Source organism: Rhizobium leguminosarum (genome assembly GCF_002953715.1).
Classification (GTDB): Bacteria; Pseudomonadota; Alphaproteobacteria; order Rhizobiales; family Rhizobiaceae; genus Rhizobium; species Rhizobium leguminosarum_V.
Window position 1 is genome coordinate 949103 of record NZ_CP025012.1, and the last position, 448167, is coordinate 1397269.

At 61.4% G+C, this 448167-nt stretch carries 441 protein-coding genes, 5 tRNA genes, 4 pseudogenes and 1 riboswitch (2 of these 451 only partly in view); of the genes and pseudogenes, 222 read left to right on the forward strand and 228 right to left on the reverse strand.

The annotated features are described in order from the left end of the window. The 3 genes in view from CUJ84_RS04885 to CUJ84_RS04895 are tightly spaced (at most 55 nt apart) and all read left to right on the forward strand, a layout consistent with a single transcriptional unit that may run on beyond the window. A protein-coding gene (locus tag CUJ84_RS04885; protein ID WP_105005413.1) for an efflux RND transporter permease subunit crosses the window boundary here: on the forward strand, positions 1–2184 show its 3' portion. It extends 867 nt beyond the left edge of the window; only the last 2184 of its 3051 coding nucleotides appear in the window; the start codon falls outside the window, past its left edge; its stop codon occupies positions 2182–2184. Between the two features lies 1 nt (position 2185). Further along, positions 2186–3475, forward strand: coding sequence for an alpha/beta hydrolase (locus tag CUJ84_RS04890; protein ID WP_105005414.1), 1290 nt, complete (start codon positions 2186–2188; stop codon positions 3473–3475). 55 nt (positions 3476–3530) lie between these two features. Then, the gene (locus tag CUJ84_RS04895) at positions 3531–4169 is read left to right on the forward strand and encodes a TetR family transcriptional regulator (RefSeq protein ID WP_105005415.1); all 639 of its coding nucleotides are present in this window, start codon (positions 3531–3533) and stop codon (positions 4167–4169) included. A gap of 18 nt (positions 4170–4187) precedes the next feature. Here CUJ84_RS04895 and CUJ84_RS04900 read toward each other — a convergent pair whose 3' ends face one another. Then, entirely contained in the window at positions 4188–4655 is a 468-nt protein-coding gene (locus CUJ84_RS04900) for a cupin domain-containing protein (protein WP_105005416.1), read from the reverse strand. 141 nt (positions 4656–4796) lie between these two features. Beyond that, entirely contained in the window at positions 4797–5078 is a 282-nt protein-coding gene (locus CUJ84_RS38215; protein WP_245457531.1) for a hypothetical protein, read from the reverse strand. Here CUJ84_RS38215 and CUJ84_RS04905 point away from each other — a divergent pair. Beyond that, positions 5077–5895: a sugar phosphate isomerase/epimerase family protein gene (locus CUJ84_RS04905; RefSeq protein WP_105005417.1), complete on the forward strand. Its 819-nt coding sequence runs from the start codon at positions 5077–5079 to the stop codon at positions 5893–5895. The genes CUJ84_RS38215 and CUJ84_RS04905 overlap by 2 nt on opposite strands. Positions 5896–6176: 281 nt before the next feature. Here CUJ84_RS04905 and CUJ84_RS04910 read toward each other — a convergent pair whose 3' ends face one another. Then, positions 6177–7220, reverse strand: a complete 1044-nt coding sequence (locus tag CUJ84_RS04910) for a zinc-dependent alcohol dehydrogenase family protein (protein ID WP_105008092.1) — start codon at positions 7218–7220, stop codon at positions 6177–6179. Positions 7221–7468: 248 nt separating this feature from the next. Between CUJ84_RS04910 and CUJ84_RS04915 the strand changes: the two genes are divergently transcribed. Beyond that, complete coding sequence (locus tag CUJ84_RS04915) at positions 7469–8356, forward strand: branched-chain amino acid aminotransferase (RefSeq protein ID WP_017993381.1); 888 nt, start codon at positions 7469–7471, stop codon at positions 8354–8356. Positions 8357–8550: 194 nt separating this feature from the next. Here the strand turns inward: CUJ84_RS04915 and CUJ84_RS04920 are convergent, their stop codons facing one another. Continuing rightward, positions 8551–9096 carry a hypothetical protein gene (locus CUJ84_RS04920; protein WP_020486940.1) on the reverse strand — a complete coding sequence of 182 codons (546 nt, stop codon included), beginning with the start codon at positions 9094–9096 and terminating at the stop codon, positions 8551–8553. Between the two features lie 166 nt (positions 9097–9262). Beyond that, the gene (locus tag CUJ84_RS04925) at positions 9263–10165 is read right to left on the reverse strand and encodes a LysR family transcriptional regulator (protein ID WP_017993383.1); all 903 of its coding nucleotides are present in this window, start codon (positions 10163–10165) and stop codon (positions 9263–9265) included. Between the two features lie 138 nt (positions 10166–10303). On the opposite strand from CUJ84_RS04925, the gene CUJ84_RS04930 reads away from it, so the two are divergent. From CUJ84_RS04930 to nadE, 4 genes are all read left to right on the forward strand, one after another. Continuing rightward, on the forward strand, positions 10304–11551 hold the full coding sequence (locus CUJ84_RS04930; protein WP_105005418.1) for an HlyD family secretion protein: 1248 nt from the start codon (positions 10304–10306) through the stop codon (positions 11549–11551). Between the two features lie 137 nt (positions 11552–11688). Continuing rightward, on the forward strand, positions 11689–13308 hold the full coding sequence (locus CUJ84_RS04935) for an MDR family MFS transporter (protein ID WP_017993385.1): 1620 nt from the start codon (positions 11689–11691) through the stop codon (positions 13306–13308). A 30-nt stretch (positions 13309–13338) separates the two neighbouring features. Continuing rightward, the gene (locus tag CUJ84_RS04940) at positions 13339–14544 is read left to right on the forward strand and encodes an adenylate/guanylate cyclase domain-containing protein (RefSeq protein WP_105005419.1); all 1206 of its coding nucleotides are present in this window, start codon (positions 13339–13341) and stop codon (positions 14542–14544) included. A 117-nt stretch (positions 14545–14661) separates the two neighbouring features. Further along, the gene (nadE, locus tag CUJ84_RS04945; RefSeq protein ID WP_105005420.1) at positions 14662–15495 is read left to right on the forward strand and encodes an ammonia-dependent NAD(+) synthetase; all 834 of its coding nucleotides are present in this window, start codon (positions 14662–14664) and stop codon (positions 15493–15495) included. 36 nt (positions 15496–15531) lie between these two features. Here nadE and gstA read toward each other — a convergent pair whose 3' ends face one another. Continuing rightward, complete coding sequence (gstA, locus tag CUJ84_RS04950) at positions 15532–16215, reverse strand: glutathione transferase GstA (protein ID WP_105005421.1); 684 nt, start codon at positions 16213–16215, stop codon at positions 15532–15534. Positions 16216–16331: 116 nt separating this feature from the next. Here gstA and CUJ84_RS04955 point away from each other — a divergent pair, with 116 nt between their 5' ends. Further along, positions 16332–16946 (forward strand): TetR/AcrR family transcriptional regulator, encoded by a 615-nt coding sequence (locus CUJ84_RS04955; RefSeq protein WP_105005422.1) that lies wholly within the window; start codon positions 16332–16334, stop codon positions 16944–16946. 108 nt (positions 16947–17054) lie between these two features. Here the strand turns inward: CUJ84_RS04955 and CUJ84_RS04960 are convergent, their stop codons facing one another. After that, positions 17055–18290: a multidrug efflux MFS transporter gene (locus CUJ84_RS04960; protein ID WP_105005423.1), complete on the reverse strand. Its 1236-nt coding sequence runs from the start codon at positions 18288–18290 to the stop codon at positions 17055–17057. Positions 18291–18621: 331 nt separating this feature from the next. Between CUJ84_RS04960 and CUJ84_RS04965 the strand changes: the two genes are divergently transcribed. Beyond that, entirely contained in the window at positions 18622–18966 is a 345-nt protein-coding gene (locus CUJ84_RS04965; protein ID WP_105005424.1) for a nuclear transport factor 2 family protein, read from the forward strand. 35 nt (positions 18967–19001) lie between these two features. Here the strand turns inward: CUJ84_RS04965 and CUJ84_RS04970 are convergent, their stop codons facing one another. The 3 genes from CUJ84_RS04970 to CUJ84_RS04980 form a co-directional block, all read right to left on the reverse strand. Beyond that, positions 19002–19733, reverse strand: a complete 732-nt coding sequence (locus CUJ84_RS04970) for a sulfite exporter TauE/SafE family protein (RefSeq protein ID WP_105005425.1) — start codon at positions 19731–19733, stop codon at positions 19002–19004. A 61-nt stretch (positions 19734–19794) separates the two neighbouring features. Then, on the reverse strand, positions 19795–20448 hold the full coding sequence (locus CUJ84_RS04975; protein WP_105005426.1) for a class I SAM-dependent methyltransferase: 654 nt from the start codon (positions 20446–20448) through the stop codon (positions 19795–19797). 219 nt (positions 20449–20667) lie between these two features. After that, positions 20668–20994: a hypothetical protein gene (locus CUJ84_RS04980; protein ID WP_105005427.1), complete on the reverse strand. Its 327-nt coding sequence runs from the start codon at positions 20992–20994 to the stop codon at positions 20668–20670. Between the two features lie 225 nt (positions 20995–21219). Here CUJ84_RS04980 and CUJ84_RS04985 point away from each other — a divergent pair, with 225 nt between their 5' ends. Together CUJ84_RS04985 and CUJ84_RS04990 are read left to right on the forward strand one after the other, a co-directional pair. Next, entirely contained in the window at positions 21220–21822 is a 603-nt protein-coding gene (locus CUJ84_RS04985) for a superoxide dismutase (RefSeq protein WP_008528928.1), read from the forward strand. 137 nt (positions 21823–21959) lie between these two features. Further along, positions 21960–22805, forward strand: coding sequence for a metallophosphoesterase (locus CUJ84_RS04990; RefSeq protein ID WP_105005428.1), 846 nt, complete (start codon positions 21960–21962; stop codon positions 22803–22805). An 18-nt stretch (positions 22806–22823) separates the two neighbouring features. Here the strand turns inward: CUJ84_RS04990 and CUJ84_RS04995 are convergent, their stop codons facing one another. Continuing rightward, on the reverse strand, positions 22824–23168 hold the full coding sequence (locus CUJ84_RS04995) for an immunity protein TriTu family protein (RefSeq protein ID WP_158686905.1): 345 nt from the start codon (positions 23166–23168) through the stop codon (positions 22824–22826). A 38-nt stretch (positions 23169–23206) separates the two neighbouring features. Here CUJ84_RS04995 and CUJ84_RS05000 point away from each other — a divergent pair. Then, positions 23207–23377: pseudogene (locus CUJ84_RS05000) on the forward strand (transposase); the annotation flags it as partial. A gap of 70 nt (positions 23378–23447) precedes the next feature. Here CUJ84_RS05000 and CUJ84_RS05005 read toward each other — a convergent pair. Next, positions 23448–24140, reverse strand: a complete 693-nt coding sequence (locus CUJ84_RS05005) for a helix-turn-helix transcriptional regulator (protein WP_105005430.1) — start codon at positions 24138–24140, stop codon at positions 23448–23450. A 128-nt stretch (positions 24141–24268) separates the two neighbouring features. Between CUJ84_RS05005 and CUJ84_RS05010 the strand changes: the two genes are divergently transcribed. The 3 genes from CUJ84_RS05010 (at position 24269) to CUJ84_RS05020 (ending at position 26587) form a co-directional block, all read left to right on the forward strand. Then, positions 24269–24904 (forward strand): LysE family translocator, encoded by a 636-nt coding sequence (locus tag CUJ84_RS05010; RefSeq protein WP_105005431.1) that lies wholly within the window; start codon positions 24269–24271, stop codon positions 24902–24904. A 190-nt stretch (positions 24905–25094) separates the two neighbouring features. Continuing rightward, positions 25095–25535 (forward strand): c-type cytochrome, encoded by a 441-nt coding sequence (locus tag CUJ84_RS05015; RefSeq protein ID WP_018241227.1) that lies wholly within the window; start codon positions 25095–25097, stop codon positions 25533–25535. A gap of 137 nt (positions 25536–25672) precedes the next feature. Beyond that, entirely contained in the window at positions 25673–26587 is a 915-nt protein-coding gene (locus tag CUJ84_RS05020; protein WP_105005432.1) for a cytochrome c, read from the forward strand. 42 nt (positions 26588–26629) lie between these two features. Here the strand turns inward: CUJ84_RS05020 and CUJ84_RS05025 are convergent, their stop codons facing one another. Both CUJ84_RS05025 and CUJ84_RS05030 read right to left on the reverse strand, forming a co-directional pair. Further along, positions 26630–27259 carry a glutathione S-transferase family protein gene (locus tag CUJ84_RS05025; protein ID WP_105005433.1) on the reverse strand — a complete coding sequence of 210 codons (630 nt, stop codon included), beginning with the start codon at positions 27257–27259 and terminating at the stop codon, positions 26630–26632. Between the two features lie 107 nt (positions 27260–27366). Continuing rightward, positions 27367–27861 (reverse strand): GNAT family N-acetyltransferase, encoded by a 495-nt coding sequence (locus CUJ84_RS05030; RefSeq protein WP_105005434.1) that lies wholly within the window; start codon positions 27859–27861, stop codon positions 27367–27369. A 269-nt stretch (positions 27862–28130) separates the two neighbouring features. On the opposite strand from CUJ84_RS05030, the gene dmeR reads away from it, so the two are divergent. The 3 genes from dmeR to bla all read left to right on the forward strand — a co-directional run bounded on the left by dmeR (position 28131) and on the right by bla (position 30553). Beyond that, positions 28131–28403 (forward strand): Ni(II)/Co(II)-sensing transcriptional repressor DmeR, encoded by a 273-nt coding sequence (dmeR, locus tag CUJ84_RS05035; RefSeq protein ID WP_105005435.1) that lies wholly within the window; start codon positions 28131–28133, stop codon positions 28401–28403. Positions 28404–28479: 76 nt separating this feature from the next. Continuing rightward, entirely contained in the window at positions 28480–29511 is a 1032-nt protein-coding gene (gene dmeF / locus CUJ84_RS05040) for a CDF family Co(II)/Ni(II) efflux transporter DmeF (protein WP_105005436.1), read from the forward strand. A 112-nt stretch (positions 29512–29623) separates the two neighbouring features. Continuing rightward, a complete protein-coding gene (bla, locus tag CUJ84_RS05045; protein ID WP_105005437.1) occupies positions 29624–30553 on the forward strand; it encodes a class A beta-lactamase in 930 nt (309 codons plus the stop codon). Positions 30554–30612: 59 nt separating this feature from the next. Here bla and CUJ84_RS05050 read toward each other — a convergent pair whose 3' ends face one another. The 3 genes from CUJ84_RS05050 to CUJ84_RS05060 all read right to left on the reverse strand — a co-directional run bounded on the left by CUJ84_RS05050 (position 30613) and on the right by CUJ84_RS05060 (position 35211). Then, the gene (locus CUJ84_RS05050) at positions 30613–31077 is read right to left on the reverse strand and encodes a hypothetical protein (protein WP_105005438.1); all 465 of its coding nucleotides are present in this window, start codon (positions 31075–31077) and stop codon (positions 30613–30615) included. A 93-nt stretch (positions 31078–31170) separates the two neighbouring features. After that, positions 31171–33510: a glucose/quinate/shikimate family membrane-bound PQQ-dependent dehydrogenase gene (locus CUJ84_RS05055; RefSeq protein ID WP_105005439.1), complete on the reverse strand. Its 2340-nt coding sequence runs from the start codon at positions 33508–33510 to the stop codon at positions 31171–31173. Between the two features lie 198 nt (positions 33511–33708). Further along, complete coding sequence (locus CUJ84_RS05060) at positions 33709–35211, reverse strand: protein adenylyltransferase SelO (protein WP_105005440.1); 1503 nt, start codon at positions 35209–35211, stop codon at positions 33709–33711. A 249-nt stretch (positions 35212–35460) separates the two neighbouring features. On the opposite strand from CUJ84_RS05060, the gene CUJ84_RS05065 reads away from it, so the two are divergent. Continuing rightward, positions 35461–36915 carry an MFS transporter gene (locus tag CUJ84_RS05065; RefSeq protein ID WP_105005441.1) on the forward strand — a complete coding sequence of 485 codons (1455 nt, stop codon included), beginning with the start codon at positions 35461–35463 and terminating at the stop codon, positions 36913–36915. A gap of 17 nt (positions 36916–36932) precedes the next feature. Here CUJ84_RS05065 and CUJ84_RS05070 read toward each other — a convergent pair whose 3' ends face one another. Then, positions 36933–37133 carry a hypothetical protein gene (locus CUJ84_RS05070; protein ID WP_105005442.1) on the reverse strand — a complete coding sequence of 67 codons (201 nt, stop codon included), beginning with the start codon at positions 37131–37133 and terminating at the stop codon, positions 36933–36935. Positions 37134–37154: 21 nt separating this feature from the next. After that, positions 37155–38102, reverse strand: coding sequence for a homocysteine S-methyltransferase family protein (locus CUJ84_RS05075; RefSeq protein ID WP_105005443.1), 948 nt, complete (start codon positions 38100–38102; stop codon positions 37155–37157). Positions 38103–38320: 218 nt separating this feature from the next. Here CUJ84_RS05075 and CUJ84_RS05080 point away from each other — a divergent pair, with 218 nt between their 5' ends. Continuing rightward, positions 38321–38989, forward strand: coding sequence for a TetR/AcrR family transcriptional regulator (locus tag CUJ84_RS05080; RefSeq protein ID WP_105005444.1), 669 nt, complete (start codon positions 38321–38323; stop codon positions 38987–38989). Positions 38990–39000: 11 nt separating this feature from the next. On the opposite strand, the gene CUJ84_RS05085 is transcribed toward CUJ84_RS05080, so the two are convergent. Next, complete coding sequence (locus tag CUJ84_RS05085; RefSeq protein ID WP_105005445.1) at positions 39001–39525, reverse strand: DUF1697 domain-containing protein; 525 nt, start codon at positions 39523–39525, stop codon at positions 39001–39003. A 17-nt stretch (positions 39526–39542) separates the two neighbouring features. Then, complete coding sequence (locus CUJ84_RS05090) at positions 39543–41651, reverse strand: S9 family peptidase (RefSeq protein ID WP_105005446.1); 2109 nt, start codon at positions 41649–41651, stop codon at positions 39543–39545. A 251-nt stretch (positions 41652–41902) separates the two neighbouring features. Here CUJ84_RS05090 and CUJ84_RS05095 point away from each other — a divergent pair, with 251 nt between their 5' ends. From CUJ84_RS05095 to CUJ84_RS05105, 3 genes are all read left to right on the forward strand, one after another. Further along, positions 41903–42292, forward strand: coding sequence for a DUF930 domain-containing protein (locus CUJ84_RS05095; RefSeq protein ID WP_018070902.1), 390 nt, complete (start codon positions 41903–41905; stop codon positions 42290–42292). Positions 42293–42394: 102 nt separating this feature from the next. After that, entirely contained in the window at positions 42395–43192 is a 798-nt protein-coding gene (locus CUJ84_RS05100; protein WP_105005447.1) for a polysaccharide deacetylase family protein, read from the forward strand. Positions 43193–43276: 84 nt separating this feature from the next. Next, complete coding sequence (locus CUJ84_RS05105) at positions 43277–43834, forward strand: PH domain-containing protein (protein WP_105008093.1); 558 nt, start codon at positions 43277–43279, stop codon at positions 43832–43834. Between the two features lie 12 nt (positions 43835–43846). Here the strand turns inward: CUJ84_RS05105 and CUJ84_RS05110 are convergent, their stop codons facing one another. From CUJ84_RS05110 to CUJ84_RS05120, 3 genes are all read right to left on the reverse strand, one after another. Further along, entirely contained in the window at positions 43847–45145 is a 1299-nt protein-coding gene (locus tag CUJ84_RS05110; RefSeq protein WP_105005448.1) for an NAD(P)/FAD-dependent oxidoreductase, read from the reverse strand. Between the two features lie 18 nt (positions 45146–45163). Next, the gene (locus CUJ84_RS05115; protein ID WP_027685435.1) at positions 45164–46330 is read right to left on the reverse strand and encodes an AI-2E family transporter; all 1167 of its coding nucleotides are present in this window, start codon (positions 46328–46330) and stop codon (positions 45164–45166) included. A 176-nt stretch (positions 46331–46506) separates the two neighbouring features. Then, positions 46507–47367, reverse strand: coding sequence for a VOC family protein (locus CUJ84_RS05120; protein ID WP_105005449.1), 861 nt, complete (start codon positions 47365–47367; stop codon positions 46507–46509). A gap of 295 nt (positions 47368–47662) precedes the next feature. Here CUJ84_RS05120 and CUJ84_RS05125 point away from each other — a divergent pair, with 295 nt between their 5' ends. The 4 genes from CUJ84_RS05125 to CUJ84_RS05140 all read left to right on the forward strand — a co-directional run bounded on the left by CUJ84_RS05125 (position 47663) and on the right by CUJ84_RS05140 (position 50442). Continuing rightward, positions 47663–48082, forward strand: a complete 420-nt coding sequence (locus tag CUJ84_RS05125; protein WP_105005450.1) for a universal stress protein — start codon at positions 47663–47665, stop codon at positions 48080–48082. 115 nt (positions 48083–48197) lie between these two features. Continuing rightward, entirely contained in the window at positions 48198–48866 is a 669-nt protein-coding gene (gene trhA / locus CUJ84_RS05130; RefSeq protein ID WP_105005451.1) for a PAQR family membrane homeostasis protein TrhA, read from the forward strand. A gap of 66 nt (positions 48867–48932) precedes the next feature. Beyond that, positions 48933–49484 carry a GNAT family N-acetyltransferase gene (locus tag CUJ84_RS05135; RefSeq protein WP_105005452.1) on the forward strand — a complete coding sequence of 184 codons (552 nt, stop codon included), beginning with the start codon at positions 48933–48935 and terminating at the stop codon, positions 49482–49484. 256 nt (positions 49485–49740) lie between these two features. Continuing rightward, entirely contained in the window at positions 49741–50442 is a 702-nt protein-coding gene (locus CUJ84_RS05140; RefSeq protein ID WP_105005453.1) for a pentapeptide repeat-containing protein, read from the forward strand. Positions 50443–50462: 20 nt separating this feature from the next. Here CUJ84_RS05140 and CUJ84_RS05145 read toward each other — a convergent pair whose 3' ends face one another. Then, the gene (locus CUJ84_RS05145) at positions 50463–50990 is read right to left on the reverse strand and encodes a GNAT family N-acetyltransferase (RefSeq protein ID WP_105005454.1); all 528 of its coding nucleotides are present in this window, start codon (positions 50988–50990) and stop codon (positions 50463–50465) included. A gap of 105 nt (positions 50991–51095) precedes the next feature. Then, positions 51096–51509, reverse strand: a complete 414-nt coding sequence (gene msrB / locus CUJ84_RS05150) for a peptide-methionine (R)-S-oxide reductase MsrB (protein WP_018241252.1) — start codon at positions 51507–51509, stop codon at positions 51096–51098. A 187-nt stretch (positions 51510–51696) separates the two neighbouring features. Between msrB and CUJ84_RS05155 the strand changes: the two genes are divergently transcribed. From CUJ84_RS05155 to CUJ84_RS05195, 9 genes are all read left to right on the forward strand, one after another. After that, on the forward strand, positions 51697–51912 hold the full coding sequence (locus tag CUJ84_RS05155) for a hypothetical protein (RefSeq protein ID WP_027685427.1): 216 nt from the start codon (positions 51697–51699) through the stop codon (positions 51910–51912). 209 nt (positions 51913–52121) lie between these two features. Further along, complete coding sequence (locus tag CUJ84_RS05160; protein WP_105005455.1) at positions 52122–54479, forward strand: putative monovalent cation/H+ antiporter subunit A; 2358 nt, start codon at positions 52122–52124, stop codon at positions 54477–54479. A gap of 4 nt (positions 54480–54483) precedes the next feature. Further along, positions 54484–54903: a Na(+)/H(+) antiporter subunit B gene (locus CUJ84_RS05165; RefSeq protein WP_105005456.1), complete on the forward strand. Its 420-nt coding sequence runs from the start codon at positions 54484–54486 to the stop codon at positions 54901–54903. Continuing rightward, entirely contained in the window at positions 54903–55280 is a 378-nt protein-coding gene (locus CUJ84_RS05170; protein ID WP_042954591.1) for a Na+/H+ antiporter subunit C, read from the forward strand. The genes CUJ84_RS05165 and CUJ84_RS05170 overlap by 1 nt, the downstream gene beginning before the upstream one ends. A gap of 67 nt (positions 55281–55347) precedes the next feature. After that, positions 55348–56916, forward strand: a complete 1569-nt coding sequence (locus CUJ84_RS05175; RefSeq protein ID WP_105005457.1) for a Na+/H+ antiporter subunit D — start codon at positions 55348–55350, stop codon at positions 56914–56916. Further along, positions 56913–57389, forward strand: a complete 477-nt coding sequence (locus tag CUJ84_RS05180) for a Na+/H+ antiporter subunit E (RefSeq protein WP_105005458.1) — start codon at positions 56913–56915, stop codon at positions 57387–57389. Before CUJ84_RS05175 ends, CUJ84_RS05180 begins: the two co-directional genes overlap by 4 nt. Next, the gene (locus CUJ84_RS05185; protein WP_105005459.1) at positions 57386–57736 is read left to right on the forward strand and encodes a cation:proton antiporter; all 351 of its coding nucleotides are present in this window, start codon (positions 57386–57388) and stop codon (positions 57734–57736) included. Before CUJ84_RS05180 ends, CUJ84_RS05185 begins: the two co-directional genes overlap by 4 nt. Then, positions 57733–58065 (forward strand): monovalent cation/H(+) antiporter subunit G, encoded by a 333-nt coding sequence (mnhG, locus tag CUJ84_RS05190; protein ID WP_105005460.1) that lies wholly within the window; start codon positions 57733–57735, stop codon positions 58063–58065. Before CUJ84_RS05185 ends, mnhG begins: the two co-directional genes overlap by 4 nt. Positions 58066–58505: 440 nt before the next feature. Further along, positions 58506–58937, forward strand: coding sequence for a MucR family transcriptional regulator (locus tag CUJ84_RS05195; RefSeq protein ID WP_003557810.1), 432 nt, complete (start codon positions 58506–58508; stop codon positions 58935–58937). A 469-nt stretch (positions 58938–59406) separates the two neighbouring features. On the opposite strand, the gene CUJ84_RS05200 is transcribed toward CUJ84_RS05195, so the two are convergent. Further along, complete coding sequence (locus CUJ84_RS05200; protein ID WP_105005461.1) at positions 59407–59829, reverse strand: SufE family protein; 423 nt, start codon at positions 59827–59829, stop codon at positions 59407–59409. Positions 59830–60192: 363 nt separating this feature from the next. Beyond that, positions 60193–60687: a DUF5330 domain-containing protein gene (locus tag CUJ84_RS05205; protein WP_105005462.1), complete on the reverse strand. Its 495-nt coding sequence runs from the start codon at positions 60685–60687 to the stop codon at positions 60193–60195. Between the two features lie 413 nt (positions 60688–61100). Here CUJ84_RS05205 and CUJ84_RS05210 point away from each other — a divergent pair, with 413 nt between their 5' ends. From CUJ84_RS05210 to CUJ84_RS37855, 5 genes are all read left to right on the forward strand, one after another. Next, positions 61101–62681, forward strand: a complete 1581-nt coding sequence (locus CUJ84_RS05210; protein ID WP_245457532.1) for a sensor histidine kinase — start codon at positions 61101–61103, stop codon at positions 62679–62681. Further along, complete coding sequence (locus tag CUJ84_RS05215; RefSeq protein WP_105005464.1) at positions 62653–63606, forward strand: peptidoglycan-binding domain-containing protein; 954 nt, start codon at positions 62653–62655, stop codon at positions 63604–63606. Before CUJ84_RS05210 ends, CUJ84_RS05215 begins: the two co-directional genes overlap by 29 nt. A gap of 422 nt (positions 63607–64028) precedes the next feature. Beyond that, the gene (locus CUJ84_RS05220) at positions 64029–64451 is read left to right on the forward strand and encodes a hypothetical protein (protein WP_105005465.1); all 423 of its coding nucleotides are present in this window, start codon (positions 64029–64031) and stop codon (positions 64449–64451) included. Between the two features lie 195 nt (positions 64452–64646). After that, positions 64647–65414, forward strand: coding sequence for a Crp/Fnr family transcriptional regulator (locus CUJ84_RS05225; protein ID WP_105005466.1), 768 nt, complete (start codon positions 64647–64649; stop codon positions 65412–65414). Between the two features lie 46 nt (positions 65415–65460). Beyond that, on the forward strand, positions 65461–65667 hold the full coding sequence (locus tag CUJ84_RS37855) for a hypothetical protein (RefSeq protein ID WP_027685413.1): 207 nt from the start codon (positions 65461–65463) through the stop codon (positions 65665–65667). A 37-nt stretch (positions 65668–65704) separates the two neighbouring features. Here CUJ84_RS37855 and CUJ84_RS38220 read toward each other — a convergent pair whose 3' ends face one another. Further along, positions 65705–65881, reverse strand: coding sequence for a hypothetical protein (locus tag CUJ84_RS38220; protein ID WP_166471192.1), 177 nt, complete (start codon positions 65879–65881; stop codon positions 65705–65707). Between the two features lie 319 nt (positions 65882–66200). Continuing rightward, positions 66201–67238 (reverse strand): AraC family transcriptional regulator, encoded by a 1038-nt coding sequence (locus CUJ84_RS05230; protein WP_105005467.1) that lies wholly within the window; start codon positions 67236–67238, stop codon positions 66201–66203. Between the two features lie 58 nt (positions 67239–67296). Between CUJ84_RS05230 and CUJ84_RS05235 the strand changes: the two genes are divergently transcribed. From CUJ84_RS05235 to CUJ84_RS05245, 3 genes are all read left to right on the forward strand, one after another. Continuing rightward, positions 67297–68271 (forward strand): oxidoreductase, encoded by a 975-nt coding sequence (locus CUJ84_RS05235; RefSeq protein ID WP_017993418.1) that lies wholly within the window; start codon positions 67297–67299, stop codon positions 68269–68271. 135 nt (positions 68272–68406) lie between these two features. Beyond that, the gene (locus tag CUJ84_RS05240) at positions 68407–69858 is read left to right on the forward strand and encodes a methyl-accepting chemotaxis protein (RefSeq protein ID WP_105005468.1); all 1452 of its coding nucleotides are present in this window, start codon (positions 68407–68409) and stop codon (positions 69856–69858) included. 164 nt (positions 69859–70022) lie between these two features. After that, positions 70023–70367 (forward strand): DUF1491 family protein, encoded by a 345-nt coding sequence (locus CUJ84_RS05245; protein WP_026157293.1) that lies wholly within the window; start codon positions 70023–70025, stop codon positions 70365–70367. Positions 70368–70434: 67 nt separating this feature from the next. Here the strand turns inward: CUJ84_RS05245 and CUJ84_RS05250 are convergent, their stop codons facing one another. Continuing rightward, the gene (locus CUJ84_RS05250) at positions 70435–71484 is read right to left on the reverse strand and encodes a DUF2336 domain-containing protein (RefSeq protein WP_027685408.1); all 1050 of its coding nucleotides are present in this window, start codon (positions 71482–71484) and stop codon (positions 70435–70437) included. Between the two features lie 248 nt (positions 71485–71732). Next, the gene (locus CUJ84_RS05255; protein ID WP_017963548.1) at positions 71733–71939 is read right to left on the reverse strand and encodes a hypothetical protein; all 207 of its coding nucleotides are present in this window, start codon (positions 71937–71939) and stop codon (positions 71733–71735) included. A 541-nt stretch (positions 71940–72480) separates the two neighbouring features. Here CUJ84_RS05255 and CUJ84_RS38225 point away from each other — a divergent pair. Next, positions 72481–72648 carry a hypothetical protein gene (locus CUJ84_RS38225; protein WP_199788775.1) on the forward strand — a complete coding sequence of 56 codons (168 nt, stop codon included), beginning with the start codon at positions 72481–72483 and terminating at the stop codon, positions 72646–72648. A 14-nt stretch (positions 72649–72662) separates the two neighbouring features. On the opposite strand, the gene CUJ84_RS05260 is transcribed toward CUJ84_RS38225, so the two are convergent. From CUJ84_RS05260 to CUJ84_RS05270, 3 genes are all read right to left on the reverse strand, one after another. Further along, positions 72663–73211 carry a DUF1254 domain-containing protein gene (locus CUJ84_RS05260; RefSeq protein ID WP_105005469.1) on the reverse strand — a complete coding sequence of 183 codons (549 nt, stop codon included), beginning with the start codon at positions 73209–73211 and terminating at the stop codon, positions 72663–72665. Beyond that, on the reverse strand, positions 73204–73791 hold the full coding sequence (locus tag CUJ84_RS05265; RefSeq protein WP_105005470.1) for a DUF1214 domain-containing protein: 588 nt from the start codon (positions 73789–73791) through the stop codon (positions 73204–73206). Before CUJ84_RS05265 ends, CUJ84_RS05260 begins: the two co-directional genes overlap by 8 nt. A gap of 336 nt (positions 73792–74127) precedes the next feature. Next, positions 74128–76326: a transglycosylase domain-containing protein gene (locus CUJ84_RS05270; RefSeq protein ID WP_105005471.1), complete on the reverse strand. Its 2199-nt coding sequence runs from the start codon at positions 76324–76326 to the stop codon at positions 74128–74130. Positions 76327–76528: 202 nt separating this feature from the next. Here CUJ84_RS05270 and CUJ84_RS05275 point away from each other — a divergent pair, with 202 nt between their 5' ends. Continuing rightward, positions 76529–77005 carry a YcgN family cysteine cluster protein gene (locus CUJ84_RS05275; protein ID WP_105005472.1) on the forward strand — a complete coding sequence of 159 codons (477 nt, stop codon included), beginning with the start codon at positions 76529–76531 and terminating at the stop codon, positions 77003–77005. A 52-nt stretch (positions 77006–77057) separates the two neighbouring features. Here the strand turns inward: CUJ84_RS05275 and CUJ84_RS05280 are convergent, their stop codons facing one another. Further along, a complete protein-coding gene (locus CUJ84_RS05280; protein WP_105005473.1) occupies positions 77058–77618 on the reverse strand; it encodes a TetR family transcriptional regulator in 561 nt (186 codons plus the stop codon). A gap of 106 nt (positions 77619–77724) precedes the next feature. Here CUJ84_RS05280 and CUJ84_RS05285 point away from each other — a divergent pair, with 106 nt between their 5' ends. Next, entirely contained in the window at positions 77725–78639 is a 915-nt protein-coding gene (locus CUJ84_RS05285) for an SDR family oxidoreductase (protein ID WP_105005474.1), read from the forward strand. Positions 78640–78712: 73 nt separating this feature from the next. Here the strand turns inward: CUJ84_RS05285 and CUJ84_RS05290 are convergent, their stop codons facing one another. The 5 genes from CUJ84_RS05290 to CUJ84_RS05305 all read right to left on the reverse strand — a co-directional run bounded on the left by CUJ84_RS05290 (position 78713) and on the right by CUJ84_RS05305 (position 83032). Then, the gene (locus tag CUJ84_RS05290; protein ID WP_199788816.1) at positions 78713–79780 is read right to left on the reverse strand and encodes a fatty acid desaturase; all 1068 of its coding nucleotides are present in this window, start codon (positions 79778–79780) and stop codon (positions 78713–78715) included. Positions 79781–80073: 293 nt separating this feature from the next. Further along, a complete protein-coding gene (locus CUJ84_RS38230; RefSeq protein WP_003557866.1) occupies positions 80074–80217 on the reverse strand; it encodes a hypothetical protein in 144 nt (47 codons plus the stop codon). A 472-nt stretch (positions 80218–80689) separates the two neighbouring features. Continuing rightward, complete coding sequence (locus CUJ84_RS05295; protein WP_105005476.1) at positions 80690–81025, reverse strand: hypothetical protein; 336 nt, start codon at positions 81023–81025, stop codon at positions 80690–80692. Positions 81026–81157: 132 nt separating this feature from the next. Next, on the reverse strand, positions 81158–81535 hold the full coding sequence (locus CUJ84_RS05300) for a hypothetical protein (protein WP_199788776.1): 378 nt from the start codon (positions 81533–81535) through the stop codon (positions 81158–81160). 96 nt (positions 81536–81631) lie between these two features. Continuing rightward, positions 81632–83032: an MFS transporter gene (locus CUJ84_RS05305; RefSeq protein ID WP_105005478.1), complete on the reverse strand. Its 1401-nt coding sequence runs from the start codon at positions 83030–83032 to the stop codon at positions 81632–81634. A 123-nt stretch (positions 83033–83155) separates the two neighbouring features. Here CUJ84_RS05305 and CUJ84_RS05310 point away from each other — a divergent pair, with 123 nt between their 5' ends. Then, positions 83156–84118: a LysR family transcriptional regulator gene (locus CUJ84_RS05310; RefSeq protein WP_105005479.1), complete on the forward strand. Its 963-nt coding sequence runs from the start codon at positions 83156–83158 to the stop codon at positions 84116–84118. A gap of 7 nt (positions 84119–84125) precedes the next feature. Here CUJ84_RS05310 and CUJ84_RS05315 read toward each other — a convergent pair whose 3' ends face one another. The 6 genes from CUJ84_RS05315 to CUJ84_RS05340 form a co-directional block, all read right to left on the reverse strand. Next, the gene (locus tag CUJ84_RS05315; RefSeq protein ID WP_018446226.1) at positions 84126–84506 is read right to left on the reverse strand and encodes a VOC family protein; all 381 of its coding nucleotides are present in this window, start codon (positions 84504–84506) and stop codon (positions 84126–84128) included. A gap of 191 nt (positions 84507–84697) precedes the next feature. After that, positions 84698–85540: a transglutaminase-like domain-containing protein gene (locus CUJ84_RS05320; protein WP_105005480.1), complete on the reverse strand. Its 843-nt coding sequence runs from the start codon at positions 85538–85540 to the stop codon at positions 84698–84700. A 27-nt stretch (positions 85541–85567) separates the two neighbouring features. Beyond that, the gene (locus tag CUJ84_RS05325) at positions 85568–85843 is read right to left on the reverse strand and encodes a DUF1488 domain-containing protein (RefSeq protein ID WP_105005481.1); all 276 of its coding nucleotides are present in this window, start codon (positions 85841–85843) and stop codon (positions 85568–85570) included. Then, positions 85834–86151 (reverse strand): hypothetical protein, encoded by a 318-nt coding sequence (locus CUJ84_RS05330; RefSeq protein WP_105005482.1) that lies wholly within the window; start codon positions 86149–86151, stop codon positions 85834–85836. The genes CUJ84_RS05325 and CUJ84_RS05330 overlap by 10 nt, the downstream gene beginning before the upstream one ends. Then, entirely contained in the window at positions 86148–86483 is a 336-nt protein-coding gene (locus CUJ84_RS05335) for a hypothetical protein (protein ID WP_047619713.1), read from the reverse strand. Before CUJ84_RS05335 ends, CUJ84_RS05330 begins: the two co-directional genes overlap by 4 nt. Then, on the reverse strand, positions 86480–86743 hold the full coding sequence (locus CUJ84_RS05340; RefSeq protein ID WP_105005483.1) for a hypothetical protein: 264 nt from the start codon (positions 86741–86743) through the stop codon (positions 86480–86482). The genes CUJ84_RS05335 and CUJ84_RS05340 overlap by 4 nt, the downstream gene beginning before the upstream one ends. Positions 86744–87255: 512 nt before the next feature. On the opposite strand from CUJ84_RS05340, the gene CUJ84_RS05345 reads away from it, so the two are divergent. The 4 genes from CUJ84_RS05345 to CUJ84_RS38235 all read left to right on the forward strand — a co-directional run bounded on the left by CUJ84_RS05345 (position 87256) and on the right by CUJ84_RS38235 (position 89953). Then, entirely contained in the window at positions 87256–87573 is a 318-nt protein-coding gene (locus tag CUJ84_RS05345; RefSeq protein WP_003557889.1) for a co-chaperone GroES, read from the forward strand. A gap of 49 nt (positions 87574–87622) precedes the next feature. Continuing rightward, positions 87623–89257, forward strand: coding sequence for a chaperonin GroEL (groL, locus tag CUJ84_RS05350; protein WP_105005484.1), 1635 nt, complete (start codon positions 87623–87625; stop codon positions 89255–89257). A 66-nt stretch (positions 89258–89323) separates the two neighbouring features. Continuing rightward, positions 89324–89716: a hypothetical protein gene (locus CUJ84_RS05355; protein WP_027685388.1), complete on the forward strand. Its 393-nt coding sequence runs from the start codon at positions 89324–89326 to the stop codon at positions 89714–89716. Positions 89717–89782: 66 nt separating this feature from the next. Continuing rightward, positions 89783–89953, forward strand: coding sequence for a hypothetical protein (locus CUJ84_RS38235; RefSeq protein WP_165403082.1), 171 nt, complete (start codon positions 89783–89785; stop codon positions 89951–89953). 99 nt (positions 89954–90052) lie between these two features. Here the strand turns inward: CUJ84_RS38235 and CUJ84_RS05360 are convergent, their stop codons facing one another. From CUJ84_RS05360 to CUJ84_RS05370, 3 genes are read right to left on the reverse strand one after another with little or no spacing between them, the layout of a single operon-like run. Next, positions 90053–91219 (reverse strand): Gfo/Idh/MocA family protein, encoded by a 1167-nt coding sequence (locus tag CUJ84_RS05360; protein ID WP_199788777.1) that lies wholly within the window; start codon positions 91217–91219, stop codon positions 90053–90055. A gap of 7 nt (positions 91220–91226) precedes the next feature. After that, a complete protein-coding gene (locus tag CUJ84_RS05365; protein ID WP_105005486.1) occupies positions 91227–92150 on the reverse strand; it encodes a TIM barrel protein in 924 nt (307 codons plus the stop codon). Positions 92151–92192: 42 nt separating this feature from the next. Beyond that, positions 92193–93107, reverse strand: a complete 915-nt coding sequence (locus CUJ84_RS05370; protein ID WP_047619719.1) for a sugar phosphate isomerase/epimerase family protein — start codon at positions 93105–93107, stop codon at positions 92193–92195. Between the two features lie 208 nt (positions 93108–93315). Here CUJ84_RS05370 and CUJ84_RS05375 point away from each other — a divergent pair, with 208 nt between their 5' ends. Next, on the forward strand, positions 93316–94317 hold the full coding sequence (locus tag CUJ84_RS05375; protein WP_105005487.1) for a LacI family DNA-binding transcriptional regulator: 1002 nt from the start codon (positions 93316–93318) through the stop codon (positions 94315–94317). Between the two features lie 69 nt (positions 94318–94386). On the opposite strand, the gene CUJ84_RS05380 is transcribed toward CUJ84_RS05375, so the two are convergent. Together CUJ84_RS05380 and CUJ84_RS05385 are read right to left on the reverse strand one after the other, a co-directional pair. After that, the gene (locus CUJ84_RS05380) at positions 94387–95292 is read right to left on the reverse strand and encodes a S1C family serine protease (protein WP_105008094.1); all 906 of its coding nucleotides are present in this window, start codon (positions 95290–95292) and stop codon (positions 94387–94389) included. A gap of 156 nt (positions 95293–95448) precedes the next feature. Beyond that, on the reverse strand, positions 95449–96393 hold the full coding sequence (locus CUJ84_RS05385) for an AraC family transcriptional regulator (RefSeq protein WP_105005488.1): 945 nt from the start codon (positions 96391–96393) through the stop codon (positions 95449–95451). A 124-nt stretch (positions 96394–96517) separates the two neighbouring features. Between CUJ84_RS05385 and CUJ84_RS05390 the strand changes: the two genes are divergently transcribed. The 3 genes from CUJ84_RS05390 (at position 96518) to CUJ84_RS05400 (ending at position 99950) form a co-directional block, all read left to right on the forward strand. After that, a complete protein-coding gene (locus tag CUJ84_RS05390) occupies positions 96518–97477 on the forward strand; it encodes an SDR family NAD(P)-dependent oxidoreductase (RefSeq protein WP_105005489.1) in 960 nt (319 codons plus the stop codon). Between the two features lie 378 nt (positions 97478–97855). Beyond that, entirely contained in the window at positions 97856–99259 is a 1404-nt protein-coding gene (locus CUJ84_RS05395; RefSeq protein ID WP_105008095.1) for a PLP-dependent aminotransferase family protein, read from the forward strand. Between the two features lie 322 nt (positions 99260–99581). Further along, positions 99582–99950 carry a DUF983 domain-containing protein gene (locus CUJ84_RS05400; RefSeq protein ID WP_026238930.1) on the forward strand — a complete coding sequence of 123 codons (369 nt, stop codon included), beginning with the start codon at positions 99582–99584 and terminating at the stop codon, positions 99948–99950. Between the two features lie 37 nt (positions 99951–99987). On the opposite strand, the gene CUJ84_RS05405 is transcribed toward CUJ84_RS05400, so the two are convergent. Continuing rightward, positions 99988–100887: a LysR family transcriptional regulator gene (locus CUJ84_RS05405; protein ID WP_105005490.1), complete on the reverse strand. Its 900-nt coding sequence runs from the start codon at positions 100885–100887 to the stop codon at positions 99988–99990. 143 nt (positions 100888–101030) lie between these two features. Between CUJ84_RS05405 and CUJ84_RS05410 the strand changes: the two are divergent. From CUJ84_RS05410 to CUJ84_RS05425, 4 genes and pseudogenes are all read left to right on the forward strand, one after another. After that, positions 101031–101641, forward strand: a pseudogene (locus CUJ84_RS05410) (glutathione S-transferase family protein). 60 nt (positions 101642–101701) lie between these two features. Beyond that, positions 101702–102655 (forward strand): pyridoxamine 5'-phosphate oxidase family protein, encoded by a 954-nt coding sequence (locus CUJ84_RS05415; protein ID WP_105005491.1) that lies wholly within the window; start codon positions 101702–101704, stop codon positions 102653–102655. A gap of 107 nt (positions 102656–102762) precedes the next feature. After that, on the forward strand, positions 102763–103224 hold the full coding sequence (locus CUJ84_RS05420; RefSeq protein ID WP_105005492.1) for a DUF1348 family protein: 462 nt from the start codon (positions 102763–102765) through the stop codon (positions 103222–103224). A gap of 22 nt (positions 103225–103246) precedes the next feature. Next, a complete protein-coding gene (locus CUJ84_RS05425; protein WP_018497322.1) occupies positions 103247–103807 on the forward strand; it encodes a TetR/AcrR family transcriptional regulator in 561 nt (186 codons plus the stop codon). A gap of 143 nt (positions 103808–103950) precedes the next feature. Here CUJ84_RS05425 and CUJ84_RS39160 read toward each other — a convergent pair whose 3' ends face one another. Continuing rightward, positions 103951–104082 (reverse strand): hypothetical protein, encoded by a 132-nt coding sequence (locus CUJ84_RS39160; protein WP_018497321.1) that lies wholly within the window; start codon positions 104080–104082, stop codon positions 103951–103953. Positions 104083–104238: 156 nt separating this feature from the next. Between CUJ84_RS39160 and CUJ84_RS05430 the strand changes: the two genes are divergently transcribed. Both CUJ84_RS05430 and CUJ84_RS05435 read left to right on the forward strand, forming a co-directional pair. Further along, the gene (locus tag CUJ84_RS05430; RefSeq protein ID WP_018497320.1) at positions 104239–104943 is read left to right on the forward strand and encodes a hypothetical protein; all 705 of its coding nucleotides are present in this window, start codon (positions 104239–104241) and stop codon (positions 104941–104943) included. A gap of 51 nt (positions 104944–104994) precedes the next feature. After that, on the forward strand, positions 104995–105300 hold the full coding sequence (locus CUJ84_RS05435) for a Dabb family protein (protein WP_018497319.1): 306 nt from the start codon (positions 104995–104997) through the stop codon (positions 105298–105300). Between the two features lie 284 nt (positions 105301–105584). Here the strand turns inward: CUJ84_RS05435 and CUJ84_RS05440 are convergent, their stop codons facing one another. Continuing rightward, positions 105585–106808, reverse strand: coding sequence for an MFS transporter (locus CUJ84_RS05440; protein ID WP_105005493.1), 1224 nt, complete (start codon positions 106806–106808; stop codon positions 105585–105587). Between the two features lie 375 nt (positions 106809–107183). Here CUJ84_RS05440 and CUJ84_RS05445 point away from each other — a divergent pair, with 375 nt between their 5' ends. From CUJ84_RS05445 to CUJ84_RS05480, 8 genes are all read left to right on the forward strand, one after another. Further along, the gene (locus CUJ84_RS05445) at positions 107184–107432 is read left to right on the forward strand and encodes a hypothetical protein (RefSeq protein WP_018241305.1); all 249 of its coding nucleotides are present in this window, start codon (positions 107184–107186) and stop codon (positions 107430–107432) included. A 55-nt stretch (positions 107433–107487) separates the two neighbouring features. Then, entirely contained in the window at positions 107488–108159 is a 672-nt protein-coding gene (locus tag CUJ84_RS05450) for a response regulator transcription factor (RefSeq protein ID WP_018241306.1), read from the forward strand. Beyond that, positions 108149–109552 carry a sensor histidine kinase gene (locus CUJ84_RS05455; protein WP_018497318.1) on the forward strand — a complete coding sequence of 468 codons (1404 nt, stop codon included), beginning with the start codon at positions 108149–108151 and terminating at the stop codon, positions 109550–109552. The genes CUJ84_RS05450 and CUJ84_RS05455 overlap by 11 nt, the downstream gene beginning before the upstream one ends. Before the next feature lie 118 nt (positions 109553–109670). After that, positions 109671–110093: a hypothetical protein gene (locus CUJ84_RS05460; RefSeq protein ID WP_105005494.1), complete on the forward strand. Its 423-nt coding sequence runs from the start codon at positions 109671–109673 to the stop codon at positions 110091–110093. A gap of 182 nt (positions 110094–110275) precedes the next feature. Further along, positions 110276–111496, forward strand: a complete 1221-nt coding sequence (gene ccmI / locus CUJ84_RS05465) for a c-type cytochrome biogenesis protein CcmI (protein WP_432444906.1) — start codon at positions 110276–110278, stop codon at positions 111494–111496. Then, positions 111493–111975: a cytochrome c maturation protein CcmE gene (ccmE, locus tag CUJ84_RS05470; protein ID WP_105005496.1), complete on the forward strand. Its 483-nt coding sequence runs from the start codon at positions 111493–111495 to the stop codon at positions 111973–111975. Before ccmI ends, ccmE begins: the two co-directional genes overlap by 4 nt. Then, positions 111972–113969, forward strand: coding sequence for a heme lyase CcmF/NrfE family subunit (locus tag CUJ84_RS05475; protein WP_105005497.1), 1998 nt, complete (start codon positions 111972–111974; stop codon positions 113967–113969). The genes ccmE and CUJ84_RS05475 overlap by 4 nt, the downstream gene beginning before the upstream one ends. After that, positions 113966–114421, forward strand: a complete 456-nt coding sequence (locus CUJ84_RS05480; RefSeq protein WP_027685367.1) for a cytochrome c-type biogenesis protein — start codon at positions 113966–113968, stop codon at positions 114419–114421. Before CUJ84_RS05475 ends, CUJ84_RS05480 begins: the two co-directional genes overlap by 4 nt. Before the next feature lie 192 nt (positions 114422–114613). Here CUJ84_RS05480 and CUJ84_RS05485 read toward each other — a convergent pair whose 3' ends face one another. Continuing rightward, positions 114614–115033: a cupin domain-containing protein gene (locus CUJ84_RS05485; protein ID WP_105005498.1), complete on the reverse strand. Its 420-nt coding sequence runs from the start codon at positions 115031–115033 to the stop codon at positions 114614–114616. Between the two features lie 58 nt (positions 115034–115091). Here CUJ84_RS05485 and CUJ84_RS05490 point away from each other — a divergent pair, with 58 nt between their 5' ends. The 6 genes from CUJ84_RS05490 to CUJ84_RS05515 all read left to right on the forward strand — a co-directional run bounded on the left by CUJ84_RS05490 (position 115092) and on the right by CUJ84_RS05515 (position 123266). Next, positions 115092–115568, forward strand: coding sequence for a MarR family winged helix-turn-helix transcriptional regulator (locus CUJ84_RS05490; protein ID WP_199788778.1), 477 nt, complete (start codon positions 115092–115094; stop codon positions 115566–115568). 338 nt (positions 115569–115906) lie between these two features. Then, the gene (locus CUJ84_RS05495) at positions 115907–117502 is read left to right on the forward strand and encodes a Do family serine endopeptidase (protein ID WP_027685364.1); all 1596 of its coding nucleotides are present in this window, start codon (positions 115907–115909) and stop codon (positions 117500–117502) included. Positions 117503–117568: 66 nt separating this feature from the next. Then, entirely contained in the window at positions 117569–118324 is a 756-nt protein-coding gene (locus CUJ84_RS05500) for a response regulator transcription factor (protein WP_018241315.1), read from the forward strand. Beyond that, the gene (locus CUJ84_RS05505; RefSeq protein ID WP_105005500.1) at positions 118321–119730 is read left to right on the forward strand and encodes a sensor histidine kinase; all 1410 of its coding nucleotides are present in this window, start codon (positions 118321–118323) and stop codon (positions 119728–119730) included. The genes CUJ84_RS05500 and CUJ84_RS05505 overlap by 4 nt, the downstream gene beginning before the upstream one ends. A gap of 133 nt (positions 119731–119863) precedes the next feature. Further along, on the forward strand, positions 119864–122821 hold the full coding sequence (locus CUJ84_RS05510; protein ID WP_105005501.1) for a bifunctional [glutamine synthetase] adenylyltransferase/[glutamine synthetase]-adenylyl-L-tyrosine phosphorylase: 2958 nt from the start codon (positions 119864–119866) through the stop codon (positions 122819–122821). A gap of 97 nt (positions 122822–122918) precedes the next feature. Further along, a complete protein-coding gene (locus CUJ84_RS05515) occupies positions 122919–123266 on the forward strand; it encodes a hypothetical protein (protein WP_027685361.1) in 348 nt (115 codons plus the stop codon). A gap of 20 nt (positions 123267–123286) precedes the next feature. On the opposite strand, the gene CUJ84_RS05520 is transcribed toward CUJ84_RS05515, so the two are convergent. From CUJ84_RS05520 to CUJ84_RS39165, 3 genes are all read right to left on the reverse strand, one after another. Then, positions 123287–125596 (reverse strand): PAS domain-containing sensor histidine kinase, encoded by a 2310-nt coding sequence (locus CUJ84_RS05520; protein ID WP_105005502.1) that lies wholly within the window; start codon positions 125594–125596, stop codon positions 123287–123289. 192 nt (positions 125597–125788) lie between these two features. Continuing rightward, positions 125789–128437, reverse strand: a complete 2649-nt coding sequence (gene pepN, locus CUJ84_RS05525; RefSeq protein WP_105005503.1) for an aminopeptidase N — start codon at positions 128435–128437, stop codon at positions 125789–125791. Positions 128438–128625: 188 nt separating this feature from the next. Beyond that, complete coding sequence (locus CUJ84_RS39165) at positions 128626–129732, reverse strand: methyl-accepting chemotaxis protein (protein ID WP_105005504.1); 1107 nt, start codon at positions 129730–129732, stop codon at positions 128626–128628. 345 nt (positions 129733–130077) lie between these two features. Between CUJ84_RS39165 and CUJ84_RS05540 the strand changes: the two genes are divergently transcribed. Together CUJ84_RS05540 and CUJ84_RS05545 are read left to right on the forward strand one after the other, a co-directional pair. Further along, positions 130078–131016, forward strand: a complete 939-nt coding sequence (locus tag CUJ84_RS05540; protein ID WP_105005505.1) for a DMT family transporter — start codon at positions 130078–130080, stop codon at positions 131014–131016. A gap of 245 nt (positions 131017–131261) precedes the next feature. Beyond that, positions 131262–132134, forward strand: a complete 873-nt coding sequence (locus tag CUJ84_RS05545) for a hypothetical protein (protein ID WP_105005506.1) — start codon at positions 131262–131264, stop codon at positions 132132–132134. Here the strand turns inward: CUJ84_RS05545 and CUJ84_RS38240 are convergent, their stop codons facing one another. The 6 genes from CUJ84_RS38240 to CUJ84_RS05570 form a co-directional block, all read right to left on the reverse strand. Then, on the reverse strand, positions 132135–132293 hold the full coding sequence (locus CUJ84_RS38240; RefSeq protein ID WP_199788779.1) for a hypothetical protein: 159 nt from the start codon (positions 132291–132293) through the stop codon (positions 132135–132137). It lies immediately after the preceding gene. A 44-nt stretch (positions 132294–132337) separates the two neighbouring features. Further along, a complete protein-coding gene (locus CUJ84_RS05550) occupies positions 132338–132529 on the reverse strand; it encodes a hypothetical protein (RefSeq protein ID WP_003546802.1) in 192 nt (63 codons plus the stop codon). A 131-nt stretch (positions 132530–132660) separates the two neighbouring features. Further along, positions 132661–133560, reverse strand: a complete 900-nt coding sequence (locus CUJ84_RS05555; RefSeq protein ID WP_105005507.1) for a uracil-DNA glycosylase — start codon at positions 133558–133560, stop codon at positions 132661–132663. 69 nt (positions 133561–133629) lie between these two features. After that, positions 133630–134922: an Hsp70 family protein gene (locus CUJ84_RS05560; protein ID WP_105005508.1), complete on the reverse strand. Its 1293-nt coding sequence runs from the start codon at positions 134920–134922 to the stop codon at positions 133630–133632. A gap of 220 nt (positions 134923–135142) precedes the next feature. Next, positions 135143–138259, reverse strand: a complete 3117-nt coding sequence (locus tag CUJ84_RS05565; RefSeq protein ID WP_105005509.1) for an efflux RND transporter permease subunit — start codon at positions 138257–138259, stop codon at positions 135143–135145. Next, entirely contained in the window at positions 138256–139566 is a 1311-nt protein-coding gene (locus tag CUJ84_RS05570; protein ID WP_105005510.1) for an efflux RND transporter periplasmic adaptor subunit, read from the reverse strand. The genes CUJ84_RS05565 and CUJ84_RS05570 overlap by 4 nt, the downstream gene beginning before the upstream one ends. A 310-nt stretch (positions 139567–139876) precedes the next feature. On the opposite strand from CUJ84_RS05570, the gene CUJ84_RS05575 reads away from it, so the two are divergent. Then, positions 139877–140755 (forward strand): phosphotransferase family protein, encoded by an 879-nt coding sequence (locus tag CUJ84_RS05575; RefSeq protein ID WP_105005511.1) that lies wholly within the window; start codon positions 139877–139879, stop codon positions 140753–140755. A gap of 10 nt (positions 140756–140765) precedes the next feature. Here the strand turns inward: CUJ84_RS05575 and CUJ84_RS05580 are convergent, their stop codons facing one another. Further along, on the reverse strand, positions 140766–141554 hold the full coding sequence (locus tag CUJ84_RS05580) for an SDR family oxidoreductase (protein ID WP_105005512.1): 789 nt from the start codon (positions 141552–141554) through the stop codon (positions 140766–140768). 252 nt (positions 141555–141806) lie between these two features. On the opposite strand from CUJ84_RS05580, the gene CUJ84_RS05585 reads away from it, so the two are divergent. Further along, on the forward strand, positions 141807–143471 hold the full coding sequence (locus CUJ84_RS05585) for an electron transfer flavoprotein-ubiquinone oxidoreductase (protein WP_105005513.1): 1665 nt from the start codon (positions 141807–141809) through the stop codon (positions 143469–143471). A gap of 136 nt (positions 143472–143607) precedes the next feature. After that, positions 143608–144222, forward strand: coding sequence for a L,D-transpeptidase (locus tag CUJ84_RS05590; protein ID WP_105005514.1), 615 nt, complete (start codon positions 143608–143610; stop codon positions 144220–144222). 99 nt (positions 144223–144321) lie between these two features. Here the strand turns inward: CUJ84_RS05590 and CUJ84_RS05595 are convergent, their stop codons facing one another. Beyond that, a complete protein-coding gene (locus CUJ84_RS05595) occupies positions 144322–145227 on the reverse strand; it encodes a DMT family transporter (RefSeq protein ID WP_105005515.1) in 906 nt (301 codons plus the stop codon). Between the two features lie 145 nt (positions 145228–145372). Between CUJ84_RS05595 and CUJ84_RS05600 the strand changes: the two genes are divergently transcribed. Continuing rightward, a complete protein-coding gene (locus CUJ84_RS05600) occupies positions 145373–145846 on the forward strand; it encodes an Lrp/AsnC family transcriptional regulator (protein ID WP_018447335.1) in 474 nt (157 codons plus the stop codon). A 23-nt stretch (positions 145847–145869) separates the two neighbouring features. On the opposite strand, the gene mgtE is transcribed toward CUJ84_RS05600, so the two are convergent. Together mgtE and CUJ84_RS05610 are read right to left on the reverse strand one after the other, a co-directional pair. Then, positions 145870–147243, reverse strand: a complete 1374-nt coding sequence (gene mgtE, locus CUJ84_RS05605; protein ID WP_105005516.1) for a magnesium transporter — start codon at positions 147241–147243, stop codon at positions 145870–145872. A 310-nt stretch (positions 147244–147553) separates the two neighbouring features. After that, complete coding sequence (locus tag CUJ84_RS05610; RefSeq protein WP_105005517.1) at positions 147554–148567, reverse strand: zinc-binding alcohol dehydrogenase family protein; 1014 nt, start codon at positions 148565–148567, stop codon at positions 147554–147556. 103 nt (positions 148568–148670) lie between these two features. Here CUJ84_RS05610 and CUJ84_RS05615 point away from each other — a divergent pair, with 103 nt between their 5' ends. After that, positions 148671–149075 carry a winged helix-turn-helix transcriptional regulator gene (locus tag CUJ84_RS05615; RefSeq protein WP_012756739.1) on the forward strand — a complete coding sequence of 135 codons (405 nt, stop codon included), beginning with the start codon at positions 148671–148673 and terminating at the stop codon, positions 149073–149075. Here the strand turns inward: CUJ84_RS05615 and CUJ84_RS05620 are convergent. Then, on the reverse strand, positions 149034–150260 hold the full coding sequence (locus CUJ84_RS05620) for an MFS transporter (protein ID WP_105005518.1): 1227 nt from the start codon (positions 150258–150260) through the stop codon (positions 149034–149036). The genes CUJ84_RS05615 and CUJ84_RS05620 overlap by 42 nt on opposite strands. Positions 150261–150559: 299 nt before the next feature. On the opposite strand from CUJ84_RS05620, the gene CUJ84_RS05625 reads away from it, so the two are divergent. Further along, the gene (locus CUJ84_RS05625) at positions 150560–151504 is read left to right on the forward strand and encodes a diacylglycerol/lipid kinase family protein (protein ID WP_012756741.1); all 945 of its coding nucleotides are present in this window, start codon (positions 150560–150562) and stop codon (positions 151502–151504) included. A gap of 18 nt (positions 151505–151522) precedes the next feature. On the opposite strand, the gene CUJ84_RS05630 is transcribed toward CUJ84_RS05625, so the two are convergent. After that, on the reverse strand, positions 151523–152875 hold the full coding sequence (locus tag CUJ84_RS05630) for a glutamine synthetase family protein (protein ID WP_032996272.1): 1353 nt from the start codon (positions 152873–152875) through the stop codon (positions 151523–151525). A gap of 81 nt (positions 152876–152956) precedes the next feature. Between CUJ84_RS05630 and CUJ84_RS05635 the strand changes: the two genes are divergently transcribed. Beyond that, positions 152957–154324 carry an aspartate aminotransferase family protein gene (locus CUJ84_RS05635; protein ID WP_012756743.1) on the forward strand — a complete coding sequence of 456 codons (1368 nt, stop codon included), beginning with the start codon at positions 152957–152959 and terminating at the stop codon, positions 154322–154324. Positions 154325–154349: 25 nt separating this feature from the next. Here CUJ84_RS05635 and CUJ84_RS05640 read toward each other — a convergent pair whose 3' ends face one another. From CUJ84_RS05640 to CUJ84_RS05665, 6 genes are all read right to left on the reverse strand, one after another. Continuing rightward, positions 154350–154652, reverse strand: coding sequence for a type II toxin-antitoxin system RelE/ParE family toxin (locus CUJ84_RS05640; protein WP_080518538.1), 303 nt, complete (start codon positions 154650–154652; stop codon positions 154350–154352). Positions 154653–154656: 4 nt separating this feature from the next. Further along, positions 154657–154908 (reverse strand): ribbon-helix-helix domain-containing protein, encoded by a 252-nt coding sequence (locus tag CUJ84_RS05645; RefSeq protein WP_012756745.1) that lies wholly within the window; start codon positions 154906–154908, stop codon positions 154657–154659. 178 nt (positions 154909–155086) lie between these two features. Next, positions 155087–156574, reverse strand: coding sequence for an ArnT family glycosyltransferase (locus CUJ84_RS05650; protein ID WP_105005519.1), 1488 nt, complete (start codon positions 156572–156574; stop codon positions 155087–155089). A 1-nt stretch (position 156575) separates the two neighbouring features. Further along, positions 156576–158075, reverse strand: a complete 1500-nt coding sequence (locus tag CUJ84_RS05655) for a glycosyltransferase family 39 protein (protein WP_105005520.1) — start codon at positions 158073–158075, stop codon at positions 156576–156578. Positions 158076–158087: 12 nt separating this feature from the next. Continuing rightward, a complete protein-coding gene (locus CUJ84_RS05660; RefSeq protein ID WP_105005521.1) occupies positions 158088–159104 on the reverse strand; it encodes a glycosyltransferase family 2 protein in 1017 nt (338 codons plus the stop codon). Positions 159105–159242: 138 nt separating this feature from the next. Next, positions 159243–160736: an ArnT family glycosyltransferase gene (locus tag CUJ84_RS05665; RefSeq protein WP_105005522.1), complete on the reverse strand. Its 1494-nt coding sequence runs from the start codon at positions 160734–160736 to the stop codon at positions 159243–159245. A gap of 181 nt (positions 160737–160917) precedes the next feature. Here CUJ84_RS05665 and CUJ84_RS05670 point away from each other — a divergent pair, with 181 nt between their 5' ends. Beyond that, positions 160918–161880, forward strand: coding sequence for a lysylphosphatidylglycerol synthase domain-containing protein (locus CUJ84_RS05670; RefSeq protein ID WP_105005523.1), 963 nt, complete (start codon positions 160918–160920; stop codon positions 161878–161880). On the opposite strand, the gene CUJ84_RS05675 is transcribed toward CUJ84_RS05670, so the two are convergent. Genes CUJ84_RS05675 through CUJ84_RS05690 form a run of 4 tightly spaced genes read right to left on the reverse strand, consistent with a single transcriptional unit; the run spans position 161848 to position 164187 of the window. Beyond that, positions 161848–163089: an RNA polymerase sigma factor gene (locus CUJ84_RS05675; protein ID WP_105005524.1), complete on the reverse strand. Its 1242-nt coding sequence runs from the start codon at positions 163087–163089 to the stop codon at positions 161848–161850. The two genes, CUJ84_RS05670 and CUJ84_RS05675, sit on opposite strands and share 33 nt — an antisense overlap. 9 nt (positions 163090–163098) lie before the next feature. Then, complete coding sequence (locus tag CUJ84_RS05680; protein WP_105005525.1) at positions 163099–163458, reverse strand: YciI family protein; 360 nt, start codon at positions 163456–163458, stop codon at positions 163099–163101. Next, positions 163440–163820, reverse strand: a complete 381-nt coding sequence (locus tag CUJ84_RS05685; RefSeq protein WP_105005526.1) for a YciI family protein — start codon at positions 163818–163820, stop codon at positions 163440–163442. The genes CUJ84_RS05680 and CUJ84_RS05685 overlap by 19 nt, the downstream gene beginning before the upstream one ends. Before the next feature lie 10 nt (positions 163821–163830). Continuing rightward, positions 163831–164187: a YciI family protein gene (locus CUJ84_RS05690; protein WP_105005527.1), complete on the reverse strand. Its 357-nt coding sequence runs from the start codon at positions 164185–164187 to the stop codon at positions 163831–163833. A gap of 155 nt (positions 164188–164342) precedes the next feature. On the opposite strand from CUJ84_RS05690, the gene CUJ84_RS05695 reads away from it, so the two are divergent. Beyond that, on the forward strand, positions 164343–164558 hold the full coding sequence (locus CUJ84_RS05695; RefSeq protein ID WP_245457533.1) for a hypothetical protein: 216 nt from the start codon (positions 164343–164345) through the stop codon (positions 164556–164558). Between the two features lie 9 nt (positions 164559–164567). Here CUJ84_RS05695 and CUJ84_RS05700 read toward each other — a convergent pair whose 3' ends face one another. From CUJ84_RS05700 to CUJ84_RS05710, 3 genes are all read right to left on the reverse strand, one after another. Continuing rightward, complete coding sequence (locus CUJ84_RS05700; RefSeq protein WP_105005529.1) at positions 164568–166070, reverse strand: AMP nucleosidase; 1503 nt, start codon at positions 166068–166070, stop codon at positions 164568–164570. Between the two features lie 151 nt (positions 166071–166221). Then, entirely contained in the window at positions 166222–166401 is a 180-nt protein-coding gene (locus CUJ84_RS05705) for a hypothetical protein (RefSeq protein ID WP_027685326.1), read from the reverse strand. A 272-nt stretch (positions 166402–166673) separates the two neighbouring features. Next, a complete protein-coding gene (locus CUJ84_RS05710) occupies positions 166674–167012 on the reverse strand; it encodes a DUF2147 domain-containing protein (protein ID WP_003558027.1) in 339 nt (112 codons plus the stop codon). Between the two features lie 445 nt (positions 167013–167457). Between CUJ84_RS05710 and CUJ84_RS05715 the strand changes: the two genes are divergently transcribed. After that, entirely contained in the window at positions 167458–167724 is a 267-nt protein-coding gene (locus CUJ84_RS05715; RefSeq protein ID WP_018241371.1) for an SEL1-like repeat protein, read from the forward strand. 143 nt (positions 167725–167867) lie between these two features. On the opposite strand, the gene CUJ84_RS05720 is transcribed toward CUJ84_RS05715, so the two are convergent. From CUJ84_RS05720 to CUJ84_RS05730, 3 genes are all read right to left on the reverse strand, one after another. Next, entirely contained in the window at positions 167868–168980 is a 1113-nt protein-coding gene (locus CUJ84_RS05720) for a pyridoxal phosphate-dependent aminotransferase (protein WP_105005530.1), read from the reverse strand. Positions 168981–169077: 97 nt separating this feature from the next. Continuing rightward, positions 169078–169479: a pilus protein PilZ gene (locus CUJ84_RS05725; RefSeq protein ID WP_003558031.1), complete on the reverse strand. Its 402-nt coding sequence runs from the start codon at positions 169477–169479 to the stop codon at positions 169078–169080. A 234-nt stretch (positions 169480–169713) separates the two neighbouring features. Further along, positions 169714–170115, reverse strand: a complete 402-nt coding sequence (locus CUJ84_RS05730) for a DUF2177 family protein (RefSeq protein WP_105005531.1) — start codon at positions 170113–170115, stop codon at positions 169714–169716. 162 nt (positions 170116–170277) lie between these two features. Here CUJ84_RS05730 and CUJ84_RS05735 point away from each other — a divergent pair, with 162 nt between their 5' ends. Continuing rightward, positions 170278–170724 (forward strand): host attachment protein, encoded by a 447-nt coding sequence (locus CUJ84_RS05735; protein WP_105008096.1) that lies wholly within the window; start codon positions 170278–170280, stop codon positions 170722–170724. A gap of 156 nt (positions 170725–170880) precedes the next feature. Here the strand turns inward: CUJ84_RS05735 and CUJ84_RS05740 are convergent, their stop codons facing one another. After that, complete coding sequence (locus CUJ84_RS05740; RefSeq protein WP_105005532.1) at positions 170881–171747, reverse strand: LysR family transcriptional regulator; 867 nt, start codon at positions 171745–171747, stop codon at positions 170881–170883. A gap of 91 nt (positions 171748–171838) precedes the next feature. Here CUJ84_RS05740 and CUJ84_RS38635 point away from each other — a divergent pair, with 91 nt between their 5' ends. Then, positions 171839–172102, forward strand: coding sequence for a hypothetical protein (locus tag CUJ84_RS38635; RefSeq protein ID WP_027685318.1), 264 nt, complete (start codon positions 171839–171841; stop codon positions 172100–172102). Here CUJ84_RS38635 and CUJ84_RS05750 read toward each other — a convergent pair. Next, positions 172053–172385 (reverse strand): hypothetical protein, encoded by a 333-nt coding sequence (locus CUJ84_RS05750; protein ID WP_003558042.1) that lies wholly within the window; start codon positions 172383–172385, stop codon positions 172053–172055. The genes CUJ84_RS38635 and CUJ84_RS05750 overlap by 50 nt on opposite strands. 95 nt (positions 172386–172480) lie before the next feature. After that, positions 172481–172654 carry a hypothetical protein gene (locus tag CUJ84_RS05755; protein ID WP_158686906.1) on the reverse strand — a complete coding sequence of 58 codons (174 nt, stop codon included), beginning with the start codon at positions 172652–172654 and terminating at the stop codon, positions 172481–172483. Positions 172655–172739: 85 nt separating this feature from the next. Between CUJ84_RS05755 and CUJ84_RS05760 the strand changes: the two genes are divergently transcribed. Both CUJ84_RS05760 and CUJ84_RS05765 read left to right on the forward strand, forming a co-directional pair. Next, a complete protein-coding gene (locus CUJ84_RS05760) occupies positions 172740–173180 on the forward strand; it encodes a glyoxalase superfamily protein (RefSeq protein WP_105005534.1) in 441 nt (146 codons plus the stop codon). Positions 173181–173324: 144 nt separating this feature from the next. Then, on the forward strand, positions 173325–174692 hold the full coding sequence (locus CUJ84_RS05765) for an MATE family efflux transporter (RefSeq protein WP_105005535.1): 1368 nt from the start codon (positions 173325–173327) through the stop codon (positions 174690–174692). A gap of 103 nt (positions 174693–174795) precedes the next feature. Here the strand turns inward: CUJ84_RS05765 and CUJ84_RS38245 are convergent, their stop codons facing one another. The 8 genes from CUJ84_RS38245 to CUJ84_RS05800 all read right to left on the reverse strand — a co-directional run bounded on the left by CUJ84_RS38245 (position 174796) and on the right by CUJ84_RS05800 (position 183314). Further along, the gene (locus CUJ84_RS38245) at positions 174796–174957 is read right to left on the reverse strand and encodes a hypothetical protein (RefSeq protein WP_018447363.1); all 162 of its coding nucleotides are present in this window, start codon (positions 174955–174957) and stop codon (positions 174796–174798) included. Between the two features lie 102 nt (positions 174958–175059). Beyond that, on the reverse strand, positions 175060–175896 hold the full coding sequence (locus CUJ84_RS05770; protein ID WP_105005536.1) for a helix-turn-helix transcriptional regulator: 837 nt from the start codon (positions 175894–175896) through the stop codon (positions 175060–175062). A 66-nt stretch (positions 175897–175962) separates the two neighbouring features. Further along, positions 175963–176172: a DUF1127 domain-containing protein gene (locus CUJ84_RS05775; RefSeq protein ID WP_105005537.1), complete on the reverse strand. Its 210-nt coding sequence runs from the start codon at positions 176170–176172 to the stop codon at positions 175963–175965. An 89-nt stretch (positions 176173–176261) separates the two neighbouring features. Then, complete coding sequence (iolB, locus tag CUJ84_RS05780) at positions 176262–177059, reverse strand: 5-deoxy-glucuronate isomerase (protein ID WP_105005538.1); 798 nt, start codon at positions 177057–177059, stop codon at positions 176262–176264. 210 nt (positions 177060–177269) lie between these two features. Further along, the gene (gene iolE / locus CUJ84_RS05785) at positions 177270–178190 is read right to left on the reverse strand and encodes a myo-inosose-2 dehydratase (protein WP_105005539.1); all 921 of its coding nucleotides are present in this window, start codon (positions 178188–178190) and stop codon (positions 177270–177272) included. Positions 178191–178358: 168 nt separating this feature from the next. Then, positions 178359–180209: a 3D-(3,5/4)-trihydroxycyclohexane-1,2-dione acylhydrolase (decyclizing) gene (iolD, locus tag CUJ84_RS05790; protein WP_105005540.1), complete on the reverse strand. Its 1851-nt coding sequence runs from the start codon at positions 180207–180209 to the stop codon at positions 178359–178361. 202 nt (positions 180210–180411) lie between these two features. Beyond that, entirely contained in the window at positions 180412–182346 is a 1935-nt protein-coding gene (locus tag CUJ84_RS05795) for a bifunctional 5-dehydro-2-deoxygluconokinase/5-dehydro-2-deoxyphosphogluconate aldolase (RefSeq protein WP_105005541.1), read from the reverse strand. Positions 182347–182438: 92 nt separating this feature from the next. Next, the gene (locus CUJ84_RS05800) at positions 182439–183314 is read right to left on the reverse strand and encodes a MurR/RpiR family transcriptional regulator (RefSeq protein ID WP_105005542.1); all 876 of its coding nucleotides are present in this window, start codon (positions 183312–183314) and stop codon (positions 182439–182441) included. Between the two features lie 206 nt (positions 183315–183520). On the opposite strand from CUJ84_RS05800, the gene CUJ84_RS05805 reads away from it, so the two are divergent. The 4 genes from CUJ84_RS05805 to CUJ84_RS05820 all read left to right on the forward strand — a co-directional run bounded on the left by CUJ84_RS05805 (position 183521) and on the right by CUJ84_RS05820 (position 187865). Beyond that, positions 183521–184636 (forward strand): Gfo/Idh/MocA family protein, encoded by a 1116-nt coding sequence (locus CUJ84_RS05805; protein ID WP_105005543.1) that lies wholly within the window; start codon positions 183521–183523, stop codon positions 184634–184636. A 185-nt stretch (positions 184637–184821) separates the two neighbouring features. After that, on the forward strand, positions 184822–186039 hold the full coding sequence (locus tag CUJ84_RS05810; RefSeq protein ID WP_027685306.1) for an NAD(P)/FAD-dependent oxidoreductase: 1218 nt from the start codon (positions 184822–184824) through the stop codon (positions 186037–186039). Positions 186040–186208: 169 nt separating this feature from the next. Then, positions 186209–186299: transfer RNA gene (locus tag CUJ84_RS05815), tRNA-Ser, on the forward strand. 558 nt (positions 186300–186857) lie between these two features. Then, entirely contained in the window at positions 186858–187865 is a 1008-nt protein-coding gene (locus CUJ84_RS05820) for a porin (protein ID WP_027685305.1), read from the forward strand. A 99-nt stretch (positions 187866–187964) separates the two neighbouring features. Here CUJ84_RS05820 and CUJ84_RS05825 read toward each other — a convergent pair whose 3' ends face one another. Then, positions 187965–188861 (reverse strand): alpha/beta fold hydrolase, encoded by an 897-nt coding sequence (locus CUJ84_RS05825; protein ID WP_105005544.1) that lies wholly within the window; start codon positions 188859–188861, stop codon positions 187965–187967. Positions 188862–188926: 65 nt separating this feature from the next. Further along, entirely contained in the window at positions 188927–191002 is a 2076-nt protein-coding gene (locus tag CUJ84_RS05830) for a lytic transglycosylase domain-containing protein (RefSeq protein WP_105005545.1), read from the reverse strand. 214 nt (positions 191003–191216) lie between these two features. Between CUJ84_RS05830 and dapA the strand changes: the two genes are divergently transcribed. Then, positions 191217–192101, forward strand: a complete 885-nt coding sequence (gene dapA / locus CUJ84_RS05835) for a 4-hydroxy-tetrahydrodipicolinate synthase (protein ID WP_105005546.1) — start codon at positions 191217–191219, stop codon at positions 192099–192101. A gap of 102 nt (positions 192102–192203) precedes the next feature. Beyond that, complete coding sequence (smpB, locus tag CUJ84_RS05840; RefSeq protein WP_003558077.1) at positions 192204–192683, forward strand: SsrA-binding protein SmpB; 480 nt, start codon at positions 192204–192206, stop codon at positions 192681–192683. 68 nt (positions 192684–192751) lie between these two features. Here the strand turns inward: smpB and CUJ84_RS05845 are convergent, their stop codons facing one another. Further along, positions 192752–193333 carry an NYN domain-containing protein gene (locus CUJ84_RS05845; protein WP_003558079.1) on the reverse strand — a complete coding sequence of 194 codons (582 nt, stop codon included), beginning with the start codon at positions 193331–193333 and terminating at the stop codon, positions 192752–192754. A 297-nt stretch (positions 193334–193630) separates the two neighbouring features. On the opposite strand from CUJ84_RS05845, the gene rpoZ reads away from it, so the two are divergent. The 12 genes from rpoZ (at position 193631) to CUJ84_RS05905 (ending at position 204161) form a co-directional block, all read left to right on the forward strand. Next, positions 193631–194035: a DNA-directed RNA polymerase subunit omega gene (gene rpoZ / locus CUJ84_RS05850; RefSeq protein ID WP_003558080.1), complete on the forward strand. Its 405-nt coding sequence runs from the start codon at positions 193631–193633 to the stop codon at positions 194033–194035. 206 nt (positions 194036–194241) lie between these two features. Continuing rightward, positions 194242–196476: a RelA/SpoT family protein gene (locus CUJ84_RS05855; protein WP_027685301.1), complete on the forward strand. Its 2235-nt coding sequence runs from the start codon at positions 194242–194244 to the stop codon at positions 196474–196476. A gap of 184 nt (positions 196477–196660) precedes the next feature. Continuing rightward, positions 196661–196810, forward strand: a complete 150-nt coding sequence (locus tag CUJ84_RS05860; RefSeq protein WP_003558084.1) for a DUF3563 family protein — start codon at positions 196661–196663, stop codon at positions 196808–196810. Positions 196811–196971: 161 nt separating this feature from the next. Further along, positions 196972–197562 carry a DUF2062 domain-containing protein gene (locus CUJ84_RS05865; protein ID WP_027685300.1) on the forward strand — a complete coding sequence of 197 codons (591 nt, stop codon included), beginning with the start codon at positions 196972–196974 and terminating at the stop codon, positions 197560–197562. A 38-nt stretch (positions 197563–197600) separates the two neighbouring features. Beyond that, positions 197601–198005: a holo-ACP synthase gene (acpS, locus tag CUJ84_RS05870; protein ID WP_105005547.1), complete on the forward strand. Its 405-nt coding sequence runs from the start codon at positions 197601–197603 to the stop codon at positions 198003–198005. A gap of 178 nt (positions 198006–198183) precedes the next feature. Beyond that, positions 198184–198927: a signal peptidase I gene (gene lepB, locus CUJ84_RS05875; protein ID WP_003558090.1), complete on the forward strand. Its 744-nt coding sequence runs from the start codon at positions 198184–198186 to the stop codon at positions 198925–198927. After that, entirely contained in the window at positions 198924–199643 is a 720-nt protein-coding gene (gene rnc / locus CUJ84_RS05880; RefSeq protein WP_105005548.1) for a ribonuclease III, read from the forward strand. The genes lepB and rnc overlap by 4 nt, the downstream gene beginning before the upstream one ends. 7 nt (positions 199644–199650) lie before the next feature. Beyond that, a complete protein-coding gene (gene era, locus CUJ84_RS05885; RefSeq protein ID WP_003558094.1) occupies positions 199651–200592 on the forward strand; it encodes a GTPase Era in 942 nt (313 codons plus the stop codon). A 135-nt stretch (positions 200593–200727) separates the two neighbouring features. After that, positions 200728–201480 (forward strand): Crp/Fnr family transcriptional regulator, encoded by a 753-nt coding sequence (locus CUJ84_RS05890; RefSeq protein ID WP_105005549.1) that lies wholly within the window; start codon positions 200728–200730, stop codon positions 201478–201480. Between the two features lie 208 nt (positions 201481–201688). After that, positions 201689–202174, forward strand: coding sequence for a response regulator (locus CUJ84_RS05895; protein ID WP_105005550.1), 486 nt, complete (start codon positions 201689–201691; stop codon positions 202172–202174). 119 nt (positions 202175–202293) lie between these two features. Next, on the forward strand, positions 202294–203064 hold the full coding sequence (gene recO, locus CUJ84_RS05900; protein ID WP_105005551.1) for a DNA repair protein RecO: 771 nt from the start codon (positions 202294–202296) through the stop codon (positions 203062–203064). A 101-nt stretch (positions 203065–203165) separates the two neighbouring features. Continuing rightward, positions 203166–204161, forward strand: a complete 996-nt coding sequence (locus tag CUJ84_RS05905; protein ID WP_105008097.1) for an aldo/keto reductase — start codon at positions 203166–203168, stop codon at positions 204159–204161. A 65-nt stretch (positions 204162–204226) separates the two neighbouring features. Here CUJ84_RS05905 and CUJ84_RS05910 read toward each other — a convergent pair whose 3' ends face one another. The 3 genes from CUJ84_RS05910 to CUJ84_RS05920 form a co-directional block, all read right to left on the reverse strand. Beyond that, positions 204227–205084 (reverse strand): MOSC domain-containing protein, encoded by an 858-nt coding sequence (locus CUJ84_RS05910; RefSeq protein ID WP_105005552.1) that lies wholly within the window; start codon positions 205082–205084, stop codon positions 204227–204229. A 9-nt stretch (positions 205085–205093) separates the two neighbouring features. Further along, complete coding sequence (locus CUJ84_RS05915) at positions 205094–205753, reverse strand: HD domain-containing protein (protein WP_199788780.1); 660 nt, start codon at positions 205751–205753, stop codon at positions 205094–205096. A 137-nt stretch (positions 205754–205890) separates the two neighbouring features. Continuing rightward, the gene (locus CUJ84_RS05920; RefSeq protein WP_105005554.1) at positions 205891–207795 is read right to left on the reverse strand and encodes a putative bifunctional diguanylate cyclase/phosphodiesterase; all 1905 of its coding nucleotides are present in this window, start codon (positions 207793–207795) and stop codon (positions 205891–205893) included. Between the two features lie 428 nt (positions 207796–208223). On the opposite strand from CUJ84_RS05920, the gene CUJ84_RS05925 reads away from it, so the two are divergent. Together CUJ84_RS05925 and CUJ84_RS05930 are read left to right on the forward strand one after the other, a co-directional pair. Continuing rightward, positions 208224–208577, forward strand: coding sequence for a hypothetical protein (locus CUJ84_RS05925; protein WP_199788781.1), 354 nt, complete (start codon positions 208224–208226; stop codon positions 208575–208577). A 217-nt stretch (positions 208578–208794) separates the two neighbouring features. Beyond that, positions 208795–209310 (forward strand): superoxide dismutase family protein, encoded by a 516-nt coding sequence (locus CUJ84_RS05930; RefSeq protein WP_105005556.1) that lies wholly within the window; start codon positions 208795–208797, stop codon positions 209308–209310. Positions 209311–209410: 100 nt separating this feature from the next. Here CUJ84_RS05930 and CUJ84_RS05935 read toward each other — a convergent pair whose 3' ends face one another. From CUJ84_RS05935 to CUJ84_RS05970, 8 genes are all read right to left on the reverse strand, one after another. After that, on the reverse strand, positions 209411–210295 hold the full coding sequence (locus CUJ84_RS05935) for a mechanosensitive ion channel family protein (protein WP_105005557.1): 885 nt from the start codon (positions 210293–210295) through the stop codon (positions 209411–209413). Positions 210296–210353: 58 nt separating this feature from the next. Then, a complete protein-coding gene (locus CUJ84_RS05940) occupies positions 210354–210884 on the reverse strand; it encodes a tyrosine phosphatase family protein (protein ID WP_017993498.1) in 531 nt (176 codons plus the stop codon). After that, on the reverse strand, positions 210881–211489 hold the full coding sequence (locus tag CUJ84_RS05945) for a YfbR-like 5'-deoxynucleotidase (RefSeq protein WP_017993499.1): 609 nt from the start codon (positions 211487–211489) through the stop codon (positions 210881–210883). The genes CUJ84_RS05940 and CUJ84_RS05945 overlap by 4 nt, the downstream gene beginning before the upstream one ends. Further along, on the reverse strand, positions 211486–212340 hold the full coding sequence (locus tag CUJ84_RS05950; RefSeq protein ID WP_105005558.1) for a YgfZ/GcvT domain-containing protein: 855 nt from the start codon (positions 212338–212340) through the stop codon (positions 211486–211488). The genes CUJ84_RS05945 and CUJ84_RS05950 overlap by 4 nt, the downstream gene beginning before the upstream one ends. A 98-nt stretch (positions 212341–212438) precedes the next feature. Further along, positions 212439–213191, reverse strand: a complete 753-nt coding sequence (locus tag CUJ84_RS05955; RefSeq protein WP_027685287.1) for a hypothetical protein — start codon at positions 213189–213191, stop codon at positions 212439–212441. Positions 213192–213209: 18 nt separating this feature from the next. Then, positions 213210–213467, reverse strand: coding sequence for a hypothetical protein (locus tag CUJ84_RS05960; protein ID WP_003546972.1), 258 nt, complete (start codon positions 213465–213467; stop codon positions 213210–213212). A 103-nt stretch (positions 213468–213570) separates the two neighbouring features. Then, positions 213571–214014, reverse strand: coding sequence for a TIGR02301 family protein (locus tag CUJ84_RS05965; protein WP_105005559.1), 444 nt, complete (start codon positions 214012–214014; stop codon positions 213571–213573). Between the two features lie 34 nt (positions 214015–214048). Beyond that, positions 214049–214465 (reverse strand): NUDIX hydrolase, encoded by a 417-nt coding sequence (locus CUJ84_RS05970; RefSeq protein WP_105005560.1) that lies wholly within the window; start codon positions 214463–214465, stop codon positions 214049–214051. 72 nt (positions 214466–214537) lie between these two features. On the opposite strand from CUJ84_RS05970, the gene CUJ84_RS05975 reads away from it, so the two are divergent. Next, on the forward strand, positions 214538–214858 hold the full coding sequence (locus CUJ84_RS05975; RefSeq protein WP_105005561.1) for a YnfA family protein: 321 nt from the start codon (positions 214538–214540) through the stop codon (positions 214856–214858). 42 nt (positions 214859–214900) lie between these two features. Then, complete coding sequence (locus CUJ84_RS05980) at positions 214901–215665, forward strand: SOS response-associated peptidase (RefSeq protein WP_105005562.1); 765 nt, start codon at positions 214901–214903, stop codon at positions 215663–215665. A 272-nt stretch (positions 215666–215937) separates the two neighbouring features. Here CUJ84_RS05980 and CUJ84_RS38250 read toward each other — a convergent pair whose 3' ends face one another. The 5 genes from CUJ84_RS38250 to CUJ84_RS06000 form a co-directional block, all read right to left on the reverse strand. Continuing rightward, positions 215938–216084 carry a hypothetical protein gene (locus tag CUJ84_RS38250; RefSeq protein WP_003558132.1) on the reverse strand — a complete coding sequence of 49 codons (147 nt, stop codon included), beginning with the start codon at positions 216082–216084 and terminating at the stop codon, positions 215938–215940. Positions 216085–216396: 312 nt separating this feature from the next. Beyond that, positions 216397–217242, reverse strand: coding sequence for a CDP-diacylglycerol--serine O-phosphatidyltransferase (pssA, locus tag CUJ84_RS05985; RefSeq protein ID WP_018447395.1), 846 nt, complete (start codon positions 217240–217242; stop codon positions 216397–216399). Positions 217243–217316: 74 nt separating this feature from the next. Beyond that, entirely contained in the window at positions 217317–218015 is a 699-nt protein-coding gene (locus tag CUJ84_RS05990; protein WP_027685282.1) for a phosphatidylserine decarboxylase, read from the reverse strand. Between the two features lie 134 nt (positions 218016–218149). Further along, positions 218150–220027 (reverse strand): ABCB family ABC transporter ATP-binding protein/permease, encoded by a 1878-nt coding sequence (locus tag CUJ84_RS05995; RefSeq protein WP_105005563.1) that lies wholly within the window; start codon positions 220025–220027, stop codon positions 218150–218152. Positions 220028–220239: 212 nt separating this feature from the next. Further along, positions 220240–222252, reverse strand: a complete 2013-nt coding sequence (locus CUJ84_RS06000) for a LysM peptidoglycan-binding domain-containing protein (protein WP_105005564.1) — start codon at positions 222250–222252, stop codon at positions 220240–220242. A 154-nt stretch (positions 222253–222406) separates the two neighbouring features. Here CUJ84_RS06000 and CUJ84_RS06005 point away from each other — a divergent pair, with 154 nt between their 5' ends. Next, a complete protein-coding gene (locus CUJ84_RS06005; RefSeq protein ID WP_027685279.1) occupies positions 222407–223030 on the forward strand; it encodes a TIGR00730 family Rossman fold protein in 624 nt (207 codons plus the stop codon). 47 nt (positions 223031–223077) lie between these two features. Here CUJ84_RS06005 and rarD read toward each other — a convergent pair whose 3' ends face one another. The 7 genes from rarD to cysS form a co-directional block, all read right to left on the reverse strand. Next, complete coding sequence (gene rarD, locus CUJ84_RS06010; protein ID WP_105005565.1) at positions 223078–223992, reverse strand: EamA family transporter RarD; 915 nt, start codon at positions 223990–223992, stop codon at positions 223078–223080. Between the two features lie 219 nt (positions 223993–224211). Then, entirely contained in the window at positions 224212–225825 is a 1614-nt protein-coding gene (gene cimA / locus CUJ84_RS06015) for a citramalate synthase (RefSeq protein WP_105005566.1), read from the reverse strand. Between the two features lie 125 nt (positions 225826–225950). Then, complete coding sequence (pip, locus tag CUJ84_RS06020; RefSeq protein WP_105005567.1) at positions 225951–226913, reverse strand: prolyl aminopeptidase; 963 nt, start codon at positions 226911–226913, stop codon at positions 225951–225953. Continuing rightward, a complete protein-coding gene (locus CUJ84_RS06025; protein WP_105005568.1) occupies positions 226910–227386 on the reverse strand; it encodes a GFA family protein in 477 nt (158 codons plus the stop codon). The genes pip and CUJ84_RS06025 overlap by 4 nt, the downstream gene beginning before the upstream one ends. After that, the gene (locus tag CUJ84_RS06030; RefSeq protein ID WP_105005569.1) at positions 227383–227871 is read right to left on the reverse strand and encodes a GFA family protein; all 489 of its coding nucleotides are present in this window, start codon (positions 227869–227871) and stop codon (positions 227383–227385) included. Before CUJ84_RS06030 ends, CUJ84_RS06025 begins: the two co-directional genes overlap by 4 nt. Continuing rightward, positions 227868–228344, reverse strand: coding sequence for a GFA family protein (locus CUJ84_RS06035; RefSeq protein ID WP_105005570.1), 477 nt, complete (start codon positions 228342–228344; stop codon positions 227868–227870). The genes CUJ84_RS06030 and CUJ84_RS06035 overlap by 4 nt, the downstream gene beginning before the upstream one ends. Then, positions 228341–229732: a cysteine--tRNA ligase gene (gene cysS, locus CUJ84_RS06040; RefSeq protein ID WP_018070572.1), complete on the reverse strand. Its 1392-nt coding sequence runs from the start codon at positions 229730–229732 to the stop codon at positions 228341–228343. The genes CUJ84_RS06035 and cysS overlap by 4 nt, the downstream gene beginning before the upstream one ends. 354 nt (positions 229733–230086) lie before the next feature. Between cysS and CUJ84_RS06050 the strand changes: the two genes are divergently transcribed. After that, entirely contained in the window at positions 230087–230836 is a 750-nt protein-coding gene (locus tag CUJ84_RS06050) for a glycoside hydrolase family 25 protein (RefSeq protein ID WP_105005572.1), read from the forward strand. 114 nt (positions 230837–230950) lie between these two features. Here the strand turns inward: CUJ84_RS06050 and CUJ84_RS06055 are convergent, their stop codons facing one another. From CUJ84_RS06055 to radA, 4 genes are all read right to left on the reverse strand, one after another. Continuing rightward, positions 230951–231691, reverse strand: a complete 741-nt coding sequence (locus CUJ84_RS06055) for an SDR family NAD(P)-dependent oxidoreductase (protein ID WP_105005573.1) — start codon at positions 231689–231691, stop codon at positions 230951–230953. Between the two features lie 75 nt (positions 231692–231766). Continuing rightward, on the reverse strand, positions 231767–233257 hold the full coding sequence (gene purF, locus CUJ84_RS06060) for an amidophosphoribosyltransferase (RefSeq protein WP_105005574.1): 1491 nt from the start codon (positions 233255–233257) through the stop codon (positions 231767–231769). 148 nt (positions 233258–233405) lie between these two features. Continuing rightward, positions 233406–234032, reverse strand: coding sequence for a CvpA family protein (locus CUJ84_RS06065; protein ID WP_029872969.1), 627 nt, complete (start codon positions 234030–234032; stop codon positions 233406–233408). A gap of 90 nt (positions 234033–234122) precedes the next feature. Further along, complete coding sequence (gene radA, locus CUJ84_RS06070; protein WP_003558169.1) at positions 234123–235523, reverse strand: DNA repair protein RadA; 1401 nt, start codon at positions 235521–235523, stop codon at positions 234123–234125. 259 nt (positions 235524–235782) lie between these two features. Here radA and CUJ84_RS06075 point away from each other — a divergent pair, with 259 nt between their 5' ends. Beyond that, on the forward strand, positions 235783–236418 hold the full coding sequence (locus tag CUJ84_RS06075; RefSeq protein ID WP_105008098.1) for a LysE family translocator: 636 nt from the start codon (positions 235783–235785) through the stop codon (positions 236416–236418). A 120-nt stretch (positions 236419–236538) separates the two neighbouring features. On the opposite strand, the gene alr is transcribed toward CUJ84_RS06075, so the two are convergent. The 7 genes from alr to CUJ84_RS06115 all read right to left on the reverse strand — a co-directional run bounded on the left by alr (position 236539) and on the right by CUJ84_RS06115 (position 243563). Continuing rightward, positions 236539–237708 (reverse strand): alanine racemase, encoded by a 1170-nt coding sequence (alr, locus tag CUJ84_RS06085; RefSeq protein ID WP_197729258.1) that lies wholly within the window; start codon positions 237706–237708, stop codon positions 236539–236541. 89 nt (positions 237709–237797) lie between these two features. Continuing rightward, positions 237798–239294, reverse strand: a complete 1497-nt coding sequence (locus CUJ84_RS06090; RefSeq protein ID WP_027685267.1) for a replicative DNA helicase — start codon at positions 239292–239294, stop codon at positions 237798–237800. 375 nt (positions 239295–239669) lie between these two features. Then, positions 239670–240248: a 50S ribosomal protein L9 gene (gene rplI, locus CUJ84_RS06095; RefSeq protein WP_003547025.1), complete on the reverse strand. Its 579-nt coding sequence runs from the start codon at positions 240246–240248 to the stop codon at positions 239670–239672. Between the two features lie 22 nt (positions 240249–240270). Next, the gene (locus tag CUJ84_RS06100; RefSeq protein ID WP_105005575.1) at positions 240271–241257 is read right to left on the reverse strand and encodes a DUF2232 domain-containing protein; all 987 of its coding nucleotides are present in this window, start codon (positions 241255–241257) and stop codon (positions 240271–240273) included. A 156-nt stretch (positions 241258–241413) separates the two neighbouring features. After that, the gene (gene rpsR, locus CUJ84_RS06105) at positions 241414–241662 is read right to left on the reverse strand and encodes a 30S ribosomal protein S18 (RefSeq protein ID WP_003547038.1); all 249 of its coding nucleotides are present in this window, start codon (positions 241660–241662) and stop codon (positions 241414–241416) included. A gap of 14 nt (positions 241663–241676) precedes the next feature. Further along, positions 241677–242144: a 30S ribosomal protein S6 gene (gene rpsF, locus CUJ84_RS06110; protein ID WP_003547040.1), complete on the reverse strand. Its 468-nt coding sequence runs from the start codon at positions 242142–242144 to the stop codon at positions 241677–241679. Between the two features lie 375 nt (positions 242145–242519). Continuing rightward, positions 242520–243563 (reverse strand): aldo/keto reductase, encoded by a 1044-nt coding sequence (locus CUJ84_RS06115; RefSeq protein ID WP_105005576.1) that lies wholly within the window; start codon positions 243561–243563, stop codon positions 242520–242522. 201 nt (positions 243564–243764) lie between these two features. On the opposite strand from CUJ84_RS06115, the gene fabD reads away from it, so the two are divergent. The 7 genes from fabD (at position 243765) to gmk (ending at position 250327) form a co-directional block, all read left to right on the forward strand. After that, entirely contained in the window at positions 243765–244709 is a 945-nt protein-coding gene (gene fabD / locus CUJ84_RS06125) for an ACP S-malonyltransferase (RefSeq protein WP_105005578.1), read from the forward strand. Positions 244710–244739: 30 nt separating this feature from the next. Further along, complete coding sequence (fabG, locus tag CUJ84_RS06130; protein WP_105005579.1) at positions 244740–245477, forward strand: 3-oxoacyl-[acyl-carrier-protein] reductase; 738 nt, start codon at positions 244740–244742, stop codon at positions 245475–245477. Positions 245478–245763: 286 nt separating this feature from the next. Continuing rightward, positions 245764–246000, forward strand: a complete 237-nt coding sequence (locus tag CUJ84_RS06135; protein ID WP_003547058.1) for an acyl carrier protein — start codon at positions 245764–245766, stop codon at positions 245998–246000. A 93-nt stretch (positions 246001–246093) separates the two neighbouring features. Further along, positions 246094–247353 carry a beta-ketoacyl-ACP synthase II gene (gene fabF / locus CUJ84_RS06140; RefSeq protein WP_105005580.1) on the forward strand — a complete coding sequence of 420 codons (1260 nt, stop codon included), beginning with the start codon at positions 246094–246096 and terminating at the stop codon, positions 247351–247353. Between the two features lie 184 nt (positions 247354–247537). Further along, the gene (gene mltG, locus CUJ84_RS06145; RefSeq protein ID WP_105008100.1) at positions 247538–248755 is read left to right on the forward strand and encodes an endolytic transglycosylase MltG; all 1218 of its coding nucleotides are present in this window, start codon (positions 247538–247540) and stop codon (positions 248753–248755) included. A gap of 18 nt (positions 248756–248773) precedes the next feature. Beyond that, entirely contained in the window at positions 248774–249661 is an 888-nt protein-coding gene (locus CUJ84_RS06150; RefSeq protein WP_105005581.1) for a YicC/YloC family endoribonuclease, read from the forward strand. Positions 249662–249664: 3 nt separating this feature from the next. Next, positions 249665–250327 carry a guanylate kinase gene (gene gmk, locus CUJ84_RS06155; RefSeq protein ID WP_027685260.1) on the forward strand — a complete coding sequence of 221 codons (663 nt, stop codon included), beginning with the start codon at positions 249665–249667 and terminating at the stop codon, positions 250325–250327. A gap of 44 nt (positions 250328–250371) precedes the next feature. On the opposite strand, the gene rsmA is transcribed toward gmk, so the two are convergent. The 7 genes from rsmA to CUJ84_RS06190 all read right to left on the reverse strand — a co-directional run bounded on the left by rsmA (position 250372) and on the right by CUJ84_RS06190 (position 258821). Then, a complete protein-coding gene (rsmA, locus tag CUJ84_RS06160; RefSeq protein WP_105005582.1) occupies positions 250372–251199 on the reverse strand; it encodes a 16S rRNA (adenine(1518)-N(6)/adenine(1519)-N(6))-dimethyltransferase RsmA in 828 nt (275 codons plus the stop codon). Beyond that, entirely contained in the window at positions 251199–252227 is a 1029-nt protein-coding gene (pdxA, locus tag CUJ84_RS06165) for a 4-hydroxythreonine-4-phosphate dehydrogenase PdxA (RefSeq protein WP_105005583.1), read from the reverse strand. The genes rsmA and pdxA overlap by 1 nt, the downstream gene beginning before the upstream one ends. A 6-nt stretch (positions 252228–252233) precedes the next feature. Further along, entirely contained in the window at positions 252234–253178 is a 945-nt protein-coding gene (locus tag CUJ84_RS06170) for a peptidylprolyl isomerase (protein ID WP_105005584.1), read from the reverse strand. A gap of 184 nt (positions 253179–253362) precedes the next feature. Continuing rightward, positions 253363–255690 carry an LPS-assembly protein LptD gene (locus CUJ84_RS06175; protein ID WP_105005585.1) on the reverse strand — a complete coding sequence of 776 codons (2328 nt, stop codon included), beginning with the start codon at positions 255688–255690 and terminating at the stop codon, positions 253363–253365. Continuing rightward, entirely contained in the window at positions 255690–256778 is a 1089-nt protein-coding gene (lptG, locus tag CUJ84_RS06180; protein WP_105005586.1) for an LPS export ABC transporter permease LptG, read from the reverse strand. The genes CUJ84_RS06175 and lptG overlap by 1 nt, the downstream gene beginning before the upstream one ends. Further along, the gene (gene lptF, locus CUJ84_RS06185; RefSeq protein ID WP_105008101.1) at positions 256775–257947 is read right to left on the reverse strand and encodes an LPS export ABC transporter permease LptF; all 1173 of its coding nucleotides are present in this window, start codon (positions 257945–257947) and stop codon (positions 256775–256777) included. Before lptF ends, lptG begins: the two co-directional genes overlap by 4 nt. 100 nt (positions 257948–258047) lie before the next feature. Then, positions 258048–258821: a phosphatase PAP2 family protein gene (locus CUJ84_RS06190; protein ID WP_105005587.1), complete on the reverse strand. Its 774-nt coding sequence runs from the start codon at positions 258819–258821 to the stop codon at positions 258048–258050. Positions 258822–258965: 144 nt separating this feature from the next. Between CUJ84_RS06190 and CUJ84_RS06195 the strand changes: the two genes are divergently transcribed. Both CUJ84_RS06195 and CUJ84_RS06200 read left to right on the forward strand, forming a co-directional pair. Further along, complete coding sequence (locus CUJ84_RS06195; protein WP_105005588.1) at positions 258966–260456, forward strand: leucyl aminopeptidase; 1491 nt, start codon at positions 258966–258968, stop codon at positions 260454–260456. Continuing rightward, entirely contained in the window at positions 260456–260905 is a 450-nt protein-coding gene (locus CUJ84_RS06200) for a DNA polymerase III subunit chi (RefSeq protein ID WP_105005589.1), read from the forward strand. The genes CUJ84_RS06195 and CUJ84_RS06200 overlap by 1 nt, the downstream gene beginning before the upstream one ends. A gap of 116 nt (positions 260906–261021) precedes the next feature. On the opposite strand, the gene CUJ84_RS06205 is transcribed toward CUJ84_RS06200, so the two are convergent. The 7 genes and pseudogenes from CUJ84_RS06205 to CUJ84_RS06235 form a co-directional block, all read right to left on the reverse strand. Beyond that, a complete protein-coding gene (locus CUJ84_RS06205; protein ID WP_105005590.1) occupies positions 261022–261525 on the reverse strand; it encodes a hypothetical protein in 504 nt (167 codons plus the stop codon). 72 nt (positions 261526–261597) lie between these two features. Continuing rightward, positions 261598–262524 carry a Gfo/Idh/MocA family protein gene (locus tag CUJ84_RS06210; RefSeq protein WP_105005591.1) on the reverse strand — a complete coding sequence of 309 codons (927 nt, stop codon included), beginning with the start codon at positions 262522–262524 and terminating at the stop codon, positions 261598–261600. A gap of 98 nt (positions 262525–262622) precedes the next feature. Next, entirely contained in the window at positions 262623–264665 is a 2043-nt protein-coding gene (locus CUJ84_RS06215; RefSeq protein ID WP_105005592.1) for a prolyl oligopeptidase family serine peptidase, read from the reverse strand. 167 nt (positions 264666–264832) lie between these two features. Next, positions 264833–265678, reverse strand: a complete 846-nt coding sequence (locus CUJ84_RS06220) for a polysaccharide deacetylase family protein (RefSeq protein ID WP_105005593.1) — start codon at positions 265676–265678, stop codon at positions 264833–264835. Positions 265679–265806: 128 nt separating this feature from the next. After that, on the reverse strand, positions 265807–267690 hold the full coding sequence (locus tag CUJ84_RS06225) for an ABC-F family ATP-binding cassette domain-containing protein (protein ID WP_105005594.1): 1884 nt from the start codon (positions 267688–267690) through the stop codon (positions 265807–265809). Positions 267691–267792: 102 nt separating this feature from the next. Further along, positions 267793–268842, reverse strand: coding sequence for a GGDEF domain-containing protein (locus tag CUJ84_RS06230; protein WP_105005595.1), 1050 nt, complete (start codon positions 268840–268842; stop codon positions 267793–267795). Between the two features lie 211 nt (positions 268843–269053). Continuing rightward, a pseudogene (locus CUJ84_RS06235) lies at positions 269054–269556 on the reverse strand (DinB family protein). A 139-nt stretch (positions 269557–269695) separates the two neighbouring features. On the opposite strand from CUJ84_RS06235, the gene CUJ84_RS06240 reads away from it, so the two are divergent. Together CUJ84_RS06240 and ndk are read left to right on the forward strand one after the other, a co-directional pair. After that, a complete protein-coding gene (locus tag CUJ84_RS06240; RefSeq protein WP_105005596.1) occupies positions 269696–270385 on the forward strand; it encodes a glutathione S-transferase family protein in 690 nt (229 codons plus the stop codon). Between the two features lie 81 nt (positions 270386–270466). Next, positions 270467–270889, forward strand: coding sequence for a nucleoside-diphosphate kinase (ndk, locus tag CUJ84_RS06245; protein WP_003547097.1), 423 nt, complete (start codon positions 270467–270469; stop codon positions 270887–270889). 84 nt (positions 270890–270973) lie between these two features. On the opposite strand, the gene CUJ84_RS06250 is transcribed toward ndk, so the two are convergent. Both CUJ84_RS06250 and CUJ84_RS06255 read right to left on the reverse strand, forming a co-directional pair. Further along, complete coding sequence (locus CUJ84_RS06250) at positions 270974–271477, reverse strand: hypothetical protein (protein WP_105005597.1); 504 nt, start codon at positions 271475–271477, stop codon at positions 270974–270976. Next, the gene (locus tag CUJ84_RS06255; RefSeq protein ID WP_105005598.1) at positions 271474–272019 is read right to left on the reverse strand and encodes a CGNR zinc finger domain-containing protein; all 546 of its coding nucleotides are present in this window, start codon (positions 272017–272019) and stop codon (positions 271474–271476) included. The genes CUJ84_RS06250 and CUJ84_RS06255 overlap by 4 nt, the downstream gene beginning before the upstream one ends. Before the next feature lie 64 nt (positions 272020–272083). Here CUJ84_RS06255 and CUJ84_RS06260 point away from each other — a divergent pair, with 64 nt between their 5' ends. Next, positions 272084–272980, forward strand: a complete 897-nt coding sequence (locus CUJ84_RS06260; protein ID WP_105005599.1) for a branched-chain amino acid ABC transporter permease — start codon at positions 272084–272086, stop codon at positions 272978–272980. Position 272981: 1 nt separating this feature from the next. On the opposite strand, the gene CUJ84_RS06265 is transcribed toward CUJ84_RS06260, so the two are convergent. The 5 genes from CUJ84_RS06265 to CUJ84_RS06290 all read right to left on the reverse strand — a co-directional run bounded on the left by CUJ84_RS06265 (position 272982) and on the right by CUJ84_RS06290 (position 277511). Continuing rightward, entirely contained in the window at positions 272982–273443 is a 462-nt protein-coding gene (locus CUJ84_RS06265; RefSeq protein WP_105005600.1) for a molybdenum cofactor biosynthesis protein MoaE, read from the reverse strand. 204 nt (positions 273444–273647) lie between these two features. Further along, positions 273648–273902, reverse strand: a complete 255-nt coding sequence (gene moaD / locus CUJ84_RS06275; RefSeq protein WP_012756855.1) for a molybdopterin converting factor subunit 1 — start codon at positions 273900–273902, stop codon at positions 273648–273650. Beyond that, entirely contained in the window at positions 273899–274489 is a 591-nt protein-coding gene (gene pgsA / locus CUJ84_RS06280; protein ID WP_003547103.1) for a CDP-diacylglycerol--glycerol-3-phosphate 3-phosphatidyltransferase, read from the reverse strand. Before pgsA ends, moaD begins: the two co-directional genes overlap by 4 nt. 215 nt (positions 274490–274704) lie before the next feature. Next, positions 274705–276747: an excinuclease ABC subunit UvrC gene (uvrC, locus tag CUJ84_RS06285; RefSeq protein ID WP_105005602.1), complete on the reverse strand. Its 2043-nt coding sequence runs from the start codon at positions 276745–276747 to the stop codon at positions 274705–274707. Beyond that, positions 276744–277511, reverse strand: a complete 768-nt coding sequence (locus tag CUJ84_RS06290; RefSeq protein ID WP_105005603.1) for an SDR family oxidoreductase — start codon at positions 277509–277511, stop codon at positions 276744–276746. Before CUJ84_RS06290 ends, uvrC begins: the two co-directional genes overlap by 4 nt. A gap of 365 nt (positions 277512–277876) precedes the next feature. Between CUJ84_RS06290 and CUJ84_RS06295 the strand changes: the two genes are divergently transcribed. Then, on the forward strand, positions 277877–278512 hold the full coding sequence (locus CUJ84_RS06295; protein ID WP_018447444.1) for an outer membrane protein: 636 nt from the start codon (positions 277877–277879) through the stop codon (positions 278510–278512). A 79-nt stretch (positions 278513–278591) separates the two neighbouring features. On the opposite strand, the gene CUJ84_RS06300 is transcribed toward CUJ84_RS06295, so the two are convergent. Both CUJ84_RS06300 and CUJ84_RS06305 read right to left on the reverse strand, forming a co-directional pair. Further along, positions 278592–279188 (reverse strand): glutathione S-transferase family protein, encoded by a 597-nt coding sequence (locus CUJ84_RS06300; protein WP_105008102.1) that lies wholly within the window; start codon positions 279186–279188, stop codon positions 278592–278594. Between the two features lie 163 nt (positions 279189–279351). Further along, the gene (locus CUJ84_RS06305) at positions 279352–280221 is read right to left on the reverse strand and encodes a 23S rRNA (adenine(2030)-N(6))-methyltransferase RlmJ (protein WP_105005604.1); all 870 of its coding nucleotides are present in this window, start codon (positions 280219–280221) and stop codon (positions 279352–279354) included. A 16-nt stretch (positions 280222–280237) separates the two neighbouring features. On the opposite strand from CUJ84_RS06305, the gene CUJ84_RS06310 reads away from it, so the two are divergent. Then, entirely contained in the window at positions 280238–282442 is a 2205-nt protein-coding gene (locus CUJ84_RS06310; protein ID WP_105005605.1) for a molybdopterin oxidoreductase family protein, read from the forward strand. Further along, positions 282439–283029 carry an NUDIX domain-containing protein gene (locus CUJ84_RS06315; protein WP_105005606.1) on the forward strand — a complete coding sequence of 197 codons (591 nt, stop codon included), beginning with the start codon at positions 282439–282441 and terminating at the stop codon, positions 283027–283029. Before CUJ84_RS06310 ends, CUJ84_RS06315 begins: the two co-directional genes overlap by 4 nt. 66 nt (positions 283030–283095) lie before the next feature. Here the strand turns inward: CUJ84_RS06315 and CUJ84_RS06320 are convergent, their stop codons facing one another. Next, positions 283096–284394: an FAD-dependent oxidoreductase gene (locus CUJ84_RS06320; RefSeq protein WP_105005607.1), complete on the reverse strand. Its 1299-nt coding sequence runs from the start codon at positions 284392–284394 to the stop codon at positions 283096–283098. A 4-nt stretch (positions 284395–284398) separates the two neighbouring features. Next, positions 284399–285019: a PadR family transcriptional regulator gene (locus tag CUJ84_RS06325; RefSeq protein ID WP_245457534.1), complete on the reverse strand. Its 621-nt coding sequence runs from the start codon at positions 285017–285019 to the stop codon at positions 284399–284401. Between the two features lie 236 nt (positions 285020–285255). Here CUJ84_RS06325 and CUJ84_RS06330 point away from each other — a divergent pair, with 236 nt between their 5' ends. Further along, on the forward strand, positions 285256–286425 hold the full coding sequence (locus tag CUJ84_RS06330) for an alpha-D-ribose 1-methylphosphonate 5-triphosphate diphosphatase (RefSeq protein WP_105005608.1): 1170 nt from the start codon (positions 285256–285258) through the stop codon (positions 286423–286425). Between the two features lie 93 nt (positions 286426–286518). On the opposite strand, the gene purN is transcribed toward CUJ84_RS06330, so the two are convergent. Next, positions 286519–287190 carry a phosphoribosylglycinamide formyltransferase gene (purN, locus tag CUJ84_RS06335; protein WP_105005609.1) on the reverse strand — a complete coding sequence of 224 codons (672 nt, stop codon included), beginning with the start codon at positions 287188–287190 and terminating at the stop codon, positions 286519–286521. Then, entirely contained in the window at positions 287187–288260 is a 1074-nt protein-coding gene (purM, locus tag CUJ84_RS06340; RefSeq protein ID WP_105005610.1) for a phosphoribosylformylglycinamidine cyclo-ligase, read from the reverse strand. The genes purN and purM overlap by 4 nt, the downstream gene beginning before the upstream one ends. A gap of 245 nt (positions 288261–288505) precedes the next feature. Between purM and CUJ84_RS06345 the strand changes: the two genes are divergently transcribed. From CUJ84_RS06345 to ppx, 4 genes are all read left to right on the forward strand, one after another. Next, positions 288506–289630, forward strand: a complete 1125-nt coding sequence (locus CUJ84_RS06345) for an AI-2E family transporter (RefSeq protein ID WP_105008104.1) — start codon at positions 288506–288508, stop codon at positions 289628–289630. After that, positions 289623–290336 (forward strand): DnaA regulatory inactivator HdaA, encoded by a 714-nt coding sequence (gene hdaA / locus CUJ84_RS06350; RefSeq protein WP_018241492.1) that lies wholly within the window; start codon positions 289623–289625, stop codon positions 290334–290336. Before CUJ84_RS06345 ends, hdaA begins: the two co-directional genes overlap by 8 nt. A gap of 66 nt (positions 290337–290402) precedes the next feature. Continuing rightward, the gene (locus tag CUJ84_RS06355) at positions 290403–292607 is read left to right on the forward strand and encodes an RNA degradosome polyphosphate kinase (RefSeq protein WP_105005611.1); all 2205 of its coding nucleotides are present in this window, start codon (positions 290403–290405) and stop codon (positions 292605–292607) included. Between the two features lie 12 nt (positions 292608–292619). Beyond that, the gene (ppx, locus tag CUJ84_RS06360) at positions 292620–294140 is read left to right on the forward strand and encodes an exopolyphosphatase (RefSeq protein WP_105005612.1); all 1521 of its coding nucleotides are present in this window, start codon (positions 292620–292622) and stop codon (positions 294138–294140) included. Positions 294141–294230: 90 nt separating this feature from the next. Here ppx and CUJ84_RS06365 read toward each other — a convergent pair whose 3' ends face one another. From CUJ84_RS06365 to CUJ84_RS06380, 4 genes are all read right to left on the reverse strand, one after another. Beyond that, positions 294231–295586, reverse strand: a complete 1356-nt coding sequence (locus CUJ84_RS06365) for an esterase-like activity of phytase family protein (protein WP_105005613.1) — start codon at positions 295584–295586, stop codon at positions 294231–294233. A 208-nt stretch (positions 295587–295794) separates the two neighbouring features. Further along, positions 295795–296856, reverse strand: coding sequence for an adenylate/guanylate cyclase domain-containing protein (locus tag CUJ84_RS06370; RefSeq protein WP_105005614.1), 1062 nt, complete (start codon positions 296854–296856; stop codon positions 295795–295797). Between the two features lie 184 nt (positions 296857–297040). Beyond that, positions 297041–298186, reverse strand: coding sequence for a ribonuclease D (gene rnd / locus CUJ84_RS06375; RefSeq protein WP_105005615.1), 1146 nt, complete (start codon positions 298184–298186; stop codon positions 297041–297043). A 174-nt stretch (positions 298187–298360) separates the two neighbouring features. Next, on the reverse strand, positions 298361–299752 hold the full coding sequence (locus tag CUJ84_RS06380; protein ID WP_105005616.1) for a multicopper oxidase family protein: 1392 nt from the start codon (positions 299750–299752) through the stop codon (positions 298361–298363). A gap of 254 nt (positions 299753–300006) precedes the next feature. Between CUJ84_RS06380 and aspS the strand changes: the two genes are divergently transcribed. After that, positions 300007–301797 (forward strand): aspartate--tRNA ligase, encoded by a 1791-nt coding sequence (gene aspS, locus CUJ84_RS06390; protein ID WP_105008105.1) that lies wholly within the window; start codon positions 300007–300009, stop codon positions 301795–301797. Between the two features lie 63 nt (positions 301798–301860). Here the strand turns inward: aspS and CUJ84_RS06395 are convergent, their stop codons facing one another. Beyond that, complete coding sequence (locus CUJ84_RS06395) at positions 301861–303030, reverse strand: serine hydrolase domain-containing protein (RefSeq protein WP_105005617.1); 1170 nt, start codon at positions 303028–303030, stop codon at positions 301861–301863. A 66-nt stretch (positions 303031–303096) separates the two neighbouring features. On the opposite strand from CUJ84_RS06395, the gene CUJ84_RS06400 reads away from it, so the two are divergent. Beyond that, positions 303097–303738, forward strand: coding sequence for a TetR/AcrR family transcriptional regulator (locus CUJ84_RS06400; RefSeq protein WP_105005618.1), 642 nt, complete (start codon positions 303097–303099; stop codon positions 303736–303738). A gap of 58 nt (positions 303739–303796) precedes the next feature. On the opposite strand, the gene CUJ84_RS06405 is transcribed toward CUJ84_RS06400, so the two are convergent. After that, complete coding sequence (locus CUJ84_RS06405; RefSeq protein ID WP_105005619.1) at positions 303797–304984, reverse strand: hypothetical protein; 1188 nt, start codon at positions 304982–304984, stop codon at positions 303797–303799. 227 nt (positions 304985–305211) lie between these two features. Here CUJ84_RS06405 and parC point away from each other — a divergent pair, with 227 nt between their 5' ends. Further along, positions 305212–307467, forward strand: coding sequence for a DNA topoisomerase IV subunit A (gene parC, locus CUJ84_RS06410; RefSeq protein WP_105005620.1), 2256 nt, complete (start codon positions 305212–305214; stop codon positions 307465–307467). Between the two features lie 211 nt (positions 307468–307678). Next, entirely contained in the window at positions 307679–308137 is a 459-nt protein-coding gene (locus CUJ84_RS06415) for an SRPBCC family protein (RefSeq protein WP_047621585.1), read from the forward strand. On the opposite strand, the gene CUJ84_RS06420 is transcribed toward CUJ84_RS06415, so the two are convergent. The 6 genes from CUJ84_RS06420 to hemB form a co-directional block, all read right to left on the reverse strand. After that, a complete protein-coding gene (locus CUJ84_RS06420; RefSeq protein WP_105005621.1) occupies positions 308127–308519 on the reverse strand; it encodes a type II toxin-antitoxin system death-on-curing family toxin in 393 nt (130 codons plus the stop codon). The two genes, CUJ84_RS06415 and CUJ84_RS06420, sit on opposite strands and share 11 nt — an antisense overlap. After that, positions 308516–308737 carry an AbrB/MazE/SpoVT family DNA-binding domain-containing protein gene (locus CUJ84_RS06425; RefSeq protein WP_105005622.1) on the reverse strand — a complete coding sequence of 74 codons (222 nt, stop codon included), beginning with the start codon at positions 308735–308737 and terminating at the stop codon, positions 308516–308518. Before CUJ84_RS06425 ends, CUJ84_RS06420 begins: the two co-directional genes overlap by 4 nt. A 59-nt stretch (positions 308738–308796) precedes the next feature. Further along, positions 308797–309684, reverse strand: a complete 888-nt coding sequence (locus CUJ84_RS06430; protein ID WP_105005623.1) for a DMT family transporter — start codon at positions 309682–309684, stop codon at positions 308797–308799. Continuing rightward, positions 309685–310461, reverse strand: coding sequence for an arginyltransferase (locus tag CUJ84_RS06435; protein WP_025394017.1), 777 nt, complete (start codon positions 310459–310461; stop codon positions 309685–309687). 207 nt (positions 310462–310668) lie between these two features. Further along, positions 310669–311127, reverse strand: a complete 459-nt coding sequence (locus CUJ84_RS06440; RefSeq protein ID WP_003558297.1) for an RDD family protein — start codon at positions 311125–311127, stop codon at positions 310669–310671. Between the two features lie 281 nt (positions 311128–311408). Further along, positions 311409–312422 (reverse strand): porphobilinogen synthase, encoded by a 1014-nt coding sequence (hemB, locus tag CUJ84_RS06445; RefSeq protein ID WP_105005624.1) that lies wholly within the window; start codon positions 312420–312422, stop codon positions 311409–311411. A gap of 229 nt (positions 312423–312651) precedes the next feature. Between hemB and CUJ84_RS06450 the strand changes: the two genes are divergently transcribed. The 7 genes from CUJ84_RS06450 to CUJ84_RS06480 all read left to right on the forward strand — a co-directional run bounded on the left by CUJ84_RS06450 (position 312652) and on the right by CUJ84_RS06480 (position 319214). After that, the gene (locus CUJ84_RS06450; RefSeq protein WP_105005625.1) at positions 312652–313089 is read left to right on the forward strand and encodes a DUF6163 family protein; all 438 of its coding nucleotides are present in this window, start codon (positions 312652–312654) and stop codon (positions 313087–313089) included. A 128-nt stretch (positions 313090–313217) separates the two neighbouring features. Next, complete coding sequence (ldtR, locus tag CUJ84_RS06455; protein WP_003547156.1) at positions 313218–313733, forward strand: transcriptional regulator LdtR; 516 nt, start codon at positions 313218–313220, stop codon at positions 313731–313733. A gap of 442 nt (positions 313734–314175) precedes the next feature. Beyond that, a complete protein-coding gene (locus tag CUJ84_RS06460) occupies positions 314176–315477 on the forward strand; it encodes a L,D-transpeptidase family protein (RefSeq protein ID WP_027685211.1) in 1302 nt (433 codons plus the stop codon). Positions 315478–315693: 216 nt separating this feature from the next. Continuing rightward, a complete protein-coding gene (glyA, locus tag CUJ84_RS06465; protein WP_105005626.1) occupies positions 315694–316992 on the forward strand; it encodes a serine hydroxymethyltransferase in 1299 nt (432 codons plus the stop codon). 9 nt (positions 316993–317001) lie between these two features. After that, positions 317002–317478, forward strand: a complete 477-nt coding sequence (gene nrdR / locus CUJ84_RS06470; protein WP_003547190.1) for a transcriptional regulator NrdR — start codon at positions 317002–317004, stop codon at positions 317476–317478. Between the two features lie 3 nt (positions 317479–317481). Further along, positions 317482–318603 carry a bifunctional diaminohydroxyphosphoribosylaminopyrimidine deaminase/5-amino-6-(5-phosphoribosylamino)uracil reductase RibD gene (gene ribD, locus CUJ84_RS06475; protein ID WP_105005627.1) on the forward strand — a complete coding sequence of 374 codons (1122 nt, stop codon included), beginning with the start codon at positions 317482–317484 and terminating at the stop codon, positions 318601–318603. Continuing rightward, positions 318603–319214 carry a riboflavin synthase gene (locus CUJ84_RS06480; protein WP_027685208.1) on the forward strand — a complete coding sequence of 204 codons (612 nt, stop codon included), beginning with the start codon at positions 318603–318605 and terminating at the stop codon, positions 319212–319214. The genes ribD and CUJ84_RS06480 overlap by 1 nt, the downstream gene beginning before the upstream one ends. A 121-nt stretch (positions 319215–319335) precedes the next feature. Here CUJ84_RS06480 and rfbA read toward each other — a convergent pair whose 3' ends face one another. The 9 genes from rfbA to CUJ84_RS06525 form a co-directional block, all read right to left on the reverse strand. After that, on the reverse strand, positions 319336–320205 hold the full coding sequence (rfbA, locus tag CUJ84_RS06485) for a glucose-1-phosphate thymidylyltransferase RfbA (protein ID WP_027685207.1): 870 nt from the start codon (positions 320203–320205) through the stop codon (positions 319336–319338). Positions 320206–320215: 10 nt separating this feature from the next. After that, complete coding sequence (gene rfbD / locus CUJ84_RS06490; protein ID WP_105005628.1) at positions 320216–321103, reverse strand: dTDP-4-dehydrorhamnose reductase; 888 nt, start codon at positions 321101–321103, stop codon at positions 320216–320218. A gap of 3 nt (positions 321104–321106) precedes the next feature. Further along, on the reverse strand, positions 321107–322162 hold the full coding sequence (rfbB, locus tag CUJ84_RS06495) for a dTDP-glucose 4,6-dehydratase (protein WP_105005629.1): 1056 nt from the start codon (positions 322160–322162) through the stop codon (positions 321107–321109). Between the two features lie 6 nt (positions 322163–322168). Beyond that, a complete protein-coding gene (gene rfbC / locus CUJ84_RS06500) occupies positions 322169–322747 on the reverse strand; it encodes a dTDP-4-dehydrorhamnose 3,5-epimerase (protein ID WP_105005630.1) in 579 nt (192 codons plus the stop codon). 24 nt (positions 322748–322771) lie between these two features. Further along, a complete protein-coding gene (locus CUJ84_RS06505; RefSeq protein ID WP_105005631.1) occupies positions 322772–324739 on the reverse strand; it encodes a hypothetical protein in 1968 nt (655 codons plus the stop codon). Positions 324740–324989: 250 nt separating this feature from the next. Next, positions 324990–325796: a hypothetical protein gene (locus CUJ84_RS06510; protein WP_105005632.1), complete on the reverse strand. Its 807-nt coding sequence runs from the start codon at positions 325794–325796 to the stop codon at positions 324990–324992. 310 nt (positions 325797–326106) lie between these two features. Further along, positions 326107–326622, reverse strand: a complete 516-nt coding sequence (locus CUJ84_RS06515) for a GNAT family N-acetyltransferase (RefSeq protein ID WP_105005633.1) — start codon at positions 326620–326622, stop codon at positions 326107–326109. Between the two features lie 28 nt (positions 326623–326650). Further along, positions 326651–327169: a cupin domain-containing protein gene (locus CUJ84_RS06520; protein ID WP_105005634.1), complete on the reverse strand. Its 519-nt coding sequence runs from the start codon at positions 327167–327169 to the stop codon at positions 326651–326653. 222 nt (positions 327170–327391) lie between these two features. After that, on the reverse strand, positions 327392–327751 hold the full coding sequence (locus CUJ84_RS06525; RefSeq protein WP_105005635.1) for a hypothetical protein: 360 nt from the start codon (positions 327749–327751) through the stop codon (positions 327392–327394). Between the two features lie 346 nt (positions 327752–328097). Here CUJ84_RS06525 and ribH point away from each other — a divergent pair, with 346 nt between their 5' ends. The 3 genes from ribH to CUJ84_RS06540 all read left to right on the forward strand — a co-directional run bounded on the left by ribH (position 328098) and on the right by CUJ84_RS06540 (position 331376). After that, positions 328098–328553: a 6,7-dimethyl-8-ribityllumazine synthase gene (gene ribH / locus CUJ84_RS06530; protein ID WP_003558337.1), complete on the forward strand. Its 456-nt coding sequence runs from the start codon at positions 328098–328100 to the stop codon at positions 328551–328553. Between the two features lie 3 nt (positions 328554–328556). After that, a complete protein-coding gene (nusB, locus tag CUJ84_RS06535; protein ID WP_018241520.1) occupies positions 328557–329039 on the forward strand; it encodes a transcription antitermination factor NusB in 483 nt (160 codons plus the stop codon). Between the two features lie 198 nt (positions 329040–329237). After that, on the forward strand, positions 329238–331376 hold the full coding sequence (locus CUJ84_RS06540) for a sodium-translocating pyrophosphatase (protein WP_018447477.1): 2139 nt from the start codon (positions 329238–329240) through the stop codon (positions 331374–331376). A gap of 96 nt (positions 331377–331472) precedes the next feature. Here the strand turns inward: CUJ84_RS06540 and CUJ84_RS06545 are convergent, their stop codons facing one another. Further along, entirely contained in the window at positions 331473–332006 is a 534-nt protein-coding gene (locus CUJ84_RS06545; protein ID WP_003547220.1) for an outer membrane protein assembly factor BamE, read from the reverse strand. 136 nt (positions 332007–332142) lie between these two features. On the opposite strand from CUJ84_RS06545, the gene CUJ84_RS06550 reads away from it, so the two are divergent. The 6 genes from CUJ84_RS06550 to CUJ84_RS06575 all read left to right on the forward strand — a co-directional run bounded on the left by CUJ84_RS06550 (position 332143) and on the right by CUJ84_RS06575 (position 336636). Beyond that, positions 332143–332799 carry a ubiquinol-cytochrome C chaperone family protein gene (locus CUJ84_RS06550; RefSeq protein ID WP_105005636.1) on the forward strand — a complete coding sequence of 219 codons (657 nt, stop codon included), beginning with the start codon at positions 332143–332145 and terminating at the stop codon, positions 332797–332799. An 11-nt stretch (positions 332800–332810) separates the two neighbouring features. Then, complete coding sequence (locus tag CUJ84_RS06555) at positions 332811–333365, forward strand: YceD family protein (protein WP_105005637.1); 555 nt, start codon at positions 332811–332813, stop codon at positions 333363–333365. A 98-nt stretch (positions 333366–333463) separates the two neighbouring features. After that, positions 333464–334510 carry a phosphate acyltransferase PlsX gene (gene plsX / locus CUJ84_RS06560; protein ID WP_020397442.1) on the forward strand — a complete coding sequence of 349 codons (1047 nt, stop codon included), beginning with the start codon at positions 333464–333466 and terminating at the stop codon, positions 334508–334510. Between the two features lie 20 nt (positions 334511–334530). Then, positions 334531–335502: a beta-ketoacyl-ACP synthase III gene (locus tag CUJ84_RS06565; protein ID WP_105008106.1), complete on the forward strand. Its 972-nt coding sequence runs from the start codon at positions 334531–334533 to the stop codon at positions 335500–335502. A gap of 105 nt (positions 335503–335607) precedes the next feature. Next, positions 335608–335946: an integration host factor subunit alpha gene (locus tag CUJ84_RS06570; RefSeq protein ID WP_018241528.1), complete on the forward strand. Its 339-nt coding sequence runs from the start codon at positions 335608–335610 to the stop codon at positions 335944–335946. Positions 335947–336096: 150 nt separating this feature from the next. Further along, positions 336097–336636, forward strand: coding sequence for a MerR family transcriptional regulator (locus tag CUJ84_RS06575; protein ID WP_003558354.1), 540 nt, complete (start codon positions 336097–336099; stop codon positions 336634–336636). 110 nt (positions 336637–336746) lie between these two features. On the opposite strand, the gene CUJ84_RS06580 is transcribed toward CUJ84_RS06575, so the two are convergent. Then, positions 336747–337094: a response regulator gene (locus CUJ84_RS06580; RefSeq protein ID WP_027685197.1), complete on the reverse strand. Its 348-nt coding sequence runs from the start codon at positions 337092–337094 to the stop codon at positions 336747–336749. Positions 337095–337367: 273 nt separating this feature from the next. Between CUJ84_RS06580 and CUJ84_RS06585 the strand changes: the two genes are divergently transcribed. Then, a complete protein-coding gene (locus CUJ84_RS06585; RefSeq protein ID WP_105005638.1) occupies positions 337368–339014 on the forward strand; it encodes an ATP-binding protein in 1647 nt (548 codons plus the stop codon). Positions 339015–339053: 39 nt separating this feature from the next. Here the strand turns inward: CUJ84_RS06585 and CUJ84_RS06590 are convergent, their stop codons facing one another. Next, positions 339054–339368 (reverse strand): DUF1236 domain-containing protein, encoded by a 315-nt coding sequence (locus CUJ84_RS06590; protein WP_105005639.1) that lies wholly within the window; start codon positions 339366–339368, stop codon positions 339054–339056. 328 nt (positions 339369–339696) lie between these two features. Here CUJ84_RS06590 and bcsN point away from each other — a divergent pair, with 328 nt between their 5' ends. The 7 genes from bcsN (at position 339697) to CUJ84_RS06625 (ending at position 349853) form a co-directional block, all read left to right on the forward strand. After that, positions 339697–340671: a cellulose biosynthesis protein BcsN gene (gene bcsN / locus CUJ84_RS06595; protein ID WP_105008107.1), complete on the forward strand. Its 975-nt coding sequence runs from the start codon at positions 339697–339699 to the stop codon at positions 340669–340671. A 172-nt stretch (positions 340672–340843) separates the two neighbouring features. Then, complete coding sequence (bcsA, locus tag CUJ84_RS06600; RefSeq protein WP_105005640.1) at positions 340844–343036, forward strand: UDP-forming cellulose synthase catalytic subunit; 2193 nt, start codon at positions 340844–340846, stop codon at positions 343034–343036. Beyond that, positions 343033–345489 (forward strand): cellulose biosynthesis cyclic di-GMP-binding regulatory protein BcsB, encoded by a 2457-nt coding sequence (locus CUJ84_RS06605; protein ID WP_105005641.1) that lies wholly within the window; start codon positions 343033–343035, stop codon positions 345487–345489. Before bcsA ends, CUJ84_RS06605 begins: the two co-directional genes overlap by 4 nt. Continuing rightward, positions 345486–346532, forward strand: coding sequence for a glycosyl hydrolase family 8 (locus CUJ84_RS06610; RefSeq protein ID WP_105005642.1), 1047 nt, complete (start codon positions 345486–345488; stop codon positions 346530–346532). The genes CUJ84_RS06605 and CUJ84_RS06610 overlap by 4 nt, the downstream gene beginning before the upstream one ends. Beyond that, the gene (locus tag CUJ84_RS06615; protein ID WP_105005643.1) at positions 346529–348895 is read left to right on the forward strand and encodes a cellulose synthase; all 2367 of its coding nucleotides are present in this window, start codon (positions 346529–346531) and stop codon (positions 348893–348895) included. The genes CUJ84_RS06610 and CUJ84_RS06615 overlap by 4 nt, the downstream gene beginning before the upstream one ends. A 114-nt stretch (positions 348896–349009) precedes the next feature. Then, on the forward strand, positions 349010–349678 hold the full coding sequence (locus tag CUJ84_RS06620) for an HAD family hydrolase (protein ID WP_105005644.1): 669 nt from the start codon (positions 349010–349012) through the stop codon (positions 349676–349678). 98 nt (positions 349679–349776) lie between these two features. Then, positions 349777–349853, forward strand: a tRNA-Pro gene (locus CUJ84_RS06625). A 196-nt stretch (positions 349854–350049) separates the two neighbouring features. Here CUJ84_RS06625 and CUJ84_RS06630 read toward each other — a convergent pair. Further along, positions 350050–350682, reverse strand: a complete 633-nt coding sequence (locus tag CUJ84_RS06630) for a class I SAM-dependent methyltransferase (RefSeq protein ID WP_027685189.1) — start codon at positions 350680–350682, stop codon at positions 350050–350052. A 563-nt stretch (positions 350683–351245) separates the two neighbouring features. Between CUJ84_RS06630 and CUJ84_RS06635 the strand changes: the two genes are divergently transcribed. Continuing rightward, positions 351246–351464 carry a hypothetical protein gene (locus CUJ84_RS06635; protein WP_105005645.1) on the forward strand — a complete coding sequence of 73 codons (219 nt, stop codon included), beginning with the start codon at positions 351246–351248 and terminating at the stop codon, positions 351462–351464. A 6-nt stretch (positions 351465–351470) separates the two neighbouring features. On the opposite strand, the gene CUJ84_RS06640 is transcribed toward CUJ84_RS06635, so the two are convergent. After that, complete coding sequence (locus CUJ84_RS06640; RefSeq protein WP_199788782.1) at positions 351471–351716, reverse strand: DUF982 domain-containing protein; 246 nt, start codon at positions 351714–351716, stop codon at positions 351471–351473. A 179-nt stretch (positions 351717–351895) separates the two neighbouring features. Here CUJ84_RS06640 and CUJ84_RS06645 point away from each other — a divergent pair, with 179 nt between their 5' ends. Further along, the gene (locus tag CUJ84_RS06645; protein ID WP_018069423.1) at positions 351896–352111 is read left to right on the forward strand and encodes a hypothetical protein; all 216 of its coding nucleotides are present in this window, start codon (positions 351896–351898) and stop codon (positions 352109–352111) included. A gap of 3 nt (positions 352112–352114) precedes the next feature. Here the strand turns inward: CUJ84_RS06645 and CUJ84_RS38255 are convergent, their stop codons facing one another. The 4 genes from CUJ84_RS38255 to CUJ84_RS06660 form a co-directional block, all read right to left on the reverse strand. Further along, positions 352115–352264, reverse strand: coding sequence for a hypothetical protein (locus CUJ84_RS38255; RefSeq protein WP_012756918.1), 150 nt, complete (start codon positions 352262–352264; stop codon positions 352115–352117). Positions 352265–352339: 75 nt separating this feature from the next. Beyond that, positions 352340–352633, reverse strand: coding sequence for a helix-turn-helix domain-containing protein (locus CUJ84_RS06650; protein ID WP_018483592.1), 294 nt, complete (start codon positions 352631–352633; stop codon positions 352340–352342). An 83-nt stretch (positions 352634–352716) separates the two neighbouring features. Then, entirely contained in the window at positions 352717–353898 is a 1182-nt protein-coding gene (locus CUJ84_RS06655; RefSeq protein WP_105005646.1) for an ROK family transcriptional regulator, read from the reverse strand. A 552-nt stretch (positions 353899–354450) separates the two neighbouring features. Further along, on the reverse strand, positions 354451–355065 hold the full coding sequence (locus CUJ84_RS06660; protein WP_105005647.1) for a GNAT family N-acetyltransferase: 615 nt from the start codon (positions 355063–355065) through the stop codon (positions 354451–354453). Positions 355066–355242: 177 nt separating this feature from the next. Here CUJ84_RS06660 and CUJ84_RS06665 point away from each other — a divergent pair, with 177 nt between their 5' ends. The 3 genes from CUJ84_RS06665 to CUJ84_RS06675 all read left to right on the forward strand — a co-directional run bounded on the left by CUJ84_RS06665 (position 355243) and on the right by CUJ84_RS06675 (position 358427). Then, entirely contained in the window at positions 355243–356580 is a 1338-nt protein-coding gene (locus tag CUJ84_RS06665; RefSeq protein ID WP_105005648.1) for an extracellular solute-binding protein, read from the forward strand. A gap of 120 nt (positions 356581–356700) precedes the next feature. After that, complete coding sequence (locus CUJ84_RS06670) at positions 356701–357594, forward strand: carbohydrate ABC transporter permease (RefSeq protein ID WP_026230847.1); 894 nt, start codon at positions 356701–356703, stop codon at positions 357592–357594. Then, the gene (locus CUJ84_RS06675) at positions 357594–358427 is read left to right on the forward strand and encodes a carbohydrate ABC transporter permease (protein WP_105005649.1); all 834 of its coding nucleotides are present in this window, start codon (positions 357594–357596) and stop codon (positions 358425–358427) included. Before CUJ84_RS06670 ends, CUJ84_RS06675 begins: the two co-directional genes overlap by 1 nt. A 27-nt stretch (positions 358428–358454) precedes the next feature. Here CUJ84_RS06675 and CUJ84_RS06680 read toward each other — a convergent pair whose 3' ends face one another. The 4 genes from CUJ84_RS06680 to CUJ84_RS06695 form a co-directional block, all read right to left on the reverse strand. After that, entirely contained in the window at positions 358455–359699 is a 1245-nt protein-coding gene (locus CUJ84_RS06680) for an O-antigen ligase family protein (protein ID WP_105005650.1), read from the reverse strand. Continuing rightward, positions 359696–361258: an undecaprenyl-phosphate glucose phosphotransferase gene (locus CUJ84_RS06685; protein ID WP_105008109.1), complete on the reverse strand. Its 1563-nt coding sequence runs from the start codon at positions 361256–361258 to the stop codon at positions 359696–359698. Before CUJ84_RS06685 ends, CUJ84_RS06680 begins: the two co-directional genes overlap by 4 nt. A gap of 74 nt (positions 361259–361332) precedes the next feature. Next, positions 361333–362502: a glycosyltransferase gene (locus tag CUJ84_RS06690; protein WP_105005651.1), complete on the reverse strand. Its 1170-nt coding sequence runs from the start codon at positions 362500–362502 to the stop codon at positions 361333–361335. 3 nt (positions 362503–362505) lie between these two features. Next, positions 362506–363081: a polysaccharide biosynthesis/export family protein gene (locus tag CUJ84_RS06695; RefSeq protein ID WP_003558401.1), complete on the reverse strand. Its 576-nt coding sequence runs from the start codon at positions 363079–363081 to the stop codon at positions 362506–362508. 190 nt (positions 363082–363271) lie between these two features. Here CUJ84_RS06695 and CUJ84_RS06700 point away from each other — a divergent pair, with 190 nt between their 5' ends. Continuing rightward, entirely contained in the window at positions 363272–365440 is a 2169-nt protein-coding gene (locus CUJ84_RS06700) for a GumC family protein (protein ID WP_105005652.1), read from the forward strand. 4 nt (positions 365441–365444) lie between these two features. Here the strand turns inward: CUJ84_RS06700 and CUJ84_RS06705 are convergent, their stop codons facing one another. Together CUJ84_RS06705 and CUJ84_RS06710 are read right to left on the reverse strand one after the other, a co-directional pair. Further along, complete coding sequence (locus CUJ84_RS06705; protein WP_105005653.1) at positions 365445–366683, reverse strand: GNAT family N-acetyltransferase; 1239 nt, start codon at positions 366681–366683, stop codon at positions 365445–365447. Positions 366684–366906: 223 nt separating this feature from the next. Then, positions 366907–367116, reverse strand: a complete 210-nt coding sequence (locus CUJ84_RS06710) for a DUF2842 domain-containing protein (protein ID WP_105005654.1) — start codon at positions 367114–367116, stop codon at positions 366907–366909. A 114-nt stretch (positions 367117–367230) separates the two neighbouring features. Here CUJ84_RS06710 and CUJ84_RS06715 point away from each other — a divergent pair, with 114 nt between their 5' ends. Beyond that, on the forward strand, positions 367231–368334 hold the full coding sequence (locus CUJ84_RS06715; protein WP_105005655.1) for a COX15/CtaA family protein: 1104 nt from the start codon (positions 367231–367233) through the stop codon (positions 368332–368334). A gap of 26 nt (positions 368335–368360) precedes the next feature. On the opposite strand, the gene CUJ84_RS06720 is transcribed toward CUJ84_RS06715, so the two are convergent. The 7 genes from CUJ84_RS06720 to CUJ84_RS06750 all read right to left on the reverse strand — a co-directional run bounded on the left by CUJ84_RS06720 (position 368361) and on the right by CUJ84_RS06750 (position 375151). Continuing rightward, on the reverse strand, positions 368361–369152 hold the full coding sequence (locus CUJ84_RS06720; protein WP_105008110.1) for a sulfite exporter TauE/SafE family protein: 792 nt from the start codon (positions 369150–369152) through the stop codon (positions 368361–368363). A gap of 180 nt (positions 369153–369332) precedes the next feature. Further along, positions 369333–370265, reverse strand: coding sequence for an N-acetyl-gamma-glutamyl-phosphate reductase (gene argC, locus CUJ84_RS06725; protein WP_105005656.1), 933 nt, complete (start codon positions 370263–370265; stop codon positions 369333–369335). Positions 370266–370325: 60 nt separating this feature from the next. Next, a complete protein-coding gene (gene speB / locus CUJ84_RS06730) occupies positions 370326–371288 on the reverse strand; it encodes an agmatinase (protein WP_064649130.1) in 963 nt (320 codons plus the stop codon). A 220-nt stretch (positions 371289–371508) separates the two neighbouring features. Then, positions 371509–372696, reverse strand: coding sequence for a CmlA/FloR family chloramphenicol efflux MFS transporter (gene cml / locus CUJ84_RS06735; protein ID WP_105005657.1), 1188 nt, complete (start codon positions 372694–372696; stop codon positions 371509–371511). A 308-nt stretch (positions 372697–373004) separates the two neighbouring features. Continuing rightward, entirely contained in the window at positions 373005–373469 is a 465-nt protein-coding gene (gene rpsI, locus CUJ84_RS06740) for a 30S ribosomal protein S9 (RefSeq protein ID WP_027685171.1), read from the reverse strand. A 1-nt stretch (position 373470) separates the two neighbouring features. Further along, complete coding sequence (gene rplM, locus CUJ84_RS06745) at positions 373471–373935, reverse strand: 50S ribosomal protein L13 (RefSeq protein ID WP_003558420.1); 465 nt, start codon at positions 373933–373935, stop codon at positions 373471–373473. A gap of 316 nt (positions 373936–374251) precedes the next feature. Continuing rightward, positions 374252–375151 (reverse strand): LysR family transcriptional regulator, encoded by a 900-nt coding sequence (locus tag CUJ84_RS06750; protein ID WP_027685170.1) that lies wholly within the window; start codon positions 375149–375151, stop codon positions 374252–374254. A 73-nt stretch (positions 375152–375224) separates the two neighbouring features. On the opposite strand from CUJ84_RS06750, the gene CUJ84_RS06755 reads away from it, so the two are divergent. Beyond that, the gene (locus tag CUJ84_RS06755; protein WP_105005658.1) at positions 375225–375455 is read left to right on the forward strand and encodes a DUF1127 domain-containing protein; all 231 of its coding nucleotides are present in this window, start codon (positions 375225–375227) and stop codon (positions 375453–375455) included. A gap of 96 nt (positions 375456–375551) precedes the next feature. Next, positions 375552–376382, forward strand: a complete 831-nt coding sequence (locus CUJ84_RS06760; protein ID WP_105008111.1) for an enoyl-CoA hydratase — start codon at positions 375552–375554, stop codon at positions 376380–376382. On the opposite strand, the gene CUJ84_RS06765 is transcribed toward CUJ84_RS06760, so the two are convergent. Both CUJ84_RS06765 and CUJ84_RS06770 read right to left on the reverse strand, forming a co-directional pair. Further along, the gene (locus tag CUJ84_RS06765) at positions 376383–377219 is read right to left on the reverse strand and encodes an EamA family transporter (protein ID WP_105005659.1); all 837 of its coding nucleotides are present in this window, start codon (positions 377217–377219) and stop codon (positions 376383–376385) included. Positions 377220–377693: 474 nt separating this feature from the next. Continuing rightward, on the reverse strand, positions 377694–378017 hold the full coding sequence (locus tag CUJ84_RS06770) for a hypothetical protein (RefSeq protein WP_024321130.1): 324 nt from the start codon (positions 378015–378017) through the stop codon (positions 377694–377696). 119 nt (positions 378018–378136) lie between these two features. Between CUJ84_RS06770 and CUJ84_RS06775 the strand changes: the two genes are divergently transcribed. The 5 genes and pseudogenes from CUJ84_RS06775 to CUJ84_RS06795 form a co-directional block, all read left to right on the forward strand. Continuing rightward, positions 378137–378565, forward strand: a complete 429-nt coding sequence (locus CUJ84_RS06775; RefSeq protein WP_105005660.1) for a CoA-binding protein — start codon at positions 378137–378139, stop codon at positions 378563–378565. Between the two features lie 117 nt (positions 378566–378682). After that, positions 378683–379966 carry an O-acetylhomoserine aminocarboxypropyltransferase gene (locus CUJ84_RS06780; protein ID WP_105005661.1) on the forward strand — a complete coding sequence of 428 codons (1284 nt, stop codon included), beginning with the start codon at positions 378683–378685 and terminating at the stop codon, positions 379964–379966. Positions 379967–379980: 14 nt separating this feature from the next. Then, entirely contained in the window at positions 379981–380334 is a 354-nt protein-coding gene (locus CUJ84_RS06785; protein WP_105005662.1) for a cupin domain-containing protein, read from the forward strand. Positions 380335–380566: 232 nt separating this feature from the next. Next, positions 380567–382696 carry a bifunctional diguanylate cyclase/phosphodiesterase gene (locus tag CUJ84_RS06790; RefSeq protein WP_105005663.1) on the forward strand — a complete coding sequence of 710 codons (2130 nt, stop codon included), beginning with the start codon at positions 380567–380569 and terminating at the stop codon, positions 382694–382696. Between the two features lie 12 nt (positions 382697–382708). Next, positions 382709–383122: pseudogene (locus tag CUJ84_RS06795) on the forward strand (phosphate ABC transporter ATP-binding protein); the annotation flags it as partial. Positions 383123–383157: 35 nt separating this feature from the next. Here the strand turns inward: CUJ84_RS06795 and CUJ84_RS06800 are convergent. Both CUJ84_RS06800 and CUJ84_RS06805 read right to left on the reverse strand, forming a co-directional pair. Continuing rightward, the gene (locus CUJ84_RS06800) at positions 383158–384402 is read right to left on the reverse strand and encodes a cytochrome P450 (RefSeq protein WP_105005664.1); all 1245 of its coding nucleotides are present in this window, start codon (positions 384400–384402) and stop codon (positions 383158–383160) included. Positions 384403–384461: 59 nt separating this feature from the next. Then, entirely contained in the window at positions 384462–385877 is a 1416-nt protein-coding gene (locus CUJ84_RS06805; protein WP_199788783.1) for a sensor domain-containing diguanylate cyclase, read from the reverse strand. 214 nt (positions 385878–386091) lie between these two features. Here CUJ84_RS06805 and clpP point away from each other — a divergent pair, with 214 nt between their 5' ends. The 6 genes from clpP to CUJ84_RS06835 all read left to right on the forward strand — a co-directional run bounded on the left by clpP (position 386092) and on the right by CUJ84_RS06835 (position 395231). After that, the gene (gene clpP, locus CUJ84_RS06810) at positions 386092–386721 is read left to right on the forward strand and encodes an ATP-dependent Clp endopeptidase proteolytic subunit ClpP (RefSeq protein WP_003547334.1); all 630 of its coding nucleotides are present in this window, start codon (positions 386092–386094) and stop codon (positions 386719–386721) included. Positions 386722–387023: 302 nt separating this feature from the next. Then, positions 387024–388301: an ATP-dependent Clp protease ATP-binding subunit ClpX gene (clpX, locus tag CUJ84_RS06815; protein ID WP_105005665.1), complete on the forward strand. Its 1278-nt coding sequence runs from the start codon at positions 387024–387026 to the stop codon at positions 388299–388301. Between the two features lie 402 nt (positions 388302–388703). Next, positions 388704–391121 carry an endopeptidase La gene (gene lon, locus CUJ84_RS06820; protein ID WP_003547341.1) on the forward strand — a complete coding sequence of 806 codons (2418 nt, stop codon included), beginning with the start codon at positions 388704–388706 and terminating at the stop codon, positions 391119–391121. Positions 391122–391327: 206 nt separating this feature from the next. Next, positions 391328–391603 (forward strand): DNA-binding protein HupB, encoded by a 276-nt coding sequence (gene hupB, locus CUJ84_RS06825; RefSeq protein WP_011651361.1) that lies wholly within the window; start codon positions 391328–391330, stop codon positions 391601–391603. A 187-nt stretch (positions 391604–391790) separates the two neighbouring features. Further along, positions 391791–391945, forward strand: a riboswitch (FMN riboswitch). Between the two features lie 83 nt (positions 391946–392028). Next, the gene (gene ribN / locus CUJ84_RS06830) at positions 392029–392937 is read left to right on the forward strand and encodes a riboflavin transporter RibN (protein WP_432444904.1); all 909 of its coding nucleotides are present in this window, start codon (positions 392029–392031) and stop codon (positions 392935–392937) included. 83 nt (positions 392938–393020) lie between these two features. After that, positions 393021–395231 (forward strand): esterase-like activity of phytase family protein, encoded by a 2211-nt coding sequence (locus tag CUJ84_RS06835; protein WP_199788784.1) that lies wholly within the window; start codon positions 393021–393023, stop codon positions 395229–395231. 84 nt (positions 395232–395315) lie between these two features. Here the strand turns inward: CUJ84_RS06835 and CUJ84_RS06840 are convergent, their stop codons facing one another. Continuing rightward, positions 395316–396302 carry an aldo/keto reductase gene (locus tag CUJ84_RS06840; RefSeq protein ID WP_105005667.1) on the reverse strand — a complete coding sequence of 329 codons (987 nt, stop codon included), beginning with the start codon at positions 396300–396302 and terminating at the stop codon, positions 395316–395318. A 235-nt stretch (positions 396303–396537) separates the two neighbouring features. On the opposite strand from CUJ84_RS06840, the gene CUJ84_RS06845 reads away from it, so the two are divergent. After that, positions 396538–396939, forward strand: a complete 402-nt coding sequence (locus CUJ84_RS06845; protein ID WP_245457535.1) for a (R)-mandelonitrile lyase — start codon at positions 396538–396540, stop codon at positions 396937–396939. 5 nt (positions 396940–396944) lie between these two features. Here the strand turns inward: CUJ84_RS06845 and CUJ84_RS06850 are convergent, their stop codons facing one another. Further along, positions 396945–397550 carry a class I SAM-dependent methyltransferase gene (locus CUJ84_RS06850; protein ID WP_105005669.1) on the reverse strand — a complete coding sequence of 202 codons (606 nt, stop codon included), beginning with the start codon at positions 397548–397550 and terminating at the stop codon, positions 396945–396947. Between the two features lie 165 nt (positions 397551–397715). Between CUJ84_RS06850 and CUJ84_RS06855 the strand changes: the two genes are divergently transcribed. Together CUJ84_RS06855 and CUJ84_RS06860 are read left to right on the forward strand one after the other, a co-directional pair. Beyond that, positions 397716–398069: a hypothetical protein gene (locus CUJ84_RS06855; protein WP_018241586.1), complete on the forward strand. Its 354-nt coding sequence runs from the start codon at positions 397716–397718 to the stop codon at positions 398067–398069. A 133-nt stretch (positions 398070–398202) separates the two neighbouring features. Next, positions 398203–398751, forward strand: coding sequence for a glutathione peroxidase (locus CUJ84_RS06860; protein ID WP_105005670.1), 549 nt, complete (start codon positions 398203–398205; stop codon positions 398749–398751). Between the two features lie 111 nt (positions 398752–398862). Here the strand turns inward: CUJ84_RS06860 and CUJ84_RS39245 are convergent, their stop codons facing one another. The 3 genes from CUJ84_RS39245 to CUJ84_RS06875 all read right to left on the reverse strand — a co-directional run bounded on the left by CUJ84_RS39245 (position 398863) and on the right by CUJ84_RS06875 (position 400025). After that, a complete protein-coding gene (locus tag CUJ84_RS39245; protein WP_105005671.1) occupies positions 398863–399075 on the reverse strand; it encodes a hypothetical protein in 213 nt (70 codons plus the stop codon). A gap of 374 nt (positions 399076–399449) precedes the next feature. Further along, the gene (locus tag CUJ84_RS06870; protein ID WP_105005672.1) at positions 399450–399848 is read right to left on the reverse strand and encodes a hypothetical protein; all 399 of its coding nucleotides are present in this window, start codon (positions 399846–399848) and stop codon (positions 399450–399452) included. Between the two features lie 101 nt (positions 399849–399949). After that, positions 399950–400025 (reverse strand) — tRNA-Val (locus CUJ84_RS06875). Between the two features lie 404 nt (positions 400026–400429). On the opposite strand from CUJ84_RS06875, the gene CUJ84_RS06880 reads away from it, so the two are divergent. The 26 genes from CUJ84_RS06880 to CUJ84_RS07005 all read left to right on the forward strand — a co-directional run bounded on the left by CUJ84_RS06880 (position 400430) and on the right by CUJ84_RS07005 (position 424770). Further along, positions 400430–400506, forward strand: a tRNA-Asp gene (locus CUJ84_RS06880). Between the two features lie 84 nt (positions 400507–400590). Continuing rightward, positions 400591–400667 (forward strand) — tRNA-Asp (locus CUJ84_RS06885). 246 nt (positions 400668–400913) lie between these two features. Next, positions 400914–401279 carry an NADH-quinone oxidoreductase subunit A gene (locus CUJ84_RS06890; RefSeq protein ID WP_010055493.1) on the forward strand — a complete coding sequence of 122 codons (366 nt, stop codon included), beginning with the start codon at positions 400914–400916 and terminating at the stop codon, positions 401277–401279. Next, positions 401270–401854 (forward strand): NuoB/complex I 20 kDa subunit family protein, encoded by a 585-nt coding sequence (locus CUJ84_RS06895; protein ID WP_064245931.1) that lies wholly within the window; start codon positions 401270–401272, stop codon positions 401852–401854. Before CUJ84_RS06890 ends, CUJ84_RS06895 begins: the two co-directional genes overlap by 10 nt. Positions 401855–401872: 18 nt before the next feature. After that, positions 401873–402475 carry an NADH-quinone oxidoreductase subunit C gene (locus CUJ84_RS06900; protein WP_105005673.1) on the forward strand — a complete coding sequence of 201 codons (603 nt, stop codon included), beginning with the start codon at positions 401873–401875 and terminating at the stop codon, positions 402473–402475. A gap of 40 nt (positions 402476–402515) precedes the next feature. After that, positions 402516–402899: a four helix bundle protein gene (locus CUJ84_RS06905; RefSeq protein ID WP_105005674.1), complete on the forward strand. Its 384-nt coding sequence runs from the start codon at positions 402516–402518 to the stop codon at positions 402897–402899. 62 nt (positions 402900–402961) lie between these two features. Further along, a complete protein-coding gene (locus CUJ84_RS06910) occupies positions 402962–404152 on the forward strand; it encodes an NADH-quinone oxidoreductase subunit D (protein WP_105005675.1) in 1191 nt (396 codons plus the stop codon). Further along, a complete protein-coding gene (locus tag CUJ84_RS06915) occupies positions 404152–404424 on the forward strand; it encodes a hypothetical protein (RefSeq protein WP_025394095.1) in 273 nt (90 codons plus the stop codon). Before CUJ84_RS06910 ends, CUJ84_RS06915 begins: the two co-directional genes overlap by 1 nt. Positions 404425–404440: 16 nt before the next feature. Beyond that, positions 404441–405607, forward strand: a complete 1167-nt coding sequence (locus tag CUJ84_RS06920) for an NADH-quinone oxidoreductase subunit E (RefSeq protein WP_105005676.1) — start codon at positions 404441–404443, stop codon at positions 405605–405607. A 10-nt stretch (positions 405608–405617) separates the two neighbouring features. After that, a complete protein-coding gene (gene nuoF, locus CUJ84_RS06925) occupies positions 405618–406922 on the forward strand; it encodes an NADH-quinone oxidoreductase subunit NuoF (protein ID WP_003547378.1) in 1305 nt (434 codons plus the stop codon). A gap of 2 nt (positions 406923–406924) precedes the next feature. Continuing rightward, positions 406925–407626, forward strand: a complete 702-nt coding sequence (locus tag CUJ84_RS06930; RefSeq protein WP_105005677.1) for a 5' DNA nuclease — start codon at positions 406925–406927, stop codon at positions 407624–407626. Positions 407627–407849: 223 nt separating this feature from the next. Beyond that, complete coding sequence (nuoG, locus tag CUJ84_RS06935; RefSeq protein WP_105005678.1) at positions 407850–409931, forward strand: NADH-quinone oxidoreductase subunit NuoG; 2082 nt, start codon at positions 407850–407852, stop codon at positions 409929–409931. A 12-nt stretch (positions 409932–409943) separates the two neighbouring features. Beyond that, the gene (gene nuoH / locus CUJ84_RS06940; RefSeq protein ID WP_003547383.1) at positions 409944–410987 is read left to right on the forward strand and encodes an NADH-quinone oxidoreductase subunit NuoH; all 1044 of its coding nucleotides are present in this window, start codon (positions 409944–409946) and stop codon (positions 410985–410987) included. A 40-nt stretch (positions 410988–411027) separates the two neighbouring features. Next, positions 411028–411519, forward strand: a complete 492-nt coding sequence (gene nuoI, locus CUJ84_RS06945) for an NADH-quinone oxidoreductase subunit NuoI (protein ID WP_003547385.1) — start codon at positions 411028–411030, stop codon at positions 411517–411519. Positions 411520–411663: 144 nt separating this feature from the next. Then, positions 411664–412278, forward strand: a complete 615-nt coding sequence (locus tag CUJ84_RS06950; RefSeq protein WP_033180330.1) for an NADH-quinone oxidoreductase subunit J — start codon at positions 411664–411666, stop codon at positions 412276–412278. 23 nt (positions 412279–412301) lie between these two features. Then, on the forward strand, positions 412302–412610 hold the full coding sequence (nuoK, locus tag CUJ84_RS06955) for an NADH-quinone oxidoreductase subunit NuoK (protein WP_027685143.1): 309 nt from the start codon (positions 412302–412304) through the stop codon (positions 412608–412610). 7 nt (positions 412611–412617) lie between these two features. Beyond that, positions 412618–414618, forward strand: a complete 2001-nt coding sequence (gene nuoL / locus CUJ84_RS06960; RefSeq protein WP_105005679.1) for an NADH-quinone oxidoreductase subunit L — start codon at positions 412618–412620, stop codon at positions 414616–414618. Next, complete coding sequence (locus CUJ84_RS06965; protein WP_105005680.1) at positions 414618–416129, forward strand: NADH-quinone oxidoreductase subunit M; 1512 nt, start codon at positions 414618–414620, stop codon at positions 416127–416129. The genes nuoL and CUJ84_RS06965 overlap by 1 nt, the downstream gene beginning before the upstream one ends. Positions 416130–416147: 18 nt before the next feature. Then, positions 416148–417593 carry an NADH-quinone oxidoreductase subunit NuoN gene (gene nuoN, locus CUJ84_RS06970; protein ID WP_105005681.1) on the forward strand — a complete coding sequence of 482 codons (1446 nt, stop codon included), beginning with the start codon at positions 416148–416150 and terminating at the stop codon, positions 417591–417593. Next, positions 417593–418357, forward strand: a complete 765-nt coding sequence (locus CUJ84_RS06975) for a biotin--[acetyl-CoA-carboxylase] ligase (protein ID WP_105005682.1) — start codon at positions 417593–417595, stop codon at positions 418355–418357. Before nuoN ends, CUJ84_RS06975 begins: the two co-directional genes overlap by 1 nt. Positions 418358–418374: 17 nt before the next feature. Next, positions 418375–420045, forward strand: a complete 1671-nt coding sequence (locus tag CUJ84_RS06980) for a ribonuclease J (protein WP_105005683.1) — start codon at positions 418375–418377, stop codon at positions 420043–420045. Positions 420046–420047: 2 nt separating this feature from the next. Then, a complete protein-coding gene (mce, locus tag CUJ84_RS06985) occupies positions 420048–420452 on the forward strand; it encodes a methylmalonyl-CoA epimerase (RefSeq protein WP_105005684.1) in 405 nt (134 codons plus the stop codon). 113 nt (positions 420453–420565) lie between these two features. After that, positions 420566–420841: a DUF1467 family protein gene (locus CUJ84_RS06990; protein ID WP_018241603.1), complete on the forward strand. Its 276-nt coding sequence runs from the start codon at positions 420566–420568 to the stop codon at positions 420839–420841. A gap of 588 nt (positions 420842–421429) precedes the next feature. Next, positions 421430–422752: a proline--tRNA ligase gene (proS, locus tag CUJ84_RS06995; RefSeq protein WP_105005685.1), complete on the forward strand. Its 1323-nt coding sequence runs from the start codon at positions 421430–421432 to the stop codon at positions 422750–422752. Between the two features lie 15 nt (positions 422753–422767). Next, positions 422768–424072, forward strand: a complete 1305-nt coding sequence (locus CUJ84_RS07000; RefSeq protein WP_105005686.1) for a lipoprotein-releasing ABC transporter permease subunit — start codon at positions 422768–422770, stop codon at positions 424070–424072. A 14-nt stretch (positions 424073–424086) separates the two neighbouring features. Next, positions 424087–424770, forward strand: coding sequence for an ABC transporter ATP-binding protein (locus CUJ84_RS07005; RefSeq protein ID WP_105005687.1), 684 nt, complete (start codon positions 424087–424089; stop codon positions 424768–424770). A gap of 110 nt (positions 424771–424880) precedes the next feature. Here CUJ84_RS07005 and CUJ84_RS07010 read toward each other — a convergent pair whose 3' ends face one another. Then, entirely contained in the window at positions 424881–425318 is a 438-nt protein-coding gene (locus CUJ84_RS07010) for a DUF5680 domain-containing protein (RefSeq protein WP_105005688.1), read from the reverse strand. A gap of 35 nt (positions 425319–425353) precedes the next feature. On the opposite strand from CUJ84_RS07010, the gene CUJ84_RS37860 reads away from it, so the two are divergent. Together CUJ84_RS37860 and dnaE are read left to right on the forward strand one after the other, a co-directional pair. Beyond that, the gene (locus tag CUJ84_RS37860) at positions 425354–425626 is read left to right on the forward strand and encodes a hypothetical protein (RefSeq protein WP_158686907.1); all 273 of its coding nucleotides are present in this window, start codon (positions 425354–425356) and stop codon (positions 425624–425626) included. 196 nt (positions 425627–425822) lie between these two features. Beyond that, positions 425823–429320, forward strand: a complete 3498-nt coding sequence (gene dnaE / locus CUJ84_RS07015) for a DNA polymerase III subunit alpha (RefSeq protein ID WP_105005689.1) — start codon at positions 425823–425825, stop codon at positions 429318–429320. Between the two features lie 11 nt (positions 429321–429331). Here dnaE and CUJ84_RS07020 read toward each other — a convergent pair whose 3' ends face one another. After that, the gene (locus CUJ84_RS07020) at positions 429332–430588 is read right to left on the reverse strand and encodes a L,D-transpeptidase family protein (protein WP_105005690.1); all 1257 of its coding nucleotides are present in this window, start codon (positions 430586–430588) and stop codon (positions 429332–429334) included. 92 nt (positions 430589–430680) lie between these two features. Further along, the gene (locus CUJ84_RS07025; protein WP_105005691.1) at positions 430681–431973 is read right to left on the reverse strand and encodes a DNA polymerase IV; all 1293 of its coding nucleotides are present in this window, start codon (positions 431971–431973) and stop codon (positions 430681–430683) included. A 76-nt stretch (positions 431974–432049) separates the two neighbouring features. On the opposite strand from CUJ84_RS07025, the gene CUJ84_RS07030 reads away from it, so the two are divergent. Then, positions 432050–432637 (forward strand): GNAT family N-acetyltransferase, encoded by a 588-nt coding sequence (locus tag CUJ84_RS07030; RefSeq protein WP_105005692.1) that lies wholly within the window; start codon positions 432050–432052, stop codon positions 432635–432637. Here CUJ84_RS07030 and CUJ84_RS07035 read toward each other — a convergent pair. Continuing rightward, on the reverse strand, positions 432612–433286 hold the full coding sequence (locus CUJ84_RS07035) for a hypothetical protein (RefSeq protein WP_105005693.1): 675 nt from the start codon (positions 433284–433286) through the stop codon (positions 432612–432614). The two genes, CUJ84_RS07030 and CUJ84_RS07035, sit on opposite strands and share 26 nt — an antisense overlap. A 2-nt stretch (positions 433287–433288) precedes the next feature. Further along, positions 433289–433597 carry a DUF3572 domain-containing protein gene (locus CUJ84_RS07040; protein WP_105005694.1) on the reverse strand — a complete coding sequence of 103 codons (309 nt, stop codon included), beginning with the start codon at positions 433595–433597 and terminating at the stop codon, positions 433289–433291. A gap of 132 nt (positions 433598–433729) precedes the next feature. Here CUJ84_RS07040 and CUJ84_RS07045 point away from each other — a divergent pair, with 132 nt between their 5' ends. Further along, a complete protein-coding gene (locus CUJ84_RS07045) occupies positions 433730–434101 on the forward strand; it encodes a response regulator (RefSeq protein ID WP_003547430.1) in 372 nt (123 codons plus the stop codon). Between the two features lie 18 nt (positions 434102–434119). Beyond that, entirely contained in the window at positions 434120–435493 is a 1374-nt protein-coding gene (locus CUJ84_RS07050; RefSeq protein WP_105005695.1) for a PleD family two-component system response regulator, read from the forward strand. A 747-nt stretch (positions 435494–436240) separates the two neighbouring features. Here the strand turns inward: CUJ84_RS07050 and rpmG are convergent. From rpmG to CUJ84_RS07095, 9 genes are all read right to left on the reverse strand, one after another. Next, positions 436241–436408: a 50S ribosomal protein L33 gene (gene rpmG / locus CUJ84_RS07055; protein WP_003547442.1), complete on the reverse strand. Its 168-nt coding sequence runs from the start codon at positions 436406–436408 to the stop codon at positions 436241–436243. A gap of 92 nt (positions 436409–436500) precedes the next feature. Then, positions 436501–437685, reverse strand: a complete 1185-nt coding sequence (locus tag CUJ84_RS07060) for an MFS transporter (RefSeq protein ID WP_027685125.1) — start codon at positions 437683–437685, stop codon at positions 436501–436503. Positions 437686–437940: 255 nt separating this feature from the next. Then, on the reverse strand, positions 437941–438393 hold the full coding sequence (locus tag CUJ84_RS07065) for a DUF983 domain-containing protein (protein WP_105005696.1): 453 nt from the start codon (positions 438391–438393) through the stop codon (positions 437941–437943). A gap of 120 nt (positions 438394–438513) precedes the next feature. Then, complete coding sequence (gene rnr, locus CUJ84_RS07070; RefSeq protein WP_105005697.1) at positions 438514–440886, reverse strand: ribonuclease R; 2373 nt, start codon at positions 440884–440886, stop codon at positions 438514–438516. Between the two features lies 1 nt (position 440887). Beyond that, complete coding sequence (topA, locus tag CUJ84_RS07075; protein ID WP_105005698.1) at positions 440888–443542, reverse strand: type I DNA topoisomerase; 2655 nt, start codon at positions 443540–443542, stop codon at positions 440888–440890. A 249-nt stretch (positions 443543–443791) separates the two neighbouring features. Next, positions 443792–444934 carry a DNA-processing protein DprA gene (gene dprA, locus CUJ84_RS07080; protein WP_105005699.1) on the reverse strand — a complete coding sequence of 381 codons (1143 nt, stop codon included), beginning with the start codon at positions 444932–444934 and terminating at the stop codon, positions 443792–443794. Next, positions 444934–445554, reverse strand: a complete 621-nt coding sequence (gene plsY, locus CUJ84_RS07085) for a glycerol-3-phosphate 1-O-acyltransferase PlsY (RefSeq protein WP_027685120.1) — start codon at positions 445552–445554, stop codon at positions 444934–444936. The genes dprA and plsY overlap by 1 nt, the downstream gene beginning before the upstream one ends. Positions 445555–445632: 78 nt before the next feature. After that, positions 445633–446922, reverse strand: coding sequence for a dihydroorotase (locus tag CUJ84_RS07090; protein ID WP_105005700.1), 1290 nt, complete (start codon positions 446920–446922; stop codon positions 445633–445635). Continuing rightward, positions 446919–447875: an aspartate carbamoyltransferase catalytic subunit gene (locus CUJ84_RS07095; protein WP_018241622.1), complete on the reverse strand. Its 957-nt coding sequence runs from the start codon at positions 447873–447875 to the stop codon at positions 446919–446921. Before CUJ84_RS07095 ends, CUJ84_RS07090 begins: the two co-directional genes overlap by 4 nt. Before the next feature lie 179 nt (positions 447876–448054). On the opposite strand from CUJ84_RS07095, the gene CUJ84_RS07100 reads away from it, so the two are divergent. Further along, positions 448055–448167 carry the 5' end (the start) of an acyl-CoA dehydrogenase family protein gene (locus CUJ84_RS07100; protein WP_027685117.1) on the forward strand. 1546 nt of this gene lie beyond the right edge of the window, so the window shows 113 of its 1659 coding nt (coding positions 1–113); the start codon lies at positions 448055–448057; the stop codon falls past the right edge of the window.

A 448167-nucleotide genomic window follows, 5' to 3' on the forward strand; every position in this document is an offset into this window, starting at 1 on the left:
ATGAAGACGGGCGGCAATGTGCTTGCCTTCGGCGAAGCGCTTGACAAGACGATGAGCAAAATCACCCAGGAGCTTCCGGTCGGCGTCTCCGTCGAACAGGTATCCGACCAACCGAAGGTGGTTGAGGAGGCAGTCGGCGGCTTTACGAAAGCCCTGTTCGAGGCAGTCGCGATCGTGCTCGCGATCAGCTTCATCAGTCTGGGGATGAGGGCCGGCCTGGTGGTGGCAATCGCGATCCCGCTCGTTCTCGCCATCACGTTCATGGTCATGTTCTACACCGGCATATCGCTGCAGCGCATCTCGCTTGGAGCGCTGATCATCGCGCTCGGCCTCCTCGTCGACGACGCCATGATCGCCGTCGAGATGATGGTTGCACGGCTGGAAGTGGGCGACAGTCTCACGAAGGCCGCCACCTACGTCTACACATCGACTGCGTTTCCCATGTTGACCGGCACTCTGGTTACGGTCGCGGGCTTCATCCCCGTCGCTTTCAACAAGAGCAACGCAGGCGAGTTCACCTTCACGCTCTTTGTCGTCATCGCGGTTTCGCTCGTCGTTTCATGGGTGGTCGCGGTCGTGTTCACGCCCCTGATCGGGGTGACCATTTTACCAAAGACAATGAAGAAGCACGCTGAGCATAAGGGTCGGTTTGCGAAGGCGTTTTCGAACCTGCTGCAATTCTGCCTGCGCTGGCGCTGGATGACGATCGTCGCAACGGTCCTTCTCTTCGCTGGATCAATCGTTGGCCTGTCGATGGTGCAACAGCAATTTTTCCCGAGCTCTGACCGTCCGGAACTGATCGTCGACTGGAACCTGCCGCAGAACAGTTCGATCGCCGAAACGAGCCGCCAGATGGCCCAGTTCGAGCATGAGATGCTGGCTGGCAACCCTGGCATCGAGCATTGGTCGACATATGTTGGCAGGGGTGCGCCGCGCTTCGTTCTTTCCTTCGACGTGCAGCCGGCTGACGTTTCTTTCGGCCAGACGGTCATTGTCACCAAGGGACTGGACGTCAGGGACAAGCTGAAGCAGCAGATGGAAACCTACCTTCAGAAGACGTTTCCGGGAACGGACGCTTACGTGAAGCTTCTGGACATCGGGCCTCCGGTTGGCAAGCCGATCCAGTACCGTGTGTCAGGCGAAAATCTGCAGACGGTGCGCGACCTGGCACAGAAGCTGGGCTCGATTGTCGGCACTTATCCTTCCCTCAGGAACATTGCCTTCGACTGGAACGAGCCGGCCCGTGTCGTCAAGATAGACGTACTGCAGGACAAGGCCAGACAGCTCGGCGTCTCGTCCCAGGACATCGCAATGGCACTCAACACTGTCGTACAAGGAAATGCCGTAACGCAGGTCCGGGACGACATCTATCTGGTCGATGTCATCGGCCGTGCCGCGGAAAAGGAGCGCGGCTCGATCGACACCCTGCTTGACCTGCAACTGCAGAGCAGCAGCGGTCAATCCGTGCCGCTGTCATCGGTCGCAACCTTCCACTACGAGCTCGAACAGCCGACAATCTGGCGCCGCGACAGAATTCCGACCATCACGATCAAGGCCGGGATCGGCGATGCGACGCAGCCGGCGACCGTTGTGAAGGCACTCTCCGACAAGGTTTCGGCTTTCGAAAAGACGATGCCGGCCGGGTATTCGGTCAAGATCGGCGGCGCGGTCGAGGAAAGCGCCAAGTCGCAAGGTCCGATCGCGAAGGTGGCGCCGGCTATGTTCGTCATCATGGCGACGCTGCTGATGATCCAGCTTCAGAGCTTCCACAGGCTGTTCCTGGTCTTCTCGGTAGCTCCGCTCGCCCTTATCGGCGTCGTCGTGGCACTGCTCGCCAGCAATTCGCCGCTTGGGTTCGTCGCACTCCTGGGTGTGCTCGCGCTGGTCGGAATCCTCATCCGCAACTCCGTGATCCTGATCGTGCAGATCGAGGAGCTGCGCGCAGAGGGAATGTCGGCATGGAAGGCGGTGGTGGAGGCGACCGAACACCGCATGCGGCCGATCATGCTCACTGCCGCGGCCGCGACTCTGGCCCTGATCCCGATCTCGCATGAGATTTTCTGGGGTCCGATGGCTTACGCGATGATGGGTGGGATCGTCGTCGGAACGGCGCTGACGCTTCTCTTCCTGCCGGCGCTCTACGTCGCCTGGTTCCGGATTCCTCGCGAAGCCGAGCAGCACTGAGATGACCATATCCCTCTCACTCCCTGGGCGCATTGCCCAGGGTCTCACCGGCTTTGGATTTGGGTTCGGCAAGGCGATCGCTGCCCGCGTGGGCCGAGCCGTCTCGGTCTTTGTGGCCCTGTCACTCGTTACATCGGGTTGCGCCAACCGGGTGCAGGATGTCCTGCAGCCTCTCGCCGTGGCCCCGGCCGGCACGAGCCGGGTCACCATGCTCGTCGCCACGACACGCAAGCCTTCGGAGGATCCCGGCAAACTCTTTTCCGGCGACCGCGGGACGGCGATTTCCCTTAACAGCGTCGACGTATCCATCCCGCCCGATCGGAACCGCAAGATCGGAGAGGTGCAGTGGCCGTCCCGCATGCCGCCCAACCCGCAAAGGGAGTTTGCGGTCACGCAGGTTGCCAAGGTGCAATCCGAGGGCCAAGCGTTCGACTGGTACCGGAAGAATCGAAACACCAAGCATCAGGTCATCATTTTCGTGCATGGCTTCAACAACACCTATGCCGATGCCGTCTTCCGCTTCGCGCAGATCGTCCATGACTCGGGAACCGACGCCGCACCGATCCTCTTCACCTGGCCATCAAGGGGCCGTGTCTTCGATTACCTCTACGACAAGGAGAGCGCCAACTATTCGCGTCGCGCTCTGGAGGATCTGATCCTCCAGGCTGTGAACAGTCCCGACGTCTCCGATGTGACGATCCTCGCCCATTCCATGGGCGGCTGGCTTGCGGCCGAGGCGCTGCGAGGCGTCGCCATGCGCGAGAAATCAATCCCGACGAAGGTGAAGAACGTCGTTCTCGCATCGCCGGACATCGACATCGACGTGTTCCGTCGCCAGTTCACCGAGATGGGGCCGAAGCGGCCGCACTTTGTGATCCTGACATCGACACGTGACAAGGCGCTGGAGATGTCGAGCTGGCTATCGGGTGGCGTCAGCCGCGTCGGCGGGTCCGATCTCAGACCCTATGCGCCTCTTCTCGACCAACTCGGCGTTTCCGTTATCGACACCAGCGCCATCGCGACGAATGATCCGCTCGGCCACAATGCCTTCGCCGACAGTCCTGAGATCGTGCGCCTGCTCGGGCGGCGGCTGGCAGGGCAGAGCCTCGAGGGCGGAAAGGCAAGCGTTGCCGATCAGATCGGGATGACGGCTGCCAATTTCGCCGGCTCGGCAGCGCGCGTAGCCGTTGCGGCGCCAGTCGCGGTCATCAGCCCGGAGGCGCGAGAAATCCTGAAGCGGGAGCTCTCCTCGAATGGGGGAAAGATGGTGGATGGTCAAATTGCGTACTGATCGTCAGCCGCCTCGATCAGACCCGTCCAGCATGCGGACTAGATAGGATTGGCAAATGGAAGTTGGCACGACTGTAAGAAACCAGCCACGAGCTGACTACATCTCATCGATCGTCGAAGCCGGCACGGCAGCGTGCCGGCTGTACGGGCCCACGAAAACAAACGTCGTCGATATCGCTCGACTGCTGGGGAAGTCGCCGGCAAGTGTGTACAAAATCTTCCCCTCCAAGGCGGCGATTTGGGATGCCATTGCCGGGAATTTTTTCGAAACTGACCTCCGCTTCACGCCGTCTGCCGACGGCGAGCTCACCAGTGCGGCGAGCCGCCTGAAAGAAACCGCGCTCGGACAACACCGCCTGATGCTGCAGGCACGTCACGGCGACAGCCAGATGTTCGACCTCGTTGTTCTCGCCGCAGACGGCAGTTGGCCATCATTCAGAGACCATCTGAAGCGACTTGAGGCGTATGTGAGGGAGCTCGTTTGCGCCGGCATCGCGACTGAAGAGTTCGTTCCGAGGAATGTTGACGCGGCCGCATCCTGCTTTTGCGCCTCAATCATCTCCCTATGGGACCCAAGAATTATTGGCGCCCTGCCTTCGAGTCACTGTCAGCTATCAGCTCATGAACTCGTTTCCTTTGTAGTTGCAGCTCTCCGGCCAAGCTCCCCAGGCGAGGAGAGCATGGCCGCGAAATGACGCCCCCATATGCGGCCGCTAGGCCGCGAGGATGGTGATCCCGTACGAATTGGCGGCCGCAGTCATGCGAGCGATGGTTTCCGCCGAAGGGCTGGCCTTCGGTGGCTCGGTCGTGCCTTCCGCTTCGATAAACTCGGCCATCTCATGATCGACGACCGCGGAAAAGACCACGGGGACGGTTCCGCGGTTGGAATAGCCGTGCACCATGAAGGGCGGGATCGTGACGATGTCGCCGGCGCTGGCTTCGATCTCTTCGGGGCCGCTATCGCTCAGGCGCCAGATCGTCAAGCGTCCCTCGATGATGCGGAACACTTCCGGGCTCGCATGCGCATGTTTCGGCGTCCGGCTGCCTGATGGCACGGTGACGTCGAAGATATTGAGCCAGGTTCCGCTGATTCTAAGCCGCCGCTCGACGCGGTCACCGAGGACGAAAAACCGCTTTGCCTCGTTGCTCGCAGGCATTTTCACAAATGAGTTGGACATCATGTCTCTTTCTTTTTCTTACAGGGCTTCTTCTTATGGGTTTTTTCTTGCGGGCGCAGCCGTTAGACCTTTGCGCTGCCTTTGACAACCCACCCTGTTGTTGGGGGTAACATCGCCGAACGCGCTTCAAAGAAGCGCCCTACGTCAGCCGAAGCGATGAACAAACGGCTCCGTTGCCAGGGGTTCAACGCCGCTCGCGCGCCACTGCGTCACGAGACTGTCGGGGCCGATATCGGTACTTCGGGGCGTTTCCGCAAGGTCCGCCAATGCCGCATCAGCTATGCGGAAATGACTGAGGCCGGAGAGTTCGAAAGGCTCGGCGCCTGTAATACCGCCGACACAGAAGGGGCGCATAGAACGCGGCGGCCGTTCTTGGAGCCGTCCTTCCACGCCGTCCCGGCATTCACATTGATGGAGCGTATCCATGTCCTCTCTTCCCGTCGTCGGCGCCGCCATGACGCTCGATGAAGTCGAACTTCACCGTGACTGGCTGTTCGAAAAGTCCCGCGATCTCGAATTGCAAAGCTTCGTCGATGCCGAGATTCTGAACGGCGACTGGGCGCCGCTCGCCGCCCGCGCCAGAAGGCTTCTCGACGGTCATGGCGGCCGCCTCGGCATTCACGGCCCGTTCTGGGGCTTTACCATCGCCTCGGAAGATCCCGATATCCGCGCCATCGTCACCCGGCGCCTGCTGCAGGGCCTTGATGTTTGCGCTGCCATCGGCGCGACGCATATGGTGATCCACAGCCCTTATACGTCCTGGTCCTACAACAACCTCGACGACAATGCCGGCGCCCGCGAAGCCTTGGTCGAGCGCACGCACATGACCCTGCGAGACGCCGTCCGGCGCGCCGAGGATATCGGCTGCACCATGGTGATCGAGAACATCGAGGACAAGGATCCGCATATTCGCGTGGCGCTTGCCGAGAGCTTCAACTCACCCGCCGTCACCGTCTCGATCGATACCGGCCACGCCCATTATGCCCATGGCTATACCGGTGCTCCGCCGGTCGATTATTACGTCAAGGCCGCCGGCAACCGCCTGCAGCATGTCCACCTGCAGGATGCCGACGGATATGCCGATCGCCATTGGAGCCTCGGCGAAGGCTCGATCCACTGGCACGCCGTCTTTAGGGCCCTTGCCAAACTCGAAAGCAATCCGCGCCTCATCATCGAGATCAAGGACAAGTCGAAGATCCCGGCCTCTGCTGCCTATCTCGCCTCGATCGGTCTGGCTGAATAACGCTGTTGTTTATCCTCTGGGCACTTGGGCTGGCTCCCTCTTCTCCACAGCGGGGAGAAGGTGGCCCGAAGGGTCGGATGAGGGGGCCACACGGCACGCCATTTATTGCCCTTTGCTTGCGCTCAGCGCACGCGCTCCTATCGTCGCGCACCCCCTCATCTGCCTGCCGGCATCTTCTCCCCGCTGGGGAGAAGCGGACTTGTGGCAACGTCTTGCCGTCTCTCTTTAGCCTGGAGCAAGGATATGTCGGGCGACAATGCCGTATGCTCCCTCCTGTCCCCTCACGAAAACCGGGTGATCACGCTGATCCCCGTGGCCTCAGCCTTGTCGAGCGCAATCAGCGCCGGCACGGCCTCCTCGAGGCTGATCCGCCGTCCGATCAGCTTCTGCGGCGCGATCTTGCCGGCCGAAAGCATCGACAGCATGGCATCGTAACGCCAGGCCTGCATGCCGTGGCTGCCGTAGATTTCCAGCTCGTGGCCGATCACCTGCGCCATTGGAATCTGCGGCGTCGCCTGTTCACCGAGCATCAGCCCCACCTGCACATGCCGCCCGCGCCGGCGCAGGTTCTTGATCGAGTTGAAGCAGGTGACGGGATGGCCGAGCGCGTCGATCGAGACATGCGCGCCGCCCTTGGTGATCTCGCACACCGCTTCCGCCACGTCGGCGACGCCTGATGCATTGACCGTCGCCACCGCCCCGCACTCCCGCGCAAAGGCGAGCTTCTCTTCGGAGATGTCGATGCCGATCGCATTCGCTCCAAGCGCCGTGGCGATCATGATTGCCGACAGGCCGACGCCGCCGCAGCCATGCACGGCGATCCATTCGCCGGGCCCGGTGCGGGCCTGGTCGGCAACGGCGCGAAACGAGGTGGCGAAGCGGCAGCCGAGGCTTGCCGCCGTCGCATCGTCGATCGTGTCGGGCAGGTGCACCAGATTGGTATCGGCATAATCGATCGCCACATATTCGGCGAACGACCCCCAATGGGTGAAGCCCGGCTGGAACTGGTTCGGGCAGACCTGCTGGTTGCCGGAATGGCATTCGCTGCAATGGCCGCAGCCGGAAACGAAGGGCACGGTCACCCGGTCGCCCACCTTGAAACGCATCACGCCGCGGCCGGTGGCGACGATCCGCCCGGCAAGCTCGTGTCCCGGCACATGCGGCAGGCGGATATCGGGGTCGTGGCCCATCCAGCCGTGCCAGTCGCTGCGGCAGAGCCCGCTGGCCCCGACCGATATGACGACACCGTCCTCTGTCGGTGTCGGATCGGCAACGGTGCGGATTTCGGGCGCCTGTTCGAAGGCTTCGTAGAACATGGCTTTCATCGGCGTCTTCCCTTGCTGCTTATCCGCTGTTGCGCCCATCATCGCATGCGGCAGGCAGCCATTCCAACATTCCATTCCATCATTTTTGCTGATGCACCCATCGATGAAGCTGCCGTTGCTGCGCACGAATATTGCGGCCTGGCGCCATTCCCCGGCATTTTCTTGCTTCCGTGTTTCCGCTCGGGATTTGTCCTTGACCCGGCTTGCCGCGGCGGTTTTTCCTTCTCCGGCTTCAGGAGGAAACCATCATGGCCGTCGATACATCACCCCGTTCAACCACCTGGACTCATGTCGATGGAGAATGGCTCCCCGGCAATCCACCGCTGATCGGGCCGACGTCGCATGCCATGTGGCTGGGCTCTACGGTCTTCGACGGCGCCCGCTGGTTCGATGGCATCGCGCCGGATCTCGACCTGCATTGCCAGCGCATCAACCGCTCGGCGCTCGCCATGGGCCTGAAGCCGGTGAAATCAGCCGAGGAGATCGTAGCGCTCGCCTGGGAAGGTGTTGCGAAATTCGATGGCGCGACGGCGATCTATATCAAGCCGATGTATTGGGGCGAACACGGTTCGCCCGGCAGCGTCGTCGCCGTCGACGGGGAATCGACCCGCTTCGCGCTCTGCCTGTTCGAGGCGCCGATGGGCGGCCATGGCGGCACCAGCCTCACCGTCTCGCCCTATCGCCGCCCGTCGCCGGAAACGGCGATGACCGAGGCGAAGACCGGCTCGCTCTATCCAAACAGCGGCCGCATGATCGCCGAAGCGCGCAGCCGCGGTTTCGACAATGCGCTGGTGCGCGACCTGAACGGCAACATCGTCGAGACCGCTTCCTCGAACGTCTTCATGGTCAAGGACGGCGTGGTGATGACGCCGGCCGCCAACCGCACCTTCCTCGCCGGCATCACTCGCGCCCGCGTCATCGGCCTGCTGCGCCAGGCCGGTTTCGACGTCGTGGAAGCGGCACTCGCTGTCGAGGATTTCATGCAAGCCGACGAGATCTTCACCACCGGCAACTATTCCAAGGTCGTCAGCGTCACCCGCCTCGACGACCACAATCTCCAGGAAGGCCCGTTCACCCGCAAGGCGCTGGAACTCTACATGGATTGGGCCTACGGCCGCAGCGAAAGCGAGGAGTGAGGAGAGGTCCCGCGAAGCGGGAGCAATCGATCCAGTGAATCGATTGCAACGACGAACGCCCGAAGCGCAAGCGCAGGGCTGCAGCGGTTCGGCGGATCGGAGCCCAGCCCGCCCCTCATCCGCCTGCCTGCACCTTCTCCCCGCTTGCGGGGCGAAGGGGGATAGCCGCAGCCTCTCAGTTCACGCAAGGGTCGTCAAAAGTACTCATCTCGCCTGTAGAAATTGCCGTAGAGGTGCGTCAGCACCGAATTGGCTGCCAATTTTTCTTCATCGCTGTCGCCATAAACCAGTTTGGGCGGATCGCTTTCGCTAAAGATGAGAGCGACAAAATGATTGTAGCCCGCGCCGGCGATCCCTGTCGAAACGTCGCGCCCCTCGATGATCGTACCGTTCTGTGCAGAGCCACTCGCGGCTGCCGCCGCTTCGAAACGCGATTTATTGAAAATGACGTACCATAGCCAAGGATCGAACAAAGGCACGGTGATCATCGTCCCAAAACAAACCGGAACAATGATGATAGCAATAAGACGACTCACCATTCCACGGATACGACGACGAAATAACGCGACTAATGCGCCGATAAACCAAACGAACAGTATGCCCGCGACCGAGAGAAAGAGCAGCGGCCCTCCCAATAGATCGAAGAGTCCTCGTAGCCCATTGGCCGAATCAAGCGGCCAAAATTCCAAGGCGCGATGGTAAGCTGCACACGCGGTGCCAAGAAAAGCGGCGATGACCATTCGCCGAACATTCCAAATGTCTATGGGCACAGCCGACACACCATCCTGTTGTTTTTCATAGTCGAATGGTGTCCAGCGAAGTCGAGGCATTTTTGGGGCCGAACGGCATTGCTGCCGAATTCCGCTGTGTTGCAGTGAAGGGTGACCTCCAATGTAAAATTGCCCCTCACGTCATCCACTTCCGATGCTCCGCAAATCTCTCCGCCAGGAGATCGATGAACAGCCGCACCTTCGTCGGCAGATGGCTGCGGTTGGGATAGACCGCGTTGATGTTGAACTCGATCGGCCGGTAGTCCGGCATGATCTTCACCAGCCGCCCTTCGGCGATGTCGTCGAACACCACGAAACTCGGCGCCAGGAAGATGCCCCGCCCGGTCAGCGTCAAGAAGCGCAGCATCTCGGCGCTGTTGGAAACGACGTTGCCGCTGATCTTGACGCTCTCCATTTTGCCGTCGCCATCCTCGAAGCGCCATTCGTCGCCATAGGGGTAATAGGCATATTGTAGGCAGTTGTGGTCGGCGACCTCGGCCGGCGTCTTCGGCATCGGATGGCTCTCGAAATAGGCCGGCGAGCAGACGAGCATATGGCGCCAGGGCGTCAGCTTGCGGGCGACGAGCGACGAATCCGGCGGCGGTACGGTGCGCATCACCAGGTCGTAGCCATCCTCGATCATGTCGACCGTCCGCTCGCCGACGCTGAAATCGAGTGAGATCGACGGATAGAGCTCCATATATTCGCTGACGACAGGCAAGAGGAAACGCACGATGGCGCTGCTGGTATAGACCTTCAGCGTGCCGCGCGGCGTCGAACTCAGCGCGCCTGCCGTCCGGTCCGCCTCTTCCAGCTCGGCGAGGATCTGCAAAGAGCGCTCATAGTAATATTTGCCGGTTTCCGTCAGGCTGACCTTGCGCGTCGTGCGGTTAAGCAGCCGCACGCCGAGCCGGTCCTCCAGCGACTGCACGTGATTGCCGACCATAGTGACGGACATGTTGAGCCGACGCGCGGCGGCGGAAAAACCACCGCATTCCACCACCCGGCCAAAGACTGTGAGGCTTGTCAGCCGATCCATATTGCCCTCGGATTATCCGCTGAGAGTTGATGATCCTTCCCGATTTAAGCAGATTATCAAAATGAATGTCAGGGTGCATTTTCCGTCTCATCGAACATGGCCTCTCACAGAGGAGGCCAACGGTGAAGGAGAATTACGATGGTCGAGTTACCCCGCGTTTTCGAAAGTGACAGGCAGGCCGAGCAGATCCTGGCCGAGGAAGCCGCCAGGGCGCCTGCCGCCGAGGCGCCCCCCATGCATGTCTCCGAAGCGCCGGTCGCCGGAGCCCCGGTTGCGGAAGCGCCCAAAAAGTCCGGCCGCCGTATCGTCAAGCGCGCCGTCCTTGCCGCCGCGCTGCTTGCCGGCGTCGCTTTCGCAGGCGATTTCGGCTACCGCTACTGGACGGTCGGCCGCTTCATCGAATCCACCGACGATGCCTATGTGAAGGCCGATTACACCACTGTCGCCCCGAAGGTCGCCGGCTATATCAGCCAGGTGCTGGTCAACGACAATGACGCGGTCAAGGCCGGCCAGGTTCTCGCCCGCATCGACGACCGCGACTTCCAGGCCGCACTGTCGCAGGCCAGAGCCGATGTGAAGGCAGCCGAGGCCGCCATCACCAATATCGATGCCCAGATCTCCCTGCAGCAATCGGTGATCGAGCAGGCGAGGGCGACAATCGAGGCCTCGCAGGCATCGCTGGATTTTGCCGTATCCGATGCCGCCCGCTCGGCCCGCCTGATCACCAACGGCGCCGGCACCCAGTCTCGCGCCGAGCAGACCCAGTCGGCCCGTGACCAGGCCGCTGCCGCCGTCGAGCGTGACCGGGCAGCCCTCGTCACGGCTCAGAATAAGGTGCCGGTGCTGCAGACCGAGCGCGAACAGACGGTTGCCCAGCGTGACCGTGCGGCCGCCGCCGTCCAGCAGGCAGAGCTCAACCTCTCCTATACTGATATCGTCGCCGCCGTCGACGGCACGGTCGGCGCCCGGTCTATCCGGGTCGGCCAGTATGTCACCTCGGGCACGCAGCTGATGGCGGTCGTTCCGCTGCATGCGGTCTATGTCGTCGCCAATTTCAAGGAAACGCAGTTGACCTATATCAGCCCCGGCCAGCCGGTCGAGATCAAGGTCGACAGCTTTCCCGATATCTCGATCAAGGGTCATGTCGACAGCGTTTCGCCGGCAAGCGGGTTGGAATTCTCGCTGCTGCCACCGGACAATGCCACCGGCAATTTCACCAAGATTGTCCAGCGCATCCCGGTCAAGATCGTCATCGACGACGAGGCGCTGAGCGGCCTGTTGCGCTCGGGCATGTCGGTCGAGCCGGAAATCGATACCAAGGCTGCCCAGACCCAAGCTGCCGAGACCAAGCCTGCCCAAGCCCCTGGAACAGCCGGGGAGGGATAATCCAGCCACGCTGGATGATCCTTCCCTTCTTCGCCCAATTATCCCGATCATTCCCGAATGATCCCGATCATTCCCCGAATGATCACCCGAACCCCGTCATGAGAAAGTTTCCCGCGAGAGCTGGAAGGAGATAAGCCATGGCCACTCTTCAGATCGCAGCCAACAGCAATGCGCTGGCGCCCCCCGCCGTTGCAGCGCCCGCGACACCTGCGGCGATGAGCCCACTTCGCATGTGGGCAGCCGTTGTCGGCTCGACGCTCGGTGCCTTCATGGCCGTCCTCAACATCCAGATCGTCAATGCCTCGCTTGCCGATATCCAGGGCGCGATCGGCGCCGGCACCGATGACGGCGGCTGGATTTCGACCTCCTATCTGATCGCCGAGATCGTCGTCATTCCGCTCAGCGCCTGGCTGGCGCGGGTCTTCTCGCTCCGCAATTACCTGCTCACCAACGCCATCCTCTTCCTCATCTTCTCCGTTGCCTGCGCCTTCGCGGCCAATCTGCAGCAGATGATCATCCTGCGCGCCATTCAGGGCTTTTCCGGCGGCGTGCTGATCCCGATGGCCTTCACCATCATCATCACCCTGCTGCCCAAGGCCAAGCAGCCGATCGGCCTCGCGCTCTTTGCCCTGTCTGCCACCTTCGCGCCGGCGATCGGCCCGACGATCGGCGGTTATCTCACCGAGAACTGGGGCTGGGAACATATCTTCTATGTCAACCTGGTACCCGGCGCGCTGATGGTCGGCCTGCTCTGGGCCTCGCTCGACCGCGCGCCGATGAACCTGAAGCTGCTCGCCAAGGGTGACTGGCCAGGCATCATCACCATGGCAATCGGCCTCGCCGCCCTGCAGACCGTGCTGGAAGAGGGCAACAAGGAAGATTGGTTCGGCTCCGATTTCATCCTCCGCCTGTCCGTTATCGCCGCCGTCTCGCTGACGCTGTTCCTGATCATCGAGCTGAAGACCGCCAATCCGCTGCTGAACCTGCGCCTGCTCGTGCGCCGCAACTTCGGCTTCGGCATCGTCGCCAATTTCCTGCTCGGTATCGCGCTTTACGGCTCGGTCTTCGTGCTGCCGATCTATCTGACCCGCATCCAGGGCTATAATTCCGAGCAGATCGGCATGGTTCTCGCATGGACCGGCATCCCGCAGCTGCTGCTGATCCCGCTGGTGCCGCAGCTGATGAAGCGTTTCGACGTTCGCCTGCTGATCGTCGTCGGCTTTGCCCTCTTCGCCGCCTCGAACTTCATGAACGTGCACATGACCGGCGATTATGCGAGCGACCAGCTGTTCTGGCCGAACATCGTCCGCGCGATCGGTCAGGCGCTCGTCTTCACCCCGCTTTCGGCGATCGCTACCGCCGGCATCGAGCAGGAGAATGCCGGTTCGGCTTCGGCACTCTTCAACATGATGCGCAATCTCGGCGGCGCCGTCGGCATCGCCTCGCTGCAGACCTTCCTGTCGAAGCGCGAGCAGTTCCACTCGAACATCCTGACCAACTCAGTCTCGGTCTTCGAGGAAGCCACCCGCGATCGCATCGCCAGGCTCACCGGCTACTTCATGAGCCACGGCGTCAGCGATCAGGCGCTCGCCGGCCACAAAGCCGTCGTCGTCATCGCGCTCAAAATACGCAAGCAGGCCAATATCATGGCCTTCAGCGACACCTTCTTCCTGCTCGGTGTCGCCCTCGTCGTCGCCCTGCTTGCAAGCCTGCTTCTGAAAAAACCCGGTCAACTCTCTGGCGGCGGCGCCCACTAGCGCCCTGCCTCCCTTAAGGAGGAGAAAGCCATGACGTCAGCGATCTATGCTCCCGATGCCGACAGGCTCCAAACGAAGACCGCCGGCCCTGCCGTCAGCGCGGCTGCGCTGCTCTCCATCATCGAATGGCTCTCCGGCGATGAATGCCACGCGCTCGATGAAGCGGGCCTCGTCTCCGGCCTCGGTCGCCGGCTTCAGGCGCTCGGCCTGCCGGTCGACCGGTTGACGCTGCATCTGATGACACTGCATCCCGAGTTCATCGGCCGCACCATCGCCTGGGCGCCGGGTGAACCGGTCGAGATCCACGATCGGGAACACGGCGCCCGCGTCGCCATATCAAATACGCCGCTGCGCAAGGTCATGGAAACCCGCGAGCCGCTGGTCGTCGATACCGGCGAAAGCGTGCATGGCCGCTGGCAACATATCGATGTCTTTGCAGATCGCGGCCTGATGCAGCTCGTCATCGCGCCGCTCTGCAATGTCGATGGCCCGGTCAGCGCCGCCGTCTTCGGCACGAAGCGGCCGGGCGGCTTCACCGTCTCCGAGCGTCAGGTGATCGAGCGCATCCTGCCGGCGCTGCGCAACACCAGCGAGTTGCGCATTCTGCGCCAGGTCGAGCTCAGCCTGCTCGATACCTATATCGGCCCATTGACGGCAAGCCGCATCCTAGCCGGGCGCATCCGCCGCGACGAGATCGAATCGATGGAGGCGGCACTGCTGCTTTGCGATCTGCGCGGCTTTACCGAGCTGTCGAACCGGCTGCCCGGCAGCACCGTGCTCGGGCTGCTGAACGCCTATTTCGACAGGATCGTGCCGGCCATCACCCGCGAGGGCGGCGAGGTGCTGAAGTTCATGGGCGACGCCGTGCTCGCCTTCTTCCCGGGTTATGATGCCGCCCATTCCTGCGGCGCCGCCCTGGCATCGGCCCGCGCCATCCTCGATGAGATCGACCATTTCCAGTACGAGGGCATCGGAGTCAAAGCCGGCATCGCCCTGCATTACGGCGAGGTCAGCTATGGCAATGTCGGCTCCGGCCGCCGCCTCGATTTCACCCTGATCGGCGGCGACGTCAATCTGGTCAGCCGCATCCAGACCGCCTGCAGCGAACTCGGAGAGGCCTTGCTGATGTCGGCGCCGTTTCGCGACGAGGCCGGGGCAGGGGATGTGGTGTCGGTCGGGGCGCACAGGCTGAAGGGTTTTGCCGATCCGGTCGAGCTGTTTACGATCGTGCGGTAGATACCAAGCCGCTCACTTGCATAAAACGCATGGCAGGTTTGCCCGAAACGGCTTCGTCTTCCCCCATCTTTTCGCCATAGTGGCGCCGAAATTCCGTAAGCGGGGAGGAAGAGGCTTATGACTGTGCTGTTCGACGAACAAGGCGAGATCATCCGCGAACTGGGTGTCGCCGCTGACATCGACCCTGAGCGCGAGATCGAACGGCGAACCGCTTTCCTCAAGGATTATCTCGTCGCCTCGGGCATGCGCGGCTACGTCCTCGGCATCAGCGGTGGCGTCGATTCGCTGACGGCGGCGCTGCTGGCCCAGAAGGCGGTGCGCGAGCTGCGTGACAGCGGCCATGCGGCCGAATTCATTGCCGTGCGCCTTCCCTATGGTGTCCAGGCGGACGAGGCGGATGCGGGAAGGGCGCTGGAAACGATCGGCGCCGACCGCGCGATGGTGGTCAACATCAAGGCGCCGGCGGATGCGATGCTCGCGGCCGCGCTAAACGGCGGTCTCGCCTTTGCCGATGCCGGCCGGCAGGATTTCATCCTTGGCAATATCAAGGCCCGCCAGCGGATGATCGCCCAGTTCGCTCTGGCCGGGGCGCTCGGCGGCCTCGTCATCGGCACCGATCATGCGGCCGAGGCGGTCATGGGCTTCTTCACCAAGTTCGGCGATGGCGCCGCCGATATCCTGCCGCTCGCCGGCCTCAACAAGCGCCGGGTCCGCCTGCTGGCAAAGCGGCTCGGCGCCCCGGACGAGCTGGTGTTCAAGGTGCCGACAGCCGATCTCGAGGACCAGCGGCCGCTGCGCCCCGACGAAGAAGCCTATGGCGTCAGCTATGATGAGATCGACGATTTCCTCGAAGGCAAGCCGGTCGGCGAGATCGCCCGCCGCCGCATCCTCGCCGCCTATCGGGCGACCGGCCACAAGCGTGCCCTGCCGGTCGCCGTCAACGCCCTCTGATGCCCATCCGTGTCACGGGTGCGGGCGGCCTGGCGTTTACGGCCTGACCGGCGAGCCGGTCCGTCCTGACGAGGCGAGATAGGCGTGCGGCGCGAAATAGACGCCGTCGGCATCGAAGGCCTCGAGGTCTTCGGCCTGCAGCGCCTCGCGCACCTTCGGTCGTGCCGCCACCCGGGCCATGAAGGCGTGCAGCGCCGGCCATTGGTTGAGATCGATGTCGGTCCAGGGCGACCAGTTCAGGCAGACGAAGAGATAGGCATCCGCCACCGTAAACGCATCGCCGGTGAGATAGGGTCCGGCAAGACGGCCGTTCAGCCAGGCGAGCCGCTTCGAGATCAGCGCGCGGACCTCGCCATGAACGCTGGAATAAATCGGATTGAAGAGCAACACCATCGGCTTGTGCAGCTCGGCGGTGATGAAGTTCAGATAGGACTGCACCTCGTTGCGGCGGATGTTGCCGACCTCAGGCAATAGGGCTGCCCCTTCCGGCACGCTGTCGGCGAGGAACTGCACGATCGCCGGCCCCTCGGTCAGCACCTTGCCATCGTCGAGCATCAGTGCCGGCACATAGCCGTTGCCGTTGATGGCGAGGTAATCCTCGCCGCTGCTCGTCCTGTGGGTTTGCCGGTCGACCTGGACGAGCTCGATATCGAGCCCCAGCTCCCGGCAGATGATGTGCGGCGAAAGCGAACAGGCTGCGGCGTGCATATAGAGTTTCACTGCGGTTTCCTCTCCTTGCAGAGGCGGTCGATGCCGCCCGCCGATAGTGTTGAACATTTGTACTGTTTCGCATAAAATAATTCTCGTCAAGAATTTAATGCGAAACGGTACAAAATATGAAGGGCGAGAAGAAGCGCGGCCGCCCGAGGGCCTTCGACGCCAAGGCGGCGCTCGGCAAGGCGCGGGATGTCTTCTGGGACAGGGGTTTTGCCGCCGCCTCGCTCGACAATCTGAGCGCTGCGACCAACCTCAACCGCCCGAGCCTCTACGGCGCCTTCGGCGACAAGGAGGATCTCTACCTCGATACGCTGGAGAGGTATCGGCAGGACGGCATGGATGTGCTGACTGAGGCGCTCGACCCGTCACTGCCGCTTCGCGACAATATCGCCCGCGTCTATGCCGGTGCGCTGGCGATCTATCTACACGGTGAAACCGCCGCCCGCGGCTGTCTGCTGATCGGCACGGCATCGGCCGAGGCGGTCCAGCATGAGCGGGTCCGCGAGGTGCTCGGCCGCAGCCTCAACGATTTCGACGACGAGATCGAAAAGCGCATGCGCCTTGCCGTGGAAAGGGGGGAGCTTCCCCGAAGCGCCGATCCTGAGATGCTTGCAAGGCTCGCCTCCGCCGTCATGCATTCACTCGCCGTCCGCGCCCGCGCCGGCGACAGCCGCGAGACGCTGGAAGCGATCGCCCGGTCGGGCGTCGAGCTGATCTGCGGGAGCGCCCCCTAGAACAGGATGATTTTAGCCGGGTCGGCCTAAAATCTGAATCCTGTTCTAAATTATATAGTTAGAGCATGATGTCGGCCGAAAACCGCTCACACTTTTCGGCATCATGCTCTAGCTCGATGTCTGCCTATCCCTCGGCCGTACCACCCAGGCATAGGCCGCACCGGCGACAAGCAGCACGGAGGTGCCGAGGAACACCGCCCGCATGCCGATATGCCCGCCGACGAAACCGCCAAGGATGGGGCCGGCCACCTGGCCGACATATTGCGAGGAGATGGAAAGCCCGAGAATGCTGCCGGCCGCACTGTCCGGCACGCTGTGGCGGATGACCGCGGCGATGCAGGGCAGCAGCCCGCCGAGTGCTGCGCCCATCAGGAAACGCAGGATGATCAGCTGCCAGGAGCTGGTGACGAAGGCCTGCGGGATCAGCAGCAGCCCGGCGACGGCGAGCGCGCCTGAAATAACCGGCCAATGGCCGATCCTGTCGGCAAGCTTGCCGAGCCATGAGGCCGAGAGAATACTGCCGAGGGCGGCGGCCGACATGACGATGCCCGATATCATCGTCACCTGGGCTTCGACGGGCACGAGCTGCGCGACATAGACGGTGATGATCGGCTCGATCGACATATTGGCGAACATCAAGAGCATGCCCGTCGCCAGCATGGCGATGACGGGCCGCTTGTCGGCAATGGATTTCCAGCCGCCGCTGGCCTTGGCCGCCTGCTTGCGGGCCGGCGATTTCTCTTCCTTGATCAGCAAGGCTGTGGCGAGAAAGGCGAGGAAGATCATGCCGCCGGCGGCGAGAAACGTGCCGCGGATGCCGATGATCGGCGGCAACGCCCCGCCGATCAGCGGCCCGACGAGATTGCCGGCCATGATGCCGGAGGAGAGCACGCCGAGCGCCCAGGCCGAACGGTCCTTTGGCGTCTGCGTCGCCACCAGCACCATCGAGCCGGAGGCATAACCGCCGGCAAGCCCGACGAAGAGGCGCAGCGCCACCAGCTGCCAGACATTGCCGGCCATGCCCATCAGCGAGATCGCCAGCGTCATACCGAGGCTGGCGCGCACCAGCATCAGCTTGCGGCCGTAGATATCGCCGAGCCGCCCCCAGAGCGGCGCGACGAGAGCCGCAGCGAAGAAGGTGGCGCCATAGGCGATGCCCGACCATTGCACGATGTCAGCATGGTCGCTGACGCCGAGTTCCTCGACATAGAGCGGCAGGAAGGGAAGCAGCAGCGTCATCGCCACGATCGTGGTGAAGGAGCCGATCAACGAGATGGTGAGGTTGCGCTTCCAGTGGATCGAGCCCGGCCTGGCGCTGGCGGCGTCCAATTGCGTATCGGTCATTCTCTCGGCCCCGGCATTGATGGTGCGGCGCGGTTCCGCCGCCCTGATGGAACGATGTGCCCATTGCCGCGGCGAGGAATTCGGCGCGGGTGAAACTGTCCTGAGATCGAGCTTTTCGAGGTCGAACGCATGGGCCGTAGTGGTGCACGCGCTCGTCGTTCCAGGGCGGGCACGCGCTGATATAACCGCGCTATGGCCCATCCTTCAAGACGGCGCTTTCGCATCGGTGGCCTGTCTTTGGAAATGAGAGCCGCAATCTGGACCATTTCGGGCAAAAGTGCTACAACATGACCGATTGTATTATGCAATCGGTTAATCCGAGGAGATTGCCATGAGCGACATGCGCACATCCCGAGAGCAGACCGTCCGTCATCTCTACGCCGCCTATCTCGACGACCGCAAGGATATCGTCGGCGCCATGTTGACGGAGGATTTCACCTTCTCCAGTCCGCGTGACGACCACATCGACCGGGCGACCTATTTCGAGCGCTGCTGGCCGAAGGAGCCGGTCTTCCGCGGCTTTGACATCGAATTCCTGGCGATCGACGGCGACGAGGCGGTCATCCGCTACCGCGCCGAAAAACGGGACGGCGGCAGCTTCCGCAACATAGAGAGCTTTCGCTTCCGCGGCGACAAGATCGCCTCCGTGGATGTTTATTTCGGCCGGAATCTGTAACCTCCGGCCGATGCGTGCATCGGCCACGCCGGCGCCTACAGGAGCCGCATTGCCGAAGTGCCGATGATGATCATCGAGACCGCCACCATCAGCGGCCGCACCGGCAGCCGTTTGACGAGGATCGCGCCGAAGGGGGCAGCGATGACGCCGCCGATGATCAGGCCGATCGCCGAATTGAGTTCCGACCAGCCGAGCGTCAGCATGAAGGTCAGGGAAATCGTCAGCGTCACCGCGAATTCGGTGAAATTGGTCGAGCCGATCACCCGTTTCAGGTCATGGCCGCGGCTGACGAGCGAACTGGTGACGATCGGTCCCCATCCGCCGCCGCCGATCGCATCGAGCACGCCGCCGCAAAACCCGACCGGCGGCACGATCCAGTCACGGACATCCCGCTTCGGCGGTGGCCGAAAGGCCTTGTAGAGGATCACCAGTCCGATCGCGATCAGATAGGCCGACACGAAGGGCGCGATCACCTTGCCGTCGATATTGGCGAGCAGATAGGCGCCGATCGCGCCGCCGATCATGCCGGCCGGTGCAAGCCGCGCCACCAGGCGCCAGTCGACGTTGCGATGATAGGCGTGCGAAAGGCCCGACGCGGCGGTCGTGAACACTTCCGCCACATGCGTCATGGCGCTGGCATTGGCCGCCGGCACCCCGAAGGCGAGAAGGCTCGTCGTCGACAGCACGCCGAAGGCCATGCCGAGCGCACCGTCGACGATCTGCGCGCAGAAACCCACGACGATGAAGAAGAAGAAATCCGATGTCATGCAGTCCCCTCAGACGAACGGTAGCATCAGAATAAGCGACGCGGGGAAAAATTTCCCGGTCTCAGGCGGCAAGTCCGTGCTGCTTCAGACGGACGATCTTGAAGAAGCCGTTCGGAAAGACCGGCAGGATATCGGCAGGCGCGAAATCACCGCGACGCTCGGCCCAGGTGATGATGCGGTGGATGCGGAAGGCGGAGGACCAGCCGATGTGACGCACCAGCGGCGCCACCGCCGTCTCGATTGCGCCCTGCAGACCGGCACCGTCGCCAAGCTTGCTGGCAAGGATGATCTCGCCGCCCGGCCTGAGCACCCTCGCACATTCGTCAAGCGCCCGTTCGGGCTCGGGGATCAGCGTGATGACGAAGGGCAGGCAGACCGCATCGAAAGACTGGTCGGCAAAGGTGAGCGCATGGGCATCCATCACATCAAGCGCCTGCACATGCTGCAGCTTCTCGCGCTTCGCCTTTTCACGCGCCCGCGCGATCATGTGTTCGGAAATGTCGATGCCGGTGACCCGGCAGTGACGCGGGTAATGCCCGAGCGTCAGGCCGGTGCCGACGCCGATCTCCAGGATATCGGTGCCGGCTGCGGCTGCGAGTGCAGCAAGCTTGCGGTGGCCATCGCGCAGGATGCCGCGATAGACGCGGTCATAGACCGGTGCCCAACGCTGATAGATTTTTTGCTGATCTTCCGCCCTGCTGCGAAGCTCTGACATCCCGGCACCTCCCCAGAGCAAATCCAGGAAAAGTGGAAAGCGGTTTTCCCAGGAATTGCATAAAACAAAAAGATTTGAACGTTCTGCGCTTCCATGGAAAAGCTGAACCGCTCTAAGCCCAGCCTCTCAACTCCCAAGGGTAGGTTCCGGTTCCCCGCGAAATGTGACGCAAGGCACAGATCCACACCGGCGGGCACTTGCTGGTAGCCCCGCTGCAGCCTATTTTGCCGGCATCAGCCCAAGCTGTTTGGCGTCCAGCTCGCTGCCGATCTCGACGGTGTTCTTTTGCTTGTCGTAGACGCAGATCTGGGCGATCAACCCCTTGGCGCCCTTCGGCTTGCCTGTCACCAGGGCAAGCCCGTAATGCGAACTGCCGAAGGGATCGACCGTCGCGCTCGGCTTCTCGATCGTCACCGCTGCCTTCTTGCATTTGGCCTCGACCTCGGCGGCGAGCTGCTTCCAGGCGTCATCGGAGGAGGCATGCGCCGCGCCTGCCAGGCAAAGCAGTACGGCGGCAGTGAGAGGCTGGATTATATTCCTGTTCATATCGGGTCTCCGTTGATCTCCATAACAGGCAAAGCGGTTTTCTGCGCGGGCATTCCCATTGATTTGCTCAAGCGATTTCTACGCGCAACTCCAACCCTGCAACTGAGGCAAATTTTCCTCCGGCCGGTCGTTTTTTGATAATTCGCCGGTTGCCTCTCCCCCTTTCCCCTCCTATGTTCCGCCTCACCTGCCGAGACGCAATCTGTTGCCAAGAGGAGATCTGACATGGCTTTCGAATTGCCTGAACTTCCCTATGATTACGAAGCGCTTGCTCCCTTCATGTCGAAGGAGACGCTGGAGTTCCACCACGACAAGCACCATAAGGCCTATGTCGACAACGGCAACAAGCTCGCTGCCGAAGCTGGTCTTTCGGACCTCTCGCTCGAAGACGTCGTCAAGAAGTCCTTCGGCACCAATGCCGGCCTCTTCAACAACGCGGCCCAGCACTACAACCACATCCATTTCTGGAAGTGGATGAAGAAGGGCGGCGGCGGCAACAAGCTGCCGGGCAAGCTCGAAGCGGCCTTTACCTCGGATCTCGGCGGCTATGACAAGTTCAAGGCCGATTTCGCCAATGCCGGCGCCACCCAGTTCGGCTCCGGCTGGGCCTGGGTTTCCGTCAAGAACGGCAAGCTCGAAATCTCCAAGACCCCGAACGGCGAAAACCCGCTGGTTCACGGCGCCACCCCGATCCTCGGCGTCGACGTCTGGGAACACTCCTATTACATCGACTATCGCAACGCCCGCCCGAAATATCTCGAAGCCTTCGTCGATAGCCTGATCAACTGGGACTATGTCCTGGAACGCTACGAAGAAGCCACGAAGTAAGCGGTACCAGACCAGCCGCCATGGCGGCGATGTCGTCCGCCTCTTCGAATTTGACACCCGGCGCCTCAAACGCCGGGTGTTTCGTTTTCACACGAAGCCGTCACATCCCTGTCACCAGCCGCTCCTAATCACGCCCCATGTCTTCCTCTGCTTCTACCTTGTTCCGCTTCGGCGTCATCGCCGACCCGCAATATGCGGCGATCGCGCCGCATGTGGCGATGGATCGCTATTACGCCAACAGCCTCGCCAAGGTCGCCGCGGCGATCGAGGTGTTCAACGGCTGGGAATTGAGCTTCGTCATGACGCTCGGCGATGTCATCGACCGCAGCTTTTCAAGCTTCGACGATATCCTGCCGGTCTATGAGAAGCTCAGGCACGAGGCGCTCTTCCTGCTCGGCAACCACGATTTCTCGGTCTCTGCAGGACACTTGTCCGAAGTCGCCGCGCGCCTCGGCATGCCATCGCCCTATTATAGCTTCTTGCGCCACGGCTGGCGCTTTATCGTGCTTGACGGCAATGAGGTCAGCATCTTCGCGCCGCCCGAAGGCCATCATCATCGTGAGCTTGCCGCTGAGATGCTGGCAGAGCTGCAGGTCAAGGGTGCCAGGAATGCCCATCGCTGGAATGCCGCGCTGAGCGACGAACAATTCGCCTGGCTTGGCGATGAAATCGCAAAAGCGGCTGCGGCCGGCGAGAAGGTGATCGTCATGAATCACTATCCCATTCATCCACCCAGTGAGCACGGCATGTGGGACAGCGAGCGCATCGTCGAGCTGCTTGCCTCCAGCAACAATGTCGTCGCCTATCTCAACGGCCACGACCACGTCGGCAATTACGGCATGGCCGGCGCCTGCCACTTCGTCAATTTCAAGGGCGTGGTCGACACCGAGACGGAAAACGCCTTCGCCCTCGTCGAGGTCCATCCCGACCGCATCGAAATCCGCGGCTTCGGCCGCGAGGTGAGCCGCACGCTGGCTTATTAGGCCGTGAACCCATAAATATTATGGGTCTCTGCTGGGGCTGTTAATGGCTACCAAATTCAGAACATCGCGAAATTCCTCGCTGAATGCTCGATTTGTCAACGCTTGACCGTGGCGAGAAAGGATTGTGGTTGACGTTCCGGGGTCGATCGCCTCGGCATGAAAACTTCCGTCGCCCCAAAATGTAATCCGGGCCAGGATTTCGCTGCTTTCAAAGTCCACCTTCGCAGCTGGGTTCAGCGTAGGAGGACAAATTTCAAAATTGACGCTCAAGCTGGCGGACCGAGCCTTTTCAGCCAGGTCCTTTACCCATGCAACGAACTTATCAAGAAGGGCGATCTCAGACATCCTGCGGACATAAATCATATTTCTAAACTGTCCAAACATGTTTCGGAGGCGCGAGCATGATCCGACATGATCGTACGAACTTTGAATGGCGGACCATCGACCCACTCCTGCCGAACAAGCCATGAGGCGTCCCGCGCGTTGATGATCGACGGGTTTTGAACGGCATTTTCTGGAAGCTGCGATCTGGAGCGCCTTGGCGTGATCTACCTCAGCGATACGGCCCCCACACCTAGAGTAATTCCAGCAAAAGGGTGCGGCGGTTTTCACAGGAATTGCGCAAAACAAATGGATAGAGCATCAGGCAGGTACAGCCTTCTCCGTCCACCCACTAGTCCAAAGCTCCCGCAGCCGGTCGCCGTCGCCCTTGAAGAAATCCTCGCTCGTTGCGCAGCGCTCCACCCGGTCGCTGCGGAAATTGCGGATCGCCTGGCGTAGTTCGCACCAGGCGACGATATTGGCGGTCTGCGAATAATAGATCAGCGCGACGGGCCGGATCGTCCGCTCGCTAGCGCGGCCGAGTTCGTCGCGGTAGCCGAGCATCAGCTTGCGTTCGTCACGGATCGCGCGGCGCACGATCGCCAGGTCGAAGCCCGCTGGCTGCGCGATCGAGCCCCAGGCGTAAAGCGCCTTGTTGTCCATTGCCTGGCGCAGCGGCGCGGGCACGGCGCCTGCAATCTTCTGGTTGACCCGGCGCGCGGCCTGTTTCAGCTCCTCGTCCGCCGTCCGTTCGAGCAACGCCAGCGACAGCACGATCGCCTCCATCTCCTCGATCGAAAACATCAGCGGCGGCAGGTCAAAACCCGGCCGCATGATGTAGCCGATGCCGCGCCCGCCCTCGATTGGCACCCGCATCGCCTGAAGGGCGGCGATGTCGCGATAGATCGAGCGCACGGTCACCTCGAGCGTCTCGGCCATGACAGCTGCTGTCATCGGCTTTCTTGCCAGCCTGAGGATCTGAATGATCTCGAAAAGCCGCGAGGCCTTGCGCATTTACCTCTCCCATCCGCCACACTCCTGACAATACACTGTCAGTTGGGTTCCCGTATAGAGCCGCCTATCGGATTGAAATCAATCAGGGTCTTTCAAAATGGCCCGCAGAACCCAAGGCGGTAACTGACATGAACTACCATGAAAACCTCTGGCTCTTCTTCACCCTTCTGTTCGGCATCATTATCGTGCCTGGTATGGACATGCTCTTCGTGCTCGCCAATTCGCTGACCGGCGGCGTCAAGCGCGGGCTGGCGGCGACCGGCGGCATCATGGCCGGCGGCGCCGTGCATTCGGCCTATGGCGCGGCCGGCGTCGGCGTGCTCGTCACCATGCTGCCGCAGCTTTTCAACGTGCTGCTCTTTGCCGGCGTTGCCTACATGATCTGGATCGGCATTTCGCTGATCCGCAGTTCGATCACCGTCGAGGCGGTTGGGCCGGGAACGGCGCACTCCGGCTGGCGCGCTTTTCGCCAGGGCGCCGTCACCTGTCTCGTCAATCCGAAGGCCTATATCTTCATGTTTGCCGTCTACCCGCAGTTCCTCAGACCGGAATATGGCCCGATCTGGATGCAGGGGCTGATCATGGGCGTCATGACTGTCGTCACCCAGTTTGCGATCTACGGCACGCTGGCGATGACGGCCGGCCGCAGCCGCGACCTGCTCGTCGCAAACCCCGACGTCACGGCCTTTGTCGGCCGCTTCGCCGGAATGCTGCTGGTTGTCGTCTCCGCCTTCAGCCTCTGGCAGGGGTGGAAAAGCGCTTGAGCGCCAGTGCATGTCGCCCGGAAGTTTGCAGCGGTTCCGGGATAACGACATGCATGAAAGCAGAGAACGGCCTATCACATTGTTTTTATGATGCTCCGGCAAAACGTGACTGCCAGGGCGCATGGATTTTGTCATGCTCCCGGTGCAGATTGGCCTCCGGCCACTTGGCCGAGGAGAAATGGAGAGGAATATGAATTGGAAAGCAGTAGCTGCCGCCGCAGCGATGGCCGGCATAGCCTTAGGTTCGGTGACCGCCGCCGACGGTACTCATGATTCGCGCATTGCGCTGATGAAGCAGATCGGCGGTTCGGCCGGCGCCCTGGCAGCCATCGCCAAGGGCACCAAGCCCTATGACGCCGAGGCGGTGAAGGCGGCGCTGACGACCATCGCCGCAACGGCCAAGGTCTTCCCCGACCAGTTCAAGCCGGGCACGGAGACGGGCGACGAAGAGGCGAGCCCGAAGATCTGGGAAAACATGGATGACTTCAAGGCGCGCGCCGCCAAGCTCTCCACCGACGCCGAAACCGCGCTGGCTCAGCTTCCGGCCGATGCCGCCGCCGTCGGCGCCACGGTCAACACGCTCGGCGCCAATTGCGGCGGCTGTCACAAGGCCTATCGCATCAAGGATTGATAGGCCGGTTGATCTGGAACTTGATACGCGACCCGCGCCGGCCTTGCCGCCGGCGCGGATCACCTTATTCTCCGCCCGTGCGGGCTGGTCGCAGAACCGCTCCGCGCAGGAAAATCTCGGTAAAGGGGAGGCGGAGCATGGTCCGCAGGTTCATCCGGTTACTGCTCTGTCTGATCGGCGTCGCCGTGCTTGGCGGCGGCGCCTTCTATCTCGTCACCGCACCCGATCCGCTGCCGGAGAGCCATTGGGCCGGTCTCGGCGCGCCGGACCTGGCGAACGGTCGGATGGTTTTCTGGGCGGGCGGCTGTGTCAGCTGTCATGCAGCACCGGGTTCCGAAGGCGATGCAAAGCTGACGCTTGCAGGCGGCCTGGCGCTGAAGAGCCCTTTCGGCACCTTCCACGTGCCGAACATCTCACCCGATGAAAAGGCCGGCATCGGCACCTGGACGCTTGCCCAGTTCGGCAACGCGATGAAGCGCGGCGTCGGCCCGGGTGGCGAGCACCTCTATCCGTCCTTTCCCTATGGCTCCTATGCCCGCATGAGCGACAAGGACGTCAACGATCTCTATGCCTTCCTGAAAACCCTGCCGAAGAGCGCAAACGTCGCGCCGCCGCATGAGCTGCCGTTCCCCTTCAACATCCGGCTTGCGCTCGGCGGCTGGAAATTTCTCTATTTCAGCGATCAGCCGCGCGTCGCTCTGGCAAAGAGTGACGACAAGATCAAGCGCGGGCAATATCTCGTCGAAGGCCCCGGCCATTGCGGCGAATGCCATACGCCGCGTGATGCGCTCGGCGGCTTCCAGGCCGATATGTGGCTCGCCGGCGCCCCCAATCCGGAAGGCAAGGGCCGCATACCGGATATCACCCCGGCCTCCAAGAGCATCGGCGGCTGGAGCGAGGCCGATATCGCCAGCTACCTCGAAACCGGCTTCACCCCCGATTTCGATTCCGTCGGCGGCTCTATGGTCGATGTGCAGCAGAACATCGCCCATCTGCCGGCCGCCGACCGCGAGGCGATCGCCGCCTATCTGAAGGCGGTGCCGGGCCATTAGAGTGCGGTTCTGCTTGGCACCTTCGCAAGGTCCCACGCCTGTTTATAGGGAGGTGGGACCTGGCATCAGATCATAGGGATGGCGCCAGCCGGGCATATTGCTGATACGATCTTTCCAGGCTGCGATAGCCGGGAAGGCGCTGTGATCTATCCCGGTTTCCTCCGGCATGAAGACGTAGCCCGCCAGAGAGAGGTCTGCGATCGTCAGCCGGTCGCCGACCATGAAGGCCCGGTGCGCCAGATGTTCGTCAACAATGGCATAGGCAGCTTTGGCCCTCAGTCTCAAAAACTCGACGACCGGCGTCTCGCCGCTCTTCTGGAGGCCATACATGAACCTCAGCGTCGCGTAGTAGCTCGTGAATTTATGGTTGTCGAAAAGAATCCAACGCATGATGTCACGCCGTTCTTCGGCTGTCTGCGCCCCAAAGTGGCCTGTCACCTCTGACAAGTAGTCCAGGATGATCCCCGATTGGCTGATCTTCGTTTGCCCATGTTCGAGCACAGGCGCCTCACCCTGTTCGTTTATGGTTTTTCGCCATTGTTCGGTTCGCGTTTCGCCGCCCAGATAATCAACGAAAATGCTTTCCCACTCGATGCCGGCAAGCGCAAAGAACAGCGCGACCTTGTAAGCATTCCCCGAGAGAGCGAAACAATGGAGTTTGAAATCAGGCATAAAAGCTCCTTAGGCAATTCGAAAAAGCATGTCGGGCAAAACTGTGCAGCCGTTTTGATGCGTCGAGCTTCGGCTCTTGCGAAAGCCGAAGCTTCGAGCCAGTCACCCTAAGCGATCGACTGCATATAGCGCATGCCGGTCACCGGACGCGGGGTGAAATCCAGTTGTTCGTAGAAGCGGTGCGCCAGCACGTTTCCGGTGGCGGCGCTGACGGAGAGGTAGCCACAGCCGGCATTGCGGGCGGTCTCGCGCGCCCGGTCGACGAGCAACTGGCCGGTGCCGTGGCCGCGATGGCCGTCGCGCACGAAGAGGTGGTGCAGGTCCATGCCGCGCTTGCCTTCCTGCGCCCTGTAGAGCGGCACGAGAATGGCGTAGCCGATCAGCTCTCCGCCGGTCTCGGCGACAAGCGCATGGATCCAGGGCAGCGGGCCGAAGAGGTCGCGCTCCAGCTGCTCCGCCGTTGTAGCAGCCGCATCGCCGTGATGAGCGGCAAGCAGGGCGATCATCTCGTTGAGTTCGGGCAGGTCGCGCGGCTTGGCGGTGCGGATCGTCACCACCGATGGGCGCATCAGTGAAATTTCGCTGTCTTCGATTTCGGTCATGGTCTTCGCGTCCTTTGATATTCTGCCGTCAGGACGCTGCCGATACAACAAAGCCGCCTGACGGCGGCTTGTTGACAATATGATCTTGTCCAGCCGCCCTTTACAGGTACAGCCAAAAATACGAGCGGCTCTGGTGCGCGTTTTTGATCATGGATCATAGATCGTCGGAAATGCGGGCTTTGTCAATGGCGGATCGGAGCCCATCACGGGCATTGAGCTCTGGCCTTACTCTTGATAGTATACCCCCCTATATTATATGAGAGCTCACCATGTCCCACACCGCTCTGCAGAAAAAGAAGCTCGTCGCCCGCATCAGCCGCTTGAAGGGGCAGATGGAGGCGGTTGAGCGCGCGCTCGAGGCCGAGCGCCCTTGCGGCGAGATCCTGCAACTGCTCGCCTCCGTTCGCGGCGCGCTGACCGGGCTGACCGGCGAGGTGCTCGACGATCACCTGCGTGAGCATGTGCTGAATGCCGCCGACGATGCCGCCAGGGCGGAAGCGGTCGAGGAAATATCGGAAGTCTTGAGAACCTATATGCGCTAGAGCAATTCCAGGAAAAGTGTGAAGCGGTTCGAGAATTGCGTAAAAACAAAAGCTTAGAGCGACGAAGGAGCCTGTCATGAGTGCCGGAATCGAGAAGGCTGGAATTGATGCCTTGGAACACGATCACGTCTTCCTCGGCCCTGATCATGCGCGCAACGAGCGGCGCATCTGGCTGGTGATTGCGCTGACGGCGGTAATGATGGTGGCGGAGATCGCCGCCGGCACCGTCTACGGCTCGATGGCGCTCGTCGCCGATGGCTGGCACATGTCGACCCATGCCAGTGCTCTGCTGATTTCCGCACTCGCCTATCTCTTCGCCCGCCGGCAGGCGCGCAATCCGCGTTTCACCTTCGGCACCGGCAAGCTCGGCGATCTCGCCGGCTTCGCCAGCGCCATCATCCTCGCCCTGATCGCCCTGCTGATGGCCTGGGAAAGCCTGCTGCGCCTTTCCAATCCCGTGCCGATCGGTTTTGCCCAGGCGATCGCCGTGGCGGTCATCGGCCTTGCCGTCAATCTGGCCAGCGCCTGGCTGCTGGCCGGCGGCCATGTCGCGCATGGCGATCATGCGCATCACGGACATGGCCATCACGGGCATGGCCACCACGCGCATCACAGTCATGGCGACCACGCCCACCACAGTCATGCGCATCACGGCCATGGTGACCATGCCCATCAGGCAAAGACCGGTGACAACAATATCCGCGCGGCCTATCTGCATGTCATCGCCGATGCCCTGACCTCCGTGCTCGCCATCGCCGCGCTGACGCTCGGCAGCCTCTATGGCTGGCTCTGGCTCGATCCCCTGATGGGCATCGTCGGCGGGTTGGTGATCGCCAATTGGTCCTGGAGCCTGATGAAATCTTCCGGCGGCGTCCTGCTCGATGTCATTTCCGAAGGCGAGACGCTGCCGGCCGAGATCCGCGGCGCCATCGAGACGGAGGACGACCGGATCACCGATCTGCATGTCTGGCAGGTCGGCCCCGGCCATCATGCCGCAATCGTTGCCGTCCTTACCTCGAAGCCGCGCGATCCGGCTTTCTACAAGGGCAGGCTCTCGGCGCTGGAGGAATTGTCGCATGTAACCGTCGAGGTGACGCGCGCGGCGTGATCGGCGCGGCCGGACGACAAAGTGGCTCGACGGACGATTAACATCGCCGTGGGGACGAGATGCCGCCGCAATCTCGCCTTAGCTCTGTCCTCCTGATTTGCCGGAGGATTTCATGGATCTCAGTCTGACCCGCCGCATGCTGATAGGCTCGGCATTGTGCCTGTCTGCGATGGGCTTGCCCGCGCTGGCGATTCCCGCCAATGCTGAGGAGGGGGCCGAGGAGGGCGCCAAGGAGAGTGCCGAGGAGGGCGACGACAACATCGACCGCCGCCTTGCTGCGCTGGAAAAACGCACCGGCGGCCGCCTCGGCGTCTCGGTGCTCGACACCCAGACGAGCATCTCTTTCGGCTATCGCGGCAGCGAGGCCTTTCCGATGTGCAGTACCTTCAAGGCGCTGGCCGCCGCTTTCGTGCTTGCCCGTGCTGACAAGGGTGAGGAGAACCTCGATCGGCGGGTGACCTACGGCAAGGACAAGCTCGTCGATTATTCGCCGCTCAGCGAGAAACATGCCGGCACCGATGGCATGACCATTGCCGAACTCTGCGAGGCGGCGGTGACCGTCAGCGACAACACGGCCGGCAATCTGCTGCTCGAAAGTTTTGGCGGGCCTGCTGGCCTGACCGACTGGCTGCGCTCGATCGGTGACGGCACGACCCGTCTCGACCGCACCGAACCGACGCTGAACGAGGGCCGGAAGGGCGATCCGCGCGACACGACGACCCCCGATGCGATGCTCGACACGCTCGGCAATCTGACGCTCGGCTCGGTCCTCGCCGAAGCCTCCTGCGACAGGCTGATAGCCTGGCTGGTGGCAAGCACGACCGGCAAGGAACGGCTGCGCGCCGGCCTGCCGGCGGATTGGAAGGTCGGCGACAAGACCGGCACCGGGCCGAATGGCTCTCTCGGCGATATCGCAGTGATCTGGCCACCGGATCGCGGTCCGATCGTCGCAGCCGTTTATATCAGCGAGGCGACCGTGCCGGCGAAGGAGCTCAACCCGGTCTTTGCCGAAGTCGGCCGCATGATCGTCGAGATGGTGTGAAGCACGAAAATGCGGCGGAGAGGGCTCCCGCCGCATGCTGGATTAGATCTGCCTGTGGCTCAAGCAGCCGGAACGTCGTCTGCCGTCTCGGTGCCGTCATCCTCGATACCGGCCATCTCGCGCTTGATCTGCTCGGCGATTTCCTTCTCGATCGCGGCCCGCTGATCTGCCGGCATGGCGGCCAGATCGGCCTCGGTCAGATCGTGCTGCTCGAGATAGCGGGCGCGGATATATTCCGCCGGCGTCATGTTGCCCCATTTGGAGAACTCATCGACCAGGGAGTCATGCGCCGCACTCGCCGCCGCTTCGTCGTCGGAAGGCGGATTGATATAGGGGCCTTCGCTGCTTTGAAGCGCCCACATGGTATTGGCGATCGAAGGCGGCGTGCTGCTGGGCTCGAGACCGGGCGCGGTATTGCGCGCAGTGCTGTCGAAATCCGTCGTTTGCTGATGCTTGGATTTGGTCGACTGATCGAAAAGACCGCCGACCCCGTAATAGTTGCGAATATTACTGCTGATTTCCATAAAAACTCTCCCCGAAAACCGAGGAGAGAATGGCGTTGCAACCATGCCTAGAGCTTGCGCCGGCGCCCTCTCTTGAGGAGAAGGGCTCTCGCATCAAGGCAGTGTATAGGCGATCACGTAGTCGCCGGGCTTCGTGCCGACCGAGCCGTGGCCGCCGGCGACCATGACGACATATTGCTTGTTGTCATCAGTCATGTAGGTCATTGGCGTCGCCTGGCCACCGGCGGGAAGCCGTCCCTGCCAGAGCTCCCGCCCACTCGTCACATCGTAGGCGCGCAAATAGTTGTCGACCGCGGCACCGAGGAAAGCGACGCCACCCTTGGTCAGCATCGGCCCGCCGATGCCGGGTACGCCCACCTTGAAGGGCAGGGGTAGCGGCGTCATGTCGTGCACAGTGCCGTTCTTGTGCATATAGGCGATCTTGCCGGTGCGCAGGTCGACGCCGGCGACATAACCCCATGGCGGCGCCTGGCAGGGGATCTTGAGCAGCCCGAGGAACGGACCCATGAAGACGCCGTAGGGCGCGCCGTCATTGCGGTTGAGCCCCTGTTCGCTGCCCTTCTCATCCTGGCCTCTCGGCGGAATGTCGGCCGCCGGCACCAGGCGTGAGGTGAAGGCGAGATAGGTCGGCATGCCGAACATGATCTGCCGCTCCGGATCCACCGCCACGCTGCCCCAGTTGAAGGTGCCGAAATTGCCGGGATAGACGATTGTTCCCTGCAGCGAGGGCGGCGTGTAACGGCCCTCATAGCGGTAGCGGTGGAAATCGATGCGGCAGGCGAGCTGATCAAACAGCGACACGCCCCACATATCCTTTTCCTGCAGCGGTTCGGGCGAGAAGGTGAGGTCAGAGATCGGCTGCGTCGGCGAGGTATGATCGCCTGAGACCGCTCCATCAGGCGCCGGGATTTCCTTGACAGGGATGATCGGCTCGCCGCTGCGCCGGTCGAGCACGTAGATATCGCCCTGCTTGGTCGAGCCGACGAGGGCGGGAACGACGGTGCCGTCCTGCTTCGTCAGGTCGATGAGCGCCGGTTGGGCTGGGACGTCCATGTCCCAGAGATCGTGATGCACCGCCTGGCGCACCCAGCGCAGCTGGCCGGTGGCGATGTCGAGTGCGACGATCGAGGAAGAAAACTTCTCGACATTGGCGCTGCGGTTGATGCCGAGCTGGTCAGGCACCTGGTTGCCGAGCGGGAGGTAGACCATGCCGAGCGTCTCGTCGACGCTGAAGACCGACCAGCTGTTCGGCGAGTTGGTGGTGTAGGTCTGGTCGGCTGCGATCGGCGTCGTGACATCGGGATTGCCGGAATCCCAATTCCAGATCAGTGCGCCGGTATTGATGTCGAAGGCGCGGATGACGCCGGATTGCTCCTGCGTCGAATAATTGTCGTTCACCGCTCCGCCGATGATGATCTTGCCCGCCACGGCCACCGGCGGCGAGGTGGAATAATAGTAGCCGGCGGGATTGTAGCGCATGCCGGTTTCGAGATGCAGGACGCCCTGGTCGGCAAAGCCGGTGCAGATCTTCCCGTCCGCCGCATCGAGCGCGATCAGCCGGGCATCGGATGTCGGCAGGTAGACGCGCTCGGCGCAGGGTTGGCCGGCGGCAACGGTTGGATCGGCATAATAGGTGACGCCGCGGCAGGTCTGATGCTGCCGGTCGGGGTTCATGCCTGAGTTGGCGTCGTATTTCCATTTCTCCTTGCCGGTCTTGGCGTCGAGCGCGATCGCCCAGTTATGCGGCGTGCAGAGATAGAGCGTGTCCTTCACCTTCAGCGGTGTCACCTGATAGGTCGTCTCGCCGACATCGTCCGGCCGCTTGACGTCGCCGGTCTGGTATCGCCACGCTTCCTTGAGAGTGGAGACGTTCTGAGCAGTGATCTGGTCGAGCGGCGAATAGCGCTGGCCGAAGGGCGTGCGGCCGTATTGATGCCATTCGCCATCCGGCACGCTGCCGCCGAAGGCGGGATTGGCGGCAACCGTATCCTTGGGCAGCTCGCCGGCAAGATCGTGCGGGTCAGTCGTCATCGAATAAAGGGCGACGCAGATGGCGAGGACCACAGGCACGGCAAGCGGCCAGGGGTTGGCGGCGTAGGTGATGCCCGTCGGGCTGCGCAGCCCGAGCGGCCGGCGGATCCATGGCGTCAGCAGCCAGAGCCCGAGCAGGATGATCATGCCGCCGCGCGGGCCGAGCTGCCACCAGTCGAAGCCGACCTCCCAGATCGCCCAGGCGAGTGCCGCCACGACGAGCACCGCATAGACCCAGAGCGCCACCGCCTTGCGCATCAGAAGCAGCCCGGCGGTAATCAGGAACATCAGCCCGGCGAACAGATAGAAGACGCTGCCGCCGAGTGTGACGAGCCAGAGCCCGCCACCGCCGAGTGCCAGCCCGATGATGATGAAGAAGATGGAGGTGACGATGATCGCCATAAGGCTGTCTCCCGCTGAGGTTAGCCGGGGTGAAGGATCGGGCGGAAAAGCCCCGCCGATCAGGCAGATAGCGCGAAGGAGATGCCTTTCAACGGCCACAATTGCCGCAGGGTGCCGATGCACCGAACCGGGCGTCGGGCCGGATGGAAGCGGATCGCAGTGGCACAAATGCTCCACCGAAACGGGCAAGACCGCCCGTCACGTTCCGCAGAAGGTCGCAAGCACTCGTTCGTCAGGCTTCGGCGGTTCCCTATAGGCGGCAAAGCCCGGCTGGTCCTCATAGGGTTTCGAAAGCACGCTCAGCAGCGCCTCGAACAGCGAGAAATCCCCGTCCTCGACGGCAGCCTTGATCGCCTGTTCGACCCGGTGATTGCGCGGAATGAAGGCCGGATTGACGCTGCGCATGGCAATGGCGCGCTCGGTGGCCGTCTGCGGATCGCGGGACAGCCTCTCGCGCCACTGCGTGAGCCAGGGGCCGCAGGCGTCCGCTTCGCGGAAACTTGCCGCAAATGCGGGCTCTACAGCATCATCGCCGGCAAGATCCGACAGCCGCCGGAAGGTCAGGGTGAAATCGGCGCCCTGCGCCTGCATCAGCGACAGCAGCGCCTGCACCACTTCGAGATCGCCGTCCTCTTCGCCGGCAAGGCCGATCTTTTCGCGCATGCCGGCCAGCCAATGCGCCTGGAAGCGTTCGCCGTAACTCTTGATCACCACATTGGCCTTGTCGACCGCGCTGTCGGGGTCGGCGTCGATCAGCGGCAGCAGCGTTTCGCCAAGCCTTGCGAGGTTCCATTGGCCGATGCCGGGCTGGTTGGCATAGGCGTAACGGCCATGCTGGTCGATCGACGAAAAAACGGTCGCCGGATCATAGGCATCCATGAAAGCGCAGGGGCCGAAATCGATCGTCTCGCCGGAGACGGTCATATTGTCCGTGTTCATCACGCCATGGATGAAGCCGACATGCAGCCAGCGGGCAATCAGCGCCGCCTGGCGTTCGGAGACCGCTTCGAAGAGCGAGAGATACGGGTTCTCGGCCTCTTTCAATGCGGGATAGTGCCGGTCGATCACATAGTCGGCCAGAGCCCGCACACCGTCGGTGTCGCCCCTGGCCGCGAAGTACTGGAACGTGCCGACGCGGATATGGCTGGCCGCGACGCGGGTGAAGACCGCGCCTGGCAGCACCTCTTCGCGATAGACCGGCTCGCCTGTCGTCACCGCCGCCAGCGCCCGTGTGGCGGGAATGCCGAGCGCAAACATCGCCTCGCTGATGATATATTCGCGCAATACCGGCCCGATTGCCGCCCGCCCATCGCCGCGGCGCGAAAAAGGCGTCGGTCCGGCGCCCTTCAGCTGGATATCGTAGCGCTTGCCGCTGCGGTCGATGACCTCGCCGAGAAGGATCGCCCGACCATCACCGAGCTGCGGCGAGAAGCCGCCGAACTGATGCCCGGCATAGGCCATTGCCAGCGGCTCGGCCCCTTCGGGAACGAGGTTGCCGGAAAAGATCGCCGCACCGTCGCGGCGCAAGGCCTCGACGTCGAGCCCGAGCTCGGCAGCGAGCGGCTCGTTGAGCTTGATCAGCCAGGGCTCCGCCACCGCAGTCGGCGCTTGCGCCGCAAAGAAGTGCTGGGGCAAACCGACATAGCTGTTGTCGAACGGAAAGGCCGCACCGGGCCGGTTTTTCTGCAGGGCGGAGGTCATGGTTCATAGGTAGGGCTAGGATGCATGCCGCGCAAGCCGGGCGATGAAGTCCTTCACGAAGAACAGATCCATGCAAGGAATCGTGATCTGCCTTTACCTCTCGTCAAAGCAGCTTTGCCATAAACGACATAGCGCCGCCATGATCGCGGGCGTATAGCAAATCGTCTCCCCTTGGCTTTGCGCCATGTCATCCCCCGCGGCCTTGCTGCCTTGTGTGCTCCGCCGCGCCACCGCGAGTGATCCCGGACGATGTCGGATCAGATTTACCAGGCGCCGATGGTTCGGCGCGCCACGCCCAATTTCCGGGTGATCGCGATGATTGTCGCGAGTGCGATGCTGATGGAAAACATCGACGCGACCGTGCTTGCGACCGCGCTGCCCACCATGGCGCGCGATTTCGGCGTCGGCGCCCCGGCCATGTCGATCGCCCTGACCTCCTATCTCCTGAGCCTTGCGATCTTCATTCCTGCAAGCGGCCGGATGGCCGACAGTTTCGGCTCTCGCACCGTTTTTCGCTCGGCGATCGCCGTCTTCGTCGTCGGCTCCATCCTCTGCGCTCTCGCGCCGACGCTGTCATTCCTGGTGCTGGCGCGGCTGCTTCAGGGCATCGGCGGCGCGATGATGATGCCGGTCGGGCGCCTGGTGCTGATGCGCAGCGTCGACCGCAAGGATATGGTCAGCGCCATGTCCTGGCTGCTCGTACCGGCGCTGATCGGCCCGATCGTCGGCCCGCCGCTTGGCGGCTTCATCGTCACCTATCTCGACTGGCGCTGGATCTTTTATATCAATGTGCCGATCGGCATCATCGGCATGATCTTCGTCTCGATCTACATCGACGAGGTCAAGGGCAAGGCAAGCGGTCCGTTCGATACGATCGGTTTCGTCCTTTCCGGCATCTCGCTCGGTTCGTTGCTCTTCGGTTTCGAAATGTCGAGCCATGAGGGGGAGGCTGCGTTTTCGATCTTCCTGATCGCGCTTGGCCTGCTCTTCGGCATCGCCTATCTCAGACATGCCCGCAAGCACCCGTCGCCGATCATGGATTTCTCGCTGATGAAGGTGCCGAGCTTCGGCACGTCTGTGATCGCCGGTTCGCTGACGCGCATCACCCAGGGGGCGCAGCCCTTCCTGTTGCCGCTGCTCTTCCAGATCGGCTTCGGCCTGTCTGCCGCCGCTGCCGGCCAGATTATCATCGCGACCGCGCTTGGCGCTCTCGCCATGAAGCCGATGGCGAAGTTTGTCTTCCGCCGGCTGGGCTTCCGCAGGAGCCTCATCCTCAACGGTATCCTCGGTACGATCGGCTATGGCCTCTGCGCCGCCTTCCGGCCGGACTGGCCGATGCCGCTGATCTTTATCGTCCTGGTGCTCAGCGCCTTCTTCCTGTCGTTCCAGTTCACGGCCTATAATACCATTGCCTATGACGAGATCAGCAAGGAGCGGATGAGCTCGGCCACGAGCTTCTACACCACCTTCCAGCAACTGATGCTGTCGCTCGGCATCTGCATCGGCGCCTTGGCGCTGCACGGCTCCATGGCCTTCAATGGCGCCGAAACGCCGGCCCTTGGCGATTTCTCGGCGGCCTTCGTCGTCGTCACGATCATCTCGATCACCGCAACCTTCTGGAACCTGCGCTTCTCGCCGACTGCCGGCGAGGAGATCACCGGCTACAAGGCCAAACGGACGAAAGGCGCCGTCGCCAAAGGCTGACGCCGCCTTTCCCTTCGTCAGCAGCCGCCTAGGCCCTCGCACCGGTCCGCCTCGAGCCCGTAGGTCATCGGGCCGGGCAAGCCCCCGAAGGCGAGATCACTATCCCGCAGCGCCACCTCCACGGCGGCCTCGGGCTCGGTGCGCCTCTGCCGTCCCGTGATCACAAGCCACAGATCGTGCCAGCGGCGCTCACGCATCATCGTGCCCCCAATCGTCATTCTCTCCTCCCTCTCAGGTCGTTACGCCGCCTGCGGCAGGCATGCCTCGCAGATCGCCGCGACATGGCGGTGGTCGGTGCCGCAGCAGCCGCCAAGCACGCGCACCGCAGGCATGCGGTCGATGAGCTTGCGGTAGCGGCGGCCGAGATCTTCGGGATCGCCCGCATCCAGCGTTTCGCTATTGTCCAACTGCTCATGGCTCATGGTCGAGGCATTGGCGCGGATGCCGGAAATGCGCTTCACCCAGGCGCTTCCGAGATCGAGTGCTGTTTCGAAATGCGTCGGATGGGCACAGTTGATCATGTAATAGGCCGGCGCTCCGCCGGTCGCCGCATCCGTCGTCTCGATGGCGTCCTGAATGCTGCGGCCGGTCACCAGCCGGCCATCCGTCTCCAGCGTGAAGGAGATGGCCGAGGGTATGCCGAGCGACTGTGCCGCCCGCGCCACGCCGATCGCCTCGTCGATGTTGGTCAGCGTGAAGGCGCTCACCATGTCGGCTTCCGTGCCGGCAAAAGTCCCGATCTGAAGGGCGTGGTAGTCTTCCGCTTCGGCCGCATCCATGAAGCCTGCCTTGTAGCCGTCGCCGCGCGGGCCGATCGCGCCACTGATGACGATCGGCTGCTCCGGCCGCTCATAGGCGCTGCGCAAGCCGATCAGCAGGTCGATGGCCTCCTCGTTGACCGCCTTCAGGGCTTCGCTGGTATAGCCGAGCTTCTGCCCCCAGTCCGGATTAGCCCGCCATGTGGCGGTGTCGAGCACGAAGCCCGTTCCGTGCCGTCGTGCAATATCGAGATAACGGCGATAGTAATTCCGCATGCGCTGCCGCCCCTCTTCGGAAGACAGCAATATGAAGGCGGCGAAATGCGGAAGCTCGATCCCTTCCTGGAAGATCATCGTCGTTTCCATGCCGCCATCGGTAATGAAGGTGCCGCCTTTGAGCTGCGGCAAACCATTTCTGTACTTTGCCATTGTTGAAACCTCTCCCTCGCGGCACCCGATTGGCTGCCGTCGATGAATGATGTTCTGGCGCTTAATCGGCTGCCAAACTAGGCGACTTGAGGTATACTCCAGGCGGTTTTGGTTTTTGCCGATTGATATCAATCGCTTGCTTCAGCCGAAGCCGTCGGGGGCGCAAGCAAGCCTGAATGAGCGGCGCTGAAAACTGTACCGGCGGTACAGGAGGGGACATGCGAAAGGGCGAGGAAACGCGAACCCGCATCCTCGATGTGGCCGAAGCGGCAGTCTTGCAGAAGGGTTTCGGCGGCACCTCCATCGAGGAGCTGATCGCCGAGACCGGCATCACCAAGAGCGGCTTCTTCTATCATTTCAGGGACAAGAACGAGCTCGCCAAGGCGCTGCTCAATCGCTACATCGAAAATGACGAGCGCATCTACGACGAGATCTTCAACCGCGCGCGCGAGCTGACCGGCGATCCGCTGCAGTCCTTCCTGATCGGCCTGAAGCTGCTTTCCGAATTGCTCTCGGACCTGCCGAACGGCCATCCGGGCTGCCTTGTGGCGGGCATCTGCTACTACGAGCGGCTGTTCGACCGGGAGATACAGGAGATCAACCGGAATGCGGTGCTTGCCTGGCGGCGGCGCTTTGGCCGCATGATCCGGGATATCGTGGCCGTCTATCCGCTACGCGAACCCGTCGACGTTGACCAGCTTGCCGACATGGTGTCCTCCGTCCTGGAAGGCGGCATCGTTTTGTCGAAGACGCTGAAGGAGCCGAACACGCTGGCCGAACAGGTGCTGATGCTCCGCACCTTCGTGAAGATGCTCTTCCTGCCGGTGGCGGAGATGCCGAAGGCGTCGAGCGGGTCAGCCTTTCATGGAGGCGCAGAGCCGCACTAGCTTTTTGGGCGTCAGTCCTTGCCTTCCATCGCCGCGGCCATTTCCGCGAGCTTTCGCACGGTGTTGAGATTGCGCGACGTTCCAGTCTTCAGTGCCGGCAGCTTCAGCTTCGAGCGGCCGGAGCCGTTGGGGTAATGCACGTAGATTTCCCGGCCGGCGAGTTTCGCCTCCTCGCCGTCGGGCGTAACCATCGTCGCCAGCGCATCGCCGGGCGCCTTTTCGGGCAGGAAGTAGACGAGCAGGAAGTTCGGCTTGGCATCGGGAAAGGGTGCGTTGGCAACGATTCCGTCGAGTTCCTTGCGGCCGCGCACCATCACCCCCGGCCGCTTGCCCATCGTCTTGCCGAGCGCCTCGTCGAGCCGCTCCTCCACCGTCTTTTCCGCCTCATCCGAGCGGAAAAGCACGTTGCCGCTCTGGATGTAGGTCTTCACGTCGGAAAAGCCGAGGCCTTCGCAGACCGCCTTCAGCTCGGCCATCGGCAAAGAGCCGGTGCCGCCGACGTTCACCGCGCGAAGCAATGCTACAAAGACCGTCATCGGCTCCTCCGAATCCTTTACATCTTGCCGGCAACCTTGATCGCAAACGCATACTCAAAGGCGATCTCTTCCAGCCGTTGGAAGCGGCCCGAGGCGCCGCCATGGCCGGCGTCCATGTTGGTCTTGAGCAGGATCGGCGCGTTCCCCGTCGTCTTGTCGCGCAGCTTCGCCACCCATTTGGCCGGCTCCCAATAGGTGACGCGCGGGTCGGTCAGGCCGCCGAGCGCCAGGACCGGCGGGTAGGCTTTTGCGCCGACATTGTCATAGGGCGAGTAGGATGCGATCTGCTCGTATTCTTGCCTGCTGTCGATCGGGTTGCCCCATTCCGGCCATTCCGGCGGGGTGAGCGGCAAAGTGTCGTCGAGCATGGTGTTGAGCACGTCGACGAAGGGAACGGCGGCGATGAGGCCGGCGAACTTCTCCGGCGCCATGTTGGCAACCGCACCCATCAGCATGCCGCCGGCTGATCCGCCCTCGGCGATGATCTTCGCGTAAGAGGTGAAGTTCTGTTGATTCAGATAATCGGCCGCCGCGACGAAGTCCTTGAAGGTGTTCGTCTTCTTGTCCATCTTGCCGTCTTCGTACCAGGAAAATCCCTTGTCCTTTCCGCCGCGGATATGGGCGATGGCATAGACGAAGCCGCGATCGGCGAGCGACAGGCAATTGGTGTTGAAGCCGGCTGGAATGGTGATGCCGTAGGCGCCATAGCCGTAGAGTAGGCAGGGCGCGCTGCCGTCGAGTGGGGTATCCCTGCGATAGAGCAGGGTGACCGGCACCTTTTCGCCATCCCACGCCGGGGCAAAGACGCGGCGGGTGACGTAGTCGTCGGGATTGTGGCCGGACGGCACCTCCTGCGTCTTCAACAGCGTGCGCTCGCGCGTCACCATGTTGTAATCATAGAGCTGAGACGGTGTCGTCATCGAGGAATAGGAGAAGCGGATGATATCCGTGTCATATTCCGCCGCGCCCTGCAGCCCCAGTGAATAGGCTTCCTCGGCAAAGGCGATCGCATGTTCCTCTCCGGTCGCCCGATCGCGGATCATGATCTGCGGCAGCCCGTCCTTGCGCTCCAGCCACAGGAGATGGCGGGCATAGGCCATGTGGCTGATAATAAGCGTGCCGGGCTTGTGGGCGACCACTTCGCGCCAGTTTTCCTTCACCGGATTGTCGACCGGCGCTTCCATGATCTTGAAATCCTTGGCGCCGCCGTCATTGGTGAGGATGTAGAAGACGTCGCCGCCCTCGGTCAGCGAATATTCGATACCCTCTTCGCGCGCCGCCACCAGCTTCGGCTCGGCTTTGAGGTCCTTGGTCGACAGCAGCCGGTATTCGCTGGTCTCGTGGTCGTGAATGTCGACATAGATGAAATCGTCGAGCAGCGAGCCGCCGACACCCATGAAGAAGCCGGCATCCGCTTCCTCATAGACCAGTCGGTCTTCCGACTGCGGCTGGCCGAGAATATGGTGGAACACCTTCGACGGCCGGTGGTTTTCGTCGAGCGCCGAATAGAAGAAGCTCTTGCCGTCGGGCGCCCAGACGCCGCCGCCGCCGGTATTCTCGATCCGGTCCTCGAGGTCTTGCCCGGTCTGGAGGTCGCGTACCTTCAGCGTGAAGAATTCCGAACCCTTGTCGTCATAGCCCCAGATGCCGCGGCTGTGGTCGCTCGAATGGTCGAGACCGGCGAGACGGAAATAGGCCTTGCCGGCCGCCTCCTTGTCGCCGTCGAGCAGCACCGTGCGGATCGCCTCGTCGGCGACGTTGCCGTCGCGGGCGATGCGGAAATAACGCGGCTGTTCGCCGCCGGTGACATAGAAGGTGCCGTAGGCATAGGCACCGTCCTTCATCGGCACCGAGCTGTCGTCTTCCTTGATGCGTCCGCGCATTTCGGCAAACAGCACCTTCTGCAGCGGCTTGGTGTCCTCCATCGCCGCGTTCATATAGGTGTTTTCGGCTTCGAGATGGCGGCGGATCTCAGGATCGAGGATCGACGGATCCTTGAACATCGCCTGCCAGTTGTCGGCGCGCAGCCAGGCATAGTCGTCCGTGCGGGTAATGCCGTGGCGCGTATCGGAGATGGGCTTCTTCGGTGCGGCAGGCGGTGTCGGCAGGCTCTTGAAAACGGACAAGGAATGGCTCCGGGTCGGAATGTCGGGTTGGCAAGAGATAGAGGTGCGCCGCCGCCGGATCAAGCGGCAAGGGTGCGGCAAGGGCGCAGATGACCTTCCACAGACAAGGAGGACGCTCTGCCGGTCTTGCCTTGATGTCACCACAATATTTAAGAAAGTCCGCTATCTCAGTGAATTTGCACGTGCCAAGCTCCCGGCAAGCTGTCGGCGGTAGGGTAAGAATTGCAGAACAGTAAGGGATTCTCTCCGCAATGCCGAAACGTCTGATCCTGTTTGTATCCCTCGCAAGCCTTGCAGCCCCCGCCTTTGCCGTCGATCCCGCCATCAAGAAGCAGCTGGAAAAACTCGATCCCTCGACCCGCCTGGAACAGAGTTGCGACACCGAGGCGATGAGCCGCATCAACAAGGACAGCACCGGCTTCAAGCCCGACAAGGTGATCGCCTACACCTTCAAGGACCCGATCCCCGGCGACAATTCGCTGGACGCGCCGGGTGCTGTCTTCCGCAGCAAGGGCGACTGGTACCATCTCTCCTACAATTGCATCACCGGTCCGCAGCATATCAACGTGCGCGAGCTCAATTACGAGATCGGCGAGAAGGTGCCGCGCGAGAAGTGGGACAAGTATTATCTCTATGATTGATGCTGCCCTGTCCGTCCAAGCGGCTGCGGTGACATCCGGCCGCATGGCGCCGGGGGAGAGCCGCCGCTAAAATCGGCAGCTCGAATCATAGAAATCCATCGTATGAACCGCATCCTGCTCGCTTTGGCGTTCCTTCTCGTCAGTATCTCCGCTGCATTCGCAGACGAAATCCCGTCAGCGCTGCCCGCTCCGGCAGTTGTTAGTCCGGCCCCGAAGGCGCCGGCACCAAAACTCGTCGAGCCGCATCTGCATATCGCCCGCTCCAATATCGCCGGCCATGCCCGCGTTGCGCTGACCTTCGATGCCTGCATGGGGCAGGCGGACGAGCGCATCCTTTCGACCTTGGTGCGTGAACGCATCCCGGCAACGATCTTCGTCACCGCCCGCTGGCTGAAGCGCAATCCCGCTGCGGTCGCCATGTTCCTGCAGAATCCCGATCTCTTCGAACTCGAAAATCATGGCCAGAACCATATTCCGGCCGTCGACACGCCGACGCTGATCTATGGCATCGCGTCTGCCGGCTCGCCGCAGGCGGTGCGGCAGGAGGTCGAAGGCGGCGCTGCTGCCATGCTCGCGGCCGGCATCCCGGCGCCGCACTGGTTCCGCGGCTCGACCGCCAAATATGACCTTTCCGCCATCGGCGAGATCCGCGCCATGGGCTATCGCATTGCCGGTTATTCCGTAAACGGCGACGGCGGCTCGCTGCTCGGGGCTGTTATCACCGAAAAGCGCATCGCCTCGGCCAAGGATGGCGATGTCGTCATTTCCCACGTCAACCAGCCGACCCATGCGGCCGGCGAGGGGGTGGCGAAGGCGCTGGTCGATCTCAAGGCCAAGGGCACGGAGTTCGTTCGCCTCGAGGATGTCGAGGACACCGGCGACGACAAGACGACGGAGTAGGGTTTCGGATCTCTTCGCTTGCTCACCCCTGGAAAACGAATAATGCTGTTCTTGTTTGTTCGGTTGGGGGACGTAGGGGAGCGCATGTCTGGTGCGATTTGGAATGTCGAAGGCGAAATTCAGAATGAGCTTCATCCCTCCGAAATTGTTGTCTGGACAGGGCGGCCAAGTGCCTGGGGAACTTTCGTTTCTAACTGTCCTGAATTAATTATCGGCGCAATTGGTATGATTTGCGGTTGCTCTGGCTTTCTGCCGGCTGATAACGCGCTTGCCATCTTCGAAAAGGCGGATGGAATAATGGGCGTCATATTCCCCGGAGTCTTTTTGCTCGCCGGTGTCGCTGCCATCGGGGGCGCTGTTTTCGAAATGATTGCTACGAGTCGAACCGCTTACGCCGCCACTGATCGCAGGCTTCTCGTCATTCGAAATCTGATCAGGCGCCGAGCAACGACGATAGCACCGACAGCCATCAACGTTGTGGAGGTTCGGGAAAAATGGGACCGCTCGGGAACCCTCACTTTCCGGCGGGAGAAAGACGGGGATAGCGTCAAAAAATTCGCCTTTATCGGCATCCCAAACGTTCGCGAAGTGGCTAAGCATGTTGAAGAATTGCGAATGAGCGCAAGAAAACAAACCAGCTAGACGACTGAAATATCAGCGCCTTTGGCTTTCGGTCTCGCTTCTATACACTCCCGAATGAAAACGCGCCAAACCCGGCCCATCCCTGTCGACCGCAAAACCCTCGAACCAATCTCGTTGCATGCCGGCGAGCATGGCGCCGATCATCTGCGCGGCGAGATAGGAAAAGGTGATGCCATTGCCGCCGTAGCCATAGGCTGCGAACACATGCGGCGTCTCCGGCACCGGGCCGATCAGCGGCAAACCGTCGGTCGTCTCGCCGAAGGTGCCGCACCAGGCATGGGCGACGCGTGTATCCGCCTTCGGCCACAGCCGCTTCATCTTCTCCTGGATTGCGATGATCTTCGCCGGCAGCTTCCGATCTCGTACCTCGGCATCGTTCGTCTCGTCATCCTCGCCGCCGGCGACGATGCGATTGTCCGGCGTCGTACGCATGTAGAGATAGGGGTGGCTGTCCTCCCAGATCAGCGCCCTGTCGCGCCAGAAATTCGCCGGATCCTGCGCCACGGTGGCGAGCGCCCAGCTCGAACTCGACCGGTGCAGTTTCGGCATGTCGAGGCCCGGCATCGAATAGCCGGTCGCAAGCACGACATGCCGCGCCTCGATGACGTGGCCTCCATCCGTCTCCGCCATGACGTGATCGCCTTCGCTGTGAAGTGCAGCCACGGAAGCGCGCATCAGCCGCGCGCCGCGCCGGACGGCCATCTCCAGCAGCGCCCAGGTCAGAAGCAGCGGATCGCACTCCGCCGAACCCGGCGAATAGATCGCACCATCGCGGTCGAGCTCGAATTGTGTGAAGAGATCGGGATGTTCGAGATAGACGCCGGGCAGACCCGCCCGGCGACGAAGCTGGCGCTCCTCCAGCAGGTCGCGCGCGCCTTCGCGATTGGAGGCGAGATAGAGCGTGTTGCGCGGCCGGAAACCGCAGGCGATCCCGTTTGCGGCGATCAGTTTGGAAAGGCCGGCGACTGCGGCACCACTGCGGCGGTAGATGCCGGCCGCGCGCTCGAAGCCGTAATAATCCTCGAGCTCGGTCAGCGTGCTGTCGATTTCCCATTGCAGCATCGCCGTGCTCGCCGCGGTGCTGCCGAAACCGGGCTCCTCCCGGTCGATGACAACAACGGAAAAACCCCGAGCCGTCAAATGTTCGGCAACCAATGCGCCAGTAATGCCGCCGCCGATCACGGCGACGTCGGTGGAAAAGCTCTGCTCGACCGGCCGCCATGCGGGCCGTATGCCACTTTTCCCCCAGAGAGAACGGCCGCTGACCATCTGGTCGTGATCGGATTCGGTAAGGTCGAGATCAGCTGCCACGAAGGTTTCCCCGGTTGACTATTTCGGCAATTGCGGCTGCGGTTTTTCCTCGATCAGCAATTCGTCGATGATTGTCATGACGATCAGCGAAAGCGGCAGCGCCAGCATCGCGCCGACGGCACCCCACATCCATGTCCAGAACAGGATGGCGAGGAAGACGACGAAGGGATTGATTTCCAGCCGCCGTCCCATCACCGCGGGGAAGATCAGGTTCTCCATCAGGAGATGCACGGTGAAGAAGGCTGCGGCTGGCATCAGTCCGATGAGGAGGCCATCATGGGTCAGGATGCCGGCGACCGCGACGGCAAGCGTCATCAGCGTGATGCCGAGATAGGGGATGAAGCTCGACAGGAAGGCGAAGAAGCCCCAGAGCACCGGGGCCGACAGCCCGCCGGCATAGGCGATGACAGTCATGACCACGCCGAGCCCGACATAGATCAGCGAGGCCGTGGCGAAATAGAAGCCGAGCACCTGCTCGACGGCATTGATGACACGGATTGCCGCCAGGCGCTGCGTGCGGGTGCGGAAGGTCATGATGATCGTCTTGCGCAGGTTGACCCGGCCAGCGAGGAAGAACAGCAGCGCCGCAAAGAAGATCATTCCCTGCACCAGCGCCGGCGTCAGGCTACTCGTCACCACGTGCAGCACGTTGCCGGTGTTTTCGAGCAGCGCACCGATCGACATCGACCCGCTTTCGAATGTCGCCGGCGTGATATGCAGCCATTTGATGCGCTCCAGATAAGGCATGACGCGGTTGATGGTTCGCTCGGCGAAGGCCGGGCCCTCATTGGCAAGCGTCATCAGCGGGTCGGCAAGCGAGTTGATCAGCAGGAAGATCACCAGTGCCACGCCGCTCGACAGCATGAAGGCGTTGGCAAGCCGCGGCACCCCCATCTTGCCGAGCTTTTCTGCTGCCATGCCGAGGATCATGCCGACGACGACGGCAAGCGTGATCGGGATGAGGATCAGCGACATCAGGTAGACAGCGGCAAGAAAGAGAATGCCGAAGATGCCGATGATCGCCCACGCCATGCTGACGTCGAGCCCATCCTTTTCCAGACGGTGCAGCGGCGGCGGCGGCAGTTCTTCCGCAGCTTCCTTCAGCGACTGTGCCCAGGCGCTGGTGTGGCGTTCGCCGATCGCGATCTTCTTTGCTTGTTTGCGGATGCCATTGGCGATGCCCATGCGGTGAGGTCCCCGAAGCCCCATTGCTTCCTCACGGAAACGCGCCGATAGGGTTCCGGTTCCCTGAGGGAACGACCGTCTGTTAAGGCGCGCCCGGCATGTCTTTGCGCCGATGGCATTGCCCGCATGGCGTCAGCGTCTTCAACCGCTATGGCTGACCCGCAGCAGCCTGGAAATTACGCCGAAAGCGTCAGGCCGATGCCCCAGGGATCCCTGAGGAATACGCCGCCGTCGCGCTTCTCGCTTTTGATCTCCAGCCCATCGAGCTTGGAGACCGCCGCATCCAGCGCCGCCTTGTCGTTGAAACGGATCTTGTAGTCCGAAAGCCCGGTCATATTGCTGGCGCGCGCCGTCGCGCCGCGGCTGTTCCAGATATTGGCGCCGAGATGGTGATGATAGCCGCCGCTCGCAAAGAAGCTCGCGCCGGGATAACGCGCCATCAGCTTGAGGCCGAGGACGTCCCGGTAAAAGGCGTCGGCCTGCGGGATGTCGCCGACCTGCAGATGCAAGTGACCGATCGCCGTTCCCACAGCCATGCCGTCCCAGCGCTCATCAGGCGCGCTGTTATAGAGCGCCTGCAGGTCAAGGCGAAGCGTCGCCATCTCCACCATGCCATCCTGGTGGAATTTCCATTGTTCGTGCGGCCTGTCGGCATAGATCTCGATGCCGTTGCCTTCCGGATCGGAAAGATAGATCGCCTCGCTGACGAGATGGTCAGAGGCGCCGTCGAGCGCCACGTTGTTCTGTGCCGCATGGCGCAGCCAGCGTGCGAGCTCCGTCCGGTTCGGCATCAGGAAGGCGGTGTGGAAAAGGCCGGCGGCATTGCGCGGCGCGATGGTCGCATCCTTTGCGGTCGTCAGCGTCAGCAAAGGGAGATCGCCGACACCCAGCACCTCGCCGCTCGCCGTCTTTTCGATGACCTTCAGGCCGAGCATCGATTGATAGAAACCGGAAACGAGGCCGAGGTCAGTGACGACGAGATGCGACTGGTCGATATAGGCGGGCCGCGTCAGCGCATAGGAAGTTTCGGTCGTCATGGATTGTTCTCCTGCCTCTGAATTGGCCTGTAAGAGAGAAGGCGTACCGGCGGTGGCGGCAAACATGCCGCCTGTGGCAAGCCCAAGAAAGTTTCGCCGGTTCATTCGCCTCTGATCTCCCTGGGCTGCCGTACTTGATCCCTATATGGCGCATTCCGATTGTTCACAGAAGATCCGTTTTTGAGGATGAAGCGTTGAGCAGGTGTTGACGATGACTTGTGTCCACTTGATCGCGATCAATGCGTCCATATCTTCTTTAGAGGAAACTTATACATCGCAGTCATGGAGGGAAGCCATGTACAGAAAGATCATCGTAGCGATCGCGCTCGGCGGCATCGACAAGGGAGAAAGGATCCTCCGCAAGGCGGCGTCCCTGCTCGATGCAGGCGGCGAGATCATCGCGCTCAACGTCGTCGAGGACGTGCCGAGCTATGTCGCGATCGAACTGCCGGCCAATATGGTCGAGGACGCCATGAAGGATGGCCGCGAGAAGCTGGAAACGCTGATCGCCGCAGCCGGCGTCACGGCAACCGTCGAGATCGCCAACGGCCCGCCGGCCAAAGCCATCATCTCGACCGCCGAAAGCCACGGCGCTGACCTGATTATCGTCGCCTCGCACGTTCCCGACTTTTCCAACTACTTCATCGGCGCCACCGCCGACCGGGTCGTGCGCCATGCCAAATGCTCGGTGCTGGTCGACCGGCAGAAGATTTGATTTTTGCGCAATTGCGGCCTGTCACGAAGATTTACCGCCCGTGCGCTTTGCCGCAGTTGCGCGCCCGCCGGTTCGATGCGACGATTGCAATCGGGGTATGAAACGGATTGCGCGCATGGCCGAGTTCAACGGCATTCGCTGGGCTTACGACAGATATGAATTGATCGCCGATGGTATCGTCCACGGTGTCGGTCTCGTGCTGGCTCTGATCGGGGCCACCGTGCTGATCTTCTACGCCACGGTCTGGAGTTCCTACGGCGCGCTCGCCGCCGCCTGGATCTATAGCGTCGGGCTGGTGCTGACGCTTGCCATTTCCTTTTCCTACAACGCCTGGCCGGTCTCGCGCACGAAATGGTATCTGCGCCGCTTCGATCATTCGGCGATCTTCCTGCTGATCGCCGCCACCTACACGCCCTTCCTCGAACGCGGCGCCGACGACCCGCTGCTCCTGTTCATGCTGGTCGCGATCTGGTTGTTCGCCGCCGTCGGCATTATCCTGAAATGCGTCTTCCCCGGGCGTTACGACCGGCTTGCCATCCTGCTTTATCTCGCCATGGGCTGGAGCGGCGTGCTGGTGGCCGGGCCTGTCGCCGCGCGCATTCCCTCGGCCTCGATGCTGCTGATCGTCATCGGCGGCGTCATCTATTCTCTCGGCGTCATCTTCCATGTCTGGGAGAAGCTGCGCTTTCAGAACGCCATCTGGCATGGTTTCGTCGTCACCGCCGCGGCCGTGCATTATTCGGCCGTCTTCACCTGTTTCAGCCTGTCGGCGCCGGGCCTGTGAACGACTGATGTGCCCGAAGTCGTCCGTCTTCGGCATCCGCCGTTTACATCTTTCGAGGCGGGGCGTATGCCCGCCTTCGCAAACAATATGAACCCGAGCACCATGACAGACGCAGTCCTCCTCCGCGACGCCACCGAAGCCGATCTTTCCGCCATCCGCGATATCTACAATCATGCCGTCGAGCACACGACAGCGATCTGGAATGACACGCTGGTCGATCTCGAAAATCGGTTGGAATGGTTCAGGGCGCGCAAGGCGCGCGGCTTTCCCGTCATCGTCGCCGAAATGTCGGGCAAGGTCGCAGGCTACGCTTCCTATGGCGACTGGCGGGCCTTCGACGGCTACCGGCACACGGTCGAGCATTCCGTCTATGTCGACAAGGATTGCCGCGGTGCCGGCATCGGCGAGCGGCTGATGCGGGAATTGGTCGCGCGTGCTGCCGCCGGCAACATCCATGTGATGATCGCCGGTATCGAGGCGGAGAACACGGCCTCGGTCAGGCTGCACGAAAAGCTCGGTTTCCGCATCGCCGGCAGATTTTCCGAGGTCGGCACCAAATTCGGCCGCTGGCTGGACCTGACCTGCATGGAACTTCGCCTGCCCGGCAAGGCGGGTTGATCCGCCTGCCCGGCAAGGCGGGTTGATCCGCCTGCCCGGCAAGGTGGATTGATCCACCTGCCCGGCAAAGCCCCAGAGTGATCAGGCAAAGCCCCAAACTCATTGGGCAAAGCCCCAAACTCATCAGCAAAGCCATTGTGAACGGCGAGGGCCATCTTTTTATTGTAGTCTGAGCTGTGTAAGAATGTGGAAGCAGGCTGCTTCGCGGAAGGCGGCCTGAAAGCGTCATGTAAGCGTCATGGGGGTGAATAGTTCAATGGCAATGCAAAGATCGTCGCTGGGTCTCCTTGCCCTCGTCCTTCTGGCATTTGCGCCGGTTGTCCCACAGGCGGCCGATTGCGGCAGCCTGGCCTCGCCGAAGCTCGACTGGCAGGAATGCACCAAGAAGAACCTGATGTTGCAAGGCAGTGATCTCGAAGGCGCCAATCTCGTCGGAACCGATTTCTCGCTGACCGATCTCGCTGGCGCCAACTTCAAATCCGCCAATCTGGAGAAGGCGACGCTGGTGCGCGCCTCGCTCGAGGGCGCCCACGCTGAAGGCGCCAACTTCGCCAAGATCGAGGCCTATCGCTCCAGCTTCGCCAATATCGCCGCCGATGGCGCTTCCTTTGCCGGCGCCGAGCTGCAGCGCGCCAATTTCGCCGGCGCCCGGCTTGCCGGCGCAAGCTTCGAAAAGGCCGAGCTCGGCCGCGCCGATTTCGACAAGGCGGTACTGACGGGGGCGAAATTCTCTTTCGCCAATCTCTCCCGTGCCGATCTCTCCGGCGCGACCTTCGAAACCACGCCGATGTTTGATCGCGCCTTCATGTTCCTGACCCGCATCGAAGGCCTTGACCTCTCGGCCGCAGCCGGGCTCGAACAGGCCCAGATCGATCTTGCCTGCGGCGATGCCTCGACCAAGCTGCCGACAGGCCTCTCCGCCCCGACGACCTGGCCCTGCCCAGCCGATCACGAGTAACCAGGCGGGTTTGAACCGCTCTATGTGCGGTCCGTGATGTAGAGGTAGAACTCCATCATGCCGCCATCGGGGCTTCCTGTTTTGGCGAATGTCTCCCGCCGCCGATGCACCCGCTCCGCAACGCGCTGCGAGGGAATATTGTCGGGCCTGACGATGGAGACGATGCGCGCAAGTCCAAGGGTTTGAAGCGCGTGGTCGCGGCAGGCGGCGGCCGCCTCGATCGCATAGCCCTTGCCCCAATGGTCGCGCCACAGATGATAGCCGATCTCGGGTTCCAGCCCCGCGGAGGTTTCCTGCAGCGTGATGCCGCAATCGCCCAGCAATGTGCCGCTCTGCCGGTCCGTCACCGCCCAGAGGCCAAAACCCTGACTGGTATAACTGTCGAAGGCGAGCCTCTGAAACCAGCGCGCGGTTTCGTCGAAACTCTTTATCCCTGGGTAATAACGCATGGACTCGGCATCGCCGAAAATACGGTGAAGAAACGGCAGGTCGGCAGGCGTGATCTCCCGCAGCGTCAGCCGCTCGGTCTTCAGGATATCTCGCGCCATCGGCCTTCTCCTGGGATCGCCGATCCGTCGATAGCGTCAACGACGGAGAAAGTCAGCGGCCCATCACATCGGTATGGGCCGCTTGCCGATTGCGGGGCTGCGCGCCTACTTCCCGGGCTCGAACACCATGGAGTGGCCGTTGATGCAGTAGCGCAGGCCGGTCGGCGGCGGGCCGTCGGGAAAGACGTGGCCGAGATGGGCTTCGCAGCTGCCGCAGCGGATTTCGGTGCGCACCATGCCAAAGGCCGTGTCGCGATGCTCCGTCACGGCTTCGGGCGACACTGCTTCGAAATAGCTCGGCCAGCCGCAGCCTGCATCGAATTTCGTGTCGGAGCGGAAAAGCGGCGCATTACAGCCGACGCAGCGGTAAAGCCCTGTCTCGAAGGAGTCCCAGTAGGGGCCGGTAAAGGCGCGTTCGGTGCCGTGCTGGCGCGTGATGCGGTATTGCTCGGGGGTGAGCTGCTCTTTCCATTCGTCATCGGTCTTGTGGATCTTGGCGGTGGTCGCAGTTTCGGACATGAGGTGCTCCTTTCGCCGAGGGGCGGTTCCGTTTGCGCAAAATGTGGTGCGCCGCGTTCACTTCATCAAGTCTCCAGCGCCGCGCCATGAGATTGGCGGCATACCGCAATTGGAGGAAGACGCTTGCTTTTACATCCGTTAGGGGTTTTCTGTTAGGGTTAATGTTACGTGCATTGGAGAATCACTGGTGTTTGAGGCAGCAATCGTCCTGCTCTACGGCCTGGTGGCCGTGGCCGCCATGGCGGTCACGCTGTTGGAAGGCTGGGCCAACCATGACGGCTTTACGCTCCATCGTCTCGCCGGGCTCTTCGCCTGCCTGCTCTGGCCGCTGACGCTTGTGGTCTTCATCCTGCACGGTTGCATCGCCCGGCTGCTGTCGCGTATTTCCCGATCGATGGCCTGATCGACGTCGAACATCGCCATGCAGTGCGGCCTGCGACCGAAATCACTTGAGACGCTCCCCCGTTTCGCCTAAGCCAGAAGACAGGCCGGTTTTCTCCGGTTTTTTCCGTCTGTTGCTCTTGCAACAGACTGTTGCCTTTACAGCGCCGCGCGCCGTGTCGGACGTGCAAAGGACTGTAACATTTTGAATTATGCAGTAGAGGAGGGGACATGGCCGATGTCACGGCTCTGACATTTCTGGCCCTGTGTCTGCCGCTCGTCGGCGCTCTTGCCGCCCCCTTCGTCATCCGCATCTTCGGCGCAAACGGTGCCTGGCTCCTGGCGATCGCTCCCTTGCTCGCCTTCCTGCATTTTCTGCGTTTCATTCCCAATATCGCGCGCGGCGAGGTCGTCACCGGCGGCTATTCCTGGGTGCCGAGCTTTCATCTCTCCTTTTCCTGGTTCCTCGACGGCCTGTCGCTGGCTTTCGCGCTGCTGATCACCGGCATCGGCACCCTGATCGTGCTGTATGCCGGCGGCTACCTCAAAGGACACAAGGATCAGGGCCGCTTCTTCTCCTTCATCTTCCTCTTCATGGGCGCGATGCTCGGCGTCGTCGTTTCCGACAGTTTCCTGATGCTCTTCATTTTCTGGGAGCTGACGTCGATCACTTCCTTCCTGCTGATCGGCTTCGATCACGAGCGTGCGGCGGCTCGCCGCGCCGCCCTGCAGGCGCTTGTTGTGACCGGCGGGGGAGGGCTTTGCCTGTTGGCCGGTCTGCTGCTGCTCTGGAATATCTCAGGCGTCACTGAGATGTCGCGGCTCATGGGAACGGGCGATGTCGTGCGCGAAAGCCCGTTCTATCTCGCAGCCCTCCTTCTGGTCCTGGGCGGCGCTTTCACCAAGTCGGCGCAATTTCCCTTCCATTTCTGGCTGCCGAACGCCATGGAGGCGCCGACGCCGGTTTCCGCCTACCTGCATTCGGCGACGATGGTGAAGGCGGGTGTCTATCTGCTGATGCGGCTCAATCCCGTCATGGGGGCAACGCCTGCCTGGGAAATCCTACTGCCCTTCTTCGGCGGGCTGACGCTGGTGGTCGGCACCGCGCTGGCCATCCGCCAGACCGACCTGAAGCTCAAGCTTGCCTATACCACCGTCTCCTCGCTCGGCCTGCTTGTCATGCTGATCGGCTTCGGTTCTGACCATGCGGTGGAGGCGGCGGCGCTCTATCTGGTGGCGCATTCCCTCTTCAAGGGCGCTCTCTTCATGGTCGCCGGCATCATCGATCACGAGACCGGCACGCGCGATATTACCAAGCTGCGTGGCCTGATGCAGGCGATGCCGCTCACCTGGATGATCGCACTTGCGGCGGCCTTCTCGATGGCCGGCCTGCCGCCCTTCTTCGGTTTCCTCGCCAAGGAGGAGATCTATACGGCACTCATCGGCGGCGATGTCCGCGCACTCACCTTTACCGCCATAACCGTCTTCGGCAATGCGCTGATGTTCGCCGTCGCCTTCGCCGTGGCGCTGAAACCCTTCCTCGGCCAGCCGGCGGAGACGCCGAAACCTCCGCACGAAGCCCCCCTGCTGCTTTGGCTCGGCCCGGCCGTTCTCGCCGTCCTCGGCCTGCTCGCGGCGATCTTTTCGACCTTCACCCATATCGTCCTGTCCTCGCCGATCGCCTCCGCCATCCGCCAGACACCCGTCGAAATCGATATTTCGCTGACGCCGCATATCGGCCTGCCCTTGGCGCTCTCCGCCCTGACCGTGCTGCTCGGCATCGGCGTCTACTGGCAGCTCGCGCGCGCCCGTTTCCTGATGGCCGTCTTCCTGCGCGCGGCCGGACCTGGGCCGGACCATGGCTTTGATGTCGCACTATCGGGCCTTGTCCGCTTTTCCGGCCGCCTCATGCGTGTGCTCCAGCCGGGGCGACTGGAGATCTATGTCACCTGCACCTTCCTTTGCGTCGCCGCCATCCTCATCGTCCCGCTCGTTGTCTATGGCGAACTGCCGCGCCTTCCGGCCTGGCCGGCCGGTGTCAGGCTCCATGAATGGGCGGTCTTCCTGATCGCCGCCTTCGGCCTTGCCGCCGTGCTCGTCGCCCGCGACCGGCTGACGGCGATCGTCTCGCTCGGCATCCAGGGCTTCGCCGTCGCCATCATCTTCCTGCTGTTCGGCGCGCCGGATCTGTCCTTCACCCAGTTCATGGTCGAAACCCTTTCGGTGGTGATCCTTGCCCTGGTCATGACCAGGCTCCGTCTCTCGCCCGCCGATCGGCGGCCACTCGGCCGCAAGCTCTTCGACGGTGCGCTGGCGCTCGCCTGCGGCCTCGGCTTCACGCTTTTGCTGATGCGGGCGACCGAGGCGCCGTTCAACGACGCGCTGACGGTCTTCTTCAACGCCTATTCCAAATCGATCGCCCACGGCGCCAATGTCGTCAACGTCATCATCGTCGATTTCCGCGGCACCGACACGCTCGGCGAAATCGCCGTCGTCGCGGTCACCGGCCTTGCCATCCTAGCGCTGATCCGCATCCGCGCCGGCAGCGAGCGCAAGCTTGCCGCCAATGATCCCGCGGCGGAGGGCTGATCGCGTGAACACCCTTATCTTCCGCACGGTCGCCCCGTTCCTCACCGCGCTGATGCTGCTTTTTTCCGTCTTCGTGCTGCTGCGCGGCCATAACGAGCCGGGCGGCGGCTTCATCGGCGGGCTGATCGCTGCCTCGGGACTGGCGATCTACGGCATTGCCCGCGGCGTTGGCGCCGTTCGCCGGGCGCTGTTTTTCCATCCGCTGTCGATTGCCGGCTTCGGCTTGCTCCTGTCGACGGCGGCCGGTCTTCTCTCTATCCTGTTTGCCGTTCCCTTCATGACCGGCCTCTGGATCTATCCGAAGCTTTTCGGCGCTGAGGTGCCGCTGTCCAGCGTCATGCTCTTCGATGTCGGCGTCTATCTTGTCGTGCTCGGCGCCATCACCTCGATCGCACTGGCGCTCGAAGAAAAGGAGGTGGAATGATGGAGCCGCTTCTCGCGATCCTCGTCGGCCTGTTCTTTGCTGCCGCCATCTATCTGATGCTGTCGAAATTCTCGATCCGCATCATGCTTGGCATCGCCATCCTCGGCAACGCCGTCAACCTCCTGCTCTTTACATCAGGCCGGCTGACGCGCGAGGTGCCGCCGATCATCCCGGCGGGTCTCGACAGCTTGCCCGCGGGCACGGCCAACCCGCTGCCGCAGGCCCTCATCCTGACGGCGATCGTCATCTCCTTCTCCTTCCTTGCCTTCCTGCTGGTGCTGACCTACCGCGCCTATCAGGACCTCGGCACCGACAACACCAGCGACATGCGCGCCGCCGAGCCCGACGACCGGCCGCTGCCGCCTTTGGGGTATTGAGCCGGATGGTTGCGCGGATGTTGACCCCACGGCGAGTGCTTTCTTCCGTTAGAGGAGGCGCCATCTGATGGCCGCCCCCACCTCCACCGTCGATCTCTCCGCCGCCCTGATCAGCGCCCCGGTGCCGATCGGACATTGGCTCGCCATCCTGCCGGTCGCCCATTGCATCACACTCGGCGCCGTCCTCTTGATGCTGCGCGGCTATCCCCGCCTGCAGGCCTGGCTTGCCATCCCTGGCCTTGCGGCGCTGGCGTTGATCGATGCGGCGCTGCTGGCCAAGGTCGCGGCCGAGGGGCCACTGACCATGGTCATGGGCCGCTGGCTGCCGCCCTTCGGCATCGCCTTCACCGTCGATCTCTTCGGTGCGCTGATGGCCTTCACCGCAGCTCTTGCCGCGCTCGCCGGCGGCATCTATGCGCTGGCTGATATTGGCGAAAGCGGCCGGCGATACGGTTTCTTCCCGCTGCTCATGCTGCTGATGGCCGGTGTCACCGGCGCCTTTCTCACCGGCGATATCTTCAATCTCTATGTCTGGTTCGAGGTGCTGCTGATCTCCTCCTTCGGGTTGATCATCCTTGGTTCCGAACGTGAGCAGATCGACGGCGCGCTGAAATATGCGGTGCTCAATCTGATCGCCACGACCCTGTTCCTGGTCGGCGTCGGCATCCTCTATGCCGCCTTCGGCACGCTCAACATGGCCGATATCGCGGCACGGGCGAGGGATTTGCGCGGTACGGCGCCGCTGATGACGCTGGCAAGCCTCTTCCTGCTCGCCTTCGGCATGAAGGCGGCGGCCTTCCCGGTCAATTTCTGGCTGCCCGCCGCCTACCATACGCCGCGTATCACCGTCTCGGCGCTGTTTGCCGGCCTGCTGACCAAGGTTGGCATCTACGCGCTGATCCGGGTGATGGTCATGCTGCTGCCGGTGGAACGCCAGGAGTTGAGCCTGGTGATCGCGCTTGCCGCCGCCGCGACCATTCTCGTCGGCGCTCTCGGCGCGCTTGCCGAAAACGATATTCGCAGGCTGCTCGGCTATGTCGTCATATCGGGTATCGGCAACATGCTCGCCGGCGTTGCCCTCGGCGGCCTTGGCGGCATCAGCGGCGCGGTCTTCTATGCGCTCCATTCCATGGTGCTGATGACGGCGCTTTATCTTGCCGCCGGCGAGATCGCCCGGCGCGGCGGCGGCTTTTCACTGTCGGCCCTCGGCGGGCTCTACCGGCAAAGCGGCGGCTTCACCGCACTCTCCCTCGTGCTCTTCCTTGCCGCCTGTGGCCTACCGCCCTTTTCCGGCTTCTGGCCTAAGGTCATTCTCGTCAAGGCCTCGCTCGATCTCGGCGCCTGGTGGCTGGCGGCCTCGATCCTCGTCGGCGGTTTTCTGACGACGATCGCCTTCGGCCGTCTCTTCCTGTTTGCCTATTGGCGCCCGGCGCCGATGGCCCTGACGCCGATAGTCCTGATGTCGTCTGGGGCCCGGTGGCGCACGGGCCTGCCGCTCGCTGCGCTGACAGCGCTGGTCGTCGGCTTCGGCATCTTGCCGGAACAGCTGCTGGCGCTGTCGCAATCGGCCGCTGCCGGCCTTGCCGATCCCCAGGCCTATCTTCATTCGGTCTTCCCGGAAGGAGGCGCGCCGTGATCTTCTTCCTCTTCAACCTGCTGCTTGCCATTGCCTGGCTCACTGTTACTGGCAGCGCCTCGCTGCACAATCTCGTCCTTGGCGTCCTGCTCGGGGCCTTGGCGCTGGTCATCATCCGTGAATCTTTCCGCGGCAAGGGGTATCATATCCCTCGCGTCCGCCCGGTGCTCTCGCTCGTCGCTCTGTTCCTCAAGGAATTGTCGCTGTCGGCCTGGAAGGTCACGGTCACCGTCCTCTCGCCCGATATGAAGCTGAAACCCGGCATCTTCGCCTTCCCTTTGACGGTGACGAGCGATTTCGAGATCACTTTGCTGGCAAACCTCATCACGCTGACACCCGGCACGCTTTCGGTCGACGTCTCCACAGATCGCCGCACGCTCTATGTCCACGCGCTCGATTGTTCCGATCCCGAGGCGAGCAAGCGCGATATCGCCAACGGTTTCGAACGCAAGATCATGGAGGCCTTCCGGTGATCACACCTGCCACCATCGTCGCGGTCGCATCCTCGGCCGCACTGATCATCCTCGGCCTCGCGCTGATTCTCACCGTCTGGCGCGTCGTTGCCGGCCCGACATTGCCGGACCGAATCCTCGCCCTCGACATGCTGACCGGCATCGCCATCGGTTTCATCGCCGTTATCGCGGTCAAGACCGGCTTTTCGCTCTATATCGATATCGCCATCTCGCTCGGCCTGGTCGGTTTCCTGGCGACTGTCGCCTTCGCCCGATTCGTGCTGTCGCGCGGCAACATCAAATCGAGGCCGTCCGCACCTGCGGCAAACGGCAACACGCAAAAGCGGGCAGGGGGCAAGAAGCGTTGATCGATTATATCGCGGCTGCCATCACCGCCCTGCTGCTCCTCATCGGTGCGCTTTTTGCGCTTGCAGCGGCGATCGGCCTGGTCAGGCTGCCCGATCTCTACACCCGCATGCACTCGGCCTCGAAGGCGGGGACTGTCGGCTCCGGCCTGTTGCTCCTCGCCGCCGGGCTCTATTCGCAAGATCCGGCGATTCTCGCCCGCGCCATCGCCGGCTTTATCTTTTTCTTGCTGACGGCGCCGGTGTCTGCCCATCTGCTTGCCAGAGCTGCCCATCGTTCGGGATATGATCTCGATGCGCTCTCGGTTCGTGACGATATCAGGGATCGCTGAGCCTATGCTGTTCGGCAACTTTACCAGATTTATGCAAAACTTATGCACAGGAAGCTGTGAGTAAAGCTTGCCGAAGAGCCCCTCAATTCTTCATCTGTCATTTTTTCTCAAGAAAAACGACAAATAATAATTGGCGTTTCGACCAAACGATGGTATTTGAAAATGCAAGTAGAGTTCTGATTGTGAATTACAATCGTACTGCTTCCAAGTCCCTCAGTTTTGATTTTTAATGTCTAAACTGAGGCCATCGCCTGGAGCATGACGTAGTGGTTTCCGGTCAGGCAGTATAAGAACAGGTTACGCTCTTCGGAATCTAGGGGTGGATTTCGCGTTTTTCGAAACAGAAGGTCGATTCCTGCGCTTTTGCTGTTCGCTTCTACGAGGTGGGTCTTTGGCGTGTCAGTCAAAGGCCGTTTGAGCATGCTAACAGGAGAAAAAATATGACGGATATAGCGACCGGCAATGCGCCGGAGCTGCTTGTGGAACTGACAGCCGACATTGTCGCGGCCTATGTCAGCAACCATGTTGTACCGGTCAGCGACCTGGCCAATCTGATTTCCGACGTGCATTCGGCACTGAGCAACACGTCCGTACCGCAGCCTGCTGCGGCGATCGTCGAAAAGCAGAAGCCTGCAGTTTCTGTCCGCAAGTCCGTACAGGACGAGCAGATCACGTGTTTGGAATGCGGCGGCAACTTCAAGTCACTCAAGCGTCACCTGATGACGCATCACAGCCTCTCGCCGGAAGAATACCGCGAGAAGTGGGACCTGCCGACCGATTACCCGATGGTAGCGCCCGCTTATGCCGAAGCGCGTTCGCGCCTGGCAAAGGAGATGGGCCTCGGGCAGCGCCGCAAGCGCGGCCGCGGCTGAGCTTTTTCGAAAGCATCGACGACAAAAAGCCGGGTCTTGTGCCCGGCTTTTTTACGTGCCTTTTCAAGGCGAGGAAAATAATCTTGATGGAGCCATTCCCGGAACGTGCGAAGCGGTTTTCCTAGAGCGGTTCTGCTTTTAACGGAAGCGCAGAACCGCTCTAGCCTTTTGTTTTTACGCAATTCCGGACGGAAAACCGCTTCGCACTTTTGCCGGGAATCGGCTAAAATGAAAGGTTGGAGCGGCCCTGCGCTTCAATCAAAAGCTGAACCGCGCTGGTATTCAGGCCTTCGCAGATGATTCGGACAGGCGCCAAGATAGTGTGAGCGACCCTGTCTTATGCTTTGCCGACAGGCTTAGAATGTATTCCTATACTATCAGCAAGTGTTAATGTATTCGATGTGCCAAAGGCAGGCGCTGCCGGAATCGATCGGCTGGGGCTCTGAAAGCCGATCAGCCATCATTGCGGTCAAGCCGCGGCGCGAACTCTTGCCTCTTCGCGGATCCTGTTCACCATCGAGCGCAGTCCGTTCGAGCGCTGCGACGAGAGGTTCTCCACCAGGCCGATCTTCGAGAATATCTCGAAGGCATCGAGCCCGGCGATCTCGGATGCGGCCTTGCCGGAATAGGTGGCAAGCACGATGGCGACGAGGCCGCGCACGATATGGGCGTCGGAATCACCCTCGAAGCTCATGACCGGGTTGTCGGGATCGCCTGTCGTATGCGTCACCAGCCAGACCTGGCTGGCGCAGCCCATCACCTTGTTCTCGGAGGTACGCTTCTCCTCGGCCAAGTCGGGCAGTGCCTTGCCGAGTTCGATGACATAGCGGTAACGGTCTTCCCAATCGTCCAGGAAAGCGAAGTCGTCGATGATCTGGTCGAGGGATGCCATGGAGAAGCCTTTCACTATTGAAGCAGTTCCAGCAAAAGTGCGCAGCGGTTTTGCGTCCGGAATGCGTCAGGAAATGCTCTAAGACTGCATATAGGTGAAAGACCGGCAGATTTGAACCGCTAAAGCAATTCCAGGAAAAGTGTGAAGCGGTTTTCCCAGGCAAAGCGCGCAGCGGTTTTGCCGGGAATTGCGTAAACTAACATAGAAAAACGCCGTGAGGGATGGGCATCCTCACGGCGCAGCAACATGCTGAATTAAACAGGGCAGGCACGTCAGGCATGGGGCATCTCCGCGTCATGCGGACCACCGATGCAAGCTATAAAACCGAAAGCTATTGCGGACGAATGCCCGCGAAAAATTTCGTTAGATCGCCGGCTTTGGCGTCGGCAGCGGAATAGCACCTGTTACCACCGTCTCGGCTGCGGCATCATCGTCGACCGGCGGACGGTAAGGCATCGGCTGGTTGAGCGCAGCCTTTGCCTCGCGCACCTTTTCCTGGATGGCAGGCGGGGTGAGGGAAGGCATGTTGAGCGCAACCGGCATCTGCGGTTCGGCAAGCCTTGCAGTCGCCGGCGCCTCGTCCTTGAACTGGCTGTCGAGAAGTTCGTAAGCAACACGGGCACCTTCACGGGCCCGGTAGCCGAGCGCGGTGAGGGTCTCGGTGCCCTTGGCGCAGACTTCGGGCTTCTCCGAGCACATGCCGGTCAAATAGTCATAAGCGCCGCTTGCCGCCGTGAACGCATCGGAAAGCTGCAATTGCGGGCCGTTGGCGAGCTTGTCGGAACTCTCCGTGCTGAAGACGGAAAGAAGCACGAGCACGAGGCCAAACCAGAAGGATCCTTTGATCAGAAACCACATTGTCGTCGCCCATCCTGTTTTCCCCGTCCGGTTCTTGTCGCCGAATCAGGCCGGTTGTCCGGTGTGTTTTCACCCTACCGCCAAGTTGCGAATGCCGCTTTTCGAAACTCACGCGCATTTGCGGCAAATTTAGTTCAAATTTTAGCGAACGGCATTTGAGCCGCATTTTAGTCGAATGCGAGCGATCGCCGTTAAGCATCAGGGCAGCACCTGCTTGCAATTGCAGGACTTTTGCCGGCTCGCCTTGCCACAGGAGTTAACGCAATGCTGAAATATGAGGAATATCCGTCGCTTACCCCCTATTAACCACAAAAGGCAAAGAGCCTTCCAGATGCTTCAAAACGGGAATTTCGGCCGTTTCAGCCTGTGAACAGCGCTTTTGCCTTATCCTTTCTTTAAGTCGCCAAGGCCTATTGTCCGGATCAATCGACAGCCTTTCGGGCGGGTATTGCGTGCGTGTATTGAGTAACATTGGCGGCTGGATGACGGCCCTCGTAGACCGGGCAGCGACAAGCTGGCTCTCCCGGACGGGCGGCGGTGAAGCCGTGCGCCAACGCGAGCTCGCAATCCTGCGCCGCCTCGTACTCTTCTCGTCGGCCGCTCTTATTGCCGCGCCTATCGGCCTTTCGGCGGTCACCAGTCCGGCCGTCGCCTTGCCGGCGGGTGTCGCCATGGTTTGCGCCGCCTTTCTCTTTTCCGCCGTCGGCAGCATCGCGCTCGCCCGTCAGGGCTCCTCCGCCGGTATCGCCACGCAGTCGGCCGAGGATTTCTTCCTTGCCGCCACCCCGGGCCTCGTCTTCTTCCTCGACCCGCACGGTAGTGTGGCGACCGTCGGCGGTCGCGACCGGCGCGATTTCCTCGCCTGGATGCGCGATCCCAAGGGCAGGGGCTTCCTCGAGCAGGTGCATGTCTCCGACCGCATCCTTTTCCTGCAGGCGCTTGATGACCTGCGCCGGGGCGAGGATGCTCAGAGCGTCGATCTGCGTATCGACCGGCCCTCGGTCTCGCGCGATCAACGCCAGTTCGCCTATCTCAGAATGGACATGACGGCCCGGCGCGATGCCGACGGCGAACTTGCCGCCATCATTGCCCAGCTGCGCGACGTCTCCGTCGAGCAGCAGCTGCGTGACGAAGCCCAGAACCGCGCGGCGGATGCCGAATCGGCAAACGACGCCAAGTCGCGCTTCCTCGCCGCCGTCAGCCATGAGCTGCGCACGCCGCTGAACGCCATTCTCGGTTTTTCCGATATCCTGATCGGCGAATATTTCGGCAAGTTTGAAAACGACCGTCAGCGCGAATATGTCGGCCTGGTCCGCGAATCCGGCGCGCATTTGCTGTCCGTCGTCAACACCATGCTCGATATGAGCAAGATCGAAGCCGGTCGCTACGAGCTGATCCTCGAAGCCTTCGACATATCAAGCTCCGTCAAATCCTGCGAATCGATGCTGGCCTTGCAGGCCAAGACCAAGGGTCTCACCCTGACGAGCCGTATCCAGCGCGGCCTCGGCGAGGTTGTCGCCGATCAGCGGGCCATCCAGCAGATCCTCATCAACCTCGTCGGCAATGCCATAAAGTTCACCGAGGCCGGCGGCGTAGTCTCGATCGATGCGGCAGCGCGCGACGGCATCCTCAAGCTGACGGTCAGCGATACCGGCATCGGCATCCCGGCCGACAAGCTGGCGCTGCTCGGCCAGCCCTTCGTGCAGATCCAGAACGATTATACCCGCCGCTTCGAAGGCTCCGGCCTCGGTCTCTCCCTGGTCAAGGGGCTGGTGGCGCTGCATGGCGGGTATTTCGCCATCGCCAGCCAGCCGGGCGAAGGCACGATCATCACCATCGAGATCGCGATGGACGGCTCGGGTGCCCAGCACGCCGAAGACGCCGGTCATGGCGCGACTGTCGAGTTTCCGCCGCGGCTGAAGGGCGCGGTCAACACAGGCGCAGAAGTGGAAGAGGGGCGTTTCGATGGCCGCGCGCAAGCGAAAATCGCCTAAGGGAAAAAGGGGACGGCAGCAGCCGGGCCTTCTGATGTCAGGCGCTGCCGCCCTCGGCGGGCTCGGCCTGCAAGGCGCCTCCGTGCTCGGCGGGCTCGGCCTGCAGGGCGCCTCGGTGCTCGGCGGCGTCATCGGCCGCAATCCGTCGGTCGCCGGCGGCACGATCACCTTCGCCGTCATCTTCTCCTTCGTCGCCGCCAATGCGCTCTGGTATCAGCCGGGCCTGCATCCGCATCCGATCTTCCGCACCCGCGATTCGCAGTCTCCGATCGTGCTCGGCGCCCGCCGTCCAGCCGAGGAGCAGCAGGGCGACGTCACCACCTTCCGGATTGAGCGGCCGCAGGATACCGCCACCACCAACGCGACACCGGCGCCTGCCGCACCCGGCCAGCAGCCGAGCCAGCTCGTCATGGACATCCAGCAGCAGCTGGTGCGCCGCGGCCTCTATAACGGCATACCCGACGGCATCATTGGCCCCCGCACCAGTGCGGCCATCCTCTTCTTCGAAGAGACCGTCGGCATGACCCAGACCGGCGATCCGACGCCGGAGGTATTGGCGGCGCTGAAGACCGATGCCGCCGGCCCTTCGACCGTGCCCGCCGAAAAGCCGCCCGAAGATGTAAGCTCGAAGGCAGCGGCGGAAGACCCGGTGGCAGCGGCGATCCGCAGCGCTGAAAAGACGGTCAAAACGGCTCCATCAGCGGCAAAGCAGGTTCCATCAAGCGAAATCACCAATGTCGACCTGGTATTGAAGATCCAGAAGGGTCTTTCCAACATGGCCTATGCCAATGTCGGCGTCGACGGCGTCGCCGGCGAGCAGACCCGCGCGGCCATCCGCCATTTTCAGAAGCACTACAACCTGCCCGAAGACGGCGAGCCGAACCAGGCGGTGCTGAAGAAACTCAAGGAAATCGGCGCGATCTAGGTTCGGCGCCTCGCAAAACGGCGCCAGGTCAGTCATGGCAAGGCTTTCCTGCACCGCATCCCGGATGCATCGAGACTGCCGCACGTGGCAAGCGTCCCTCGGGCCAATCGCAGCGTCTCACCTGAAGCAATGTCAGACCCGAAGGGGCCTTTAGGTATTTTTCTGCCGAGCTAAGCTTGTTGAGCGTCGCGGTCGAACGGTCATTTCTATTCGCCTCGAAGCTCCAACCGGACGACTGAAGATGAGTAGGGCCGCTATCCCGATTGCGGACCCGACAGCTGACGCCGGCCGCCCAAGCGCGCTGAGAGTCGATATACACGGAACTATTGTAACAACGGCCCGTTGTGCCCCTCAGAATGTGCAAGCTGTGCCAATCTGGCACGATGGCGTGAAGAATAGAGGGATTTTCCCGTTTTCTTCCTATGGCCAACGAAAAGGCAGACGAGCTTCCTACCCATCTGGTTTGCTTGCAACTCACCGACTTCCCGACCATATCAAAAACGCGAGAGGAAATGGCGATGAAACGTCGACCGGCTTCGTCAAGCCGAGTGCAACGTAAGCGCAGGGAGGAATTTGACGACGGGCCGCGGCTTGGCCTGGGCAACAGACAAAACAAGGCTATCAGATTTCTCGACCAATATTATCCAGAACCGCAGCCGACTTCCGTGATCCCGGGGGTATCGGATATAACCATGGAGGAGCTGATAGCGCGAGGCGTTGTCGCCGAGGTTCAAGCTCCCGATGGGAAAGAACGTGTTTTCATTCTCGCTGTGCGCGGGGAAGATGAAGTTCGCCGACTCAAACTTCAGGAGACATCGCTTCGAAACGGCATCGGCAAACGATGACCAGTCGCCGCATCACAAGCGTAACCAGTGTGGACAAAATCCTCCTTCCGAAACAACGTCTAGGTGCGACTCTGTACCATTTCGTACAAAAGTTGTTGTGCAATGCAGCTTTTAAGCGCAATCTTATATACGACGTCAGCCACGTAAGGGCGCTGACGTTTGGAAGATCGTCGTGCTTTCGCCCCGGAGAGCACGATGACCAACCAAAATATAAGCACCTTCAAGAACCATTTGTTGTGTGCCCTTGCCCCTGAAGATCGGCGCCTGCTTGCCCCCAGTCTGGAGAGAATGCAGCTCAACCTTCGTCAGTCGCTCGAAAAGGCGCATCAGCCGATCAACTTCGTCTATTTTTTCGAGGAGGGTCTTGGTTCGGTGGTGGCAAGCAAAGAGGGCGGTTCAACCGTCGAGGTCGGCCTTTTCGGCCGGGATGGCATGACTGGCACGTCGCTGGTCCAGGGCGATACAGAAAGCCCGTTCGACTGCTTCGTCCAGATGGGCGGCTCGGCGCTTCGTATTTCTGCCGACAATTTTCAAGAAGCGATGTCTCAGAGCGCCGCGTTAACAGAACTTTTGATGCATTATGCCCGTACGCTCGGTATCCAAAGCACCTACACCGCTCTTGCAAACGGTCAGATCAAACTGGAAGAGCGGCTGGCGCGATGGATCCTCATGGTTCACGACCGCGTCAATGGCGACAGCTTCTATGTGACCCATGAATTTCTTGCAATGATGCTTGGCGTGCGTAGGCCGGGTGTGACAGTGGCCCTGCAAATTCTCGAAACAAAGCACTTAATCAAATCGCAACGCGGGGAAATTCTCGTGCAGGATCGCACTGGGCTGATGCACCTCTGCCAAGGCACCTATGGCCCGGCTGAGATAGAATACGAACGGCTGACCGGCATCCCTCTTGGTAAATCGAAGCCGGTTCCGAATGATGCCGCGCCGTTGATACGGCCTGCCTGATCGACAATTGAACGCATTTGACGTCGGCAACCTTTAAGGATGATGCGTGACCTCACTTTACAATCACCATGTAGACGAGACCGCTTCGACAGTGCTCCTGAACGCCTTCCAGGAGGCCTGCGCCCGGCATGACATCTCGCCCGATAGCGAAGACGGCTCGGATCTCTTAACCGTTCTTTTGTATGCCTTTCAAAAGGGGACGACGACTAAGGATGCGCTGGTCGGCCTCGCGTTAAATCTCATTGGCAAGTGAAAGGGAAAATCCCGCCCGTCTCGTCCCGGTCGGTAGATCACCTTTTGAGACGATGCGCGGCGCGATCGGAGGCATCCCGATCAGATCGGTGCAGATTGAGAATCCGGATCGCGTCCATTCTGGCGATGGCGTGTTTCTGCACAAAATAGTCAAGTTCATAAGCATCGGACACTTTTTTCCGATCCTGTGCCGGTTTGATCACGGTGACAGTCATTCATTTTCTCCTCGTATACCAAATCAGTTGATTCAACTTATCAGGGGCGGGACTCGACCGGTGTAATGGTACGGAATGAGACAATGTCATGGAGGGAGAGCTGCAATTCACCTTCCGCAGACAGGCGTCGACTCTGAGCGCGTCTTCGATGGTCAACATTCCAGCCAATGCGCCACATGTCTTCCAAAATACGTCCGGAAAAACGGTGCGCAGGCGACGGGCCATCTTTAATCCACTTCCTCACGAAATGCGGGCGGCGGCATTGAGAGCATGACGCTGCTGAGCTGATCTGGCCTAAAATCATCCGGATCTGGCGCCGCTACGATGCCGCCTTGAGCAGCCTGTAATGCGTCGTCATCGCCTGGCCCTCGACATCCACCACCTCTTCGATCGGCCCGGCCTCGCGGGCCATCGCCACGCGATAGCGCCTGGGCGCCATACCCGTCATCCGCTTGAAGGCGTTGCTGAAGGCGCTTTCGGATGTGTAGCCGAGCGAAAGCGCCAGCGTCGAAACCGGCATGCTGCCCTCCCGCAGCTCGCGTTCGGCAAGGCGCATGCGCCAGCCGATCAGATAGGTGAGCGGCGCAACCCCCGCCACGGTCTTGAACCGCAGTGCAAAGCTCGTGCGCGACATGCCGGCCGCCTTTGCCAGTTCGCCAAGCTGCCAGGACCGGCCGGGATCGCCATGCATCAGCCGCAGCGCCGGCGCAATGCGATCGTCGCCGAAGGCGCGGAGCCACCCGACCGTCAATGGCGCCGAGCTCATGATGTGCGCCCTCAGCACCTGCACGAACATCAACTGCGCAAGCTGGGTCGAGGCGAGCAGGGCGCCTGGCCGCTTTGCCGCCATCTCCCGCACCAACTGGTCGAGCAGCCAGCGCAGCACGCCGGCTTCGGCAAGGGCGGCGCGCACATGAATGATCGGCGGCAACACGTCGGACAGCAGCTCCATGCCCTGCGGCCCGAGCGCGATGTGGCCGCCGAGATAATGGAAATCCTCGCCAACGCCATGGCGCGCCATGCCGTCGACCTTCTCCTTGAAGGCGCCGACCGCATCGGCGGGCGCAACGGCAAGGTCGCTCGCCAGGATGAAGGAATGCCGGCCGTTCAGAAGCGCAACGTCGCCCGCCTCGAGCAGAATGGGTTCGCTGCCATTGTCGAGGCAAAGCCAGCAGCGCCCTTTGGCGACCGCGCTGATCTTGATCCGGTTCGGCCGGGGGAAGCGCAGCGCCCAGGCGCCGCCGGCGATCAGCCCGCCCGACACAAGGCAGCGCGCATCGAGCAGATTGAGCATTTCGGAGAGCGGGTCACTGATCATTTTTGAACGATGAAGCAGGAAATCGGGATTTGCAAGCATTCAGAATCCCGTTTCCCGGGCGTACATAAGGCCATCTTGCAACAACGGAGGGCATGCCATGTCCACCCCACAAGCTCCCATCGGTTCCGCCTTCGGTGCGGCATCAACCGCCGCCGACGTCATTGCCGGGCACGATCTTTCAGGCAAGGTCGCGATCGTCACCGGCGGTTATTCCGGTCTTGGCCTCGAGACGGCTCGTGTGCTCGCCGGCGCCGGCGCCAGGGTTGTCGTTCCCGCCCGCAATCTCGAAAAAGCCAAGGCGGCCGTGGAAAGCATTCCCGGCCTTACGGTGGAAAAGCTCGACCTGATGGACCCCGGCTCGATCGACGACTTCGCCGACCGCTTCCTCGGCAGCGGCGAGCCCCTGCATCTGCTCATCAACAATGCTGCCGTCATGGCGAACCCGCTGACGCGTGACGCCCGCGGTTACGAATCGCAGTTCTCCACCAATCATCTCGGCCATTTCCAGCTCACTGCCCGCCTCTGGCCGGCGCTGGTGAAGGCCGAGGGGGCGCGCGTCGTCGCCGTCTCCTCGCGCGGTCACGTCTTCGCCGGCGTCGATTTCGACGATCCGAATTTCGAGAACCGCGAATACGCGCCCTATCTCGCCTACGGCCAGTCGAAGACGGCAAATGCTCTCTTTGCGATCTCATTGGACGCTTTGGGTGCGAAGCACGGTGTCAGGGCCTTCTCGCTGCATCCCGGCGGTATCGTCACCACCAATCTGGTCCGCCATCAGTCGAGCGACTTCCTCAAGGCGAGCGGTTATGTCGACGAGCATGGCAAGCCGGTCATCGATCCGGAAAACAACAAGAAGACGATTGAGCAGGGGGCGTCGACCATCGTCTGGTGCGCCGTCAGCGAGAAGCTTGAGGGTCTCGGCGGCGTCTACTGCGAGAACTGCGATATCGCCGCCGCTGTCCCCGGCGATTCGACCGAGATGCTCGGTGTCCGTCCTTGGGCAACCGATCCGGAATTTGCCGAACGCCTCTGGCAGCTGAGCGAGCGGCTGACGGGCTTCATCGCCAGCTGATCGGGCGCCACACGGCCGGCCCACAGTCACGGAGTCCGATTTCCCTACAACCTAAGTCTAAGGTGCAGCGGCTGTTTGCAACTTGTTAACCATGTTGCCTGAAGCTTTTCTGATTGGGGCGGGGGAGCGTCGGTCATGCATGCGCTGAAGGCGATAGACGATCTGGCCGGAGAACCGGCGGTCGAAGTGGGGGCGGCCCCAGACCCCGAGGCGCTGCACCACATTTTGCTGCGCCTTGCCGAAGAAGCCTCCACCCTTGGCATTGATCTCGTCGATATCGCCGGCGCCATCCAGGACATGGCGGGAATGTCGGCCCGGCATGCCTCCGCCTTCGATCATGTCACCCGCACCGCGCTGTCGATTGCCGAGACCAACCGCTCGGTCGCCATGTCGCTGCGCGAGACCGACCGCACGGCGGCCGAGGCCCGCCACATGTTGAAGGAATCGGCCGATCGCCTGACCGGCTCCGTCGCCGAGATCGGCCACATGGTCCAGTCCTCCAACGAGATCGGCACTGAGATCGCCGGCTTCTCCAAGTCGCTTGCCGATGTCGACAATATCGCCGAGGAGATCAGCACCATCGCCCGCCAGACCAACCTGCTGGCGCTGAATGCCGCGATCGAAGCGGCGCGCGCCGGCGATGCGGGCAAGGGTTTTGCGGTCGTCGCCGCCGAGGTCCGCGCGCTTTCGCTGCAGACCTCGAAGGCGACCGGCTCCATCCAGCAGACGCTGGACGAACTGCGTGTGAAGATCGACCGGCTGTCGGCCGTCGGCAGCGATGCGCGCGACAGTGCGGCCGGCGTGCGTGACAAGTCGGAGGCGATGCGCGGCGCCTTCGAAAGCATGGAACATGTCATCACCCGCATCCTCGACAGTTCGACTGTCATGGCCAACACCACCGAGGCGGTCGACCAGCAATGCGCCGGCTTCGTCGAGAAACTCGGCGAGATGTCGGCCGAGGTCGTCGGCTCGAATGTCAGGCTGCAGCAGGCGGCAAAACGCGTCGACAGCGTCGTCGGCCTCTCGGAAACCCTGATCCAGCTGACGGCGAGCGCCGGCGTCAAGACCGCCGACAGTCGTTGGATCGAGGAAGCGCAATCGGTGGCAAGACAGATTTCCGGCGCCTTCGAACGCGCCGTCGCTGAGGGCCAGATCGGGCTCGATGCTCTCTTCGACCGACGCTATCGGCCGATAGCAGGCTCCGATCCGGCACAGGTGATGGCAGCCTTCACCGAGCTCACCGACCGCCTGCTGCCACCGATCCAGGAACCCGTCACCGCCCTGGACGAGCGCATCGCCTTCTGCGCGGCGATCGACGAGAATGGCTATCTGCCGACCCACAACCGAAAATTCTCGCAAGCCCAGCGGCCTGGCGACACCGTGTGGAACACTGCCAATTGCCGCAATCGTCGCATCTTTGCCGATCGCGTCGGTCTTGCCGCCGGCCGCAGCACCGCGCCTTTCCTCGTCCAGACTTACAGGCGCGACATGGGCGGTGGCAATTTCGTGATGATGAAGGATATCTCCGCTCCGATCACGGTGCGCGGACGGCATTGGGGCGGATTGCGGCTGGCAATCAAGGTCTGACTCCGGGGTCAAAATCTGACCCCGCATTGCCGCCGCCCACAGGCCGGGGCTAGCGCATCGCAATCCTTCAGATTCGCTCCTCGCCCTCTAAGTCTTTATTTTTCAGCATGCCGTTATCGCAAAACCGCTACACACTTTTGCGCGACATGCTTTATACCGCACCAATGAGATTACGCGCCGACATCTTCGTTTCAGCCCTCCTGCGCCGCGTCTTTGCCAGCGGCGATTTCGCCGCCGTCGAGAAGAAGGGTGCGGAGGAGGCGGGTGCGATCTTCATCCGCCAGCATTTCCGCAGCGGCCTGGAAACGCTCTATGCGCCGGCGCCGCAGACCGCCTTCGACGAGGGTCAGGCCGGTGACCGCCTGTTCGAGATCCGCCTGTCGCGCAGCGAACCGGAAGCGGTGCGTGCGATGCTGGAGCGCGAACGCAAATTCGACCCCGATCTCTGGATCGTCGAGCTGGAGGCGGAGGAACTGGGGGACATGATCCCGCTTGCCAAGGGCGGCTGACGGCCAGGCGCGTCAGCTCCTCGCCATTTCGAACAGCTCACCAGGCGGTGAGGTTAGTCATTCCAGCTCAGCGAGACCGCCGCCCCATGACGCGCATGTCGCGCTGCGGCGGCGCCTGGCGGATGAAGCGATAGTCGGGCGTTGCCGCCGGCGCAGGCGTATCGGCCGCTTCCGGCTTATAGGTGTAGCGATCCGCACGCCGCCAGGCTTCGACGCGTTCGTGGCATTCTTCCGGGTCGAGCGCATCGAGCACCATCCAGCCGCGCGTGACGTTGTGCTGCTGTTCGGCAAGGTGCGGATAGAGCCTTTCGAGCACGAAGACGGCGTCGAGAAAGCCCATGCCGAGGCTGGTCAGCGTCGTGGCGAGCTGCTGGCCGGAAAGATCGAGCATGATGCGCTCGGCAAGCCAGCGGCTGGCGGAAAGCGCATCGGCAAGCGCGGTTGCGAAATGCGTCGCCTCGCGAGAGCGGGCGAAGCGCACCAGCAGCGCCTCCTGAATGTCTGTGAGCGTGCGCAGACCGAGCCGGTCCTCGTCGGCCCGGCCGAGATGACCGGCAAGCCCGAGGATGCGCTCGCGCAATGCCTCTTCATTGGCAACCCGCTGTTCCTCCAGCGCATCTGCCTCGTTGGTTTCGGCAGGCGCTGGTGAAAGCGGGACCGCCGGCGATTCCATGATCGGTGCCGACGCGCCCGCGGAGCGCGGCTGGCTCTGGCGCAGCGCCACCAGCGCATCAATGACCTTCGGCGAGAGTGAATCGCGGCTGACGATCGCCTTGACATGCGCTGCACCCTGCATGCGCGCGATGGTGATCAGCGTATCGTCGGCGACTGCCTTTGAGGCGGCAAGAAAAGGGGCCGCGATCTCGATCGGCTGGTTGCCGATAAACAGCGCCACGGCCGCCGGCATGTTTTCGCATTGGGACAGTGCCGCGACCGCCTGGCGCTTGGCCTCGTCGGAGGAGGCCTGGAACAGCGGCATGAAAAGTTCGGCAAATTGGCGCAGTTCGGACCGTGTCGGATGAGACAGGTTCTCGAAACTGCTGACAGTCGCCATTAACACCACGTCCTTTTTCCTGACGGCCAAGGGGCCTTCTAGGTCTCGAAACCGGTCACGCACAAAAACACCCCGAAAACGCAAAATAAGGGGACCAAGAGCCGATATGCGCTGGCGGAACGCATGTCAGGCCATACGGTTATGAACAAATCCTACACCGGTACGGTTAATGCATGCTGAAGATTTTATTAAAAAGCAACAGAAATATACACGCATAGCGTGTGACGACATGGTTAGCCGGCAATATAAAAATGCGTGATTTGAAGGGGCGCTGTGACGGTTGCTCGTCGCCGCTGCGATGGTGAAAAAGTTCAGGCGATCCGATGATCGCGCAGCGCGTGCAGCAGCTTTTCGCGGCTGTCGTAACCGGCCTGATAAAGGTCGAGGGCTGCAGATGCCGCGAACTGCGCCTCGACGCTTTTGATGTCGATGCGCCGTTCCGAGCACCAGGCATCGAGCGCACTGCGCAGCACGTCGAGATCGTCAGGCGAGAAGGATGAATTCACCAGCAAAGACACCGCTTACCCTCCGCATTCCGGCAAGAGCGTGGAAAATCCCCGATCGATCGGTGCCCGGAAACGTCTGATCGATATGGGCGAACATACGCGCATCTGAGCGCCTCGCAATTAAATATTTTCATGACGCATTTTTGCAACACCGCCCCTTTCCCGCCAGGGAAATTGCCGCGCCAATGTCAACTATATGAATTGTTTCTAATTTTATGCGCCGATGCCAGGCCGGGCCATTGCGCGGGCGCGGTGAAACCAAATCAACTCTTCGAGCGTTAAAGGAGAAGTCAAGTGAACTGTGTTTGGCATCCGCCGAACATTAGTAAACTGTTAACTGTCATGTGGCTCAATTCGGATAGGAACGACGCGATTTGAGTAGTTGGATCGTTGAAACTCCGCGTCACGGTATTTCAATCAAGTGCCGTGGGAAAGGCGCGAATGCCCTCGGTCCGGTCATTCCGGCACTGCAGGACGCGCCGGCCCGCACATTGGCGGGCAGGGTGAAATCCATCGCAAGTTCATCCGTCTCGGGCAGTGCATGGAGACGAGAATGGCAATAGTAGTTGCATTGGCGGATCGGCGGCCGCGGGCGCCGCGTCGCCTGGACAAAGAGCCCCGCGAAGCCAAGATCCTCTGGTTCACCGGCGTCCGCTACGAGCGGTTGGCCGAGAGCCCGAAACATCGTCCGGCGCCCGCGCCGCGCGTCAATAAGAAGTAACCGCTTGTTCAACCTCAGCGAGCGGTGAATTGCTCGCAGCCGGCTTCCGTCAGGAAGTTGCGCGCGGCCTCATCGAAGCTCGCCTGCGGCGCCAGCGTCCGCAGCACGGCATAACCATCCGGCCGTGCCATTTCCACCAGGATCGCCTGCTGCAGCTCCTGCGGCAGGTTTTTGCGCAGGTCGGTCAGCTGGATCGGACTGCCGGCCAGCACATCGAGCGCACCGCCGACCGACGTCCTGTCGTTCATGCTGAACACCTCGTTGGAGGCGCTGTCGTAGATGGCGATCGACCAGAAGGGCACATTGCCCTTGGCGGTGAAATGCACCGGCGCATCCTCGACATCGAAGGAGCAGACGGCGGTGCGCACGAAGGGGTCGCCATTGGCAAGCCCGGCTTCGTCATACTGGTTGCCGAGCAGGTAGAAATTATTGAGGTCGCCCTCTGCCTCCACGCGGGTTGCCGCATCCTTGCCGGTGAAATGCGGCAGCGACAGGATGATGATGAGATGCAGCAGGGCTGCGCCGAAAAGACCGGTCAGGACGGCGAAGAATATCCTAAGCATTGCCGCATCCGGTCTTGGTGAGTTTCGGCATGGCGAGGTCGATCACGCCGGAACTGCCGGCGGTCGGTGTGTCGAACAGTGTCAGCACCAGCCGGAAAGTGCCCGCCTGTGGCAAGGCCAGCCAGTTGCCCGGCTGCGCCGCGGCGGAGATCTCGATCGAGAAACTGCTGTCTTGCTGGCGCAGCACCGTCCAGGAATTGAGCGCTGCGGGATGCCCGGTCGTCACCGCTGCCGGATTGCCGCCATTGTCGGCGGTAAACAGGGTCCAGAGCCGGGCAGGCGGTGTCTGCCCGCTGATGCGGTAGCGGCAGCCGGCATTCAGCCGCGCACCGTCGTCGTCGACGCTCGCCGTGAAGGTCAGCCCCTCGGCGCTGCCATAGAGCAGCTTGCCGGCGCGCGCCCGGTGCGACTTGGCATAGGGATCGGCCTCGACCGTCTGCAATGCCGGAAAGGCCTCCCAGGCGCCGAGCTTGATCGCCCCGAAACCCTGTGTCGCATCCAGCGCATAAAGCGAAATCATGATCCCGCCGCCGAAGGCGACGATCAGCGTGATCGCGATAAAGAGGGGGAATCGAAACACGTCAAGACCTTGGAAACCATATCGGATGAAAGGGTTACCACTGATTCTGGCAGGGTGGAATGCCGGGCAGTGACATGAGCGCTGATTGATCCACGTTATGCAAAGTGCGGCAACGGGGCTGTCCGGTTTGCGCGAATGGCTGCCCCTCACCCTAACCCTCTCCCCGTAAACGGGGCGAGGGGACGTGCCCTACGAGAGGTGTGCGGGGAACGGAGAGGTGGCAACATGGTCCCTTCGCCCCGTTTACGGGGGTCCGAAGGACGGGTCGAGACCTGTGGCTCGACCCCGGCTGGTGGCGGCAGCCGGATGAGGGGCAGTCCGGCAATCCCCTGGGCGCTACTCCGCGCTCGCCACCTTCGCCGGCGCGAGCGGGGCGGCATCCTTCAGCTTCTCGCCGAGCTTCTTGAGGATGTCAGTCGATTGAACCGAGAGCATGCGCGGCCGGATAAGCTGCGGCAATCCGTCCTGCGGCTTGGCGGCGGCGGTCTTGGCGAGATCCTTTTCCGAGGGCAGGGGGTTTTCGATGCCGGGGATGGCCCGCAGCGTGACACCTTGATGGGCGTAGTCCATGGCGCGCTTGAAGGTCATCGCCGGCAGCGAGCCGCCGGTCATCTCGTTGGTCGAGGTATAGTCGTCATTGCCGAACCAGACGGCGCAGGTGTAATTGCCGGTGAAGCCGACGAACCAGGCGTCGCGATAGGCCTGGGTCGTACCGGTCTTGCCGGCTGTCACGATGCCGTTGTCGAGGGCTGCCTTGCGCGCCGTGCCCACATAGGGAACGCGCGATAACATCTGGTTCATATAGGCATCGGCCTTTTCGGAGAGCACGCGTTTCGGCGCCGGCTCGTCGCGGTCGAAATCGTAGAGCACGTCACCATCGTAATCGAGGATCTGGGTGATGCCGTGGCGACGCGACTGGTAGCCGCCGGCCGGGAAGGTGGCGTAGGCCGTCGCCTGGTCGAGCACCGTCACCTCGGAGGTGCCGATCGGGATGGTGACGTCGTCGCGGATCGGCGTTTCGACGCCGAGGTTCTTCGCCATTGCCCGGATCGGCTGAATGCCGAGCTTTTCCTTGGCGAGCCGCACCGGCACGGTGTTGATCGACTGGGCGATCGCGGTCTCGAGCGTGATGCGGCCGGCATAGCGGTTCGCATAATTATGCGGGCTCCAATTGCCCCAGGAGATCGGCGCGTCGACGATCGTCGTCTGCGGCGTCATCCCGCTCTCCATCGCCACCGAATAAGTGTAGACCTTGAAGGAGGAGCCCGGCTGGCGTAGCGCCCTGGTGGCGCGGTTGAACTGGCTCTCGCCATAATCCCGGCCGCCGACCATGGCGCGCACCGCACCACCGTTCTCGATCATCACCATCGCGCCCTGCTTGGCGTGATAGGCCTCGCCATATTCGCGCAATGACGTCTCGACCGAATCCTCGGCCGCCTGCTGGATGCCCATGTCGATCGTCGTGCGCACGATCAGTGAATGCTGGTGGAAACGCGGTGAAAGCCGCTGCACCTCGTCGAAAGCCCAGTCGAGGAAGAAATCGGGCGATTCCACCTCGTTGCGGTCGACGACGGTGGCCGGATTGCGCCTGGCGGCGATGACCTGGCCCTCGGTCATCAACCCGCTTTGGACCAGATTGGTCAGCACTTCGTTGGCGCGGGCACGCGCCGCCGGCAGGTTGACATGCGGCGCATATTTGGCCGGCGCCTTGAACAGGCCGGCAAGCATGGCGGATTCGGCAAGGTTCACATCGGTGATGTTCTTGCCGAAATAAAACTGTGCCGCTGCCGCTGCGCCGAAGGTGCCGCCGCCCATATAGGCGCGGTCGAGATAGGTGGAGAGGATTTCCTTCTTGGAAAGATTCGCCTCGAGCCACAATGCCAGGAACGCCTCGGTGACCTTGCGGTCGATCGAGCGTTCATTGGACAGGAACAGGTTCTTGGCGAGCTGCTGGGTCAGCGTCGAGCCGCCTTGGACGACTTCGCCGGCGCGTGCATTCTCGCTCATGGCGCGGAAGAGGCCGATGAAATCGATGCCGAAATGGTCGAAGAAGCGCCGGTCCTCGGTGGCGATCACCGATTTGATCAGCGAATCCGGCAGCTCGTCGATCGGCACGGAATTCTGGTGGATGACGCCGCGATGGCCGATGACGTTGCCGTAGCGGTCGGTGAAGGTGACGGCGAAATCGCCGCGGTTGCGCCAGTCCTCCTTGGTCGCCTCGAAGGCGGGCTGGGCCAGCAGCAGCATCAGCACCGAGCCGGCCGCCCCGAGCGTCAGCCCTTCGCCGGCAAGTTCGAAGACCATGCGTTTCCAGCCGCGCACGCGGAAGTGGCGGAAGAAGATGGTGATGTCTTCCCAGATCTCGGCGGCGCGGAAGCCGGCGTTCCAGACGGTCGAATCGATCCAGGAATCGATGCGCAGCAGAATGTGACGGCTCTTCGCCGGCCGCTTTTCCGCCGCCTCATTCGCCGCTTTTCCGGGCCTGTTTTCTGGCCCGTTTTCTGGCCCATTTCCTGGGTTGTCCGGATCCTGCACGTCCTGTATTCCCGCCTGATCGCGCTTCGGTCATCTCCGACGAAAGCGCGAGGCCCGCATATGGCCGCAAATCTCTCCGATACCAGGAGAGAATTCTCCGAGTACCAGGAGTATACTGAAGGATTGATTGATTTTGCGGCCGATAACAAGAGAGATGCATAAGGGTCACGCGAATTTGCGGCCGCTGTTGCATGAAACGACGATGAACGATCTGCCCTTCTGGAAGAGCAAGACGCTGGCCGAAATGACCGTCACCGAGTGGGAAAGCCTCTGCGACGGCTGCGGCCTCTGTTGTCTCAACAAGATCGAGGAATGGGATAGCGGCGATATCTATTTCACCTCGGTCAGCTGCAAGCTGCTCGACGGCGAAAGCTGTCGCTGCTCCAGCTATGAGAACCGCTGGGATTTCGTGCCGGACTGCGTGCAACTGACCAAGGAGAACGTGCCCGATATCGCCTGGCTGCCGCCCACCTGTGGCTACCGGCTGGTCAATGAAGGCCGCGATCTCTACTGGTGGCACCCGCTCGTCTCCGGTGACCCGGAGACTGTCCATGCCGCCGGCATTTCCGCGCGAGGTCGCGCGATCAACGAAAATGAGATCGATCTCGACGATCTCGAGGACTATGTCGTCGACTGGCCGCTGACCGTGGGTGAGGAAAAGGACGAAGAGGAAGCCTAGAACAGGATGATTTTAGGCCGGGTCGGCCTACGGCATCATGCTCTAGGCGGGCTCAGGACTTTATTGCCGCGAGGAAGCGCCGAAGCTCCGTCTCTACATAGGTATCCACCGGCCCTTCGGCGCCAAAACCCCACCAGAGCAGCGAACCCTGCCATTGCGACAGCATCAGCCGGGCGATCGTCTCCGGTGCCTTCGTCGATCCGAAGCATTGCGCGATCGCCGCCGTCAGCACTATTCCCCAGGCAGCACCGCGGGCGCGCAATACCGGATCGCGGAAATCCTCGCGAAGCACCAGCAGTCCTTCGCCATAGGCGGCGGCATCGTCCCCGTAGTCCTGCGACAGGCCGACGAGCAGCGCGATGGCGCCCTCCGGGGTTTTCGGCACGGTCTCGGCAAGCCGTGCCGTTTCCGCATCGAGCCTGTCCCAGGCGTAAAGCAGCGCAGCGCGTAGCATCGCCGCCTTCGTTGCGAAACGCTGCACCAGCGTCGAGCCGGAAAGGCCGCTCGCTTTCGCCACCGCCGCAAAAGTCGCCGCTTCCGGCCCCTCGGCGTGGATCAGCGCCAGCACCATGGCGAGAAGCTGTTCATCGGAAACTGTGCGGCGACGCGGCATGAAATTCCTCTTGCATTCATCTCGAATGTAAACGATCATTCGTTTATATACAAGGGGTGCGCCGGCTGAACTGGGCGCACTCCGTTCTAGCGTGGAGGATGGAGAAGTGACAGCGAACTTGAGGGAGAAAGTGGCCTTGGTGGCAGGTGCCACGCGCGGCGCCGGCCGAGGCATCGCGGTGGAACTCGGCGCCGCCGGCGCCACCGTTTACGTGACGGGGCGCACGACGCGCGCTCAGCAATCCGAATATATGAGACCGGAGACGATCGAGGAGACGGCCGAGTTGGTGACATCAGCCGGCGGCAGGGGCATTGCCGCGCAAGTGGACCATCTCGTCGAGGAACAGGTCGAGGCGCTGGTCGCCCGCATCCGCGGCGAAGCCGGCCGGCTCGATATTCTCGTCAACGACATCTGGGGCGGCGAGAAACTGTTCGAATGGGACAAGGCCGTCTGGGAGCATTCGCTGGACAAGGGCCTGCGCATGCTGCGGCTCGGCATCGAGACGCATCTGATTACCGCCCACTACGCCTTGCCGCTGATGATCGAGCGGCCCGGCGGGCTGCTGGTGGAGATGACCGACGGCACGGCCGAATACAATGCCACCCATTATCGGCTGTCGCCCTTTTACGACCTCGTCAAAACGGGTGTCACCCGGATGGCCTGGGCGCATGCGCAAGATTTGGCGAAACACGGCGCCACCGCCGTTTCGATCACACCCGGTTGGCTGCGCTCCGAAATGATGCTGGATGCTTACGGCGTCAGCGAGGAGAACTGGCGCGAGGCGACGAAGATACAGCCGCATTTCGCTATTTCCGAAACCCCGTATTTCGTCGGCCGCGCCGTTGCCGCTATCGCTGCCGATCCCGACCGCGCCCGCTGGAACGGACAATCGCTATCGAGCGGCGCGATCGCCAAGACCTATGGCTTCGATGATATCGACGGTTCGCGGCCGGATTGCTGGCGCTACATGGTGGAAGTGCAGGAGCCTGGCAAACCGGCTGACGTAACGGGTTATCGCTAGAGGAGCATGATTTTAGGCCGGATCGGCCTAAAATCTGAATTGGAGCATGTCGTCCGAACCGCTCTCGAGCCCGTTACCGGGCGGCGGCGAGGCGCGCTGCATCGCGAAACGAGACCAGTCGCTTCGTCTGCTCGTCCCACAGCACCAGCTTGACGCAACGAAGGCTTTCCATGAGCGTGATGCGGCCCATATCGGCAAGCTCAGGATGGTCTCGCAGCACCTCCGGCAGCCGGTAGTAGGGCACCCGGCTCGACAGATGATGCACGTGGTGGATGCCGATATTGCCGGTGATCCAGCGCAGCACTGGCGGCAGGTCGTAATGCGAGGCACCATGGAGGGCCGCATGCTGGAACTGCCAGTCCGGCTTCTTCGACCAATGGGTCTCCTCGAATTGATGCTGCACATAGAACAACCAGACGCCGGCAGCACCTGCCAGAAGAACGGTCGGCAGATGCACCAGTAAAAACGGGACGATCCCGACCGCCCAGATCAGCAGCGCGGCGACCAGTGCGATGGCAAGATTGGTCGCCATGGTCGAAACCCAGGGCAGGGCGCCGGAGCGCATCATGCCGAAAGGCAGGCGCTGCTTGAAGAGGAACAGCCATGCCGGTCCGATCCCGAACATCACGATCGGGTGCCGGTAGAGCCGGTAGCCAAGCCGGCCCCAGCGCGACAGCGCGTTGTATTCGGCGATAGTCAGCGTTTCGATGTCGCCAACGCCGCGTTCGTCCAGGTTTCCAGCCGAGGCGTGGTGTTCCGCATGCGCCCGGCGCCAATAGTCGTAGGGGGTCAGCGTCAGGATGCCGATCGTGCGTCCAACCCAGTCGTCGACGCGGCGATGGGCGAAAAACGAGCCGTGGCCGCAATCATGCTGGATCATGAACAGCCGGAGCAGGAAGGCGGCGGCGGGAAGGACGAGGATCAAGCCGGGCCAGAAGCTGTAATGAACCGCTGCCCAGGCGGCAGCCCAGAACAGCGCGAAAGGGATGACGGTGACGACAAGCTCGAAAGCGCTGCGTCCGGCTCGTGGCTGGCGATATCCGGCAAGGATCTTCAACCAGCGTTTTTCAGCGAAAAGCTCCGCATTCGCCCGGGATCGCTCAGGGGTTTCGTTCTCCGGGTTTTCGTCAGACTCGCCCAAAGGGGCCACTTGGGTTTCCTCGCACTCGCTGCGGCGCGCAGATTCGATCACAGAGTGACGCCGTGAAAGGCCGCGATGGCCGAAAGGCCGAGTGCAATCACCACGGCCGAGCGAATGAGGAAGAGCGGATAGTCGAAGTGGTACATTGTATGAAGAGTGGGCATGGTTGCAGCAATTCCTTTTTCGAGAACATGTCAATGGGTGATGATGTCACGCCGGCGCGCCGACAGGACACGCTATCACTTGCGCTGTTATGCGCAGCGAGGGCGAGAGCGGCGACTCGATAAGAGGTTCTATTTCTTTGGAGCACTGCCCTGCGGCGCGGTTTTGGTCGCCGTCTTCATCTGGTTGGCGAATGTGCTTTCCACCTTCGCTTCCTGCTTGTCCTTCTTCGGCTTCCGGACCTCGCGATTGCTTCTTACCTGTCCTTTTGCCATGGATAAAATCTCCCTTTAGATCGAAATTGAAAGCCGCAGCCTGCGTGGTATTCGCCCCGTTTGTCGGTCGCGATCGGAGATCGCGGGATCGTCATGAGGGGCAACCCGACAACACCGGGCCGCAGGGATGGAATGAAAATGATGCCTGCTGAAACCGCATCGCTGTCTGGAGGCGGATGACCGGAGAGGTCACCGAAAGCCAAACCCGACGTTGAGACGGGACGTCACCATGCTTTCGCGATCGGGAAAATGGCGGGGGCCGGAAATCCGGTCACCGCAAATGCCGCATCGGCCAAATCAGCGAGCCCTTGTTATAGAGTAAAATTGAGGTGCCATTAAGGCCGTCGCCGCAGGAAAGCCATATTTCCACAGGGCATAACACATGCCGCGCAAAATTATGCAGCGGTTTTGCGACAACGGCAAAAACAAAGACCTGAAGCGCGAGGAGCGAGCCTGAAAGATTGCGACCACCTTAGTCATTCACGGGAAACAGGCGGATCAGCTTCGTTCTTTCCATCTCCGCCAGGCCTGATGTCGACATGATGCCGCGGGCCAAACAGAGTTCTATGTCCCGTCCGATATCGAGCGGTACCAGCATACCGCCGGCCTTGAGCAGGCGGTCTGTCATCGACAAAAGCAGATCCACTTTCGCCTGGCAGCCATCGATTTCCAGGAGCGCCACCCGGCGCTCCTTGTCGATGTCTGCAAGATCCCTAGCCTGTTGCCGTTGTTGGTAAGCCCCGAATTGCACCCATCCGAAATAACCGGCCGTTGCGACGCAGATACAGAGCAAGAGGGTTTTTCGCACGATAATCCTTCGGAGCCGGGAGGCTCGCTTGCCGGAGGATTTCCTGGTTTCTCCGAGTGACGGAAATGCTCTATCTTATTGTTTTTGCGCTATCCGGAGGCAAAACCGCTGCGCACTTTTGCTGGAACTGCTCTAGCCGACAGCGCGTCTTTCGCGGGGCAATCCCTGTATCGCATATCGGTTAAAGACGGGGGTTACCGGTTTCGGCGGCGTCTTCAGCTTGCCGAAATGGTGTTCGAGCGCTTGTGAGAGCATGGCCGGCGAGGTGACGCCCTCTTCGAACAGCCTGATCAACAGTATGGCCGCGACGTTGAAGACACGTTCGTTGCCGATCAGGATTTTGGCGTCGTAGCCGGCGTCGTCGAGCACGCCCTGCAGCATGTCGAGATCGGACGAAGTCAGATGCGGCTTTTCGAAAGTGGAAGACATCGGTCCTCCTTTCATCGGGGCAAGGGTATAAAAACCCTCAGTCGGCAGCGCCCGTACACTGGCTGCCGAAGTTGCGACCATGCGCCTTTCACCCAGGCAACGCAACGGGATTCTTGCAGCAGATATCGCTGCGGTTCATGAGCAGCCCGCACCGGTCAGGGTGCGGGCCGAAGACGGTCATTCCGCCGCCTGATAGATGGGCCTCCGGGCGGCCGATGTCCGCGGACCGGCGGCTGCAAGCAGGGTGATCGCCACCGCAAGCAGCGCCACGAAGGCGATGCCGGCGACATAGGGGTCCCAGCCGAAATGCGGTGCGGCGCCGAAGACTGCCGAGGCGGCCGCCAGCACGATGCCACCACCGATCTGGAAGGAGGCGAAAAGCAGTCCGGAGGCGAGCCCTGACTTGTCGTCCTCCACGTCGGAAAGAGCCGCGACCTGCACCGAGGGGTAGGTCATGGCATAGCCGAGGCCGAGCGGGATCTGCGAAAACAGCACGAGCAGGATCGGGTCGACATGTCCGAGTGCGGTCACCCAGAAGATATAGCTGAACGCCTGCAGGCCGACACCCGCCGTCATCAGCCCGGTGGCGCCGCGATTTTGCGCGAGCGTCGCAAAACGTGGCGCCAGGAACATCACGAAGACGCCGCCGAGCGCAAAGCAGAAGCCGGTCGTGAAGGCCGACCAGCCGATGACGTTCTGATAATAGAGCGTCGCCAGGAACTGGAAGCCGACATAGGCGCCCTGGAAGAGGGCGGCGATCGCATTGGCATGCCGGAGCTTGGCCCGGCGGAACATGCCGAGCGGTACCATCGGGTCGGCATGCCGCGCTTCGACCACGAGGAAGAGCAGTATCAGCACCAGCGATGCCAGCAGCGAACCCCAGGTCGGGAAGGCCTGCCAGCCGGCGGCTGCGGCATTGGTGATGCCGAAGACGAAGAGCAGCAGCCCTGGCGTGATCGTCAGCGCGCCGGCCCAGTCGAAGCTCGGCCGCGGTCCCGTCCTTTTGGGGTCGGCCGGCAGCGCCAGCGGTGCCAGAAAGAGCGTCAGGATGGCGACGGGCGCGCCCATGACAAGCGTCGCCCGCCAGCTGAAGATCGTCGCGGCACCGCCGAGCACCATGCCGAGCACGAAGCCGGTGGCGCCGGTCGAGGCGAAGACCCCAAGCGCCTTTGCCCGTGCGCTTCCCTCGCCGAAGACGGAGAGCAGCAGCGCAAGGGCTGCAGGCGCGGTGAAGGCGGCCGCAATGCCCTTGATCAAACGGGCGGCGATCAGCGTCGGCCCGCTATCGACGAAGCCGCCGGCGATGCTGGCGCCGGCAAAGATCGCCAGCGACCAGAGGAAGACGCGGCGATGGCCGAAGACGTCGGCGACGCGGCCGCCGAGCAGTAGGAAGCCGCCATAACCGAGCACATAGGCGCTGACGGCCCATTGCAGCGATGTCGCCTCCATGCCGAGTTCGGCCTGGATGGCAGGCAAGGCAACGCCGATGGTGGAGACGTCCATGGCGTCGAGGAAATTGGCGGTGCAGAGCAGCAGCAATGCCAGCCCCGCCCCGCTTCGCGATTTGGAAAGAGTCATCGAAATCGTTCCTTCTTTGCTGCCGCCTCATCGGGGGAGGTTGCCGGGCGGCAGGGAACGAGAAAATGTACAGCTTCCTTTCCTATTGCAAATTGATAGTAGCCATGCCAGGTATTACTGACGATGATGAATGATGCCACGCTTCGCAAGATCGACCTCAATCTCCTGCTGGCCTTTTCGGTGCTGATGCAGGAGCGCAATGTCAGTCGCGCCGCCGAGCGCCTGCTGCTCGGCCAGCCGGGCCTGTCGGCTGCTTTGCGGCGCCTGCGCGAAGCGCTGGACGACGAGTTGTTCGTGCGTGTCGGCCGCGGCCTGCAGCCAACGCCGCGCGCCCTTTCCATCGCCCCGGCGATCGAGGATGCCCTGTCGGGCATCGAGCGTGCCATCCGCCCGCAGGCCGAATTCGACCCGGCAAGCTGGCAGGGCGAGTTCCGCATCGGCATGTGTGACAATCTTGAATCGGCCTTCTTCGGCCCGCTTGCCGCCCGTCTTCTCCAGCTTTCACCCGGCGCCCGGCTGATCGGCATCGCTTCCGAAAAGCGCGATGCCGCACGCCGGCTGGATGAAGGCGTCTTCGATTTCAGCGTCGCGATGCACGACGAGCCCGCCTCCTGGCACATTCGCGCGCCGCTGTTCGACCAAGTCTCGATCTGCATCTACGATGAGGCTCAGCTCGGGCTGAAGGCGCCGTTGAGCCTCAAGGATTTCGCCAATGTCGCGCATGTCACCGTCTCGTTCGAAGGCAACACCTCGACCGGTATCGACATGGCGCTGAACCGCACCGGCGATGTGAGACAGGTGGTGGCGACCGTGCCGCGCTTTTCCGCTCTGCCGATGGTGCTGAAGGCGATGCCCGCCATTGCCATCGTGCCGGAATCGATCGGTCGCTGCATGGCGCAGTTACATGGGTTGATGCTTTGCGAGCCGCCGCTTTCGCTGCCGGCCGATCCCGTGACGATGCTTTATCGCCGAGTCGACCAGGCGGACGGCCGGGCGCGCTGGTTCCGTCGCCTGTTCATCGATGTAGCCAATAAAGCGCTTGAAGCTTCCGGTTGCTGCGTATCCATTCCGAGAGCCGCTGCCTGACGGTCCGTTACAACTCGCCTTTGTGGAAATAAGCTTCGAGGCGATAGCCGTCCGGGTCGATGATGAAGGCGGCGTAATAGAAGCGCCCGTAATCCGGCCGGATACCCGGTTCACCATTATCCGTGCCGCCGGATGCAACGGCCGCCGCGTGAAAGGCATCGACCGCGGCCTCGTTCGGCGCGACGAAGCAGAAATGCAGTCCGGATCGCATGTCGGCAACAACAGGCTGTTCGACCTGCATTACCCAAAGGCCGACCCCTTCCGGGCCGTAGCCGATCATGTTGTCGGAATTGGACAGACGCTCATATCCGAGCGGCGCCAGCGCCGCATCGTAGAAACGGCGGGCTCTTTCGAGGTCTTTTACGCCGATGGAAATGTGATCGAACATTGGACTGCCAACTCCCTCTCTTCCGCTAACCCCGAAGGATTGCCCACACCCAAGATGGCTCGACGCCAACATCTTTCAACCGCTGTTCTAAAGCATGTCGTGCAAAAATGTGTGGGACAGGCAGTCCTGCGACTGCAGTCGCCTGTGGCAAAGCTGAGGCCGGGCATTGCCGCATCCGCCCAGATCTCGTTCTAAACAGCGCCCTCAGCGACACTTTGCATCTGCTGCAGGTTCGTCACCTCATAGGTCCAGACTCGAAACGCCTTCAGCACATGCGGTCCGAAGGAATTGATGAGCGGTATGTCGGCGGCGTCGCGCCCGCGTGCGACGATGATACGACCGATCCGCGGCGTGTTGTTGCGCGGATCGAATGCATGCCATGCACCGTCAAGGAAGACCTCGATCCAGGCGCTGAAGTCCATCGGATCGACGACGGGAATACCGATGTCGCCGAGATGGCCATTGATATATCGGGCAGGAATGTTGAGGCAACGGCATAACGCCACCGCGAGATGCGCAAAGTCGCGACAGACGCCGACGCGTTCGTGGAACGCCTCGAAGGCTGTCCGCGTCGATCGCGCCTGCATGTAGTCGAATTGGATATGGCCGTGAACGAAGTCGCAGATCGCCTGAACGCGGCCCCAGCCGGGTGAGACGGTGCCGAACATATCCCAGGCAATCTGGCTGAGACGATCCGTCTCGCAATAGCGGCTGCCCATCAGGTAGACGAGGCAATCATCCGGCAACTCTGAAACCGGGAGTTCCCTGGCGCCTGGCAGCGACCTGTCCGGTTTGCCGTCGTCTTCGATCGTCGCATCGCCCCATATGGTCAGATCGCCCGCTGGTGCAACCAGCCGAAGACAGCGGTTGCCGAAGAGGTCGCGATAAGTCGAAGTGGGAACATCGGGCGTGGTGAATACCGTTTCCGGAATTCTGATATCGGCCGCACGATCCTCATGCACCGACAACAGACATACCAATGCGGTCGGCTGTGGGCAGGTCAGCGTGATTTCATAGCCATAACGGATCAACATGGAGCGTTCTCGCGCGTCCGGATCCGTCTAGCGGAAGTCCGCCGCAGTTAGAGTATAGAAGGCGCGGCGGCGGTAGGAATAGGCTTTGTGCGCCACGTCCTGAATGGAGTTGCGCAGGGCGTCGAAAGACAAAAGCCATTTCGTTTCCGAAGGCTCGGTTCTTTGCAATGCGGCGTCGGATTTCGCCAGCGCGCCAACCTCGATGAAGAACAACACCTGGAACATGCCGTCATGGCCGACGAAGCGCACAGCATTTCTCGCCGCATCGAAGCTACGGCTTTGGTTTAGAAAAGCTAGCGCCATGGTTGGACCGGCGGGCTCTTGCGAGCGCTCCGAGTGGCGCCCGACAGCCTCAGCCATTCCTTCCGGTATCCTAAGTTCAGGAGATTGAAGGACATCATGTCTTTCCCGGCCTCCGAACGGCTCTTACCGATCATGGCATGGTCGGCGTGCACGGGAAGGCTTGCAGAAACACGATAGACGGTCCACGAACGGGCGGCTTCGATCCGGCGGTCGTGTTCGATCTCCATGGAGTAGCGACCGGGCGCTTCCCATGTGTGGACGGCAAAGGCATTCCGTCTTCGTTCGGCTTCGTCTCCGTGGCTGTTCACGATGTCAACCTTTCGTCATTCGGGCCGCGGCCTTGGCCAAACGTCCTCTCGATCAGTGTTGCGCCGCTGCCGGCGGGCGATAGGTTTACCAGTTCCAGGCTATCTTCCGTCGCGACCCGCTCATGGCGTTCATCGTCACTGCGGATGCGGTATTGCAGCACATTTCCTCTCAGAGGCAGTGTGGCGGTAATGCGGTATGTGTCGGGAAGCTTGGAAGGAACGACCAGGAACCCATCCTTCACCCGGACAGTCTGCCCCACTTTGAAGATATGTGTTGCTGCCTCGCGCCGGACTGAGCGTCCATTGCGTTGCGGGATGCGCGTAGCGGTCATGACGGTTTGTGGTCCTTTTCGAGCACGGTTTCGAGATCTGACAGGTGGATAGGCATCATCTGCTGCGTCGAACTCTGCGCGGCGATCGCCGGTAGGTGGATGAAGGCGCCGACCCGTCGCCAGGCCAGTCTGGAAACGCTTTCGATCAATTCCTCGTCATAATCGACACGGTATTCTCCTGCTGGCTGCGCCCCGTCGAAACCGGGCAGGCGGAATGGGGATGAAAAGCGGACGACTGTTTGTGTGGTGCGACTTGTCACGGCTGAGGCCTCCGCAGGAATACACCGATGCGTTTCCTGTATCGTTGAGATCCGAACCGGACGAACTCGAGGCTGCCGGTACATCCGCGGTCAGCGCCAAGCTCATTCCGGATCGGAACAGGCGAACTCAACGCCGGAACGACGTCATGGATCGCTGTCGAGAATTCAGTGGTGATGGCGGGTCGTAGGTCTCTGACACCGCGAAGCCAAGTCGGCTAAATCGACGAGACCTATCATTGCGCCTCGATTGAGCTTAAATCAAGATAAATTCTGATTTATCTATGAAAAACGCCAAATTAACTCTTCGTTTACGAAAATAAAATGGAGCGCAATGGCGTAAAAAATTCTATTTATTTCCTGATTATTACAAAATATCCGGTCGGATTGATTTCCTGAATATCTAAAAAAACTTCCTCCGCGAATAATATTTCTTGGCACTCCTATCAATCGAGTGCCACGAGTGCTATTTATGAGTTGCAGCCGCCATACGCGCCGGCAGCAGAAAGACCTCTATGAAATTCCGTTCACTTCACGACCGCGTCGTCATTCGACGTGCGGAAGGCGATGTCAAATCCAAGGGCGGGATCATCATTCCAGACACCGCCAAGGAGAAGCCGCAGCAAGGCGAAGTGGTCGCAGTCGGCCCGGGCCTGCGCGACAAAAGCGGCAATCTGGTCCCGCTTGATGTCGAGGTCGGTGATCTCATTCTGTTTGGAAAATGGTCGGGGACAGAGGTCACGATCGATGGCGAAACCCTTCTGATCATGAAGGAGACCGACATCATGGGCATCGTCGAAAAGACCGAAGCGGCTGCTGACAAAGCCGCCTGAGCGTCGAATTTGTGACCAGCATCTCAAGACCGAACTGGGAAGAAATATCATGTCTGCCAAGGAAATCAGGTTCTCCACCGACGCGCGCGACCGCCTGCTGCGCGGCGTCGAATTGCTCAACAACGCCGTCAAGGTGACGCTTGGCCCGAAGGGGCGCAACGTTGTCATCGATAAGGCCTATGGCGCGCCGCGCATCACCAAGGACGGCGTTAGCGTCGCCAAGGAGATCGAACTCGCGGACAAGTTCGAGAACATGGGCGCGCAAATGGTGCGCGAGGTGGCTTCGAAGACCAATGATCTTGCCGGCGACGGCACGACGACGGCAACCGTGCTCGCCGCCTCCATTTTTCGCGAAGGCGCAAAGCTCGTCGCTGCCGGCATGAACCCGATGGATCTCCGGCGCGGCATCGATCTCGCCGTTATCGCCGTCGTCAAGGAAATCAAGGCGCGGGCGATGAAGGTCAAGTCATCAGGCGAGATCGCCCAGGTCGGCACCATTGCCGCCAATGGCGACGCCGCCATCGGCGAGATGATCGCCAAGGCGATGGACAAGGTCGGCAATGAGGGCGTCATAACAGTCGAAGAGGCGCGAACCGCCGAGACCGAACTCGACGTTGTCGAGGGTATGCAGTTCGACCGCGGCTATCTCTCCCCCTATTTCGTCACCAATGCCGAGAAGATGCGCGTGGAACTGGAGGATCCCTATATCCTCGTTCACGAGAAGAAACTCGGCAGCCTGCAGGCGATGCTGCCGATCCTGGAAGCCGTCGTACAGACCGGCAAGCCGCTGCTCCTCATCTCCGAGGACGTCGAAGGCGAGGCGCTGGCGACGCTTGTCGTCAACAAGCTGCGCGGCGGCCTGAAGGTCGCAGCCGTCAAGGCGCCAGGTTTCGGTGATCGCCGCAAGGCCATGCTGGAAGACATTGCCGTGCTTACATCAGGCCAGATGATTTCCGAGGATCTCGGCATCAAGCTCGACAACGTCACGCTCGATATGCTCGGCCACGCCAAGCGCGTGCTGATCGACAAGGAATCCACCACGATCATCGACGGCGCCGGCGACAAAGCGGCCATCCAGGCGCGTATCCAGCAGATCAAGGCGCAGATCGAGGAGACCACCTCCGATTACGATAAGGAAAAGCTGCAGGAACGCCTGGCGAAACTCGCCGGCGGCGTCGCAGTCATCCGCGTCGGCGGCGCCACCGAGACGGAAGTCAAGGAAAAGAAGGACCGCATCGACGACGCGCTGAACGCCACCCGTGCGGCGGTCGAAGAAGGCATCGTGCCCGGCGGCGGCGTGGCATTGTTGCGCGCCAAGTCGGCGCTTACGGGACTGACGGGGGAGAACGCCGACGTGACGGCGGGCATCTCGATCGTGCTCAGGGCGCTCGAAGCCCCGATCCGGCAGATCGCCGACAATGCCGGGTTCGAGGGCTCCATCGTCGTCGGAAAACTCGTGGGCAGCAATAATCACAATCAGGGCTTCGACGCACAGACGGAGACCTATGTCGATATGATCGAGGCCGGCATCGTCGATCCCGCCAAGGTCGTGCGCACCGCTCTGCAGGACGCCGGTTCGATTGCGGCGCTTCTGATCACCGCCGAGGTGATGATCGCCGACATTCCCGCAAGAGACTCCGCCCCTGCAGCCGGAAATGGCGGCATGGGCGATATGGGATACTGAGAACAGCTTGAACCGTTCCGGCGTCGCCGGACGGCGCAACCCGAACAATAGACAGGGAGAATTCCAATGTCCGTGCAGAGCAGCAGCAAGACATCGATCACCCAGCGTTTCGACAGTTACCAGCCATCCAAGACGCTTCTCGTCTGGGCTTGCGTCGTCACGGCGATCGCCACGATGATTATCGGCTTCAGCTGGGGAGGTTGGGTAACAGGCGGCACGTCAACCAAAGCGGCAGTCGCCGCCGGCGACGTTGCCCGCGGAGAGCTGGCGTCTGCCATTTGCGTCGAGCGGTTCAATGCGGCGCCGGATGCGAGCGCTAAACTGATCGAGTTCAAGGCGATTACCGAAGGCTACAAGCAGCGTCAGTTCGTCGAGGCCGGCGGTTGGGCGACCATGCCTGGGCAGACCTCACCCGACAGCCGAAGTGTCCAGGCCTGCGCCACCGCGCTTGCCGTCTGACAGCATTTTCTAGAGCGCTCCGATATGTGTGCGGAGCGCTTCCACTCTCAAAGCAGGAAATGACCAATGATCCGTTTTGTGAAAAAGAGCGACCCGCAGCCACCCGCAGACGATGCCGGCGACAACCGCTTCCAGAAAATCCGAGAAGCAGCTGCCGACGAGCATAAGAAAGCCGCCAACGACAGCACGCGTCGCCGCCCGCCGCAGGCAACGGAAGATGACGACCCGCTTATCTGAGTGTGGACTGATGTCCTAGAACATGCCTGCAGCGCAACAAGTGCGAAGCCGGCATAGGGTGCGATTTGAGGAAAGGGCCGCACCGGGGCTCTTGAAGACCTAGCGATAATCCAGCCAGACCCCGCCGGCATCGGCGGACCGCACGCAGTTTTCTACCCAGCGCACTCCTTCCAGTCCGGCATCGACATCGGGAAAGACCAGCTCTTCGATCCCCGCAGGAGCGAGGCCGCGCTCTCTGTTGATGGCAAAGCCGAAGCGGCGATAGAGGTTCGCCCAGGCTTCGAAGAGACCTTCCGGGTGACCGCCGCCGATCCGGTCGTCGATCCTGGCCTCGGGATAGAGATAGTCCATGCCGCGCTCGAGAATGCGGGCAGGTTCGCCCTGGATCTCGTAAGACAGCTGGTTCGGCCGCTCGTCCCACCACTCGATGCTGGCCTTCGAGCCGACGATGCGGATCTTCTGACCGTGCATGGAGCCGGCGTTGACGGCGCTCGACCAAATGGTGGCGACCGCGCCATTGTCATATTCCATCAGGGTCACCGCATTGTCCTCGAGCGGCGCGCGGCTTTTGACGAAGCTCTGGCGGGTGCAGAGCAGACGCCTGATCGTCAGGTGCGGCAGGATGACCTTGGCGATATAAAGCGGGTGGGTCCCGACATCGCCGAGCACATAGCTGGGGCCCGCGAATTTCGGATCGACGCGCCAGCGCGTCGAGGGGTTCTGCTCCTCCACCGCAGCGCTATGGAAGCCATGGGCGAATTGCAGGTTGACGATGCGGATCTCGCCGAGATCGCCATTCCTGACCATGGCGCGCGCCTGCTCGATCATCTGATGGCCGGCATAGCCATAGGTCACGCCGACGATCCGGCCGCGCGCCTGGGACAGCGTCTTCAACTCCTCAGCCTCGGCGGTCGTGAAGCAGAGCGGCTTTTCGCAGATCACATGCAGATCATGTTCGAGTGCTGCCTTGCAGATCGCAAAATGGGTGTTGTTGGGTGTTGCGATCGACACGGCTTCGATGCCGTCGGCCCGCCCGGCCTCAGTCGCAAACATCGTCGCATAGTCCCGGTAGCTCCTGGCTTCGTCGAGCCCGAGATCGAGGCCGAAGGCGCGGCCGCGTTCGGGATCGACATCGAAGGCACCCGCCGCAAGGGCAAAGACGTCGTCGCGATGCGCTGCCGAGCGATGAATATAGCCGATCTGGCTGCCTTTGCCGCCGCCGACCATGCCCCAACGGATCGGCTTTTGCCTGTTATTCGTCATCATCTTTTCCCTAAAAACCAACCGACCGGAGGTAATCGCGGCTTTGCTTCACATCTTCGAGGCTGCCGGCGACATTCCTCGGATCACGCTCCTGTTCGACGGTGATGAAGCCGTGATAGCCGATCTCCTCGAGAGCTCGTTTGACGGCGGGATAATCGATGACGCCGCGGCCGATCGGGCACATGACGCCCTGTCCGCAGGCATCGAAGAAGCGGATCTTCTCGCCAAGCACACGGTCGAAGACGGTCTGGTCGATGTCCTTGAAGTGGACGTAGTCGAGCCTGTCGGCATAGCGGCGAAGCATCTCCACGGGATCCATGCCGGCATAATAGCTATGGCCGGTGTCGAGGCAGAAGCCGGCGACCTCCTGCGGAATGTCACCTGCCACCCGCTCGATCTCATCAGCAAATTCGATATAGCCACCCGCATGCGGGTGGATGACGGCGCGCACGCCGTATTTGCGCTGAGCGAGTTCGGCAATCGCCGTGATATTGGCGATCATCCCGGCCCAAGCCTTGTCGTCGAGACGCGGCGCACGATCGGAATGGCCGGCGGCATAGTCCCGTTCGTCGTGCCCCCAGTCCATGACCGTGAGATAGGGTGTCCTGAACCGCTGGCCTGCCACCTGTTCCGGCTGCGGCAGCCTGGTGATGACGGCGCAGATTTCGTCCGTCTGCCGCAGCAATGTCTCCCGATTTTCAGGAGAGACGAGATCGTCGAAGATCGTGCCGGCGACGATGAAGAGATTGCGCTCGGTGAGCGCCTTTGCGACGAGCGCATCATCGAGCGGCACGTAGCCGTACGGCCCGAGTTCGAGGCCGCCATAGCCGGCTGCTGCCGCCTCGTCGAAGACGCGTTCCCAGGCGGGAAGGTTTGGATTGTTGACGTCGTCCACGCCCCAGCAGCAGGGGGCTGTCGTAATCGTGATGGTCACGGTTTCATTCCTGATAGTGGGTGCCGGGGCGGATATTGACGATCAGCCAAGTTTCCCGGGCCAGTATTTGTCGACATATTTCTGGATTTCAGAGCGCATGAAGCGGCCGGAATCGTCGGCGCGCTCCTCCCAGCCGAAGACGCAGGCGGTGATGATGCCGTCGAACCCGACCGCGGCGAGCGAGGAGAAGAAGACATCCCAATTGATCTCGCCCTGGTACATATCCATGTGCTGATGGATGGTGACCTTCGCGCCCGGCGGATTGATGATGTAGCGCAGCCCCGATGACGCCTTGTGATTATAGGTATCGGCCACATGCACATGGGCAATCAGCGGGCCGGCATCGCGGATCATCCGCGCCATATCGTCGCCGAAATAGAAGGTATGCGGCGCGCAGTAGAGGAATTTGACGTTCTTCGAGCCGATGGTCTTCAGCATGTCGATCGCAGGATGCAGCGTTTCGCACCAGTCTTCCGGATGCGGTTCCATGTTGAGCGTGACGCCCTCGCGCTCGAACACCGGAACGAGCTCTTCTATCGAGCGCCACCAGGCAGCCTCGCTGTGCTCGTGGGTATGCATGCCGCCGCAGCAGCTGGCGCGGTGGCTGCGATCCGGCGACGGCCCGCGGCCGAATTCCGAGTTCATCGTATCGCAGCCCATTTCGGCGGCGATCGCGATTGCTTCCTTCCAGTAGCGCACCGCGGCCTGCCGCTCGTCCTCATGCGGGCTCGCCCAGCGATACATCGGCAGGATCGAGGCGAGCTGGACGCCGTGATCCTTCAGGGCCGCCTTGAATTCCGCGATGCGTTCCTTGTGTGCCCGCGGGCGCACCCACCAGGGCAGAAAATCGTCGCGCGGTGAAAGCTCGATATGCTCATAGCCGAGCTCCGCCGCCTTGCGGCAGAGGTCGCGCAGGTTGAGGTGACGGTGCATATGCGGGTCGAGTGCGATCTTCATCTGGCTCCTCCGTCATCCCCGGCCGCTTCGTGCCGGCGGATGATCCTTGATCTCGTTCGTTTTGGACCGTCCGGTGCTCCTCCCGGATTGCTGGCACGATACTGCTGCGGGGCCTGCACGCTCCAATGCTTCCTTGATCAAATTTGATCATTGACCTCACAGCGTGTCGATGCTCTGCTGTCTCAGCTTTGGGAGTGAGTGAGCCCTGATGAAGGTGACTTTGAAGGATGTCGCGAGGCAAGCCGGCGTTGGCACCGCGACCGTCGAGCGCGTCCTTAACGGCCGCGGCGGCGTGCGGCCGGAGACGGTGGAGAAAGTCTTCCTGGCGGCAAGACGGCTTGAATACCGGCAAAGCCTGCCGGTCGCCCATCGCGGCCTGATCCGGATAGAGGTGATCCTTGTTAGACCGGAGACCAGCTTCTATTCGCGTCTGAACCGGGCGTTCGAGCGCATCGCCGCCTCGCTCGGCGACAGCATCACCGTTCACCGCACCTTCGTCCGCGAGAACGAGCCGGCGCAATTCGCCCGCTACATCGCCAATCCGACGGCGCGCCGGTCGGCGCTGATCGTGGTTGCGCCCGACCATGCCGATGTCGTCACCAGTGTGCGCAAGGCCGCCGGTCTCGGCATTCCCGTCGTTCAGATCATGACCCGTCCGGCCCCGGAGCTCCCCTATGTCGGCATCGACAACTATGCCGCCGGACGCACCGCAGCTCACTACATGTCGGGCATGCTGGCGCAGCGCCCCGGTTCGTTCGTCGCTCTCTGCCACAGCGGCGCCTATGAGAACCATAAGGAGCGGATCCGCGGCTTCTCCAGCTATCTCTCGGAGAAGGGTTCAAACGACCATCGTTTCATCGAGGTCATGTTCGACCTCGATGACGAGCACAATGCCATGGAGTTGCTGCAAGCGGCACTCCGGCGGGAGCCCGGCATCATCGGGGTCTATAGTGCAGGCGGCGACAACAAGGGTGTTGCCAGGGTGCTCGAGGCAAACAAGGCTAGGCGGCCGTTCTGGGTCGGTCACGAATTGACGGAGCAGACGCAGGACTATCTCAGTCGTGGCATCATGTCGATCGTGCTCGACCAGGCGCCGGAGGTGCAGGCAAGACGTTCGATAGACCTTGCCCTGAACAGGCTCGGTCTCATTGAGGTGGAGGTCAGCGCCGAGCCGGTGCGCTTCCTGACAATCACACCCGAAAATCTTTGAGGCGGGATAAGGGTGCCCGGACAATCCGCTCGAATGAGCGCCAGCGGCTTTCACGATGCTGGCGCGGCCTTACTGCAACTGCGGCTTTCTGAGAAAGCTGTTGCGGTCGGCGGATTTGATGCGCAGCCAGGCTTCCCGGCCGTTCCTGAGGATCCGCATGGGGATTTCGGCGCCGGCTGGGCCGCTGCTCCAGAGCTTGCGGTAGAAATCGGCCAGGCCATCGACCTCTTCGTCGCGGATCTCCGAAATGATATCGCCCTGACGCAGGCCAGCCTGGGCGGCCGGACCGCCTTCGGCCACGCTCATGACCACCACGCCGCCATTGCTCTCGGCGGAGAAGGCGCCGAGCCAGGGCCGCGGCGGCTTGTTGACCTGGCCGCGGTTCAAGAGATCGTCAAGGATCGGCGGCAAAAGGTCGATCGGCACCACCATGTTGATATCGGCAACCTCGTCGCCATCGCTCATCTGCAGGCGAAGCGAACCGATGCCGAGAAGCTTGCCGTCCGAACCGATCAGCGCCGCACCGCCCCATGACGGATGGGCTGGTGCTGTGAAAATCGCCTCGTCCAGCAGATATTCCCAATAGCCGGCAAATTCCTGACGGGCGACGATATTTGCCTCGACGAATTCTCCGATGCCATCGGCAAGCACGACTGGATCGCCCGGCTTGGCCGTGGCCGCGTCGCCGAGATCCACCGCCGGGGCATTCAGTGGCCCAAGCGCCTGCACCAGGCCGAAGCCGCTTTCCTGATCATAGGCAAGCGCATGCGCGGGAACCACGCGCCCGTCATGGGTTGTCAACCAGACCTCTTCGGCCTCGGTGATGAGATAACCGATGGTCAGCACCAGCCCATTGTCGCGAATAACCACGCCGCTGCCTTCCCGAACGGTGCCCAGCGTCTCCGCTGTGAAGGCATCTTCCGGGATGGAGGAACGGACGGCCACGACAGACCGCAAAATCGGATCGATATTCATGCTTTCATCCCGATGGGCGCCGACGCGAAAGGCCGAAAGCCGGCGCATTCTTCCTTGAATAGGTAAGAGAATGGACGGCAGGTGCAAGACCGTATCGGAGGGAATTTCGGCAGGCCAACGCGCGGCCTCCCTCCGATGCCTGCACCAATCAAGGTATCACTGAGCGCCGAGACTATCTCGCATGGCACCGGCGGGCGGCTGAGCGCGACCATATTGCCGCGGCGAGCATCCCATCACTCTCTTGAAAGCGGTGCTGAATGCGCTTTCGGATTCATAACCGAGCGACAGGGCGACACCGGCAATTGCTTCGGCTGAGTTTGACAATCGGTCACCTGCGAGAAGCATGCGCCAGCGCGTCAGATAATCCATCGGCGCAAGCCCGACCTTTTCCTTGAAGTGGAGAGCAAAACTGGAACGGGACATCGAGGCACGTTCAGCCAGTGACTGCAACGTCCACTTGCGGGCTGGATCGGCATGCAGGGCACCGATAGCCGCACCGATTCGCCGGTCGGTAAGCGCGAAAAGCCAGCCGACGCCGCGCGCATTCGGAGATGCGATATGGAGGCGCAACACCTGCATGAGCATGACATGAGCAAAATGCTCCGCCATCAGAAAGCCACCCGGCTGCTGGTCGCGCAATTCGCGCGTCATCCGATCGAGGCACCAGCGCAGCACGGCGGCGTGATCGGAATCCCTCTTCACATGGACGATCGGCGGCAGGATTCCGAGAAGGATGTCCGAATTTCCTCCCGAAAAGGAAAAACGGCTGCCGATCAGGAAGAAATCGCCGCCGCCATTGCAAGTCGCAATGCCGTCGCGGGCGATGGAATAGATCGCGTCGGACGGGATCGCTTCGAGAGCCGGATCGCTGGCGAGACGAAAGGCTCGGCGGCTCGTCAGCAGAAAGCAGTCGCTTTCCTCCAGGCGGACAGCTTCTGGGACGCCATCGACGCTCAGCCAGCAGGCGCCTGAAATCACCGCGTTGAACTTGATGCCATCAGGGGGCGGAAAATCGATCGCCCAAGCGCCGCCAGCGTCAAGCCCCGCGGAAACATAGCTGCGCGGTTTGAGCAATGCGAGAACATCGGATAACGGGTCCATGTAAAAATCCGGACGATGGCGAAGGGATGCCGGACTTTAGCGCATGGATCGTCTGGAGGCCACGCCTTATTCTCGCGACCGTCATCCCGAGCGACGGCAACGTCGCAGAACAAAGGTAATTATCATGAGTGACAAACAAGTCCCCATCCGCTCCGGATTTGGAGCCCACACGACGGCCGACGAGGTTCTGGCCGGTCTCGATCTTTCCGGCAAGCGCGCCATCGTCACCGGCGGCCATTCCGGCCTCGGGCTCGAGACCACGCGTGCTCTGGCGGGCGCCGGCGCCAAGGTGACCATCGGCGCAAGGAGCATCGAGGCAGCGCGCAGCGCGGTCGCCGGTATCGATGGCGTAGAGATTGATCGGCTCGACCTTTCCGACCTCGAAAGCGTTCGTGTCTTTGCCGAGCGGTTCGTCGCGTCTGGCCGCAGCATCGACATCCTGATCAACAGCGCCGGCATCATGGCCTGCCCGGAAACGCGTGTCGGCGACGGATGGGAGGCACAGTTCGCGACCAATCATCTCGGCCATTTCGCCTTGGTCAACCGCCTTTGGCCGGCGATCTCGCCCGGCGCTCGCATCGTTTCGGTTTCCTCCGGTGGCCATCACAACTCGGCCATACGATGGGAGGATGTGCAATTCGAGACCGGTTACGACAAATGGCGGGCCTACGGTCAGTCGAAGACCGCCAACGCACTTTTCGCCGTGCATCTGGACAGGCTCGGGCGCGACACCGGCGTCCGCGCCTTCTCGCTGCACCCGGGCAAGATTTTTACCCCCTTGCAGCGCCATCTCGCAAAGGAGGAAATGGTCAGTGCCGGCTGGATCGATGCAGACGGCAATCCGATTGATCCGACATTCAAGACACCAGCCCAGGGGGCAGCGACGCAGGTTTGGGCGGCGACCTCGCCGCAACTCGAAGGCATGGGAGGCCTCTATTGCGAGGACTGCGATATCGCCATCCGCGCAACGGTTGGAGAACCCGGCGGCGTCAGCGACCATGCCGCCGATCCCGAGGCGGCAGCACGCCTGTGGATCTTGTCGGCAAGGCTGACCGGCATTGACGCTTTCGCGGCGTACGCCTGAAGCCATAGCTCGCGGCAAACCGTCGTCAATGCGCGATGAAGACGCTGCTGATTGTCTTGCCGTCTTCGCGCCTCACCCGGGACTTCTCGGGTGAAAGCCCGATCGGCAAGCCGAGCGGATCGTCAACACGTCATTGGCGCACACGCTGCCGAAATCGGCCTGCGACAGCGCGGTCGCCGTGCCAGATTGTATTTGCGCAAACAGCAGTCAAATCCGGCGACAATCCGTCATTAAAACGTATCAAGGCGTGCGCAAAAGCTGCGGCATCCGGTCCTGCGTCGTTCTTCGGACTTGGCGCGCGACATTTTTCGTGACAGCGGCATTGTGCAACAATATACCGTCAATCTCATCAGGAATCAGACCGACTCGGATCACGATATGAAAGACTGGCATCCCGATCTCAGCCGCAGCAGCAGCCCCCGTTATATGGCGATCGCCGATGTGATCGAATTGGATCTGCGCAGCGGGCATCTGGTGGTTGGGGACCGGCTGCCGCCGCAACGCGAACTCGCCAAGCGGCTGAATGTCGATTTCACGACGGTGGCGAGAGGGTATGTCGAGGCGCAGAAGCGCGGGCTTGTGGATTCACATGTCGGCCGAGGCACCTTCGTCACCGGTGGTGCGGACAAGGAGCGCCAGGGTTTCGCGCCCGACGCCGCGCCCGATCCCCGCCGCGCCTCCGTCGTTGACTTCTCGATGAACATGCCGCCGGAACCGGATGATCCGGAACTGATCGCCCGCATGCGCGAGGGCATGTCGGCAGTGGTGGCGAGCCTCATTCCGCTGCTGCGCTACCAGGGTTTCGGCGGTTCCAGCATGGACAAGGAGGCTGCAGCCTCCTGGCTCAGCCGTCGCGGGCTGGTGCCCTCGCAGGAGCGGATCTTCGTCACACCAGGCGCCCATCCGGCCCTGCTGGCGATCTTTGGCCTGCTGGCAAAACCGGGCGAGACCGTGCTTTCGGAAATCATCACCTATCCCGGTATGCGCTCGATCGCCGCCCAGTTGCGGCTCAATCTGACCGGTCTGCCGATGGACGAGGATGGTATCCTGCCGGACACCTTTGCCGAGGCCTGTGAGAGATTGAAACCGAAAGCGCTCTATCTCAATCCGACGCTGCAGAACCCGACGACGCTGACCATTCCGGCCAGGCGCCGCGAGGAAATCTGCGCTGTTGCCCGCAAATATCACGTGCCGATCGTCGAAGACGATGCCTACGGCTTCATTCCGCAGCAAGGCCCGGCGCCGCTCGCCGCCATGGCGCCCGATCTGACCTGGCATATCGGCGGGCTGGCGAAATGCATCGGCGCGGGTCTGCGCCTTGCCTATGTCGTGGCGCCGGACAGCAAGGCCGTGTGGCCCTTCGTCAGCGCCATGCGCGCCAACAATGTCATGGCCTCGCCGCTGACCGTGGCGCTCGCCACCCGCTGGATCGAGGACGGCACGGCCGATACGATCCTGCGTTTCATCCGTGCCGAAGCCGCCGCCCGCCAGCAGATGGTCGCTGCCATCCTGCCGGCCGGCAGCTACCGCGCCGATCCGATCAGCTTCAACATCTGGCTGCCGCTCTCCAATGGCTGGACCCGCTCCACCTTCGGCAGCCATACCCGTTCTTCCGGCATCGGCGTCGTCGCAAGCGATGCCTTCACGGTCGAGGGCGTCGCACCCGAGGCCGTGCGTGTCTGCCTTGGCGGACCGATCACCCGGGAGAAACTGCAGGGCGCACTGGAATTCATGGCCCATGCGTTGGAAGGCCCGCCGGAAATGGCGGCGTCGTTCTTCTGACGCAGAATTCCGCCACGGGCTGATTAGGCACTGACAAAAGCCGGAAGCGGTCAAGAACCAGATCGGCCGCACTCTAAGCTGTCCGGGCATGGCGAAGCATATCCGTCACGTTCACGTTTGATCCGCCGAGGCTGCCAAGCCTGGCTGCGGCCCCAAATGCTGCTTCGGAAATCTGCAGTCAGCTTGCAGTCGGCCTACGTTGGGAGCTCTGCGGCATTCTGGCGAATTGACTGGTAATTTCATTCCAATGTAATTATATTGCATGCATACATTAAAGACATTGATGGCATCAATGTCCGCGGCACAGGAAAGCGAGATCGTCATGGATACGGAATATCCCCCACTTCCTCCGATACAGACCGGCATCAAGGGGCGCTGCCCGCGCTGCGGCCAAGGTCATATGTTCAAGGGCTTCCTGACGCTGCAGCCGGAATGCGAGGTCTGCGGCCTCGATTATTCCTTCGCCGATCCGGCCGACGGTCCGGCCTTCTTCGTCATCTGCTTCGCCTGCATACCAAGCGTGCTGCTCGGTGTCTGGCTGGAGGTGGCTTTTTCGGCGCCGATCTGGGTGCAGCTTCTGGTCACCGGCCCCTTCATGCTCGCCACCTGCATTCCGCCGCTGCGGCCGCTGAAGGGCTGGCTGGTCGCCAGCCAGTATTTCTACAAGGCGGAAGAGGGCAAGCTCGCCTAGATCCGGATGATTTTAGGCCGGATCGGCCTATCCGTATCTAGGGTCTATTCAACGTAGCGCGCAGGCGCGGCGTCGCGAAATCGAGCAGCGCCCGCAGTTTCAGCGGCACCAGTCCCTGCGCGGGATAGACGAGATGCACTGGCGCCGGCGGCGCTTCGAAATCGGCAAGCAGCGGCACCAACAGGCCCGCCATCTCGGCGCGTGCGGCCTGGTAGGAAAGTACGCGGGTGATGCCGAGGCCGGCGACAGCCGCATCGACCGCGGCCTCGGCGGTGTTGACGGCAAGCCGTGAGCGGATCGGCACCGCAAGATCATGTTTCCCCTCGGTGAATGTCCAGCTCACCTTCGAGGCCATGCCCTCGAAGGTGACGCAGTCATGCGCGGCGAGATCGCCTGGATGCCGGGGTAGGGCGTGTCGCGTCAGATAATCGGGGCTGGCATAGACGGTGCGGCGGATCGCGCCGAGCCTTGTGGCGATCAGGTTGCTGTCCGGCAGGTTGCCGATCCTGAGCGCCACGTCGATATGATCCTCGACGAGGTTCGACAGCCGGTCGCCAAGCATCAGCCGCAGATTGATGTCGGGATAGGCTTTCAGGAAATCCACGGCGACAGGCAAGACATGCAGCCGACCGAAGACGATCGGCGCGGTCATCGTCAGTTCGCCCTTTGGCGCACTATATTCGCCGGCCGCCGTCCGTTCCGCCTCTTCCACCCGATCGAGAATTTCCCGTGCCGCCTCGACATAGGAGCGGCCGGCCTCCGTCAGCGTGACCTTCCGGTTGCTCCGTTGCAGTAGCTGGGCGTTGAGATGTGCTTCCAGCTCCGAAACCTTGCGGCTGACGGTTGCGAGCGGGGATCGCAGATGCCGTGAGGCGGCCGAGAGGCTGCCCTGTTCGACAACGGCAAGAAGCACGGTCATGGCGTCGAGGCGATCCATTCTATCCTTCCATGAATTGGTAAGATGCCTTCCAGATTAGCATTCTACTGCAGTCAGGTGGAAGGCAGTAAATTATGCCGCAGATGGTTCGAAGCGGCCATCGCCAACCGCCTCCCGTCGATCGAAAGACCAAAGGAACCATCATGAAACTCTACCATCACCCGCTCTCCGGTCATGCGCACCGGGCCCACCTGTTCCTGTCGCTGCTTGGCGTGCCCTATGAACTGGTCGAGGTCGACATGGCGGCAGGCGCCCACAAGGCGCCGGACTTTCTGAAGCTCAATCCCTTTGGCCAGGTGCCGGTGCTCGACGACAATGGCACGGTCATTACCGATTCCTCTGCCATCCTCGTCTATCTCGCGCGCAAATACGGCCGCACCGACTGGCTGCCGGAAGAGGCGGTGGCCGCAGCGCGGATACAGAAATGGCTCTCGGTTGCATCAGGCGAGATCGCCTACGGACCCTGTGCTGCGCGCCTGGTCACCGTCTTCGGCGCCGATTTCCGCACCGACGAGGTGATCGCCCGGCGCACCGCATTCTCGCGTTGATCGAGGCGGAACTCCACGGTCGCAGCTTCCTGCTCGGCGACAATCCTGTGATCGCCGATATCGCGCTCTACAGCTACATCGCCAATGCGCCGGAGGGCAATGTCGATATCTCGGCCTATCCAAGCGTTCGCGCCTGGCTTGCGCGCATCGAGGCGCTGCCGGGTTTCGTCGGTTTTCGCAAGACCAAGATCGGCCTTGCCGCGTGAGAAGCCGCCGGGGCGGGTTGCTGTCCCGGTTCCCCAAATGCTGCCCTGAAGGAGGCCGTAATGCTGGAGCAGACAGGACAGGACGCCACATCGCCCTGGCATGCGGGTGAACTCGCCATGCAGCGCAGTGTCGGTGTCGCCGAACGCATGGACGGGCCGGGCCGGAATTTCGTTCGGAAGGCCATGCCGGAGCAACATCGCGCATTCTTTCCGATGCTGCCTTTCGTCGTGCTCGGCGCGGTCGATGCCAAGGGCGATGTCTGGGCAACGGTGCGGGCTGAGCGCCCGGGTTTCATGGCCTCGCCGGAGCCGGAGATTCTCGAGGTCGGCCTGCCGCGCGACCCGGCCGATCCTGCTGATGCCGGCATGGAGGATGGCGACGCGATCGCCATGCTTGGCATCCAGCTCGAGACCCGGCGGCGTAACCGCCTGAACGGCGTGATCCGCAGGACGGACGCCAAAGGTTTTGACGTTCGCGTCGGCCAGAGTTTCGGCAATTGCCCGCAATATATCCAGCCTCGCTCTGCCGCCTTTGTCCGCGATCCCGATATGCCGACGGCGACGCAGCCGCTTCATTCCGGTCAACTCGACGATCGAGCGCTAGGGATGGTCGAGGGCGCCGATACGTTTTTCGTCGCCTCCTATGTCGATCGCGACAATGGCGAGCGGCAGGTGGACGTGTCCCATCGCGGGGGCAATGCTGGCTTCGTGCGCGTCGGCGCCGACGGCGTGCTGACCATTCCCGATTTCCCCGGCAATCGGTTCTTCAACACGCTTGGCAATATCCTCGTCAATTCGAAGGCAGGGTTGCTCTTCGTCGATTTCGAAACCGGCGATATGCTGCAGATGACGGGAAATGCCGAAGTACTGCTGGATTCGCCCGATATCGCCACCTTTCAGGGAGCAGAACGCCTATGGCGTTTCACGCCGGAAGAGATCGTGCTTCGCCCGGATGCTCTGCCGCTGCGGTGGCGGAAGGAGAGCGTGGATCTGCTGCGCCGTTCCCGCGGGTGAGGGTGCCCCTTGGTTGCCTCTCGATCCCGGGCGAACGTCGCTTCGAATCGGCTTGCCAATACTTGTACCAATCGGTACAAGGATAACCGTTCAGTACAGGAGTGATAATGTCCAGTCTCGTCCCGCCCTTCACCCTTGAGACCGCTACCCAGAAAGTCCGTCTTGCCGAGGATGGCTGGAACAGCCGCGATCCCGAGCGCGTCTCGCTCGTCTATACGCCGGACAGCCGCTGGCGGAATCGCGCCGAATTCGTCAACGGCCGCGCCGAAATCGTCGCTTTCCTCACCCGCAAATGGGCCAAGGAGCTGGATTACCGGCTGATCAAGGAGATCTGGGCCTTCACCGATCATCGCATCGCCGTGCGCTTCGCCTATGAATGGCATGATGACAGCGGCAGCTGGTTCCGCTCCTATGGCAACGAGAACTGGGAGTTCGACGCCGCCGGCTTGATGCAGCGCCGCTTCGCCTGCATCAACGACCTGCCGATCCGGGAATCGGAGCGCAAGTACCACTGGCCGCTCGGCCGGCGGCCGGATGACCATCCCGGTCTGACCGAACTCGGTCTCTGATCAAGCCAAGGGAAGTTCGCGGGTGAAAACTGTCTACGAACGCGCCGACATCGTACCGCTGCTCGCAGAAATCTTCCGCGAGCTCGGCTATGAAGGCACGTCGCTCAGCCGCATCACTGAACGCACCGGCATCGGCAAGGGCAGCCTTTACCACTTCTTTCCCGGCGGTAAGGAGGAGATGGCAAGATCGGTGCTCGCCGATGTCGATGCATGGTTCGAACATGCGATCTATCAGCCGTTGAGAAATGGGGATGCCCGTGAGGCGATCGCTGCGATGTGGACGCATGTGAACGATTATTTCCGCTCCGGCCGCCGCATCTGCCTGGTCGGCGCCTTCGCGCTTGACGAGACCCGCGAGCGGTTTTCGGCAGCGATCGGCGACTATTTCGCCCGCTGGATCGACGCCTTGCGTTCGGCGCTGATGCGGGCAGGTTGCACTGAGGAGGAGGCGCAAGCGCTCGCCGAGGAGGGCGTCTCCGGTATTCAGGGCGCACTGGTGCTCTCGCGTGCGCTGGACGATAGGATGGTTTTCACCCGATCGTTGGACACGCTGGCGAAACGGCTCGATGCTGTGATGCGATGAGGGGCGGTAATGTGATGAGGGGGCAAACCGCTCGGGCGTTTATTGCCCTGTGAAAAATTCACCCGGCCACGATCGACTGGCCGGGGCATTGATCGGGCGCGGTGCGGCGCTCGAGCTTACATTGGTATCGCTTTGCGTATATTTCAGCGTTGCTGTTGAGGCTGCTGAGCCGGGCGCGTATTTTCCCGTTCAGGGCGAATCTGGCGCCATTCGTTTTCCATCTGGTCGACGACATGCTGGGGAATGGTGGTTTGGGTAGTGGCGGGCGTCTGCATCGGAAGTCTCCTCTGTTCGCGGTAAGGCTTCGGGGCAGGAAGATGCATTGCACAAGACAAAAGGCGTGTAAATCAGTGGCTTAAACACTTTAAACGATTAAATCGATTTTAATCGATTAAGACGGTTTTAACCATGATATTTGTGGGAAGCGCGGAATGGTTGTCCACATGGACCGGGCGTTCTTTTTCGATACTGTGCGGCACGGTCTCTTCAAGGGAGATCTGACGCAGCCTCAGGTAGTGGGCATCACGGCGATTCTCGACGCTTGGGAAGAGCGGTTTGCCCATGCCGACCGGCGGTGGCTCGCCTATATCCTCGCAACCGCTTACCACGAGACCGCCTACACGATGCAGCCGGTGCGTGAGACATTGGCGGAAAGCGATGCGCGCGCAGTCGAGATCCTGGAGACGGCCTTTGCCGCGGGCCGGCTCTCCTGGGTGAAAACACCCTACTGGCGGCCGGACGAGGATGGCTGCAGCTGGCTCGGCCGCGGCCTGGTGCAGCTCACCCATAAGCGGAACTATGAGGCGATGAGCGTGCTGACCGGGATCGACCTCGTTGCCGATCCCGACCGGGCGATGGAGATGGATGCGGCGGTGACGATCCTGATCGAGGGCATGCTGCAGGGCAGTTTTACCGGCCACAAACTCGCCGATCACCTGAACGCGACGACCGCGGACTGGGTGAATGCCCGCCGCATCGTCAACGGCACCGACCGGGCGGAAAAGCTTGCAGCCTATGCCATGGCCTTCGATGCGGCGATACGTCCCGATGCCGCGCATGGCATGCTCGCGCGGTTGAAGGCCTGGGGCTCGCGTGTTATCGCCCGGCTGACAGCTGGAGCGCCGCGCGTCCGATAGGATGCGCCAAGGTCGCTCCATCATTTTGATAAATCTGACAGGAGCTTCCGCGTGATCCGTCATATCGTCTTCTTCACCGTGCAGGAGGAACATCTGCAGGAGGTGAGGGCCGGGCTTTCGATTCTGACCGGCATTCCGCATGCGCGGCTGCTGGAAATCGGCACCAATGTGAAGACCGATCAGCTGGGCACCGAGATCGATCTCGTGGTCTACGGCGAATTCGACGATGAGGCGGCCCTCGCTGCCTATAAGGCGCATCCTGATTATCAGCTCTCGATCGACCGCGTGCGACCGCTCCGCGAAAAGCGCATCGCCGCCGATTACAACAGCCGCACGGCGGTGACGCGGCCGCTCTGAATTGCGCAAACATCCAACTGCCAGGCCACGTTCCATTGAAATTTCAAATGGATGAATCATTGTCCGGATTCGGATCGCCCCGACGCTGACTCAACTTCTGAGCCCTCGGACTCAACTTTCGAAAAAGCGGCGGCAAGCGATTCAAAAGATTCGCAAAAAGTGGCTGCTCGCTCAGTGCCTGGTCGGCCACAACGATCGCGGTGGGCGGACGGCAAGGCGCTCTCGTCCTGATGTCGATGATAATCAAGACAGATTAAGAATCGCTGACTTTGCAGGCCGGGCTCTCACGGAGCGACCGGGCTCGGCTCCGATGCGTGGGCGCCGCGCACCAGCGCCATCAGCATCAGCACGAAGGCCAGCGACAAGGCTGCGAGAACGGCGCAGGCAAAGAGCGCCGGGCCGGTGCCGGCGCGGTCGAGGATGGCGGTGAAGATGACCGGGGCGATGGCGTTGGCGAGATTTTGCGGCAGCGACAGTCTGGCTGATTGCAGTCCGAATTCGCGCGGCGAGAACAGCGCCAGCGGCAGCAGCGCGCGGGCGACGGTCATGACGCCGGCGCCGAAGCCATAGAGCAGGATGAAGGTGACGAGCAGCGGTGTCGACGGGCTGGCGACCAGCATTATCAGGAAACTGATCATCATCAGGCTGATGCCCATGGTCGCGCTGAGCATGGGGTTGCCGCGCCGGCCGAGCAGCATGTCGAGGAAACGTGCCGAGATGCCGAGGACGCCGCGTGCCGAGCCGAGCTGCAGCGCGAATGCCGGCGAGGCGCCGGACTGGCGGAAGATTTCGAGCAGCGATGGCGAGATGCCGAAGGTGATGAAGGTTGAGATCGTCGTCGCCGCGGCAATCAGCAGGAAGGCTTTGCGTTGCTCAGCCTTCGACAGCGGCACCGGGGCGATTTCAGCCGCACTGCCTTCGACATGCGTTGCGACCGGCTTCGGCAGGGCGAAAAGATGCAGCGGCAGGCAGACGAAGAATTGCAGCGCTGCGCAGACCAGGAAGGTTAGGCGCCAGCCGACCGCCTCGTTGAGCAGGCTGAGGATCGGCCAGAAGATGGCGCTCGAAAGTCCGGTGAACAGCATCAGGATGGCGATGACGCGTTTGCCGTTCGACCCTTCGCGCTCGACGACGGCGGTATAGGCCGGTGCCGAGAGGCCAAATGCGCCGCCAATGCCGATGATGACCCAAGCGCTGGCGTAGAGCACGATGCCGTTTGCGGCGGCAAGCAGAAGCAGGCCAAGCGCAAAGGTCAGCGAAGCGGCCGAAAGTACCCGGGCAGCGCCGTAGCGGCCGAGCCATCGGCCGGTTGCCGGGCCGACAATGGCGCTGACCACCATCATGATCGTCAGGCCGGCAAATACCACTTCGTTCGGCAGACCGAGATCGGGCGCCACGACGCGGCCCATGACCCCGAGCATGTCGAAAGTCGTGCCCCAGCCGATCAGCTGGGTAACGGCAAGGACGGTGACCGTCTGCGCCGAGCGGAAGCGGGAGGATTTTGGCATCGGGGCTGAAACGGTCTGAAATGCGGGGGCAGCAAGGAGATAACAGTTTCAACCGGCCGGTGAAAGCTGCGGTTGGCAGGAATCGGAACGGCGCGGCCGATTCGCAAACGACGGCTGTGGAGCCGGTCCCGCCAACTCACCGCCTTTACGGGGGTGATGAAGCATGCGTGGATCCCAAGGCCGGAGGCTATCGTTTTTGGACGCAACGGCGGCCGCCGGAGCCTGCCGCGGCGGCGGTTTCCAGGCGCTGAAACAGGCTGTTCCGAACAGTCGAGAACAGTTCTAAACACCCTGCATTACAGCGCATTCATTTGCCATTCAGGTCACGTGAGTACATATTCGGAGCAAGTTGGCATTACCTTGAAAGCATAACACATGGCCTTTCCTCTGAGCGTCGCAGCATTGGCCGCCGGACTGGTGGTTTCGGCGCCCTCACCGGACGCCACGGGCAGTTTTGTCCTGCGTGTGGGAGGCGATTGCAGCGCCGCCGCAGCCCAGGTCGTCGAGCAGACGGGCGGCCAGTTGCTGTCCGTGCAACCGGTGGGCGATACCTGCATCATCACCGTTCTTGTGCAGGGCAACGGCCAGCGCCCACGCAAAGTGACGGTAAAGGTTCCGATGTAAGTGGAATCGGCTTATTCAGGACATTGATCGATTTGAAGCGGACGAAGGCGGACCGATGCGCATCCTGGTAGTCGAAGACGACGTTAATCTGAACCGGCAGCTGGCCGACACGCTGAAGGAGGCGGGATATGTCGTCGACCAGGCGTTCGACGGCGAGGAAGGCCATTTCCTCGGCGACACCGAACCCTATGACGCCATCATCCTCGATATCGGCCTGCCGGAGATGGACGGGGTCACCGTTCTTGAAAAATGGCGCGGCGCCGGCCGCGGCGTGCCGGTGCTGATTCTCACGGCGCGCGACCGATGGAGCGACAAGGTCGCCGGCATCGATGCCGGTGCCGACGACTACGTCACCAAACCCTTCCATGTCGAGGAAGTGCTGGCGCGCATTCGGGCGCTGATCCGGCGTGCGGCCGGGCATTCCTCATCCGAGATCATCTGCGGGCCGGTGCGGCTCGATACCAAGTCCTCGAAGGCGACGGTCAACGGCACGACGCTGAAACTGACCTCGCACGAATATCGCCTGCTCGCCTATCTCATGCATCACATGGGTGAGGTCGTCTCGCGCACGGAGCTGGTCGAGCATATGTACGACCAGGATTTCGACCGTGATTCCAACACGATCGAAGTCTTCGTCGGCCGCCTGCGCAAGAAAATGGGCGTCGACCTGATCGAAACGGTGCGCGGTCTCGGCTACCGCATCCAAGCGCCGAAACATGCGAATTAAGTCGCTCACCGCACGTGTTTTGTTGCTGACCACGGTTTGGTCGACGGTGGCGCTGGTGGTGATCGGTCTGTTGATCTCCACCCTCTACCGCAAGAGCGCCGAACGCGGTTTCCAGGATCTGTTGCGGGCGCAGCTCTATAACGTCATCAATTCGGTGGTGATCGGCGATCAGGGCGCGCTCAGCGGCAGCCCGCAGCTCGGCGACCTGCGTTTTGCCCAGCCGAAGACCGGCTGGTACTGGGTGGTGGAGCCGCTCGGCACCTATACGACCGCACCGCTGGTCTCGCCCTCGCTCGGCTCGGCGCTCATCCCGGTTCCCTCGGTCGTCGAGGCGCCCTTCGACAAGAATTACGAGCGCTACTATCAGGTGACGGATGCCTCCGGGAACCGTGTGCAGGTGGCCGAGACCGAAGTGGTGCTCGATACCGACGGGCGTGCGGCGCGCGTCCGCGTCACCGGCAATGTCGATGTCGTCGAGGACGACGTGCGTACCTTTTCCCACAGCCTCTATCTGGCGCTTGCCGGTTTCGGCGTCGGCAGTCTGATCGTCAACGCGTTGGCGATTCTCTACGGCCTGAAGCCGCTCGACAAGGCGCGTGCCGCGCTGGAGCGCATCCGCGCCGGCGAGAGCGAGCAGCTGAAGGGCGACTTCCCGCGCGAAATCCTGCCGCTCGCCAACGAGGTGAATGCGCTGATCGACAGCAACCGCCGCATCGTCGAGCGGGCCCGCATGCAGGTCGGCAATCTCGCGCATTCGCTGAAGACGCCGATCGCCGTGCTCCTCAACGAGGCGCGTGTCCTGGAGAAATCCCATGGCGAGCTGGTGCGCAGCCAGGCGGAATCGATGCAGGGGCAGGTGCAGTCGTATCTCAATCGGGCGCGCATTGCCGCGCAGCGCGAATCCGTGCTCGCCCGCACAGATGCCGAGCCGGCGCTGGAGCGGCTGGTGCGCGTCATGCGCCGGCTGAACGTCGATACCGAATTCGACCTCGTTGTCTCGCCGCCGCATCTGGCTGTTGCCATGGAGCAGCAGGATCTCGAGGAAACTGTCGGCAATCTCCTGGAGAATGCGGCGCGTTTTGCCAAGAGCAGGGTGCGGCTTTCGGCCGTCGAAGCCGGCGAGGATGTGAAGGGGGTGGAGGCGAGCGGGCGCCGCCACTGGGTGGAGCTCGCCGTCGAGGATGACGGGCCGGGCCTGGAGCCGGACCAGATCCGCGAGGCGCTGAAGCGCGGCCGCAGGCTGGACGAAAGCAAGCCGGGAACCGGGCTCGGCCTTTCGATCGTCACCGAGATTTCCAACGAATACCAGGGACGGCTCGAGCTTTCCCGCGGTGAATGGGGCGGGCTGAAGGCGAAGCTTATCCTGCCTGGCGTCACAAAGGATGTTGCATGAGCAACTGCTTGATGTCACAAAGATACTGGCAAATGTATAGCATGCTTTGCCTTAATGCTGACACGGGGACGCTGCACTTCGATCGGCTGAAATTGACCCCTGATCGTGGTTCGACGCAATGACTTTACGCTCGCAAGGCATGATCGTTTCCGCTCTTCTCGTTGCCGTCGCGCTGTCCGGCTGCACGACGACGAAGAGTGCCGCTTCGCGCGGTATTTTTTCGAGCAAGCCCTCGGCATCGGCCGCCTTCATCACCGCGCTGCAGGGCGGCATTGTCGGCCGCAGCGGCGTGAGCTTGACCGACAGCGACAAGCAGCGGGCGCTCGAGGCGGAATATCGGGCACTGGAAGGGGCGGCCGTCGGCCAGCCGGTGCTCTGGACCGGCAAGGACGTCACCGGCAAGGTCGTCGCGGCCGCACCCTATCAGGTCGGCTCGCAGAACTGCCGGCAATATACCCATACGCTGACCGTCGACGGCAAGGACACGGTGGCGCGCGGCGCTGCCTGCCGCAACGACGACGGCAGCTGGTCGCCGCTCTGAATTGCGGCCAATAGAGCGCCGCGCGTCCGACAGGACGCGCTAAGGACGCTCTATCACTTTAAATGGCGCATAATCCTTTCCGAAAATCGATTCCGATTCTCGGGGTTATGCGCTAGCCTCAAATCTTCGTCATTCCGGCTTTGGCAGTTGGAATGAAGGCGCGCTTCACGTATTTGGGCGACATGCTGTTCTGGATTCTCGTTGCCGCTTTGACGGCAGCCCTCGCCGTCATCCTGCTCTACCCCCTTCTGCGCGGAGCGAAGGCGGCGGAAAATATCCGTGCGGGCGAGGCGGCGGTCTATCGCGACCAGTTGCGCGAACTCGACCGCGATCTCGATGGCGGGCTGATTACCCCGGAGGAGGCTGATTACGCCAGGGCGGAAATCGGCCGGCGGCTGATCGCCGTCTCGGCCGACGAGCCGGCTGAGACGCCGAAACCCGCACGGCATCACCGTTTCACCGAGGCCTTCGTCCTCCTGCTCCTGCCAGTTCTCGGGCTCTGTCTTTATTTGACGACGGGCAGGCCGGACCTGCCCTCGCAGCCGCTGGAAGCGCGGCTGGAAAATCCTAGCAACGACGTGGCGGTGCTGATCACCAAGGCGGAACGGCACCTGGCGGTGAACCCCGATGACGGCAAGGGCTGGGATGTGCTGGCGCCGATCTATTTCCGCACGATGCGCGTCAACGACGCGCAAGTGGCCTACCGCAATGCCATCCGGCTTCTCGGCCCGAGCCCCGTTCGGCTCGATGGCCTTGCCGAGACGCTGATGGCGGCCTCCGACGGCGTGGTGACCGAGGTGGCGCGGCAAGTGCTGGAACAGTCGCTGACGCTGGAGCCTGACAATCCGCGCGCCCGCTTCTACATCGCCCTCAGCATGGAGCAGGCGGGACGGCCCGATGAGGCGCGCCAGGCCTTCGAGGCGCTGGCGAAACAATCGCCATCAGATGCGCCCTGGCTGCCGCTGGTCAACCAGCATATCGCCATGAACGGCGGCGCGCCGGCAGGTGCCAATCCGACTACCCCGGGCGCCGGTTCGGCTGCTCCGGGCGCCGGTTCGGCTGCTCCGGGCGCCGGTTCGGCTGCTCCGGGCGCCGGTTCGGCGGCCCCCGGAAATCCCACGCAGCAAGATGTGGCGGCGGCCGAGACTATGAGCGCCGACGACCGGCAGCAGATGATCCGCGGCATGGTCGAGAGCCTCGATGCCAAGCTCAGCGAGGATCCGAACAATTTCGAGGGATGGATGCGGCTCGTCCGCTCTTACGCCGTATTGAACGACAAGGATCGCGCCGCCGGCGCCCTGAAACGCGGGCTTGCGGCCTTTCCGCCGCCTGGCGAAGAGGGCAGGCAATTGCTGGCGCTTGCCAGGGAACTCGGCATAGCCACGGAGGAAGCGACGCAATGACGCGCAAGCAGAAGCGCCTGGCGGTGATTGCAGGCGGCATGGGCTTCATCCTCGCCGCCGTGCTGCTGGTGATGTTCGCCTTCAGCCAGTCGGTTGCCTATTTCTACATGCCGGCCGATCTCGCCAAGACGCCAGTGGCGCCGGAAACCCGCATCCGGCTCGGCGGCCTGGTCGGCGAGGGCAGTGTCGTGCGCGGCACCGGCTCGACGGTGGAATTTGCCGTCACCGACGGCAGCACCAATGCCGTGAAGGTCAAATATACCGGCATCCTTCCAGATCTCTTCCGCGAGGGGCAGGGCGTCGTCACCGAAGGCATGTTTGCCGCTGGAACGAACGTCTTCGTCGCCGACACCGTGCTTGCCAAGCATGACGAGACCTATATGCCGAAGGATGTGGCCGACAGGCTCAAATCCCAGGGGCTGTGGAAGGAAGGCCAAGGCCAGGAAGCCCAGGGCCAGGAAGTGAAGGCGACGCCATGATCATCGAGATCGGCCATTACGCGCTGGTGCTGGCGCTCGCCACGGCGCTCATCCTTTCTATCGTGCCGGTGATCGGAGCCCGTCGTCACGACCGGGCGATGATGGATGTGGCGACAATCGGCTCGCTGGCGATGTTTGCGCTGGTGGCCTTCTCCTTCGCCGTGCTGACCTATGCCCATGTCGTCTCGGATTTCTCGGTCGAGAACGTCTGGGAGAATTCGCATTCGCTGGTGCCGCTACTCTACAAATATTCCGGCGTCTGGGGCAATCACGAAGGGTCGATGATGCTCTGGCTGCTGATCCTGACGCTGTTCAGCGCGCTGGTCGCCGTCTTCGGCCGCAATCTGCCGGAGACGCTGAAGGCCAATGTGCTTGCCGTGCAGGCGTGGATTTCGGTGGCCTTCACACTGTTCATTCTGCTGACCTCCAATCCCTTCCTGCGGCTCGATCCGGCACCGGCCGAGGGCCGCGATCTCAACCCGGTGCTTCAGGATGTCGGTCTCGCGATCCATCCGCCGCTGCTTTATCTCGGCTATGTCGGCTTCTCCGTCTGCTTCTCCTTTGCGGTTGCGGCCCTGCTGGAAGGGCGCATCGACGCCGCCTGGGCACGCTGGGTGCGGCCCTGGACGCTTGCCGCCTGGACCTTTCTGACGCTTGGCATCGCCATGGGCTCCTACTGGGCCTATTACGAGCTCGGCTGGGGCGGCTGGTGGTTCTGGGACCCGGTGGAAAACGCCTCCTTCATGCCGTGGCTCGCCGGCACCGCCCTGCTGCATTCGGCGCTTGTCATGGAAAAGCGCGAGGCGCTGAAGATCTGGACGGTGCTGCTGGCCATCCTCACCTTCTCGCTGTCGCTGATGGGCACCTTCCTGGTGCGCTCCGGCGTGCTGACCTCGGTGCATGCCTTTGCCAGCGACCCCTCCCGCGGCGTCTTCATTCTCTGCATCCTGCTGATCTTCATCGGCGGGGCGCTGTCGCTGTTTGCCTTCCGCGCGCCGAAGCTCGCGGCAGGCGGGCTGTTTGCGCCGATCTCGCGCGAGGGCGCGCTCGTCGTCAACAATCTGATCCTGACGGTCGCCTGCGGCACGGTGCTGACCGGCACGCTCTATCCGCTGCTCTTGGAAACGCTGACCGGCGACAAGATTTCCGTCGGGCCGCCCTTCTTCAACCTGACCTTCGGCCTGCTGATGGCGCCGCTGATCGTCATCGTGCCGTTCGGACCGATGCTGGCCTGGAAGCGCGGCGATCTGCTGGGTGCCCTGCAGCGGCTCTATGTCGTGGCAGGCCTCGCCTTCCTTGCCGCGGTGGTCTTCTTCTACATCGAACATGGCGGGCCGGTGCTGTCAGTGCTCGGCCTCGCCGCCGGGTTGTTCCTGGTCCTCGGCGCCGTCGCCGATCTCTGGTACCGCGCCGGCATCGGCAAGGTCGCGGGCCGTCTTGCCTGGCGCCGGCTTTCCGGCTTGCCGCGTTCGGCCTTCGGCACGGCGCTCGCCCATGCCGGGCTCGGCGTCACCGTGCTCGGCATCGTCGCGGTGACGACCTTCCAGAGCGAGCATGTCATCGAGATGAAGCCGGGTGAGGTGACCGAGGCCGGCGGTTACAGCCTGCATTTCGACGGCATGCAGCCGGGGACCGGGCCGAACTACACCGAGGAGCGCGGCCACTTCACCATCCGGCGTGGCGGCGTCGCGGTTGCCGATACCTGGTCGGCCAAGCGCCTCTATACCGCCCGGCAGATGCCGACGACCGAGGCCGGCATCCTGACCTTCGGGCTTAGCCAGCTCTATGTCTCCCTGGGTGACGCCACCAAGGACGGCGGCATCGTCGTGCGCATCTGGTGGAAGCCGTTCATTCTCTGCATCTGGGGCGGAGCGGTGTTCATGGCCTTCGGCGGCCTCGTCTCGCTCAGCGACCGGCGCCTGCGTGTCGGCGCCCCGCGCCGCAAGGCGAAGCCGACAAGGCCGGCAGCTCCCGCAATGGAGCCGGCGGAATGATGCGGCGTCTGCTCCTGGCTTTTGCTTTGCTGCTGATGGCGGCCCCCGCCTTCGCCGTCAATCCGGATGAGGTACTGGCCGATCCGGCGCTCGAGGCGCGGGCCCGCGCGCTTTCGGCGGAACTGCGCTGCATGGTCTGCCAGAACCAGTCGATCGACGATTCCAACGCCGATCTGGCCAAGGACTTGCGCCTGCTGGTGCGCGAGCGCATCACCGATGGCGACAGCGACGAGGCGGTGCTGAACTATATCGTCTCGCGCTACGGCGAGTTCGTGCTTTTGAAGCCGCGTGTCAGCGTGAAGACGGTGCTGCTCTGGGGCGCACCGGTGCTGCTGGTGCTCGCCGGCGGGCTGTCGCTGCTGGTCTTTGCGCGCAAGAGGGCGGGCAAACCGACCGGCAGCAAGCTGACGGCAGACGAGCAGGCGCGGCTGAGCGAGCTTCTGAAAAAATAACCGGCCAGCCGGCAACTCTCCAGCGCGATGTGTGCGCCGCGGCGGGTGATGCGCAATCAACTGGAAAATTACGAGGCTTAGAGCAATTCCAGCGAAAGTGCGCAGCGGTTTTGCGTCCGGAATTGCGTAAAAACAAAGCGATAGAGCGTTTCCTTGATTCTGAGAAAAACGGAAATGCTCTAGGTGAGCTGATCAGACCGGGACCAGTCCATGGCGGAGCATGATCTCATTGGCCTTACCGAGGTCCGGTTTGCCGGGCACGTTCACCACCTCGGCAATTTCCTCGAAATAACGCCGTCCGATTGTACCCGGCGTGATGGTCGCCAGGACCTTGGCTGTGCTATCATGCAGGTTCTCGTGATGGTGCACCGCGCCTCGCGGAATGAATATGGCGTCGCCGGCGCGAATCTCGCGCGTTTGCCCGTCGACGATGACGGTGAGCGCGCCTTCAAGGCCGTAGAGGAATTCGTCAGCATCCCGATGACTGTGCGGAGCGGGAACGCGCGCCCGAGATGGCACTGTGAATTCGAATACCGTCGCGCCGATCTCACTGATGAGAAAACGCAGTTCGAGTTGCCCGATCCGCACAATATCGTTTCGTACCGCTTCCATCTAAGGCCTCCACAATGTAAAGTAACTTTACATCAAAACGTAAAGTGGCTTTACACATATGTCAATCCCATTGCCCCCGGATTCAATTCCAGACGCGTTGCCCGGTCCGCCGTTCTTCGGCGCGCTGCTGCGCATTGTCTGGCAGCATGTGCGCGAACGCATGCTGCAAGCCATTCACGAGGCGGGCTTTGCCGACTTCCAGGAGGCGCATTTTGCCGTGTTTTCGTTTCCGTTGCCGGATGGCATGAGACCGTCAGAGCTCGCGCGTCAGAAGCGGATGTCGCGGCAGGCTGTGAACTATCTGCTCAGCCAGCTTGAAGAGCTGGGCTATGTCGAGCGGCGCGCAGCCGACGGCAGTGATCGCCGACTGGTCTATCTGACGCCACGGGGACATGAAGTCGTCGCGGCCATTTTCGCATGTCTTCGGCAGTTGCATGAGCAATGGTCCGAAGAGGTTGGAAAGGAGCGCTTCGATGACTTCGTAGATGTGTTGAGGCAGCTGTCGACCAAAGCACAGGAACCGACAAACCGCTGAAAAACTCAACTTTGCGACGGTGGTAAGGACTGTCTCAGAACGGTTCGCGAACCGTACCTCTGAAGGTGAGCCGGCCTGAAGGCATAAATATTAGCAGACCGAAGTCTCCGGGAATTGAAAGCCGCTTCCGCAAAGGAGCGCGTGCAGCGCAGTATACCTGAGCCGGAGCCGCTGCGGGTGAAGGCCATATGCGTTCGGCCGTTTGCCAAACATTGCAAACATTACCAACTTTTCATTGGCCGGACAGTTCGCAGTAAGGTGCGGCGTCCTATTTCTTTACTCATCGACTGATCCGGCATCGCCGGCTCTGAGAACTAAGAACAAGAGAAGGTGCTCCAATGCTCAAGAATTTCAACGGACGTCCGTCCCTCGCCACTGTGCTCAAGGCTTCTACCGTCGCCGGTATCGCAGCCGCTGTGCTCGCAACCGGCGTTCCGCTCGAAATCACCCGGTCTTATGCTGAAGCTGTCAAAGTTCAGGCGCCCGCCGTTCCGAGCTTCGCCAATGTCGTCGACGCCGTTTCACCGGCTGTCGTTTCCGTCCGGGTCGAAAATCGCGTCAACCCCGTCTCCGACAACAACAATGACGGCTTCTCCTTCGATTTCAACGGCCGCGGCTTCGACGACCTTCCCGACGATCATCCGCTGAAGCGGTTCTTCAAGCAGTTCGGCCAGGATCCGAATGATCAGCAGGGCCATCAGCGGCGCTTCGGCCAGAACGGACCGAATGGTGGCCCGAATGGTCCGGGCGGCAAGGGTCGCCTCCGCCCCGTCGCCCAGGGCTCCGGCTTCTTCATCTCTGAGGACGGCTACATCGTCACCAACAATCACGTCGTTTCCGATGGTCAGGCCTTCGTCGCCGTCATGAAGGACGGCACCGAACTCGATGCCAAGCTGATCGGCAAGGATCCGCGCACCGATCTCGCCGTGCTGAAGGTCGACGGCAAGGGCAAGAAGTTCACCTACGTCAACTGGGCCGACGACAACAATGTCCGCGTCGGCGACTGGGTCGTTGCCGTCGGCAATCCCTTCGGCCTCGGCGGCACGGTCACAGCCGGCATCGTCTCGGCTCGCGGCCGCGATATCGGTTCCGGTCCTTATGACGATTATCTGCAGGTGGATGCCGCCGTGAACCGCGGCAACTCCGGCGGTCCGACCTTCAACCTCAGCGGTGAGGTCGTCGGCATCAACACTGCGATCTTCTCGCCGTCGGGCGGCAGCGTCGGCATCGCCTTCGCCATTCCCGCCTCGACCGCCAAGGATGTCGTCGCCGATCTGATGAAGGACGGCCAGGTCTCGCGCGGCTGGCTGGGTGTCCAGATCCAGCCGGTAACCAAGGACATCGCCGAATCCATCGGCCTTTCCGAGCCGAGCGGCGCCCTGGTCGTTGCCCCGCAGGCTGGATCGCCGGGTGACAAGGCCGGCATGAAGGCCGGCGACGTCGTCACTGCGCTGAACGGTGAGACGATCAAGGATGCCCGTGACCTCAGCCGCCGCATCGGCGCGATGCAGCCGGGCAGCAAGGTCGAGCTTTCGGTCTGGCGTGCCGGCAAGGCCCAGCCGCTCACCGTCGAACTCGGCACGCTGCCGGTCGACCAGAAGGATGCGTCCGCCGATGACAACAGCCAGCCGCAGCAGCCTGAGGCACCGGCTTCCGAGAAGGCGCTTGCCGATCTCGGCCTGACGGTCGGTCCTTCCGATGACGGCAAGGGCCTGGCGATCACCGCCATCGATCCGGACTCCGACGCTGCCGACAAGGGCATCAAGGAAGGCGAAAAGATCACTTCGGTCAACAACCAGGAGGTCTCCAGCCCCGACGAGGTCGTCAAGGTGCTGAACCAGGCCAAGAAGGACGGCCGCACCCGCGCGCTGTTCCAGATCCAGTCCAATGAAGGAAGCCGTTTCGTCGCGCTTCCGATCAACGGCCAGGGCTGATCCTCAAGACAACGGGAGCCGTGCGGACGAAAGTCCGCGCGGCTCGATTCTTCTGACCTTTGAAGGATGATCGCGATGAGCGCCGCCCCGCAGGAAGATGCTTTGAGCCTTGCCGAAACGCAGCCGGTGGGTAATGTCGGCCGCATGAAGATTCTCATCATCGAAGATGATCTCGAAGCCGCGGTCTACCTCACGAAAGCCTTTCGCGAGGCGGGCATCGTCGCCGATCACGCCAGCGACGGCGAGAGCGGCCTGTTCATGGGGTCGGAAAATACCTATGACGTCATCGTCATCGACCGCATGCTGCCGCGCCGCGACGGGCTCTCCGTCATTAGTGAGTTGCGCCGCAAGGCCATCCATACGCCGGTCCTCATCCTCTCCGCGCTGGGCCAGGTCGATGACCGCGTGACCGGTCTTCGTGCCGGCGGCGACGATTACCTGCCGAAGCCCTATGCCTTCAGCGAGTTGCTGGCGCGCGTCGAGGTGCTCGGCCGCCGCAAGGGCACGCCGGATCAGGACGTTGTCTATCGCGTCGGCGACCTCGAACTCGACCGGCTCTCCCACGAGGTGCGCCGCAGCGGCAAGGAGATTCCGCTGCAGCCGCGCGAATTCCGCCTGCTCGAATATCTGATGAAGAATGCCGGCCAGGTGGTGACCCGCACCATGCTGCTCGAAAACGTCTGGGACTATCACTTCGACCCGCAGACCAACGTCATCGACGTCCATGTCTCGCGCCTGCGCTCGAAGATCGAGAAGGACTACAGCCAGCCGCTCCTGAAGACCATTCGCGGCGCGGGGTACATGATCAAGGATGAGGGATGAGCCGTTTCAAGGTTCTCTTCAAGTCCACCGCAGTCCGCCTTTCGGCCCTCTACATCCTGCTTTTCGCCATCTGCGCCGCGACGCTCGTCTTCTATGTGACGGCGATGTCGGAACGGCTGCTGACCGGCCAGATCCGCGACGCCGTCAGGCAGGAGGTGGAGCAGGTGCAGCGCGCCTTTGACACCGGCGGCATGAACCTTTTGCTGCGCACGATGGAGCGGCGTGCCCGCCAGCCGGGCGCCAATCTCTACATCATCGCTGGTCCCTCGGGCGATATTCTCGCCGGCAATGTCGCCTCGGTGCAGCCGGGTGTCTTTGAGGAGATCGGCTGGACCTCTGCGCCCTTCATCTATCAGCGTTATACCGACAGTGGCGTCGAGCGCCGTCATAGGGCGATCGCCAATATCTTCGTGCTCGACAACGGCCTGAGAATATTGATCGGCCGCGACCTCGGCGACCCCGAGCGTTTCCGTCTGCTGGTGCGCCAGGCGCTGATGATAGCCTTGGCGATCATGGGGCTGGGTGCCATCATCATCTGGTTCGCCATTGGCCGCAACGCGCTGAAACGCATCGACCGCATGTCGGATGCCAGCAAGAAGATCATGGCCGGCGACCTGTCGCAGCGCCTGCCGGTGGGCGGATCCGGCGATGAATTCGACCGCTTGTCGATGTCATTGAACACCATGCTGGAGCGCATCGAGAAGCTGAACGAGGGCCTGCGGCAGGTCTCCGACAACATCGCCCACGATCTCAAGACGCCGTTGACGCGGCTGCGCAACAAGGCGGCAGATGCGCTCGATATCGCCGATGGCGAGGCGCGGCGCAGCGCGCTCGAAGGTATCATTTCCGAATCGGACCAGCTGATCCGCACCTTCAATGCGCTGTTGATGATCTCCCGCGTCGAGGCCGGATCGGTCGCGGCCGAGATGTCGCTGGTGGAGCTTTCGGCCATCGTCTCCGATAGCGCCGAGCTTTACGAGCCGGCGGCGGAGGAGGCCGGGCTCGGCCTCAGCTTCAGCATCGAGCCCGATGTCGAGGTGCAGGGCAATCGCGAGCTGATCGGCCAGGCAATCTTCAATCTGCTCGACAATGCCATCAAATATTCCTCCGATACGGAAGGAGCGGGCACGGTGTCGCTTAAACTCGCCCGCCGCCCGGATGGCATCTGCCTTTCGGTCGCCGATCATGGGCCGGGCGTTCCGGCCGACAGGCGCGACGATGTGGTCAAGCGCTTCGTCCGCCTCGATGAAAGCCGTTCGAAGCCCGGCACGGGGCTCGGGCTTTCGCTGGTGGAGGCGGTGATGGAGCTGCACAATGGCCGGCTAGAGCTCTCCGATACCGATCCTGATAAGCCCGAACAGCGCGGATTGACCGTCAGCATGATCTTCCCGGCCAAGGCTGCCTGATGGCCCGCTGCCGATGATCGGCTGAATCGCGTATTGGCGGTTTTCCGCCAAGACCCTAGTTTAATGCCGGTCAGGGAGGCGTTCCCGCGATTCTGCGTGGTCGTTTCCCTAGGCGCTAAAGCAGGGAGAGTGCATGCTGACGAAATCGACGCATGGCCTGAAGGATGTCGCCGAAGGGCTGCTGCGTCCGCTGAACCAGACGGAATTGAAGCTGGCATTGGCCGACTTGCAGGAGGCCGGCAGACACCAGCCGTCGGTGGCTGCGATGCTGAAGACGGAGAGCCCGCTTCGCGATTTCATCGCGGCCGTGCTGACGCTGTCGCCTTATCTGCGCGAAATCGTCAATCTCGATCCCGCCATCCTCGCCGGCGCCATCACCGAACCGCTGGAGCCGCAGATCGAGGCGCTGGTCGCCGAGGCGCGGCGCTGCTGGCAACGGGACGGCGAGGGGGCGGCACCGGCGGAATCCGTGGTGATGAGCAGGCTGCGCATCATCAAGCGCAAGGTCGCCTTCCTCGTCGCACTCGCCGATCTCGCGCGCATCTTCGACGGCCGGGCGACGACGGCCTGGCTGAGCGAGCTTGCCGAAGCTTCGGTTGCCGCCGCGATCGACCATCTTCTGCTGGCAGCGCATGAGGGTGGAAAGCTGCGGCTGCGGGATCTGGCAGCACCGAGCGACGGCTCCGGGCTGATCGTGCTCGGCATGGGCAAACTCGGCGCATCGGAACTCAACTATTCCTCCGATATCGACCTCGTCGTCGTCTTCGACGAACAGGCGGGCATCGTGCCTGACCCCGATGACGCGATCGAGGTCTTCCCGAGGATGATGCGGCGGCTGGTGCGCATCCTGCAGGAGCGGACAGCGGACGGCTACGTCTTCCGCACCGATCTCAGACTCCGCCCCGATCCCGGCTCGACACCGCTGGCGATCCCGGTCGATGCGGCGATGATCTATTACGAGGGCAGGGGGCAGAACTGGGAGCGGGCGGCCTTCATCAAGGCGCGCGCCGTTGCCGGCGACCTTGCTGCGGGCGGCGATTTCCTGCGCGGGCTCGCCCCTTTCGTCTTCCGCAAATATCTCGACTACGCGGCGATTGCCGATATCCATTCGATCAAGCGGCAGATCCACGCGCATAAGGGCCACGGTGCGATTGCGGTCAAGGGCCATAACGTCAAGCTCGGCCGCGGTGGCATTCGCGAGATCGAATTCTTCGTCCAGACGCAGCAGCTGATCGCCGGCGGCCGCATGCCGGCATTGCGTGGCCGGGCGACCGAGGAGACGCTCGGTGAACTCACCAAGGCGAAATGGATCGACGCGGAAACCCGTGACGAACTGACGGAAGCTTACTGGTTCCTGCGCGATGTCGAGCATCGCATCCAGATGGTGCGCGACGAGCAGACCCACCTGCTGCCGGAGACGGATGCCGACCTAAAGCGCATCGCCTTCATGATGGGCTTTTCCGACACGCCGAGCTTCTCCGAACGGCTGGTCGGCGTGCTGAAGACGGTCGAGCGGCGTTATGCCCACCTCTTCGAGCAGGAGAGCAAGCTTTCGACCGAGACGGGAAACCTCGTCTTCACCGGCCAGGGCGACGACCCGGATACGCTGGAGACGCTGAAGAAACTCGGTTTTACGAGACCGTCCGACATTTCCCGTATCATCCGCACCTGGCACTACGGCCGCTACCGGGCGACGCAATCGGTCGAGGCGCGTGAAAGGCTGACGGAGCTGGCGCCGGAGCTCCTGCGGGTCTTCGGCGAAAGCAAGCGCGCCGACGAGGCGCTGCTGCGCTTCGACAGCTTCATCTCCGGTCTTCCCTCCGGCATCCAGCTCTTCTCGCTGCTCGGCAGCAACCCGGCGCTGCTGTCGCTGATCGTCAATATCATGTCCTCAGCACCCCGGCTTGCCGAGGTGATCGCCGCCAAGCCGCATGTCTTCGATGGCATGCTCGATCCCGGCCTGATGGCCGAGCTGCCGACCCGTGATTATCTCGGCGAGCGGCTGAAGGGCTCGCTTGCCCAGGCCCGCCACTATGAAGAGGTGCTCGACCGGCTGCGCATCTTTGCCGCCGAGCAGCGCTTCCTGATCGGCATCCGCCTGCTCACCGGCGCGATCAACGGCCAGATGGCGGCGCGCGCCTTCACCCATCTCGCCGACCTCGTCATTGCGGCGGCCCTCGATGCCGTGGTGAGCGAGATGCGGGCCGCGCACGGCGACTATCCCGGCGGGCGCATCGCGGTCGCCGGCATGGGCAAGCTCGGCAGTTTCGAGCTGACGGCCGGTTCCGACATCGATCTGATTCTGCTCTATGACTATGACGACACGGCCTCCGAATCCGATGGGGCGAAGCCGCTCGACGCGACCCGTTACTTCACCCGCATCACCCAGAGGCTGATGGCCGCCTTGTCGGCGCCGACCGCCGAAGGTGTGCTCTATGAGGTCGACATGCGGCTGCGCCCATCCGGCAACAAGGGGCCGGTCGCCACCCGTATCAATGCCTTCGGCAAGTATCAGCGCGAAGAGGCATGGACCTGGGAGCATATGGCGCTCAGCCGCGCCCGGCTGATCTGCGGCAATGAGAGCCTGATCGCCGAAGCGGAACTGATCGTCCGGGAGGTGCTGTCGGCCGATCGTGATATCGCCAAGGTGGGGCATGACGTCGCCGAGATGCGCGAACTGATCGACAAGGAAAAGCCGCCGGCCGGTCCCTGGGACCTGAAGCAGATCCCCGGCGGCGTCATCGATCTCGAATTCATTGCCCAGTACCTGGCGCTGATCGCTCCGTCCAAAGGTGTCGGCACGCCCGTGAACGGGCTTAGCACTGGCGAGGCCTTGAGGGCCCTTGGCGACCGGCTGATGGCGCCGGCAGATCTCGATACCTGCCTTGAGGCCTTTGCGCTCTATACCGGTCTTTCGCAGCTGATCCGCCTCTGCATTGACGGCCTGTTCGATCCTAAGGACGCGCCATCAGGCCTCATTGAACTCGTCTACCGCGCCGGCGATTGCCCTGATATCAAGACGCTGGAGGGAGAGGTGAAACGGCTGGCAAAAGCGGTCAGGAAGATATTCCTGAACATCGTGAAGGCCTGACGGATGTCGCCCGGAAATATGCAAAGATTGTCCGCGCAGCAATCGCCTGACTGACCGACTTCTCCTATCTTGCCGTTTCAATCGCGGGGAATGGAAAATGAAAACCTTCAATTTTGCACTGGCGCCTGAAAGACTCTGGCAGGCCATCAATCCGTGGACATTTTATCAGCAGGGATCACAGATCGGCTTCGTCAACATTGATCTTGGATCGACGCCGGCGCCCGAAACGGAACAAACGATTCTGGACGAGGTGGGGAGCTATGGTCGGCAGATCGGCCGCATTGGCGATGCGCTTGAGGTACTGCTGAAACATGTTCCGTTGGAGAACCTTTCTCAAGAGGAACAAGACGCCTTGGTCGTACTCAAAGGCCAGCTCGCCGAGATTCGGCAGATAAAGGAAAGGCAGGGGCGAAAGCAGTCCCAGGATCGCTCGGAAAGTCGATGAACGATCTGAAAGGCCAATTGCTAGACGTCGTCCGGAATCCGCAGCGAGATCACCGTACCCACGGCCTCGCGTGAGCGGATCTTCATGCGACCGCCATGCAGTGAGGTCAGCGAGCGGGAAATGGCGAGGCCGAGGCCGGAGCCGCCTTTGCTCTTGGCATACTGGTTCTGCACCTGTTCGAAGGGCTGGCCGATCTTCGCAAGCGCCGAGCGTGGAATGCCGATGCCGGTATCGGCGATGGTGACGACGACGAAGCCGTCGACGCGGCGGGTGCGCACCGCGATGCGGCCGCCGCTGTTGGTGAACTTCACCGCATTGGAGAGCAGGTTGAGCAGCACCTGTTTCATCGCCCGGCGGTCGGCCGTCAGCGTCAAGCCGGAGCAGATGCGCTGTTCGATGACAATGTTCTTTTCAGCCGCCGGAATGGCGGTGAAACGCAGGCTTTCCTCGATCAGAGGCACAAGATCGATGTGCTCGCAATGCAGTCTGACGTGGCCGGCCTCGATCTTCGACATGTCGAGAATGTCGTTGATGACGTTGAGCAGATGTTTGCCGCTGTCATGGATATCGCGGGCATATTCGTCGTATTTCAGCGAGCCGAGCGGCCCGAACATCTGGTTCTGCAGGATTTCCGAGAAGCCGAGGATGGCGTTGAGCGGCGTGCGCAGTTCATGCGACATGTTGGCGAGGAATTCCGATTTCGCCTTGTTGGCGGCTTCGGCGCGTTCCTTCTCCGCCTGATAGTTGGCGTTGGCCGTCGAGAGTTCGGCTTTCTGGCTCTCCAGCGTCTGGCGCGAGGCGGAAAGATCGCCGATCGTCGCCATCAGCCGGCGTTCGGATTCGCGCAGCCGTTCCTGATGGCGTTTCATCAGCGTGATGTCGGTTCCGACCGAGACCCTGCCGCCGTCGCGGGTGCGCCGTTCGTTGATCTGCAGCCAGCGCTCGTCGGCAAGCTGTACCTCTGTCGTCCGCGAATAGCCGGAGCCGTCGGCATCGGAAATCCGCCGCTCGATGACAGGACGGGCGGCGGCGGCATTGACGGCCGAGCGCTCGGTGCCGGGCACAAGCACGCTGTCCGGCAGGCCATAGGCCTGCTGGAAATGCGTGTTGCACATGACGAGGCGATCGTTCTTGTCCCAGAGCACGAACGCTTCCGAGGTGCATTCGATGGCGTCAGCCAGGCGCTGGTCGGCTTCTGCGTAGCGCTGGGCGAGCCGATGCTGTTCGGTCACGTCCATGGCGATGCCGATCAGGTGTATGCGGCCGGAGTTGCTGCGGATCACCTGGGCGCGGGCCCGCATCCAGACATAGTGACCGCCGGCATGGCGCATGCGGAAGATCTGATCGACCTGGCCGGAAGCGCCCTTGCCGATGGCGCGCGCGATCTCGTAGAGCCCGCCGTCATCGGGATGCATCAGCCGGGCGGCGTCGCCGAAGCCCATCGTCTTGTCGGAACCCGGCAGGCCGAGCATGTCGTACATCGAGCGCGACCAGAAGAATTCGCGGTTCTCGAAATCGAAGTCCCAGAGGCCGCAGCGGCCGCGCGACAGCGCCGTCTCGACGCGCAGGTTCGATTCCAGGAAGATGTCGTCGGCATCGCGGGCGCGCTTCACCTGCGTGTAGTAGGCATAGAGGATGACGAGCAGGATCGAGGAGATGCCGGCAAACAGCGTGACGTTGAGCGCCAGCTCCTCGCGCCAGAGCCGGCCGATCTCGTCGAGCGAGGTAGCGGCGACGATATAACCGCCGGCATTGCCCATCAGCGTGATCTCGGCATAATACGGCACGCCGCCGATCGTCGTTTCGATGACGCCGGCGCGATCGCCGAAGCGCCGGATCGCCGAGACTTCGGGGAAGAAATCACCGACATTGCTGCCCACATGCGAAAGCCCGGCGGTGGTCGCGGCAAAAACCTTGCCGCTTGCCTGCACGAGCAGCACGAAGGCGCCGCTGTCCAGCCGGTCCTGCGGCAGGAATTTGGCGAGGCGGGCCTGCGCCTCGGTCATATCGCCGCTGTCGAAAATGTCGTCCGCATCGGCAAACACGGCAGAGGCGGTCGCCGCCGAAAGTGCGGTGGCATGGCGCGCCGAGGCCTCCAGACGCCCGTATTCGCTCGTCATGCCGAAGAAGTGCGAGGCGGCGACGACGAAGAGGAAGGCGACGATCAGCGCCGGAATGGCGCGCTTCAAGACCAGCTCGGCCTTCGGCAGATAACGGAGAAGTGGTTCCGATGTCGCATGACCGGAAAGGCTGTCGCGCCAGGCTTTCAGCCCGTCAAAATCGACACGCAGCCGTCCTCCGGCCACGGTTGCCCGCCGCACGTCCATCATCTCTTCGCCTTGTCCCTCGTGTGATTCGCGCGCCGCTCGCTCGAACCTGACCTAGAGAATCATGGGTGATTCGCCTTGTCCAGAGGCAAAGGTAAAAATCCGTTAACTATTTATAATTTCGGGTTTTTCCAGGTGATTCGATGTGCTGGGCGACCGGCCGCCGAATTTTTCGGGACGGCCGGTCGAAGCAAATCACCCTTTAAGCGTGCGCTCGACGATATCGCGCACGTCGGTCGAAAGAGCGGCAGCCCGCTCGATCTCGATGAGGGCCGAGCGGGCGTGATCGGCACGCGTCGGTTCCAGCGAGCGCCAGGAGCGCATCGAGGTGAGGATACGGGCGGCAAGCTGCGGGTTGCGCTCGTCGATATCGAGAATCTGCTCGGCGAGGAAACGATAGCCTTCGCCGTCGGCGCGGCCGAATCCGGTCGGATTGGCAAAGGCGAAGGTGCCGACCAGCGCCCGCATCCGGTTGGGATTGGTCCGCTTGAAGAGCGGATCATCCATCAGGCCGCGGACCCGGCCCAGGGTTTTTGCCCCCGGAATGCCGGCCTGGATCGCGAACCATTTGTCGATGACGAGCGCATTTTCCGCGAAGCGGCCACGGAAGGTGGCGAGCGCCTCGAGCGTCTCGGCGCTGTCGGGGAAACGATGGGCGAGGATCGTCAGCGCATGGCTGAGATCGGTCATGTTGTTGGCCGTATCGAAGGCGGCCTTGGCGCGCGCCGGCGTCTGTTCGGCATGCGAGAGATAGGTGAGGGCGGTATTGCGCAACGCGCGCAGGCCGGCGCTCTTCGCATCCGGGCTGAAATCGCCTGACGTCGTCATCGCTGCGTAAAGGCCGGCAAAGACGTCCTTTCCGGCATCGGCGATCTGTTTCAGGACCGCCTGCCGGCCGGCATGGATGGCATCGGGATCGTTGTTGCCGCCGAGTTCGCGGGCGATATCGGATTCGCTCGGCAGAGCCAGCGCCTGGGCGCGGAAGGCAGGCTCGAGGCTCTCGTCGGCGGCCGCCGCGATCAGTGTCTCGACGAAGGTCGCCTCGCTGACAACAGGCTTGCCCTCGCGGGCGTCGCGCGCCGCTTTCAGGAGGTTCGGCAGTGCCAGATCGGTCAGCGCCTGCCAGCGGGCGAAATGATCGGTCTCGTGGCGGGCGAGACGGGCGAGATCGGCCGGGCTCTGATCGAAATGCAGGTTGATCGGCGCCGAAAAGCTGCGGTTGATCGAAACGACCGGCCGCGAGCCAATGCCATGGAACACTGCCGTCTGCGTGCGGCCTGTGAGATGCAGCACCTCGCCGGTATATTCCGCGCCGTCGACCGAAGTCGGTTCGATCTTGCCGCCGTTTTCGCCAAACAGCGCGAGGCTGAGCGGAATATGCATCGGCTCCTTGCTCGGCTGGCCGGGCGTTGCCGGGATCATCTGTTCGAGCGACAGGGTGAAGCTGCCGGCCGCCGCATCATAGCTGCCCGATGCGGTGACGAGCGGTGTGCCGGCCTGGTGGTACCAGAGCGAGAATTGCGTGAGGTCGCGGCCGCTTGCATCCTCGAAGCATTTGACGAAATCCTCGATCGTCACGGCCTGGCCGTCGTGGCGATCGAAATAGAGGTCCATGCCCTTCTTGAAGCCGTCCTTGCCGAGCAGCGTCGCGATCATGCGCGTAACTTCGCTGCCCTTTTCGTAGACGGTCGTCGTGTAGAAATTATTGATCTCGCGATATTTCGTCGGCCGCACCGGATGAGCGAGCGGGCCGCCATCTTCCGGGAACTGCTCCGATTTCAGATGGCGCACTTCGGCGATGCGCTTGACGGCGCGCGAGCGCTGGTCGGACGAGAATTCGTGGTCACGATAGACCGTCAGGCCTTCCTTGAGGCACAGCTGGAACCAGTCGCGGCAGGTGATGCGGTTGCCGGTCCAGTTGTGGAAATATTCATGCGCGATGATCGCCTCGATATTGGCATAGTCGGCATCGGTCGCGATCTCGGGATCGGCAAGGACGTATTTGTCGTTGAAGACGTTGAGGCCCTTGTTCTCCATCGCGCCCATGTTGAAGTCGGAGACGGCGACGATCATGAAGATGTCGAGATCGTATTCGCGACCGAACCTCTCTTCGTCCCACTTCATCGAGCGTTTCAGCGCGTCCATCGCATAGGCTGCGCGCGGCTCCTTGCCGTGCTCGACATAGATCTTCAGCACCACCTCGCGGCCGGACACGGTCGTGAACGTGTCTTCGACGACGCCAAGATCGCCGGCGACGAGCGCGAAGAGGTAGCTCGGCTTCGGATGCGGATCGAACCAGGCGGCGAAATGTTTGCCGGGGCCGTAGCCGGCGCCGCCGAGGAAGTTGCCGTTCGACAAAAGCAGCGGGTTGGCGTCCTTGTCGGCAATGATGTTGACCGTAAACGGCGCAAGCACGTCGGGCCGGTCGGGGAAATAGGTGATGCGGCGGAACCCCTCCGCCTCGCACTGCGTGCAGTAGATGCCGCCGGTGCGGTAAAGGCCCATCAGCTTGGTATTGGCCTCAGGGTTGATGATGGTGGTGATCGTCAGTTCGAAGGGCGCTCTCTCCGGCAGGTCGCGCACCGTCAGGCTTTCCGGTGTTGCGTCGTAACGCGAAGGGTCCAGCTCCACCTGGTCGAACAGCAGCCCCGACAACGTCAGTTCGTCGCCGTCGAGAACGATCGGCGCTGTCGGATCGGCGCCCGGGCGACGATGAAAGATGAGGCGCGCCTCGACCTTTGTCTCCGTCGGGTCGAGTTCGAAAGTGAGGTCCACGCGTTCCAGCACGAAGTCGGTGGGACGGTAATCTGCCAGATGAATGACCTGGCCGGTATCTGTTCGCATGGTGTTTCCTGAAGACCGTTATTGGACAACCGCGGAATACAGAGGCGGGCGCACTCTGCCATAAATTTTGCCGGGCATGATTACATTAAAGTCTGAACTAAACTTAAAGCAAATTGCCCGCGAACGCCAAGTTCGCGGGCAAAATATCTTATTGGCAACGGATAACCACGGCCGCGGGGAGAGGTGTGCTACTTCAGATTGAGCGCAGCCTTGATCGTCGCGTCGCTTTCCGTCTGCTGCACGACGACACCGTACCAGCCGAGCCCATCGTAATCCTCGTAACCGAGGGTGCGCGCGAAGGCGACGATCGAACCGTTATTGTCGTAGTAGCTGCCTTTCGCCTGGCCGGACGGGTTGGCGAGCGCGAAATGGGAAAACAGCAAGGTCGGATTGGTGGTGGCGATGACCCGGCTCTTGCCGTCGAGCAGCATGACCGTTGTTCTTTCCGCCAGCTGCGGCGGCAGGTTGGCCTCTTTCTCGACGATCGCCTGGCCCTGGTTCTGCCAGTCGAAATAGACGCCGAGCGTGCCGACCAGCCGGCCGTCGAGCTTGCCCTCTTCGCGGATGCCTGTGGCATAGACGAGCGCGTGCCTGTTGTCGTGCAGCGGGCTCGCTTTGACGTCATCGACGATATAAGCGTCGCCGGAAGAGCAGGCCGACGCCGCGCGGAACCACGGATCGCCGGCAAGGCTCGTGCCGGCGATCTTACGCTGGAACTTGGGATTGGCGGATGCGATCACCTTTCCCGAGGGATCGGTCATGACGAGATCGAGATAGACGGTGTAGAAGCGGTTGATGGCGCCGAGACGCTCCGCCGCAAAGGCGACGGTTTCCCGGCCCGGTTCCTGCAGCGCCTGCCAGAGTGCCGGGTCCGTCGCCCACCAGCGCACATCGGCCGTGCGTTCGAAAAGGTTGCGGACGATGAGCTGCACCAGTGTCTGCGCCAGATCGGTCAGGCGAACGCCCTCCATCTCCTCGACCAGCGAATCCGCCATGGCGCGGCTAAGGCCAATGCGGCCAAGCACGTTGCTCTCGAACCTGCCGGTAATGTCGGTTGCGATCTGCGCCAGCCGCTGCACCTCGTTGGCAACGACGGCGAAGCCCTTTCCGGTCTCGCCGGCTCTGGCTGCCTCGATTAGCGCATTGATCGCCAGCAGCTTGATCTGCTTGACGATATGGGTGTTGTCGGCGCTGAAGCGCTCGAGGTCGGTGCTGATGCCGTCGGTGACGACGCGCATGGACCGCGGTGTCGCATTCTGCGACTGGGCAATGGTTTCGGCGCTAAGCGGCTTCATCAAATGGATCCTGGAAGGAGCGGGCAATTGTTTATGTGGTGAAGAAAATTTCGAGATCAGCGATAAAAAACGATGCTTGCCTATGGTTTTCAATTGGTTAACGGCTAGCCCCGTGAGATGAACATTTTCGGGGTGAATGGCTCAAAACGAGAAATTTCAGAGCGGTGGCGCATAAGCACCACGGTTGAGCCTGCCGCTGACGGCGTTTTTGTGATTCTCTCATGGTGCTTGCGGTTTTTTCGCCAATCAGTTTTTTCTTTCGCTACGATGCAAGACGTCACCCGCTGCGTTCCCGAGTCGAACGCGTCCCCCCGTTCCGCTTGAGCAGTATTAAGAGCCAGGATCATGCACTCGGTTCTCAGAAACCCGATGAGAGGCATTGCGCTGAAAGTCTCGTCGGTCGTGGTCTTCCTGGCCATGCAGACCTTCATCAAGCTGGCCGGCTCAGACATCCCGCCAGGTCAGGTCACCTTCTGCAGGTCGTTCTTCGCGCTTTTCCCGATCATGGCCTATCTGGCCTATAACAGGCAGTTGCGCGCCGCCTTCTACACGGCCAATCCAATCGGTCACCTGAAGCGCGGCACGATCGGCATCTTGTCGATGGCTTTCGGTTTCTACGGCCTGCTGCATCTGCCGCTGCCGGAGGCGATCGCGCTCGGCTACGCGTTGCCGCTCGTCGCCGTCATCTTCGCTGCCGTTTTTCTCGGTGAGACCGTGCGTATCTATCGCTGGAGCGCCGTCCTGATCGGCATCGTCGGCGTTGCCATCGTGTCCTGGCCGAAACTGACGCTGTTTCGCGCAGGCGGCATGGAGGCGGAGCAGGCCGTCGGCGCGCTCTGCGTGCTGCTCTCGGCCGTTCTCGGCGGCATGGCGATGATCCAGGTGCGCCGCCTCGTCGAGGAGGAGAAGACGGCGACGATCGTGCTGTATTTCTCGATCACCGCCTCGGTCTTCTCGCTGGCTTCGCTTCCCTTCGGCTGGCTCATCCTGCCATGGCCGTCGGCGCTCTCTCTGATCGCCGCCGGTTTTTGCGGCGGCGTCGCGCAGATCCTGCTGACGGAAAGTTACCGCCATGCCGACGTCTCCACCATCGCGCCGTTCGAATATACCTCGATCCTGCTTGGCGGCATCGTCGCCTATTTTGTCTTCGGTGATGTGCCGAGCGTTTCCATGCTGATTGGCACCGCCATCGTCATCGCCGCCGGCATCTTCATCATCTTTCGCGAGCATCAGCTGGGCATCGAGCAGAGAGAGGCGCGCAAGGCCACGACGCCGCAAGCGTGACGCCTGCAAGCGCATATTTATCAAGGTTTTAACGCAGGGATTGCGGCGGCCTGAGACTTGCTCTCAAAGAGTGAAAAGAATGGCGAATTCTTGGGATATCGCGGACCTGAGGAATATGGTTGTTGAACATGAGAGAGTATCATTTATTCCAAGCTGTGCATGTCTGAATGGCCGCTGATGCCGGAGGAGCTCTGGGTGTCGTTGCTCCGAACGCCGGCCGGCGAGCGGAGGTGGAGAAAAGCATAATGGCATTCACAGCGGAGCAATTGGTGGGGAACTCTTCCTTTCTGATGAGCATTCGCTTTTTAGCTGGGCAGATGCGCGGCATGTTCGACGCCGGTCCGCGGCTGGCGCGACTGCTTGCCTCGCATCAACGCTGGCTTCTGACCCAGACTGCCTATGCTCTCCACCTGGAATATGATCCGCGCGACCCGACGTCGGGTTTCACCGCCGTGCGGCTGACCGGGCGCATCACCGCGCACAAGGTGGCGAGCCGCAACACCGTGCTCGCCTTCATCGAGGAACTCTATACCTACCGCTTCATAACCCACACGCCGGGCGACGAGCGGCGGCGGCCACGTCATTTCGAACCGGCTGATGTCAGCCATCAGGGGATGTTTGCCTGGATTCGCTCCAATCTCGGCGCGCTCGACCTGCTTGACGGCGGTGAAAGGGCAGCCTTTTTCCAGGCAAATCCATCGCTGATGCGGCTCATTCAGCCGCGCATTGCCCGCCATTGCCTCGAAGATGCCGCCTGGCGCGAACCGCCGGAGCAGGTGGCGCTGTTCCTCTGGACGGAAGCCGGCGGCCTCGTCGTCGACAACTTCATCGCCCGGATGGATATGGAAAGCAGCGAGCCGGACAGGCTGTCCGTCGGCCGTGTCGAAACCCGCGCGCTCGCCGCCGATTTCATGATGTCGCGTACCCATCTGCAGCGGCTGCTGGCAAAAGCGGCGCAACGCGGCTGCGTCGGCTGGCAGGACGAGCCGCGCAAGACGCACCTTTGGATATCGCGGGATTTCGTCGAGGAATATTGCGCCTGGCAGGCGGTCAAGTTCGCCTATGTGGACGAAGCCTTCGAATGGGCGAAGGCCCAGATCGAGGAGATGGCTATTTGATCAGAGAACGATCGCCGCTGTACCTACGCCATTGCGCGTGCCGGCATCGGCTGGCTTGACCGAAAGCTCGCGCTCATATTCCCGCGCGGCACAGACGGCAACCCGGATATGCTCGAAGGTTTCGATGTTGCGCAGAAGCGATATCAGGATCGTCGACATTTTGGAGTTACTCTACTCAAAGGCGCAGGCGAAGCGCCCGCCGCTCAATATTGCTGGAAGTCCGAAAAAATGGCGTTCGGGCGCGCCGTACGGCTGTTGATGCCGGTGCCGCGGGCAATCATCTGTTCGTTCGTGGCAAAGCCGAAACGGCTGTAGCCTTGAGTGGAACGAACCTGGTCGCCGGCGAGGCGAAGGGTTTCAAACCCGCTATGGATAGGACGAAAACGCTTGTTCATGGCCTTGGTTCCTGTGATTCCTCCCAAGACACAGCTGATATTGCGATGCAGCATAGATTCCGCAATGCATCACGGCGGGATGCAGCCATGCGAAAAACGCATAGATTGATTCATAAATTATTCAACTTTGTCTAATTTCTAAGCAAAGAGAGGGACTTAAGCTTCGCCTGAAAAGCCAGTAGGTCATTCCAGGCCAGCCGCTTGTTTACAGGTGCGGTTAACAGATCCTGCGGATGCAGGCTGGCTATGGCAGGAATGACACAGTCGGCAACGGCAATCTCCTTCCAACGGCCGCGAAGGCCGTGAATCGTATCGTTTTCGCCGAAGAAGAAGCGCGCCGAAAAATTGCCGAGCAGCAGGATCGCCTTGGGTTCGGCAAGCGCGATCTGCCGCTCGATGAAGGGTCGGCAGATGTCCATTTCCGCTGCCGAGGGCGCACGATTGCCAGGTGGCCGCCAGGGGATGACCTGCGTCAAAAGAATGGCTGAGCGCGTCAGCCCGATCGCCGTCAGCATCTTGTCGAACAGCTGGCCGGATTTTCCCGAGAAGGGCAAACCTTCGCGATCGTCTTCGGCGCTCGGCGCCGAGCCGATCACCATGATCCCGCTTTCGGCATCGCCGCTGGCAAAGATAGTCGAGCGGGCACTGTGCTTGAGGTTGCAGCCGTTGAAGGCTTCGATCGCGGTCTTGAGCTCACTGAGCGATTGCGCGGTTTCGGCGACGAAGCGCGCCTGTTGCACGGCCTCGCCGTCCGGGATTGCCGGTTGTGGACCGGACGCTGCGCGTTCGGCAGGCGCTGGGCGCGCCGCTGTATTCGGACGCGGCGGTGCCTGGCTTGGGGCAGGGCGTTCCCCAGCGACGGGACGTTGCTGCTGCGCCTGTGTCGCCGGGCGGCGGGCGGCCTTCATCGCCTCGAACTCGGCGAAGCGGTCGATCGCCTCTTCCTCCAAGAGCCATTCCACGCCGGCATCCGCATGGAAATGCAGAAGCGCTGCAAGCTCGGCGGGGGAGAGGTCGTTGGCGGAGATCATGCGGGCAAGCTTAGCGGAGTGACAGCGGCATTGAAAGGGCGGGCGGCAGATTGCCCGCCCTTGCCTGTGCTATTGCACAGTCCATTGCGCAATGTCGTCGCGTTCGCCGATCAGCGCCAGGCCATGGGCGATCGACAACAGCTCGCCGCCGCTTTCGATCCGGTCGCGCTCGAAGCGTTCGGTGAAGATGCGGCGCACCGCCGGCACGAAGGAGGTGCCGCCGGTCAGGAACACCTTGTCGATCTCCGCAGGCTTCGTCTCGGTCTTGTCGAGCACGTCGTCGAGCGCGCCTTCGATGCGGGCGAGATCATCGGCGATCCAGCCTTCGAAATCGCTCCGTTTGATGCTGCGATGTCCACCGCGACCAAGCGGCGCGAAATCGAAAGGCGCCTCCTCCGAGGCCGAGAGCGCCATCTTCGTCGCCGACACAGCCTGATAGAGCGGGTAGCCCTCGTCATGGTCGATGAGGTCGATGAAGATTTCGAGCTTTTCCGGTTCCAGGCTGGTGCGCACCAGCTTCTTCAGATCCTCGAATTCACGCGTGGTCTTGAAGATCGACAGCTGGTTCCAGCGGCCGAAGCTGGAATAGTAGTTGGACGGCACTTCGAGAATCTTGTCGAAGCTCTTGAAATGGCTGCCTTTGCCGATCAGCGGCGCGACGATGTTGTCGATCATCCTGTAGTCGAAGTGATCGCCGGCGACACCGACACCGGAATGGCCGATCGGCGTTGCCGTCAGCTTGCCGGCAACGGTCTCGAAGCGGATCAGCGAATAGTCGGTCGTGCCGCCGCCGAAATCGGCAACCAGCACGGTGGCATCCTGCTTCAGGTTCTGCGCGAAGTAGAAGGCGGCGGCGACCGGCTCATAGACATAGTGGATTTCGGGAAAGCCGAAGCGCGACAGCGCCTCATTGTAGCGTTCGGTCGCCAGCGCCGGATCGGGGCTGGCACCGGCGAAATGTACCGGCCGGCCGGTGACGATACGGCTGACATCGGAAGGCCAGTGGTCGCCGGCATAGTTGCGCAGGCGGCGCACGAAGACCTCCATCAGATCTTCGAAATTATGCCGCTTGGCGAAGATCAGCGTGCCCTGGAACAGCGCGCTCGCCGCAAAGGTCTTGATCGACTGCAGGAAGCGACATTCGCCGGGATTGTCGATGAATTGGCGGATCGCCGCATGGCCGGCCTCCACCTTCAGTGCTGACGCTCCGAGCTGGGCATCCTTCATGAAGGAAAGCGCCGTGCGCATGCTGTCGGCCGTACCTTCCGTGCTCGTGAACGCCATCGAGCGTGTCGCTCCGCCATCCGCCATGGCGAGAACCGTATTCGTCGTGCCGAAGTCGAAACCCAGCGCCTGAGCCATGCCCGCACCTCTTCATGCCGATTGTTGTTGGAGACGGAGCATCGCTCCGCGAAAGGGCGTAAGCACGCCCCGGAATCAGGAGGGCGGGTGATGCCACAGGGGCGTGATACATTCAAGAGGAGCGGAAGTTGATGTGATCGCGGGCGCACTTCTTCTCCCGGTTAGAAGAAGAAGTGCGCCGCAAGGGTCAACCGGCAATGCCGAATTCAGAGGGCCGTCATCACTCGGCGGCCATCGCCCTTGCCTCTTCCAGCTGCGGCTCCTCGACCTTCTTGTGGCCGATCAGGCGGCCGAGGAAGTTTCCGAAGCGGTCCATCTCGACGAAGATGACCGGGGTGATGAAGAGCGTCAGCATCTGCGAGACGATCAGGCCGCCGACGACGGCGATGCCGAGCGGCTGGCGCAGTTCCGAACTTGCGCCGGTGCCGAGCGCGATCGGCAAGGCGCCGAGCAGGGCGCAGAAGGTCGTCATCATGATCGGCCGGAAGCGTCGCACGCAGGCCTCGTGGATCGCCACCGTCGCCTTTTCGCCGGTCGTGCGCATGGTCTCCACCGCCACGTCGATCATCATGATCGCGTTCTTCTTGACGATGCCGATCAGCATCAGCAGGCCGATAAGGGCGATGATCGACAGGTCGAAACCCATGATATCAAGCGCCAGCAGCGCACCGAAGGCCGCGGCCGGCAGGCCGGACAGAATGGTGAGCGGGTGGATGAAGCTCTCGTAGAGCACGCCGAGCACGACATAGATGGTCAGCACCGCCGCCAGGATGAGGTATGGCGTATTGCCCTGAGACTGCTCGAAAATCTCAGCTGTACCGCCATAGGAGGTGAAGACGTCGGCCGGCATGCTCATTTCCGTCTTGATCTGGTCGATTGCCGCCGTCGCGTCGCTGAGCGAGACGCCTTCCGGCAGGTTGAAGGAAACGGTGGTCGAGACGAGCTGGCCGGTCTGGTTGATTGTCACCGGGCCGACCGTGCGCTCGACATGCGCGAAGTTTGAAAGCGGCACCAGGCTGCCATTGGCCGAGGCGACACGGATCTCCGAGAGCTTCTGGTCGTCCCAGGGCTTGCTGGTGTCATATTCGACGATGACGTCGTAGCTGTCGCCGGTCGACTGGATTTCCGCCGCTGCATATCCGCTGAAGGATTCCTGCAGCGTCGTGCGCAGCGTATCATTGTCGATCCCGTAGGCGGCTGCCCGCTCTGTATCGATGACGATATTGGCCTGCAGAGCGTTGTTCTGGGCGTCCGAGGTCACGTCGGTGAACAGCCGATCCTTGCGCATCGCCGCCTGGATCTTGCCGGCCCACAGGTTCGTCTGATCAGCACTCAGCGCCTGCACCACCAGCTGATATTGGCTGGCCGTCTGGCGGCCGCCGAAGCGCAGGCTCTGGTTCGGCGTCACGAAGGCCTGCAAGCCGGGGATCTTGTTGATCGCCGTGCGCAGTTCGCGCAGAGTCTGGTCAAGCGGCGCACGCTGCTTCTTGTCCTTGAGTTCGACGAACATAGAGCCGTTGTTCTGCGGCTTGTTGGGGTTGCCGCCGATCGTCGACATCACATGGTTGACCGCCGGGTTCGCCTTGACGACGGCTGCCGCCTGCTGCTGCAGCGCCGCCATTGCGGAATAGGAAATGTCCTGCCGGGCCTGCGTGCTGATCGTCAGGCGGCCGATATCCTCCTGCGGGAAGAAGCTTGTCGGCAGCGTCATGAAGAAATAGATCGTCAGTGCCACCGAAGCGAGGAAAACGCCGAGGATCGTGGGGCGGTGGCGAAGGCACCAGCCGACAGCCCTGTCATAGCCGCGCAGCGTCCGTTCGAAGCCGGCATCGAAGATGCGGATCATGAGCGGCGGGCGGCTCTGGTGGTTGGACAGACGCGAGGCGAGCATCGGCGTCACGGTCAGCGAGACGATTGCCGAGGAGATGATCGCAATCGCAACCACCATGCCGAATTCGTTGAACACGCGGCCGACAACGCCGCCCATCAGCAGGATCGGGATGAAGACCGCGATCAACGAAACCGACATGGAAATGATGGTATAGCTGACTTCGCCCGCACCCTTGATCGCCGCTTCCCGCACGGGCATGCCTTCCTCGACATGGCGCAGAATGTTCTCGAGCATGACGATGGCGTCATCCACCACGAGCCCCACCGCGAGCGTTAGGCCGAGCAGCGAGATGTTGTCGATACTGTAGCCGAGCACATACATCATGCCGAAGGTCGAGATCAGCGACAGCGGAACGGCAAGCCCGGGAATGATCGTTGCTGTCGCATGGCCGGTAAAGAGGTAGATGACGAGAACGACGAGGCCGATCGTCAGGAGCAGCGTGAACTTCACGTCGGAGATGGCATCGCGAATCGGCTTTGCGGCGTCATTCATGACGACCGTGTTGACGGAGGGCGGGATTTCGGCGTGAAGCTGCGGCAGCTTGGCGTTGATCGCATCGACGACATCGACCGTGTTGGCGTCCGGCTGGCGCTGGATGGCGAGGATAATGCCACGCTGGCCATCATACCAGCTGCCGGTATACTGGTTCTCGACGCTGTCCTGCACGTCGGCAATATCGCCGAGGTGGATCGGCGCGCCGTTCGGATTGGCAATCACGAGCGAACGGAATTGTTCGGCGCTGGTGCGCTGCGTGTTCGCCGTGATGGTCATGCTCTGCGAATTGTTCTGCAGCGTTCCCACAGGCTGCTGGCTGTTGGCGGCAGCAAGCGCCTTGTTGACGGTGTCGATGCCGATGCCGCGGGTCAAAAGCTTGTTGGGATCGACCTCGACGCGCACGGCATAGGTCTGCGCACCGTAGACGCTGACCTGGGCAACGCCGGGAAGCGTCGACAGCGACGGCGAGATGATGTTCTCGGCGATGTCGTCAAGCTTGCTGCGCGGCATGGTGTTGCTCTGCACCGAGAGCAGCATGACAGGCGCATCGGCCGGGTTCGTCTTGCGATAACTCGGCGGCGTCGTCAGATTGTCGGGCAGTTGCCGGGTGGCATGCGAAATCGCGGCCTGCACGTCGGCTGCGGCCGCATCGATATTACGACTGAGGTCGAACTGCAGCACGATGCTGGTGCTGCCGAGCGAACTGGAGGCGCTGATTTCGGTGATCCCGGGAATGGTCTCGAACTGCTTGATCAGCGGCGTCGAGACCGAGGTCGCCATCGTCTGCGGCGAGGCACCGCTCAACTGTGCCGAAACGTTGATGGTGGGAAAGTCGACCTGCGGCAGGGCTGCGACGGGTACGAGCTGATAACCGGCAAGACCGGCCAGAATGACGCCGATCGCAAGCAGCGTCGTCGCGACGGGGCGCTGGATACAGAAATTCGGGATCATTGCTGAGCTCCCACCGCGATCGTCTCGGAGGGCTGCTGTTGCCGAGGCTCTTCGGCGGAGGCGACATCAAGCGCCTTTTCATCGAACTGCTCGTTGATCGCCTGCTGGTCGCTGAGCTGGCCCTGGCCCTCGACGACGACGTGATCGCCTGCCTGAAGACCCGATTCAATGGCGGTGAAGCCGCCATTTGCGCGGGCAACGGTGACGGCCGTCAGATGCGATTTGCCGTCCTTGGCGACGAAGGCGAAGAACCCCTCCGGGCCGGGACTGACGGCAACCGTCGGCACCACCACCTGCTGTTCGTCATTGTTGAAATGCACGACGATGTTGACCGACTGGCCGGGCCAGAGCGCGCCGGAGGCATTCTCGAATTTCGCCTTGGCGAGGATCGTGCCCGAGGCCGTGTCGACCGTGTTGTCGTAGAAGCTGATCTCGCCCTTTCGGACTTGCCCCTTGGTGGAGTTGGGAGCGGTGCTGACCTCGACCGGACCGGCTGCCAAAGCGCTCTTCAGCTCCCGCAGGTAGCGTTCCTGAAGGTGAAATTTGACATAGATCGGATCGTATTTCGCGATGGTGACGATTGCCGAACCGGCACTGAGGAAAGCGCCCTTGCTGACGGCGATATCGCCGAGCCGACCGTCGAAGGGAGCGCGGATATCGGTGTGCTCGAGGATGATCTGATCGGAGGCCAGCGACGCCTTGTCGGCGTCAACAGTGGCTGCGGCGGTATCACGGGCGGCGACCGCCTGGTCGAGGCTCTGCTGGGTGCCGGCCTTCTGATCGAAGAGGTCCTGCGCGCGGGTCAATGCGGTCGCGGCTTCCGAAAGGGTTGCCGTGTCGCGCACGATCATCGCATTGTCCTTGTCGACGGTCGCCTTGGCCGTCCGGTCGTCCAGCTTGGCGATCAGGTCACCGGCTTTGACGGTCGCCCCATCCTGCGCATCGATGCTGACGATCAGGCCCTGTTCCTGTGCGGCAATGGTCGTATTGTCATCGGCATCGGCCCAGCCGGACGCCGTCACATCCATCGGCAGCGTCGTCTTCACGGCTGCGACGGTTTTGACGACGGTCGGGCCGCCGCCACCGCGTCTGCGCCCGCCGCCCTGATGTTGCCCACCATCCTGACCCTGATTGGCCTGCCCCTGATCGGCCTGTGCCTGCTGCCCGCCGCCATCGCCGCCGGCCGGCTGCTTGATGAACTGCGAGAGGTAGGGAATGCGGGACGCATAAGGGACCAGATTCCCGAATTGCCAGACGCCGACGGCGGCAACTGCGATAACGCTGATGGTGATCCAAAATTTCTTCATGGGCGATACCGGTCTTTGAGCAAGGTTGCGGGGGGGGCAAGGTTGCGAATTTTATGCCCCGATTGAGCCACTTATATTGCGGCGCAAAAAAGACATAATTCCCGGGTCGCGATCACTAAGTGGTTATAACGGCTTAAATTTTTGTAATGAATATTCCGTAATATTCAAACTATACTAATATAGTCCCAGTGTAACCTGGGCCGTTTGACGGCGGAGGGGCAGGCGGTTCGCGACAAGACGATGTCGATCCGGTGCGCCGTCATTTGCCCCCCGCGAAGAACACGGAAAAAACCAGAGAAGGCAGGTCGTTATGACCGAGTTGGACGCCAGCGAATTTCGGGCTCTCATAACAAGCGTGTTTCCTGAACTCACGGCCTCCGTCTTCAAGCTGGCGGCGAAGGGCTGGGATTCGCTTGCCGTTGACGTCGATGACACGCTGATCTTCAAGTTTCCCCGCCATCCAAGTGCGGAAAGAGCGCTTGTGAAGGAAGCCGCCTTGCTCGATATCGTTCGGTCGTCGCTGTCGATGGCAGTGCCCGACATGCGCATTCACGACGGGCCGCCGATCTTCTCCAGCCATGCCAAGCTCGACGGCGAACATCTCATTGCTGAAGATTACGATGCGCTTGGCGAAAGCGATCGTCAGCACCTCGCGGAAGATCTCGCCCGTTTTTACGCCGAGCTGCATGTGCTCGATGCCGATCGCATGCGGTCGGCCGGTGCCGGGACAATCCAGCCATGGCAATCACCCGAGACGGTACGAATAAAGGCTTTGCCGTTGCTGTCGCCTGACATCCGGAGCTTTGCGCAGGTGATCGTTTCCGATTTCGAAGCCTTGCCGCCCGACCCCTATGGCAACTTCTACGGTTTCTTCGACGGTCATGGCTGGAACATGGCCTTCGATCATGCGCAAAGGCGGCTGAACGGCATTTATGATTTCGCCGATTCAGGTTTTGGCCCGTTGCACCAGGAATTCATCTACTCGAATTTCATCTCGCCCGATCTGACCGCCCGCATCGTATCGGCCTATGAAATGCTGACCGGACGCAGGCTCGACCGGCGACGCCTTGCGATCCTGACCGGTTTCCATCGTCTTTCCGAGCTCGCCGAATTTGCGGACGATCCGGCTAACGTCGAACAGATGATCCGAAGTGTGGCGACATGGGCGGCGCTCACCCGCGTCGGCTGAGAGCGAATGGTCACACGGACCGCGCCGCGCCGCCGTCGCAACGGATGAGCGAGCCGGTGATGTAGCTTGCCGGCTGGCTGCACAGGAAGGCGGCAGTTGCGGCAAATTCCTCGACCCTGCCATAGCGGCCGACCGGAATGCGCGCTTCCTTGTCGGTACGGATCTCCTCGAGGCTCTTGCCAGTCCGCTTTGCTGCAGCTCCGTCGAGAACGTCGAGGCGCGCCGTCAGGATGCTGCCCGGCAAGAGCAGGTTGGTCGTGACGCCGAAGCCCGCCACTTCCGAGGCAAGCGTCTTGCTCCAGCCGGCAAGGGCCGGGCGCAGCGTATTCGACAGCGCCAGATTGGCGATAGGTTCGATCACGCCGGATGAGGCAACGGTCAGGATGCGGCCCCAGCCCTGCGCCTTCATGCCGGGCAGCAGCGCATTGGTGAGCGTGATCACCCGAGCGACCATGGAGAGGAAATAGCTTTCGAGCTTTTCGCCCGTCATGTCCTCCGTCGTGCCGGGTGTCGGTCCGCCGGTATTGTTGACGAGGATATCGAGCCCGCCGAACTTCTCCTTCACCGCCGTCGTCGTCATCTCGACGAAGCGTTCGTCCCCGAGATCGGCCCAGATCCAGTCGGCCCGGCCTTTGCCTTCGCCATTGATCGCCTTGCAATTGGCGTCCAGCTGTTCGCCGCTGCGCCCGCAGAGCAGCACGTTTGCGCCCTCACGCGCCAGCGCCACGGCGATGCCGAGGCCGAGGCCGCGCGAAGAGGCGAGGACGAGTGCCCGTTTGCCCTTGATGCCGAGATCCATGATTGTCCTCCGATAGGTCAGAGCGATGTATAAGGCGCAAGCGGCGGAAAAGGAAAGGGAATGTGACCGGTTCGGCAGCGTTTGATAATTGACGTTGACGTAAACGTTATGTAAATCTGCCTCTTGAGGCGTCATCATTGTGCGAATTGGAAGATTGGCTGTCGTATCCCGGCTCGACAATGCTTTCTCGTTTTGACAAGAAAGTGCCATGACGGGGATGACGGCCGCGTGCCGCCAAGCGGAGACGAGTGAATGACCGAGACGACTGAGCTGCCCGAACGCGAAAGCATGGAATTCGACGTGGTGATCGTCGGCGCCGGTCCTGCCGGTCTTGCGGCGGCGATCCGGTTGAAGCAGGTCAATCCGGAACTCTCCGTCGTCGTGCTGGAGAAGGGCGCGGAAGTTGGCGCCCATATCCTCTCGGGCGCCGTGGTCGACCCGATCGGCATCGACCGACTGTTGCCCGGCTGGCGCGAGGAGAGCGATCATCCCTTCAAGACCGAAGTGACAGCAGATCACTTCCTGCTGCTCGGCCCGGCCGGCTCGATCCGCCTGCCGAATGTGCTGATGCCGCCGCTGATGAACAATCACGGCAACTACATCGTCTCGCTCGGGCTCGTCTGTCGCTGGCTGGCGACCAAGGCCGAAGAACTCGGCGTCGAGATCTATCCGGGTTTTGCCGCAACCGAGGTGCTCTACAATGACGAAGGTGCCGTCATCGGTGTCGCCACCGGCGACATGGGCATCGAGAAGAACGGCGAGCCCGGCCCGAACTATACCCGCGGCATGGAACTGCTCGGCAAATATGTGCTGATCGGCGAGGGCGTGCGCGGCTCGCTCGCCAAGCAGCTGATTGCCAAGTTCGATCTGCAGAAAGACCGTGAACCGCAAAAGTTCGGCATCGGCATCAAGGAACTCTGGCAGGTCAAGCCGGAGAACCACAGGCCGGGCCTGGTGCAGCACTCCTTCGGTTGGCCGCTCGGCATGAAGACCGGCGGCGGCTCCTTCCTCTATCACCTGGAAGACAATCTGGTGGCCGTCGGCTTCGTCGTCCACCTCAATTACAAGAACCCCTATCTCTATCCCTTCGAGGAATTCCAGCGCTTCAAGACGCATCCGGCGATCCGTACCACCTTCGAGGGCGGCAAGCGGCTGTCCTATGGGGCGCGTGCCATCACCGAGGGCGGCTACCAGTCGGTGCCGAAGCTTTCCTTCCCCGGCGGGGCGCTGATCGGCTGTTCGGCCGGTCTGGTCAACGTGCCGCGCATCAAGGGCAGCCACAATGCGGTGCTGTCGGGTATGCTGGCGGCCGAGAAGATCGCCGCCGCGATTGTATCAGGCCGCAGCCATGACGAGATCGTCGAGATAGAGAATGAATGGCGCAAGGGCGACATCGGCAAGGATTTGAGGCGCGTCCGCAACGTCAAGCCGCTCTGGTCGAAGTTCGGCACCGCGCTTGGCGTGGCGCTCGGCGGCTTTGACATGTGGACCAACACGCTGTTCGGCTTTTCCGTCTTCGGCACGCTGAAACATGGCAAGACCGATGCCCAGTCGCTCGAACCTGCTTCACAGCACAAGCCGATCGCCTATCCGAAGCCCGATGGCGTCTTGACCTTCGATCGGCTGTCCTCGGTGTTCCTGTCGAACACCAATCACGAGGAAGACCAGCCGGTGCATCTGCAGGTCAAGGACATGACGCTGCAGAAGAGTTCGGAGCACGACATCTATGCCGGCCCGTCGACGCGTTACTGTCCGGCCGGCGTCTATGAATGGGTGGAAAAGGACGGCAAGGACGTCTTCGTCATCAACGCCCAGAACTGCGTGCACTGCAAGACCTGCGACATCAAGGACCCCAACCAGAACATCAACTGGGTGCCACCGCAGGGCGGCGAGGGGCCGGTCTATCCGAATATGTGAGGCGGATTGTCCTCGCGCCCGACAATTTTTAGGTGCTGACGCCTTCGTGATCGCCTCCTGCCGGAGGCTATTAGCGTTTCATTAACCATAATTTCCTTAGCTTGCGACATCGTGTTGACGCACTAAGGACACATTCATGACGATCTCCCGCCGCGGCTTTCTGATCGCTCTGCCGCTTTTTGTGGCCGGCTGTTCTTCGACCGGTTTGAACAGCCAGACCAATTATGCCGCACTTCCGGATGAAAAATTCCCGTTGAAGCAGGTGCCGATCGACAAGATCAAGCCGGAGCTCCGCCGTCAGGAAGTGGCCTACGAAACCACCCATGCTGCCGGCACCGTGATCGTCGATACACCCGCGCGTCGCGCCTATTACGTCCTCGGCGACGGCAGGGCGATGCGTTATGGCGTCGGTGTCGGCCGCGAGGGGCTGGCCTTTGCCGGCAATGCCTACATCGGCCGCAAGGCCGAGTGGCCGAGCTGGACGCCGACCGAAAACATGCAGCGCCGCGAGGAGCGCTATCGCAAGCTTGCCGGCGGCATGCCGGGCGGCCCGAACAACCCGCTGGGTGCGCGGGCGATGTACCTCTATCGCGGTGGTGACGACACACATTTCCGCATTCATGGCACCAACCAGCCGCAATCGATTGGTCTGGCCATGTCGAGCGGCTGTGTCCGCATGATGAACCACGACGTGATCGACCTCTATAGCCGCGTCGAGGTCGGCGCCAGGGTCGTCGTCATCCAGGCCTGACGTGGCCGTTCGAAGCTCGGTAAGGACGCGCCGTCTCCATTGAAAAAGCCGCCGCAGCGATGGCTGCAGGCGGCTTTCATCTGCTGTTGGAGTTGGATTTCAGCGGCGTGGCGCGGCAATACCCGTCGAAAGCGCCACACCGATGCTGGTGATCACGGCAGCGCTGATTTCCGTCATGCCGATGGCTTCGCCAAGCAGCATGCCGCCGCCGAGGGTTGCGAGCACCGGCGTCAGCGCCGTGAAGGCGGCAGCCTGTGTTCCGCCGAGTATTCTGACGGCGGTGCCGTAGGCCACCATGGCGACGAGGCCGGAAAGAACGCCCTGGCTCAGCACCTGCAGGCCGATCTCCTGAAGAGGAACCTGTGGCAGCGAGATGCCGAAGATGAGGGCCAGCGTGCCCATGATCAGGAAGGACCAGACGGCGATCAGGGCGCTCGCCTGCACGGCGGTCAGGCCGGAGCGGCGGAAGGCGTGCGTATAGCTTGCCCAGAGAACGGCGCCGGCCGGCAGCAGGACGAAGCTTGTCCATGGCAGCGAGGCGTCCGCAAGGCTGCGCGTGAGCAGGATCAGCACGCCGGCAACGATTGCGACCAGCCCTGCGATGCGGGTGCCGTCAGGCCTCTCGCGAAACAGCGCAATGCCGATCAGCGCCGCGGCAAGCGGCATCGAGCCGCCGAGCAGAATCCCTGAGGAGGCCGCCGGCGTCGAATGGATTGCCAGCGTGGTCAGCAGGAAGAAGACGGCGCCGGAGCCTGACACCATGATCGCCAGCAGGTGAAGCGGCAGGCCCTTCGGCAGCAGTCCCGTCTTCAGCCAGACAGGCGAAAGCACCAGCGCCGGAATTCCGAAGCGGATCAGCCCGATGTCGATCGAGCCGAGCGGCGTTGCGGCGCTGTGGCGGGTGACGAGAAACCATGTCGCCCAGATCAGCACGGTAATAGTGCCGCCGGCATAACCCAATATCTGCGACGGCGACTTGTCGTTTGTAAATGCAATGGTGGTCATCGTTTTAATCCTTTCCTCCGTCCGGAGCCTGTCCGGTTGAGGAAAAGATTAGCGCCAGAGGCCAAGGCATGTCCTTGCTATCTATGGCTCTAGAATCATACTATGCGCAATCTTCTGCCAATTAATGCCAACAGGGATCGCGGAAATGCCAAATCTCGATAAATTCGATATCGCTATCCTGAAGTGCCTGCAGGAGGATGCGCGGGCCACCAATGTCGAGATCGCCGAGAAGGTGAACCTTTCGCCGTCGCCCTGCCTGCGCCGCATCCGCAATCTCGAACGGTCCGGGATCATCCGCGGTTACACGGCGGATATCGATCGCAAGGAGGTCGGTCTCGGCCTCACCGTCTTCGTCGAATTCAAGGTCGTCCAGCACAGCCGCGAAAATTCCGAGGCGCAGCAGAAGGCGCTGCTCGCCATCCCCGAGATCGTCTCCTGCTTCCTGATTTCAGGCACGGCCGATTTCCTCGCCGAAGTGGTGGTGGAGGATCTCGCCGCCTACGAACGGCTTCTGACGGAAACGCTGCTGACCCTGCCGAATGTCAGCGACATCCGCTCGAACTTCGCCATCCGCAGCATCAAGACGCATGGGCCGTTGAAGTTGCCCGAGGGAAAATAATTTCCCTCGGGCATTATTGCGGGTTAGAGCAGCGTCCCGCTGAGGATGAGCAGCGCCACCGAGAAGTAGATGACGAGCCCGGTGACATCGACCAGCGTGGCGACGAAGGGGGCCGAGGCGCTGGCCGGATCGAGCCGGAGCTTCTGCAGCACGAAGGGCAGCATCGAACCGCAGATCGAACCGAAGGTGACGATCCCGATCAGGGCGGCAAACACCGTAACGGCGACCATCTGCCAGTGCGGGCCGTAATCGTAAAGCCCGGCCGACTGCCAGAAGACGATGCGGATGAAGCCGACGAGGCCGAGGATCGCGCCGAGCACGACGCCGGTCGGCAGTTCGCGCAAAAGCACCTTCCACCAGTCCGAGAGCTTCAGCTCGCCGAGCGCCAGCGCCCGGATGATCAGCGAGGTCGCCTGCGAACCGGAATTGCCGCCCGAGCTCATGATCAGCGGGATGAACAGCGTCAGCACCACGGCCTTTTCCAGCTCGCCTTCGAAATGCTGCATGGCGCTTGCCGTCAGCATCTCGCCGAGGAAGAGCGCAGCGAGCCAGCCGGCGCGCTTGCGGATCATGCCGGCGAAGCTGATCTTCATGTAGGGCTGGCCGAGCGCCTCCATGCCGCCGAACCTCTGGGCCGCTTCCGTCGTGTCTGATATCATCGTGTCGATCACGTCGTCGACAGTGACGATGCCGAGTATTTGCCCCTGTTCGTCGATGACGGGCAGGGCAAGCAGGTCGTGCTTGCGGATCAGCCGGGCGACATCCTCCTGCTTCATCAGCGGATCGGCCGAAACCGGCGCGCCCTTCTGTGCCACGGAAAGGATCGAAGCGTCCGGCTCGCCGGTGATGAGGCGACGCAGCGTCACCACATGCAGCAGCGCATGGCTGACCCCATCCAGCACATAGATGGCGTAGACGGTCTCGCGCGAGCGTTCGACCTGGCGCACATGGTCGAGTGTGCGGGCGACGGTCCAGCTGTCAGGCACACTGACGAACTCCGTCGTCATGATGCCGCCGGCCGTGCGCGGCGGATAGCCCATCAGGTGCTGGATCGCGATGCGCACCGGTTCGTCGAGGCTGGAGAACAGCCGGGCGCGGGTCTCGCCGTCGAGTTCGAGCAGCACGTCGGCGACGCGGTCGTTCGACATGCCGTGCAGCAGCCGGGCGGCATCCTCGGCGCTGATCAGCGCAAGGATCTGTGGGGCGTTGCGAAGCTCCGGCCGGTCGAGGATGTTGACCGCATAGTCCAGCGGCATGCCGCATAGAACACGCCCGGCGTCCTGGACGCTCAGCGCGTTCAACGCTTCGACGCGTTCGGCGATCGTTGCGCCGCGGCTGTTGTTGATGAAGGCACGGGCGGCATGGCCTGCCCGAAGAGGGAAGCGATTGATATTCATTTGAGGCTCGCCTTTCCGTCGATCCGCCGTAGCGTCCGATCAGGCGAGCCGACAGGCGTCGGTCAGCGCACGAGGGTCGCGTACGGCAAAGGCAATCGACTGCTACTGTCGCTTGGCATCGTTATGATGGCTCCGTTGAAATCCGTGGTCGACGAGTGTCATCCACGTGAATGCTAGGTGGTCCCGAACGCGGAAAAAGTCAAGCGGGGTAAATGCTTAACGCCAGAATGTCGCACCCTGCGATGCGGCATTCCAGGTGGGTGTGGTTTATACGACCTTGCGGGAAACACCGGGCCTGCTGGCTGCGATCTCAGAATCCCGCAAGCACAGTCTTGCCCTTCATCCTGCCGCTTTCGACCATGGCATGCGCCGTCTTGAGATTTGCCGCATTGATCGGCCCGACGATCTCTGAAAGCGTGGTGCGGATCTTTCCGCCGTCGATGAGCTCGGAAATCTTGTTCAGCAGCTTGTGCTGCTCGATCATGTCGGGCGTGCCGTAGAGCGGGCGGGTGAACATCAGCTCCCAATGGACAGAGACGGCCTTGCGCTTGAAGGGTACGATATCGAGCGTCTTCGGATCGTCGATCAGCGCGAAGCGGCCCTGCGGCGCAATCGCCTCGACCACGTCGCCGATATGACTGTCGGTATTGGTGGTCGAGAATATGAATCCCGGCGCGCCGATGCCGAGAGCCGCCACCTGCGGCGCAATCGGCCTGGAATGGTCGACGACATGATGCGCGCCGAGTTCCTTCACCCAGTCCTGCGTTTCCGGCCGCGACGCCGTGGCGATCACCGTCAGATCGGTCAATGCCCGGGCGATCTGAATAGCGATCGAGCCGACGCCGCCGGCGCCGCCGATGATCAGGATGGAGCGTCCCGCTCCCGAAACCGCGTCCTGCACCTTCAGCCGGTCGAATAGCGCTTCGTAGGCCGTGATCGAGGTCAGCGGCAGGGCGGCCGCGGCCGCGAAACCGAGGCTCTTCGGTTTGGCGCCGACGATACGCTCGTCGACGAGATGGAATTCGGCATTGCTGCCCGGGCGGCTGATGACGCCGGAGTAAAACACTTCGTCGCCCGGCCTGAACAGGGTGACATCGGCGCCGATGGCCTTGACGATGCCGGCGGCATCCCAGCCGAGCACCTTGAGTTCGTCTGCGGGCGGCGCGGAATGGGCGCGCACCTTCACGTCGACGGGATTGACCGAAACGGCTTTGATCTCGACGAGCAGATCGTGGCCCCTGGCCTCCGGCATCGGCAGCTCGACATCGATCAGCGAGGTTTCGGCGGAGATCGGCTGGGGCGTTTTATAGGCGACGGCGCGCATGGGAAACTCCTGTGTTCGTTGCACGGAAGCTAGATGCGCATTATGTTCTAACAACGCAAGAATGCACAAATTCTGTACGTAGTACCCAAAAGGATACTGTAAAATGTCATTGCCGCGCGCCAAACTCGTCAAGAATTTCCCTGGCTGCCCGGTCGAAGCGACGCTGACCTACCTCGACGGGAAGTGGAAAGGCGTGATCCTCTTTCATCTGATGGAGGGAACCCTGCGCTTCAACGAATTGCGGCGTAAGCTCCCGGCCGTGACCCAGCGCATGCTGACCAAGCAGCTGCGTGAACTGGAAGAGTCCGGCCTGGTATCACGCACCGTCTATCCGGTCGTGCCGCCGAGGGTCGAATATGCAATGACGCCGCTCGGCATGACGCTGAAGCCTGTCATCCAGGCGTTGGCCGCTTGGGGTGACGATTATGTCTTCTGCAGCCCGGAAGGCCGCGAGCTGCGCTTGGCCTCAGACGGCCTGCGCGCTCCGGTCGCGGCGCTCAAGGCGTAGCGAGGCTGCAAAGACGAAGAGGCCGAGGAAGGATAGTGCTGCACCGACATAGCCGGTCGCCGCAAAACCATAACCCCCGGCGATGACGAGGCCGCCGAGCCAGGCGCCGATCGCATTGGCGATGTTGAAGGCGGAATGGTTGGAAGCGGCCGCAAGCGTCTGCGCGTCGGCGGCGACATCCATCAGCCGCGTCTGCAGCGCCGGTCCAGCAGCAAAACCGCAGCCGACGAGGAAGACGCAAAGGCCGAGCATATAGGGATTGGCGGCGGTCAGCGAGAAAGTGGTCAGCACGACGACATTATAGATCAGCGACCCGCCGATCGTGCCGAGCAGCGATTTGTCGGCGAGCCACGAACCGATGAAATTGCCCGCATTCATGCCGACACCGAAGAGGACCAGCATGATCGGAACGGCCGTCTCCGGCAGCATCGCCACCTCAGTCGTTGTCGAGGCGATATAGCTGAACATCGCGAACATGCCGCCGTAACCGACGGCGGCGATGCCGAGCGTCAGCCACACCTGCGGCCGGCGGAAAGCGCCGAGTTCGCGCAGGAAGCCCGCCTCCTCGGAAACCCTGTCCTTTGGAACGTAGAACCAGATCAGCGCCACCGTTAGCAGGCCGAGCACGCCGACCGAGAAAAACGCCACCTGCCAGTCGAGCGACTGACCGAAGAAGGTCGTCAACGGCGTGCCGAGAAGTGTCGCAACGGTCAGGCCGAGCATGACGCGGCCGACGGCACGGGCGCGGCGATGCACCGGCACCATCGAGGCGGCGACAAGGGCCGCGACGCCGAAATAAGCGCCATGCGGCAGGCCGCTGACAAAGCGCAGCAGCGTGAAGCTTTCGAAGGTCGGCGCCATGGCACTTGATATATTGCCGGCGGCAAAGATCAGCATCAGCATTAAAAGCAGCGTGCGGCGCGCCATCTTCGCAGCGAGCACGGCAATAACAGGTGCGCCGACGACGACTCCGAGCGCATAGGCGCTGATGACGTAGCCGGCTTGCGGCGTGGTGACCGAGAAGGTTTCGGCGACATTGGGCAGCAATCCCATGATTGCGAATTCGCCGGTGCCGATGCCGAAGCCGCCGCAGGCGAGCGCCAACTGGACCAGCGCCACGGTCATTGCCGACGGCAGCTCTTCATCCAGGCTATCGATGGAAATATTGGCGGCAATCTCACTCACGAGAGCTCCTCGAGGCGGTTTCTGCTTGGCAATGGCCCCTGGCGCAGGCGCAGCGGCAAGCCGATCGGTGGAAATGGCGGGAGGTGGAGACGATGTCTCCGATAGACCATCTATCCGTGAGCTCTCGGCTGCCGTCGAGTGCATTTTTTGCAGTGCAGCGTCCTGCTATGTGCATACGTCTATTGCAATTTTTGCACTTCTGTCCTTTGTGAGGAAAGAAGGCTGCGCTTGAAATCGGCGATACCGCAACCATCTCAGGGCAAGGCAGGAGCATTTCCGCGCCAGAGACGGGAGCTCTTATGAAGCTTGTAGGCTTTTTCAATCGCGACGGCGGGACCTTCAAGACCACCGACATGCTGGCCTATGAAAAAAGGGCGGAGGCGGCTTTCCGCGAAGCGGGGCACGATTTTGACGCCATCGTCTTCTCAGGAAAGGAAATCGTTCCCGCCATGGAGCGGGCTGCCAAGCGCGACGATATCGACGGTATCGTTGCCGGCGGTGGTGACGGCACGATTTCGGCGGCGGCATCGATTGCCTGGAAAAACGGCATTGCGCTCGGCGTCGTGCCGGCCGGCACGATGAACCTCTTTGCCCGCTCGCTGCGTGTGCCGCTCGATATCTGGCAGGCGCTCGATGTGCTTGCCTCTGGCGAGGTCGACAATGTCGATATCGCCAGCGCCAACGGCCGGCCCTTCATCCACCAGTTTTCCGCCGGCCTGCATGCCCGCATGGTGCGTTACCGCAACGCCTACAGCTATCGTTCCCGGCTGGGCAAGATCCGGGCGAGTACGAAGGCTGCCTTGGGCGTCATCTTCAACCCGCCGGAATTCGAGGTCGAGTTCGAGGCGATCGGCATGCGCGAGCGCCGCAGGGTGTCGGCGATATCAGTCTCTAACAATCCCTTCGGAGAGAACGCGCTGCTTTACGCCGATAATTTGAGAAGCGGCGAACTCGGCTTTTACACGGCAAATCCGCTGAAGCCGCTTGGTGTCGCCCGCCTCGCCATCGACATGCTGCGCGGCAAGGTCCGCGAGAATGCCGATGTCATGGTGATGCACCCGGCCGAAGTGCACCTGCATTTCCCGAAACTGCGCTCCAAGGCCAATTGCGTCATGGACGGCGAGTTGCTGCCGCTCGAACGCGACGTCTCGATCCGGCTGCATCCGGGCGAATTGAAGGTTCTCGTCAAGCAGGGTCTCGCCGCCCAGGTGAATGCGGACGAACGCCGCGAGCCCGCTGCGTAAGTCGGCCGCCGCGTAATTTCAGAGCCGCGGCAGATAGGTGCGGTAGTCGAAATCCGAAACGGTGCGCAGATGCGCAAGCGCTTCCTTGCGCTTGGTGTCGCCATAGAGCGCCTGATAGCGCGCGCCGAAGATATCGGCGATGAACGGCGAGGTGCGGAAGGTCTCGACGGCGCTGAGGAAATCATGCGTCAGTCGCGCCGTATTCGCAGGTGTGTGCGATGGCGTCGTCTCCTCACCGGGGTCGAGGTCGCCGTCGAGACCGGTGAGCATGCCGCCGAGGATCGCTGCCAGCAGCAGATAGGGATTGGCGTCGGCGCCGGCGACGCGGTGCTCGATGCGTGCGGCCGGCCCATCCTTGTCGGGGATGCGGATCGCCGTGCCGCGATGGCCGCTTCCCCAGGTCAGATCGACAGGCGCAAACGAGCCCGGCTGGAAGCGGCGGTAGGAATTGGCGAAGGGGGCGAAGATCAGCTGCGCCGCGCGCATGGAGTCGAGCAGGCCTGCTATCGCCGATTTGAGCATCTTCGGCTCGCCGCCCTTGGCATCGAGGATGTTGCGGCCTTGTCCGTCGATGATACTCGCATGCACATGCAGGCCGGAGCCGGCATGTTCGGAATAGGGTTTGGCCATGCAGGTCGATTTCAGCCCGTGCCGGCGCGCCGCCTGTTCGGCGATGCGCTTGAGATAGAGGCAATCGTCGGCGGCTGCCAGCGCGTCCGCGCGGTGCAGCAGGTTGACCTCGAACTGGCCCGGACCGAATTCCGCTGTCGTCGCATCCGCCGGCAGGTCCTGCGCTCTCGCATAGGCCCTCAGCGTCTGCAAATAGCCGTCGAGCGCGTCGACGACGCTCATGTCGTAGAGCTGAAAACCGTTCGGTTCGCCGCGAAAGGTGAGGCTTTCGGGCGGGCAGGGGCGTCCGGTTTCGCGCCAGTCTCCCGACATCACGTAAAATTCCAGCTCGGTGGCGACGACGGGCGTCAGCCCGCGCGCCGCATAGCGCTCCAGCACCGAAGCGAGGATGGCGCGCGGATCCATGAAGCTCGGGCTGCCGTCGAATTCGTGCATGGTGGCGAGCACCTGCATCGAGCCCTCGGGCGCCCAAGGCATCGGCGCCAAGCTGCGCCGGTCGGGGACGACCTTGCCGTCAGGATCGCCGATCGTCAGTGACAGGCCGGTGATATCGTCATTGTCGTCACCCCAGATGTCGAGCGATTGCGTCGAGGTCGGCAGGCGGATGTCCCCGGCCCAGACCTTGGCTTCGGCGCCGGGTGGAAGCTGTTTGCCGCGCAGGTCGCCGTTCATGCCGACGATCAGGATCTCGAAGCGCGGATCGCCGCCGTCGGCCTTGCCGTCCATCCTGTCGCTTGCCATGACCTTGAAAATCCTCCGGGACAAGGCCAAGCTCCTATCTCATCGACATCAGCCTTTCAATCCGCGAGGGTCTTTACCACCATGCCCGATACTTACCCACCTTCGAACCTCGCCGCGATCGACGCTGCGCACCACCTGCATCCGTTCGCCGACATGAAGAAGCTGAATGCCGAGGGCGCGCGTATCATCCAGCGCGGCGAGGGCGTCTACATCTTCGACAATCACGGCAGGAAATATCTCGATGGTTTCGCCGGCCTCTGGTGCGTCAATATTGGCTATGGCCGCCGCGAGATTGCCGATGCCGCCACCAGGCAGATGAACGAGCTGCCCTACTACAACACCTTCTTCGGCACGACCTCGACGTCTGCGACGCTGCTGGCGCAGAAGGTCACCTCCCATGCCGGGGAACGGTTCAACCATATCTTCTTCACCGGCTCCGGCTCGGAGGCGAACGACACCTGGTTCCGCATGGCCCGCGTCTACTGGAGCGCCATCGGCAAGCCGTCGAAGAAGATCGTCATATCGAGAAGGAACGGCTATCACGGTTCGACCGTCGCCGGCGCCAGCCTCGGCGGCATGAAATACATGCATGAGCAGGGCGATCTGCCGATCCCTGGAATCGTCCATATCGGCCAGCCCTATTGGTACGGCGAGGGCGGCGATCTCTCACCCGCCGAATTCGGTCTCAAGGTTGCCCGCGAGCTCGAAGCGAAGATCGACGAACTCGGCGAGGAGAATGTCGCCGCCTTCGTCGCCGAACCCGTGCAGGGGGCTGCCGGCGTCATCATCCCGCCCGAGACCTACTGGCCGGAGATCGACCGCATCTGCAAGGCGCGCAATATCCTGCTGGTGACCGACGAGGTAATCTGCGGTTTCGGCCGTCTGGGCGCCTGGTTCGGCCACCAGTATTTCGGCGTCGAGCCCGATCTGGCGCCGATCGCCAAGGGGCTTTCCTCCGGCTACCTGCCGATCGGCGGCGTACTCGTCAGCGACCGCATCGCCGATGTGCTGATCAACGATGTCGGCGACTTCAACCACGGTTTCACCTATTCCGGCCACCCGGTCTGCGCTGCCGCAGCCCTCGAAAACCTGCGCATCATCGAAGAGGAAAGACTGGTCGAGCGCGTGCGCGACGATATCGGCCCCTATTTCGGCAGGGCCTGGGCAGAGCTCGCAGACCATGATCTGGTCGGCGAAGCCGCCAGCATCGGCCTGATGGGCGGACTGCAGCTTGCCGCCGAGAAGAGCACGCGCGCTCGTTATGCCAAGCCCGATCAGGTCGGTGCGCTGGTGCGCAACCACGCGCTGGCGAACGGTCTCGTGCTGCGCGCCACCGGCGACCGCATGCTCGCCTCGCCGCCGCTCGTCATCAGCCACGCCGAGGTGGACGAGATGGCGAGGATCACCAGGCTGGCGCTCGATTTGGCCTGGAAGGAACTGAAATCCTGATTGCGCTCAGCCCAGCTAGCTGGGCCTAAAGCTCGAAATCCTGCGACTTGATATCCTCGGCGCCATGCTTGACACGTAGGACAACGATGCGGTCGTGATAGGAGCGGTAGTAGATGCAGCGGTTCCGGTAGGGCAGGCCGCGCAGGCCTTCCGCAATGTGGTCGCGTGGAGATCCGGTGAAGTCCACTTCGGCGATCCAGGCGATCTTCGCGGTCAGGTCGGCCAGAAACTCATGCGCGTAGTGGGGGCTGCTCTCGGCGATATAGCGTCGAATATTCCGCAGATCCTCAATGGCGGATGGAGCGATAATCAGGCGTTTCGGTTTGATGGCCTTAGCTTTCGTTCATGACGTCTTTGAGGAACTCCGCGCCGGTAGCGTATTCCTTGCCGAGGCCGGCTTCGATCTCAGCATCCGCCGCCTGAATATCCTTACGCAGCACCTGCATTTTCAGCTCGTGGTCGGCGAGCATACGGATGCCTGCCCGCACGGCCTCGGTTTCGGTGCCGAACCGGCCATTGCGGACAAGATCCGATAGAATCCCGTCATAGGTATCGCCAAGGGAAAAGGTTTTTGCCCGTGCCATGTAAATTTACTCCCTGCTCTTAGTGTATGACAAATACAATACTTTTACAATATTCGAGCATGCTGGATATGGCCAACGAGCTAATGGCTCAGCGCCTCCGAGCACAGTGAATGAGATAGCGAGGATCACGAAACTGGCGCTGGATTTGGCCTGGAAGGAGCTGAAATCCTGATTTCGCTCAGCCCGGCTGGTTGACCCAGGCGTAGCCGAAACGGTAGCTGTCGCCGCCGCGCCGGTAGAAATAGGGCACGTCGATCACCGACGCCTGCGGTGCGGACGCGCCGAGATTGGCCTGCAGCCATTCAGCCATATCAGGCGGAAGCGCTTCGCTTCCCCCCTTCTGCGGGAGGAGCCACACCAGGAGAAGCGGCCGCCGGCTGGTAAGATCCGGGTGGAAGCCGGGATAATCCACCGAGAGGACCGGCACGCCGGGAATATCCTGCCTGAGATTGCCGGCAAGCAGGCTGTCGCCGGCAAGGATCGCCGCCGGTTCGGCCTGTTTGCGCAGGATTTCCAGCATGCCGGCATAGGGCCTGTTCAGCCGTTCGTAATGGCCGGTGAGGCGTGCGGCCGCGACGCTGCCGTAGAGGGCTGCCGGTACGCCGATCATGATGACGGCGACGATGGGCATGAAACGCCGGAACGCCTTGTCTGTCGCGACGCCTGCCGCCTCGATCTTCAGGCAGAAATAGAGCGGCAGGATGAAGAGCATCGGCACCAGCCAGCGATCCTTGATACCGGCCGCGCCGCCGAAGACGATCAGAAGCAGAATGCCGGCCAGGAAGACGAGCATCATCCGCTCGAACAGCCGCGTCCATTCCGAACCGGCGGTCAGCGCCGGACGAAGGCTCTTGCCGAAGACGATCGCGAACACCGCCACAGTCAATCCGGCAAAGCTGACGATGGCGAGAGCCAGTGAACTGACGCCCATGGCCACCTGCGTGAGATAGCTCGCATGGCCGCTCGCGGTCATCTTCTCCAGGGTGCGTGCGGTGGCGAAATCGAGATTGTCCCTCAGCCAGAAGAGATGCGGCAGGATGATGAAGAGCGCCACCGCCGCCGTCAGCATCAGCCGCCAGTCGAAGATCCGCGGCCGCAGGCGCGCATCCGAAAGCGCGGCAATCAGGGCTGCCGCCGGCAGGATCGCAAAATTATATTTGGCAAGCAGGCCGAAACCGATGCCGATGCCGGTAATCAGATAGGAGGCGAGGCTCGGCTGCTTCAGGCTGCGGATGAAGCCGTAGAAGAAGATGCTGGCCGAGAAGAACACGGCGACCGTGTGCGTCAGGTCGCGCTGCATCTCGAAAGCCATTTGCGGGATCGTCAGCAGCCCGAGCGTGGCGATCGCCACCAGCGCCTTGTCGCGCAGCACGAGCCGCGCGGTCAGGCCGTAGAGCACGTAGGAGCTGAACAACAGTAGGTTCTTCACGATAGAAAGGGCGGTAAGCGAGACGCCGGCGAACTGGAAGACGGTATATTGCAGCCAGTTGTAGAAGGGCGGCTGCGGGCCGTAGCCGGCGGCAAGCCATTGCGAGCGGAAGACCTGTTCGGCCTCGTCGAGATCGAGAGAATGCGAGGTTGCGAGCCGCACGCCGACCTGAAGCACGAAATAGGCTGCCAGCAAGACGAAGATCCAACTGATGTCGCGACGGTTGCTCTCGGTCATTCTACTTGCTCTCCGGCCGAACCCAGGCGTAACCGAGCGCGAAATTGTCGCCTTGGCGGCCGAAATAATAGGGAAGCGACAGCGAGCCGATCTCCTGCAGCGCGATATCAGCCGCCGTCAGCGCCGATGAAAACCGCTCCGGCATGACCGCATCCGCCGCCGTCGCCGTTTTCTTGCCGCGCCAGACGATCAGCACCGGCCCCTTGGCCTCGGCATAGGCCGGAATGCCGGGTGTCGGAAAATCCGGGATCACCACCGGCACATCGGGAAATTGCAGCCGCATGTTCCCGCCGATATAGGGGTCGGAAGCGATCACCAGCGCCGGCTCCGCCTCTCGCGTCATCTCGCGCGAAAAACCTGCCATCGGCACATTCGGCCGGCTGTAGGTGCCGATCAGCCCGGCGCCGACGACACGCAAACCGAGGGCGATCAGCACGCAGGCCATCAGCACCGGCAGCACCGGCCGGAAGCGGCGCAGCCCGGCGGAAAGGTCGAGCCCGGCCGCCTGCATTTTCGCCAGGAAATAGATCGGCAGCACCAGCAGAAACGGATCGAGCCAGCGCTCGCGAACCGTGGTGGAGCCGGTGAACAGCACGATGAGAGCAATGCCGGCGAGACTTGCGAGCATCATCCGCTCCATCATCCCAGTCCAGCGGTTGCCCGCCGAAAGCGCCCGGACAAAATCCCGGCGGAAGGTGGCGGCGAAGATCACGACCGGCAGCGCCGCAAAGGCGATGATGGCGACGAGAAAGGCGAGAAGGCCTTTGCCGATCCGCACGGCGCCGGCCGGTTCGCTGCCGGCGGCCATCTTGACCAGAGTGTCGGAGGAGGCGAATGCGAGATTTCCCTGCAGCCAGATCGCGTGCGGCAGGACGATGACAAGCGCGACAGTGATCGCCGCCAGCATGCGCCGGTCGAGCGCTCTGCGCCGCCATTCGGCATCGGGCAGGATGGCGATCAAGGCGACGACTGGCATCAGCGCGAAATTATATTTCGAGATCAGCCCGATGCCGGTTGCAAGCCCGAGCAGGAGATAGCTGCCGATATCGGGCCGGTCGAGCGTGCGGAAGAAGCCGTAGAGAAACAGTGAGCTGGCAAAGAGCAGTGCCGTCGTGTGGGTCAGGTCCTGCTGGGCCATGTAGGAGACCTGGGGCAGGGTAATCAGCGCCAGCATGGCGACGGCGGCAAGCGCTTGGTCCTTCAGCGCCCGCCGCCCGGCAAGGCCGTAGAAGAGATAGGACAGGAACAGCAGGATGTTCTTCGGGACAACAAGCGCGCCGATCGACATGCCCGTCACCGAAACGACGGCATATTGCATCCAGTTGTAGAAGGGCGGCTGCGGGCCGTAGCCGGCCAGCAGATATTGGGAGAAGAAGGATTGCTCGGCCTCGTCGAGCTCCAGCGAATGCGGAAGCGCGATGCGCAGCGCGATGTTGAGTACGAAATAGGCTGCAAGCAGCAGGCCCGCGGTTCTGATCGTCCTCGTCGCGCGCTCCAGCATCGTGCTGCCGGCTTAGGCTTGGCTTTGATCGTCGAAGATCTGCCGCACGATGTAGTTCGGAGAGGCGTCGTCGCGGTAATAGGTGCGCGCGATCATTTCCGCCAGGATGCCGGTGGTGATCATCTGCACCGACGACAGCAGCAGCACGACGCCGACCATCAGCATCGGGCGCGTGCCGATATCGTTGCCCATGATGAACTTGTCGAAGCTGAGATAGAGCAGGATCAACATGGCGAGCGCGCCGAGGCCTAGGCCGAGCGAACCGAAGAAATGCCCCGGCCGCGCCTTGTAGCGCATGAAGAACATCACCGACAGCAGATCGAGGATGACGCGGAAGGTACGCGAAATACCGTACTTCGAAACGCCGTGCTCGCGGGCATGGTGGGTGACGGCCATCTCGCCGATGCGCGAGCTCGGCACCACACCGGCGACCCAGGCCGGGATGAAGCGGTGCATCTCGCCCATCAGCTTCACCTGCTTGATAATCGAGGCACGGTAGATCTTCAGGCTGCAGCCGTAATCATGCAGCTTGACGCCGGTGATGCGGCCAATCAGGTAGTTGGCGCACCAGGAGGGGATCTTGCGCAAGAACAGACCGTCCTTGCGGTTCTTGCGCCAGCCGACCAGGAGGTCGAGTTCACGCCGTTCCAGCTCGGAGACCATCGAAGGAATGTCCTTCGGGTCGTTCTGCAGGTCGCCGTCCATCGTCGCGATCAGACGGCCCCGGGCGGTGTCGATGCCGGCCTGCATGGCGGCAGTCTGGCCAAAGTTGCGCTGCAGCTCGACGATCCTGAGCGCCAACCCCTCGCGTCCGACGTACTTGCGGGCGTTGACCAGCGTCGCATCCGTGCTGCCGTCATCGACGAGGATCAGCTCCCAGCGATGGGGGTAGCTTACCATCGCAGCCACGACACGCTCGATGAGCGGGCCGACGCTTTCCTCTTCGTTGAAAATGGGCACGACCAGCGACAGCTCGAGCGATTGTACCGGGTCATTCGTACCGCGAATGGGCTCTACCGTTGTCTGCAACTTTCATCTCCAAAAGGCCGGACGGCCGAGCAAGCTTTACTGCTGCCGTCGCACTTGCGGAAGGCTACTACATGAAGTGTCCGCCCGTTGCCAGCGGGCAATGCCGGTTTCCCCGCAATCGGCTGAACAGCCGGGGTGCTATTTCGCGCCGCCCTCCACCCAGGAGTAACCAATGGAGAAGCTGCGTTTGCCGTCACCGAAGAGATAGGGCAGCGTCAGCGTGTTCAACTCTTGCAGATGAATGCCCGATCTCACCAGATCGTTGGCGAAGCTGGGAGAAATTGTTGGGTCATCTGCGGTCTCGCCGCGCCAGATAACGAGCACCGGCCCCTTCGCAGCCGTATATTCGGGAACCCCGGGACCCGGGAAGAACGGGATCACGACGGGAACATCGGGAAGCTCCAGCCTCAGATTACCGGCCACGAACTTGGTTCCCGCCACGATGAGAACCGGCCTGCGGGTCGCTGTCAATTCAGCCACGTAGCCGGAAAAGGGTACGTTCGTTCTCGTATACGTGCCGATGTATTGAATGCCGACGATCCGGAAGAGAAGGATCGACAGGATGACGACCATGAAGACCGGCACCACGGGCCGGAAGCGGGCAAGACCGGCGGAAAGATCGAGGTCTGCGGTTTCCAGTTTCAGGAACAGATAGATCGGCAGGACGAGCAGGCACGGGTCGAGCCAGCGCTCGTGGATATCGCTCGCGCCGGCGAAGAGGACCACACCGACGAAGGCGATCAGGCTGATGATCATCATCCGCTCGATCACCCGGATCATCGGGTTGGAAGAGGAGAGCGCGCGAAAGAAGTCGCGCCGGAAGGCGGCTGCGACGAGAACGATCGGCAATGCGACGAAGCCGAGGACGGCGATGACGAGAGATAGCAGGCCTTGCCCGACGCGGGGAAGGCCGGCCGGCGCCAGGTCTTCGGCGGTCATCCGCTCCAGCGTCGGCGCAGAGGCGCTGGCGAGATTGTCAGGCAGCCAGAGCGCATGCGGCAGCACGATCAGAATGGCGAGTGCGATCGCCGGCAGCAAACGCCAGTCGATGAGACGGCTGCGCCATTCCCGGTCCGGCAGCACGGCGATCAGGGCGGCAGCCGGCAGGATGGCGAAATTGTACTTCGAGATGAGCCCGATGCCGGTGGCGATACCGATGATGAGGTAGCTCCCGATCGTCGGCTGGCGCAGCGTTCGGAAAAAACCGAAGAGGAAGAGCGAGGTCGCAAACAGCAGCGCGACCGTATGGGTCAATTCGCGCTGCGCCATCAGGCCGACCTGCGGCAGGGTAATCAGGCTCAGCATGGCGACGGCTGCGAGCGAACGGCTCTTCAGCACCTCGCGGGCGGCAAGCCCGTAGAACAGATAGCAGCCGAAGAGAATGATGTTCTTGGGCACCGAGAGCACCCACATCGATATGCCGGTCACCGAGACGATGGCATATTGGATCCAGTTGTAGAAGGGCGGCTGCGGTCCATAGCCGGCAAGCAGATATTGCGAGTAGAAGGATTGCTCCGCCTCGTCGAGATCGAGCGTATGCGGCAAGGCGATGCGAAGCGCGATGTTCAGCAGGAAATAACCTGCCAGAAAAATGCTTGCGCTGGTAATGCTTCTGGTAATCCGCTCCAACATCGATCTCCACGTCAAGCCGGCAAGGCGCCATCATGTACCGGTCGGCCGCTCGGATCGTCGGCGTGGAGGCGTTTTCACCGCCATCGCCATCACTCCGCCGTTGTGCGCAACCTTCATTTCTCTTAAAAGGCCTGGCGACGGGACCGGGCCCATGCCGACCCAAGCGAGGAATGCCTACTACATGAAGAGTTCGATCGTTGAAAGCCGGCAATCCTGGTTTATGCGCAATCGCATGACGGTGCTGACGGTCGTCATCGTCGCAGCCTATGGCCTCTTCATTCAATGGTTCTGGGGTTGGCCTGTTATCATCAGGCAGTGGGCCGATGTCGGTGCAGGTCCGGTGATCGGCGCGCTCGTGCTATTGACGAGCACCTATTTCCTGCGAACCTGGCGCATCTATGATTATTTTCCAAACGAGACGGCCGGCCGGTTCGCGGTCCTCTTCCGCGTCACGCAGATCCACAACCTGCTGAACATCATGCTGCCCTTCCGCACCGGCGAGACTAGCTTTCCGCTGCTGATGCGCACCGAATTCGGCATTCCGCTGACGCGTGGAACCTCGGCGCTGTTTGTCATGCGGCTGCTCGACCTGCACGCCCTTCTGGCCGCTGCCGGCATCGGTTTTGCCGTCGCTTCAGCCGATGCGGCAGTTGCCTGGTCGCTCTGGACGGTCTTCCTGCTGTTGCCGGTCGCGGCCTTCGCCGCCCGCAAGCCGCTGCTGCGCCTTGCCGCCAGGCTGCTGCCTGAGAAAGCGCAGAAATTCGTCGCCGAGATCGAAAACGGCCTGCCGCTCGACGCCATCGCCTTTGCGCGCGCGTGGGCGATGACCATCGTCAACTGGCTGGTGAAGGTGATGGTGCTGGCATGGGCCCTCGGCCTGATGGGCGTGCTGCCGATGGCGGCAAGCTTCGGTGGCGCGCTCGGCGGTGAGCTCTCCTCCGTGTTGCCGATGCATGCGCCGGGCGGCGTCGGCACCTATCCGGCCGGCATCACCGCCGGCGCCATCGCCTTGGGAGCCTCGAGCGAACGGCTGGCCCTGGCAGCGCTGGCACAGGCGAGCGTCAATGCCCACCTGCTGATTATCGTCTCGGCGCTCACCGGAACCGCGATCTCACTGCCGCTCGGACGTCGCGGCAAGCTCTGAAATCCGTTTTCTCAGAAACGCCTGCTCCGGCTCCTGCCGGCAGAGCGACAGCGCCGTTTCATAGCACGCGATCGCCTCTTGCCTCCGGCCGAGACGGCGCAGGAAATCGGCACGCGCCGAATGGGCGAGGTGATAGGCTTGCAGCTCCCGGCGTGCCAGAATGGCATCGACCAGTTCCAGCCCCTTTGCCGGCCCTTCCGCCATCGCAATCGCCACGGCACGGTTGAGCTCGACAATCGGGGAGGGCTGCGCCGCCAGAAGCAGATCGTAATAAAAGGCGATCCGTCGCCAGTCGGTCGCTTCGGCGGCCGGCGCTCGGGCATGCTCGGCAGCGATCGCCGCTTGCAGCGTATAGCTGCCGATCTCTTCCGCTTGCATCGCGTCAGCGAGCAGCGCCAGGCCTTCCGTAATCTTCGTTTGATCCCACAGCGAGCGGTCCTGATCCGCAAGCAGCACCAGCGATCCCTGCTCGCCGCGGCGGGCGGTGCGGCGGGAATCCTGCAGCAGCATCAGCGCCAGCAGGCCGGAGACATCAGGATGCGGCAGCAGCGTCAGTAGCAGCCGCGCCAGACGTATCGCCTCCGCCGTCAGGTCGGCGCGGACTACGTCCTCGCCCGAGGAGGCCGAATAACCTTCATTGAAGACGAGATAGATGACGTGCAGCACCCGGTCTAGCCGCGGCGGCAGCGCCTCGCGGCCCGGCACCTCGTAGGGGATCTTTGCCGCCCGGATCCTGCTCTTGGCGCGCACGATCCGCTGGGCGACCGTCGGTGCTGGAATGAGGAAGGCATGGGCGATCTCTTCGGTGGTCAGTCCGCAGATTTCCCTGAGTGCCATGGCCATCTGTGCGTCGGCCGGAATGACCGGATGACAGCAGGTGAAGATCAACCGCAGCATGTCGTCCTCGATCGGTTCCATGTCGCCGATCTCCGTTGCATCGGGCGAGTAGAGGCTGTCCTCGATGTGATGCTGCGAAGCATCGAAACGCGCCCGCCGCCGGATCGTGTCGATCGCCTTGAAGCGCCCCGTGGAGACGAGCCAGGCGAAGGGATTGCCGGGAATGCCGTCCGTCGGCCATGTCCGCGCGGCCGCTGCAAAGGCGTCGTGAAGCGCTTCCTCCGCCCGGTCGAAATCGCCGAGCAGGCGGATCAGCGTCGCCAGCACCCGGCGCGACTGCGTTCGGTAGATCTCCTCGATAACGCGTTCCAAAGGGGCACCTCAGTCCGGCAGGGTCAGCATTCGCACGGGCCTCAGTTCGACAGCGCCGAAACGTGCCGAAGGGATCCGCCCGGCAATCTCCCTGGCTTTCACCAGGTCAGGCGCCTCGATGACGTAGAAGCCGGCCAGATGTTCCTTCGTCTCGACATAGGGGCCGTCGGTAGCTGACAGGCTGTTGTCTCGAACACGCAGCACGGTTGCCTTGTCGGGCATCTCAAGTGCATCGGCATGGATCATGATACCGTCGCGACGCAGCTCCTCGTCGAAGGCGAAATGGGCTTTGATGAGTTCATAGGTCTCTTCCGATGTCAGCGTGCCGTCGGTGTCGGCGCTGTTATAAATCAGGCAGATGTAGCGCATGGCTGTTTCCCATCCTGGATGGAGTAAGTCGGGCGCACTTCGATCGAGCAATATTTGAGGATCGGAAAACTCGACACGATCGTCTTCGCCTCCTCGATATTCTCGGCTTCGATCAGCAAAAAACCGCCGAGGTGCTCTTTGATTTCGGCAAATGGGCCATCGGTCGAAAAGGCTTCACCATTGCGCAGGCGGACCGTGATCGCCGTTGACGGTTCATGCAAGGCGAGAGCCACGAGCAGATGACCGCTCTCGCGCCAGCGATTGTCGCTGGTGATGCACTCCTGTGTGAGCGCATCCCATTCGGTCTGAGGGACCAGCTTGCTTTTTTCCGTGTCGAACCAGATCTGGCATAGAAATTTCATTGGTCTCTCCTCATTTAGCTCCGAATTCGTGGATTGGTCGCACTTCGATCGCGCCGAGTTTGGCGAGCGGGATGCCTGACGCAATCCGGATCGCTTCGTTGAGATCCTTTGCCTCGATCAGGATGAAGCCACCAAGCGCCTCCTTCGTCTCGGCGAAGGGACCGTCCGTCACCGACATCTCGCCGTTGCGCATTCGGACAGTCACCGCCGATTTCGGCGACTGCAGCGCCTGGGCGACGATCATATGCCCGCTTTCGACGAGGTCCTTGTCATAGTTCAAGGAATTGGTGTCGAGTTCGGCCTTCTCTTCTTTCGTCATGGCGTCGAGTACCCTGCCATCGAACCAGACCTGACACAGATATTTCATCGCGGACAGCCTCCTTGTGAGCGTTTCAATAACCCTGGACGACCGAGCTCCACGCATTTCGACAGCGGCGGAAAAAATCTTTGTGCCGGCCGGCTGTCGAAATCGCAAGGCAGCACTCGACAAGGCTTCATCGAAACCTGTCGAGGAGAACGGAAGTGAGCATTCTTGAAATCGCCCTAGCACGCCAGATCTGGGCAAGCCGTCGTGAAAAGCGTCAGCTGGTACCCGACGATACCGATGCGCTGAGGGTTCTTCTGCGCATCGCTTTCGTCTTCGTGGCCTTCACCCTGCTGATATCAGGGCTGAACCTTGCCGCCGGTAGGCCGCAGATGCTGGCCGACGGTTCGGCGCCTGTCGTGACGGGCAGATGAGGAAACGGCCTATTGGAAGGCCGTTTCAAAGAAGCTGCGCAGCTTGCGTGAATGCAGCGCTTCCTTCGGCATGGCGGCAAGCTTCTGGACGGCGCGGATGCCGATCTGCAGATGTTGGTTGACCTGCGTGCGGTAGAAGGCCGTCGCCATGCCCGGCAGTTTCAATTCGCCATGCAATGGTTTGTCGGAGACGCAGAGCAGCGTGCCGTAGGGCACGCGGAAGCGGAAGCCGTTGGCGGCGATCGTCGCCGATTCCATGTCGAGCGCGATCGCGCGCGCCTGGGAGAGCCGCTTCACCGGCCCGCGCTGGTCGCGCAGTTCCCAGTTGCGGTTGTCGATCGTGCCGACGGTGCCGGTGCGCATGATGCGCTTCAGCTCGAAACCCTCATAGCCGGTGATTTCGGCAACGGCGGCTTCCAGCGCCACCTGCACTTCGGCCAGCGCCGGGATCGGCACCCAGACCGGCAGGTCGTCGTCGAGAACATGGTCCTCGCGCATATAGGCATGGGCGAGAACATAGTCGCCGAGCCGCTGGCTGTTGCGAAGACCGGCGCAGTGGCCGAGCATCAGCCAGGCATGTGGGCGCAGCACGGCGACGTGGTCGGTAATCGTCTTGGCGTTGGAGGGGCCGACGCCGATATTGATCATGGTGATCCCGGCATGGCCCTTCTTCTTCAGATGGTAGGCCGGCATTTGCGGCAGGCGGGTGACGGCGGCATCCGTTTCCGGCGCGTGCGAGCCGGGCAGGGTGACGACATTGCCGGGCTCGACGAAGGCAGTATAGCCGTCGCCGCCCTCCGCCATCAGCTTGCGCGCCCAGCTGCAGAATTCGTCGATATAGAACTGGTAGTTCGTAAACAGCACGAAATTCTGGAAATGCTCGGCATGCGTCGCCGTATAGTGCGACAATCGGGCGAGCGAATAGTCGATGCGCTGCGCGGTGAACGGCGCGAGCGGCGAGGGCTCTCCCGGCGGCGGGATATATTCGCCATTGGCGATCTCGTCGTCGGTGGTGTTGAGGTCGGGCGTGTCGAAGATATCGCGCATCGGAATGTCGACGAATGCGTTGGTCGATGCTTCCACATGCGCACCCTCGCCGAAGGCGAAGTGCAAGGGGATCGGCGTCGTCGATTCCGAGACGATGACAGGAACGTTGTGGCTCTTCATCAAGAGCGCCAGCTGCTCCTTCAGGTAATGCTTGAAGAGCTTCGGCCGGGTAACTGTCGTCGTATAGATGCCGGGTGCCGTGACGTGACCATAGGAAAGCCGCGAATCGACATGGCCGAAGCTTGTCGTCTCGATGCTGACCTGCGGATAAAAAGCGCGGTAGCGCGAGGAGATCGGAGCGCCCTGCGCAAGTTCGGCGAAGCTCTCGATCAGGAACGCCGTATTGCGCTCGTAAAGCGCCGTCAGCGTCTCGACGGCCTTGGCGGGATCATCAAAGCTCTGAGGCTGGAAAGGTGGCGGAGAGGATATGTCGAGGGGCGCCAAAGGGGAGATTCGTTTGTTCATGACGCATTATAGAGAGTTGTTTTTGACAAGCAAACGACGCGCGCCGACGGATTCCGATTTTTTATCCTTTTCCGTGTCTGATGCTAATGCCTGTCGGGACAACGACACGCGTAAATCAACGACTTAAAGCGCATCGCACGATGCGCTTCAGTCACCGCACCGTAGGCGCGCAGAAGGTGCCGTTTCTCTCAAGGCAGGTGTAGCTTGCCCCGAAATGCGACTGCGCCCCGCCGCCGCCCTCGTGCACCACGACCGCCGAAAACGTGATCGCGAAGATCGCCGCAAACAGCGTGATGATGCTAAAGCGTCTTGCCAGAATATAGATGTTCATCCCCTTGTCCCCGATACGCAACTCTATCGTGACAAGAGTTTTGGCATGCGATGGCTGAACAAGTGCTGAGATGGCGGTTCATCAGCCGTTCAGCTTACCGGACAGGCTCGGCTAGGTTGCGGAGTGGATTAGAAGGGTTCGCCGGGCAAATTCGACGCCATTCAACTTCGCCGGCTGTCGTAGCGGAGGAGACCGCAAAGGGCTTCGAAGCATGCCGCCGCGTCGGCATGCTTCAGTGTTTGGGGTAATCGTTGCGCAGGCGCCTTATGGCCTCAGAGCCGCGTCCAGGTCTGCGACTTGCAAAGGATCTTCATCACGCAGCCCTGCATCCTCAGCGAGTTGCCGGAAACCTTGCCTGCGCCGCTATAGGTCTTCTCGGCGGCCGGGTCGGTGATCTCGCCGGCATAGCTGCCGCCGGTTCCCGCGAGTGTGCCGATCTTCCGGCCGGCATATTTACCGGTCTTCAGCGTCACGCAATAACTGCCGCCGCAGGATGCGATCACCGCCGTATCGCCGGCGGCCGTCTTCCAGTTGCCGACGATCGGCTCCTCGGCATGCGCGATACCCGCGATCATTGCGATGGCGCCTGCGAGAACGAAGCTGCGGATCATCTTTTCCTCCATGATGTCCTAGATCGGCCGCGAAAATAACTGACGCGAACGTAAAGGTAAATAAGCCCGATCGCTGTTCTGCGGATCGGGGCAAAAACAGGAGAAAAAAGCCATGCGGCGAGCTTGTAAAGATATCGCCTGCTGATTTCATGATGAACGATCCCTTTATTTTCAAATCTGAATCTTTCGTAAAATTCGAGCGAAAATCCTTAATTCGCAAGGGATCTGATGTTTAACAAAAATCCAAATTTACCAAGCATTTGCACTTTGTTTGTCTAGAATTAATCATGCATTTTAGGCGTTTTTTGAAAGCCGTTTGGCATAGTGAACCCATCAAACGAGCGGGGCAAACTCGCCGGACCGCAAGGGCCACAAGCCGCGATAGACGGCAAGGCCCAGAGGTAAAACAGGGTAAGTCATAAACAGGCTAACAGGGATAAAACCGATGGCACGCTTTGAAATGCACAATGCTGAAACGGCCACCATGGGTGGCGACAACAGCGCCGATGTCTTCTGCGAAATGGGTCTGATGTATGCGACCGGCCGCGGCTGCGAAGTCGATCTCGTCTCAGCCCACAAATGGCTGAACATCGCCGCAATCAAGGGCAACGATCGCGCCGCCGAGCTTCGTGCCGACGTGGCCGCCGCCATGGACAAGATGCAGCTCGCAGCAGCACTGCGCGCCGCCCGCGAGTGGATGACGGTCCACTAAAACCGTCTCCGATCAGAATTCGACAAGAGCAGCAATAACAACCTCAAAAAGAGGGGGCTGGCGGGGCGCTTTCGACGGGGCCGACGCCGGGAGAAGAGAACCGCGACCGGATTTCCTCCACCGGCCGCGGTTCTTCTGTTTTCTCAGCCGATCTTTTTCAGGACCTGCGGCAGCGCCTCTTGGAGCAGCGCCATATCAGCTTCCGGCCCGACGCTGATGCGGATGCAGAGGTTGAGCGGCGCCACACCCGGCATGCGGATGAAGACGCCGTGCTCTATCAGGCCGTCGACGATCGCCCTGGCATAAGCGCCGTCACGCCCGGCGTCGATCGCCACGAAATTCGTCGCCGAGAGCAGGGGGACGAGACCGTTCGCCCGGGCGATGCCGGCGATCCGCTCCCGCGCTGCATGGATTTTCCCGACCACCTCGGCAAGATAGGCTTGGTCCTTGAGGGCGGCGAGCGCTGCGGCCGTTGCCAGCCGGTTCATGCCGAAATGATTGCGGATCTTGTCGAACGCCTGCGCCGTGCCTGCTGTCGAGATCACATAGCCGGTGCGTGAGCCGGCAAGTCCGTAGGCCTTGGAGAAGGTGCGGGTGCGAACGACGTTCGGCAGCTCTATCAGCGAGGAGATCGACGGCAGCGAACCTGCCGGCCCCGTCTCGCTATAGGCCTCATCGAGCACCATCAGCGTCGTCTCGGGCAGCGAACGGGCGAAAGCGACGATGCTTTCGGCATCCCACCAGCTGCCCATCGGATTGTCAGGATTGGCGAAATAGACGAGCGGCGCATTCTCGCGCTTGACGGCATCGAGCAGGCCGTCGAGATCCTCGCGGTCGTTTGCGTAGGGAACGGTCACCAGCCGGCCGCCGAAACCGGCGACGTGGAAATTGAAGGTCGGATAGGCGCCGAGCGAGGTAACGACGGGCGCGCCCGGCTCGATCACCAGCCGGACGATCTGGCCGAGCAATTCGTCGATGCCGCTGCCGATGGCGATATTGGCGGCCGAGATACCGAGATGGGCGGCAAGCGCTTCCCGGAGCGCGAAATTCTCCGGATCGTTGTATTTCCAGATATTGTCGGCCTCTTCGCGCATCGCTGCAAACACGGAAGCGGCTGGGCCGAAGCCGTTCTCATTGGCGCCGATGCGCGCCGAAACGGCAAGCCCGCGCTGGCGCTCGATCGCCTCGGGGCCGACGAAAGGAACTGTGGAAGGCAGGGCGCTGGCAAGAGGTGTGAAGCGCGAAAAGGCGGACATGCGACGGCAGTTTCCCGGATATAATGACAATTGGCGAAACAATAGGCCCGGGCACGGCCAACGCAAGCAAGATTATTTCCGCAACGACTCGGCCTGTTCAGGCGCGGAAGATCGGCGCACGCCGAGCGGCAATTGCTTCCATGTTGCCGACAAGGAAATCGGTGCGGACGACGCGGCGCAGAACCTCGGGGTCCATGATGTTGATGAACCGCACCCCGATGCGTTCCTTATGGCGATAGACCTCGGCGCAGCCGATCCGATAGGCGAGGCCAAGAATGTTGAGATAATAATGCTTTGGCAGGCCGGCCGTGGTCGAGACGATGAAGGTGGCGCCGCCCTGGGAGATATCGATGATCTCGGCACTTCGCATGGAGACGCCTGTGAGGCATGGCCGGACGGCGACGATGCGGGCTGGCCGTTTGACGCTGAATTCTTCCCAGCGCAGGTCGTAGACAGCGGACTTGACCGTGGCAAGGTGTGTAGCGCGGAGCATAGTCATTCACATTCTCCGTCAGTCAGGACGCATTGGGGGTTTATCTCAATCAAGCTGACCTTGATCTCATTCAGGCTGGCTTGATCGAGCAACTGGTCTTGATCCCAACCAAGGTCACATGAATGTTTTGCACATTCGTCAAATATAAAATTACAATTTTAACGAGTTCAAACTTTGTTCCCAAGCGGGACGCCTTCATGTTCATTATCGGGACGCGGTTTCCATCCCTGGGCTCAAGTCTCAGCCAAAAAATCTGACGGTAAGATATCCGCCGGCGGCGGTCAGCGCTGTCAGAGCCGTGCCCCAGGCCATGTCGACCAGGCTCATGACGACTGGCCAGTTGCGAAGCGTGGCAAGATTGGTGACGTCGTAGGTGCTATAGGCCGCCAGTCCCAGAATGGCACCGTGGAGAAACGCCGTGGCGATCGAGCCTGTCGATAGCGCCGGCAGCACGGCAAGCACAATCACTGCGGCGGCGAAGAACAGATAGAACAGCGCGGCGACCGCAAGATTGGGCGAGGGCAGCATCAGTGCTCCCAGTTGGTCGCGGTAGAAGTTGCGGGCGATGAGGCCGAGCCATATCCCGTCGCAGATGAGAAGGGTGAGAAAGGTGCCGGCATAGGCGAGCAGTGATGTCTTCATCGTCAATCTCCCGAACCTGGCCTTTTTACGCAGCAAGGGCCGGCCGGATCGCCGCCCCGTTCGATTTCGGCGCAATTTTCCCGAACTCTTTCAAAGGCCGAGCGTTGTGCCTTGATCGATGAAGCACGGCGCGCTTCGAATGACGACAGCGAGGAGTTGAAGATGACTGATGTCAAAATCCCTTGGGAATCATGGGTCGTGGTCTGCGATGGAGCCAAGGCTCTGATCATGCAGAATGCCGGCGATGCCCAACTGGTGAACCTGAAGGTGCTGGAAACCCTGACGCAGCCGAGCGCGCCGGATCGCGAGATTGGCGCCGATAAGCCTGGCCGAACCCATGCTGCAGACGGACTGAGCGGCAGCGCTGTCGAGGAGACCAGTTGGCAGGATCAGGCCGAAGCCGAATTTCTGAAACAGGTGGCGGGAAAGCTCGACGAGTTGGTGCAGGAAAAGAAGGCCCGTCGCATCGTCCTCGTTGCACCGCCGAAGGCGCTTGGCGCGCTGCGGCCGGCACTCCGCGCCGATACGCTGGCGGTGATCACCGCGGAAGTGGCGAAAGACTATACCAATATGCCGGTCGACGAGATCGAGCGGCATCTCGCCGCCTGAGCCGTTAGCGCAATTCCAGGAAAAGTGTGAAGCAGTTTTCCCAGGCAAAGCGCGAAAGCGGTTTTGCCGGGAATTGCGTAGAAACAGAAGGATAGAGCGGTTACCGCTCTAGCGGCAAGCCGAGGAAACGCGGGTCGAGGGGCCCGCGTTTTCGTGTCATATCGAGGGCCTCTGCCCGGCAAACAGCTCTTCATGATCGGCAAAGAGCGCCACCAGGCGGTCGATGACGATCCTGACCTCCGGCCGTTGCCGTTCGTCGTCATGCGCAACGATCCACATCTCGTAAGTCAGCTCGTCGATCACAGGCCCGGCGCGGACGAGCCTGCGCTCCTGATCGCCGATGAAACAGGGGAGCACGCCGCGGCCGGCACCGCCGCGGATGAGGTAAAACAGCATATGTGGCGTATTCGTCCAGCTGGTGATCCAATAATCCGGCTGTTCGAAAGTCCATTTGTCGGCGGGCGTGATCGCGGTATCGGTGCCGAGCGAGATCCAGTTGCAATTCGTCTCGTCATAGCCGGCCGCCTGATAGGCCGCATGCGCCACCTTGACCGACCGGCGGATCGCGACGTTGCCGCTCTCCGGCCGGCTGTGGCGAATGGCGATATGCGCCTCGCGATAGGTGAAATCGACGCTCGTGTCGCAGGTCTTGTAGCACATGCGGAAGCTGTCCTTCGGCGTCCAGACGCTTGCCAGATGGTCGGCGACGAAGCGCGAGGTCCAGCTGTCGGCGGCCGTCGAGACGATCGGCAGCGTCAGCACTTCGCCGCGCCAGTCGGAGATCGCACGCGCCGCATCCTGCATCAGCCGGACGCGATCGAGCAGCTCTTGCCCGTCCTTGGCCAGAAGATAACCGGTGGGGCCGCGGCTGAACAGCGAGCGGCCGGTCACCCGTTCGAGCGCCAGCATGCGCCGGCCGATCGTCGGCGCGCTGAGCCCGGTGCGCTGAGCCGCCGCCGACAGCCCGCCGCCGGTCGCGACATGGAAGAAAAGTTGCAGGTCGTCCCAGCTCGCATCTTTCATGGATGAAAACCCCCTTTCCTCAGCGCCTCTACATCGGAAGGGCGCGAAGGCTTAGCTCAAGTGCTCCAGGAAATAGATGGAGGATGAAGCAATGGATCTCAACTGGGTTGTTCTCTTCAGGGAAATCGAAATCCGCAATCGGCGGATCCGCCGCGGTCCCTTGGCCGATCCGCTTGCCGACCCGCTTGATCGTCCGGAATGGCGCGGATTTCTCTGGGCCGTTCCGATCATCGCGCGTCTCGCCGCAAGACGGAGCGGCGAAACAAAGGCGACGTGCCGCGATGATTCGCGGATCGGAAAAAGCCTCAGGTTTCGAAGTTCAATCGCAACACGTGGTGCAGGAATTCCGGATTGATCAGCATGTTGAAGCTGATCGTCACCAATTCGCCTTCACGTTTGACCACGGTTGCGCCGATCTCGTCATGGATGCCGAGGATTTCGAGGAAGAAATGGCTCGGCATTTCCAGGTTTGGGCTGACTTCGAGCAATGCGCCGGCAAGCGTGATCGTGCGGATCAGGCAGCGCACCTGCGTTCCGGTGCTGAGGTGATGGCCGACGAAGATGATGTTGCCGGGCCTGTCGAGATTGAATTCCCTGTAAGCACGTTCCGGCTTGGGGTGTTCTGTGTCGAGGTGCATCTGAAAGGCCCTTTTAGCCTCCGCTTGTTATACGACAGGATATTAGCGGAAGAATGCTGACACTTGCTGAAGAACGTCGTTAAGATTGAATGCTTCTATGAAATCTGCGGGAAAATCGCACCGATTTCGCGCAGTTTTGCCCCAAAGTTGCGCATTCCTGGCGCATCTGCGCCATTCTTGACATGTCGGCGGCGTTCGCGCATACAAAGGCCGGTTCGAGGCACCGGCCGCTCGCGGATGAAAATCCATGGTGAAGTCTTCGCGATCATGGTCACGGCCCCTTGTGCATGCTGACTGGCGGCAATGCGAGCTCCCATCCGCAGTCGAAGAGCATGCCTTGCGAAGGCTCACTCCATGACGACGACCTATCCTGCCATTGACGAATTGAAGGCTCAGGCCAGGCGCCTGCGCCAGGCGTTGAACGATCGCGGCACCCCGCTCACCCACAGTGCGGCTCTGGAAATGATTGCCCGCCAGCATGGCGCGCGCGATTGGAATACACTCGCAGCCCTTGCGGCAAAGCCCAACGCCGCTCCGAAGACGCCGCTCTTCGTCGGCGCGCATATTCGCGGCCGTTATCTCAATCAGCCGTTCACCGGCGAAGTTCTGGCGCTTTCGGCCCTGCCGGGCGGCGAGCTGCACAGGATCACCATCCATTTCGACGAGCCGGTGGATGTCGTCACCTTCGAGAGCTTTTCCGCCTTTCGCCGGCGTGTGAACGCGCAGATCGACGCCGATGGCGTGTCGCCGAGGAAAACCTCGAACGGCGTGCCGCATCTGGTGCTCGATCTCTAGAGCATGATGCCGAAAAGTGTGAGCGGTTTTCGGACAACATCATGCTCTCGCTCTTTAATCCAGCTTTCATTCTTTTGAGGCCGTCCGGATCCGCATGACTTTTAAGCCGGATCTGAGCCTGCCTCATATCGCACGGATTTCTCCATGACCGATCTTTCCCAAGGCAATGTCTTTCTCACCGGCTGGCTGCCGGGCGTCTTCATCAAAACGGCGGCACCGATCGTCGCGATCACCACCGTCAACGGCCTGTTCACCGTCGTCGACGCCTATTTCCTCGGCGCCTATGTCGGCCCGGACGCGCTCTCTGCCGTCAGTCTGATTTTCCCCGGGCTGATGCTGCTGATCGCTCTGCAATCGCTGGTCTCCAACGGCATGGCGAGCATCCTCGCCCGCCGGCTCGGTGCCGGCGATCGCCAAGGCGCGCGTCGGGTGTTTGCCGGCGCGCATGCGCTGGCGCTCGCCGTTACCCTTATCCTCAATCTGGTCTACTGGAGCGTGGGCCGGCAGATCATCGGTGCCGGTGCTGCCGGCAATGCCACTGTTGCCCATGGCGCCATGCTGTTCATGGGCGCGATGATCGCCTGTGCGCCGGTCAGCTTCCTCCTGTCGCTGCATCTCGACGGATTGCGCTGCGAAGGCAAGATCGGCTTCATGACGCTGGTGACACTGTCGGCCTCGCTGCTCAATATCCTCGCCAACTGGCTGTTCATGGCAGTGATGCATTGGGGCGTGCTCGGTTCGGCGGTCGGCTCCATCGCATCGCAATTCGTCTGTCTCGCAGCCGTGCTCGCCTATCGCTGGCGCCGGCCGGCGGCACTCAGGCCTTCCCCGGGGTTGGATCTCGCAGAGTGGCGTAGCATCGTCGCCTTCGGCGCGCCGATGAGCTTCGGCTTCATCGGCATATCGTTGGCCTCGGCCGCCATTCTGATCAACGTCTCGCTCTGGAGCATGCATAACTACGTCGCGACGGTGGCCGCCTACGGCATCATCACCCGGATCATGACCTTCACCTATCTGCCGCTGCTTGGACTCAGCATCGCGCTGCAGACGATCGCCGGCAACAATCACGGTGCCGGCCTCGGGCTGCGCGTCGGCCGCAGCCTTAAGATCGCCATGCTCGCGGCACTCGTCTATTGCACCCTGGTGGAGATTGCCGTCGAATTGCTGGCCGGCCGCCTCGGCGCCGTCTTCGTCGCCGATCCGGTGATCATCGCCGAGGTCAGACGAATTCTGCCCTGGACGATCGGCGCCTATTTTCTCTTCGGGCAGATGCTGATCCTGTCGTCCTATTTCCAGTCGATCGGCGATGCGCCGCGTGCGGCGATCTTCGGTCTGTCGCGGCCCTATCTGCTCACCCTGCCGCTCACCTTCCTGCTGCCCTTCGTCTTCGGCGAGCAGGGGATCTGGATGGTGCCGGTCTTTGCCGAGGCAGGCATGTTTATCCTCGCCTTCCTGGTGCTGTCGCAGAACGCGAAACGCCGCGGCTGGCGCTACGGGCTTCTGCCCGTCTAGAGCAATTCCAGCAAAACTGCGCAGCGGTTTGCGTCCGGAATTGCGTAGACAAAGAATAGACGGAAAAGCCGCGCTCCGTAGCGCGGCTTTTGCCAATTGCCAGCTATTCCTTGCCATTCGAAGCGGCAGATGTCGCAGCTTCTGCCTCGTTCAGCGCCTCGGCGCATTCCTGGCAGCAGACTTCGACAGTCTTGCCGCCGAGCTTGACGGTGATGGTCTCCGCGCCGAGTTCGCAGTCGCAGGCAGCACATGTGGTCTTCTTCATCTGGTGATCCTCCTGTTGGTCGTCTCCGGATCGGGACAGGCTCATAAGATCATCGAAGACCGCGTTGCCGCTGTCGAAATCTTTAGCGATCGATGACGACCTCTACCTGCGCCGCAGTTGCGCCGCCCGTTGGAATTCGGCTGGAGTCTGCCCGAAGGACTGTTTGAAGGAAGCGCTGAAATGGCTGTGGCTGGAAAAGCCGAGATCGAGACCGAGCGCCGTCAGATCCTCATACTGGCCGAGCAGATCGAGCGCCCGAGCAAGCCGCAGCCGCAGCTGGTAGCGGTAAAGTGGCGTCGCCTCGACCTGCTGGAAGACCTGGGTGAGATACACGGGCGAGACGCCCACTTCTAAGGCGATTTCCGAAAGCGTCCAGCGCCGCGCGAGATCAGAGGAAAGCACCAGCTTTGCCCGGTCGACGAGTTTCTGTCGGCCGGCGCTGGCGCCCGCCGCATGCGATGTGCGCTCGCCGAGCGAGCGGCGCACCAGCGTCAGCGCCAATATTTCCGCCTCCAGCGTCTCGGCGACGTTGCGCCGCAAACCATGACGCAGGAGCGCGACCAGCGCCTGCGCGCGCGGATCGATCCGCCGGCGCTGACGGCGGAAGGAAAAGGGCGGGCCGGGCTGCGCCTGCTCCTTCGGCGTGAGCTCCTTGAGCATCGATTCGTCGATCGCCAGATCGATGCAGGCATCGCCGCCCTCGATAGGGTGGCTGATCCGATATCCCTGGCCGGCATTGAAGAACAAGACCTGATTGGCTTCGGCCACCGTATCATTGCGGCCGACATGCCGCATGAAGACGCCGCGATAGGGATAGACAAGGCTCGTCCTGTGGGCGCATTCCTCGTCGCTCCTATGACGGCATTCGCCATTGCAGACGATGTCACGAATGGTGACCGTCTTCGTTTTCAGGAGCGGTGCTGTTGAAAACTGCGACATTGCATCTTCCGGGTCAGACAGGCCGCCCGATGAGGCGACCTGGCGGCACAATATCACGCTTAAGTTTCAGTAGCGACTGTAGACATGGACGTCGCTTTCGGTCTGCCCCCTGGAAAGGCCGATATCCTTCAACTGCTCGTCGGACAGCTCCATCAGAGCATTGCAGTTGCGCCGTTCGTTCATTTTTCGCGCCAGCCACTGTGCTGCGGTGACTATAGCAAGGAACAGGCCGGGCCGCATATTGCGGGCCGAGATTGTGGAATTCGAGCTATGCATTGTGATCCTCCATCCGTGTTTGGATGGAGGCAGTGAACCATCAGCGGCAGTTTCGCGCTGTCAGATTATTTAGCGATCGAACGCGACGCTTACGCCTTCAGCAGCCACTCATGCTCGGCGGCATTGTGGAATTTCCAGATCCGCTGCGGCCCGGCCATGACGTTGAGATAATAGAGATCATAGCCGTGGCAGGCAGCGCAGGGATGGTAGCCCTTCGGCACCAGCGTCACATCGCCGTCCTCGATCGCCATCGCCTCGTCGAGCGAGCGGTCGTCGGTGTAGACGCGCTGGAAAGCGAAGCCCTGCGGCGGGTTGAGGCGATGGTAATAGGTCTCTTCCAGGAAACTCTCGTTTGGCAGGTCGTCCTGGTCGTGCTTATGCGGCGGATAGGAGGAGGTATGGCCGCCCGGTGTGATCACCTCGACGACGAGCAGCGAATGCGCCGAACTGTCATCTTCGGGCATGATATTGTTGACATAGCGCACATTCGTGCCCTTGCCGCGTGTCACCTGCGGATGCGTGCCGGGTGGGATTGCCTTTGCCTGATAGGTGCCGCCGCCGGGTGCGGAGCAGACCGCGAGCTCCAGATCGGTCTCCGCCGTCACCGACCAGGTCGATTCCATCGGGATGTAGAGCGCATGCGGCGCACCTTCGAACGGGTTCATCCGGCCGCCGAGCGTGCCGAAATCCTTGGTGCCGGCAGATGCCTTGCCCTTGCCGGTTACCCAGACGAGGCAGACTTCGCGATCGCCCGTCTCTCCCGAGACCGTCTCGCCCGGCTTCATCCGATGCAGATCGAAGCCGACATAAGTCCAGCCGGCATTTTCCGGGGTGACATGCGTGACGCGGCCGTGCGTGCCGGACGGTTTCACCTTGAGATTTGGCATTGGTGTTTTTCCTCGTAAGTTGGCGGGTGCGGCTCCCTCATCCGGCTGCCGTCACCTTTCTCCCCGAGGGGAGAAGGGACATGCCGCGCCCTTCTGTTCCTCTTCTCCCCACCGGGGAGAAGCTGCCCGGAGGGCGGATGAGGGGGCTTCTTGCTCCAGCAGTCCGGAAAGGCGAGCCCCTTGAGGGAGGACGCTCCGGACAACCAGGCTTTACGACCCCTTGGGGAAGCCTTCCGTTTCCACGGTATAGCCCGCAGCCGTCATGACGCGCATCAACTCGGCGTGACCGATCTCGGCCATTTTCTGCGGCGGGGCCTTGCGCGGGTCCTGTTCGGCTTCGACAACGAACCAGCCTTCATAGCCGTGATCGGCCAGCCGCTGGACGATGGCACCGAAATCGAGCGAGCCGTCACCCGGCACCGTGAATGCGCCAAGCGCCACCGCATCGAGGAAGGACTGCCGGCTGCGGTCCAGCCCATCCACGACAGGCTTGCGGATATCCTTGACGTGAACATGGTTGATGCGGGCGTGGTGGTTTTCGATGGCGCGCAGCACGTCGCCGCCGGCAAAAGCAAGATGCCCGGCATCAAGCAGCAGCGGAATACCTTCGCCCGAGTAACGCATGAAGGCGTCAAGTTCCGGCTCGGTTTCGACGACGGCCGCCATGTGATGGTGGTAGGAGAGCGGCATGCCCTGCTCGGCGCACCATTCGCCGAACTGGGTGAGGCGGCGCCCATAGGCCTTCATCTCGTCATCGGAAAGGCGCGGCTTGGTCGCGAGCGGCTTGGAGCGGTCGCCCTGGATTGAGCGGCCCACCTCGCCATAAACGATGCAGGGCGCGGCGACGGCCTTGAACAGTTCGATCATCGGCGCGATGCGGTCCTTGTTGGCGGCAAGTTCCTCATCGACCAGCGTACCCGAGAACCAACCGCCGCACAGCGTGACGTCGGCTGCACGGAGAATCGGCAGCATCACCTCGGGATCGTCGGGGAAGCGGCGGCCCTTTTCCATGCCGGTAAAGCCGGCACCGCGCGATTGCCGCAGGCATTCCTCCAGGGACACGTCATCGCTGAGCTCAGGAAGATCGTCGTTCCACCACGCGATGGGCGACATGCCGAGTTTGGCCTTCATCAACATTCTCCTTAAAAGCATTGCCGAAGAGCCGGGACGCTCTTCCGAGAAATGGTAGCACTACAGCGCCGCGCGTCTTTTCAGACGCGCAAAGGACGCTGTAGCACTTCGAATTGCTGCATAATTTTGTCCTTAAATCGATCCCGATTTAAGGAATTATGCAGTAGATTAGCCGATGCGCTGGGCGGCGCGTGCTTCGACGTAGCCCTTGCGCGCTTCGTTGACCTCTTCGCGCGGGCTGACCTCAGGCACCACGACATCCCACCAGTGGCCGCCGGCCTCCGTGGTGACAAGCGGATCGGTGTCGATGACAAAGACCGAGGTGCGGTCGTTCTTCTTCGAATCGGCGATGGCCTGCTCGAGTTCGGCGATCGAGGCGACTTTGACGGCGATGGCGCCCATGCTTTCGGCATGCGCCCGGAAATCGATTTCCGGCATCACCTCGTGATAGGAGTCCTTCAGCAGATTGTTGAAGTTGGCGCCGCCGGTTCCCATCTGCAGCCGGTTGATGCAGCCGTAACCGCGATTGTCGAGCAAGACGATGTTGAGCTTGAGGCCGAGCATGACCGAGGTGGCAATCTCGGAATTCATCATCATGTAGGAACCGTCGCCGACCATGACGACGACATCCCGTTCGGGACGCGCCATCTTGGCGCCGAGCCCACCGGCGATCTCGTAACCCATGCAGGAAAAGCCGTATTCCATGTGATAGCTGCCCGGCGCCGTCGCCGGCCAGAGCTTGTGCAATTCGCCGGGAAGGCCGCCCGCAGCGCAAAGCACCGTCGTATTCTCGCCGCCGAGCGTGCGCGCCACCGCGCCGATCACCTGCGCATCGGAGGGCAGGGCGGCATTGGTCGTCGCCATCGCCTTGGCCGCGGCCTCCATCCAGACCTTCTTCTCCGCAGCCGCCTTCTCGGCGAGGGCTGCCGGCGCCTTCCAGCCCGAAAGCCCTGCCGAAAGCGCCTTTATCCCTTCGCGGGCATCGGCCACCAGCGGATGGCTGTCGTGCTTCACCGCGTCATAGGCGGCGATATTGAGGCCGATCATCCTGAGTCTGTCGTTCTTGAACAGTGCCCAGGAACCGGTAGTGAAATCCTGGCAGCGCGTGCCGACGGCGATGACCAGGTCCGTCTCTTCGGCGATCGCATTCGCCGCCGACGTGCCGGTGACGCCGACCGAGCCGAGCGCCAGCGGATGGGTCTCGTTGATCGCCGACTTGCCGGCCTGGGAGACGACGACCGGAACGCCGTGCGCCTCGGCAAAGGCGGCAAGCTCCTTCGTCGCCTGCGAATAAAGCACGCCGCCGCCGGCAATGATCACCGGCTTCTGCGACGCCTTGATCAGTGCGATGGCATTCGCCAGCTCGTCCGCATCCGGCTGCGGTCGGCGGGTCGTCCAGACTTTTTCATCGAACAGGCTTTCCGGATAATCGAAGGCTTCTGCCTGAACGTCCTGGCAGAGCGACAATGTCACCGGGCCGCAATCCAGGGGATCGGTCAGGACCTGCATGGCCCGCTTCAGCGCCGTGATGATCTGCTCGGGTCGGGTGATGCGGTCGAAATAGCGCGAAACCGAACGGAAGGCATCATTGGCTGAAACCGTGCCGTCGCCGAAATCCTCGATCTGCTGCAGCACCGGATCCGGCGCGCGGTTGGCGAAGACGTCGCCCGGCAGGAAGAGAACGGGAATACGATTGACATGCGCCACGCCGGCGGCCGTCACCATGTTCAGCGCCCCGGGGCCGATCGAACTCGTGCATGCCATGAAGCGTGTGCGGAAATTCGCCTTGGCATAGGCGATCGCGGCATGCGCCATTCCCTGCTCATTGTGGGCGCGATAGGTCGTCAATTCGCCGCGCACCTGATAAAGCGCCTCGCCGATGCCGGCGACGTTGCCGTGACCGAAGATCGCCCAGACGCCGCCGAAGATCGGCACTTTCTTGCCGTCGACGATCGTCATCTGTACTTTGAGGAAATGCGCGACGGCCTGTGCCATCGTCAACCGTATCGTCTTGCCCATCGGGTCCTCCCGGACTTTTTGCTCTATCTGTCTTTCCCTCCCCAACCCCTTCTACAAGGGGAGGGGCTAACCTTGCCGGGCTCTCTACGCTCTCGCCGCAACGTCTCGTCGAAAAGGACGCTCGCTCATGGCGTGAGGCGATGCCCCAAGTTAAGTCCCTCCCCTTGTGGGGAGGAGTTGGGGAGGGGTTTTATTTCGATTCCTACTGATGTCCGCGCGTCTTCAGCCACGCCTCTGTCAGTTGCTGGAAGCGGTCGGCCATATCGGCGATCGCTTCCTCGTCGTTCATTTCGCCTGAAAGCCAGGCGCGCGCCGGATCGGCAAAGATCGTCCGGCCGACGGCGAAGCCCTTCACGGAGGGAGCCGCCAGCGTCGCCTCGAAGCAGGAGATCAGCTCGTCGGCGGGCGCCTCAAGCCCCAGGAGCACGATACCGCGGCACCACGGATCATTTTTGGCGATCACCGCATCGATCTTCTTCCAGGCTTCACGGGATGCCTGCGGCTCCAGCTTCCACCAGTCCGGCTTGATGCCGAGCGCATAGAGCTCCTCCAGCGCGGTCGCGATGGTATCGTCGGTGAGCGGCCCATTCTTGCCGGCGATGATTTCCACCAGCAGCTCGCGGCCGACCTTGCGGGAAGCCTCGAACAGCGTGCGCAGCTTCTCCTGCTGCTCGGTCTTCAAGTCAGCCGGATCATCGGGATGATAGAAGCACAGGCACTTGATGCAATGAGCGAGTGGCCATTCCACGAGCTGTGAGCCGATATCCTGGCTGAATTCGAAGCGCAGCGGCTTCGAGCCCGGCAATTCCACCGGCCGGCCGATCCAGGAGAAATTCTTCGTCGCCGCATCGAAGAAAGCGTCGCGGCCGAAGCGTTCGTCGATCAGCATGCCGTAGCCGTCGCGGCCATTCGAAACCCGCGCCGCTGCGGCGACTGCCAGCCGCTTGAAGGCGACGATCTTCTCGTGGCCGACACCGAGTTCATCGGCGACGCTGACGAGCTGCGAGCGGTGGTCGATCGCCAGCGCCATCAAAAGCGGGATTTCGCCGCGCCGGGTCGATGCCCAGTGGATATGGTTGATTGCCTCGTCCTTGCGCAGCGCCCGGTGTTTGCTGCCGGTCGTCAGGAAGAAGTCGAGTTCGGCCCAGGTCGGATATTCCGGCGAGCAGAGCAGGCGGGAGACGGCGAAGGCGCCGCAGGCATTGGCCCAGGTGGCACAGGTCTTCAACGGCTCGTCGCGCAGGAAGCCGCGCAGGAAGCCGGACATGAAGGCATCGCCGGCGCCGAGCACGTTGAAGACTTCGATCGGGAAACCCTGGCCGACAATGCCGGCTTCCAGGTCGTCGGCGATCGGCCCGTCATAGACGATGCAGCCCATGGCGCCGCGCTTGAGCACGATCGTGGCCGGCGACAGGCGGCGGATCTCTTTCAACGCGCCGAGCACGTCGTCGGCGCCGGAAGCGATCAGGATCTCCTCTTCGGTGCCGACGATGAGATCGCAGTCGGGCAACGTCTCCTTCATCTTAGAGGAGACCCGGTCGGATTTCACATAGCGCTCGAAGCCTTCCGCATGGCCGGCAAGGCCCCAGAGGTTCGGTCGGTAATCGATGTCGAAGATCACTTTGCGGCCGTTCGCCTTGGCGATGCGGATCGCCTTGCGTTGCGCGGCTTCGGTATTCGGCCGTGAGAAATGTGTGCCGGAAACGAGAACGGCGCGCGACGATCGGATGAAATTTTCGTCGATATCGCCTTCATCGAGCGCCATGTCGGCGCAGTCCGAGCGATAGAAGATCATTGGCGACACGCCCTCGGCCTCGACCGCCAGCAGCACCAGCGCCGTCAGCCGTTCCTTGTCGGTGACAATGCCGTCTGTCGCCACGCCCTCGCGCGCCGACTGCTCGCGGATGAAGCGTCCCATCTGCTCGTCGCCGACGCGGGTGATAAGGCCGGATTTGAGGCCGAGCCGTGCTGTGCCGATGGCGATATTGGCCGGGCAGCCACCGACCGACTTGGCGAAGGAGCCGATATCCTCCAGCCGCGACCCGATCTGCTGGCCATAAAGATCGACCGAGGAACGGCCGATGGTGATCACATCAAGCGCCGGCTCCGGCTGTGAACCCGGATTCGATTGTACCATGATGTCCTCCCGCTAGATTTTGCGCGGCTTCCAGTGCCTGCGAATTTTCAATAATGAAACATCGGTTCCGATATTTTGTCAATTCGGAATGTTTATTCCATTTTGCCTTTTACAGGTTTTGACTGTTGATGCTTGCGCCGCCGCTCGGCGATTGCAACCGGCAGTGCCATCGTGAGTGCCATCGAGGCCGAAAGCGAGCGGAAGCCGGCGAAATCGGCCTCCGCCACCTCGAACCAGTGCGTGGCGCAGGCGGCAAGCGGCGAGAAGGCCGAATCGGTGATCGCAATGACGGGGACGCCGCGGTCGGCAAGCTCCTGGCTCTGGTTGAGGCTGTCGGCCGCATAGGGCGAAAAGCTCGCCGCAATCGCCGCATCCTTCGGTGTAGCGAACTGCACCATCTCAGGGTCGACACCGTTCGGCGAGGCGACGATCTGATGGCGGATGTTGAGCTTGGAAAAAGCGTAGGTCATGTGCGCCGTCAAGGGGTAGGAGCGCCGTTTGGCGATCAGATAGATCGTCTCGGCGTTAGCAAGGATATTCACGGCTTTGGTGAAAGTATCGCTCTGCACCGTCGCCGCCAGCCGATTGACCGACTGGTTTGCTGCGGCGATGAAGCCGGAGAGCAGATTGGCGTCCTCATCGTCGCCGCTCGATTGCTCCAGAGTGACGAGGCGCTCTTCGTAGCTCAGCGTCCGGTCCCGCAATCTTTCGCGAAAGATGCTCTGCAGGTCGGAAAACCCTCCGTAACCCAGATGATGCGCCAGGCGCACCAGCGTCGAGGGCTGGACGTCGGAGGCGGCCGCGATGCTTGCCGTTGTGCCGAAGGCGATCTCGTCGGGATTGCCGAGCGCGAAGGCGGCGACCTGCGCCAGCCGCTTCGGCATGCTTGCCTTGCGCTCGATGATGGTGCTGCGCAGGCTTTCGAAATCGCGCGGTACACGCGCGTGCCTTTGGGGATCGTTATCCATGCTTGCGGCTCACGAGATGAAACAAATATTCCATATTATCGAACATAAACGATTTCAAACCACACGGCCAATTGTTTTTAATCCCCTGTAATTGAACACTTTTGGACAATAGGTTCGCGAAGAACGCAGAAATGCCTGTGAGTAGGTCCTTGTCAAAATGATCCAAATATTCCAAAAATCCGCGCGCAGCTCTGGAGGAGACGGAAATGAAGCCACTCGGCATCGGTTTGATCGGCACCGGCTATATGGGCAAGTGCCATGCGCTGGCGTGGAATGCGGTAAAGACGGTGTTCGGCGATGTCGAGCGTCCGCGTCTTGTGCATCTGGCCGAAGCCAATGCCGGGCTTGCTGAGACTCGTGCCGGTGAATTCGGTTTCGAGAAGGCAACGGCCGACTGGCGGGCGCTGATCGCCGACCCCGATGTCGACGTCGTCTCCGTCACCACGCCCAATCAGTTCCACGCCGAGATGGCGATTGCAGCCCTCGAGGCCGGCAAGCATGTCTGGTGCGAAAAGCCGATGGCGCCGGCCTATGCCGATGCCGCGCGCATGCTGGAAACGGCGAAGCGATCCGGCAGGGTTGCCGCCCTTGGCTATAATTACATTCAGAATCCCGTCATGCGGCATATCAGGACGCTGATTGGCGAAGGCGCCATCGGCGCGGTCAATCATATCCGCGTCGAGATGGATGAGGATTTCATGGCCGATCCCGATGTCTTCTTTTATTGGAAGAGCGAGCTTTCCGCCGGCTACGGCGCGCTCGACGATTTCGCCGTGCACCCGCTGTCGCTGCTCTGGTATCTCTTCGGCCATGTCGAGGCCGTCATAACGGATATGGTAAAACCCTATGCCGACCGCCCGCTGAGCGAGGGCGGTCGCCGTGCCGTCGAAAACCACGATGGCGCCAACGTGCTGATGCGGCTTGGCGGTGGCATCTCCGCCGTGTTGATGGCGAATCGCGCCGCCTGGGGTCGCAAGGGCCGCATCGCCCTGCAGATTTTCGGCTCGAAAGGCTCGATCGTCTACGATCAGGAGCGCATGAACGAATTCGAACTCTATCAGGCCGACGGCCGCGGCTCCGAACAGGGTTTCCGCAAGATACTGGCGGCACCCGCCCATCAGCCTTATGATCGGTTTATTCCGGCACCAGGCCACGGCCTCGGCTTCAACGATCTGAAGATCATCGAATGCCGTGAGCTGATCCGGGCAATTTCAGGCGAGCCGTCGTCGATCGTGACATTCGAAGACGGTCTCAGGATAGAGAAGTCGGTGCATGCCATGGCACAGTCCTTCCACGAGCGCCGCTGGATCGAGATCGGCTGAATGTAAGAGGCCGCTTTCCGTTGACGGCGCACGGGCTACTGCATAATCCCTGAAATCGGGCTAGATTTCAGGGATTATGCAGAAACTCAAAATGCGACAGCGTCCTTTGCTCGTCTGAAAGACGCGCGGCGCTGTAGGGGATAGGCCTTGGCGTGGTTGTCGGGCGCAGCTTCAGGAGTGAGATCGTGACGGATAGACTGGTGATCATCGGCGCGGGACAGGCCGGTTTCGCATTGGCGGCCAAGCTGCGTGCGTTGAAGGATACGCGCCCGATCACCCTCATCGGCGCGGAGGACGTCGCTCCCTATCAGCGCCCGCCGCTTTCAAAGAAATACCTGCTCGGCGAAATGGCCTTCGACCGCCTGCTGTTCCGCGCCGAGCACTGGTATGCGGACAATGACGTCGACCTTCGCCTTTCGACCTGGGCCGAGCAGATCAAGCCGGACAGCAAGCAGGTTCTGCTGCAGGACGGCTCTGTTCTTGATTACGGCACGCTGGCGCTGGCCACCGGCTCGACGCCGCGCCGGCTGCCGGCCGCAATCGGCGGCGATCTCGAAGGCGTCTATGTCGCCCGCGACAAGCGCGATGCCGATCTGCTCGCTGACGAGATGCGCCCCGGTCGCCGCGTCCTCATCATCGGCGGCGGTTATATCGGTCTCGAGGCGGCAGCCGTTGCCCGCCATCGTGGCCTGGAAGTCACCGTCATCGAGATGGCTGACCGTATCCTGCAGCGCGTCGCGGCGAAGGAGACCGCCGACATCATGCGCGGGATTCACGAGACCCATGACGTGGTGATCCGCGAGAAGACCGGGCTCAAGCATCTGATCGGCAAGGATGGCCGTGTCATTGGTGCCGCGCTTTCAGACGGATCGGTCATCGACATCGATTTCGCTGTCGTCGGCATCGGCGTCGCGCCGAACGACCAGCTCGCCAAGGAAGCCGGCCTCGAAGTCGCCAACGGCATAGTCGTCGACGAATTCGCCCGCACCTCCGATCCGGCGATCTTTGCGGCCGGGGATTGCGCCGCACTTCCCTGGCAAGGCGGCCGCATCAGGCTCGAATCGGTGCAGAACGCCGTCGACCAGGCAGAAGCAGCGGCAGCCGTCATCGCCGGAGGCAGCGAGCCTTATGCGCCGAAGCCGTGGTTCTGGTCCGACCAGTATGACGTCAAGCTGCAGATCGCCGGCTTCAATCTCGGTTATGACGAGACGCTGCTGCGCCCCGGCACCCGCGAAGGCGCCCATTCGGTCTGGTACTTCAGGGAAGGCCAGCTGATCGCCGTCGATGCGATCAACGACGCGAAAGCCTATGTGACTGGCAAAAAACTGCTGGAATCCGGGACCAATCCCGACAAATCGATTCTCGCCGACCCTTCTGCTGACCTCAAGAGCCTGCTCGGCTGAGGTCGGCTTCTTCATCGACGAGAACGAAGCGCGATCAAATTCCGCAGGTCGCGGCAGGAAATGCGGTCTGTTTGCGTAACCAGCCGAAATGCCAGCCGCTGCATTTCTTCTGGTGAAAACTCAAAAAACCCTTGCATTCACAGACCGGTCGCCATAGTTAGGCCGCACCGGAGAGGTGGCCGAGTGGTCGAAGGCGCTCCCCTGCTAAGGGAGTATACGTCAAAAGCGTATCGTGGGTTCGAATCCCATCTTCTCCGCCATTCCGATTTCCTGAGCGCGTGTCGATTGTTGGTTTCTGGCAGGGAATCATGTTCGCTTATTCGGCTAGGCTGGCGACAAAAAAATCTCTCTGCCTTGAGCAAGAGAATCGCCTGCGGGAATCACCTCCCGCGCTCAAGCCACCGGCAGGCGGCGAAAGTGGATCGGTGCATGTCCGGTTACGCTTCCGGCAATCATGAATCCCCCGCAAGAGCCGTATTTTGTCAAAAAAGTGTCACGAATGTGTCGCAAAGCGCATGTCGAATTCTTCGTTGATCTGACCTAAGCCTCCGCAAAATCAGGGTTTTCTTAACAAAACATAAAGGAAATCGAGGCCGGCTGCCCGACTTGTGTCCTTTCAGCAACAGAATGTCGGGAAGGCTCTCTCAAATCCCCCATCTACACAAGTTGGTGATTGCGTGACGGCTTCCGTCTTGTATTTTCAACCTCGGAAGCAAGGGCGACTGATCGTCCACTTCTTGAAACACGGGGATGGGGCAGGGAACGCTGCTCAGCGAAAGATCCCAAACCCGATCGAAACTTTGAATTGGAGGTCATTTATGAACATCAAGAGCCTTCTTCTCGGCTCCGCTGCTGCTCTCGCAGTAGTTTCCGGTGCTCAGGCTGCTGACGCTATCGTTGCTGCCGAGCCGGAACCGGTTGAATACGTCCGCGTCTGCGACGCTTACGGCACCGGCTACTTCTACATCCCGGGCACCGAAACCTGCCTGAAGATCAACGGCTACATCCGTTTCCAGGTCAACGTTGGCGAAGACATCGGCGGCGATTCTGACTGGGATGCAACGACCCGTGGTCAGGTTCAGTTCACTGCCAAGAGCGACACCGAGTATGGTCCGCTGACCGGCGTCATCGTCATGCAGTTCAATGCTGACAACGCCACCGATCAGGCTGCCAAGCTCGACTCCGCTTACCTCGACATCGCCGGCTTCCGCGCTGGTCTGTTCTACAGCTGGTGGGACGATGGCCTCTCCGGCGAAACCGACGACATTGGCTCGCCGGTCACGCTGCATAACTCCATCCGTTATCAGTACGAAACGTCTGACTTCTACGCTGGCATCAGCGTCGATGAACTGGAAGACGGCTTCTACAAGACGGACGAAGAAGCCAACAACGTTGGCGTTGCAGTCGGTCTCGGCGGCAAGGCTGGCGCGTTCAGCTACCAGCTCACTGCCGGCTACGACGTCGACAATGAAGACGGTGCTGTCCGTGCAATGGGTACGGTTGACATCGGTCCCGGTACGCTCGGCCTCGCTGCCGTATACGCTACCGGCCCGAGCTCCTACTACACGAAGGCCGAATGGGCCATCGCTGCCGAATACGCTATCAAGGCAACCGACAAGCTCAAGATCACCCCTGGTGTTCAGTACTACAGCAACTACTACGTTGCTGGCGACGACTTCAGCGACAACGAAGCCTGGAAGGTCGGTCTGACGGTCGATTACCAGATCGTCGACAACTTCTACGCCAAGGCTTCGGTTCAGTACCTCGATCCGGAAGATGCTGACGACTCCACGACGGGCTACTTCCGTCTGCAGCGTTCGTTCTAATCTGATCTGACCTCGGTCAGTCAGGAAAGCCCGGCTCTCGAGCCGGGCTTTTTGTATTTGGCGAGACTGGCACGTTGTGCCGGCTGTGTGTCGATGAGGTTATCGGCAGGTGGCGAGAAAAGCTCGAATTGCTGTGGGGATGTTGTCGAGATGCAGGAGTGGGGCATGTCCTTGCCCTTCGGCAGCATGTCGGATCAAGCTCGAATGCCGTCGTGCCATTTCGCCGGCGCTTTCCAGTGAAAGCAGCGACGTATTTTCGCCGCGGATCAGCATGAGCGGCAGCCGGCTCAGGCTTTCGAATTGCCCCCAGAGATCAGGCAGCGGCTGGTTGAAATCGATCGATTTCAGGGCCTCCGCGATCGCCGGGTCGAAGTCGGCGACCGGCCTTCCGCCGATATCGCGATAAAGGGCAAGCGCCATCTCGCGCCAGTCTTCCTCTGCAAGCGCAGTAAACGACGCGCCATGATTTTCCTTCAATATATCGGTTGCCTCGTTCCAGTCTGCCGGCTTCCTGCCGCTGTTGAGGTAATCGCGGATTCGGGCCAGCCCCTCAGCCTCGAGCACAGGCCCAATATCGTTGAGGATGACGGCTTCGAGAAGGTCCGGCCGCATCACCGCGATCAGATGCAGGATCAGCCCGCCGCGCGACGTGCCGATGAAGATCGCCCGCTCGATGCCGAGCGCCGCGCAGGCGGCAACGACATCGCCGGCCTCGATGGCGAGGTTGTAGTTCGCCTTGTTGTCATCCCATGCCGAGTTCCCCCGTCCGCGCGAATCGAGCGCAATCACCTTGCGCGGCACGGTCGTGTCCCGGGAAAGAAGCAGTGCAAGTGGATGAAAGTCCCGCGTATTGCGGGTCAGGCCGGGCAGGCAGATGACCGGCAGCCGTCCCGCGGTTGCCGTCTCCTCGGGTCGGTAGTCGCGGGCATAAAGCCTCAGCCCATCGGGAGACGTATAAAATCGTTCCTGGAAACCGCTTGCATCCGTATCCGGCATCGTATCCCTCGAGATCTGTTTGATCGCGAAGATGTAGCCTGCTTTTCAAGCCGCGCCAAACAGCTTCAGGAGGCGCTGCGTCCGCCGATCAGGTCACGCTCGATATCTGTGGGCTGGCCGAGGCGAGCCTTGTAGACTTCGTAATTCTCCATCACCCGCTGGACATAGTTGCGCGTTTCGGGGAAGGGGATGCGCTCGATCCAGTCGACGATCTCGTCGATCGACCTGCCGCGCGGATCGCCGTAGCGGCCGATCCATTCCGGCACCCGCTTCGGCCCGGCATTATAGGCAATGAAGGTGAGGATATAGGAGCCGCCGAAGGCGTCGATCTGCTCGCCGAGATAATGGGCGCCGAGTGTCGCGTTATAACCGGCATCGGCTGTCAGCTTGTCCTTGGAAAAGGCGATGTTGTGGCGCTTGGCCACTGCCTGGGCTGTTCCCGGCAGCAGCTGCAGCAGGCCGCGCGCATTCGCGGCCGAAACGGCGGCCGGGTTGAAGGCGCTTTCCTGCCGGGCGATGGCATAGGCGAGTGCCTTGCCGGAGCCCGATATATTGGCATTCGCCGGGATCACGCCGATCGGAAAGGCCAGCGCTGCAACATCGATGCCGCGTCCATAGGCGATCTTGCCGACTTGCAGCGACAGATGATGATCGCCGGATTGCTCGGCCTGTGCCGCAAGGACAGCCAATTCACCGGGGCTTTGCAGTTGATCGGCGAGCGCCAGATAGAGAATGTCGGCTCGCCATCCATGGCCTGCGGCCTCCAGCCGGGCGATCGCCTGCACGGCTTCGCGTGCCTGGAAGCGTTGTCGGTCGGCCGTGCTCGGTGCGGGATAGGTGACATCAAGCGTCTTTCGCCCCAGCCTTTCGGCCGCAAGCTGGCCATAGAAGGTGCCGGGAAAATTCGCGGCCTTCGTGTAGAATTCGCTGGATTTGCCGGGGCCTCCGGCCTCCGCTGCGCGTCCCAGCCAATACCAGGCGCGTGAGACCGAGATCGGCCCGTTTGAGGTCTGGAGGATCTTGCGGAAGTGTTTTTCCGCCGTTGTCGGGTCCTGCAGGCCGCGAAGCGCGTACCATCCGGCATGGAATTCAGCCTCGACGATATCCGTCGCGCTCGTTGCGGCATAGTTTGCGACGATGCGATAGGCAGGCTTGAATTGTCCCTGGTCGACGAGACCACGGCTGACGATGCGCTGCTCGTTCCACCATTCGCCGGAATTGACGAGTTCGCTGCGCTCGGGCGGCATCTGCTCCAGAAGCGCTGCCGCCTCGGCATATTTGTCCTGCCTGCGCAGATACTCGATCCGCGCAAACAGTAGGCCGGCATCGCCCCGCCATTTTGCATCGACGGCGTTGAGCAGCGCGCCGGCATTGCCGGCTTTGGCGTCGACGGCAGCCCAGGCCGTATAGAGCGACTGGGCCTGGCCCATGTCGCCGAAGCGCTTGGCCTGCGCCACCCGGCCGCGATACATCAGATAGTCCATCCGCGCCTTGTGGTCGGCAGGCGTCAACAGCGCGGAAAACTCGATGAGGATCTTGTCCTCGGTCGCCTTGTCGAGAGCCTCTCCGCGCCAGACTTTGCGGATATATTTTGCCGCCTGCGCCTGCTTGCCCGATGCAACCAGCGCCCGGCCGAGGATGACGGCACCCTGCATCGTCTCAGGCGCGGTATCGCCGAAGGCGGCGAGCACGGCAGGAGGGGCGGGATTTTCGTCATAGATCGCGCGTTCGGAATAGGAACGCAGCCGCGAAAGACCCGGCCAGCCCTTGAGTTCCTGTGCGGCGCTGGCGATTTCATAGGAGGGAACGCCCTTCAATCCGGAAACGGCGATCGCCCAGGTGAGGATATGGCGGTCGAGCGTCCCGTCGCGCATATTGTCGCGGATCGAAAGCGCCAGCTGCGGATCCTTGTCGGAAAGCGCATCGAGGCCGGCTTTCAGGTCGCCGTTGACAGGGGCGACTGCCGGATTGCGCGGAATGGCGCCTGTTGTGATCGATTCCGGTATGGCTGTCTCGGGAATGAAGCCGAGCGGCTTGACGGCAGGCATGGAAACGCTCTCGCCGGGAAGCGGCGACGCAACACTGCTCCACGCGGCGGCAATGAAGCCGAAGGCGGACAGAATCAGGACAGCTTTCTTCATCCGGGATCTCGCAACGAAAACACGCTCTGCCATTTGGCTAGAGGTATCTTAACGAAACCTTACCGTACCAGGTAAAATTCATTCACATCTGCTATCGGAATTTGCCCTAAACCCAACTCTACGCGCTTGTCGCGATGATTTCGGCGCTCTATGGTGCGCAACTCTTATTCATGGAATGCGGCCGAAGCAAGGATTTGGTCGTGAGGAGCTTTGCATGTTCAATGGGTCCATTCCCGCCCTCGTCACCCCCTTCACGGATGCCGGACTGATCGACGAAGACAGCTTCGCCGCTCATGTCGACTGGCAGATCAAGGAAGGCAGCGGTGGTCTCGTTCCGGTCGGCACGACAGGCGAATCCCCGACGCTGTCGCATGCCGAGCACAAACGGGTGGTCGAACTCTGCATCGAAGTTGCCGCAAAACGCGTTCCCGTCATGGCTGGCGCCGGCTCGAACAATACGCGCGAGGCGATCGAGCTTGCCCAGCATGCCGAAAAGGTCGGTGCGAACGCCGTTCTGGTTGTCACTCCCTATTACAACAAGCCGACGCAGAAGGGTTTAATCGCCCATTTTTCGGCGATCGCCGAGGCCGTCGATCTGCCGATCTATATCTATAACATCCCCGGCCGCTCGGTGGTCGACATGGCGCCGGAAACGATGGGTGCGCTTGCCAAGGCGCACAAAAATATCGTCGGCGTCAAGGATGCGACGGGCAAGATCGAGCGCGTCTCCGAACAGCGCATCACCTGCGGCGCGGATTTCAGACAATTATCCGGCGAGGATGCGACGGCGCTCGGCTTCAACGCCCATGGCGGTGTCGGCTGTATTTCGGTAACGGCCAATGTCGCCCCGCGCCTTTGCGCCGACTTCCAGGCGGCAACGCTGGCAGGCGACTATGTCCGTGCCCTGGAATATCAGGATCGGCTGATGCCGCTCCACAAGGCGATCTTCCTTGAGCCGGGTCTTTGCGGCGCCAAATACGGGCTCTCCAAACTTGGCCGGATGAGCCGCAACGTTCGCTCGCCGCTGCTTTCGACGCTGGAGCCGGCAACGGAATCGGCGATTGACGCCGCGATGCGCCATGCAGGCCTGTTGAACTGACGAGACCGGCCGTCTTCACAAGACGGGGTCTCTCCCTTACATAGAGGGCAAGGAATGAGGGCGCGGCTTTTCGCGCTCTAAAAAAGCAATTGGAATATCGTCATGGCCCCCAAAGGCAGCCAGCGCGTGGTGAACAAGATCGTGGCCGAAAACCGCAAGGCCCGCTTCAACTACGAGATCATCGATACTTACGAGGCGGGCATCGTGCTGATGGGCACGGAGGTCAAGTCGCTGCGCGAAGGCAAGGCCAATATCGCCGAATCCTACGCCTCGGATGAGGGCGGCGAGATCTGGTTGATCAATTCCTATCTGCCGGAATATCTGCAGGCCAACCGCTTCAATCACGAGCCGCGCCGGCGCCGAAAGCTGCTGCTGTCGGGCCGTGAAATCCATCGCCTGCGCTCTGCCATCAACCGCGAAGGCATGACGCTGATCCCGCTGAAGATCTATTTCAACGATCGCGGTCGGGCGAAGATGGAACTGGCGCTCGCCAAGGGTAAGAAATTGCACGACAAGCGCGAATCCGAGAAGGAGCGCGATTGGAACCGGCAGAAGAGCCGCCTGCTGAAGGCTCATGGCTGACCGCGCTGCCGTGGTTTATGATCACGTCCGGATCGTCGCAGCCACTCCGGTTCGGGATGATGGAGAGATCAATCCTCGAGATCGCTGACCGGGGCAACTTCCGCCGGGCGTGGCGCCCGCTCGGAGGGATCACGACCGATTTCAGCCTTCAGAGACAAGAGATCGATGAAATGATCGGCCTGTCGGCGCAGGTCGTCGGCGATCATCGGCGGCTGGGTCGCCATGGTCGAGATCACCGAGACCTTGCGGCCTCTGCGCTGCAACGCCTCGACCAGGTTCGTGAAATCACCGTCGCCTGAGAAGATAACGAGGTGATCGACCGTTTCGGACTGTTCCATGGCGTCGATCGCAAGCTCGATGTCCATGTTGCCCTTGATCTTTCGGCGGCCCATGGAATCCGTGAATTCCTTGGCGGGCTTGGTGACGACTTTGTAGCCGTTGTAGTCGAGCCAGTCGATCAGCGGCCGGATCGATGAATATTCCTGATCTTCGATCAGAGCGGTATAATAATAAGCGCGCAGCAGATATCCGCGTTTCTGGAACGCTTTCAAGAGCTTGCGGTAATCGATGTCAAAGCCGAGGCTCTTGGATGCAGCGTAGAGATTGGCGCCGTCAATGAAGAGTGCAATTTTTTCGCGTGGGTCAAACATCGCTTACCAATCCAATGAGAGCAATCGAAATCCGCATGGGACAAACTTAAATAAAAACAATAGCTTGTGTTTCGATTTCAATCTGGTCCTTACTTTATGAATTATTCATATATGAAAGATTTAGGGCACGATTCGACATATTCCAAGCAACCTTCGGTGGAATTATGACATTCTCCATGGGAATCTAGCTCAGCCGCGGATAAAGACGAGGGGAGCCGGAATGAAAAACTTGTATTTGCCCGGTTTTAATTGTATCGGGCGTGTTAATCCCGAAATGACGACCGTAAAGGACAGGCAATGGCCCGTGTCACAGTTGAAGATTGCATCGACAAGGTGGAGAACCGCTTCGAGCTGGTTCTGCTCGCCAGCCACCGCGCCCGGCTGATTTCCCAGGGTGCCTCGATCACTATCGATCGTGACAATGACAAGAATCCCGTTGTGGCCCTGCGCGAAATCGCCGACGAGACGCTTTCGCCCGACGACCTCAAGGAAGATCTGATCCATTCGCTGCAGAAGCATGTCGAAGTCGACGAGCCCGAGCCCGATCCGGCAAGCATGATCGCCGCCGGCGGTGTCGCCGCAGCCGACAGCGAAGAGCAGGACGACGTGCCTGAGACGATCACTTTCGACCAGATGTCGGAAGAAGAGCTGCTTGCCGGCATCGAAGGCCTCGTGCCGCCGGAAAAGAGCGACGACTACTAAGCGCGTCGGCCGGATCCCCGGTCGCATCGGTTGAGTATGATCCTCCCGGTCGCATTGATGCGATCCGGAAAAATGCTTTATGCGATGCAAAAGAGCGACGATTACCAATCGTCAATCTTGCACCTTTATTGCTTAGGCATATTATTGCCCATGTGTGCGCCAATCGTTGATTGGCGCGCTTTTATTTTTATCGGAGTGGCTTTGGAATGATGCGGCAGTACGAGCTCGTGGAGCGGGTTCAGCAATACAAGCCCGATGCCAATGAAGCACTGCTGAACAAAGCCTATGTCTACGCCATGCAGAAGCACGGCCAGCAAAAACGCGCGAGCGGCGATCCGTATATTTCCCATCCGCTCGAGGTCGCTGCCATCCTCACCGACATGCACCTCGATGAATCGACGATCGCGGTCGCTCTGCTGCACGATACGATCGAGGATACGACAGCGACGCGCGCCGAGATCGACGAACTCTTCGGCGAGGATATCGGCCGGCTGGTCGAGGGTCTGACGAAGATCAAGAAGCTCGATCTCGTCACCAAGAAGGCCAAGCAGGCGGAAAACCTGCGCAAGCTGTTGCTTGCCATTTCCGACGATGTGCGCGTGCTGCTCGTCAAGCTGGCTGATCGCCTGCACAATATGCGTACCCTCGATCACATGTCGGCCGACAAGCGTGCCCGCATTTCCGAGGAGACGATGGAAATCTATGCGCCGCTCGCCGGCCGCATGGGTATGCAGGACATGCGCGAGGAACTCGAGGAGCTCTCCTTCCGGCATATGAACCCGGAAGCCTATGAAACCGTCACCAAAAGGCTGGAAGAGCTTTCGAAGCGCAACGAGGGCATCGTTAAGAAGATCGAGGCTGAACTGCGCGACCTTTTGGTCGCAAGCGGCCTGACGAGCGCCTACGTCAAGGGCCGGCAAAAGAAGCCCTATTCAGTCTTCCGCAAGATGCAGTCGAAGTCGCTTTCGTTCGAGCAGCTTTCCGATGTCTACGGCTTCCGCCTGATCGTCGAGGATATCCCTTCCTGTTACCGGGCGCTCGGCATCGTCCACACGCGCTGGCGCGTCGTGCCCGGCCGCTTCAAGGACTATATCTCGACGCCGAAGCAGAACGATTACCGTTCGCTGCACACCACCATCGTCGGTCCTTCCAGCCAGCGCATCGAACTGCAGATCCGCACCAAGCGCATGCACGAAATCGCCGAATTCGGCATCGCCGCCCACACGCTCTATAAGGACGGCGCCACCAATGCCGATGGCGACATCCTTTCTCGCGAATCCAATGCCTACTCCTGGCTGCGCCATACGATCGAGGCCCTGGCCGAGGGCGACAGCCCGGAAGAGTTCCTCGAGCACACCAAGCTCGAGCTGTTCCAGGACCAGGTCTTCTGCTTCACGCCGAAGGGCAAGCTGATTGCCCTGCCGCGCGGCGCCACCCCGATCGATTTCGCTTATGCGGTGCACACCAATATCGGCGACACCACCGTGGGCGCCAAGATCAACGGCAGGATCATGCCGCTGGTGACGCGGCTTGCAAATGGCGACGAGGTCGAGATCATCCGCTCCGGCGTGCAGGTTCCGCCCGCCGCCTGGGAGGAAATCGTCGTGACCGGCAAGGCGCGCGCCGCCATCCGCCGGGCCACCCGCATGGCGATCCGCAAGCAATATGCCGGCCTTGGCCATCGCATTCTCGAGCGCACCTTCAATAGGGCCGGCAAGATCTTCTCGCGCGAGGCGATGAAGCCGGCGCTGCACCGTCTTGGCCAGAAGGATGTCGAGGATGCGATCGCTGCCGTCGGTCGCGGCGAGATGTCCTCGCTCGACGTGCTGCGCGCCGTCTATCCCGATCATCAGGATGAGCGCGTCACCGTGAAGCCCTCCGGCGACGACGGTTGGTTCAACGTCCGCAGCGCCGCCGGCATGATCTTCAAGATTCCCGGCAAGACCAAGGCCGGGCACGAGGGTGGCCATTCGGAAATTGACACTGACGCCGATATCGGGCCGATCCGCGGCCTGTCCGGCAATGTCGACGTCAAGTTCGCGCCAACCGGCGCCGTGCCCGGCGATCGCATCGTCGGCATCATGGACCAAGGCAAGGGCATCACCATCTATCCGATCCAGTCGCCGAGCCTGCAGCGCTTCGACGATCAGCCCGACCGCTGGATCGACGTTCGCTGGGATCTCGACGAAGCCAACAAGTCGCGTTTCATGGCGCGCATCATGGTAAACGGGTTGAATGAACCCGGGACGCTTGCCAAGGTCGCCCAGACGGTCGCAGGCCTCGACGTCAATATCCGCTTGCTGAACACGGTGCGGGTGGCGGCCGATTTCACCGAAATGATGCTCGAGGTCGAGGTTTGGGACCTGCGTCAGCTCAACCAGTTGCTCGCCCAGATGAAGGAACTGGATTGCATCGCCACGGTCCGGCGGCTCTACGAGTAAGCTTTTGTTAAGCGCCCTCGGGGGGCTGGACAAAAAATTGCACATTTTATGATCGAGATGGCGCATCAAAAGGGCAAGCGATGCGCTGAGCGCATGGCTGTCTCCATGTTGCAGCGGTGGTAATTAACCTCTGCCGGGCCTATCTTCTGGCTATCGAAACGCAAACAGAAGATGAGACAAGGTAATGTTTGACCCTATCAAGAAATTCGCACGTGCCTTCCGCGCTCCGACCACGCAGGAACGTGAAATGGCTTATTTGAACGGCTCGCTCGATCGTATCGATCTCGAGTTTCGTCAGCGTCAGGTCGACCGCGGTCTGTTCCGCAATCGCTGATAGCGAACTTTATACTTGAGACGAGTGAGGGACGTTATGCATAACGGACGCCCCTCGGCATGAAGAAGCTCCTCTTCGCAGAGAGAAATGAGGGGCGGTTTTTCGAGCGGTATCATTTGCCGCTCTTGTCATGGCCGTGTGCGCTGCACTAAATACCGGCCATGTTGTTTCGCCGTCGCAAGCCTGCGGGATTCAAGGAAAAGATGCGGGAGCTTTTATGGCCTCGCAAGGGTTTCCTTCGCCCGATCCGTTACCTGACAATGCGCGTCCTGCGCCTGAGCGCTTCGCCGCATGCGGTTGCCGCCGGCGTTGCTGCGGGTGTGTTCGTCTCGTGGACGCCTTTCATCGGCGTGCATTTTGTCATGGCTTTCGTCATCACCTATTTCCTCTCGGGCAGTATGGTGGCCGCCGCCCTCGGATGCGCCGCCTTCGGCAATCCGCTGACCTATCCCTTCATCTGGGGCATCACCTGGGAGATCGGACATCTGCTGTTGAGCCGCGAGGATCATCTGGCCGGTCAGACGGTGGATCTCGCCGCCCTTTTTCACAAGCTGAACTTCGCTGAGCTGTGGAAGCCGGTGCTGGAACCGATGCTGGTCGGCGCCATTCCGCCGGCGACCGTCACCTCCGTTGCGCTCTATGCGCTGACATTCTACACCGTGAAGGGTTTTCAGACGCGCCGCCATATTCGGCTGATGGAACGGGCGCGCCTGCGTCTTGCCGTTCCGGCCGGCGACATGCCGAGCATATGAACCCGACCAAGAATTCTTAAGCGACGGAAGGTTCCGGCATGATCATCGGCATTGGTAGCGATCTGATCGACATTCGCCGTGTCGAGAAATCCATCGAGCGCTTCGGCGAGCGCTTCACCCATCGCTGCTTCACCGAGATCGAGCGCGCGCGTTCCGACCGCCGGGCAAACCGTGCCGCATCCTATGCCAAGCGTTTCGCCGCCAAGGAGGCCTGTTCCAAGGCGCTCGGCACCGGCATAGCGCAGGGCGTCTTCTGGAAGGACATGGGCGTCGTCAACCTGCCGAGCGGCAAGCCGACCATGATTTTATCAGGCGCCGCCGCGCTGATCCTCGAATCGCTGCTGCCCGCGGGCCACAGGCCCGCCATTCATTTGACAATAACGGATGATTATCCCTTGGCGCAGGCCTTCGTCATTATCGAGGCGTTGCCCGAGAGCCTCTGATCGTGACCTCGGGAGCGTTGATCGCGACCTCGGGAGCTGTTGATGGCGACCTCGGGAGCGTTGAACGCGACCTCTCGTCGCTTTTGATGTTGTCGCCATTGCCGCAACCGGCCGAAGCCGCTAGAGAGAACGACAGAAAGAATTGCGCCGCCGCGGCGTCTTGAAGGAATAAGACTGCGTGTCCGAAAAAGTCGAAGCCAAGCCGAACGCCCTCTGGGAAAATATCAAAGTCATCATCCAGGCGCTGATTTTGGCGATGGTGATCCGAACGGTGCTGTTCCAGCCCTTTACCATTCCATCCGGTTCGATGATGCCGACGCTGCTGGTCGGCGACTACATCTTCGTCAACAAGTTCGCTTACGGCTATTCGAAATATTCGCTGCCCTTCTCGCCTGATGTCTTCAGCGGCCGCCTGTTCGGCGCCGATCCGAAGCGTGGCGACATCGTCGTCTTCCGCTTCCCGCCAAACCCCGAGATCGACTACATCAAGCGCTGCATCGGCCTGCCAGGCGACCATATCCAGGTTACCGACGGCGTGCTCTACGTCAACGGCAAGCCGGTTCCGAAGGTAGCGGACGGTAGCTTCACCTCGGATTACAAGCTTGATCCGGGCGCGGATGTGCCGGTGTTCCGCGAAACGCTCGACAGCGGCAAGACCTACGACACGCTTGATCAGTCTCCGGTGTCGCGCGGCGATAACACCCGCGAATTCATCGTGCCGGAAGGCCATTATTTCATGATGGGCGATAACCGCGACAACTCGCTCGACAGCCGCTTCGATGTCGGCTTCGTGCCTGCCGAAAATCTTGTCGGCCGCGCCAGCGTCATCTTCTTCTCGCTCGGCAACGATACCTCCTTCCGCGAAATCTGGAAGTGGCCGACGAACATGCGTTGGGACCGCCTCTTCAAGGTTGTTGAATGAGCAAGGCGCAGACGCTTTCTGCGGCGGACCGCGCAAAGCTTGAAGGCCTGATCGGTCATGATTTCGCTGAAAAGGAACGCCTGGATCGCGCGCTGACCCATGCCAGCGCCCGCACCGAAAAGGGCGGCAATTACGAACGGCTGGAATTCCTCGGCGACAGGGTCCTTGGGCTCTGCATCGCCGAACTTCTGTTTCGCACCTTCGGGACGGCGGGAGAAGGCGAGCTCTCGGTTCGCCTCAACCAACTCGTCAGCGCTGAAACCTGCGCCGCGGTCGCCGACGAACTCAATCTTCACCTCTATATCCGCACCGGCGCCGATGTGAAGAAATTGACCGGCAAGCGCATGATGAACGTGCGCGCCGACGTCGTCGAAAGCCTGATCGCCGCGATCTATCTCGACGGCGGCCTCGAAGTTGCCCGCCGGTTCATTCTGCGTTACTGGCAGGGCAGGGCAGTGCGGGCCGATGGCGCCAAGCGCGACGCCAAGACTGAGCTGCAGGAATGGTCGCACGCGAAATTCGGCGTCACGCCGATCTACCGGGTTGATGAACGCAGCGGACCGGATCATGATCCGCGCTTCAAGGTGACGGTGGAAGTTGCTGGCATTAAGCCTGAAACCGGCGTAGAGCGGTCGAAGCGTGCCGCCGAACAGGTCGCGGCAACGAAGATGCTCGAGCGCGAAGGCATTTGGCAGCAATCGACTGCCGGAAACTGACGGGACAATGACACAAGAAGAAGATATCGCGGCCGAAGCTGCCGCAGAAACCAATGGTCCGACGCATTCGGGCTTCGTCGCGCTGATCGGGCCGACCAATGCCGGCAAGTCGACGCTGGTGAACCGCCTCGTCGGCGCCAAGGTCTCGATCGTCAGCCATAAGGTGCAGACGACGCGGGCCATCGTCCGCGGCATCGCGATCCACGACAATGCCCAGATCGTCTTCATGGATACGCCTGGTATCTTCAAGCCGCGCCGCCGGCTTGACCGCGCCATGGTGACCTCGGCCTGGGGCGGTGCGAGGGATGCTGATCTGATCGTGCTGCTGATCGACAGCGAGCGCGGCCTGCGCGGCGATGCGGAAGCCATCCTCGAAGGCCTCAAGGAAGTCCGGCAGCCGAAGATCCTGCTGCTCAACAAGATCGACCGCGTCAACCGCGAGGATCTGCTGGCACTGGCCGCTGCCGCCAACGAGAAGATCGCTTTCGAGCGCACCTTCATGATATCAGCCGAAAACGGCTCCGGCTGCGACGACCTCATGGACTATCTGGCGAAAACGCTGCCGGAGGGGCCGTGGTACTATCCGGAAGACCAGATCTCCGATCTGCCGATGCGCCAGCTCGCCGCCGAGATCACCCGCGAGAAGCTGTTTCTGCGCCTGCACCAGGAGCTTCCCTATGCCTCGCATGTCGAAACGGAGACGTGGGAAGAGCGCAAGGACGGCTCGGTGCGGATCGAGCAGGTGATCTATCTCGAGCGCGACAGCCAGAAGAAGATCGCCCTCGGCAAGGGTGGTGAAACCATCAAGGCGATCTCGACTGCGTCGCGCAAGGAATTGTCGCAGATCCTCGAACAGCCGGTCCATCTCTTCCTGTTCGTCAAGGTTCGCGAGAATTGGGGTGATGATCCCGAGCGGTTCCGCGAAATGGGTCTCGATTTCCCGAAATAAGCATGGCAAGGATTTCGTCGGGTTGGCGCCAGCCCTTTGTTTCCGCATAAAAAAACCGGCTCGCTCATGGAACAAATCCATGCTTTGCGCATTTGTTAACGAACGGCGCGCCGATTTTGCGACGGTAGGGCAACTATGGCGACGTCGAGACCCATCAATTCTTTCAAGACCCCTTGCGAGCAATGTCCTTTGCGGCCCTTGCCGCATTTCAGGGAATTCAGCCGTGACGAGCTGGAATTCGTTTCGAACTTCAAGAAGGGTGAGCTTGCCGTCGATGCCGGCTCCACCATCCTCGTCGAGGGCGCCCATAGCGCTCATCTCTTCACGGTGCTCGCCGGCTGGGGCTTCCGCTACAAGATGCTGGAGGACGGGCGCCGTCAGATTCTGAACTATATCATGCCGGGCGACCTGGTCGGCCTGCAGGGAACGATTGCCGGTGAGATGCAGCATTCAGTCGAAGCGCTTTCGCCCGTGTCCCTTTGTGTCTTCGAGCGTGACAGGCTGATGACGCTCTACAACAAGCACGCCTCGCTCGCCTTCGACATCACCTGGATCGCCGCGCGCGAGGAGCGCATCCTGGATGAGCATCTCCTGAGCATCGGCCGCCGCACGGCGCTGGAAAGAGCAGCCTACCTGATCGCTTTCCTGTTCGAGCGCGGCCGGAAGCTCAATATCTTCAATGGCCGCAAATTCATCCCCATCACCCAGCAGCACATTGCCGACACGCTCGGTCTTTCCATCGTTCATACCAACAAGACCTTGAAAAAGCTCAGCGAACGTGGGTTGATCCGCTGGCAGGAGCGCGGCTGCGAGGTGCTGAACGGCGAGGAATTGATGGCGATCGCCGGCTGGGAAGGGCTCGGAGAGGGCAAACGCCCGTTCATCTAAAGCGCGTTGCGATCTTTCAGATTCGCCCCTCGCGCTTTAGGTCTTTGTTTTGCGCATGCCGCTGTCACAAAACCGCTGCACAGTTTTGCGCGACATGCCTGGCCAAGCAGCTTGGTTATGTCTTTTTTAAATGCAGATTAGCAGCAGGCAAAATAAGCTCGGCCGTCGTCTTTCCTCCGATTTTGATTCTTATCGACCGGGCAGAAAAATGGTTTATTCAGAAAAGGTGGCGGAATTCACCGATAGCGTGCCATGCGGGGCACCGGAGGGCAATGATGTTGGCGAAACGGCCGGGGCGCTACGACAGGCGCCCGACGAGGGGCATCGAATCATGAGCGCAATCCGTGTTCTGGTTCTTGAAGACAGTTTGATCATCGCGATGGAGGCGGAGGATATTCTGCGCCTGGCCGGCGTCGAGAGCATCGATATCGTCGGCAGTTTGGAACAGGCGAGGGCTGCCATCGCTGCAGAGACATATGATTTCGCCCTTCTCGACGTCAATCTCGGCGAGGGCATGAGTTTCGGATTTGCCCGCCATCTTCTCGATATCGGCATCCCCTTCGGCTTCGTCAGCGGCTATTCCGATACCGGCGATTTCCCACCCGACCTGCAGCACATACCGCTTCTGGTGAAGCCGTTCGACGAAACGGCGATGCGGGAATTCCTGCAGAGACTTTTCCCGGCCGTCGCCTGACGCGGTCCATGACGGAAGCCAGCCTTGCATTGCAGCGCGTCTTTCAGACGCGCAAAGGACGCTGTAACGCGTTGAATTATGCAGTAGGATGGATTCGTCAGCCGTAAGGACTTCTTTCGATGCAGTGGCAGGACCATGCGATCATCCTGGGCGTCAAGCGCCACGGGGAGACGAGCGTCATCGCCGAGGTGATGACGCGTGATCGCGGCCGCCATCTCGGCCTGGTGCGTTCCGGCCGCTCGCGGACCATGCAGCCGGTGCTGCAGGCGGGCAATGCCGTCGAGGTTATCTGGCGTGCCCGGCTTGACGAGCATCTGGGCGAATTTCGCGTTGAGCCGGTGACGCTGCGCGCTGCCCGGCTGATGGAAACGGCGACCGCCGTCTACGGTGTCCAGGCGATGGGCGCGCTGCTGCGGCTGCTGCCGGAGCGTGACCCGCATCCGCATCTCTTCGATGCGCTGGAGGTCATCCTCGATCACCTGCACAACCCGGCCGATGCCGGCGAACTCTTCGTGCGTTTCGAGCTTGCTGTGCTGAATGATCTCGGCTTCGGCCTGGATCTTGCCGAATGCGCCGCGACCGGCGCCCGTTCCGATCTCGTCTATGTCTCGCCGAAATCCGGCCGCGCCGTCAGCCGCAGCGCCGGTGCGCCCTGGGCGGACAAAATGCTGCTCCTGCCGCCGTTCCTCAGCATCGAAGGCAATCATGCGGCCGACTTCGATAGCCTCGCAGCTGCATTCCGGCTGACAGGGTTCTTTCTGCATCGCCACGTCTATGAGCCGCGCGGCATCGAGGCGGCAACTGCCCGTGAGGGTTTCGTTCAGGCCGCGCTCAAGGCGCTTAATCCAGCCTTGCGGACGCTTTCCGGCCCGAATGGTATTTCGGCCTGACCTCGTTTTTTACGGGTGCAAAACATCCTCCGGATTTGGCGGTTTACCTGCTGGTGAGCGCTTCCTATGTCTTCACAGGATTGCCAATCAAGGAGGACCTCATGCTGACCAAGACCGCATCACCGACGACGATCACGCTCTGGAACGGCCGCGAAATTCCGCGCCTCGGCATGGGATGCTGGGCGATCGGCGGCCCCTTCTTCGCCGGCGACACGCCGCTCGGCTGGGGCGATGTCGACGACGAGGAATCCGTGGAAGCGATCAATCGCGCCATCGAACTCGGCATCCGCTTCTTCGACACGGCCTCGAACTACGGCGCTGGCCACTCTGAGGAGGTGCTCGGCCGGGCGATCGGCAATCGCGACGATATCGTCATCGCCACCAAGTTCGGCTTCGCCACCGATCCGGCAACCAAGCAGGCAATCGGCGCCTTCGCCGATGAGGCCTTCATCCGCCGTTCGGTCGAGACCTCGCTGCGCCGCCTCAAGCGCGATCGCCTCGATCTCCTGCAGTTCCACCTCAATGATTTTCCGCTGGAACAGTCTGATGCCGTCTTCGATACGCTGGAGGCGCTGCGCGCCGAAGGCAAGATCGATGCGTTCGGCTGGAGCACCGATTTTCCCGATCGTGCCGCCCGCCATACCAGCCGCCAGGGCTACGTCTCGATCCAGCATACGATGAACGTTTTCGAACCGGTGCCGGAGATGATCACAGTGATCGAGGGGAAGGGCCTGATGTCAATCAATCGCGGTCCGCTGGCGATGGGGCTGCTGACCGGCAAGTTCACCGTCGACAAGGCAGTGGGCGCCAAGGATGTCCGTGGGGCGGCCCTCGACTGGATGGTCTATTTCAAGGACGGGCGTATTGCCCCGGAATTCGCCGCACGGCTCGATGCCGTCCGCGATCTCCTGACATCAGGCGGCCGCACGCTGACGCAGGGCGCGCTTGCCTGGCTCTGGGCACGCTCGCCGCGCACCCTTCCCATTCCCGGCTTCCGCACCGTTGCCCAGGTGGAGGAAAATGCCGGCGCGCTGGAGAAGGGTCCACTGCCCGCCGATGCCATGGCAGGCATCGATGCCGCGCTCGATCGCGTGTGACGCTCTAACTCGTTGTTTTCACGCAATCCGGAGGGCGAACCGCCTCGCCCTTTTTCTGGAATTGCTTATGCTGCGGCGCGGCGCTTAAGCGCCCAGCCTTCCGGCCTCTCTTCAACGATGCGGACGGAGTCACCGATCGTGATCCTGCCGCTACCGCGCGGCGTGACGTTCCAACCGAAGAGCGGGCCCGGCACGCGCCGGTCGGCCGACATGCGGATGCGGCCCATGGCCGGCATCGGGTTTGGTCCCTCGCGGGACCCGGTCAACTGGTCCTGAGTCGTCATGATGCAGCGGGAGCAGGGTTTGACGAGATCGAAGCGGATGCCGGCGATCTCGATCGCCGCCCAGCGGTCCTCAGGCCAAGCCTCGTCGGTATCGACGACGATGTTCGGACGGAAGCGTTCCATGCCGACACTGCCTTCGCCATGGGCGGCGAGATCGGCATTCAATGCCTTCAGCGAGCCGGTCGTCGTCACCAGGATCTGGTAGCCGTCGGTAAAGGTCACGGGCGTGGCTTCGCCGGCCCATTCGGCATTTGCCGTCCGCCGTGCCTGCCCGTCGAAGAAGACCAGGCGCACCTCGCGGCCAAGCCATTCGGAAAGCTGCCGGTTGCTCTCCGGATCGGCGACAGCGGCGCTGACGGCAGATTTCCACACGGTCACGTCCATGCGGTTTTCAGGCGGAGGCGGTCGTACCGATATGTCCGTTTTCCCCTGCATCAGCAGCCGAAAGGCGCTCGCCTCCGGTCGTACCTCGATGCGTGCGAGGTCGGGCAACTCGCGCTGGGTGATGAAGTGCCCTCGCGCATCGGTGATCATCGCCCGCCGATCGCCGGGAAGCCCATAGGCGTCGATGTCGGCGGCCGGCAGCGCAATGCCGCGGGCACTCTTGAGCGGGTAGATGAAGAGGTCGCTGACACGCATGCCGTTCTCCTAGATTTCGTCCATGAAGGCCGAGAGGAAGTCGCGCAAGCTTTTGTCACGCGCGGCCGCCAGCTTGCGGCCGGTCTCGGTCTGGAATCCTTCCGCCAGTTTGAACAGCTTCGTCTGGAAATGGTCAATGGCATAACGCTTGTCATCGAGCGGGCGGTCCGCTGCCGCCGGGTCGAACGGATCATAGAGCCCGGATCCCAGTCGCCCGGCGATATAGAAGCAGCGGGCGACGCCGACCATGCCGATCGCGTCCAGCCGGTCGGCATCCTGCAGGATCTTCGCCTCAAGCGTTTGCGGCGCCACCCCGGCGGAGAAACTGTGCGCGGTGATTGCGTGGGCCGCGGCATCGATATCCTCGACGCTCCAGCCGAGCTCCGCCAGGATCGCCGATGCCTTCTGCGCCGCCAAAGCCGATGCTTTTGCCCGCAGCGGCGAATTCTTCTCGACGGCGACGCAGTCATGCAGCAGCACGGAAGCGGCAAGCACCCGCCCGTCGCCGCCTTCTCCCGCATGGATGCGCATGGCATTCCTGAAGACGCGCAGGATATGGGCAAGGTCGTGCGAGCCGTCGTCACCGTCGGCCGCATGCGCAATCAGCGCCGCCGCGAGCGTTTCGTGTGGGGAGAAGGCTTCAGCCGCGAACATAGCGCCACCTGTCATGAGGAAGATCGTTTTCCGCCGATAGGGCATCGGCGCGGAATTGAATGCTGGCGGTAAAAGGATGCGACAACGAAGATCTCAGGAATCGCAGCCGATTTTGTAGCGGCTTGCCGTGCGAGTCGCAATCAAGGGGGATCTCAGTGCTTGATTTCAGGAAGACGCGTCACGCCGCTGTTCTTCGGCGGCAGGGAGAGAATATGGGGCACGTCACGCGCCGGTCGCGGCGGACTGATGTGATAACCCTGGATCTCGTCGCATTCCTCGCATTCGAGCAGCGCCAGCTGCGCGGCCGTCTCGACGCCCTCGACGGTGACGCGCATGCCGAGCGCATCGCCGAGCAGGATGATCGCGTGCATGATCGCATGCGCTTCCTTGTTGTCGACGATGTCGTTGACGAAGGACTTGTCGATCTTGATCTTGTCGAAGGGGAAGCTCGAGAGATAGCTCAGTGAGGAATAGCCGGTTCCGAAATCGTCCATCGAGATGCGGATGCCGCGCTCCTTCAGCGCATGCAGGATCGGCAGCACTTCGCTTAGATTTTCCATCAGCACGCTCTCAGTGATTTCGAGTTCAAGCCGCGACGGCGACAGCGCCGCAGCGGCAAGCGCCTCGCTGACATCTTGCGTCAGGTCGCTGCTGCTGAATTGGATTGCCGAAACGTTGACGGCGATCTTGATGCCCTCCGGCCATTGCGCTGCATCGTTGCAGGCCCGGCGCAAAACCCAACGGCCGATATCGACGACAAGGCCGACCTCTTCGGCAAGCGGAATGAAATCCATCGGCGGAACGCGGCCTCGAGCCGGGTGGTTCCAACGGATCAACGCTTCGAAACCACAGATGCGCCGCTGCACGAGGTCATAAAGCGGCTGGTAGTGCAGCTCGAATTCTTCATTCTCAACGGCTGCTCTGAGGTCCGCCTCCAGCGCGTGGCGCAGCTGGATCTGCGCTTCCATCTCGCTGGCGAAGAAACGTTCGCGTTTGCGCTCGTCCGCCTTGGCATGTGACAGCGCCACGCCGGCATTTTTCAACAGGATATCGGTTTCCTCGCCATCCTCAGGGGCGATTGCGATGCCCATGGAGACGCTGAGTTCCACCTGTTTTTCGCCGTGGAGGAATGGTTTGGAAAGCTCCCGGCGGATCCGCTCGGCAAGCGCCGTCACGTTCCGGGGCTGCTGCTTGCCCGTCTGCAGGATGGCGAATTCGTCCGAGCCGAGGCGCGCCAGGGTGTTTTCCGAACCGGCCGAGGCTCGGATGCGCTCGGCGACCTGCAGCAGGATCTTGTCGCCGGCCGAAACGCCCATCGTGTTGTTGATCGATTTGAACCGGTCGAGATTGAGGTGAACGAGGGCAATCTGCTGATCTGGCCTGCGCTCTGTGAGCGTCGCATCCACCTGCTCGCGGAAATGGATGCGATTCGGAAGGCCGGTGAGCGGGTCGTGGTGGGCGAGATAGGTGATGCGCTCGGCCGCCCTTCGATCCTCGGTAATATCGGCATGAATGGAAATGTTGCTGCCGTCGGAAAGGATAGTCACCATGCTCTGGATGATGCGGCCATCGTCCATCAACCATTCGCGCCGACGGAGACTACTGCTCCTTACGGTTGCGGAAGAATGTCGCCCGGCCCGCCGGCCGGGCTTGGTGCTGGCGCTCTCCGTGCCGCGCATTTTGGCCGTGAGATCGGCGATTGTCGCGCCGGCAATGACATCTTCGTCCGTCAGGTCGAAGAGCTGGCGGAAGCGGGTGTTGGAAAGGGTCAGCCGCTGGTCGGAGTCGAAGACGCTGAGACCGAGCGGCAGGTTGTTGAGGATGATTTCGAAGAGTTTTTTCTGTCCGTCGAACGCTTGGCTGAGGGCTGATATATTGCCTTTCAGCGCATGGTTTTCCCTCAGCAGCGTTTCCGCGCTTCTCTCGATTTCGTCATAGTCGCTCTCATGGAGGCGATAGGTCGCGATCACAAGATCCATCAGGCGCTGCGCATCGATCGATCCATCGGCGGTGACGGCCTCGGTGCATTGCCGCCAGAAGAGCGCTTCAGCTTTCATGTGCATGCGTCTCGCGGGACGACAGCGGAGGAAGGCGTCCTCGTTTGATGAACGTGCCTCATTTCGCCGGACATGAAAGACCTTTCTAAAATGAATACAGAGGTTGATTTTTTATAAGCTGGACGCCTGCTGGTGATGCGTGATGTCCATTTTGTATGGGCCGGATTAATATTCGGTTGCAGTGCAGCAGCGACGTCGCTGCGTTAGACGTTTGTTTTATATGTGAAAAATAGCTGAAATACGCAGGAAGGCGGCCCCCTGACGCTGGCGGAGGCCTGCGTTCAGGTGTTCCGTTAACTTTTGTCAATCATCGTTAATGAGAAGTTAACAACTTATTGACGCACTGCGCAAATCAGTTTAACCACCGAGTCAACAGTGATTTTCCAACGTTCGTATTGCGTACAAACACCACCGGCAGAAGGCGGTGAATGGAGGTTTGTATGACCAGCACCACATCCGTTTCAGACACTTCATACGCATATCTGGCGACGCTTTCGCGGCTCGATGCCAATGGCGATGGCGTCCTCAGCCGCGGCGAACGTGCCGCCGATGAGAAGCCCGGTATCATCAAGGAACTCCTCGAAGACGATAGGGCCAGCGACACGCAGCCGAAATTTTCCGGCAGCCTGATTGCGCTGATGATGGACACGCGTGACAGCGGCACTGCAAGCAGCATCGCCGTTCCCTATCCGCTGCAGCAGGCCGCGCCGACATCAGGCGATCAGTCCGACGATCTCTACCGCAAGACTTACGGCCAGTTCGATTTCGACGCCGTCGCCTGAGCGGCATCTCAATTCGAGAGATCTGCAAGCCGGCCGGTTGGCCGGCTTTTCTCATTCGATATTCCTGCGCATACCCCCGAAAATCGGAGTGATTTTCGGAAAGGATTATGCGTCACGCAAAGTGCTAGAGCGTCCTATCGGACGCGCCGCGCTTTAGATCAGGAACACCTTCCGGTTTGACACGTTCAGAAGAACAACCGGACGAAAGGAGATCTCCATGAAAGCCATGCGTATTATCGCCGCTTTGAGCCTGCTTGCGGTTGCATTGCCGGCAGGCGCTCAGGACAAGCAAACGGCGGTCGCCAATTTCGTCGGCAAGGACGGCAAGGAGGACGGTCGCGCGCAACTGACGGCTGCCGCCAACGGCGGCGTCCTGATCGAAGTCGAGATATCGGGACTGCCGGCGAATAAATGGGTGGCGTTTCATGTTCATGAGACCGGCCGCTGCGACGCCGCGACCCATCACGAATCGGCGGGCGGCCACTTCAATCCTGAGAAGGCCGAGCACGGCATTCTTGCCGCCAAGGGGCCGCACGCCGGCGATATGCCCAATCAATATGTCGGGCAGGACGGCATGCTACGGGCACAGATCTTTGACAGCATGGTTACGCTCGACGGCAAGACTGACGGCATTCGCGGCCGCGCATTGATGGTGCACGCCAATTCGGATGATTATCGCAGCCAGCCTTCGGGTGATGCCGGGGAAAGACTTTCTTGCGGCGTCATCAAATAGGCTACGGCGCAATTCTTAGATCGGCATCGATTGGACAAAATTAGGAATTCAAAGTGCACAGCGCCGCGGGTCTTAAAAAGATCCGCGGCGCTGCAATGTCTTACTGCCGCGTCGGCGTCGGATTTTCGGCAGCCGTCTTACCATTGGACTTCTTTGCCGGCGCGGCATCTGAAGCATCCGGCACGGCGTCAGGATTGTCGTCGAAGGCGAGTTTCACGCGCTTCACCATGTCACGGCTGACCAGCCACCAGTCACCTGTCTTTGCCCAGTAGCGCAGCGCTACGGAGATCGTGCCATCACCGAGGCTGTCGATGAAGACGCTGGGTGCCGGTGACGTCAGCACCCTGGAATCGGCTTTGGCAAGGTTCATCAGCCTCTCCATCGCCAGATCGATGTCATCCTCATAGGCGACGCTGATTTTCAGCTCGTTCCGCCGCGTGGGCTCGCGGGTGAAATTGGTAATGGGCGTGTTCCACAGTGTCGAATTCGGCGCCAACCGGTAGAGCCCGTCGCCGGTTTTGAGCTCGGTTGCAAACAATCCGATTTCGCGCACCGTGCCGGCCACGCTGCTGGTCTCGATATATTCGCCGACGCGGAAAGGCCTGAGGATCAGCAGCATAATGCCGGCGGCGATATTCTGCAGCGTCCCTTGCAGCGCCAGTCCGATCGCCAGGCCCGCTGCGCCGAGGGTTGCGATGATCGAGGCGGTCTGGACGCCGAATTGACCGAGGACGGTGATGAACACCAGGATGAGCAGCGCATAGCGCAGCACATTGGTGAAGAATCGCGCCAGCGTCTCGTCGATGCCATGAACGCGCGACAAGCCTTCATAGGCCCAGCGGCTGGTAAAACCGGCCAGCGCCCAGCCAAGAACGAGCAGGATCACCGCCCCGAGGACAGAGAAGGAATATTGCACCGCAAGCGCGCTTGCCTGGCTGAGTGCCGTTTGCGTGGCGAGGAGGACATCGGCTGCCTGTTGTTCCATGATCTGGCCCTGTCGATTGTACGTGGTCGGGGCCTAGATGGAGCGGCTGGCGGCAGCGTCAACCGCCAACGGTGTCCCGGATCGCAAGCACAAAGGGCGCATTGCCGTCGGCATCCGCACCGCGTCCGATTGCCCGCACCGCCGCGACCAGCCGGCCGCTGCGGCCGAGCAGCGCGTCACCGATCTCGATCAGACGGGCGTTCGGCGTCGCGAAAGGTGAGGCAGTCCGGAGCCGGCGGGCAAGCGTTTCATCGCTCTGATCGGGTGCCAGCGACAGTGCGGCGATGAGGGCTGCGGCCGGTGATCGCGACACACCCATCCAGCAATGGATGAGCAGAGGCGTCTCCTGCCGCCACGATGCGGCAAAGTCGATAATCCCGCGGACATGCGTCTCGTCCGGCGCCACGAGATCGCCGGTGCCCTTGAAGACGATATCGTTCATACCAAGTGTCAGATGACGCTCGGCCGCAATCACGCCCGGCCGGTGAAAGGCCTGCTCCTTGGCGATCAGGCTGATCATGTCGCGCGCCTTGTGGCGCACGGCCATTTCTGCAATGCGCGACAGCGGCGAGACGACGATGAAGCTCACGATACCATCCCCCGCTCGGCCTCGATCGCCGCGAAGCGCTCGCAGAACAGCCGCTGCGCTTCGATCGCCGGCAGGGGTTCGATCATCAGCATGTCCTTGCTGATGCCGCGCGGCTGGCCGAAGAATTTCTGTGCCTCGGCGGGTGTGAAACCGGCAAGCACGGTCGCTTCGAAATAAGCGGCGATCGTGTCGGCCTTCTTGATTCGGTCCTTGAGGTCGCGCGAGGGATGCGGCGGCAGACCGAAGCGCAGGTGCACGGCGGCTTCCAGCCGCTTTTCCACCGTCTTGTAACCGCCGCCGACCACCGATTTGAACGGCGAGATCATGTCGCCGATCACATATTCGGGTGCGTCGTGCAGCAGCGCCATCAGGCATTCCTGCGGCCGCGCATCGTTGAAGCGACGGAAGATATCCTCGACGACGAGACTGTGCTGGGCCACCGAAAAAGCATGATCGCCGGAGGTCTGGCCGTTCCATCGGGCAACCCGCGCAAGCCCATGGGCGATGTCGATAAGTTCGACATCGAGCGGCGAGGGGTCGAGCAGGTCGAGCCTGCGCCCGGACAGCATGCGTTGCCAGGCACGCGGAGCTTTCGTCGTTGTCACGCGCTGGCCTCGTCGCCGCTTGTGGGAAAGACAAGGCCGGACCATGCTGGCAGGACGAGGGAAACGGGCGTTTCACCGGCGAGCAGCGGCGTGCCTGCCGCCATCGCGGCGCCGGCGCGGTCGATGCGCACGATCGCAAGGCCGTTGCCGCCTTCGACAGAGCCGAGCGTTCCCACAGGCTTGCCGCTAGCGGTGATCTCAGTCCCGGTCTCCGGCAGGGCTGTCGCGGCGGACACCGTCACGACGCGCCGGCGCGCGGTGCCGCGGTGCTGCATGCGCGAGACGACCTCCTGGCCGACATAGCAGCCTTTCCTGAAGGAGAGGCCGCCGTTGAAATCCATCAGCACGTCATGCGGGAAGGCGTCCTGCAGGGCGAAGTCCGATCCTGATGTGACGATGCCGTGGCTGATGCGCAGCGCGTCGTAGAGCGCTTCTTTGCCATCGCCGTGTCTTCCTGCCCGACGGGTCAGCGTGACGCCCGCCTTGGCGAAGCGGCTGTCTCGGACGCCTTGGCTGTCCCGGACGCCCTCGGCATCCTCGCCCCAGGAAACGGTGACGCCGTCTTCGGTGCCTGGCGCAAGTGTGACGGCGGCGCGCAGCTTGTACATTGTCAGCCGCTTCAGCAGGCCGTCGCGCTGGCCGGCCTCGGTTTCGATCATGTAGCCGTCGCCGTCCTGCCAGATCATGAAGTCGAACAGGATCTTGCCCTGCGGCGTCAAGAGTGCCCCGGGCCGCGCCTCGTCGGCGCCGAGTGAGGTGATATCGGTAGTGATCAGGTTCTGCAGGAAGGATTGGGCTTCCGCGCCGCTGACAAGGAGCAATGAGCGGTCTTTCAGGAATACGGCTGGCATGGCGGAACCTGTCGCGTTGGTCATCGCTCAGAGGTATGTCTTCATGAGGTGGATCGCAAGCGCCATGCGAAACGTGAAAAGCGCAGGCGAGACGGGCATCAATCGCCCGCTGTGAAGAATTTCCATTTGCCCTGAGGCGTAATGCCGAGGCGGTAGAAATTATATCCGCCGAACTCCTGCATGTCGGAGAGATCGCCGGCCGTGACGATGCGCAGCAGCTCGACGCGCTCCGGCGGCGTCAGCGACTTCAGGTCCTTCTCGGCAAAATAGGGCCAGACATACATGTCGTCTGCTGTGCCCTGGCCGACATGCACGAAGCCGGTCGAGACGATATCGAGCATAATGGCAAGGATCTCGTCGCCATCAGGATCGCCCGACAGATCCTTCAGCGTGCCGATCGGATCGTCGGTCGGTTCGCCCACAGTCACCTGTGTCTGGTCGGCGCCGGTGCCCATCAGTGGCCGCAGCCGTTCGAGATCGCCGGAGGCGGCCGCTTCGACGATCTGCTCGCGCATCTTGCGAACCGGTTCTGGAACCTTGCTGATGTCGTAGATCACCTCGACGGGCTTGGAATTATCCTGGGCGCCGGGCGTCTTGTCGACACCCTGATTGTTCTGGCTGTTGACCAGCGGATCGGCCATGGGAACGCCGGGAGTGGTCTGCGGCTGGCTCTGTCCCTGAGCGCTTCCCTGTGCGGGCGGCGTCTCGTTGGCCGCCTGGCCGGGGATGTTGTGCAGTTCGGAAAGCGCGTAGGCTGCCGGCGCAAGGAAAACATTGCCGGCCGCGAGGCTGAACGCAAGCAGCACCGGCGCGAGCGAAATTCGCGAAACTTTCTCTTTACCGGTGTGCATCAAACTCTCTGATAATAATTATTGCAGGGTGCGGTTCGCTGAGAATTCGCCGGCAAGCATGCGCTCACGCAGCGAATCCAGCAGGGCTTCGGCGCTCTTTTCCCCATGCAATCTGATCGTCTCGCGCAGCGCATGTGCAATGGCGGCATCAGCGATGATTTCAGGCTCAATCCCGTCGGCCATGCCGTCGGCCCAAGCCTCGTTCTGGTACTCCAGAGCTGCCTGCATCTTTTCGTGGACGATCATGTCGTCGATGTCGTTGAGGCTTGCTTCCATTGTCTTTTCCTCAGAACTTCTCATGTCTTACTGCACCGTTAACAACACTAACAGCCTTTTCCCAAAACGACACGTCCGCATGCGAAAACAGGTTAATTAAACGTCAATTTCCAAAGCGCGAGGTAATTTCTGTGGCAAGTGTTGCACCTTCGTTACGGTAGCGCTCTTCTGCCACGATGGCCGCCGGGGTGCAATCCGTATAGACCGAGGCGAAGGCGCGATAGCCGCGATTGAAGGCCGCTGTGAGCTTTTCCTTGCGCAACTGCTCGTTGCCAGTCTCCGAATCGAGCAGCTGCTGCATGCCGTTTCGCCACTCGTCGCCGCCAGGCGCCTTGCAGAGCGTTCTGAGATAATGCACGGAACCCAGCACCTCGGCGAACCGCGCCAGCTTGTCGTCATAGGGCACGTTCACGATCGGCGGCGCAATCTGCTCCTCCTGTGGAGCCGGCGTATTCTTGCCCTGCGCCATCGTGGGGCCGGCGAGCACGAGCAGGGACAGAAAAACGCGTCGAACGGGAATCATGCTCGTAGTTGATACGCTCAGCATGACGGCAACAAGGCTTACTTGAAAGTTTCCACGTCTATTCGCCGCCCGCCAGCCGCTCAGCGCATTCAAGTACGCTCTGCGGCACGGGCAGCCGCCGGATTTCCTCCACCGTGTACCAACCGAGGGCGGCCGCATCGTCGGCGGCTTCCGCCACCGCGTCCCGATCCGCATCGACGCGGAAGACCGACAGCAGGAAATGGCTGTTGACGCTGCCGTCGGCCGCATGCGTCTTCAGGTCGTAGGTCGAAAACAGCCGCGGATTCCGTGCCGAAATGCCGGTCTCTTCATGGAATTCACGCAATGCCGTTTGCTCCGGCGTTTCTCCAGGCTCGGCGCGCCCGCCGGGAAAGGCGTACATGTCGGCGGAAGGCGGGTTGCGGCGCAACACCAGCAGGAATCGTCCGTCGCGTTCGAGAATGGCGGCGGAGCCGGGTTTGGCAGTGGAGATCATCGGAGGCTGCTCTTGCTGTGATGGCTCATCTTATCGGAGGAATAGTGCGACGAGGATTCGAAAGGTGCTTCCGTGACCTACATCATCTTTGCGTTTGCTGCCCTCTTCGAGATCGCCGGCTGCTTTGCCTTCTGGGCATGGCTGAAGCTCGAAAAGCCTGTCTGGTTGCTGGCACCGGGCATGGTCTTCCTGGCGCTTTTCGCCTGGCTTCTGACGCTGGTGCCGAGCGAGGCTGCCGGCCGTACCTTCGCGGCCTATGGCGGCATTTATATCCTTGCCTCGCTGCTCTGGCTGTGGCTGGTCGAAGCCCGAGTGCCTGATCGTTACGATATCGGCGGCGCGCTGATCTGCCTTGCCGGCGCCAGCCTCATCCTCTTCGCGCCGAGAGGCTGAGGCGTCTTGACCGGATGCCAAGCGGGGTGCAAAGACAGGCCGATGTGTGGACGTTTCGCCCTGACAATCTCCAGCGCCGACCTGCGCGACGTCTTCTCCGGTCTCGATCTCGACGATTTTCCGGCGCGCTACAACATCGCGCCGACGCAACCGATCCTCGTCGTCATATCAGGCGAGGGCAGGGAGCAGGGCAGCAATTTGGCCGACCGGCGCGCCGTGCTCGTGCGCTGGGGCCTCACGCCGGGTTGGGTCAAGGACCCGAAGGACTTCCCGCTGCTGATCAACGCGCGCTCCGAAACCGCGATCGGCAAAGCCTCTTTCCGCGCAGCCATGCGTCATCGCCGCGTGCTCATTCCAGCCTCCGGCTTCTATGAATGGCATCGCCCGTCCAAGGAAAGCGGCGAGCGGCCGCAGGCCTACTGGATCAGGCCGCGCCAGGGTGGGGTCATCGCCTTTGCCGGGTTGATGGAGACATGGTCCTCGGCCGACGGCTCCGAGGTCGATACCGGCGCGATCCTGACGACAGCAGCCAATTCAGCCATATCAGCGATCCACGATCGCATGCCTGTCGTCATCAAGCCTGAGGATTTCTCCCGCTGGCTCGATTGCAAGACCCAGGAACCGCGGGGGGTGGCCGACCTGCTGCTGCCCGTTCAGGACGATTTCTTCGAGGCTGTCCCGGTCTCCGACAAGGTCAACAAGGTCGCCAATATGGGTCCTGACCTGCAGGAGCCGGTCGTCATCGAAAAGCCGCTGAAGGCGCCCGAGAAGCAAAAGCCAGACGGTGGCCAGCTCAGCTTCTTCTGAAACGGTATTCGCCGGCTCGCGCTCGGTGCTGTGTCCGAATCGTTCGTCTGGTTCTTTGGGGTGGTTATGGCGCCGGGTTTCGCCAGACCCGCCGCGGGGCGGGTAGGGACGGCATAATCGGCATCCTCATGGGATTCTGGCGATAAGCCTCTTCATTCGCTTCGTCAGCGATGCCTAACGCATGCCACCCAAATGCATGCCGCAGTTTTGGGGATGACGACATGCATGGCCAGACTTGAAGCGCCCATGATTCCGATTGGAAGCGCGGCGCTTCAAGCGGATTTTTTGACGCTGGTCGGCTTATGCTTCGCCATCAGCGATGCTGCGGCAACAGCCTTCAGGCCGACGGGGCGATAGTTGGCGGCGAGGTCTGGCTTGGCCGCCTGCTGTTCGCCTGTACTGCTCTTCTTCGAGGTCACGATACTCTCCATTACGTGGTTCTTCCCTAGGCATTTTATAATTTGCTGTTTCGTCATAAATAGCGACAAAACAGAGACGCATCCCATCAGGATTTATAAACGCGCACCATAATTCGCGAGGCTTAACTGAAGCCTACGTTGGTTAATACTTACTGAAGAGAGCAGTTCCAATAAAAATCCGAAAGCGGTTTTCTGGGGAAAAGCGCGAAACGGTTTTCACCCGGATAAAGCGCATGCTTTTCCCGGGGATCCGTCAGAACGAAGGGAGAGAAGCATTTCCGTCATTCGAAGAAATCCGGAAATGCTCGGAGGTCAGATGTGTCGACCGATATCGTCGTCGCCGATGCCTGGCTCCTCGATCGTCAGCGTCCCGTATTTCCGCCGCCATTTCCGGGCGCCGAAGGGAAGCGATACGAGGTAGGCGGCAACGGTGAAGACCATCACTTCCCAGGTGTAGCTCATCAGCAGAGCCACATAGAGCACGACGCCGAGCATCATCGGCAGCACGAGATCGCGCCGCAAGCGGTTGCCTTCCGATTTGCCCGACCAGACCGGCAGCCGGCTGATCAGCAGGAAGGCGATGAGCACCGTGTAGATCGATGAGAGATAGGCGAAGGTGCGGTCCGTCGCCAGCCCGAGGAAGCCGAGATAGACCGGCAGCAGCACCAGCATGGCGCCGGCCGGCGCCGGCACGCCGACGAAATATTCCGATTGCCAGCTCGCCTTGTTTTCGCGTTCGGCCATGACATTGAAGCGAGCAAGGCGAAGCCCGGCGGCGATCGCATAGATCAGGGCGGCAATCCAGCCGAGCGAGCGCGCCTGGTCGAGCGCGAAGACATAGACGACGAGGGCGGGCGCGACGCCGAAATTGACGATGTCGGCCAGCGAATCCATCTGCGCGCCGAACTTCGAAGTCGCCTTCATCAGCCGCGCTACGCGCCCGTCTATGCCGTCGAGGAAGGCGGCGAGCAGCACCATGGAGACAGCGAGCTCATAACGATTCTCGAAAGCCAGCCGGATGCCGGTCAGCCCGGCGCAGATCGCCAGAATGGTGATGAGGTTCGGAAAGACGAGCCGGAGCGGGATTTCGCGCAGACGCGGGCCGCGGGCGGAATCATCCGGCCCATTGGGCTCGAAAGGCGGAAAAGGCGTTTCCATATCGCGTTCCAATCGTTCCTAAAGCAATTCCAGCAAAACTGCGCAGCGGTCGCTTCCGAGAAAACTGAACCGCTTTAGCTGCGGCGGCTGATGACGGGACCCTTGGCGGAGGCGAATTCGGCGATGACAGTTTCTCCCGCTACCGCCGTCTGGCCGAGCGAGACGCGTGGTGCGGCACCGGCGGGCAGAAACACATCGAGCCGCGAGCCGAAGCGGATCAGGCCGAAACGTTCGCCGGCATCCAGCGGTTCGTTCGGATTTGCCCAGCAGAGGATGCGCCGCGCGACGAGGCCGGCGATTTGCACGACGCCGATCTGGCCGTGGCGGGTTTCGATCACCAGCCCGTTGCGCTCATTGTCCTCGCTCGCCTTGTCGAGCTCGGCGTTGACGAAGCTGCCGGAGCGGTAGTTGATGCTGACGATGCGCCCGCGCATCGGCGCCCGGTTCACATGGCAATTGAAGACGTTCATGAAGACCGAGATGCGCAGCATCGGCTCGGAGCCGAGGTTGAGCTCTGCCGGAGGGGTCACCATCTGGATCGCCGAGACCTTGCCGTCGGCGGGAGAGATCACCAGATCGTCGTCTTGCGGCGTCACGCGCTCGGGATCGCGGAAGAAATAGGCGCACCAGAGCGTGAAGATCATGCCGATCCAGAAGAGCGGCTCGAAGATCCAGCCCAAGACCAGCGACGCGACGAAGAAGGCGGCAACGAAGGGATAACCCTCCTTGTGCACGGGGACGATCGTGTTGCGAACCGTGTTGAACAGGCTCATGGCTGCCGGTCTCCTTGCGTTTTCATTTTTGCTGGTTAGCGAAAAACCGTCTCCGGGGCAATGCTGTGGCCTCGGCCCTGGTTCCCACGGCGCGGTTCTGAACAACAAAAGCCGGCCGGCGTCTGTCTCCCGGCTCAGCTTGCCGGAGCAAGCCGCGTTATCACGCCGAGGTCGTCGCTTTCGCGCACCTGCTTCAGATGTTCCTCTGCCTGTGTCGCTTCGCGCTGGCGGTTCCACATCGAGGCATAAAGGCCGTTTCTTTCGAGGAGGGCGGCATGTGTTCCGCGCTCGGCGATCTCGCCGCTTTTGAGCACGATGATTTCATCGGCGCCGATCACCGTCGAAAGCCGATGGGCGATAACAAGCGTCGTGCGGTTCTTCGAAACCAGGTCGAGTGCTTCCTGGATTTCCCGTTCCGTCGTCGTGTCGAGCGCCGACGTCGCCTCGTCGAGGATCAGGATCGGCGGCGCCTTGAGGATGGTGCGGGCGATCGCCACCCGCTGCTTCTCGCCGCCTGAAAGCTTCAGCCCGCGCTCGCCGACCTTGGTTTCGAAACCCTCGGGCAGCGTTTCGATGAAATGCGCGATCTGCGCCACCTCGGCGGCTGCAAAGACCTCGCCGTCGCTGGCCGATGTGCGGCCGTAGCGAATGTTGTAGGCGACCGTGTCGTTGAACAGCACCGTATCCTGCGGCACCATGCCGATCGCCGTACGCAGGCTCTTCTGCGTCACCGTGCGGATATCCTGGCCGTCGACGGTGATCGCGCCGCTCTGGATATCGTAGAAACGATAGAGCAGGCGCGACAGCGTCGATTTGCCGGCACCCGACGGGCCGACGACGGCGACCGTCTTGCCTGCCGGCACCTCGAAGGAAATGCCCTTCAGGATCGGGCGGGCCGGATCGTAGGAGAAGTGCACGTCCTTGAAGGAGATCGCGCCCTGGCCGATCCGAAGCTCCGTCGCATCGGGCGCATCATTGACCTCGGCCTTCACCTCAAGCAGGTCGAACATCTGCTCGATGTCGGTCAGCCCCTGGCGGATTTCGCGGTAGACGAAGCCGATGAAGTTGAGCGGCACGGAAAGCTGCAGCAGCATTGAATTGACGAAGACGAAATCGCCGACCGTCTGCTCGCCACGCTGCACGGCCAGGGCCGACAGCACCAGCATGATGGTCGTGCCGATGCCGAAGATGATGCCCTGGCCGAAGTTCAGCCAGCCGAGCGAGGTCCAGACATCGGTCGCCGCCTTCTCGTAGCGTTCCATCGATTTGTCGAAGCGCTTGGCCTCCATCTCCTCATTGCCGAAATATTTGACGGTTTCGAAATTGAGGAGGGAGTCGATCGCCTTGGTATTGGCGTCGGTATCGCTGTCGTTCATCGACCGGCGGATGGCGATGCGCCAGTCGGATGCGCGGATCGTGAACCAGATATAGGCCCAGACGGTAAAGGCGGTAACGGCGAGATAGGAGAAGCCGTAACCCCACCAGAAGATCACTGCCGTCAGCAGGAATTCGATGACGGTCGGGACCGAATTGAGGATCGTGAAGCGCACGATCGTCTCGATGCCCTTGGTGCCGCGCTCGATAATGCGCGAAAGCCCGCCGGTCTTGCGCTCCAGATGGAAGCGCAGGGACAGCTCGTGCATGTGGACGAAGGTCCTGTAGGCGAGCTGGCGCACGGCATGCTGGCCGACGCTGGCAAAGAGCGCGTCGCGCAGCTGGTTGAGGCCAAGCTGGATCAGCCGGGTGATGTTATAGGCGATCACCAGCGCGATGGCGCCGGCCAGCAGCGGCGGCACCGAGCCGGCAAGATCCATCCTGCCGTTCAGCGCATCGGTCGACCACTTGAAGAAATAGGGGACGAGCAGCAATACGAATTTGGAGATCAGCAGAAAGACCGAAGCCCAGACGACGCGCATCTTGAGGTCTGGCCGGCCGGCCGGCCACATATAGGGCCAGAGGTTGAGAAGCGTCTGCGGCAGGTTGGATTCCGAGACTGTCTTGCCGTTTGCCATGATTGTCTCCAGCCCGGATGGGCTTGCCGCGATTACGGCGATTCGATGCCGGCAAGAGCGCGGAACCGGGACGTGCCTGAAAGCGCTTCCCACAACCCGCAGCCGCCACCGCCAGATAGGGTGCCGGGCGGACGAATACAACAATTGCTGGGGTAAGGAAACGACGAGGCCGGGCGCTTATCCCGCCCGGCCTTGCCGTGTTATTTTACAGCTTACAGATGCTGGCCGGACATGCGCTTGCGATGCAGTTCTTCGGCATTCGGCAGTACATCCTTCGGCAGGCCGAAAATCTGGCCAGGGCGGATGCGATCGGGATTGATGATCTTGTCCTCGTTGGCGATGTAGATTGTCGTGTAACGAACGCCGAGGCCATAGGTGCGGCGCGAGATCTGCCACAGCGTGTCGCCGCGGCGAATGATGACCGCCGCGTTGTTCGCCGTCAGCGGCGCCTGTTCGATCGTCTTCGGCTGGCTGCTTCCGACATCGTTTGCAGATGGCGCTGCCGGCGCGGGTGCGGCGGTGAGTTCGGCGATCATCCCGCCCAGTCTTTCGAGCGCGGCGCCGACGGATTTTGCATCCTTAGGCAGGCCCTGCAGCAGCTTCAGCGCATTGCCGGCGATCTGCGAGGACGAGCCGGACGTTTGCTTGAAGGCGTCCGACGCATCGGCCGCCGGGCGGAAGTCGGCGACGGAGCGCAACGCGAATTCCGTTGCCGAGCGCGCCGCCGCAAGCTGTTCGGCGCCTGGCAGTTTGCCATCGGCAAACAGTCCCTTCAGCAGGCCATAGGCCTTGCCGGCCTCGGCCTTGAGTTTGCTGAGCTCGCCTTCGTCGAGCGGCACCATCGCGGAAGCGTCGTTCGCGTCGGCGGGGACCGATTGCGCGGCGACCCTCACCTGATCGCCGGCCGGGCGATTGAAATTCACCGCCGCACGCACAATCACCTTGCCTGCGGGATCAACGACATCGACGCGGATCTTGTGGTCGCCGACCGAAAGCGCCACCACACCGTCGATGACGAAATGCCCGTCGGAGCCGGCGGTATCCTGGCCGACGAGGCTGTCGTCGGCATAACCGATGACCTTGGCATTGGAGCGCGTCGTACCGGCGATGAAGATCTTGTTGCCCTCGATTTCGACGGCATTGACCATCACATCGGGCACATTCGTCTTATCCGGTGCCGTAGCTGCGCCGCCAGAGGAGGTGTCGGTGAGGTTCGGCGTCTGCAGCGCCAGTTCGCCGGTTGGTGCAGGTGTTGCGGCAGCCGAGCTTTCCCCCGTTGCCGGCTTGTCCGCAGGCGGCGCCATCGGATTGGAGGCATCGGCAACTTCGGTTCCGGCCTTCGGCGCGGTGATGATGCGGCTCGCCGCCCCGGGTTTGGAGACCATGGCGAGCAGATTGGCGCCATTACCGTCCTTCGGCACGGAAATCGTCGCGACTTCTTCGGAAAGCATGCTCTTGCCGTCCTTGCCCGTGAACTTGAGCACGAGCTGGTGGTCGCCCGCCGGAAGCGGATCGTCGAGGACGGCGGCGAAATCGCCGCTCGCATCGACATTGGCCGTCGTCACCACCTTTTCGCCGTCGAGCACCTCGAGCTTGCCGTTCGGTTCGGCGGAGCCGGCAATCACCGTCGAGCCGTCGGGCTCAACGCGCAATACGTCGAAGGCCGGAAGTTTCGGGCCGGTGTTCTCCGCTGCCGTGTTCGCCGCAGGCTCCGGCGCACCCGTCAGCGCAACCTCGGCCTTGGCGAGCGCGACAAGCGCATCGGCGATATTCTCGGGCAGCGACTGGACGATGGCGAGCGCTTTCGCGCCGCCGTCCTTGGCTTTGGCGGCAAGGGTCTGGGTCGCGGGATCGAGGCCCTCGGGAATTGCAAAATCGGCAAGTGCGGTCAGCGCGCTGACGGCCTTGGTCTTGGCGGCGGTGAAGACATCGATGGCAGGGCCCTTGCCGTCAGCAAACAGCGCCTTGAGCTCGCTGAGCGATACGCCGGCATCGGCCGAAAGGCGACCCACCTGGTCGGCGACCGCAGCCGAGTCGGCCACAGCGGAGCGCGATGTCTTTGCGGCCTCGTTAACCGTGTTCTTGAGCTCCGTGCTCGCCTGGTTGATGGCGTCGCCGACCTTGGTTGCATCGCCACCGATACGCGGCATGACGAAAAACACCATCAGTAGGATTGCGATTACGAGCACTGCAAGGGCCAGCAAGCCGGCACGGTTCTTCATCATTATGTCTCCCAGAGCGGCAATTTGCCGTAGTAACCGAAATTGCTAGCGATTCCCGTTGCTTTTCACAAGCATTCAAAGCAATTAGGCAAGCTAGGCACGCTGCTTTTCAGTCAATTTTCTTGACTGCATTGAAATGGAATAGTTGTTTGCCTCTATGACCGAACAATCTGTATCGATTCGATCCATCTGCGTTTACTGCGGCTCAAGGCCGGGACGCGATCCTTCCCACATGGCGGCCGGGCGTGCTCTCGGAAGAGAGATCGCCGAATACGGCCTGCGCCTCGTCTATGGCGGGGGTACCAAAGGCATCATGGGCGCGGTTGCAAGCGGGGTGCTTTCAGGCGGCGGTCAGGTCACGGGCATCATTCCCGAATTCCTGATCGATATGGAAGCGACTCGCCATTCGCTCGGTCAGCTCAACGAACTCATTGTAACCCCTGACATGCATGCGCGCAAACACACCATGTTCGAGCGCTCCGATGCCTTCGTCGCGCTGCCCGGCGGCATCGGCACGCTGGAGGAGATCGTCGAGATCATGACCTGGGCGCAGCTCGGCCGCCACGAGAAGCCGATGGTCTTTGCCAACGTCAACGGGTTCTGGGATCCGATGATGGAACTGATGCGCCATATGACCGAAGAAGGCTTCCTGCACACCGCCCACCGGGTGCAGCCACTCGTCGTCGACGAGATCCCGGGCATCATTCCGGCGATCATGGCGCAGGCAGCCCAACTCGCTGCCGATCGTAACGGCGAGGACGAGGTGATTTCGAAGATGTAGGCGGGGGCGCCTTTGGAGCGGTTCGGCTTTCACATTTGCTGGAATTGCTAGCGCCCGCGGCTTCCCTTCAGCATCGACCAGCTATAGAGGAACAGCCCCGCCCAGATCAGCGGGAACGCGATCATGCGCGCCGTTCCGAATGGCTCGTGGAAGACGAAGACCGCGATCAGGAAGATCATCGTCGGCGCGATATACTGCATGATACCGATCGTCGAGAGCTTCAACAGCTTGGCGCCGTTCGCATAAATCATCAGCGGCACGGCGGTGATGACGCCGCAGCCGAGCAGCAGGGTCGTGTCGGCAAGACCGGTGCGATAGAAGTGGCCCTGGCCGCTGCCGAATTCCAGATAGAGGATATAGAGGAGGGCCGGCCCGCTGAGGATCAGCACCTCGAGGAAGAAGCCCTGGTTCGGCCCGAGTGGCAGCGTCTTGCGCAACAGGGCGTAGAAACCCCAGCTGATCGCCAGCGTCAGCGCCACCCACGGGATGCCGCCGCTATCCAGCGCGAGAATGGCGACGGCAAGCGCCGCAAGCACGATCGCCGCGATCTGCAGCGGCTGCAGCTTTTCCTTGAGGAACACCGCGCCGAGGAAGATGCTGAACAGCGGATTGATGAAATAGCCAAGTGCGGCATCGAGCGAATGGCCGGCGCCGATCGCCCAGACATAGGTGCCCCAGTTGACGGTGATCAGCGAGGCCGTCAGCGCCGCCATCGCCAGCATGCGCGGCGAGCTAAGTGCTGCGCGGATGTCCTGTGTGCGCCCGAGCACGATCAGCACGATGCCCGCCAACGGCAGCGACCAGACGATGCGATGCGCGATCACCTCGGCCGGCGAGATATGCGCCACCGCCTTCATGTAGATTGGCAGGAAGCCCCAGAGCAGATAGGCCGTCAGCGCGAAGGCGAACCCGCGCGGACTGTCTTCGTTCTTAGCCAACGGAACGGATGCATCGGTCGACATCGGTGTTTCCATCTTTGTTCTTCTTCTGATCCGGCCTAGCTTAAGCGCCGTGAATAGGCCAATTCATTTCGTTGAATGAAGGGTGAGAGGATTTGAAGCAGAAGACGAAGCGATGGACGCGAAGATATCCGACGCCCTGTGGTGGAGAGCGGAGTCCGAAGGAAGCGAATGGTATTCGGGCGAGGGCTGGGGTCTCGTCGCCGAGCCGGCGGAATAGGTTTATTCCGCCGCGATCTTGCCCGCCAACTGCCGGTTCTTCATCAGCTTGTAGATGACGGAATCCATCAACGCCTGGAACGAAGCGTCGATGATGTTCTCCGAGACGCCGACCGTCCACCAGCGCACACCGTCGCTGTCGGTGGATTCGATCAACACGCGGGTGATCGCCTCCGTGCCGCCATTGAGGATACGCACCTTGAAATCGGCGAGCACGAGATCGTCGATCTCGTGCTGGTACTTGCCGAAATCCTTCCGTAGCGCGAGGTCGAGCGCGTTGACCGGGCCTTCGGCATCGGCAACCGACATCAGCGTCTGGCCGTCGATGGTGATCTTGACCACCGCCTCCGAGACGATCTTCACGCGCCCGAGACTGTCGAAGCGGCGCTCGATCATCACGCGGAAGCCTTCGATGGTGAAGAATTCCGGGATCGTGCCAAGCGTGCGGCGCGCCAGCAGTTCGAAGCTCGCATCCGCGCCCTCATAGGCATAGCCGATGGATTCACGTTCCTTGACGATCGAGATCAGCAGGTCGAGCTTCGGATCGTCCTTGGCGACCGCGATGCCGCGCCGTTTCAGCGCATTGATGAAGTTCGCCTTGCCGCCCTGGTCGGACACCATGACCTTGCGGAAGTTACCGACGGTTTCCGGCGGCACGTGTTCATAGGTCCGCGGGTCCTTGATCAGCGCCGATGCATGGATGCCGGCCTTGGTGGCGAAGGCGGAAGCGCCGACATAGGGCATCTGGTGGTCGGGCGAGCGGTTGAGCAACTCGTCGAAGGCATGCGAGAGCCGGGTGAGGTTGAGCAGCCGCTCCTCGTCGATCGCCGTTTCGAAACGTGTGTTGTAGGCACTCTTCAGCGCCAGCGTGGGGATCAGCGTCACCAGATTGGCATTGCCGCAGCGCTCGCCGATGCCGTTCAGCGTGCCCTGAATCTGCCTGACACCGGCTTCGACGGCGGCAAGCGAATTGGCGACCGCCTGGCCGGTGTCGTTATGCGCATGGATGCCAAGACTGTGCCCGGGAACGCCTGAAGCGATCACCGCCTCGACGATCGCCCGCACCTCCGGCGGCTGCGTGCCGCCATTGGTGTCGCAGAGCACCACCCAGCGCGCGCCGCTCTCATAGGCCGCCTTGGCGCAGGCGAGCGCATAGGCCGGATTGGCTTTGAAGCCGTCGAAGAAATGCTCGCAATCGACGATCGCCTCCTTGCCCGCGCCAACCGCCGCCTTGACGCTTTCGGCAATGCATTCGAGGTTTTCCTCGTTGGTGCAGCCAAGTGCCACAGCGACGTGATAATCCCAGCTCTTGGCGACGAAACAGATGGCATCGCTTTTGGCCTGAAGCAGCCCGGCAATGCCGGGATCGTTGGAGACCGAAACGCCCGCCCGCTTCGTCATGCCGAAGGCGACGAAGCTGGCCTGGCTGGTGCGCTTCTCGCTGAAGAAGGCCGTATCCGTCGGATTGGCGCCGGGATATCCACCCTCGACGTAATCGAGGCCGAACTCGTCCAGCATGGCGGCGATCGCAATCTTGTCCTCGACGGAGAAATCGATGCCGGGCGTCTGCTGCCCGTCCCGGAGCGTCGTGTCGAAGAGGTAGATGCGTTCTTTCATGTCGTTTCCTCCCGCCAAGCGGGTTGTTGTGAAGTGCGGATGCTGCCCCTCATCCGGCTGCCGTCGCCTCTCCCCGTTTTCTGACGGGAAGAGGCTAGGGTGTGGGGCTGCCCCAATACCAACGATCAGTCTTGCTTCCCGGCAAACTTGTCCGTCGCCCGGATCAGCTGATCGAGAATCCCCGGCTCCGAATAGGCATGGCCCGCGCCCTCGATCAGGTGGAATTCCGCCTTCGGCCAGGCCTTGTGCAGCAGCCAGGCATATTTGGCCGGGCAGGGCATGTCGTAGCGGCCATGCACGATGACGCCGGGAATATCCCTGAGCCTGCCCGCATCGCGGATCAGCTGTCCCTCGTCCATCCAGCCGGCATGGACGAAGAAATGGTTCTCGATGCGCGCAAATGCATAGGCGAATTCCGGCTCTTCGAACTTGAAGCTCGTCGAAGGTTCTGGCAGCAGCGTGATCGTTTCGCCTTCCCAGATGCTCCAGGCCTGCGCCGCCGCGAGGCGGACGTTCCTGTCCTCATGCGTCAGACGGCGATGATAGGCATGCATCATCTCATGCCGCTCTTCCGGCGGAATGGGCGCGATGAAGCGCTTCCACTTGTCAGGGAACATCTCCGAGACGCCGAATTGATAATACCAGTCGAGTTCGGCCTTGGTCAGCGTATAGATGCCGCGCAGGATGAGCTCGGAGACATGCTCTGGATGCGTCTCGGCATAGGCGAGCGCCAGCGTCGAGCCCCAGGAGCCGCCGAACACCTGCCAGGTGTCGACGCCTGCCATCTCGCGCAGCCGCTCGATATCGGCAACGAGGTGCCAGGTCGTGTTGGCATGGAGTTCCGCATGCGGCGTCGACCTGCCGCAACCGCGCTGGTCGAACAGCATGACGTCGTAGAGAGCAGGATCGAAGAGCCGGCGATGGGCAGGCGAGATGCCGCCGCCCGGGCCGCCATGCAGGAAGACGGCGGGCTTGGCGCCAGGCGTACCCGAGCGCTCCCAATAGATCACATGGCCGTCGCCGACATCGAGATGGCCGGAAGCATAGGGTTCGATTTCGGGATAGAGCGTGCGCAGTATCTCGGTCATATCTTCACGCCTTTCGCGGGCCAGACTTCTGTGTCGTGATCGGGATGCTGGAAGGAGATGATCGCCTCCTGTCGTGAGTAGAAATCCTGATCCTTCAGCACCGGCGCCTCGAAGATTTCCTCGACCCAGGGCAGGCGGGCCTCATAATTCACCTGGATCAGCGGTGCGAGGTCGCTGCGGTCGTCGAAGGTGCCGATCGCAAGCTCCAGCCCGCCTGGATGACGATAGGTCATCGGCGTGCCGCAATTGCTGCAGAACCCGCGTTCGATATTGACCGAGGACTGGAAGTAGCTCGGCTCGCCGCGCGTCCATTCCATCCCTTCCTCAGGCGTGGTGACGAGCGCGGAGAAGAAACCGCCGAACTGCTTCTGGCACATGCGGCAATGGCAGATCGAGGGACGTCCTAGTTTGCCCGAGATGCGGAAGCGCAAGGCGCCGCACTGGCATCCGCCTGTCTTTATCGTGTCCGTCATGAGCTTTCTCCGAGGGGCCAGCTTTTCGTGTCGTGGTCGGGGTGCTGATGGTTGCTTGCCGCGATCGCGTTCTCGCGGTCGGGCGTTTCAGGCTCTGGTTCCAGCGGCAGGCCATCCAGCGCGTGAAACCAGGACATCTTCTGGCTGGTGTTCGATTGCATCACCGGCTTGACCGCATCGGGATCATCAAGCGAGCCGAGCGTGAGGTTGATGAAATCAGTCTCCGGAATGTCGTAGAACAGCGGCGTGCCGCAATCGCCGCAGAAGCCGCGCCGCACCAGATCCGAGGACTGAAACCATTTCGGCGTGCCGCGTGTGAAGGTAAAATCGCTGCGCATCACCCCGGCAAGCGGCATGAAATAGTTGCCGGCTGCCTTCTGGCACATACGGCAATGGCAAAGATGGGGATAGCCGAGTTCGCCTTTGGCGCGGTAGCGCAACGCTCCGCACTGACACCCGCCGCTTCTGTCTGATTCCGCCGTCATCCGAGCTCCTTCGGTGGCCATGTCTGCGTCTCATGATCGGGATGCTGGCAGGAGACGAGCTCGAGCAGGAAGGGGGCGGCTTGTGCATCCTCCTCCGTCCGGTGGCCCGGCAATTCGTGCAGATGATCGACGAAACCGATCTTGTCCTCGATGCCGAATTGGATCACCGGCGGAAACGCCGAAGGGTCGTCAAACGCGCCGGCGGCAATCGCCATTCCATCCGGCGCCTCGTAGGTCAGTGGCGTGCCGCAATCGCCGCAGAAGCCACGCTCGACGAAATTGGAAGAGCGGAATCTTTTCCGCTCTCCGCGTGTCCATTCGAAATCGGCGCCGCGCACCGAGACCAGCGGCGCATAATAGGCACCGAACGCCTTCTGACACATGCGGCAATGACAGATCGACGAATCCTTGATGTCGCCGCTGACGCGGAAACGGATCGCTCCGCATTGGCATCCGCCGGTATAGGTCGTCATCTCTTGACCTCCCACGTCGTCACGCGCTCGCCGGTCACCGGATCCTTGCCGTCCTTCAACTGGATACCCTTGGCCGTCAGCTCGTCGCGGATCTTGTCGGCCTCAGTGAAGTTTTTCGCCTTCAGCATTTCGAGACGCATTGCGATCAGCGCATCGATTGCCGATGCGACGGCTTCGTCGATCTCCATCTTCTTCGGCAGCAGGCCCAGAAGGTCGGCCGTTGCGGCAAAAGTGGCGCCCACGGCAGGATCCGTGTGGGCAGCTTGCGCCAACGCATGCAATGCCTGCACCGCCGCCACCGTATTGAGGTCGTCCGAAAGCGCGTTCAGCACGCTTTCATCGGGCGCCGCATCGCCGGCATCTGTTGCCGGCCATTTGGCGAGCAGACGTTCGGCCTCTTCCAGTCGCTTGATCGAGAAATCGATCGGCTCGCGGTAATGCGTCATCAGCATGGCAAGGCGCAACACCTCGCCCGGCCATTTGCGGCCGCCGAAGGTTTCCGTGTGCAGCAACTCGTGGATTGTGACGAAATTGCCTTCGGATTTCGACATCTTGCGGCCTTCGACCTGCAGGAAGCCGTTATGCATCCAGACATTCGCCATCACCTCGGTACCGTGGGCGCAGCGCGACTGGGCGATCTCGTTTTCATGATGCGGGAAGATCAGGTCCAGCCCGCCGCCGTGAATGTCGAAGACATCGCCGAGATAACGCTTGCTCATCGCAGAGCATTCGATGTGCCATCCGGGCCGGCCGCGGCCCCAAGGGCTGTCCCAGCCGGGCTCGTTGTGGCTCGACAGCTTCCAGAGCACGAAATCGCCAGGATTCTTCTTGTGTGCGTCGACGGCGATGCGGGCGCCGGCCTGCTGTTCGTCGAGCGGGCGCTTCGAAAGCTGACCGTAATCCGCCATGGATTTGGTGTCGAACAGCACTTCGCCCGATGCGACATAGGCATGACCGTTGCCGATCAGCTTCTCGATGATCTCGGTCATCTCAACGATATTGTCGGTGGCGCGCGGCTCGAAGTCCGGCTCCAGGCAGCCGAGGTCGGCGACATCGGCGTGAAATTGGGTCTCGGTCTTTTCCGTTACCGCGCGGATCGCGTCGTTGAGCGGCAGGCCCGGATGGTCCCGAAGCGCCCGCGCATTGATCTTGTCGTCGACGTCGGTGATGTTGCGGGCATAAGTGACGTGGTCTTCGCCATAGACATGGCGCAGCAGCCGGAACAGCACGTCGAAGACGATGACCGGCCGGGCATTGCCGATATGAGCGAAGTCATAGACGGTCGGGCCGCAGACATACATGCGGACATTGTTGGGATCGATCGGCGAAAAGACCGATTTTTCCCGTGTCAGCGTGTTGTACAGCTTCAGTTCCGGCGTCGCGTCCATTTTACTCTCCCAAATGCACGATCAGAAAAATATCGCGACCGGCGGACCGGGGCGTTTCGCATCTTGACTATTTGGGAGACGAAAACGGCCGGGCCAGCGCTCGCGCTAGCGAATAATTTTCCGGCAGATAATGCAGATAACCGTTTTCATGGCGGGTTTTATGGCCCGGTTCGCGCTTCCGGTCAAGGGGGCGAAGAGCGATCCAGCGGCAACAGGATCCATCCATCCGATGAATCGATCGCAGCCGCGACATCTGGTGAAACCAGTTGGCGCGCCCTTGAAATTCGCCCGCCATTCTCGCGGCGCAAATCTCGCATAGCCGGTTGAGAAGCTGTTGTTAATAGGGAGGAAGGGATGCGGAGACCGGCTCGATCGACGATCGGAGCGACCGCAATGCTGGTGGTCGCATTCGCTGCATATTTCGCATACGATTTCGGAATGCTTCGCTTCAACAATCCTTCCTTAAGCAGCTATCCGATCCAAGGCATCGATGTCAGCCATCACCAAGGTGATATCGATTGGAAGGTGGTTGCCTCGCAGGCGAATGTCCGCTTCGCCTTCATGAAGGCGACCGAAGGTGGAGATCATCGGGATTCCAAATTCGCCGACAACTGGCAGCGCGCCGGAGATGCTGGATTGGTCAGGGGCGCTTATCATTTCTTCACCTTCTGCCGACCGGGCAAGGATCAGGCGCAGAACGTCCTGGCGACCGTGCCGAAGGAACAGGGAACTCTGCCCATCGCCATCGATCTGGAGTTTGTCGGCAATTGTAACAAAATCCCGACGCTCGAGGAAATGGCTGCCGAGGTGAACGCATTCTTCACCGAGCTGAAGGGCACTTTTCCGGAGAAGCCTATTTTCTACGTCACGCAGGAGTTCTTCGATCAATATCTGAAAGGCAATGAATCGCGCTTTCCCGACCACTATCTGTGGCTGCGTAGTGTATTCAGGGAACCGAGGCAGGAAGAGTGCAGTCGTTGGTCAATCTGGCAATTTGCCGATAACGGCACCTTGGACGGCATCCAGGGACCGGTTGACCTCAATGCGCTTTGCCCGTCGGAAGCGGGCCTGGCGCATCTGTTCCCGGCAGTTGCAGCGAACTGAGACGTCGACAGCGCCACGCGTCTTTTCGAGAGCCGCAAAGGACGCTGTGGCACTTTGAATTGCTGCATAATTTTATCCTTAAATCGATTCCGATTTAAGGAATTATGCAGGAGCTTATTCCGGCAACCGGTAATCGACGAGCTTGTTCTCCCGCACGATGAACAGCTTACCCGTCTCGGTCACTCCAGGCCCGAGCAACGGCAGGATCGCCTTTGCGACCTCGGAGGGATGCGGCAGCGTCTGCGGATCTTCGCCGGGCACCGCCTGCGCCCGCATCGCCGTGCGGGTCGCCCCCGGATCGACGCTGGTGACCCGCAGCGGTGTGCTTTGACTTTCTCCGGCCCATGTGCGTGCCAGCGCCTCGACCGCAGCCTTGGACGCGGAATAGGCGCCCCAGAAGGGGCGGCACTTGTGGGCCGCACCCGACGAGATGATCACCGCGCGGCCGGCATCCGAGAGGGCAAGCAGTGGGTCGACCGAACGGATCAGTCGCCATGTCGCGGTGACGTTGATGGTCATCACCTTCTCGAACACCTTCGCCTCGATATGGCCGATCGGCGAAATGACGCCGAGCACGCCGGCATTGGCGACGAGGATGTCGAGCTTGCCCCAGCGCTCGAAGATCGAGCCGCCGAGCGCGTCGATCGCGTTCATGTCGGCAAGGTCGAAGGGCACGAGCGTCGCCGTGCCGCCGATGGCCTTGATCGCATCGTCGAGGTCCTCGAGCCCGCCGACCGTGCGGGCGCAGGCAATCACATGGGCGCCGGCTTTGGCAAGCTCCAGCGCCGTGAAATAGCCGATGCCGCGCGACGCACCGGTGACGAGTGCGATCTTGCCCTCAAGATTGATATTCATGATGTGGTGTTCCCTCACGAGGGGAGAGGGGTGCGATGAACCCCTCGGGATGGATAATGGGAAAGCCGAGCCGCATCAGCCGTTGCTGGCGAGCATGGAAATCTTGTTGCCCATGGACTCGCCGTTCTTGTCGAGCAGACGCGTCGGATAGTCGCCGGTAAAATAGTGGTCGGTGAATTGCGGCCGGACCGGATTGCGATCCTCGCCGCCAACGGCGCGATAGAGGCCGTCGATCGACAGGAAGGCGAGCGAATCCGCACCGATATATTTGGCCATGGCTTCGACATTGGCATACTGATTTGCCAGCAGCTTGTCTGCGTCAGGCGTGTCGATGCCGTAGAAATCCGGGAAGAAGATCATCGGGCTTGCGACGCGGACATGGACTTCGCGCGCGCCGGCTTCACGGATCATCTGGACGATCTTGAGAGACGTCGTACCACGCACGATGGAATCATCGACCAGCACCACGCGCTTGCCTTCGATCATCGCCCGGTTGGCGGAATGCTTCAGCTTCACGCCGAAGGCGCGAATCTGCTGCGTCGGCTCGATGAAGGTGCGCCCGACATAATGGTTGCGGATGATGCCGTATTCGAAGGGAATGCCGCTCTGCTGGGCATAGCCGAGCGCCGCAGGCGTGCCGCCATCCGGCACCGGCACGATCACGTCGGCATCGATGGGCGATTCCTTGGCGAGGTTCATGCCCATGCTCTTGCGCGTCGTATAGACGTTGCGGCCGCCGACGACCGAGTCCGGACGGGCGAAATAGACATATTCGAACAGGCAGAGGCGCTCCGGCTGCGGCTTGCTGGGCTTGCGCGCATCGATGCTGATCGAGCCGTCAGGCTGGATTTCGCAGATCACGACCTCGCCGTTCTCAACGTCGCGGATGAACTTGGCGCCGATGATGTCGAGCGCGCAGGTTTCCGAGCAGAAGATCGGCTTGCCGTCGAGTTCGCCCATGACCAGCGGGCGGATGCCGGTCGGGTCGCGCGCGGCAATCAGCTTCGTGCGCGTCATGGCGAGCATCGAATAGCCGCCTTCCATCTGGCGAATGGCATCAATGAAGCGGTCGGATGTGGAAGCGTGGCGGGAACGGGCGATGAGGTGGAGGACGACTTCGGTATCGGACGTCGACTGACAGATGGCGCCGGTCGCGATGATCTGGCGGCGCAGCGTCAGGCCGTTGGTGAAATTGCCGTTATGGGCAATGGCGATACCGCCTTCTTCCAGTTCGGCAAAGAGCGGCTGCACGTTGCGCATGGCCACTTCGCCCGTTGTCGAGTAGCGGGTATGACCGACAGTAATGCTGCCGGGCAGGCGGGCGAGCGTCATCGGATTGGTATAGTGGTCACCGACGAGGCCCATGTGGCGCTCTTGATAAAAGCGCTTGCCGTCGAAGGAGACGATGCCGGCCGCTTCCTGTCCGCGGTGCTGCAAGGCATGCAGGCCGAGCGCCGTGAGCGCGGCGGCATCGGGATGTCCCAAAATTCCGAAAACCCCGCATTCTTCATGCAGCGTATCTCCGTCGAGCGGATCGTCGGTCGGGAAGGAATGGGACTGGTTCATTTCTGCGGGCCTCTGCTCTCACAAGAATGGATCGGCATTTCCAGAAATAGCTGAGCCCGGCGGAGCTGGAATGCCCGGCCGGACCCTCATTTCACGTCCCGCTCAAATGGCGATTGCCGGAAGGCGGGTCAAGCTCTTGAACACTGTGTCAATTCGCCGGCTGCTGCGCGCCGTCTGCAGGCGCGGTCGGTGCGTCTTCCGCCGGAGCCTGGTCGCCCGTCGGTGGAGTGGTACCTTCGGCGCCCTGTGCCGGCGGCTGCAGCTTATCACGGATGCTTTCCGGTATCATCTGGGCAAATTGCTCAGGCAGAACCGATTTCAGCTTCACGACCATCGAATCCAGGAAGGGCTTCGACTTCGCTTCGTTGACCCAGGCCGGACGGTGGTCGGCATCGACGAGCCAGTTCCAGAAGGCGACGGCGACCACCAAGAGCAGCACGCCGCGCGCCGCCCCGAACAGGAAGCCGAGCGTGCGGTCGAGCGCGCCGACGCGGCTGTCGATGATGAAATCGGCGATCTTCATCGTAATGAAGGAGATGACGATGAGCGCGATCAGGAAGACGACCGCTGCCGAACCGACGATCGCGATACGGTCGTCATCGGTGTATTTTTTCGCATAGGGCAGCAGGTACGGGTAGAGGTAATAGGCAGCGGCGGCCGAACCGCCCCAGCTCGCGATCGAGAGGATCTCGCGCGAAAAGCCGCGGACCATCGCCAGCACGGCGGAGAAGAGCACGACGCCGATGACAATACCGTCGAAAATCGTAATGGGCATGTAAATTCAACTCCAGGACTGCCGCTTGGCGGCCGTGTCGTGCCTTATCGTGTGCCTCCTATATCATCACCATTCCCGGCAATGAAAGGATCAAACGTCGTCTTCCACACGCAGCGCTCCCTTCGATCCGGCGATGCGCGCGACCAGATCCGGCAGGCTTCCGACTTCGCTCCAGCGCCCGCTGGAGCCCTTCGGCAGTTCGGCGGAGGCGGATGGAAGCAGTGCTGCGGAAAAACCCAGCTTCTCGGCTTCCTTGAGGCGCTGGGCGGTGTGCGCAACCGGCCGGATGGCGCCCGACAGGCTGACTTCGCCGAAATAGACGCAATCGGCAGGAAGGGCAATACCGGCAAGCGAGGAAACGAGCGCCGAGGCGACGGCGAGATCCGCCGCCGGTTCGGAGATGCGGTAACCGCCGGCGACGTTGAGATAGACGTCGTGCTGGCCGAGCCGGACGCCGCAATGGGCCTCAAGCACTGCGAGGATCATCGACAGCCGGGCAGAATCCCAGCCGACCACGGCGCGCCGCGGCGTGCCGAGTGAGGTCGGCGCCACCAGTGCCTGCACCTCGACGAGAATGGGACGCGTGCCCTCCATGCCGGCGAAGACGGCAGCACCCGGCGATTTCTCGTTGCGCTCGCCGAGGAAGAGTTCCGAGGGGTTGGCGACTTCGCGTAAGCCTTTGTCCGACATTTCGAAGACGCCGATCTCGTCGGTCGGGCCGAAGCGGTTCTTGACCGTGCGCAGGATGCGGTAGTGATGGCCGCGATCGCCTTCGAAATAGAGCACGGCATCGACCATGTGCTCGACGACGCGCGGCCCAGCGATCTGCCCGTCCTTGGTCACATGCCCGACGAGCACCATGGCGGCACCTGTCTGCTTGGCGAAACGGATCATTGCCTGGACGCCGGTGCGCACCTGCGTCACCGTTCCCGGCGCCGATTCGGCAAGTTCGCTCCACAGCGTCTGGATGGAATCGATGATGACGAGGTCCGGCCGCTTGCCTTCGGCGAGCGTCGCCAGAATATCCTCGACATTGGTTTCGGCCGCCAGCATTACGTCGGTATCGGCCGCCGCAAGGCGTTGCGCCCGCAGCCGGACCTGCGCCACGGCTTCTTCGCCGGAGACGTAGATGATCTTGTGGCCGCGCCGCGCAAGGGCGGCGGCTGCCTGCATCAGCAGCGTCGATTTGCCGATGCCGGGATCGCCGCCAATCAGCACCGCCGAACCGCGCACGAAACCGCCGCCGAGCGCCCGGTCGAGCTCCGACATGGCGGTATGGATACGCGGCGCCTCTTCGATCTCGCCGGAGAGTGCCGTCAGCGCCACTGGTCGGCCCTTCTTCGGCGTCTTGCCGGGACCGGAGCCGATCCCGCCCATCGGGTCTTCCTCGACGATGGTGTTCCACTCGCCGCAATTCTCGCATTTGCCGGCCCAGCGGTTATGAACCGTGCCGCAACTCTGGCAGATGAATTGTGTTCTGGCCTTCGCCATCAAATACTCTTTCAGTCAGGGTTCGCGAGTGAAGCGACGCGCCGCTTCATCGAATCATCGTCGTGCTTGAGATAATGGCTATCGCAACGGATCAAAACTAATGATTTCCCCATCAGCGCACCCATGCCTATCCTTTGCCTCTGGCGCATCGGCCCGAAAATCGGAATCGATTTTCGGGCCGATGCGAGGATTGAAAATGTTACAGCGTCCTTTGCGCGTCTGAAAAGACGCGCGGCGCTGTAATCCTGGAATGGTGAAGATGTTCGATTATTCGTTTGCGCACTGGCTTGCATTTCTGTCGGCTGCGGTTCTGCTCAATCTCTCGCCCGGTCCCGACATCGCTTTCATCCTCGGTCATACGATGAGAAGCGGAAAACGTGCCGGTTTTTTCGCGCTGTTCGGCGTCTGGTCCGGCGCCTGCCTGCATGTCCTGATGGCAGCACTCGGTCTCTCGGCCATACTTGCCGCTTCCGCCGTCGCCTTCTCGACAGTCAAATGGATCGGCGCCGCCTATCTGGTCTGGCTCGGCATTCAGGCTTTGCGCTCCGGTGGCGGCGACGGCCCGATAAAGGCTGCCGGTGAAAGTTTGCCGGTTGCAAGAATCTACCGGCAGGGAATCCTGGTGTCGCTGCTCAATCCGAAAGTGGCGATATTCTTCCTGGCCTTCCTGCCGCAATTCGTCGTCGAAGGGGCAGGGCCGGCATGGGCGCAACTCATGCTGCATGGCGGGCTCATCATCGTCGTGGCGGCCTTCATCGAGCCGCCGCTCGTCCTTCTCGGCGGGCGCCTTGCTCACGCAATCAGGCATAATCAAAAAATCGGACTCTGGCTCGATCGCGGCCTCGGTGCGCTTTTCCTGGCGCTCGGTGTCCGTCTCGCCCTCAGCAGCCGCTAGAGCATGATGCCGAAAAGTGTGAGCGGTTTTCGAACGACATCATGCTCCAACTAATAATTTAGAACAGGATTCAGATTTTAGGCCGACCCGGCCCAAAATCATCCTGTTCTAGAACGGTCGTTATTCCTCGGCGACGTAGCGCCGCTCGTGGCGGAGCCCCATGCTGGTCAGGATCTCGTATCCGATCGTGCCGGATAACCTGGCCACGTCGTCCACCGGCATGTTCTTTCCAAACAGCTCGACATAATCCCCGGCGCGCACGGCATTGTCAGGCAGGTCGGTGATATCGAAGATCGTCAGGTCCATGGTGATCCGGCCGGCAACCGGAACCTTGTGTCCGGCGATGAAGCCTTGCCCGCCTTGCGGCACCACCTGGCGCAGCGGCACGCCGCCGCTCGACTGGCTGCGCATGTAGCCGTCGGCATAACCGGCCGAGGCGATCGCCAGCCGGCTTTCGCGGCCAAGCTGCAGCGCCCGCCCATAGCTGACGGTCTCGCCGGCCTCGACGCTGCGCACCTGGATGATGCGCGCTTCCGCCGTCGCCACCGGCCGCATCGGGTTCGACATGCCGCTGACCGCTTCGCCGCCATAGAGCGCGATGCCGGGGCGGGTCAGGTCGAAGTGATAATCCTCACCGAGAAAAATACCGGCCGAGGCCGCAAGACTTGAATCGATGCCTTCATAAGCGGCGCTAACTCTGTGGAATGATTCGAGCTGCTGCCGGTTCATCGCATGGCTTGGATCGTCGGCGCAGGCGAGGTGGCTCATGACAAGCACGGGCGCGAAGCTCGCAGGCCGTGAGACGTCGTCGGCGAGCGCGATCGCATCGTCGATATGCAGTCCGAGCCGATTGAAGCCGGTATCGACATGCAGCGCGCAGGGGTAGTCGCCGTAATCGGCAAGCACCGCCATCCAGAAGGCGAGCTGTTCGTCGGAGGAAATCACCGGCACCAGATCATTGTCGAAGAAGCGCCGCTCGGTGCCCGGCCAGATGCCGGAAAGCACGAAGATGCGCGCCTCGGGCGCATAGAGGCGAAGCGTCACGCCCTCGTCGACGGTGGCGACGAAGAAGTCGCGCGCGCCCGCCATATAGAGCGCTTCGCCGGCATCCTCGATGCCCATGCCATAGGCATCCGCCTTGACCACCGCCGAGGCGCGCGCCGCACCCGAGCGGCGCGCCATGTCGCGCCAGTTCTCCGTCAGGGCGGTCAGGTCGACGGTCAGCCGCAGGCCGGCCGAGGCAAAATTGTCGTCTTCGGGGGCGTCGAAAAATTCGCTCATGATCCACATCGAAAGAGGCCGGAGAGGGATTCTCCGGCCAGTTTAAAGATCAACTATGTCAAGGGAAAGCCCGGTGCTGCATTGCAGCATCCGCACGATCAGTGCTCTTCATATTGGGTGAAGGAGGGATCGGCGAGATCGGCAAAGCGCGTGAATTCCGCCTGGAAGGCGAGCTTCACCGTGCCCGTCGGCCCGTGGCGCTGCTTGGCGATGATGACATCGGCCGTGCCCTTCACCTTGTCGAATAGCGCTTCCCATTCCGGATATTTCGGATCGTGGATGTCGCGCGGCTCCGAATTCTTGACGTAATATTCCTCGCGGAACACGAAGAGCACGACGTCGGCGTCCTGCTCGATCGAGCCGGATTCGCGAAGGTCGGACAGCTGCGGCCGCTTGTCGTCGCGGCTTTCGACCTGACGCGAGAGCTGCGACAGCGCGATGATCGGAACGTTGAGCTCCTTGCCGAGCGCCTTCAGGCCGGTGGTGATCTGGGTGATTTCCTGCACGCGGTTGTCGCTGGATTTGCCCGAGCCGGTCATCAGCTGAATGTAGTCGACCACAAGCACGTCGAGGCCGCGCTGGCGCTTCAGACGGCGCGCGCGGGCCGAAAGCTGGGCGATCGAGATGCCGCCGGTCTGGTCGATAAAGAGCGGCACCTTCTGCATCATCATCGAGCAGGCGACGAGCTTTTCGAAATCGGCATCGTTGATGTCGCCGCGGCGGATCTTCGAGGAGGAGACTTCCGTCTGCTCGGAGATGATACGGGTGGCGAGCTGTTCGGACGACATTTCGAGTGAATAGAAGCCGACGACGCCGCCGTTCTTTGCCTTCATGCTGCCGTCCGACTGCACTTCGCCTTCATAGGCGGCAGCGATATTGTAGGCGATGTTGGTGGCAAGCGAGGTCTTGCCCATGCCGGGGCGTCCGGCCAGCACGATCAAGTCCGACCGCTGCAGGCCGCCCATCTTGGAATCCAGCGAATGGATGCCGGTGGAAATGCCGGAAAGTCCGCCGTCACGTTCCTTGGCGACGGCCGCCATGTCGATCGCCAGCGCAACAGCATCATTGAAGGCCTGGAATCCGCCGTCGTAGCGGCCGTTTTCCGCCAGTTCGAAGAGGCGGCGTTCGGTATCCTCGATCTGCGACTGCGGCGGCATGTCGAGCGGCGCGTCATAGGCGATGTTGACGACGTCCTCGCCGATGGTGATCAGCGCCCGGCGCAGTGCCAGGTCGTAGATAGCGCGGCCGTAATCCTCGGCATTGATGACGGTGACGGCATTGCTGACGAGGCTCGCCAGATATTGTGAAACCGTCATGTCGCCGACCTTCTCGTCGGCTTTCAGGAAGGTCTTGATCGTCACCGGATTGGCGATCTTGCCCATGCGGATGATGTCGCCGGCAACCTCGAAAATCTTCCGGTGCAGCGGTTCATAGAGATGGATCGGCTTCAGGAAGTCCGACACCCGGTAATAGGCGTCGTTGTTCATCAGGATCGCACCCAGAAGCGCCTGCTCGGCTTCGATATTGTTGGGTGCTTCGCGGTAATGCTGCTCTGACGAGGCAACAGCTGTAATCTTTCGAGCGGCGTCGTTCATCATCATCCGTTCTGTCTTTTTCCAGTTCCGGATTTGCAATTCCGGACGCGAAAATCAAGAGGCTACGAAAGGAGCGGGGGCTCGCTTCGCCTAAATCCTGAACGCTGTGCACGTTGTTCGACTTCTCCACAGTCTTGGGCGACACAAAGGAGAAATACTGGCAGTGTCACCCGCACGACACGGCATGGCGCCGACTCAGCCCATCCGTTTCGGAGAACGCTACTTTAGCGTGATGCGATAAGGCACGCAGCAAAAACATCCGGAAAATCCCCTTAAAAGAAGTGAGGCGATCAGCGGCTCATATCGAAGGCATGGAAACGAAAAAGCCCGGCGCGGTGGCCGGGCTTTCCTTCACGCGGATCGCTCCGACGAGAATTATGCTTCGTCTTCGTCGACGCCGTCGGCTTCCGGATCGAAGAAGTCTTCCGGACGCAACGCGTCTTCGTCGACGCCGTAGATCGCGTCGACCGAGGTGAGTTCTTCGCCCTTGGACTGGCGCTCTGCCTCTTCGGCCGAACGGGCAACGTTCAGCTCGACGTGGATTTCGACTTCGGCATGCAGCTGCAGCTCGACCTTGTGCAGGCCGATCGACTTGATCGGCGTGTTGAGGTGAACCTGGTTGCGGCCGATGTTGAAGCCTTCGGCGCCGAGAATCTCGACGACGTCACGGGCAGCAACCGAACCGTAGAGCTGGCCGGTTTCGCCGGCGGAGCGCACGACGATGAAGGACTTGCCGTCGAGAACGTCGGCGACCGTCTGGGCTTCCGACTTGCGCTCGAGGTTGCGGGCTTCGAGCGTCGCGCGCTCGGCTTCGAAGCGGGTCTTGTTGGCGGCATTGGCGCGCAGCGCCTTGCCGAGCGGCAGCAGGTAGTTGCGGGCAAAGCCGTCGCGAACCTTTACGGTTTCGCCCATCTGGCCGAGCTTGGAGATGCGTTCGAGAAGGATGACTTCCATTTTCTTTTTCCTTTCTTGTGTCTCAGATTTTCGTATCGGATTGTTTGGGGGCATCAGCATCTTTCGTCGGGGTCAGCGCGATCGCCTTGCGCGTATCACTGAGACCGAGAACGAGGATGAGGAGAGCTGGCAGCAGCATGAGCATCGAGGCCAGATAGCAGAGGATGAGGGCTGGTATGCGCCAGTCCTTGCCGCGCGTGCGGAAATGCAGCGAGGCAAAACCGGAAAGCATGAAGCCGGCGCCGAAGGCGCCGATCACGGTCGCACCGACCAGCGCCGGGACGCCGCCGAAAAAGCAGGCGGCAAGTCCGGCCAGGAAGATGAAGATCGAGTTGCGGTTCATGCGCAGCGACGAGGGAATATCCTCGCGCGGACGAAGGCCGCGGCCGGACGCTGCAACGATGCGCACGGCGAAATAATAGGCGGCAAACAGCATGGCGACCCACATGCCGCCCTGCAATGCCGGCAGCATCAGCAGGATCAGCGACTTGGTCTGCGCGGTCGCCGCCGGATCGGGCATGAATTCAGGCTGCTGCTGCTTGAGCGAGGTGATCAGCAGATCGACGATCGGATCGGTGATCTCAGGCCCGTAGCCGATGATCACGCCGATGACGATGACGGCGAGCGTCACCAGACCGCAGAGATGCAGCAGGATATCGGAGAGCGGATACCAGGCAAGCAGATGGTCGGGCCCACCGAGTTCGGCGGCCGGACGCGCCAGATTGGCGAGATGGCTGAGCCAACCGGCCGGCAGCAGCGTCACCATCGTCATGATCAGCGCGAAGGAAGGCGAGATCAAGATCGCGCCGAGTGCCGCGGCGGTGACAACGGCCGAGACTGCGGCTGCATTGCCCCAGCCGAGCCCGACGATCAGGATCGGCAGAGCCGAGGCCGTATAAAGAAGCGCGCTGAAAAACGACGGCTGCATGCTCGCGCCCAGCACCAGCAGGGCGGCGGTCAATCCGGCGAGTGCGCCGATCAGCAGCGTTCTAATGTTCGGTCGTTTCAAGGTCGCTGTCCTGCTTCATCAAGCAGTTAGAGGATGTTGCTGAATCAAATTCAGAAACGTCTCAACATGGGTTTTAAGAGTTCCGATCCGCGCCCATCGCGGAAGGGAGAAGGGAAGGCACGAATGCCTTCCCTCAAAGGTGTTGGCGTCGACCGATTAGGCGACGACGTAGGGCAGCAGGCCGAGGAAACGGGCGCGCTTGATCGCCTGGGCGAGTTCGCGCTGCTTCTTCTGGGAAACGGCCGTGATGCGGGACGGAACGATCTTGCCGCGCTCGGAAATGTAGCGCTGCAGCAGGCGTACGTCCTTGTAGTCGATCCGCGGCGCGTTGGCGCCGGAGAACGGGCAGGTCTTGCGGCGGCGATGGAACGGGCGGCGGACCGGAGCGGAGGAAGTTTCAGACATATCTCAGATCTCCCTTATACACGGTCTTCGCGCGGACGGCGCGGACGGTCGTCACGGTCGCCGAAGCCACCTTCACGCGGCGGACGCGGGCCGCGATCGCGATCACCGAAGCCGCCTTCACGCGGGCCACGGCCGCCTTCACGCGGACGGTCGTCACGGTCGCGCTTCTGCATCATGGCAGACGGACCTTCTTCATGCTTCTCGACGGCGATCGTCATGTAGCGAAGAACGTCTTCGCTGATGCGCATCTGACGTTCCATTTCCTGGACGGCAGCAGCCGGGGCATCAATGTCCATCAGGGCGTAGTGCGCCTTACGGTTCTTCTTGATGCGGTAGGTGAGGGACTTGAGGCCCCAGTTCTCGATACGCCCGACCTTACCGCCGTTAGCTTCGATCACACCCTTGTACTGTTCTACGAGGGCATCGACCTGCTGAGCGGAAATATCCTGCCGGGCAAGGAATACATGTTCATAAAGAGCCATGACAGCTTTGCCTTTCTTGCGTTTGGTTCAACCCGATATTCGGCGGCTAAGCCTCAACGACTGCTCCTGATTGGGCGAACCCAGGCAAGAAAGCGTTTCCGAGACGGTCGAGAGCGGAGACACGGGAGGCTGGAACGCTTCCGTTCCGAACGATTTCCAAGAGGAAACCGGCCCTCCGTTCAGCCACCAGCCAGAAGACCGGGTTAACGAACAGGGCGGCTTATACGGATTTTTCGCGGAAAGGCAAGCGCAATCGGACACTCCAACCCGACGCAAACCGGTGGGCGGAGCATGATGCCGAAAAGTGTGAGCGGTTTTCGGACGACATCATGCTCCAATCCTGTTCTAGCGTTGGGCAGGCGCCAAGGAATATGATCAAAGCGTCAGCGGATACTGCCGGTGCACCTTGGCGATCTCCGCGAGCACCTCGTCCGAAAGCGTCAGGTCGGCGGCGCCGATATCGACTTTCAACTGCTCCATCGACGTCGCGCCGATGATGACCGAAGCCATGAACGGCCTTGATCGGCAGAAGGCAAGCGCCATCGCTGCCGGATCGAGATCATATCTGGCCGCGATCTGCAGATAGGCTTTGGTCGCCGGCTCTTGCAGCGGCTGCAGCCGGCCTCCGATATCGGGGTTGATCGAACCGCGCGAACCCTTCGGCCTGCCACCATCGACATATTTTCCGGAGAGGATGCCGCCGGCGAGCGGCGAATAAGCGAGCAGCCCGACATCTTCGTGATGCGAGAGCTCGGCGAGATCGAGGTCGAAATGGCGGTAGAGCAGATTATATTCGTTCTGGACGCTCGCAACGCGCGGCAGGTTCTTCTGTTCGGAGAGCGTCAGATATTTCTGTATGCCCCAGGTGGTCTCGTTGGAAAGACCGATCGCGCGGATCTTGCCTTCCTTCACCAGCGCACCGAGCGTTTCCAGGATGTCGAGCATATTGGCGACGGCCTTGTCGCGATCCTGGTTGAAGGGATTGTAGCTCCAGTTCTGGCGGAAATGGAAATGGCCGCGGTTCGGCCAGTGGATCTGGTAGAGGTCGATATAATCGGTCTTCAGCCGCGCCAGGCTGGCCTCGAGCGCCAGGCGGATATTCTTTGCATCGGCACCTTCGCCGCCGCGTATATAGTCGCGGCCGCGGCCTGCGACCTTGGTGGCGAGCACGATATCGCCGCGCTTGCCGGTCTTCTTGAACCAACTGCCGATATAGTCTTCGGTCCAGCCCTGTGTCGCCGCCGAAACCGGGGTGGTCGGATAAAGCTCGGCCGTATCGAAGAAATTGACGCCCTTTTCGACGGCGTAGTCCATCTGCGCATGAGCATCGGCTTCGCTGTTCTGCGAACCCCAGGTCATGGTGCCAAGGCAAATCTCTGAAACGGAAATCTCGGTGCGGCCTAGTGAATTGTACTTCATGAAAAAACCTTGGGAGAGAGGTGAAAGCCTTGGGGAGGTCCGCGCAAATCTAGGCTGGATTTGGCGGAGCGCAAGAGCAAAAACCGGGCTTTTGCGCGCGCGCGAAAGGCTTTGCGGAGAATGAGCCGCCACTTGACTCTGCCGGAAAGAATGTCAATTGGAGGCAAAACAGCCTTAAGGGGCGTAATCAGGGACATGAAAATGACCATCGCTTTCACTTTTCCCGGTCAGGGCAGTCAGGCCGTCGGCATGGGCAAGGATCTCGCCGAGAATTTCGCGGAAGCTCGCGCCGTTTTCGAAGAGGTCGATCAGGCACTCGGTGAAAAGCTTTCGGACGTCATGTTCAACGGTCCCGAGGATACGTTGACCTTGACGGCGAACGCCCAGCCGGCGCTGATGGCCGTCTCGATCGCCGTCGTCCGCGTTCTCGAAGCCAAAGGGCTGGATCTGAAGTCGAAGGTCGCTTACGTCGCCGGTCATTCGCTCGGCGAATATTCGGCACTTTGCGCCGCCGGCACCTTTTCGCTCGCCGACACCGCGCGGCTGTTGCGCATCCGCGGCAATGCCATGCAGGCGGCCGTCCCAGTCGGCGTCGGCGCCATGGCCGCGATCATCGGCCTCGAGCATGCCGACGTCGTTGCCGTCTGCGAGGCAGCAGCCGCCGCCGGCGCCTGCCAGATCGCCAACGACAATGGCGGCGGCCAGATCGTCATCTCGGGCGAGAAGGCAGCCGTCGAAAAGGCGGCCGGCCTTGCGACCGACAAGGGCGCCAAGCGCGCCATCCTGCTGCCGGTCTCCGCTCCGTTCCATTCGACACTGATGGCGCCGGCCGCCGACGCCATGCGCGAAGCGCTGGCAACGGTCGCCAAATCCGATCCGGTCGTGCCCATCATCGCCAATGTCCGTGCCGCCCCCGTGACAGGCGCCGACGAGATCGCCAGCCTCCTGGTCGAGCAGGTGACCGGTCAGGTCCGCTGGCGCGAGACCGTGGAATGGTTCGCCGGAAATGGCGTCACGACGCTCTATGAACTCGGTTCCGGCAAGGTGCTGACCGGCCTTGCCCGCCGCATCGACAAGACGATCAACGGCATCTCCGTCAACGGTCCGGCGGATATCGACGCGGCCGTCGCCGCCCTCATGGCCTGATTGGTATCTCCAGATATAAGGAACGTTTCCATGCTCGATCTCTCCGGCCGCAAGGCTCTCGTCACCGGCGCATCCGGCGGTATCGGCGAGGAAATCGCCCGCCTTCTTCATAAGCAGGGCGCCGTCGTCGGCCTGCACGGCACCCGCGTCGAGAAACTGGAAGCGCTGGCGGCCGATCTCGGCGAGCGCGTCAAGATCTTCCCGGCCAATCTGTCCGACCGCGGTGAGGTCAAGGCGCTCGGCCAGAAGGCCGAGGCCGACCTCGAAGGAGTCGATATTCTCGTCAATAATGCCGGCATTACCCGCGACGGCCTCTTCGTGCGCATGAGCGACGAGGACTGGGACAGCGTCCTCGAAGTGAACCTGACATCGACGTTCCGCCTGACGCGCGAATTGACGCATCCGATGATGCGTCGCCGCTATGGCCGCATCATCAATATCACCTCCGTCGTCGGCGTCACCGGCAATCCGGGGCAGGCCAATTACTGCGCCTCCAAGGCCGGCATGATCGGCTTCACCAAGTCCCTGGCACAGGAAATCGCCACCCGCAACGTGACGGTCAATTGCGTGGCACCGGGCTTCATCGAGAGCGCCATGACCGGCAAGCTCAACGACAAGCAGAAGGAAGCGATCATGGGGGCGATCCCGATGAAGCGCATGGGCACGGGCGGCGAGGTCGCTTCGGCGGTTGCTTACCTTGCGTCCTCCGAGGCTGCCTATATGACGGGCCAGACGCTGCACGTAAACGGCGGCATGGCGATGATCTGAAACGACAAACCGCTGGCATTGGAATAATTCCGCCAATAGCATGTTGAGCAATCACGAACCGTTGATTTTCTGGCTTTGCGGCAGACATAAAGCATGTTAAGCGGGCCATGACTGTGAACAGTCGTCCCGAGAAAGCAGACGGACCGGCGGGCTTTTTGCAAGCCTGGGACATCTCTGAAGCCGGGTAAACGAGTTTGCCGAGGATGTCTGAAAACATCGCAGGCTGAAACAGGGTAGGGGTGCCGTGATGGCATTCCGATCAGGACATAAGGTCGAGGAAACCGACATGAGCGATATCGCAGAACGCGTAAAGAAAATTGTTATTGATCATCTTGGCGTTGATGCCGACAAGGTCGTCGAGAGCGCCAGCTTTATCGACGATCTGGGCGCTGACTCGCTCGACACGGTCGAACTTGTCATGGCTTTCGAAGAAGAATTCGGCGTTGAAATTCCTGACGACGCTGCCGACTCGATCCTGACGGTCGGCGATGCAGTGAAGTTTATTGAGAAGGCCCAGGCCTGATCCTGTGAATTTGAGAAAGGGCGGGCCTGGAGTCCGCCCTTTTCTTTTCAGCATACTTCTCCATAGAACATACGAGACGGGGGAAAGCACGCGATGAGACGTGTGGTCATCACCGGTACCGGCATGGTATCACCCTTGGGATGCGGAACCGAGGTGACGTGGTCCCGGCTGCTTGCCGGTCAGAACGGCGCCCGCCTCGTCACCGAATTCGAGGTCGATGACCTTCCCGCCAAGATCGCCTGTCGTATTCCTATCGGTGACGGCACCGACGGCACCTTCAATGTCGATCAGTGGATGGAGCCGAAGGAGCAGCGCAAGGTCGATCCCTTCATCATCTACGGCATGGCCGCCGCCGACATGGCGCTTGCCGATGCCGGCTGGCATCCTGAAACCGATGAGGACCAGATCGCCACCGGCGTGCTGATCGGCTCCGGCATCGGCGGCATCGAAGGCATTGTCGAGGCGGGTTACACCCTGCGCGACAAGGGCCCGCGCCGCATCTCCCCCTTCTTCATTCCCGGCCGCCTGATCAACCTCGTCTCCGGCCAGGTCTCGATCCGCCACAAGCTGCGCGGACCCAATCATTCGGTCGTCACCGCCTGCTCGACAGGTGCGCATGCGATCGGCGATGCCGCGCGGCTGATCGCGCTGGGCGACGCCGACGTCATGGTCGCCGGCGGCACGGAATCCCCCGTCAGCCGCATTTCGCTTGCAGGCTTTGCCGCCTGCAAGGCACTGTCGACCCAGCACAACGACGACCCGCAGAAGGCTTCGCGCCCCTATGATCGCGACCGCGACGGCTTCGTCATGGGCGAAGGCGCCGGCATCGTCGTGCTCGAGGAACTGGAACACGCCAAGGCGCGCGGCGCCAGGATCTACGCCGAAATCGTCGGCTACGGCCTGTCAGGCGATGCCTATCACATCACTGCGCCGTCCGAAGACGGCGAGGGTGCCGGCCGCTGCATGGCGATGGCGCTGAAGCGCGCCGGGCTGACGCCGGCCGATATCGATTACATCAACGCCCACGGTACCTCGACCATGGCCGATACGATCGAACTCGGCGCCGTCGAGCGGCTGGTCGGCAATGCGGCGTCGAAGATCTCCATGTCCTCGACCAAGTCGGCGACTGGACACCTTCTCGGTGCTGCCGGCGCCATCGAGGCGATCTTCACCACGCTCGCCATCCGCGACAATATCGCGCCGCCGACGCTCAATCTCGACAATCCCGAACGCGAGACGGCGATCGATCTTGTTCCGCATAAGGCTCGGGAGCGAGAAATCAATGTGGCGCTGTCCAACTCGTTCGGATTCGGCGGCACGAACGCGTCGCTCGTGCTGCGCCGTTACGCGTAATAAAAGTCCTGTGCGGTGTAGCGGGTCTCCCTTACACCGCAGACCGGCCGTCCTCTACGTTAAGTAGGAGGGTGTGCGAAAGCATAACGACCGGCAACGGCGTCTTTGAACGGCGGCAGAACCTGCTTTTGCCGCATTGCTTCGCGAAATAGCGAAGTGAGGGTCAAGTTTTAGAGGATTGCCGGTGAGCGATACGACGAACCAGAGCAACGATAGCCAGGCGCAGAAGGGACCGATCATCCCGAAGTCGCCGAACGAAGCCCTGCGTCCTGAGCGTGTCCCGGAGCCGCCGCGGCGGTCCAGGAAAGCCCGCGGCCAAGTCGTTCTTTTCCTGAACTTCATCATGACGCTGGCGGTTCTGGTCTGCGTCGTCGCCGTCATCGGCTTCTACTATGCCACATCGACCTATCGGAACCCCGGTCCGCTGCAGACCAACACCAATTTCATCGTCCGCAACGGCGCTGGTCTGGCCGAAATCGCCTCGAACCTCGAGCGCAACGCAATCATCAGCGATGCCCGCATCTTCCGCTATCTCACGGCAACGCATCTTTCTGCCGGTGAGAGCCTGAAGGCGGGTGAATACGAGATCAAGGCGAAGGTCTCCATGAGCGATATCATGGAGCTTCTGAAATCGGGCAAGTCCATTCTCTATTCCGTTTCCTTCCCTGAGGGCTTGACGGTCCGCCAGATGTTCGACCGCATGCTGCAGGATACTGTGCTGGAAGGTGACTTGCCGGCCGCACTGCCGACCGAGGGCAGCCTGCGTCCGGATACCTACAAATTCTCGCGCGGCACCAAGCGTGCGGAGATCATCGACCAGATGGCGGCTGCGCAGCAGAAGCTCGTCGATCAGATCTGGGACAAGCGCGACTCCTCGCTGCCGCTGCGATCCAAAGAGGAATTCGTGACACTCGCCTCGATCGTCGAAAAGGAAACCGGCGTTCCCGACGAGCGTGCCCACGTCGCCTCCGTTTTCCTGAACAGGCTCGGCAAGGGCATGCGCCTGCAGTCCGACCCCACGATCATCTACGGCCTCTTCGGCGGCGAGGGCAAACCGGCCGACCGGCCGATCTACCAGTCTGACCTCAAGCGGGACACGCCTTACAACACCTATGTCATCAAGGGACTGCCGCCGACGCCGATCGCCAATCCCGGCAAGGATGCGCTGGAAGCCGTCGCCAATCCCTGGAAGACGCAGGACCTCTATTTCGTCGCCGACGGCACCGGTGGTCATGTTTTCGCTGCGACGCTCGAGGAGCACAATGCCAACGTCAAGCGCTGGCGCAAGCTCGAAGCCGACAAGGGCTCGGACCCCAACATCGCAGTCGACGGCCAGCCGGAAGAGCAGCCGGCGGATAATGGCGCCACCGTCGTGCCGCCGAAGAAAAAGAAGATCAACTGATACTTTCAGGAGGCACGCATGGCTTTGCAGTCCATGACCGGTTTTGCGCGGCGCGAGGGAACGAGCGGCCGCTGGCGCTGGGCATGGGAACTGCGCTCGGTCAACGGTAAGGGCCTCGACCTGCGCCTGCGCCTGCCGCCCGGTCTCGAACGCATGGAGGCAGACGTCCGCCGCCTCGCCGGTGAAAGCTTTAGCCGCGGCAACCTGCAGGCATCGCTATCCGTCACCGCCGACGAGAACCGGTTCGAGGCGGTGCTGAACAAGGAGGCGCTCGCCGCTGTGCTGGCTATGCGCGAGCAGTTGGACGGTGTCATCGACCCGGCGCCGCTGAAGCTCGATACGCTGCTTCTGGTGCGCGGCATCGTCGAATTCCGCGAAAGCGAGGATGGCGAGGAGGCCCTTGCCGCCCGTGACGCCGATATCGCTGCCGGCCTGCTGGCCGCGCTTTCTGATCTGAGAGCAATGCGCGAACAGGAAGGTTCGGCGCTGGCCCGTATCCTCCTCGACCATGTCACGACGATCGAAGGCCTGACACGGATGATCGAGCTCGATCCGTCGCGCTCGCCACAGGAGATCGCCGCGCGGCTTGTTGCGCAGGTCGCCTTGTTGATGGATGGCATGGCCGCACTCGACCGCGATAGGCTGCATGCCGAAGCCGCACTGCTCGCGACCAAAGCGGATCTGCGCGAGGAAATCGATCGTCTCAAGGCTCATGTCGCCGCAGCGCGCGATCTCCTGGTGAAAGGTGGCCCCGCCGGGCGCCGTCTGGACTTCCTTGCACAGGAATTTAACCGCGAATCGAATACCATCTGCTCGAAGTCGAACGCCTCGGCGGTTACCGCTGCCGGCATCGAGCTGAAAGTCGTGATCGACCAGTTCCGCGAGCAGGTCCAGAATTTGGAGTAAGACATGAACCCGGCGAAATCCTCGCCCGTGCAGATCGCCCGCCGCGGTCTGATGCTTGTCATCTCGTCGCCGTCGGGCGCCGGCAAGTCCACCATCGCGCGCACGCTTCTGGAGACCGACAGGCAAATCGGCCTTTCCGTCAGCGTCACCACGCGTCAGCGCCGCCCGAGTGAAGTCGAGGATGTGCATTACCACTTCAAGAGTGTGCGCGAGTTCGAGCGCCTGCGCGATAGCGACGCGCTGCTCGAATGGGCCGAGGTGCATGGCAATTTCTACGGCACGCCGCGCGAGCCGGTCGAGCAGGCCATGGCCGAAGGCCGCGACATGCTCTTTGACATCGATTGGCAGGGCGCCCAGCAATTGCAGGAGAAGATGTCGGCCGACGTGGTCTCGATCTTCGTGCTGCCGCCGACCATGACGGAACTCCAGTCGCGGCTGCATCGCCGTGCCGAGGATTCCGAGGAGGTCATCCAGACGCGCCTCGCCAATAGCCGCGCCGAAATCGCCCATTGGCGCGAATACGACTACGTCATCATAAACGACGATCTCAACGCCGCCCTCGACGCCGTCCAGTCAATCGTCAAGGCCGAACGCCTGCGCCGCGACCGCCGCCATGGCATGTTCGACTTCGTCCGCGTACTGCTGGAAGAGACGCCGTCGCTTTAGAGTAAACTCCTGGGAAAACCGCTTCGCACGTTCCTGGAATTGCCCTACAGGCTGTTTGCGAGAAGGCAGAACTCCTCGACAGACAGCGTTTCCGCCCGCCGCGCCGGATCGATCCCGGCCTTGACGAGCAGGCTCTCGCCGCCGAGCGATTTCAGGCTTTGGCGCAGCATCTTGCGACGTTGGCCGAAAGCGGCCTGCGTCACTTTTTCCAGATTGGCGACAGCGCAGGGAATGGGTTTTTCGCGGGGGACCAGATGCACGACCGTCGACGTCACTTTCGGCGGCGGCGTGAAGGCTTGCGGCGGCACGTCGAAGGCCATGCGTGCCTCCGTTCGCCAGCCACAGAGCACGCCGAGACGGCCGTAATGGTCGTCGTCTTCGTTAGCGACGATGCGCTCGCCGACTTCCTTCTGAAACATCAGCGTCAGTGACTGCCAGAACGGTGGCCACGCTTTCGGCAGCAGCCAGTTGACCAGCAACTGTGTGCCGACATTGTAAGGCAGGTTGGCAATGATCTTGATCGGACCGTCCGGCGCCAATGTCTCGAAATCCGTTTTCAGCGCATCGCCTTCGATCACGTCGAGCCGGCCGGGATAATGATCAGCGATTTCGGCGAGCGCCGGCAGGCAGCGTGTATCCCGCTCGATGGCGATAACCTTCCTGGCGCCGAGCGCCAGGATCGCGCGCGTCAGCCCGCCGGGGCCGGGGCCGACCTCGAAAACGGTCGCGTCGTCGAGCGCCCCCGCCGTGCGGGCGATCTTCTGGGTGAGGTTGAGATCGAGCAGGAAGTTCTGCCCGAGCGCCTTGCGCGCGTCGAGGCCGTGACGCTGGATGACGTCGCGAAGCGGCGGCAGGCCATCGAGTGCTGCCATCAGCGGCGGCTTTCCGCACTGCGGCCGAGCTGTGCGGCGAGCTTCAGCGCCGCAACGAGGCTCTGCTCGCGCGCCAGTCCCTTGCCGGCGATGCCGAATGCGGTGCCGTGATCCGGCGAGGTGCGCACGAAGGGAAGCCCAAGCGTCACGTTGACGCTGTCGTCGAAACCAAGTGCCTTGGCTGGGATCAGTGCCTGGTCGTGATACATGCAGACGGCGACGTCGTATCGCGCCCGCGCCTCGTCATGGAACATCGTATCGGCGGGCAGGGGCCCGATCGCATCGATGCCCTCGTCGCGCAGGCGCTCGATCGCCGGACGGATGACGTCCTCGTCCTCCTTGCCGATCGCCCCGCCTTCGCCCGCATGCGGGTTGAGTCCGGCAACGGCGAGCCGCGGCGTCTCGATGCCGAAGCGCTGCCTCAGGTCTTCATGGGCGATCCGGCAGGTTTCCACGATCAGTTCGCCTGTCAGCGCCTGCGGCACGTCCCGGACCGGAATGTGAATGGTGACGGGAATCGCCCGGAGCTTCGGTCCTGATAACATCATCACCGGTGTCACCGGCCGGCCGGTCGCCCGGGCGGCGAGATCGGCGAGAAATTCGGTATGGCCGGGAAACCGGAAACCCGCCTCGTAGAGCACGGCTTTGGCGATGGGGTTGGTGACCACCGCGAGCGCCTCGCCGGTGATGACAAGCGACACGGCTTTCTCGATCGCCGCGATCGTGCTTTTCGCCGTTGCCGCATGCGGCTCGCCGGCCACCACCTCGATGCCGGCCGGCACGGTCATGACGGGCAGCGCGTCGGCAAACATGCCGGCGGCCTCGCTGGCTTTATCGGTCTCGCGGATCGAAACCGCCAGATTGAGCTGGCGGGCTCTCAGCGCCAAGACATCAGGATCGCCGATCAGGAAGAAAGGCGGCAGCCCGAGTTCACGCCGCCGGAGCCAGGCCATCAGAGTAATGTCCGGCCCGATGCCGGCGGGGTCGCCCTGGCTCAGCGCAAGCGGTCGCGAAAACGGTATCGCCATTGTCGGTCAGCGATAGGCGATCTGCGCCTTTTTGCGCAGTTCATCCAGGTATTTCTTGCTGTTTTCGTTTTCCGGGCTGGCGTCCTTGCCGCCCTTGGACTTGTCGAGATCTTCCTGGCGGAAGACCATTTCGGCGGCCTGATCGTCGGAGACCTGCCGCTGGCTGCAGATTGCCAGATATTCGACGCCCTTGTCGGTGACGCGGGTCCCTGTCGTGTTGCCCTTGGCCTGCTCGACCAGCGGCTTCCAATCCGGCGGGATCTCGGGGGCGAGCATGCGGCCGAGATCGCGCACGGAAACGTCGCGCATCGTCGCAGCAAACACCTTTGCCTGATCGCAGCCCGGAAATTTGGAGCGCGACGCCTCGGCCTCGCCCTTGCGCTTGCCGGTGATGGCGCCGCGCTTGGCTTGCGGAATGACGAAGATGACCTGCTGCAGCATATATTCCGTCGTCACCGGCTTCTGCTTGTTGTTCTGCATCATGCGCGAGACGAGATCATAGTTCGACAGCCGCGAGGTCGAGCCGTAGCGGGCGTTGACGACACGCGGCCAGCTCATCTGCACGGCGATGAAACCCTTGAAATGATCGACGCCGACGCCGGCACGATCGAGGATCTGCGACATCTGCTCAGGGGAAAGCTTGTTGCCGCTCGAAAAGCGCGCGAAAGACGCATCGACGTCCTGCTGCGAAACCGACATATGGACGCGGGTGACTTCCTGCCGCTTGAGCGCCTCGTCGATCAACTGCTCCTCGGCGGTCTTGGCATCGGCCTTCGTATGCTGCAGGCGCAGGAAGGCCTGGCGCTTGGCGACATCGCCGCTGGTGATGGCCGTGCCGTTCACCACGGCCTTGACCTCACTGGCCGCAAGCGCTGGACCGGCAAGGCCCGTCAGCAATGCAAGCGCTGCCCCGGCGAGGAACTTGGTTATGGCTTTTTTCGCGTCAATCATCTGTTGACCTCCCGATAGCGTCGCGAGACGTTGTTCGCGGCGTTCTTACCACAGTGCGAGACACGCGGAAATCGCTTCCGTCACGGCGCGAAACCCCTATGCCTCAGATATCGACTGGCGGCAATGTCCTGCACAGGCTTACGGCGAAAGAATGGCTTCAGCCCATCTTTGCGCCGTCCGTCCGTCATTCCAGGGTGTCGGTGCCGATCTTGATGTCGCCGAGCGTGCGGAAGGTCAGCCGTGCGCCGATCGTCCAGTCGCTTCCCGACTCGTCGTCAGAATCTCTGCTGTCCGTATAGGCGATCGTGAAGATCGTGCATTCGTCGTCATAAGAGAGGCCGATCGTCCGCCGGCTGATCACATCATTGTTCAGATCCCAGGCAATGCCGCCGAAAATCGACCAGTAATCCTTGAACTTGACGCGGCTGTTGGTCTGGATCTCGTCATTGTCCTCGGCGAAGCCATATGCCGGCTGGGCGCTGAGATGAGTGTAGGTCAGCTGCGTCGAGAAGGTGTCGTTCTGGTAGGCCGTCGTCAGATCGCCGCGGCGGAATTCGAAATCTTTTTCGTCGAGTCGGTAGGAGGCTGCGACGGAAACGCCGTACGGTGTTTCGACGCCGCCAAGGCCGACATAATCGGAGCGGTCGGTTTCAAGGCCCGAATCCGCGCCGACATTGACGAGGTCATCGGTCGCAAACGAGTTCTGGCCGGCGATCTGATAGGATTGGCCAAAGATGCCGTGCAGCTTGTAACCGCTGTCGAATGTACCGGTATACTGAACGCCGATATTGGCGCGGGTACCGCCTTCGATCCTGTCGTAGCCCGAGAACTTGTCGCGGTCGAACAGCGAGGTGGCGTCGAAGACGAAGCTTTGTGCATCCTCGTTCGGCAGGCGGCCTGCCAGTTGCTCGTCGGGGCGGGCATAGATTTGTGCGATCGGCTCGAGGATATGGGTGCTGTTATCCGTCGTCATCAGGATCGGATAACGCATCTCCAGGCCGGCTGTGAACATCGAGCGGGTGGCGGAATTGCCGTCGACGTAGTTGCCGGTGTAGCCCGTGGGGTCATCCATGTTCAGCGCGAAGGCATCGCCGCGCGCGGCCAGCAACGGCGTGATCACCAGGCCGGTCGGCGTGACGTAGGTGCGCTTCCACTGCAGCTCGGCGGTCAGGCGCGAAGTCTGGCCCTTCAGGCCGCGGAAACGGTCGAAGCCGTCGACGGTATAGAAGTCATCATGCGTGCGCGAAATATTCGTGAGGTTGACATCCGCAGAAAGCTCGCCGCCGGCAAGCGGCTGCGGCGCCACATAGTGATAGTCGAGCGACGGATAGACGATCGCCTGCTGCTTTTCAGCGGTATTCGTCCGATCGGCATCCTGGACGTCGAAATAGAACGCCCGCATGTCGAAATAATTGCGTTTCCCGAGCCCTGTCAGGTAGATCTGGTTGGTGCGATCCGTACCGGTCAAGCCCCGCAGCTTGTACGTTTTCGAGAAATTGTTGTCGCTCTGCATCATGACGTCCCAGCCGAACGTCCAGCGCGGATTGATGCGGAATTCGGCCTTCGATGCCACCATGCCACGCTGGCCGGCTTCGGCATCGCTGGTGCCGGAGCTGAAGTTGCCCGGCTTTGCCTGGTCGATGCCGGCGACGCGCAGAATATGCGTGCCATTTTCGAAGCGTTGGCGAAATTCGCCTTCGATGAGGAAACCCTGGGCGGTATAGCCCGTGGCGGTGACCGTCGCGTCCATGCTTGGCGAGATCACATAATAATAAGGAACGGAAAGACCGAAGCCGAGATTCTGCGACAGGCTCATCGTCGGGAAGAGAAAGCCCGACTTGCGCTTCACCGTATTGTCGGGAACCTCAATGAAAGGCAGGAAGGCTATGGGATAACCCAGCAGCTCGAAGCGTGCACTCTCCAGACGGATCGTGTGCGTCACGCCGTTCTGGATCACGCGTTTGGCCTTGACCTGCCAGAAAGGCGCGCGCTTCGGATCTTCGGCGCAGGGAAGGCAGGCGGTGTAAACGCCCTTGTTGAGAATCATCATCGTGCCGCCGACGCGCTGGCCGGATTCGGCAACGATACGCGTGTTGTCGGCGGTCTCGATGCGCAACGAGTTCAGGAACCCGTCGGCAAAATTGTCGGTCACGTCAAGGTTGTCGGCATAGATACGGTTGCCGTCGGGGCTGACGAGCTCGACATTGCCGAGCGCCGTCATCCGGCCGGTCTTCTGATTGTACTCGACCTTCTGCGCGACCATTTTATAGCCGCCATAGTTGATCTGCACGCCGCCGACCGCCGACACCAGGTCGGCGTCACGGTTATAGACGAGTTCATTGGCCGAAAGCAGAAGCTTCGCGCCTTCGGGAATCTTCTTCTCGATATTTTGTTCGGGCGCGCTGGCCTGGCCGTAGGAGGCCGGGACGCTGCCGAAATAGGAACATAAAGCCGCACCGACAAGCAGGGCAACCAACTGTTTACTAAAATACTTGCGGTCGCCTGCCGCCACTAGCCGTCCTCCTGATGAAGCAGAATAGTCGCACCCAAGGCCAGCGCGACGACCACCGGTATCCACGTCGCCACGAAGGGAGGCACGACTCCACTGCTTCCGAATGCCTTTACAAGCACGGTGATGACATAAAGCATGAAGCCCGAAAGGATGCCACCCAGAATCACGGAGCGGGATTGGTTGAACCGGCTAAATTTTAGGGACACTGTTGCGGCTATGAAAGTCATGGCCACCAGCAGCAATGGCTGGGACAACAGGGAGTTGAATTGCGTCTCCAGCGCCTTGGTCGAGATGCCGAAGGATTTGGCCGCCGCAATCCGGTTGGAAAGGTCAAAGAAACCAATTGTTTCCGGCGCTGTCAGCCGCTCCTGGACGAAGTCCTGTTTCAGATTGGTGCGAAGTTGAACCGAAGCTTTACGCACCGGGATTTCGCCAGGCTTACGCTCGACAACGTTGTTAAGTTGCCAGTAACCATCTTCCAATTTTGCGGTGGCCGCGTCCTGTCTCAGAATGACCTGACCCCTTGAATCGAAATGGATCAGCACGGCGTCGATCAGCTTGGTTCCGTTATCCTGGACCGTCTGGGCGCCGATGATGACATCGTCCCGGCCACTGATCTGCCGCAGCCACGGAATCTGCGGGGCCTTGCGCAGAACCGCGTTCTCGCCGCGCCAGTCGGATTCGACCAGCAGTGCCTGGCGCTGTCCCCAGGCCGCAAGCGGGTTGAGCGCCGCCATCGTCAGCAGGCCGAGCAGCAGCGAGCCGGCGATGAAGGGGAACATGAACTGCCAGACCGAAATGCCGGCTGCGCGCGTGACGACGAGCTCATATTTGCGGTTGAGTCCGATCAGCACCGTCATGCCGACGAACAGCGCGATGAAGGGGACTGTCTGCTGCAGGATGAGCGGCAGGCGCACGGCGGTCATCAGGATGCCGCCGCCGATCGTGTAGCCGGGCAGGCCGGACATGCGGCCCGCCGTCTCGCTGAAATCGAGGAGGAAAGAAATCGCCGAGACGCCGATCAGGAACCAGCCCATCGTCACCAGGTAGCGGCGAAAGAAATAACGCGACAATGTCCCGAACATCATTGGGCCGCATCCCTGCCGGTAGCCGCAAGCAGCCTTTCCTGCATCCGTCTCCAGAAAGACGACATCCGGTCCCGAAGGAACGAAGGTATGGCCAGTCGTTTGTGCAGGCCGAGGAAGACGATCGAGACGATGCTGCTGATGATCGGGATGGCGTAGAGGACGGCGATATATTCAGGGTCGGTGTCGATCTGATTGGCCGCGTAGAAGGCCGCCCATCGCATGGCGAAGGCATAGGCAAGCGCGCTCACCATCGGATGCAGCCGCGCTTCGCGGTGCGAGCGCGCATCGCCGGCGATCGCCAGTGAAAACAGTGCAAAGACGACGGGCAGGATCCAATCCGTCAGCCGGCGGTGCAGTTCGGCACGGTAGCTCTGCGGCCGGATCGTATAATCCTTGTCGGCCGGATCTGGATTGAACAGGAACCACAGGTCACGGTCGCTGGCGCGCAACGTCGCCTGACCGCGACTCTCCGTCATGTCCGAGAGGTCGAAGGAATAGGAATCGAAATTGATGACCGAGACGTTGCCATCGGGCGTTTTGCGGTGCACTTCGCCTTCATGCATGATCAGCGTCGTGCCCGTATCGTCGACGGCGCCTTCCTTCGCATAATAGATCAGTTCGTAGGCCGGATCGCGCTCGTCGGCGACAAAAAGGCCCTTCAGCATGCGGCCGGCCATCCGCTGCGAGATCTGCACGTAGAGGCCTTCATCAAGCTTGCGGAAGGTCTTTTCTTCGATCACCGAAGAGAGGAGGTCAGCATAGGTCTCGGCGATCATCTGGCGCACGACGGTTTTTGCGCGCGGCTCGACGACGTTGTCGACGAAGAAGGAAAAAACGCTGATGACGGCGGCAAGCAGCAGAATCGGGCGGATCAGCACGCTGCGCCGGGCCCCGGCTGCGTCGATGACGGTCAACTCGGAATCGTTGTTCATCGTCGTCAGCGTCTGGGTGATCGCGATAACGAGGGCGAAGGGCAGTACCACGGGAATGATCGACGGCAGGATCATCGTCGCGAGCTTGGCGAACGAGCCGATCGACTGGCCACTGTCGGTAACCAGATTGATGCGCTGCAGAACCTGAGTCGTCCAAATGATCGCCAGAACGGGCAGGAGCGCCACGAGAAACATCTGGCCGACGCGCCGCAATATGTATGTCTCGAGTAGTTTCATGCCTGCCCTTGAAAGCACCTGCACGCCCAAACGGCTTTGCAGGAGAATCCCTCTACGCTCTTTGTCGCGCTTTTGCGACAAGCTGGTGTCAAAAATTCATTCAAATTTCAGAATTTTTTTGATGCTGTTGCGACTCAGTTAACGCCAGCAACGCGGCGAAGACGACAAGCGACGAAAGCCATCCAAGAACGACGTCGGAAAGATAGTGCGCGCCGAAGGATAGCCGCATCGCGGGGGTGAGGATCGAGATCGCCGCCAGGGGCGCCGCCAGCGTATAACGCAGGGATTTCGGAACGAAGAGCAGAAGGCAGAAGAGCCAGCCGGCGCCTGCTGCCTCGCCTGATATGAACGAGCAGTTCGAAACGCATTTTCCGGCAAGCGAACCTGCCTCGGCGAAATGCAGTGCACCGCCGAAAATGTCCGTCTGTATCGGCCGCGGCCGGCCCCAATGCTCCTTCAGGACGACATTGACGAGCAGCACCGGTCCGATCAGCAGCGTTCCGAGCGCGACCTTGAGCTTCTGCGCCCGCTCGGCGTTGAAGGTCGCGCCATGCTGCTGGTAGCATTCGGCGAATTTCCACAGCATCACGATCGCCACCACATAGGGCAAGCGGAAGAAGAGGGTGCGCAGCAGGTCGAAGGCAGCGACCTCGCGATAGGGAAAGCTGCCGCAGATGCTCCCAGCGGCGGCAGCCGCGTCGCAATCTGCGCTTACGAAAAAAAGCTGGGAAAAATAGATGTCTATTTCGGGGAAAGCGCGGAAGACGGCAAGCAGCGCCCACCACGTCCAAAACAGCAGCATGAATGCACCGAAAGTCGTTTTCGGCAGGCGGATTGCGAGGTCCCGCCATCGATTTTTCGAAAAAACTGTCAACGCGAATATCTACGAAACTGACGAAAACATGAGGGCCGTGATGGCTGCGGGCGACCATAACAATTGTCGCAAGCCATTGACAGACCCGCCAAACGCGAAATTATCCGCCAGGGACGGATTTCAAAGAATCCCAGCGGAGAAGACATGTCAGTAAAGATGGAAATTTCATTCTCGAAGTCGGCAAAGCTCAGTGGCGGACTGGCGATCCTGTTGAAGACTGCAGAGGCCGACAGCGCTGCCGGTGCCGAAACAGTCGACCCGGCAGGCGTAATCGCCAAGGCTGCCAGGATCGCCCGATTCTCCGCGAAATCCATGGGCGCGCTCGATATTGTCGCCCCCGAAGGCGCGTCCGTCGACCGCATCGTCGTCATTGGGCTGGGCAAGGTTGCCGAACTCACCGCCCATGACTGGCTGAAGGCTGGCGGTGCCGCGGCATCGAGAATCAAGAATACCGATAAGGCCGCTGTCTTCATCGACGTGCCCGGGCTCGAGACGAGCGCCCGGGCTGCCGCCGACTTCGCGCTCGGCATGCTGCTGCGCGCCTATAGCTTCGATACCTACAAGACGAAGAAGGGTGACGAGGAGGAAAAACCGGCGAAATCCGTCAAGGTGACGATCGTCACCGCCGATCCGGCTGGTGCCAAGAAGGCGTTTTCCGATTCCGAAGCGATCGCCGGCGGCGTCAATCTTGCCCGTGACCTCGTCAACGAACCGCCGAACGTGCTCGGTCCCGTCGAGTTCGCCGCCAAGGCGAAGGAGCTGGAAAAGCTCGGCGTCGAAGTGGAAATCCTGACCGAACGGGAGATGCGCCGTCTTGGCATGGGCGCCCTTCTCGGCGTCGCCCAGGGCTCCGTGCGCCCGCCGCGCCTGGCGGTCATGCAGTGGAAGGGCGGCAAGGGCAAGGATCGTCCCGTCGCCTTCATCGGCAAGGGTGTCGTCTTCGATACCGGCGGCATTTCGATCAAGCCGGCCGCCGGCATGGAGGACATGAAGGGCGATATGGGCGGTGCGGCAGCCGTCACCGGCCTCATGCATGTGCTCGCTTCCCGCAAGGCCGCCGTCAACGCGGTCGGCATCATCGGCCTGGTCGAGAACATGCCTGACGGTAACGCCCAGCGTCCGGGCGACATCGTCACGTCGATGTCCGGCCAGACGATCGAGGTGATCAACACCGATGCCGAGGGCCGCCTCGTGCTCTGCGATGCGCTCTGGTACTGCAACGACCGCTTCAAGCCGCAGTTCATGATCAATCTCGCCACGCTGACCGGGGCGATCGTCGTGGCGCTCGGCAATGTGCATGCCGGCCTGTTCTCCAATGACGACCAGCTTTCCGCCCAACTGACGGCAGCCGGCCTTTCGAGCAATGAGAAGCTTTGGCGCATGCCGCTCGGCAGGGACTACGACAAGCTGATCGACAGCAAGTTCGCCGATATGAAAAACACCGGCGGGCGACAGGCCGGCTCGATCACCGCCGCGCATTTCCTCAAGCGCTTCGTGCAGGAGACGCCCTGGGCGCATCTCGATATTGCCGGCACGGCGATGGGCTCGCCGCAGGACGAGATCAACCAGTCCTGGGGTTCCGGCTTCGGCGTGCGCCTGCTCGACGAGCTCGTTCGCGCCCATTATGAATCCTGATGACCGACGTTCTCTTCTATCATCTGACCGAAACCAGGCTGGAGGACGCGCTTCCGCCGCTCATCGACAAAAGCGTCGAGCGCGGCTGGCGCGTTGCCGTTCAGACACGCGAGCCGGCACGGCGTGATGCTCTCGATCAGCATCTTTGGACTTTCCGTGAGGAGAGCTTCCTGCCGCACGGCACCGACGAGGCGGATTTTGCCGAAAGCCAGCCAGTGCTTTTGACGGTGACATCAGGCAATGCCAATGCGGCGACCGTGCGTTTCATCGTCGACGGTGCCGAGCCGCCGCCGGCCGATGCCTATGAGCGCATCGTCTTCATGTTCGACGGTCACGACCAGGAGCAGCTGGAAGCCGCCCGTGCGCAATGGAAGAAGCTGAAAGGCGAGGGGCATAACCTCACCTATTGGCAGCAGACGTCAGAGGGGCGGTGGGAGAAGAAGGCCTGAGCGTTTCGCTACGACACTACGGCCCGGCGCGTCTTTTCAGACGCGCCAAGACTCCGTAATACTTTGAATGTTGCATGAAGCCTTCTAACGTCGTTCTCACCCGCCGGCGGAAGCCGTTATCCCTTCGACCCTTTGTCCTCGTCGAGGTTCGTCAGGATGTTGAGGGGGACGATCCCTCCCGCACCTTCCGACGGATTGAGCGCCTCCACGGCCAAAACCCGCTTTCCATTCGGACTGACGAAAGCGAATGCCCACGCGCTGTCGGCAAAGGTGCTGACCGGCATTTCCGCCCAGCCGGCTTGATGGACAAGGCGTTCGGCATAATAAGCCTTGATGTTCTGCGGGTTGGTGGTGCTGGCTAGATTGCGCGCCAGGATACGCACGGATTTCTCTCCGAACCGCCCTTCCAGTTGGTCCAGCACCCTTTTGGTGGCCTGCCAATCCTGGGCCTGGGTCGCAGATCCGAAGGAATATTCCTCGGATCGGGAAACGCCCGGTGCATCGGGAGGCATGACGACCTGTTCGCCCGAACATGCTGCAAGGCCGAGAAGCGGCACCACAAGGATGCCAATCTTCAACACGCGGAAAAATCGGCCCTTGCGGCGGATTTTGTTGCTCATGAGCGGCTGCCCCCGAACACTGTTGCCATAGGCCGGCAAATCTTGCCGGTTTCTATGACGTTATTACGACCCTCAGTCGTGGAACGCGTCGACGAACTTCCGCTTGCCGAGCATGAAGGCGTCGGCGACGTGGCGTAGCGGCGCGAGGTCGACATCCGATTTGCCGGCCTTGATGATTTCGGCGAAGCGACGGTAGAGCGAAGGATATTCCTGCTCCGGCTCGGCGAACCTCAGCGCGCCGTCGATCAAAAGCTTGGCGCCGCCCTCGGCGAGCACCATCTGGCCGGCTGCCGTCTCCGCGACGATGTCCCAGCTTTGCTTGCCGGTCTGGAGCCAGTCGAATTCGGCGTGAACCGGCAGGCCGTCGGCATTGCGGAAGTGAATGTCGGCCGCGATCGGGGCATCGCGATTCTCGGGAAATTCGAGCACGGCCTCGGTGATGAAGATCGGCCGCGGCAGGATATGGGTGACGATCGACAGCGCGTTGATGCCGGGATCGAAAACGCCGAGACCGCCGGCCTGCCAGATCCATTCCTGATTCGGATGCCAGTGGCGGACATCCTCCTTCCAGATCACGTGCACGCTTTTGATCGTTGTCGAGGCAAGAAACGTCTTGGCCGCCTCGACGGCCGGCGCGTAGCGCGAATGCCAGCTGGCAAAGAGCGACGCACCCTGCTTGCTCGCCAGCGCTTCGAGATCGGCCACTTCGCTCAGCGTGGCGCCGGGCGGCTTTTCCAGGAAGACGTGTTTGCCGGCGACGAGCGCCTTATAGGCTGCCTCGTAGCGGTATTGCGGCGGCATGCAGAGCGAAACGGCATCGATCGAGGGCTCGGCGTCGAGCATCGCTTCGATCGTCGTATAGCTCTTGACGCCTTCGACCGTGCCGTGGCGGCTTGCCGTGGCGACGAGCGCGAAATCCGGGTTCTTGGCGATGGAGGGAAGGTGCTGGTCGCGGACGATCTTGCCGACGCCGACGATGGCGAGATTGATAGGAGACATGGTGTTTCGCTCGAGCCTGTATGAAAAGTATGATTATTGACGTGTTTGTATCAGAAAGAGGCGCGCCGACAAGCTGTCCTCCTCCATTCTATCGCATCCTAGCGGATGATGGTTTGGCGAAGGAAGCTGTAACCCATCGCTGTGCGGGCGGCGCGCTCTTCGGAATTGCCGTCGCCGCCATGCCCGCCGGAGCCGAATTCATGGAAGAGTGGCCGGTGTCCTTCTTCCTCCAGCCGCGCGGCAAAGCGGCGCGCATGCGAGGGATGCACGCGGTCGTCATTGGCGGAGCTTTCGACATAGATCGGCGGATAGGTGACCTCGGTCGCCGGCCTGACATTGTGAAGCGGCGAATAGCCGAGCATGAAATCCCGGTCCACCGGTGTCTCCGGGTCGCCGTATTCGTCCATCCAGGCTTGCCCTGCGCTGAACAGGTGGAAGCGTGTCATGTCGAGGACCGGCACCTGGCACCAGACGGCGCCGAAATCATCGGGATAGCGCGTCAGCATCACGCCGGTCAGCAGACCGCCATTGCTGCCGCCTTGGCAGGCGATCCGCGACGGCACGGTATAGCCGCGGGCGACGAGATCGCGGGCGATGGCGACGAAATCGGCAAACGCCCGGTCTCGCCCCTGCCGCTTGGCGCTGCGATACCAGTCGGGCCCGAATTCGCCGCCGCCGCGGATATAGGCCTGCACATAGGCGCCGCCTTGCTCCAGCCAGCGTCCTGTCACGCCGGAATAGTTCGGCGATAGCGAAACATCGAAACCGCCATAGCCGTAAAGCAGTACAGGCAGCGCGCCCTTGGTCCACTGCTTCGGCAGGACCAGCCGGTAAGCAACCTTCGTTCCGTCCTCGGAAACGGCCTCCAGCAGTTCGGAAGACATATCGGTCGCATCGAAATAGCTCGGCGCTGTGGCGACGAAAATCGGTTCGGCCTGCTTGTCGCGATCCGACAGCTCGAGGCGGTAACAGGCCGGAGGCTGCAGGAAGCCCTGGCCGACGATGTAGAGCGTATCGTCGCCAAGATGCAGATCCGCATGGAGCGGCCTGAAATGAGCCGTCTGCATGTCAGCCGGCAACGCGATCTCGCGCTGCTCGGCATCGGGCCTTGTCAGGTCCAGCACCATGAGACGCGGACGCAGCCGATCGGAGATGAGGAAGACGCACCACTCGCGCATCAGCATCATCTGCGAGACGGACTGGCCCGCGGCAGGCTGAAACAGGATCCGCTCCGACCCGAGCGGGGCCGTCTCCGAGGCGGGATCGAAGCGTTGCAGCACGAGGCTGCCGGTCGCAACGCGCTCATCGGTCTTTGCCCGCCAAAGGCAATGATCACGATTGAACTGGAAATCGGCCTCCTGAGGCAGATCGATGCGCTGCCGCGTCCCGTCGTTGGCGGTCAGGAAAGCGCTGGCCACGCCGATCTCGTGGGCGGCGACGAAAATGTCGATCAATCCATGATCCGCCGAAGCGCCTGATAGGGCAGGGTCGATGACGAGATTGAAGCCGTAGACGTCCTCGTCTGCTGCTTCGAACATGACGACGGCGTCTTCCGGTCGCTGACCGCGCTTCAATCGCCGCCCGACCCGCGGCCACCCGGAACGGGTCGCCGAAAATCGGTCGATGGAGCCGAAATAGCAGATTTCGTCGCGGCTCAGCCAAGTGGCATGCGATCGTGCGGCCGGCGTATCGACGCCGCCCTCGACGATCTGTTTCCGCTCGGCATCGAATTCGAGCAGGCGGAGAAGGTCGGAGCCGCCGTCCGAAAGCGTGAGCAGCACCCGCGTTGGTTCCCATGGGCAGGTGACGGCGCCGCGCCAGTTCCAGCGCTTGCCTTCCCTCACGCAGAAGGCGTCGAGATCGAAGACCGGCTCCCAGGCGGCATCGGGCAGCGGCTCCTGGTCTGCCGGAAGGCGGAGCCAGACGCCGAGAGGGTTGTCCTTGCTCTGCCGGAAATCGAACAGCCACTCGCCTCGGCGCATTGGAACGATCAGCCTGTCCTGCCGCTCGATCAGCGCCTTGATCGCGTCGCGATCTTCAGCAAATTGCGGTGTTCTCAGTGCCGCGTCGGAAAGCGCGTTGTGCTCGTCGATGAACTGGCGGGTGCGCGGATCGTCGTCCGTTTCGAGATGAAGGTTCATATCTGACCTGCCTGCTTCCATTGACGTCGGACAGATCTAGGCAGCCGGTCCCGACTTGGCAACCCGCCTTACAGCGCCGCGCGTCTCTTCAGGCGCGCGAAGGACGCTGTAACACTTTGAATCTAAGCATTGGCCCGAAAATCGATTTCGATTTTCGGGCCAATGCGCTAACGGGTCGTCACGAAATCGGCCGAGGCGACGACGGTGTTCGGCACCTCAGTCTTCTTGAATTTCAGCGTCACCACCTTGTAGCCTTCGGCTTCGAGTTTCGAGAGCAGGGTTGGTAGCATCGTTGCCGTGCGTTTGTGGATGTCATGCATCAGGATGATGCCGCGGCCACGCTTGTGCAAGAGGTTCATCGTCCGCTGCGTTATGGAGACCGGCGTCGTGGTGAAGTAGTCCTTGCTGTCGATATCGACATCCATGACCACCATGTCGCGCATGGCGACCGCGGCGCGCAGCCTGTGGCTCTCGGCAAGATAAGGGAAACGGAAGAAGGAGACATCGGTTCCGGTCGCCTTGGTCACCGCCAATTCGCCCTTGATCACCTCGGCCATCGCTGCGTCGAAACTCAGCGAAGCGAGGTTGGCGTGGTCATAGGTGTGGCTGCCGATCGTGTTGCCGTCCTGGGCGACCTTGCGGGCGAGCGCCGGATGCATCTCGGCCATCTCGCCGACCATCATGAATGCGCCCTTGACGCCGAATTCGTCGAGGATTGCCAGCACCTTGTCGGTCCGGCCGGGGATCGGGCCATCGTCGAAGCTGAGGATCACCTCCTTGTCCTGCAGCTTGAGATCGGCGAGCGAGGAGACCTCCAGCGTCCGTCCGGCCAGATGGTGCCAGCCGGTTAGGCGCGGCGGCGCATCGTCGCCGGCATAGGCAAGTTTTCGCTCTTCGGGTGCGATCACCGAGGAGGTCTTGATCGATGTGTCAGGAGCGGATTGTCTGGTGGTGCTGCAGGCGGCGAGGGCGGCCGTGAGGGCCATGCAGGACAGAACGAAAAGACGATACATGGAAAGGGCTCAACAAATCGGTAACGAATGTTGAGACAACCTTTCGGATTATGGTTAACGATCGGTTGATAATGTCCGAAATTGCGTTGATGCACGGCACTTCGCCACGCTTTCGATGAGACCTGTGGCTATCCCGCCATCGCTTCTTCATATTCGGCCGACAGCATCAGCCAGTCTTCCTCGGCGGCTGCCAGTTTCGCCGCAGCCTCGCCACGCTGCTTTGCCTTCTCAGCGGCCTTGGCAGGCGCCTTCTCGTAAAGGGCCGGATCCGCAAGTTCCGCGTCAAGCGCCTGAATCTGTTTCTCCAGCTTCGCCGTCAAGGATTCGATTTCGTTGATCTTTTTCCTGAGCGGCGTCAGCGAGGCGCGACGTTCGGCATTGAGCTTGCGCTGGTCGGCCTTCGACGTCGCGTCTTCAACTAGCTGCGGCTTTTCTTCTTTTTTTTTACCGGAACTGACGATCAGGTCGCGATACTCGTCCATATCGCCTTCGAAGATCGTCACCGTGCCGGCATTGACCAGCCACAGCCGATCGACCGTCGCCTCGATCAGGTGACGATCGTGCGAGATCAGGATGACGGCGCCCTCGTAATCGTTCAGCGCCTCGATCAGCGCGCGGCGGCTGTCGATGTCGAGGTGGTTGGTCGGCTCGTCGAGGATCAGCAGATTAGGCGCATTGAAGGCGGCAAGCCCCATCAGCAAGCGGGCTTTTTCGCCGCCGGAAAGATCCTTGGCGGCCGTTGCCATCTTCTCGGTCGCAAGCCCCATCTGGGCGACGCGGGCGCGCACCTTGGCTTCCGGCGCGCCGGGCATCAGGCGGCGCACATGCTCCACCGGCGATTGCTCGGGAATGAGGTCGTCGAGCTGGTGCTGTGCGAAGAAGCCGATCTTCAGGCTCGGTGCGATCTTTACCTCACCGCTTTCCGGCGCGAGCCGGCCGGAGATGAATTTGGCGAAGGTCGATTTGCCGTTGCCGTTCGAGCCGAGCAGGGCGATGCGGTCGTCATTGTCGATGCGCAGATTGAGGTTCTTCAGGATCGGATTGCCGGGCTCGTAGCCGACGGCGCCGCTCTGGATCGCGACGATCGGCGAAGCCGGCTGCTTTTCCGGCTCGGGAAAAGTGATCGGCTGTACGTGGGCCTCGATCACCGCGGCGACCGTTCCCATGCGCTCCAGCGCCTTGACGCGCGATTGTGCCTGACGGGCCTTGGAAGCCTTGGCCTTGAAGCGGTCGATGAAGCCCTGCAGATGTTTGCGCGCCGCGTCGTTCTTGGCCTTGGCCTTCGTCTGCAGCTCGTCGGCTTCCGCCTTCTGTCGCTCGAACTGGTCGTAACCGCCGCGATAGAAGGTCAGCTTCTTCTGGTCGAGATGGACGATCGCATTGACCGCGTTGTTCAGAAGGTCGCGATCGTGGCTGATGATGATGACGGTGTGCGGATAGCGGCGGACATAGTCTTCCAGCCACAGCGTGCCTTCGAGGTCGAGATAGTTGGTCGGCTCGTCGAGCAGAAGCAGATCCGGCTCGGAAAACAGCACGGCGGCAAGGGCAACGCGCATGCGCCAGCCGCCGGAGAAGGAGGAGGCGGGGCGGGCCTGCGCCTCCTTGTCGAAGCCGAGGCCGGCAAGAATGCTCGCCGCGCGCGCTTCGGCCGAATGCGCGTCGATATCGACAAGGCGCATCTGGATCTCGGCGATGCGGTGCGGATCGGTCGCCGTTTCCGCCTCGGCAACGAGGGCGGTGCGTTCCTTGTCCGCGGCAAGCACGATCTCGATCAGCGCGTCCTCGGTCGCCGGCGCTTCCTGCGCCACCTGGCCGATGCGTGCGGCCTTCGGGATCGACACCGTTCCGCTCTCCGAGCCGAGATCGCCGGTGATGACTCGAAAAAGCGTGGACTTGCCGGCGCCATTACGCCCGACGAGCCCTGCCTTCGTGCCTGAAGGCAGCGAAACGCTGGCATTGTCGAGAAGCAGGCGCCCGGCGATGCGGGCGGAAATATCGGTGAGCGTGATCATGGCCGGCGTTTTGGCCGAAAGCGCCCGCCAAGGCAAGAGCGCTTGTCAGTCCTGGAGCATGATGCCCAAAAGCGGGAGTGGTTTTCGGACCTCCGGCCGGATCTAGCGGCCGAAAGCCTGCACCGGCAGTCGGGGGTTCGACTGCGCGGCGAGAAGCGCCACGCGGGCATTGGCCTGCAACTGTCCCGGAGTTGCCGCATCGGTGCTGAGCGCCACGCCGATCGAGATGGTGAGCCTGCCGGGATCGGCCTTGTCGGATGTCGCGAAGACCAGATTGTCCTCGACGGAGGCGCGCAGGCGCTCGGCAATAGCAATCGCATCCTGCATGCCGACATTGGAAAACAACAGGGCGAATTCGTCAGCCTCGGTGCGAGCGACGAAATCGTTTTTCTTGACCGACTTGCTGAACAGGCCGGCGAGCTTCTTCAGGAGCTTGTTGCCGGCCTGGGTGCCGTATTTGTCGTTGAGATCGGTGAAGTTGTCGATATCGACCATGATCAGCGCGCTGCCGGCGGCACCTTCTTCGCGCTTGTAGAGATCGGCGATCGTCCGGTTCAGCGCGATGCGGTTCGGAAGTCCGGTGATCCTGTCGGCGATCGCGGCCGATTGCATCGCCGAAATGCCGCGTTCCAGGGTTTCCAGCGTCTTGATATCGTCCTGCAGCTTCGCGCCGATTTCCAACTCCGCGGCAAGAACGGTCGAAAGCGAGGCAGTGAGATAATCGACCTCGCTGAGGAAGGCGGCAAGGCTTTGGTCGTCATGGCCGGAAACGGATTTCAGGATCGTGCCGCAGGCGCGCGCAAAGGCGCTCTTGTGCCTCAGCCCTTCGGCAAGTCTTTCCGCCACGTCGCGCAGCATCCGGCTCGCCTCGTTTCGGGATGTCTCGCCCGCCAGCCCGCAATGGCCGACGAGGCGGTATTTCAGGCCGAGTTCGTCGAGCATCGGCTGCTGCGGCTGGGACCCGAGTGCCGCGATATCTTGCGCAAGGCCGGCATTGAGCCCGACGATCGCCTCGTGAAAGAGCTCGTAGTTGCGCGGGAGTGCCGCGACGTTGAGGCGCGCCATGTGCTGGGCGATCTTCTGAATATCCGCCATCGGCGCAGCGCGCGCAGCCTCGCGCGGCACCAATGCGTTTGCGCTTGCATTCTGCATGACGATCCCTCGCAGCCCGGCCTCATCTCTCACGTCACGCTATGCCCGCAAGCGTTTAAGAGAGGCTGAATTTTCAACGGGGAAGCCTTGGATCGGCGGCAGAACCGGCAAAGGCGGTTAATTCAGTCTTGATGGCCGGAGCATGATGCCGAAAAGTGTGAGCGGTTTTCCGGATGACATCATGTTCTCACTTTCCAATTCGGATCGGGCCTCACATCCATTCACGGCCCTCGCTGCGCAGGAAGTAGATGAGATCAAGCATGAGGCTCGGCTTGCCGAGCGCCGTCAGCGTCATGTGCCGCGATGATGGGTCTGGTGGTTGAAGAAATGCGCGAGCGCCGACGACAGAGGCTGGGTGATCTCGACCGGCTGTACCACTGTTACATAGGTGAAGTTGGCGGCAAGCGCCGCCTCGTCCAGCATACCTGTCCAGGCAATGATGCGCTCGTCCTCTGCTTTGCGGGCGGCGGCAAGCGCATCCCGATCTTCGAAGAGCACGGCATCGAGTGTCGTCGGCGCTTCGCCGGTGCCGCTGAAGCGCTTCATCCATATCCGGTCGGCGACGATCAAATGGTTGAGCGTGCGATGCAGTGAGCCGAAGAAGGCGCCGCGGTCGTTGCGGAATTCTGCATCGCTGAGTTCGGCCGCGGCCGCATAAACTTGCATGTTGGCCCAGCGATTATAGGCGGCGAACATCCTGTAATGTCTGAGCATTCAGTCCCTCCCGGATTGGTGGCAGCGGTCTAGCCACTTTTCCCGGAAATCGCAGTGATGCGCCCATGAAATTTCCTGATTTGATCGCAGCCGCTTTCTGTCGTGGAATGGATGGAGCCGCGATCTCGAAAGGACTGTTATGACCAGAGCCCTCTATTCCCTCTGCGGCGCCGACGAGCGGCGCTTCTTTTCGCCCCATTGCTGGAAGGCGGTGATGGCGCTGGCGCATAAGGGGCTCGATTTCGAGGAGATTCCGACGACCTACGCCGGCATCCGCGCGATCGGCGGCGGCGTCTCGTCGATCGTGCCCGTTCTCGAAGACAATGGCCGACTGGTCCCCGACAGTTTCGACATCGCCCTTTATCTGGAGGAGGCCTATCCCGAGCGGCCGTCGCTGTTCAACGGCGAGGGCGGCAAGGCGCTGTCGCGGATGGTGGAAGGCTATTCGCAGATGATCATCCATCCGGCGATCATGCGCATCGCTCTTCTTGATATCCATGCCAACCTCGATGAGGACGACAAGGCCTATTTCCGTCAAAGCCGGGAGGCTCGGCTCGGCAAGCCGCTGGAAGTGGTTGCCGCCGACAGCGAGGCGGAGAAGGCCACCTTCGGCGCCAAGCTGGAGCCGCTGCGGCACATGCTGAAGTTCCAACCCTTCATCGGCGGGCAGACACCGCTCTTTGCCGACTATATCGTCTTCGGCGCGCTGCAATGGCTGCGTGTCTCCGCGGGCCTCGCCATGCTGGCCGCCGACGATCCCGTCATGACCTGGTTCGAACGCTGCCTCGATCTTCACCAAAGCCGCGGCAGGACTGTGACAGCGGCGTGAAATTGCCGCCTACCTCTTGTTTTCGGGCGTTGGGGCGGGTAAAGACCGCCCACTTTTCCCGAGAAAACAGAGGATTTGACTATGGCGATTGAACGCACCTTCTCGATGATCAAGCCGGACGCAACGAAGCGCAACCTGACGGGCGCCATCACCAAGATGCTCGAAGATGCCGGCCTGCGTGTCGTCGCTTCCAAGCGCGTCTGGATGAGCCGTCGCGAAGCCGAAGGCTTCTACGCTGTTCACAAGGATCGTCCCTTCTTCGGCGAACTGGTCGAAGGCATGACCTCCGGCCCGACCATCGTTCAGGTGCTGGAAGGCGAAGGCGCGATCCTCAAGAACCGCGAGATCATGGGAGCGACCAACCCGGCAAACGCTGACGAAGGCACGATCCGCAAGGTTCACGCTCTGTCGATCGGCGAAAACTCCGTTCACGGTTCGGATGCTCCTGAAACGGCTGCCCAGGAAATCAAGTACTGGTTCTCCGATACCGAAATCGTCGGCTGAGGCCACGCTTCGGCATTCGCTGGCAATGCCTTGAATTGACTCTCGAAAGCCGGGGCCTTGCTCCGGCTTTTTCTATGCATTTCTCTATGCAGGGCATTTGTCGGTATTCGAGAAATCGACGGTGCCGTCAGGCTTGAAGACCTCCGGGTTCTTTTCATAAAGCGCGCCGAGTACGAGCGGCTTGCTCGGCAGGACGGTCTGGTCGAGGTCGGACCGGAACTGCGTCTTCAATTCCTGCAGCACCTTGCCGTCCTTGTCGACCAGCCGGACACTCACGGAATAGGGGCGGTCCTTGCGCACGCAGTGCAGTTTTTCGCTCTGCAGCGCGATCTTGTCGTCGATCGGGTAGATTTTCTGGTTCAGCACCAGCGGATCGCCGCCTTGCGGATTTTCAAATTCGGCGATGATGACCGAACCGTCGGGGATAGGCCCTGTCTTCTTCAGCGTCAGCAGATAGGTGGCGCTCGCCACCCGATAGTTGAAGACGAAGAGATGACCGGTGACCTCGACCAGATTTTCAGCCTGGCGTTGACAGCCGGCAAGCAGAAGGCCGGCTGCTGCCACCGTTACGATCATATATTTCCTCATGGCGTCTCCTCCTTCTTGCGGCGATAGTGCCGGTTCGCCTTGGCGCGGTTGCCGCAGACCGCCATGTCGCACCAGGCCCGGCTCCTGTTCTTGCTGCGGTCGATGAACAGCCAGCCGCAATTGCCGCAGATCTTCATGCGTTGGGGATCAGGCATGGCGATCAGCCGCAGCGCCGAATGGGCGGTCGCCGCGGCCAGGCTGCCGGGGCTTGCTTCGTGCAACGCCTTCGCCAACGCTTCCAGCAGGCTGGCGAGCAATTGGTCGTCGCCGCCATTCAGTATACGCTTGCGGAAATAGAGGTCGATCGCTTCCCGTAGCGCGATGAAACCCGTCTGGTTTTCCGCCGCCACCGGCGCGATGTCGCCGAAGAGGGCACGCTCAGCGCAGAATTCGGCAGCGGCCCGCGGAAAGCTCCGCATCTGATCCCCAACCGCGAAGCGGTCGATCCGCCGCGTTGCATCGTGACGCAAAACGACGCTGTTGGCGACATCGAGCGCCAGCGCGCCGCCGGCAAACCGGTGAGGGGTCCAGGAAAAGCTCATAATGAAATTATAACTAGCGAATTAGGTTTTACCAGTTATAATTTTGGTGAGCGGAGTGTCTGGAATGGCCTATCTTCTGCAGCAGCTGGCGAATGCGGTTCCGCTGGCCGCCCTCTATGCCGCGCTCGCGTTCGGTTATGCCGTAGCCTTCGGCGTGACGAAGCGGGCCGACATCACCTATGGGGCGATCTTCGCCTTCGCGGGCCAGATCCTGCTGCTCTTCACCGAACTCGCCTATGTCAGGTTTTGGCTGGTGCTGCCGGCCGCACTTGCCGTCGGTGCCTGCGCTTCCATCGTCTATTCGCTGGCGGCGGGCCTATGGATCGGCCGCTCGATCATGCTGCCGCTGGTCAACAAATCGCCGAATACGGTCATCGTTGCCGCCCTCGGCATCATGATCGTGCTGATGGAGACCGCCCGGCTTGCCGCCAATACGAGAGCCATCTGGTTGCCGCCATTCCTGAACGACACGGTCGTCTTCTGGAGCGACGGCCTGTTCAAAGTGACGCTCACCCATATCCAGCTGATCAACACGGCGCTGATGTGCGTGATCGTTGCAGTTGGTACGCTGATCCTCAGGCGCACGGCCTGGGGCCGCGTCTGGCGCGCCGTCACCGATGATCCGCTGGCCGCCGAGCTCTGCGGCACCAGCGCCGACCGCGTCTTCCTCGTTGCCTATGCGGCCGGGGCGCTTGTCGCCACCATCTGCGGCATCCTCGCCACTTTCTATTACGGCTCGATGGATTTCGGTTCCGGCCTGATGTTCGGGCTGAAGGTGCTGCTGATCGCAGCCGTCGGCGGCTATTCCGATCCGTTGCGCTCGGCAGGCGGCGCTGCCGGGCTTGCCGTCGTCGAAACCATGTGGGGCGCTTACGGCCCCTTCGTCTGGCGGGATCTCGTCATCTTCTCGCTGCTCGTCCTGCTCCTGGTCATGAGCCGCAGGGAGCGCGTGGTTCTCTAATTTACTTCCACTTGTCGCGCGCTGCATCGTCGGCGTCTTTGGCCGCGACCCAGTCGCCGGAGGCGCCGTCCTTGCTGTGCTCCTTCTTCCAGAAGGGGGCCGCAGTCTTCAGGAAGTCCATGACGAAATTCGCGCCGTCGAACGCCGCCTGCCGGTGCGGTGCGGCTGCGACGACGAGCACGATGTTCTCGCCGGCTGCGATCTTCCCGTAGCGGTGGATGGCGGTCAGCCCGAGAAGTCCGAAACGCGCGATGGCAAGATCGCCGATGCGCCGCATCTCCGCTTCGGCCATGCCGGGATAATACTCGAGTTCGAGGGCCGCCAGCGTGCCGCCTTCATCGCGGCAGAGGCCAGAAAAGGTGACGACGGCGCCGATCCCGGATTTGCCTTTGGAGAGGCGATCGACCTCGGTCTGCAGGTCGAAGTCCTCATGCTGGACGCGGATGGTGGGGGGGACGGTCACCGAAACCTCCCTCTTCTCCCCAGCGGGGAGAAGATGTCCGAAGGACAGATGAGGGGGGTGAGCGGCGAAAGCCGCGAACGCACTGAGCGCAAGCGAAGGCCGGTATCTGCCGCAGCGGCCCCCTCATCCGACCCTTCGGGCCACCTTCTCCCCGCTGGGGAGAAGAGAGAGGAATATGCCGCGCCCAACCTCATCCCGGTCACGTCACCCACCCGTCATCGGCGGAAATATACCGATCTCTTTCGCCCCTGATATCGGCTCGTCATGTTCGACATGCTCCATATCGAGCGCCACGCGGATCACGTCGGGATATTGAAGTGCGGTCTCATATTCTTCGCCCAGCGTCTTCAAATGATTCAAGAGATCGGCAACGGTGACGACGGAGGAGGGGAGGTCGATCTCTTCCTCTCCCTTGCCGATGCGCTCGCGCACCCAGGCGAAATAGACAAGCCGCGTCATTCCTCGTCATCCACGATATGTTTCACCCCGGCGCGGAAATAATCGTAGCCGGTATAGATCGTCAGCAGCGCCGCGATCCACAGCAGCGCGATGCCCGTCTGCGTCGTATAGGGGAAAATCTCGTCGCCGGCCGGGCCGGCGAGCAGGAAGGCGATGGCGACGAGCTGCAGCGTCGTCTTCCACTTGGCGATCCGCGTCACCGGTACGCTGACCTTCAGCGCCGCCAGATATTCGCGCAGTCCCGAAACGAGGATCTCGCGGCAGAGAATGGTGATCGCCGCCCAGATCGACCAGCCGGCGATCGTCTGGTCGGCCGCGACCAGAAGAAGGATCGAAGCGACCAGCAGCTTGTCGGCGATCGGATCGAGCATGCGGCCGATATTCGACGTCTGGTTCCAGATGCGTGCGAGATAGCCGTCGAGGAAATCGGTGAGCGAGGCGATGACGAAGATCCACAGCGCCACCCAACGCGCCGTGTTGCTGATCGACAGCCTGCCCTCGATGAAGAAGCAGAGAACGATCAGCGGTACGGCGAGGATGCGGCCGTAGGTCAGAAGATTGGGAATGCTGTACGCACGCGATGCCATGGGATCGTTTCTCTGAATTGATGCGCCGCTACAGCGCCGCGCGTCTTTTCAGGCGCGCAAAGGACGCTGTAACACTTTAGAATATCCGCATCGAGCTTTCCGAAAGTCGATTCCGATTTTCGGGCCGATGCGGTAGATGACGGCTTTGGCTGCGGACCGTCAACATTCTTTCTGTCTTTTCACCGCCTTTGCGTGGAATTTGCGACGGACGCCGGTTATTTCGCGGCGTCGTCGTGAAAATGGTTATAGACCTGTTTGGCGACGGCTTCCGATATGCCTTCCACCGCCATCAGATCGGACAGGGCTGCGCGCGAAACGGCCTTTGCCGTGCCGAAATGCTGGAGCAGCGCACGTTTGCGTGACGGGCCGATGCCGCCGATCTCGTCGAGCGGGTTCTTGATCATTTCCTTCTTGCGCCGTGCCCGGTGCGAGCCGATCGCGAAACGGTGCGCCTCGTCGCGCATGCGCTGGATGAAATAGAGCACCGGATCGCGCGGCGGCAGGGTGAAGCTCTCGCGTCCCGGCGGGAAAAAGCGTTCGCGCCCGGCATCGCGGTCGACGCCCTTGGCGATGCCGATCGCCGTCACGCTGTCGGTGATACCGAGTTCGGTAAGGATGGCGCGCACCGCTGTCATCTGACCCTGGCCGCCGTCGATGAGGATCACATCGGGCCAGGTGGGGAAGGGCATGTCGGCTGCATCGGGCGTGGCCGTCTGCGCCGTCCGGTCAGGAATGCCTTCCTCCTTGATCAGCCGCGAGAAACGCCGCGTCATCACCTCCTTCATCATGCCGAAGTCGTCGCCGGGCGTGATGTCGGTCGATTTGATGTTGAACTTGCGGTACTGGTTCTTGACGAAACCTTCCGGCCCCGCGACCACCATGCCGCCGACGGCATTGGTGCCCATGATATGCGAGTTGTCGTAGATCTCGATCCGCTGCGGTGCATAGGCAAGCCCGAACGTCTCCTTGAAACCTTCGAGCAGCCGCGACTGCGACGCCGTCTCGGCAAGCTTTCGTCCATGTGCCTCACGCGCATTGCCGACGACATGGTCGACCAGATCGCGCTTCTCGCCGCGCTGCGGCACGAGGATGGAAACCTTGTGGCCGGCCTTTTCGCTGAGTGCTGCGGCGAGCAGCTCCAGCTCCTCGACCGTCTGCGACAGCATGATCTGCTTCGGCACCGGCTTGTCGTCGTAGAACTGCGCCAGGAAGGAGTTCAGCACTTCGGCGCCGGAAAGCTGCGGATCGGCCTTCGGGAAATAGGCGCGGTTACCCCAGTTCTGGCCGGTGCGGAAGAAGAACACCTGGATGCAGGAGATGCCGCCCTCGTGATGGATGGCGAAAACGTCAGCCTCCTCGACGCCGGCCGGATTGATGCCCTGGTGGCTCTGCACGTGCGAAAGTGCGGCCAGGCGATCGCGATAGATTGCCGCCCGCTCGAAGTCGAGGTCCTCGGCCGCCTGGTTCATGGCCTCGGCCATATGCGACTTCACCTTCTGGCTTTTGCCGGACAGGAAGTCCTTCGCCTCCTGCACCAGTTCGCCGTAACCCTCGTCGCTGACCTCATGGGTGCACGGCCCCGAACAGCGCTTGATCTGGTAGAGCAGGCAGGGTCGCGTGCGCGTTTCGAAGACGCTGTCGGTGCAGGTGCGGATCAGGAAGGCACGCTGCAGCGAATTGATCGTCCGCCCGACCGCGCCGGCCGAAGCGAAGGGTCCGAAATAGTCGCCCTTTCGCGCTCTCGCGCCGCGATGCTTGAAGATCGCCGGCGCCCGGTGGTTGCCGGTGATAAGGATATAGGGAAAGGACTTGTCATCGCGCAAAAGCACGTTAAAGCGTGGCCGCAAGCGCTTGATCAGATTCGCTTCCAGAAGCAGCGCTTCGGTTTCCGTGCGCGTCGTCACGAATTCCATGTTGGCTGTCTGGCGCACCATCTGGGCGATGCGATTGGAATGGACGCGGCCGACGGCGTAATTGTTGACGCGCTTCTTCAGGCTGCGCGCCTTGCCGACATAGAGCACATCGCCCTCGGCATTGAACATGCGGTAGACGCCGGGACTGTTGGGGAGCCGCTTGACGAATTCGCCGATCAGTTCCGCGCCGATGAGCCCGGTTTCATTAAGGCTGCCCGCGTTCCAGTCGACCGTCGCCGCAAGCGGGGCGGCGGCGGAAACGTCGCCTTCCACTTCGATATCGTCTTCGCTCTCATCCGTCTCGTCGTAGAGAACGCCGCCATCCGGCAGCTTTCGTCCGTTCATTCCGTAATCTCCGCCACATCGGGCGTCTGCCAGGCGAGGTGCTGGCCGCCGTCGAGGGCAATCATCTGGCCGGTGATCGAGGGCGTGTCGTAAAGGAAGCGAATCGTTTGTCCGAATTCCTGCAGCGCCGGCCCTCGCTGTAAGATAAGGGCTGAGACCTGCGCTTGGAAGTCCTCCATCGCCTGCCGCTCGCTCGGCATCGACGGGCCGGGGCCGATGGCATTGACGCGGATGCGTGGCGCCAATGCCTGGGCAAGCGTCTGCGTCGCCGTCCACAGCGCGGATTTGGAGAGGGTATAGGAATAGAAGCTGGGCCTCAGCGCCCAAACCCGCTGGTCGATGATATTGACGATCAGCCCCGCTGCCTCAGCGGGCATCTGCTGCGCGAAGGCCGCCGCAAGGATAGACGGCGCACGTACATGCAGGTCGAAGTGCAGTGCCCAGGTGGCGGCATTGAAACTACGCGCTGAATCGTGCTGGAAGACCGACGCATTGTTGACGAGCAGATCGAGCGGCCCGAGCGCTTCCGACGCCCTTGTAATGAGCTCGCCCGTTTCGTCGATATCGGTAAGGTCGGCCTGCAGGGCGGTTGCCCGATATCCCTTTCGCCGCAATTCCGCCACCAGCTCTTCGCCCTCACCGATGGAGCCGTTCGCGTGGATCGCAACGGAAAAGCCATTTGCAGCAAGGTCTTCGGCGATTGCCCGGCCTATTCTTTTAGCAGCCCCTGTTATAAGGGCCGAGCGAAGTCTTTTGTGGTTCAAAATCTTGCCTTCTGATCCCGCGAGTCTGTCTGCAGACTATATAGGGGCCGACGGAGATTATATAAATAGGCCGTTGTGGTTGCGTCCGAGAGCGGGATATTCTATGTATTATTTAAGAATTCGATTTCTTAAAATAAGTATTTTCAGTTTAACGCTTCAATAGGGTTAATGAAGTGTATGTTGCGCCAAAGCAACATCGAATTTCAGCCATGCGGCAGCCACAATGATATCACAATTTGGCTCTTTCAAATCCGCATTTGAGTTCCAATTTCAGTCTCGATCCGGAAGGGACATCTGGCAATATCCCGCCAATGCTTCACTGATAGACAGATGACAAGCGGCGCGGGACTGAAAGGAGACTAAGTATGCGTGTACTCATTGCTGGCCTCATGGCCTCCGTTTTTGCAATTGCGGGCGTCTCGGCAGCTCAGGCGGCCGATGCCGTCGACCAGGTTCCGGAAGCACCGGTCGCCCAGGACGCTCCAGTCAAGCCGGCAGGTAACTGGGAAGGCTTTTACCTCGGCGGTGCCGGCACCTACAACATGGGTGACTTCGGTTCCGACCGCCACACCTACGGTTTCGGCGGCCAGGTCTTCACCGGCTACAACTGGCAGCAGGGCCAGATCGTTTACGGCGTTGAATCCGATCTCGGCTACAGCGGCGACGACGTCTCCTCAGGCGGCGTCAAGAACAAGTATGGCTGGAACGGCTCCGTCCGTGGCCGCGTCGGCTACGACATGAACCCCTTCCTGCTCTACGGCACGGCCGGTCTTGCCATCGGCGACGTCAAGGTTTCCGACGGCACCTCGGACGAAAGCAAGACGAACTATGGCTATACGGTCGGCGCCGGCGTCGAAGCCTTCGTGACCAACAACATCACGACGCGCCTGGAATATCGCTACACCGACTACCAGAGCAAGGATTACGACCTCGACTCCGGCAGCTTCTCGCGCGGTTACGACGAGAACAGCGTCAAGCTCGGTATCGGCGTCAAGTTCTAAGCCGGACATTCCGTCCAAGCATGAAAAAGCCGGGCACGACGCCCGGCTTTTTTGTTGCCCGCTCGTTGTTACCAGACGCTCACCCCTGGGACTTGAGCTCGCTATGGGCAGGGAATTTCTTGTCGAACTGCCGCAGCCAGTCGGTGAGCGGCGCATGCTCGGCTTCCCACTGGTCCTTGAAGCGCAGCTCGAGATAATCGAGCGTCGCCGCCAGTGCGAAATGTCCGCCACTGAGCTTCTTGCCGAGCTTCGGCGGATTGGCGCTGAGATGCGCGAGCCCGCTCGTCGCCTTCTTCCATTGCCGGTCGATCCACGGCTGGTGAACCTTTTCCTCGTCGCGGAAGCGCCGCTCATAGACGATCGCCAGCAGGCAATCGCAGATGCCGTCGCAGAGCGCCTCGAGGATTTCCGCATCCGTGCGCTTGCCCTTCTTGGAAGGGTAGAGCCCACCCTTCGTCAGCCGGTCGAAATAATGCATGATCGCCACGCTGTCGTATATCGAGACCTCGTCATCGGTCAGGAGCGTCGGGATCTTGCCGAGCGGATTGTTGTCCACCAGGATCGCCGGTGCGGTATTGGTGTCGACCCGAATGGCGTTCAACTCCAGCTCCAGAAAATGCGCGGCCATCCGCACCTTGTTGGAATAGGGCGAGGCGGGCGAACAAAGGAGCTTCATGAGGGACACCTGATGAGATTGTGGAGCTGCGGCGCGGACTATTCCGCAAGCTAGCGCATAACCCCGAAAATCGGAATCGGTTTTCGGAAAGGATTATGCGCAAATTCAAAGTGCTACAGCGTCCTTTGCGCGTCTGAAAAGACGCGCGGCGCTGTAGAACGGGTCAATCGTCCTTGACCGCCTTGTTCTCGCCGCGCAGCCAGAAGGCGCGGTGCGAGGCGAAACGGTCTTGCGCCAGATGGTCCTTCAATGCGGGCAGCAATTGGTGCAACTCGTCCTTCAGCGTGAAGGGTGGGTTGACGATGACGAGGCCTGAGCCGGTCAGTCCGGTAATGCCGCGGTCGCTGCGAACCACGAGTTCGGCGCAGAGCATTTTCGGGATATCGAGCGCCTGCAGTGTCTCGTGGAATTCCTTGATCGGCGCGCCCTTTTTCAGCGGATACCACAGGCAATAGGTGCCGCCGGGAAAGCGCCGATAGGCCTTTTCCAGCCCCTCGGCCAAGCGCTGATATTCGTCCTCTTCCTCGAAGGGCGGATCGACGAGCACGATGCCGCGCTTCTCCTTCGGCGGCAGATGCGCGCCGAGCGCCAGCCAGCCGTCAAGCTCGGTGATGCGGGCATGGTGATCGCCCTCGAACAGCCGGTGCAGCCTGACGTAGTCCTCGGGATGCAGTTCCATCGCCGACAGCCGGTCCTGCGGCCGGAACAGCATGCGCGCAAGTTTCGGCGATCCGGGATAGAAGCGGATGCCGCCCTGCGGATTGAGTTCGCGGATTGCCGAGAGGTAGGGCTCCAGCAGTTCGGAAACCTGAGGGCCGAGGTCTGCCTCCATCAGCTTGCCGATGCCATCGACCCATTCGCCGGTTTTCTGCGCTTCTTCGGAGGAGAGGTCGTAGAGCCCAATGCCGGCATGCGTGTCGAGCACGCGGAAGCCGCCATCCTTCTTCTGCATGTAGCGGATCAGCCGCGTCAGCACGGCATGTTTCAGCACATCGGCAAAGTTGCCCGCGTGATAGATGTGGCGGTAGTTCATTTTTGCTGATGTCCGTATGAATTCGCGTCATGGGGAATTTTTGTGGCTTTTGGCCGTGCAAGCCTTGGAATATACAAATGCCATGAACATTGCGACCCCCATCCACGCCAAATCATCGAAGCCGGACAACAGGGTGGGCCACACCGCCTGTCCGCATGACTGTCCCTCCACCTGCGCGCTGGAGGTCGATATATCAGAGGATGGCCGCATCGGCCGTGTGCGCGGCGCCAACGACCATTCCTACACGTCAGGCGTCATTTGCGCCAAGGTCGCCCGTTACGCCGAGCGGCTCTACCATCCCGACCGCCTCATGCATCCTCTACGCCGCGCTGGCGCCAAGGGGGCAGGGCAGTGGCAGCAGATTTCCTGGGACGATGCGCTGGACGAGATCGCCGAAGCCTTTGTGAAGGCCGAGGCAAGGGACGGCAGCGAGGCGATCTGGCCCTATTTCTACGCCGGCACCATGGGCTGGGTGCAGCGCGATTCGATCGATCGCCTGCGTCATGCCAAGCGTTACTCCGGCTTCTTCTCCTCGATCTGCACCAACCCCGCCTGGACCGGCTTCACCATGGCGACCGGCACGCTGCGCGGTCCCGATCCGCGCGAGATGGGCCGCACCGATTGCGTCGTCATCTGGGGCACCAACGCGGTCTCGACGCAGGTCAACGTGATGACCCACGCCATCAAGTCGCGCAAGGAGCGCGGCGCGAAGATCGTCGTCATCGACATCTACGACAATCCGACGATGAAGCAGGCCGACATGGCGTTGATCGTCAGGCCCGGAACCGACGCCGCACTCGCCTGCGCCGTCATGCACATCGCCTTCCGCGACGGTTACGCCGATCGTGACTATATGGCTAGATATGCCGATGATCCCCAGGGTCTCGAGGCGCATCTGAAAACCAAGACGCCGCAATGGGCCGCTGCCATCACCGGCCTTTCGGTCGAAGAGATCGAAGGCTTTGCCAGCCTCGTCGGCACGACGAAGAAAACCTTCTTCCGCCTGGGCTACGGCTTCACCCGCCAGCGCAACGGCGCGGTCGCCATGCATGCGGCCGCCTCGATCGCCACCGTTCTCGGTTCCTGGCAATATGAAGGCGGCGGCGCCTTCCATTCGAACAGCGATATCTTCCGCATGAACAGCGCCGAACTGACCGGCCGGTCGATGAAGGATGCCGATATCCGCATGCTCGATCAGTCGCAGATCGGCCGCGTCCTGACCGGCGATGCCGTGGCGCTGCGCCATCGCGGGCCGGTGACGGCAATGCTGATCCAGAACACCAATCCCGCAAACATCGCCCCCGAACAGCGCCTCGTCAGGCGCGGCTTTGCCCGTGACGACCTCTTCGTCGCCGTGCATGAGCAGTTCATGACGGAAACGGCTGATATCGCCGATATCGTCGTTCCCGCGACGATGTTCGTCGAGCATGACGACATCTATCGGGCCGGCGGACAAAACCATATCCTGCTGGGGCCGAAGCTGGTCGAGCCGCCGCCAACGGTACGCACCAATCTCTTCGTCATCGAGGAACTGGCAAAACGCCTCGGTGTCGCCGATCGCCCCGGCTTCGGCTTCACCGCCCGCGAAATGGTCGACCGCATCCTCGAATCGAGTGGCCTGCCGGATTACGACCATTTCCTCGAACACAAATGGTTCGATCGCCAGCCCGTTTTTGAGGAGGCGCATTATCTGAATGGCTTTGCCCATCCCGATGGCAAGTTCCATTTCCGCCCGGACTGGATCAATCAGCCGGCGCCCAACAAGCCGCCGGCTTCCATCGGCGCGCTCGGGCCGCATGCCGTGCTTCCGGCCTTCCCCGATCAGGTCGATGTCATCGAAGTCGCCGATATCGAGCATCCCTTCCGTCTCGCCACGTCGCCGGCGCGTAACTTCCTGAATTCGAGCTTCTCCGAGACCAAGACCTCTCGCCAGAAGGAGGGCCGCCCTGAAGTGATGGTCAATCCGGCCGACGCCGAAGCCAACGGCATCGCCCATGGCGATCTCGTCCGCATCGGCAACAGCCGCGGCGATCTGCGCCTCCACGCCCGCGTCACCACCGAAGTCAAATCCGGCGTGCTGATCGCCGAGGGGCTTTGGCCAAACAAGGCGCATGTCGACGGCGAGGGCATCAACGTCTTGACTGGCGCCGACCCTGTCGCGCCCTATGGTGGGGCGGCCGTGCACGACAACAAGGTCTGGCTTCGCAAGGATGCAGCATGATGCAGCCGAAATCACGGGCGAAGATCGTCAGCGAAGAAACACTGTCGAGTGGCTGGACGCGGCTGAGCAGCTACCTGCTCGACTATATCGACCGCAAGGGCGCTACCCAACGGCTGAAGCGGGAGATCTATCACCGCACGCCCGCCGCCTGCATCCTGCTTTATGATCCCAGGCGCGACCTCGTCGTTCTCGTCCGCCAGTTCCGCCTTGCCGTCCATCTCAACGGCGATCCCGCCTGGATGATCGAGGTGCCGGCCGGCCTTCTCGACGGCGATCATCCCGAAGCGGCGATCCGTCGCGAGGCGATGGAGGAGACCGGCTATCGCCTGCGCGATGCGCGCTTCCTGTTCAAATCCTATCCCTCACCGGGTGCCATCACCGAAGTCGTCCACTTCTTCGCAGCCCTCATCGACACCGCCGACCGCGTGGCCGAAGGCGGCGGCCTGGACGAGGAACACGAGGATATCGAGGTCCTCGAAATCCCGCTCGACGAGGCTGCGGCAATGATCGAAACCGGCGAGATCTTCGACGCCAAGACCATCGTGCTTCTACAGTGGGCGCTGTTGAACAGGGGCAGACTTCGATAGCGGGCAAGGCGATGGGGCCTGGTTGGTCAAGTTGCCTCGGGCGGATCGAGATGATCGGCGGCCGTCTTAGTTTTCCCCGCGAACTCGCATCATCTGCCGAAAGGCGCGCCGCTTGAGTGCAGGCATCGCGTTGATGATGCGCATCACGCCGCGCATGACAGCGAGCTGAAGTCTGCCGACAATCGGCCGATGGGCCAGATCGCCGGCATCCATCTGCTTTTTCGATTCTTGGACTGCTTCGGTACTGTAGCGAAGCATCTCGACTTCGTAGGCATGTATGGCTTCGACGAGCGGCTTTTGTCCCTGGTCCGCTTCGACCAACATGCGTCCAAGCAGAGCGGCATCGCGAAGCGCTGTATTGGCGCCCGCGCCTCGTCCGGGTGTCATCGTATGGACGGCGTCACCGAGCAGAGTGACATTCGAACTCGCCCAAGGCGTCAGCGGGGCCGAGGTCCTCACCTTGATATCGCGGATCGTCGACGGCTCCGTCATGCGGATGAGAGTACGCAAATGCGGATGCCAGTCCCGAGCGAGCTCCAGGCCCAGCTCTCTCAATTGTTCGCCGCTCAGGCCGGCCGGATCCCGCGGGCAATTCTGCCGAGCGCCCCATATGCCCCAGCCGATGCTGTCCTCGTCGAGTGCCTCGACGAAATCCGGCCAACGAGCAGCGACACCAGGGTCACTTCGGCTGTCGACGAACTCGAGCGAGTGAATGATTGCGCCGAAGCCCATTGGTGCCATAATCAGCGACATGCCTTTGAACATTTTGTCCGACAGCAGAGCTTTCGTCTCGACCGTCATAGGAATTTTGCCCCCGAGCGATACGATTCCCGTGTCTTCCAGACGTGCTTCCGGCAAGCGTTGCCTGCGTATCGCGGAGTTCGTGCCGTCAGCGCCGACCAGCACATCTCCCGTCGCGAGGCTTCCATCCTGAAAGCTGGCGGTGACCGACCCGTCGGCGTTATTTGAGTAACCTTGAAGCGCCTTCCCGAAGAAGACGTCATCTTCAAGTCCCCTGAGCAGAACCCGCCTCAGCGTCTTTCGAATAACATTCCTTTCATCGTCGAGAGCGTTCGGGCCTGCATCATCGATATCGAAGCTCAGCACTTCGCCCAACTGTTCAGTGAGCATGTTGAAATAGCGCGGCGACCTGGCGCAGGTGGCGACATAGAGATCGTAGAGTTCGCCGGGGATACAGGCTTTCAGCGCTCGGCTTCCAGCCGGGCTGATGCCGACGCGATAACCACCGCTGTCGGTGTTCGGCGCAAGGTCGCGCTCATATACCTCTATGCAAACCCCAGCCTGCTTAAGCAGATGTGCGAGTGCTAGACCGCCAGTCCCGGCGCCGATAATCAAAACCTTCATGGTGCTAATCCTGGTCGAGTTTGGAGTCGATGGAGAACTTGGCGGCGATCTGCCTCAGCCACTCCTCTGTCCAGGTAATGCGCTGGGCGCGGAGGTCCCCGACAATGCTGTTGACCCAGGACAATTCGGTTGCGTGAAGCACTCGGAGATATTCCATCTCGAGAAGGAAGAGCCTTGGAACGGTCTGCGCTTCCTGCAGGACTTCGTCGATCCGGCGAAGTTCTGACTCGATGGCTTTTGCTCTGAGCTCAAGCTGGCTCGCCACATCGCTCGGCGCAAGCAGAGGAAGAAATGACATGGCTGCGGGGAATTCCGGATATTCCCGCGTTAAGGTCGACAATATCGCCCGCATCCATTCCAGCGCGATCTCGCGGCCCTTCTCGGTTATCTCGTACACTGTCCGCTCGGGACGCTTGTCATCCCGGACTGTTTTCTGCGGGGTGATCAAACCCTCGCGTTCGAGCCGCTGGATTGTTTGATAAAGGCTCGCCCTCTGCGTGACATTGATCACCTCGTCCTTGCCGCGCTCCTTGATGAGTCGCTGCATTCGGTACGGATGCAGCGGTTCTTCCATGAGCATTGCAAGGACGGCGAGCGCGATTGGAGAGCGTTTGATCAGTTTCATAGTCATAATATTACTAGTTATATCATAACTAGTCAATACGGTGACCGGGGCGTTGGCTCCTGGACAGGCGCCGGCTGGATCTGTGGCCGTGAATCCGAGGGGCGAGCGCATCCAACCATTTCCAAGGCGCAAGTTTCCGCTTTAAGGTGACAACGCTCGAAATTTCATACGACTGTCACGAAGCGGTTCTATCCGCTGCGGTTTGTCAATCATCGGATGCGGTCAGGAGAAAGCCTATGTGGCTCAGCAATTTCACCCTCGTTCTCCCAAACGAGGTGGTGAGTGAAGGTTCCGTGCGTGTTGAGGGTGGCGCCATCGCCGAGATCAGGCCGGAGCCGGTCGCCGGTGCTGCCATCGATGGCGGCGGGCGGCTGCTGATGCCCGGATTCGTCGACCTGCACGGCGACATGATCGAGCGCGAGATCGCCCCACGGCCGAACGCGACGATGCCGATCGATTTCGGCATCCATGAACTCGACAAGAAGCTTGCCGCCGCCGGTGTCACGACGGCGTTTGCCGCCGTCTCCTTTGCGACCGAGAGCGTCTATGGCCACGTCCGCTCGCTGGAGACGACATCAGCGGTGATCGAGGGCATCAACCGCCTGCGTGATGATCTGCTGATCGACCACCGCGTCCACGCCCGCTACGAAATTACCAATGTCGGCGCAGCTCCCGCGCTCGAGCGCCTGCTGAATGCCGACCAGATCGACATGGTCTCCCTGACCGACCACACGCCGGGCCAAGGCCAGTACAACAACCTGCAGAGCTACATCCTCAGCATCTCCGAGCGCCGCGCCATCTCCGAGGACATGGCGGCGGAGATCGTCGCCAAGCGCATCGCCATACGCAACAATCCTGACATCGAGGCCAAGCTGAAGGAGATCGTCGCGCTGTCGCTGAAGCACAAGCTGTCGCTTGCCTCGCATGACGATGACAGCGTCGAAAAAGTCGCCGAGATGCACGATCTTGGCGTCACCATCAGCGAGTTTCCGGTCACCGCGCCTGCGGCCGAGGAGGCGCGCCGCCGCGGTCTCTGGACGCTGATGGGCGCGCCGAACGCGCTGCGCGGCCAGTCGATGTCGGGCAATCTCAGCGCGCTGGATGCCGCAAGGGCCGGCCTGCTGAGCGTCATCGCCGCCGATTATCATCCCGCTGCCTTCGTGCCTGGCATTTTCAAGCTTGCCGACATGGTGGAAGGCGGCCTGCCGGCAGCCGTTGCCATGGCGACCGGCAATGCGGCCCGTTCGGCCGGCCTGTCGGATCGTGGCGAGATCGCTATCGGCCAGCGTGCAGATCTTGTCGTGGTCGAGCCGGGCGATATCAACCGCATCCGCGCCACGTTCCGCGCCGGCCGCTTCGTCTACAGCGACGGCACCCTGCATCCGTTAAGGGCTTTGGCAGCTTAATGCACCTCGCCCAAAAGTGCGCAGCGGTTTTGGGATAACGACACGCATAAATCAAAGACCTAAAGCGCGCCGCATGCTTCCATCCGATGCGCTTTAGGCGCGGTCGCCGATCAGCGAAATCAGCTGAGCCTTGGGTGCGGCGGTCGCGGCCTCCGCGCCGACGGCTTTGCCGCCTTCCATCGTCACACGACCTTCGGCGAAGAGCCGCAAGGCTTGCGGATAGATCTGGTGTTCGATGGTGAGCACGCGCGCGGCAAGGCTCTCGGCCGTGTCGCCGGAAAGAACCGGTACGGCTGCCTGGCCGATCACCGGCCCCTCATCCATGCCTTCGGTGACGAAATGCACCGTGCAGCCGGCGATCCGCATGCCGGCGTCGATTGCCCGCTGATGGGTATGCAGGCCCGGAAATAGCGGCAGCAGGGAAGGGTGGATGTTGAGCATCCGGCCTTGGTAACGCTGGATGAAAGTTGCCGTCAGCAGCCGCATGTAGCCTGCCAGGCAGAGAATATCGGGTTTTAGCTCGTCGAGCGCCGAAAAGATCGCCGCCTCATGCGCATCCTTGCTGGCGTAGTCCTTGCGGGGAAAAGCGAAGGTGGAAATACCCTCGGCGGCCGCCTTGGCCAGCCCGCCGGCATCCGCCTTGTCGGAGATCACCCCGACGATCTCGGCCGGGTAGTCGGCTGCCTTCGCCGCCGCAACCAGCGCCATCATGTTGGAGCCGCTGCCTGATATGAAGACGACGGCGCGTTTGCGCGGCGAGCTCATATGGCAAGCGTACCCTTATAGACCGTGCCAGCAGCGCCTTCGTCGCGGGCGATCATGCGGCCGAGCGTGATAACTGTCTCGCCCTCGGCTTCGAGCGCCGCGGAAACCGCCGCGACGTTCTCACCGGCGACGACGGCGATCATGCCGACACCGCAGTTGAAGGTGCGCAGCATTTCCCTGGATTCGACGCCGCCCGTCTTGGCGAGCCATGAAAACACCGGCGGCACCTTGACGGCGGCAAGATCGATCTCGGCCGCCAGATGCTTCGGCAGGACGCGCGGAATATTTTCCGGGAAACCGCCGCCGGTAATGTGCGCCAGCGCCTTGATGGCGCCGGTCTCGCGGATCGCCTTCAAAAGCGGCTTCACATAGATGCGGGTCGGCTCGAGCAGGGCTTCGCCGAGCAGCCGGCCTTCGGCAAACGGTGCGGCTGCGCTCCAGTCGAGGCCGGACAGTTCCACGATCTTGCGCACCAGCGAAAAGCCGTTGGAATGGACGCCGGAGGAGGCAAGGCCGAGGATCACATCACCCTCGGCAATATCGCCTGATGGCAGGAGCTTGCCGCGTTCGGCAGCACCGACGGCAAAGCCGGCGAGGTCGTAATCGCCGGAGGAATACATGCCCGGCATCTCGGCCGTCTCGCCGCCGATCAGCGCGCAGCCGGCCTCGCGGCAGCCGGCGGCAATGCCGCCGACGATGGCCGCACCCTGGTCGGGGTCGAGCTTGCCGGTCGCGAAATAATCGAGGAAGAACAGCGGCTCGGCGCCCTGCACCACGAGATCGTTGACGCACATGGCGACCAGGTCGATGCCGACGGTGTCGTGATAGTCGGCATCGATCGCGATCTTCAGCTTGGTGCCGACGCCATCATTGGCGGCGACGAGAACCGGATCGGTAAAGCCTGCGGCCTTGAGGTCGAAGAGCCCGCCGAAGCCGCCGATCTCGCCATCGGCGCCGGGACGGCGCGTCGAGCGCACCGCCGGCTTGATCTTCTCGACGAGGAGGTTTCCGGCATCGATATCGACGCCCGCATCGCTATATGTCAGGCCGTTTTTCCCAGACTGGCTCATGCTGGTCTCCGATGGCTATTTCAGGCGGCAAACGTGCCGCGTCATCTGCCGGTCGCAATTGCATGACAGGGGCTTTTATGCAAGCGTTGCATGGCAAAAGCCCCCAATTTCCCGCGTCTTCCTCCAGCCTTTCGGGGATTTGGCGCGACAGGGTTGACCATCTTTGCGCCTGCATCCTATGTGCTGAATGGCCGCTCCGGTTCGGATGCGGCGTTTGGCGGCGGCGAGTGATCAGCGGGGAAGCGATGCCACAGCATGTCAGCGGCAACAGTCTCAAGCGTCAGATTTTCTTCTGGCTGGTAGTGCTCGTCTTCTTCATCGTCTTCCTTTATGTCTTCAGCTCGATCCTGCTGCCCTTCATCGCCGGCATGGCGATTGCCTATTTCCTTGATCCGGTGGCTGACCGGCTGGAACGCCTGGGTCTGAGCCGCATGATGGCGACCATCGGCATTCTCGTCGCCTTCGTCATCGTCTTCACGCTGGCGCTGATGATCCTCATTCCGGTGCTCATCAGCCAGTTCAACGATTTCGCTCAGCGTCTGCCGGGTTATATCAGCCAATTACAGCAGTTCATCACGCAGGCGCAGAATTCGCTGCTGCCGGACTGGGTCGAGAACCAGATGGGCACGATCAAGGACAATCTGTCCGGCATCCTGTCGGAGGGCATGGGCTTCCTCACCGGGCTCTTCGCGCAGATCTGGAATTCCGGCAAGGCGATCGTCGACGTCATATCGCTGCTCGTGGTCACCCCCGTCGTCGCCTTCTATATCCTGCTCGATTGGGACCGTATGGTTGCCAAGGTCGACCAGTGGATCCCGCGCGACTATGTCGGCGATGTCCGCCAGATCGCCAAGGAGATCGACCAGGCGATCGCCGGTTTCATCCGCGGCCAGGGCTCGCTCTGCCTCATCCTCGGCATCTACTATGCCGTCGGCCTTTCTCTTGTCGGGCTGAATTTCGGCCTGCTGATCGGCCTGTTCGCCGGCATGATCAGCTTCATTCCCTATGTCGGCTCGATGGTCGGCCTCGTGCTCGCCATCGGCGTAGCGCTTGTGCAATTCTGGCCCGATTATCCCTGGATCGGCCTGGTGCTCGCCGTCTTCTTCAGCGGTCAGTTCATGGAAGGCAACATTCTGCAGCCGAAGCTCGTCGGCTCCAGTGTCGGCCTGCATCCGGTCTGGCTGATGTTTGCGCTGTTTGCCTTCGGCGCGCTCTTCGGTTTCGTCGGGCTTCTGGTCGCGGTGCCGGCCGCCGCCGCCGTCGGCGTCCTTGTTCGTTTCGCGCTTTCACGCTACCTTCAGAGCGATCTTTATTTTGGCGGGTCGCTCAGTGGCCGCGCCCGGAAGACGAAATCAGTTCCCAATGAATGACGTGAAAAACGCTGATCCGAAGCGCAAGGCCGGAGAGCAGCTGCCGCTGGTCTTTTCGCACGATGCCGCAAGCGGGCGCGACGACCTCCTGATCTCGGAGCGTCTTGCCGCCGCCGTTTCGATCGTCGATGCCTGGCCGGCATGGCCATCACCGGTCGTCGTGCTTGCCGGCCCCGTCGGCTCGGGAAAATCGCATCTCGCCCGCATCTGGCGGGAATTGAGCGGCGCCGTCGACATCCATCCCGAGCTTGGCTCGGACGCTGCGGTTGCCGCCGCCGCCGGCCCGGTGCTGTTCGAGGATGCCGACCGCCTCGGCTTCGACGACAACGCGCTCTTCCATGTCATCAACAGCGTGCGCGAAAACGGCACCAGCCTGTTGATCACCAGCCGCCTCTGGCCGATGTCGTGGCCGGTTTTGCTGCCCGATCTGCGCTCGCGCCTGAAAGCGGCAACCGTCGTGGAGATCGGCGAACCCGATGAGGCGCTGTTGTCGCAGGTGATCGTCAAGCTCTTCGCCGACCGGCAGCTTTATATAGATGACAAACTCGTGCTCTATATCGTGAACCGGATGGAGCGGTCGCTGAACGCGGCCCAGACGATCGTAGAAAGGCTTGACCGGCTGGCCCTGTCGCGGGGCACGAAAATCACCCGGTCTCTCGCTGCTGAAGTATTGAATGAATTGGGAAATTCGGAACCGGCCGATTGACTGTCACAGTTCCGTCGTCAAACTGATATAATTGCCTTTGGCGATTGAAAACGGGGTAAGCGGACCATGGATAGTGCAGTCGCAGAACATCAGGAACTCACTCCGGAAATCGCCGACAACAACCCCCCGCTGGAAGAGCTGCTCAAGAGCCCCGAGCGCTTCATCAACCGAGAATTCTCCTGGCTGCAGTTCAACCGCCGTGTGCTGGAAGAAACTTTGAATACCGAGCATCCGCTGCTCGAGCGCGTTCGCTTCCTGTCGATCTCGGCCGCCAACCTCGATGAATTCTTCATGGTGCGTGTCGCCGGCCTCGAGGGCCAGGTACGCCAGAACATCGCCATCCGCAGTCCCGACGGCAAGACGCCGGCTGAGCAGCTCGATTCGATCCTGCAGGAGATCGATCATCTGCAGATGGAGCAGCAGGCCTCGCTCGCCGTCCTGCAACAATATCTCGCCAAGGAAGACATCCTGATCGTGCGCCCCGGCGCCTTGAGCGATGCCGACCGCCAGTGGTTGGCCGCCGAATTCGAACAGGCGATCTTCCCGGTGCTGACGCCGTTGTCGATCGATCCTGCCCATCCGTTCCCCTTCATTCCGAATCTCGGCTTCTCGATCGGTCTGCAGCTCGTCAGCAAGAATGGCCGCGAGCCGATGACGGCGCTGCTGCGCCTGCCGGTGGCACTCGACCGCTTCGTCCGCCTGCCGGATGATGGAAACACGATCCGCTACATCACGCTGGAAGATGTCGCCAACATCTTCATCCACCGGCTCTACCCGGGTTACGAGGTGCAGGGCTCCGGTACCTTCCGCGTCATCCGCGACAGCGATATCGAAGTCGAGGAAGAGGCCGAGGATCTCGTCCGCTTCTTCGAAACGGCGCTGAAGCGCCGCCGCCGCGGTAAGGTCATCCGCATCGAGACCGACTCGGAAATGCCTGCCTCGCTGCGTCAGTTCGTCGTTCAGGCGCTCAATATCCCTGACAATCGCGTCGCCGTTCTGCCGGGCCTTCTGGCGTTGAACACCCTGTCCGAGATTACCAAGGCGCCGCGCGAAGATCTCAGGTTTGCCCCTTACAATGCGCGATTTCCCGAGCGTGTCCGCGAACATGCCGGCGACTGCTTCGCCGCCATCCGCGAAAAGGACATGGTCGTCCATCACCCCTACGAATCTTTCGACGTGGTGGTCCAGTTTCTTCTCCAGGCTGCGCGCGATCCTGACGTCCTGGCGATAAAGCAGACGCTTTACCGCACCTCCAACGACAGCCCGATCGTTCGCGCGCTGATCGACGCTGCCGAAGCCGGCAAGTCGGTGACGGCGCTGGTCGAGCTTAAGGCCCGCTTCGACGAAGAGGCGAACATCCGCTGGGCGCGCGATCTCGAGCGCGCCGGCGTGCAGGTCGTCTTCGGCTTCATCGAGCTCAAGACCCACGCCAAGATGTCGATGGTCGTTCGGCGCGAGGAAGGCAAGCTTCGAACCTATTGCCACCTCGGAACGGGCAACTACCACCCGATCACGGCGAAGATCTATACAGACCTGTCCTATTTCACCTGCAATCCGGTCATCGCCCACGACATGGCGAACATCTTCAATTTCATCACCGGCTATGGCGAGCCGGAACAGGGCATGCAGCTCGCGATCTCGCCCTATACGATGCGCCCGCGCATCCTGCGTCACATCGAGGAAGAGATTCAGCATGCCAGGAACGGCGCCCCGGCCGCGATCTGGATGAAGATGAATTCGCTTGTCGACCCCGACATCATCGACGCGCTCTATCGCGCCAGCCATGCCGGCGTCGAGATCGATCTCGTCGTGCGCGGCATCTGCTGCCTGCGTCCGCAGGTGCCCGGCCTTTCGGAAAAGATCCGCGTCAAGTCGATCGTCGGCCGCTTCCTCGAGCACAGCCGCATCTTCTGCTTCGGCAACGGCCACGGCCTGCCGTCCGACAAGGCGCTGGTTTACATCGGCTCGGCCGACATGATGCCGAGAAACCTCGATCGCCGCGTCGAAACCATGGTTCCGCTGACGAATCCGACCGTTCACGAGCAGGTCTTGTCACAGATTATGCTCGGCAACGTGATTGACAATCAACAAAGCTACGAGATATTGCCCGACGGTACGTCGCGACGCATGGAAGTGCGCAGGGGCGAAGAACCGTTCAATGCGCAGCAGTATTTCATGACCAATCCGAGCCTGTCAGGCCGTGGTGAAGCTCTGAAGTCCAGTGCGCCGAAGCTGATCGCCGGCCTGCTCGAAGGCCGCAACAACAAGTAATACTGGACCTAAATGGTTGAATCTGAAGCCCAGGGGCGCCTTCCGGGGATCGCCCCGGTCTCCGTCGTCGATATTGGATCGAATTCGATTCGTCTTGTCGTCTACGAAGGCATGTCCCGTTCGCCAACCGTCCTGTTCAACGAAAAGGTCCTCTGCGGCCTCGGTAAGGGCGTCGCTCTTACCGGCAAAATGGACGAAGAGAGCGTCAGCCGGGCTCTGGCGGCGCTGCACCGATTCAAGGCTTTGTCCGACCAGGCCCGCGCCGCCACCATGTATGTGCTGGCGACGGCGGCTGCGCGCGAGGCGAGCAACGGTCCTGATTTCATCCATCAGGCGGAAACCATCCTTAACCGCAAGGTCCGCGTGCTCTCGGGTGAGGAGGAGGCGAAATTCGCCTCGCTCGGCATCATCAGCGGTTTCTACAATCCTGACGGCATTGCCGGCGACCTCGGCGGCGGCTCGCTGGAGCTGATCGATATCAAGGGTAAGGAGTTCGGCAAGGGCATCACGTTGCCGCTCGGCGGCCTGCGCCTGTCGGAATATGCCGGCGGGTCGCTCTCCAAGGCCCAGACCTTTGCCCGCAAGCAGTTGAAGACGGCAAAGCTGCTGTCGAAAGGCGAGGGGCGTACCTTCTACGCTGTCGGCGGCACGTGGCGAAACATTGCCAAGCTGCACATGGAAATCACCCACTATCCGCTGCACATGATGCAGGGCTATGAGGTGTCGTTCGAAGGAATGATGCAGTTCCTCGACCAGGTGGTGACCGCGCGCGACTCCAGGGAGCCGGCACTGCAGGCCGTTTCCAAGCACCGCCGTTCGCTGCTGCCATTCGGCGCCGTCGCCATGAAGGAAGTGCTGAGTGCGATGAAGCCGTCGCTGATTTCCTTTTCGGCGCAGGGTGTGCGCGAGGGATATCTCTATTCGCTGCTGTCGGAGGCCGAGCGTCGCGCCGATCCGCTGCTTGCCGCCGCCGGAGAACTGGCGATCCTGCGTGCCCGTTCGCCAGAGCATGCCCGCGAGCTGGCGGAATGGACCGGCCGCATGATGCCCCTCTTCGGCATCCAGGAAACCGAAGAGGAAAGTCGCTACCGCCAGGCCGCCTGTCTGCTTGCCGATATCAGCTGGCGCGCCCATCCTGACTATCGCGGCCTGCAGGCGCTGAACGTCATCGCCCACTCCTCCTTCGTCGGCATCAGTCATCCCGGCCGCGCCTTTATCGCGCTTTCCAACTATTACCGTTTCGAAGGCCTGCATGACGACGGCGCCACCGGTCCGCTGGCGCAGATTGCCACGCCCCAGCTCATCGAGCGTGCCAAGCTGCTCGGCGGCATGCTGCGCGTCGTCTACCTCTTCTCGGCCTCGATGCCCGGCATCGTCAAGAACCTGACCTTCCGCAAATCCTCGAGCCCGGACCTCGACCTCGAATTCGTCGTGCCGCCCGAATATCGCGATTTTGCCGGCGAACGCCTGGACGGCCGCCTGCAGCAGCTGTCGAGGCTGACAAACAAGCGGTTGGCATTTCGGTTCGAATAGGCCTGTGCCACGGCACGCAACCTAAGCAGCCAAAAAGCAAAAGGGCGGCGCCTTTGCGCCACCCTCTGCATTTCACATCAGAATTCCGAATTACTTCGCGTCCAGGAACTCGCCGACTTCGAGAAGGCTGAACTCGTTGTTGTCAGCCTTGTCGACGGCGCGGCCGGCCGAGAAGGGCAGGTTGTTGTCGTTGCCGACGATGATGTGCGTGGCGTCGACGCGGTCGACGTTTTCGATCGTCACGAACGGCATGTCGTAGACGCCGTCCTTGCTGCCGGCCTTCTTCTTGTTGTCGGGGTCCTGGATGTTCAGGAGGTCGATATAACCGATCTTGCGGACGGCCTTGCCGACATTGGCATCGTTGAACTCGATCTTGTAGACGCGCTTCAGCTCGGCCGGGGCCTCGAAGCAATCCGGCTTCGGCTGCTTCGGGTCGGCGCAGGCCTTGTCCTTGGTGCCGGCGCCGCTGTCGCGTTCGATAACCAGAGCAGTCGTGTCGTCGAGCATGTTGAAGTCGCCGATCGACACACCCTTGTCTTCGAACGGATAGAGCCAGCTGCGGCCGGTCCACTTCTTGGAGGCGACGTCGAATTCGATGACCCGGATGGCGGTGTGGCCATCGATGGTTTCCATCGTGCCGTCATCCTTGTAGATGGCGCCTTCGAGCAGGCCGTAGAGCTTGGCGCCGTCCTTCGACATGGCGAGGCCTTCGAAGCCGCCGGAGCGCTTCAGATTGAAGACCGGCATCTTCGCGGTCGGGTTGGCCGGAACCGAGAGAAGCGGATTGTCGGGCGAAAGCACCGGCTTGCCGTCGAGCGTCGTCGGGATGACGTCGGTGAGGCGGCCAGATGTGTCGAACTTCAGAATGTAGGGACCGAATTCGTCGCCGAGCCAGAAGCCGTCGGCAACCGGCTGGATCGATTCGATGTCAAAGTCGGCACCGGTGAGATAACGCGTGTCGGTGCCTTCAAGCACGATCGGGAACGGGGCGATCTTGTTGGGATCGGAGAGGAAGAGGTTCTTGACGACTTCAGCCTTGTTGCCGGCCCAGTCGAACTTCATCTGGTGCAGGAAAAGCATGGAGTCCGACGAGTTCGACTTCGAGCCGAAGCCGTTGTCGGAGAGCGTCCAGAAGGTGCCGTCGGTCATCGTCTTGATGCCCGAGAAACCCTGGATCGGCTGGCCGTCGAAGGGAAGCTTCAGATCGGTGACACGGGCGCCGTCCTTACCGGGAACGGTGCCGAGCGCTTCGGTGCGCTTGCGGTCCGGCGTCGTAAACTTGCCGGAATGCTTGAGGAATTCGGGGGTATCGGCCGGTGCCGGAACCATGGTGTTGGCAGGCAGGATCGCCTGGCCGGCGAGCTTGGCCGGGAACTGCTGGTCGGCCGAAGCGGAGGTCGCGAGCAGGATGAAAAGCGATACGGAAGCAAAAAGGACGTTCTTCATAATATCCCCGTGGAACGGATTGCAAAGGCCTTCCGCTTAGCAGGGCTTCCGTGTCAGCGAATTGACGGTTGGGTGAAGCTTTGGTGACGTACTTGCAGCGCCGCGCGTCTCCTCAGATGCGCAGAGGACGCTGCAACACTTTCAATCCTCGCATCGTGCTTTCCGAAAATCGATTCCGATTTTCGGGCCGATGCGGCAGAGCCCTTGCTCAGCCGTGCAGAATGACCGCCGGCGTCTTCAGTACGGTGACCGCGCGCGAGGAAAGCGCCATGACGCCGAGCGCCTGGCCGCGCCCCTTCACGGCGTGGGTGCCGAGATCCTCGCAGGATATGTCGTCGGGAAAGTTCATGCGCCTGGCAAGCTCGGTGGAGATCAGCACCGGTCGGTTCAGGCTGCGGCAGAGCGTTTCCAATCGGGCCGTGGTGTTCACCGTGTCGCCGAAATAGCTGATCTTGTGATGGTCGACGCCGATTTCGGCGGTGATGATCTCGCCGCCGTGAAGGGCGGCGCGCAGCTTCGGCACCTGCCCGTAACTCTTCCGCCAGCCCGCGGCATTGGCTTCGATATCGGCGAGGATATCGAAGATGCAGCGCACGCAACGCGCATCCTTGACACCGCGGGCGAGCGGCCAGGTGATGATCGCCGCATCGCCGACATAGTCGTTGATCATGCCTTTGTGGCGCCTGACGGGCTCGGCAAAGGTCGCAAACAGCGAGCTCAGCAGCTGCTGCGCCCGGAGGTCGCCGTGCTTTTCGGCAAAGGCCGTCGAATCGACGAGATCGATGAACAGGAAGACACGTTCTTCCCTAACCGGATTGCGGTAGCGGCTGACGAGCATGCTAAGGAAAACGTCGCGGCCGAGCAGCTCTCGCACGCGCAAGACGAAGATCATCAACGCGCAGACCGCCAGCGCATAGAGGAAGACCTCGAACGGCATGATGACGAGATCGAGGAGCGACGGCGGCTTCAGCATGCCGACGGACCAGAGCAGCAGGCCGGCGCAGGCAAAGCCGATGCTCATCAAGATCTCGTAGATCACCAGCTCGGTGATGATGAAGGCGAAAGTCGGCAGCTTCTGGATGCGCCTGTAGAGCGTGCGCAACAGCACCTTGCGCTCGAAGGCGAGGATCGGCATGCCGATGAAAAGCGCGAAGATCGCTCCGATGACGGGCGTCTGGTTGGAATAGAACATGGAATCATAGATGACGCCGCTGGCCGCAAGGACGATCGCGATCAGGATCCAATTCTGCGTCGGAGATATTTCCCGCATGCCGCCTCTGCGCCGTGATGTTACTTCCCACCATTGTTTCAGGCCGGAAAAAACCGTCAAGCGAATTCGAAACCACAGCATCCTTGGCGTGTCTTTTCAGATGCGCTAGCACACTGCAGCACTTTGAATTGCTGCATAATTTTATCCTTAAATCGATGCCGATATAAGGAATTAAGTAGCAGCCTCAGAGGCTGACGGTTTCGACCTTCCGGTCGACGAAGCGCAGGGCGATCTGACCCTGGATCAGCTGCAGTGCCGGCTCGCCGAAAAGATCACGCCGCCAGCCGTGCAGGGCAGCGACTTCGGCCTTTTCGCCTTCGGCGGCGATCCTGTCGAGATCCTCGCTGTTGGCGATCACCTTCGGCGCCACGCCGTGTTTTTCCGAAATCAGCTTCAGCAGCACTTTCAACAATTCGACGGCAGCAGCGGCCCCTTCGGGCGCCTGCGCTTGGCGTGGCGCATGCGGCATATCGGCCTTCGGAAGAGCGAGCGCCGTGTTGACGGCTTCGATGACTGCTGCGCCGGAAGTCGAGCGCTCCCAACCCTTTGGAATGGTGCGCAGACGGCCGAGCGCCTCGGTATCCTTGGGCTGTTGCTGGGCGATCTCGTAGATCGCATCATCCTTCAGCACCCGCGACCGCGGCACGTTGCGGGCCCGCGCCTCGCGTTCGCGCCAGGCGGCGACATATTTCAGGATCGCCAGCTCCTGCGGCTTGCGCAGACGCATCTTCAGCCGCTGCCAGGCATCGTCGGGATGCATGTCGTAGGTTTCGCGCGACTCGAGAATGTCCATTTCCTCGGAGAGCCAGGAGCTGCGGCCTTCGCGATCGAGTTCCGCCTTCAGCGACAGGTAGACGTCGCGCAGGTGGGTGACGTCGGCCAGCGCATAATCCAGCTGTTTGTCCGAGAGCGGCCGGCGGCTCCAGTCGGTGAAGCGCGACGATTTGTCGATATGGACGTTCTTGATGCGGCTGACCAACTGGTCATAGGAGACGCTGTCGCCGAAGCCGCAGACCATGGCGGCGACCTGCGTGTCAAAGATCGGATGCGGAATGAGATTGCCGCGATTGAAGATGATTTCGATGTCCTGGCGCGCCGCATGAAAGACCTTCAGCACCTTCGGATCGGCCATCAGCTCGAAGAAGGGGGCGAGATCGATGCCCTTGGCCAGCGGATCGACGAGAACTTCGGTCGTCGGGCTTGCCATCTGGATCAGGCAGAGCTCCGGCCAGAAGGTCGTTTCGCGCAGGAATTCGGTGTCGATGGTGATGAAGTCGGACTTGGCCAGCTCTTTGCAGGCGGCCGCCAAATCGGCGGTGGTTTCGATCATATCATTTCATTCGCAAGGAAAAGGTCGGTTAAACCTTCCTTCTCCTTTCGGTTCGATATGTCAATACAACAGCATACGCTTCGAGCATTGCTGGCTAAGAATCACGTCCAAACTGAGGCAAGGCGCGACCGCAGGCGCGAAGCGGAGCCGCAGTCGCGACGAAAGCGCACTGCCTCAGCTTACCCTGAGATAGCTCGTCATCCCCGTCTTCTGATGCTCGATGATATGGCAATGCAGCAGCCAGTCGCCGGGATTGTCGGCGACGAAGGCAAGCTGCACCTTCTCGTCCGGCTGGATGAGATAGGTATCGGACACCAGCGGCATCACCTCCCGCGTCGAGGAGGAGATCACCGTGAAGCTCATCCCATGCAGATGGATCGGATGGGCATGCGGCGTGGTATTTTCCAGATTGAAGACATAGCTCTTGCCGAGCTTCAATTCCGCAAGCGGCGCCGTCGGATCGGGCGTATCGCCCGGCCACGGCACCTTGTTGATTGCCCAGAAACTGTAGCCCAGCGTGCCGCAGATGCTTTCGACGGCGGCATTCTCGGCGGTAGCGCTCAGTATCAGCGGGATCTGCTCGGCGGCGGAAAGATCGGCCTTCGGGACGGGATTGTCGACAAGCGGCCTGAGATCGCCGATATCGCGCTTCAGTGATGATCCGACCGCGCGCAGGCTGGCGATCGTCTTCGGCGCGGTGCCGCGGATATCCTCGAGCGTCGCGACCGCACCTTCACCATCCGGCATGCGCACGGCAAGGTCGAGCCGTTGACCCGGCCCGATCTGCAGGAGGTCGAGGGAAAAACGCTTCGGCACCGGATTGCCGTCGATCGCAATCACGGTCGCATCGGCGCCTTCCATCTTTAGCGAGAAGATCCGCGTCACGTCGGTTACGGCGATGCGCAGCCGCACCAGCCCGCCGGCCGGCGCATCATATCGCGGTTCCTGGTGCCAGTTGGCGGTGCGCACCGTGCCGTAGGTGCCGGTCTTGGCCGCGTCGCGTGGCCGGAAGGGAGCGATGAATTGCCCGTCGCCGCCGAGCCGCCAGTCACGCAGGTTCAGCACCACCTCGGCATCGATCTCCGGATCGGCTGGGTCCTCGACGACGATGACGCCGGTCATGCCGTGGCCCATCTGCGTCAGCGTGTTGCAATGCGGATGATACCAGAAGGTGCCGGCATCGGGCGGCGTGAAGGCATAGTCGAAGCTGTCGCCGGTATAGATGTAGGGCTGCGTCATGAACGGCACGCCGTCCATGCGATTATCGATGCGAAGCCCGTGCCAGTGGATCGTCGTCGGCTCGTCGAGCTCGTTTTTCAGCCGCGCCGCATAGGGTCGCCCCTTTGTCATCCTCAAAACCGGCGGCATGCCGTCATGGCCCCAGCTCATGATATCCCTGGTCGGTCCCGCCTCGGTCAGCATGGCTTCGGTCTTCACCGCCGTCAGCAGCTGCGGCTCGGGAGCCGCCTCGGCAAGCCCGAATTTACCGGCAACGCCGATGCCGACACCATAGGCGCCCGCGACAGCGGATGCCTTCAAGAGGTTGCGGCGGGTCAGGAGAGGCATCGGCATGCTCCACGATGAGAATGTCGATCCTTTTAAAGTTGACCGACATCTTCAGCAATACGGGAAGCGCGGCCAAACTGCGGCAGCATACCGGTCGCAGCCTTTCCATAAACGCGTGTCAAACGCTCGGTTGCGCGCGCCAAGCCTTGACAAATCGGAGCGTCCATGCGCTTTTCCGCCCGATTTTCTTGTCGGCGCTTGAGGGTCTTGGAACCCTTGCTGCCGTCTTAAGCCACATGCCAGGATTTGAGATCATGCATCGCTATCGCAGCCACACATGCGCCGCCCTCCGCAAGTCGGATGTCGGCTCGACCGTCCGTATCTCCGGCTGGGTTCACCGCGTTCGCGACCATGGCGGCGTTCTCTTCATCGACCTTCGCGACCATTACGGCATCACCCAGGTCGTCGCCGATCCGGACAGCCCGGCCTTCAAGATGGCGGAAACCGTCCGCGGCGAATGGGTCATCCGCATCGACGGCCTCGTCAAGGCTCGCTCTGAAGACACCGTCAACAAGACCATGGCAACCGGCGAGATCGAACTCTACGCGCAGGAGATCGAAGTCCTCTCCGCCGCCAAGGAATTGCCGCTGCCGGTCTTCGGCGAGCCGGACTATCCCGAGGACGTCCGTCTCAAATATCGCTTCCTCGATCTTCGCCGCGAAACGCTGCACCGGAATATCGTCAAGCGCACTCAGGTCATCTCGGCCATGCGCCGCGAAATGGGCAATGTCGGCTTCACCGAATATACGACGCCGATCCTGACGGCCTCCTCGCCGGAAGGCGCACGCGACTTCCTCGTGCCCTCCCGCATCCATCCCGGCACCTTTTATGCCTTGCCGCAGGCGCCGCAGCAGTACAAGCAGCTTCTGATGGTTGCCGGTTTCGACCGCTACTTCCAGATCGCGCCGTGCTTTCGCGATGAAGATCCGCGCGCCGATCGCCTGCCGGGCGAATTCTACCAGCTCGACCTCGAAATGAGCTTCGTCACCCAGGAAGATGTCTGGGACACGATGGGTCCGCTGATATCAGGCATTTTCGAAGAGTTCGCCGAAGGCAAGCCGGTCACCAAGGAATGGCCGCGCATCCCCTATGACGAGGCGATCCGCAAATATGGTTCGGACAAGCCGGACCTGCGTAACCCCATCGTCATGGAAGCGGTCACCGAACATTTCGCCGGCTCCGGCTTCAAGGTTTTCGCAGGCATGATCGCCTCTAACCCGAAGGTCGAGATCTGGGCTATTCCGGCCAAGACCGGCGGTTCCAGAGCGTTCTGCGATCGCATGAATGCCTGGGCGCAGTCGACCGGTCAGCCTGGCCTCGGCTACATCTTCTGGCGCAAGGAAGGTGACAAGCTCGAGGGCGCCGGCCCGCTTGCAAAGAACATCGGCGAGGAGCGCACCGACGCGATCCGTACCCAGCTCGGCCTCGATGACGGTGACGCCTGCTTCTTCGTTGCCGGCGATCCGGCCAAGTTCTACAAGTTTGCCGGTGAAGCCCGCACCAAGGCCGGCGAAGAGCTGAACCTTGTCGATCGCGACCGTTTCGAACTTTGCTGGATCGTCGACTTCCCGTTCTTCGAATGGAGCGAGGAAGAAAAGAAGGTCGATTTCGCGCACAACCCGTTCTCCATGCCGCAGGGCGGCCTCGACGCGCTTCAGAACCAGGATCCGCTGACCATCAAGGCGTTCCAGTATGACGCCGTCTGCAACGGCTTCGAAATCGCCTCGGGCTCGATCCGTAACCAGTCGCCGGAAACCATGGTCGCCGCCTTCGAGAAGGTCGGCCTCAGCCAGCAGGACGTCGAGGATCGTTTCGGCGGCCTCTACCGTGCCTTCCAGTACGGCGCGCCCCCGCATGGCGGTGCTGCTTTCGGCATCGATCGCATCGTCATGCTGCTCGTCGGCGCGAAGAACCTGCGCGAAATCTCGCTGTTCCCGATGAACCAGCAGGCCCAGGATCTGCTGATGGGCGCGCCGAGCCCGGCAAGCCCGACCCAGTTGCGCGAACTCTCGATCCGGCCGATCCCGCCGGTCAAGAAGGACTGAGATCGTCTGATCCCGAATGCAAAAGCCCGGCAACTCGCCGGGCTTTTTGTTTGGTTCGATCGCTTACAATGCCGCGTAGATCGCCTCGCGAAGATCGACCGTGAACTTGCCCCACATGCCCTCCAGCGCCGTGTTGGTCAGAGCAACGACGGTCAACCCGTTGACCGGGTCGATGAACCAGCTATGTCCGTAGACGCCGCCCCATTTCAGCGTGCCTTGGGGGAAGGGGACGTCTGCCTCGACCGGATTGGTGATAACAGACCAGCCGAAGCCAAAGCCGGAGCCTGGTTCATGCTGCTGGCGGTGTCCGCCGGCCTGGTCCGTCATCATCATCCCTACGGTTTCGGTCGAGAGCAGCGGTGCGCCACCTCTGCGGATGGTATCGAGTATGGCGAGCACGTCACGCGCCGTTCCCGCCATGCCGGCGCCGCCGGAATGATAGGAGGCGGGGTCGAAGATGCGGTTCGGCGCGAAGCGGATGGGACCCATCAGCGACATCACCACCGCATTCTCGCCCATCAGCGCGGGTTCCGGTGAAGCGTTCATATAGGTCGCTGCCAGCCGGCTGCGGTCGCGAACCGAAAACGCGGTATCGGCAAGGCCAAGCGGTTTCGTCACCAGATCGGCGACGGCCTCGCCCAGCGGCACACCCGTTTCCGCCTCGATGACGCCGCCCAGAACATCCATGGCGACGGAATATTGCCAGTCGCTGCCCGGCGCGAAGCGCAGTGGTGCACTGGCGATCCGCCGCAGGTTCTCGGCCAGCGGCAGTCCGGGCTCGGCGAGGCCGTCGGAAACGCCGGCGCGGGCATAGGAACCGCCGTCCTCTTCGGAGAAGCTGTAGCCGAGGCCGGATGTATGGGTCAGCAGGTGGCGGATGCGAATGGTTGCTTCGCCGCCGTCGGGCAGCCTCGGCCGGAAGTCCGGCAGCCATCTCGTCACCGGGTCGTCGAGCCCGATTCTTGCCTGCTCGACGAGCCGCATCGCGGCGATGGTGACGATCGGCTTGGTGATGGAAGCAAGCCTGAAGATGGTGTCCTCACGCATCGCCAGACCGCTTTCGCGGTCGGCAAGGCCGGCGGAGCGGCGATGCGCGATCTCTCCGTCGCGGGCGACGAATACCACCGTTCCCACAAGCCGTTTGTCGTCGAGCGCGCTTGTGATTGCCGCATCGACTGCTGCAGCAAGCGATGAATTCTGGTCGGCATCGGCCATTTCGAGGGGAAGACTCATCAGATTAAACCTTCTATAATCACAATGACCGTTCCTGAATATAGAAAGCCGTTTCGAATTTCTAGAGTGATCATTGTGAAAAATAGCCGAGACGTGGAAAATTCTACCGCCCGACGCCGCGGCCGTCCGCCGGCCTTCGACCGCGAGACAGTGCTGTCGGCTGCCCGCGAGACCTTCTGGGCGCATGGATATGAGGGCGCCTCGATCGCCGATCTCACTGCCGCCATGGGCATCACGCCGCAAAGCCTCTATGCCGCCTTCAACTCGAAGGCCGATCTCTATCGAGCGGCGCTGGAGCAATACCGAGCGCTAGGTTCCGACACGTTTTCCGCGCTTGGCGAGCCGATCGACACCGTCTCCGCCTTCGAGCGCATATTGCGGGGCTCGGCCGCGATTTTCTCGGCTCCGGAGCATCCGAAAGGCTGCATGATCTCGACGGCTGTGCTGAACTGCGCCAGCGAGAACGAGGTGATCGCCGACCATGTCGCAGCGATGCGCCGTCGGTCGCTGGACGCTTTCACGGCGAGGATCGAGCGTGGCATCCGCGAGGGCGACATGAAGCCAGAGACGACCCCCCGCGCGCTGGCACGGTTCCTCGGTGCCATCATCCAGGGCATGTCGGTGCAGGCGAGGGACGGCGCATCGCTGGAGGAATTGCTTGATATCGCAGTCCTCGCCATCGCCGAGGTCGCCCGTCATCGCGCCTGAAAACGAAAAGGCCCGACAACACTGGATTGCCGGGCCTTTCGTCGCAAGATCGAAGCGATCAGTCGTTGGCGGTAACCTTGACGCCAAGCACCTGCGGCAGCGTGTTCGGAGCGCCCATGGCGGCGCCCACGATCGTCGGGAACGGCACCGGCTTTTCAGGAGCGGCCTTGACGGTCAGGCTCTTCGGGTCGTCGAGGAAGGTGTTGACCGCTGCCGAAACGGCGTTCTGCAGTTCCGGGATATTGAGCTGCGCCATCATGATCGGCGTCATCGCCTTCAGCGAATCCGCCATCTGCTTGCCCGACATGTTCTGCTGCGAACCGGCATAATCCAGCGCACGCTTGGTGATCGAGGCATCTTCAAAGCGCACTTGCGCGGCCTCGAAGGACAGCTGCTGCATCAGGCCGAGCATGGCAAGACCGAGCGCCTGCTGCGATTCTTCCTTGTTCGCACTGGCTTCGGATTGCTTCATCGCATCCTGCAGCGACTTCACGAAGGCCATCGTGTAGCCCGAGATCTTGAAGCCAAGGTTCAGCTTGCCGATGTTGGTGAAGTCGAAGGCGAATTCCGAAATGTCGATCGTGCCGGGGGCAAGTTCCCAGGCGCCCTTCATGGTGATATCGCCCTGGATGTGTTGCAGGGCCAGCTTCTCGATCGCGTCCTTGCTCTGCGGATCCTCGGCTTTGCTGAGATCGGCCTTCATGCTTTTGAAGGCGCCGTCGAAATCGAAGCCGGATTCGTCTTCGCGCAGTGTCAGATTGACGTCGCTTTGCAGCAGCGAGAACAGTTCGGCGCCGTCCTTGACGACCTTCAGCGGGCCGGTATGGGCGGTTTCGTAGAGCATCATCGTATCGAGCGTGTCGCCGCCCGCCGTTGCCGGGATCGAGATGCCGCCGAGCGTCAGCTCCTGCGCCGTTACTGTGACGCCGTCTTTCGTCTTGTTAATGTCGGGGAATGCGGCTTCTTCGATGTAATAGCCGCCATCCTCGTCTTCTTCGACGCCGGAAAGTGTGACTTCGCCGATGGGCAGGCTTTCGCCGCCAGCCGACTTGACGGTGACATTCTTCAGCGTCGCGGTCGTGCCGTCGATATCGACGGCGTCAGCCGAAATCGTTCCGCCCTGTACGGCATAGGCGGCATTGAGCTTCTTCAGCAGATCGGCGCCGTCGAGGGCGAAAGCCGAACCGGCGAGCGAGAAAAAAGCGGCGCCCGACAGCATCAGCCGCGTTGTCCGGGAAAAGTTCATGGGGTGATTCCTCTGGTGGCGGTTGGAAATCTGCAGTTACGCTACTACGGATTAGGCCCGCTTTATATTTGCGGATCTCTAAAATTCTGTTGAGAGGAACGGCAAACGAAGTCCAAATTGCGGCGGAACGTTTGTCTCATCCTTTGATGTCAGTCCCAAGACTTCATCCACAGCCGTAATGGCCCGGATTCCTTGCCCGCCGGCCTCTTCTGAGCTAGTCAGGACCTATGGGACAAGAGATTTTGCCGCCTTCCGGCGGAGACGACGATCACATCCAACCGGTCGACCTCAAGGCGGCGCTCGAGCAGCGTTACCTTGCCTATGCGTTGTCGACAATTATGCACCGCGCCCTGCCTGACGTGCGCGACGGGCTGAAGCCCGTCCATCGCCGCATCGTCTATGCGATGAACGAGATGGGGCTGAGGCCGAACTCGGCCTTCAGGAAATGCGCCAAGATCGTCGGCGAGGTGATGGGTAACTACCATCCGCACGGCGACCAGTCGATCTACGACGCGCTTGCCCGTCTCGCCCAGGATTTCTCTCAGCGCTACACGCTGGTCAACGGCCAGGGCAATTTCGGCAATATCGACGGCGACAGCCCCGCCGCCATGCGTTACACCGAATCGAAGATGACAGCGGTCTCCGAACTGCTGCTCGAAGGCATTGATCAGGATGCCGTCGATTTCCGCGACACTTACGACGAATCGAATTCCGAGCCGGTCGTCCTTCCCGGCGCCTTCCCGAACCTGCTCGCCAATGGCTCCTCCGGCATCGCCGTCGGCATGGCGACCTCGATCCCGTCGCACAATGCTCATGAGCTTTGTGATGCTGCCCTGCATCTGATCAAGCATCCGGATGCGACCGTCGAAAAGCTGGTCGAATTCATTCCCGGCCCGGATTTCCCCACCGGCGGCATCATCATCGACAGCCGCGACAGCATCATCGAGAGCTACCGCACCGGCCGCGGCGGTTTCCGCGTGCGGGCGAAATGGCAGACGGAAGATCTCGGCCGCGGCGGCTACCAGATCGTCATCACCGAAATTCCCTTCCAGGTGCAGAAATCGCGGCTGATCGAGAAGATCGCCGAGCTGCTGATCGCCCGCAAACTGCCGCTGCTGGAAGATATCCGCGACGAATCGGCCGAGGACATCCGTGTCGTGCTGGTGCCGAAGACCCGCAGCGTCGATCCGACGATCCTGATGGAATCGATGTTCAAGCTGACGGAGCTCGAAAGCCGCTTCCCACTCAACATGAACGTGCTCTCCATGGGCCGCATCCCGCGGGTCATGGCGCTGAACGAGGTCCTGAGGGAGTGGCTGGACCACCGCCGCGAAGTTCTGCAGCGCCGCTCGCGCTTCCGTCTGGCCGCAATCGACAGGCGCCTCGAAATCCTCAGCGGCCTGCTGGTCGCCTACCTCAACATCGATGAGGTCATCCGCATCATCCGCGAGGAGGACGAGCCGAAGCCGGTCATGATGGCGCGCTGGGATCTCACCGACAATCAGGTCGAGGCGATCCTCAATATGCGGTTGCGCGCCTTGCGCAAGCTGGAAGAGTTCGAGATCCGCAAGGAATTCGACGAACTCACCAAGGAAAAGGGCGAGATCGAGGCGTTGCTTTCCTCCGACGACAAGCAATGGCAGACGGTCGCCTGGGAGATCGGTGAGGTGAAGAAGAAATTCGCCAAGGCGACCGAGGTCGGCCGCCGCCGTACCCAGTTTGCCGACGCACCTGAGACCGACGAGGAAGCAATCCAGCAGGCGATGATCGAGAAGGAACCGATCACCGTCGTCATTTCCGAAAAGGGCTGGATCCGCGCATTGAAGGGCCATATCGCCGATACGGCGACGCTGACCTTCAAGGAAGGCGATGGCTTGAAGATCGCCTTCCCGGCGCAGACGACGGACAAGATCCTGATCGTCACCACAGGCGGCAAGGCCTTCACGCTCGGCGGCGACAAGCTGCCGGGCGGCCGCGGTCACGGCGAGCCGCTGCGCATCATGGTCGATATGGATAACGACCAGGCGGTGCTGACCGCTTTTGTCCATGATCCCGCGCGCAAGCAGCTGATTGTCTCCACAGCCGGCAATGGTTTCGTTGTTCCCGAAGCCGAGTTGGTCGCCAATACCCGCAAGGGCAAGCAGATCATGAACGTCGGGCTGCCCGAGGAAACCCAGCTGCTCGTGCCCGTCGCTGGCGACCATGTCGCCGTCGTCGGCGAAAACCGCAAGCTGCTGGTCTTCCCGCTGGCGCAAGTGCCGGAAATGTCGCGCGGCAAGGGTGTGCGTCTGCAGCGTTACAAGGATGGCGGCATTTCCGACGTCCGCTGCTTTTCGATATCAGACGGCCTCGTCTGGGAAGACAGCGCCGGCCGCACCTTCACGAAGAACAAGGACGAACTTGCCGAATGGTTGGCCGACCGCGCCACCGCCGGCCGCACCGTGCCGAAGGGCTTCCCGCGCAGCGGCAAATTCGCCGGCTGAGGCACGTCAGCACCGCGCGTCTTTTCAGACGCGCAAAGAACGCTGTAAAACTTAGATGCAGTAAATTCCGCGCCCGACTCTTGGCGGGCGCGACAATTCCTCTATCTCAACCCTGTTAGCAAAAATATGAGCAGGCCGGCTCCGGAGGCGGACGGAATGGCCGCAGGCCGCGCACGGGAGGAGTGTGCGCGCCATTACCGGAGGAAAACAGATGCCCGCCAGCACCATCAAACTGCATGTCAGCCAGACCTATAGGGTGCCGCCCGCCGTCGTGTACGACGCCTGGCTCAACCCCGAAATCGCCCGCCGCTTCCTGTTTGCGACCGATGACGGTCACGTCATCCGCGCCGATATCGATCCGCATGTCGGCGGCCGTTTCTTCGTCGTCGACCGCCGCCCGACCGGCGACGCCTTCCACCAGGGCGTCTTTCTGGAACTGAAGCGCCCGCAGCGCATGGTCTTCAGTTTCTCCGTCGAGGAGCACGACCACAATTGCGACCGCGTCGAAATCAACATCGAGCCTCTCGGCGGCGGCAGCCGTCTGACGCTGACCCACGAAATGTGCGCCGAATGGGCCGAACACGAGGAAAAGACCCGGCAAGGCTGGGCGCATGTGGTCGAAGGGCTTGGGAGAGAACTGGAGCAGCAGCAGTTTAAGGCTACGGGTTGAGCGGTATGGTGAAATCTCGAAGGAAGCGGGTCGCGCCTTCTTCGTCGATCTCGCCGGCGGCTACCTCTAGTACAAATGCAATGACCTGCGCGTTGTCGGCATTGATGACATAGCGGTTGATGTAGAGAAACGTAAACGCCGCGAGATAGCCGGTACGCTTGTTTCCATCCACGAATGGGTGGTTTCTAACAATGGCATAGAGATAGGCTGCGGCGAGTACGAAGATGTCGGTCTCGCCGTATGCAGCTTTGTTAAGCGGCCGTGCCAAGCTGGTTTCCAATGCATTGGCATCCCGCAGGCCAGGCAGACCGCCATGCTCAGCGATTTGCTCATCGTGCATATTTTCAATCGCTTGGCGGCTCAGCCACTTAAGCCGTATCATTTCGCGAGTTCGCGGAGTGCCACCCGATATTTTTCCATGCCGATGCGGGCCGCCCGCATTTGCTCGGCAAGATCCGCCGATTCCGGTACAAGCTGAATATTACCCTCGATCTCTCGCAGTTCGAGGCTGTCGCCGCTGCTCAGGCCCAACCGCTGCAGCACCTCTTTAGGGATGATAATACCCTCGGAATTGCCGATCTTGCGGATCGTGACGTTCATCGCTTCATCCTCTGTGTGGTAACGGAGTTATAACATGAGGCCGAGCAGGCGACAACGTCCTAGCCTGCCATTTGCCTGATGCTTTTCCTCCGCACCATCCAGGCGGAATGCGCCGCGATCGCCGCCACCAGGATGCCGCCGCCGACCAGTGTCATCTTCGTCGGCGTTTCGGCAAAGATCAGCCAGACCCAGATCGGTGCGAGCACGGTTTCGAGCAGGTAGAACATGCCGACTTCAGGCGCCGAGAGGTAACGCGGTCCGGTCGCCAGGCACCAGAGGGCAAGCGGCATCATCACCGCACCGTTGAAGAGGATCCAGGCGGGATGCTCGATCGAAAAACCGCCTGCCGGCATGACCGAGATCAGGCCGACCGCCGCCGGCAGCACCGTCGAAAGCAGCGAGACGAAGCCCATCTCCCGGCGCGAGGCGCGGCTGAAGGTGATGGCGGCGGCAATGATGAAGGCGGTCAGCAGCGCCATGATATCGCCGAAGAGATGGCCGCCCGAAAGCCCATCCCGCACGATCAGACCGACGCCGAAGATCATCGCCGCCATGGCGATCAGCGTTGCTAGCGCCGGCCGCTCCTTGAGGAAAATCCACGAAAGAAGGGCGGCGAACATCGGATTGAATGCGACGATGAATACGACATTGGCCGTCGACGTGTTGAAAACGGCAAGAAGGAAGACCACCGTCGTCAACCCGTAGAGCAGGCCGGTGACGAGGCCCGGCCAGCCCGGCACGAGCACTGGCCATCGCCCGTTGGCGATCCTGAGCACTGTGGCGACCAGAAGCGTCACGCCAAGGGTCGCGATGCTTCTCGCCGCAAGGATCGACCACAGCTCGCCGTCGGCGAGTCTCATGAGCGGGATATCCACGGAAAGCGCCAGCCCGCCGATCGCCGTCAGCAGCAGGCCCTTCCGATGGCCGGAAAGAGCGGTGGGGAACATTCAGTCGTGGGTGCTCTCAGGCATGGACGAGGGATCGAAGCGTTCCCAGCCGCGCGGGGTCAGATGCTCCTGCGGCTGGAAACGCGTCTTGTAGTCCATTTTCCGCGACCCTTGAACCCAGTAGCCGAGGTAGACATGCGGCAGTCCCAACGCTTTCGTGCGCCTGACATGGTCGAGAATCATGAAAGTGCCGAGCGAACGCCGTTCAAGCGCCGGATTGAAATAGGAATAGACCATCGACAGCCCGTCGCTCATCGTGTCGGTGAGGGCGGCGGCAAGCAGCTCGCCCTTTGGCCGCTGCTCCAGTCCGGAGCCTTCCTCGCGCCGGCGATATTCGATGATTCTCGTATTCACATGTGTGTCTTCCACCATGATTGCATAGTCGAGCACGGTCATGTCGGACATGCCGCCCTGCTGGTGGCGAAAATCGAGATAGCGTCGGAAGAGGGAATATTGTTCGCTGGAAGGCTGGGCTGCGAATTCGGTGGCGATGACGTCAGAATTGGCGGCAAGCACCCGTTTCATCGATTTCGTCGGCTCGAATTCCTGGGCGAGAATTCGCACGGAAACGCAGGCGCGACAGGATTCGCAGGCCGGGCGATAAGCGATGTTCTGCGAGCGGCGGAAACCGCCTTGCGTCAGGATGTCGTTCATCTCGGCGGCGCGCGGGCCGACCAGATGGGTGAACACCTTGCGTTCCATCTCATGCGGCAGGTACGGACACGCAGCCGGAGCCGTCAGATAAAACTGCGGTGATGGCGTCGTCTGCGTATTCATTTGTCGCGGAAATTTCCTTGTCGAGACCGTGCCGTTTCCTGACAGCATGACCTAAGAATAAAAAACGTCAACAGCGGGGGCGCTTTTCGCCCTTCATATCAGTCTTCTGATTTTAAATATGGAGCGCCGGCGCCCGTCGGCAAAGAGAAGGCGGAGACTTTATTTCGTCTCCGCCCCGGGATCGCAGTTAGGGTTTCAGCCAAGGTCTCAGGCCGTGCGCACCGTCGCCGTGCCCACCAGCAGGTCGTGGACGAGACGGCTGCGTTCGATAAACAGGCCGGCAAGCAGAATGAGCGGCGTCAGCACCGAGTTGAGGATCCAGAACAGTGCCAGATGCACGATCGCCGTCATGAAATCCATCGGCCGTCCATCGACGCGCACGATCGCGATTCCCATGGCGCGCATGCCGAGCGAGGCCTGGCTCGGCCCACCAACAGTCAGGCCGAAGTAAATGCCGGCGACGATGACGAAGAGGGCAGGGTAGAGCAGGAAGCCGAGGCCCAGCGTAACGATCGACAGGAAGAACAGCACGATCGCCGCGGGAATGCACAGCAGCGCCACGATGACATAGTCGAGAATGAAGGCGAAGACCCGGCGGCTCAACACGCCGCTATAGGCGCGCCAGTCCTCCGGTGCGGCATAAAGCGGATTGGGGTTGTAGCTCATCTCAATCTCCTCAGGAAAAGCGATGCCGCTGATATGGTATCGGCAGGGCAAAATGCAATAATCTGCCCCGGATGCGGATGGTTTTAGGCCGGATCGGCCTAAAACCATCCGCATCTAAATCAAAGAAATGGAGCATGATGTCGTCCGAAAACCGCGGACATTTTTCGGCATCATGCACTACAGCGCCGCGCGTCTTTTGAGATGCGCAAAGGACGCTGTAGCACTTTGAATCGCTGCATAATTTTATCCTTAAATCGATTCCGATTTAAGGAATTATGCAGTCACCGCTTTGCGAGGATTTTCGCCACTTCGACCGCGAAATAGGTGAGGACACCGTCGCATCCCGCCCGCTTGAACGACAGCAGCGTTTCGAGCATCGCCCGCTCGCCATCGATCCAGCCGTTCATCGCCGCCGCCTTGATCTGCGTATATTCGCCGGAAACCTGGTAAGCGAAGGTCGGCAGGCCAAAGGCCTCCTTCATCCGCCAGCATATATCGAGGTAGGGCAGGCCGGGCTTGACCATCAGCATGTCGGCGCCTTCCTCGACGTCGAGGGCCGCGTCGCGGATCGCCTCGGTGCCGTTGGCGGGGTCGAGATAATAGGTCTTCTTGTCGCCTTTCAGCAGCCCGCCCGTCGAGATTGCCTCGCGATAGGGACCGTAGAAGGCGGAGGCGAATTTCGTCGCATAGCTCATGACGCCGACGTTCTGGTGGCCGGCCGCATCGAGCGCCATGCGGATCGCACCGATGCGCCCGTCCATCATCTCCGACGGTGCGATGATGTCGGCGCCGGCATCCGCCTGCATGACGGCGGCGCGCGCCACCTGGTCGACGGTCTCGTCGTTGACGATCTCGCTGCCTCTGAGGATGCCGTCATGGCCGTGGCTGGTGAAGGGATCGAGCGCGACGTCGGTAATGACGCCGATATTAGGCACCGCCTTCTTGATCGCCGCTGTCGCCTGATTGATCAGGTTGTTGGCCTCGAGGCTGTTTGAGCCGGTCTCGTCACGCAGTTCCATCTCGATGTTCGGAAAGGTGGCGAGCGCCGGAATGCCGAGGCCGGCCGCTTCGCGCGCGGCTTCGACGGCCTTGTCGATGCTCATGCGGTTGACACCCGGCATGGCCGGGATTGGATCGATGATGCCGGAACCCGGCACGATGAAGATCGGCCAGATCAGATCATCGACCGTCAGCCGGTTCTCCTGCACCAGCCGGCGTGTCCAATCCGCCTTGCGGTTGCGCCGCATGCGGCGATGACCGGTGATGTCGTCGACGAGATGCGTCCTGTCCTGCATGATATCTGTCCTTGGCCCATTCCATTTATCGGAGCGCTCATTATCATGGCGCCTGGAAAATCCAAACCGGACGATTGGCCGCGGCGGAAAAACCTCTGGCGCATAACCCGAAAATCGGAATGGATTTTCGGGTTATGCGCTAACTCAATGTTATAGAGCGTCCTTGGCGCGTCGTGTCAGACGCGTGGGCGCCCTTGTGAAGATGCAACCCCAAACCGATGTCTGCGCTATGGAAACCGAATCCCCGACGATACCGAAACGCACACTGGCGGATATCCTCTTCATTCTCTTCCTGAGGCTGGTTGCCGTATCCTGCTTCTGGTTCGGCCTGCAATATTGGGCGATGCTCGTCGGCTATTCGCTGGTCGGCGCCGGTCGCTTCGATCTTTTGAGCCTGCCGTGGAAGGTGGCGAGCACCAGCCTCGCCGTACTCTTCCCCGTCGCCTCCCTCGGCCTCTGGCTCACCGTCTCCTGGGGGCCGGTCATCTGGGTGCTCGCCGCCGGCGGGCAGATCCTCATGTATGGCCTGCTGCCGGATATTTTCGGCCCCAACAAGCTGATCATCCTGCTGCATCTCATGGTCGCCGTCGTCTACTGGATTTTCCGCCTGTTGCTCTGGCTGGAAAAGCGCCGGCACCGCCGCCAGGTAAGTGTTGATTTACCCTGAGACAACGTGGGGTTACCGGTAAGGCTCCGTTAAGCCTGCGGTTTAAGTCGAATTTTATATGTATTCGATAGGGTCTCACTCAAGGCGGGAAGAAAACACACCGCCAAACAAACAGTGAGGCAGTCAATATGAACACGAAAATTAAGCCGCAGGCGGTATCGACCTTCCGTGACCAGCAGGACCACGACATCCGTGATCTTTACATGGAATCCCTTCATCTCGTTGAACGTCTGCACCGTCGTCTTCTCGACGTCATCAAGGACGAGTTCGACCGTCAGGGTCGCAGCGATGTCAACGCCATCCAGGCGCTGCTCCTTTTCAACATCGGCAATTCCGAGCTGACCGCCGGCGAGCTGCGCTCGCGTGGCTACTATCTCGGCTCCAACGTTTCCTACAACGTCAAGAAGCTGGTCGATCTCGGCTTCATCAACCACCAGCGCTCCCGCATCGACCGCCGCTCGGTCCGAATCAGCCTGACCGAAACCGGCCAGGACATCGCCGAAACGGTGGCCAAGCTCTACGAACGCCACATCGCCTCGATCGACAAGGTCGGCGGCATCGGCACCGATGAGTTCACGCAGATGAACAAGCTGCTCCAGCGTCTGGACCGCTTCTGGAACGACCAGATCCTGTACCGCCTCTAAGACTCCTGACCTCCTTCCAGGGTTGCAGAAAATCGGACGTGTTCCCTGCACGTCCGATTTGCCGTTTGATCCGCGTGGCATCTTTGCAACGCATGGCAGACAAGCGCAAAGCCCGGTATTCAAGCCGTTTTTTAGCCGTTATTAACCGGCACGCTTTACCCGTCATATGGTTCGTTGCGTCGTGTTTCCGGTAGCCGGCAGTCCTTCTACCCACCCGGCAACACGAATTGGCCATATTGGTGTGGCAGCGGAAGACTTAACAACCGGCGCTTTCAATGGACCGATCAGGAATGCTCAGGCTGTCGCATCGCAATCTTGTGATGGGGCAAGCGGAATTTTTTGATGCGCCGGGACAACGAATGGACTGGGATCTGCGTTAAAGCGCAGTGATATCGCAAAGAGCCGCGGCATCTCTTTATCGCCGCAGTCAGTGGTTGGGACTATGTCGAAGAAAAACGGAATTGAAGCTCTCTCGCGCCGCGCTTTCCTTGCGTCCGCGGCAACGGTTGGCGCCAGCGCGATTGCCGCGCCGGCATTCGCGCAATCGGCGCTCGATACGCTGATCAATGCGCCTCGCCGCGGCAACTGGGACGACCAGTTTGACGCCAAGGCGGCTTCGCGCACGGCGACCGCCATGGTTTCCAACACGCCGATCCTCGGCCCGCAGTCGGTTGCGAGCGCGCAACAGGCGATCATGCAGTATCAGCAGATCGCCGCAGCCGGCGGCTGGCCTGAGGTCAATCCCGGTGACCAGCGCCTGCAGCTCGGCGTCAGCTCTCCTTCCGTCCAGGCGCTGCGCCAGCGCCTTGCGATCACCGGCGATCTGCCGCGCGAAGCCGGCATGTCCAACGCCTTCGATTCCTATGTCGATGGCGCCGTCAAGCGCTTCCAGGCCCGCCACGGTCTGCCGTCCGATGGTGTTCTCGGCGAATTCACGCTGAAGGCGATGAACATTCCTGCCGATGTCCGCCTGCAGCAGCTGAACACCAACCTCATCCGCCTGCAGACCTTCCCCGAAGACATGGGCCGCCGTCACCTGATGGTCAACATCCCGGCCGCTTACGTCGAGGCTGTGGAAGACGGCAGTGTCGCGACACGTCACACCGCGGTTGTCGGCCGCTTGAGCCGCCCGACGCATCTCGTCAATTCGAAGATCTACGAGGTCATCCTCAATCCTTATTGGACGGCGCCGCGCTCGATCGTCGAAAAAGACATCATGCCGCTGATGCGCAAGGATCCGACCTATCTCGAAAAGAATGCCATTCGTCTGCTCGACGGCAAGGGCAACGAAGTCGCCCCCGAGACCATCGACTGGAACGGCGAGGCGCCGAACCTGATGTTCCGTCAGGACCCCGGCAAGACCAACGCCATGGCCTCGACGAAGATCAACTTCTACAACAAGAACGGCGAGTACATGCACGACACGCCGCAGCAGGGCCTGTTCAACAAGCTGATGCGCTTTGAATCGTCGGGCTGCGTCCGCGTTCAGAACGTCCGCGACTTGTCGAACTGGCTGTTGCGCGAGACCCCCGGCTGGAACCGCCAGCAGATGGAGCAGGTGATCGCAACCGGCGTCAACACGCCGGTCAAGCTCGCCACGGAAGTTCCGGTCTATTTTGTCTACATCTCCGCCTGGGGCATGCCCGACGGCATTGTCCAGTTCCGCGACGACATCTATCAGATGGACGGCAATGCCGAGCTGGCGCTCGACACCACGGCGGGTATGGAACAGCCGGTCCAGTAAGCGGCGACCTCCGCATCGCAATTTGAAAACCGCGCTTTTCCGGCGCGGTTTTTTTTGTCCGGGGAGACGCTCCTCGATATGGTCGCCAAAGATCGGCGCGGCGCGGCCGCAAAAGAGCGTGAGCGCGCGCTTTGCTCAGCAAATGTCGTTCTTCGTATTGCCCTCGCCACGGCGGAAGGCTAATACCTCAGCGCATTCCAGTTGAGGAGCCCGCCCATGACCAATGCTTCCACCGAATCCTTCTTCAATCGCTCGCTTGCGGACGTCGATCCGGACATTTTCAGCGCGATCGGAAAGGAACTCGGTCGCCAACGGCACGAGATCGAACTGATCGCTTCTGAGAATATCGTCTCCCGCGCCGTGCTGGAAGCCCAGGGCTCCATCATGACCAACAAATATGCCGAGGGTTATCCCGGCAAGCGTTATTACGGCGGCTGCCAGTTCGTCGATATCGCCGAGGAACTGGCGATCGAGCGCGCCAAGAAGCTGTTCGGCGTCAATTTCGCCAACGTCCAGCCGAATTCCGGTTCGCAGATGAACCAGGCCGTGTTCCTGGCGCTGCTGCAGCCGGGTGACACCTTCATGGGTCTCGACCTGAATTCGGGCGGCCACCTCACGCATGGTTCGCCGGTCAACATGTCCGGCAAGTGGTTCAACGTCGTCTCTTACGGCGTGCGCGAAGGCGACAACCTGCTCGACATGGATGAAGTCGAGCGCAAGGCCAAGGAAACCAAGCCGAAGCTCATCATCGCCGGCGGCACTGCCTATTCCCGCATCTGGGACTGGAAGCGCTTCCGCGAGATCGCCGATTCGGTTGGCGCCTACCTCATGGTCGACATGGCCCATATTGCCGGCCTCGTTGCCGGTGGCGTTCATCCGTCGCCATTCCCGCATTGCCATGTCGCGACGACGACGACCCACAAGTCGTTGCGCGGCCCACGCGGCGGCGTCATCCTCACCAATGACGAGGATCTGGCGAAGAAGTTCAACTCGGCCGTCTTCCCGGGTCTGCAGGGTGGCCCGCTGATGCACATCATCGCCGCCAAGGCTGTCGCCTTCGGCGAGGCGCTGCAGCCGGAATTCAAGGACTACGCCGCCCAGGTCGTCAAGAACGCCAAGGCGCTTGCCGAAACGCTGATATCGGGCGGCCTCGACGTCGTCTCCGGCGGCACCGACAACCACCTGATGCTGGTCGACCTGCGCAAGAAGAATGCCACCGGCAAGCGTGCCGAGGCAGCCCTCGGCCGCGCCTATGTCACCTGCAACAAGAACGGCATTCCCTTCGATCCGGAAAAGCCCTTCGTCACCTCGGGCGTGCGCCTCGGCGCACCGGCCGGCACGACCCGCGGCTTCAAGGAAGCCGAATTCCGCGAGATCGGCAATCTCATCGTCGAGGTCCTCGACGGCCTGAAGGTCGCCAATTCGGATGAAGGCAACGCCGCCGTCGAAGCCGCTGTGCGTGGCAAGGTGGTCAGCCTCACCGACCGCTTCCCCATGTATGATTACTTGGGATAAGGAGTAGGGATGCGCTGCCCCTATTGCGGTTCGGAAGATACCCAGGTCAAGGATTCGCGCCCGGCGGAGGACAACACGTCCATCCGCCGGCGGCGTATCTGTCCCGATTGCGGCGGCCGCTTCACCACGTTCGAGCGTGTGCAACTGCGCGAGTTGATGGTCATCAAGAAGACCGGCCGCAAAGTGCCCTTCGACCGCGACAAGCTGGTCCGCTCCTTCGAGGTGGCGTTGCGCAAACGCCCCGTCGAGCGGGACCGCATCGAGCGCGCCGTCTCGGGTATCGTCCGCCGGCTTGAAAGCTCCGGCGAGACCGAGATCTCCTCCGAGCAGATCGGCCTGCAGGTGCTGGAAGCCATGAAGAGCCTCGATGATGTCGGCTTCGTGCGCTACGCCTCGGTCTATCGGGATTTTTCGCTTGCCGAGGATTTCGAGAAGGTTATTTCCGAAATCAACGCCAAGATCGCCCGCGACCCGCTGGACAGGTGAGCCATGAGCATCACGCCGCATGACGAACGTTTCATGGCGGCGGCGATCCGTCTGTCGCGCTGGCATCTTGGCCGCACCGCCACCAACCCTTCCGTCGGCTGTCTGATCGTCAAGGACGGCGTCATCGTCGGCCGTGCGGTGACGGCGCTCGGTGGCCGCCCGCATGCCGAGACTCAGGCGCTCGCCGAAGCCGGCGTGTTCGCCCGCGGCGCCACCGCTTATGTGACGCTCGAACCCTGCTCGCATCACGGCAAGACGCCGCCCTGCGCCGAGGCGCTGATCGCCTATGGCGTTGCTCGCGTCGTCATCAGCGTCACCGATCCCGATTCGCGGGTCTCCGGCCGCGGCATCGCCATGCTGCGCGAAGCCGGCATAGAGGTGGATGCCGGCGCGCTGGAGGCGGAGGGCCGGCAGTCGCTTGCCGCCTATCTCACCCGCCAGACGAAGAACCGGCCCTATGTGACTCTCAAACTTGCCGTTTCCGCCGATGGCATGATCGGCCGCTACGGGGCAGGGCAGGTGGCGATCACAGGCCCGGAGGCCCGCGCCCAGGTGCAGGCGCTGCGCGCCGAAACCGATGCCATCCTGGTCGGCATCGGTACCGCGGTTGCGGATGATCCGCTGCTGACTGTGCGTTCGCCAGGTCTTGAATCGCAATCGCCGACCCGCATCGTCCTCGATCCTTCCCTGGCATTGCCGCTGGCCGGCAAGCTCGTCGGGACGGCGCGGGAGGTGCCGGTCATCGTGGTGGCGAGTGAGGAAGGATCATTGTCGCAGGCAGAGGGGGATATCGCATCCACAGAGATGGAATCTCGCCGCGCAGCCCTCGAAGCCGCCGGCGTCGAGGTCGTCCATTGCAATCCCTATCATCCGGAAGTCCTGCTGCTGGCACTCGCGACGCGCGGTATTTCCTCGCTTCTGGTCGAGGGTGGTGCAAAGACGGCGCGGCTTTTTCTCGAGGCTGGCCTCGTCGACCGCATCCAGCTTTACCAGGCGCCTGTTGTGATCGGTGATGGCGGTATTGAATCCCCGCTCGATGCAACCGACATACCATCGGGTTTTGCCCATAGGGGCACGCTGATGTTCGGCGGCGATCGCCTGGACGAATACGAAAGAGGGCTTTGATGTTCACCGGAATAGTCACCGATATCGGCACGGTCGAATCCGTTTCCCCGCTGAAGGAAGGTATCCGGCTGCGGGTCGCGACCGCCTATGATCCCTCAACCATCGATATGGGCGCCTCGATCTCTCACGCCGGCATCTGCCTGACTGTCACCGCACTTCCGACCGAGGGCAGCAACGGCCGCTGGTTCGAGGTCGAGGCCTGGGAAGAGGCGCTGCGGCTGACGACGATCGGCACCTGGCAGGAGGGCAGCCGCATCAATCTCGAACGGTCGCTCAAGATCGGCGATGAACTCGGCGGCCACATCGTTTCCGGCCATGTCGACGGCAAGGCGGAAATCCTTTCGGTGACAGCAGAGGGCGACGCCACGCGCTACCGCCTGCGCGCGCCCGAACATCTGGCGAAATTCGTCGCCCCCAAGGGTTCGATTGCACTCGACGGCACCTCGCTGACGGTCAATGCCGTCGACGGTACGGATTTCGACGTCCTGCTCATCCGCCACACGCTTGAGGTCACCACCTGGGGCGAGCGCAAGGCCGGCGATTTCGTCAATTTCGAAGTCGACACCATGGCGCGTTATGCCGCCCGGCTGGCGGAATTCCCGAGCACCTGAATCAAAAACCTGTAACGGTTTCCAGGGTCACACCACGACTGGCATGCTGGGCGCGGAACAACATCAGGCGCTCGTCGACGCATCCAACTGCGCGTCTGCGACACGGCGTCGGCCAGATAGCTCACCAATCCGGGGACAGCTTCGTCAGATACTGGCCGTAGGCGCTCTTGCCGAGCTTCTCTGCGAGCTTGGCGAGGTCGTCCTGCGAGATGTAACCCATGCGCCAGGCGACTTCTTCGGGGCAGGCGATCTTGAAGCCCTGGCGTTTCTCCAGCGTGCTGACGAAACCTGCGGCATCGAGCAGGCTGTCCGGCGTGCCGGTATCGAGCCAGGCATAGCCCCGGCCCATCAGCTCCACGAAAAGCTGGCCGCGCTCGAGATAGGTACGGTTGACGTCGGTGATTTCCAGTTCGCCGCGCGGTGATGGCTTCAGGTTGGCGGCGATATCGACCACCTGCTGGTCGTAGAAATAGAGGCCGGTCACCGCCCAATTCGATTTTGGCTTCTTCGGCTTCTCTTCGATCGACAGCGCATTCATCTTTTCGTCAAAGCCGACAACGCCATAGCGTTCCGGATCGGTGACGTGATAGGCGAACACCGTCGCGCCTTCCCGCCGACTCGTGCCGGATTTCATGATTTCCGGCAGTCCGTGCCCGTAGAAGATGTTGTCGCCGAGAACGAGTGCCGAGCTGTCGCCGTGCAAGAAGTCGGCGCCGATGATGAAGGCCTGGGCGAGGCCGTCCGGGCTCGGCTGTACGGCATAGGTCAGCGAAATTCCCCATTGCGAGCCGTCGCCGAGAAGGCGCTTGAAGGCTTCGACGTCGTGAGGCGTGGTGATGATCAGCAACTCCCTGATGCCGGCGAGCATGAGCGTCGTCAGCGGATAGTAGATCATCGGCTTGTCGTAGACCGGCATCAACTGTTTCGAGACGGCCTGCGTGATCGGATGCAGACGCGTGCCCGTGCCGCCGGCGAGAATAATCCCCTTCATGCCCTTCTCCCTAAAGACCTTTATTCAAAAGGTCTTGCATGACAATTTTCATAGACTGCTTCCATTCCGGCAGCTGGATTCCATATGTTCTGGCGAGCTTGTCGCCGTTGAGACGTGAATTGGCGGGACGCTTGGCCGGTGTCGGATAGTCGGTCGTCGGGATGCGCTCGACGCCGACGTTTCTGCCGCCGGATTTATGAAGCTCCGCGAATATCTCTTCGGCGAAATCAGCCCAACTTGCTTTGCCGCTGCCCGTCAGGTGAAAGGTGCCGCGCAGCGATGGCGCAGGGTCTGCTACGATACGGGTTGCGATCGCAAGAATCGCGTCGGCGATGTCGAGTGCCGAGGTCGGGCATCCAGTCTGATCGGCGACAACGCGAAGATGATCGCGCGTCTCGGAAAGTCGCAGCATCGTTTTCAGGAAATTGGTGCCAAAGGGCGAATAGACCCAGGCGGTGCGCAAGATGACGTGGTTCGGGTTCGCCGCTGCGACGGCCTTCTCGCCCGCGAGCTTCGAACGCCCGTAGACGGAGATCGGCGCCGTTGCATCCTCTTCGGAATAGGCGGAGGTCTTGTCGCCGCTGAAGACGTAGTCGGTCGAAATGTGGATGACCGGAGCCCCGATCCGCGCGGCAGCCTCGGCAACCGCCCCGGCGCCTGCCGCGTTGACGGAAAAAGCAAGCTCGGCTTCGCTCTCGGCCTTGTCGACCGCCGTATAGGCAGCCGCCGAGACGATCACATCCGGGCGCAGAGCCGAGAAGGCGGCTGCGATGCTTGCAGGATCCGCAAGGTCCATTTCCGGGCGCCCGACCGCGCTGATTTCGACGCCCGCTTCGGCGCCACGTCTGAGCAGCGACTGAACGACCTGGCCCTGTTTGCCGGTGACGGCAATGCGCATCGCTTATCGTCCCTTGAAAACGCCGAGGCGTTCGCCGGAGTAGACGTTTTCCCGCAGCGGCCTCCACCACCATTCGTTTTCCAGGTACCAGTGCACGGTCTTCTCGATGCCGGTTTCGAAGGTCTCTTGCGCCTTCCAGCCGAGTTCGCTTTCGAGTTTCGAGGCATCGATCGCATAGCGTGCGTCGTGTCCGGGGCGGTCCGTGACGTTGGTGATCAGACGCGCATGCGGTCCCTTGGCATCGTAGACGCCGTCGAGAATAGCGCAGATGCGATGAACGACATCGATGTTCCTGCGCTCGTTGCGGCCGCCCACATTGTATTTCTCGCCGAGCCGGCCCCGGGAAGCGATCGTGAAGAGCGCGCGGGCGTGGTCTTCGACATAGAGCCAGTCGCGCACATTCACGCCATTGCCGTAAACGGGAAGAGGCTTGCCCTCCAGTGCGTTCAGGATCATCAGCGGAATGAGCTTTTCCGGAAAATGGAACGGGCCGTAGTTGTTGGAGCAATTGGAGACGACGACGGGCAGGCCGTAGGTGCGGTGCCAGGCGATCGCCAGATGGTCGCTCGCCGCCTTGGAGGCGGAGTAGGGCGAGGACGGATCGTAAGGCGTCGTCTCCTCGAAGAGGCCCTCGTCGCCGAGCGAGCCGTAGACCTCGTCCGTCGAGACATGCAGAAAGCGGAAGGCGCTCTTGCGGCGAGCGTCAAGCTCATCCCAATAGTGCCGTGCGGCATCCAGCAGGCTGAATGTGCCGACGATGTTGGTCTGAATGAAATCGGCCGCGCCCGAGATCGAGCGGTCGACATGGCTCTCGGCCGCGAGATGCATGACGATATCAGGGCGGAAGGACGCGAATGCTTCCTGCATCATGGCGCGGTCGCAGATGTCGGCGCGCAGGAATTGATAGTTCGGCGCCGATTCGACGGATTTCAGCGATGCCAGATTGCCGGCATAGGTCAGCGCGTCGACATTCAGCACCTCGGCGCCGATCTCGCTGACGAGATGGCGCACCAATGCCGATCCGATGAAGCCCGCTCCGCCCGTGACCAGTATGCGCATCGTGGATCAATCCTTGGGTTGCTGTGCCGAATAGGAAAAATGGCCTGGCAGATCGGCGAGCCGCGGCAGTGTCTTGTCCTTGTCGGACAATACCATGTCTCTCTCATAGAAGGGCCAGCGGATACCGATCGCCGGATCGTTCCACGCGATGCCCCGATCATGCTGCGGGCTGTAGGGTGCGGTTACCTTGTAGCTGATGACGCTGTTCGGCTCGAGCGTTGCGAATCCGTGTGCGAAACCGGCCGGTACCCAGAGCTGCATTCCATTTTCCGGCGAGAGTTCCTGAGAGAGCCATTTGCCGAAGCTCGGCGATCCCTCGCGAATATCGACAACGAAATCCATGATCCGGCCGGCAAGGCAGCGCACCAGCTTGCCCTGTGCGAAGGGTGGTATCTGGAAATGCAGTCCCCGGACGGTGCCGGTCTGCGCCGAAAGCGATTCATTGTCCTGGATGAACGTGACGTCGGCCACATTTTCCCGGAACCAGGCATCCTTAAATACCTCGGAGAAATAGCCGCGGTGATCGCCGAAGCGTGGCGGCGTGATCGCAACGATGCCCTCGATGGCCGTGGTCTCAATACGCATGACTTGCCTTTTCTGCGGCCTTCATCAAGCGCCCGCCCTCATGACGCTCATCAGCATGTCGGCCTGCGAGCGGCTCTGCATGGCCGCAAGGCCCTTCGCGGCGATGGCATCGCGCTCGTCGGCATCTGCGATCAGCTTGTAGCAGCGCTCGATCATGTCGTCATAGGGCTCAATTGCCAAGCCGCCGATGAAGGGCTGAAGGTCTGGATCGCGGATGTCGCCTTCGCTCAGCACGCAAACGCGATTGGCAAGCAGATAGGAAATGCGCACGATCTCGAAGACGCCGCTCGCATAATGATGGATGTTGATCACGATCTTGGCGCGGGCAATTGCTGCGTCGCGTTCCGCGCCATAGATGTTGAAGAGGTGCGCGACCTTGAGCCCGCCGTCCTTCAGCGTCTTCAGGATATGGTGGCGGCGTTCGTTCATCGAGCCGTAGAAGAGCACGTCGATGTCTTTGACGGCGGCATGCTGTATCTGGCTGAGGCAGCGGCTATAGCCGATTTCGAGCACGCCGGCGTGATCGATACCCTTGGCAGCAAGGTTTTCTCGGTTGCGCGGGCTGTAGTCGAGCACCGGCATTGCCCTCAGGATCGACGTATAGCGCGAGTTGATCCAGGTACTTTCTTCGGACACCTGCTCGAGATTGATGATGACGCTGTCCTTCGGCAGATGGCTGACGATTTCGGCGGGGAGAAGATTGCCGCCATAGATGATCGGCGCACGGCCGGCGAACTCGTTCATGTCTCTGACGATCGGTGCAGAGCCGCCCAGTTCATGGAAGGCTCCCTGCAGACCGAGCGCAACCTCGTCGAAGGCGTGGCTGTGGTTGTAATTGGCAGGCGTCACGATCCAGATGCAATGGCGATCCTTATGGGCCTGCCATCCGCCGGCAAAGGGCTGCAAGGTGTCGCGAAGCGGCTGCTCGATCTTTTGGGCGGCGGGTATCTCGGTACGCACAGCTTGCTGCGGCGCCGGGGAGGCGCCGGAAGCCTGCGGAGCATAGGCACGCATCAGGTCGCGGCCACCAGTGAACTGGCCGCGCGGCATCCAGGCCGGCGGGTCATCGGCGCCCCAGATAAGGTGCGGCTGCTTGATCAGTGGTTGACGGCCCTCCTGCCAGGAGGTCAAGAGGGCCTGCTCGGGGCTCCGAAGAAAGGCCTCCTTGGCGGCGAAGAGACCATGCAGCATCCGGCCGAGACGGACGCCGAACTTCCACTCGAAATCGGCAGGCGTCGGCACGAAGGCGGCGATCTTCAATCCTGCGGCAGCAGCCTGCTGGACATAGAGCCCGAGCAGACGCTCGATCACGAAGGGGCGCATCTTCGCGTTGGCATCGCGTGAATAATGAGCCGAACCGGCATAGGCGGCGCCCGCCGCCGTGCCGGCGCGCGCTTGGTTTTCCAGCGATTCGAGAATGCGTTCGCAAAATGCGAAATACCCGGACCAGAATTTCCGGTTGCCGCAGAAATAGTTGCAGAACATGAAGGCAGTCTTGTCCTGCGGCGGCGCGATCGGATAGCCCAGCTCCTGGATATGTAGAAAGATCGGCTCCATGCCGGGGTGACCGCCAAGCAGCGAATGTTCCCAAACGTTGCTGTAGATCGCCGCGTGGCCGATCAGCGGGTTGTAAAGATAGGCGTCCGCACCTTCTGCCCTGGCCTTTTCCGCCTCCGTGACAAAAGACGGAAAGCTCGTCACCGACTTCATCTCGAATTTGCTGGAGAGCAGCCCCCAAAACACGTCGTCACCGAGGCCGATCGCCTCGTGATGCGCATGCAGGATGCGGAAGAGCTCGTACTCGCGAGTCTCAGCCTGCGTGTTGAACGAGATATCGAGCGGCACGGCAGCCGCGTCGAGCTGGCTGCGCTGTGAAGGATCGAGATAAGGCTGATAGATGATGACGGATCCCGTGCCGGCAGCCTTCTCCGTGAGAAGCGCCAGATCAGGAAGACCGGCCGGCAAAGTAGAAACGGGCTGATTGATCGTCAAGGTATTGTCCTTCGCGAAGGGCTGCCGTCTGCATGGGCGATCCGCAGAACGGCAATTCGAACTTGTTTGGTGCCGACTATTGGACGTGAAGCTTGCGCCACACTGTTTGCAGGACTTTCGCTGGTCAGCCTGGAGGGATTGCGGGAGATCCGTGGTCAGTTTTCTTCAGCCAGCTTTGTTCGCGGCGCCGCTTCTGCTGCCAGTATCGCAAAGAGTTGCGATGTTACGTTTGGAATTGGGCCGCCTCGGTTTATACGCCGCTTCTATAGATCCCATCATTCGATACAGTAGCTATTTCTCCGAACAAGGACCCAGGTAGGGTATTGCCATAGAGTTCGGCTATCCGTTTGATTAGAAGATAGCTTCCCAGACGCTCTTGGCAAAATGAGATCGCACGTTTCTGCACGGGGTCTTCGGCTTGAAACGGTTGATATCGTTTCGCAAATTCAAAAGACGGCGCCACAAGGCGCACAAAAGTATCGAGCCACCAGTCCGTCGGATACGTGCCGAGTTCAATGCCTCCAGGAACGAAAGTGCTGGAATTAAAAAAATGCAAAGCTTCGGCTTGCGTTAAAGTGTTTGCTTCGATTGAAAACGCTGTATATCTCAGGAAATCAACAATATTGTGGAAGCGTGCATAGTGTTGAGATATGTTATGTAGATTTAACGGCCGAGGTAGGAAGAAATTTTCTGTAAAAAATGCCGGATTCTCCGGTTTTGTGATTCCTACTTCTTCTGAAGTCGTTGTATTCATCCCAGGATATTCGGGATTAGGTGTTCCGATTTTTAGTCGTGTTAAAAATTTACGATACTGCCAGATAGTAATGTTGCGGGGCTTCGATATTTCTTCGGAAACGACTTTCGCGATTACGATCGTTCCCAGCGATCCTGACAATTTCGCGTGAAGCTCCTCCGGCTCGCTGAAAAAATCATAGCCGGCAATGACATCCATTCCCTGGTTTTCCAAAGGAGGTTTAGAATTGAGCCATATGATTTTCGCGCCCTCGGGAGGAGGGTAGCTCGGCAAATCCTTGTGGCAAACAATGAAAATGGTCATATTTGTGATCAGCCTCTTATGGATGGGGAGTTTCTGCCGGCTGCAATTACCACGCGGCTCGCCCGTCAATGCTTAGTTGTGTCAAGGTGGCGGACGTCAGTATTCCAAGCGTTTCTGCCTCTTGTCAGCGACTCTAAAGCGCGTTCCTTGCGCGTAGCAGGTGCGAAGTCCGGACCCATCCGGGGATGACGTCGGGTGCCGCAAGCTCAGGTTGTCGATATCCTTTTGCTTAAACTTGCTGTTGGCGATATCGGCAAATGTCAGCAAGCCCGCAATGGCGCGCGCTATATTGCCCGCTTGGTGGAATTCCCTAACGCGAAAACTGAATGATCTCGCCGTTGTACTGCGTGCGCGCCGTCTCGCGGAAGCCGAGCTTGGCTGCGACCCGCAGCGAGGCCTGGTTCTCGGGGCTGATGATGCAGCTCATTTGTTTTTCGGGAAAATGCGTTTCCGCCCAGCCGATCAGGACGGTCAGCGCCTCGGTGGCATAACCGCGGCCGTGCGCCGAGGGCATCAGCGCCCAGCCGACCTCCATCGTCCCCTCGATCGAGGGTTCCATCTCGCGCCGGGCTTCCAGGAAGCCCGCTTCGCCGACGAACCGGCCGCTCTCCTTTTCGACGATCGCCAGAAAACCGAAGCCCATATGATGCCACATGCCGGCAAGGCGCAGCATGCGGCTCCAGCTCTGCTCGCGTGTTGACGGCACGCCGGTGATGAAGCGCACGACGTCCTCATCCGCCCATAGCGCCGCATGCGCGTCGAAATCGTCGAGGCGGTGAGGGCGAAGCGTCAGCCGCGCCGTTTCGAGGATTGGAATGTCGGTCACATCGGGTCCTTGTGAAAAAAACACGTCCTCAGGCGCCGGGCTCGCCGTCCCAATAGTCGAGATCGCCTTCCGGCCGTCCGATATGACGGAAGCGCTTGGTTTCTGCATTGTCTCTGTTCGTCTTGGCCCAGTTCGTCTTGGCAAGAAACTTTCCGGAATCGGGATATTCGACGATCTCCGTCTTCGCCATCGTCGAAATGCCGAGATAGACGAGTGTGGCCGTGCCGGTGTTGATGATCTGGTGCGCCGTTTCGGGCCCGCCGGCCGGCGCGCCGAGCACGTCGCCCGCCTTGATCGCATGGCGCGCGTCGCCGAAGCGGTATTCGCCGGCGCCCGCGATCACATAGAAGAGTTCGTCTTCGACATGGTGGTTGTGGAAGGGGCAGCCCGATTTGCCGGGCGGTACCTCATTGTAGCTGACGCCGAGGCCGGCAAGGCCAAGAAGCGCGCCGAACGAGGTGTCGGTGCTTTCGTAGAACTCGCCCTGTTTCCAGTGGTCGAGCTTGAGATCGGCGGTGTTGATCACCGCTTTCGGTTCCGTCGCCATGGTGTCCTCCTGTTGCAGGAGAAGAAACCATCATCGCGCCGGAAAATTCAACGTTTTATATGGGCTTTATCTGGAAAATCTCCAGCATGGGCGGAGAGGAGACCGCCGCCCATGCTTTGAGCGCCGCGCGCCCGACAGGACGCGCCAAGGACGCTCTTTCACTTTCAATCCAAGCATACCCCCGAAAATCGATCCGATTTTCGGGGGTATGCGCTGAAGCCGTTAACGAATGTAGAAGGTCACGCTTCCGTCGGCTGCCTGCTCGGCATTGACGACATTGCGAATATTGACACCCTCATTGTTGAGGCGGTGGGCAAGCGACCTGTTGGCGTCGATCGATGCCTGAATGCCGCGAATAGCCTCGCCGGAGCGTTGCGGTGCCGAGTGTGGACCGCTCGTCTCGTCGTCGAAGTTGCGCCAGTTGTAAACCTCCTGGACATTAAAATCATTGCCCTGGAAGTTCCTGAGCGTCTGCTCGATGCCTTTAGGGGTGTTCATCTCAAGGCTGTCGGCCCGGCTGACGCCGGCGAAGGCCATGGAGGAGAGGGCTGCAGCGATAGTGATGGTGACAACGCGGTTCATGATGGTATCCTTTCATCTGCTTTGACGGTCGACTGTCGTTGCAGGGGATCGTCTTCGTCACGACATGGAATTGGCGCTCTCCGTTCCGCGATTCAATGGGTTAAGCCACTGAAAATATGTTAAGAATTGTTCATGAAAACTGCCTTCGAATTGCCGCTTTCGAGGCATCGCGGAAAGTCGGTTTTGGAGGCCTGCCCAGCTGTGCATCTGTGGTGCTGCTATCCCCTTGCAGATATTTCCTCTTTCGTATTGCGGCATCGGGCGAAATTGCTTGCCATTCGGACGAAGGCATGTTTTGACCGCGGGCTGCCGAGTGGGAAAATGTCCCGCCAACCGAAGGTGAACCATGCCGAGAGAGACCGCTCCCCATATTTTGATCGTTGAGGCCCGCTTCTACGACGACATGGCCGACGCCCTGCTCGAAGGCGCGACCTTTGCATTGACAGAGGCCGGCGCCACCTTCGAGGTCGTCACCGTTCCCGGCGCACTGGAAATTCCAGCGGCGATTGCCATGTCGCTCGATGGAGACGACAATGGCGGAACGCATTATGACGGCTATGTCGCCCTCGGCATGGTCATTCGCGGCGAGACCTATCACTTCGATATCGTGTCGAATGAATCCTCGCGCGCCTTGATGGATCTCGCGGTCAGCGAGTCCCTTGCCATCGGCAACGGCATCCTGACCGTCGAAAACGACGAACAGGCATGGGCGCGCGCGCGCCGCTCGGATAAGGACAAGGGCGGATTTGCCGCTCGTGCAGCTCTGACCATGATCGAGCTGAAGCAGAAACTGGGTGCATAACGAATGAACGACGACAAGACGGAACGGCCGGTCAAGACTGCAAACCAGCGGGGCGCTGCCCGTCTTGCTGCCGTTCAGGCACTTTATCAGATGGATGTCGGCGGCACCGGTGTTCTGGAAATCGTCGCCGAATACGAGGCGCACCGTCTTGGCCAGGAACTCGACGGCGCGACCTATCTGAAGGCCGATGCCGCCTGGTTCCGTTCCATCGTCTCCGGCGTCGTGCGCGATCAGGTCCGCCTCGATCCGCTGATTGCCGCAGCCCTGCAGGATGATTGGGCCTTGTCGCGCCTCGACAGCACCGTGCGCGCCATCCTGCGCGCCGGCGTCTTCGAGATCACCGATCGCAAGGACGTTCCGGTGGCGGTCATCGTCACCGAATATGTTGAGATCGCCCAGGCCTTCTTCGATGACGACGAGCCGAAGCTCGTCAACGCCGTGCTCGACCGCATCGCAAAGCAGGTCCGCGGCGAAGCGAAGAAATAAGTCTTTAGCCGCCAAATAATCCCCCCGCTTCTTTCTTCGCACTGCAATGGTTTTCGCCCGTTGCGGTCTTGACGCCACGTGATCGACCACGCAATCTCCGCAACGCTTAGCTGTGGCATTTCTGTGGAGAGGAAGGCGATTCGGCGGCGTATCTGCCGGAGAAGGAGTGATCTCCGGCCTTTGGGAGGAAAGAGCGAAATGACGATTCTTTTATGCGTAATCGCATGCGGTCTGCTCTCGGTGGTTTATGCCGCCTGGGCAACCCGGTCGGTGCTTGCCGCCGATCAGGGCAATAGCCGCATGCAGGAGATCGCGGGCTATATCCGCGAAGGCGCTCAAGCCTATCTGACGCGCCAGTACAAAACCATTGCCATCGTCGGCGTTGTTGTTTTCATTTTAGCCTGGCTGCTTCTTTCCGCCGAGGCCGCGATCGGCTTCCTGATCGGCGCCGTGCTTTCCGGTGCTGCCGGTTTCATCGGCATGCACGTCTCCGTCCGCGCCAATGTGCGCACCGCCCAGGCCGCTTCCGTCAGCCTTTCCGCCGGCCTCGACATCGCCTTCAAGTCGGGTGCGATCACCGGCATGCTGGTGGCTGGCCTGGCGCTGCTCGGCGTCTCCATCTACTATACGGTCTTGACCGTCGGGCTCGGCCATGAGAGCGGCTCGCGCGAAGTCATCGATGCGCTGGTGGCGCTCGGCTTCGGCGCTTCGCTGATCTCGATCTTCGCCCGTCTGGGCGGCGGCATCTTCACCAAGGGTGCCGATGTCGGCGGCGATCTCGTGGGCAAGGTGGAAGCCGGCATTCCCGAAGACGATCCGCGCAACCCGGCAACAATCGCCGATAACGTCGGCGACAATGTCGGCGACTGCGCCGGCATGGCCGCCGACCTTTTCGAGACCTATGCGGTCTCTGTCGTCGCCACCATGGTTCTTGCCGCGATCTTCTTTGCCGGCGCGCCGATCCTCCAGTCTGCGATGGTCTATCCGCTGGCGATCTGCGGTGCCTGCATCATCACCTCGATCATCGGCACCTTCTTCGTCAAGCTCGGCTCGAATGGCTCGATCATGGGGGCTCTCTACAAAGGCCTCATCGTTACCGGCCTGCTGTCGATCGTCGGCCTTGGTGCTGCCACCTCGCTCACCATTGGCTGGGGATCGATCGGCTCCGTCGGAGGCGCCGATATTTCGGGCGCGCACCTCTTCTTCTGCGGTATCGTCGGCCTCGTCGTCACTGCGCTGATCGTGGTGATCACCGAATATTATACCGGCACGGGCAAGCGTCCGGTTGTCTCGATCGCCCAGGCCTCGGTCACCGGTCACGGCACCAACGTCATCCAGGGCCTGGCCGTCTCACTGGAATCGACGGCACTGCCGGCGATCGTCATCGTTGGCGGCATTCTCGCCACCTACCAGCTCGGCGGCCTGTTCGGCACCGGCATTGCGGTCACGGCGATGCTCGGCATCGCCGGAATGATCGTCGCACTCGACGCGTTCGGACCGGTGACGGACAATGCCGGCGGCATCGCCGAAATGGCGCACCTGCCGCCGGAGGTGCGCAAATCCACCGATGCGCTCGATGCCGTCGGCAATACGACCAAGGCCGTCACCAAGGGTTATGCCATCGGCTCCGCCGGTCTCGGCGCCCTGGTTCTCTTCGCAGCCTACTCCTACGACCTCAAATATTTTGCGGCGAATGGCGATAAGTTCCCTTATTTCGCCGGCATCGGCGAAATCTCCTTTGATCTTTCCAACCCTTACGTGGTGGCGGGATTGATCTTCGGAGGTCTCATTCCCTACCTCTTCGGTGGCATCGCGATGACCGCCGTCGGCCGTGCCGCCGGCGCGATCGTCGAGGAAGTGCGCCGTCAGTTCAAGGAAAAGCCCGGCATCATGCAGGGCACGGAAAAGCCGGATTACGGCAGGGCGGTCGACCTTCTGACCAAGGCCGCTATCCGCGAGATGATCGTGCCGTCGCTGCTGCCGGTGCTGGCGCCTATCGTCGTTTATTTCGGCGTGCTTCTCATCTCCGGTTCCAAGGCCTCCGCCTTTGCCGCCCTCGGCGCATCGCTGCTCGGCGTCATCATCAACGGCCTCTTCGTCGCCATCTCGATGACATCAGGCGGCGGCGCCTGGGACAATGCCAAGAAGAGCTTCGAAGACGGTTTCGTCGATAAGGACGGCGTCCGTCATATGAAGGGTTCGGATGCGCACAAGGCCTCCGTCACCGGCGATACCGTCGGCGATCCTTACAAGGATACCGCCGGCCCTGCCGTCAACCCGGCGATCAAGATCACCAACATCGTCGCGCTGCTGCTGCTCGCCGTTCTCGCCGGATAAACAACGGCGCCGGCTTGGCACACTTCAAGCTGGCGCCGCGACCATTAAAAAACCCGCCGGAGCGATCCGGCGGGTTTTCGTATCAGGCGTGTCCGATCAGCGCAGGCTGCTTGGGTTCTGCGGCGTGCCGCCGGCCCCACCGCCGAACAGGCTGCGGGCAGCACTGGCGGCGCTGCCGCCGGAAAGCATCTGTTGCAGGAAGGTGAGTTCCTTGCCGCCGGTCGGCGTGACGCGTCCGATCGTGTCGAACACCTTGCCGTCCTGCAGCGCATAGTTGGCGCGGCGGCTGACGACGCCGTCCTTGTCGAAATAGATCGCCAGAACGCTCTGATCGACGACCTTCAGCTTCTGGAAGGCGACCGCACGCGTGCGCCGCTGCGAGATGTAATAGAAGACTTCGCCGTCGAAGGTCGCCGTCGTCGACGGGGTGCCGAGCGAAAGCAGCACCTGCTCGCGGCTGGAGCCTTCCGGAACGAGGTTCAGCGACTGCTGGTCGGCGACGTAGCCGCCGTTGAGCACGGTGCTGGTCTGGCAACCGGAAAGAGCGGTGGTGGAGGCGATTATGAAGGCAATGGCCGCGCTGCTGAAGAATTTCACGTCAGACTTGAAATACCGTTTATTCAACGACATCTACTCCCTTGAGTGTCGATAGCAGCCATTTGGGGCCTTGCACGCTTTCCTCCTGCAAAACCATTGTGGCCATTCCGGGTCGAATTTCCCGAATTCGCTTCGCTGACGCATCGAAGGCGTCGTCCCGAAACAGGCCATGATCGGCATTGCAATTCGCGCCTGCTTCGGTAAACCAGCTTTCGAAATCATGCAACAAGGCCAGACGCCAGCCGGCATGAAGAATGAGGCATTTCCGGAAAAAACAATGATCTTCGGGCTCTTCCGCAAGAAAAACAACAATCAGGCGATCGTCGACAGGCAATATGCGGCCCTGACGGCGGCCGCGCGCATGCCGGAGATCTATGAGCGGCTCAATGTGCCGGATACGGTCATGGGCCGTTTCGAGATGCTGTCGGTTGCCATGATTCTGTTTTTTCGCCGCACACGTGCTTCCGCCACCAGTGGCCAGGAGATCGCCCAGGAGATCGTCGACGCTTTCTTCCAGGATATCGACTATTCGATCCGCGAGCTCGGCATCGGCGACAACAGCGTACCGAAGCGCATGAAGAAGCTCGCCGGCATGTTTTACGGCCGGCTTGAAGCCTATTCGAAGGCGATGGACACAGGCGATGCCGAAGCGCTCGCTGCCGCTCTTCAGCGCAATATCTACCCCGAAACCTCGGCGCCTGCCGATATGACCGGCCTCGCCGGATGGATGATGGCCGCAGAATCGCATCTGTCCGCCGTCCCCGAAGAGGTGATCACCACCGGTTCGGTAACGCTCCCGCCGGTCGCCTGCCCACCGGTCGCTTGAAGGAGGAAACGATGAAGAACGCTCGGGACGATGTTCCCTTCTCCTATCAAGTCAAGGTCGGCCACATCTCGGCCAACCCCGTCGAGGTCCATGTCGAGGCCGACACCAGCGAACTGAAGGCGCTTGCCGAGACCTGGAACGTCGTCTCCGTCGACGATCTCAGCGCCGATCTGCAGATTGCCCGCTGGAAGCGCGACGGCGTGCGCATCAAGGGCCGCGTGCAGGCGAAAATCGTGCAGTCCTGCGTCGTGACGCTGGAACCGGTCGAATCCGCCATCGACGAGAGCTTCGAGCAGATCTTCGTGCCGGAGGGTTCCAAGCTTGCCCGCCAGGCCGGCAATGACGCCGGCGAGATGCTGCTCGATCCCGACGGTCCTGATCTGCCTGAGACCTTTGTCGGCGATACGATCGACGCCGGCGAGGTGGTTGCCGAATTCGCCGCTCTCGCGATCGATCCCTATCCGCGCAAGGAGGGCATTGAGTTCGACGGCCATATCGAGGATAGCGGCGAGGACGACAAAAAGCCCTCGGCTTTCGCAGCCCTCAAGGACTGGAAAAAGGACTGAAGCTCCTCTGGCATTTGACACAATTCAGTTGTAAGCGACGCCAAAACCGGTATTTTGGCCGAAATTTCGCCCTCGGCGAAAAGAAGGATCAGGGACGCGTGATCAGAATATCTCTCGACCTCATGGGTGGCGACTTTGGTCCCCAAGTTGTCATCCCCGGCGCCGCCAAGGCGTTGGATCGGCATCCGGATATTTCCTTCGTTCTCTATGGTCTCAAGGAACAGTGCGATCCGGTTCTCGCCAAGTTTCCGAAACTCAAGGAAAAATCGCTCTTTCACGATTGCGAGCTTGCCGTCGCCATGGATGAGAAGCCGAGCCAGGCGCTGCGCCGAGGCCGCTATATCTCCACCATGTGGCGCTCGATCGAGGCGGTGAAGACGGGTGACGCCGATGTCGCGGTCTCGGCCGGCAACACCGGCGCACTGATGGCGATGGCGAAATTCTGTCTGCGCACCATGGCCAATATCGAGCGTCCGGCGATCGCCGCGATCTGGCCGACGCTGAAGGGTGAGAGCATCGTGCTCGATGTTGGCGCGACGATCGGCGCCGACGCGCAGCAGTTGATGGATTTCGCCCTGATGGGCGGCGCCATGGCGCGCGCGCTTTTCGAGGTCGAACGTCCGACGGTCGGACTTCTGAATGTCGGCGTCGAGGAGATGAAGGGCCAGGAAGAGGTCAAGGAAGCCGGCCGGCTGTTGCGCGAGGCGAACATCGATTCGCTCGAATATTCCGGCTTCGTCGAGGGCAACGACCTTGGCAAGGGCACGGTCGACGTCGTCGTCACCGAAGGATTTTCCGGCAATATCGCCCTGAAGACCGCCGAAGGCACCGCCAAGCAGATCGGCGAATATCTGCGTGCCGCCATGTCGCGCACGCTGCTGGCCCGCATCGGCTACCTGTTCGCCAAAAGCGCCTTCGACATGCTTCGCGAGAAGCTCGATCCGAGCAAGGTCAATGGCGGCGTGTTTCTCGGCCTGAACGGCATCGTCATCAAGAGCCATGGCGGGGCGAACGCCGAAGGCATCGCCGCCGCCATCGAAGTCGGCTACGACATGGCCAAGAACGGCCTCAATCAGAAAATAGAAAACGATCTTAAGAAATATCATGCCAAGCGGCTGCCCCCGATGGGCCCGGAAGCGGCATGAGCGATGGGGTTCAATCAAAGATGATCCGTTCAGTGGTTCGCGGGTTCGGAGCCGCGCTTCCGAAGCGCGTGATGACCAATCGTGACATGGAGGCCATCGTCGACACATCGGACGAATGGATCGTCCAGCGCACCGGCATCCGCCAGCGTTATGTCGCCGGTGATGACGAAACGACGGCGTCGCTCGGCGAGGCCGCCGCACGCGCAGCCCTTGCCAATGGCGGCCTGACGCCTGCCGATATCGATCTCGTCATCTGCGCCACCTCGACGCCGGACAACACGTTTCCGGCAACGTCGGTCAACATCCAGAACCGCCTCGGCATGAGCCATGGCTTCGCCTTCGACGTCCAGGCCGTCTGCAGCGGTTTCGTTTATGCGGTTACCACAGCGGATGCCTATATCCGCGGCGGGCTTGCCAAGCGCGTTCTCGTCATCGGCGCCGAAACTTTTTCGCGCATTCTCGACTGGAACGACCGCACCACCTGCGTGCTTTTCGGCGACGGCGCGGGCGCGATCATACTCGAAGCGACTGAAGGCGAGGGCACCGTTGCCGATCGCGGCGTGCTGACCGCACACCTGCGTTCCGACGGCTCGCACAAGGAAAAGCTCTATGTCGATGGCGGACCGTCGACGACGGGCACTGTCGGCAAGCTGCGCATGGAAGGCCGCGAAGTCTTCAAATATGCCGTCGGCATGATCACCGACGTCATCCAGGCGGCATTCGATTCGACCGGCACCACCGCCGATGACCTCGACTGGCTGGTGCCGCATCAGGCCAATCGCCGCATCATCGACGGTTCGGCGAAGAAGCTGAACATCGATGCCGCGAAGGTGGTCATCACCGTCGACCTGCACGGCAATACGTCGGCCGCCTCGATCCCGTTGGCACTTGCGACCGCTGCCGGCGACGGCCGCATCAAGAAGGGCGACCTGGTGATGCTCGAAGCGATGGGCGGCGGCTTTACCTGGGGTGCGGTTCTGCTGCGCTGGTAGGCACGAATCCTAAAAAACTGGCGGCGAACAAGAGCTTGACCGTAAGGCGCAAGACAAATACTCTTCGTGCGATTTCACAAAATATTTTGTATGGGCGGGGAAACCATGACCGGAAAAACAGTGACGCGAGCAGACCTGGCGGAATCCGTTTTCCGAAAGGTTGGGCTGTCCCGGACCGAATCTGCCGAACTTGTGGAAACCGTCATCGACGAGATCTGCAACGCCATCGTGCGTGGTGAAACCGTCAAGCTTTCCTCCTTTGCCACCTTCCAGGTGCGCGACAAGAACGAGCGAATCGGCCGCAATCCGAAGACCGGCGAGGAGGTTCCGATTTCCCCCCGCCGAGTCATGACCTTCAAGGCGTCGAACGTGCTGAAGACGCGCATCCTCAAGGCGCATGTCGCTCGCAAGATCAAGCTGAAGCCGCTGAATCCGGCTCCCTGACATCGGCATCCCGTTTCGGAACGACGTTTTTTTCTCTCTCGCACTGTCCATCCTTGTGCGCAACGTCGAGACATGACTTGAATTGTCGGCGCCAAACCGTTGAAATATGATGAGTCGCCGTTGGATCGAGCCGCGAGGTCGCGTAGCAGTATGACGTTGGACAAGAGCCCCGATGCCTTTCGCACCATCAGCGAAGTCGCAGACGATCTTGATCTGCCGCAGCATGTGCTGCGCTTCTGGGAGACGCGTTTTCCCCAGATAAAGCCGATGAAGCGCGGCGGTGGCCGTCGCTACTACCGGCCGGAGGATGTGGATCTCCTCAAGGGCATCCGGCATTTGCTCTATGATCACGGCTATACGATCAAGGGTGTGCAGAAGCTTCTGAAGACTAACGGCAACAAGTTCGTCATATCAGTCGGTCATGGCGACCTTGCCAGCGTCGAGGCGCTTGCGTCGGGCGTGCAGGACACGGGTGCCGGGGAACCGCGCGTCGGCATGGCCGACGAAGACCAGATTGTCGGCCGGGCCAAGCCGCCGATCACCCGCCGGTTCTTCAATTTCGTCGCTGGAGACGATGAGCAGGAAGTCTCGATCGGCAAGTCGAGCGTTGGCAAGGAAGACAGGGCACTGCTGCAGGAGGCGCTCTACGACCTCCTGGAATGCAAGCGTCTGCTCGATCAGGTGCGCTAGCGCATCGGCCCGAAATCGGAATCGATTTTCGGAAAGCACGATTTGAGGATTGAAAGTGTTACAGCGTCCTTTGCGCGTCTGAAAAGACGCGCGGCGCTGTAACAGGGAACTCAGGCTTCGGTAAGCCGCTTCATCGCCTGTTCGAGTTCGCTAAGTTGGAAGGGTTTTTGCAGCACGGGCAACGTGCTTGGGCTGCTGCCATCGGGTGCAGTCCCGTATCCCGTCGCGTAGAGATAGGGTTTGCCACGTTCGTCGAGCAGCTTTGCGACCGGCAGCGAACTTTGCCCGGCAAGTGAGACGTCGAGTATGGCAGCGTCGAACTCCGTATCCCTGGCGGTTGCCAGCGCCCGTGCCAGATCAGGCGCGCTGGCGCAGACCCGGTAACCCAGATCGGCAAGCATGTCCTCGAGCAGCATGGCAATCAGCACGTCGTCTTCGACGATGAATATGTCTTTCATGATCCCGTCCACCCATTTCCCCTTGCCGGGCATGGAGATTTATGTGGACTGCTTGCACGGCTCGTCAAGACGTCGTGCCCGGTACTGCAAGAAACAGCATATTGCCCGGTGAAAATTGATGTGCAAAAGCTGGGATGCCGTCTCCGCAACGGCGACTGCATAATTCCTTAAATCGGAATCGATCTACGGGTAAAATTATGCAGCAATCCAAAGTGTTACAGCGTCCTTTGTGCGTCTGAAAAAAACGCGCGGCGCTGTAAGAAGGGGTGTCGAATGGATTTGCTGAGTGCCACGGATTGGCTGCGTCACAGGCCGGGTTTTACCTATCCGCTGGCTGTTGCCTTCGTTGGCCTGACCTTTCTTCTGAGACTTGCCGCCAGCGACACTCTCTCCGGATTTCCCTTCCTCAGCTTCCTTCCGGCGATATTGCTCGCGAGTTTCATAGGCGGGGCCGGGCCGGGCCTCGTCGCCGCCATTCTTGCCGCTTTCATCGTTCAGCAGTTTTTCGTCGAGCCGCACAACATCTTCTGGCCGGTCAGCGCCGGCCAATGGGTCGGTCTTTCCACATATCTCATCAATGCCGCAATCATCGTCGGCCTGATGGAGATGATCATAATCGCGCATGAGCGGCAGAGCCGCCTTCGCAGCGAGCTCAACAGCTTCAACACGCGCCTCGAAGAGACGATGGTGCAGCGCACTTCCGAGCTCAGGCACGAGATGGAAGAGAATGCCGCCGCTCAAGCGCAGGTCCGCCAGTTGCAGAAAATGGAGACGATCGGCCAGCTGACCGGCGGCGTCGCTCATGACTTCAACAACATGTTGGCGATCATCATCGGCAACCTCGACCTCGCCCAGCGGCGCCTGAGCGGCAGCGAGGATCCCCGCCTGCTATACTCCATCCAAAATGCCAAAGACGGCGCGCAAAGGGCGGCGGTGCTGACCGCGCGTCTTCTCGCTTTCTCGCGCCAACAGCCGCTCGCCCCGGAGGTGATCGACCTTAACAAGCTGGTCGGCGGCATGTCAGAGCTATTGCGGCGCACGCTCGGCGAGCAGATCCGGATCGAGACCGTGCTTGCCGGCGGTCTGTGGCCGAGCTTTGCCGATTTGAGCCAGTTCGAGAATGCCATCCTGAACCTCGCCGTCAACGCCCGCGACGCTATGCCGGGCGGCGGAAATCTGACGATCGAGACCGCCAATACCGAACTCGACGAGCGATATTCGCGCATGCATTCGGAGGTCGAGGCAGGCCAATATGTGATGGTCAGCATCACTGACACTGGCACTGGCATGTCGCCGGACGTGATCGATCGCGCCTTCGACCCCTTCTATACGACCAAGGGACCGGGCAAAGGCACCGGCCTCGGCCTCAGCCAGGTTTACGGCTACATCAAGCAGAGCGGCGGCCACATCAAGATCTATTCAGAGATCGACAGGGGCACGACGGTGAAGATCTATCTTCCCCGTCATGTCGGCGTAGCTGACGCACGCTCGGGCGCAGCTGGCACCCAGCCGATACCTCAGGGCAGCGTCAATGATACGATCCTGGTGGTGGAAGATGATGAGCATGTCCGCACCATGACGGCCGAAAGCCTGCATGAACTCGGTTACACCGTATTGCAGGCGGCAAGCGGCATAGAGGCGCTTCTGCTCCTCGAAGAGAATCCGGCAGTCGACTTGATCTTCACCGATATCGTCATGCCGCAGATGAGCGGACGCCAGCTTGCCGATATCGTCCAGGAAAAATGGCCGACGATCCGGATCCTCTACACCACGGGTTACACCCGCAATGCCATCGTCCACAATGGTGTGCTCGATCACGGCGTTTCCCTGCTCGCCAAGCCCTTCAGCCTGGAGCAGCTCGCTCATAAGATCCGCGAACTTTTGAATGTACCGGCGAGGGTGGGAGACGAGCGGACGTGAAGCCGGAACACGACCGCACGTCCACAATTCCCGATCGCGTTATTCCAGGACCTGGATGATGCGGTGGGTCTTGGGCTCGATGATCACGCGCCGCTCATTGACGACGGTATAGCCGTAGCCGTCCATGTCAGGCACGGTGTGCACTTCGACGGTATCGGGCAGCGTCGTGCCGACCACGATATCGCCGTCATAGACGACGGACGGTGTGTTTTGCTCCATCACATAGGTGCGCACTTCGCCGGGCAATACGACGGAGCCGGTCGGTGCGGGATCTGTGACGATGACGGTGCTCTGCGCGAAGGCGGCAGAGCTGATGGTCAGTATGGCGGCCGCAGCCAGCATGGTCTTGCGCATGGGATGTTCTCCTTTTCCTACCCGAGACATCAGGGCAACGCTGGCAATACGGCATAGTTCCCCACGGGCTTTTCGCCCCAGCCGAAGACAGGCGCAGTCAGAGCAATTAAGTTGTTACTAAATCAATTTCCGCATCATACGGTTGAGTTGTCCGAATAGCGTTCAGTGCGAATTCGTCCAGCGACATCAGGAAGCTGGTTCTTTACTCTTCGTTAACCATGTTGGCGATTTATGTCAGATGAACGGCCGGGTGGTCGTTGATTCGAAGGTCCGTCGCGTTTCGGTTTGCGAATGGATATCTGAAAAGGCGATTGCGGCGGCTCGAGACATGCGCTTGCGGAAGACGATATCGCTGGTGGCCGTAGCGGGCATGATGGCCGGCTGCACATCGACGGGCGGCGTGCGCCAGCCTTCCGGGCCGGAAGCCGTGGCGCCTGAAAAAGCGCTGGTCCTGCCGCCGCCGGGCGGTCCGTCGATCGTCAGTGTTGTCGAGCGCAAGCGTGGAAACGGCGTCGAGCAGACGATCTCTCTGTTTACGTCATCCTCCGTGCCCGGTCAGAATTTCCTGAAGGTCCAGTTCTTCGGCGCTTCCGGGGCTAATCCCGGCACCGGCAATGCGGGCTTCAGCATGATCAACGAGAGCGGCATTGCCCGAGAGGTGGCTCGTTCGGCCCCTGGCGTGCCGATGGCGACGTCGGCGACCTTCCTGCAGAACGCCTATGGCCCCTTCGGTTACGCCTCCGGCCACAGCCGTGGCGGCGACACCTGCATCTATGCCTGGCAGCAGATCCGCTCGAGTACTGCTGCCAATACCCAGGCGCGCAATTTCGGCATGATCCAGCTGCGCCTGCGTCTTTGCGATGCGAGGGCCAGCGAGCGCCAGCTGCTCGGCATCGTCTATGGCTATACCATATCAGGCACCTTCGACGGCGCGGTCTGGAACCCTTACGGCAACCCGCCTCCTGCCGATGGTGCGCTCGGGCGCACCGGCGAGCCGATCTATCCCGACGAGGGCGGTTATCGCGCCAGCCCGATGCCGATCGGCTACGAACCGGCGCCGGCTATTGTCACCCGGCCGCGCGCCGCCGTTCGCAGCGCTTCGACCGCGCAACCGGCTCAAGGTGTGGCAGCGGTGCCGGCGCCCATCGGCCCGCGCGTGCCGCTGCCGGGGGCGCCACTGACGAGCGCAAGGCCGGATGCGGCCGCTGCGCCAATCGAACAATCGGTAAGGGCGATCGGCGTCACCGTGCCTTCGCCGGACTGCATAGGCGACGCGGCCATGACGGCCGCCTGCCGGAGATAGAGCATGATGCCGAAAAGTGTGAGCGGTTTTCGGACGACATCATGCTCTAACTCTTTAATTTAGAACCGGATTCAGATTTTGGGCCGACCCGGCCCCAAAATCATCCTGTTCTAGTGAGCATGCCCGCGGGCACCAATTGGTGCCCCGGTTGAGCAATTTCGAAGGAACGTCAATGCGCAAAGCCCGCAGTGTCATCATATGGGCCGTAGTTTCGCTCTGCATGATCGTGCTGATCACGCTGCCGGTCAACCTGCAGACCCAGCTCATCACCAGCATCACTGTCGTGACCGTCATGGCGCTGATCAAGGTGCTGAAGGGCGAGGGGACGTGGCGCCTGGTGGCGCTCGCCTTCGGTACATCGATCGTGCTGCGCTATGTCTACTGGCGCACCACCAATACGCTGCCGCCTCTGAACCAGCCTGAGAATTTCATTCCCGGCCTGCTGCTCTATCTTGCCGAAATGTATAGCGTTGCGATGCTGGCGCTCAGCCTCTTCATCGTCGCGACGCCGCTGCCGTCGCGCCCCTCGCGTGCCGCCAAGAATGAGCGTTTCCCTCATGTCGACGTCTTCGTGCCATCCTACAACGAGGATGCCGGCCTGCTGGGAAACACGCTGGCCGCCGCCAAGGCCATGGATTATCCGGCCGACAAGCTGCATGTTTGGCTGCTCGACGACGGCGCCACCATGCAGAAGCGCAATTCCGGCAAGCTGCTCGAAGCCCAGGCTGCTGCTGCCCGCCATATCGAGCTGAAGCAGCTCTGCGACGATCTCGACGTCAACTACCTCACGCGCGACCGCAACGAGCATGCCAAGGCCGGCAATCTCAACAACGGCATGAAACATTCGACCGGCGAACTCATCGCCGTCTTCGATGCCGACCACGCGCCGGCCCGCGATTTCCTGCTCGAGACCGTCGGTTACTTCGAAGACGATCCGAAGCTTTTCCTTGTCCAGACCCCGCACTTCTTCATCAATCCCGATCCGCTGGAGCGTAACCTGCGCACCTTCGACAAGATGCCGAGCGAGAACGAGATGTTCTACGGCATCATCCAGCGCGGCCTCGATAAGTGGAACGCCGCCTTCTTCTGTGGCTCGGCCGCGGTTCTGAGCCGCAGGGCGCTCGAATCCCAGAACGGCTTCAGCGGCATCAGCATTACCGAGGATTGCGAGACGGCGCTGGCGCTCCATGGCAGCGGCTGGAACAGCATCTATGTCGACAAGCCGCTGATCGCCGGCCTGCAGCCGGCCACCTTTGCAAGCTTCATCGGCCAGCGCAGCCGCTGGGCGCAGGGCATGATGCAGATCCTGCGCTTCCGCTTCCCGCTTCTAAAACGCGGCCTGACGATCCCGCAGCGCTTCTGCTACATGTCCTCCACGCTTTTCTGGCTCTTCCCGTTCCCGCGCACGATCTTCCTGTTTGCGCCGCTCTTCTACCTGTTCTTCGATCTGGAAATCTTCACCGCGTCCGGCGGCGAGTTCCTTGCCTATACGCTTGCCTATATGCTCGTGAACCTGATGATGCAGAACTACCTCTACGGGTCCTTCCGCTGGCCCTGGATTTCCGAGCTCTACGAATATGTCCAGACCGTGCATCTGCTGCCGGCTGTTGTCTCCGTCATGCTCAATCCGAGGAAGCCGACTTTCAAGGTCACCGCCAAGGACGAATCGATCGCCGTCAGCCGTCTGTCGGAGATCAGCCGGCCGTTCTTCGTCATCTTTGCGGTGCAGATCGTCGCGCTCGTCATCACCATCTACAAGATCTATGCCGAGCCCTATAAGGCCGACGTCACGCTCGTTGTCGGCGGCTGGAATGTCATCAACCTGATCATGGCCGGCTGCGCACTTGGTGTCGTGTCGGAGCGCGGCGAGCGCGCCTCGTCCCGCCGCGTCCGCGTCAACCGGCGTTGCGAATTCGGCGCCAACGGCAAGTGGTACACGGCCTCGATCGAAGACGTTTCCGTCCACGGCGCAAGGCTTCACATCTTCAACAAGCATCTCGACGAGATGCTGGTCGGCGCCGTCGGCGAAATCCGCTTCCGGCCCTATAGCGGCGCGGATCTGGAAACCCTGCCGCTCATCGTCCGCAACATCGAGCCGTCGGGCGACATCAGCAATGTCGGCTGCCAGTACGTGCCGAAAAGCGCGCTCGACCATCGCCTCATCGCCGATCTGATGTTTGCCAATTCCGATCAATGGACTCAGTTCCAGGCCTCGCGCCGCCACAATCCGGGCCTGATCCGCGGCACCATCTGGTTTCTCGGCATGTCGTTCTATCAGACGAGCCGAGGCCTCGTTTACTTCTTCCGCAGCATGCGGCCGGAGCGGGAGGCCCAGCAGCAGGCGGCAAAGGTCAACGCCGGATGAGAAGGATCGTCGCCGCCTCGCTTCTCCTGCTGAATGCCTCCGCCTTCGCCCAGGCGCAGACGGCGCCCTTCGACATGTCCGGCGAGCGGCCGCCCGGTGCGTCCGTTACCCCGAGATTGACGCCGCCCACGCCGCCCGCAGCCATTGCGCCGGTTCCCGTCACGCCTCCCGTTTCCGTCATACCCGCACCTGCAAACCCGGCTGCTCCTGCTCCCGTTCCTCCGCCGATCGCCGCCCAGCCGCAGCCGGTTGTGCCCGCGCCCCAGCCAGCCGCGGTGGCAAACCCCGTTGCGCCGCCGCGCCCAGGCGATGTCCGTCGCTTTGTCGTACCCTTTTCCAAACTCGGCCTCGGCGGTGAACACGACCGCCGGTCATGGTCGGTCTATCTGACGCCGGAGCAGGCGGCGGCCAAGGCAAGCTTCACTTTCGCCTACCAGAATTCGATCGTCGTTGCGCCTGAGGCCTCGGCGCTGACCGTCTATCTCAATAACCGCCCGATCGGCCAGCAGCGCGTCGGCTCGCCGGATGGCCCGTCGACCGTCACCTTCGAGGTTCCGCCCGGTCTGCTGCAGCCCGGCGCCAACCTCGTCACCTTCGAAGCCGATCAGCGCCACCGCACCGATTGCAGCATCCAATCGACCTATGAGCTGTGGTCGAACATCGATCCGGCCGGAACCTATCTGAGCTTTGCCGGCAGGGATGCAGCCCAGCTAGCGAGCGCCGACGCAATCCGCGCCATCGGCGTCGACGGTGCCGGCAAGACGGAGTTCGATATCGTTGTCCCGGCGCTGGAGCAGCCGGGAACCACCAAGCCGCTGCTACGGCTGGCGCAGGGCCTGTCGGTGCTGAGCAGCATGCCGAACCAGATCTTTGCCTTCAGCACCGCTTCGCTTCCGGCCGCCGGGCCTGGCAAGCTCAGCGTGCTCGTCGGCACCGCAGCGGAGCTGCGGCCGCTCTTTCCTGGCCTGCCGCCCGGCGCCGAAAGTGCGGCACTCGCGGCTTTCGTCACCGATCCGCGCAGCGGCTCGCCGGTCCTTCTGATCAGCGGCCCTTCCTGGCAAGCGGTCTCTTCGGCGATCGATACCATCGTCTCACCGACAGACCGGTCCTCGGATGTCCGCCGCGACGTGCTGACCACCGAGCGCTGGAGCGCACCGAACGCGCCGCTGGTCTTTTCCGATACGAACATCGCCCTGTCTCAGCTCGGTGTGAAGACCACCGAATTCTCCGGTCGGCGGTTGCGTACGAGCTTCAATATTGCCGTGCCGGCCGATTTTTATGCCAATGCCTATGGCGAGGCGAAGGTGCTGCTCGACGCCGCCTATACCGATAACGTGCTGCCCGGCAGCCACATCGATATCTACATCAATGACAACATCGCCTCCACCGTGCCGATCACCACGACATCAGGCGGCATTCTCCGTCATCTGCCGATCCGCGTGACGATGCGGCACTTCAAGCCCGGCCTCAATTCGGTGGCGATCGAAGCGATCCTGATGACCAAGGACGATGCCGTCTGCGCGCCGGGCTCGACCGCCGGCGCGACCCCGCGCTTTGCCCTGTTCGATACGTCCGAGCTGGAGATTCCGGATTTTGCCCGCGTCGGTCAGCGTCCGAATCTGGCCGCAATGGCCGGCACCGCCTATCCCTATGGTCGGGCCACGGAGCCGACACCGCTCTTCATTGACCGGGTCGACGCCGACACGCTTTCGGCCGCCGCCACGCTGCTCGGCCAGATGGCGATCACGGCCGGCCATCCGATCGCCGTCGAAACGGTCGCCTCGCCGAATACGATCGGCGATCGTGATGCCATCTTCATCGGCTCCATCTCGCAGATGCCGACAACCGCACTGTCGCAGACCAACATCTCCACGGCGAGCCAAGCCTCGTGGCGTTCGGTGGTGGATACGCAGGTGGGCGTCGTCGATACCGGTACGGCCTTCGAGGAATGGAATTCCAGGGTCAGCGGTGGTGTCTTGCGCAGCCGGATCACGGCTTTCCGCGAGTGGCTGTCACGCAATTTCGATATCTCCCGCAGTTCGCTGCAATTCGTGCCCGGCGCCGACGAGATCTTTACCCCGCCCAACGCCACCACGCTCCTGGTTGCGCAAGGCTGCAGCCCCACAGGAGCCGGTGCCTGGACGGTGGTGACGGCGCCGTCGGCGAAGGATTTGCGCGAAGGGCTCGAGGCTTTGACCGAGCAGTTGAACTGGCCGCAGATATCAGGCCATATCACCACCTATTCGAGCAAAACAGGCAAGATCGACACGGTGCCCGTCACCCGCTTCGATTTCGTGCCGTCCACTCCCTGGTCGATCGCCAATTACCGCCTGATCGCCGCCAACTGGCTGTCGACGAATATCCTCTCCTATGCCTTCCTGCTGGTCGTCTTCCTGTTGCTGATCGGCATCACTACGTCGAGCATGCTCAAAAGGCTGGGCCGGTCCAAATGAGGCGGTGGCGCGCGCTCCTGCTGGCGGCAACGGTCGCGCTCGCCCCTGCGGGACCGCCCGCGGCCGCGCAGCAGGCGATGATCAATGCCGGCGCATGGTCCGCCTACAAGGCAAAGTTTCTCGATGCGACCGGCCGCATCGTCGATAACGGCAACGGCAATATCAGCCACAGCGAAGGGCAGGGCTATGGCATGCTGCTCGCCTATCTCTCGGCAAGCCCCGCCGATTTCGAACAGATCTGGTATTTTACCCGCACCGAGCTGCTGCTGCGCGACGATGGCCTGGCCGTCTGGAAATGGGATCCGAACGTCAAGCCGCATGTCACCGACACCAACAATGCCTCGGATGGCGACATGCTGATCGCCTATGCGCTGGCGCTTGCCGGCGTGGCGTGGAAACGCAACGACTATATCCTCGCCGCCTCCCGCATGGCGCAGGCGCTGCTTGCCGAAACCGTCGTGCACTCGGCCGGCCGGACGCTCCTGTTGCCGGGGAGTGAGGGTTTTGCCGCCACCGACCGTGACGACGGTCCCGTCGTCAACCCGTCCTATTGGATTTACGAGGCTATTCCGGTGATGGCGGCGCTCGCTCCGTCGGATGCCTGGCAAAAACTGTCGGACGATGGCGTGACGCTGTTGAAGACGATGCAATTCGGCCCGCGTAAGCTTCCCGCCGAATGGATCAGTCTCGGCGGCCAACCGCAGCCGGCGCTGGGTTTCGACGCCGAGTTTGCCTATAACGCCATCCGCATCCCGCTCTATCTCGTTCGCGGCGGCGTCACCGACAAGGGGCTGCTGACCCACCTGCGCGAGGGGATGTCGCAAGACGGCGTTCCCGCCACCATCGATCTGACCACCGGCCAGCCGAAGGCCGTGTTGCCGGACCCGGGTTATCGAATTGTTAACGATGTTGTGGCCTGTGTAGTCGATGGGACCAAGCTGCCGGGCTCGGCCCTGCAATTTGCGCCCGTACTCTATTATCCGTCCACGCTTCAGCTGCTGGGCCTGGCCTATATCGGGGAGAAGCATCCGGAGTGTCTGTGAAGTCTTCTCTCGTGGCGATTTCAGCAGCAGTCGTGGTGGCGACCCTCGTCACCGGACTGAAGGATCGTGCCGCTCTGCAGGAAAGATTCGGCCTTGGATCTGCCGGCAGGCCGGCGCCGGAACTGATGATGATGGGCCGCATCAGGCCGACCGATGCTTCCGCCGGCAATCCCGAATTCAATGCGCAGTTGGTGGCCGACAAGATCGAGGCGATCACCTCTTCGCCGCCGTCGGCACCTGATACACCCGAGCCGAATGCCGCAGCACAGCAGCCCGCAGGCTCCCCGCCCGTAGCATCGCAACCGGCAGCACCTCAGACGGCCGTCCAGCCGGCGCCGGTCACGCCCTCCATCGTTTCCGAGCCACAGGCTCCACAACAGGCCGCCGCGGCGCCGCAGCCTGCCGTCGATGAAAGTGCGCTTCGTTATTTCGCCAGCCGCGGCGACAAGGTGCGCCTGCAAGCCGAAATCTCCCGCCTTCAGGCGCTCTACCCCAACTGGGTTCCGCCGGCCGATCCGCTCGCCGTGCCGCAGAATGGCGACAAACAGCTCGAGGCCATGTGGCAACTCTATTCCGATGGCCGCTATGCGGAGCTGCGCAAGGCGGTCGCCGACCGCCAGGCAGCCGATGCCGGATGGCAGCCGCCGGCCGATCTGCTCGACCGGCTCGACGTCGCCGAGGCCCGTGCCCGGCTCGTCAATGCGTCGGACCTCAAGCAATATGCGACGGTCGTCGATACCGCTGCAGCAACACCGAGCCTGCTCACCTGCAGCGAGGTCGATGTTCTCTGGCGCGTCGCCGAAGCCTTCATCCAGACGGAGAGGGCGCAGCGCGGCCAGGACGCCTACACTTATATCCTGAAGAACTGCACCAATCCCGCCGAGCGGCAGGCGACGGTCGAAAAGGCCTCGACGCTGCTTGCCTACCAGCCGATGCAGGCACTGCTCACGCTGGAGAGGCCCGCTGCCGACGGCAGCAAGGAATTCGATGCGATCCGCGATAACCTCGCCCGACGCTTCATGGCCGAGGGCAATGACGATCCGAAGCTTGTTGTCGCGCCCGATTATGTCGCCCGCCTCGAAAAACTCGCCGAGACTGAGGGGCTTGCCTCCGATGCGCTGCTGCTCGGCTGGTACCAGCTTCGCCGCAACAACGATGCCGATGCCGAGAAGTGGTTCCGCGCCGCCCGCGCCAAGCAAGATTCGGCGGCCGCTTCGCAGGGGCTGGCGCTGGCGCTGATCGCCCGCAAGGCGCCTGAGGAAGCCGAGGACGTGATGTTCCGTTGGCGCGCCGATTCCGAGGATGCGACATCAACCTATCTCGCCGCCACCGCCAACCTGATGGCGTTGCAGCCGCCGGCCGATCTGGCCGAAGACGTGCTGCATCGCATTGCCGCCGAGGTCATCGCTCGGAAATACGTGCCGACGGCGCAGCAGTTCGGCTGGTATGCCCGCTCCCTCAACCAGTTCCAGACCGCTGCACGGTGGTTCGAGACGGCGCTTGCCTGGAAACCCGATGACGAGCCGTCTGCCTATGGCCTTGTCATCACCCGCGAGCAGCTGAGCGACCGCAAGGGCGTGCTCGACCTCCAGCGCGCCTGGGCCGGTCGGTCCACCCGGATCACCAATCTCGAAGACACGTCCTCCCTGATACCGAATGCGGTCGCGCCGGAGAAGGGCGCGCTTGCCGCACAGCAACCGGCTCAATCGACGCAGCGTCCCCCGACCGAGCCACTTCCGGCCGAGCGCCGCGTCACCCTGCAGCCGGGGTCGGAAGTGGTCGTTCGCGCGGCGAGGCCGGCGATGGAGACGGTGACCGTTCCGCGTGGTCCGCGCCAGACGCGCGGCTGCTCGACGACAATCGATGCGGGGCAGCTTGAGCCGGCCGACGCGCTGTCGCGTGGCTGGTGCCTGATGGATATCAACCGGCCGATGGAGGCGATCTCGGCCTTCGAAGCGGCATTGCGAAGCCCGGCCCGCAAGGTCCGCGAAGACGCAGCCTACGGCCAGAGCCTAGCTTATCTCCGCGCCGGCCTCTCCGGCAATGCCGCCGTCGCAGCCACCAAGGCACCGCAAAACCGCCAGCGTGCCGCCGAGCTTCAGGTGGCGATCCTCGCCGACCGTGCGCTTTCGGCCTTCGACGCCGGTCGTTACCGCGAAACCCTCATCTATCTCGATCAGCGCGCCCAGCTGCAGCAGGAACGCATCGACCTGATGGTTCTGCGCGGCTACTGCTACCTCAATCTCAAAATGTACGGCGATGCGAGCCGCATCTTCGAAGCCGCTGCCGCGACTGGCAGCCGCGATGCTGCCCGCGGTCTGGCCGACGTTAGAAACGTCACGCATCCCGACGTCAATGACTGACGTTGACGCCGCCGCCGCTCTCCGTTACTCGCCTGCGTAGCTTCAAAATGCCCCAGCGTCCTTTGCGCGTCTTCAAAGACGAGCGGCGCGCTGTGGACCCGCAAGGAAACGCCCGTGCCCGCTCTCCATGACATCCTCGACAGGTCCTATGACGCCTTCCTCTTCGATATGGATGGAACGCTGCTGAATTCCATTGCCGTCGTCGAACGCGTCTGGAGTGATTGGGCAAGACGCCACGGTTTCGAGCCGGAGGTCTTCCTGAAGACGATCCATGGCATCCGCGCCTCCGACGTTATCCGCGGGCTCGGCCTGGCCGGCGTCGATCCGGCCCACGAGGCGGATCTGCTGCTCGCCGAGGAAATGGAGGATGTCTCCGGCATCGTCGAGATCCCAGGCGCCGTCCGCTTCCTCTCCGCCATCGCCGAGGGCAGATGGGCAATCGTCACTTCGGCGCCGATCGAGCTCGCCAGGCGCCGCATGGCCGCCGCCGGCATCCCGATGCCGAAGGTCATCGTCAGCGGCCAAGAGGTCAAATCAGGCAAGCCCAGCCCCGAAGGTTATCTGCTCGGCGCAAGCCGCCTCGGCGTCGATCCGAAAAAATGCCTGGTCTTCGAAGATGCCGTCGCCGGCATTCTCGCTGGTGAGGCCGCCGGCGCCGGCGTTACCGTCATCACCGAAACCCACGCCACACCCTTCGAAACTCCGCATTTTTCGATCGCCAACTACCAGGCATGGCAGCCCCGCCAGACCGCCGAAGGCCGGCTGAAGCTCGCCGCGATCTGACCATTCCGGCAAACCGCTTCCTTTTTGTTGGAGGCGAGGTTTTTCCGCTTGCATTGCACGCGCTGAAAAACTAAACGAAGCAAGCCGTTTCGGCAGGTCGGGGCGTAGCGCAGCCCGGTAGCGCACTTGACTGGGGGTCAAGGGGTCGCTGGTTCGAGTCCAGTCGCCCCGACCATTTATCCCCTTGAAATCCCAGTCAGCATGTCACCTTCTTCGCCCCGTTGGCGGCGGAAAACGGAACGAGACATCGGCAGAAATGCTGAAACGGGAGCCGAAAACCCGGAAAAGTCCCGAACGAAAATGTCAATTGGTCGTGTTGCAGGCGAGCTGTGGCGCCGCCATTGCAAACGGCGGCGGGCCTTCGACCGCCTTCAGTGCGGTTTCTGAGCGATCGCGATCATCGATTTTGCCAGCAGCGGAATCCTCCCGACATATTCGAAGTCGACGCCTTCGAAGCCTGTTTCGACGAGCAGCGTGCTGAGCGTTTCGGGAGACCAGAATTTGATATGGCCATGGTCCTTGAGAGGCATAAAATGGTCATCCATCTTTCCGCTCACGGCCAGAGCCAGATTTTTCCAGTAGCCGTGGAAAGGCGTCGATACGACCGCGATGCCGCCGGGCTTCACAAGATCGTAAATGGTCGTCGAGAAGGCCTTGGGATCATAGACATGCTCCACCACCTCAAGGCTGATGACCGCATCGAAGGTTCCATACCGGCTGGAAAGATCTTCGTAACCGGAACCGATTTCCAGCGAAAGATCAGGGTGGGCCGTTCTCGCCTTCGCGATGCCGTCCTGGGAGGGATCGACACCGACGACGTCATAGCCTTTTTTTGCAAGCACGGCGGCAGCGCCGCCGGTGCCACAACCGAGGTCGAAGACTGCCGTTTCATTCGCCTCCTGAAAACTGTTCTCGAGAACATCGACAACGGCCGGCAAAATATAGGAATGGGCGGTCGCCGGCTTGGCGTGTACATAGGTAGTCGCGTCTAGTTCGATAGACATTTTACCTCCTGAAAATCTGAAGATGTGAGCCGCCACCGCAATGGTAGGGCGGACTTTGACGGGAGTGTGGTGTCGTTGTGGTATTAAGGTGATTAAAGCCGAAGGCGTTCGCCGCCGCTAAGGTGTTAACGGCGGCTAAGGGAGCGCCCGCCGTTTGGCTGTACCGACTGCGCGCCACATCCTCCAGCGCGCCCGACGCCTGCCCCATCGAGATCCCGAAGCTGATTGACAGGCTGCCAAGAAGATGCTGAAAACAGGCCGCATTCGAGTTTTCCGCATTCTCGTGCTCCAAGGGGCATCTGCATCGGCTCCGTTCGCTTCGACCATTTAAAATAAATAACGCGATGAAATACTCTTTGCGAGTGCATCGCAAATAAATCCTTTAGTTCTTTTTGGTACTCCCTCGGTTGGAGAGGCGGTATTTGTTGCCTTTTGTTAAGGCTATACCCAGTTTTGAAGTTAACAACCCAATTTTGGATTGAGAAAAATCTGAAACCTCTTCGCATTCTCGCAAATATGTGTAGATTAACATTATCCCTGTCACAGATAGCCTAGTCGAGCGCATGGCGGATATGAAGCACAATCTAACTTGCAGGCAAAGCCTCGCCAGCGCGTTCCAGGCTCTGTCCGACGAGGCCGTCAAAGCCGGCTGGTCGGAAGGCGATGTCGCCCTCGCGCTTGCCGAACTCGCCGAGGAGCGGGTGATTGAGATTACCGCAAAGGTAATTATGGAAGGCTCCATCCATCCCCAGCTGGTCGCCGCCGGCGGCCGTAACAGCTAACCGCTCTTACACCAGCAATCCTGCCGTTTTCGCTGCCGTGATGAAGGAAGTCTGTGCTACGCGCGGGCTGCACAATCCGTCGAGCGCATCCAGGCAGTGCTGGCGCGCAACGCGATAATCGCGTCCACGCTTGCTCGGCCACCGTTTCAGATATTCGACGGCCTCCCAGACGGTGGAAACGATCAGGCTGCTGTTTGGAGAAACCACCCGGACGGGGGAGGGAAAGTATTTTTCACTCACATCTGCACTCATTGATTCCTGCTACAAAACGCGGCCACAACGCGCGGGACAAAATTTTGTTCCAAATTTTGTTCCATAGGAATTTGCGCAGTTGCTAAAGTTCGACCCCTCGCGCATAATGACTTTATGACGGTTGCGGAGGGCGGCCGGCGATCCAAGCGTGGATGCGTTTGCCCTCGGAGGATTGCGGCATGATGTTACGGTCATCAATTCATCCGCATGATCTGCCGTTATTTTCGGAAGATCTCGATCTGCTTTCGCAAGTGCTCGACAAGGTCTGCGACGAACGCGGTCTCGTCAAAACGACGCCGGAGGCCGAGCGGATTGGTGCGGTCATCATTCAGCTCTACAGGCAGGGCGTGAAGGACGGCGGCAAACTCGCCGATCTTGCAAAAACCTATCTTTAACGATCAGTTCTGCTCGATCGAGACACCGTTCTTACCGATGCTCATCTCGATCCCCTGCGGCTTGCTTTCCTCATGGAAGATATAGGCGCCGAGGCCGATGACGGCGACGACAAGAACGCCGATGATGACGTAGAGACCATTGCTGCGGTTCAAGAGACTGCCCCCGATATGTTATAGGCCCCGATATGTTATGGGACAGCAAAACGCTCGGGCGACCGATTGGTTCCGTCAGTCGTCGTTGGCGGCGTTGAGGTTTTCCGGCCGGATGCCGTCATCGCTGGAGGTGCGTGCGCGTAACCGGATGCCGGGACCGCCTTCGTCCTGATTGCCGCTCGACAGGAAGATGATGCCGTTCGCCTCGAGCGTGCTACGCACATCGAACAGCGCGTGCGGCTCGCCCGCGAATTCGCCGTTTTCCAGCGCTCTCACCGTCTCGACCGGCAGGCCGCTGGCGGCGGCGAGCTCTTCGATGCTCATTCCGATCATGGCGCGCGCGCCGCGTATCTGCGTTGCTGTTATCATGGTGGAAAATCTAGCGCATTTCCAGCGCTTCTCAAGTGGCGGCGTTGTACGTTGACCGGTTTCGTGACCACGGCGCGCGCTTTTCAAACTTCCCTCAATTTTACACCAAATAGATCGTCATGCATGCGCTCGACCGCGATCCCCATTCCTCCCATCAGGGCGGCGCGGTTCCCAAAGCGGCTGATCTCGATGCGCGGCGGATAAGGCGTACAACGCGGCAGGAAACCGCGGATGGCGTTTACGAGTTCCGGTCTTGCGCCGATGCTGCCACCGGTGATTACCAGTTCAGGATCGAGTGCCGCTCCGATCGCAGCAATGGCGACTGCGATCAGCCTTGCCGTCTCTTCGATTGCGGCCACGGCGCTTGTTTCTCCCGCATTAAACGCGGCGAAGAGATCGGTCACGGTGGATGCGTTGCGCCCGCCGAAACCGACATAGCGGCGCAACATCGCGACGCTGCCGACCGCACTCTCAAAGGTTCCAAGCGTAAATCCGCCAGGATCAAAAGCATCTCCGCCGATCGGAAGATAGGCGATTTCGCCGGCCGCCCCACGCGCGCCGCGCAACAGGGTTCCGTTGGCGATGATGCCCATGCCGACGCCCGTGCCGAGAGCAACGAAAGCAAAATTGCTGGTTTCGACACCGTGTCCCCGCCATCTCTCCCCTTGCGCCGCCAGGTTGACGTCATTTTCAACGATCACGGGTAGCCCCATCCTGTCGCTGAAGACTTGCCGCAGATTTATTGCGTCGATGCCGGGGATACTTGGCGCTACGTTGATATGTCCGGTGGCCGGATCGAGCACACCGGGACTGCCTAGAACGACGAGACGGAGTTTGTCGGCAGTCGTCCCGGCCGCAAACGCGAGTTCCACGATAAGATCGCTGAACTGATTGACGAGATGCATTCCGCCACGCGGGTCGGTGGATACTTTGGTTTCAGCAACCACGTTCCCTAACAGATCGCAAATAGCCGCAGCAATCTTGGTGCTCCCGAGATCGATAGAGACGGCCAGTCCCGCCCTGGCATTGATTTCATAGGTAATCGCATTCCGGCCCGGACGACCATCAGTCTGCCCGACTGGTTTCAGCCATCCGTCATCCTCAAGATCGCGCACGACATCGGAAATCGTCTGCTTTGACAAGCCTGTTAGCTTGGCAATATCGGCGCGAGAGATCGACCCGTTCGCGAACACGGTTCGGATGACGGCATTGGTTGAAATTTTTCGTGCGATCGGCGTCTGTGCGACAGAAGATGTCATTGCCATCCGGCTAGCTCAGTCCAATTAGTTCGGAGCACATACTTAATGGGGTCATATTGAGTTCACAACTACCGCGACTAACTAGAATTCAATACATCGAAGACGACAATTTGTCTATGTCCTTGACAAATGGGAAGCCAGCTGTAGGCTTGGAAATAACGTGCGATGAAAATGCGCGATGAAATAAAGAGGGTCGAGTAGAAGTATGCGCCATACGTATCGTCTGGTTAGCCGTGCGCCCGTCAAGATCGCCCGAAGAAGAATTAGGCTAGGCTTAGCTAGCTCTTTCCTCTTTCGCGTTCCGCCGACTCCTTAAACCTGGCTGCCGAGGATTTGCTCATGATGAAGCCCTCGACTGATGGACAGCTTTCCGCCGAGCAACCTGTTTTACTGCCGATTATGGCACCGCGCCTTCAGGCGGACATTCATCCAGATGGACACGCTGATCTTGCCTTGTGCGGGGCAGGGAGTCTGGGGCGTGTGAGATTTTCGCCAATCAACGGTTCTCATACCTATGAGATGGGGCCTTGCCGTGCCTCGGAGAAACCAGGAAGTACTTCAACCCAATGCCTGATCAATCCGCATAGCAAAGGCGACCGAGCCATCGCGCTCGAATTCGGAAAAGCCAAGGTGACGGTAGAAACCCTTGGCGCGTTCGTTGTTTGGGTCGACCCCGAGATGCACGGCTCCGACCCCGTGATTCCGAAGCGCTTGAAGCTCCGTGCCGATCATCCTGCGTCCCCAACCGCTTGCCTGAAGTCCGGGAAGGATGTTGATGTGAAGATGCGCCGGGTACTGGTCTTGAAGCCACGCGGCTCCGCTGCGCGGATTTTGAATTCGTTCCATCACGTCGGCGTCGCGCGGACGGGTGGGTGCCAGTCCCACAATCTGCTGGCGGACGAACGGCCACCAGTTTGTGTGCAAGTCTCTGTCGAACCCGCCGGTGTCCGGTACCCCTACAACGTAGCCGACCGGCCGGCCGTCCTGAACGAGAACAAAGGCAAAGTCGTTGGCGAACTTGAGGTAGGGTACCGACCAGATGTAGCCGGGCAGATGCGGGTCGCTATAAAGCGTGCTGGCATCATGACCGCCATTCGCGGTTTTCAGGCAGATGTCGAAAAAGGCGTCGATATCCGCTTCAATCGCGGGGCGGATGAAGCAGCTGGTGTCCATCACTTTGCCACCTCCTGCGTGGCGCTTTGTCATTTTAGGTCGCGAGAGGAGCGGATGCATTGACGATTACCTCAGATTCGCCAGCCAGGCAAAGCTCTGGGGGAAGAAAACGTTCGGCCGGTGCTTGGCGCAAGGCCTGAGCGGAGAGTGGAGAATAAACCAGATGAGGTGGAGCAGATGAAAAGAACTGTAAAATCGATCAGCACACTGCCGGCATACGGATTGAAAGCAGCTGTCGCGCTTGCTGGCGCGGCGCTTTTGAGTTTCGGCCTTTCGGCAGCCGCGTGCGCTGACGACCTGGCCGTGTGGGATGACCAAACCTATGAAGGCCAGAGTGCTGTTATAGAGCAGCTTAACAAGGAGTTCGAAGCTGCGCATCCCGGCGTCACAATCAAACGCACCGCCCGCACCTTTGATGACATGAAGTTGACGCTGAAGCTTGCTGTTTCGGCAGGTGATGGCCCTGTCATCACGAAGGTCAACCAAGGTGCCGGTGACATGGGGGCTATGGTCAAGGAAGGATTGCTCCTGCCGGTCGACGACTACATCAAACAATATGGCTGGGATAAGCTCCAGTCGGATTCCGTGCTTGCTCGAGACCGCTGGGAGGATGGAAAATTTGGGGTCGGCAAGACCTACGGCATATCCGGCCTCGGCGAGATCGTTGGCCTCTTCTACAATAAAAAGATCCTCGCCGATGCAGGAGTAGCGCTGCCGCAAACCTTCGAGGAGTTTCTCGCCGATCTCGACAAGTTGAAGGAAAAGGGCGTCCCACCCTTCATGATGGGCTCGGCAAAGCAGCATCTGGCCCTGCACATGATCGGCGCCATCGACCAAGCGCATATCGACGCGAGCAATCGCGCCGAACTTGACGATCTGATCTACGGCCGGGGCGGCTCCTGGAGCACCAAGGGGAACATCGAATCCGCCAAACTCGTGCAGCAGTGGGCACAGGGCGGTTATTTTTTCCCCGGTTACGAAGGTATCTCGGGTGACGACGCCGTCCAGCTTTTCATTTCCGGGCAGGGCGCGTTCCTTATCTCCGGGACCTGGTATTTCGGTGACATGCAACATAATCCGGATATCGGCTTCATGGCCATTCCCGCCCCGAAAGGTATTTCCAAGCCCCTGAGTGTCGGAGGCGTGGATCTTGCCTGGGCGATAACGAGCCTTGCCAAAACCAAGCCAACACAGGACCTGGCCGGCGCATATATCGACTATATGGTCTCAGAGAAGGCTGCGGAAACCTGGGCCAATGCTGGCTATCTCCCGGCAACTTCGCTCGCCGCTGACGCGAAGCCAAAGCTCACGCCGCTCCTCAGCTCCGGCATCGAAATGTGGAAGACACTCAACGCGAACGACGCTCTCGGCCATTACCCCGATTGGTCGAGCCCAACGATGCTGAAGACAATAGACGACAACACGCCGCTTCTTCTGTCCGGCAATATCACGCCCGAAGCCTTTGTCGATGCCATGGACAAGGATTATCAGGCGTACCTGAAGGATAAGAAATAAAGATTGGCGCTGGCCACGACCGTCCCCTGCGGTCGTGGCCTGAGTCTCGTCGATCCAATAAATGAGCACTGCGATCGGCTTGCTGCGCGATGATCACAGCTTGGCTTTATGGAGTACTGGATGAAACGCTCCGCACTTGATGGCTCGCAACATACCAATTTTATCTATTTATTGCCTGGATTGCTGTTCTATGCGGCTTTTGTCTTTGGACCGATCCTCGCGGCTTTGGGTTTGAGCCTGACCAGCTGGGACGGCTTGAGCATGCCCAAGTGGGTTGGTTTGGGCAATTACGCCGATCTCTTTTCTGACAGTCGTTTTTATATTGCCTTGCGTAACAATGCCGAGCTTATGATCTTCTACTGTGTCCTGCCGCTCGTGCTCGGAATAGCTCTTGCTGCCTGCGTCTGGAATCTGAAGCAACGCGAACAACTCGCCCTGCGCACCTTCTTGTTCCTGCCTTATATCATGCCGACTGCCGTGTTGGGCATCATCTGGGCATGGCTCTACAATCCTGCATTTGGCCCGTTCAATCAGTTTCTGAGAGCAGTAGGGTTGGGCGCCTTCGCACTCCCGTGGCTGGGAGATTTCAATTTTGTCCTTCCCGCGGTCGGGATCGTTGCCACTTGGTATTTCTTCGGTTTTTGCATGGTCATCTTCCTCACAGGAATTCAGCGCATCGACCCGTCTCTTTTCGATGCTGCCAAGGTCGATGGCGCTTCGGCGCGCAAAACCTTTTTCTGGATAACGCTGCCGCTTCTATTGCCTGAGATAAGAGTGGTTTTGCTTCTGACGGTCATAGCGTCGATCAAAAGCTTCGACCTGATTTTTACAATGACCCGGGGGGGACCCGCCAACGCTACGCTCGTGCCGAATATCTACATGTATCAGCTCGGCTTCGAGCTTAATCGGTTCGGCGCCGCAGCGGCCATCGCCATTGTCGGCGCGATACTCACATTCGTAATCAACTATGCAATTCACCGATTTGTAGGATCGCAGCATAAAGGATTGGCTTGATGAGCCGTTCATTAAACATTTCCACCGGTCCGCTATTCCTCCGCATTGTCCTCTGGCTTCTTGCTTTCATCACGATCATCCCCTTCCTGCTCCTGCTTCTAACCTCGATAAAGAGCAAGGCTGACGTTCTGCAGGGTGCATTCGCGTTGCCGGCATACCCACATTTCGAAAATTACGTCGATGCTTGGAATGCCGGACATTTCAACATTTACTTTTGGAATTCGATCATCGTTGTCATACCCGTCGTTGCTGCAAGCGTCTTTTTAGGCCTGCTGACCGGTTTTGCCTTCGCATACCTGTCATTTCCGCTGCGGCGTACGCTGTTCGCTATCCTGACGCTCGGCATGATGGTGCCGGCGGAAGCCTTCATCATCCCGCTTTATTATGAAATGCGGTATCTTGGGCTGATCAATACCTATGCGGCTCTGATTGTGCCGCAGATCGCCATGTCGATCCCATTCTCGACGATCTTCCTCGCCAGCGCGATGCAGCAACTGCCGGAAGAAGTTCTCGAAGCGGCGGTTCTCGATGGCGCCGGACGCTTCTATATCCTGCGCAAGATCGTTATCCCGCTCATGGTGCCGGCAATGTCGACACTGGCGCTGTTTCTGTTCATATGGACCTGGAACGAGTTTCTCATTCCGTTCATTCTGGTCAATGACGACGCTTATCGGACGCTGCCCCTCGGCATGCTGTTTTTCCAAGGGCGTTATACCGTCAATACGCCGGTTCTGACCGCCGGCGCGGTGATCGTCATTTTCCCGCTCATCGTGACTTATCTGGTTTTCCAGCGGCGGTTCATTGCCGGCCTGACGGCAGGAGCGACGAAATAGACAGCCGATGCGGTCGGCGGCAAGACCTCACGCCGCTCCCCTCACTCTTCGCTCACGCTTGTGGCGCACTTCCAGCGCCGCGCAGCCCCAGACCGTGCCAAGCAGCAGATAGACATGGCGCCAGTGGTCGATATCGATGACGTTGCCGATTGTCGCATGGCCGAGAACCGAGATCCAGGCGATCATCAGGAAGGGTTGCCACGGCCGGTCCAGTAGCAGGTTTCGGAAGCCGAGAGCGAGCGTCCAGAGAAGCATGCCGACATAGCTGACGAAGCCGAGCCAGCCATAGGTGGTCAGCGATTTCAGCCAGATATTGTGCTCGTCCTCGGGAAACATCGTGCCGAACACCAGCGGACCGATGCCGAAGGGGCGCTCCATCATCATGGTGAAGCCGATCCGGTGGCGCTCGAAGCGGCCGAGATGTTCGCCGTCATATTGCTGCACCAGCTGGGCGCGCGCCGAAAACAGTTCGGCGACCTTCGGGATCTGCAGTGCCACCAGCAGCGAGGCGACCAACATGATGATCGCCGCCAGCGACAGGACCAGGACTCGCAGGCGAAAGGCGCCGCTGCGCTCCTTCAGCAGCATGATGAAGATCAGCAGCGCCACGCCAAGCGCGAAGAGCCCCCAGGCGGCACGGGAGAAGGAGAGGAAGATGCCGAGCGCAAGCACGAGCAGGGCGGCGGCCTTCAGCGGCGATTTCTTCAGGTCGCCGGCCAGGATGCCGTGGATGAGGTAGAGCGATGGCGGCACCAGGAAGGGGCCGAAGACGTTGGGGTCCTGGAAGGCGCCCTTGGCGCGGTCGTAGAGCGTGAAGACTTCCGCGCCTGGAAAGGCGTGGAAATAGCCGAGTATGCCGAGCGCCGACGTCGCGACGGCGGCGAAGGTCCAGGCGTTGAAGATCAGCGGCAGCCGCTTGTGGCTGTCCTCGATGATCGCCGCGTAGAAGACCGCCGTCAGCGCCAGAAAGGTCGATACCGCGATATACATCGGTCCCGTCGCCAGGTCCTTCATCTGCGTCAGCGACAGCATGCCGCCGATATTGAAGGTAAGCAAAAGGGCGAGCAGCGGCGCCACGCCGCGCGAAATCCGGAGGCCCAGGATGAACCAGAGGCCGATCAGCCCCGCCATCCAGAGTTCATAGGGCGCCGGCTCGTCGATCACGAAACCGGAGAGGAACACACCGAAGGCGACGAATGCCGAGCCGATCAGGCGCAGCGTCATCCGCTGCGGTTGGGCGACACGGGGATATGTCGCCTCGATCGCGCTCAATAGGCGTTTTCCGTGTTGAGCAGCCGGATCGGCGTCAGGAACAGGATCTTGAGATCGAACCAGAGCGACCAGTTCTCGATATAAAAGAGGTCGTAGGCGGTGCGGAACTTGATCTTCTCGTCATTGTCCACTTCGCCGCGCCAGCCGTTGATCTGTGCCCATCCGGTGACGCCGGGCTTGACGCGGTGGCGGGCGAAATACCCCTCGACGACATCGCCGAAGGCGCGGTCGCGCGCCTGGGCGAGAACGGCATGCGGACGCGGGCCGACGAGCGAGAGATCGCCTTTCAGCACGTTGAAAAGCTGCGGTAGTTCATCGATCGAGGTCTTGCGGATGAAACGGCCGACGCGGGTGACGCGCGGATCGCCCTTGGTGACTGCGGCCTTGCCCGTGGGGTCGGCCATGTTGGTGTACATCGACCGAAACTTGTAGACGTTGATGATTTCGTTGTTGAAGCCGTGACGCTTCTGCATGAAGAAGACCGGGCCTTCCGACGTCGCCTTGATGGCGATCGCGGTCGCGACCATGATCGGCCAGAGCAGCGCAAGCGCGACGAGCGTGAAGAAGATGTCGAAGCCGCGCTTGGCGACGGAATCCCAGTCGCGGATCGGCTTCTTGAAAATGTCGAGCATCGGCACCGAGCCGACATGCGAATAGGCGCGCGGCCGGAAGCGCAGCCGGTTGGCATGCGCGGCAAGGCGGATATCGACCGGCAGAACCCAGAGCTTTTTCAAAAGGTCGTAGATACGGGCCTCGGCTGACAGCGGCAGGGCGATGATCAGCATGTCGATGCGCGTCAGCCGTACGAATTCGACGAGTTCGGCCACGGTGCCGAGTTTCGGATAACCGGCGACCATGATCGGCGAGCGCTTCTCGCCGCGGTCGTCGAAGATGCCGCAGATGCGGATGTCGTTGTCGTCCTGCTGTTCGAGGACGCGGATCAGGTCCTTGGCCGGCTCGCCGCCACCGACGATGACGGCGCGGCGTTCCATCAGGCCGTTGCGGGCCCAGTTGCGGATGCCATAGGCGACGAGGAAACGCTCGGCCGCAAGGAAGAGCGCGCCTGCGGCGAACCATGGAATATTGGCTTCAACCATCGCCCATGTGGTGCCGCGAATGAGCGTGAACAGCCCGACAGTCAGGAGAAGCGCGAATGTCCACGAGGCGACGATGCGCGGCATCAGCCGCAGCTTCGCCCGAAGCGCGGGAATGGTGTAGCTGTCGGCAAGCTGCAGGCTGATGACGGTCAAGGCCGAAGCGATCGCCGCCATGCCCGCCCGCACCGGCAGAGAATCGCTGCCGTCGCCGGGCCAGAAATAGTGGACGATCAGGGCGATCGCGAAGAGCGCCAGGAATTCCAGCAGCCGCAATTGCCCGATGATGATCGCAGGCGAATTGGTTCCGTCGCGGAACTGTTCGGCAATCTGCCGGGCATAGGGGTTGATTTCGGTCGGGTCGGAAGGCTTCTCCTGACCCGCGTCGCCGCGCGCCTCGATGTCGGAGACCTGCTTGCGCAGCGCTTCCACGTCGAATTGATCGCCTTTTTCCAGCTTGTTCATGGGGCCCAGCTTGTTCATGGGGCATTGTCGCTCGTTGTCACCAAGCGAAATACCAGAAAGCCCCTAAGAAATATTTACGAGGCAACGGGCATTGCTTGGCCGGCAGCCGGGTCGACGAGCTCATGGTACAGTTTCAGGACATCGCGAGCCATGACGGCGGAAGAAAACACCGCCTTCACCGCCTCGGGCTTCGGCATCGTCCTGGCGTGCCAGTCGGGCGTGCTCAGCGTTTCCGCCATGACGCGGGCGAGATCGTCGGAATTGCCGGGCTCCACCAGTGCCGCGCTGTCTGCGCCCAGCACCTCGGGAATGCCGCCGACACGGCTTGCGATAATCGTCTTGCCGGCGCCGAGCCCCTCGAGCACGATATAGGGCATGGCTTCGGCGCGCGAGGGAACGACGAGGTTTTGTGCCATGGAGAAGGCTTCGTGGACCCGCATAGCCGGCAGCATGCCAATGCGTTTGCCAAGGCCGCGTTCGACCATCATCTCGCGGTAGCGATCGCGGTCCGGCCCGTCGCCGATCATCAGCGCCGACAGTGGCCTGCCGAGCAGCCGTTCGGTCTTGGCGAAGGCATCGACAAACAGATCGGGACCCTTGAGGTCCCGCAGCATTCCCACATAGATGAAATGCACGGCATCCGAGCGGGTCGGGATCGGCTCGAAATCGCGCTCGCCGATGCCGTTGTAGATCAGTTTTGTCTTCGTCCGGGGTCGCCCGACCTTGCGTGCATAGGTGTCACGCTCGTATTCGCAGATGAAGACCAGCGCATCGGTGAAATATTCCTGCAAGCGCTCCATCCTGAGGACGAACTGTCCACTGAGCGAGGAGCGCGAATAATGCAGGCTTCCGCCATGCGCGGTATAGAGGCGGGCTACGCGATACTTGTTTACCCGCAACGCTGAGCCGGCAAGTCGCGCGAGCACGCCGCCCTTGGCGCCGTGTCCGTGCAGCACATCCGGCCGCAAACTTTTGATTTTCTTATATGTATCCCACATCGTCGCAATATCGGACGGGCTGATCGAGCGCCGGATCGGCACACGTGTCAGGCCGAGCGAGAGATAGGGACGGATATCGTCGAACAGGCTGTCCTCGTACTCGCCGCCGGTCGAGCTGTCGCAGAGGATGCCGATTTCATGGCCGGCCTTGCTGTGCTCCTCGACGAGATCGCGGACGTGGCGGAAAATTCCACCGACCGGCGACCTGAAGCAATGGAGGATGCGGAGCGGCTGCTGTTCTGCCATCGCTCAGAAAAGCCGTTCGCGAACGTAGATCGTGTCACCTGCGATGATCGGCCCTGATATATTGATGCGGCCGGTCAGCACCTGTCCGTTGATCTTGCGGGTGACATCGACCATGCGCTGGTTGGCGCGGCTGGTGAAGCCGCCCGCAACCGCGATGGCATTCTGCACTGTCATGCCGGGAACATAGGCATACTGGCCGGGCTGGCCGACTTCACCCATGATGAAGACCGAACGGTAGCGATCGACATCGATGGTGACGTCGGGATCGCGAAGATAGCCCTGCTGCAGTTTCTGGGCGATCTGCCCCGAGAGTTGCTGCAGGGTTCGGCCGCGGGCAGGGACCTGGCCGATGAGCGGGAAGGCGACATAGCCGGCCTGATCCACCGTATAGGTGTTGGTCAGGCTCTGCTGGTCGAAAACGGTGATGCGCAGTCGATCGCCGCTGTCCAGCGTATAGGGTTGGATGGTGGCCTCGTTGAAGGCCTTCGGCGCCGGCTTGTACGTCGTGCAGCCGCCCAGTGCTGCCGTCATGGCTGCAAGGCTCAGGGCCAAAAGGATCTTGGGCTGGACGACAGACATCCGCTTGTGCTCACAAAAATGAACTCGGTGCAGTCGTTATCGATCCGTTAGGGTTAATGCCCGGTAAAGGGCGCTTGCAATTTCCCGGTTTCCTTCATCGATCATCGCCCATTTCTTGGCAAGCTGGTCATTAACCGTTGAGTTACCATGGTCGTTTACGCTTAGGGCACCTTTGTTGTGGAGTAAGAGCATGTCCGGCGTAGCTCGTGATCAGGATGTGGACATCGACCTCGGCCAGTTGGTCCGTGCGGTCTGGGCGCGCCGTCTGCGGATTTTGACAATCACCCTCGTGGGGGCGGGCGTCGCCTTTGCCGGCGCCAAGATCATGTCGCCGCAATATCGCAGCGAAACACGCATCCTCATCGAACCCCGTGCGCCGGCCTTCGCCAGCACCCAGCAGGTCAACGACGCCAGCGCCGGTCCGCTGATGGATGAACTGAACATCGCCAGCCAGGTGCAGCTTCTGCAATCGGCCGATCTCCTCAAGAAGGTCATCAACGATCTGAAGCTTTATAACCTGCCGGAATTCGACGATGCCGCCAGCGGCTCGGCGATGAGCAGTATCCTGGTGAAGCTGCACCTGAAGAAGAACCCGCTGGAGAACCCGCCGGAAGAACGCGTCATCGACGCCTTCGTCGAACGCCTGCAGGTCTATCAGGTCCCGGGTTCACGCGTCATCGGCATCAGTTTCACCTCCAAGGACCCGAAGCTCGCCGCCGCCATTCCGAACGCCATGGCGAATGTCTACCTTTCGACCCAGAGCGGCGCCAAGCTCGATTCCAATTCCGAGGCGACCCGCTGGCTGGAGCCGGAGATCGAAGGTCTGCGCCGGAAGGTCAGTGAAGCGGAGAAGAAGGTCGCCGAATATCGCACGTCGCACGGGCTGTTGCAGACGAACGGCACGACCACTTTTCCGGCCCAGCAACTGAACGATATCTCCGCCGAGCTGACCCGCGTGCGGGGCGACAAGGCCAATGCGGAGGCGAGGGCGCAGGCGGTGCGAAACGCACTGTCTTCGGGCGAGGCCTTCGATACGCTGCCCGACATCATGTCCTCACAGGCGATCCAGCGGCTGAAGGGGACTGAATCCGGCTTGCAGTCGCAGATCTCGGATCTGCAGACCAGCCTTCTCAACAATCATCCGCGGCTGAAAAGCCTGCGCGCTCAGCTCTCCGATATCCGCACCCAGATCCGCCAGGAGACGCAGAAGATCCTGGCGAGCATCGAGAACGAGTCCAAGGTTGCGGATCTGAGGGCGAGCGAACTCGAGCGGCAGTCGCAAACGGTGCAGGCCACCAGCGCCCGCGCCGGTGAGGACGAGGTCGGTCTCAATGCGCTGGAGCGGGAGGCAAACGCCCAGCGCCAGCTGCTCGAAACCTATCTTGTGCGCTACCGCGAGGCCGCCTCCCGCGCCGACAGCAATTCGAGCCCTGCGGATGCCCGGATCGTTTCCAGGGCCGTTGAGCCGGTCGATCCCTATTTCCCGAAGGTGGTGCCGATCGTCGTCGTCGCGGCGGTCGCAACGCTGATCATGAGCGCTATCATCATCATGCTGACCGAACTCTTCAGTGGCCGGGCGCTCCGCCCGACCGATGCGACCCCGGAGGCAATCGAGGCAGAAGCGGTCGTCGAGGAGAAGCACGTGCCGCAGGCCGCGCCGATCGTCGCTGCCGCCAGAAAGCCCGTCCAGCCGAGCATGCTTACCGTTGTCGCGGACGAAGAGGATACGATCGAGGACGCGGAGGCTGCCGAGGAGGCGCTGGAGGACGAGAATGAATTCTCCGTCGCCTCAGTTGCTGACTATCTCACCGGTAGCCGCGCGCCGCTGGCAATCGCGATATCTCCGACTGGTGACAATGGCTCGGCGGCGACGGTTTCGCTGACCCGCATGCTCGCCGACGCCGGCCGCCGCGTCATCCTGATCGACATGACCGGTTCCGGCTACCCCACAGAACTGATGGCCGAGGACCAGGCTGCCCTCGGCGTCACCGATCTGCTTTGCGGTGAGGCCGCCTTCGGCGATACGATCCACGGCGACCGCTTTTCCGACGCCCATCTCATCCCTCAAGGCCAGAGCGACGTGCGCCGCGCCATGCGCGGTGTCGATCGGCTGTCGTTGCTGCTCGATGCGCTCGCCGCCGCCTACGACCTCGTGGTGGTCGAATGCGGTTCGGCCGATGTCGCCGGCGTCTCGCGGCTGACGCGCAGCCGGGACGTCGAGATCATCCTCTCGCTGCCTGAGGTCGAGGAGACCATCTTCGTTGCGCTGATGACGGAATTCCAGGCTGCAGGCTATGAGCGCGTCGTGCTGATGTCGGGCGGCGAAGGGGTCGAGCAGACACTCGGCCGGGCTGCTTGAACGGTTAGCCGATCCGTGCCCGGATGCCTTGGGCGAATTTATAGAGCTTCGGGCGCGCCTTGATATGCGCCTTGCCGCGGGTGACGATCCGGTGCGCGGCACCGGCGATCACACCGAACGGCGAAACCGGCAGCACCACGTCGTAATGTGCGGTCTCGACCGGCGCCCAGGAGCGCTTGTAGGTCTGGTCGCCGAGACCGAAATCGAACAGCGCGACACCCTTGCCATGCAATCCCGAAATGGTCTGCCAATAGAGGAATTCGCCGGGGCTCGTATCCGGCACGAGTTCTTCATCGATCGCGCCGAACTGGCAGATGATGTGGTCGCCCTTGCGCGAGATGCCTGATATCGCGGCGATCTTACCCTCATGCGCGCACTTGAGCCGGAGCACATGCATCTGCAGCCCGAAATACTGCTTGCTGTCATCCAGCTTGTCGAGCAGGCCGTGCAGGAAGGCCTGCGTTTCCCTATCGGCGAAGACGTCGGGCAGGCCGAGGCTGGCGAAGCGGGCGCTCTTCAGGCGGAAGAAGATATCGAGCAGGCGGTGCTGTTCTTCCGATGTCCCGGGAATGAGATATTCGAAGCCGCCGGCCGCCTCGAGACGTTTCGATTGAACACGGAATTTCTTGCGCCGGTTCTTGGCGTTGAGCTGCTTCAGCGTTTCCTCGAACTTGGGAAGGAACGGCAACTGGTAGGCATGATTCTGGTTCTGCACCATCGGCAGCCCCGTGAGCGGGGTCTGTCGTCCGCGCCATTCCAGCGGAATGTTCTGCAGCAGCAGCAGATCGGCCCGGCCCTTGAGTGCCTGCTGAAGCTGGCTGGCGAATTTGCCGGCGTCGATGGTTCCGCCGCTTTCTGCAAAACTCTCGGAGAACAGGCCGGTATTGATGTTGCTGTGATCGGCGGCGATGAATTTTGCCGTCGTGAGCCCGCGAGACTTGACGATCTCGACCGGCAGAATGAAGGCGGTCTGACCCGCATGAGTGCCCTTGAGGATAGCAAGCGGCCGCTGGAAAGCGTTCACCCAGGCGGCGCACCAGTCGTAGCTCTGATGGAGCGATTGAAGATTGTCGCGCTCCAGCGCCCGCCACTCATCCTCCAGCGGCTGCATCGTATCGAAGACTTCGATGTCGATTTCAGCCATGGCGAGTTTCATGCTCAGCTGGCGCAAGCGCGAAATGGCCGCTTCGGCCAGCGCCTTGTCGGACGGCTGTTCATGGACATCGAGCTTTTGCGTCTGCACGGTTTTCTCCGGTCAAGAATGCTGAACGGGAAGGTAGGTATGCCAGACGTATATTTGGTTTAACCGGACCCGATGGGCGAGGTTTTCCGCAGATCACGGTTATTCGGCCGTTAATGGCCCTAAAGCATGTCGCGCAAAAGTGTGCAGCGGTTTTGCGACAACGACATGCGTAAAAACAAAGACCTAAAGCGCGACAAGCGAATCTGAAAGGTCGCGACGCGCTTTAGCGCTGCGGGGGGCCGGCCATCCATTTGATGAGCACCATCGCCGGCAATACCCAAAGCAGGCCGGTGAGCAGGAAGTAAAGCAGATGTCCCCACCAGGGAGCGTTGCCGAGCGTTGCCACCGCGATCGTATTCGCTACCAGCGCATAGACGAGCACGAGCACGATGATCAGGATCGTGCCGATGAATTTGCGGAGGCGGACGGGCATCGGCTATCTCTTGCAATGGATGGGTCAACCGGCGCGACGGCATGCCGCAAAGGTTCGGGGCTTGTTTTGCATGAGCCCGTGGGGCAAATCAACTGCCGGATAGAAGGAGACATCATGGCCGTCGCAAACCCGACCACGGAACAGGCGATCCTGAGCGAAATGCGCAGGCAGAATCGTGACCGCCGCGCCTTGCGCCTCTGGCTCGGTTTCGTGCTTTTGGCGCTCTTCTGTCTCGTGCTCGTCGGCGGCGCCACGCGGCTGACCAATTCCGGCCTGTCGATCACCGAATGGAAGCCGATCCACGGCGTCATTCCGCCGCTGTCGGCTGCCGAATGGGAGGAGGAATTCCGCCTCTACCAGCGCATTCCCGAATTTCAGCAGCTGAACAACTCCATGACCGTCGATGAGTTCAAAGGCATCTTCTGGTGGGAATGGGCGCATCGGCTGATCGCCCGCGGCATCGGCGTGATCTTCGCGCTGCCGCTCATCTATTTCTGGCTGACCGGGCGGATCGAGAAGCGTCTGCGCTGGCCGCTCGTCGGCATCCTGGCGCTCGGCGGCCTGCAGGGTTTTATCGGCTGGTGGATGGTGTCGTCCGGCCTTTCCGTCCGCACCGACGTCAGCCAGTACCGGCTGGCGACGCATCTCGTCATGGCCTGCCTGATCTTTGCCGGCTGCATGTGGATCATGCGCGGTCTCTCCAGACATTCCGATGATCCGGCGCCGGCACGAACTTCGCGCGGTTTTGCCGCTGCGATCGCCATTTTCGCGCTGTTTCAGATCTATCTCGGCGCGCTGGTGGCGGGGCTCGACGCCGGTTTTTCCTACAATACCTGGCCGCTGATGGATGGCGCCGTCATCCCCTCCGATCTGCTGATCCAGCAGCCCTTCTGGATCAATGCCTTCGAGAACCCGAAGACGGTGCAGTTCATCCATCGCATCGGCGCCTATACGCTCTTCGCATTAACGCTGGTCAACATGGTGATCGCCCTTCGCGCAGCACCTTGGACCACCCATGCACGCCGCGCCGTCCTGCTCTTCGCGTTGGTGACGCTGCAGGCGGCGATCGGCATCGCCACGCTGCTGATGCAGGTTCCGCTTCACTGGGGCCTGCTGCATCAGGCCGGTGCGCTGGTGGTTTTCGGTTTCGCCGTCGCTAACTGGCGCGGCTTTTACGGCGAATATCCGCACGGGACGATGATCGCCGAACGCGATTGAAGCGAGCTGCCTTGACGAGGGCGGATCTACCGCAACACCCCATCGAGCAGCGGCATGCCGATAATCGCGGCGGCGGCTATCAGAACGTAGCAGGCAATGCGGAAGGTCCGCTCCTCGGCAAGCCCGAACAGTTTCGAGCCGCCGTAGAGCCCGACCGCATAACTCGGCAGTATCACGGCGGTCAGCGCGAAGACGGCAGGCACGAACAGTCCGCCGATATAATAGCTGATGGCGCTGAAAACGGACGAGATCGAGAAATAGAGAACGACATTCGCCCTGACGCGCGTGAAGTCGCTCTTGCCGCCAAGCCAGTAGGCGACGACCGGCGGTCCGCCGAGTTGCGCGGCGCCGCTAAAAAGCCCGGCGATCAGGCCGACGCCGCTGCTGAGCGGTGCAGAAGGCGCGCCATGGTAGCGCCATCCGGATGCGAGAAGCGCGAGCAGGGCGATGGCGATGATGGTGATGCTCCAGCGCAGCAACATCGGGTCGAGCAGCGCTAGCATCGCCGTGCCGGCCGGCACGCCGAGGGCGGCCCCCGTTGCCATGACGAAGACCTCGGGTCGATTGGCGCCGCGCCAGGCGGCAGGGATCATCCCAAGCGCCGCAATGCCATCGATGACGAGCAGGATCGGCGAGATCAGCTTCGGTCCGACGATCGCACCGCCGAGCGGAATGAAGATCAATGCGGCGCCGAAACCCGAAAAGCCGCGGGCGAGCCCGGCAATGAAGGCAAACGCCATGAGCGCATAGATGCCGTGGTCGGGCAGGGCGGCGGTAAACCATGCGTGCACGCCATCGACTAGCGCATCGAGCGTCATGACATCAGGCTCCGTGATTCGGGATCGACAGGCGAGGAAGGTCCGCTCTCATAGCCCAATCGCCACCGATGATCGAGCCGAAAGCGGTGTTGGGCGGCCGAGGCAAACGGCCGCGAAAAGACCATGATGAAGAGGTCACAAAGCTCGGGCGGCATGCACTTCGATGCCGCCGCTAGAGCCTTACGAGGCGAGCATCAGGTCCATATTCTGCACGGCAGCGCCCGATGCACCCTTGCCGAGATTGTCGAGCAGCGCCACGAGGTTCACCTGCGAAGCGCCCGACGTCCCGAAGACGAAGAGCTTCATCGTGTCCTTGCCTTCGAGCTCGACGGCGTTGACGCGGGGCAGGGCCTTGCTTTCGGCCAGCGGCACGACACTGACGATATCCTGGCCGGCATAATGGGCGACGAGTGCGGCATGAATGCTTTCCATCGTCGTGCCCTCGGCGAGATCGTCGAGATGCAGCGGCACCTGCACGATCATGCCCTGCGCGAACTTGCCGACCGACGGCGAGAAGATCGGCGCGCGGTCGAGCAGGCCGTGCACGGTCATCTCGGGCACGTGTTTGTGAGTGAGCGGCAGGCCGTAGAGGAAATGCGGCGCGGCGATCGCATCCGGGTGATCCGGGTTTTCCATCTGCGCGATCATCTGCTTGCCGCCGCCAGTGTAACCCGAGACCGCGTTGACCGTGACCGGATAGCCGTCCGGCAGGATGCCGGCGGCACGCAGTGGGCGGATGAGGCCGATCGCTCCGGTGGGATAGCAGCCGGGATTGGCGACGAAACGGGCGGCCTTGATCCTGTCGGCCTGCGCGCCGTCCATTTCGGCAAAGCCATAGGCCCAGCCAGGATTGACGCGGAAGGCGGTCGAGGTGTCGATGACGCGCACATTGTTGTTGGCCGAAACCATCTGCACCGCTTCCTTCGACGCATCGTCGGGCAGGCAGAGGATGGCAATATCGGCGCTGTTCAGCATGTCCTCGCGCATCGCGGCGTTGCGCCGCTCGGCTTCGGGTATGGACAGAAGCTCGACATCGCGGCGGCCGGCCATGCGCGTGCGGATCTGCAGACCCGTCGTGCCGTGTTCGCCGTCGATGAAGATTTTCGGTGCCATGTTAAACCTGCGCTTTCAATGGGTTCTGAAGGTTTCCGGATTCAGTTTGAGGATGATAGGTCAGCCTTGTGACACGGCGATGGCGCGTCGCTCGGCATGAAGACCCAGCATATACATCGCCACCGTTGCCCCCGCAATGGCGGTGATATCGGCATGATCGTAGGGCGGCGACACCTCGACGACATCGGCGCCGCGGATATCGAGCTGGTGCAGACGCTGCAGCACCGAGAGGATCTTGGCGCTCGACGGTCCGCCGGCAACCGGCGTGCCCGTGCCCGGCGCAAAGGCCGGATCGAGGCAATCGATATCGAAAGTGAGATAGGCCGGCGCCCCGCGCGTGTGGGAGATGATCGCCGAGGCGATATCGCTGGCGCTCATCTCCTCGACCTGATGACCGTAGAGAATGTTGACGCCGCAGTCCTCCGGCGCATGGGTGCGGATGCCGATCTGGATCGAGCGGTCAGGATCGATGATGCCCTCGCGAGCGGCCCGTGCCACGAACGAGCCATGGTCGATGCGGCGTTCCTCGTCGAACCAGGTGTCCTGGTGTGCGTCGAACTGCACGAGCGCCAGCGGTCCATGTTTTGCTACATGGGCTTTCAGCAGCGGCCAGGTGACGTAATGATCGCCGCCGAGCGTCAGCAGGAAGGCGCCGCTGTCGAGGATGACATTCGCCTGTCGTTCGATAGCGGCTGGGGTGTCCTGATGATTGCCATAGTCGAGCAGGCAATCGCCGTAGTCGATCACGGCCATTTCGGCGAAGAGATCACGGTTGAACGGATATTGCGCATCATTGTCGAAGATCGCCGAGGCGCGCCGGATCGCCTGCGGCCCGAAACGTGTGCCCGGCCTGTTCGATGTCGCAGCATCGAAGGGAATGCCCCAGACGGCGACGTCGACGCCGGCGAGCTCCTTGGTGAAGCGGCGGCGCATGAAAGACAGTGCGCCGGCGAAGGTCGGATCGCTGGCGGCGGAGGTGAGGCTGGTCGCTGTGAAGGCGTGGTCAATCGATCTGTTCGCCAAGTCAGGCTCCTTTTTTCGGTCGCAAACCATAGTCGCGTTCGATGCGGACGCTGCATTGCATGATCGCCGTTGACGTGAGGTGTCGGGCGCGGTTCTCTCGCGAAGGAATTGGCCGATCCCCTGCGCGCAGAAAGGCGTAGGCGAGGTGCAGACAGATTTCAAGCAATCGTTCGGACGACGGCCGCTCCTTATCGTCGAGCGACCGTCATTTGCCCGCTGCTTATCGGGCCGGCTCCCGCAGGCACCACAATCCAGCCAGCGTCGTCAGCGCGGTCGCTGAGACATAGCCCACAAGCGGCCAGGCGCTGTCGCCGCCGAGCAGAATCACGAAGACGGTTCCGGCAAAGCCGACGATGATGCTCGCGACGCAGGAATAGAGCGCGACCGCTGTCCCGGCCATGTCGCCAAAGGCGTCGAGCGCGCCGTTGGCGGTGACCGCTGTCGCCAGGACGATGCCGATCGCGATGATCCACATCGGCACGACGAAGCTGACGAGGGAAGGCTGCAGAAACAACTTTCCGAATGCAAGCAGCACGGCGCCGAAAAGCAGCACTGCCATGCCTCTGGCAAGGCTGCCCGCAATGCCCCAGCGCATGACGAAGTGTTTGGCAAAACGCGCCGTCACGATCATCACCAGCGCCACCGTGGCAAAGACGAAGCTGAAGGCGATGCCGGAGAAGCCGGCTTTATCGATCAAGATGCGGGGTGCTGTGGAGAAGAAGACAAAGAAGGCACCCATCGCCGCGCTGAAGCCTGCTGTATAAACCCAGAAGGCAAAGCTTGTAAGGATCGGGCGGAGAGCGACCTTCGCGGTGGCGGCGGGGCGGGTTTCATGCCACCGCATGCCGGCGTTGAAAAGGGCGGCAACCGAAAGGAGGCCGATGACCAGGAAGATGGCGCGCCAACCGAAGCGATCAGCGATCAAGGCTCCGGCGATCGGACCTAATGCAGGCACGAAGGAGAGGATGGAGCCGAGAAGGCCATAAATCGTGCTGCTTTCGGGACGCCCGGCGTAGACGTCACGCACTGTTGCGAAAGTTGCAACCAGCGTCGCCGACGCACCGATGGCCTGCACCAATCTCAGCACCATGAAGATCGGTGCAGACGAGGAGACGGCAAGCAGGAAGGATGACACGGCAAAGAGTGCCGCGCCTCCGAGTAGGACAGGCCGTCGTCCGATGATATCGGAAATTGGGCCGAAGACGATCTGCCCGGCGCCAAGCACGAGCATGTAGAGGCTAAGGGTCAGTTGGATGACGGCCGGCGAGGTACCGAGCGCCTCCGGCATGACCGGCACGATCGGCAGATAGATATCCATGGCAAGCGAAGCCAGGATGTCGAACGGTGCCATCAGCAGCAAGGCCGCCGGCAGGGAATAGGTCCAGGGCTGGATTTTGGAATAGAACATGGGAAAGAACCCGCTCAAATGATTTCATTCGGCGGCGATCTGTCTCTTCATCAGTATCGGGATTGGCCGGACAGACGCCGCAACAACAGGGCAGAGTTGTTGCGGCCTATTTGTCTGCGGACTTGGTTGTTCCCATGATTCGACCCGTGAGTGCGGCTTCGCTCATTCCCGAAGCGCTTTGCCAAGTTTCTACCAGCAGAACCGGAATGCGACAATGGCATGCCGGCACGCTTCCGATTGGTTTAAACAGAGCAAAACAAAAAGGCCGGGTTGCCCCGGCCTTCGTAAATTCCGTCTGTCCGAAGCGATTAACGCTTGGAGAACTGGAACGAGCGGCGGGCCTTTGCCTTGCCGTACTTCTTGCGTTCGACGACGCGGCTGTCGCGGGTCAGGAAGCCGCCCTTCTTCAGCACCGCGCGCAGGCCCGGTTCGAAGTAGGTGAGCGCCTTGGACACGCCATGGCGAACGGCACCGGCCTGGCCGGAGAGGCCGCCGCCGGCAACGGTTGCGACGATGTCGAACTGGCCGTCACGGGCAGCCGCGACGATCGGCTGGCGCAGGATCATCTGCAGCACCGGACGTGCGAAATATTCCGCGAATTCCTTGCCGTTGACGATGATCTTGCCGGAGCCCGGCTTGACCCAGACGCGGGCGACGGCGTTCTTACGCTTGCCGGTCGCGTAGGAGCGGCCGAGCGAATCGACCTTGCGGACGTGGGCCGGAGCAGCAGCTTCAGCCGTGCCGAGATCCTTCAGGGAGGAGAGGTCAGCCATATCAGGCGCTCCTTACGTTCTTTTTGTTGAGCGCGGCAACGTCGAGGGCGACCGGCTGCTGGGCTTCATGGGGATGGTTGGAGCCGGCGTAAACGCGCAGGTTCTTCATCTGGCGACGGCCGAGCGGGCCACGCGGAACCATGCGTTCGACGGCCTTTTCGAGGACGCGCTCCGGGAAGCGGCCTTCGATGATCTGGCGTGCGCTGCGTTCCTTGATGCCGCCGGCATAACCGGTGTGCCAGTAGTAGACCTTGTCGGAATACTTCTTGCCGGTGAAAACGACCTTTTCGGCATTGATGACGATGACGTTGTCGCCGTCGTCAACGTGAGGCGTGAAGGTTGCCTTGTGCTTGCCGCGCAGGCGCATAGCGATGATGGAAGCGAGACGGCCAACGACCAGCCCTTCGGCGTCGATGATCACCCACTTCTTCTCCACCTCTGCAGGCTTCTGGGAGAAGGTAGCCATAGTGAATACTTTCTTTTTGGGACCCTTGGCCCGAAGGCTTGAAGGGCGTTTCTTGTTGCTTGGATTGGCAGGCTCGAGGCATGCCAAAAAGAAAGCAGCCCGGATAGGCTGCGTTCTGGCGCGGTGTATAAAGGGAATACGACATGGGGTCAATATCGACTTTCCCGAGGTTTTGAAAAAAGTTCAAGCAAAAACAAATAGTTAGATATACGGTATTGTAATACCTCATATTTATTGGCTCCCAGGCTGCTGCCCCTGACGTTTTTCACGTCGCCTCTACCTGTTTGAAATTGCGTCCGACGGTCGAAAGCAGCTCTCAACCTTTGAACGCGCGCAGACATTTCATCATTTCGCGAAGGCCGCGTGTCAGATGTTTGTCCCGGCGTAGAACCATGCCGAGGCGGCGCGTCAGCCGCGGGTTCAGCGATGATGTCGTTACGAGGCCGGCGCGGTCGCGCTTCAGCGCCAGCCCCGGCAGGATCGACCAGCCAAGTCCCACAGCCACCAGCTCCTTGATCGCCTCGATACTGCCAAACTCCATCGCAGGTCGGATCCTGGTATCCGGGGCGGCCAACCACGCGTCGATTGCGCGCCGGGTATTGCCGCCCTCATAGAGCAGCAGCGTCCTGTCGCGCATGAATGCGGCGTCCGGCCCGTCTTCGGGCATCAAGCTGCCCGCGGGGGCGACGGCCAGCAATTCCTCTTCGTAGAACGGTTCGATCTCGAAGTTCCGTCCCGATGCCGGCAGGGCAACGACGGCGATGTCGAGGCTGTTGGCTTCCAGTTCGTGCAGAATGTCGTCGGCATCGCCGATGCGTACGGTGATTTCGAGCCCGGGCATGCGTTTTCTGGCGGCAGCAATGGCACGAGGAAGCAGATGGATCGACGCCGTGCCGCCGCTGCCGATACGCACGCGACCGCTTGCACCGTCTCTGTACGGCACCATCGCTTCTTCCGCAGCGGCCGATGCCTGAAGCAGCCGCCTTGCATGCACGAGCAGGTCGAGGCCTGCAGCGGTCGGCTGCGCTCGCCGTCCGACGCGCTCGATCAGTCGGACGCCGAGGCGCTGTTCGAGCCCCTTGACCTGCAGGCTGACCGCCGGTTGCGTCAGGCCTTCCTTGTCGGCAGCGGCCGTAAAGCTTCCGAGATCGGCGACATTGACGAAGGTGGCAAGCTGATCAAGGTTGAGAGGCATACCAAAGAAATCCTTATGCATATCATAATATCCATAAGCTTCTTTTGCGGCATCTTCCAGCGCATCCTTCACCCGTTCAAGAAAGGAAGAAGCGATGGCTCTGGAATTAAGCGAGATCTTCGAAACACCTCGCGATATCGTTCGGTCGAGACTTCGCCGGATGGCGCGATGGAGCCGGCGGCTGCTGATGACGGTCGAACATCACCTCGAAAAGCGCCGCAGCCGTCGCACGCTTTCGGAACTCACCGACGACGAGCTTTGCGATGTCGGTCTGACCCGTGCGCAGGCAAGCGCCGAGACGTCGAAGTCGTGGTTCTGGTCCTGATAGCAGCAGCCTCTGTGGGGAGTGCGGATCGTGCTCGAAATTGCCGGCGCCTTGTGGCAAAACGTCTGCCTGGAATCGAGCGCAGGGAGCAGCATCATGGCCGAAATCGTATCCTTCCCGGACGCCGCCAGAGCGGAGGAGGGCGGATTGCTGACCCGCTCGTTGCGCGACGGCGTGCTCCGGCTCGTGCTCGACAATCCACCGGCCAATGTGCTGTCGATCGCGCTTCTCGAAGCGCTGATGGAAGAGCTGGAAATGGCCGGGGCGGAACCAGATGTGCGCGTCGTCGTCATCGCCTCGAGCGGCAACGTCTTTTCCGCGGGACATGATCTCAAGGAACTCACGGCCCATCGCGCCGATGAAGATCAGGGTGCCGGTTTCTTCGAAAAGACCTTTCGGCTCGCTGCCGATCTGATGCTGAAGATCACGCATCTGCCGAAGCCTGTCATCGCCGAGATCGACGGGCTTGCAACGGCTGCGGGCTGCCAGCTCGTTGCCTCCTGCGATCTGGCGATCTGCACGGATAGTTCGACATTCTGCACGCCGGGCGTCAACATCGGCCTGTTCTGTTCGACGCCGATGGTGGCCGTTTCCCGTGCCGCGCACCGCAAGCAGGCGATGGAGATGCTGCTGACCGGCGAGACGATCGACGCCTCGACTGCCAAGGATTTCGGCCTCGTCAACCGTATCGTGCCCAAGCAGTATCTGGCGCAGGTGGTTTCCAAATATGCGGCTGTGATTGCCAGCAAGTCACCGCTGACGCTGAAGATTGGCAAGGAAGCCTTCAACCGCCAGCTCGAACTGCCGGTGGAGGCTGCATATGACTATACCGCCAGGGTGATGGTCGAGAACATGCTGACGCAGGATGCGCAGGAGGGGATCGGCGCCTTCCTCGGCAAGCGCAAGCCGGACTGGAAGGGCGAGTAATCACGCAAGTTTCAGAACCAGCCCGCCGATCGCGATGATGACACCGGCGACGTAGCGCCAGATGCTGGCTTTTTCCTTGAAGACGGTGATCGAGATCACCAGCGCAAACAGGATCGCGGTTTCGCGCAGGGCTGCGACGGTCGCGACTGGGGCTTTCGTCATCGCCCAGAGTGCGAACCCGTAGGAGGCGATCGAGCCGGCGCCGCCGATGAGGCCGCGCCACCAGTTGCGACGGACGTGACGCGCGACGGCGACAGCGCCGCGCTGGGACGCTGCCCAGGAAAATAGCAGCACCGGCGGCAGCAGCGACATCCACAAAGTGTAGGAGACCGCATTGCCGGAGATACGCGCACCGATGCCGTCGACATAAGTGTAGCTGGCGATGACGCAGGCATTGGCAAGCGATAACATGACGGCACGGCTGCTGCCGCGCCGGGCCTCCAAAGCGAGTGTCAGCACGCCGGCTGAGATCGTCATCGTGCCGGCAAGGGCGCCGCCGGAAAGACTTTCCTTCAGGATGAAACCGCTTGTCGCGGCGATCAGGAGCGGCGCGCAGCCACGCATCAGTGGATAGACGAGGCCGATATCGCCGGCCCGGTAGGCGGCGGCGACCAGCTGAAAATAGGCAAACTGCAGGATAGCCGAGGCGCCGATGAACGGCCAGGCCGAGGCTTGCGGCAGCGGTAGGAATGGCAGGAACGGCAGTGCCGAAACAGCGCCGCCAGCAGAGATCAGCGCCGCATCCAGGGATTTATCGCTCCCCGCCTTGACGATGGCGTTCCATGTCGCGTGCAGCAGTGCGCCGAAGAGAACGAGCAGGATGACGTCGAGAGGCAAGGGAGTAAATCCGGAGGATGAGAGGAAGCGGAATACGCCTCGCCTTCGGCGTTTCAAATTCCTGAAAAGACAACTGGGATTTGCACGAAAATGTACGGCTGCGGTCGCTTATGCGTTCACATGTCGAATAGCATCCTTTCTGTATGTGAACAATGGCGATCCATTGGAGCAATTTTTACGTGCGCGCGACATGCGTTCAATCCAGGCGATGCTTTCAACTATGAGATGTTTCTAATGGATGTAAGAACAAATAGTGAATATATCACGAACAAAAAAAGAAAATATCTGCAGGAATGACGGAGCTGATTATTCTATGCTGCTGAAATATAGATATTATTCTATAGCTTTGACATAGGGGAAAATTAAAGCTTCTGATTGTGCATTATTCAGGAAATCGCAGCGCACAATTGAGCCGGAACCTTTCGCAAACGCGAAAGACGTACAGTTTCGGCGGCGGTCACGACGGTGAAAACATCAAAGCTGATGATGCGGAACGAAGAGCATCCCGTCAAGGTTGTCGATGCTCTGGCAGTTCAGCACCTGGCAGCGCGGATTGTCCTTTGAGGGGATATGCGTCCATTCCGCATAATCGGTCGCGTCGCAATAATTGCTGTTGCGGACATAGCGATCGTAGAGCGGCAAGCCACGGGGAGATTGGTAGCGGAAGATGACGGCGCCCTGATTGTGGATGGCGGCGCGCACGCTGGCACAGCTCATGGTGAGCGGATTGTAGCGCGAGATCGCCAGCGCCGGCGATGCCGCGAGCACGAGCATGAGGGCAAGAGCGATTTTTTTCATCGAATCATCCTCAGGGAGTATCCAATTCATATATACGGAAAAGATGCCTAGCCGGTTTCACGGAAACGCAAAAAAACTGCGCGCCGTGGCGAAGGGCTTTTGGGAGTGGAGAAGCGGATATGGATCACGACGCCTACACGGATGATTACCTCGCCGGAATTCTGCATTCGGTAAAGACCATCGCGTTGACCGGCGCTTCGCCTAATCCGGCCCGACCGAGCAACGGCGTCATGGGCTATCTGCTGTCGCGCGGCTACGAGGTCATTCCTGTCAACCCGGGGCAGGCGGGCAATCAGATCCAGGGCCGTACCGTCTATGCCCGGCTCGCCGACATTCCCGTGCCGATCGACATGGTCGACGTATTTCGCGCTTCCGAATATCTGGACGGGGTCGTCGAGGAGGCGCTGGCGCTGAGGCCGCTGCCGAAGATCATCTGGTCTCAACTTGGTGTCCGCGACGATGCGGCTGCGGCAAAGGCGGAGGCCGCCGGCATCCAGATGGTGATGAACCGCTGCCCGGCGATCGAATATCCTCGTCTCATTGCCTGAGTTGCGGTCCGCGGAGACGGATTTTCCACGGAACGCCCATGGGTTGAAACGGATCGCGATTAACTTTCGTTCGCGAGAGGCTATGATCCCTCCCGTCAGCAATAACGGGAGGACGACATGGCCAAGAATGATCCGGGATTCAACACGTTGGCGATTCACGCCGGCGCGCAGCCCGACCCGGCGACCGGCGCGCGGGTAACGCCGATCTACCAGACGACCGCTTTCGTCTTCAATGATTCCGATCATGCCGCCGCCCTCTTCGGTCTGCAGGCCTTCGGCAACATCTACACCCGCATCATGAACCCGACGCAGGCCGTGCTCGAGGAGCGCGTCGCAGCGCTTGAGGGCGGCACGGCCGCCCTTGCCGTCGCCTCCGGCCATGCGGCGCAGGTGATCGTCTTCCACAATATCATGCGTCCTGGCGAGAATTTCATCGCTGCCCGCCAGCTCTACGGCGGCTCGATCAACCAATTCGGCCATGCCTTCGAGAATTTCGGCTGGCAGGTGCGCTGGGCCGATGCCGCCGATCCGGCAAGCTTCGAAAGCCAGATCGACGACAAGACGCGCGGCATCTTCATCGAAAGCCTGGCCAATCCCGGCGGCACTTTCGTCGATATCGCCGCCATCGCCGACGTCGCGCATCGTCACGGCCTGCCGCTGATTGTCGACAATACGATGGCAACACCCTATTTCATCCGTCCGATCGAGCACGGCGCCGACATCGTCGTGCATTCACTGACGAAGTTTCTCGGCGGCCACGGGAACTCGATGGGCGGCCTCATCGTCGACGGCGGCACCTTCGACTGGTCGAAATCCGGCAATTACCCGATGCTGTCGAGCCCGCGGCCGGAATACAACGGCATGGTCCTGCATGCGACCTTCGGCAATTTCGCCTTTGCGATCGCTGCCCGCGTGCTCGGCCTGCGCGACCTCGGGCCGGCGATCTCGCCCTTCAACGCTTTCCTGATCCTGACCGGCATCGAGACGCTGCCGCTTCGGATGCAACGGCACAGCGACAATGCGATCGCCGTCGCGAAGTGGCTGAAGGCGCACAGCAAGATCGCCTGGGTGAATTATGCCGGCCTCGACGACCACTCGAACCACGCCCTGCAGCAGCGCTACTCACCGAAGGGCGCCGGCTCCGTCTTCACCTTCGGCGTCAAGGGCGGCTATGAGGCGGGCAAGACACTGGTCGAGGGGCTGGAGCTCTTCTCCCATCTTGCGAATATCGGCGACACCCGTTCGCTCGTCATCCACCCGGCCTCGACGACACACCGGCAGTTGACCGACGAGCAGCGGATCGCCGCCGGCGCCGGCCCCGACGTGGTGCGCCTTTCCGTCGGTATCGAGGACGTCAAGGACATCATCGCCGATCTCGAACAGGCGCTCTCGAAGATCTGAGATCAGAGGGATCCATGATGGCCACGGCAAATTTCATCACCTTCAGCATCGACGGCGTCGAACCCGAGTTCGGCGCCCCGGAGCCCGGCCGGATCATCTCCGGCGATCCGCATTTCCGCACCTGGAATCTGGAGGAGGCCGAAGGCGGCCTCTATTCCGGCATCTGGGAGGCGACACCGGGCAAGTGGCGGATCGTCTACGAGGAGTGGGAATATTTCAGCCTGCTGTCCGGCCATTCGATCGTGACGGAGGAGGGCGGTGAGCCGGTTCATCTGAAGGCGGGCGACCGGATGATCCTCAGACCCGGCTTCAAGGGAACGTGGGAAGTCGTTGAAACGACTCGCAAGGATTATGTGATCAAGGTTTGAGCGGGCCGGAAAATCGACGTCGACGATTCCGCGCTTGTCCCGATTCGCGGCGATGACGGCCCGTCTTTCAGCGAATGGCTGCGCCTCTTTCCGGGGATAGAACGCTTTTAACCATTCCCATTAATCGTGCCTACATCGTCAAATGCTAAACCTTATTTGCAGCGCATTGCGGACATGATGTCTCCTGCCGTCCCACAGACATGGCCTTGCAATTAATCTTTGCGGAATTTGCATGTCGTCGAATCTTGCAGGTAGGTACGTTCGGACCCAGACGTCTTCCATCATCGCGACAACCGTCTTCTTCCTTGTCGTTGCTCTCGTACTGACCGGCCTGATGGCACATGTCGTCGTCACGATGACCCGGTCGGCCAACGAGATCGATGATGCCAGGGCCAGTCGCGCCGCCCGCGCGGCAATCGGTGCGTTTGTGGGTCGCCTGAGCGCGACAACGACGGACAATGCCGTGTGGGACGATGCCTATAGTGCTGTCTCATCTTCGGCCGCGGCGGATTGGGCCTATGAGAATTGGGGAAAAACCAGCGAGGATTACGCGCTCTATGACGGCGCGATCGTGATCGGCCCTGACCGGTCTTCGATCGTCTCCGCATATGCCAAAGGCAAGCCCTTCCAGCCGAGCGCGTTTTTCGGGCTAGGTTTTTATCAGCAGATCAATGTGGCTGCCGATCCGGGGCGGGCGCCAGTGATCAATTTCATCAAGACCGAAAGCGGTATCGCGCTGATCGCATCTCAGGCAATCCAGCCTTTCGAGGCGACCGCCGAACTTCCGAAGCTTAGCACGCTGAGTTTCTACAAGGAATTTACATCGGAAGTTCTCGACACGCTCTCGAACGAACATGAACTTGAAGGCTTGCGCCTCGAGATGACGCCGAAGCCGGAGTTCCTGAACACGCCGATCACCGACATGAAGGGGGCCGTCATCGGCTATCTCGTCTGGCCCAGCAAAGCGCCGGGAAGCGCCGTGTTTCATCAGGTCTATCCTTATCTTGCAGCTTCTACCGTCATCCTTTCGCTATTCTTGATCGGCGTTCTGATGGTTGGCGCCTCCGAGGCGCGGCGCCTGCGCCTATTGGCGCAAGCAGCGCTTTTCGAAGCAGGCCATGACAGCTTGAGTGGCCTGTTGAACAGACATGGGCTTCTCAACCTGCTGGAAGAGCTGGAAAATTCGGGCTCTTCGCCACCTCAGCTTTATCTGATCGACCTTGATGGCTTCAAGGCCGTCAACGATGCCTGGGGGCATGCGGTGGGGGACGATTTGATCCAGTTGGTTTCGAAGGCGCTGACGGCCTGCCACCCCGAAATCATTGCCGCAGCTCGGCTCGGGGGCGACGAATTTGCGCTGGTGCACATCGGTTCCGCCACATGCGGAGAGATGGAAAAGACGATTTTGGCGCTGTTTGTCGAGCCCTTCAAAATCGACGGACGAACGATCGAAGTTGGCGCGAGCATCGGAGCTGCTGTTCGCAACGGCGACGTCCCGCCATTGGAGCTTCTTCGCAGAGCGGACATGGCCCTCTATCGTGCCAAGGCAAATGGCAGAGGCCAGGCAATCGAATACGATCCGGAGCTGGACCGGGAACGTCAACGGGTTGCCGAACTAGAAGGCCTGTTGAAGAATGCCATCACCAGCGGCGCAATCGAAGCCGTTTTCCAACCTCTCGTCTCTGCTTCGACCGGCGCTGTGACTGGTCTTGAAGCACTGGCGCGCTGGCGAACTGCAACCGGAAACATCAGCCCGGAGATTTTCATCCCTCTTGCCGAGAGGTGCGGCCTCATCGATGCGCTCGGCGTTCATATGCTGAGAACATCTATCGAGCATGCCAAGAACTGGCCCGATCTGGCATTGTCGGTGAACGTTTCGCCAATCCAGCTCTGCAATCCGGAATTTGCCGCAGAAGTGATCTCGGTCCTGCAGGAGCTTGATTTCAATCCAAACCGCCTGACATTGGAAATCACCGAAGGCGTTCTGATGACCAATCCGGATCAGGCCCGGCGTTCGATAGACCAGCTCAAACGCGTCGGCATAAAGTTCGCGCTCGACGACTTTGGCTGCGGTTATGCAAGCATTGGCGCATTGCGGCAGTTCGGGTTTGATCGCATGAAGATCGACCGCTCGCTCGTGTCGGCTCTCGACGAAGGCGCAAATGGCGCCGATGTTCTTCGGGCAACCATCTCGCTCGCGACCGCTCTGCGGATTCCCGTTACCGCGGAAGGTATCGAGACTACCCGCCAGGCGGCGATCTTGCGCGACGCCGGCTGCGATCAGCTTCAAGGATATCTGATTGGAAAACCCATGTCGGCATACGACATATCCAGCAAGCTGGAAGAAGAGTCAGCCGCGTGATGCCGTCGTAGCATCTCCAAGGTTGAGATGGACGTCCGCGTCGATCAGGCGCTTCGCTCGGCAGCCCTCTGGGAAGAGGTCAAGGACAAGCTGAAGGGCAGCGGTCTCGGCCTTTCCGGCGGCCAGCAGCAGCGTCTCTGCATCGCGCGTGCCGTGGCGCTTCGCCCCGAGGTGCTTCTCCTCGACGAGCCGACTTCCGCCCTCGACCCAATCTCGACTGCCAAGGTGGAAGAGCTGGTCGCCCAGCCGAAGACGGAGTTCACCATCGTCATCGTCACCCACAACATGCAGCAGGCAAGCCGCATCTCGGACAACACTGCCTTCATGTATCTGGGCGAGTTGGTCGAATACGGCCCGACCGCTGAGATCTTCCAATCGCCGAAGGTCAAGCGCACGGAAGACTACATTACCGGACGTTACGGCTGATCCGCGCGCGGTGGATCACCTCTGCGAGGGCGGGATCACCACTGCAGATCCAGCCGGTCCAGCCCGTGGAAATGGTAGACATCCTTGACCACCGGTGTCTTCGCCAGCCTCAGGCCGGCAATGCGCTCGAACAGGATCGGCAACACGACGTTGAGCTCCAGCCGCGCCAGCGGCGCGCCGATGCAGAAATGGATGCCGGCGCCGAAGGAGAGGTTCGCCGCCTCGTTACGATCGGGCCAGAAGGTCAGCGGATCGGTGAATTTTGTCGGGTCGAGATTGGCGGCGGCGAGGATGAGGCTGACTTTGTCGCCGCGCTTGAAGGAGACCCCGTCGATTTCGGCTGGCTCCAGCGCCCAGCGCTGGAAGATGTGGACCGGCGCGCAGATGCGCAAGGTTTCCTCGACGGTGCGCTCCGTCGTCGCCTCGTCCCGGAAGAGTTCTGCCGGATCGCAGCCGCTGTCTAGGATGGTGCGCACGGAATTGCCGATCTGGTGCACGGTCGCCTCGTGCCCGGCATTGAGCAGCACGATCGTCGTCGACACGAGCTCCTCCTCGGTCAGATACTGGCCCTTGTGCTCGGTATGGATCATGTGGGTCAGCAGGTCGTCGCGTGGTTCGGCGCGGCGTTCTGTGATGACCGTCTTGACGTAGTCGGAAAATTCCTTCGCCGCCCGTTCGGCCTCTTCCTCCTGCTCGCGCGTGCGGCCGAACATGTACATGCGGACATAGGCGTGTGACCAGGCAAGCAGTTGCGGTCCCATCTCTTCGGGAATGCCGATCATGCGGGCGATCATCGTCACCGGGATGATGTCGGCAAAGGCCGAGAGCAGCTCGACCCCACGCTTCTCCGCGAAACCGTCGATCAGCCGATTGGCGAGTTCGGCAAGCTCCGGTTTCATCTTCTCGACATGGCGGGAAACGAAGGCGCGGTTGACGAGCGTGCGCAGCCGCGTGTGCTCCGGCGGTTCAAGTTCGAGCAGGGAATAACGTTCCGAGAGATCGAAACTGGCAAGATGCGGCATCGGCTCGGCAAGGCCGAGTTCCTCGCGGCTGGCGATATGCAGGATCTGCCGGCCGAAGCGGCGATCGCGCAGCAGGCTGTTCACATGGTCGTAACCCGTGAAGAACCACTGCTTCTGCTCACTCCAGTAGAAGGTCGGGCAATGGGCGTGAAGTGCGGCATAGACGACATTCGGGTTGCCGTAGAAGGCCGGGTTGCGGCTGTCCAGCGAGACATGACGGTTGGCGCGGTCGATCGAGAGAAAGGATGGGATCATCATGCCCCGAGGCTTATCGGATTTGCCGAGCCTCGGAAAGATGCGGGGTTAGGGATCCAGGACTATCCGGCCCGCGACAGCGTACCCATGCGTCGTAGCGCGTCGACCTGGTCGTCGACCGTCGGCACGAGTTCGCCGGCGGTGCTGCTCGGCGTGGCCGGTGCAGTGGCAGCGGCCTCCGCTTCGCCGAAGGTGACCGTGCAATTGCGGCCGGCGGCCTTCGCGGCATAGAGCGCCCGGTCGGCGGCCGAGATCAGTTTGTCGATATTGGCTTCGATCGAGGAGGCAAGCGCGATACCGATACTGACCGTGACTGGAACGATCGCTTCGCCGGTGCTGACGGGTAGACGGCAGAATTCGGTGCGGATCGCTTCGGCGATCGCCTCGGCTTCCGTCTGGTCCGTGACCGCGGCGAAGGCGGCGAATTCCTCGCCGCCCATGCGGCCGAAGATGTAGTTTGGAATATACTGGCGGGCCATCCGCGCGAAGGCGGTAAGCACGGCATCACCGGACTGGTGGCCGAAACGGTCATTGACGCGCTTGAAATGGTCGAGATCGAAAAGCAACACCGCGACCTGGCGCTGGTCGTCATGGGCTCTTTCCTGGGTGGCGTCGAAATAGCCGAGCAGGCCGCGGCGGTTGAGCACGCCGGTCAGCGAATCGGTCAGGGTGAGCGCACGCAGGTGCCGTTCGGAGCGCTCCATGATCAGCCGGCAGGTGAACGCGAAGGCGATGGTCAGCAGGAAGGCGCTGGCCATGGCGGAGGCGCCGCCGAGATTGGTCGCCTCGATATCGCTCGGCAGCGTCAGCGCCATCATCAGCGCCGAGCCGAAGCACAGGCAGCCCTGGATGACGAACACGCCCATCAGCTTGACGCGGGTACGCTCGCGGCGCATGTCGCCGGCGGCGACCGCCATGGCAAGTGCTGTCGCACCCGTCGCTGAAGCAAGGTTATAGAGTACCACCCGGTTTGAATAATCGCTGTTGACCCAAGGCAGGAAGACCCCGGCGAGCCAGATGACCGGCGGCAGCAGCGCCCACCATTCGATCCGCTTGCGGTCGAGCGCCAGAAAACCCGCCACCCAGGCGCTCTGGCCGAGCAGGGCGATGGCATTGCCTGCCTCTATGGAAAGCACGCTGGGGATTTCGCCGCGTAGCGCGACCATCGCAAAGCCAATGCCGGTCAGGAGGAAGCCCATGCCCCAATAGAGATAGGCCTCGTTCCTGATGTTGTGGCGCCAGGCGACGAACAGCACCAAAGCGAGCGTCATGGCCTCTGAACACCAGATGGCGAGACCTGTAGCAATATTGAACACGGCAGCAACCCCTTGTCTGTCCGTTCGCATCCTTGCCGAGGAAGCTCGCCACTTCCTTAATGTCGCTGCGCTGCGGCATTGTTTCAGGCCGATATCTGCCGGTAGGCTTTCCGTTGGGTAAACGTGTATGAGCATAGTCGAATAGAGTAAGCCTTCCTTCATCCTGTCATGGAGAAAAGCCGGGGGAGATCAGGCCGAGGGCTCGTTGTTAAAAGGCTTTTGGCGGAAAGACGCTACCAGGAGCCGCCTTGCCCCACCTTCTTAACGTTATCCGCATGCGTGTCTTGAAGAGGAGGGCCGGGACACTCTATGTAGGGGTAAGACATTTTTCTTTGATTCCCGGCGCCGGCCGGCGAGACGTTGACAAAGGACGCACATGAGAAACCCAGTCGATACCGCAATGGCCCTCGTGCCGATGGTCGTGGAACAGACCAACCGCGGTGAACGCTCCTACGACATCTATTCCCGCCTGTTGAAGGAACGCATCATCTTCCTGACGGGTGCCGTCGAGGACCATATGGCGACGCTCGTCTGCGCCCAGCTGCTCTTCCTCGAGGCCGAAAACCCGAAGAAGGAAATCGCCCTTTACATCAATTCCCCTGGTGGCGTCGTCACCGCCGGCATGGCGATCTACGATACGATGCAGTTCATCAAGCCCGCGGTTTCGACGCTCTGCATCGGCCAGGCCGCATCCATGGGCTCGCTGCTGCTGGCTGCCGGCCACAAGGACATGCGCTTTGCCACGCCGAATTCCCGTATCATGGTGCACCAGCCCTCGGGCGGCTTCCAGGGCCAGGCCTCGGACATCGAGCGGCACGCCCGCGACATCCTCAAAATGAAGCGCCGCCTGAACGAGGTCTACGTCAAGCACACCGGTCGCACCTACGAGGAAGTTGAAAAGACGCTCGATCGTGACCATTTCATGGATGCGGACGAAGCCCAGAGCTGGGGCGTGATCGACAAGGTTCTGACGTCGCGCCTCGAAATGGAAGGCGAACAGGCCTAGTAATTAATAGGGATGGTGTTTTTGTCGCCACAGTTCTATCCCATTTGTGATTGAACAAGGGCTTTCTTACGGCGACGAAGACGCTAATAGTAGCTATTAATGCTATGTTGAATTTTTATGACATAGCATCGGCATTCGAAGGGGAATTCGTTGCCGCCGGAACCCGGACATGATTGGTTGGGCCCGGTTCGTACCCCCTGAAGCCCTTCTCGGCAAAGGCTCCGGAAACGGAGTGCCGCCAGGAGCTGATAGAGTGGACCGCGATTTCGCCTTGAAATGCGGCGTGCTGGAAGGAAAATGATATGAGCAAGGTCAGCGGCAGCAACGGCGGCGACTCCAAGAACACTCTCTATTGTTCGTTCTGCGGAAAGAGCCAGCACGAAGTCCGGAAACTGATTGCCGGACCGACCGTCTTCATCTGCGATGAATGCGTCGAATTGTGCATGGACATCATCCGCGAGGAGAACAAGTCCTCGATGGTCAAGTCCCGCGACGGCGTTCCGACGCCCCAGGACATCATCAAGGTCCTCGACGAATACGTCATCGGCCAGCGGCAGGCGAAGAAGATCCTGTCGGTCGCCGTTCACAATCACTACAAGCGCCTGGCGCACGCCTCCAAGAACGGCGAAGTCGAACTGGCGAAGTCGAACATCATGCTCGTCGGCCCGACCGGCTGCGGCAAGACCTATCTTGCCCAGACGCTCGCCCGCATCATCGACGTTCCCTTCACCATGGCCGATGCGACGACGCTGACCGAGGCCGGTTATGTCGGCGAGGATGTCGAAAACATCATCCTGAAGCTCCTGCAGTCGGCCGACTACAACGTCGAGCGTGCGCAGCGCGGCATCGTCTACATCGACGAAGTCGACAAGATTTCGCGCAAGTCCGACAATCCGTCGATCACCCGCGACGTCTCGGGCGAGGGCGTGCAGCAGGCGCTGCTGAAGATCATGGAAGGCACGGTTGCTTCCGTTCCGCCGCAGGGCGGCCGCAAGCACCCGCAGCAGGAATTCCTCCAGGTCGACACGACGAACATCCTGTTCATCTGCGGCGGCGCTTTTGCCGGCCTCGACAAGATCATCTCTGCCCGTGGCGAGAAGACCTCGATCGGCTTCGGCGCCTCTGTCAAGTCGCAGGATGACCGCCGCGTCGGCGAGGTCCTGCGCGAACTGGAGCCTGAAGATCTGGTCAAGTTCGGCCTCATCCCCGAGTTCATCGGCCGTCTGCCGGTTCTGGCGACGCTTGAGGACCTCGATGAGGATGCGCTGATCCAGATCCTGTCCGAGCCGAAGAATGCGCTGATCAAGCAGTATCAGCGGCTGTTCGAGATGGAAGACGTGGAACTGAATTTCCACGAGGACGCTCTGCGCGAAATCGCCCGCAAGGCGATCGTACGCAAGACCGGCGCTCGCGGCCTTCGCTCGATCATGGAGAAGATCCTGCTCGACACCATGTTCGAACTGCCGACGCTGGAAGGCGTGCGCGAGGTCGTCATCTCCGAGGAAGTGGTGCGCGGTTCGGCCCGTCCGCTTTACATCTATGCCGACCGGCAGGAAGATAAGGCCAACGCTTCGGCGTGACCTTGTGACTTTCGCACCATTATTTTGGGGGCTTGCCATAGGCAGGCCCCTTTCTATTTGAAAAACCATACGAAGCGCTGTTAGTATTTGCCGGTGGGAACCGAAATTGCCTTTGCCGATGTTGCGCAAGGGGTAGTGCTTGGCAATGATGCAATGATCCGTAAGCCTCTTGCTGGCGTTTGTATTTTAGCCGGGTCGGAAGTGGTAAGCGCCGGTCCAGCCACGCGCTTCATAGTGTTGGCGTTCCGTTGTAATAAAGCTGTCACATCCGAGGGACGCGGGCGTTAGCGTGGCTTGAAAAGCGTAGTCAGAACCTCCACTTGTAGCAACAAGTGAGAGTGCCGGCCGGTCCCAAGCGGCCGTGCAGAGAGCCCGGCAACGGGACGATGGAAAGGACATAAAATGACGAAGAAAACGTCTGTAGCGAGCAGCACTGCCTACCCTGTTCTGCCCCTGCGCGACATCGTGGTTTTCCCGCATATGATCGTGCCGCTGTTCGTCGGACGGGAAAAGTCGATCCGTGCGCTCGAAGAGGTCATGGGCTCCGACAAGCAGATCATGCTGGTGACGCAGATCAACGCCAGCGACGACGATCCGGATCCTTCCGCGATCCACAATGTCGGCACCGTGGCGAACGTGTTGCAGCTCTTGAAGCTGCCCGACGGCACCGTCAAGGTTCTGGTCGAAGGCCGCGCCCGCGCCGAGATCGACACCTATACCAGCCGCGAGGATTTCTATGAGGCGCTCGGCCATGTGCTCGAGGAGCCGCATGACGATCCGGTCGAACTGGAAGCCCTGTCGCGTTCGGTCGTCTCCGAATTCGAGAGCTACGTGAAGCTCAACAAGAAGATTTCGCCCGAAGTGGTCGGCGCTGCCAGCCAGATCGACGACTATTCCAAGCTTGCCGATACGGTCGCTTCGCATCTGTCGATCAAGATCACCGAGAAGCAGGAGATGCTGGAGACCACCAGCGTCAAGCAGCGCCTCGAAAAGGCCCTCGGCTTCATGGAAGGCGAGATCTCGGTTCTGCAGGTCGAAAAGCGCATCCGCTCGCGCGTCAAGCGCCAGATGGAAAAGACCCAGCGCGAGTATTACCTCAATGAACAGATGAAGGCGATCCAGAAGGAACTCGGCGACGGCGAGGAAGGCCGCGACGAGATGAGCGAACTGGAAGAGCGCATCTCCAAGACCAAGCTGTCCAAGGAAGCCCGTGAAAAGGCCGATGCGGAGCTGAAGAAGCTGCGCCAGATGAGCCCGATGTCGGCGGAAGCCACCGTCGTGCGCAATTATCTGGACTGGCTGCTCGGCATTCCCTGGGGCAAGAAGTCGAAGATCAAGGCCGATCTCAACAATGCCGAGAAGATCCTCGAAGCCGATCACTTCGGTCTCGACAAGGTCAAGGAGCGCATCGTCGAATATCTGGCCGTGCAGGCTCGCGCCACCAAGATCAAGGGGCCGATCCTTTGCCTCGTCGGTCCTCCGGGTGTCGGCAAGACCTCGCTCGCCCAGTCGATCGCCAAGGCGACCGGCCGTGAGTATGTCCGCATGGCGCTTGGCGGCGTTCGTGACGAAGCCGAAATCCGCGGTCACCGCCGCACCTATATCGGCTCGATGCCCGGCAAGGTCATCCAGTCGATGAAGAAGGCGAAGAAGTCCAACCCGCTGTTCTTGCTCGACGAAATCGACAAGCTCGGCCAGGACTATCGCGGCGATCCGTCCTCGGCCCTGCTCGAAGTGCTCGATCCGGCGCAGAACATGACCTTCATGGACCACTATCTGGAAGTCGAATACGACCTGTCGGATGTGATGTTCATCACGACGGCAAATACGCTGAATATTCCAGCGCCCCTGATGGACCGCATGGAGATCATCCGTATCGCCGGCTACACCGAGGATGAAAAGCGCGAGATCGCCAAGCGGCACCTGCTGCCGAAGGCCATCAAGGAACATGCGTTGCAGCCGGAAGAATTCTCGGTCAGCGACGACGCCCTGATGGCGATCAGCCAGCAGTACACCCGTGAAGCCGGCGTCCGCAACTTCGAACGCGAACTGATGAAACTCGCCCGCAAGGCGGTCACCGAGATCATCAAGGGCAAGACGAAGGCCGTTCATGTGACGGCGGCCAACATCTCCGACTACCTGGGCGTCCCGCGCTTCCGCCATGGCGAAGCAGAGGGCGAGGATCAGGTCGGCGTCGTGACCGGTCTTGCCTGGACGGAAGTCGGTGGCGAGCTGCTGACCATCGAAGGCGTGATGATGCCGGGCAAGGGCCGCATGACGGTCACCGGCAATCTGAAGGAAGTCATGAAGGAATCGATCTCGGCAGCGGCCTCCTATGTCCGCTCGCGCGCTGTCGATTTCGGCATCGAGCCGCCGCGCTTCGACAAGAGCGACATCCACGTGCACGTGCCGGAAGGCGCAACCCCGAAGGATGGCCCCTCGGCCGGCGTCGCCATGGCAACCGCGATCGTCTCGATCATGACCGGCATTCCGGTGGACAGGCATGTGGCCATGACCGGCGAAATCACCCTTCGTGGCCGCGTGCTGCCGATCGGTGGTCTCAAGGAAAAGCTGCTCGCAGCGCTTCGCGGCGGCATCAAGAAGGTGCTGATTCCGGAGGAAAACGCCAAGGACCTGGCGGAGATTCCTGACAACGTGAAGAACAACATGGAGATCATCCCGGTATCCCGCATGGGCGAGGTGATCAAGCATGCGCTGATCCGGCGGCCGGAGCCTATCGAATGGGACGGCACGGTGGAAACGCCGGTCATCACATCGGTCGAAGGCCTTGATGAGACAGGCGCAACCATAGCGCATTGAGTGGCCTTTGCCACATTTATGCCCAATTGGCCCAAAAGACGGAAAAAGGCTGGCGGAAACGCCAGCCTTTTTTGTGAAAACGTCATGTAGACGCTTGCTTTTCCTTGATTTGCAGGGCTTTTGGGTTTTCGGCGGGCCTGATGAAACCTATTCTGCGCCTAGCTTACTTTTGAGTCGTTTCATACCATTTAGAAAGGGGTGGAAACATGAACAAGAATGAACTCGTGTCCGCAGTAGCCGAAAAGGCAGGACTGACGAAGTCTGACGCGGCTTCCGCTGTTGACGCGGTTTTCGACGTTGTCCAGGCTGAGCTCAAGAACAAGGGCGACATTCGCCTTGCGGGTTTCGGCAGCTTCACCGTTTCTCATCGTGCCGCAACGAAGGGCCGTAACCCGTCGACGGGCGCTGAAGTCGACATTCCGGCTCGCAACGTGCCGAAATTCACGCCCGGCAAGGGCCTGAAGGACGCCGTCAACAGCTGATCTGAGATTATCCACCAGCCGGAAACGAGACCGGCTGTGCAGGATTTGAGAGGGGTTCGGCTTTGCCGGACCCCTTTTGCTTTAGAGCATGATGCCGAAAAGTGTGAGCGGTTTTCGGACGACATCATGCTCTGCTTTTTTGATCTAGGAGCACTCTTGCTGTCGCCCGGGCTTTGATCTACGACGTTTCTGTTCTCAGGGCGGGGTGAAACTCCCCACCGGCGGTAAGGGCTTCGGCCTGAGCCCGCGAGCGCCTTCTTTCGTGTCCACGCGGAGGAAGGGTCAGCAGATCCGGTGCAAATCCGGAGCCGACGGTTAAAGTCCGGATGGAAGAGAATGAGCGTCGGCCATGCGAGGGCAGGGGTTACCCTGTATTGCCTGTCCGTGCCTCATGCGTCCTGATTTATGTTGGTCCCTGGTTTCGGATAAAAGACATGAATCAGACTTCCCTTGTGGTCTCGCCGTCCCGCGCCGTTGTCGGTGCCATCTGGATGGTGCTTGCCGGCATTGCCTTTTCGCTTCTCAACGTCGTCACCCAATGGCTGACGATGAAGCTTGCCTTTCCCTCGGCGTCGGCAGCCTTCTGGCAATATGGCTTCGCCTTCCTGTTTTCGCTGCCGTTCCTGAAGAGGCTCGGCCTTTCGGCGATGCGCACGCGCTATCCCTGGCGTCACCTCGCGCGCGTCGCGCTTGCCGCGCTCGGCGTCGAGGCCTGGGTCGCCGGCCTTTCCACGGTGCCGATCTGGCAGGCGATAGCACTGGTGATGACCTCGCCCTTCTTCATCATTCTGGGCGCGCGGCTTTTCCTCGGGGAGCGCGTCGGCCCGGCTCGCTGGGCAGCGACGGCGGCGGGTTTCACCGGAGCGATGATCATCCTGCAGCCATGGTCTGATGGTTTTGGCTGGGCGGCTCTCTTGCCTGTGCTCTCGGCGCTGCTGTGGGGCGCCTCGTCGCTGATCACCAAGAGCCTGACGGGCATTGAACGACCGGAGACGATCACCGTCTGGCTGCTCGTTCTGCTGACGCCGATAAACGGCGGACTGGCGCTGGCGGCAGGTTTTGCAGTGCCGACGGGTGCAACACTTGCGCTGTTCCTGCTGGCGGGGCTGCTGACCGCCGTAGCGCAGTATTTCCTGACGCTTGCCTATGCCGCAGCCGATGCCGCCTACGTCCAGCCGTTCGACGATCTGAAACTGCCGTTGAATGTGCTGGCCGGTTGGCTGTTCTTCGGCTATGCGCCGGCGGGCTACCTCCGGCTGGGAGCAGCTCTTATTCTCTCCGCTTCGCTGTTCATCATGCGAAACGAGATGCGCCGAGAGCGCAAACCAGCCTGACATGATCTGACGCAAAATGCCGCCTCTGTCATGCCTCTGTCATGCCGCTCCCGCAGAAAACTCCTGTTTCGAATGTTCGACACATGGGGGATTTCATGACAATTTCATCGCGCAAGGCAGCGCTTGCTGCCGTGCTTCTCGCATCCGTTGCCTTTCCGGCCACGGCCGAACCGGTTTTCAACCGCATCGCTTCCTTTCCGGTTGCGCAGAACCTGCCGGCTGACAAGGATAAGCTTTCGGTGAGCTCCGCCGAAATCATCTCAGCGACCGACGACGGCAACACGCTGATCTATAGCGACAGCCCGCTCGGCGCGATCGGCTTCATCGACATTACCGATGCCAGGGCCCCGAAGGCCGGCGGCGCGGTGATGATGGACGGCGAGCCGACATCGGTCACCTCCAGCGCCGGCAAGGCGCTCGTTGCCGTCAACACCTCCGAAAGCAAGGCGAAGCCCTCGGGCCGTCTCGCGATCGTCGACGTGACGACCAAGAAGATCGAAAACAGCTGCGATCTCGGCGGCCAGCCGGATTCGATCGCCCTCAACAAGGACAAGACGCTCGGCGCCATCGCGATCGAAAACGAGCGCGACGAAAAGGTCAATGACGGCAAGATCCCACAGATGCCGGCTGGCGACCTCGTCGCCTTCCAGGTCAAGAATGGCACCGTCGATTGCGGCACCATCAAGCACGTGGCGCTGACCGGGCTTGCCGGCATTGCTCCTGAGGATCCGGAACCGGAATTCGTCGCCTTCAACGGTCTGAACGAGATTGCCCTGACGCTGCAGGAAAACAATGAGATCGTCATCATCGACGCCAACACGGCTGAAGTGAAGACGCATTTCTCCGCCGGCAGCGTCGATCTCACGGGCATCGACACCAAGCGTGACGGCGCCCTGAAATTCTCAGGCGATGCCAAGGGCGTGCTGCGCGAGCCCGACGCCGTGAAGTGGCTGGACGACAACCGCCTCGTCGTCGCCAATGAAGGCGACTATCAGGGCGGCTCGCGCGGCTTCACCATCTTCGACAAGACGGGCAAGCTTCTCTACGAATCGGGCCCATCCTTCGAACGCGCCGTCGCCCATATCGGCCACTATCCGGAAAGCCGGTCAGGATCGAAGGGCGTCGAGCCCGAGGGCCTTGAAGCCGCCAAGTTCGGTGACGATCAGTATTTCTTCCTGCTCGCCGAGCGCGCTTCGGTCGTCGGCGTCTACAAAGATACCGGCGCTGATCCCGAGCTTGTCCAGCTGCTGCCGTCCGGCATTTCGCCGGAAGGCGCGATCGCAATCCCTAAGCGCAATATTTTTGCCACCGCCAATGAACTCGACCTCGGCAAGGATGGCGGCGCGCGCTCGCATGTGATGATCTACGAGCGCTCGGAAGGCGAAAAGGCCTATCCGCAGATCGTCTCCGCCGAGAAGGATGGCAATCCGATCGGCTTTGCAGCCCTTTCGGGTCTCGCCGCCGTTCCGGGCAAGCCGGGCATGCTCTACGCCGTCAGCGACAGCGTTCTGGGCTCGCAGCCGACGATCTACACGATCGATGCCCGCAAGAAGCCGGCCGTCATCACCGACGCCCTCGTCGTCAAGCGTGACGGCGCCCCGGCCCAGAAGCTCGACATCGAAGGTATTGCGGCGGCTGCCGACGGCTCCTTCTGGCTCGCCTCGGAAGGTTACAGCGAGCGGCTCGTCCCGCACGCCCTCTACAACGTCAATGCCAAGGGTGACATCAAGGCCGAGATCGCCCTGCCGAAGGAGCTCGTCGCCAACGAAATCCGCTACGGCCTCGAAGGCGTGACCATTGTCGGCACCGGCGACGATGCAACGCTCTGGATGGCGGTCCAGCGCGAGTGGAGCGATGACGAGAAGGGCTTCGTCAAGCTCGTCTCCTACAATCCGAAGAAGAAGGAATGGGGTGCTGTGCGCTATCCGCTCGACAAGACGGAAAGCGGCTGGGTCGGCCTGTCGGAAATCTCCGCCCAGGGCGACAGCGTCTACATCATCGAGCGCGACAACCTTGTCGGTGATGCCGCCAGGCTGAAGAAGCTCTACAAGGTCGCGATTTCGGAGCTGAAGCCCGCCAAGCTCGGCGGCGAGCTGCCGGTCGTCAAGAAGACCGAAGCCCATGACTTCCTCGGTCAGCTGAAGACCACGACCAATGGCTATGTGCTGGACAAGCTCGAAGGCTTCACCTTCGACGCATCGGGCAAGCCCTACGCGGTCACCGACAATGACGGCGTCAGCGACTCCTCCGGCGAAACCCTGTTCTTTCCGGTCGATCTCGTCGGCACCAACTGAGCCCACCAACTGACCTTGACGGATCGCTGATATGAAAATGGCCGGGCGAAAACCCGGCCATTTGCATTTTGGAGTGTTGGACGCCTACCAGCGCTGATGCACATGCGGCGCGATCAGCCGCTCGTAGATCTCGCGCGTTGCTGCCATGACATCGGCCGAAAGCGGCGCAAGGTCGGCGGCGGCCGCATTGCCCTTGGCCTGCTCGGCGTTACGCGCGCCGGGGATGACGACGGTGAGGGCATCGCTCATCAGGATCCAGCGGAGCGCGAAGGCGGCCATGGTGGCGCCCTCGGGCACCAGCTTGCGCACCTCTTCCACCGCCTGCAGACCGACCTCGAAGGGCACGCCGGCAAAGGTCTCGCCGACATCGAAGGCTTCGCCGTTGCGGTTGAAATTGCGGTGGTCGTCGCTGGCGAAGTGTGTGTCCCGGGTGATCTTGCCGGAGAGGAGACCGCTTGCGAGCGGCACGCGGGCGATGATCGCCACGTTCTTGCGGCGCGCCTCCTGGAAGAACAGGTGGTCGGGGCGCTGGCGGAATATGTTGTAGATGATCTGGATGCTGACGACGCCGGGATATTCGATCGCCTTCAGGCCGTCCTCGACCTTTTCGACGCTGACGCCGTAACCCTTGATCTTGCCGGCCTTCTGAAGCTCGTTCAGGCCCTCGAAGACCTCTGGCTGGTAAAGCACGTCGCGCGGCGGGCAGTGCAGCTGCACGAGGTCGAGACTGTCGACGGCGAGATTCGTCAGGCTGCGGTCGATGAAGCCTTCGAGATTAGCCTTGGTGTAGCCTTCCGCGACATGCGGGTTGAGGCGACGGCCCGCCTTGGTGGCGACCATCGGGCGTTCGCCGCCGCGCGTCTTCAGCACGTCGGCAATGATCTTTTCCGAGCGGCCGTCGCCATAGACATCTGCAGTGTCGATGAATGTCATGCCGGCATCGAGCGCGGCATTCAGCGCCGCGCGTCCGTCGGCCTCGCTGATATCGCCCCAGGAGCCGCCGATCTGCCAGGCGCCGAAGCCGACGTTGGTGACGGTGAAGGGCATCCGGCCGAAAGCATGGTGTTTCATGAAAAATCCTCCTACTGCATGTCGCCCGGAAGTGTGCGGGGACAACGACATGCATCAAAACAAAGAGCCAAAGCGCGTCGGATGATTCAAGCAAGATGCGACGCGCTGATGAAAGACAATGGCACTATCAGCCGGGTGACTTTGCGGCAATTGTCGATCCGGCTTTGATTGGTCGCTCCGATGAAATATCGTTCTGCTACAAGGCTTCAACCGCATGGATGGAAAAGGAAAGATCATGGAGATCAAACCCGTCGGCTCTCGCCCCTCGACGAAGCCACCGGCCGACTATTTCACCGGCGCCGTTCGCCAGGATCCGCTGATGGAAACGCCGGCGCCGGCACGGGCGAGGGCGGTCTCCGTCACCTTCGAACCCGGTGCCCGCACCGCCTGGCATACGCATCCGCTCGGCCAGACGCTGATCGTGACATCAGGCAAGGGTCTCGCCCAGAGCTGGGGCGGGGACATCCGCGAGATCCGCGCCGGCGATACCGTCTGGTTCTCGCCGGGCGAAAAACATTGGCATGGTGCTGCCCCGGACACGGCGATGACGCATATCGCCATCCATGAAGCGCTGGACGGCAACCATGTCGACTGGATGGAAAAGGTCAGCGACGAGCAATATTCCGGTAAAATGTGAGCTGATCAGAGCCGCTTCAGGCAATAGGAAAAATGCGCGTGCGATTCGACCGTCAGGAACTCGAATTGCCAGCCATAATCCTTGCAGAACTTGGTGACCGCCTCGACGACGCCGTAGACGATCGGCTTGACGGTATTGCCGGTGCAGAAATCATGCCCGGCAATGCGCCCCGTCCGCTTCACCTTCTTGTCGCAGAGCAGCAGTTCCTGCCAGGTGAGCTCGAAGGAATGATCGGTATCGATATAGGCCCAGTCGAGGAAATCGTCTTCGAATTCGGCAAGCTTGTCGAGCGATGTGCCTTGCATCAGATGCAGCCGGCCGGCCGCGATCTCGGCCGCGAAATTCGTGTGGATCGCGTCTAGCCCGGAGCTGTAGCGATCCATCGACCAGGGATCGATGAGGTAGAGCTGCGCCGGGCGATTCTTTTCCAGGATCTCCGCCGTATATTCGCCGAAGGCTGCCCCGACCTCGACGCCGATGCCGCCGTTCGGGATCCGATAAAGCAATTCGCCGCGATCCGGCAGCAGGCGGGCGTTTTCCATATGATGGGCGCTGAGCGGAGTGCGCGGCATGCTCGCCCGGAGCGCCTGCCTTTCTTCACGTGTCTTCATCTCTGATCTCGGGATTGCGGGCGACTGACGGCCCTGATGCGGTTTGACGGGAAGGTAGGAGCAGCCGGCACCGATGACAACCGCATGACAGGAATTTGCTTCTTTCGAACAAACCGCTAAGTTCCATCTGTGAACTGACGAAAAAGCCTCGGGAGGAGCGATTTCATGAGACGCATGTGGCCTGAAGAATTCAACGCCATCATCAGCGGAGCTGAGGAGGTGATGTTGGAAACACCAGCCGAGGCCGGCGAAGCGCCGCTGCAGCGCAAGGCGCTGAAGGCGCGAATCACCATGCAGGATTACGAGCGGATCTGGCCGCTCGCCGAGATGCGCTTCCGGCTTGGCGAAAGAGATGGCAAGGCCATCACGCTGATCACCACCAATCCCCATTACCACGCCTGGCACCCGAAGGACGGCGGCAGCGTCGATTCCGTGTCGGACAGTGGCCGCCATTACAAGACGGATTATCTCGTCGTGCACTTCCTGCTCGACGACGTGAAGGAAACGTCTCCCGCCTGAGGTGCTGAGGCCCGGTGCGGCCGGAAGCCGCACCGGCGTCCTGTGGAAGCCAAGTTGATCCCGACGCTGATGACAACGGCGGCGATATCGTTAAGCTTGGACGAAACATATCCTTACGAAATTGGAGGTTCCCGTGACGGGCAATGTGCTGGATATCCCGGTCAAGACTGTGGATGGTCGCGAGACCACGCTCAACGAATACAAGGGCAGGGTGCTCCTGGTCGTCAATGTTGCCTCGAAATGCGGGCTCACGCCGCAATATCAGGGGCTGGAAAGGCTCTATGGCGAAAAGCGCGAGCGCGGCTTCGTCATCGCCGCTTTCCCCGCCAACGACTTCAAGGGCCAGGAGCCCGGCACCGACGCCGAGATCCTCGATTTCTGCACCAGCACCTATGACGTCACCTTCCCGATCTTCTCGAAGATCTCGGTCAAGGGCGAGGCGCAGCATCCGCTTTACCGGCAACTGACCAAGTCGGGTGTCGCGACGACGGGCGACGGCCCGATGCGCGAACGCCTGAAATCCCACGGCATGACAGGCGGAGACGAGGACGACATCCTCTGGAACTTCGAAAAATTCCTGATCGGCCGCGACGGCAAAATCGCCGCCCGCTTCGCGCCTGACGTGACGGCAGATGATTCGCGGCTGGTCTCCGCTGTGGATAAAGAACTGGCGAAGGGATGAATGGTGGGGGATGAGCACCCACCGGACAGCGGGATGCTCATTACCCCGATCACGCTCTCACAGCTCAGTCGGAGAAAATGAGAAAGCGCATCCGGCGCGGTTCCAAGATCCTCAGATCCCAAGCACGGTCACAAGCGGGGGCGTAAAGTCCTTGAAGCCCACTCTCGGCCAGTCGCACCTCTTGTCGAATTTCGTCTTTGGTTCGTGGCGCTGGCATTGCGGATTCGTCTTGAATGCATATCCGGGCAGGGCGACGTATGTGGCACTTGGCGTGCCAAGGGCAATCGCGATGCACAGCGTCAATGTGGAGCGCAGGGTCCTCATGGCACACCTCCAGGCGTGATGAACCTTCAAGCGCGGAGACTTTCCGGGCGGCGAATTCTCCCACTTTTGCCGGCCGCTATCCATTCGCCCAATAGGAGGTGGCGCGGCGGCTGGGAGTAGTCCGTTTTACGGAGTGCTGGCGGGCATCTGAAGCTGCAGGAATGTAACGCCTTGCTGCGCCGGAATGTCTTGCCGCATGCTGCCTCGAGAACGCAGTCCTGCCCACAACTCGGACCGTGGCGTGCCGCCGCACGGGGCATCGGCCAGCCGGTTCACCCGATACGGAGAGTCGTGACGAACTGTAATCGCCATGAAATGGCAGACGATGGGCGTCCTCCAAACGGCGAGGGATGCCCACCGCCCCAATCACCCAGTCACATCTGCGTGAGAGAAAATGAGAAGGCGCATCGCGCGCCGCTCATAAATGAAACGCGGTTTTGGAAAAACGAAAACGTATATTTATCGCCACTTTGACCGCTGTCTCTGAAAGATGCGGGGAATCGGCTGATTGTGCTTAGGACGCCGCGCTGGCTGGCTTTGCTGATTTCCAAGCTGCAGGCTGAATTGTCGGCATCGACCGAAAAATTAATCGGCAGATCTGACTGCATTCGGAGGAGATATGTTCTGCCTTCACGCGCCGGGGTTTCTCCCGAGGTTGTAATCGCCTGATCCCCGGCAGACAGGAACACCTCTTGCGCCGGCTCTCTGGCAATGCACGGCGGCGCAGCCACGCTGACGAGAAGCAGCGCAGAGATGATCGCAACGGTTTTCATGAGGTGTCTCCTGACAAAACACCTTGCGCAGATCGTGACCGGATTAGCGAGCTAATTCGGGAGCCTAAGTCTGATGAACAAGCAGCAGGAAAGTTTGGAAGTGGTGGGCGATGACGGACTCGAACCGCCGACATCCTCGGTGTAAACGAGGCGCTCTACCAACTGAGCTAATCGCCCATCGCAAACGAAGCCGGATCGGCCTGCCGCGTTGGTGGCCGTGATCTATGCGGATCGCGGCAAAACCGCAAGAGTGTTTGTGAAGATTTTTTGATTTTTTTGGTGATGGTCCCGTGTCCTGCAATGCCGCGTAGGATCGGCTCGGCTGTGGAAAAGTGAGGGGAGGGCGGCGAGCATCCCCGTTTCGAAGGCACTGCGTCTGCGCCTGAGCATCGCTGCGGAAGACGGAAGTGCCAGCTTTTGTTCGTCTGACACCCAACCCGCCGAAACAATTCACGGACTGTCATTGTTTTGTCTCCAAACCTGCTTGACACTAAAAGGCGAACCCCGTAGTTAGCCGCTCATCGAAACGGGCAGCCGTTTTGGAGAGGGTGCGAAGGCATCCGGACTGCTTGAAATGAATTGCGGGTGTAGCTCAGTTGGTTAGAGTGCCGGCCTGTCACGCCGGAGGTCGCGGGTTCGAGCCCCGTCACTCGCGCCATTTCAAGTCTTGTAGAACGCAAATACGATTTGTCGTTTGTCCGGTTCACTTCATCCTCGCGGCCGCAAAATGGCCGGTCAATGCGCGGGTGTAGCTCAGTCGGTTAGAGTGCCGGCCTGTCACGCCGGAGGTCGCGGGTTCGAGCCCCGTCACTCGCGCCATTTCTATTGAAAGCCATGCAGTTTTCAGTGGTCAGGCATGCGCGCTGAGGCGGCTTGCGCGGATTTGTCGCGACATCGTTGCACGTGCTTGGTAGTGTCCCTCGGATACTCGTCGAATTGCTTCTGTAAAAGTCTTGCGCCGGGGCTTCGGCTGCGCTAACCACGGCTTGTTGCAACGCACGTTCGCTTGCCGGGCATTTGCCCAAATGCGCCGCCTGGCGTCTCCGGCAAGCAGGGATGAACATGATGACTGAACTACTCAGTTCTTATATTCCAATCGCTATCTTCATTGCTATTGCGCTCGTCATCGGCCTGGCGCTGCTCATCGCGCCGTTCGCCGTGGCTTTCAAAGCGCCCGATTCGGAAAAGCTCTCGGCTTACGAATGCGGCTTCAACGCTTTCGACGACGCCCGCATGAAGTTCGACATCCGCTTCTACCTCGTGTCGATCCTCTTCATCATCTTCGACCTCGAAGTCGCCTTCCTCTTCCCCTGGGCCGTCTCCTTCGGTGCCATCGGCTGGTTCGGCTTCTGGTCCATGATGGTCTTCCTTCTCGTGCTGACCATCGGCTTTATCTATGAATGGAAGAAGGGAGCCCTGGAATGGGAGTAGCCCCTGTGAGCAATCAGCCGCTCGTCGCAGAGCAGCCAAAGGGGATCATCGATCCCTCGACCGGCAAGCCGATCGGCAGCAACGACCCATTTTTCGGTGAGATCAACAACGAGCTCGCCGACAAGGGTTTTCTCGTCACCTCGACCGACGAACTGATCAATTGGGCCCGTACCGGCTCGTTGATGTGGATGACCTTCGGTCTTGCCTGCTGCGCCGTCGAAATGATGCAGCTGTCGATGCCGCGTTACGACGTCGAGCGCTTCGGTTTTGCGCCGCGCGCTTCGCCGCGCCAGTCCGACGTGATGATCGTCGCCGGCACGCTGACCAACAAGATGGCGCCGGCGCTGCGCAAGGTCTACGACCAGATGCCCGAGCCGCGTTATGTCATCTCGATGGGCTCCTGCGCCAATGGCGGCGGCTATTATCACTATTCCTATTCGGTGGTGCGCGGTTGCGACCGCATCGTGCCGATCGACATCTACGTGCCGGGCTGTCCCCCCACGGCAGAGGCGCTGCTTTACGGCGTGCTTCTGCTGCAGAAGAAGATCCGGCGTACCGGCACGATCGAACGCTAAGGGTTAAGGACAAGGCATATGAGTGAAGCCCTGACTGAGCTTGCGTCCTACCTTGGCGAAGCGCGCGGCAATCTGATCGCCGCATCGCAGATGAAGTATGGCGAGCTGACGCTGACGACGACGGGTGAAAACCTGGTCGCGCTTCTGACCTTCCTGCGCGATGACGCCAAATGCGGTTTCGTCAACCTGATCGATATTTGCGGCGTCGACTGGCCGCAGCGCGAGCTGCGTTTCGACGTCGTCTACCACCTGCTGTCGCCGAAGAAGAACCTGCGCATCCGCATCAAGGTCGCTACCGACGAGGATACGCCGGTTCCGTCGGCCTGCCCTGTCTATCCGGGTGCCGACTGGTTCGAGCGCGAGACCTGGGACATGTATGGCGTGCTCTTCACCGGCCATCCGGACCTGCGCCGCATCCTGACCGACTACGGCTTCGAAGGCCATCCGCTGCGCAAGGACTTCCCGACCACCGGTTTCGTCGAGGTCCGCTACGACGATGCGGCAAAGCGCGTCGTCTACGAGCCGGTCGAGCTGAAGCAGGAATTCCGCAACTTCGATTTCATGTCACCCTGGGAAGGCACGGATTATGTGCTGCCGGGGGATGAGAAGGCGAAGCAGTGAGTAGTGATTAGTCGGTAGTAAGTAGTGGGCAGATATTTGGGTGGCGAACGGGAAAATCAGTTCCTATCGTGATTTGAAAGTCTGGCAATTTGCTATCGAGCTATCGGTAGTTTGTTATGAGGTGACGAGAACCTTCCCGCGGGAAGAGATTTATGGGTTGACCAGCCAGATTAGACGGTCTTCTGCTTCCGTGGCCGCGAATATCGCGGAGGGATACGGAAGAGAAAATCGAGGTTCGTTCGCTCAATTTCTCAAGATCGCTCAGGGCTCGTTGAAAGAGTTGGAGACGCATTTGATCATCGCCGGACGAATTGGCTTTCTTCAAGCCGCGGCTTTGGACGAATTGCTCGACCGATGCGACGAAATTGGAAAGATGCTGGGATCGCTTATTCGAAGCGTTCAGCACCGGAAAGCTGATGAATAGTGAACGGTTGAAAACTAATCACTACTCACTAGCCACTACTCACTCTAAGCGAGTTGATCGCCATGACAGAACATAACGTCCGCAACTTCAACATCAACTTCGGACCGCAGCATCCGGCGGCGCACGGCGTTCTTCGTCTTGTCCTGGAGCTTGACGGCGAAATTGTGGAGCGTGTCGATCCGCATATCGGCCTTTTGCATCGCGGCACCGAGAAGCTGATCGAGACCAAGACCTATCTTCAGGCCGTGCCCTATTTCGATCGTCTCGACTACGTCGCGCCGATGAACCAGGAACATGCTTTTGCGATGGCCGTCGAAAAGCTGCTGGGCATCGAGATCCCGATTCGCGGCCAGCTGATCCGCGTTCTCTATTCGGAAATCGGCCGCATCCTCTCGCACCTCCTGAATGTCACGACGCAGGCCATGGACGTCGGCGCGCTGACGCCGCCGCTCTGGGGCTTCGAAGAGCGTGAAAAGCTGATGGTGTTCTACGAGCGCGCCAGCGGCTCACGCATGCACGCCGCCTATATCCGTCCGGGTGGCGTCCACCAGGACCTGCCGGAACAACTCGTGCAGGATATCGGCGACTGGTGCGACCCGTTCCTGAAGGCGCTCGACGACATCGACAACCTGTTGACCGGCAACCGTATCTTCAAGCAGCGCAACGTCGACATCGGCGTCGTCTCGCTGGAGGAATGCTGGGCTTGGGGCTTCTCCGGCGTCATGGTGCGCGGTTCGGGTGCGGCCTGGGATCTGCGTCGCGCCCAGCCCTATGAATGTTATTCCGATCTCGAATTCGACATCCCGATCGGCAAGAATGGCGACAACTACGACCGCTATCTGATCCGCATGATCGAGATGCGCGAATCGGTCCGCATCATGAAGCAATGCGTCAACCGCCTGCTCTCGGATGCCAAGACCGGTCCCTTCTCGTCGATCGACGGCAAGGTCGTGCCGCCGAAGCGCGGCGAGATGAAGCGCTCCATGGAAGCGCTGATCCACCACTTCAAACTCTATACCGAAGGCTACCACGTGCCGGCCGGCGAAGTTTATACCGCCGTCGAGGCGCCGAAGGGCGAGTTCGGCGTCTATCTGGTCTCCGACGGCACCAACAAGCCCTATCGCTGCAAGATCCGCGCCCCGGGCTATGCCCATCTGCAGGCGATGGACTTCATGTGCCGCGGCCACCAGCTTGCCGACGTCGCGGCCGTTCTCGGCTCGCTCGACATCGTCTTCGGCGAGGTGGATCGCTGATGCAGCTTCTGCCGCTGGCCGTCGCAATCCTTCTTTCGGCATCCGGGGTTTCGGCTCAAGAGTCCGATAGCCTCGGCACGCCGCTCGGCCATAAGGAAGAGACGCCGCCGGCGCAGCAATCGTCCATGGGCGAGCTTTTGTCCAAGGGCTATCAGATCAAGGCTGCCATTCCGAACGGCAGCAAATTCGTAGTGTTTATGCAAAAAGACCAGTCGGCCTATGCCTGCGAAATGCAGTCTTTGACCGCTTCGCGGTGTGGAACCCTAAACTGACAAGGCGTGAGGAAGAATGTCCGTTCGTCGATTAGCCGAAGATCAATTCCAGCCTGCCGCATTCGCCTTCAGCGATGAGAATGCGGTCTGGGCGGACAAGACGATCCAGAAATACCCCGCCGGCCGCCAGCAATCGGCGGTCATTCCGCTGTTGATGCGGGCGCAGGAGCAGGACGGCTGGGTCACGCGCGCGGCGATCGAAAAGATCGCCGACATGCTCGACATGGCTTATATCCGCGTGCTCGAGGTTGCGACCTTCTATACGCAGTTCCAGCTGCATCCTGTGGGAACGCGCGCCCATGTCCAGGTCTGCGGCACGACGCCCTGCATGCTGCGCGGCTCGGAAGCGCTGATGTCGGTCTGCAAGAGCAAGATCCATGCCCATGCCTTCGAGCGCAATGCCGAAGGCACGCTGTCCTGGGAAGAGGTCGAATGTCTCGGGGCCTGCGTCAACGCGCCGATGGTGATGATCGGCAAGGACACCTATGAGGATCTGACGCCTGAGCGTCTCGAAGAGATCATCGACGTCTTTGCCGCCGGCAATGGCGCCAGCATCAAGCCCGGCACCCAGATCGACCGGGTGTTTTCGGCGCCTGAAGGCGGCCTAACCTCGCTGACGACCGAAGAGCCGAAGGCAAGGACGCGCGCCAAGAAGGCCAATGCCGAAACCGTGTCGGCTCAAGTCGACGCCGCGCCGGTTCCGCCCTCCGAGGCCGCCCGCCCGAAGAGCACCGATGCCGAGACCAATGCTGCCCTGAAGACGCCGGCAACGGCGCCGAAGGCGGCTGCGAAAAACGCAAAGGCTGCCGAGCAGCAGCCGATATCAGGCACTGGGGCCGCCGAACCGGCGCCCAAAGCTGCCGTCAAGGCCGAGACTGCTCCGGCGGCAAAGCCTGCTCTGACCGACAAGAACCGGCCGGCCGGCATCGAAAAGCCCGTGGCACCGGATGATCTGAAGATGATCTCAGGTGTCGGCCCGAAAATCGAGGCGACGTTGAACGAAATCGGCATCTTCACCTTCGCGCAGGTCGCAGGCTGGAAGAAGGCCGAACGCGAATGGGTCGACGGCTATCTGAACTTCCGCGGCCGCATCGAGCGCGATGACTGGGTCAAGCAGGCCAAGGCGCTCGCCAAGGGCGGGGAAGCGGAATATATCAAGGTCTTCGGCAAGAAGCCGCGGTAAGAGGTGAAGCATGTTACAAGATAAAGACCGCATCTTTACCAACATCTACGGCCTCAAGGACAAATCCCTGAAGGGCGCGATGAGCCGCGGCCACTGGGATGGCACCAAGCAGATCCTCGAAAAGGGCCGCGACTGGATCATCAACGAGATGAAGGCGTCTGGTCTTCGCGGTCGTGGCGGCGCCGGTTTCCCCACAGGTCTCAAATGGTCCTTCATGCCGAAGGAAAGCGACGGTCGCCCACATTACCTCGTCGTCAACGCCGACGAGTCCGAGCCCGGCACCTGCAAGGACCGCGACATCATGCGCCACGATCCGCATACGCTGATCGAAGGCTGTGTCATCGCGAGCTTCGCCATGGGCGCCAATGCGGCCTACATCTATGTGCGCGGCGAATATATCCGCGAGCGCGAAGCGCTGCAGGCGGCGATCGACGAATGCTATGATTATGGCCTGCTCGGCAAGAACAACAAGCTCGGCTGGGACATGGACATCTTCGTCCATCACGGCGCCGGCGCCTATATCTGCGGCGAGGAAACCGCGCTGCTCGAAAGCCTCGAAGGCAAGAAGGGCCAGCCGCGCCTGAAGCCGCCGTTCCCGGCCAATATGGGCCTCTATGGCTGCCCGACGACGGTCAACAACGTCGAATCGATCGCTGTTGCGCCGACGATCCTGCGCCGCGGCGCCGGCTGGTTCTCGGCCATCGGCCGCCCGAACAATGTCGGCACCAAGCTGTTCATGCTCTCCGGCCACGTCAACAAGCCGTGCACCGTCGAAGAGGAAATGGGCATCACCTTCCGCGAACTGGTCGACCGCCATGCCGGCGGCATCCGCGGCGGCTGGGATAACCTGCTTGCCGTCATTCCGGGCGGGGCATCCTGCCCGATCGTTCCGGCCAAGGACATCATCGATTGCCCGATGGATTTCGACGGCCTGCGCGGCGTCGGCTCTTCCTTCGGTACGGCCGCCGCGATCGTCATGGACAAGTCCACCGACGTCATCAAGGCGATCGCCCGTATCTCCGCCTTCTTCAAGCATGAGAGCTGCGGCCAGTGCACGCCCTGCCGCGAAGGCACCGGCTGGATGTGGCGCGTGATGGAGCGCATGGCCAAGGGCAATGCCCAGAAGCGCGAAATCGACATGCTGTTCCAGGTGACGAAGCAGATCGAAGGCCACACCATCTGTGCGCTCGGCGATGCCGCCGCATGGCCGGTGCAGGGTCTGATCCGTAACTTCCGTCCCGAGATCGAAAAGCGCATCGACCAGTATACAGCAAGCGCCCTCGATCACGGTGCGGTTCTGGAGGCGGCTGAATAATCATGACGGACAACGCATCCAAGGCTGGGAAGAAGGAAGAAGTTGCCGATTTCGCGGCCGGTTTCGGCCGTCTTGCCGCCGAGATGCTGGAAAATGCACGGGCGATGCCGGTGCATCCGCTGATGGCGCATCCCGCTGCAGCCTTTGCCGCCGCAACGGCGATCGGCTTCGGTTTCTCGACCCAGATGGCGGGTGCTTTCTTCGGTGCCTTCCAGAGCGCCCTGGAAACGACCGGCAAGGTCGCTGCCGCCCTCGATGACACGCCGCCGGACGAACTGAAGCCCGATGTCGATATCCGGCCGGAGAATATTCGCCCGGATGTCAGGGCTTTCACCAAGCCGACGGCCGAGAAGAAGGCAAAGCCGACACTGACTGTTGTCAAGCCGGTCAGCGAGCCGATCCCAGCCAGCCAAACGAAGCCAGCCAGCCAAGCGAAGACCAGCCAACCAAAGCCGGCTGTGAAGGCAAAACCGGTTGCGCGTATTGGGAAGGCCGACGATCTGAAGCTGATCGCCGGCATCGGCCCGAAGCTGGAGCAGGTGCTGAATGCCAAGGGCATTCGCAACTTCGCTGAGATCGCCGCCTGGACCGACGAGGAAATCGCCCGGCTTGACGCCGAACTCGGTTTTAACGGCCGTATCGGCCGTGACGACTGGACCGGTCAGGCGAAAATTCTGGCAGGGCGGGGCCGTAGGAAGAAATGAACTGTCCGGCCGTGCAATCGGTCGGAAGGATGGGCAGATCGGCGGACGGGCGGGAACCTTAAGCTGCAGATGCCGGTGCGGGTTCCGGGTCTGGAATGCGCGACAGAGAATTTGGGCGACATCAGATGTCGGCAGGACGAAAGATCCGGCTTGGCAATGAGAGTGTTGCAAAAATAGGTTTGTTTGCCGTCATCAGGCAAACGGGAAACAGGACTGAGCGACGATGGCAAAACTGAAGATTGACGGCAACGAGATCGAAGTTCCGGATCATTTCACGCTATTGCAGGCGTGTGAGGATGCCGGTGCCGAGGTTCCGCGCTTCTGCTTCCACGAGCGCCTGTCGGTTGCCGGCAATTGCCGCATGTGCCTCGTCGAGGTAAAGGGTGGCCCGCCGAAGCCGCAGGCTTCCTGCGCTATGAGCGTGCGCGATATCCGCGGCGGCCCGAACGGCGAACTGCCAGAGGTCTTCACCAACACCCCGATGGTCAAGAAGGCCCGCGAAGGCGTGATGGAATTCCTGCTGATCAACCATCCGCTGGATTGCCCGATCTGCGACCAGGGCGGCGAATGCGACCTGCAGGACCAGGCGATGGCCTTTGGCATCGACACCTCGCGCTATCAGGAAGACAAGCGCGCCGTCGAGGACAAGTATATCGGCCCGCTCGTCAAGACGGTGATGAACCGCTGCATCCACTGCACGCGCTGCGTCCGCTTCACGACCGAAGTTGCCGGCATTTCCGAACTCGGCCTGATCGGCCGCGGCGAGGATGCCGAGATCACCACCTATCTCGAACAGGCGATGACCTCCGAGCTGCAGGGCAACGTCGTCGACCTTTGCCCGGTCGGCGCACTCACCTCGAAGCCCTTCGCCTTCACCGCGCGCCCGTGGGAATTGAACAAGACCGAATCGATCGACGTCATGGATGCCATCGGTTCGGCGATCCGCGTCGATACCCGCGGCCGCGAAGTCATGCGCATCCTGCCGCGTGTCAATGAGACGATCAACGAAGAGTGGATTTCCGACAAGAGCCGCTTCATCTGGGACGGCCTGAAGACCCAGCGCCTCGACCGGCCTTATGTTCGCCGCGACGGCCGCCTGCAGCCCGCTACCTGGGCCGAAGCCTTTGGCGCCATCAAGGCCGCCGTCGGCGCGACCTCGGGCGAAAAGATCGGCGCGATATCAGGCGACCTCGCTTCCGTCGAGGAAATGTATGCGCTCTCCGAACTGGTGAAGTCGCTGGGGTCGGTCAATCTTGACTGTCGCCAGGATGGGGCGGCACTCGATCCGTCGCTCGGCCGCGCAAGCTATCTCTTCAACCCGACCATATCGGGCATTGACCAGGCCGACGCGCTGCTGATCATCGGCGCCAATCCGCGCTTCGAGGCCGCCATCCTCAACGCCCGCATCCGCAAGCGCTGGCGCCGCGGCAAATTCCCGATCGGCGTGATCGGCGAGCCGGGCGAACTGCGCTACAGCTATGATTACCTCGGCGGCGGTCCCGACACACTGAAGGATCTGGTCGACGGCACCCACGCCTTCGCCGAAGTCCTGAAGAATGCCGCCAAGCCGATGATCATCATCGGCCAGGGTGCGCTGTCGCGCACCGACGGCGCCGGCGTTCTCGCCAGTGCTGCCAAGCTTGCCGGCTCGGTCGGCGCGGTCGCCGAAGGCTGGAACGGCTTTGCCGTCCTCCATACCGCTGCCTCGCGTGTCGGCGGCCTTGACCTCGGCTTCGTGCCGGGCGCCAAGGGCGTCAATGCCGCCGAGATGCTGACGGCGATGGACGTGCTCTTCCTGCTCGGCGCAGACGAACTCGACTTCACCACCAAGAAGGCCAAGCTCACCGTCTATATCGGCTCGCATGGCGACAACGGCGCGCACCATGCCGACGTCATCCTGCCGGCGGCAGCCTATACCGAAAAGTCCGGCACTTGGGTCAACACCGAAGGCCGCGTCCAGATGGGCAACCGCGCAGGTTTTGCGCCGGGTGACGCCCGCGAGGACTGGGCGATTATCCGTGCCCTTTCCGACGTGCTCGGCAAGAAGCTTCCCTTCGATTCGCTCAGCGAATTGCGTGTCCGGCTCTATGCCGCTTTCCCGCATTTCGCCGCCATCGACGAGATCGCCGAAACCGATAGCGCCCAAATTGCCGCAGTTGCGAAAAAAGCCGGCAAGATGAACAAATCCGGGTTTGCGTCGCCGGTGAAAGACTTCTATTTGACGAACCCGATAGCGCGTGCCTCGGCTGTCATGGCGGAGTGCTCGGCATTGGCCCGCAACAACTTCAAAGTCGCGGCAGAGTAAGGGCAGGGGACTATGGATTCTTTCTTTTCGACCTATGTCTGGCCGGCGATCATCATGATCGGTCAGTCGCTGCTGCTTCTCGTCTGCCTGCTCGTCTTCATCGCCTATGTGCTGCTCGCCGACCGCAAGATCTGGGCGGCCGTGCAGCTGCGCCGCGGCCCGAACGTCGTCGGTCCCTTCGGCCTGTTCCAGTCCTTCGCCGACCTTCTGAAGTTCGTCTTCAAGGAGCCGATCATTCCTGCCGGCGCCAACAAGGCGGTGTTCCTGCTTGCCCCGCTGGTGACGGTGCTTCTGGCGCTGTCCACCTGGGCGGTGGTGCCGCTGGCCGACGGATGGGTGATCGCCAACATCAATGTCGGCATCCTCTATATTTTCGCGATCTCCTCGCTCGAGGTTTACGGCATCATCATGGGCGGCTGGGCTTCGAACTCGAAGTATCCGTTCCTCGGCGCGCTGCGCTCGGCGGCACAGATGGTGTCCTATGAAGTCTCGATCGGCTTCGTCATCGTCACCGTGCTTCTCTGCGTCGGCTCGCTGAACCTGACCGATATCGTCAATGCGCAGCATACCGGCCTCGGCACCATGCTCGGCCTGCCGGCGTCGTTCCTCGATTGGCACTGGCTGTCGCTCTTCCCGATGTTCATCATCTTCTTCATTTCGGCACTTGCCGAAACGAACCGCCCGCCCTTCGACCTACCGGAAGCCGAATCGGAACTCGTTGCCGGCTTCATGGTCGAATACGGCTCCTCGCCATACATGATGTTCATGCTCGGCGAATATGCGGCCGTCTGCCTGATGTGCGCGCTGACGACGATCCTTTTCCTTGGCGGCTGGCTGCCGCCGGTCGATATCTGGATCCTCAACTGGGTCCCCGGCATCATCTGGTTCACGCTGAAGGCCTGCTTCGTGTTCTTCATGTTCGCGATGGTCAAGGCCTTCGTTCCGCGCTACCGCTACGACCAGCTCATGCGCCTCGGCTGGAAGGTCTTCCTGCCGCTGTCGCTCGCCATGGTCGTCATCGTTGCATTCGTGCTGAAACTGATGGGTTGGGCATGATGATGCCCGCTCTCGTTTTCGGCAAAATTGGAGGTTGAAGATGGCAAGCTTGTCCGGCTCCATCAGCTCGCTGTTTCTCAAGGAATTCGTCGGCGCGTTCTTTCTGTCGATGCGCTATTTCTTCCGCCAGAAGGCGACGATCAACTATCCCTTCGAAAAGGGTCCGGTTTCCCCGCGTTTCCGCGGCGAGCATGCGCTGCGCCGTTATCCGAACGGCGAGGAACGCTGCATCGCCTGCAAGCTCTGCGAGGCGATCTGTCCTGCCCAGGCGATCACCATCGAGGCCGGTCCGCGCCGCAATGACGGCACGCGCCGCACGGTGCGCTACGACATCGATATGGTGAAGTGCATCTATTGCGGCTTCTGCCAGGAAGCCTGCCCGGTCGACGCGATCGTCGAAGGCCCGAATTTCGAATTTGCGACGGAAACCCGCGAAGAGCTCTATTTCGACAAGGCGCGGCTTCTGGATAACGGAGACCGGTGGGAGCGCGAAATCGCTCGCAACATCGCGATCGACTCGCCGTACCGCTGATTGAGATTTTGAAATGCCGCGATGGAGCGCAGTTGCTCCTGTCGCGGTCAATATGCACAGGAGCTTTGCCGGTTAGCGCCAGCGAAAGCTCCATCGGGCAGGGAAACTCCCGGCTGCCCGGGGGAAGATGAAAAAGGCACCAACATGGGTCTGCAGGCTCTATTTTTCTATCTTTTCGCCTTTGTCGCGGTGGCGTCGGCGTTCATGGTCATCTGGGCGAAGAACCCGGTTCACTCGGTTCTGTTCCTGATCCTGGTGTTCTTCAACGCGGCCGGCCTCTTCCTGCTGGCCGGTGCCGAATTCCTGGCGATGATCCTGCTCGTCGTCTATGTCGGCGCCGTCGCCGTTCTCTTCCTCTTCGTGGTGATGATGCTCGATATCGACTTCACCGAACTGAGGGCAGGGGTTCTCGAATATGCGCCGATCGGCGGGCTGATCGGGGTGATCCTGGCGGCCGAACTGATCGTCGTCATCGGCGGCAGCGTCATCTCGCCGGAGATCGCCAAATCAGTCGCCATGCCGATCCCGGCGCTGAGCGAGCGCACCAATACTGCCGCTCTCGGCGACGTGCTCTACACCAACTACGTCTATTTCTTCCAGATCGCCGGTCTGGTGCTCCTGGTCGCCATGATCGGCGCGATCGTGCTGACATTGAGACACCGCACCAACATCAAGCGGCAGAATATTCCGAGGCAAGTTGCCCGCACGCCCGCCACCGCCGTCGAGGTGGTTTCGGTCAAGCCCGGGCAGGGCGTCTAAAGGCAGGTCAAGGAACAAAGAACATGGTCATCGGACTTTCCCACTACCTGACGGTCAGCGCCATCCTCTTCACGCTCGGCGTCTTCGGCATTTTCCTGAACCGGAAGAACGTCATCGTCATCCTGATGTCGATCGAACTGATCCTGCTTGCCGTCAACATCAACATGGTCGCCTTCTCCCATTTCCTGAACGACATCGTCGGCCAGGTCTTCGCGTTGTTCATCCTGACGGTCGCGGCTGCCGAAGCGGCGATCGGTCTTGCAATTCTCGTTGTCTTCTACCGCAACCGCGGCTCGATCGCGGTCGAAGACGTCAATATGATGAAGGGCTGAGTGGCTCATGTTCCTCTATAAGGCTATCGTCTTTCTTCCCTTGATCGGTGCGATCGTCGCCGGCCTTTTCGGCCGCGCTATCGGCGCCAAGGCTTCGGAATATGTCACCAGCGGCCTGATGATCATCGCCGCCATCCTGTCCTGGGTTGTCTTCTTCACCGTTGGCATGGGCCATGCCGAAGGTGGCCCGATCAAGGTCGAGGTGCTGCGCTGGATCCAGTCCGGCGGCATCGACGTCTCCTGGTCGCTGCGTGTGGATACGCTGACCTCCGTCATGCTGATCGTCGTCAACACGGTCTCGACGCTGGTGCATGTCTATTCGATCGGCTACATGCATACCGATCCGCATCGCCCGCGCTTCTTCGCCTATCTCTCGCTCTTCACCTTCGCCATGCTGATGCTGGTGACCGCTGACAACCTTGCCCAGATGTTCTTCGGCTGGGAAGGCGTCGGTCTCGCCTCCTATCTGCTGATCGGCTTCTGGTTCAAGAAACCGTCGGCGACGGCTGCGGCGATGAAAGCCTTCATCGTCAACCGCGTCGGCGACTTCGGCTTCGTGCTCGGCATTGCCGGCGTCTTCGTGCTGTTCGGCTCGATCAACCTCGACACGATCTTCGCCAATGCCTCGAACTTCGCTCCGCATGAAGGCGGCGGCGAAGCGGGCGAGGTGTTCCTCAATCTCTTCGGCATGCAGCTCGACAAGGCGCATGCGCTGACCGGCATCTGCCTGCTGCTCTTCATGGGCGCGATGGGCAAGTCGGCGCAGTTCCTGCTGCACACCTGGCTGCCGGACGCCATGGAAGGCCCGACCCCGGTCTCGGCCCTCATCCATGCCGCCACCATGGTCACCGCCGGCGTCTTCCTCGTCGCCCGCATGTCGCCGCTCTTCGAACTGTCGCCGGATGCGCTGGTTGTCGTCACCGTGATCGGCGCCATCACCGCCTTCTTCGCGGCAACCGTCGCTCTCGTGCAGAACGACATCAAGCGCGTCATCGCCTATTCCACCTGCTCGCAGCTCGGCTACATGTTCGTGGCACTCGGAGCCGGGGCCTATGGCGCGGCGATCTTCCATCTCTTCACCCATGCCTTCTTCAAGGCGCTGCTCTTCCTCTGCGCCGGCTCGGTCATCCATGCCGTCGATGGTGAGCAGGACATGCGCTACATGGGCGGCCTGTGGCCGCATATTAAAGTTACTGCCGTGTTGATGATCATCGGCACGCTGGCGATCACCGGTTTTGGCATTCCCTTCACGCCGTTCGGTCTTGCCGGCTTCTTCTCCAAGGACGTGATCATCGAGGCGACCTATGCATCGCATTCGCCGGTCTCGGGCTTCGCCTTCTCGCTGCTGGTCATTGCGGCTCTGTTCACCAGCTTCTATTCCTGGCGCCTGATCTTCATGACCTTCTTCGGCAAGCCGCGCGCTTCCCATGAGGTGATGCACCATGTCCACGAGTCGCCGCAGGTCATGCTGGTGCCGCTCTATCTCCTGGCGTTCGGCGCGGTGCTTGCTGGCGTGATCTTCGAAGGCCGGTTCTATGGCGAGGAATATGCCGAGTTCTGGAAGGGCGCGCTCTTTACCGGCGCTGAGAACGAACTGGTCGAAGAGTTCCACCATGTTCCGGCGCTCGTGGCTTTGAGCCCGTTCATCGCCATGGTGCTCGGCTTCGTCACTGCGTGGTATATGTATATCCGCTCGCCGCAGACGCCGCGCATCCTGGCGCAGCAGCACCGCGTGCTCTACCAGTTCCTGTTGAACAAGTGGTATTTCGACGAACTCTACGACTTCCTCTTCGTCCGCTCCGCCAAGGCACTCGGTCGCTTCCTGTGGAAGAAGGGTGATGTCGGCGTCATCGACACCTACGGTCCGAACGGCGTCGCCGCTCGCGTTGTCGCCGTCACCGATCGCGTGGTTCGCCTGCAGACCGGTTACCTCTATCACTACGCCTTCGCCATGCTGATCGGCATTGCGGCGCTCGTTACCTGGATGATGCTCGGGAGTTCCTTCTGATGACCGATTGGCCTATTCTTTCAACGGTCACCTTCCTGCCGCTCGTTGGCGTGGTGCTCCTGCTATTGATGAACGGCGAGAGCGAAACCGGCCGGAAGAACGTGCTGTGGATCTCGCTGATCACCACCGTCTTCACCTTCGTCGTTTCGCTCTTCATCTGGATCGGCTTCGACAATGCCAATCCGGACTTCCAGATGCTTGAGAAGCATGACTGGCTCGGCACCGGCATCGGCTACCACCTCGGCGTCGACGGCATCTCGATGCTGTTCGTCATCCTGTCGACCTTCCTCATGCCCTTCTGCGTGCTGGCGAGCTGGCTCTCGATCGAGAAGCGCCTGAAGGAATACATGATCGCCTTCCTCATCCTCGAAACGATGATGATCGGCGTCTTCGTCTCGCTCGACATCGTGCTCTTCTACGTCTTCTTCGAGGCGGGCCTCATTCCGATGTTCCTGATCATCGGTGTCTGGGGCGGCAAGGACCGGGTCTATGCGAGCTACAAGTTCTTCCTCTATACGCTGCTCGGCTCAGTGCTGATGCTGCTCGCCATCATGGCGATGTACTGGCAGGCTGGCACGACCGATATCACTGCGCTGCTCGACTACAAGTTCCCACCGGCGCTGCAGACCTGGTTATGGCTTGCCTTCTTCGCCTCCTTTGCGGTGAAGATGCCGATGTGGCCGGTCCATACCTGGCTTCCCGATGCCCACGTTCAGGCGCCGACGGCAGGTTCGGTGATCCTGGCCGGCGTGCTGCTGAAGCTCGGTGGCTACGGTCTCATCCGTTTCTCGCTCGGCATGTTCCCGGTCGCGTCCGATTATTTCGCGCCACTGGTTTTCGCACTGTCTGTGATCGCCATCATCTACACCTCTCTGGTGGCGATGATGCAGGACGATATCAAAAAGCTGATCGCCTATTCCTCGGTAGCGCACATGGGCTATGTGACCATGGGCATCTTTGCCGCCAACATGCAGGGTGTTCAGGGGTCGATCTTCCAGATGCTCTCGCACGGCATCGTCTCCGGCGCGCTCTTCCTCTGCGTCGGCGTCGTCTACGATCGCACCCATACCCGCGAGATCAACGCCTATGGCGGCCTCGTCAACAACATGCCGAAATATGCCGTGGCGATGATGGTCTTCACCATGGCCAATGTCGGGCTTCCCGGCACGTCGGGCTTCGTCGGCGAATTCCTGACGCTGATCGGTGTCTTCCGGGTCAATACCTGGGTGGCGCTCTTTGCCGCCACCGGCGTCATCCTCTCGGCCGCCTACGCGCTCTGGCTTTATCGCCGGGTGATCTTCGGCGCGCTGGAGAAGGAAAAGCTGAAGGCGCTGCTCGATCTTTCACCACGCGAACAGCTGATCCTTTACCCGCTGGTCGCGCTGACCATCTTCTTTGGCGTTTACCCGGCTCCGGTCTTCGACGCGACGGCCGCCTCGGTGGATCTGCTGGTCAACAACTACACGGCCGCCGTGCACGCAGCGCAGAATGTTGCGCTGTCTATGAAATGATGACGGGACTTATTGGACATGACCGCTGAAACAATTCTCCTCAGTCTGCATCTTTCCGCGCCGGAGCTCATCCTCGCGGTCGGCGCCCTTGTCCTGTTGATGGTCGGCGTCTTCTCAGGCGAGCGGTCGGGCCTTGTCGTCACCGGCTTGGCGATCGTCCTGCTCCTGGCCTCCGGCCTGTGGCTGCTCTTCGTGCCGGCAGAAGGCCTTGCCTATGGCGGCGTCTACATGGCCGACGGCTTCTCGCGCTTCATGAAGCTGGTGGCGCTCATCGGTTCGCTGGTCGCCATGTTCATGTCGATCGGCCACGCACGCGAAAATCAGCTCGACAAGTTCGAGTTCCCGGTTCTCCTGGTGCTTGCGACCCTCGGCATCCTGCTGATGATCTCGGCCAACGACCTGATCTCGCTCTATCTCGCGCTGGAACTGCAGTCGCTGGCGCTCTACGTCGTCGCCGCAATCAACCGCGACAGCCTGAAGTCGACCGAAGCCGGCCTGAAATATTTCGTCCTCGGCGCGCTGTCCTCCGGCATGCTGCTCTACGGCATGTCGCTGGTCTATGGTTTCACCGGCCACACCCATTTCTCCGAGATCGCCCAGGCGCTCTCCGTCGAGGGCGCGCGTTCGCTCGGCCTGATCTTCGGCCTGGTCTTCATCCTCGCGGGCATCGCCTTCAAGATCTCGGCCGTTCCCTTCCATATGTGGACGCCGGACGTTTATGAAGGCGCGCCGACGCCGGTCACCGCCTTCCTTGCAGCAGCACCCAAGGTCGCCGCCATGGCGATGATGACCCGCATCGTCATCACCGCCTTCCAGCCGATTCTGGCGGACTGGCAGCAGGTCGTCGTCTTCATTTCGATCGCCTCGATGCTGCTCGGCTCGTTTGCCGCGATCGGCCAGAAGAACATCAAGCGGCTGATGGCCTATTCCTCGATCGGCCACATGGGTTATGCGCTGGTCGGCCTTGCCGCCGGCAACCAGACCGGCGTCACCGGCGTCATGCTTTACATGGTCATCTACATGGTCATGACGCTCGGCACCTTTGCGATCATCATGTCGATGCGCCGCAAGGACGGCACCGTCGTCGAAAATGTCGACGATCTCGCCGGCCTCTCCACCACGAACCCGTTCATGGCCGTGGTACTGACGGCGCTGATGTTCTCGCTCGCCGGCATCCCGCCGCTCGCCGGCTTCTTCGCGAAGTACTTTGTCTTCGTTGCCGCTATCGAAGCCAAGCTCTATGCGCTCGCCATCATCGGTGTTCTCGCCTCGGTCGTCGGCGCCTACTATTATCTGCGTGTCATCAAGCTGATGTGGTTCGATGAGGCGACCGGCGAATTCGCCCGTGTCTCCGGTGCGCTGCGTCTGGTCTTCGGTCTCTCCGGTCTCTTCGTCACCGCCTATGTCCTCATCGGCGGCCCGATCGGCGGTGCTGCAGAGCTTGCCGCCGCGACGCTCTTTTGATGGCTTCCGACGGGCGGCGCCGGATATCGCTCGGCGATTTCAGGCACGAGGCTCTGTCGGAAACATCCTCTACCAACAGCGAATGTCTCGCCCGGGCTCGGGCGGGCGATGGCGGCAATCTATGGGTGACCGCCGAGAGGCAGACGGGCGGCCGCGGCCGCCGCGGCAGGCTCTGGGTTTCCGAGCGCGGCAATCTCTACGCTTCTCTTCTTCTGATCGACCCGGCTCCGATGGAGCGCCTGGGCTCGCTGCCGCTGGCGATCGCCGTTGCGGTGCACCAGGCGATCCGCAGGGTGCTGCCGCCGGGTGCCGAACCGCTCGAGGTCAAATGGCCGAACGATATTCTCATCGGTCGAAAGAAGACCTGCGGCATTCTCGTCGAAGGTGAGGGGCTGCCGGACGGACGTTACGGGCTGATCGTCGGCATTGGCATCAATATCTCTGTGATGCCGGACAATCCGCTCTACCCCGTCACCTGCCTGCGCCAGCAGGGAAGTGCGGCATCTTCAGAGGAACTCTTCGCGCATCTCTTCGCCGCCACGGCGGAAGTGCTTGAAATTTGGGACCAGGGCCGCGGCATCGGCGAGATCACGGCGCTCTGGCGCGCGATCGCTTGCGGCATCGGCGAAAAGATTACGGTGAATTTGCCGGACAGATCGATTTCCGGACAATTCGCCGGAATTGATGATAATGGCTTGTTGATGCTCGATACCGGCGCTGGCAGGATAATGCCCATTGCTGCCGGTGATGTGTTTTTTGGATAGCGGAACAAACGAAAATTATGGCGAAACAGGACGAACTGGTATTCCTGCCTCTGGGCGGCGTTGGCGAGATAGGCATGAATCTCGCTCTCTATGGCTACGGCCCGCCCGAGCATCGCCAGTGGATCATGGTCGATTGTGGCGTCACTTTTCCGGGGCCCGATCTGCCGGGTGTTGACCTCGTATTGCCGGATATCCGCTTCCTCGCCAGCGAACGAAAGAACCTCAAGGCGATCATCATCACCCATGCGCATGAAGACCATTATGGTGCGCTCGCCGACCTCTGGCCCGGCCTCAACGTGCCGGTCTATGCCTCTGGTTTTACCGCAGGTCTGCTCGAAGCCAAGCGCAATTTCGAGAAAGCTACGATCGGTGAAGTGCCGGTGACGCCGTTCAAGGCAGGCGATACGATCAATGTTGGCCCCTTCAGCATCGAAGGTGTGGCCGTCAACCATTCGATCCCCGAGCCGATGTCGCTGATGATCCGCACGCCGGTCGGCAACGTCATCCATACAGGCGACTGGAAGATCGACCACGAGCCTTCGCTCGGACCCCTGACCGACGAGACACGTTTCCGCCAGCTCGGCGACGAGGGCGTGCTGGCGCTGATGTGCGATTCCACCAATGCGCTGCGCGACGGAGTTTCGCCCTCCGAGAAGGATGTGTCCGAAAGCCTGCGCAAGATCATCGAGAATGCCGAGGGCAGGGTGGCAATCACCACCTTCTCATCGAATGTTGGGCGTATCCGTACCGTTGCCGAGGCTGCCGAGGCGGCTGGCCGCGAAGTGCTGCTGCTCGGCAGTTCACTGAAGCGCGTCGTCAACGTCGCCCAGGACATCGGCCTGATGGAAGGCGTCAAGCCCTTCATCTCCGAGGACGAATACGGCTATATCCCGCGCGACAAGGTCGTCGTCATCCTGACCGGCAGCCAGGGTGAGGCGCGGGCCGCACTTGCCAAGCTCTCCCGCGACGAGATGCGCAATGTGGCGTTTGCGGCAGGCGATATCGTCGTCTTTTCCTCGCGCGCCATTCCCGGCAATGAGAAGGCGATCCAGGACATCAAGAACGGCCTCGTCGAGCAAGGTGTGCACATCATCACCGATACCGAGGCGCTGGTCCACGTTTCCGGCCATCCGCGCCGCAACGAGTTGCAGCGGATGTATGAGTGGACGCGGCCGAAGATCGTCGTGCCGGTGCATGGCGAGGCAACACATCTGACGGCGCACAAGGAACTTGCTGAACAATCCGGCATCGCCCTGGTTCCGCGGGTGCGCAACGGCGATATCCTGCGGCTGGCGCCCGGTGCCGTCGAGGTGATCGGCGAGGCGCCGCATGGCCGCATCTATAAGGACGGTACGCTGATCGGTGATTTCGACGAGATGGGTATAGGCGAGCGCAAGAAGCTCTCCTATGTCGGCCATGTCGCTATCAACGTCGTGCTCGACGCCCGCTATGACATCGTCGGTGATCCCGATCTCGTTTCGATCGGCCTGCCGGTCTATGACGACGAGGGCGAGGAGATGGAGGACACGCTCTTCGACGCCGCGATCAGCGCCATCGAGAGCATTCCGCGCGCCCGCCGCAAGGATATCGACATGCTGCAGGAGGCCGTGCGCCGCGCCATCCGCTCGGCTGCGAACCATGCCTGGGGCAAGAAGCCCGTCGTCACCGCCTTCGTCACCAAGGTCTGACCATGCTCGGCCGGGTCAACCATATCGCCATCGCCGTGCCCGATCTGGCGGCGGCGACGGCCGCCTATCGCGATACGCTGGGTGCTGCCGTATCGCAGCCGCAGGCTCTGCCGGAGCATGGTGTCACCGTCGTCTTCGTCGAATTGCCGAACACCAAGGTCGAATTGCTGCAACCGCTCGGCGATACTTCGCCGATCGCAGCCTTCCTCGAAAAGAACCCTTCCGGCGGCATGCACCACATCTGCTACGAGGTGGACGATATTCTTCTCGCCCGTGACCGGCTGGTAGAGGCGGGTGCCAGGGTGCTCGGCGACGGCCAGCCGAAGACCGGCGCGCACGGCAAGCCGGTGCTCTTTCTGCATCCCAAGGATTTCTTCGGCACGCTGATCGAACTCGAACAGGCTTGAGCCCTGCTGCGGCAGAGTGACCCGAAGGCGGCTAAACCTTTCGCCCGCTTTGAGTTGGCCGCGAATCCGCCGTATAAGAACGCGATATCAGCGCGGCATAAACGGGAACCATAATGCTCCAGATCTTTCTTCAGGGATTTGCCGTCTATTTCATCATCTGGTGGATGACGCTTTTTGCCGTCCTGCCGATCGGCCTGCGCACCCAGGCGGACGACAACGACGTCGTGCTCGGCACCGTTCCGAGCGCGCCCACCCGGTTTCGCGCCGCTTTCGTGTTCTCGCTGACGACGCTGATTTCGGCTCTGATCTACGGTCTCTGGTATGTCTGCGACACCTATTTCGGCTGGGGCTTCGATGCACTGCCGCAACTCGGCCCCAGCTTCTATTAAACTGTGGCTTTTGCTCAAACTTTGAGCAGATGTAAGCTTATTGAAAGCGAACTTCGTCATACCAGCGTCATGCAATTGCGGCAAAGAGCTCGCGTAACGGAATGAGGTCGTCCCCTTACGGAAGTCGGCGGGATTTTTGGATGGGGTGGAGGCCGAAAAGCCAAAAAAAAACAAGGCTAAAAGCCTTGTTTTAAGTATCGCGTGATCTGTAACCGTTGCCGGGGCTGCGACGAGCGCGCCTAAGATCTGATCCTCCCAAGACTTGACCGCGAATTCGGCAAGAATTTAACTCCCTGCCTGTTTTGTGAGCTAAAACTAGCTCAAACATTGGGCTTTGTCATCAGCTTTTTTTGCATTTTTGCTACACTCTAGCAAAATTTTTCTGTTGACAAGATTTTCGTTCAAGTCCTTATAAATACGCGCTTTTTCATGCCCTTTCATTTTGCGGGTGCGAACATGCGCTTCCGGGAGGCTGCCGACATCCGTTGCGGGTTTCCTTCCTGCCGCGAAGCGGCTATGAACGCTCCCACATCAACACTTGCCTTCGATTCCGCCTGCTGCGGGATCTCAACTGCTCCGGAATCCGCCATGCGTCTGTCCCGCTATTTCATGCCCATCCTCAAGGAAAACCCCAAGGAGGCGGAAATCGTCTCCCACCGGCTGATGCTGCGCGCCGGCATGATCCGCCAGCAGTCGCAGGGCATTTATTCCTGGCTGCCGCTTGGCAAACGCGTGCTCGACAAGGTCAACGCCATTATCCGCGAAGAGCAGAACCGCGCAGGCGCCATCGAGCTTTCGATGCCGACTCTGCAATCGGCCGAGCTCTGGCAGGAAAGCGGCCGCTATGACGCCTACGGCAAGGAGATGCTGCGCATCAAGGACCGTCAGGATCGGCCGATGCTCTATGGCCCCACCAACGAAGAGATGGTGACGGATATTTTCCGCTCCTCCGTCAAGTCCTACAAGGACTTGCCGCTCAATCTCTATCATATCCAGCTGAAGTTCCGTGACGAGATCCGTCCGCGCTTCGGCACCATGCGCTCGCGCGAATTCATGATGAAGGATGCCTATTCCTTCGATCTGACGAGCGAAGGGGCGGAGCATTCCTATAACAAGATGTTCGCCGCCTATCTCAGAACCTTCGACCGGCTCGGCCTGCGTGCCATCCCGATGCGCGCCGACACCGGCCCGATCGGCGGCAAGCTCAGCCATGAATTCATCATCCTCGCCGACACCGGCGAATCCGAGGTCTTCTGCCACAAGGACTTCGTCGGTTTCGATATTCCTGGTGAACACACCGATTTCGACAGCGTCGAGGGTTTGAAGGCGATCTTCGACAAGTGGACCTCGCTCTATGCGGCGACCTCGGAAATGCACGACGAAGCTGCCTTCAACGCCGTTCCCGAAGGCGACCGCCTTTCCGCACGCGGCATCGAGGTCGGCCATATCTTCTATTTCGGCACGAAATATTCCGAGCCGATGGGTGCGAAAGTGCAGGGACCTGATGGCAAGGAACACTTCGTTCACATGGGTTCCTACGGTATCGGCCCGACACGCCTTGTTCCCGCCATCATCGAAGCATCGCATGATGATAACGGAATCATCTGGCCGGCATCGGTCGCGCCCTTCGATATCGTTGTGATCAACATGAAGGCGGGCGATCAGGCCTGCGACGATACCTGCGAGCTGATCTATGCCGCGCTGACCAAGGCCGGCAAGGATGTGCTCTACGACGATACTGATGACCGGGCCGGCACGAAATTCGCGACCGCCGACCTGATCGGTGTGCCCGTCCAGATCATCGCCGGCCCGCGCGCGGTCGCAAACGGCGAAGTTGAAGTGAAGGACCGCAAGACCGGCGCCCGCGAAACGATGACCATCGAAGCGGCGATCAACCGGTTCGTGGCTTAAGGAAACGGAGGCGAAATGGCAGAGGCAGCAGTGGACCGGAGTTCAAAATCCGGCTTGGGTCCGGCTGGCAAGCCATTTTCCACCTTCGAACGCCTCGTGGCGTGGCGTTATCTGCGCGCCCGCCGCAAGGAGGCCTTCATCTCGGTGATCGCCGGCTTCTCCTTCGTCGGCATCATGCTGGGCGTTGCGACGCTGATCATCGTCATGGCCGTGATGAACGGCTTTCGCACAGAGCTCGTCTCGCGCATTCTCGGCATCAACGGCCACATGATCGTCCAGCCGTCCGATGGCCCTTTCACCGATTATGCCGACCTCGCCAGCAGGCTTGCCGCCGTGCCTGGCGTCAAGATGGCGCTGCCGTTGGTGGAGGGCCAGGTACTTGCCTCCGCCCAGGCGGGCGGCAGCACGGGCGCGCTGGTGCGCGGCGTCCGCGCGGAGGACCTGACCAAGCTCAAAGCGGTTTCTGAGAATATCAAACCGGGAGACATGGTAGGCTTTGCCTCCGGCCAGGGCGTGCTGATCGGCACGCGCATGGCCGACCAGTTGGGTCTTAGCGTCGGCGACCTTATTACGCTGACGTCGCCAGATGGTGACATTACGCCAATGGGCGTCAGCCCGCGCGTCAAGTCCTACAAGATTTCCGGCCTCTTCGAGATCGGCATGTCGGAATACGACTCCTCGATCATCTTCATGCCGCTGGAGGAGGCGCAGCTCTATTTCAACGCCGAGGGACTGGTGCAGTCGATCGAACTCTTCGTCGACCACCCCGACGATATAGACAATCTGAAGCCTAAGGTAGTGGAGGCGGCCGGCCGCCAGATCAACCTCACCGACTGGCGCCAGCGCAACCAGACCTTTTTCTCGGCGCTACAAGTCGAGCGTAACGTCATGTTCATGATCCTGACGCTGATCGTGCTTGTCGCGGCGCTGAACATCATCTCCGGCCTCATCATGCTGGTGAAGGACAAGGGCAGCGATATCGCCATCCTGCGCACCATGGGTGCCAGCGCCGGTGCGATCATGCGCATCTTCTTCATGACCGGAGCGGCGATCGGGATCGTCGGCACAATTGGCGGTGTGTTGCTCGGCGTTCTCGTCTGCGTCAACATCGAATCCGTCCGCCAATTCTTCTCCTGGGTATCAGGCACCGTTCTCTTCAATCCGCAGGTCTATTTCCTCAGCCAGCTGCCGGCCGAAATGGATCTCAGCGAAACGATCTCGATCGTCGTCATGGCGCTGACGCTCTCCTTCATCGCGACCATTTTCCCGGCCTGGCGTGCCTCCAGGCTCGATCCGGTGCAGGCCCTGCGCTACGAATAAGGAATGCCCCCTTCATGAAACGCAACGTCGTTCTCAAGCTTACCGGCGTCGAGCGCCATTACGGGCAGGGCGATACGCTGCTCCCGATCCTGAAGGGCGCGGATTTTTCGATGTCGAAGGGCGAGATCGTCGCTCTTGTCGCGCCCTCCGGCACCGGCAAATCGACGCTGCTGCATATCGCCGGGCTGCTGGAGCATCCGGACGGCGGTGAAGTCAACATCAGCGGCCATGCCTGTGACGGACTGAGCGACGAGAAACGCACCGCGATCCGCCGCAGCGAAATCGGATTCGTCTACCAGTTCCACCACCTGCTGCCGGAATTCTCGGCGCTTGAAAATATCATGATGCCGCAGCTGATCGCCGGGCTTTCCTGGAAGGAAGCCGGAGAGCGGGCCGGCCAGCTTCTCGATTATATGCGCATCGGCCATCGTGGATCGCATCGCCCCGGCGAGCTTTCCGGCGGCGAGCAGCAGCGCGTTGCGATCGCCCGCGCCGTCGCTAATGCGCCGACCCTGCTTCTTGCCGACGAGCCGACCGGCAATCTCGATCCCGAAACGGCAAGCTACGTCTTCGATGCGCTGGAAGCGTTGGTGCGCCAGTCCGGCCTTGCCGCCCTCATCGCCACCCACAATCATGAACTCGCTCGTCGCATGGACCGGCGCGTGACGATCTCCGACGGCAAGATCGTCGATTTCTGATGCAGGTCGCCCAAAAGCCTGCAGCGGTTTTGGGATAACGACATGCATAAATCAAAGGCTTAAAGCGCATCGCCTGAATCCAGATGACGCGACGCGTTTTAAGGCTGCGATCAGGGCACGATCAACCCGCCGCGATAATCGAGCGCATAGGCCTTCTGGCCATCGACCATGATGCATTCGTGGCCGCTGAACCGCTCGCAGCCGCCTTCGCTGCGATCGATATAGCGGCCGAACGAATGGTCGAATTCCATTCCGCCAAGAAACCGGCCCTCTCGATACATCGCCGAAAGTGCAGCCTTGATCACTGTCCCGGCTGCTATGCCGTCGATGAGATCAGGCGCAATGACGCCGCCGAAATAATTCATCGCCCAGACGGGCTCGTCGCCAAGCCACACCACTTCCTGTCCGGCGAAATCGGTCCCGCCGAAATAGCTGTCGAGATAGCGCCAGTCGCCGCGTTCGTAACCGATATCGCGGGAGCTCGGCCTGCAGGGCGCGCGCGCCACGCCGCCGCCGACATAGGTCGCAGCCTTCGCAATATCGAACATATCATTCTCCTCTTCTCGGCCGGATGCTGGCAAATATGCTGCGGCTTGTAAAGAACAAAGAAGGAACAAAAGCTGGAAATAAAGCGGTCGCCGAGGAGGTCGACCTTCTGAGCACCTGGACCGATCTGTGGCAGATCGGAGAAGGGCAAGACTGCTGCCGATCATACCGAGTGCCAGCTCCCAGCGATTCGCAGGCGCAATCCGGGCACTTTTCAAACACAAGAAAGAAGGAAAAGATTCCTGTTGACAACAGAACATACATGGAACAAAGTGAAAACATAACGAGTAAAGGAGAGCCCGATGACTGACATGATCCGTGATATCGCAGCATTCACCTCCATCGCAATGTTCGTTGCCAGCTTCTCGCTCATCGTCATGGCGCTCTAAAGTTTTCAGGGGACCGCATGGCAATCATGCGGTCCGGATGCGGGACTTCTTCTGGACATCATCGCCCTCTATGCCGACAATGCGTCCGATTCATTCGGGTGATTGGGAAGGCATATCATGGCGGATACGGCAAAGGGTTCAACGGGTGAGGCGACCGGCGGCACGCCAGGCTTCATCCACCTGAGGGTCCATTCCGCCTATTCGCTTCTCGAGGGCGCGCTGCCGCTGAAGAAGATCCTTTACAAGGCGACCGGCGACAGCCAGCCGGCGATTGCGATTACCGACACCAACAATCTCTTCGTCGCCCTCGAATTCTCCCAGAAGGCGATGGAGGACGGCCTGCAGCCGATTATCGGCTGCCAGGTCTCGATCGACATGGAAGACGGGTTGGAAACGGAAAAGCGCGGCGGCCAGCAGGCCCTGGTCAAGCTGCCGGCGATCGTTCTTCTCGCTGCGACGGATGCCGGTTACGAACGGCTGGTCGATCTCGTCAGTCGGGCCTATCTCGGCGGCGAGAGCAACCAGGCCGTTCATATCAGTGCCTCCTGGCTGGAGGAGGCAGGCACGGAAGGGCTGATCGCATTGACCGGTGCCCTGACCGGGCCGGTCGACGTGGCGATCAAGGAAGGCCATCCCGCCCAGGCGGAAGCCCGGCTGCTCACGCTGAAGCACCTCTTCGGCGACAGGCTCTATGTCGAGCTGCAGCGGCACGGCACCTACGACAAGCGGCACGAGCAGAAGATTATCGGGCTTGCCTATGCCCACGACCTGCCGCTGGTTGCGACCAACGAGGCCTTCTTTCCGACCCGCGACGATTACGACGCCCATGATGCGCTGATGGCGGTCGCGCACAACGCCATCGTCTCCGACGACAGCCGCTTTCGCCTGACGCCGGATCACTATCTGAAGAGCCGGGCCGAGATGGTCAAGCTCTTCGCCGACCTGCCGGAAGCGCTGGAAAATACGATCGAGATCGCCACGCGCTGCTCCTTCGTGCTGAAGACGCGAAAGCCGATCCTGCCACGCTTCACCGGTGCGACCGACGATGCCGAGGAGGCCGAACGCGCCGAGGCGAGCGAGCTGCGCCGCCAGGCGGTCGAAGGGCTGAACATGCGGCTTGCAACGCTCGGCATGTCGCCGGGTTACGAGGAAAGGGATTATCGCGAACGGCTGGATTTCGAGCTCAGCGTCATCGAGCGCATGCGTTTCCCCGGCTACTTCCTGATCGTTGCCGACTTCATCAAATGGGCCAAGCAGCATGACATTCCGGTCGGTCCCGGCCGTGGTTCGGGCGCCGGTTCGCTGGTCGCCTATGCCTTGACGATCACCGACGTCGATCCCTTGCGTTTTTCGCTGCTCTTCGAGCGCTTCCTCAATCCCGAACGCGTCTCGATGCCCGACTTCGACATCGACTTCTGCCAGGACCGCCGCGAAGAGGTGATCCGCTATGTCCAGGCCAAGTATGGCCGCGAGCAGGTGGCGCAGATCATCACTTTCGGTTCGCTGCAGGCGCGCGCCGCCCTTCGCGACGTCGGCCGCGTGCTGGAAATGCCCTACGGCCAGGTCGACAAGATCTGCAAACTCGTGCCGAACAACCCGGCCAATCCGACGCCGCTGTCCAAGGCGATCGAGGAGGAGCCGAAGCTGCAGGAGGAGGCGGCAAAGGAACCGGTTGTCGCGCGCCTGCTCGATATCGCCCAGAAGATCGAGGGGCTTTACCGCCATGCCTCGACCCATGCCGCCGGCATCGTCATCGGCGACCGGCCGCTTTCCAAGCTGGTGCCGATGTATCGCGATCCGCGCTCGGACATGCCGGTCACCCAATTCAACATGAAATGGGTGGAGCAGGCGGGCCTCGTCAAGTTCGACTTCCTCGGCCTGAAGACACTGACCGTGCTGAAGGTCGCGGTCGATTTCGTCGCCAAACTCGGCGTCAAGGTCGATCTCGCGGCCATTCCTCTCGACGACAAGAAGACCTACGAGATGCTGTCGCGCGGCGAGACGGTCGGCGTGTTCCAGGTGGAAAGTGCCGGCATGCGCAAGGCGCTGATCGGCATGAAGCCGGACTGCATCGAGGACATCATCGCGCTGGTGGCGCTCTACCGTCCGGGCCCGATGGAGAACATCCCGACCTACAATGCCCGCAAGCACGGCGACGAAGAGCTGGAATCGATCCATCCGATGATCGACCACCTGCTCAAGGAAACCCAGGGCGTCATCGTCTACCAGGAGCAGGTGATGCAGATCGCCCAGGTACTATCCGGCTATTCGCTGGGCGAAGCCGACCTTCTGCGCCGCGCCATGGGTAAGAAGATCAAGGCCGAGATGGACCAGCAGCGCGAACGCTTCGTCGTTGGCGCCGTCAAGAATGGCGTATCGAAGCCGCAGGCCGACAATATCTTCGAACTGCTGGCGAAGTTCGCCAATTACGGCTTCAACAAGTCGCATGCCGCCGCCTATGCCATCGTCTCCTACCAGACGGCCTACATGAAGGCGCATTACCCGGTCGAATTCCTCGCCGCCTCGATGACGCTCGACATGTCCAACACGGAAAAGGTCAATGATTTCCGTCAGGATGCCAAGCGCCTCGGCATCGAGGTGATCGCACCCTCGGTGCAGACCTCCTTCCGCCATTTCGAGACCGGCGACAACCGCATCTATTACGCGCTCGCCGCCCTCAAGGGTGTCGGCGAATCCGCCGTCGACCATATCGTCGAGGTGCGGGGCGACAAGCCCTTTGCCAGCATCGAGGATTTCTGCCTGCGCATCGATCCGCGTCAGGTCAATCGTCGCGTGCTTGAAAGCCTGATCTATGCCGGCGCCTTCGATTGTTTCGACATGGATCGCGCCCAACTGGCAGCCGGCCTCGACCGTGTTCTCGGTTATGCCCAGCGCGCCCAGGAGAACAAGCTGAGCGGCCAGTCGGACATTTTCGGCAGCACGCTGACGTCGGGGCCTGAGAAGATTTCCCTGCCGCCGTTCTCGCCCTGGCTCCCCTCCGAGCGGCTGCTCAAGGAGTTCCAGGTGCTGGGCTTCTATCTGACAGCCCACCCACTCGATTCCTACAACAATATCCTGCAGAAGATGCGGGTGCAGACCTTTGCCGAGTTTTCCGCCGCCATCAAACAGGGCGCGGCCAATGCGCGCCTTGCCGGTACCGTCATCTCGAAGCAGGAGCGCAAGACCCGCACCGGCAACAAGATGGGCATCATCGTCTTCTCGGATTCTTCGGGCCAGTTCGAAGCGGTGCTGTTTTCGGAAATGCTGAACCAGTATCGCGATGTGCTCGAGTCGGGAAAATCCTTCGTGCTGACTGCGACGGGCGAGGAGCGGCCGGAGGGCATCGGCCTGCGCATCCAGACGATCCAGTCGCTGGAGGAAAAATCGCTGCAGATGCAGAAGGCGCTGCGCGTCTATGTCCGCGATTCCGGACCGCTGAAAATGGTTGCCGGCCATCTGAACGCCAAGGGCGACGGCCTCGTCTCCTTCATCGTTATCAAGGAGGAGGGCAAACGCGAGGTGGAAGTGGCGCTGCCGGAGAAATACCGCATTACCCCGGAGATCGCCGCGGCCCTTCGCGCCGCCCCCGGCGTCGTCGACGTTGAACTGGTCTGATCAGCCCCGCGTCACCCGCGGGTGATGGTGATGAAATCCGTGCCTTCGCCGGTCTCCCGGCCGAGGCCGGTATCGGAGATCGTCAGCGTCGAGCCGGGCGCGATCAGGGCGTCGATCTTGCGGCGGGTCTCGTCGGGGATGGTAATCCGGCTGAGTGAACGGGCGATCGGCTTGCCTGTTATGATCGAGCTTTCCTGATTGGTGATGCGGAGCCGCTTCATCGTCTCGCGGGAGAGATTGTTCTCGAGCGTGATGCCGAGCCAGTCCGCGGTGCCGGCCCTTTCATCGACCGCATGCAGCGTGAAGAAATGTGTGCCGAGCGCCAGTCCCGGATCGGCGATCGTCACCGGCGCTTCGAAGATCGGCTTGAAGGCCTGCCGCACCATGATGACGCCGTTCGGCGGCTCGCCCTTGCCAGCCGCGGCATAGACTTCTCTGAGGAGCGTGTCGGAGACCAGGCTCCTGTCGCCGGCAAATTCCGCCGGCCGTAGCGTCTTGAAAGCCTTGATCGCCTCTACGGTCGACGAACCGAGCAAGCCGTCAGGATTGCCGGCGGAAAAGCCCAGCTGGTTGAGCAGGGTCTGGATGTCGATCACTGTCTCGCGCAACGTCCGGCGCGTAATCAGCATGCTGATCGGCTCGGACGGCGGCTCGGGTTCGGGCGCCGCAATCGGCTGCGCTGCCGGCATCGGCATCGCAGCGGTATCGTTCATCGCCACCTGCACCGGCTTTTCGGGGCTGTCGGGCATGGAGGGCCGCAGTTCGACATCCGAAAGCAGCGGCATCGCCGCCGGTGCATCCGGATGGAAAAGGGTCGGATGATCGATCGGCTGCGGCACCAGTTCACCGTCGCTGATAATGACGGGGACACCGGGATCGGTCATCCCATAAAGCATTTTTGCGAAAGCGCCGGGCATGCGCACGCAGCCATGTGAGGCCGGATAACGCGGGACCGAATTGGATTCGTGCAGCGCGATGCCGGACCAGGTCAGCCTTTGCATGAACGGCATCGGCGCCGCCGAATAGAGATTGGATTCGTGGTATTTCTGCTTTTCCAGCACCGAGAAGATGCCGCTCGGCGTCGTGTGGCCGTCCTTGCCGGTCGAGACCTTCGAGGTCGCGACGACCTCGGTGCCGTCATAGACCACAAGCGACTGCTTGTCCTTGGAGACGATGATCTGCAGCGTGCGCGCATCCGCGGCAAGAGCGGGGTGCACGAGTGCGGTGGCCGACAGCAAGCCGAGGCCGAAGACGAGACGCGAGAACATGAGACCCAACCATACGCAATACTTGCCCGGCACATTATGAGACGAAGTTTAAGGAAGATTTTATAGGCCGGATCGCCGGCTGCCCTCACGCGTTAGTGATCGCGCTTGCCGCTGCCGAAGGTGTAGCCGGTCTCGACCGTTTTCTTGCCGAACTTGTCACGCAGCTTGTCCATCGCCGCTTCGGCTGCCGCCCGCCGGCCCGATTGCCGGTCGATGAGATCGGGCGGATCGGCGCGGGCGGCATCGCCGAGATCGGTGACGCCGATGCCGATCAGGCGGAACTTCGTACCGTCTGTCTCTTTTTCGAGAAGCTCGAGCCCGGTGCGGAAGATCTTGTCGGCAAGCTGGGTCGGGTCTTCGAGCTTGCGGTTGCGGGTGCGCGATTTGAAATCGGCGCTCTTCAACTTCAGAACCACGGTCTGGCCGGCAATGCCGTTTTTCTTCAGTCGCCAGGAGACCTTTTCGGAGAGGTTGCGCAGGATCGGCACCAGATCGTCGTAGCGCGATATGTCGTCGAAGAAGGTGGTCTCGGCCGATACGCTCTTGGCCGCATCGTTGAGATGCACCTCGCGGTCGTCGACGCCGCGCGACAGCCGGGCGAGCCGCTGGCCGATACTGCCGTAGCGGCGCATCAGATCGTTTTCCTCCATCTGCTGCAGCTGGCCGATGGTGCGGATGCCGTCCGCCTCCAGCGTCGCCGCAAAGGCCTTGCCGACGCCCCAGATCGTGGTGACGGGACGCGGCGCCAGGAACTCGACCGCTTCCTCGCGGCCGATGACCGAAAAGCCGCGCGGCTTCTGCAGATCGGAGGCGACCTTGGCGAGAAATTTGCAATAGGAAAGCCCGACCGAAACGGTGATGCCGATCTCCCTTTCGATGCGACGGGCGAATTTGGCGAGCGTGCGCGCCGGCGGATCGTGATGCAACCTCTCGGTGCCGCCGAGCTCCAGGAAGGCCTCGTCGATCGATAGCGGCTGCACCAGCGGCGTCAGATCCTGCATCATGGCGCGCACCTGGCGCCCGACCCGGACATATTTCTCCATGTCGGGGCGGATGACGATCGCTTGAGGGCATGCCTCCAGCGCCTTGAACATCGGCATGGCCGAACGCACGCCGTGGATACGGGCGATATAGCAGGCAGTGGAAACCACACCGCGTTTGCCGCCGCCGATGATGACAGGCTTGTCGGCAAGTTCCGGATTGTCGCGTTTCTCCACCGCTGCGTAGAAGGCGTCGCAATCGATATGCGCCAGCGTCAATGCATAGAGTTCGCGATGGCGCACGAGGCGGGGACTGCCGCAGGAAATGCACCGGCGCGCCTCGCCCTTCTGCTCGGCAAGGCAGTCGCGACAGAAGCCGGGTGTCTTGTCAGGCGCAGGCGTCATGATGAGAACAAAGATTGAACGGTCGGAGATTACGCCTTAAGCTTCCGAGTCTCAAGAGAGGGCGGGAGCTTTGACTTTGGATAACGATCTTCGTTTCGAGCCGGTAACGCCAGAACGCTGGGACGATTTCGAAATCGTGTTCGGGCCGCAGGGTGCCTTCTATAACTGCTGGTGCGTCGCGCTGCGCCTGCCGCATGCGATAAGGACTGAGATGGCGGCCGACGAACGCAAGGCGCATATGCGGGGACGGATCAAGGCGGGTCCGCCGCCTGGCATCCTCTGTTATGCCGACGGCGCGCCGGTCGCCTGGGTGCAGGTCGGGCCGCGCCACGACGTGCCGCAGTTCAATTCGCCGCGCACCGTCTCGCGGCCGCTGGAGGAAGGCGATGCGCATGATCCGTCCATCTGGGCCGTCAGTTGCTTCTTCCTGCTGCCCAAACTGCGCGGCAAGGGAATGAGCCATCGCCTGCTCGCCGGCGCGATCGACCATGCGCGGCGCCAGGGAGCGCGGCTGCTCGAAGCCTGTCCGATCGATCATGTGAAGCAGTCGAAATCAGTGACGCTCTGCATCGGCTCGACGGCAATCTTCGATGCCGCCGGTTTCGAGACGGTAGCACGGCGCAAGGACGGCCGTCCGCTCATGCGGCTGGAACTGCGCGCGTGAAGGTGGCGGAAACAAAATGCGCCTCGATGAGCTCGGCCGCATGCGTCCAGTCGGTGGCGCGGGTGATGTCGTCGGCCGCCGCCGGTGCGAAACGATGGACGGGCGAGTTCGGCATCAGATGAATCAGCAGGCAATCGGCGACGTGTTCCCTAACGGAATGCAGATTGCGCGCCATATCATCAATGAAGACGACGGGAAGGGAGCGGCTGGCATGCAATGCGTGAACGATCGGCCCCTTGGGCTGCTCGGTGGCAAGCAGCGGAAAGAGCAGGCCTATCCTGTCCAGCAGGCGACGGCGCTGGTCCTGGAACCGCGGCTGCATGGCTGTCAGGAACAGGATATCGGCCTCCTCCGAAAGGCGGTCGAGCGTTTCGACCACGCGGTCGAGCGGCGTCTGCCACAGCTCTTGTGCCTCGAAAAATCCCTCGATCAGCCGGCTGACCTCTTGATCCTCGATCTCCATGCCGTCGGCTTGCGAGACGATGTTGCCGTGAAGCCGGAACGATCGCGGCAGAAACGCGTGGCCCTGGCTCTGAAGGAAAAGCTGGAAGGGACCGATGAACTGCAACACGACGTCGTCGACGTCACAGACGATCAACGGCCGTTCGCCGAGTCGGATATGCGAGATGTCGAATTCCCCGGAGGCCACGGTCAGTATTCTCCGGAATCGAGGCCGGGCGAAGAGAAATGCTGCCAGGCCGCGGTCACCGTCTCTGGGCGGATGCCGCTCGCCGCGCAGAAGGCCATCGCCGTCGGTTCATGGTTCATCAGGAAATCCATCAGGCCGGCGAGGAAGCCGGGATCGTTGACGGCGTTGCGCACCTGGCCGGGCGCCACACCCGTCAGGGCGAGAAAGCGGCCGAACATTTCGGGATCGTCGGCAAGCCAGCCGAGCACGGCGATCGCCGTCTCATGCGGGTCGGCAGCCTGTTGTTTCGAAGTCTTGAAGTTGCTTTGCATTTCGCTGGGTAAGTTACCTTTTCTTCAACCAAATACCGGTAGCGTGCACTATCGGTTTCACGCAGCTTTTGTCCGCATGTGCCTTTGTCATGGGACGAACCGCTGCGCGAACGGACGTAGGGACAGCTTGTCATGCCCAAACAGGTGATGATTGTAGAAGATAACGAGCTCAACATGAAGCTCTTTCGCGACCTCATCGAGGCGTCCGGCTATACGACGATCCAGACCAGAAACGGTATGGAGGCGCTCGATCTGGCGCGCAAGCATCGGCCCGACCTCATCCTGATGGATATTCAGCTTCCCGAGGTCTCCGGCCTCGAAGTTACGAAATGGCTGAAGGAAGACGACGAGCTGCACGTGATTCCCGTCATCGCCGTTACGGCTTTCGCAATGAAGGGGGACGAGGAGCGGATCCGCCAAGGCGGCTGCGAGGCCTATGTTTCCAAGCCGATCTCGGTTCCGAAATTTATCGAGACGATCAAGACCTATCTGGGCGATGCCTGACGCATCGGAAAGACGCTTATGACTGCGCGAATACTGGTGGTTGACGATATTCCGGCCAACGTGAAGCTGCTCGAAGCGCGGCTGCTTGCGGAGTATTTCGACGTGATGACCGCAGCGGACGGCTACACGGCACTGGCGATCTGCGAGCGCAACCAGGTCGATCTCATTCTGCTCGACATCATGATGCCCGGCATAGACGGTTTCGAGGTCTGCGAGAGGCTGAAGGCCAGCCAGAAGACCGCCCATATTCCAGTCGTCATGGTCACCGCGCTCGACCAGCCGGCTGATCGCGTACGCGGCCTGAAGGCTGGCGCTGACGATTTTCTCACCAAGCCGGTCAACGATCTGCAGCTGATCTCCCGGGTAAAGAGCCTGCTGCGGCTGAAGACGTTGAGCGATGAGCTGCGCATCCGTGCCGACACCGCCCATACGATGGGCATCGACGACCTCACGCGGGCAGGCGAGGGCCGCGCCGACGAGACCGCTCAGGTCCTGCTTGTCGACGGCCGCGCCAATTCGCAAGAGCGTATCATCAAGGCGCTGAAGCCCGTCGCCGACGTGCTTGCCCTTTCCGATCCGCAGGCCGCCCTCTTCGAGGCGGCCGAAAGCGCGTTCGATCTCGTCATCGTCAACGCCAACTTCGACGACTACGATCCGCTTCGCCTTTGCTCGCAGCTGCGCTCGCTGGAACGCACCCGCTTTTTGCCGATCCTGATCATCACCGAGCAGGGCGCTGACGATATGGTCGTGCGCGCGCTCGATCTCGGCGTCAACGACTACATCATCCGCCCGGTCGATCCCAACGAACTGGTCGCCCGCAGCCTGACGCAGATCCGCCGCAAGCGCTACAACGATCGGCTGCGCGCCAGTGTCAAGCAGACGATCGAGCTTGCCGTGACCGATCCGCTGACCGGCCTTTATAACCGGCGCTATCTCGACAATCATCTGAACGTGCTCTTCAACCGTTCGATGGCGCGCGGTCGGCCGCTTTCGGTGCTGATCACCGATATCGACCGCTTCAAGCATGTGAACGACACCTACGGCCATGACGGCGGTGACGAGGTGCTGCGGGAATTCGCAAATCGCGTCCGTTCGACCATCCGCGGTGCCGATCTCGCCTGCCGCTACGGTGGAGAGGAATTTGTTGTCGTGATGCCCGACACCTCGCCGGAAATTGCCGCCGCCGTCGCCGAGCGCCTGCGTGCGGCGATCGAAAACGCTCCCTTCATGCTGAAACACGCCGGGGAAGCGCTGAATGTCACTGCTTCCTTCGGCATCGCCTCGCGTATTGCGCAGGTGCTGACCCCCGACCAGCTGATGAAACAGGCGGATCTGGCTCTTTACGAGGCCAAGAATACCGGCCGCAACCGTGTGGTCGCCGCAGCCGCCTGACGAATCACTCGCCGCCATAGGCGCCATTTGCGGGTTTTCCACTGCGGTAAGCGAATTGTTACCGATTTTTAATCTTCGCCTGTGCACCGCGGGGCGAAAAAATTGCAGCTCAATAGCTCAAAAATGGACTCGCCGCGTTGCCGCGGATGTGTTGCCGCGCGATAGTCTTGAGAGCGTCAGGCCATAGCTCAAAATGAAATGAAGACTATAAAAAATGCCTGCCGCCGACAGGGTCAAATAGATTGCGGCGGCGTCACCTCACGTAAGGGGAGGGGTGGCGTAAGTTATTAAGTTATATTGTCGAATATCTTGGAAAGAGCAGGCGCTACGCTTCGATCCAAAGCAGAGACGACAAAACTTTGTATGTCCCAAATCTGGACTTTTAACCATAGAATCAAGATGAGAAAATTCATCATTAAGAATTTGTTGATTTTCTTTCATTTTTGCGCAAATTATCGGCTCATAAGAGAAGCGCTCCCGTTGAGGAGTTGTCGATACCCCATGATGCTCAGGTCCGCCGCATCTCCTGGGTCGTGGGGTCGGTCGGCTAGTAGGCAAGTTATAGCGGTTCCTCGTGCCGTTTTGCATGCTGGCCGACCCCCTTTCACGAAAACGCCGCCACTTCCCGAAGATGGAAGGGCGGCGTTTTGTCTGTTTGCGCTATCATCTTGAAAACCACAAAGCCGGACAACAAAAAACGCGCAACCCGAAGGCGCGCGCTTTTGTGAAATCCGTCAGGCCAAGTGATTACTTGATCTTGGTTTCCTTGAACTCGACATGCTTCTTTGCAACCGGGTCGTACTTCGTCTTCGTCATCTTGTCCGTCATCGTGCGGCTGTTCTTCGTGGTGACGTAGAAGAAACCGGTGTCGGCTGTCGACAGCAGCTTGATCTTGATTGTTGTAGCCTTGGCCATGGTCGTCCTGCCTTTAAGAAAATGAAAGCCGTGGAAGCCGGATGGGCTCCACGGCAAATCCTGGCGCGAAACTACGAATCCCGCCCGAAAAGTCAAGCCCGTTTTCGAATGAACATCAGTCTGATGCCGGAAAGTAGGGCGTAAAGACCGAAGAAAGCGGCAATCGCCCAGGCAAAACCGTTATTTCCAGCGACATCGATCGCCGCGCCGATCGCCTGCGGCCCGGCCACGGTTCCTATCGCATAACAGAAGACAAAGGCAGCATTGGCTGCCGCAAGATCGGACCCCGTCAGCCGCGAGCCGAGATGGCTGAGGCCGACCGTATAGAGGCCAGAGACGCAGCCGCCCCAGAAAAGCAGGAGCCCGGCCATCAGAAGCCAGTTGTTGAGCAATAGCGGCAACATCATCGAGCCGATGAAGCCCATCAGCGCCATGCCGGCCAGAAGCGGCCGCTTGTCGGCGATACGGTCGGAAAGCAGGCCGAGCGGGATCTGAAAGATGACATTGCCGACGCCCATCATGGTGAGCAGAAGTGCTGCCTGCGATTCGGTGAAATGGGCGCGCACGGCAAAGATCGGGAAAAGCGACAGCCCGCCCGCTTCGACCGCGCCGAAGATGAAGACCGCCGCCGTCGCCGTCGGCACCAGGAAAACGTAGCGCATGAAATGCAGCTCCGGTTTTTCCTCGAGCACCGGGCTCTCGTCGCGGGCGATGAAGATCGGGATGGCCGCAAGCAGGATGGCGGCGGCGCCGATCAGGAAGGGGAAGATGCCGTCGCTGCCGAGGACCGAAAAGAGCAGAGGTCCGGCTGCGAAGCCAAGGGAAAGCACCGTCGCATAGATGCCGAGCACGAAACCGCGCTTGGAAGGCGGCGAAGCGGCGTTGATCCAGAATTCGGAGAGGATGAACAGCGTCGTCGTTGCGCCATGGAAGGCGAAACGCAGCGGAAACCACATCCAGAAATCTTGGGCGTAATAGAAGCCGAGCGCGCTCAGCGCCGAAATCAGCACGGCCCAGAGCATTGTCGGCGCAACGCCGTATTTATGGGCGAGTTTGGTGGTGATCGGTGCGGCGGCCATCGCCGCGACCCCGGCCATCGCCGTGTTTAGCCCGATCAGGGTGGACGAGATGCCGCGTTTTTCGAGGATGATGCTGAGGAGGGGCAGACCGAGGCCGATTGCTATGCCAACGGCAGATATGGACGAGATGGCTGCCACCAGAGAAGGCCAATGGATTTCTTCGACATCGCCCGGTGTGCCGGTTCTCGGCTGAGACATTTATCCATCCTTAGAAAGCTGCGCGAACGAATCGGCCGATTCCCGTCAGATAGATAGACACAGACGTGCCAAATCCAGGTGACGGATGCCGCTTCGCAGTATTTCCGATGTGAGTGACCGTCTGCGGAATGTAAAGCCCGTTCGGGCAATAAATGCTTACCATGTCAGGTCTTGAGGATCTTCGGCTCTCGCATTCGGGTGGTGGTCGGTGGAGGGCTGGCACTACACGTTAAATATGTCTGGAAGGTGAAGGCGCTAATTCGGCCGGCCGGGGATGTCATAATCGTCCGGACCGTCACTCTCGCCACCGAAGCCGTGCATGCGCAGCGCCCATTGCAGACCGATGACCCCGCCCTTGATCGGCTGGATCGAGGCAAGCGCGGTGATGACGGTGATCGGCGCCCAGATGGCGAGATGCACCCAGACCGGCAGCACGAAGGTCATGTCGGTCAGCATATAGCCGCCGACCACGACGTGGCCGAGGACGAGGATGACGATATAGGGCGGCAGGTCGTCCGCGCGTTGGTGATGCATCGCCTCGCCGCAGGCCGCGCAATGATCGACCGGTTTCAGGAAGGCACGAAAGAGCTTGCCGTTGCCGCAGGCCGGGCAGCGGTTCATCAGCCCGCGCAGGATGGAGCGCCCAAGCGGACGCTCGACCTCGGGCGTATCCCCGTAGCGGGCAACCGGATCGGTCGGTGTGCTCATCGCAAGTTCCCCTTTCAGACCGAAAGCATCGGATTCGTTTTGTGAACCGCGTCCAACATCGGCGATCTTCGTTGTTGCAGCGTTTTGCCGAAAACCAGCGTCCGCTTTCGGCGCGATGCTTTAGTGGCGTCCGCGTGGCGGCCTTGTTCCAGGTTTTTTGCGAACCTGGCCTCTGTCGCGGCGGCCCGCTTTGTGGAAGGAGCGCACCGCCGTCGGCATCTCGCGGCCCTCGCTGATCATCTCGAAACGCAGCGCGCCGGCCAGCGGGATCGCTTCGGCAAGTTTCACGGTGACACTGTCGCCCAGGCGATAACCGAGCCCTGTTCGCTCACCCGAGAGCGCTTGATGCACCTCGTCATAAATGAAGTAATCGGTGCCGAGCGTAGATATGGGGACGAAACCGTCGGCGCCATAGTCCGGCAGGGCAACAAAAAGCCCCGATTTCGTCACGCCCGAGACCCGTCCTGCAAACTCCTCGCCGACGCGACCGCTGAGGTGATGCGCGATCAGCCGGTCGACGGTCTCGCGCTCGGCTGCCATGGCCCGACGCTCGAAGGTCGAGATTTCGGCGGCGATATCGTCGAGCGCCGCCTCTTCGTCGGGCGTGATGCCGCCTTCGCCGAAACCGAGCGAGCCGACGAGGGCGCGATGCACGATGAGATCGGCATAGCGGCGGATCGGCGAGGTGAAGTGGGCGTATTTCATCAGGTTGAGGCCGAAATGGCCAATATTCTCGGGGCCGTAGATCGCCTGGCTCTGCGAACGCAGCACCATCTCGTTGACCATGGTCTGGTGCGGTGTGCCGTCCGCCTTCGCCAGGATGCCGTTGAAGTTGTTGGCGCGCATGCTGCCGCCCTTGGCAAGCGAGATGCCGAGCGTGGCCAGGAACTCACGCAGGATCTCCTGCTTGGCAAGCGTCGGGCCATCATGGATGCGATAGATCAGCGGCTGGCGTTTCTTTTCCAGCGTCTCGGCGGCGCAGACGTTCGCCTGGATCATCATCTCCTCGATCAGCTTATGCGCATCGAGCCTTGGCGGCACGAAGACCCGGTCGACCGTGCCGTCGGGCTTCAGCAGGATCTTGCGCTCCGGCATGTCGAGTTCCAGCGGCTGGCGCCGGTCGCGTCCGCGCTTCATCACCTCATAGGCGTGCCACAGCGGCTTCAGGATCGGCTCGAGCATCGGGCCGGTCTGATCGTCCGGCTTTCCGTCGATCGCCGCCTGTGCCTGCTGGTAGGACAGCTTGGCCGCGCTCTTCATCATGATGCGATGGAACGTGTGGCCGATCTTGCGGCCTTCGCTGGAAAAGCTCATGCGCACGGCGAGCGCCGGGCGGTCGACGCCTTCCTTCAGCGAGCAGAGATCGTTGGAGATGCGCTCCGGCAGCATCGGCACGACGCGATCCGGGAAATAGACCGAGTTGCCGCGCTTCAGCGCCTCGCGGTCGAGCGGTGAATTCGGGCGGACATACCAGGAGACGTCGGCAATCGCGACAGTGACGATGACGCCGCCGGGATTGTCGGGCGAGGGGTCGAGCTCGGCATAGACGGCGTCGTCATGGTCCTTGGCATCGGCCGGGTCGATGGTGATGAGCGGCACGTCGCGCCAATCCTCGCGATGCGACATGCTGGCCGGTTTTGCGGCGTCCGCCTCGGCGATGACGGCCGGCGGGAAGACATGCGGGATGCCATGTGCATGGATTGCGATCATCGAGATCGCCTTTTCCGAACCGACGGAACCGACGACGGAAAGCACCTTGGCGCGCGGCAGGCCGAAACGGCCGAGACGGGCGATTTCGACTTCGACCAGATCGCCGTCCGTGGCGCCGCCGGTGAAGTCGGGGTCGATCACCATCTCCTCGCCGCGCCGTTCGATCGGCAGCAGACGACCGCCGCCGCCCGGTGCAGTGCGGAAAACGCCCATCGATGCGCCGCGGCGCCTGTCGATCACCTTGATGATCCGCGCCGTATAGGCCGGTCCGCCGCGATCGACGGCCGGGAAGATCTTTGCCAGGATGCGGTCGCCGAGCCCGGCGACGGGCGCCTTGCCCTTGCCCTGGCGGCCTGCGGGCGATTGCTGGCGGATGGCGACGGCGGGTGCTACGCCCTGGTCTTCCGGCCATTCCGCCGGCCGGCCGATCAGATCGCCATCCTTGTCGCGCGTGGTGATATCGAGAACCGTGACGGGCGGCAGCGCACCGGGACGGATCAGCGACTTGCGGTTCTTCTGCAGCATGCCTTCTTGCTCGAGCTCCTGCAGCATGTGCTTGAGCTCGACGCGGTTGTCGCCCTTCAGGCCGAAAGCCTTGGCGAGTTCGCGTTTGGACGCTTTCTGCGGGTGATCGGCGATGAAGCGCAGGATCACCTCGCGCGAAGGCAGCGCGCCATGGACGATGTTCAGCGGCTCGACGGCGGGGGCATCCTTGCCGGCGCGGCCGATCTTGCCCGGACGCTTGCCCGAAGGGTTCGTTCTGTCGCGCGGTATCCTGCTCACGTCAGCTCTTTTTCGATTTCGCGGGCGCTTTCGCCTTCGTTGCCTTCGGCTTGGCGGCCGTCTTGGTGGCCTTGGCTTCGGCGGCTGCCGCCTTCGGCTTGGCTCTCGCCTTGGCCGCCTTGCCCACAGGTGCCTTGCCGGCCTTTTCGACGATCAGCGCAAGCGCCTCCTCGACGGTGATCGCCTGCGGATCCTTGCCCTTCGGCAGTGTGGCGTTGACCTTGCCCCAGTTGACATAGGGGCCGTACTTGCCGTCGCGAACGGTGATGGCGCCGCCATCGGGATGATCACCGAGCGTCTTCAGCGCCGCCGGCGTGCCGCGCGCGCCCCGGCCCGGGGCCTGTTTCGCCTTTTCGGCGATAACAGTCACGGCACGGTTGAGGCCGACCGAGAACACGTCCTCGACGGTTTCCAGATTGGCGTAGGAACCGTCATGGAGGAGGAACGGCCCATAGCGGCCGATGCCGGACGAGATCATCTTGCCGGTTTCAGGATGTTTGCCGATATCGCGCGGTAGCGAGATCAGCGCCATCGCCTTTTCATAATCGATGTCCTCGGGCTTCCAGCCCTTCGGCAGCGAAGCGCGTTTGGCTTCCTTGCCGTCGCCGCGCTGGATATAGGGGCCGAAGCGGCCGGAACGCAGCGTCAATTCCTCGCCGGTGGTCGGATCGGTGCCGAGGTTCTTCGGCTCGTTGAGTGCTGCGCCGTCCGCTTCTCCGCCGTTTTCAGAGGAGAGCTGGCGGGTGTAGTTGCATTCCGGATAGTTCGAACAGCCGACGAAGGCGCCGTATTTGCCGAGCTTCAGCGACAAGTTGCCGGTACCGCAGACCTGGCAGATTCTGGGATCGCTGCCATCCTCCCGTTTCGGGAAGACGAGTGGTGCCAGCGCCTCGTTCAGAGAATCGAGCACGTTGGTGACGCGCAGTTCCTTGGTGTCCTCGATCTGGGCGAAGAAATCCTTCCAGAAATCGCGCAGCACCTGCTTCCAGTTCAACTCTCCGGCCGAAATCCGGTCGAGCTTTTCCTCGAGGTCGGCGGTGAAATCGTATTCGACATATTTGGTGAAGAAGCTTTCGAGGAAAGCCGTCACCAGCCGGCCCTTGGCCTGCGGGATCAGCTTGCGTTTGTCGATCGTCACATAGTCGCGGTCACGCAGCGTCGCGAGGGTCGCCGCATAGGTGGAGGGGCGGCCGATGCCAAGCTCTTCCATCTTCTTGATGAGCGAGGCTTCCGAATAACGCGGCGGCGGCTCGGTGAAATGCTGGGTCGAATTGATCTTCTGCTTGGCGAGCGTTTCGCGCGCAATGATCTCCGGCAGGCGGCCATCCTCGTCGCCATCGTCGCTCTGCTCGCCATCCTCCTTCTGGTCGGTATAGGCGGCGATGAAGCCGTCGAAGCGGATCACGGAACCGACGGCGCGAAGCCCGGCCTTCTCACCCTTGTTATCGGCGGTGATTTCAGCCGTCGTGCGCTCGATCTCGGCCGACGCCATCTGGCTGGCGATGCCGCGCTTCCAGATCAGCTCGTAGAGCCGGATCTGATCGGCATCGAGGAATTTGCGCACACGGTCGGGCGAACGATAGAAATCGGTCGGGCGGATCGCCTCGTGCGCCTCCTGGGCGTTCTTCGCCTTGGTCGAGTAGAAGCGCGGCTTTTCCGGCATGTAGCGTTCGCCGAATTGGTCGACGATGGCGCTGCGCGCCGCATCGATCGCCTCGGGCGCCATCTGCACGCCGTCGGTTCGCATATAGGTGATGAGACCGACTGTCTCGCCGCCGATATCGACACCCTCATAGAGCCTCTGGGCGATCTGCATGGTGCGCGAGGCGGAGAAGCCGAGATTGGAGGAGGCGGCCTGCTGCAGCGTCGAGGTCGTAAACGGTGGTCCCGGATTGCGCTTGACCGGTTTCGCCTCAACTGTATCGACGACATAGCTCGCACCTTCGAGCAATGCCTTGAGCCGGCCGGCATCCTCACCGTTGCCGATCGCGCGCGGCTGCAGCCGTTTGCCGTTCGCCGAAACCAGTCTTGCCTCGAACTCGTCGCCGCGCGGCGTCTTCAGAAGCGCCGAGATGTTCCAGTACTCTTCGGAAATAAAGCGCTCGATCTCGGATTCGCGGTCGCAGACCAGGCGCAGCGCCACCGACTGAACGCGGCCGGCCGACCGCGCACCGGGCAGCTTGCGCCACAGCACCGGCGAAAGATTGAAGCCGACGAGATAATCGAGCGCGCGGCGCGCGAGATAAGCGTCGACCAGCGGCACGTCGATGTCGCGCGGATCGGCCATCGCGTCGAGCACCGCCTTCTTGGTGATCGCATTGAAGACGACGCGCTTGACCGGCTTGCCGTTCAGCACGCGCTTCTTGTTCAGCATGTCGAGAACGTGCCAGGAAATCGCTTCGCCTTCGCGATCCGGGTCGGTTGCGAGAAACAGGCCATCGGCGGATTTCACCGCATCGGCAATGTCCTTCATCCGCTTGGCGGAGGCGCTGTCGACCTCCCAAAGCATTTCGAAATCCTGATCGGGGAGGACTGAGCCATCCTTGGCAGGCAGATCGCGCACATGGCCGAAGGAGGCGAGCACTTTGTATCCCGGACCCAGATACTTATTGATCGTCTTGGCCTTGGCAGGCGATTCCACCACTACAACATTCATGATGATTCTCTAAAAAGGAAGCGACGCCAGCGTTGAAACCAGCGCAACACATACCGCAACTTGGATATCGGCCCTCCGACATGGACAGGGAAATCGCCGCGGTCAAGGGGTTTGCTACAATTTTACCTCTTGCATCTGTTGCAGCCGAGGGGAGATTATCGACAAAATACAATTTTAGATAGGTTATCAAAGGTTTTTCGACACAGGGTTCGGCAATTCGCGTAGCCGCCGCCTGATGTCGCGCAAGGTTCAATCGGAAAGCGAGACGAGGCCGCCCTGCTGCCGGTGCAGCCTGCCGGCAATATCAAGCTCCAGAAGGATGAGATAGACCGCGGATGCCGAGAGGCCGGTATGACGGATGACGTCGTCGATCTCGACCGGGGTCGGCCCGAGCGCATCGATGATGCGGTTTCGATCGGAATCGCCGGGCGGCACCGATATGGACTTGCTGCCAGGCGCAGGCTCCTCGGCCATCGATGACGGGAACAGATCGAATTGCGCCAGCGGCGCCAGGGCCTCGATGACATCGGCGGGTGCGGTGACGATCGAAGCACCGTCCTTCAGCAGGCCGTTGGTGCCATGGCAGCGCGGATCGAGCGGTGAGCCGGGCACGGCAAACACCAGGCGGCCGAACTCGCCGGCAAGCCGTGCCGTGATCAGCGAGCCCGAACGCGATGCCGCTTCGATGACGACGAGGCCAAGCCCGATGCCAGCGATCAGCCGGTTGCGGCGCGGAAAGTCGCGGGCGCGGGGCTCCCAGCCGAAGGGCATTTCGCTCACCGCCAGGCCGTTGCCGCTGGTTATCTCCTCAAGCAGGCCGATATTCTCCGGCGGGTAGGGCTGGTCGAGGCCGCCGGCAAGGGCGGCGATCGTGCCTGTGTCGAGGCTTGCCCGGTGGGCTGCAGTATCGATGCCGCGCGCCAGGCCGGAGACCACGGTATATCCAGCCCGGCCGCAGTCGCGCGCCACCATCGCCGCGAATTTCGCGCCTGCGATCGAGGCATTGCGCGAGCCGACGATACCGACGGCCGGTCGGTTGGCGGCGGCAAGCGCGCCCTTAACGGCCAGAAGCGGCGGCGCGCCGTCGATCTGCTTCAGCGCTTGCGGGTAGTCCGGCTCGCCAATGCCGACGAAGCGGGCGCCGAAGCGACGCGCCGCCTCGAGTTCCCGATGCGCCTCGGCCTCACTGGCGATGCGGATTGCTCGCGTGGCGCCACCGCGTGCCGAAAGCTCCGGCAGTGCGGCAAGTGCTGCCTCGGCCGAACCGAAATGATTGATAAGGTCGCGAAAGGTGGCAGGGCCGATATTGTCGGAACGGATAAGGCGCAGCCAGGCAATTCTTTGCCGTTCGGTCAGAACAACGCCTTTTGGTCCGGCGCTCAGCGCATCCATTACCCCTTTGCCCCGATCTTGCTTTCCGTCCCGCCCATCAGGCGCGAAATATTCGCCTTGTGCTTCCAGTAGGAGATGAGGGTCATGATCGCCATCACTGCTGCAACCTTTTCGTTGCCCAGTATCCACAGCGCAACCGGAATGACAAGCATGGCAACCAGCGCCGACAGCGAGGAGTAGCGGGTAGTGAAAGCGACCGCCAGCCAGACGGCGGCGAAGAGCACGACCATGATCGGCGCGACGCCGAGCAGGGTGCCGATATAGGTGGCGACACCCTTGCCGCCCTTGAAGCCGATCCAGACCGGGAACAGATGGCCGATGAAGGCGAAGAAACCGGCGATGATCGCGGCCTCCTCACCGAGGAAGTAGCCGACGATCCAGGCCGCGGCCGATGCCTTCAGCGCATCGAGCAGCAGCGTCGCCGCGGCAAGCGTCCGGTTTCCTGTTCTGAGCACATTGGTTGCGCCGATATTGCCGGAGCCGATGCTGCGCACGTCGCCGAGGCCGGCGGCACGCGTGAGGATCAGTCCGAAGGGGATCGATCCGAAGAGATAGCCGATAACGGCGGCGGCAAGCGCGATCGGCAGCGTGATCTGCCATGACATGAGATTGGATAACATATGCCCCCTCAGCCCCTCCGTGGCCTATCCTCGAGTCAGCCTTCTCCCGCTGGGGGATGGACGGCGATAGTGTCGGTTCTAACTTGCGTGGACAAGCTTTCCCGAGACGTATGTCGCGATCGCTCGCCCACTGAAGCGCGCATCCTCGAACGGCGTATTCTTCGAGCGGGAGAGAAGCATGTCTTTGGCGACAAGCCAAGGCTCATCGAGATCGATCAGTGCAATATCGGCCGCAGCGCCCGGCTTCAACGTGCCGGCCGCGAGGCCGAAGATTTGCGCGGGGCGGGTGGACATGGCGTCGATCAGGCGCATCAGGCTCACTTGGCCGCCATGGTGAAGCCTGAGGGCTGCCGCCAGCATGGTTTCGAGGCCGATCGCGCCGTCCTCCGCCTCGCCGAAGGGCAGGCGCTTCGTATCGACATCCTGCGGGTCGTGCGAGGAGACGATGATATCGATCGCGCCGCTCGCAAGGGCGTCGGCCATGGCCACCCGGTCATCTTCCGGGCGCAGCGGCGGATAGAGCTTGAAGAAGGTGCGGTATTCGCCGATGTCGTTTTCGTTGAGCGCCAGATTGTTGATCGAGATGCCGCAGGTCACCTTGGCACCGCGGCTGCGGGCGCGTTCGATCGCCTCGACCGATTCCGGCACCGAGATCATCGCGGCGTGATAACGGCCGCGCGTCAGCTGCGCGATCCTGAGATCGCGTTCGAGCGGGATGAGCTCGGCTTCCCTCGGAATGCCGGAGAGCCCAAGCCAGCTGGCGAAAAGTCCCTCATGCATGACGCCGTTGGCGCCGAGATATTTGTCGCGCGTTTCGCAGGAGATGACGGCGCCGAATTCGCGCGCATAGGTCATGATCCGGCGCAGCACCTGCGTGTCGTGGACGCTGGAATGAGCATCGGTGAAGGCGACGGCGCCCGCCTGCATCAAGAGGCCGATCTCCGTCATCTCCTCGCCGGCAAGGCCCTTGGTGATGGCGGCTGCCGGATAGACGTTGACGGCGGCCGTATCCCGCGCCGTCTTCTTGACGAATTCGACGAGCGCAATGTCGTCGATGATCGGATCGGTGTCCGGCATCATGATGATCGAGGTGACGCCGCCGGCCGCCGCCGCCCGGCTCGCCGAGGCGATCGTTTCACGGTGTTCGCCGCCGGGTTCGCCGACATGGACGCGCGCATCGACGAGCCCCGGCGTCGCGACAAGGCCCGTGCAGTCGCGGATGACGGCGCCTTCCGGCGCGCCCTGGTTCTGCGCCTCGCCGCCGGCGGCGATGATCACGCCGTTTTCGGCGATGATCGTCCCCACTTCGTCGAGATTGCGCGACGGATCGATGATGCGGACGTTCTTGAGGACGATCGGGTTGCTCATGCCATCATTCCATCGCTTCGGGGACCCTGGTTCTGTGAGACGAGCAGCGTCTCCATGACGGCCATGCGCACCGCGACCCCCATCTCCACCTGTTCGGCGATCACGCTCTGCGGCCCGTCCGCCACTTCCGAAGCGATCTCGACGCCACGGTTCATCGGGCCGGGATGCATGACCAGCGCGTCGTCCTTCGCCGCTTTCAGCGTTTCGGCGTCGAGCCCGTAGAAGTGATAGTATTCGCGCACCGAAGGCACGAAGGCGCCGGACATGCGCTCGCGCTGCAGCCGCAGCATCATCACGACGTCGGCGTCCTTCAGCCCTTCCTGCATCGAATGAAAGACCTCGACGCCCATCTCGGCGATGCCGGCGGGCAGGAGGGTCGCAGGCGCGACGACACGGACGCGAGCGCCCATGGCGTTGAGCAACAGGATATTGGAGCGCGCCACCCGCGAATGCAGCACGTCGCCGCAGATCGCCACGATGATGCGCGACAGCTTGCCCTTGGCGCGGCGGATCGTCAGCGCGTCGAGCAGTGCCTGGGTCGGATGTTCGTGCTGCCCGTCGCCGGCATTGACGACCGAGCAGGAAACCTTCTGGGCGAGAAGGGCGGCTGCACCGGCGCTCGAATGGCGGATCACCAGCACGTCCGGGCGCATCGCATTCAGCGTCATCGCTGTGTCGATCAGCGTTTCGCCTTTCTTCACCGAGGAATTGCCGACCGACATGTTCATGACGTCGGCGCCGAGCCGTTTGCCGGCAAGCTCGAAGGAGGCCTGCGTGCGTGTCGATGCCTCGAAGAAGAGGTTGATCTGCGTCAGCCCGCGTAGCGTCGACGTCTTCTTCTCTCTCTGGCGGCTGATCTTGACGGCCTCGTCCGCCTTGTCGAGAAGATAGGTGATATCCTGCTCGGTGAGGCCCTTGATGCCGATGAGGTGGCGGTGGGGGAAAAAGACCATGACCCTGCCTCTTGCTGTCTCTGGCGGGTCTATAAAGAGTGCTGCCCGCCGGGGCAAGCATGTGCTGTGGGCAAAGGCTTATGTCCCCATGCATTTTCGCCCGAATTCCGATAGAGCAGAATGAACCGAATCATAACTTCCGGTTTCCCTTTGCCGGGTTCTTACACTAGAAGCGAATTATGACCTCCGCCAACCGGACTGACGACAAACTCGCAGAACTCAACCAGCCGAGCCTGTGGTCCGGCATCAACGCCTATCGGTCCGATCCGCTGATCGTCGACCTGACGGCGGC

Excerpts from the sequence above, each read along its gene's own strand:
- CUJ84_RS05170 (WP_042954591.1), top strand. The coding sequence starts at position 54,903 with ATGGAGCCGCTTCTCGCGATCCTCGTCGGCCTGTTCTTTGCTGCCGCC.
- CUJ84_RS05095 (WP_018070902.1), top strand. The coding sequence starts at position 41,903 with ATGCCGAAACGTCTGATCCTGTTTGTATCCCTCGCAAGCCTTGCAGCC.
- CUJ84_RS05455 (WP_018497318.1), top strand. The coding sequence starts at position 108,149 with ATGCGAATTAAGTCGCTCACCGCACGTGTTTTGTTGCTGACCACGGTT.
- CUJ84_RS06670 (WP_026230847.1), top strand. The coding sequence starts at position 356,701 with ATGAAACGCTCCGCACTTGATGGCTCGCAACATACCAATTTTATCTAT.
- CUJ84_RS06150 (WP_105005581.1), top strand. The coding sequence starts at position 248,774 with ATGGCTTTGCAGTCCATGACCGGTTTTGCGCGGCGCGAGGGAACGAGC.
- CUJ84_RS06230 (WP_105005595.1), bottom strand. The coding sequence starts at position 268,842 with ATGCAGAATGCAAGCGCAAACGCATTGGTGCCGCGCGAGGCTGCGCGC.
- CUJ84_RS05545 (WP_105005506.1), top strand. The coding sequence starts at position 131,262 with ATGGCATTCACAGCGGAGCAATTGGTGGGGAACTCTTCCTTTCTGATG.
- nadE (WP_105005420.1), top strand. The coding sequence starts at position 14,662 with ATGACTGTGCTGTTCGACGAACAAGGCGAGATCATCCGCGAACTGGGT.
- CUJ84_RS05820 (WP_027685305.1), top strand. The coding sequence starts at position 186,858 with ATGAACATCAAGAGCCTTCTTCTCGGCTCCGCTGCTGCTCTCGCAGTA.
- CUJ84_RS04920 (WP_020486940.1), bottom strand. The coding sequence starts at position 9,096 with ATGGTCATCGCCGCTTTTCTTGGCACCGCGTGTGCAGCTTACCATCGC.
- rfbA (WP_027685207.1), bottom strand. The coding sequence starts at position 320,205 with ATGAAGGGGATTATTCTCGCCGGCGGCACGGGCACGCGTCTGCATCCG.
- CUJ84_RS05005 (WP_105005430.1), bottom strand. The coding sequence starts at position 24,140 with ATGCGCAAGGCCTCGCGGCTTTTCGAGATCATTCAGATCCTCAGGCTG.
- dnaE (WP_105005689.1), top strand. The coding sequence starts at position 425,823 with ATGGCGGATACGGCAAAGGGTTCAACGGGTGAGGCGACCGGCGGCACG.
- nuoG (WP_105005678.1), top strand. The coding sequence starts at position 407,850 with ATGGCAAAACTGAAGATTGACGGCAACGAGATCGAAGTTCCGGATCAT.
- CUJ84_RS05215 (WP_105005464.1), top strand. The coding sequence starts at position 62,653 with ATGGCCGCGCGCAAGCGAAAATCGCCTAAGGGAAAAAGGGGACGGCAG.
- rfbC (WP_105005630.1), bottom strand. The coding sequence starts at position 322,747 with ATGCGTATTGAGACCACGGCCATCGAGGGCATCGTTGCGATCACGCCG.
- CUJ84_RS05590 (WP_105005514.1), top strand. The coding sequence starts at position 143,608 with ATGACGATCTCCCGCCGCGGCTTTCTGATCGCTCTGCCGCTTTTTGTG.
- CUJ84_RS04940 (WP_105005419.1), top strand. The coding sequence starts at position 13,339 with ATGACGTCAGCGATCTATGCTCCCGATGCCGACAGGCTCCAAACGAAG.
- CUJ84_RS05570 (WP_105005510.1), bottom strand. The coding sequence starts at position 139,566 with ATGAAGAAATTTTGGATCACCATCAGCGTTATCGCAGTTGCCGCCGTC.
- CUJ84_RS06840 (WP_105005667.1), bottom strand. The coding sequence starts at position 396,302 with ATGAAACACCATGCTTTCGGCCGGATGCCCTTCACCGTCACCAACGTC.
- CUJ84_RS06685 (WP_105008109.1), bottom strand. The coding sequence starts at position 361,258 with ATGAACAAGCTGGAAAAAGGCGATCAATTCGACGTGGAAGCGCTGCGC.
- lptG (WP_105005586.1), bottom strand. The coding sequence starts at position 256,778 with ATGATGTTCGGGACATTGTCGCGTTATTTCTTTCGCCGCTACCTGGTG.
- CUJ84_RS05120 (WP_105005449.1), bottom strand. The coding sequence starts at position 47,367 with ATGACGACCGAAACTTCCTATGCGCTGACGCGGCCCGCCTATATCGAC.
- CUJ84_RS06565 (WP_105008106.1), top strand. The coding sequence starts at position 334,531 with ATGATCCGTTCAGTGGTTCGCGGGTTCGGAGCCGCGCTTCCGAAGCGC.
- CUJ84_RS07090 (WP_105005700.1), bottom strand. The coding sequence starts at position 446,922 with ATGAGCAACCCGATCGTCCTCAAGAACGTCCGCATCATCGATCCGTCG.
- CUJ84_RS05705 (WP_027685326.1), bottom strand. The coding sequence starts at position 166,401 with ATGAACATCTATATTCTGGCAAGACGCTTTAGCATCATCACGCTGTTT.
- CUJ84_RS06640 (WP_199788782.1), bottom strand. The coding sequence starts at position 351,716 with ATGAGTGCAGATGTGAGTGAAAAATACTTTCCCTCCCCCGTCCGGGTG.
- CUJ84_RS04930 (WP_105005418.1), top strand. The coding sequence starts at position 10,304 with ATGGTCGAGTTACCCCGCGTTTTCGAAAGTGACAGGCAGGCCGAGCAG.
- CUJ84_RS05400 (WP_026238930.1), top strand. The coding sequence starts at position 99,582 with ATGGATACGGAATATCCCCCACTTCCTCCGATACAGACCGGCATCAAG.
- cimA (WP_105005566.1), bottom strand. The coding sequence starts at position 225,825 with ATGAAAGAACGCATCTACCTCTTCGACACGACGCTCCGGGACGGGCAG.
- CUJ84_RS39160 (WP_018497321.1), bottom strand. The coding sequence starts at position 104,082 with ATGCAGACGCCCGCCACTACCCAAACCACCATTCCCCAGCATGTCGTC.
- CUJ84_RS06580 (WP_027685197.1), bottom strand. The coding sequence starts at position 337,094 with ATGAAAGACATATTCATCGTCGAAGACGACGTGCTGATTGCCATGCTG.
- rpsI (WP_027685171.1), bottom strand. The coding sequence starts at position 373,469 with ATGGCTGACCTCTCCTCCCTGAAGGATCTCGGCACGGCTGAAGCTGCT.
- CUJ84_RS06675 (WP_105005649.1), top strand. The coding sequence starts at position 357,594 with ATGAGCCGTTCATTAAACATTTCCACCGGTCCGCTATTCCTCCGCATT.
- dmeR (WP_105005435.1), top strand. The coding sequence starts at position 28,131 with ATGTCCCACACCGCTCTGCAGAAAAAGAAGCTCGTCGCCCGCATCAGC.
- CUJ84_RS05025 (WP_105005433.1), bottom strand. The coding sequence starts at position 27,259 with ATGCCTGATTTCAAACTCCATTGTTTCGCTCTCTCGGGGAATGCTTAC.
- CUJ84_RS05550 (WP_003546802.1), bottom strand. The coding sequence starts at position 132,529 with ATGAACAAGCGTTTTCGTCCTATCCATAGCGGGTTTGAAACCCTTCGC.
- bla (WP_105005437.1), top strand. The coding sequence starts at position 29,624 with ATGGATCTCAGTCTGACCCGCCGCATGCTGATAGGCTCGGCATTGTGC.
- CUJ84_RS06205 (WP_105005590.1), bottom strand. The coding sequence starts at position 261,525 with ATGAGCAACAAAATCCGCCGCAAGGGCCGATTTTTCCGCGTGTTGAAG.
- CUJ84_RS05960 (WP_003546972.1), bottom strand. The coding sequence starts at position 213,467 with ATGGAAGCAAGCCTCAACGACATCGACGACATGATCGTCCACGAAAAG.
- CUJ84_RS05230 (WP_105005467.1), bottom strand. The coding sequence starts at position 67,238 with ATGCTTGCAAATCCCGATTTCCTGCTTCATCGTTCAAAAATGATCAGT.
- pepN (WP_105005503.1), bottom strand. The coding sequence starts at position 128,437 with ATGCGAACAGATACCGGCCAGGTCATTCATCTGGCAGATTACCGTCCC.
- iolB (WP_105005538.1), bottom strand. The coding sequence starts at position 177,059 with ATGCCAAATCTCAAGGTGAAACCGTCCGGCACGCACGGCCGCGTCACG.
- CUJ84_RS05760 (WP_105005534.1), top strand. The coding sequence starts at position 172,740 with ATGACGACGACCTATCCTGCCATTGACGAATTGAAGGCTCAGGCCAGG.
- CUJ84_RS06700 (WP_105005652.1), top strand. The coding sequence starts at position 363,272 with ATGTCCGGCGTAGCTCGTGATCAGGATGTGGACATCGACCTCGGCCAG.
- dprA (WP_105005699.1), bottom strand. The coding sequence starts at position 444,934 with ATGGATGCGCTGAGCGCCGGACCAAAAGGCGTTGTTCTGACCGAACGG.
- CUJ84_RS04985 (WP_008528928.1), top strand. The coding sequence starts at position 21,220 with ATGGCTTTCGAATTGCCTGAACTTCCCTATGATTACGAAGCGCTTGCT.
- CUJ84_RS05225 (WP_105005466.1), top strand. The coding sequence starts at position 64,647 with ATGACCAACCAAAATATAAGCACCTTCAAGAACCATTTGTTGTGTGCC.
- CUJ84_RS05085 (WP_105005445.1), bottom strand. The coding sequence starts at position 39,525 with ATGACGGTCTTTGTAGCATTGCTTCGCGCGGTGAACGTCGGCGGCACC.
- smpB (WP_003558077.1), top strand. The coding sequence starts at position 192,204 with ATGGCCCCCAAAGGCAGCCAGCGCGTGGTGAACAAGATCGTGGCCGAA.
- CUJ84_RS06220 (WP_105005593.1), bottom strand. The coding sequence starts at position 265,678 with ATGTATCGTCTTTTCGTTCTGTCCTGCATGGCCCTCACGGCCGCCCTC.
- bcsN (WP_105008107.1), top strand. The coding sequence starts at position 339,697 with ATGCGCTTGCGGAAGACGATATCGCTGGTGGCCGTAGCGGGCATGATG.
- CUJ84_RS07040 (WP_105005694.1), bottom strand. The coding sequence starts at position 433,597 with ATGCAAAGCAACTTCAAGACTTCGAAACAACAGGCTGCCGACCCGCAT.
- CUJ84_RS06980 (WP_105005683.1), top strand. The coding sequence starts at position 418,375 with ATGGCGAAACAGGACGAACTGGTATTCCTGCCTCTGGGCGGCGTTGGC.
- era (WP_003558094.1), top strand. The coding sequence starts at position 199,651 with ATGACACAAGAAGAAGATATCGCGGCCGAAGCTGCCGCAGAAACCAAT.
- CUJ84_RS05635 (WP_012756743.1), top strand. The coding sequence starts at position 152,957 with ATGCCCGATACTTACCCACCTTCGAACCTCGCCGCGATCGACGCTGCG.
- CUJ84_RS05080 (WP_105005444.1), top strand. The coding sequence starts at position 38,321 with ATGCGAAAGGGCGAGGAAACGCGAACCCGCATCCTCGATGTGGCCGAA.
- topA (WP_105005698.1), bottom strand. The coding sequence starts at position 443,542 with ATGAATGTTGTAGTGGTGGAATCGCCTGCCAAGGCCAAGACGATCAAT.
- mce (WP_105005684.1), top strand. The coding sequence starts at position 420,048 with ATGCTCGGCCGGGTCAACCATATCGCCATCGCCGTGCCCGATCTGGCG.
- CUJ84_RS04895 (WP_105005415.1), top strand. The coding sequence starts at position 3,531 with ATGGAAGTTGGCACGACTGTAAGAAACCAGCCACGAGCTGACTACATC.
- purM (WP_105005610.1), bottom strand. The coding sequence starts at position 288,260 with ATGAGCCAGTCTGGGAAAAACGGCCTGACATATAGCGATGCGGGCGTC.
- CUJ84_RS05305 (WP_105005478.1), bottom strand. The coding sequence starts at position 83,032 with ATGACTCTTTCCAAATCGCGAAGCGGGGCGGGGCTGGCATTGCTGCTG.
- rpmG (WP_003547442.1), bottom strand. The coding sequence starts at position 436,408 with ATGGCCAAGGCTACAACAATCAAGATCAAGCTGCTGTCGACAGCCGAC.
- CUJ84_RS07000 (WP_105005686.1), top strand. The coding sequence starts at position 422,768 with ATGGCAGAGGCAGCAGTGGACCGGAGTTCAAAATCCGGCTTGGGTCCG.
- CUJ84_RS06215 (WP_105005592.1), bottom strand. The coding sequence starts at position 264,665 with ATGAACCTTCATCTCGAAACGGACGACGATCCGCGCACCCGCCAGTTC.
- CUJ84_RS38220 (WP_166471192.1), bottom strand. The coding sequence starts at position 65,881 with ATGACTGTCACCGTGATCAAACCGGCACAGGATCGGAAAAAAGTGTCC.
- CUJ84_RS06050 (WP_105005572.1), top strand. The coding sequence starts at position 230,087 with ATGCGGAGACCGGCTCGATCGACGATCGGAGCGACCGCAATGCTGGTG.
- CUJ84_RS06720 (WP_105008110.1), bottom strand. The coding sequence starts at position 369,152 with ATGACGCTCGATGCGCTAGTCGATGGCGTGCACGCATGGTTTACCGCC.
- CUJ84_RS05905 (WP_105008097.1), top strand. The coding sequence starts at position 203,166 with ATGCTGACCAAGACCGCATCACCGACGACGATCACGCTCTGGAACGGC.
- CUJ84_RS06255 (WP_105005598.1), bottom strand. The coding sequence starts at position 272,019 with ATGAGCTTTTCCTGGACCCCTCACCGGTTTGCCGGCGGCGCGCTGGCG.
- nuoH (WP_003547383.1), top strand. The coding sequence starts at position 409,944 with ATGGATTCTTTCTTTTCGACCTATGTCTGGCCGGCGATCATCATGATC.
- CUJ84_RS38230 (WP_003557866.1), bottom strand. The coding sequence starts at position 80,217 with ATGGCAAAAGGACAGGTAAGAAGCAATCGCGAGGTCCGGAAGCCGAAG.
- CUJ84_RS06715 (WP_105005655.1), top strand. The coding sequence starts at position 367,231 with ATGGCCGTCGCAAACCCGACCACGGAACAGGCGATCCTGAGCGAAATG.
- clpP (WP_003547334.1), top strand. The coding sequence starts at position 386,092 with ATGAGAAACCCAGTCGATACCGCAATGGCCCTCGTGCCGATGGTCGTG.
- CUJ84_RS07005 (WP_105005687.1), top strand. The coding sequence starts at position 424,087 with ATGAAACGCAACGTCGTTCTCAAGCTTACCGGCGTCGAGCGCCATTAC.
- CUJ84_RS06800 (WP_105005664.1), bottom strand. The coding sequence starts at position 384,402 with ATGATGATCCCATCCTTTCTCTCGATCGACCGCGCCAACCGTCATGTC.
- CUJ84_RS05755 (WP_158686906.1), bottom strand. The coding sequence starts at position 172,654 with ATGATCGCGAAGACTTCACCATGGATTTTCATCCGCGAGCGGCCGGTG.
- CUJ84_RS06850 (WP_105005669.1), bottom strand. The coding sequence starts at position 397,550 with ATGAAGACACGTGAAGAAAGGCAGGCGCTCCGGGCGAGCATGCCGCGC.
- CUJ84_RS06635 (WP_105005645.1), top strand. The coding sequence starts at position 351,246 with ATGGCGGATATGAAGCACAATCTAACTTGCAGGCAAAGCCTCGCCAGC.
- cml (WP_105005657.1), bottom strand. The coding sequence starts at position 372,696 with ATGTTCTATTCCAAAATCCAGCCCTGGACCTATTCCCTGCCGGCGGCC.
- CUJ84_RS06370 (WP_105005614.1), bottom strand. The coding sequence starts at position 296,856 with ATGCGGGAAATATCTCCGACGCAGAATTGGATCCTGATCGCGATCGTC.
- CUJ84_RS05325 (WP_105005481.1), bottom strand. The coding sequence starts at position 85,843 with ATGGCGCTAGCTTTTCTAAACCAAAGCCGTAGCTTCGATGCGGCGAGA.
- CUJ84_RS06555 (WP_105005637.1), top strand. The coding sequence starts at position 332,811 with ATGAAGAACGCTCGGGACGATGTTCCCTTCTCCTATCAAGTCAAGGTC.
- CUJ84_RS05070 (WP_105005442.1), bottom strand. The coding sequence starts at position 37,133 with ATGACGATTGGGGGCACGATGATGCGTGAGCGCCGCTGGCACGATCTG.
- CUJ84_RS05740 (WP_105005532.1), bottom strand. The coding sequence starts at position 171,747 with ATGAAAGATGCGAGCTGGGACGACCTGCAACTTTTCTTCCATGTCGCG.
- CUJ84_RS06365 (WP_105005613.1), bottom strand. The coding sequence starts at position 295,586 with ATGAAGAACGTCCTTTTTGCTTCCGTATCGCTTTTCATCCTGCTCGCG.
- CUJ84_RS06520 (WP_105005634.1), bottom strand. The coding sequence starts at position 327,169 with ATGGCGACGGAACCGAAAGCGGTGATCAACACCGCCGATCTCAAGCTC.
- CUJ84_RS06770 (WP_024321130.1), bottom strand. The coding sequence starts at position 378,017 with ATGAAAAAAATCGCTCTTGCCCTCATGCTCGTGCTCGCGGCATCGCCG.
- CUJ84_RS06950 (WP_033180330.1), top strand. The coding sequence starts at position 411,664 with ATGGGTCTGCAGGCTCTATTTTTCTATCTTTTCGCCTTTGTCGCGGTG.
- CUJ84_RS05175 (WP_105005457.1), top strand. The coding sequence starts at position 55,348 with ATGGCCGCCCCCACCTCCACCGTCGATCTCTCCGCCGCCCTGATCAGC.
- CUJ84_RS05720 (WP_105005530.1), bottom strand. The coding sequence starts at position 168,980 with ATGTCCGCCTTTTCGCGCTTCACACCTCTTGCCAGCGCCCTGCCTTCC.
- CUJ84_RS07010 (WP_105005688.1), bottom strand. The coding sequence starts at position 425,318 with ATGTTCGATATTGCGAAGGCTGCGACCTATGTCGGCGGCGGCGTGGCG.
- CUJ84_RS05355 (WP_027685388.1), top strand. The coding sequence starts at position 89,324 with ATGTCCGTGCAGAGCAGCAGCAAGACATCGATCACCCAGCGTTTCGAC.
- CUJ84_RS05600 (WP_018447335.1), top strand. The coding sequence starts at position 145,373 with ATGCCAAATCTCGATAAATTCGATATCGCTATCCTGAAGTGCCTGCAG.
- CUJ84_RS06575 (WP_003558354.1), top strand. The coding sequence starts at position 336,097 with ATGACGTTGGACAAGAGCCCCGATGCCTTTCGCACCATCAGCGAAGTC.
- CUJ84_RS06835 (WP_199788784.1), top strand. The coding sequence starts at position 393,021 with ATGGGGGATTTCATGACAATTTCATCGCGCAAGGCAGCGCTTGCTGCC.
- proS (WP_105005685.1), top strand. The coding sequence starts at position 421,430 with ATGCGTCTGTCCCGCTATTTCATGCCCATCCTCAAGGAAAACCCCAAG.
- CUJ84_RS06415 (WP_047621585.1), top strand. The coding sequence starts at position 307,679 with ATGCCCGCCAGCACCATCAAACTGCATGTCAGCCAGACCTATAGGGTG.
- CUJ84_RS05015 (WP_018241227.1), top strand. The coding sequence starts at position 25,095 with ATGAATTGGAAAGCAGTAGCTGCCGCCGCAGCGATGGCCGGCATAGCC.
- CUJ84_RS06585 (WP_105005638.1), top strand. The coding sequence starts at position 337,368 with ATGGATTTGCTGAGTGCCACGGATTGGCTGCGTCACAGGCCGGGTTTT.
- rarD (WP_105005565.1), bottom strand. The coding sequence starts at position 223,992 with ATGTCGACCGATGCATCCGTTCCGTTGGCTAAGAACGAAGACAGTCCG.
- CUJ84_RS06005 (WP_027685279.1), top strand. The coding sequence starts at position 222,407 with ATGACCGAACAATCTGTATCGATTCGATCCATCTGCGTTTACTGCGGC.
- CUJ84_RS06200 (WP_105005589.1), top strand. The coding sequence starts at position 260,456 with ATGACCGACGTTCTCTTCTATCATCTGACCGAAACCAGGCTGGAGGAC.
- CUJ84_RS05380 (WP_105008094.1), bottom strand. The coding sequence starts at position 95,292 with ATGAATATCGATCCGATTTTGCGGTCTGTCGTGGCCGTCCGTTCCTCC.
- CUJ84_RS05630 (WP_032996272.1), bottom strand. The coding sequence starts at position 152,875 with ATGGCAAGCGACAGGATGGACGGCAAGGCCGACGGCGGCGATCCGCGC.
- CUJ84_RS05220 (WP_105005465.1), top strand. The coding sequence starts at position 64,029 with ATGGCCAACGAAAAGGCAGACGAGCTTCCTACCCATCTGGTTTGCTTG.
- CUJ84_RS05140 (WP_105005453.1), top strand. The coding sequence starts at position 49,741 with ATGGCAATGCAAAGATCGTCGCTGGGTCTCCTTGCCCTCGTCCTTCTG.
- pssA (WP_018447395.1), bottom strand. The coding sequence starts at position 217,242 with ATGGAAACGCCTTTTCCGCCTTTCGAGCCCAATGGGCCGGATGATTCC.
- CUJ84_RS06295 (WP_018447444.1), top strand. The coding sequence starts at position 277,877 with ATGCGTGTACTCATTGCTGGCCTCATGGCCTCCGTTTTTGCAATTGCG.
- CUJ84_RS06305 (WP_105005604.1), bottom strand. The coding sequence starts at position 280,221 with ATGAACTACCGCCACATCTATCACGCGGGCAACTTTGCCGATGTGCTG.
- CUJ84_RS06325 (WP_245457534.1), bottom strand. The coding sequence starts at position 285,019 with ATGAAACTGATCAAACGCTCTCCAATCGCGCTCGCCGTCCTTGCAATG.
- CUJ84_RS05970 (WP_105005560.1), bottom strand. The coding sequence starts at position 214,465 with ATGATCTCCACTGCCAAACCCGGCTCCGCCGCCATTCTCGAACGCGAC.
- fabD (WP_105005578.1), top strand. The coding sequence starts at position 243,765 with ATGACCATCGCTTTCACTTTTCCCGGTCAGGGCAGTCAGGCCGTCGGC.
- CUJ84_RS06895 (WP_064245931.1), top strand. The coding sequence starts at position 401,270 with ATGGGAGTAGCCCCTGTGAGCAATCAGCCGCTCGTCGCAGAGCAGCCA.
- rsmA (WP_105005582.1), bottom strand. The coding sequence starts at position 251,199 with ATGGCAGCACTCGATGGCCTGCCGCCGCTTCGCGACGTCATCCAGCGT.
- CUJ84_RS05145 (WP_105005454.1), bottom strand. The coding sequence starts at position 50,990 with ATGGCGCGAGATATCCTGAAGACCGAGCGGCTGACGCTGCGGGAGATC.
- CUJ84_RS05440 (WP_105005493.1), bottom strand. The coding sequence starts at position 106,808 with ATGCCAAAATCCTCCCGCTTCCGCTCGGCGCAGACGGTCACCGTCCTT.
- CUJ84_RS06755 (WP_105005658.1), top strand. The coding sequence starts at position 375,225 with ATGGCTCTGGAATTAAGCGAGATCTTCGAAACACCTCGCGATATCGTT.
- CUJ84_RS05280 (WP_105005473.1), bottom strand. The coding sequence starts at position 77,618 with ATGCCGCGTCGCCGCACAGTTTCCGATGAACAGCTTCTCGCCATGGTG.
- CUJ84_RS06195 (WP_105005588.1), top strand. The coding sequence starts at position 258,966 with ATGTCAGTAAAGATGGAAATTTCATTCTCGAAGTCGGCAAAGCTCAGT.
- CUJ84_RS06065 (WP_029872969.1), bottom strand. The coding sequence starts at position 234,032 with ATGCCCATTACGATTTTCGACGGTATTGTCATCGGCGTCGTGCTCTTC.
- CUJ84_RS06425 (WP_105005622.1), bottom strand. The coding sequence starts at position 308,737 with ATGAACGTCACGATCCGCAAGATCGGCAATTCCGAGGGTATTATCATC.
- CUJ84_RS06540 (WP_018447477.1), top strand. The coding sequence starts at position 329,238 with ATGACGATTCTTTTATGCGTAATCGCATGCGGTCTGCTCTCGGTGGTT.
- CUJ84_RS04955 (WP_105005422.1), top strand. The coding sequence starts at position 16,332 with ATGAAGGGCGAGAAGAAGCGCGGCCGCCCGAGGGCCTTCGACGCCAAG.
- CUJ84_RS05735 (WP_105008096.1), top strand. The coding sequence starts at position 170,278 with ATGACTGATGTCAAAATCCCTTGGGAATCATGGGTCGTGGTCTGCGAT.
- CUJ84_RS05395 (WP_105008095.1), top strand. The coding sequence starts at position 97,856 with ATGAAAGACTGGCATCCCGATCTCAGCCGCAGCAGCAGCCCCCGTTAT.
- CUJ84_RS04980 (WP_105005427.1), bottom strand. The coding sequence starts at position 20,994 with ATGAACAGGAATATAATCCAGCCTCTCACTGCCGCCGTACTGCTTTGC.
- CUJ84_RS05115 (WP_027685435.1), bottom strand. The coding sequence starts at position 46,330 with ATGGGCATCGCCAATGGCATCCGCAAACAAGCAAAGAAGATCGCGATC.
- rfbB (WP_105005629.1), bottom strand. The coding sequence starts at position 322,162 with ATGCGCATACTGGTCACGGGCGGAGCGGGCTTCATCGGATCGGCATTG.
- CUJ84_RS06480 (WP_027685208.1), top strand. The coding sequence starts at position 318,603 with ATGTTCACCGGAATAGTCACCGATATCGGCACGGTCGAATCCGTTTCC.
- CUJ84_RS05370 (WP_047619719.1), bottom strand. The coding sequence starts at position 93,107 with ATGAAGATCGCACTCGACCCGCATATGCACCGTCACCTCAACCTGCGC.
- CUJ84_RS06310 (WP_105005605.1), top strand. The coding sequence starts at position 280,238 with ATGAATTCGCGTCATGGGGAATTTTTGTGGCTTTTGGCCGTGCAAGCC.
- CUJ84_RS05415 (WP_105005491.1), top strand. The coding sequence starts at position 101,702 with ATGCTGGAGCAGACAGGACAGGACGCCACATCGCCCTGGCATGCGGGT.
- CUJ84_RS05825 (WP_105005544.1), bottom strand. The coding sequence starts at position 188,861 with ATGCCGGATACGGATGCAAGCGGTTTCCAGGAACGATTTTATACGTCT.
- clpX (WP_105005665.1), top strand. The coding sequence starts at position 387,024 with ATGAGCAAGGTCAGCGGCAGCAACGGCGGCGACTCCAAGAACACTCTC.
- iolE (WP_105005539.1), bottom strand. The coding sequence starts at position 178,190 with ATGAAGGCCAAACTCGGCATGTCGCCCATCGCGTGGTGGAACGACGAT.
- CUJ84_RS06315 (WP_105005606.1), top strand. The coding sequence starts at position 282,439 with ATGATGCAGCCGAAATCACGGGCGAAGATCGTCAGCGAAGAAACACTG.
- CUJ84_RS06900 (WP_105005673.1), top strand. The coding sequence starts at position 401,873 with ATGAGTGAAGCCCTGACTGAGCTTGCGTCCTACCTTGGCGAAGCGCGC.
- CUJ84_RS05625 (WP_012756741.1), top strand. The coding sequence starts at position 150,560 with ATGAAGCTTGTAGGCTTTTTCAATCGCGACGGCGGGACCTTCAAGACC.
- nuoK (WP_027685143.1), top strand. The coding sequence starts at position 412,302 with ATGGTCATCGGACTTTCCCACTACCTGACGGTCAGCGCCATCCTCTTC.
- CUJ84_RS07045 (WP_003547430.1), top strand. The coding sequence starts at position 433,730 with ATGCCCAAACAGGTGATGATTGTAGAAGATAACGAGCTCAACATGAAG.
- CUJ84_RS05575 (WP_105005511.1), top strand. The coding sequence starts at position 139,877 with ATGACCGAGTTGGACGCCAGCGAATTTCGGGCTCTCATAACAAGCGTG.
- CUJ84_RS05610 (WP_105005517.1), bottom strand. The coding sequence starts at position 148,567 with ATGCGCGCCGTCGCCTATAAAACGCCCCAGCCGATCTCCGCCGAAACC.
- groL (WP_105005484.1), top strand. The coding sequence starts at position 87,623 with ATGTCTGCCAAGGAAATCAGGTTCTCCACCGACGCGCGCGACCGCCTG.
- CUJ84_RS06435 (WP_025394017.1), bottom strand. The coding sequence starts at position 310,461 with ATGAATACGCAGACGACGCCATCACCGCAGTTTTATCTGACGGCTCCG.
- ribH (WP_003558337.1), top strand. The coding sequence starts at position 328,098 with ATGCCGAGAGAGACCGCTCCCCATATTTTGATCGTTGAGGCCCGCTTC.
- ldtR (WP_003547156.1), top strand. The coding sequence starts at position 313,218 with ATGAACACGAAAATTAAGCCGCAGGCGGTATCGACCTTCCGTGACCAG.
- cysS (WP_018070572.1), bottom strand. The coding sequence starts at position 229,732 with ATGGACGCGACGCCGGAACTGAAGCTGTACAACACGCTGACACGGGAA.
- CUJ84_RS05460 (WP_105005494.1), top strand. The coding sequence starts at position 109,671 with ATGACTTTACGCTCGCAAGGCATGATCGTTTCCGCTCTTCTCGTTGCC.
- CUJ84_RS04910 (WP_105008092.1), bottom strand. The coding sequence starts at position 7,220 with ATGAAAGCCATGTTCTACGAAGCCTTCGAACAGGCGCCCGAAATCCGC.
- CUJ84_RS06260 (WP_105005599.1), top strand. The coding sequence starts at position 272,084 with ATGGCCTATCTTCTGCAGCAGCTGGCGAATGCGGTTCCGCTGGCCGCC.
- pdxA (WP_105005583.1), bottom strand. The coding sequence starts at position 252,227 with ATGGCGATACCGTTTTCGCGACCGCTTGCGCTGAGCCAGGGCGACCCC.
- nuoN (WP_105005681.1), top strand. The coding sequence starts at position 416,148 with ATGACCGCTGAAACAATTCTCCTCAGTCTGCATCTTTCCGCGCCGGAG.
- CUJ84_RS06920 (WP_105005676.1), top strand. The coding sequence starts at position 404,441 with ATGTCCGTTCGTCGATTAGCCGAAGATCAATTCCAGCCTGCCGCATTC.
- CUJ84_RS05345 (WP_003557889.1), top strand. The coding sequence starts at position 87,256 with ATGAAATTCCGTTCACTTCACGACCGCGTCGTCATTCGACGTGCGGAA.
- CUJ84_RS05765 (WP_105005535.1), top strand. The coding sequence starts at position 173,325 with ATGACCGATCTTTCCCAAGGCAATGTCTTTCTCACCGGCTGGCTGCCG.
- rplI (WP_003547025.1), bottom strand. The coding sequence starts at position 240,248 with ATGGAAGTCATCCTTCTCGAACGCATCTCCAAGCTCGGCCAGATGGGC.
- CUJ84_RS06790 (WP_105005663.1), top strand. The coding sequence starts at position 380,567 with ATGTCGTCGAATCTTGCAGGTAGGTACGTTCGGACCCAGACGTCTTCC.
- CUJ84_RS05320 (WP_105005480.1), bottom strand. The coding sequence starts at position 85,540 with ATGTTGATCCGTTATGGCTATGAAATCACGCTGACCTGCCCACAGCCG.
- nuoI (WP_003547385.1), top strand. The coding sequence starts at position 411,028 with ATGGCAAGCTTGTCCGGCTCCATCAGCTCGCTGTTTCTCAAGGAATTC.
- CUJ84_RS06380 (WP_105005616.1), bottom strand. The coding sequence starts at position 299,752 with ATGCCTCTCCTGACCCGCCGCAACCTCTTGAAGGCATCCGCTGTCGCG.
- CUJ84_RS07095 (WP_018241622.1), bottom strand. The coding sequence starts at position 447,875 with ATGGTCTTTTTCCCCCACCGCCACCTCATCGGCATCAAGGGCCTCACC.
- CUJ84_RS06035 (WP_105005570.1), bottom strand. The coding sequence starts at position 228,344 with ATGACGACCTATACCGGCGGATGCCAATGCGGAGCGATCCGTTTCCGC.
- CUJ84_RS06710 (WP_105005654.1), bottom strand. The coding sequence starts at position 367,116 with ATGCCCGTCCGCCTCCGCAAATTCATCGGCACGATCCTGATCATCGTG.
- ppx (WP_105005612.1), top strand. The coding sequence starts at position 292,620 with ATGGTTGAATCTGAAGCCCAGGGGCGCCTTCCGGGGATCGCCCCGGTC.
- CUJ84_RS05690 (WP_105005527.1), bottom strand. The coding sequence starts at position 164,187 with ATGAAATATCTGTGTCAGGTCTGGTTCGATGGCAGGGTACTCGACGCC.
- CUJ84_RS06115 (WP_105005576.1), bottom strand. The coding sequence starts at position 243,563 with ATGAAGTACAATTCACTAGGCCGCACCGAGATTTCCGTTTCAGAGATT.
- CUJ84_RS04935 (WP_017993385.1), top strand. The coding sequence starts at position 11,689 with ATGGCCACTCTTCAGATCGCAGCCAACAGCAATGCGCTGGCGCCCCCC.
- radA (WP_003558169.1), bottom strand. The coding sequence starts at position 235,523 with ATGGCGAAGGCCAGAACACAATTCATCTGCCAGAGTTGCGGCACGGTT.
- CUJ84_RS06545 (WP_003547220.1), bottom strand. The coding sequence starts at position 332,006 with ATGTCGTTGAATAAACGGTATTTCAAGTCTGACGTGAAATTCTTCAGC.
- CUJ84_RS06750 (WP_027685170.1), bottom strand. The coding sequence starts at position 375,151 with ATGCATAAGGATTTCTTTGGTATGCCTCTCAACCTTGATCAGCTTGCC.
- CUJ84_RS05775 (WP_105005537.1), bottom strand. The coding sequence starts at position 176,172 with ATGCATAGCTCGAATTCCACAATCTCGGCCCGCAATATGCGGCCCGGC.
- CUJ84_RS06610 (WP_105005642.1), top strand. The coding sequence starts at position 345,486 with ATGAGGCGGTGGCGCGCGCTCCTGCTGGCGGCAACGGTCGCGCTCGCC.
- CUJ84_RS06250 (WP_105005597.1), bottom strand. The coding sequence starts at position 271,477 with ATGAGGAAATATATGATCGTAACGGTGGCAGCAGCCGGCCTTCTGCTT.
- rpsF (WP_003547040.1), bottom strand. The coding sequence starts at position 242,144 with ATGGCTCTTTATGAACATGTATTCCTTGCCCGGCAGGATATTTCCGCT.
- CUJ84_RS06890 (WP_010055493.1), top strand. The coding sequence starts at position 400,914 with ATGACTGAACTACTCAGTTCTTATATTCCAATCGCTATCTTCATTGCT.
- CUJ84_RS05845 (WP_003558079.1), bottom strand. The coding sequence starts at position 193,333 with ATGTTTGACCCACGCGAAAAAATTGCACTCTTCATTGACGGCGCCAAT.
- CUJ84_RS04890 (WP_105005414.1), top strand. The coding sequence starts at position 2,186 with ATGACCATATCCCTCTCACTCCCTGGGCGCATTGCCCAGGGTCTCACC.
- CUJ84_RS05895 (WP_105005550.1), top strand. The coding sequence starts at position 201,689 with ATGGTTTATTCAGAAAAGGTGGCGGAATTCACCGATAGCGTGCCATGC.
- CUJ84_RS06655 (WP_105005646.1), bottom strand. The coding sequence starts at position 353,898 with ATGGCAATGACATCTTCTGTCGCACAGACGCCGATCGCACGAAAAATT.
- CUJ84_RS06225 (WP_105005594.1), bottom strand. The coding sequence starts at position 267,690 with ATGATCACGCTCACCGATATTTCCGCCCGCATCGCCGGGCGCCTGCTT.
- CUJ84_RS06395 (WP_105005617.1), bottom strand. The coding sequence starts at position 303,030 with ATGAGTCTTCCCCTCGAAATGGCCGATGCCGACCAGAATTCATCGCTT.
- CUJ84_RS06075 (WP_105008098.1), top strand. The coding sequence starts at position 235,783 with ATGTTCGATTATTCGTTTGCGCACTGGCTTGCATTTCTGTCGGCTGCG.
- nrdR (WP_003547190.1), top strand. The coding sequence starts at position 317,002 with ATGCGCTGCCCCTATTGCGGTTCGGAAGATACCCAGGTCAAGGATTCG.
- lptF (WP_105008101.1), bottom strand. The coding sequence starts at position 257,947 with ATGAAACTACTCGAGACATACATATTGCGGCGCGTCGGCCAGATGTTT.
- CUJ84_RS04900 (WP_105005416.1), bottom strand. The coding sequence starts at position 4,655 with ATGATGTCCAACTCATTTGTGAAAATGCCTGCGAGCAACGAGGCAAAG.
- CUJ84_RS07065 (WP_105005696.1), bottom strand. The coding sequence starts at position 438,393 with ATGAGCACACCGACCGATCCGGTTGCCCGCTACGGGGATACGCCCGAG.
- CUJ84_RS05560 (WP_105005508.1), bottom strand. The coding sequence starts at position 134,922 with ATGGCTCAGGCGCTGGGTTTCGACTTCGGCACGACGAATACGGTTCTC.
- acpS (WP_105005547.1), top strand. The coding sequence starts at position 197,601 with ATGATCATCGGCATTGGTAGCGATCTGATCGACATTCGCCGTGTCGAG.
- CUJ84_RS05075 (WP_105005443.1), bottom strand. The coding sequence starts at position 38,102 with ATGGCAAAGTACAGAAATGGTTTGCCGCAGCTCAAAGGCGGCACCTTC.
- CUJ84_RS04975 (WP_105005426.1), bottom strand. The coding sequence starts at position 20,448 with ATGTCAGAGCTTCGCAGCAGGGCGGAAGATCAGCAAAAAATCTATCAG.
- CUJ84_RS38235 (WP_165403082.1), top strand. The coding sequence starts at position 89,783 with ATGATCCGTTTTGTGAAAAAGAGCGACCCGCAGCCACCCGCAGACGAT.
- CUJ84_RS06775 (WP_105005660.1), top strand. The coding sequence starts at position 378,137 with ATGGATCACGACGCCTACACGGATGATTACCTCGCCGGAATTCTGCAT.
- CUJ84_RS06855 (WP_018241586.1), top strand. The coding sequence starts at position 397,716 with ATGAGACGCATGTGGCCTGAAGAATTCAACGCCATCATCAGCGGAGCT.
- CUJ84_RS05010 (WP_105005431.1), top strand. The coding sequence starts at position 24,269 with ATGAACTACCATGAAAACCTCTGGCTCTTCTTCACCCTTCTGTTCGGC.
- CUJ84_RS05125 (WP_105005450.1), top strand. The coding sequence starts at position 47,663 with ATGTACAGAAAGATCATCGTAGCGATCGCGCTCGGCGGCATCGACAAG.
- CUJ84_RS05805 (WP_105005543.1), top strand. The coding sequence starts at position 183,521 with ATGAAGCCACTCGGCATCGGTTTGATCGGCACCGGCTATATGGGCAAG.
- CUJ84_RS05855 (WP_027685301.1), top strand. The coding sequence starts at position 194,242 with ATGATGCGGCAGTACGAGCTCGTGGAGCGGGTTCAGCAATACAAGCCC.
- CUJ84_RS05540 (WP_105005505.1), top strand. The coding sequence starts at position 130,078 with ATGCACTCGGTTCTCAGAAACCCGATGAGAGGCATTGCGCTGAAAGTC.
- CUJ84_RS06845 (WP_245457535.1), top strand. The coding sequence starts at position 396,538 with ATGGAGATCAAACCCGTCGGCTCTCGCCCCTCGACGAAGCCACCGGCC.
- dapA (WP_105005546.1), top strand. The coding sequence starts at position 191,217 with ATGTTCAATGGGTCCATTCCCGCCCTCGTCACCCCCTTCACGGATGCC.
- ribD (WP_105005627.1), top strand. The coding sequence starts at position 317,482 with ATGAGCATCACGCCGCATGACGAACGTTTCATGGCGGCGGCGATCCGT.
- argC (WP_105005656.1), bottom strand. The coding sequence starts at position 370,265 with ATGGCACCGAAAATCTTCATCGACGGCGAACACGGCACGACGGGTCTG.
- CUJ84_RS06240 (WP_105005596.1), top strand. The coding sequence starts at position 269,696 with ATGACCAGAGCCCTCTATTCCCTCTGCGGCGCCGACGAGCGGCGCTTC.
- CUJ84_RS05800 (WP_105005542.1), bottom strand. The coding sequence starts at position 183,314 with ATGGATAACGATCCCCAAAGGCACGCGCGTGTACCGCGCGATTTCGAA.
- CUJ84_RS05920 (WP_105005554.1), bottom strand. The coding sequence starts at position 207,795 with ATGAAAGCTGAAGCGCTCTTCTGGCGGCAATGCACCGAGGCCGTCACC.
- CUJ84_RS04995 (WP_158686905.1), bottom strand. The coding sequence starts at position 23,168 with ATGATTTATGTCCGCAGGATGTCTGAGATCGCCCTTCTTGATAAGTTC.
- CUJ84_RS05655 (WP_105005520.1), bottom strand. The coding sequence starts at position 158,075 with ATGCTGGAGCGCGCGACGAGGACGATCAGAACCGCGGGCCTGCTGCTT.
- CUJ84_RS38215 (WP_245457531.1), bottom strand. The coding sequence starts at position 5,078 with ATGGATACGCTCCATCAATGTGAATGCCGGGACGGCGTGGAAGGACGG.
- CUJ84_RS06990 (WP_018241603.1), top strand. The coding sequence starts at position 420,566 with ATGCTCCAGATCTTTCTTCAGGGATTTGCCGTCTATTTCATCATCTGG.
- CUJ84_RS05200 (WP_105005461.1), bottom strand. The coding sequence starts at position 59,829 with ATGGCATCCCTCGACCAGATCATCGACGACTTCGCTTTCCTGGACGAT.
- CUJ84_RS05515 (WP_027685361.1), top strand. The coding sequence starts at position 122,919 with ATGAAAACCTTCAATTTTGCACTGGCGCCTGAAAGACTCTGGCAGGCC.
- CUJ84_RS05030 (WP_105005434.1), bottom strand. The coding sequence starts at position 27,861 with ATGACCGAAATCGAAGACAGCGAAATTTCACTGATGCGCCCATCGGTG.
- CUJ84_RS38245 (WP_018447363.1), bottom strand. The coding sequence starts at position 174,957 with ATGAAGAAGACCACATGTGCTGCCTGCGACTGCGAACTCGGCGCGGAG.
- CUJ84_RS05865 (WP_027685300.1), top strand. The coding sequence starts at position 196,972 with ATGTTGTTTCGCCGTCGCAAGCCTGCGGGATTCAAGGAAAAGATGCGG.
- CUJ84_RS05595 (WP_105005515.1), bottom strand. The coding sequence starts at position 145,227 with ATGACCACCATTGCATTTACAAACGACAAGTCGCCGTCGCAGATATTG.
- fabG (WP_105005579.1), top strand. The coding sequence starts at position 244,740 with ATGCTCGATCTCTCCGGCCGCAAGGCTCTCGTCACCGGCGCATCCGGC.
- msrB (WP_018241252.1), bottom strand. The coding sequence starts at position 51,509 with ATGTCCGAAACTGCGACCACCGCCAAGATCCACAAGACCGATGACGAA.
- CUJ84_RS05615 (WP_012756739.1), top strand. The coding sequence starts at position 148,671 with ATGTCATTGCCGCGCGCCAAACTCGTCAAGAATTTCCCTGGCTGCCCG.
- CUJ84_RS39245 (WP_105005671.1), bottom strand. The coding sequence starts at position 399,075 with ATGAGGACCCTGCGCTCCACATTGACGCTGTGCATCGCGATTGCCCTT.
- CUJ84_RS07020 (WP_105005690.1), bottom strand. The coding sequence starts at position 430,588 with ATGTTCTCGCGTCTCGTCTTCGGCCTCGGCTTGCTGTCGGCCACCGCA.
- CUJ84_RS06135 (WP_003547058.1), top strand. The coding sequence starts at position 245,764 with ATGAGCGATATCGCAGAACGCGTAAAGAAAATTGTTATTGATCATCTT.
- lon (WP_003547341.1), top strand. The coding sequence starts at position 388,704 with ATGACGAAGAAAACGTCTGTAGCGAGCAGCACTGCCTACCCTGTTCTG.
- CUJ84_RS05360 (WP_199788777.1), bottom strand. The coding sequence starts at position 91,219 with ATGATGACGAATAACAGGCAAAAGCCGATCCGTTGGGGCATGGTCGGC.
- CUJ84_RS05555 (WP_105005507.1), bottom strand. The coding sequence starts at position 133,560 with ATGATCTCCGCCAACGACCTCTCCCCCGCCGAGCTTGCAGCGCTTCTG.
- ccmE (WP_105005496.1), top strand. The coding sequence starts at position 111,493 with ATGACGCGCAAGCAGAAGCGCCTGGCGGTGATTGCAGGCGGCATGGGC.
- CUJ84_RS05770 (WP_105005536.1), bottom strand. The coding sequence starts at position 175,896 with ATGTCGCAGTTTTCAACAGCACCGCTCCTGAAAACGAAGACGGTCACC.
- CUJ84_RS05195 (WP_003557810.1), top strand. The coding sequence starts at position 58,506 with ATGACGGATATAGCGACCGGCAATGCGCCGGAGCTGCTTGTGGAACTG.
- pip (WP_105005567.1), bottom strand. The coding sequence starts at position 226,913 with ATGACCGAGATACTGCGCACGCTCTATCCCGAAATCGAACCCTATGCT.
- CUJ84_RS05420 (WP_105005492.1), top strand. The coding sequence starts at position 102,763 with ATGTCCAGTCTCGTCCCGCCCTTCACCCTTGAGACCGCTACCCAGAAA.
- CUJ84_RS06320 (WP_105005607.1), bottom strand. The coding sequence starts at position 284,394 with ATGAAGGTTTTGATTATCGGCGCCGGGACTGGCGGTCTAGCACTCGCA.
- CUJ84_RS05135 (WP_105005452.1), top strand. The coding sequence starts at position 48,933 with ATGCCCGCCTTCGCAAACAATATGAACCCGAGCACCATGACAGACGCA.
- CUJ84_RS05335 (WP_047619713.1), bottom strand. The coding sequence starts at position 86,483 with ATGACCGCTACGCGCATCCCGCAACGCAATGGACGCTCAGTCCGGCGC.
- alr (WP_197729258.1), bottom strand. The coding sequence starts at position 237,708 with ATGTGGATCATGAGCGAATTTTTCGACGCCCCCGAAGACGACAATTTT.
- CUJ84_RS06170 (WP_105005584.1), bottom strand. The coding sequence starts at position 253,178 with ATGATTGACGCGAAAAAAGCCATAACCAAGTTCCTCGCCGGGGCAGCG.
- CUJ84_RS05685 (WP_105005526.1), bottom strand. The coding sequence starts at position 163,820 with ATGAAATTTCTATGCCAGATCTGGTTCGACACGGAAAAAAGCAAGCTG.
- CUJ84_RS06345 (WP_105008104.1), top strand. The coding sequence starts at position 288,506 with ATGCCACAGCATGTCAGCGGCAACAGTCTCAAGCGTCAGATTTTCTTC.
- CUJ84_RS05275 (WP_105005472.1), top strand. The coding sequence starts at position 76,529 with ATGAACGATCTGCCCTTCTGGAAGAGCAAGACGCTGGCCGAAATGACC.
- CUJ84_RS05980 (WP_105005562.1), top strand. The coding sequence starts at position 214,901 with ATGTGTGGACGTTTCGCCCTGACAATCTCCAGCGCCGACCTGCGCGAC.
- CUJ84_RS05650 (WP_105005519.1), bottom strand. The coding sequence starts at position 156,574 with ATGACCGAGAGCAACCGTCGCGACATCAGTTGGATCTTCGTCTTGCTG.
- CUJ84_RS05260 (WP_105005469.1), bottom strand. The coding sequence starts at position 73,211 with ATGCTTAGGATATTCTTCGCCGTCCTGACCGGTCTTTTCGGCGCAGCC.
- CUJ84_RS05795 (WP_105005541.1), bottom strand. The coding sequence starts at position 182,346 with ATGGTACAATCGAATCCGGGTTCACAGCCGGAGCCGGCGCTTGATGTG.
- rpoZ (WP_003558080.1), top strand. The coding sequence starts at position 193,631 with ATGGCCCGTGTCACAGTTGAAGATTGCATCGACAAGGTGGAGAACCGC.
- CUJ84_RS39165 (WP_105005504.1), bottom strand. The coding sequence starts at position 129,732 with ATGAAGCCGCTTAGCGCCGAAACCATTGCCCAGTCGCAGAATGCGACA.
- CUJ84_RS05495 (WP_027685364.1), top strand. The coding sequence starts at position 115,907 with ATGCTCAAGAATTTCAACGGACGTCCGTCCCTCGCCACTGTGCTCAAG.
- CUJ84_RS05055 (WP_105005439.1), bottom strand. The coding sequence starts at position 33,510 with ATGGCGATCATCGTCACCTCCATCTTCTTCATCATCATCGGGCTGGCA.
- CUJ84_RS06210 (WP_105005591.1), bottom strand. The coding sequence starts at position 262,524 with ATGTCTCCTATCAATCTCGCCATCGTCGGCGTCGGCAAGATCGTCCGC.
- CUJ84_RS07060 (WP_027685125.1), bottom strand. The coding sequence starts at position 437,685 with ATGTCTCAGCCGAGAACCGGCACACCGGGCGATGTCGAAGAAATCCAT.
- CUJ84_RS06025 (WP_105005568.1), bottom strand. The coding sequence starts at position 227,386 with ATGACGGACACGATAAAGACAGGCGGATGCCAGTGCGGCGCCTTGCGC.
- CUJ84_RS06805 (WP_199788783.1), bottom strand. The coding sequence starts at position 385,877 with ATGAAGGAAGGCTTACTCTATTCGACTATGCTCATACACGTTTACCCA.
- CUJ84_RS06605 (WP_105005641.1), top strand. The coding sequence starts at position 343,033 with ATGAGAAGGATCGTCGCCGCCTCGCTTCTCCTGCTGAATGCCTCCGCC.
- rfbD (WP_105005628.1), bottom strand. The coding sequence starts at position 321,103 with ATGCGCATTGCCGTCACCGGCAAACAGGGCCAGGTCGTTCAGTCGCTG.
- CUJ84_RS06090 (WP_027685267.1), bottom strand. The coding sequence starts at position 239,294 with ATGAACGACGCCGCTCGAAAGATTACAGCTGTTGCCTCGTCAGAGCAG.
- hupB (WP_011651361.1), top strand. The coding sequence starts at position 391,328 with ATGAACAAGAATGAACTCGTGTCCGCAGTAGCCGAAAAGGCAGGACTG.
- CUJ84_RS05490 (WP_199788778.1), top strand. The coding sequence starts at position 115,092 with ATGTCAATCCCATTGCCCCCGGATTCAATTCCAGACGCGTTGCCCGGT.
- CUJ84_RS06975 (WP_105005682.1), top strand. The coding sequence starts at position 417,593 with ATGGCTTCCGACGGGCGGCGCCGGATATCGCTCGGCGATTTCAGGCAC.
- CUJ84_RS05105 (WP_105008093.1), top strand. The coding sequence starts at position 43,277 with ATGTCTGGTGCGATTTGGAATGTCGAAGGCGAAATTCAGAATGAGCTT.
- CUJ84_RS38225 (WP_199788775.1), top strand. The coding sequence starts at position 72,481 with ATGGCAATAGTAGTTGCATTGGCGGATCGGCGGCCGCGGGCGCCGCGT.
- CUJ84_RS06590 (WP_105005639.1), bottom strand. The coding sequence starts at position 339,368 with ATGCGCAAGACCATGCTGGCTGCGGCCGCCATACTGACCATCAGCTCT.
- gmk (WP_027685260.1), top strand. The coding sequence starts at position 249,665 with ATGAACCCGGCGAAATCCTCGCCCGTGCAGATCGCCCGCCGCGGTCTG.
- CUJ84_RS05375 (WP_105005487.1), top strand. The coding sequence starts at position 93,316 with ATGAAGGTGACTTTGAAGGATGTCGCGAGGCAAGCCGGCGTTGGCACC.
- CUJ84_RS05205 (WP_105005462.1), bottom strand. The coding sequence starts at position 60,687 with ATGTGGTTTCTGATCAAAGGATCCTTCTGGTTTGGCCTCGTGCTCGTG.
- glyA (WP_105005626.1), top strand. The coding sequence starts at position 315,694 with ATGACCAATGCTTCCACCGAATCCTTCTTCAATCGCTCGCTTGCGGAC.
- CUJ84_RS06525 (WP_105005635.1), bottom strand. The coding sequence starts at position 327,751 with ATGAACCGCGTTGTCACCATCACTATCGCTGCAGCCCTCTCCTCCATG.
- CUJ84_RS05315 (WP_018446226.1), bottom strand. The coding sequence starts at position 84,506 with ATGTTCGATCACATTTCCATCGGCGTAAAAGACCTCGAAAGAGCCCGC.
- CUJ84_RS04990 (WP_105005428.1), top strand. The coding sequence starts at position 21,960 with ATGTCTTCCTCTGCTTCTACCTTGTTCCGCTTCGGCGTCATCGCCGAC.
- CUJ84_RS04905 (WP_105005417.1), top strand. The coding sequence starts at position 5,077 with ATGTCCTCTCTTCCCGTCGTCGGCGCCGCCATGACGCTCGATGAAGTC.
- CUJ84_RS07050 (WP_105005695.1), top strand. The coding sequence starts at position 434,120 with ATGACTGCGCGAATACTGGTGGTTGACGATATTCCGGCCAACGTGAAG.
- CUJ84_RS05580 (WP_105005512.1), bottom strand. The coding sequence starts at position 141,554 with ATGGATCTCGGCATCAAGGGCAAACGGGCACTCGTCCTCGCCTCTTCG.
- CUJ84_RS05405 (WP_105005490.1), bottom strand. The coding sequence starts at position 100,887 with ATGGATCGCCTCGACGCCATGACCGTGCTTCTTGCCGTTGTCGAACAG.
- CUJ84_RS05700 (WP_105005529.1), bottom strand. The coding sequence starts at position 166,070 with ATGAACAAACGAATCTCCCCTTTGGCGCCCCTCGACATATCCTCTCCG.
- ndk (WP_003547097.1), top strand. The coding sequence starts at position 270,467 with ATGGCGATTGAACGCACCTTCTCGATGATCAAGCCGGACGCAACGAAG.
- uvrC (WP_105005602.1), bottom strand. The coding sequence starts at position 276,747 with ATGAACGGACGAAAGCTGCCGGATGGCGGCGTTCTCTACGACGAGACG.
- parC (WP_105005620.1), top strand. The coding sequence starts at position 305,212 with ATGGGACAAGAGATTTTGCCGCCTTCCGGCGGAGACGACGATCACATC.
- CUJ84_RS37860 (WP_158686907.1), top strand. The coding sequence starts at position 425,354 with ATGCTGCGGCTTGTAAAGAACAAAGAAGGAACAAAAGCTGGAAATAAA.
- CUJ84_RS04965 (WP_105005424.1), top strand. The coding sequence starts at position 18,622 with ATGAGCGACATGCGCACATCCCGAGAGCAGACCGTCCGTCATCTCTAC.
- rplM (WP_003558420.1), bottom strand. The coding sequence starts at position 373,935 with ATGGCTACCTTCTCCCAGAAGCCTGCAGAGGTGGAGAAGAAGTGGGTG.
- CUJ84_RS06030 (WP_105005569.1), bottom strand. The coding sequence starts at position 227,871 with ATGACGGCGGAATCAGACAGAAGCGGCGGGTGTCAGTGCGGAGCGTTG.
- CUJ84_RS05065 (WP_105005441.1), top strand. The coding sequence starts at position 35,461 with ATGTCGGATCAGATTTACCAGGCGCCGATGGTTCGGCGCGCCACGCCC.
- CUJ84_RS05725 (WP_003558031.1), bottom strand. The coding sequence starts at position 169,479 with ATGACTATGCTCCGCGCTACACACCTTGCCACGGTCAAGTCCGCTGTC.
- CUJ84_RS06690 (WP_105005651.1), bottom strand. The coding sequence starts at position 362,502 with ATGGCAGAACAGCAGCCGCTCCGCATCCTCCATTGCTTCAGGTCGCCG.
- CUJ84_RS05715 (WP_018241371.1), top strand. The coding sequence starts at position 167,458 with ATGGCACGCTTTGAAATGCACAATGCTGAAACGGCCACCATGGGTGGC.
- CUJ84_RS05245 (WP_026157293.1), top strand. The coding sequence starts at position 70,023 with ATGAGATTACGCGCCGACATCTTCGTTTCAGCCCTCCTGCGCCGCGTC.
- fabF (WP_105005580.1), top strand. The coding sequence starts at position 246,094 with ATGAGACGTGTGGTCATCACCGGTACCGGCATGGTATCACCCTTGGGA.
- CUJ84_RS05670 (WP_105005523.1), top strand. The coding sequence starts at position 160,918 with ATGAAGAGTTCGATCGTTGAAAGCCGGCAATCCTGGTTTATGCGCAAT.
- CUJ84_RS05390 (WP_105005489.1), top strand. The coding sequence starts at position 96,518 with ATGAGTGACAAACAAGTCCCCATCCGCTCCGGATTTGGAGCCCACACG.
- CUJ84_RS05450 (WP_018241306.1), top strand. The coding sequence starts at position 107,488 with ATGCGCATCCTGGTAGTCGAAGACGACGTTAATCTGAACCGGCAGCTG.
- CUJ84_RS06630 (WP_027685189.1), bottom strand. The coding sequence starts at position 350,682 with ATGTCTATCGAACTAGACGCGACTACCTATGTACACGCCAAGCCGGCG.
- CUJ84_RS05830 (WP_105005545.1), bottom strand. The coding sequence starts at position 191,002 with ATGAAGAAAGCTGTCCTGATTCTGTCCGCCTTCGGCTTCATTGCCGCC.
- CUJ84_RS05710 (WP_003558027.1), bottom strand. The coding sequence starts at position 167,012 with ATGATCCGCAGCTTCGTTCTCGCAGGCGCCATCGCAATGATCGCGGGT.
- nuoL (WP_105005679.1), top strand. The coding sequence starts at position 412,618 with ATGTTCCTCTATAAGGCTATCGTCTTTCTTCCCTTGATCGGTGCGATC.
- CUJ84_RS06695 (WP_003558401.1), bottom strand. The coding sequence starts at position 363,081 with ATGTCTGTCGTCCAGCCCAAGATCCTTTTGGCCCTGAGCCTTGCAGCC.
- CUJ84_RS06645 (WP_018069423.1), top strand. The coding sequence starts at position 351,896 with ATGATGTTACGGTCATCAATTCATCCGCATGATCTGCCGTTATTTTCG.
- CUJ84_RS05955 (WP_027685287.1), bottom strand. The coding sequence starts at position 213,191 with ATGCACACCGGTAAAGAGAAAGTTTCGCGAATTTCGCTCGCGCCGGTG.
- CUJ84_RS06660 (WP_105005647.1), bottom strand. The coding sequence starts at position 355,065 with ATGGACACCAGCTGCTTCATCCGCCCCGCGATTGAAGCGGATATCGAC.
- CUJ84_RS05860 (WP_003558084.1), top strand. The coding sequence starts at position 196,661 with ATGTTTGACCCTATCAAGAAATTCGCACGTGCCTTCCGCGCTCCGACC.
- CUJ84_RS05585 (WP_105005513.1), top strand. The coding sequence starts at position 141,807 with ATGACCGAGACGACTGAGCTGCCCGAACGCGAAAGCATGGAATTCGAC.
- pgsA (WP_003547103.1), bottom strand. The coding sequence starts at position 274,489 with ATGGCATCGCGTGCGTACAGCATTCCCAATCTTCTGACCTACGGCCGC.
- CUJ84_RS06460 (WP_027685211.1), top strand. The coding sequence starts at position 314,176 with ATGTCGAAGAAAAACGGAATTGAAGCTCTCTCGCGCCGCGCTTTCCTT.
- CUJ84_RS06355 (WP_105005611.1), top strand. The coding sequence starts at position 290,403 with ATGGATAGTGCAGTCGCAGAACATCAGGAACTCACTCCGGAAATCGCC.
- CUJ84_RS06440 (WP_003558297.1), bottom strand. The coding sequence starts at position 311,127 with ATGAGCTACAACCCCAATCCGCTTTATGCCGCACCGGAGGACTGGCGC.
- CUJ84_RS05520 (WP_105005502.1), bottom strand. The coding sequence starts at position 125,596 with ATGATGGACGTGCGGCGGGCAACCGTGGCCGGAGGACGGCTGCGTGTC.
- CUJ84_RS05050 (WP_105005438.1), bottom strand. The coding sequence starts at position 31,077 with ATGGAAATCAGCAGTAATATTCGCAACTATTACGGGGTCGGCGGTCTT.
- CUJ84_RS38635 (WP_027685318.1), top strand. The coding sequence starts at position 171,839 with ATGGATCTCAACTGGGTTGTTCTCTTCAGGGAAATCGAAATCCGCAAT.
- CUJ84_RS05565 (WP_105005509.1), bottom strand. The coding sequence starts at position 138,259 with ATGATCCCGAATTTCTGTATCCAGCGCCCCGTCGCGACGACGCTGCTT.
- CUJ84_RS05915 (WP_199788780.1), bottom strand. The coding sequence starts at position 205,753 with ATGACAGGTGGCGCTATGTTCGCGGCTGAAGCCTTCTCCCCACACGAA.
- nuoF (WP_003547378.1), top strand. The coding sequence starts at position 405,618 with ATGTTACAAGATAAAGACCGCATCTTTACCAACATCTACGGCCTCAAG.
- CUJ84_RS06870 (WP_105005672.1), bottom strand. The coding sequence starts at position 399,848 with ATGAAAACCGTTGCGATCATCTCTGCGCTGCTTCTCGTCAGCGTGGCT.
- plsY (WP_027685120.1), bottom strand. The coding sequence starts at position 445,554 with ATGTTATCCAATCTCATGTCATGGCAGATCACGCTGCCGATCGCGCTT.
- purF (WP_105005574.1), bottom strand. The coding sequence starts at position 233,257 with ATGAACCAGTCCCATTCCTTCCCGACCGACGATCCGCTCGACGGAGAT.
- trhA (WP_105005451.1), top strand. The coding sequence starts at position 48,198 with ATGGCCGAGTTCAACGGCATTCGCTGGGCTTACGACAGATATGAATTG.
- CUJ84_RS06000 (WP_105005564.1), bottom strand. The coding sequence starts at position 222,252 with ATGATGAAGAACCGTGCCGGCTTGCTGGCCCTTGCAGTGCTCGTAATC.
- CUJ84_RS06915 (WP_025394095.1), top strand. The coding sequence starts at position 404,152 with ATGCAGCTTCTGCCGCTGGCCGTCGCAATCCTTCTTTCGGCATCCGGG.
- rpsR (WP_003547038.1), bottom strand. The coding sequence starts at position 241,662 with ATGTCTGAAACTTCCTCCGCTCCGGTCCGCCGCCCGTTCCATCGCCGC.
- CUJ84_RS05680 (WP_105005525.1), bottom strand. The coding sequence starts at position 163,458 with ATGCGCTACATCTGCCTGATTTATAACAGCGCCGACACCGACGGCACG.
- CUJ84_RS06420 (WP_105005621.1), bottom strand. The coding sequence starts at position 308,519 with ATGATACGGCTTAAGTGGCTGAGCCGCCAAGCGATTGAAAATATGCAC.
- CUJ84_RS05990 (WP_027685282.1), bottom strand. The coding sequence starts at position 218,015 with ATGAGCCTGTTCAACACGGTTCGCAACACGATCGTCCCCGTGCACAAG.
- CUJ84_RS05995 (WP_105005563.1), bottom strand. The coding sequence starts at position 220,027 with ATGGCAAACGGCAAGACAGTCTCGGAATCCAACCTGCCGCAGACGCTT.
- CUJ84_RS05310 (WP_105005479.1), top strand. The coding sequence starts at position 83,156 with ATGATGAATGATGCCACGCTTCGCAAGATCGACCTCAATCTCCTGCTG.
- hdaA (WP_018241492.1), top strand. The coding sequence starts at position 289,623 with ATGAATGACGTGAAAAACGCTGATCCGAAGCGCAAGGCCGGAGAGCAG.
- CUJ84_RS06430 (WP_105005623.1), bottom strand. The coding sequence starts at position 309,684 with ATGTTCCCCACCGCTCTTTCCGGCCATCGGAAGGGCCTGCTGCTGACG.
- CUJ84_RS04960 (WP_105005423.1), bottom strand. The coding sequence starts at position 18,290 with ATGACCGATACGCAATTGGACGCCGCCAGCGCCAGGCCGGGCTCGATC.
- CUJ84_RS05100 (WP_105005447.1), top strand. The coding sequence starts at position 42,395 with ATGAACCGCATCCTGCTCGCTTTGGCGTTCCTTCTCGTCAGTATCTCC.
- dmeF (WP_105005436.1), top strand. The coding sequence starts at position 28,480 with ATGAGTGCCGGAATCGAGAAGGCTGGAATTGATGCCTTGGAACACGAT.
- CUJ84_RS05445 (WP_018241305.1), top strand. The coding sequence starts at position 107,184 with ATGGCCTTTCCTCTGAGCGTCGCAGCATTGGCCGCCGGACTGGTGGTT.
- CUJ84_RS05890 (WP_105005549.1), top strand. The coding sequence starts at position 200,728 with ATGGCGACGTCGAGACCCATCAATTCTTTCAAGACCCCTTGCGAGCAA.
- CUJ84_RS05935 (WP_105005557.1), bottom strand. The coding sequence starts at position 210,295 with ATGGAACAACAGGCAGCCGATGTCCTCCTCGCCACGCAAACGGCACTC.
- CUJ84_RS05235 (WP_017993418.1), top strand. The coding sequence starts at position 67,297 with ATGTCCACCCCACAAGCTCCCATCGGTTCCGCCTTCGGTGCGGCATCA.
- CUJ84_RS06330 (WP_105005608.1), top strand. The coding sequence starts at position 285,256 with ATGTGGCTCAGCAATTTCACCCTCGTTCTCCCAAACGAGGTGGTGAGT.
- CUJ84_RS06910 (WP_105005675.1), top strand. The coding sequence starts at position 402,962 with ATGACAGAACATAACGTCCGCAACTTCAACATCAACTTCGGACCGCAG.
- CUJ84_RS05385 (WP_105005488.1), bottom strand. The coding sequence starts at position 96,393 with ATGGACCCGTTATCCGATGTTCTCGCATTGCTCAAACCGCGCAGCTAT.
- CUJ84_RS05485 (WP_105005498.1), bottom strand. The coding sequence starts at position 115,033 with ATGGAAGCGGTACGAAACGATATTGTGCGGATCGGGCAACTCGAACTG.
- CUJ84_RS05480 (WP_027685367.1), top strand. The coding sequence starts at position 113,966 with ATGATGCGGCGTCTGCTCCTGGCTTTTGCTTTGCTGCTGATGGCGGCC.
- CUJ84_RS04970 (WP_105005425.1), bottom strand. The coding sequence starts at position 19,733 with ATGACATCGGATTTCTTCTTCTTCATCGTCGTGGGTTTCTGCGCGCAG.
- CUJ84_RS06930 (WP_105005677.1), top strand. The coding sequence starts at position 406,925 with ATGACGGACAACGCATCCAAGGCTGGGAAGAAGGAAGAAGTTGCCGAT.
- CUJ84_RS06965 (WP_105005680.1), top strand. The coding sequence starts at position 414,618 with ATGACCGATTGGCCTATTCTTTCAACGGTCACCTTCCTGCCGCTCGTT.
- CUJ84_RS05020 (WP_105005432.1), top strand. The coding sequence starts at position 25,673 with ATGGTCCGCAGGTTCATCCGGTTACTGCTCTGTCTGATCGGCGTCGCC.
- CUJ84_RS05505 (WP_105005500.1), top strand. The coding sequence starts at position 118,321 with ATGAGCCGTTTCAAGGTTCTCTTCAAGTCCACCGCAGTCCGCCTTTCG.
- CUJ84_RS06650 (WP_018483592.1), bottom strand. The coding sequence starts at position 352,633 with ATGATAACAGCAACGCAGATACGCGGCGCGCGCGCCATGATCGGAATG.
- aspS (WP_105008105.1), top strand. The coding sequence starts at position 300,007 with ATGCATCGCTATCGCAGCCACACATGCGCCGCCCTCCGCAAGTCGGAT.
- CUJ84_RS05930 (WP_105005556.1), top strand. The coding sequence starts at position 208,795 with ATGAAAGCCATGCGTATTATCGCCGCTTTGAGCCTGCTTGCGGTTGCA.
- CUJ84_RS05500 (WP_018241315.1), top strand. The coding sequence starts at position 117,569 with ATGATCGCGATGAGCGCCGCCCCGCAGGAAGATGCTTTGAGCCTTGCC.
- rnd (WP_105005615.1), bottom strand. The coding sequence starts at position 298,186 with ATGATCGAAACCACCGCCGATTTGGCGGCCGCCTGCAAAGAGCTGGCC.
- CUJ84_RS06055 (WP_105005573.1), bottom strand. The coding sequence starts at position 231,691 with ATGAATATCAATCTTGAGGGCAAGATCGCACTCGTCACCGGTGCGTCG.
- CUJ84_RS06405 (WP_105005619.1), bottom strand. The coding sequence starts at position 304,984 with ATGAACTTTTCCCGGACAACGCGGCTGATGCTGTCGGGCGCCGCTTTT.
- CUJ84_RS05965 (WP_105005559.1), bottom strand. The coding sequence starts at position 214,014 with ATGCTGAGCGTATCAACTACGAGCATGATTCCCGTTCGACGCGTTTTT.
- CUJ84_RS05240 (WP_105005468.1), top strand. The coding sequence starts at position 68,407 with ATGCATGCGCTGAAGGCGATAGACGATCTGGCCGGAGAACCGGCGGTC.
- CUJ84_RS05510 (WP_105005501.1), top strand. The coding sequence starts at position 119,864 with ATGCTGACGAAATCGACGCATGGCCTGAAGGATGTCGCCGAAGGGCTG.
- rnc (WP_105005548.1), top strand. The coding sequence starts at position 198,924 with ATGAGCAAGGCGCAGACGCTTTCTGCGGCGGACCGCGCAAAGCTTGAA.
- CUJ84_RS06300 (WP_105008102.1), bottom strand. The coding sequence starts at position 279,188 with ATGAAGCTCCTTTGTTCGCCCGCCTCGCCCTATTCCAACAAGGTGCGG.
- CUJ84_RS38240 (WP_199788779.1), bottom strand. The coding sequence starts at position 132,293 with ATGTCGACGATCCTGATATCGCTTCTGCGCAACATCGAAACCTTCGAG.
- CUJ84_RS05060 (WP_105005440.1), bottom strand. The coding sequence starts at position 35,211 with ATGACCTCCGCCCTGCAGAAAAACCGGCCCGGTGCGGCCTTTCCGTTC.
- CUJ84_RS05750 (WP_003558042.1), bottom strand. The coding sequence starts at position 172,385 with ATGCACCTCGACACAGAACACCCCAAGCCGGAACGTGCTTACAGGGAA.
- CUJ84_RS06550 (WP_105005636.1), top strand. The coding sequence starts at position 332,143 with ATGATCGGCATTGCAATTCGCGCCTGCTTCGGTAAACCAGCTTTCGAA.
- CUJ84_RS05645 (WP_012756745.1), bottom strand. The coding sequence starts at position 154,908 with ATGGCACGGGCAAAAACCTTTTCCCTTGGCGATACCTATGACGGGATT.
- bcsA (WP_105005640.1), top strand. The coding sequence starts at position 340,844 with ATGCGCAAAGCCCGCAGTGTCATCATATGGGCCGTAGTTTCGCTCTGC.
- CUJ84_RS05475 (WP_105005497.1), top strand. The coding sequence starts at position 111,972 with ATGATCATCGAGATCGGCCATTACGCGCTGGTGCTGGCGCTCGCCACG.
- CUJ84_RS04915 (WP_017993381.1), top strand. The coding sequence starts at position 7,469 with ATGGCCGTCGATACATCACCCCGTTCAACCACCTGGACTCATGTCGAT.
- CUJ84_RS05910 (WP_105005552.1), bottom strand. The coding sequence starts at position 205,084 with ATGCGTGTCAGCGACCTCTTCATCTACCCGCTCAAGAGTGCCCGCGGC.
- CUJ84_RS05925 (WP_199788781.1), top strand. The coding sequence starts at position 208,224 with ATGGAGGTTTGTATGACCAGCACCACATCCGTTTCAGACACTTCATAC.
- CUJ84_RS04925 (WP_017993383.1), bottom strand. The coding sequence starts at position 10,165 with ATGGATCGGCTGACAAGCCTCACAGTCTTTGGCCGGGTGGTGGAATGC.
- CUJ84_RS06450 (WP_105005625.1), top strand. The coding sequence starts at position 312,652 with ATGGAAACCGAATCCCCGACGATACCGAAACGCACACTGGCGGATATC.
- CUJ84_RS05730 (WP_105005531.1), bottom strand. The coding sequence starts at position 170,115 with ATGAAGACATCACTGCTCGCCTATGCCGGCACCTTTCTCACCCTTCTC.
- CUJ84_RS06780 (WP_105005661.1), top strand. The coding sequence starts at position 378,683 with ATGGCCAAGAATGATCCGGGATTCAACACGTTGGCGATTCACGCCGGC.
- ccmI (WP_432444906.1), top strand. The coding sequence starts at position 110,276 with ATGCTGTTCTGGATTCTCGTTGCCGCTTTGACGGCAGCCCTCGCCGTC.
- CUJ84_RS06785 (WP_105005662.1), top strand. The coding sequence starts at position 379,981 with ATGATGGCCACGGCAAATTTCATCACCTTCAGCATCGACGGCGTCGAA.
- CUJ84_RS06665 (WP_105005648.1), top strand. The coding sequence starts at position 355,243 with ATGAAAAGAACTGTAAAATCGATCAGCACACTGCCGGCATACGGATTG.
- CUJ84_RS05665 (WP_105005522.1), bottom strand. The coding sequence starts at position 160,736 with ATGTTGGAGCGGATTACCAGAAGCATTACCAGCGCAAGCATTTTTCTG.
- CUJ84_RS06760 (WP_105008111.1), top strand. The coding sequence starts at position 375,552 with ATGGCCGAAATCGTATCCTTCCCGGACGCCGCCAGAGCGGAGGAGGGC.
- iolD (WP_105005540.1), bottom strand. The coding sequence starts at position 180,209 with ATGGGCAAGACGATACGGTTGACGATGGCACAGGCCGTCGCGCATTTC.
- CUJ84_RS05430 (WP_018497320.1), top strand. The coding sequence starts at position 104,239 with ATGGTTGTCCACATGGACCGGGCGTTCTTTTTCGATACTGTGCGGCAC.
- purN (WP_105005609.1), bottom strand. The coding sequence starts at position 287,190 with ATGAGCTCGCCGCGCAAACGCGCCGTCGTCTTCATATCAGGCAGCGGC.
- moaD (WP_012756855.1), bottom strand. The coding sequence starts at position 273,902 with ATGACGCGGCTTGTCTATTTCGCCTGGGTGCGCGAGCGCATCGGCAAG.
- recO (WP_105005551.1), top strand. The coding sequence starts at position 202,294 with ATGCAGTGGCAGGACCATGCGATCATCCTGGGCGTCAAGCGCCACGGG.
- CUJ84_RS07025 (WP_105005691.1), bottom strand. The coding sequence starts at position 431,973 with ATGACGCCTGCGCCTGACAAGACACCCGGCTTCTGTCGCGACTGCCTT.
- CUJ84_RS05160 (WP_105005455.1), top strand. The coding sequence starts at position 52,122 with ATGGCCGATGTCACGGCTCTGACATTTCTGGCCCTGTGTCTGCCGCTC.
- hemB (WP_105005624.1), bottom strand. The coding sequence starts at position 312,422 with ATGCAGGACAGGACGCATCTCGTCGACGACATCACCGGTCATCGCCGC.
- nusB (WP_018241520.1), top strand. The coding sequence starts at position 328,557 with ATGAACGACGACAAGACGGAACGGCCGGTCAAGACTGCAAACCAGCGG.
- mgtE (WP_105005516.1), bottom strand. The coding sequence starts at position 147,243 with ATGAATATCAATCGCTTCCCTCTTCGGGCAGGCCATGCCGCCCGTGCC.
- CUJ84_RS05950 (WP_105005558.1), bottom strand. The coding sequence starts at position 212,340 with ATGCCAGCCGTATTCCTGAAAGACCGCTCATTGCTCCTTGTCAGCGGC.
- CUJ84_RS05300 (WP_199788776.1), bottom strand. The coding sequence starts at position 81,535 with ATGGTCGCAACTTCGGCAGCCAGTGTACGGGCGCTGCCGACTGAGGGT.
- CUJ84_RS06570 (WP_018241528.1), top strand. The coding sequence starts at position 335,608 with ATGACCGGAAAAACAGTGACGCGAGCAGACCTGGCGGAATCCGTTTTC.
- CUJ84_RS06510 (WP_105005632.1), bottom strand. The coding sequence starts at position 325,796 with ATGACCATTTTCATTGTTTGCCACAAGGATTTGCCGAGCTACCCTCCT.